The following is a 461373-nucleotide window of genomic DNA, read 5'->3' as shown; positions in this document are numbered from 1 at the left end:
AGACATCCTGCCAGGCGCCGTTATCCGTGGTCCAGAAGATATAGGTGTTCTTGTCGAGGCCGAGCGCACGGACCTTGTCGATGACGTGACCGATGCGCGTGTCGGTTTCGACAACCGAGTCCGCGTATTTGCTCTTGGACAGTGACTTGTGGATGAAGTCCGGGCGCGGCAGGTTCGGTTGGTGCACCTTCATGAAGTTGACGCTCATGAAGAACGGCTGCGTCGACTTGGCGTTACGGTCGAGGTAGTCGAGCGCCGCCTTTTCGATGTAGCCATCGAAGAACGGTATCCCGACAACGCCTTGTTGCGGCGTGTCGACATACTCACCGTTGATCTTGAAGTCCTCACGGGCTTGCTCGCCCGCGTTGCCGGACATCGAGCCCTTAGTCACTTTTTGAAACATGGCGCGCAGGTCTGCGGGCATGGCGGGGAACCACTGCGGATCGCCGTAGGTGTAGGCGTTGAGGTGGTAGAGGCCGGCGTATTTCATCTCGTCGTAGCCCTGCGCATTGGGCAGCGCATAGTCGGCTTCGCCGAGGTGCCACTTGCCAGTGAAAAACGTCTTGTAGCCGCCGGTCTTCAAGACGGAACCCAGCGTTCACTCTGCCGCTGGCAGGCCGCCGCCCTGACCTTGGAAGGCCACCGTGGTCATGCCGCTGCGGTTGGGAATCCGGCCGGTTTGGATTGCTGCGCGGCCCGGCGTGCAGCTCGGCTGTGCATAAAATGAGAAGAACGTCATGCCTTCGCTTGCTAGGCGATCGATACTCGGCGTCGGCATACCGCGGCCTTCGCCGCCACCGTAGACGCCTGCGTCTCCGAAGCCGAAGTCATCTGACACGATCAGGATGATGTTCGGCTTCGTCTGTTGTTGCGCGACCGTCGGTGTGCTCGCCACCATCGCAGCGGCAAGCAGCCCGAGCCAGGTGAGGTAGAATGTCCTAACCATGCTCACTGATCCCTCCAATCGACCGTTAGAGCCGCCAGTCTCTGCCCAACGAGGACCGTGGCTATGCAGATTCGGCCGATGCGGGATCAAATTTTCGCTGGTGCCGCGTGGGCTCGCTTGCCATCAACAGCGCGGCGTTAGAGACACTCTCATCGTCGTCAGCACCAAACAGCCGGCTGAATGCGAAAAAGCGCCGGCCCCTTGACGTCGACTGTTGGCCCAAAGCAGACGTTGGCATCCTCGATTTAATTGGTGGCCTAGACTATGCTCGGCGCACTGAGGGTGTCTGCCGGTCTTTTTCGACTGGTCAACTTTGAAAATAGCCTGCTTGAACCTGACAGGCCACCATGCTCACGCTTTATTCCTATCCGCCGCTGTTCGGCGTCGCCGACAACAATGGCTACGGTCTGAAGGTATTCGCCTTCCTCAAGCTCGCTGGCGTGCCGTTCCGGCACGAGCATATTTTCGATGCGTCGAAGGCGCCGCGCGGACAATTGCCATATATCGTAGATGGCCATGACAGCGTCGGTGACAGCGAGACCATCCTTGCGTATGCCACCGAAAAATATGGCGTGACACTGGACGTCGCGCTGACGCCGGCGCAGCGCGCGACCAATCTCCTCATCACACGCACGCTCGACGATCTCTACTGGGTGATGTCCTATTCCCGCTGGAAGGACGAGCGCTACTGGCCCCAGTTCCGCGATGCGCTCAAGCGAGAGCATCCGAGCCTTACCGATGACGGGTTGATGAAGGCCAGGGAGTTCAACATCCAGCGCTACTATTACCAGGGCATCGGCCGCTTCGAGGCTGACGCCGTGATGGCCCGCGGGCTCGCCGATCTCGCCGCACTCGCGAGCCTGATCCCGCGGCAAGGCTATGTGCATGGCGACAGACCGACGGCCATCGACGCCGGCATCTATGGCTTCGTCGCCAACATCTATTTCTACGAGATCGACACACCGCTGAAGTATTTCGTGGTCTCGCACGACGGTTTGGTACAACATTGCCGCTCCATCCATACGGCAGTCAGTATGTGAGAACGGAAGAAGATTAGCCGCCGATGCCGCACGGCTCGCAGCCGCTGCAGCCGCAATTCGTAACGGCGACATCACGTCGGAGACCTACACCACGGCGCTTCTGCAGCGTGCCCGAGCGCTTGCCGAACTCAATGCCTTCATCGCCATCGACGAGGCTGCCGTGCTCGCGGCCGCAAGGGACGTGGACAAGGCGCGTGCGGTTGGGGCGGCGCCGCCGCTGCTAGGCGTGCCGCTCGGGGTGAGGGGCAGCTATTTGGCGAAAGGGCTGCCCACGAGCCTGGGTCTCGACGGTCTCGCTCACTTCGTACCGCGGGAAGGCGCGGACATGGGGTCTGTCCTGTCCCTCGGCGGGAGGTGCATCAAGACCCCAACTCCAATTTAGGCGATCTTGGCGAAGCGGCCGAGACAGGCCGCACCTGCGCCACAGGTGCGCCCTATTGTCTTCCCTTTGTCCCCTTAATATGCGCACCAAGTCGGGGATCTGCAGTCGGAATTGTATGGGGGAACCGCGGCAGCGCGGCTGGCGACATTGAAGATTTGGCAAGCAAGCTGTGTTGCCGGCGCGCTGATCGCGACTTCGCTTGCCGCGATTTGTCAAATCGCGGCATCGCCCCCGAGCGTCGCAACGCCGAATGCGAGAGTTGCTGATGCATTCAGCGCCATGCCGCTTAATGTGACGAGGGTCCTGACAAACGCCCTGGCAGCATTGCCGGCCCCGGTCCTCGAGGCGAAATTCGATACAAGGTCATCGGCTAATGCGATCGTTGCGGAGGGATTCAGCGCCGCGGCGCCGGACGCGGCGATGCCGTCCGATGTGACCAGTTCGCTGCGGCAACGACGGATGTTGCACGCCAGTGCCAGCCTCGAGGCTGTGCCGCCCGAGAACGAGGCGACGCTACGACAGGGCGGTCCGCCTGCTTCGCCCAATCCGGACGAAGGCAAACAGTCGTATCTGAAGTATTATGTCTACTCGGAAATTCCGCCGCCGGAGAAACCCGCGAAGATCGCCTTGTCGGCGTTGAGCGGCGTCCCGCTCGGAACGCCCGTCCAGGAGATCGAACGCGCGGCCAAGGCGTTCGATGTCGATGCCAATTTCATGAAGGCGGTCGCCAAAATCGAATCCGATTTCGATCCCAGGCAACGCACTGGCTCCTATATCGGTCTGTTCCAGCTGAGCAAGGCTGAGTTCGGCAAATACGGATCGGGCGACATCCTCAATCCTCGCGACAACGCGATGGCTGCCGCCTACAAGTTCGTCACCGAGGCTGTTCTATTCGAAGTAATAACTCACAAGCAGCCGACGTTTTCCGATCTCTACCTGATCCACCAGCAGGGCGGAGAAGGAGCCGCCGAACACGTCAGCCATCCGCAGCGGATTGCCTGGAAATCGATGTGCGCAACCCAGGAGGGCTCGGCGAAGGGCGAGCGATGGTGCAAGCGCGCTATCTGGGGCAACACGCTGCCGGCGGTCAAACGCGAATGGAAGTCGGTCGATCGCCTCACCTCGGGCGCGTTCGTGGCGATGTGGCGGGACCGCGTCGACACCCTCTATGCCCGCTATCCGGCGCCGACGCTAGCGACGGCCGAACGCTTGAGATGACAGTTTGCGACCGCCCACACGTCGTTTCGTCGGGAAGGTGTGTCGGCACTCTTGGGAGTCTAGTCTCCGACGCAAAAGTCATGGGCTCAGCCTACCGGCCGTGACCATTGCGTCGGCCTGAAGTAGGCCAGCAGTCCCGCCGCCGGGAATGCTTGAGCAAATAGATGGCGTGGCTCCCGCAATCTGAGGAGCCCTGCGATCACTATGACGACGATGAGCCAGGTCTGTGGTTCGTCGAAACGAGTGATTGCCCCGGCTCAATCAATCGGCATCTTCCATGCTGAATGAGTGCGTAAGAGCGTGCTCGGCGGCGTGCACCCGCATGCTTGCCTTGGCTGCCGTTTGGCCGCTGCTGCCGGCGTCTCACCTTTATGTGTCTGGCGACGCCACATCTCCGCGAAGATTCCTATTGAATTACGATCGTAATTTTATATGATAATCGTAATTACATCGAGCTAAGCCGCCGTTCATGGCAGTGAGATGCCGCGTCTCAGCTCTCTTGCGAGGATTTCATGGACGACACAACCGCCACTTCACGCCGCGCCGCATCGCGAGACACCGCGGACCTGGCCTCCCTTGGGCTCGCAGCCGCTGCAGCCGCAGTTCGTAACGGCGACATCACGTCGGAGACCTACACCACGGCGCTTCTGCAGCGCGCCGGAGCGCTTGCCGAGCTCAATGCCTTCATCACTATCGACGAGGCCGCCGTGCTGGCGGCCGCGCGGGACGCGGACAAGGCGCGTGCGGCCGGGTCGGTGGCGCCGCTCCTGGGCGTGCCGCTCGGGGTGAAGGACAGCTATTTGACGAAAGGGCTGCCTACGAGCCTTGGTCTCGACGGTCTCGCTCACTTCGTGCCGCGGGAAGACGCGGACGCTGTCCGCGCCATCAAGGGGGCGGGCGCTCTGGTCTTCGGCAAGAACAACCTCGTCGAGATGTCCTACGGCTTGACCGGTCACAATGCCCGCTATGGCCAGATGAAGAACCCATTCGCCCGCGATCGCGTGTCGGGCGGCTCGTCGAGCGGATCCGCCGCATCCGTGGCCGCCGGCATCGTTCCCGCATCCTTAGGGGGTGATACCGTCGGGTCGATCCGGGTGCCCGCATCGCTCTGTGGCGTAGTGGGATTCAAGCCTACGACCGGGCGATGGCCCCGCAATGGCGTTGCGCCGATCTCCCATACCCTCGACACGACGGGCGTGTTCGCCCGCAGCGTTGAGGATTGCGCTCTTATGGATCAGGTGGTGACCGGTGAAATGGCCGCGGAGCCATCCGGGCGCGGATACGACGCGAAGGGGACCCGGCTGGCCTACGCACCGCGACAAGTTCTCGATCTGGTCGACCCGGAAATCGAAGGGCGCTTCCGCGAGGTGGTGCGTCGGCTGCGGGACGCCGGCGCCGAGGTCGTTGAGGTCGACCTTGGCGATGACTTCGGCGCCCTTACGCAGACAGCGACATGGAGCATCTTCTTCCATGAGACGATGGGCGCGATTTCTGAGTTCCTTCGCCGCCACGATATCCCGACCACGTTCGAGGAGATCATCGAGGGACTCAAGCCCGAGCTTCGTGACACGTGGAGACATGTGGTCTTGCCGGAAGGTGCAGGCGCTATCTCCGCAGAGGCCTATCAGACCGCACTGGCTGTGAGCCGCCCGGAAATCCAACGCCGGCTCGACGAGGTGTTCGTCGCCCGAGGGGTGCAGGCCATACTGCAACCGACGACGCCCTGCACGGCGCCTTTGATCGAACAGCAGACGAACTTCCAAATCGCGGGGCGGCAGGTTAGTCACCTTACCCTGGCGAACCACACCGTGTTGGCGAGCAGCGTGGGCCTGCCGGCTATTAGCCTTCCGGCTGGCCTATCGCGCGGCGGCCTCCCCATCGGCCTTGAACTGGACGCCTCCTTGGGGAGTGACGGGACGCTCTTGGACCTTGCACGCCGGATCGAAGGCGTCTTGTCGGCAGGCTAGGGAACGAGAAGGAACAATGCGTTTCGAGAAGGGTCATAAGGCGGCGACGCGACGGCACATCGTCGATGTGGCGTCGAAATGCTTTCGCCGAGACGGCGTCTCCGCCGCCGGGATCGGCGGGGTCATGGGCGAAGCCGGCCTGACCAAAGGGGCATTCTCTCCGCACTTCGACTCCAAGGAGGCGCTCGTTCGCGAGGCGCTGGCGAGCGCGCTCGCCGACCAGCAACATCGCCTCGATGAAGATCAGCGAAGGGGCCTCGATCTCGAAGGCGCGATCCGGAGCTACCTGAACCGCGCCCACCTTGAAAACCTGGCCGCGGGGTGCCCTTCGGCGGCGTTGCTCCCGGAAATCGCCCGCCAGCCCTCGCCCACCCGGCGGGCCTACGAGGAGGCGCTGCGAAGCTACGTTTCGACGCTGGCTGCACTGCTTCCAGATGCCGGCTCCGCAAAGAGCGTCCGCCGTGCGACGGCCATCTTCGGCCTCATGGTGGGCACCCTCCAGTTCGCGCGGGCCGTGCCCGACACTGCCCAGGCGGAGCAGATCCTGGAAGGCGGCGTCGAGGCTGCGCTGCAGCTGGCGCGAACGCCGTCTCCCCCATAGTCGCGAGTTCGGAGCGCATGAAACGTGGCCCCAGCTCGTGAGCTTGAATCACAACCGTCAGGTCAAACACGATGCTCGGGCCGGCAACCGTTTTGGAGCAAAGCGGCCATCAAGTGGTAGGCAGAGCCCGCGGAATCGGTCGAAAATGACCCACAACGGACCTCGTGCGGTGAACAGCGTTCCGCTATCAACACTGAGAGAGCTTCCCCCAGCGCGTTCTGTGGCCCACCATATCAGCCCGCTGCCACCGAGGATGATCACGCCCAAACAAACCCACCAAGTATGCCGATGGTGACGACCTCCGCACCAAGCACCATCACGGGTACGGTCATGGCGAGGTAGTAAGGTCCGATGTATCGGCAGTGTGTACGAGTACAGCTTCGCGCATTCAGCATGCGCGCTGTGCCCATCCAGATGAGGGCGATGATCCAGATCACGGACTTGGGCTTTAGCTTTGTGCCGTAGCCGGTGCATTCATAGAAAAACTGACAGGCATCCGTCGGCATAATCTCGACTTTCGCGACGGCGCAGTACGGACAAGTGATAGTCGATTGAAAAGCATCGGATCAGCTCTTGGGTGTGGACGGATAACTAGCCTTCGTGGTGGCCGAGGTTAGTTGGTTCACGTCGGCGTTAGCGTCGTCATAAATGACCGTTGCCGTCTTGTCCTTGTAGGACACCGCAACCAGCGCCCCGGGTAGACTCTTTGATCTTTTCAATTGTCTGCCAGTCGGAGCGCACCAGCCTTCAGTTCGGAAGATTGCAACGCGCGACCCGGGGTGACGATCCGTTTAACGTCTTCCTTCAGGAGGTAGACTGAGACGGCGAGCAGCACGAGATCCTTCAAAAGGAAGGCCGAACTATTCGTCATCGCTGGAAAGCCTCCGGCGCCAGCATCCCACGCGTCCGGAACGAACGGAAATGCCGTGAAGGTAGCGATGAAGGTGAAGGTCGAACCGAGGGCGCCGAGCATGCCCGCTTTGTTGTTCCAGAAACCCAGAAGCAGCAACGTGCCAAACGTCCATTCTGAGGTGCCGAGAAGAATGCCGGTGCCGCGAATGCCCAACACCGGAATCGTCCAGGAGATAAGCGGGCCGTGGGTAATTATGGGCAGCAGTCCTCTGATCTCCGATTCGAACCATTTGTCGTACCCGAACCATGCGAAGATGATCACCATTGCGGCGCGGAGCAGGTGATAATCGACCTTCAGGAGGCCCGTGCGGCCGAGAAGCTGAGCGATAGCGTTCATTGGATTTTTCCTCAACGAGAAGGCCAAGCAATCCTCGGGATCGCACTCCGGAGCCAAGGTCGCATCTGGCTGATGACGACGAATGTCACCATAAGCGCGCGACTGAGATTGATGAGGCTTTACAGGCTCAATTATATGCTCCATCGTCTCGGCCGGAGGACTCGGTGACCTGAGCGGCGGTGCCTGACCCAATCACCATCAAGTCATATGTTTTCATTGCGATTTCCTGTCGCCCAGAGGTGGAAAAGTAGACCCTGTAGTAACTAAAGGAGCAATGCCTGGAATTGCTCTTGCTTGCTCCCAATGCCTGCCGCTTTGGATTTATCCAGCGTATGCGAGAGGTTCTTCACCTGATAGCCGCTCATCTCCTACCCAACGGCGTGTCCTCAACGTTTGGGTGCGGGACGCCGATTGCGGACTTTTTCACCGTTTGTCAGGAGCTGATCGTACAATTGGTCGATCTCGCGCGCCTGATCGGGCGTGACATCCTCCCGATGCAAGCCTCTCAGTTCATGCTCGGTTGGCTGATAATTGTGCCCATTGCGAATCGGCCATGATCCCTTGCGGAGTGACGAGGCGTCCTCTGCAGATCCAATGTTTGCCAGAAATAACGACGCCAGAGCCAATGCGACCCCATAGACAAACTTGCTTGACATGGTCCGCTCTCAAGCAGCTATCGAGCTCAAATGTAAACTCGCCTCGTCAGCGAGACGAAATCAATACCGAACCTCTATCAACTTGCTCGGCAGTTTGACATCCGAAAGATCCGATCAAGACGCTAGCCCGTCGTTTTCAGTAGCATGCGACGACTTCAACGCCTTGGCTTTCGAAAAACAACGATCTTTGTTCTCTAAGCACGTCAAACAAGTACGTGGCGAGCCTCGCTCAATCGAAGTCACTCGATCATCTAGCGCGGCCGAAGGCGTGCCAAGGCGGCGCGACACGTTCACGTTCGGCACAATCAAGGCCCGTTCGGGCGCCACCCATTTCTGGCTAGGCCCGAGGTTGCCAGTCTACGAAACGGATAGGGCGCGCCAGTCAGACACTTCAGATTTTGGCCCATGGCCAAAACCCGGATTGAAGATTGCGACGTCAGCTTACTGGGTAGACCGGACGGAGCTTGTGGGGCCTTCGTTCGCCGGCCCCTGACCCATCTCGGACATGAGCTATCCGTGTGTCGTCAACAAATCGTTCAGTAATGCTGACCAGTTCATGACGGCTGAGAAAGTCGCGTGGCGTGCTATGCTGGCGTTGGCAACGAAATGCCGACGAGACGGCGGGCCTTATCACGCTCTCACCAGCGGGGTTGCGCCTGGCCCTTTAGCATTCGAACCCGCTTTTCGAACCTGTTCTGCGGTCATCGACACAGGGGAGGGGGACTCATGAAGATCGTCATGATCGGCGGCACCGGCCTGAACGGCTCGAATCCGTCGCCATTCTGCGCCAAGGCGGCCATGAGGTCGTCGCCGCCTCAACCAAAATTGCACTGAGCGAAATCGTTAGGAGCTGCGATGCCTACCGAGATGACCGAGCATAGCGGCGAGTCAAGTTCGGTCGACGCGCCCGTGACAGCCCAAGTCGGTGCTGCAGTCCATCGTGACGGCAAACCAGATACTGCTTCAAAACCCCTGCCACCGGCGAATCAACGGTTCACACCGCGGCGAAAGTTGCTGATCGGTGTGGTCGGCGCTGTGGTCATTGCGGCCGCGGTTTATGCCATCCCCTGGATCCGGTTCGTGCTCAGCACGGTTTCGACCGACGACGCCTTCGTGAACGGACACGTGACGTTCGTCGCTCCCCGTGTCCGCGGTCAGGTTGCCCGGGTTCTGGTCGATGACAACAACCGTGTGCACAAGGGAGATCTTCTCGTTGAACTCGACAAGGAGCCATTTCGGGACGCGGTCGCCGTGAAGAAAGCGGCCGTCGACACCGCCCAGGCGGATCTCGACGCGACCCGGGCCACGGTGCGGGGCATCGAAGCACAAGCCATGAGCCGGCGCTGGCAATTGCAACAAGCCATTGAGAACGTCGAAAACCAGATAGCCCTGCTGCATGCTCGGGTCGCCGCGCTCAAGAAGGCGAAGGCGACACTTACACTCGCGCAGCAGGAGTTCGACCGGACAGCGCGCCTGGTCGTATCTGAGACGGCGAGCCGCGAGCTCTATGATCAACGTCAGGCGTCGTTGTCGATTGCCCAAGCGGGTATCGTCCAGGCATTGGCGGATGTGAATCAGGTCCGTGTCTCTTTGGGCCTGCAGACGCAGCCCGAAGACAGCGCGGATCTCGACCGGGTGCCGCCCGATCTCGATCAGACGTTTTCTTCGGTCCTGCAGGCGCAGGCGGGGCTGATTCAGACTGCGGCTGAACTCGGCGTTCTGCATTCGTATAACCAGACTCCGAAGCAGATGCTCGAGGAGTTCTATAAGCTCGATCCCAAAGGCGACGTCAACCGCACGTTCGATCGGCTGGCCGCGGAGGCGCCGGCCGTCAAGCAGGCCGAGGCCAAGCTCGCTGCCGCCAAACGCGACCTCGCTCTGGCTGAACTCGACCTTCGCTATTGCGACGTTGCCGCGGAGATCGACGGCGTTGTCACGCGCCGCAACGTCAATCCCGGCAATGATGTCCAGGCCGGGCAGAACTTGATGGCGCTCCGCTCGCTCAGCGAGATCTGGGTCGATGCCAACTTCAAGGAGACGCAGCTGCGCGATTTGCGCATCGGTCAGACTGCTGATGTCTATGTCGACATGTACGGCGACAAACAGGTGTTCAAAGGCCGGATCGCGGGCTTCACCATGGGGACGGGATCGACGCTCGCGTTGCTGCCGCCACAGAATGCCACGGGCAACTTTGTCAAGATCGTGCAGCGGCTCCCGGTCCGGATCGAGCTTGAAGGATACGAACCGGACAAGAACCCTCTGTTCATCGGCACGTCGGTCGTTCCCTACGTCTATATCAACGAGCCGCCCACTGGACCCGATGCTGGGAAGTTCCTTCAAAGCAACTTACAGCCGTCGTCGGCCGCCGCTTCGTCCACGAGCGCGCAAGGCGCCGGCAAATGACCGACGCGGTCCTTTCACCCGCCAGATCCCAAACGGGGGTAAATCCCTGGGTGGTGGCCGCGATCGTCGTGGTGCCGACCTTCATGGAGGTGCTCGACACTACCATCACGGTGGTGGCGCTGCGATACATCGCCGGAGGTCTGTCGGCCACTGTCGACGATGGCGAATGGGTCATCACCAGCTATCTCGCCGCCAACGCCATCATCCTGCCGATCACCGGCTGGCTTTCGGCGCATCTCGGTCGCCGCAACTACTTCCTGCTGTCGATAGCTGTCTTTACCCTCGCTTCCGGATTGTGTGGAATGGCGACCAGTCTCAGTCAGCTGATCGTGTTCCGCGTCCTGCAAGGCTTGGCGGGAGGCGGTTTACAGCCATCCAGTCAGGGCGTGCTGCTGGACGCCTTTCCGGTGGAGAAGCAAGGCACAGCGATGACGCTGTTTGGCCTGGCCGCCCTCCTAGCGCCGGTCGTCGGCCCCACTCTTGGCGGTTGGATCACAGACAGTTATTCGTGGCGATGGGTGTTCTATATTAACGTCCCGGTCGGTCTCCTGGCGCTTGCTGCCTGTTATGCCTTGCTCCGGGATCCGGACTATCTCACCAGGCAGCGAATGGAGTTGAAGCGGCAGCCGTTGCGTTTTGACACGCTCGGCCTGTCACTCCTGGTGATCGTCATGGTCTCCTGGGAGGTGATGCTCAGCAAGGGACAGGAGTGGGACTGGCTGAGCGATCCATTCTGGCGGGTGCAGACGCTGGCAATCCTTTTCGTTGTGGGCCTAATCGCTCTGATCGTCTGGGAGTTGCGCCACCCGAGTCCTGTGGTCAATTTCCGGCCCTTGCGGGAGCGAAACTTCGCCTTGTGCTGCCTCATCATCTTCTTCGCTTTCGCCGTCCTGTATGCCGCCAGCACATCATTGCCGGCCCTGCTGCAATCCCTGTTCGGCTATGATGCGCTCAGCGCCGGATTGGTGATGTCGCCGGCCGGGTTCTTCGCGGTCCTGGTCATGCCGTTTGTCGGCCGTGCACTTGGCCGGGGGACTGATGCCCGGTGGTTGCTTGCCGCAGGCCTGTTGATCATGGCGGTCGGCAATTACTGGATGTCGCAGATGAACCTGGAGATCAGCCCCGGCCAGGTTGTCTGGCCTCGGGTCATGCTGGTCGTCGGACTCTCGATGTGCTTTGCGCCTGCAAATGTGGCGGCCTATCTCTATACGCCACCATTGCTACGTGGAGCGGCTGTTGGCTTGCTCAGTCTGCTGCGCAACGAGGGAGGCAGTGTCGGGACGTCGATGGCGCAGACGATCCAGGAGCGCCGCGACCAGTTTCACGTTCTGCGCCTCGGTGAGTCCCTCGATTCCTTCAACGCGACCGTTGCCTCCTTCCTCGATCAGGCGCGCGGGGTGTTCCTGCAGCAGACCGGCGACCCGTCTGCCGCACAGCAGCTGGCCTGGCAGACGCTTGAGAACTTGCGGCAGCAGCAGGCATCGTCACTTGCCTATTTCGATGTCTTTATGGTGTTGGCGGTGGTGACGCTGGTGCTGGTGCCCCTGGTGCTGCTGATGAAACGTTCGGTGGCTGAGAAAGGCGCTCAGATCGGTCACGAATAAGGTGTGCATGCGGGATCCCGCGTGTCGACGAGGTGACGGAACGATGCCGCCTATTGGCACGAAGCCGCCGATCCGGGATGTCCGCAGTTCGGTCGCGAACGGGGGTAAATCGACATGCCCCGAAACGCCGGATTCGCTAGCGATTGACCCCACCGGACATAAGTGCGCGCCCTCCGATAAGATCCGGCGGAGAGGAGACAAACTCATTTCTGGACATGGAAGCGTGCGGAGCCAAATCGTTGATACGAAACTACGGCTGCAGGCGCTGGCGGGGATGCACCTCCGGGGCGCTCGCTACCCGCGGCGACGTATCGCCCAATTGGCGAACGCTCCGACGAACATTTAGTGCCTGAGATCCTCAAACCTAGCCAGAACCAACCGTTGTATAACAGCAAAGACCATCGCGGCCGAAACACCGAACATCAGCGCTCCATTCGTCGCCTCCAACGGTCCCAGCAATCGCCAAGACGGGGTCAGAAGCACATCCCCGTAACCTAGTGTCGTGTAGTTGACCGCCGAGCAGTAGAAGGCGATCCCGAACTCTTGAAATTCTCCACAGAGGACGAGTAACGTTGCCCATAAAGCGATCTCGATCAGGTGGGCTACGAACGCGAACGATATCACCAGTGTGAGGATCGCAAGATCGATCAAGGCGCGGGCGCCTGCGTGCCCTCGTTTCCTCTCGTAGCGAAAGAGGTTTACCGTCGCGACCATAGCGAGCGCATGGACGAAAATCGTACATACGACTGCGCCTACGCCAACGACCAAGGGAAAAAGAATCGCGAATTGATGATGTTGCGTCATCTTTTCCATCACCATATCCTGGCCCACAACGGATTCACGACGCGTGGGACTGGGACGAATAACGTACGGACCGCTGTCACCCGGGCAGCCGTACGGACAATTCAAACGTTAGCAGATTATAGGACAACCGAATCGTGCCGGCGTTGTTTGTCATCGTTAGGACGGAATTAAGGGAGGGGCGACGCCTTAAAGGCGGCACGTTAGTGCAGTGGTCAACTCAGCAGAGGAGGACAATGAACAGTCCGCCGTCATTGGGGGATCATAGTCGCCATTCTTGCGTGCAATGATCTTGAAGCATCTGAGTGTTTGCATCGTCGTCCATGTCGGCCGGAGACGTGGAAAAGCCGATGACCCGCTGCCCGTGCAGCCAACAAGATGCGAACCAGTCATCAACTTCAAGGCTACAAGAGCGCTCGGGCCCACTATTGCAGACAAACCGCCCGTAGTCGGAATAGGTCTTACTTTGCCGCGGTGCATGAGTCCGCATGTGGCCCGTCGGAGACATGCGGACCGCTATGATGAATGTCCGCATTCGAGGTCAAAGCGGAAAAGATGGGCTCACTCTGAGTTCTTCTCAGTTTGACCCAAAGCAGCGGTAAAGCGCGCTACGTCACGTCCTTCCGCGATACAGCGGTGAAGCTCCCTGTCAGGCGGATCATTGTTGGGTCGGCCGACGGCGCGGACGAACGTAGCCGCGCATTGAGCCGTCGCTTGCAATAACGCGATGACACGGGATCGATGGGTCGTAATTCGTGCGCATGATGGCACCAACCGCGCGTGCAGCTTTCGGATTGCCGGCTTTAGCAGCGACAGCTTTGTACGTCATGGTCGTCCCCTTTGGGATCTTGCGTACGATGTCGCGGACCTTATCTGAAAACGTTTTCATAGGCCGAGTGTAGCACGTTTCTCAGAAGGTTTTCGCCTGTTTACTTTCGATTGGAACGAGCGCGTCGCGTTGGCACGGAAGATTCGACCTGACGTGCCGGTGTTAGTTTCGAAGTGCGCGCGGCCGTCTTAAGGGTGCGGGCAGCTATTGGCCCATCAGCGAAGTGGCGATACCCTCATTGAGGTCCGCTTACTGGGGCGAGCGGGCTAGATTTACTCACTCTGAGTTCTTTCGCATCTTGAATCCCGACCGGACATGCTTCCTGCGGGGCTGCAATAAGTCGGCGCGCGTGGTAGATTTTTTGCCCCGAACAAGGGAGCCGGACATGCAGGCGCGGGACGTGATGGTTCGTGGGGTTATCTCGGTTGGCCCCGATATCCCCGTTCAAATCGCGGCCAATGCGATGGTCAGTAACTGCGTCAGCGCGCTCCCGGTCATCGATATCCGCGCGAAGCTGGTCGGCATCGTTTCGGAAGGCGATCTGATCCGGCGCGTCGAGATCGGCACCGAACAGCGCCGTTCCGGAGGGAGCGAAACACTCATGTCCAGCGACGCCCTGGCGAAGGAGTTCGTCAAGTCGCACGCCAAACGGGTCAGCGATGTGATGACGCGTGAGGTGATCACGGCGCAGCCGGAAACACCGTTGCGGGAAATCGCGAACTTGATGGAGAAGCACAGCATCAAGCGGGTGCCGATCGTTCAGGACGAACTCGTGGTCGGTATCGTCAGCCGTGCGAACCTGTTGCAAGTCTTGGCACGCGCCAACGACGATACGGATTGGGTTGAAAGCGACCGCGTGCTACATCAACGCTTCGTCGACAGCATCAAGGATCAGCCGTGGGCGGGCAGACCCTTCAACATCATTGTCAGTGACCGCTGCGCCGATCTCTGGGGATTTGTCTACAGCGTGGATGAGAAGACCGCCGTTCGCGTTGCGGCCGAGGCAACGCCAGGAATAGAATCGGTATCGGATCATTTGGGCATCGCGCCCTGAGGCAGATGCTGGCCCGACTCGTGACGAGTGCGCGCCCGTCTCTGGTAACGACGAAGCCGCTCAGGTCGGATCGCGCTGAAAATAGACCCGGCTTTCGACCGGCATGAAGGTGACAACAGAGCCGTGCTGCGCCGCGAACGTCTCGATTTTTCTTCTGCCGTCCCGGTCCGTTTCTCCGAACGCGTATTGTGCGCCCTTGTTCGAGAACAAGATGCTCGCCTCGGCAGACGTGATCCAGCCCCGCTTGCCCGGTGAGAATTTCGACAAGGAGCGAGCAAGCGCGCCCTCGGTTGTTCCGTCGAGCCTCGTGGCATCGGGCGGAGCGGGAACGGCCCCAAATATCAGTCGGATAAAGCTTCTTATTCCCATCTCGGCTCTGCTTCTCCAACATCCAGGGCGCGCTGCTGCACGGGTGCGCTTTTCACGGAGATGGCTGGCTCAGAAACAGGACGCCTACGCAGAATGGTGATGCAAGCCTATTGGTTCCCGTTTGATTTATCTCAAGCAACAAATGACGGCGCGCCGTCGCGCGGCGCGGCCCGCCGGTGCGTTAAACTCGCTCCACCCCTATATTCACTGTGAACTGCGCGTGCCGCTGTACGGCCTCCGCTGCGCCCTCGACGATTTTCGGCGGTTGGGCAAAGCGAAAGACAAGAGCGAGGATCATGAAATCCCTGTTCAAATGGCTGTTCTTCGCGTGTGGCTGGATCGGCTTGCTTGTGAACCTGGTGTTCGTCGCCGTGTCCTTCACGCGCGACGTGCCGATCGAGACCTCGGCGACCGAGGCCGCGCTTGAACTACTCTGGGTCGGCGGCGTCACGTTCTTCGGACTCGGCGCTCTGATCCTTAACGGCGAGCACGAATAGGGCGCACCGGCACGAGATGCCTGACAAACGACAAGCGCGCCGGGGAAAGCTTGATTGCGGCCCGGTCATAGTCGCGGGTCCAGTGGCAGGGGTGTCACTGGCCGTACCGTAGTATGACCTGGCGCTTCAGCGCCAGGTTGCCGGTTCGCAGGGAGGATTGTTCCAGGCGCCTCCGGCAAACTGGCCAACGTCTGGAGCCCGGATGCAGTGAACGACGCGGGAGGGGGCGATGACTGCGCCGTTTCTGTCATACCACGCCGCCCTGCCGCCTGAGCGCCAGGTTGCCGGTTCGCAGGGAGGATTATTCCAGGCACCTCCGGCAAACTGGCCAACGTCTGGAGCCCGGATGCAGTGAACGATGCGGGAAGAAGCGACGGCTGCGCCGTTTCTGTCGTACCATGCCGCCATCGCCGGACTAGCGAACATGGCCACAGCGATCAGTGCTGCCGAAAAGAGCTTACTCATTGCGTCCTCCTTTGATTTGGCTCGGGCCTCGGACGAATAAGTGTCTGGAAAATTTAGAGCACCGACCTGGCCCGAGCGATGCTGCACCAACAACCTGAGTGAACCTAAACGTTAGCGCTGCTCCCCAGCGGCGGACTATGCATTTTCGGCAGTTGGACGGATCGGCGTCCCATTTTTCCGGCCCAAAGCTGTTCGCCGGCCGTAAACATAGTTCCGCCTCGTCGGCAGTGTTAAAACGCAGGGACAGTTTGGGGGGGAACTTTCTGCGAAAAGCATCTGTCTCTTGTTGAATGTTAGCTCGCCGTAGCGCAGTGCGCGGATCGCTCTCAGGCGGGTGACGTTGCGTTTGATACGGAGCACCAAATGGATTCCACGCTGGACGGCAAACTCGCGGAAGGGCAGGTCGCGAACCTGCAGGAGCAGATTTCGAACCTGTTGGCGCGCGAAGCGGGAGTCAATCGTTCGGACCCGCCGACCAGCATTGGTCCTTCGCCCTCGCCGACCAGCATGAAGCCGCCTCGCGCCCCCCTGGCAAGGATTCATCGAGCGGCGGATTGGCGCCATGTGGTTTTCGTCGGTTCTCTGTTGGCAGCATCCTTTGGTGTCGCTACCTGGTGGCGGTCGTCCTCCGTTCATACGGAGACGATGGCCTCCTCAGACCCAGCACCTCTGACACAGACCGCACCGAAAGACGCTGCGCCGACCAATGTCGCGCCGACTCCGGTCGTCCCGTCGTCCGACTTGGCGCAGCAGCTCCAACCGATAGCGCGCGATCTCGCTGCCTTGAGGCAAGCGCTCGAACAGCTCGAGGCGGCGCAAGGGCAATTGGTCCGCGACAACGAAAATGTCGCGAGCCAACTCAAGGCGATCCAGGCAGAAATGGCACGCAACAACAATATCATCGATCAGATCAAGGCGGCCCAGATACAGATGGCGGGCGAAAGCGCGACGGTCACCGAGCGGCTCAACGCAAGCCAGGAACAATTGGCCCGCGTCATCGCCAACACTTCAGAGCCAAAGATCAGCCCCGAAGAGCCGAAGGTGACGCCCGAAATACCAGTGCCGCGTCCACGGCCATCGACCAACGTCGCCCAGACGCACAAGCCGACGGCCACCCCGGCGCGGCCGCAAGCCAAAAATCCGCAACCGTCATCGGTATGGCCATGGTCAGTGCGCTAGGACGTCAGCGAGCCAAAAGGGCGCTTTCTATTGTTTGGGTTTTTTCGGCGCGCGCTTTTTTGGTCCAGCCTTAGGGGACGAATCGGCGTCGTCCCCCTGGCAGGGCCAAGTATCTCTGAATGCTTCGATAGCGACGGTGATCCCCGGTTCCTTCGCTCGATCCGGATTGTTATCAAGATATCGCAGAAGGACCTTGGCGCCCTGCAATATGCTGCCTTGCGCGGGCGGGCATGCACGTATGTCAGCCGGCAGATTCGGTGAAAACAGCACTGCAGTCTCGATCATTCCCTCACATGCGCCGGCGGACCGAGCGTCGTCCTGATTGCGAAACGAGTTCTGAACAAGCAGCTCGCAAGATCTCTGCGCGTCGGTTCCTTTATCGACAACCGTGGCGCTTGCCCCTCCGATGACCGAAAGGACCAGGCCGGCAACAATGATATAGACCCGCATTAACGTCCCCGAACCGGCGCAATAGCTTACGCGCACTTGATTTGCCGTAGTGGAGCCGCCGCCCGCGCCGTTCGAGGCGGCTCGAACGGCTTAGCTCAAAACAAGGGTCTGATCCATCGCCTCCAAATGCGGGCGACGCTAACTAGAGTGTGATGATTTTTCTTCGAATCATCATCCCGCTCTGTCTTTTGCTTGAGCATGATCTCCGCGCAAACGCTTCGCGTTTGTCGCGAGGTGTACCGATGGGCGCATCCGATCAAACGAGGCGCACACGAGTGTCGCGTTTCCTCCAAGGAAACCACTCGCTTGAACTCGTTGAAGGGCGCGCGGCTATCCAAACGGTCAGGAAAGCTGGATGAACTCAATACGGAGGAGTCTAGCTCCGATCGGATTCAAGCTGCACCGTTTTCCGTCCACCGTTCAGCTCTCTGAGCTCGTTTACGTATTCCTCAGGCTTTAACAGATGAAACGGAGCCTTCAGGCCCATAAAGGTCGCTATGCGGCCGATAAAGAAGGTGCAGTTGGTGGTTGCCGCATTCCATAGCGGCGAGGTCTCCTGGAGATGCTTGATGTAAGCAAAGACCTTCTTGGCGTCAGCCTCGTTCAAATAGACACGATAGCTCGCCGTCAAATATTGCTCGTCAAGATCGCCATAGCTCGCCCCTGTTTCAGAGGGAACAAATACGAGGTGTCCCAACATGTAGGGCAGCGTGTCGCCAGCCGGAGCCAAACCCGCGACCTCGACCTCCTTTTCGCTCGTCTTTCCGTACCAGACGAAGGCATGACCGTAGGATGCTGCCGTGCGGGCACGAAAATCGACGTAGTAGGGGCCTCTGGCCGTAGCTCTTTGGATCGGCTTAGCGTCTGACCTGGCAGGCGGGGCACTGGGCGTAACCGCAGCCATGCTCTCAGCATGCTTGGCTGCCGGTTTAGGGGAAGCGTCCCGTTGCTGCTGGTCGGAGCGCGCCGCGAGCTGTTGTGCACTCCCGCTCCCGGCCCCCAAGCTCACGGAGGCCGCGAGCACCGCGACCCCAGCAAGACGTTGAAGACCTGGATATTTCCGAGTCATTCCCAGCATCTTCGAATCCTCGCGAATCAAAGATCGGATGCCACAGCTAGTCGATTTACCTCAAACGTGCGCCGTCGGCGCACGACCAGGTACTAGATCAACCTTTGGTCACGACCGGGGCCGCAACCGGATACTTGCCTACCGGGCTCTTGCCGACGGGATATTTGCCCAAGGGATATTTGCCGACCGGCGCAGCTACCGGCTGAGGCTGAGGCCGCGGGAGGTCAGCAGCGGCTGCTGTTCCCACGAAAGCTAGAGAGGCGACACCGAGGATCACGAACTTCAACATCTTAGTCTCCCACTGAATCAGGATACCGTGAAATTCACCCGTCAACAGATAGCCCGACGCTCGCCATGGCAGCAACAATTAGACTGGGCAATTAGCGGTCGCAGCAGCCGTTTGTTGTCAGATGTTGCGGAAATGGCACGGAATTTGAGGTGTTTGGAACCCGGTCGTTTGTGGTTCCCCAGATCCGATACCTGTCAGGACCTGCTTCTGAGTACTGGCGGGAACACCCGACCCGTCCGCGCCATATACGCGCGATAGCTGTCGCCAAAGGTCTCCAACATCATTCGTTCTTCTCGGGCGACGCGGCCAAAGTACAAGATCCCGAAGCCGGCCAGGCCCGCAAAGCCGGCAATCCAATTAGGCAGCAGCAGCGCCTGGGCGATAGCCCACAGCCAAAATGCCGAATACATCGGGTGTCGAACTCTCCGATAAATCCCTTCCGTCACCAGTTTATGCTTCTCCCGCACATCGAGACTGATCGACCAGTTCCGTCCCAGCGCACGATGCGTCAGGTGAAACATACCCAAAGCCGCAATCGCAAAGAAAAGCCCGAGCCAGGCGAACAAGGGATGAAAGCTGTAGGCGGCAAAACGAGGTATCGCTGTCGCTACGTAGAGGAGCGGCACAAGTCCAAGTCCTGTAAGAGATATGAGCAGCAGCGCAGTTTCCACCGGGCCGCGGGCGCTCCATACAATCTTTTCGCGGCGAGAGCGCCGCGCGTACTTGTAGCGTATGAGGTACCAGCCGATCGCCAAGGCGACGAAAATGGCTTTAGAGATGGTGGGCGTCATTTGAATCAGGCTGCCGCGCCCGGACTTCCCAGCAGTTCGCTTTCCGGCAGCGGCGCGCTCGCAATAAGTCCTCCGTCGCCAGCGATCATGGACAGGGCGCCATCCGGAGCGAGCGTCTGGGATTTAGCCGAAACAGGCCCGCATGTCAGCATAAAGTAATCGTACGATGTTCGCCTGTCATTTCCACTGACGAACTGGTTGTGCAAACGGAAGAAATGGAAGCGGATGCGTCGATATATGTCGTGGTCAAGCATTCGACTGAGTTTCACGATCCTGACGGTCGTTTCGTTTTCCGTCGACAAGCCCATTTCGGCCATCGGCCGGCTTTTGTAGAAGTTCAGGGGATCGATGAGGGCCTGATAGTCGCCCCAGAAGATCGCGCGCGACTTGGCGACGCGTTCCATCGCCGTGCGAAAGCGTATTGCCTTCGGGTGCAGGCCGACCTTGAGTATGGAGGATCCAACGCTCAAGAACGTGACCGGCGTTTTGTTCCCACCGAGCGCCGGCTCCAGCTTCAAAGCGCGATCAAGCAGACCAACCGCAAGCACGGCGCCAAGGCTGTGCCCCAAGACCAAAATTTCGTCTGCGGCAACGTTGCTCGCCGCAGCCACGAGCTCGCCGGCCAACCTGTCCAGTCTTTGCTCGATTTCTAGATTGCCGTATCGAATGTACTCGCGAGAAAAAATCCAATCATCGAACAGGTCGCCCAGGTGCAGCCAGCGCCACGGACCCGCCAAGGCGGCAGCGAACCCGAAAAGACCGCCACCAGCAGCAATGGCAATCGATCCGGTGATTTTGAATGCAAACGCGCCAATCAAGAAGGCGGCCGCGACGAGCAGTCCGAACATGACGAATGGATAGAGAAAGAAACCTGCGTATCGCCAGTTGGTCAGCGAGTAACGCCAAAGAGTGCCGGAAAAAACGAAATCCAGAAACGTGAGAATGCCGACGGAAATGCGTGAGCCAATGCTTCGACGCCCGAAGGCCTCGATGACGTCATCCCACCGGACCAGACGGTAATCGGTTTCGACCAGCCAATCGGGGCCGGTCGTCGTCACATTCCATCCAATCTGATCGGCGGTATCGCGCAAACCGTCGACGGTCGCTTTCACTGACCAGGTACGTTGGAACCTGGCAATTTCGCGCACAAAGCGTCGTTGCGCGCTGAGATGCGACGTGATTGGATCATAGCCGCCAATATGAAATACCAGCCGCTTCGCTACAGGCTTTCCGATCATCGTCTCGCCTGCGACTATCCGCGGTTTCGACTATCCGCGGATTCATCGTGTTGCTCGCTGTCCACGCGTCAATTGTGATTGCACCGCATAGCGAAGCGTCTGATACCAAGGGTTGTCAAGAGAGAATCGACCAATTATTGGGGGAAGATGTTGACCTGTTTTGCCCTCCGTGCCGGAACCGCTCGACCAATAGCGTCGATCGTGGCGGCCTTGCTTATCGGATTGTCCGGCAGTGCGCCCTCTCAGGCACAGGACGAGTTATCATCTGCGGAGAGATGCCTTTCGGCAAATTTCAACGTCTCGCTGGGTGCACAATTGCCCCGCACGGCGGCGCGTTTGAAATCTGGTGAGCCGCTGAAGATTGTGGCGATTGGATCATCGTCAACAGTGGGACTCTGGGTGCTTAGGTCCGCCGCCACATATCCGGAGGTGATGCGTCGAGAGCTCTCGAGACTTAGATCCAATGCCACGATCGAGGTCATCAACAGCGGTCGAGTCGGCGATACGATTCCAAACAACATCGCACGCTTCCAGCGGGACGTTTTCGCGTACACGCCCGATCTCGTTATCTGGCAGTTGGGTACTAATGACGTCGCCTGGGGGGGCCGGCCGGGCGAAGGGCTCAAGAGAAGCGTTCTTGAAGGGGTTAGGGCACTTAAGGCAGGGTCCTCGGACGTCGTGTTGATGGACATGCAATATGCGCCACAGGTGCTCGCTTCCGCCAGCTACTCGACGATGGAGGGCATCATCGTCGATGTCGCAAAACAGGAAAAGGTCGGGCTATTCTCTCGTTTTGCGCTGATGCGAAACTCGATCACTGCTGGGGTTGCGCAGAGCGAACTCGTGACGTTTGACGGATTGCACAACACAGCCGACGGTTATGACTGCATTGGACGAGCCCTTGCCCGAGCCATCTCGACGAGCGCGCGTTGACAGGCCTGGCTCGGCCGAATCGAACGCTGTGCCTCCGCATGGCCTGGGCGCTGGCGGGGACCGCGGCTCCAGATGCCCGAGAACGCCAAAAAGACCAAATTCTCCTCGACGATCACCGCGACGGCCGCTCACAGTGGATGACAGCAATTCGCGCTGACGCTGTCAGGAGGTGCGCCCATGCACCATTATCTCGGCGAACTTGTTGACGTATTACTAGTGCTTGTCGCTGCGTGGATGGTGCTGGCCGTCACCTTTGTTATCTACGCATATTTCGCACGTCTTAAGTACCCGGTGAGCGAATCGGTCTTTGGACGTGTGGTCGTCATTTCCTTCTTCATCATAACCACTTCGATTTGGCTCCCTATTATTGTGGGCGCGCTAGCCCTGTCGCTGGTCGGTCATTTGTGGTCTCGCTTCAAGACAAGGCCACATGTCGACAGCGCCAGCCGACACCGATCCTGCAGCACAGATGGTGCTGATCGGCTGGGGTCATGACGTCCCGTTTAAAATGCACCGTCACCGCAATTGGAATCGGCCAGAAGGCGATGCCGACAGGCTTACACGTCAAGCCCGCGTTCTCGGCGGCCTCGCCGGCGCACTGTGAGGGGGCGCAGGATCACTTCTGCTCCCGCATGGGTCGATGCTGCCCGCACTCCTGATGGCGTCTCGCCGAAGTTCCGGCGGAACATGCGATTGAAGTGAGAAACGTCACCAAAGCCGACTGCAAACGCGATATCGATGATGGCCAAATGCAGATGGTGCGGGTCAGTCAACATCGCGAAGGCATGCTCAAGGCGGCATCCTGCAAGATGCTCGGTGAACGACTTTCCGGTCCCCTCGAGCAATTTTTGCACGTATCGCCGCGACATGCCGAGCGCCCCGGCGACATTGTCCAGATCGAAATTGGGATCGCTGAAGCGTTGCGCGATCTCAGCCAGGATCGCCTGCAGCCTGGCTTCCTTCACACCACGGTCCGTCACGATGTTTGCAGCTTCGGCGGTCGGCCCGAGCGTCGCGGCCACGAGATCGAGCAGATGTATGCCGATGGTGGAGGCCAGCTCGGATGACGGAGATTCTTTGAGGTATGCGAGCGAGCGCAGGTAGCGGTCGAGGAGTCTAAGCGCAGGTCCGGCAGGCACCGGCCGACCCGATAGATCTTCCGGCTGCGCAACCAGAGACCTAAGAGCGGCAGCCTGCACGACCACGAATCTGACTCTGGCGCCACGCGGCCCAAATACGCGCAGCGGCCTTCCCCGGTCAATCAAGCAAGCGGAGCCGCCATCATAGACATGCTCCTGGCCTGCATTTGCGAATTGGACCGGTCCGGTCTCGACGATGTTCAGTCCGAATTGGTCACGGCTATCCTTGAGGTGGTGTTTGTGACGGACAAACTCCACCGGCGTTGCGGCCACGCCACAAAGGCCGACCGCGCCGAGCGGCAAGTAGGTGACGTCGATACGCGGGCGCCCGCCGCTGTGATCTATCACGTCCAAGGCGAGGTTCTGCCGTGCAAACTCCTCACGGAACGTGGAGAGCCGCGCGCGCTCCGGCAGCATCTCGGTCGACCATCGCAAAAGGTGAGATGAGGTTGGCATCTCGGCCTCTCGTTTCGAGGCCCCCTCAAGAAATCATATCGGACCGCGCTCGCTGCATGTGTGAAATGGATTACAAAGGGGAGGTAGGCTGCGCGACATGACCGAGCGCGACGCGCTGCTCGCTGCACGGGATGAGCTGGTGCGCGCCCCGCGCAGATTGCGGCGGCCAACGAGACCGCAGCTTTCTTCATTTGCGAGAACAACCAGCCTTTAATGGCGCTACGTGCTGGCCGCGGTCAGAGAGCCTGCAATTGAAAAGTGAGGGCCAATCACCACGCGGCAAATGTTGCGGTAGAGTAGCCGGCGTTCGACATTGCATAATCTTCAACCGGCCGGAGGAACAGCGATGCAATTGCGGGTCTTTGGGCGCACGGGAATGCAGCTTTCGGTGCTGGGCTTCGGCTGCGGCGCGGTGGGCGGGTTCATGGTGCGCGGCGATCCCGTCGACCAGGAGCGCACCGTCGCGCGGGCGATCGCCGCCGGCGTCAACTACTTCGACACAGCCGTGCAGTACGGCGATGGTGAATCGGAAAAGAACCTTGGCCGCGTCCTGCAAAGGCTGAAACCGGCCAATGTGGCCGTCGGCACCAAGGTCCGGTTGCCGCCCGGCGAGTTTGGCCGGATTGCGGACGCCGTCAGGATATCGCTCGAAGGCAGCCTGGCGCGACTGCGTCTTGACCGGGTCGACGTCTTTCATCTGCACAATGCGATTACCGGGAACGGGGGCGGATCGGCGCTGAGCGTCCGGCAGGTGCTCGACGACGTGGTGCCGGCGTTCGAGCGGCTGCGTCAGCAGGGGAAGATCCGTTTCCTCGGGATGACGGCCGTCGGCGACACGGCGGCGCTGCAGCAAGTGATCGATGCCGGCGTCTTCGACAGCGCTCAAATCGTCTACAACATGCTCAATCCATCTGCCGCCGACGATTTGCCGCCGAGCTATCCGGCGCAGGACTACGGACGATTGTTCGATCACACCAAGGCCGCCGGCGTTGGCGTCGTGGGCATCCGCGTACTGGCCGGCGGCGCGCTGTCGGGCTCAGCCGAGCGTCATCCGATTGCGGGTCCCGCGCCCGAGCCGATCGGTTCGGCGATGAGCTACGATGCCGATATCGATCGCGCACGCCGTCTCATCGCGCTGGTCACGGAGGGGTTCGCGGCGAGCCTGACCGAAGCCGCCACGCGATTTGCAATATCCCATCCGACGATGGGCACGATCCTGGTCGGCATGGCGACGCCGCGGCAGTTCGAGGACGCACTCGCAGCGGTCGAGAAAGGGCCACTGCCGCAAGCTGCGCTCGACAGGCTGACAGCACTGCAGCAGGCATTTTCCGGCGAACCACGATGATCGTTGCCGGGCCACACTCCTTGCCTACCGTCCGAAGTCCGATTATCAGGGCAGTAGGTCGAGGCAAGTGCGCTCGGCGCCACCGCTATTTAATTACAGGACCGACAGGATTTCCTGTCATTTTCAAGGTCCAATCGAATTTCTTGAGCGAGTGCGATGTCAGTTGCCGTGCAGCATATCGTCGACGTCTCCGTGCGGCTGAACAACCGTGAGGGACTCGAGGACGTCCTGTTCTCAAACGCTGACAATGGACCAGAGATTGCGGCAGCGGCCGCTTAACGACTGATAGCCAGGATTCAATTCGACGCTATGGAAGAATGCGATCTTCTCATTGCGCTGCTCCGCATAAGCCATGACTTGGCAACTCGTCACGGGCAGGTCGTCCGTCTCAGGGCGGAACTAGACCGACTGTCTCGGCCGGAAGCGATTTCCCGCTGTCCGAGAGCGGACGAACGCGACCTCGCGACCGCAACCGATTTCCTCGCAACATTTCGCCCGAGCGTAGATGCGGCAACGAAGCGGCGCATCAAGTGATATCGGCTAGAGCATTTTCGGTTCTGATTGAATCAGAACCGAAGCTCTAGATTCTTGTTTTGACGCGTTTTCTTCACGCGAACCGGTGTCCACCCTCGGAGCAAGTCCGAGGGCATGCTTCGCTCGAAAACGCTCTAGCTCCGGCGCAAAATCGGAGATTTACGCCTGGGCGTCGCCCCAACCGTTGGGCTGAGGGGGCGAGGGCTCAGCCGCTAATCAATCAGAGACTGTGTTGCTTTGCAACATCGCGACTGCGTCGCTTATTTAATATTGCTATTATTATCGCGAATGTTAATATTTAATTAAATAGGGGCGGCGAGGAGATTAAATATCATGCTTTGGATGTCTTGGACGAAATTCGCACGTTTGTTGTCTCTCAAAAGCGTTCTTGGCGGACTGGCTGTGGTAGGGATCGCGACCACCGGTTACGTCCTCAACGGAGATGGCAGTCCTGGCAATTGGACCGATGGTGGCGTCCATGGCGCTCCTGGTAGCGTCCATGGCGCTCCTGGACCTGTCGCTGGCGCTGGACTTCCTCTTGCTCTTGTTGCAGTCGGGTATGGCGTCTATCGTCTCGTAAGGCGTCGTCACAAATCGCACTGACAACTCCCTCACCTGAGGGCAAACGGCCGAGCACATGGCGTGGCCATCCCACGCCGTTTGAGAAAAGCCGATGCTGTGCCTTTCGCGACAGGCGTGGCCCTTCAGTCTGCGGGATTCTAAGTGGACCGCCCGTGCGCGCCTTGAAGGCCTCGGAATTCACGTTAGATATGGCCCGGGGGGTCCTGAAAGTGAGCCCACTCAATGACGCCACGTTTTGTTTTCTTCGCCTTTTCCATAGCATTCGCTTTGGCAGCGATTTTTGCGGCGATTACGACTGCCAAGCAGATCCATAGCTATCAGGCCACCATAGCGGGACGGGCAATCTGAGCCGCATGGTAGGGACTCGACTGATACTGACTCCGCAATCACGTCGAGTGCTACCTGCCATCGTAGCCCCGGTCGAGCTGCACGGCGCGGTGGCGGAGTTGCCGGAGATTCGTGGCGGGTAGGGTGGGCAACGCGCAGCGTGCCCACCTCTCTTGCACCGAACGTGGATGGTGGGCACGCTGCGCCTTGCCCACCCCACGATCGACGCTTACAGCGTCACCACGATCTTGCCGAGGTGCTTGTTGGCTTCCATGTGCTCGAACGCCTTGCCGATTTCGTCGAACTTGTAGACGCGGTCGATCGGCAGTTGCAGCTTGCGCGATTCCACCGCGCCCCAGATGTCCTTGCGGACCTCGTCGAAGATCTCGCGGATCTCCTCGATAGTGCGGGTGCGGAAGGTGACGCCGATATAGTGGATGCGGCGCGCCGCGTGCAGGTCGAAGTTGAAATCGGCATGGGTGCCGCCGAGCCGGCCGACATTGACGATGCGGCCCTTGATCTTGGTCGCAGCGAGGTTCTGGTTGGCGACCTTGCCGGAGACCTGGTCGACGATGAGGTCGACGCCTTCGCCGCCGGTTGCCTTCAGCACCTGCTCGACCCAGGTGGGGTCGCTGGAATCGATCGCGAGATCGGCGCCGAAATCCTTCAGCCGGCCGCGCCGCATCGCGTCGGTCGAGGAGCCGATCACGAGCTTCGCGCCCTTGAGCTTGGCGATCTGCATCGCCATCAACCCGACGCCGGAACTGGCACCCTGGATCAGCACAGTCTGTCCCGCCTGGAGCGCGCCATTGGTGACGACGGCGTTGTGCATGGTCGCGAGTGCGACGGGGAGAGTGGCGGCGTCCTCGAAATTCATGTTCGAGGGCGCGCGGAACAGCCGGCCGTGATCGGCAAGCGTGTATTCAGCAAAGGCGGCGCTGCCGGAACCCATGATCTTGTCCCCGACCTTGACGCCCTTGGCGTCAGGTCCGAGCTCGGCAACCTCGCCGGCCCACTCCATGCCGAGCACGGTGCCGACGCCGCCCGCGCTGCCATGGGCATGGCCCTTGGTCATACCGAGATCGGCGCGGTTGAGGCCACAGGCGTGAACCTTGACCAGCACCTGCGTACCCTTCGGCGTTGGCTTGGCGACGTCGGTGATCTCAGCGCCATTGGCGCCATAGACATAGGCTTTCATCGGCTCTTCTCTTTGGTTGGGCAGCAAGACCGCTCTATATTCTTGTTTTGACGCGTTTTCTTCACGCGAACCGGTCTCCACTTCGCTCGAAAATGCTCTATTCGGCGGCCTGGCGCTGCGCCCCCGAAATCATGCTCTCGAGACGGCCGCGGATGATCGCCTCCGCATCGCGTACGATGCGCGATACCAGTTCGGCGCAGCTCGGGATGTCGTGGATCAGGCCCTGCACCTGGCCGGCCGACCAGATGCCTTCGTCGGCATCGCCGCTAGCGTAGACCATCTTGCCGCGGGCGCCGGCGACGAGTTCGCGCACGTCCTCGAATTTCGCGCCTTCCTTCTCCATCGCGACCACCTTGGTCGAGATCGCGTTCCTGGCGACGCGGGAGGTGTTGCGCATGGTGCGGAAGATCAGCTCGGTCTCGCGCTCGTCATTGGCGACGATGCGCTCCTTGACGAGCTGATGGATCGGGCTCTCCTTGGTGCACATGAAGCGTGTGCCCATGTTGATGCCGTCGGCGCCGAGCGCCAGCGCAGCCGCCAAGCCGCGGCCGTCGCCGAAGCCGCCGGAGGCGATCATCGGGATCTTCACCTTGTCGGCCGCGCAGGGGATCAGGATCAGGCCGGGGGTGTCGTCCTCGCCGGGATGACCGGCGCATTCGAAGCCGTCGATCGAGATCGCGTCCACGCCCATGCGCTCCGCCGACAGCGCGTGGCGGACGCTGGTGCATTTGTGCACGACCTTGACGCCGTGCTTCCTGAACTCGTCGACATGTTCCTGTGGCTTGTTGCCCGCGGTCTCGACGATCTTGATGCCGCTCTCGATGATGACCTGGCGGTATTCTGCGTAAGGCGGCGGCTTGATCGCAGGCAGGATGGTCAGGTTCACGCCAAACGGCTTGTCGGTCATCTCGCGGCAGCGCGCGATTTCCTTGCGGAGATCATCCGGTGTCGGCTGGGTCAGCGCCGTGATCATGCCGAGCGCGCCGGCATTGGCGACGGCAGCGACGAGTTCCGCGCGTCCGACCCATTGCATGCCGCCCTGCACGATCGGGTGCTCGACGCCGAAAAGCTCGGTGAAGCGTGTCTTGATCATTACTGCCCTCTGTTTCCCCGGCGCGAACGGCCGCGCGTTGTTTATCGAGAATTTCGGACAGCAGGATGCCGTCGCCCCCTGCAAAAGTCCACGGGGGCGGGTGATGGTCAGGGCAACGCCATCATGCAAAAGCGCCGCGTTGTTTCCGCAAGGCGGAACTAGAGCTTCGGTTCTGATTGAATCAGAACCGAAGCTCTAGATTCTTGTTTTGACGCGTTTTCTTCACGCGAACCGGTATCCACTTCGCTCGAAAACGCTCTAGCCGGATCGACCCAAAGTCCTCGAATGAAGGGGTTCACGCCATTGGCTTCAGGTGACGTCGGCTACTGCCTGAATTCGTTCGTGAGCTCGCCGATGCCGTCAATTGCCACCGTTACGGTGTTGACCGGCTCCTTCATGACGCCGACGCCGACCGATGTGCCGCAGGCGATGAGATCGCCGGGCAAGAGCGTCATGTCGTGCGAGATCTTGCTGACGAGCTCCTGCGCGCTGAAGATCATGTCTGATATCGGGTAGTTCTGGCGCTCGGCGCCGTTGAGGATGGTGCGCACGACGAGGCTTGCCGGATCGATCCCTGCGGTGATGACGGGGCCAAACGGGCCGTAGCCGTCAAAGCCCTTGGCGCGGGCCCATTGCGCAAACGTTTTGTCGCGGTTGAGGATGTCGTTGGCGGTGACGTCGTTGACGCAGGTGTAGCCGAAGATGAAGTCGTCGGCCTCATCAGGAGAGACGTTGGTGCAGGGCTTTCCGATCACGATGCCGAGCTCGCCCTCATAGGTGGTCTTGCCGTCATAGGAGAGGGGGCGCTCGATCACGGCACCCGGCGCGGTGACGCTGGTGGTTGCTTTCAGCAGATAGAGCGGCTCGGCCGGCTCAGGTTGCTGCAGCTTGGCGGCGAGCGCGTGGAAATTATTCCAGAGCGCGACGATCTTGCTTGGCTCGGAGGGGGCGAGCAGCTCGACGTCCTCCAGCGCGAGTATTCGTCCGTTCGGCTTGGAGGTGCCGAACATCTCGCCGTCATGCACAGCGATGCCGGATGGCGTCAGCACGCCGAAGCCGGTCTCGCCCTGGCGGCGGAAGCGAAGCCAATGGGTCACGTTACGCTGCAACATCACGTGGCCGCCGCAACTTTTGCTTCCGGCGACGGAAGCACCCTTCCGTCGTAGAGCCCGGCGATCCGGGCGCGCTGGGCAGCGAGCGCCAGCATCGCATCCAGCGACGGCGTCGGGATCCCGGTCAGGCGTCCCATTTCCTGAACCACGGTGACCAGCGGATCGATCTCCATCGGGCGGCTGCGCTCGAGGTCCTGCAGCATCGAGGTCTTGTGGGCGCCGACCTTGCGCGCGCCCTCGATACGACGTTCGACGTCGACGCGGAACTTGACGCCGAAGGTTTCGGCGATCGCCTGCGTCTCCAGCATGATCGCTTTCGACAGCGCGCGCGTCGGCGGATCGGAGCAGATCACGTCCAGGGTCGCATGGGTGAGGGCGCTGATCGGGTTGAAGCAGACATTGCCCCACAGCTTGAGCCAGATCTCGTCGCGGATGCGCTCGAGCACGGGCGCCTGCATGCCCGCCTTGGTGAAGACATCAGACAGACGCTGCACGTCCTCGGTGATTTCGCCGGAGGGCTCGCCGAGCGGAAAGCGGTCGCCATAGACGTGGCGGATGACACCGGGCGCCTCGATCTCGGTGGCGGGATAGACGATGCAGCCGATCGCGCGCTCGGGGCCAAGCTCGCGCCACTGCCGGCCGCCGGGATCGATGCTCTCCAGCGTCGAGCCCTGATGATCGCCGCCGTGCTTGTGGAAGTACCAATAGGGGATGCCGTTGACTGCGGTGACGACGCGCGTGTGCGGCCCGAGCAGCGGCTGCATCCGTTCGAGCACGCCGGTGATCGAATGCGCCTTCAGGCAGATGATGACGAAATCCTGCGTGCCGAGTTCGGCCGGATCGTCGGTGCAGCGGGGATGCACGATGCGCTCTTCATCGCCGATCAGGAGCTTCAGCCCGTTCGCCTTCATGGCCGCGAGATGGGCGCCGCGTGCGACCAGGCTCACTTCCACGCCCGCGCGCGCAAGCTGCACGCCGAGATAGCCGCCGATCGCGCCGGCGCCGTAAATGCAAATCTTCATGGGATGTTTCGCAAAAGAGGCGGGGTTGATGTTTCAGCGCTGGTCGTGCGCCGGTGCCGAGGACGTCTCAGACCGGCGCGCTGACGCTGGGGTGCTTTCAAGCCGGAATGGCTTCCCGCGCGGCGATCGCCTGCTCGTCGAATGCGGCTGCGATGTCGCGGATGCTGATGACGCCGATCAGGCTGTAATCGTCGATGACCGGCACGTGGCGGATGTTGTGCCTGTTCATGAGGTGACGGATATGCTCGAGCGAGTCGCGCGAGGTGCAGGACACGAGCTGCTGCACCGAGATGAAGTGCGACACGCGCATGTTGGCTCCCGCTGCGCCATGCTCGGCGATGGCGCGCACCACGTCGTGCTCGGTAAACATGCCCACTGCCGTGTTGCCCTCGGTGCGGACGACATCCTTGACCACCAGCGCGCTGATATTGCCCGAACGCATCAGTTGCGCGGCGATCGCCACCGTCTCGTTCATGCGAACCGTTGCGACACGGGCGGCTTTCCTGCGCAGAATATCTCCGACTTGCATGGCAACCTCCTTGGGTTCGTTAATAGCCGCAAGTCTGGTATACAAAATGCCAATTGTCAACGCAGCTGGAGTAGATGCCTTCAGAAAAATATAGCAAAAACAGTAAGTAACACTGACGCTTTCCATCCGATGAACGACGGCGTCTCGCTGATCCATATCGTTGTATTTTGTATTCCTTTGAATTTTGGCAAAAGAAAAGGCGCACCGGAGTGCGCCTTCGCTGGTCGCAGCGGCTGCGATCATGCTGTCGTGACACTGCGCGCGGTCGCCTCTGCCGCCGCTGTCTCGTTGCCCAGGATGAAGGCGCGTCGCATCGGCCTGATCACGAACAGCGCCATCAGCGCCGCCGTCGCGTTGAGCGCTACGCCCATCACGAACACGGCGTGCCAGCCAAAATTCTTGGCAACGATGCTGGCGAGCGGCACCAGCAGCGAGGCGGTGCCTTTCGCCGTGTACAGCATGCCGTTGTTGGTGGCGGCGTACTTCACACCGAAGGTGTCGCCGCTGGTGGCCGGAAACAGGCTGTAGATCTCGCCGAACACGCCGAAATAGACCGCGGTCGCGAGCACGAACACGATCGGATGGGCGCCATAGGTCGAGAGCGTCAGCAGCATCAGCGCGCCCGTGCCGAACGCGATGAACATCGTGTACTCGCGGCCGATATTGTCGGAGATCCAGCCGAACAGCGGCCGGCCGAATCCGTCGAAGACGCGATCGAGCGAGATCGCAAACGTCAGTGCCGCCATCTGGATGCCGGCGAGCGAGACCGGCGTCTTGGCAATCTGGAAGTCGTCGGCGATCGGCGCGATCTGTGCGGCGGTCATCAGGCCGCCAGAGGCGACCATCACGAACACCAGGTACATCACCCAGAAGATCGGGCTACGCAGCACCTGCGGCGGGGTAAAATCGATCTTGGTCTGGGGCAGGTTGAGCTGCTTCTTTTTCGGAGCGATCGCGACAGATGGCGGCCGAATGAAGAAGGCGAGCACGCACACGATCAGGCCTTGCCCGATGCCGAAGTCGAAGAAGGCGGTCTGGTAGCCGCTGGCGGCGATCATGCTTGCGATCGGCACCACGGTGAGCGCGGCGCCCGCGCCGAAGCCGGCGGCGGTTGCACCGGCAGCGAGGCCCCGACGGTCCGGAAACCATTTCAGCGCATTGCCGACGCAGGTGCCGTAGACGGCACCGGCGCCCATGCCGCCGATCACGGCGGCGGTATAAAGCAGCGCCAGCGAATCCGCGTAGGAATTGAGGACCCAGGACAGCGCGATCATCACGCCGCCGAACATGATCACCATGCTCGGCCCGTATTTGTCGACGAACCAGGCTTCGACGGGGACGAGCCAGGTCTCGGTCACCACGAAGATCGTGAAGGCGAGCTGGATGCCCGCACGGCCCCAATGATGCTTCGCGTCGATCGGATCGACGAACAGCGTCCAGCCGTATTGCAGGTTGGCGATCATCGCCATGCAGACGATGCCCATGGCGAGCTGAAACCAGCGGAAGCCGCTGGACGAAGGTGCTGAGGGTGCGGCGGCGGCGTTGCTTAAAACCATCAAGTCCTCCCGAGCGCGTGCCTGCGGTTGCGGCCTTCTGTCGCAAGTTTGTGACTTATCGTCGCAAGCACCGGGTGGATGTTGGTATACTATATCCCACAATGCAAGCCGAACTTGTGCTGCATTGCGGTATAGGCCATGCCGCAGCTCGGCGGTCACGGCGAGTTCGGAAAATCGGAAGCGCAGCAAAAAAAGCGCCCGGCTGTGGGCCGGGCGCTTCATACCAACTCTGTTGCGCGATCTACGATGCGCCCGATTTTTCCACCACGACCTTGCGCCATGGCTTCAGCACGAGGATGGCGAGCAGCGATGCCAGGATGTTGGCGCCGGCGGCGATGAGAAAGACATTGTCCCAATTGCCAGCGGACTGCTGCACGTAGTTCGCAAGCGGCACCAGCAGCGCGGCCGTGCCCTTGGCGGTGTAGAGCAGGCCGGCATTGGTGGTCGCGAATTTCGAGCCGAAGGTGTCGGTGCAGGTGGAGGGGAACAGCGAGTAGATCTCACCCCAAGCGAAGAACACGAAGCCCGACAGGATCACGAACCAGATCGGATCATGACCCCACATGTAGAGCGCCCAGATGCCGATGCCCTCCATGCCGAAGGCGATGAACATCGTGTTCTCGCGGCCGATCATGTCGGAGATCCAGCCGAAGAACGGACGTGTCAGGCCGTTGAGGACACGATCGATGGTCGCGGCGAAGGTCACGGCGGTCATCGTCATGCCGATCAGGGTCACCGGGACACTGTCGATCTTCCAGTCCACAGCGATCGGCTTCAGGTTCGCCGTCACCATCAGGCCGCCAGCGCCGACGATCACGAACATGAAGTACATCAGCCAGAAGATCGGCTGGCGCAGCACTTCCGTCGGCTGATAGTTGCGCCGGCTCTGTACCAGATTGGCGTTCTGCGCGACCATCGGAACCTGTCCGGACTTCGGCGCGAGCAGGAAAAAGGAGAGCAGCACGATGATGATGCCCTGGCCGAGACCGAAATAGAGGAAGGTGGTCTGGAAGCCGGAGTCCTTGATCATCGCCTGGATCGGCGCGACCGTCAGCGCCGAGCCTGCACCGAAGCCGGCTGCGGTGATGCCGGCCGCCAGACCGCGCTTGTCGGGAAACCATTTCAGCGCGTTGCCGACGCAGGTGCCATACACGCCGCCGGCGCCGATGCCAGCGATGATCATGCCGAGATAGTAGCCATTGAGTGAGGTCGCCTGGGCATTGATGGCCCAGCCGATGGCGCAGAGGATGCCGCCGACGAGGACCACCACGCGCGGGCCGTATTTGTCGACGAACCAGCCTTCGACCGGCACCAGCCACGTCTCGAACAATACGAACAGGGTGAATGCCCACTGGATCGAGGCGCGATCCCAACCGAATTTTTTCTGAATGTCGGGGACGAAGAATGTCCACCCGTATTGATAGTTGGCGATCATCACCATCGCTGCGACGCCGATCGCAAGTTGTGTCCAGCGAAAGGTATCGCTGACACGGGCGGTTGGCGGAGCCGCGGCCTGCACCATCTCTGTCATAGGTCCTCCCAAGGCGCGCCTCTGTTATCTTATGTCCCGAACGCGCGGCGGCTATCTTGGTATTTAATATGCCAACATTCAAGCATCGGTGTGAGGCGCGCGCAAATGTCGCATGCGTGCGTTGGTACTCGGACTCAACAACAACTTGGCTCAACCGAACGGGTTCACGTCAAACGCAAGACGATGGTCCACAGCGCAATTTCTATCGACGCTGTGAAGCGACTGGATTCACGCAAGAATCGTCGCGGGTGATCTGAAGGTCAGCTCTGGAAAGCGAGTTCGGCACGCCCGCTTTGGACTGGCGGATCCAGGAGGTCTGCGAGCGGGTAGGTGGGACGCGAGAAGTGCGATAACACCGATCGCCCAGCCGTTCCGAGTCCTGGCATTTTATATCCCAGATTTTGAAGGGGCGCGCCTCAGGCTGCCGCTGTTCGCAGCCGGCTGTAGCCTTCCTGAATCGCGGACCAGAAAAGGGCAACGAGCCCGAGGATCATGATGGTGCTGACCAGCCCATTTGAGAAAAATACGGCGAGCGAGCCTTGCGATCCGAGCAGCGATTGCCGGAATGCCTCCTCCGCCTTGTCGCCGAGCACAATGGCCAGCACCAAGGGGGCGAGAGGATAGTTGCACTTCTTGAGCAGATAGCCGAGCACGCCGAAGACCAGCATCAGCATCACGTCGAATGTGCTGTTGTGAACCGAATAGGCGCCGATTGCGCAGAGCACCAGAATAAGGGGCGCAATGATGCTGAACGGCACGCGAAGGATCGCGGCGAATATCGGCACGCAGGTGAGCACGACGAGCAGGCCTGCGAGATTGCCGAGATACATCGAGGCGATCAGACCCCAGACGAATTCCTTCTGCTCGACAAATAGCATGGGGCCGGGCTGCAGGCCCCAGATCAACAGGCCGCCGAGAAGAACAGCCGCCGTCGGAGATCCCGGCACTCCGAGCGATAGCATTGGCAGCAATGCCGAGGTGCCGGCGGCGTGAGCTGCCGTCTCCGGCGCGATCACGCCCTCGATTTCTCCCTTGCCGAAATACTTGCCGTTCCTCGCCAGCCGCTTGGCGATGCCGTAGCTCATGAAGGATGCCGGCGTTGCTCCGGCCGGCGTGACACCCATCCAGCACCCGATCAGGCACGAGCGCAATGACGTCACCCAATATGCGGGCAGCTCTTTCCAGGTTTGCAGCACCACGCGCAGATTGATTTTCGCGTTGCCGCCGCGGAAGCTCAATCCTTCCTCCATTGTCAGAAGGATCTCGCCGATACCGAAGAGGCCGATGACGGCGATCAGAAAATCGAACCCGTTGAGCAATTCGGTGATCCCGAACGTCAATCGCAACTGCCCTGTGATCGAATCGAGGCCGACGGCCGCAAGCGCGAAACCGATCATCATCGCGGCGATGGTCTTGAAAGGCGGCTCCTTGCTCAGCCCGACAAAGCTGCAAAACGCGAGGAAGTACACAGCGAATTTTTCCGCAGGACCAAATCGCAGCGCGAAGCTTGCGACCAGCGGCGCAACCAGCGTGATCATGGCAACGGCGAACAGTGCGCCCACGAACGAGGAGGTGAAGGCTGCCGTCAACGCTTCGCCAGGCTTGCCCTGCTGTGCCATCGGATAGCCATCGAACGTCGTTGCCACCGACCAGGGTTCACCGGGTATGTTGAACAGGATCGAGGTGATGGCCCCACCGAACAATGCGCCCCAGTAGATGCAGGACAGCATGATGATCGCCGATGTCGGCGGCATGCTGAAGGTCAGCGGCAAGAGAATTGCAACGCCGTTTGCGCCGCCGAGCCCGGGAAGCACGCCAATGATCACCCCGAGCATGATGCCCACGACCATCAGCATCATGTTGTAGGGCTGCAGGGCTACGGCGAAGCCGTGAAAAAGATTGGCGAGTTCTTCCATTTCGATACGTCCTGCAATAGCGAACGGCTTCTATAGGCCGAGCCATTCCTCGATAGGGCCTTTGGGAAGGGGAACGAGGAACCAGCGTTCGAAGACAAGATAGGTGATGATGGGCATGCCGAACGCCACCGCAGCCGTCGGGAGCCATCGGTAGCCGCCAAGCCACGGCATGAACCAGCCGATGAAAATGATCGAGGCGACATAGAGCCCGACAAAGGGCATCGAACCGACATAGATCGCGGTGGGCACGACCACGCTCATCACTTGGCGAAGTTGTCCCCACTCTGCGAACAATCGGTCGTCATGGTCGCGCAGCGCGCTCCAGAGATTGATGGCGCTCGCTGCGACGATGGAGATTCCAATGTAGAAGGGAAAGAAACCCGCGCGTGGGCCCTCTGCGCCCCAACTGATGCCCGCCTTCAAGCTGCCGATGATCACGATGATGCCGAAGGCTGCAATCAGCAGCGCCATACCGGTTTCCATCGTCTTGTGTGTCGGGCCGGCAGCGTCTGATCTACGCGCACTCATAGAGCCTCCAGGCTGAACCGTGATCTCGGGACAGAGCTTCGGTTCTGATGGAATCAGAACCGAAGCTCTAGATTCTTGTTTTGACGCGTTTTCTTCACGCGAACCGGTCTCCACTTCGCTCGAAAACGCTCTAGAAATCGAGGGGCACGCTCGTGCGAGCGTGGTTGATATCGCCGGATCAATTCGCCGAGGCGAGGAAGCCAGCCTCTTTCATCAATACCTCGTGGCGCTTTTGCTCCGCCTCGACCCACTTGGCGTAGTCGGCCCCGGTCAGGAAAGTGGTGTTGAATGCGCCGCTCTTCATGAAATCCTGCCATTCAGGCGTGGCGCGCACCTTCTTGAACAGTTCGACGTAATATTCGATGTGATCCTTGGTCGCCTTCGGCGGCATGAAGATGCCACGCAACATCAGATACTCCATCTCGAGACCCTGCGATTTGCAGGTCGGAATATCCTTCCAGCTCTTGCCGTCGGCGATCGGCTCGTCATAGGCCATCGGCTGGGCGTCGAAGACGCAGAGCGGACGGAGCTTGCCGCCGCGCCATTGCGCGACCGCTTCGATCGGATTGTTGACGGTCGAATCGACGTGGTTGCCGACCAGCTGAACGGCGACTTCGCCGCCGCCCTTGTAGGGGATGTAGGTGAACTTGGTATCGATCGCCTTCTCGACGGCGACGGTGATGATCTGGTCCTCCTGCTTCGAGCCGGTGCCTCCCATTTTGAACGTGCCGGCCGGCGCTTTCTTTACGGCGTCAACATATTCGCCGACCTTGTTGTAGGATTTCTCGGCATTCACCCAGAGCACGAATTCGTCGAGCGCCAGCATTGCGACGGGGGTCATATCCTTCCAGTTGAAGGGAATCCCGGTTGCCAGTGGCGTCGTGAAAAGGTTCGACAATGTAATGATGATCTTGTGGGGATTGCCCGATGAGCTCTTCACATCGAGAAAGCCTTCACCGCCGGCGCCACCCGCCTTGTTGATGACGACCATCGGCTGCTTCATCAGGTTGTGCTTGGTCACGATGCCCTGGATCGTGCGCGCCATCTGATCGGCACCGCCGCCTGTGCCGGCGGGTACGATGAACTCGACCGGACGAACCGGCTCCCAGGCGGCAGAGGCCGCGGTACCGCTCGCGCACAACGCTGCGACGGCTGCCAATGCAACATGCAGAATGGAATGCTTCATCTGGTGTCCTCCCTGTCGAACTTTGAACGCGCCGCTCTTTGTCGGCTTGCGAGCAACCCGTCTCGATCACGTGCTTCGGGTCATACGGCGTCTTTCCGGTGATCGATCACCTGTTACGATCGTGCTGCCGATTGGAACTGTATGAGGGCTGTTCAGGCGCGGCATCCGCTTCTTTCGAATAATGCTCGATCCCCTGGAGGAGCCGGGAAGGTTAGATCGCCCTTGGCCTCTTGCGCCGGACTGACGCCCTCAGGCTGGTTGTTGTCGGCTAGCGTACTACTCTAAGGTATGCGACATACCAGCTTGCAAACAATCGGCGCGGTGGACCACTTTCCGAGCTACTTTGTCGCAGTTGGGCCGTCACCGGTCATTCCGGAAGAAAAAGAAATGGCCCCGGAGCAGGGGCCATTCGTTCAAAGAAAATGTGGTTCTCGGCGGCGCTACCTCGACGGCGTTGGCGCCGGAATTGGCATCGCTGCGAAGCCTTAGAGGCCGAAGCGCGGCAAGTCGCCGTTGCGGATCGAGATCTCGGCGCTCTTCATCAGCAGCCGATCGATCGTGGCCAGCAAACGTCCCCACAGCGAGGTCGGGGCCGAAATTGCGATGGAAGCAGTCTTGGACATGATGTCCCCTTCTGAAGTTGCAGCGGAACTACCGCTTCGTGATCTGGGGACAATCTATGTATACCAGATGCCAGCAACAACGCATTTGTTTGCATAGCAGCATCCGTCTTTTGCAATGCAGCATAGATCAGTTATCAGGCATCCCAAATGGCAAAAAGACCGCCGGGGGTTCCCGGCGGCCTATGTTTCCAGCTTGATGGCCTTCTTACTCGGCCGCCTGCTTCTGCGGCGGGTCGAGTGCGCCGGAGTCGTGGATCTCGGCGACCTGGTGATCGCTGAAGCCCAGCACCTGGCGCAGAACCTCGTCGGTGTGCTCGCCGAGCAGCGGCGAGCGGAGCACCTCGCTCGGGCTGTCCGAGAGCTTGATCGGGTTGCCGACCGACAGATACTTGCCGCGGGTGGGGTGGTCGACCTCGACCACGGTGCCGGTCGCGCGCAGCGACTGGTCCTCGGCGAGTTCCTTCATCGACAGGATCGGGCCGCAGGGGATGTCGTATTGGTTGAGGATCTCCATCGCCTCGAACTTGGTCTTGGTCGTGGTCCACTGCTCGATGCGGGCGAAGATCTCGTTCAGCCGCGGCAGACGGGCCGGCGGCTTGGCATAGTTCGGATCGGTCTTCCAGGTGGGCTCGCCGATCACGTCGCAGATCTTCTCCCAGACCGGCGCCTGCGTGATGAAGTAGATGTAGGCGTTGGGATCGGTCTCCCAGCCCTTGCACTTCAGGATGCGCCCGGGCTGGCCGCCGCCGGAATCATTGCCGGCGCGCGGCACGGCGTCGCCGAACGGAATGCCCTCGCCGAACTGGCTGTATTCCTTGAGCGGGCCATGCGCGAGGCGCTGCTGGTCGCGCAGCTTGACGCGGCAGAGGTTGAGCACGCCGTCCTGCATCGCAGCGGTGACCCGCTGGCCCTTGCCGCTCTTGGTGCGGTGGAACAGGGCGGTGACGATGCCGAGCGCCAGATGCAGCCCGGTGCCGCTGTCGCCGATCTGCGCGCCGGTGACGAGCGGCACGTCGTCGCGGAAGCCGGTGGTCGAGGCTGCGCCGCCGGTGCACTGCGCGACGTTCTCATAGACCTTGCAGTCTTCATACGGACCGGGGCCAAAGCCCTTGATCGAGGCCACGATCATCTGCGGGTTGATCTGTTGGATCTTCTCCCAGGGAAAGCCCATGCGGTCGAGCACGCCGGGGCCGAAATTCTCCACCAGCACGTCGCACTTCTTGATCAGCGCGGTCAGGACTTCCTTGCCCTTCGGGTTCTTGGTGTCGAGCGTGATCGAGCGCTTGTTGTGGTTGAGCATGGTGAAATACAGGCTGTCCACGTTCGGGACGTCCTGCAACTGGCCACGCGTGATGTCGCCGACGCCGGGGCGCTCGACCTTGATCACGTCGGCGCCGAACCAGGCCAGGAGCTGGGTGCAGGTCGGTCCCGACTGGACATGGGTGAAATCGAGAATGCGAACGCCCGTAAGCGCCTTAGTCATCTGTCCTCTCCTTGTTACTACCTGTTGCTGTCATGCCCGAGAAGGCGGGCATCCAGTAATCACCGTCGATTCAGTCGGGCTCAGTGTTCGCCTCACGATAGCTCGGCGGCTACTGGATTCCCCGCTTTCGCGGGGAATGACGCCGTTCAGTTGATCCGTTACTTCTTCTTCAGAACGCTCTGCGGATTGAGATTGCCGATGCGGCCGCTCTCCGAACCCGCCGCCGGATCGATCACCGCGTTGATCAGCGTCGGCTTGCCGGAGTCCATCGCCGCATTGACGGCACGCTTCAATTCATCCGGCGAGGTCGCGTTGACGCCGACGCCGCCGAACGCCTCGATCATCTTGTCGTAGCGCGCGCCCTTCACGAACACCGTGGTGGCGGGATCGGCGCCGGCCGAATTGGTGTCGGTGCCGCGATAGATGCCGTCATTGTTGAAGACGACGACGCAGACGGGCAGGTCGTAGCGGCAGATGGTCTCGATCTCCATGCCCGAAAAACCAAAGGCGCTGTCGCCTTCCACCGCGAGCACCGGCTTGCCGGTCTCGATGGCGGCTGCGATCGCATAGCCCATGCCGATGCCCATCACGCCCCAGGTGCCGACATCGAGCCGCTTGCGCGGCTGGTACATGTCGATGACGCCACGGGCGAGGTCGAGGGTGTTGGCGCCTTCGTTGACGAGGATGGCGTCGGGCCGCTCCTTGATGACGGTGCGGAGCACGCCGAGCGCGCCGTGATAATCCATCGGCGAGGCATTGCTCATCAGCTTCGGCGCCATCTTGGCAACGTTCTCGTCGCGCTTGGCGTTGACTTTTGTAGTCCAGTCGGCGGGCGCCACCGGCCAGTTGCCGCCCATGCCCTCGAGCAAAGCAGTGACGCAGGAGCCGACATCGCCGACCAGGGGAGCTGCGATTTCGACGTTGGAATCCATCTCCTTCGGCTCGATATCGACCTGGATGAATTTCTTCGGCGCGTCGCCCCAGGTCTTGCCCTTGCCATGCGAGAGCAGCCAGTTGAGGCGGGCGCCGATCAGCATCACCACGTCGGCATCCTTCAACACCGTCGAGCGGGCGGCGCCTGCGGATTGCGGATGCGTGTCGGGCAGGAGGCCCTTGGCCATGCTCATCTGCAGGAACGGCGCGCCGCTCTTCTCGACGAAGCTGCGGATCGCGTCATCGGCCTGCGCGTAGGCTGCGCCCTTGCCGAGGATGATCAGCGGACGCTTGGCGCCCTTGAGCACGTCGAGCGCGCGCTTGACCGCCGACGGGGCAGGGATCTGCGCCGGCGCCGCATCAATCACCTTCACCAGCGACTTCTGGCCGGCTTCGGCATTCATCACCTGCGAGAACAGCTTTGCCGGCAGGTCGAGATAGACGCCGCCGGGACGGCCGGACACGGCGGCACGGATCGCACGGGCAAAGCCGATGCCGATATCCTGCGCGTGCAGCACCCGGAACGCCGCCTTGCAGAGCGGCTTGGCGATCGCGAGCTGGTCCATTTCCTCATAGTCGCCCTGCTGCAGGTCGACGATCTCGCGCTCCGAGGAACCGGAGACCAGGATCATCGGGAAGCAGTTGGTGGTGGCGTGCGCGAGCGCGGTGAGGCCGTTGAGGAAGCCGGGCGCCGACACCGTCAGGCAGACGCCGGGTTTCTTGGTGAGGAAGCCCGCGATCGCAGCCGCGTAGCCTGCGTTCTGCTCATGGCGGAACGACAACACGCGAATGCCCGCCGCCTGCGCCATGCGGCCGAGATCCGTGATCGGAATGCCCGGCACGCCGTAGACAGTGTCGATGCCATTCAGCTTCAGCGCGTCGATGACGAGATGGAATCCGTCCGTCAGCTCTTGTTCCGTGCCCGGTGCTTCAGTCGTCTTGGTGGCAGTATTTAGCATGGGCCTGGTCTCCCTCTGGCTTTTCTGGTTCGGACGAGTTCGTCGTCTTCTGAGTGACGCTTTAAGTGAAAAGTTCTCGTTAAGTGAACAGTTCTTGGCCGTGCGCTTCGACGTAAGCGGCAAGGCCAAGCGTGTGGTCGCGCGCGCGCTTTTCCGCGAGCTCGGTGTCGCGCGCCTCGAGCGCCTCGATGATGCCGAGATGCTCGGGTAGCGATGTCGCGGTGCGATCCTTCCGCCCGATCGTGAGTTGCCGGTAGCCGCGCACATGCAACAGGATGTCGTTGGTCATATCGACCAGGACCTGATTCTCGGACAGCGAGATCAGGGCCTGATGGAAGGCGATGTTGGCCTTGGAATATTCCTCGATGTGATCTTCCGGCCGGCGGTCGCTGTTGAAATCCTTGAAGTAGTCGCGGAGCGCCGTGATGTCCTTCTTGCGCGCGGTGGTCGTGATCAACCGTGCGGCCATGCTCTCGAGCGCGGCCCAGGCGCGGATCATGTCGACGATCTCGGTCTTGGTGCGGCGGACCACGACGATGCCGCGGCGCGGCACGGTTTTGACGAAACCGTCCTGCTCGAGCATGGCGATCGCTTCGCGGATCGGGGTGCGGCTGACGCCGAGGCGCTCGGACAAGGCGCGCTCGTCGAGCATCACCGGCTCGGGCGTCGTATAGATGTCCATCTTGAGAATAGCTTCCTTCAAGGCCTCATAAGCCTTGTTCTTGAAGCTCGTCTCTGGCGCGATCCTGACGATCGCAATATCTGCCTCAGCCATAGCAGGCGGTGCCTTGGTTTCCTTAGGTGTTGCCACGACTCGTCTCCTCCGTTTCGGAGACGTCTTCTTAGCAGAAGAAATACCATCAGGTTTTTGGCATGCCAAATACCAGAATGTCAAGTTGCCATTGTTTTCTGCATTAGGCGAGAGAAGACCGGCTTGACTTTTTGGCTTCTGGCATACCAAATGCCATCAAATTTGTCCTGGGAGGAAGCCGATGTCAAATTCAAAGGATGCAGTCCGCAAGGTTCTCGATGCGGTCAAAGCGGACAAGCGCACGAGCCTGACGGCGCCGGAGGGCAAATTGGTCTGCGATGCCTACGGGATCCCGGTCCCGAAGGAGGACGTCGCCAAGTCGGCGTCCGAGGCGGCGCGGATCGCGTCCGGCATGGGCTTCCCGGTGGTGATGAAGATCGTCTCGCCGGACATTCTCCACAAGACCGAGGCTGGCGGCGTCGTGGTCGGCGTCAAGACGGCGGCGGACGCCGAGAAAACCTTTGAGACGATTCTCGCCAACGCCAAGAAGTACAAGGCCGACGCCAAGATCGAGGGCGTGCAGGTCCAGCAGATGCTGGGCGGCGGCACCGAGGTGATCATCGGCTCGATCACCGACGGCTCGTTCGGCAAGCTGGTCGCCTTCGGCCTCGGCGGCGTGCTGGTCGAAGTGCTGAAGGACATCACCTTCCGCCTCGCGCCGGCGACCAAGGAAGACGCGCTGTCGATGCTCGACGGCATCCAGGCGCATGAGATGCTGAAGGGCGTGCGCGGCGGCGATCCCGTCAACCGCGAGGCGCTCGCCGACGTCATCGTCAAGGTGTCGCGGCTGGTCAGCGATTTCCCCGAAATCGTCGAGCTCGACCTCAATCCCGTGTTCGCCACCAAGAAGGACGCGATCGCCGCCGACGTGCGCATCGTGGTCGATTTCGACTACAAGCCGCGCCCGGCGCCGCGACCCACCGAGGAAATCGTCGCCGCGATGAACCGCATCATGCAGCCGAAGGCGGTCGCCGTGATCGGCGCCTCCGCCGAAGACGGCAAGATCGGCAACTCCGTGATGAAGAACCTCATCAACGGCGGCTACAAGGGCGAGATCTATCCGATCCACCCGAAGGCGCCCGAGATCCTCGGCTACAAGGCCTACAAGAGCGTCAAGGATGTGCCAGGGGTGATCGATGTCGCCGTGTTCGCGATCCCCGCGAAATTCGTCGCCGGTGCGCTCGCCGAATGCGGCGAGAAGAAAATTCCCGGCGCCGTGCTGATCCCGTCCGGCTTTGCCGAAGCCGGCGCGCCTGAATTGCAGGCCGAGATCGTCGAGGTCGGCAAGAAGTACGATATCCGCCTGATGGGGCCGAACATCTACGGCTTCTATTACACGCCGGCCAATCTGTGCGCGACCTTCTGCACGGCCTACGACGTCAAGGGCCATGCGGCATTGTCATCGCAGTCCGGCGGGATCGGCATGGCGATCATCGGCTTCTCGCGCTCGGCGAAGATGGGCGTCTCCGCGATCGTCGGCCTCGGCAACAAGTCCGATATCGACGAGGACGATCTGCTCGCCTTCTTCGAGCAGGACCCGAACACCAATTTGATCGCGCAGCACTGTGAAGACCTGAAGGACGGCCGCGCCTTTGCCGAAGCCGCCAAGCGGGTCTCAAAGAAGAAGCCGGTGATCGTGCTGAAGGCCGGCCGTACCTCGGCAGGCGCCAAGGCTGCATCGTCGCACACCGGCGCGCTCGCCGGCAACGACAAGATCTATGAGGACGTGTTCAAGCAGTCCGGCGTGATCCGCGCCCGCAGCTTGAGACAACTGCTCGAATTCGCCCGCGGCGTGCCGGTGCTGCCGACGCCCAAGGGTGAGAACGTGCTGATCATCACCGGCGCCGGCGGCTCGGGCGTGCTGCTGTCCGACTCCGTGGTCGACAACGGCCTGTCGCTGATGCAGATGCCGCCGGACCTCGATGCTGCCTTCCGCAAGTTCATCCCGCCGTTCGGCGCCGCCGGCAATCCCGTCGACATCACCGGTGGTGAGCCGCCGATCACCTATGTCAACACGGTGAAGCTCGGTCTGTCCGATGATCGCATCCACGCGCTGATCCTCGGCTACTGGCACACTATCGTGACGCCGCCAATGGTGTTCGCGCGCAACATGGTCGAAGTGAAGAAGGAGATGGAGGCCAAGGGCTTCGTGAAGCCGATGGTGGCCTCGCTCGCCGGCGACGTCGAGGTCGAGGAGGCCGCCGAATATCTCTACCAGCATGGCATTCCGGCCTATGCCTATTCGACCGAACTGCCTGTCGAGGTGTTAGGGGCCAAGTACAAATGGGCGCGTGGCGCTGGCCTGCTGTAACGAATGTGAAAATGCCGCTTCGGAGAAATCCGGAGCGGCATTTCGGTCCAGGGACCGAACAAACTGGCGAATCCGATAGCGAACGCGTCTTCCGCAACGGCTGAAGCAGGTCGCGATGAAGAGGGACGTGATCCGGCGCAAGGCGCTTGCGCCGAAATCCACCACCGACGATTACGAAAGCCGCGACGGCGGCGTACAATCCGTCGACCGCGCGCTCTCGATCATCGAGACGCTCGCCGAAGACGACGAAGGCTACCGCCTGAGCGATCTTGCGATCCGCACGGGGCTGTCGACCTCGACCGTGCATCGTCTGCTGGCAACGCTCGAAAGCCGCCGCTTCGTGCAATTCGACCGCACCGAATCGAAATGGCATGTCGGCGCCCGCAGCTTCACCGTCGGCGCCACCTTTGCGAGGCGCCGCAACTTCACCGCCCAGGCAGTTCCCTATTTGCGCAAACTGCGCGACCTCACGCGTGAGACCGCCAACCTCGCCGTGGTCGACGACGAGTTCATCGTCGTGCTCACCCGCATGGAGAGCCGCGAGATCATGCGTTCGCTGACCAAGGTCGGCGGTCGCGTGGCGATGGTGGCCTCCGGCGTCGGCAAGGCGGTGCTGGCGACATATTCGGATGAGGACGTCAGCGCGATCATCCGCCATCATGGCATGCCGCGCCTGACCGAGAAGACGATCACGCGGCCGAGCGACCTGTTCAGGGAACTCGAACGCGTCCGCCGCCAAGGCTACGCCGTCGACGACGAGGAGGCCTGCATGGGGCTGCGCTGCATCGCCGCCGTCGTCTACAACGATTGCAGCGAGCCGCTCGCGGCGATCTCGGTATCAGGCATGACCAGCCGCCTGACCGACGATAGGCTGGCCGCACTCGGCCAGACCGTGCGCGAGGTGGCCGCCGAGCTGACAGTTGCGCTCGGTGGCCTGATGCCTGCGACGAAGCCTGACTGATCGTTCAGCCGTCATGACGCCGACGCCGCCCTGCGGCGCGACGCGTGCATTTGGCGGAAGGCCCAAATCCATTAGAGTGGGCGGCAACGGGCCAGTGGACCGGTTGCTTCCCTGGCCGCGAGAAAATGCCGGGGAGAAACCATGGGTCGGAAGATAGCGATCGTCGGGGCTGGTGCCGTCGGCGGGTATGTGGGTGCCCATATGGTGCAGGCGGGCGAGGACGTGACCTTCATCGATCCCTGGCCTGAGCATATCGATCACATGAGGAAGCACGGACTGCGCGTCACCCACGCAAGAGACGTCGCGGAATTCTCGGTTCGCGTGCGCGCGCTGCACGTCACCGACGCGCAGCAGCTCGCCAAGGAGAAACCGGTCGACATCGCCTTCGTCTGCATGAAATCCTACGACACGGCCTGGGCGACCATGCTGATCCAGCAGTATCTGGCGCCGGACGGCTATGTCGTGTCGCTGCAGAACTGCATGAATGAAGAGACGATTGCCGGCATCGTCGGCTGGGGCAAGACGCTCGGATGCATTGCCAGCAGCATCACGGTCAACCTGCCTGAGCCCGGCCATATCCACCGAGGCGCCGGCAAGGGCGGCGCGGCGCACACCGTATTTCGCGCCGGTGAAGTGCACGGCCGTATCACGGCGCGGGCGGAAGAAATCTGCCGACTGGTGGGCTACTCCGACAGCGCCAAAGTCACCGCCAATCTGTGGGGCGAACGCTGGTCGAAACTGGTCGCCAACGTCATGGGCAATGGGCTCTCGGCCTGCACGGGTCTGGCGGGCGGAGAGATGTTGCAGAGCGAACCGATCCGCCGTTTCTCCACCCGGCTCGGCAGCGAAGCGATCCGCGTCGGTCAGGCGCTCGGCTATCAACTGGAGGAGATCCTGCACCTGCCGCCCGAGACGATCGCGCGTGCCGGAGAAGGCGACGAGACGGCGATGCGCGCGTGCGACGAGCAGCGCTTCAAGGACGGCAAGCGCACTTCATCCGAGCAGCGTCCCTCGATGGGCCAGGACATGCAGAAAGGCCGGCGCACCGAAATCGAATTCCTCAATGGTTTCGTGGTGCGCGAGGGCGAGAAGATCGGCATTTCTTGTGCGGCTAATGCCGTGTTGACAGACCTCGTCAAGCGCGTGGAGCGTAACGAGCTGAGCCCGGATCCGCGGCATATCACGGAGCTGCGATTGAACTGAGCCGATTTGTTCACCTAGATGTGCTCGCAAGAGCAGAACAGGGTTGACGTCTGAACTGGCGGGTGGAGCGGACGAACTCCATTCCGCTGAAGCGCACAATGGCTGTCTGGAGACACTGCGATACGGAATCTCAGCATTCGTGCGCGACACCCTGAGAGGGAAAAATGCGCTGGCTGCAAAAAGGCAGCACGTGCTCGAATCGAAGGCAGCAAGAAGCTCATCCTGACGGAACGCACGCTCAACGGCGCAATTTCTTGCGCACTTATGCCGTAGCGTTTGGCACGGTGGTTGCTTGAAGTGCATGGTGGACAGGAGACACCATGTCATCGCCCAAAGTGCAACTTCGTTTGAACGGCATCCGTAAGAGCTTTCCTGGAAAGGAAGCAGCGACGCAGGTTCTCGACGGCTTAACCTTCGATATCCATGAGCGTGATTTCGTCAGCATCATTGGCCCGAGCGGCTGTGGCAAGACGACGGTGTTCAATATTATCGCCGGCCTCGTGGATCCCGATGATGGCGTCATGCTCTATCGCGGCCAGGAAGTGGAAAGCTTGCGCGGCCGCGTGGGCTATATGATGCAAAAGGACTTGCTTTTTCCTTGGCGTACGGTGCTGGACAACGTTCTGCTCGGCCTTGAGACCAAGGGCGTCGATCCAAAACGGGCTCTGGATACCGCGAGAGAATATCTCAGCACGTTCGGTCTGTCCGGCTTTGAGAACTCATATCCCAAGATGCTGTCCGGCGGCATGCGTCAGCGCGTGGCCTTGATCCGCACTCTCGTGCTCGATCCCGACATCCTGCTGCTCGATGAGCCGTTCTCGGCGCTCGACTATCAGACGCGGCTGTATCTCGAAGGCATTCTGATGGAGGCGGTGGAAACCTTTCACAAGACCGTGATCCTCGTGACCCATGACATCGATGAGGCAGTGGCGCTTTCCAAGCGCGTGGTGGTGCTCAGTCAACGTCCGGCGCGCGTGAAGGCCGTTCACGACATCGCGTTGAACGAACATTCGCCGATCGCGGCGCGAAGCGATCCGCGCTTCTCCGGTTATTTCCACACGCTCTGCGCGGAGCTCGACATCCAGACCAGGAAGAGTGCATGACGGAAACGGCCCAACTTGTAAAAAACGCGGCGCTCGCTCGCCCACGCGAGAAAAAGCGCCGCAATGTGTTCGATTCTCTTATCGGGCGGAGCGCTCTTCAGATCCTTGCCGTTGTCGGTTTCTTCCTGCTGTGGGAAGCGGCGGTGCGATGGGGATGGTTGTCGGGCTTCCTCGTTGGTCAGCCGAGCGGCGTTCTGCGCAACCTCATCGGCTCCATCGCGAACGGCTCTCTTTTCACTGACACCGGTTACACAATATTCGAGGCAATCCTGGGATTTGCCTTCGGTACCGTGATCGGTTCGGTCATCGGCCTTGCGCTGTGGTACTCGGTGTTCGTGGCGCGGCTGGTGGAACCGTTCATCGCGGCCATCAACTCGGTGCCGAAAATCGCGCTGGCGCCGATCATCATCCTGTGGTTCGGCACCGGCTTGCTATCGAAGGTCGCGCTCGCGATCTCGCTCACCTCCATCGTCGCTCTGATCACCGCCTACCAGGCGGCAAAGGACGCGGACAAGGATCTCCAGGCGCTGCTTTTCTCCATGGGCGCGTCCAAGCAGCAGATCTTTAAGCGGGTGATCGCGCCCTCTACCTTGCCCGCGATCATCGCCACCTTTCGGATCAATATCGGCTTCGCCCTGGTGGGCGCGGTCGTGGGGGAATTCATCTCTTCCCAGCATGGTCTCGGCCACGTCATCTACGTGGCCTCGAGTCTTTATGATCTCAATACGGTGTGGGCCGGCCTGTTCACGCTGATGCTCGTTGGCTTTCTTTTCTACCACTTGGTCGAGGTCATCGAGAACTGGCTGCTTCCCTGGAAGCAACAGCAGGGCGGCACGCAGATCAACGTTTGATCTTCTTTCAGGAGACTTCTAAAATGAGACGGCGAATTCCGAAACTGAGCACTCTTTCCGTTGCCCTCGCTCTTGCGCTCGGCATAGCCGCAGCAGGGCCGGCTTCCGCCGAGATGAAGAAGGCGACCATTTCTCAGGCGTTTCAATCCCTGCTATATCTGCCGCTCTATGTCGGCATGAACGAGGGCTTTTTCGAGAAGCAGGGGCTTGATCTCAACAAGGAAAGCGCCGGCTCCGGAAGCGTTGCTCTCTCGGCCGTGATCTCCAAGAGTGCGCAATTCTCGCTTCATGGACCCGAATGGACAGCCATCGCTGCGTCCAAGGGCGCACCGGTGAACACGATCGCCAACGTCGTGAATGGTGCCGCGGTATGGATCGCCGCCACGCCCGACTTCAAGTTCGACAGTGTGAAAGATCTCAAGGGACAGAAGATCGTGACTGGCCTGATGCCGACCACCAGCACCTCGCTGTTCATCAAGCTGCTGAAGGAAAATGGCATGGATGCCAGCAAGGACGTGGAGATGATCCAGGTTCCGCTCGGCACCGAGCCCGGCCCCTTCGTTGCCGGCCAGGCCAAAGTGGCGGTCATGTACGGGCCCGGTCTCGACCAGGTGGTGGCCAAGGGCATGAAGGTGGTGGTCGGCTTCCCGAAACTGTACGGCGCCTATGCCTTCTCTACCATCACCGCGCGCAACGATGTCGATCCGGACCTTGCCCAGCGGCTGACCAATGGCCTCGAAATGGCGGTGCGTTTCATGCACAAGAACGAGGCGCGCACGGTGGAAATCGCTCAGAAGGAATTCCCGAATCTTGAGCCTGCCGTGGTGGAAGCGGCGGTGAAGCGCATGCTTGCCGACAACGTTTACCCCACCAGTGTCGATATCACGCCCGACGCGCTGAAGCTTGCGCTCGAGACGCAGATCGCGCTCGGCAATCTCGCCGCCCAGCCTGACTACAAGACCTTTGTTCCAAGAACCTATATCGAAAAGGCGATATCCACGAACTGAGCTTTTGCTGATCTTCGTCGCCGCGGCTTCGGGCTGACCCCGGAGCCGTTTGCCTTTAGACCTTTCTCACCTCGGTTACAGGTCCATCCGGAAATGAACTTCGCGCAAGACCACTGTGGGGTCGTCGAAATCGTCCGCATGATCGCGGGGGGCTCGGCACAAGCGCAGAACCTGATTGCGGTCAGCCACGCGCGCGCCGCGGCTGTCGAACCCGATCTTCGCGCCTTCACTTATTTGCCGTCCAAACCGCCGATCGTTTCAGCGGGAATGGACCACTTGCAGGCGTGGCAATAGGCGTGAAAGATCTCATAGACACGGCCGATATGCCGACCACCTATGGCTCGCCGGTGTATGCGGATCACCAGCCGAATGAGGATGCCTGGGTGGTCAGCCGCCTGAAAGATCTCTCGGCAACAGTTCTCGGCAAGACGGTCACCACCGAATTCGCGTGGCGCGAACCCGGCCCCACCCGCAACCCGTGGAATCCAAGGCATACGCCCGGCGGTTCATCGTCCGGCTCTGCGGCAGCCGTTGCAAGCGGCTCGGTGCAAGCGGCGCTGGGCACGCAGACGCTGGGTTCGATCCTGCGACCTGCCGCCTATTGTGGTGTGGTGGGATTAAAACCCAGCTTTGGCACCATCAGCCTGAAGGGCGTCCATCCGCTCTCTCAGTCCCTGGACCACCTCGGCCTGTTCGCCCGCAGTGTGGATGACGCCGCGTATCTGTTGGCGCTGCTGGCGGGCGGCCCCGGTGCTTCTCCGCAGGCGCCGTTCCAGATTTCTCCTGAAGGCGCCGATCCTTTTCCCGCGCCGCGGATAGCGTGGCTTCGTCCGGCGGCAACGCCGCCCTTGGACGAAAGCCAAAGCACGTTGCTCGCGCAAGTCGCCATTCTCTTCAGAGATGCCGGAGCGATCGTCGAGCCGTTTGCGTTGCCTGCGGAGTTCGAGCAACTGCCGGCGCTCTCCGCTACGCTCTGCGGCGCGGAGGGGGCGGCGAATTTCGGTGATCTGGTCACACGTTTCTCGGACAAGACCAGCGCCCGGCTTCACGCCCTTGTCGAACGCGGCGCGCCGATTTCCGCGACCGAGTATATTTCCGCCCGCGCCAAGCAGCTTGCGCTGCGCGCCGACTTTACCCGCGCGCTCGCAGGTTTTGACGCTGTTCTCACGACCGCAGCAACTGGCGAAGCGCCGGAAGGATTGTCTGATACCGGCGACCCTGGCGTGTGCGTGCCTTGGACAACTCTCGGGGTTCCGGCGATCGCATTGCCCGCTGGCATCGGGCCGAACGGCCTGCCCATGGGCATCCAGCTTGTCGCGCCATTCGGCGAAAACCTGAAGCTGCTGCGCATCGCCAAATGGTGCGAAACCTCGCTCGCTATCAAGAACGGGGGCCAGCGAAGCGAATAGATGCGGTGGTTGGAAGGCGGTATTCGCTTTTGAGTTTGACTTCAGCGCTCTTAAATCACCGTCGTCGAACGAACGAGCTCCCGGCCGGGAGCAAGTAATCTGATGCTCGTCGGTTGCTACTTTTGCTGAATACGGCTCAGATAATCGATAACAGCGAGGATGCGTGTGCGTACGACGACATCCGGGCTTCGCCCGGCCCGGCCATCTTCCAGTAAGATGAATCAACATAGTGAGGCAAGTTGACAATGGGATTGAATCGTTCCCCCAAATTGGCATTTCGCGAGTGCCGTGAGCGGGAACTGTTTTCGATCCATATATGGTTTGATAAACAGCGTTCGTGGGAAAGACCCCGTTGTTGTTCTTGGCCAACATCGTCAAATCGGAAGGCGGTACCTTGAGCTGCTCGCTGACAGGTCCTTTGCCCTTTCCATCCGCACCATGACAGCTCGCGCACGAAGACTCAAATTCTGACTTGCCGATGTCGAATCTCCAGCCCGAGCTGCGCCAGCAAACCCAGCGGTAAGGCTGGCAATCATCAACCACCACAGGCAACTGATGATCATATCATGCCGCCGCCTGCGGTCTTCGGGTAAATCTTACTAGCCTACTTGGGTTTAGTTGGGTTTGATCCAGCTCAAGTTTGGCTATCGTCATTGCGAGTGAAACGATCCGTCTTTCCGCTGCTGTCGCATGCTTTCATTCCATCGGCGATCCAATCGTTTGATCTGGCGCGGTTTTTCACCGTTCATTCCGTATCGTGGGAAACAAAATCAGCGTCGTTGAGATCGTCAATCGCTCGCGTGATCATCGCGCCGATGCAATATCAGCGAGGCGCGAGATGGCGAAGATGCGGGCGGTCGATGCGGCGGTGCGTATTCTGGAAAAGGAAGGGGTCAATTGCGCGTTCGGTGTTCCCGGCGCGGCGATCAATCCGCTCTATTCGGCGCTGAAGAAGCGCGGCTCGATCCGGCATATCCTTGCGCGCCACGTCGAGGGCGCCTCCCACATGGCGGAGGGCTATACCCGCGCCAAATGCGGCAATATCGGCGTCTGCATTGGCACGTCGGGGCCGGCGGGCACCGATATGATCACCGGGCTCTATTCGGCGATCGCCGATTCCATTCCGATCCTCTGCATCACCGGGCAGGCGCCGCGGGCGCGGCTCTACAAGGAGGATTTCCAGGCCATCGACATCGAGTCGATCGCCAAGCCGGTGACAAAATGGGCGGTCACAGTGCGCGAGCCCGGCCTTGTACCCCGCGTGTTCAGCCAGGCGTTTCACCTGATGCGCTCGGGGCGTCCGGGTCCTGTGCTGATCGATCTGCCGCTCGACGTGCAACTCGCCGAGATCGAATTCGACGATGAGACCTATGCGCCGCTGCCGGTCTACAAGCCGACCGCGACGCGCGCGCAGATCGAGCGCGCGCTCGAAATGTTGAACGTGGCCGAGCGGCCGCTGATCGTGGCCGGTGGCGGCGTCATCAATGCCGATGCATCCGAACTGCTGGTGAACTTCGCGGAGACCATTAACGTGCCGGTGGTGCCGACGCTGATGGGCTGGGGCGCAATTCCCGACGATCACGTCTTGATGGCCGGGATGGTCGGGCTGCAGACCAGCCACCGCTACGGCAATGCCACCATGCTGCAATCGGATTTCGTGCTGGGCATCGGCAACCGCTGGGCCAACCGGCACACCGGCTCGATCGAAACTTACACCAAGGGCCGCACCTTCGTGCATGTCGACATCGAGCCGACCCAGATCGGCCGCGTGTTCAATCCGGACCTTGGCATCGTCTCCGACGCCAAGGCAGCGCTTGAGCTATTCGTCAGTGTTGCGAAGGAATGGCGGAAAGCCGGAAAGCTCCGCGAGCGGCAGGCGTGGCCGGCCTCATGCCAGGACCGCAAGCGCACGATGCTGCGCAGGAGCCACTTCGACGATCTGCCGATCAAGCCGCAGCGCGTTTATCAGGAGATGAACCGCACCTTCGGCCGCGACACCTGCTACGTCACGGTGATCGGACTATCGCAGATCGCCGGCGCGCAATTCCTGCGCGTCTATCATCCGCGCAACTGGATCAATGCCGGGCAAGCTGGGCCTCTGGGCTGGACACTGCCTGCCGCGCTCGGCGTGCGCGCCGCTGATCCGGAGCGCGAGATCGTCGCGCTCTCGGGCGATTATGATTTCCAGTTCCTGATCGAGGAGCTCGCGGTCGGCGCGCAATTCAAATTGCCGTACATCCATGTCGTCGTGAACAATTCCTATCTCGGCCTGATCCGCCAGGCGCAGCGAGGCTTCGAGATGGACTACCAGGTGCAATTGTCGTTCGAGAACATCAACGCGCCGGAGATCGGCTCTTACGGCGTCGACCATGTCGCGGTCGCCGAAGGCCTCGGCTGCAAGGCGATCCGAGTCACCGATCCGAACGATGCGCAGGCGGCGTTCGCAACCGCGCGCGAATGGATGGCGAAGTATCGCGTGCCGGTGGTGGTGGAGTTCATCCTGGAGCGCGTCACCAATATCTCGATGGGCACCGAGATCGACAACGTCGTGGAATTCGAGGAACTGCTCGATCTGCCGCTGGACGAGGTGCCGCCGCGCGTTGACGCACGTCAGCCCGGCAAATTGTTGCCGGCCGAGTAAGGAGTTTGATTGTGCCGAAATTTGCTGCCAATCTCACGATGCTGTTCGGGGAATTGCCGTTCCTGGAGCGCTTCGCCGCCGCCAAAGCCGCCGGTTTTAATGGCGTCGAATATCTGCTCCCCTATGACTTCGATAGAGCCGAGCTGCGCGAGCAGCTTGATAAGCACGGGTTGATCCAGGTCCTGCACAATCTCCCCGCCGGCGATTGGGCGACAGGCGAGCGCGGCATCGCGATCTTTTCCGATCGTGTCGAGGAGTTCCGCGATGGTGTCTTCCGCGCCATTGATTACGCCAAGGCGCTCGATTGCCGGCAATTGAACTGCCTGGTCGGTATCGCACCACGCGACGCCGATCCGCTCGAATTGAACGAGGTGCTGGTCAAGAATCTGCGCTTTGCCGCCAACGCGCTCGCCAAGGAGCAAATCAAGCTCCTGGTCGAGCCGATCAACACGCTCGATATCCCCGGCTTCTTCCTGAACCGCACCGAGCAGGCGGCGCAGCTCATCGCCGACGTGGGCTCGAGCAATCTCTTCATCCAGTATGATATCTACCACATGCAGGTGATGGAGGGTGACATCGGCCGTACCGTGCAAAAACACCTGGCGCGCATCGCGCATATTCAGCTCGCTGACAATCCCGGCCGCAACGAGCCGGGCACCGGTGAGATCAACTACCCCTTCCTGTTCCGTCATCTCGACGCGATTGGTTATCGCGGCTGGGTCGGATGCGAATACAAGCCGCGGACGACGACCGTTGACGGCCTCGGCTGGCACGCGGCGCTCACGCTCGTCACCTGATTTGGAGGGGGAATATCGCAATGGCAAAGATTGGATTCATCGGACTCGGCACCATGGGACGTCCGATGGCGGGTCACCTTCAAGAAGCCGGCCATCGCCTGTTTCTGCATGACGTCGGGCCGATCCCGCCGGAGCTGGTCTCGGGCGGCGGTGTCGTCTGCAAATCGGGCAGGGACGTCGCCCAGGAAGCGGAAGCCGTCATCATCATGGTGCCGGATACGCCGCATGTGGAGGCGGTGCTGTTCGGTCCCGGCGGGGTCGCCGAAGGACTGTCGAAAGGCAAAATCGTCGTCGACATGAGCTCGATCTCGCCGCTTGCGACGAAGGAATTCGCGAAGAAGATCGAGGCGCTCGGCGCAGACTATCTCGATGCGCCGGTGTCCGGTGGCGAGGTTGGCGCCAAGGCGGCGAGCCTGACCATCATGGTGGGCGGGCCGGAGGCTGCGTTCAACACGATGAAGCCGGTGTTCGAGAAGATGGGCAAGAACATCACGCGGGTCGGCGGCAACGGTGACGGACAGACCACCAAGGTCGCCAACCAGATCATCGTTGCGCTGACGATCGAGGCGGTCGGTGAAGCCCTGCTGTTTGCTTCGAAAGCCGGTGCCGACCCCGCGCTGGTGCGGCAAGCGCTGATGGGCGGCTTCGCGTCGTCGCGGATTCTGGAAGTGCATGGTGATCGCATGGTGAAGCGCAATTTCGATCCGGGCTTTCGTATCGAATTGCATCAGAAGGATCTCAACCTTGCGCTCGAAGGCGCTCGCGCGCTTGGACTTTCGCTGCCGAGCACGGCGATTGCGCAGCAACTGTTCAGTTCCTGCACCGCGCACGGCGGCAAGGCGTGGGATCATTCGGCGATGGTGCGGGCGCTCGAACTGATGGGAGATCACGAGATCGGCGCGGCCTGATACGCGCGGCGGGAACCGCCGAATGCCACATCGGTTCTCCGCGTCCGCCATCATGGAACCGGAACAACTATCGTGCAGGATGGTTGAAGGCGCATCGTCAATTTCACTGGAGGAGAATGATGACGAAGCGTGTTGCCATCTCTGTCATTGCCGCGTCGCTGCTCGCGTCTGGCGTGGCGTTCGCGCAATCCACCACGGTGGAAGGCGCGGCGAATGGCGCCCGCGCGGGCGGCGAAATCGCAGGTCCCGTGGGCGAGATTGTCGGCGGCACCGTGGGGGCTGCGGTCGGCGCCGGATTGGAAATTCCGAATGCCGTGATCACCTCGATCCCGCGGGACGAGCCGTCCGTGGTGGTGCGCGAGCGCGTCGTGGTCGGCGAGCCGCTGCCGTCCACCGTCGAATTGCGTACGGTGCCGAGGCATACGGAGTATCGCTACGCCATCGTCAATGAACGCCGGGTGATCGTCGAGCCGCGTACCCGCAGGGTGGTCAAGATCATCGACTAATGAAGACCGACACACACGCACCTTGATCCTCGCGGGCGCTTCGCCTGCGAGGATCGCGTTGTGCCTCTACAACGGCTGCCGCACGCCGAGGCCGAGCATGAAGCTTTCCCTGATCTGCACGGGATCGCGGCGGGTCGCGCCGGTGCCGGGCTTGTCGTCGATGCGCACGCCGATCAATGTCGGTCCGTCCGAGGCGAGCGACTGATCGATCAGGCGCTCGAAGTCATCCTCATCGGCGGCCCAGAAGCTGTTCGGAAGACCGCTCGCCACCGCGATGGCGACAAGATCGGAGGCCGCCGCTGCCGGCGTCGGCTGCGCGCCGGTGATCTGGTAGATGCCGTTGTCCATCACGACCATGGTGAGGTTCTTCGGCGCCAGCGTGGCGATCGTCGAGAGAGAGCCGAGCTGCATCAGGAGCGAGCCGTCTCCCTCCAGCGCGAACACGCGCCGCTCGGGTTGCGCGAGCGCCACCCCTAGCGCGATCGGAAATGCGAGCCCCATGCTTCCCAGCATATAAAAGTTCTGCGGCCGATGGCCGGCGGCCCATAGGTCGAAATTGGTGTTGCCGATGCCGCCGACCACAGCCTCTTCGTTCCTCAGCTTTTCCACAAGGCGCGAGGTGAGATCGAACCGGTTCATCACCTTGGTGTTGCGGGTAGTCGTCTTGCTTGGCGTGTTCATGGGACCGCTCACTTGTCAAAGACCTTGCCGCCGGTGAGCAGCGGCGAGAGGATCAGCGCCACCGGCGCCTGCGTGGTGACGGCCTGCTTGATCGAGCGGTCGACGATGAACTCGAACTCGTCGAGCCGGGTTGCCGTGTGATGCTCCATCGCAAGCGAGTCGAGCACCGGCCGCATGGTGCGGCAGACCAGCGCCTGACCATAGTTGAATTCGCCGAGCGTGCCGCGCTCGGAGACGAACATGATCACTGGGATCTGGTAGGGGATCGCGAGCGAGGCGAGGGCATTCGCAAGCGTCGCAAAACCGGAGGTCTGCATCAGCACCGCACCGCGCACGCCGCCCATCCAGGCACCGGAGACGATTCCGACCGCTTCCTCCTCGCGCGCGGTGGGAAACGTCGTGAAGAAGGGGTCGGCGTGCAGGTTCTTGATCAGCGGCGTCAGCACGCGGTCCGGCACATAGGGCACGAGGCGAACCTCGTTTCGCTTGAGCGTCTGCAGCACGATGCCGTGCCAGCTCTTCTCGGCTGCGGTCTTGAGCGAGCTTTCATCCTCCGCGAGCGCCATCCTTGCTCTCCCTCACATCCCGCGACGCTGCGGCCGCTTTCTTGCGGCAAAACTTCACCCGACCGGCGCGATTGTCAACATGTCGCAGTCGCAACGTGACCTGCGGTTTCCGCTGGTGCGGACACCGGTCCGCCGTGCGATACAGACGGCAACGACAATAAGACGAGAGCAGTGGGAGGAATGTCATGGCCACCCGGTTCAGGCGGGCCGCCATTGCGGCGGTTATGTCCTCCACGGCCGTTTCCAGCCAGGCCCCTTCATATTCCAGGACCCGAACTGAAAGTTGCAGAAGGACATGACCGTCAACAACAAGCGCGTCTTCTACGTCAAATATCTCGCCCACAACATCTATGCGGAAATCCTCAAGGGCCGCCCCGACGTGCGGCTGGACCGGCTGGAGAATGAGAGCCCCGATGAGGTCGCGGCACCCATCCTCGAAGCGGCGCATGCCTACCAGATCGGCGCGGCGCGCGACGAGCTGGCCAGGCACTTCCATGTCGACCAGGATCTGCTCCGCCGTACGCCGAACCTCCTGATCGTCTCCTCCAACGGGGCGGGTTTCGATCCCGTCGACGTCGACGCCTGCACCGCGGCGGGCGTGCTGGTGGTCAATCAATCCGGCGGCAACGCCAATTCCGTCGCCGAGCACGCGCTGGGGATGCTGCTCACTTTGTCGAAGCGGATCATCGAATCCGACCGCGTGCTGCGGCGCCAGCGGGACGTCAACCGCAACGCGCTGATCGGCAACGAGGCGCAGGGCAAGACCATCGGCATCATCGGTCTCGGCAATGTCGGCCGCCGGATCGCCGAGCTCTGCAGGGGGCTCCTGCACATGAAGGTGATCGCCTACGATCCCTATCTGACCGCCGAGGAGATGGGCAAGCGGGGCGGCGAGAAGGTCGAACTGGACGAGCTGCTGCGCCGTGCCGACTATGTCTCGATCAGCTGCCCGCTGACGAAGGAAAGCCGCGGCATGATCGGCGGGCGCGAATTCGCGCTGATGCAGCCGCACGCGTTCTTCATCACCACCGCGCGCGGCTTCATCCACGACGAGGACGCGCTGGAGGACGCGCTGCGCAACAAGCGCATCGCCGGTGCCGGCCTTGACGTCTGGGCCAAGGAACCACCGCCGCCGGAGCATCCGCTGCTGCAGTTCGACAATGTGCTTGCCAGTCCGCATACGGCCGGCGTCACCGTGGAGGCGCGCGAGAACATGGGCCGGATCGCCGCCGAACAGGTCCTGGACGCGCTCGACGGCAGGCGGCCGCCGCGGATCATCAATCCCGAAGTCTGGCCGGTTTACGCCAGGCGGTTTGAGAGGGCGTTCGGGTTTGCGCCGAAATAGGGCCATGCTGATTTTGGTCAAATCCACTGCCGAATGCACAGGCAGCGGAAGACGTGGAACCGCGCCGGATCGAGGTTGCCGGCGTGCCGTTCGCCGGCGCGCAGGATCGCGGCACGATTGGCGGCCATCGGGCTTGATTTCCCTCAAATCTTTTTTCCAGGATGCTAGTATCCAAATTCCGACGCTACCCGTGTAGCAGGAGGCTCCCATGTCCCGATTTGTCGTTAGCTTCATGAAGGACGTGCTTGGTGACAATGGTCGCGAACGGGAGGTTTGCCAGAGTTCGCTGGAGGTTAATGCCTCGAACGAAGGTCAAGCCGCGGAAATGGCCAAGCAGAAATTCTGCGAGGCGCAGGCGCTATGTGACTGGTCGCTGCACGCTGACCGCATTCGGATCGACTCGGCAGATTTTCCCGCATAGTCATTCGCTCGGTTGAGGTCAGCTCAGGCGCCGCAACGTCGCCGAAGGACTCTCGCCGAACTTTGCGCGATAAGCACTTGCCATCCGGCTCAGATGGGTGAAGCCAAGATCGAAGGCGATGTCGACGACGCGCTCGTCCGGCCGCGCGTCTTTCAGCCGGGTATTGAGCCGGGCGAGCCGGATGTCCTGCAGCATCGCTGAAACGGTCGTCCCGAAATGACGGCGAAAGCCGAGCTGTAATGCGCGAATGCCGATGCCCGCGGCATCGGCAAGCTGCATGAGATCGAGCGGCTCATCGGCCTGGGCCTCGAGCCAGGCGCGTGCCCGCTTCAGCGCTGCCGGCTGTGTCTCGACGCGGCCTTCGAAGACGGCGATCGCCCGGCTCAAACTATGATGCTGGCCGTTGAGCAGCGCGCTCAGCAATCGTTCCCGCCGATCGGTTGCTGCCAGCGGTGACAGGCGCTTTGTCGGACCAAGATGCTCGGCGAGATCGACGAGATCGCAGATTCCTGCTTGAAGCGCATGTCCAAACTGTGTGGTGAGGTCGACCGATGGATCGAACTCCACCGCTCTCGCTGCGGTGCCTGCCAGCGCAGCCGCGCGATGTTCCACCAGCTTTCGGTCGAGCAGCAGGATGAGCTGGGCGCAATCCTGTCGCCACGTCATCTGCGTCGGCATGGTCGGCGACAGCAGCGATGCCGCAGCGCCACGCGCAGTCAAGACCTCGCGCGCCGCTGTCCGTATCTCCGCGCAACCATGCAGCGGGATCTGCAACAGGAAAAACCGATCGAGACAGCCGGGATCGATCGAGACCGATCCGCCATAGGCGACATAGTTCACCGAAAACCCGTCGAAGGCTGCGCAGTTGTGCTGGGCGCTGAAGTCGTTCTCGAAATGGCCGATCGGCTTCAATTCATGCGGGCAGAAAATCCGTCCGATCGCCTCGGCGGCGTCATCGACACTGGCGGTCGAGACGCGGGCGAAATCCGCAAGCCGCATGTTGGCCAAGGCACCTGCATTCATCGCAACCGCCGCGGAGTTGCTTGAGGTTTAAAATATCGGGAGCCTAATGCATCTCTCGGTGCGGGGAAACGCGGTTTCGGCGCGCAGCGTGCCCGATCGTTATGCGGGCCCTTGCCGTGCGCTTGGGCTACGGCAGCTCTTCCTGCAGCGCAACATGAGCGTCGGGGCCGCGGGATTCGTTTATCGGCTAGACAAGCTGCCACTCCGACGACAGCCTCACGGGCGCGGTGCAGTCCAGACAGGGAGGTGGCGGAATGGGAGCGCTCGAGAAAGGCATTACGCGGAACGGCACGGGTTACGGCGGCAAGACCTGGAATATTCTGGGCCAGGTCTATTTTCCCAAGGCGGTCACCGACTCGACCTTCGCATTCGAGACCAACAGCGATCCCGGCCAGTACGTGCCGGTGCACATCCATCCGACCCAGGACGAGTTCATCCTGGTGCAGGAGGGCACGCTCGACCTCAAGCTGGACGGCGTCTGGGTGAAGGCGGAGGCCGGCGACCTCGTGCGCATGCCACGCGGCATCCCCCACGGCTATTTCAACAAGTCGGACAAGCCGGCGCGCGCTCTGTTCTGGGTCTCGCCGATGCAGAAGCTCGAGGCGCTGTTCGACAAACTGCACAATCTGCAGGATCCGGCCGAGGTGGTGCGCATTTCCGCCGAGCACGAGGTGAATTTTCTGCCGCCGGAAGCCAACGACTGACCTTGTCCCGGTAACGGGTCCAGCAGCGGAGGCAGTGGAATTGCCGGGATCGTGTCCGGCGATGACAATGGCGTGCGCGTACACTCGAACGGGATGGTGATTTTCCGGAGCATCCACATGGTCAAGCAGAAGCATGTTTGCATCATCGGCGCCGGCGTTTCCGGGCTCGCCGCAGCCAAGGCGTTTTCCGAACAAGGACACAGGGTGACCATCGTCGAGCGCAGCGGCGATCTCGGCGGCGTCTGGGAGCCGGCGCGGTCCTATCCCGAGGTCCAGACCCAGAGCCCGAAGGATCTCTATCGCTACACCGACAAGGCGATGCCGAACTCCTATCCGGAGTGGCCGAAGGGACCGCAGGTCTACGCATATTTGCGCGACTACGCGCACGAGCATGGACTCGACGATGCCCTGCGCTTCAACATCACTGTCGTGGCGATGGATCGCCGCGCCGATGGCAAGCCGGGCTGGACCCTCACACTTCGCACCAGGGACGGCAGCGTGAGCAATGAGGGTTTTGACTTCGTCGCAGTCTGCACCGGCCAGTTCAACGAGCCGCAAACCCTCAGCCTTTCCGGCGAGGATGCGTTCAAGGCGCAGGGCGGCAAGGTCCTGCACTCTTCGCAATATAACGACGCGGCAATGGCCAAGGGGCGTAGGATGGTGGTGCTCGGCGGCTCGAAATCGGCGACCGACATTGCTGTCAACGCTGTCAACTCGGGCGCTGCCGAAGTCACCATCGTCTATCGCGAGCCGGTGTGGCGCATTCCCTATTTCGTCGGCGGCTTGGTCAACTTCAAGCGCATCCTCTATATCCGCGCCCAGGAAGAGATGTTCCCGGGCTGGGGCATCGGCCCGCTGTCGCGGCTCGCGCATGGGCTGGCCAGGCCGCTGGTGTGGGCGAACTGGCGCGGGCTCGAGAGCCTTCTGAAGGTCCAGCTCAAGCTGAAGCAATGCGACATGGTGCCGAAGCAGCCGATCGAGGACGGTGTCAATTGCTCGGTGCCGATTGCAACGCCCGGCTTCTATCCGATGGTGGCCGATGGCCGCATCAAGGCGATCCGCGGCACCTTCGATCACTATGATGGCGACAGCATCGTGATGAGCGGGGGCGAGCGGGTGGCGGCGGATGTGGCGGTGCTTGCGATCGGCTACAAGCTTGGCGTCCCGTTCCTGCCCGAGAGCTACCGCAGCAGGCTAGTCGAACCCGATGGGCAGTATCGGCTCTATCGCCTGATCGCCAATCCGGATCTGCCGGATATGGGGTTCGTCGGATTCAATTCCAGCTTCGCCACGGTGCTTTGCGCCGAGCTGGCCGCCAACTGGCTGGTGCGCTACGCCGACGGCCAGCTTGCGCGCCAGCCGACTGCCGCGGAGATGAAGGAGAACATCGCCATGATGCTTCACTTCAAACGTGTCGAACGGCCGGCAGCGGGCGTCTATGGTGGGCTTTGCGTTGCGCCGTATCATTACCGTCATTTCGACGAGCTGCTGGCGGACATCGGTACGACCGTCCGCCGGCGCAATCCGCTCGCCGAAAAATTCACGCCGCCGGATGCCGATGCCTATGCGCGCTTCCTTGCTTCAGCACCGGACTATCACGCGGTGGCATAAGGACGGGCAGGCTCCTCGCTCGATGATGTCCGGCCGGGCACGGCGGCGAGCAGCTCGCGCGTGTAGGGATGCTCGGGCGCCGCGAACAGCGCGGCCGCAGGCCTGAGCTCCACGATCTCGCCCCGTTGCATCACTGCGATGCGGTCGCAGATTTGCGCGGCGACGCGCAGATCGTGGGTGATGAACAGCATTGATAATCCAAGCCGCGCCTTGAGGTCTTCGAGCAGATTGAGAACCTGCGCCTGCACGGAGACATCGAGCGCGGAGACCGCTTCGTCCGCGACCAGGATTTCGGGCTCGAGCGCCAGCGCGCGGGCGATGCCGATGCGCTGGCGCTGGCCGCCGGAGAATTCGTGCGGAAAACGGTCCATCGCATTGGCGTTGAGGCCGACCATGCCGAGCAGGTCGCGAGCGCGCTGCCGCGCCACGTCAGGATCGGTACCATGCGCGATCGGCCCATCCGCGATGATGTTGCCGACCTTGCGGCGCGGATTGAGCGAGGCAAAGGGATCCTGGAAGATCATCTGGATGCGGCTCCGCTCCTTGCGCAGCTCCTTGCCGCCGATCGCGGTGAAGTCGGTATCGCCGAGGCGGACCGTGCCCTGGTCCGGTTCGATCAGGCGCATGACAAGGCGCGCGACCGAGGATTTTCCGGAACCGGATTCCCCGACCAGGCCGAGCGTCTCGCCCTGCAGGATGTTGAAGTTGACGGCTTTGGCTGCCTGCACGCGGCGCTCCGGCTGGAACCAGCCGCCACCGGAGACATAGGTCTTGTCGAGGCCGATCACCTCGACCGCCTTGGGACGGTCGACGAGGGGAGCGCGTTGCGGAGGTTCCATCGATGGCACTGCGGCGAGCAGTGCGCGTGCGTAGGGATGCTGCGGACGTTGCAGCACGGCATCGGCCGAGCCCTGTTCGACCACCTTGCCGTGCTGAAGCACGACCACGCGGTCGGCGATATCGGCGACGACGCCGAAATCATGGGTGATGAACATCACCGCCATGTTGCGGCGGCGCTGCAGGTCGCGGATCAGTTTCAAAATCTGCGCCTGCGTGGTGACGTCGAGCGCGGTGGTCGGTTCGTCCGCGACCAGCACCGCCGGCTCGAGCGCGAGCGCCATCGCGATCATCGCGCGCTGGCGCTGGCCGCCGGACAATTGGTGCGGATAGGCGCGCACGGTGCGTTCGGGATCAGGCAGGCCGACCTCGCGCAAGAGATTGAGCGCCTTCCGCCGGCGCTCCTTCGGCGTCAGCAGATTGTGCGCTTCGAACATCTCGGCGATCTGATCGCCGATCCGCATCAACGGATTGAGCGCCGTCATCGGCTCCTGGAACACCATGGCGATGTGCCGGCCGCGCAGGCCGAGCCATTGGTCGTCGTCGAGCCGCAGCAGGTTCTGCCTCTCGAACAGGATCTCGCCGGCCTCGCGGCCGATCGTGTCGGGAAGGAGGCCCATCAACGCGTGGGCGCACATCGATTTGCCGGAGCCGGACTCGCCGACCACGCAAAGGATCTTGCCGGGGACGAGATCAAGCGACACGCCGTCGACAGCGTAGGCGCGGTCGGCGCCGGGCGGCAGTGCTAGCTTGAGGTCCTTGATGACGACGACGGCTTTGCTCTCGGACATTGCTCAGCGCCCATCCTTGTTGAGGCGCGGATTGAGCGCGTCGTTGAGGCCTTCGCCGATCAGGTTCAGCGCCAGCACCGAAACCAGGATGGCGATGCCGGGAAACACCGTGATCCACCAGGCCTGCCGGATCACGGTGCGGCCGGCGCCAACCATGTAGCCCCATGACATCAAATTGGGATCGCCGAGGCCGAGGAAGGAGAGCGAGGATTCGAGGAGGATTGCGGTCGCCACCATCAGCGAGGCCAGCACGATGACGGGCGAAAGCGCGTTCGGCAGGATCTCGCGCCAGATGATCCAGCTATGGGTCTGGCCGGTGACGATCGCGGCCTGCACATATTCGCGGGTGCGCAGCGACAGCACTTCGCCGCGCACCAGCCGCGCCACCGGCGGCCAGCTTACGATCGCGATCGCCAGCACGATCGAGACGATCGATGGTTGCATGATCGCAACCAGCACGATCGCGAGCGCGAAGCTGGGCACGGTCTGGAAGAATTCGGTGAAGCGCATCAGGGCATCGCCGATCCGGCCGCCGAAATAGCCGGCGAGGGCGCCGACAGGAATACCGACGGCAAGCGCAGCGAGCGTCGAGACCAGACCGACCAATAGCGAGACACGGGCGCCATAGATGATGCCCGCGAACACATCGCGGCCGAGCGCGTCGGTACCGAGCGGCAGGCCTGATGTCGTGAACGGCGGCAGGAACGGCCGCTGCACCATGCGCCAGGGTGAATTCGGGAAGATCATCGGCCCGAACAGCGCGACCGCGATCGCGATCAGGAGAATGATCGAGCCGATCAATCCGCCGGGATTGCGCAGCAATAGCTTCCAGAACCGCTTCATGCCGCAACCTCGATGCGCGGATCGACCGAGCGGTAGATCAGATCGGTGATCAGGTTGAACGCCAGCACCATCGCCGAGCAGACGACGAAGACGCCGAGCAAGAGGTTATAGTCGCGCTGCAGTAGCGCCTCGTACATCAGCCGGCCGATGCCGGGCCAGGCAAACACGGTCTCGGTCAGCACGGCGCCACCGACCAGCGTGCCCGCCTGCAGGCCCGCAAGTGTCACCACCGGCAGCAATGCGTTGCGCAGGACGTGGCGGCGCTGGATCACCGCGTCACGCAAGCCCTTGGCGTGCGCGGTCTTGACGAAATCGAGCCGCTTCACCTCCAGCATCGAGGCGCGCGTCATGCGGGTGTATGTGGCCATGAAGAACAGGCCGATCGTCATCGCTGGCAGGATCAGGTGCGCACCGACGTCGAGCACATGAGCGAAACCGGTGTAGTTGGCGCCCACCGTCTCGTAGCCGAAGCTCGGCAGCCAATCCATCGCAACCGAGAACAACAGGATCGCCATCAGCGCCACCCAGAACAGCGGCGTGGCGTAGAAGATCAGCGCCATTATCGTGATCGCGGTATCGGCCCAACTGCCTGCGCGGCGCGCTGCCAAGGTTCCGAACAGCACGCCTGATAGCAGCGAGATCGCAAACGCCGTGCCGGTCAGCAGCAGCGTTGCCGGTAGTCGCTCCAGGATTAATTGCGACACCGGCGCTTGCTGGCGGAAGGAGAAACCGAGGTCCAGGGTGGCGATGCCCTTCACATATCGATAGAGCTGCACGGGCAATGGCTGGTCGAGCCCGAATTTCTCGCGGAGCTGCGCGACGAAGAGTTGATCGCTGGCGCCGGCTTCGCCGGCCATCACCACCGCGGGGTCGCCGGGCGCCAGGCGGATCAGGAAGAAGTTCAAGACGACGATCGCAAGCAGCACGACGATCGCCTTCATAATTCGTTGCGCGATGAATCCGAGCATCGGAACCTTTCAGCTCGTTCGGGAGATGACACAGCCGTGTGCCAAGGAGGCGGTCATCGCTGTCGATTCAACGGGTCTGACCTGGAGGGGCAAGGTTAAACTCTCGGCAGTCGGCGCTTAAGGAATGAACAGCAGCATGGAGATCCTTTTCGCAACCGGGGCGCTTTGCGATTCCAGCGGTTCTATGCAAGGGATGTTCCTGTCGCCAATGATGGGAGCCTGTTCGTGAAGGCCGTCTATACCGAACTGCATCGCAGCCATGATCCGCAATTCTTCCTGGTCCGCGGCGTCGTCAAGCGCACCACCGAACAGCCCGAGCGCGCCGACCGCCTGCTGGCAGGGCTGAAGGCGGGCAAGCATCAACTGGTCGAGCCGACCGTGTTCGGGCAGGGGCCGCGGGCGCGGGTGCACAGCGCCGAATATCTGAGCTTCCTCGCGGAAGCCTGGGACGCGTGGTCGGCGCTCGGCGATTCCGGTTCCGAGATGATTGCCAACATCCATCCGGTGCGCAACGCCGCCACCTATCCGACCCATATCGTCGGCCGGCTCGGCTGGCACACGGCGGACACCGCTGCGCCGATCGGGCCGGGCACCTGGGCCGCCGCTTGTGCTGCGACCGACGTCGCAGCGACCGCCGCGCAGATGGTGTTGGAGGGCGAAGACGCCGTCTACGCGCTGTGCCGTCCGCCCGGTCATCATGCCTACCGCGATATCGCCGGCGGCTTCTGCTTCCTCAACAACAGCGCGGTTGCGGCCGCGCATCTGCGGCTGATGCATGAGCGCGTCGCGATCCTCGATGTCGATGTCCATCACGGCAATGGCACGCAGGGCATCTTCTACGAGCGAGGTGATGTGCTGACGGTGTCGATCCATGCCGATCCGGCCGCCTTCTATCCGTTCGTTTGGGGCTATGCGCATGAACGCGGTGCCGGTACCGGGCTCGGCACCAATCTCAACATCCCGCTGCCGATCGGAACCGGCGACGACGGCTACCTCGCGGCACTTGCGACGGCGCAGAAGACGATCGAGGCCTTCGCGCCCGGCGCGCTTGTCATTGCCCTCGGTCTCGATGCCTCCGAGCACGATCCGCTGGCCGGGCTTGCCGTCACCACGGAAGGATTCCGCCGCATCGGCGCCGCGATCGCGCGGATCGGCCTGCCCACCGTGTTCGTGCAGGAAGGCGGCTATCTCTCCGACATCCTCGGCGACAATCTGACCGCGGTGCTCGGCGGCTTTGAAGCGGCGAGGTGAGGGAAGTGCCGTAGGGTGGGCAAAGCGAAGCGTGCCCACCATCAAGCATCGCGCTCGTGACGGTGGGCACGCTTGCGCCTGTGCTTGTTCGAGCACCGGTGAATGTGGTCCGCTTTGCCCACCCTACGGCACCTGCGCGCTCGGCATGCTCTCTCGACGTCATTGCGAGCGAAGCGAAGCAATCCATAGCGCGGCAAGCGGAGGCATGGATTGCTTCGGTGCGCTCGCATGACGGAGGCCGTCATTCCGGGGCGATGCGTTAGCATCGAGCCCGGAATCGATCCAACCGCAGAGTACGCCGCCTAATGGATTCCGGGTTCGCGCTTTGCGCGCCCCGGAATGACGAGGAGAGATATCTCTAAACTAGCGGCCTCTTTCCGCCGCCTTGATCGCGAGCGTGAGGCTCAGCTTGATCTGCGCGACCATGTCGTCGAGCAGTTCTTCGCGCGTGGTTTCGGCGAGCTGGCCGGTGAGCAGGCCTTGCTCGGCGAGCATGACGACGCCGTGCAGCGCGGCCCAGATCTGCAGCGCGTGGCGCTCGCGCAGGAGGGCGACCGCCGGCGACTCCAGCGCTTCGAGCAGCAGACCGAATGTCTCCATCGCAGCGCTGTGCAGCTCGCTGTCCTTTGGCGAGCAGGCCATCACGCGCGAGGCGAACATCAGGCGGTAGATGCCGTGGCGGCGCTGGCCGAAGGCGAGGGCGGCTTGCGCGAAGCGCGAGATTTTTGTCCGCTTCGACGGTCCGTCGATGGCGTCGCGCAGCATCGTGTTGAATTGGCGAAACGCTTCCGCCGCGACGGCCGTCAGCAGCGCCTCGCGGTCGGCGAAATGCCGGTAGGGTGCGGGCTGCGAGACGCGGAGCTTCTTGGCGAGGGCGCTGATGCTGATGGCTTCGGGGCCGCCGAGTTCCGCTTCCCGCAGTGCAGCGTGCACCAGGGCGTCGCGGAGATCGCCATGGTGATAGGCATTCTGCGGCTTGCGGGCGAGGCGTGTTCCCATCCTAATGTGATAGGCTATAACTTTTCGCTTGACAGCACAACCGGACCGCGAATGTAATAGCTCTAATTTGAGACGTGGCCGAAGCAAGCCGCGTCCGCCGAGAAGCAGAGGAAACGCCAGTCCGCGCATCGAGCCACGGGCATCGATGCTGCGCGCGGCAGAGGGAAGCGCCCATGTCCGGAAAGCTGAAGATTCACGTCGACCAGGACAGGTGCCAGGGACACGCGCGCTGCAAGGCCCTCGCGCCCGAACTGTTCGACCTCGACGACTACGGCAATGCGCATGAGCACGGCGAAGGCCGTGTGCCTGAAGGGCTCGAGGACAAGGCCTATCTCGCCCAGACCAACTGCCCCGAATTCGCGATCGAAGTCATCGAGGAGTGAGGCGCGCGGTCGAACCGCCACCTTCATCCACACTTGATCTGAACGAACACAGCGGAAGGAAACTGCCGATGTCCGATTCCGTCAGCATGATGCCCGAACACCCGCCGGTGACCGACTGGATCCGTGATTTCGACCACACCGATCCGGCCTGGACCGAGAATCCATTTCCGATCTGGGAGCAGTTGCGTGCGGCCTCGCCGGTCGTTCACACCGAGCGCTTCCTCGGCTGCTATATGCCGACCACCTATGAGGCGGTAAAGCAGGTCGCCTACGACACCGAGCATTTTTCGTCTCGTCGCATCATTGTGCGCGACGTGCGGCCGGAGGTCACGCAGCCGGCGCCGCCGATCACCTCCGATCCACCCGAACATAAGCCGGCCAAGCAGTTGCTGCTGCCGCCGTTCACGCCCGACGCGATGAAGAAGCTCGAGCCCCGGGTCCGCGCGATCTGCAACGAGCTGATCGACGAGTTCATCGATGACGGAAAATGCGACGCCGCCGAGCGCTACACGAAGCATATTCCGGTGCGCGCCATCGCCCATATGCTGGGTATACCCGAGAAGGATGGCGACCTCTTCATCAAGTGGATCCACGAAATCCTCGAGCTCGGCATCAAGGATCAGGACATCTTGATGCGCGCGCTCCACGAGATGAGTGCGTATTTCGCGGGCCATATCGCCGAACGCAAGGGCAAGCCGACCGACGATCTGATCACGACGCTGATGAACGCGCGCGACAAGGACGGCAAGCCGTTGTCGGACGCCCATGTGCTTGGCTCGCTGCGACTGCTCCTGGTCGCCGGCATCGATACCACCTGGAGCGCGATCGGCTCCTCGCTCTGGCACCTCGCGAAGACGCCCGCGGATCGCGAGCGGCTGGTTGCTCAGCCGGAATTGTTGCCGACTGCGATCGAGGAGTTCCTGCGCGCCTATTCCCCGGTGACGATGGCGCGCGAAGTGGTGAAGGAGACCACGGTCAGCGGCTGCCCCGTCAAGCCCGGCAACATGGTGCTGTTGTCCTTCCCCGCCGCCAATCGCGACCCTGCGATGTTCGCGGACGCCGACAAGGTCGTGATCGATCGCAAGGAGAATCGTCACGCCGCCTTCGGCCTCGGCATCCATCGCTGCGTCGGCTCGAACCTCGCACGCATGGAGATGATGGTCGCGATCGAGGAATGGCTGAAGCGGATTCCCGACTTCCGGCTCGATCCGGCCGGCAAGGTGGCGTGGTCGGAAGGCACCGTCCGCGGCCCCCGCGCGCTGCCGCTCTTGTTCGGGGCGGGTTAACGACTGCGTAGCCCGGGTGGAGCGCAAGCGTAACCCGGAACACCTCCATCTACGTCTACCAGCGGCCCCGGGTTGCGCTTCGCTTCACCCGGGCTACGACCCTACCGGAGTCCTCTATCAAACATCCATGTTGCGCAGGCGCTGGCGGTTGCGCAGCACGATCTGGCGCGCGCCGGAGAAGCCGAGCACGCCTTCGTCGTTCAGTTGCGACAGCGCGCGGGAGACCGTCTCCAGTGTCAGTCCGAGATAATCCCCGATGTCGCGGCGACACATCGGCAGCGCCATCATGCCCATGCCGGCGACAGCAAGGCGGCGATCCATTTCCAGCAGGAAATTGGCGACCCGCTCCATGGCGCTCTTGCGCCCGAGCAGAAGCATGTGCTCTTCGGCGTGCTTGAGGTCACCAGCCGTCATGGTCCAGAGCTTGTGGGCGACCTGGACGTCGGTGCCGGCGGCCTGTTCCAGGCTGCGGCGCTTCACCAGACGCACCGTGGTGTCGATGATGGCTTCCGCCGCCAGCCGGTGCTTGGCGCCGGACTCGAGCCCGAAGACGTCGCCGGGCAGGTGAAACGCGCCGATCTGGCGCCGTCCGTCGGAGAGCAGCTTGTAGGTGCGGACCGCGCCGCGGACCACTTGGTAAACGTATTCCGCTGGCTCATCCTCGCCGTAGATTTCCTCATCCTTCCGGTAGGTGAATTCGGTCGCGATCAGGCCGGCATGTCCGGCCAGGCCGCAAAATGGCTCGGTGGGCGCAGGGCCGCCCGGGACAGGCCGGTTGATATTGAGGGAAGCGGTGGCGGGCGACTGGGTGAGCATTGAGCCATCTCCTGTGCAGCGGATGGCTTTTGGTACGCGGAACAAGCGAACTCGGAAATTTCGCTCCATGCCTTAAGGGCTGGCCCCTAAGTAAAGTTGCGTAGGTGGGCCGGACCGTAGCCCGGGTGGAGCGCCAGCGTAACCCGGGGGCCGCTGGTAGACGTGGATGGAGGTGTCCCGGGTTGCGCTGCGCTTCACCCGGGCTACGAGGCTAGGGGGCGTGAGCGGTCGATCGGTCCGTCTTGATCACGTCCCAGATGCGGGTGGACAGACTGTCCTCGACATGCGGCTTGTGCAGCACATGGCGGATGCCGGCGGCCGCGGCCTTGGCCGGAATGGTCGCATCGGGATAGCCGGTGATCAGAATGATCGGCGTGTCCACGTCGCGCTGGCGCAAAACCCCGGCGAGGTCGATGCCGCTCATGTTCGGCATCTTGTAGTCGATGACGAAACAGTCGGCGCCGCCCATGGTCATGGCGTTCAGCAATGCCTCGGCGCTGCGGAAGGTGCGGACATAGAAGCCGTCGGTTTCCAGGAGGAAACGCAGCGAGCCGAGCACGTCGGTATCGTCGTCCACGACGTAGACAAGAGGGGGTCTGGTGGGTGCGGGCATCACGGCTTTTATCCGCCTTCCGGGCCGGCCATCCGGTCCATCAACCTCCGTTTATAAGCCTCTCGACGCCGGTCGGCTTGATTCAGCTCAATCCTTGAGCGCCCCGGCCCGCATGGCCAGGCGGACCAATTCCGAAAGGCTGCTCGCCTGCATCTTGGTCATCACATTGGCCCGGTAAACCTCGATGGTGCGGGGGCTGATATTGTAGTCGCGGGCGATCATCTTGTTGGAAAGCCCGGCCACCAGCCCGTCCATGACCTGCCGCTCGCGCGGGCTGAGCGAGGCGATGCGGGCGGCGACGTCCTGGGTCGCGGCCTCGTCGCGGGCGCCGGCCTCGGCTTGGCGGAGCGCGACGTCAATCATCGCGATCAGCCGGTCGTCCTCGAACGGCTTTTCCATGAAGTCGACCGCGCCGAGCTTCATCGCCTCGACGGCGAGCGGGACATCGCCATGGCCGGTCATGATGATGACCGGGAAAGCTCCGCGGCTTTCCTTGACGCGCTTCAAGAGCTCGATGCCGTCGACGCCGGGCATGCGGATATCTGAGACCACGCAGCCGAACTCGATGGTGGGGAGCGTGTCCAGGAAGACTTGCGCCGATTCGAACAGGCGCACGTCGAAGTCAGCCGAGTCGAGCAAGAATTGCAGCGAATCCCGCATCGCGTCGTCATCGTCAATGACGTAGACATTTCCCCTACGCGCCATCTGTCAAACTCTCGTTCGGTACCGCCGGCAGCGTGAAACGAAAGGTCGCGCCGCCCGCGTCATTGGACTCGGCCCACATCCGCCCGCCATGCGCCTCGATGATCGAGCGGCTGATCGACAGCCCGACGCCCATGCCGGTTTCCTTGGTGGTGAAGAAGGTCTGGAACAGGTTTTTCTCCACGTCGTCAGGAAATCCATGGCCGGTGTCGAACACCGACACTTCGATCATGTCCTCGTCGACCGGCCGGTTCGAGGCGATCAGCTCGCGCCGGTCGGACTGCGCCATCGCCTCCAGCGCATTACGGAACAGATTGACCAGCACCTGCTGGACCTGGACGCGGTCGACCAGCACCAGATCATATCGCGGATCGAGGTTGAAGCGGATCCGCACGTCCTGCTCGCGCGCGCCAGCAAGGCCCAAGGCGCCGGCTTCCTCGACCATCTTCGAGAGACGTTCGACGCGCTTTTCCGACTCGCCGCGGGCAACGAAGTCGCGCAGCCGGCGGATGATCTGCCCGGCGCGGATCGCCTGTTCGGCGGCGCGATCCAACGCGTTCTCGATCTTGGCGCGGTTCGGGTCATCGCTCGCGCCGAGCAGGCGGCGCGAGCCTTTCATGTAGTTGCTGATGGCGGCGAGCGGCTGGTTGAGCTCGTGGGCGAGCGCGGACGCCATCTCGCCCATTGCGCTGAGGCGCGAGACGTGGACGAGCTCCGACTGCAATTCCTGCAGCCGCGCCTGGGTCTGCTGGTGCTCGGTGAGATCGCGGACAAAGCCGGTGAAATAGGGCACACCGCCGGACTGCATCTCGCCGATCGACAGATGCATCGGGAAGGTGGTGCCGTCCTTGCGCTGGCCGGTCACGATGCGGCCGATGCCGATGATGTGGCGCTCGCCGGTCGTAAGGTAGCGTGCCATGTAGCTGTCATGGCGAGAGCGGTCGGGCTCCGGCATCAAGATGCTGACATTCTGTCCGATCGCCTCCTGCTCGGCATATCCGAACTGTCGTTCCGCCGCGCTCGAGAAGAATTGCATGGTACCGCGGCCATCGATGACGATCATCGCGTCGGGGATCGTCTCCAGGATCGACCGCAGGTGCCCTTCGCGCGTGCGCAGGGCCTCCTCATGCCGCTTTTCCTCATCGATGTCGAGCACGATGCCGGAAAGGTGCGCGGACGTCTTGTCCCGCGTCAGGCTGCCGCGGAGCCGCACCCAGCGGTCGCCGTCATCATTCCGGCTCAGCCGGTAGGCGAGGTCGAAGGGCTCGCCGCTTTCGGCCGCGCGTGACATCGCCTGTTCGGTGCGTTCGCGGTCATCGGGCCCGAGCAGCGAGAGGAAGAACTCGTAGCTGATCGGCGCGTTATCGGGAACGCCGAACAGCCTGCGCGCGGTGGTCGACCAGGCGAGCTCCTTGGTCGACAGATCAATATCCCAGCCGCCGATCCCGGCTCCCTCGGCGCCGAGCCGAAAGCGCCGATCGGGGGCGCAGTCATCGGAAGGGGGAGGGTCGAGGCCAGTCAAACGCTTTTCCGGTTCTTCGCCGCCGCGGGGCGGATTCGTATAGTGGTCTGGCAGATTATGGTCCGATTGGCCAGTCCTGCTCAAGGGGAGGAGGGGCTTCGTCCCGCAGTCGCCGTGACCCGCGGCAGGTTCGGTGATTGACTTCGGTCAATATGCCAGCGGGGCGGCTGGCTTAAATGAAGAAGCTGACAGAGGATTCGCCTTGTACAAATTTCTCGAGCTGACCGCCGCCGACTACATGACGCGCGAGCCGAAGACGGTCTCGCGCGATATGACGATGGCCAAACTGTGCGAACGTTTCGAGAAGGAGGACTTCAACACCTATCCCGTCGTCGACGGGACGCAGGTGGTGGGAATGGTCTCCAAATTCGACCTCTTGTCCTGCTTCGTCTTCACGCCGGCGCGCATCCTGCCGCGCTATGAGGATCTGATGCAGAAAACGACCGCGGACGTGATGACGTCGGAATTCATCTATGTGGTGCCGGAGACGCGGTTGACGCGGGTGCTCGAACTGATGGTCAATCACCGGCTGCGGAGCATACCGGTGCTCGAGGGCGAACGGCTCGCCGGCATTATTTCTCGCGAAGACGTGATGCGCGCCCTGCGCGACTGCGCCGGCTGAATCCGATTTCAATTTTCATAAAAGAAATGCAGCGTGACGACCGTCCGTCATCACGCTGCGAAGGGCCGGCGCTTTTAGCCCGTCTTCGCCCACTCCCTGTCGTCAGGTGACTGCAGATAGAAGCCGGACATCGGCTCGACCCAGCAGAGATGGTCGTGGACCTTCTTCACCCCGGCGACGTTTTCGGTGGCGACCACCACGGCTTGGCGGCTGCGCTCGTCGGTGATGACGCCGCTCAAGTGCACGATGCCGTCGCGGACGACGACGCTGAGGCCGAACGGGCACCAATCCGCTTTCTCCAGCGCAGCGATGATGCGGTCGCGGATGTGGTCGTCGTCGGCGGTCGGATCGGGGATATCGCGGGCAAGGCTTGCCACCGCCTGCAGCAGGTTGGACCGCGACACGATGCCGACGATCTCGTCACCGCGAACGACCGGCAGGCGCTTGATGTGATGCTTCTCCATCAGCGCGACGATCGTCTCGACCGATGTCTCCTCGGTGACCGTGATCGGATCCGAGGTCATGATCTCGGCGACCCTGCGGCCCTGCTCGCGAACGAACTCGGTCGCGGCCGGGCCGGGGCCGAGCAGGAATTTCAGGAACCGGCCGTATTTGCGCTGGGTTCCGATCTCGCCGCGGCGCAGGAAGTCGCCCTCGGAGATGACGCCGACCAGCTTGCCGGCGGCGACGACTGGTAGTCCACTGATATGCCGCTGCAGCATCAGGTTGGCTGCATCGACGATGGTTGTTTCAGGCGTGACTGAGATGACGGGGCGGGTCATGATCTGATGGGCGCGCATGGGTTTGTTCCATTTGATGCGGTTGATAGTCGCAGCCTAGCCGTACCGTAGGCCCGGCGTTTGAGGCAGGTCAACGCGTTCGGGCCCGTCGGAATTGAGCAAACGCAAGGCCGACTCCGGAACAGGAACTATTCGTCATGGGCCGGCCACCATGGCTGGTTACGGTGTCGCATCGCAGCGCCATCGCCTCGTAACCTCGATACGGCCAGTGCCGGCCGAAGGTCCGGAAGCAGAGCATGTCCACTTACAGATTGAATCACCTGCTGTCGCCGCGCTCGGTCGCGCTCGCCGGAGCCAGCCCGCGCGAGGGCTCGGTCGGCCGCGCCATCGTGCAGAATATTTCCGGCGGCAAGTTCAAGGGCCAGTTCGGTGTGGTCAATTCGCGCCATGCCGAGATTGCCGGCGTTGCGACGGTCGGCAGCATCGCCGAATTGCCATTCGTGCCCGAGCTCGTCGTGATCACGGCGCCGGCTGCCGCCGTGCCCGGGATCGTCGACGATGCCGGCCAGCGCGGCGCGATCGGCGCCGTCATCATCACCGCCGGACTGGGCCACGGCCCGGGGTCGCTCGCGGAGGCCACCGAACAGGCGGCGCGCAAGCATCGCATGCGGCTGATCGGCCCCAACTGCATCGGCATCATGGCGCCCAGCGTCGGTCTCAATGCCAGCTTCTCGACGCATCTGCCGGCGGCGGGCAACCTCGCGCTGATCTCGCAATCGGGCGCGATCGCGGCCGGCATGGTGGACTGGGCCGCGCAGCGCGTGGTCGGATTTTCCGGCATCGTCTCGATCGGCGATCAGCTCGACGTCGATATCGCCGATCTCCTGGATTATTTCGCGCTCGACGGCGCAACGCACGCGATCCTGCTCTATGTCGAGTCGATCAAGGACGCGCGCAAATTCATGTCGGCGGCGCGCGCCGCGGCGAGGATCAAGCCGGTGGTCGTGGTCAAGTCCGGCCGCATGGCGCAGGGCGCGAAAGCGGCGGCGACGCATACCGGCGCGCTTGCCGGTTCGGACGCAGTCTATGATGCCGCGTTTCGCCGCGCCGGCATGCTCAGGGTCTCCGATCTGCGCGAATTGTTCGACTGCGCCGAGACGCTGGCGCGCGTGGCCTCGCCGCCGGGCAAGCGGCTGGCGCTGCTCACCAATGGCGGCGGCCTCGGCGTGCTCGCGATCGACCGATTGGTCGAGCTCGGCGGAATTCCGGCGACGATCACGCCAAACACTCACGCGCAGCTCGATGCGGCCCTGCCGCCCACCTGGTCCGGCTCGAACCCTGTCGACATCGTCGGCGATGCCGGGGCTTCACGTTATGCCGTGGCGCTCGAGGCGCTGCTCGCCGATCCCGGCAATGACGCGGTCCTGGTCATGAATGTGCAGACCGCGATTGCCGCGCCGGACGAGATTGCCTCGACCGTGACCAAGATCGTGACCGAGCACCGCAAGAAGCGGGGCAGGGCGGCCAAGCCGGTGCTTGCGGTGTGGGTCGGCGCCAACGGCGCGATCAGCGACCTCTTCAGCGGCAACAGGATTCCGAACTACATCACCGAGGACGACGCGGTGCGCGGCTTCATGCACCTGGTGCGGCATCGCGAGGTCGTGGAGGAACTGACGCAGGTGCCGCCGGCGATGCCGGAGAGCTTTACGCCTGACGCTCCGGCGGCGCGCAAGATCGTCACCGCCGCGATCTCGGACGGACGCCAGTGGCTCAACCCGATCGAGATAAAAGGGCTGTTCGAAGCCTATGACATCCCGATGGTCGAGACCTATCTCGCGGCCGATGCGGAGGAGGCGGTCAAGTATGCCAACACCCTGTTCGCGCAAGGCATGACGGTCGCGCTGAAGATCATGTCGCGCGACATCGTGCACAAGTCTGATATCGGCGGCGTCATCCTCAATCTGACCACGCCTGATGCCGTGCGCGTGGCCACCGCCGAGATCCTGGGCCGCGCCACGGCGCTGCGGCCGGACGCGCGGGTTTCCGGCGTCATCGTGCAGGCGATGATCGTGCGGCCGAAGGTGCGCGAGCTCATTCTCGGCCTCGCCGACGATCCGACCTTCGGCACCGTGGTTGTGTTCGGCCGCGGCGGCGTCGCGGTCGAGATCATCAACGACAAGGCATTGGCGCTGCCGCCGCTCGACATGCGGCTGGCGCGCGAATTGATCGAGCGCACGCGGGTGTCGCGGCTGCTGCGCGCCTATCGCGACGTGCCGGCGGTGAAGCCGGATGCGGTGGCGACCGTGCTGGTCAAGCTCGCGCAGATGGCGGCGGATCTCCCCGAGATCAGGGAGCTCGACATCAATCCGCTGCTGGCGGACGAGGCCGGCGTGCTCGTGGTCGATGCGCGCGTTGCGGTCGGCATCGTGCCGCGCAAATTTGCGGGGCCCGGGCTCAGCAACTTTGCGGTCAGGCCCTATCCGTCACGATGGCAGCGGCAGCTTGCGGACCGTGACGGACACTTGATCGACGGGCGACGTATCTTCGCGCGGCCGATCCGACCCGAAGACGAGCCGCAGATCCACGACTTGCTGCGGCACGTCACGGCTGAGGACCTGCGGCTGCGCTTCTTCGCGCCGATCAAGGAATTCTCCCACGAGTTCATCGCCCGGCTCACCCAGCTCGACTACGCACGCGCGATGGCCTTCGTGGCGGTCGACGAAAGCACCCAGGAAATCCTGGGCGTGGTGCGGATTCATTCCGACTCGATTTATGAAAGCGGCGAATATGCGATCCTGCTGCGCACGGATCTGAAGGGAAAGGGGCTCGGCTGGGCGCTGATGCAGCTCCTGATCGAATACGCGAGATCGGAAGGGCTGAAGGCGATTTCGGGCCAGGTGCTGACCGAGAACATCGTGATGCTCGATATGTGCCGGAAATTCGGCTTCGAGGTGAAGGCCGATCCTCTCGAGCACGGTCTCTGTGACGTCAAGCTGGCGCTGTGACAGCTTCGTAGCCCGGTGGAGCGGAACGCGTAACCCGGGGCCGCCGTGGCAGTGTTGCGAGCGGGCCCGGGTTAGCTGGCGCTTCACTCGGGCTACGGAGTTATCAAAGCCGCGACACCATCGTGACGCGATAGGTGTGCATCTTGTCGCCGATCGCTGCCAATCGATCAGGCGGCCTGAGGAAGGCGCGCGATGACCTTGATCTCAAAATCGAAGCCCGCCAGCCAGTTCACGCCTACCGCGGTCCAGTTCGGGTAGGGCTGTTCGCCGATTGCTTTCAGTCGAACGGCCGTGACTTTCTCCCATTGCGTGGCCGGGTCAGTGTGGAAGGTGGTCACGTCGACGACGTCGTCGAACGTGCAACCGGCGGCCTTCAACACTTGCGTGAGATTGTCGAAGGCAAGCTGCACCTGCTTTTCGAAGTCCGGCTCGGGCGACCCGTCGTCGCGGCTGCCAACCTGGCCCGAGACGAACAGAAATCCGCCGGAGCGGATCGCCGCCGAATAGCGGTTGATTTCGTAGAGCGCCTGCCGACTGGCAGGAAAGATTGCATCGCGTTTGGTCATTGCTTTGCTCCTGTTCAAACGAGGCGTGGCCAGTCCTCCCACGCGACGTTGTTTCGCCTGGGGTGTTTCAGGTCGTCTCTGCGCCGTCGGGAACTCGTTGATATACGCCCCGTATGTCGCTATATCCGAACATACGCGCCGTATGTCAATACACATACGTGACGTATGTCTTTTTAGGAGCTGGCGGTGGTCGCGAGACGACGTGCGCAGATGGTGGAGAAAACTCGGGCCAAGCTTGTTCGAGCGGCACGGAAGGCTTTCGCGGCCAAAGGCTATGCGGCGGCGTCGATGGACGATTTGACTGCCGAAGCCGGCCTGACGCGAGGCGCGCTCTACCACAACTTCGGCGACAAGAAGGGTTTGCTGCAGGCCGTGATCGACCAGATCGATGCAGAAATGGTGGCACGGCTGCGCGCCGTACAAGAACAGGCGACCACCCCATGGCTTGGATTTCTAGCGGCGAATATCGCCTATATCGAGATGGCTCTGGAGCCGGAGATTCAGCGCATCATGCTGCTGGACGGGCCAGCCGTGCTTGGCGATCCATCGCAATGGCCTAACCAGACTGCATGCCTTCGGACGACGACGCAAACGATCCAGGCGTTCATCGATGACGGAACGGTCAGGTCGATGGATGCGGAAGCTGCCGCCCGGCTGCTCAACGGAGCGGCGCTCAACGCCTCGCTCTGGATTGCCGCAGCCGACGATCCTCGCGCGGTCTTTGCAAAGGCTGTCGAAGCCTTCCGACATCTCGCGGGCGGTTTGCTGCAGAGCAAGGGATGAGCGTCACGATGTTGCAGTCCATCCGAAGCTCGGGCATGTCGGCAGGCGCGTGAACGGTCGCTTCACAGCGGGCGCTGTGAGGTGAAAGAGGCGGTGGGGATCGAAGCTGCCACCTCTCCCTTTCTCCGTTCTTACGGGGAGACGGTCGGGGTGAGGGGCTGTATCCGCGTATACGGAGGGAGATGAGGTGGTGGAGGGCTCCCCCTCACCCGAAATTCAAGCGTAGCTTGAATTTCGACCTCTTCCCGCAAGCGGGGCGAGGTGGGATCAGAGCCGCGACACCATCGTGACGCGATAGGTGTGCATCTTGTCGCCTTCGCCGATCGAGACGTATTCGCCCGCGACGAAGTGCTCGTCCTTGAAGTGGAAGCCGATCTCATCAGGTGTGCCGGGTGCGCCGTCATAATGCAGGACCCAGCCGCCGCCCTGGTGGTGACGAGATGGCCGAGGATGTATTCCTCGTCGGGCCGGAGCCGGACCACCCGGCACGCCTCGCGGTTGGCCCGCCACAGCTTTTGGTCGATCCTGTAGTCGTCGTCGAGCGGCGCGACCATCACATAGCCGGCGCCGGCATCGCCTTCGGGATGATCAGGCTCGCGCGCGAGCTCGAGGCGGATCTTGCGAAACTGCGGCGGCAGGGAGGTGTTGAGGATCGGCTTTTGGGGTGCGGTTGTCATCTTGCTCTACTCGGTTCGATCGCGCGGTGTGCGGCGTCAGGCGTGGTCCTTCGCGGCGTGCCCGGCCGCGGGTTTCTTCAGGCTGTTGATGATGATGCCGATCAGCGGCACCAGCACCGGTAGGATTCCGTTCAGGGGATTGCGCACTAGTCCGGAGACTTGCGACTGCATCGCGCGTGCCTCGACCTGAAGCGCCTCGACGGAAGCGCCGTGGATCTCGCTGGCGAGGTCGAGCTCGCGGCCTGACGGCGGCCGGAGCGCGAGGGCAAACAGGATCGCCGCGATGGCGAAGTTGGCGGCGCCTAGGATCGCCGCGGCCGAGACCGCGCTCCAGACCTGGACCAGTGCGAAATACGCGGACAGTTCGAACATCAGAAGACCGAATGCCGCAATCAGGCCCGCGAAGGCCCGCAGGCCAACGCCGATCAGGAGGTGGCGCAGGCGGATATCGGCGATGATCCTGTCGGTGCGCCAGAGTACGCGTAGCTGTCTGACGATATTTTCGGTGTTCACTTTGCTACCTCCGCATTGCGAAGCCGACGACCACGCCCAGCGCAAAGGCGGAGGCAAGCGAGGTGATCGGCCGTTCCGAAATCAACTGACGGACCTGAGTGTCTTCACCGCTCAGGACCTCGCTCAGTGCCTCCAGCGCTTCCTTGATGCGCGTGGTGAAGGCGTCGGCGCTCGCGCTTGCGGTGTCGCGTATGCCTTCACCTGTCGTGTTGAAGAGGCGCGACACATCGATCTTCAGGGCTTGCAGTTCGTCGTTCAGATGGGTCGTGTTGAACATCTCGTTCATCCCTGTTGCATCATGAAGAACTGTTATCGGCGCTCGCCATGCCGTGGTTGATTTGCGTCAACTCTCGCGGGCGAGGCGCCGTCGCGCTATTCCAGCGTCTTCAGGTAGGCCAGCAGGTCGTGGATCTGGTCCGGGTCAAGCCGAAACTCCGGCATCGTCGGATGTCCGGTCTGGATGCCTTCCGCGAACGCCTCCGCGAGACTCTCGACGGGATAACGCTTGTGCAGGGTGCGGAAGGGCGGCGCGATCTTGAGCGGGCTTTTGGTGACCTTGTCGATGGAGTGGCAGCGGGCACAATTGTTGAGCGCGAACGTCCGACCGCGCTGCTCGGACGGCGAAGCGGCAAGCGCCGATGTCGTCAGCACGATCGCAATGAAAACCTGGCGTGCGGCGGACTGCAGCATTACGGCCCCATTTATCAAAAGCTCCGCGTTGGGCGGAGCGACGGTTTTGAAATTAGCTTTGCGATGGTGGGGGCGATTGATCTGCATCAACACCCCGGCGGTGTGGACGGTACACTGCGCTGACTCCGCCGGGCGGCATAAGGACGCCTGCCGGCGGTCATTCGGAGCGACGCGTGAAGGTTTCTCTCTTGGAAGGTTCTCATCGGCAAACCTGTACCGATTGCGCGGTGCGGGGCTTTGCGATCTGCGCCGCGCTCGACAAGACCGAGGTATGGGAGCTGGCGAACCTGTCGCGCCATGTCCAGTGCGAACCCGGGACGACGGTGTTTGCGCAGGCGACCATGGCGACGTCGTTCTTCAGCGTGCTTGAAGGCGTCCTGCGTCTCTATAAGCTGTTGCCGGATGGCCGCCGGCAGATCATCGGCTTTGTCTTGCCCGGCGATTTCCTCGGACTTGCCGGCTCGCCGCAGTATGAGTTCTCCGCCGATGTGGTAGGCGCGGTATCGCTTTGCCAGTTCTCCAGAGCCAGCTTCTCGCGATTCGCCGAGAACCGGCCTCGCTTCCTGCGCCGTATCAACGAACTGGCGGGCCGCGAATTGATCCGGGCGCAGGAGCATATGGTTCTGCTCGGACGCCGTTCCGCCGAAGAGAAGGTTGCGAGCTTCCTGATCGGCTGGCGCGATCGGCTCGCCGAAATAGGGCATGTCGGGGAAGTGCTGCCGTTGCCTATGGGCCGGCTCGATATCGCCGATTACCTGGGACTCACCATCGAAACAGTGAGCCGCACCTTCACCAAGCTCGAGCGCGACGGCATCATCCGTATTCTTACGGGCGGCATCAGCCTGCTCGATGCGGCGCGCGCCGAGGCGCTGTCAGCGGCCTAGCGTGCTGCGTCATGGCCGGGCTTGTCCCGGCCATCCACGCTTTTTTCTCAGAGCGGAGCGAAGACCGTGGATGCCCGGGTCGAGCCCGGGCATGACGAGCGTAGATGCGACACGCGTCCTCTCTCATTTTTGATCGAAGTCAAAGACTGTTCCCCGCGAGCGACGATATTCGAGCGAGCTTCAATGGAGGTCGCTATGTCCGTCGACTCGATTTTGGTTTCCGCAGCCGTCGTTTCAGTTTTCGTGGTTTTCGCCGGAGTGCTCGCTTGGGCGAGTGTTCACGCACCGGGGGCGCGGCAGCCGGCGCCGGAAGTGCGCAAGCATCGTCCTTTCTGATCGGTAGCCGTCGGTTGATCTCGATCAAGGACGCGGCGGCCAAAGCTGGGCTGATGGGGCAAGGCCCCTGCAAAGAGAATCAAACATGCAGCAAGTTCAATCCACGAAATGGATGACCCACGGCGAAGCCGGGTTGACGCTATTCTTCACGGTGGCGGCCTTCCTCTGCGCCTTCGCCGCGGCCAAGGCGCTGGATGCGCCGTTTGCCTTCCATGCTTCGCTCGCCGCGGTGGCCAGCGGCGCTGCCGCCTTCGCAATCCTTAACCGCTATTTCGATCGCCCGGCGGAGCTGCCGCCGCAGGAGATCAACGGCAAGCCGAACTACAATCTCGGCCCGATCAAGTTCGCCTCGTTCATGGCGATGTTCTGGGGCATTGCCGGATTTACCGTCGGACTCCTGATCGCCTGCCAGCTCGCCTGGCCCTGGCTCAATTTCGATCTGCCCTGGACCAGCTTTGGCCGGCTTCGTCCATTGCACACCTCGGCGGTGATCTTCGCCTTTGGCGGCAATGTTCTGATTGCGACTTCCTTCTATGTGGTGCAGCGGACTTGCCGGGCGCGGCTCGCCGGCGATCTGGCGCCGTGGTTCGTGGTGCTCGGCTACAACTTCTTCATCTTGGTCGCGGGCACCGGCTATCTCCTGGGCGTGACGCAGTCGAAGGAATATGCCGAGCCGGAATGGTACTCCGACCTGTGGCTGACGATCGTCTGGGTCGTTTATCTCCTCGTGTTTCTGGCGACGGTGATCAAGCGCAAGGAGCCGCATATCTTCGTCGCCAACTGGTTCTATCTCGCCTTCATCGTCACCATCGCCGTCCTCCACCTCGGCAACAACCCGGCGCTTCCGGTGTCGGTGTTCGGCTCGAAGTCCTACATTGCCTGGGGCGGCGTGCAGGATGCGATGTTCCAATGGTGGTACGGCCATAACGCGGTCGGCTTCTTCCTGACCGCGGGCTTCCTCGCCATCATGTACTACTTCATCCCGAAGCGGGCGGAGCGGCCGATCTATTCCTACCGGTTGTCGATCATCCACTTCTGGGCGCTGATCTTCCTCTATATCTGGGCCGGCCCGCACCATCTGCACTACACGGCGCTGCCGGACTGGGCGCAGACGCTTGGCATGACGTTCTCGATCATGCTCTGGATGCCGTCCTGGGGCGGCATGATCAACGGCCTGATGACGCTGTCGGGCGCGTGGGACAAGCTACGCACCGATCCGGTGCTGCGCATGCTGGTGGTCTCGGTCGCGTTCTACGGCATGTCGACCTTCGAAGGCCCGATGATGTCGATCAAGGTGGTGAACTCGCTGAGCCACTACACCGACTGGACCATCGGCCACGTTCACTCCGGTGCGCTGGGCTGGGTCGGCTTCGTCTCCTTCGGCGCGCTGTATTGCCTGGTGCCGTGGCTGTGGGGCCGCAAGCAACTGTACAGCCTGAAGCTCGTCAACTGGCACTTCTGGATCTCGACCATCGGCATCGTGCTCTACATCTCCGCGATGTGGGTCTCGGGAATCCTGCAGGGCCTGATGTGGCGCGCCTACACCTCGCTCGGCTTCCTCGAATATTCCTTCATCGAGACCGTGGAAGCGATGCATCCCTTCTACATCATCCGCGCCGCCGGCGGCGCGCTGTTCCTGATCGGCTCGCTGATCATGGCCTATAACCTCTGGATGACGGTGCGCGTCGGCGAGGTGGAAGTCACCACGCCACTCGCGCTGCAGCCGGCGGAATAAGGAGCTCAAGATGTCCTTCTGGACCCGCCACCAAATCTTTGAAAAGAACTCGATCATCCTGATCGCGGGCATTCTGGTCGTGATCGCGATCGGCGGCCTGGTCGAGATCACGCCGCTGTTCTACCTCAAGAGCACGATCGAGGTGGTCGACGGCGTCAGGCCGTATACCCCGCTCGAACTCGCCGGCCGCAACATCTATGTGCGCGAAGGCTGCTATCTCTGCCACTCGCAGATGATCCGGCCGCTCCGCGACGAGGTCGAGCGCTACGGCCACTTCTCGCTCGCCGCCGAGAGCATGTACGACCATCCGTTCCAGTGGGGCTCGAAGCGTACCGGGCCTGACTTGGCGCGGGTCGGCGCCAAATATTCGGACGAGTGGCACGTCACCCACCTGACCAATCCGCGCGCGATCGTGCCGCAGTCGGTGATGCCGGGCTATCCCTTCCTTGCAAAGACCGAGCTCGATCCCGAGGCGATTGCCGATCACCTCAGGACCAACCGCGCGGTCGGCGTGCCCTACACCGACGAGCAGATCGCCAACGCAGTCGCCGACCTGAAGGCGCAGGCTGATCCTGACAATGCCGGCACCGATGCTTTCACCAAACGCTATCCGAAGGCTGTGATCCGCAATTTCGACGGCAAGGGCGGAGCACCGACCGAGATGGACGCGCTGGTCGCGTACTTGCAGATGCTCGGCACGCTGGTCGACTTCAAGCTCTACAACGAAAAAGCCAATCTTCGCTGAGAGGCCGGACGATGAAAGCAATTCTGACAGTTCACAATCTGGCGTCGAATCTCGTGACGAGCGTGTGGACGCCGATCTTCGTCGGCCTGTTCGTCGCGATCGTGATCTACGCGCTCTGGCCCCGCAACCAGGCCGCCTTCGATGAGGCATCGCGGATACCGTTGCGGGAGGAGTGAGAGACCATGGCTGAAACCGAACTCGATCAAGTCTCCGGCAAGACCACGACCGGTCACCAGTGGGACGGCATCAAGGAACTCAACACGCCGTTGCCGCGCTGGTGGGTGTTGACCTTCTACGCCACTATCATCTGGGCGATCGGCTACTGGGTGGTGTACCCGGCCTGGCCGCTGTTGTGGAGCCACACCAACGGGCTGATCAACTATTCGTCGCGGGCCGATGTTGGCGTCGAACTGGCCAACCTCGAGAAGATCCGCGGCGACAAGATGGTCGCGCTCGGCGCGGCGTCGCTGGAGGACATCGAGAAGGATCCGGCACTGCTTGCGCTCGCGCGCGCCCGCGGCAAGGCGGCCTTCGGTGACAATTGCGCGCCGTGCCACGGCTCGGGCGGCGCCGGCGCCAAGGGTTTTCCGAACCTGAACGACGACGACTGGCTGTGGGGCGGCTCGCTCGAGCAGATCCAGCAGACCATCCAGTTTGGCGCGCGCTCCGGCCACGCCAAGGCGCATGAGGGCGCGATGCTCGCCTTCGGCAAGGATGGCATCCTGAAGAAGGACGAGATCGTCACGGTCGCCAATTATGTCCGTTCGCTCTCGGGCCTGCCGACGAGCCCGGGCTACAATGCCGCCGCCGGCGCCAAGCTGTTTGCCGATAATTGCTCGACCTGTCACGGCGAGAACGGCAAAGGCAACCAGGAGCTCGGTGCGCCCGATCTCACCGACAAGATCTGGCTCTACGGCTCGGACGAGGCCACCGTGATCGAGACCATCACCAACGGCCGTTCCGGCGTGATGCCGGCCTGGGTCGGCCGGCTCGATCCGTCCACCATCAAGGCGCTTGCGGTCTACGTGCATACGCTGGGCGGCGGTAAATAAGCGGCGAATAGACCGCCTGTTTGCGCTGGATCAACTAAGGCACGGGAGGAGGGGTTAGCCTCTCCTCCCACGATGCCAGAAGAATCCCGGCCCATGAACAAGATCGTCCAGATAGACCCTGACCAAGTCGAAGACGTCGGGCCGCTTTATGCGGCGCGCAAGAAGGTCTACCCGCAGAAGGTCTCCGGGACCTTCCGTCGGATCAAATGGGGCCTGATGGCGTTCTGTCTCGGCATCTATTATTTCCTGCCGTTTGTGCGCTGGAATCGCGGCCTCGCCGCGCCCGATCAGGCGGTGCTGATCGACCTGCCGAACAGCCGCTTCTATTTCTTTTTCATCGAGCTGTGGCCGCAAGAAGTCTATTACTTCACCGGCCTCTTGATTCTCGCCGCGATCACGCTGTTCCTGATGAACTCGGTCGGCGGCCGCATCTGGTGCGGCTATCTCTGCCCGCAGACGGTCTGGACCGACCTGTTCTACGCGGTCGAGCGCCTGGTCGAGGGTGACCGGCGCGAGCGGATGAAGAAGGATGCATCCGCGCATCGCTGGACGCTGGAACGCATCTCCGAGCTCGTGCTCAAGCATTCGATCTGGCTGATGATCGCCTGGTGGACCGGCGGCGCCTGGGTGCTCTATTTCACCGACGCGCCGACGCTCGTCAAAGAGCTCGTCACCTTCCAGGCGCCGGCGATCGCCTATATCTGGATCGCGATCCTGACCGCGACGACCTATCTGCTCGCCGGCTTCATGCGGGAGCAGGTCTGCGTCTATATGTGCCCGTGGCCGCGCATCCAGGCGGCGCTGACGGACGAATGGGCGCTCAACGTCACCTATCGCTACGACCGCGGCGAAAAGCGCATGTCGGTGAAGAAGGCGAACGACCTGCGCGCGCTCGGCCAGCACGCCGGCGACTGCGTCGACTGCTATCAGTGCGTCGCCGTCTGTCCGGTCGGCATCGATATCCGCAACGGGCCGCAGCTCGACTGCATCCAGTGCGGGTTGTGCATCGACGCCTGCGACAATGTGATGAAGAAGATCAACCGGCCGACGCGGCTGATCGGCTACGACAACGACATCAACATCCAGCGCCGGATCGAGGGCAAAGCGCCGATCTATCGCATCGTTCGGCCGCGCACCATCATCTACACCGCGCTGATCGCACTCGTCGGCGGCATCATGCTCTATACGCTCGCGACGCGTTCGCTGCTCGACATCAACGTGCTGCACGACCGCAATCCCGTCGCGGTGAAGCTCAGCGACGGCTCGATCCGCAATGCCTATACGGTCCGCTTCCTCAACAAGCGTGGTTTCGACCGTGTGGTGGCGATCGACATCGACGGCCCGCAGGATGCCAAGCTCCATGTCGTCGGCGGCGATTCGATCACGCCCGATCGTCCCATGATCGTGCTTGGGCGCGACGGCACAACCGAGCTGCGCGTGCTCGTCACCGCGCCGTCCGACCGGAATCCCGAGAAGTCGATCCCGGTGAAATTCCGCGTCACCGACATCGGTCTCGGCGAAGTCGCGTCCGCCACCGACAATTTCGTCGCGCCATAACGGGAAGAAGCAGTGCCGCCATGAATAGGGAATATGGATCGGAGAAACCGCTGACCGGCCGCAAGGTGCTCGTCATGCTGGTCGCATTCTTCGGCGTTGTGATCGGCGTCAACGTCACCATGATCAAGCTGGCGACCTTGACGCTGCCCGGCACCGACGTCGACAGCGCCTACGCGGCGAGCCTCGCCTATGAGAAAGAGATCGTCGCCGCGCGCGAGCAGGACGCCCGCAACTGGAAGGTCGACGCGCATCTGGCGCGCGATGCCGGTGGCGGCACAGCGCTCGAAGTCGAAGCGCGTGATGGTAATGGCAGGCCGCTCATCGGATTGCAGTTCACCTCCCGCCTGGAGCGCCCGACCGACCGGCGCGCCGACCAGGCGATCGAGCTGTCGGAAGCCGGCGGCGGTCGCTACCTCGGCAAGGGCAGCGCGATCGGCCCCGGACAATGGGAGCTGGTGCTCGAAAGCGAAGCCGATGGCCGGCGCGTGTTCCTCTCGAGGAACCGCGTGGTGCTGAACTAAGAGGGCGTGATGCAGGCGACACGGGACTTTTCGCACTACGTCAAGCATCTCGGCTCGGGATTGGCGCATATCGACCTCGCGGTCGAGGGCGTCAACTGCGCCGGCTGCATGTCAAAGATCGAGCGCGGGCTTTCGGCGATTCCCGATGTGACCTTGGCGCGCGTGAATCTCACTGACCGCCGCGTGGCGCTGGAGTGGAAGGAGGGCGCACTCGACCCCGGCAACTTCATCGATCGGCTCGCCGAGCTCGGCTACAAGGCCTATCCGTTCGAGACGGTGAGCGCTGAAGCCGCCGAGGTCGAGAACTCGCGCTTCCTGCTACGCTGCCTCGGAGTTGCGGCGTTCGCGACTATGAACGTGATGATGCTGTCGATCCCGGTGTGGTCCGGCAATGTCAGCGACATGCTGCCGGAGCAGCGCGATTTCTTCCACTGGATGTCGGCGCTGATCGCGCTGCCGGCGGCCGCCTATGCCGGCCAGCCCTTCTTCCGCTCGGCGTTCAACGCGCTGCGCGCGGGCAATGTCAACATGGACGTGCCGATCAGCATCGGCGTGATCCTGGCGCTCGGCATGTCCATCGTCGAGACTATCGGACATGCCGACCACGCCTATTTCGATGCGGCGATCATGCTGCTCACCTTCCTCCTGGTGGGACGCTATCTCGACCAGAACATGCGGCGGCGTACCCGCGCGGTCGCCGGCAATCTCGCCGCGCTCAAGGCCGAGACTGCGACGAAGTTCATCGGACCGGACGAGATTTCGGTGGTGCCGGCGGCGGCGATCCGGGCCGGCGATACCGTGCTGCTGCGGCCAGGCGAGCGCTGCGCGGTCGACGGCACCGTGATCGAGGGCCGGTCGGAGATCGACCAGAGCCTGATCACCGGCGAGACGCGGCATGCGGCGGTCGAGGCGGGCAGCGCAGTCTATGCCGGTTCGCTTAACATCTCGGGCGCGCTGCGCATCCGCGTGTCGGCGGCGGCGGAAGGCACGCTGCTGGCGGAGATCCAGCGATTGCTCGACCACGCCGTGCAGGCGCGCTCGCGCTATGTGCAGCTCGCTGACCGCGCGTCGCGGCTCTATGCGCCGGCGGTGCATGCAACCGCGCTCTTGACCATGATCGGCTGGCTGATCGCCGGCGCGAGCTTGCACGATTCCGTCATCACCGCGATCGCGGTGCTCATCATCACCTGTCCCTGTGCGCTGGGACTGGCGATCCCAACGGTGCAGACGATTGCCGCGGGGGCGATGTTCCGCGCCGGCGTGCTGATCAATTCGGGCGATGCCATCGAGCGTGTCGCCGAGGTCGACTACGTCATCTTCGACAAGACGGGAACGCTGACCTTGCCGGAACTGGATGTGGTGAATTCCACTGCCGTGCCGGCCGATGTGTTCGAACTGGCGGGCCGGCTCGCGCTGGCAAGCCACCATCCGGTTGCCGCGGCGCTGGCGCGCGCGGCCGGTGCGAAATCGCCGCTGCCCGGCGTCACGGAAGAGCCGGGGCAGGGGGTGCGCGGCAGCTTCGGCGGCGAAGAGGTCAGGCTCGGCCGTCCCTCCTTCTGCAACGCCGAGGATCTCGCAGACGAGATTCTGAGCCGCGATCCCGAGGCGTCCGTGGTTGCGTTTGCCCGCGGCAAGAAGCGCTACGTGTTCGCGGTCCGCCAGGGTCTGCGACCGGATGCACGCGAAACCGTCGCGGCGCTGCAGCGGCGCGGCATCGCGGTCGAGATATTGTCGGGAGATCGCGAACCCGCGGTGCGGGCTGCGGCCGAGACGCTTGGCATTCCCGAGTGGCGTGCCGGCGTGCTGCCATCGGACAAGATCGCGCGCATCGAGCAATTGAAGCGGCAGGGCGTCAAGGTGATGATGGTCGGTGACGGCTTGAACGACGCGCCGTCGCTTGCGGCCGCGCATGTCTCGATGTCGCCGATCTCGGCCGCGCATCTGAGCCAGGCGACCGCAGATCTCGTCTTCCTCGGCAAGCCGCTGGCGCCGGTGATCGCGGCGATCGACTATTCGCGCAAAGCGCTGCGGCTGATGCGGCAGAACCTCTATCTCGCCGTCGGCTACAACTTCCTCGCCGTGCCGATCGCGATCCTGGGCTTCGTGACGCCGCTGATCGCGGCCGCGGCGATGTCGGGCTCTTCGATCCTGGTGATGTTGAACGCGCTGCGCGGACGTCGGGCGCGGCAGGAGCAGGTGTGATGGAAGTGATCGCGTTCCTGGTGCCGCTGGCGCTGCTGCTTGGCCTGTTTGGATTGCTCGGATTCCTGTGGTCGCTGAAGAACGGCCAGTATGACGATCTCGAAGGCGCCGCCTGGCGGGCGATCTCCGACGATGACGAGACGCCAACCACCTCGGGGCCATCGGCCGCGCATCGTGGCGTTTGATCTGGCGCAATGACGGCCGCTTTGCATGGGCCGATAGTCAACCTGCTCAGAACTACGGGAGGGTAGCATGGCATCGGCAACACAGACGGAATCGATTGCGGCCAGGCTGATCGGCAAGCTCTCGGGCTTCCTCGAAAGGTTCCGTGACATCGGCGAAATCCGCGGCCTCAGCCCGGCCGAAGCCTGTTCCGTGGCGCACGATCTCCGCATCTCGCCGGCCCAGCTCGAGACGCTGGTTGCCCGGGGGCGTCATGGTGCCGACGAATTGCCGAAGATGCTGAAGACGCTGGGGATCGACGAAGTTGCCATCAAGCGCCAAGAGCCGGGCGTGCTGCACGACATGAGGCGGGTGTGCGCGCTCTGCATCGAGAAATCCCGCTGCCAAAGCGAGCTCGAGGCCGGAACCGCCGCCCTGCATCATCGCGAATATTGCGCCAATACCTATACGATCGATTCGCTCGAGACGAAGCCCGACCAGACCGAACTCCAGCTCCGCGGGCCCTGCTGCTGCTGAGCGGGAACGCTTCGTCTCCCCGATCGAACCGGCGCCGGCACGCCAAACTGCACCGTATCCTTGGACGCGAGGCCCTGCTAACCATGGGCATTGGCGGCGGCCGGCTGGTCGCCGCAACCGTCTGTGTGCGCGGGCGCAAGGCCTTGCGCGTTTTACGAGAAGGATACGAGCAATGATCGAAACCATTGGCATCATCGGGGCGGGCACTATGGGCAACGGCATCGCCCAGGTCAGCGCCGCCGCCGGGCTTCAGGTGGTGATGGTCGATATCTCGGACGCGGCCGTGCAGCGCGGGCTGGCGACGGTCGGCAGCAGCCTGGACCGCCTGGTCAAGAAGGAGAAGATGACCGAGGCCGACAAGAACGCCGCGCTCGGGCGCATCAATGCGACCACCGACAAGGCCAAGCTTGCCGCCTGCGACCTCGTGATCGAGGCGGCGACCGAGAACGAGGAATTGAAGCTCAAGATCCTGAAGGATCTCAGCGCGACGCTGAACCCGCGGGCGGTGATCGCCACCAACACGTCTTCGATCTCGATCACCAAGCTTGCTACCGCGACCGACCGGCCCGACCGTTTCATCGGCATGCACTTCTTCAATCCGGTGCCGGTGATGGCGCTGCTCGAACTGATCCGCGGCCTGCAGACCTCGGACGATACGCTGGCCAAAGCGGAAGCATTCGCAAAGCGCGTCGGCAAGGTCGCGATCACAGCCAAGAACAGCCCGGGCTTCGCGGTCAACCGCATCCTGTGTCCGATGATCAACGAGGCGATCTTCGCGCTGCAGGAAGGCATCGCCACCGCCGAGGAGATCGATGCCGGCATGAAGCTCGGCTGCAACCACCCGATCGGCCCGCTGGCGCTGGCCGACCTGATCGGGCTCGACACCATGCTGTCGGTGATGGACGTGTTCTACAAGGGCTTCAACGATCCGAAATATCGCGCCGCGCCGCTCCTCAAGGAGATGGTCGACGCCGGCTATCTCGGCCGCAAGACTGGCAAGGGCTTTTACGACTACGGCAAGGCGTGAGCCAGGCGTTGTAGGGTGGGCAAAGGCGCTTGCGCGGTGTCCACCTTCTAGCACTCCGCTCGTGATGGTGGGCACGCTTCGCTTTGCCTACCCTACGACTTCGTTGCAATGTCGGAGGCTTAGGCGCGATGCCAGTTGATGTGCCCTCGCCCCTTGTGGGAGAGGGCGGCTCAGGTGCCTGCAACGAACTCGCTTCGGTGAGGGGTTCTCTCCGCCTGCGCTGTCGCCCGCGGAGAGAACCCCTCATACGTCGCGCATTTCATGCGCGCCACCTTCTCCCACAAGGGGAGAAGGGAAGCCGCGTAACTAAATCCATTCACTTCACCAGCGGGCAGCCGCCGTCCTTCAGCGGGCGGAATGCCTGGTCGCCGGGCACCTCGGCCAGCACTTTGTAATAGTCCCAAGGCGCTTTGGATTCCTCGGGCTTCTTTACCTCGAACAGGAACATGCTGTGCACCATGCGGCCGTCGGCGCGCAGCACGCCGTTGTCGGTGAAGGCGTCGCGCACCGGCATCTCGCGCATCTTGGCCATCACGGGCTTTGTTTCTTTGGTGCCCGCGGCCTGCACGGCTTTGAGGTAATGCAGAGTGGCGCTGTAGGTCGCGGCCTGATTCATCGTCGGCATCCGCTTCATGCGCTCGAAGAAGCGCTTGCCGAAGGCGCGGGTCCTGTCGTTGAGGTCCCAGTAATAGGCCTCGGTGACGATCAGGCCTTGCGCGAGCTTCAGCCCGAGGCTGTGCACATCAGAGATGAACATCACGATCGCTGCGAGATTCTGGCCGCCGGCGACGATGCCGAATTCGCCGGCCTGCTTGATCGTGTTGATAGTGTCGCCGCCGCCATTGGCGAGGCCGATGATCTTGGCCTTGGAGGCCTGTGCCTGCAGCAGGAAGGAGGAGAAATCCGGCGTGTTGAGCGGATGCTTGACGCTGCCGAGCACCTTGCCGCCGGCGGACTTCACGACATCGCCGGTGTCGCGCTCGATCGAGTGGCCGAACAGATAGTCCGCGGTGATGAAGAACCAGCTATCCCCGCCATTCTTGACGATGGCGCTGCCGACCGTGTGGGCGTTGGAATGGGTGTCGTAGGTCCAGTGCGCGACGTAGGGGCCGCAGGATTTGCCGGTGATATCGGAGCTCGCGGCGTCCGTGACGATCATGATCTTTTCGTGCTGCTTGGACAATTCCATCACCGCGAGCGCGGTGGCGGAGGTCGGCAAATCGATGATCATGTCGACGCCTTCGTTCTCCCACCATTTGCGCGCCATGGTAGCCGCGATGTCAGGCTTGTTCAGCACGTCGGCGGAGACGATCTCGATCGGTTTGCCGAACATGGTGCCGCCGAACTCATCGATCGCCATCTTGGTCGCTTCGACATTCCCGGCACCGCCGATGTCGGAATAGACCGACGAGAAATCGGTGAGCACGCCGATCTTCAGCGGCGTCGCGGCTGGCTGCTGAGCGGACGCTGATGCGATCAATAGCGCCGACAACAGGCAAGCCGTCGACACCATCCTTGCGATGGGCTTCATGGGGTCTCCTCCGTGTTTTTATCAGTTTGTCGGACAAAGTAGATTTGGGTTCCGGGGAAGTCAATCGGCTGTCGATAAGGGAGCCCGCACGGCCGAATTGACGCATCGTCGCGGCCGGACTACTTTGTCGGACAACCAACATTGAGACCACCTTTGCCCGCTTCGCCGCTGTTTCGACGGATCGATGTCGCGCCCGCCTACCAGAAGGTGGCGGATGCGATCGAACGCGAGATCGTCAGCGGCCGGATCAAGCCGGGAGACCCGATCGGGACCGAGCTCGAGCTGGTGCGGCAATTTGGCGTCAACCGCTCGACGGTGCGCGAGGGCATCCGGGTGCTGGAGGAAGGCGGTCTGCTGCGGCGCGATTCTAGCCGCCGCCTGCAGGCCTGCCTGCCGCGCTACAACAAGCTCGCGACGCGCCTCAGCCGCGCATTGGTGCTCCACGAGGTCACCTTCCGCGAATTGTTCGAGGTGTCGATGACGCTCGAGATCGCGAGCACGGAATGCGCGGTCGAACGGGCTACCGAGGAGGACATTGCCGAACTCGCCGACAACCTGGCGCGGAGCGAGCAGGTGATCGCCGATCCCGCGGCGCTTGCCGAATGCGACGCCGATTTCCACGTGCTGGTGGCAAAAGCCTCGCACAACCGCGTGCTGCAGCTCGCGCGCGAGCCAGCCGCGCAATTGTTCTTTCCGACCACCGAGATGATCGTGAGCCATGGCGCGCAGGGCGCCACGCGCCTGGTCGAGGCGCATCGCCATCTGCTCGAGGCGATCCGGCGGCGTGACAAGGCGGCGGGCGTGCAGTGGACCCGGCGTCACCTGCAGGACTGGCGCCGCGGCTTCGAGCGGATCGCTTCGCTCGACCGGTCGGTCGAACATATGTACATGGAGCATGCACAGGCGGTTCGACGTAGATAGAACGACAACGCATCGTCCGAACCACAAACAAACAGCGGACGTTCAGGGAGGGAAAAATGACCGCGGACATCACCACGACGATCGAGAAGGCGCGCGAGCAAAGCATCGGCGACCTGCTGCGCCGCTCGGCCCGGCGCTATCCCGACAAGACGGCGCTGATCTGCGGCGACGTGAGATGGACCTATGCGGAGATGGATGCGATCTGCAATCGCGTGGGCCGTGGCCTCGGCGGGCTCGGGGTGACGAAGGGCGATCGCGTCGCGGTGCTGTCACGCAACTCGCATGCCTTTGCGGCGCTGCGCTTTGCGCTCGCCAAGATCGGCGCGATCCTGGTGCCGATCAATTTCATGCTGAACCCGGACGAGATCAATTTCATCCTCGCCAATTCCGGCGCGAGGCTGCTCGCCGTCGGCCCTGATCTCGTCGAGGCCGGCCGCGCTGCGACCGTCAAGGGCACGAAGGTCGAGCAACTGATCTGGCTCCCGGGCGAGGATGCCACGGAGCCGCCGAAGGACGTCACGACCTTTGCGGACCTGCTTGCGGCCGGAGCCTCGCCGCTCGAGGCTTCCGTCGACAGCCGCGACATCGCGCAGATCATCTATACCAGTGGTACGGAGTCGCTGCCCAAGGGCGCCGTCCTCACCCATGAAGCGGTGATGTGGCAATATGTGAGCTGCATCATCGATGGCGGCATGGCGGCGGAGGACACTATCCTGCACGCGCTGCCGCTCTATCATTGCGCACAGCTCGACGTCTTCCTCGGGCCTGGCATCTATCTCGGCGCGACCAACGTGATCACCGGCAAGCCTGTGCCGGATCACATCCTTTCGCTGATCGCGGCCCACAGGATCGGCGCCTTCTTTGCGCCGCCGACGATCTGGATTGCGATGCTGCGCTCGCCGGCCTTCGACAAGACCGACCTCTCGAGTCTGCAAAAGGGCTATTACGGCGCGTCCATCATGCCGGTGGAGGTGCTGCTCGAACTGCAGCGGCGTTTGCCCGGCGTGAAGTTCTGGAATTTCTACGGCCAGACCGAGATCGCGCCGCTCGCGACCGTGCTGAAGCCCGAGGATCAGTTGCCCAAGGCGGGATCGGCGGGCAAGCCCGCGCTGAATGTCGAGACGCGCGTGGTGAATGCCGAGATGCGGGACGTCAAGGTGGGCGAGGTCGGCGAGATCGTCCACCGCTCGCCGCATCTGTTGTCCGGCTACTACAATGATCCGGCCAAGACGGAGGCGGCCTTTGCCGGGGGCTGGTTCCACAGCGGCGACCTGGCGACCGTCGATGCCGAGGGGCACGTCACCGTCGTCGACCGCGTCAAGGACATGATCAAGACCGGCGGCGAGAATGTCGCAAGCCGCGAGGTCGAGGAGATGGTCTATCGGCTGCCGGCGGTCTCCGAAGTCGCGGTGGTTGGCCTGCCGGACCCGCGCTGGATCGAGGCGGTGACCGCGATCGTTGTGGTCAAGAGCGGCGACACGCTGGATGAGGAGACCGTCATCAGACATTGCGCCAGCCAGATGGCGCATTTCAAGGTGCCGAAGCGCGTGATCTTCGTGGACAGCCTGCCGAAGAACCCGAGCGGCAAATTGCTGAAGCGCGAATTGCGCAAGCGCTTTCTTGGAAATGAAACACTCGATCGTGCGATTCAGAAAAATTTTGCGGGCTGAGCAGCCGATTCAAACGGGCGTGAACGGCTTACGCCGCCATAGCTGATCGGATTCCCTTGGCCGACGGTGTATGGTTGCGTCGCTGCCGTGATATGCTGCGGCAGCGACGCAGCGTCATTGCGACACGCAGGGGCCGATGCTCAAGAAATCCCATGCCACCGAGCTGGCCGGGACGACCGGGACACGCATCGTTCCGCTCGACCGTGCGCGCACGTTCATCACCTTCCTGGTGGTGCTGTATCACGGCGTAATCAACTACACCTATTTCGGTATCGGCGGCGACCGGATGCGATGGATCGGCTTCGACCTGATCGCGCTGTTCAACGACAGTTTCTTCATGGCCTGCATGTTCTTCATCTCGGGCCTGTTCGTTCACGACAGCCTGGCGCGGAGGGGGCCGGCGAACTTCCTCGGTAGCCGTGCCTGGCGGCTGGGTATTCCGTATCTGGTATCGATCTTCGTGCTGATGCCGATCGCTTATTACCGCTACCATGTAACGGAGCTCAGTTTCCCGCAGTTCTATTGGCAGATGGTCACCGTCGGCCCGTGGTCATCGGGATCGGCCTGGTTCCTGTGGGTGCTGCTTGCGCTGGACGCGATCGCCGCGCTGCTTTGGGCCGCGGCGCCGGGCGCGATCCCGGCGCTCGGGCGATTGGTCGATGGCTTTCGTCAGCGGCCGATGGCGGCCTTCGCTGCGTTCCTTATCTTCTCGATCGTCGTCTATCTGCCGCTGCACCTGGAGTTCGGCGATTCCGCGTGGTTCGTGCCCGGCCACTATCCGCTGCCGATCCAGACCAGCCGCATCCTGCTGTACACCGGCTACTTCTTCACCGGCGTCGCGGTCGGTGCCACCAGCCTGAGAGGCGGGCTGCTGGCGCAAAGCGGCGAGGTGGTGAAGCGCGGGATGCTATGGCTCACGTGTGCGCTCGCATTCTATGGCGTCATCCTGCTCCTGGTCTATGTCCATCACAGCGTGCTGCCGGATTTCCGTTCGCCGCCGCTATGGTGGCAGATAGCCTATGGACTGGCCTTTGCGATGTTCAACGCGGCAATGACTTTCACGGTGCCCGCGCTGTTCCTGCACTTTGCGCAATCACGGTTTCGGTTCCTCGATGCGATGCAGCCTTCGGCCTACGGCATCTATCTCGTGCATTTCGTTCCGCTGATCTGGCTGCAGTATCTCGTCTACGATCCGCCGCTGCCGGTGTTTGCCAAATTCGCGATCGTCTTCCTCGGCACGCTCTTCATCAGTTGGGGCGCGACCATCCTGCTGAGAAGGATTCCACTCGTCGCGCGTATGATCTGACCCCGTAGTCAGGAAGACCGATCTGAGCCGGACGGCACCATGCGGCCTCTATAAAAGGACAAAGCGGTCCCCATGGAATTTACACGCCTTGCCATTCACCTTCCGGGCAAGCGTTCGGCCTAGCCGTGGCGACAGGGACAGAAGATGATTGTCCACTCTGAGGGGCAGGACCAGCAAATTCACCCGCGCGGCGTTCACGCTGCTTGGAGGCCAAGATGACGGTCTATCATGCATACATTGTTGGACTGCACGGCCGGTCGATTGGAGTGGTTCGGATCGATTGTGTCGATGATGATTCAGCCATCAAATCCGCCGAGCGTCTTGTCGACAGCCACGATGTGGAGCTCTGGCAGATGGATCGGCCCGTAGCCAGGTTCGACGCCCCGTCAAAGCAGGTATTCAGGAAATAATTCTTGCGCCGAGCGTACCGCGCGGCGATCCATCCCGTACGCCGAACACGTCAAGGCACGTGAACCATGGGCCCGTAGTAGCCGCCCCATTGTCCCCACATATCGCGGCCCTCGTAACCGCAGAGTTCACGATGCAAATTGCCAGCAAGGTTGCCGTAGCAGGCGCGCCATTCATCATGACCCGCGCCGATCGTGGCATTTGCGTCGGCGCTCTCCGTGAGGTGCCGGGAGCTTACATGATTTTCGCGAGCCAGAGCGGGAGTTGCGAACACGGCTGCGGCGATCAGTGCCGCCGAGAGAAGTCCAGACTTGCTCACTCAATTTCTCCATCGGATACGAAAAGCCAAGAGCGTTGGATTCTCTGTGGAGATGGAGAATCGATCGACCGATTAAAGGAATACTCTGTCACATCGTTTCAATCACGCGCGAGGTCGGCGCGGTCGTACCATCACGAATTCCGGCGCGTGCCGATGAGGTTGAGTTTGCCTCAAGCGTCCGCTCATTATTTGAGTATGAGCCCGCGATGGGGGCGCCTAAGCAGCCAACCCGAACTCCGAGAGTTTCACGCGATTGCGGCCGGAGGTCTTCGCTTCATAGAGGGCTTCATCGGCGCGGATCAGTAGCGACTGGATCGTCTCCGATCCGGTGGCGTGGGCAATTCCACCGCTTACGGTCGTCTGGATGGGGCCCAAAGGAGTAGGGACGGACATCGCCTCGATCTGCGCTCTGATGCGCTCGGCAACGGCTGCCGAGGCCCTTGGACTCGAGTTCAGCATCACGATGCAGAATTCTTCGCCGCCTATTCGCGCGGCCAGGTCGTCTGAACGGATATTTGCGGTGATGATTTCGGCAAAGGCCTTCAACGTCCGGTCGCCGGAATCGTGTCCGAACCGATCGTTGATGGTCTTGAAGTGGTCCAGATCCATGGCGACGACGGCGGTGCCAACCGGGACCTGGGCGGGCGGACCGTCAAACAGCGCGCGGCGATTTAAGAGTCCGGTCAAGGCGTCGGTCATGGCTTCCGACTTATGCCGGTTCGCGATCCGGGCCTGATTGAGGGTGAGCGATAATGTGCCGATGCCGGTCAAGCCCGCGATCACGACGATGGAATTGATGTCTTCGGCCCAATTGGATGGACGAGCGGTCAGGACGAACTGGCCTTGCTCGGCGAGGGCATAGCCACACGCGACGAACGATGCTGAGGCGATCAGATAGAGCGTCGCATTGGCGGACATCAGGAGCGGGGATTCGGCGCGCGCCGTCCAGTACTGGAAAGCGGTCATAAGCAGCAGCATGCCGATCACGACATTTGCAGCGATCGTCCCGGTGCCGGAATAGCCAAACGCGAATGTGGCCGATGTGGACAGAATGCCAAGGCCGACCACGGCGAATACGGTGAACCAATTGAACCGACTTGAGCAGAATTTGGCCGAGCCCGCGTAGAGCAGTCCGAAGCCGCACATCAGCAGCACGAAGGACACGAGCAGCAGATTGGCGTCGTACCTTTGAATGACAGTGCCAAAGAACGCCACTCCGGCGACGATAAAGGCAAGGCCGATCGACCAGCTTAGCAGGTGGGTCTCGGATCTTCCGACGACCCACATCATGCAGAGCGTCAGTCCAAGGGAGGCGCCCGAGAAGCCGATGGCGACGAGGATCGAAAACTGGTCGAGAAGCATGACGCCGGGCCGAGATGGGATCGGCGCCTTATACGTCACCGATCGTTACCCAAATGGTGGAGGCGCAGCTCGTTTGCAGTGCACGGTAATCAAATGGTTATCGCTATCGGTTGAAAACCATCAAATTGGCGCAGCGGATTTCTTGAGCGAAAAGAGGGGGATACTGGATACTCCGAAATCTCGAATTGAGATCAGCGTGGAAGCGGACTGCGATCAAGTTCAACCTCGCCCCGCGAGCGGGGCGAGGTTGCGAAAACGTCAGGAGCCCTCGAACTTGAAGGATACGTTGAGCTTGGCGCGGTAGGCCTCGACTTGCCCCTTGGCGTCCAGTTGCAGATCGAGTTTGACAACCTCTGCGACGCGAAGATCTCGGAGCGATTTTGCCGCTTGGCTGACCGCGTTGGCCGCGGCCTTTTCCCAGGATTCGTTGCTGGTGCCGATCAGTTCGATGACCTTGTAGACGCTCTCAGGCATGTCGTCCTCCTGTCCGGAATGAAGCAGGAAGCAGGTGCTCCCTGCCGCGGTCGAAACTAGCATCACGATATCGGCGTTGAAAGGACGCGCCCGGATCGCCGGCGGCAGGACAAATCGTTCGGAAACTTGAGGATCAGCCTCAAGTTGTGCTTTGATCTTGCGGCCACAACTGGGGTTTTATCATGATTTATTTGCGTTTCCTGGCGTTACGGCTGTTTGCTTTTGTTCCTTTCGGCTTCCGTCATGGTTTTGCAACTTGGATCATCGCCTGTGTGGCGGCGCTCACCGCAGGAGCGGCATCGGCACAGCAACCGCTCCCGCCCGGCGTGCCCGAGAAGATGCCCGCCGACATTCCCTATGGGACGCCGATCTCGCTCGATCTTGCCCGACAAGCGGTGGAAGCCGCGTTTGCGGAAGCATCCAAGCGGGGGTGGAAGATGGCCATCGCGGTCGTATCGCCCTCGGGCGACCTGACCTATTTCGTGAAAATGGACGACACCATGTTGGCATCGCCAACCATCGCCCAGAATAAGGCGCGCACCGCCGCGCGCTTTCGGCGCGACACCAAGGGCATGTTCGATCTGACGGAGACCGGCCATCCCTACGTGATGACGCTCGATCCAACGCTGGTCGCTTCGCCAGGTGGCATGCCAATCATCAGCGAGGCAAGGTCATCGGCGCCATTGGATGCAGCGGAGGAGCAGGCGTGCAGGACGCCGTCGTCTGCCAGGCGGGCATCGAGGCTCTCAATCGCAAATGACGCCTGAAGCGCGATAAAGCGAGATCGCCGAGGCGATCCGTACGACAGCGGCGGCTTTCGCATCGTTGTATGTTGCGCTATACATCGAGGGCGAACAGCCGGGCCGGAAGAGCTACGGAGTTCCGGTCCTGCAGGACGCGCAGTGAACGATCATCGATCGATGATCGTTCGTTCGAGGCATTGCCTCGTCCACCCCACGTCCATCAGGAACCAAAACATGAAACAGAATGACAGCGTTGCCCTGTGCTCGCTGCGACAGGGAGACTTGCTCAAGAACCGTAATGCATGGGCGCTCGGCGCGGCCGGGTTGATATTGCTCATGCTCGGCACGGCGCGTGCGGAGACGCCGATCGGCGTCCCCGACAAGAGCCATCCGGAGAGCGTAACCGCCACCAGCGACGGCACGCTCTATATCGGAAGCTTCAACCTGGGCGGCGTCATAAAGGCGGCACCGGGCGGAAAAACCGAGCAGTTCATCTCGCCCGGCGCCGACGGCAGCCGTTCGGTGCTCGGCGTGCTCGCCGATGAAAAGAGCCGCACCTTGTACGTCTGTTCCAACGACCTGAGCGGTTCGGGCGTTGCCGGTCCCAGCGAGACCAAGGGCGCCTGGCTGAAAACCTTCGATCTCGCCACCGGCGCCCCGAAGGCGAGCTTTCAGCTCAAGGATCCGAAATCGCTTTGCAACGACATCGCGATCGGCGGTGACGGAACCGCTTACGTCACCGACTCCTTCGCGCCGTATATCTACAGCCTGAAGCCAGGCGGCACGGCGCTCGACGTGTGGGCGACCAATCCGCTGCTGGCGCCGGCCAAGGACGGGGTCGGGCTCGACGGCATCGCGGTCGGATCGGACGGCCATCTCTACGTCACGACCTTTATTCCCGCCAAACTGTTCAAGATCGCGGTCAAGGACGGCAAGGCGGGGGAGATCACCGAGTTGAAGCCGTCCCGTCCGCTGGATCACGCGGACGCCATGCGCGCGTTCGGCGGCGACTTCCTGCTGGTCGAAGGCGCAGGCCGGCTCGACAAGGTCACGGTGACGGGCGATGAGGCCAAGGTCGATGTCATCAAGGACGGTCTTGCCGAGCCCGTTTCGGTGACCCAGGTCGGCAACACCGGATGGATCGCCGAGGGCAAGCTGTCCTACCTCATCGGTCCCAATAAGGGGAAAGATCCCGGTCCATTCGCGATCACGCCCGTTCCGTTAAAGTAACAGTTGAGCGACTTGCTCTAGTCTAGGGTGTGATCCGGAAAAGTGTGAAGCGGTTTTTCGAAAGGATCACGCTCAAACAACAACCTAAAGCGCGATGATGATTCATCCTCATCTCATCGCGCCTGAAGAGACGGCGCCGGCCGACGTCAATCGTGGCGCTATCGGCCGGCGCTCATCTTGTCCGTGAAAAGCTTCAATGGCATTCTAGGGGCAGACGCAACCAACGGATTCTGCATGTCAAAACTGGGCGCCAAATCGCTTCCACATTTGAGCGTTCGCATCGATCTCGATAGCGACGAGCGGATCGGGCCCGGCAAGATCCAGTTGCTTGAGCATATCCGCGATTGCGGGTCGATTTCGGCCGCCGGCCGCGCCATGGAGATGTCCTATAAGCGGGCGTGGGACCTGGTCGACGAGATCAACCGGATCTGCCGGCATCCGGCAGTCGAGCGGCAGACCGGCGGCAAGAATGGCGGCGGCGCAATGTTGACGCCGTTCGGCCTCTCCCTGGTCGCGCGCTATCGCAAGATCGAGCGCGATGCAGCGAGCGCGGTGCGCAAGGAACTGGCGGCCTTGCAGACCGATATCGCCCGCAAGGCGTGATGCCGCCGTCAGTTCGTGCGCAGCGTCACGCCTTGCTGCGGTTCGGCCGCGATCGCCTCTCCCAAGGAGTTCTGCTGCTCGCGCAGAACCGAGAAGCAGACGCTGAACCCATCCACCGTCCGCAGCGTCACCATGCGCACGCTCGGATCGCTCGATTGCTCGACCATCCAGGAATCCAGCGGATAAGCGTAGCGGAGGCTGCCGTCGCCGTAGCGGCGCTGCAGCGCCTTGTCGAGCAATCCCGGCAGGGTCATCACCAGCGTGCCGACCTGGTTGAGCGAAAGCCGCAGGGTCGCGGGATTACCGGCGGAATCGACGAAGCCAAGCGAAACGGCGCCATCAGCGGCGACTTCGCACGTCGTCAGGGCCTGGGTGTCGATCTGCATCATAGCTCCGAACAAATATACGTTATATCCATCAGGATATATCGATGCGATCCCGGGCGTCCAGCCCGTCTTTTTTGACCCTGCCGCGCCGCGTCACGGGTATGGCCGGAAACCGCTGAGACGTGATATGGTGACGGATATAACGGAGCCCGGACCGGGGGCCCGTCGCAAATGGAGATGAGGCCCGCCATGTTCGACTCCCAATGCGATCTTGCTGCGCTCGTGTATGAGCAGCATCAGGATCCCGACGAGATCCTGCGCGATTTCGCCGCCAGCCTGAACAGAGCCGGATATCGCGCGGTCGGGATTGTGCAGCTCGGCCATCACTGCCTCGATGCCGGCCTATCCGCCATGCTGGTCCATACCGGCGAGGAGCTGCAGCTATTCCAGGACCTCGGCAGTTGCTCGGCCGGCTGCCGGCTTGACGTCGGCCAGTTGCTCGATGCGGGCCAGCGGATCGCGGCGGCGATCGATCGCGGCGCCGACGTGCTGATCGTCAACCGCTTCGGCCGGCAGGAATGCGAGGGCAAGGGCCTTTGCTATCTGGTCGAGCGTGCGCTCAGCGCGGACGTCCCGGTCGTGATCGCGGTGCCCAGCCACCGCTTTGCAGATTGGATCAAGTTCGCCGACGGCATGAGCGTCCGCCTCAGCTGCGACCGCGATACGCTCGATGCATGGTGGAACAACGTCTCGGCGCGATATCCGAGGCCGGCGGGCATCGAACAACAGACGGTTTGCGAAGTGTTGAAATGACGTGAGCGCTGGAAGGCTCTGGCCTACGGCTTTTACGAAAGATGCTGCACGTACAGGGTGGGGACGTTGCACGTGCCGTCGCGGAGGGTGAACACCCGCGTTCCCGGCTTGGCACCGGCCTTGACATCGGACACGTTGCGGCCGGCGCGCAGCAGCCGCTCGCGGGCGGCGTCGGCATCGTCGACCGACCAGGCGATGCCCCAGAGGCGGTCCGCCTTGCGCGCGTCGCCTTCGGCCGGACGGTGGACAACTTCGATCAACATGTCGCCGCAGGCAAATTGCATCAATCGGCTTTTGCTCTTTGCGTCGGCGCGGTCGAAGATCAGCTCTAACCCGAGACGCGCGCCGTAGAGCGCTATCGCGCGCTCCGGCTCGTCGGTCGCAACCACCACCAGGTCCATCCTGCGAACCGTAGCCGGCGCTGTCGCTGCGGAGCGGGCCGCTTCGGATAGAAGCTTGCTGAAGCGGATCGGTACGCCATGTGATTGTTCGGCCGGCAAGCCGTTCCGCTTCCAGGAGAGCATCGTGTCGGTCGCAAGATCGCTCCAGGTGATGTCGGAGACATCGTCCGGCTGCAGCGAGATATGTTTCAATCGCCGATAACTCTTTTCGATGTCGTCGACCGCAAAGTCCAGACACCACAGGCCTTCGCCGCTCTCGGCAAGGACGGCGCGGGCGCGCGCGCCGAACGCGCCTTCGCCGTTGGGTGCCGCGACCCGAAAGGTAGCGTTGTCCAAAACGAAGAACGCGCTTTCGACGCCATCAGTTCTGGCGCGAAACGCCGGCTCCCTCGCGAGCACCTCGCGATAAGCGGCAATGCCGGTGTCGAGATCGTGAACCAGGACGCTGGTGTGGTCGAGGGTCGTGATCATGAGGGGCGCTCCCTGAGAGGCCGGCTCCGCCGCACAATGCTTCGAGCTTCGGTTGCAGCAGCATATTGGACGGTCTCCAGAATTGACAGTTCATTTTTGGAACTGTATGACGGGGACTAGCCAGGGCATGGCTGCAGATCGCCTGCGCGTGGCAGGCGGAGAATAACGGATGCCCGCGAGGAGAGGCCGGTGGGAAATCCCTTGAAGGTTGAATTCCATTTCGATTTCGGCAGCCCGAACGCCTATCTGGCGGAACTCGTGATTCCTTCGATCGAACAACGCACCGGCGTGAAGTTCGACTATGTGCCGGTCCTGCTCGGCGGAATTTTCAAGGCGACCGGCAACATGTCGCCGGCGGATTCACTGCGCGGCATCAAGAACAAGCCGGAATACATGGCGCTGGAGACCGAGCGCTTCATCCGCCGCCACAACATCACGACCTATCGATCGAACCCGTTCTTCCCGGTCATCACCCTGATGCTGATGCGTGGCGCGGTCGCTGCGCAATTCGAAGGCGTATTCGAGCCCTATTTCCGTGCGGCCTTCCACCACATGTGGGAGGAGCCGAAGAAGATGGATGACGTCGAAGTGGTTCGCGCCGCGCTCAAATCTTCCGGCCTGGACGCCGACAGGCTGATCGCACGGGCGCAGCAGGACGACGTCAAGAAGCGGCTGATCGACCTGACGGCAGACGCGGTCAACCGCGGCGCGTTCGGTTCGCCGACCTTCTTCGTCGGCAAGGAGATGTTCTTCGGCAAGGACCAGCTTCGCGACGTCGAGGAATCCATCGTCGAGCAGACAAGGCAGTTGGCCAAGAGCGCGTGAGCGCCTGGTCGCGGCGGCCGGAGATTGCCGAACAAATAAGGAGAACGTGATGCCGGGCCCTCTCAATGGCGTACGCGTATTGGATCTGACCGGCGTGGTGTCGGGGCCGTTCGCGACCATGTTCCTCGCCGACCAGGGCGCCGACGTTCTCAAGATCGAGCCTGTTGGCGGCGACATCACCCGCCGCAGCCGCGCCACCATCGACAAGTCCGGCGAGTTCTCGGCGCTGTTCATTTCCTCCAATCGCGGCAAGCGCTCGCTCGCGATCGACGTCAAGAGCGAGGCCGGCCGCGAGGTGCTGGCCAAGCTCGTCGCGCAGGCCGACGTGCTGGTGCAGAATTTCCGGCCCGGCACGATGGAGCGGCTTGGCCTTGGCGCGGATGAGCTCCGCCAGCGCCATCCGCGCTTGATCTATGTCTCGATCAGCGGGGTCGGCGAGACCGGTCCCTATGTGAAGAAGCGGGTGTACGATCCGATCATCCAGGGATTGTCTGGATTCGCCGACATCCAGTCGCAGCCCATTACGAACCGTCCGCAGATGATCCGCACCATCGTCTGCGACAAGACCACGGCGGTGATGACGGCGCAGGCGGTGGCGGCCGCGCTCTATGCCCGCGAGAAGACAGGGCAGGGCGATCACATCCGGGTCGCGATGCTGGATGCGATGATCTCGTATCTGTGGCCGGAAGGCATGATGCAATACACGGTGGTCGGCGCCGAAGAGACCGCCGCCGATCCGAATGACCGGCCGGATCTCGTCTTCAAGACCAGTGACGGCTACATCACTGCCGGCACGATCTCGGATTCCGAATGGCAGGGCTTTTGCCGCGCCACCGGCGATCCCGAGCTCGCCAAGGATCCGCGCTTTGCGACGCCTTCCGCGCGATCGGTGAATGCGACGGCGCGCATCAACAAGATGGCCGAATATATCGCGCAGCACACCACGGCCGAATGGCTAGAGCGGCTCGACGCCGCCGATGTTCCCTGCGCGCCGATCCTGCGCCGCGCCGAGATCATCCATAACGAGCAGGTGGTGGCGCGCGACATCATCACCGAATTCGACCAGCCCAAGGTCGGGCGCGTGCGGCAGCCCAAGCCAGCGGCGCGTTTCGAAGTCAACGAGGCGTCGATTGGCGGACCGGCCCCCCGCGTCGGCGAGCATTCGCGCGAAGTGTTGCGCGAGCTCGGCTATGACGACGCGGCGATCGATCGGATGGTGAGCGAAAAGGCCGTGCGGGTGGCGGTGTAGGTGCCGCGCAATCAATAAGCGACGAGTGGGACGCGCTCGCGCGCTCTCTCTCTCCCTCTCCCTCTCCCCGTTCTTCACGGGGAGAGGGACGGGGAGAGGGAGAACTGCTGTCCCGCGCTTGGCTGCTCACGCCCTCGGCGCGGGCGGTGTGACCGGGGCAAGCGGCTTGTTTGCGGCCTGGCCGCGCTGATACGCGTCCCGCTGATGGATGCGCTCGAGATAGGGATGGGCGTGGTCGCAGATGCCGACGCCGTAGGCGATTGCCCAATCCAGGCAAGTGGTGAGCAGGATATCGGCGCTGGTGAAACGATCGCCCATCAGGAATTGGCGGCCGTCAGCGAGCGCGATCTCGACGTGGCGCGATTGCTGGCGGAAATACTCCGCCGCCTGCGCCACGACATCGGGCGCGACCCCATAGATGTGGCCCAGCGCATTGCCGCTGTGGCGGCGCATGACGTACAGGCTGGTCGCATCGAGCTCGGCAACGATGAAGAAGCACCATTCGAGCCAGGCGGCGTAATCGCGCTGGCTCTCCGGAATCAGCGCACGCTCGGGCGTCGAATAAGTTCGCGACAGATAGGCCACGATCGCTGCACTCTCGCCGATACAGAAATCGCCGTCCTGCAGCAGCGGAATCTTCTGCCGCGGATTGAGCGAAGTATATTCCGTCGTCTTGGTCTCGCCGGTGCGGGGACCGATCGGCCGCGTCTTATAGGAGAGGCCAAGCTCATGCATGGCCCAGTGCGGCCTGATCGTCCGGCTCGTGCCTACGCCCCAGAGGGTCAGCTCCGGCGCGGCCATCTCACCATTTCTCCACCGAGGGGCGCAGATCGAGTTCGTGGGTCCAGCCGTCCCGAGTCTGCTGATGCGCGAACCAATAGGCGTCCGCGATCGACGACGTCTTGGTCAGGCTGTCCTGTGGGATCGCGCTCGCCTCGATGCCGCGGGCCTTCATGCGCTCATGGATGGCCGGGCTGTCGACACCGGCATCGATGATGAGGTGCACGACATGGATGTTTTTCGGACCGAGTTCGCGCGCCATCGCCTGCGCGACCCCGCGTAGTGCGAATTTCGCCGATGAGAACGCGGCAAAGCCGGTGCCGCCGCGGATGCTCGCGGTCGCTCCGGTGAAAAAGATGGTTCCACGGCCGCGTGGCACCATATAGCGCGCCGCCTCGCGGCCGACCAGGAATCCGGCATAGCAGGCCAGCTCCCAGGCCTTGAAGAACAGCTTTTCGGTGGTCTCCAGCAACGGCTTGTTGACGTTCGAGCCGGCGTTGAAGAGGCAGATCTCGATCGGGCCGATCTCTTTCTCGACGCGGGCGAACAGATCCTGGACTTCCGCTTCCTGCCTTGCGTCAACGCTGAGCGCATGGACCTCGTGGCCAGCGGCCTTCAATTCGTCGACCAGCTCCTGCGATTTGGTGGCGTCGCGGCGACAGATGCAGACGGTGTAGCCGCCGTTTGCGAAACGCCGCGCGACAGCGGCCCCGATCGCGTCGCCCGCACCAACCAATATCGCGACCCCGCGGCGTTCCGTCATCCTGTTCTCCCATATAGTTCTTATTTGGTACCGAATTATTAGAAAGCGTCGCGTGCGATGTAAATGGAAATATTCGATATCGCACCGATATTTGAGCAGCTATTGTCGTGTCGCCTGTCCGCGAGCCAAAGCTCGCAAAGAATTGCAATTGACGAGTTCTAAAAAAGAACGTTAGATATAGGAGTGATGAAGTCGCCTCGCGAGCGGCTCGATATATGTCGGGAGGTCTGAGGTGACGAATTTGGCAGGGACACTTGGCATCGGCGAAGCCGCAGGCTCCGCGTCGCACGCCATGGAACGCAGATCCGTCTACCTCGGCGGAATTTGGTAGGAGCGCTGTCCGATGGAGCTGGTGCTTTCTCCTGAAGAAGCCGCATTTCGCGACGAGGTACGAACCTTCATTGCGGAAAACTATCCGGCGGAGATGCGCGTCCCCAATCCGGACACCGACCTCACCAAGGAGCAGATGCTGCTCTGGCACCGCATCCTCTACAAGAAGGGCTGGATCGCGCCGCTTTGGCCCAAAGAATATGGCGGCCCCGGCTGGTCGATCACCAAGCGCTTCATCTTCGATCAGGAGACCACGCGCGCCGGCACGCTGCCGCCGCTCGCGTTCAGCGTCACCATGGTCGGTCCTGTGATCTACACCTTCGGCAATGAGGCGCAGAAGAAACGGTTCCTGCCGCGCATCCTGTCCGGTGAGGATTGGTGGTGCCAGGGCTATTCGGAGCCGGGCTCGGGCTCCGATCTTGCCTCCGTGCGCACCAAGGCGGTGCGCGACGGCGACCACTATATCGTCAACGGCCATAAGACCTGGACCACGCTCGCTCAGCATGCCGATTGGATCTTCTGCCTGGTGCGTACCGACCAGAACGCGAAGCCGCAATCCGGCATCTCGTTCCTTTTGATCGACATGAAGTCGCCGGGCGTCACCGTGCGCCCGATCATCACGATCGACGGCAGCCATGAGGTGAACGACGTTTTTCTAGAAAACGTCCGCGTGCCCGTCGCCAATCTGATCGGGGAAGACAACAAGGGCTGGACCTACGCCAAATTCCTGCTCGGCAATGAGCGCACCAGCATGGCCGGCATCGGCCGCTCGACGCGGTACATCGAGCGACTCAAGAAGATCGTCAAAGCGGAAATTCCCGAAGACGATCCGGCCCATCTCGAATTCGTCAGGGACATCGCCCGCATCGAGCTCGATGTGCTGGCGCTGGAGGCGACCGAGCTTCGTATCGTCGCGCAAATGGCGCGCGGCATCGATCCCGGCCCGGCGGCGTCGCTGTTCAAGATCAGGGGCACCGAGATTTTCCAGGCCATCACCGAACTGACGCACCGCGCGATCGGCAATTACGGACTCGCGATCCGCGAGCATCCGGTGAGCGCCAATCATTTCATGCCGGGGCCGGACTACGGACACACCGTATCGGAAAAATATCTCAACTCGCGCAAGCTCTCGATCTACGGCGGCTCGAACGAGATCCAGCGCAACATCATCGCCAAAGCGGTGCTCGGACTATAGGGCGACGGGAGGCATCGGAATGGACATCCAGTTCACGGAAGAGCAGGAGCTGTTGCGATCGAGCGTGCAGCGTCTGTTGCGCGATCAGTACGATTTCGACGCGCGCCGCAAGATCGTCGCGAGCGAGGAGGGCTGGAGCCGCAAGCATTGGTCGTCCTTCGCCGAACTCGGCTTGCTTGCCGCGCCGTTCTCCGAGGAGGTTGGCGGACTCGGCGGCGGGCCGCTGGCCACCATGATCATCATGCAGGAATTTGGCCGACACCTTCTGGTCGAGCCGTTCTTCGAGACCGTCGTTCTTGCCGGCGGCCTGATCGGAGATTTTGGCTCAGCGGCTCAGCAGGCCACGTATCTCCCTGACATCATGTCCGGAGAGAATGTCTGGGCACTGGCCTGGTCGGAAGGCCGCTCGCGTTACGATCTCGCCCATGTTTCCACCACCGCGCGCCGTGAGGGCGGCAGCTACGTGCTCAGCGGTACCAAGGCGGCGGTCGTGGCTGCGCCCTGGGCTGACAGTCTGATCGTCTCCGCCCGCACGTCGGGCGAGCGGGGTGATCGCAACGGCGTCAGTCTGTTCGTTGTCGATCGCCATTCCCCGAACCTTCATCTGCAGGGCTTTAGGACTATCGATGGCCGGCGTGCGGCCGAGGTTGCACTGATGAACGTCTCGGTGCCGGCGAGCCAGATGCTCGGGCGAGAAGGCGAGGGCGTTGCTGCGCTCGAGACCTGCCGTGACAGGGCCATCGGCGCGCTCTGCGCGGAGACTGTCGGCGCGATGGGAGAACTGAATGCGGCGACGCTCGAGTACAGCAAGACGCGAAAGCAGTTTGGCGCGACGCTCGGCTCGTTCCAGGTGCTGCAGCACCGGATGGTCGATATGTTCATTGCGCATCAGGAGGCGCTCTCCCTGATGCAGCATCTCAATCTCAGCCTTGCAGCAAAGGACGCCGGACGCTCACGGCTTGCGTCCGGCGCCAAGTCGAAGATCGGCTATGCGGCGAAATTCGTCGCCGACCAGGCGGTGCAGCTTCACGGCGGCATGGGCATGACTGACGAGCTCAATGTCGGCCATTACTTCAAGCGGATTTCATCCATCAACATCCAGTTCGGCGACCCCGCCTTTCATGTCCTGCGCTATGCGCAGCTCGACAAGGCCGCGTGAGGAGAAGAGGAAAGCACATGCGAGATGCAGTGATCGTATCGACCGCGCGTACAGGCGTCGGCAAGGCCTATCGCGGCGCGCTCAACAACACGGAAGGGCCGACCATGGCCGGCCATGTGATGGCCGAAGCGGTCCGGCGCGCCGGCATCGAGCCCGGCGAGGTCGAGGACGTGGTGATGGGCTGCGCGATGCAGCAGGGCACCATGGTGATGAACGTTGCGCGCAAGGGCGCGATCCGCGCTGGCTTGCCGGTCACGGTCGCCGGTACCACGATCGACCGGCAATGCGCCTCCGGCCTGCAGGCGATTGCAGTCGCGGCGCGCTCGGTGATGCTGGACGGCGTCGAGGTTGCGATCGGCGGCGGCATCGAGTCGATCAGCCTGGTGCAGAACGAGCACATGAACAGGTTCCACGCTGTCGACGATGAGCTGATGGCGATGAAGCCCGACATGTACATGTCGATGTTGGAGACGGCCGAGGTCGTCGCCGAGCGCTACGGGATAGGGCGCGAGCAGCAGGATGAATATTCGCTCGAGTGCCAGCGCCGCGTCGGCGCCGCCTTGCAGGGCGGCCGCTTCAACGACGAGATCGTGCCGATCACGACCAGGATGGCGGTTGTCGACAAGGATACCAAGGAAGTCTCCTACAAGCAGGTGACGCTGGCCAAGGACGAGGGACCGCGGCCCGAGACCACGGCGGAAGGTCTGGCGAAGATCAAGCCGGTGTTCGAGGGCAAGACGATCAGCGCCGGCAATGCCAGCCAGCTCTCCGACGGCGCCTCCGCCTGCGTGATCATGAGTGACAAGGTCGCCGCGCAGAAGGGACTGAAGCCGCTCGGCATCTTTCGCGGCTTCGTTGCCGCCGGGGTCGAGCCGGATGAGATGGGCGTCGGTCCGGTCGCCGCGATCCCGCGGCTGCTCAAGCGGCACAATTTGAAGATCGACGACATCGATCTCTGGGAGCTCAATGAGGCCTATGCGGTGCAGGTGATCTATTGCCGCGACAAGCTCGGCATCGACCCTGAAAAACTCAACGTCAATGGCGGCTCGATCGCGATTGGCCACCCCTACGGCATGACCGGCGCGCGGCTGACCGGCCATATCCTGATCGAGGGGCGGCGGCGCAAGGCGAAATACGGCGTGGTGACCATGTGCATCGGTGGTGGCATGGGCGCCGCGGGCCTGTTTGAAATCGTCAACTGATCGGGAAAGCGGAGAAACGTCTTGAAGACAGCGATCACTGAATTGTTCGGCATCCAGCATCCGATCATCCAGGGCGGCATGCACTATGTCGGCTTTGCCGAGCTTGCCGCGGCGGTGTCGAACGCCGGCGGTCTTGGCATCATCACCGGGTTGACGCAGAAGACGCCGGAATTGCTCGCCAAGGAAATCGCGCGTTGCCGCGACATGACCAACAAGCCGTTCGGCGTCAATCTGACCTTCCTGCCGAGCTTCACCGCGCCGCCTTATCCGGAATATATTGCCGCGATCCGCGAGGGCGGGGTCAAGATCGTCGAGACTGCGGGCCGCAGCCCCGAGCAGTACATGCCGGCGCTGAAGGCCGCCGGCATCAAGGTGATCCACAAATGCACGTCCGTCCGCCATTCGCTGAAAGCCGAGAAGATCGGCTGCGATGCGGTCAGCGTCGATGGCTTCGAGTGCGGCGGTCACCCCGGTGAGGACGATATCCCGAACATGATCCTGCTGCCGCGCGCGGCGGATGAATTGAAGATTCCGTTCGTGGCTTCCGGCGGCATGGCTGACGGCCGCAGCCTCGTCGCGTCGCTCGCGATGGGCGCCGATGGCATCAACATGGGTACGCGCTTCGTCGCGACCAAGGAGGCGCCGGTGCATGAGAATGTGAAGCGGGCGCTGGTGGAAGCCACCGAGCTCGACACCCGTCTGGTGATGCGCGCGCTGCGCAACACCGAGCGCGTGTTGAAGAACAAGGGCGTCGACCGCCTGGTCGAGATCGAACGCGAGAAGGGCAGGGGGCTGAAGATCGAGGACATTCTCGATCAGGTCGCGGGCGTCTATCCCAAGGTGATGGTCGACGGCGAAATGGATGCCGGCGCCTGGAGCTGCGGCATGGTGGTCGGATTGATCAATGACATTCCGACCGTGCAGGAACTGATCGACCGCGTCATGACCGAAGCCGAGCAGATCATCCGGCAACGGCTCACCGGCTTCCTTGACGGTGTTGTGGCGAAGGTGCCGGCGCGCGCGGTCGCCTGAGAGCTCTTTGAGGTTCCGAGATGTTGGCTGGTTCGCCCGAGCAGGCGAACCAGGCTGCGGGCGGCTGCCTGCATTTTTCTTAAATGATTGGCCTGCGCGTGACGGGCTTTGGAGGGAGGGTAACCATGAAGGTGAAATTGAGTATGGCGGCGGCGTGCGTTGCGGCATCGCTGCTCGCAATGCCGGCGAATGCGGCCGATGAGCCGGGCGTCAGCGCAAGCGAGATCAAGATCGGCGGGATCTTTCCGTTCAGCGGTCCGGCGTCGTCGATCGGTCTCGTCGGGCGCGGCGTACTCGGCTATGTCCAGATGATCAACGATCGCGGCGGCATCAACGGGCGCAAGATCAACTATATCGCGATGGACGATGCCTACAGTCCGCCGAAGGCGGTCGAGCATGCCCGCAAGCTCGTCGAGAGCGACGAAGTCGCGTTCATCTTCAGCCAGCTCGGCACCCCCGGCAATTCAGCGACGGCGAAATATTTGAAGGCGAAGGGTGTTCCTTCGATTGCGATCGTCAGCGGCTCGAGCAAGTTCACCGATGTCGCCGAGTTTCCGCTGACGACGACGGGGCTCGTCAGCTACCAGACCGAGGGCCGCATCTACGCGAAGTTCCTCGAGCAGACGCTGCCGGGCAAGAAATACGCGATCCTGTTCCAGAACGACGACCTCGGCAAAGACTATGTCGCCGCGTTCAAGTCGATCCTGAAGGGCGATTTCGACAAGCGCGTCGTCACCGCAGCCTATGAAGTGACGGAACCGACCATCGATTCCCAGGTGGTCAATCTCAAGAGCTCCGGTGCGGAAGGCTTCTTCATCGCGGGCACGCCGAAATTCGCAGCGCAAGCGATCCGCAAGGCGTCCGAGATCGGCTGGAAGGCGACCGTGATCCTCAATTTCCCGTCGGGCTCGATCGGAGGTACGTTGAAGCCGGCCGGACTTGAGAATTCGAAGGGCGTCATTGTCGGCACCATCAACAAGGACCCGACCGATGGGCGATGGGACGATGACGAGGGCGTGAAGGCCTATCGCGCGTTCTTCGAGAAGTACCTGCCCGGCGCCGACATCCAGAACACCAGCTATCTCACCGGCTATATGCAGGGCATGATCCTGGAGCAGATCCTGAAGCAGTGCGGCGATGACCTGTCGCGCAAGAACATCATCAAGCAGGCGAAATCGCTGAAAGACTTCGTAGTCCCGACGGCATCTCCTGGCATCAAGGCCAATACGTCAGACAGCAACAATATGGTCTGGACGCAACTGCAGATGCAGCGCTGGAGCGGCACCAATTGGGAGCCGTTCGGCGCGATCCTGGACGCGAATTCGGAGTGATCTCTCGGCTTTTTCCCGCAAGTGGAACGCTTGTCGCCACAAACACCTTCGTCATTCCGGGCCGCCACGAAAGTGGCGAACCCGGAATCCATTTCAGCGACAGCGCTTGCAGTCCGATGGATTCCGGGCTCGCGCTACGCGCGCCCCGGAATGACCAGGGCGGTTCTTTCTCACGCGCGCCCGAGACGATATTTACTGCCCGTGAAACACCGGCCTGCGCTTCTCAACGAATGCGCGTACGGCTTCGTTGTGGTCGGTCGTGCGTGCCGCGCGGACCATATGCTCGGCTTCCAAATCCATCGAGGTCAGAAGGTCCGACGTGAGGGCGTGGTCGAGATTGTCCTTGATGTAACCAAGCGCGATCGGCGGGCCATCGGCGAGCTGCCTTGCCAGCTCCAGTGCGGCCGATCGGAGCTGATCGTCAGGCACGACGCGGTTGACCAGTCCGAACGCTTCGCAGCGCCTGGCGTCGAGACGCTCCGAGAGGAACATCAATTCGCGCGCGCGGGCCGTTCCCGCCAGCCGCGTCAGCAGCCAGGCAACACCGTAGTCGCCGGACAGGCCGATGCGGGCATAGCCGGTCGCCATGATGGCGGACTCGGCCGCGATCCGGATGTCGCAGGCGAGTGCGATCGCAAGGCCTGCACCCGCAGCCGGGCCGGGAAGGGCAGCGACGGTTGGTTTGCGGACCGCCACCAGCACGCCGGTGAGCGTGCGCTGCCTTTCCTGGAGAATGGCGGCACGCTCCTCCAGCGTCCGTTCTGGCCGGGCGATGCCGCTGCCCATGCCCTTGACGTCGCCGCCGGCGCAAAAAGCAGTGCCCGCGCCCGTGATCAGGAGGGCGCCAATCTTCGGATCGTCGCCCAGGCTCTTGATCATGCGGCGCAAGGCCGGGGTGAGATTGTCCGACAGCGCGTTGCGCGCCTCGGGGCGGTTCAGCGTCAGGATGGCGACGCGCCCGTCGATATGGCACAGCAATTCGGCGGTGCCGGTTTCAACCTCGGTTCGATCCTCCGGCATGGCCGTGCCCTCCAGTTATATTTCGATCATAATATTATGGTGCGGATCGCGGTGCAATAGAGTGTCAAGTCACTTTCACTCCGCCACGTCATTCCGGATGTGCGCTTGCAGCGGTTCCGGATTTGAATACGATCCTGCGGCGCCCTTGGATGGGCATGCACGATGCGGAGAACACAGATGGAATACCGACGCCTGGGAAAGTCAGGGTTCAGCGTGCCTGCGCTCAGCTTCGGGACCGGCACCTTCGGCGGCGTCGGTCGGCTGGCAGCGTGGGGGAATACCGACGCGACCGAAGCGCGGCGGCTGGTCGACATCTGCCTCGATGCCGGCGTGTCGATGTTCGACACCGCAGATGTCTACTCGATGGGCGAATCCGAACGCGTGCTCGGCCAGGCGATCAAGGGTCGGCGCGACAAGCTGCTGATCTCGACCAAGGCCAGCTTCCGCTTCGGCGAAGGACCGAACGATATCGGTTCCTCCCGTCAGCATCTGCTTGCGGCGGTCGATAGCTCGCTGAGCCGGCTGGGCACCGATTATATCGACCTGTTCCAGTTGCACGGCTTCGATGCGTTCACGCCGCCCGAAGAAGTGCTCGCAACGCTCGATGTGCTCATGCGTGCCGGCAAGATCCGCTATGTCGGGGTCTCGAACTTCTCCGGCTGGCACCTCATGAAGGCGCTTGCGGTCGCCGACAAATAGGGCTTCCCGCGCTACGTCGCCAACCAGACCTATTATTCGCTGATCGGGCGTGACTATGAGTGGGAGTTGATGCCGCTCTGCCTCGACCAGGGCCTCGGCGCGGTGGTGTGGTCGCCGCTCGGTTGGGGCCGGCTCACCGGCAAGATCCGGCGCAACCAGCCGCGTCCTGATGTCAGCCGGTTGCCGCAGACGTCTTCCTTCGGACCGCCGGTGCCGGATGAGCACCTCTATCGCGTCGTGGATGCGATCGACGAGATCGCCAAGGAAACCGGCAAGAGCGTATCGCAGATCGCGCTGAACTGGCTGTTGCAGCGACCGACCGTCGCCACGCTGATCATCGGTGCGCGCAACGAAACGCAATTGCGCGAGAATCTCGGCGCGATCGGATGGTCGTTGACCAAGGAGCAGGTCGCCAAGCTCGACGAAGTCAGCAAGGTGACGCTGCCTTATCCCTATTGGCACCAACGCTCGACCTTCATCGATCGCAATCCGCCGGCGGTCTAGAGCAAGATCCGAAAAAGTTGAAACCGGTTTTCCCTCGCGACAAACGCGAAGCGTTTGCGCGGAGATCATGCTCAAACAAAATCTAGGACGGGTGAGCGGAGCAATGGCGGGTGCCTCGCTCCGCAACATGATCACGTCCAGCGTCGCAGGATGATGCTGGCGTTGACGCCGCCGAAGCCGAACCCGTTCGAGATCGCGTGCTCCATGGCCATCGGCCTGGCTTCTCTGGCGACGAGGTCAATGCCCGCTGCAGCATCATCAGGGTTTTCCAGATTGAGGGTTGGCGGCGCTACCTGATCGCGCAATGCGAGAACGGTGAAGATCGCCTCTAAGCCGCCGGCCGCGCCGAGCAGATGCCCCGTCGCGGATTTGGTTGCGCTCACCGCGATCTTGCCCTCGCGACCGAATACCGACTTGATGGCTTCGATCTCGGAGTGATCGCCGGCCGGAGTAGAGGTCGAGTGCGCGTTGAGATGCTGCACCTGGCCGGGCTCAAGCCGCGCCTGACGCAGCGCGAGTTCCATCGCGCGGCGAGCGCCGTTGCCGTCCTCGGGGCCTGCGGTGATGTGATGGGCATCCGCGGTCGTGCCATAGCCGATGATTTCGGCAATGGGCCTGGCGCCGCGCTGCAGCGCATGATCGAGTTCCTCGATGACGAGCATGCCGGCGCCTTCGCCCATCACGAAGCCGTCGCGGTCGCGGTCGAACGGACGGGACGCGCGCTCGGGCGTCTCGTTGAAATCGGTCGACAGCGCCCGCGCGGCGGCAAAGCCGCCAAGGCTCACGAGGTCGATGCAGGCTTCCGCGCCGCCGCACAGGGCGACATCGGCCTCTCCCGACCGGATCAGGCGTGCGGCATCGCCGATCGCCTGCACGCTCGCGGCGCAGGCGGTGACGGGCGCTCCGATCGGGCCCTTGAAGCCATGGCGGATCGAGACGTGGCCGGCCGCAAGATTGGCAAGGAACGACGGCACGGTGAACGGCGACAAGCGGCGAACGCCGCGCTGATCGGTGGTGCGCACGGCTTCGACGATCGCCGGAAATCCGCCGATGCCCGATGCGATGACGGTCGCTGTCCGCTCCATCGCATGGGCATCCGCGGGCGTCCACGCGGCCTGCGCAATCGCCTCGGCCGCCGCGACCAGCGCGAACAGAATGAAACGGTCCATCTTGCGCTGGTCCTTGGGTGGCGCCCCGAGATCGGGATCGAAGCCGCCTTCGGGATCATCGGCCTTGGTCGGCACGATCCCGGCGACGCGCGCCGGCAGCGCGGCCGCCCATGCCGGCAAGGCGCGAAGCCCCGATCGCCCGGCTGACAGCCGCGACCATGCGAGCTCGACGCCGCAACCGAGCGGCGACACCAATCCCATTCCCGTAACAACGATGCGGCGCATCACAACAACACCCTATGCTCTTGACTTTGCGAGAACCGTCCGTTCCCAATCAGAACTTGTGTGCTCGCAAATGGAAAGTCGAGTGGGTGGCGCACAATTTCATGATTGACTTGTTTCGCGTCCTTCGCCGCGACAGCGATGCCTGCGGATCGGCTGTACGCCTCCCGTCAAGGACCCGCGTGCGTCTCATGTTGAGGAGCATTCCAGGGTGGAAAGGGGTCGTCGAGGCTGCGCCAGTCGTCCGGATCGAACCCATTTTCGCAAGGGGTGAGGCAGGAATCGAGCGAGGCGCGGATCTGTGCCTCGTCCATGCCTGAGCCGATGAAGACGAGTTCCTGGCGGCGATCGCCCCAGTCGTCATCCCAATGGCTATTGATCTGCTCCTGAAATTGCTGATGGCTGGGCCATGCCGGCTTCGGAACGGTTGCCCACCAGAAACCCATCGGCTCGCACCGACGCTGGATCCCGGCGACGGATAGAACACCTACCCAATCCGGACGGGTGGCAAGCCAGAAATGGCCTTTGGCGCGAATAACGCCCGGCCAGGGTTGGTCGAGAAAAGATCGGAAGCTGACGGGATCGAACGGGCGCCTAGCTCGGTACACGAAGCTTGATATTCCATACTCCTCGGTCTCCGGCACGTGCGAGTCAGCGTTGTAGAGCTCCTTGTGCCAGAGCGGATGCGTCGCAGCTTTCGCTTCATTGAAGAGACCGGTGCCGAGCAGTGCCTTGGGAGGAATCTTGCCGAAATCGGCTTCGATCTGGCGCGCATCCGGATTAAGTGCAGCGATGATCTTCCGGAGCGAGGCGCGTGTCGTCTCCGCCACTTCCGAGATCTTGTTGATCACCACGACATCGGAAAACTCGATCTGCTCAACCAGGAGGTCGATAAGCGTGCGCTGGTCGTTTCTGTCGCGCATCTCGCCGCGCTCGCGCAGCAGTTGGCGGCTGCCATAGTCGGCGAGCATGCTCGTCGCATCCACGACCGTAACCATCGTGTCGAGCCGGGCGACATCGGAAAGCGAGACGCCGCTCTCATCGCGAAAACAGAACGTTGCCGCGATCGGAAGCGGTTCGGCGATTCCGGTTCCTTCGATCAGCAGATAATCGAAGCGCCGTTGTTCGGCCAGTCGCCTGACCTCCTGCAGTAGGTCGTCACGGAGCGTGCAGCAGATGCAGCCATTGCTGAGCTCCACGAGGCTCTCCGTCGTGTGCGACAGGTCGGCGCCGCCATTGCGGATCAGACTTGCGTCGATGTTGAGTTGACTCATGTCGTTGACGATGACCGCGACCCGAAGGCCGTCGCGGTTCATCAAGAGGTGATCGAGCAGCGTTGTCTTGCCTGCGCCGAGAAATCCGCTCAGCACGGTCACTGGCAGCAGATCTTTCCCGTTCCTTCCCATGCAACCCTAACCGACCAGTTGGGGCTGGAACACAACATCGGCCCAGTAATTGGCAGAGTTGAACGTACTGGTCGGGAACAGCCCGGTCGTGCTGTTGCCGCCATAGCCATAGACGCCGTTGCCGCCCGCGCTCGCACTCGAGGGCGCCGTCAGCGGCCCGCTGGTGACGGGAGAACTGAAGCCGCCACCGCTCGCCACATAGGCGCCGGTGGTGTGATAGGATGCGATGTAAGTGGTGTTGGCGTTGATCGAGACGGGCGTCGGAAGCTGAACCGTCTGCCAGCCGCTCGCCGTCGTGTTGGTGAAAGTGGCGGTCGCGAGCCTGGTGCCGGTGGCGCTCCAGAGGTCGACGACATCAGGGCCGGTGTCGCTGGCGCTCCGGTAGAATTTGAGCGCGGTGATCTGGCCGGCGACCGAAGAGGTGAACTTCACGCCAAGTTCAACCTGCTGGCCGTCATTGAAACTGCCGGCCGGCGTGCTGGATGCGCTGAACAGGCTGACCGGCGCAGGCGGGGGCGTGGTGGACACCGCGATATTGAAGGTCTCGCTGGTGGCAGCGCCCGCAAGGTCGGTGGCTGTCACCTTGATGCTGGCGGTGCCGACATTGGCTGATGTCGGCGTGCCGCTGAAGGTGCGTGTGGACGCGTTGAAGCTGAGCCAGGTCGGCAGCGCGGTGCCGTCGGCGGACGTTGCCGCATAGGTCAGGGTATCACCGGTATCGACGTCGGTGAAGGTATTGGCAGGCAGCACCAGCGAGAACGACGAGCCGACGGTTGCGTTCTGGTTGGCGGTCTGGGTCGCGAGCACCGGTGCGTCATCAGCGCCGTGAATGGTGATGGTGAGCGTGGTGGTCGAGGTGAGGCCGGCGGTGTCACGCATGGTGTAGTTGAAGGTATCCGTTACCGTGTTCGTTGACAGCCGCAAGGCCTGCACGGCGGAATCATTCTCGTTGATGGTATAGGTGAACGTACCGTTGGCATTCAGCACGAGGCTGCCGTGCGCGCCGGCGAGCGCGGTGCCGAGCGTGCCTGCCGTCGCACCAAAGCTGACCGCGGTGACGGTCTTGGTGTCGCCGGCATCGGGGTCGGTATCATTGGTGAGGACATTGCCGGTGGCGGGCGAGCCGCCCGAACCGTTGGCGATGCCGCCTTTCTCGGTCGCGTCGGCGACGTCGGCAACAGCCGTCGGCGCGGTGTTCGATGGGCCGCCCGAGACGGCGATATTGAAGGTCTCGCTGGTGGCAGCGCCCGCAAGGTCGGTGGCTGTCACCTTGATGCTGGCGGTGCCGACATTGGCTGATGTCGGCGTGCCGCTGAAGGTGCGTGTGGACGCGTTGAAGCTGAGCCAGGTCGGCAGGGCGGTGCCGTCGGCGGAGGTGGCCGCATAGGTCAGGGTATCACCGGTATCGACGTCGGTGAAGGTATTGGCAGGCAGCACCAGCGAGAACGACGAGCCGACGGTTGCGTTCTGGTTGGCGGTCTGGGTCGCGAGCACCGGTGCGTCATCAGCGCCGTGAATGGTGATGGTGAGCGTGGTGGTCGAGGTGAGGCCGGCGGTGTCACGCATGGTGTAGTTGAAGGTATCCGTTACCGTGTTCGTTGACAGCCGCAAGGCCTGCACGGCGGAATCATTCTCGTTGATGGTATAGGTGAACGTACCGTTGGCATTGAGCACGAGGCTGCCGTGCGCGCCGGCGAGCGCGGTGCCGAGCGTGCCCGCTGTCGCACCAAAGCTGACCGCGGTGACGGTCTTGGTGTCGCCGGCATCGGGGTCGGTATCGTTGGTGAGGACGTTGCCGGTGGCGGGCGAGCCGCCCGAACCGTTGGCGACGCCGCCTTTCTCGGTTGCGTCGGCGACGTCGGCAACAGCCGTCGGCGCAGTGTTTGGCCCGCCGCCAGATCCGGACGCGATGAATACGACGTCGGCCCAGTAATTGGAGGCGTTCCAGGTGCTGGTGGGGAAAATGCCGGTGGTGTTGGTGCCGCCATAGGAATAGACGCCGTTGCCGCTGGCAATCGCCGTCAGCGGCCCATTGGTGACGGCGCTTGTGAAGAAGTTGTTGGTCGCAACATAGGAGCCGGTGGTGTGATAGGAAGTGACGTACGTCGTATTGGCGGTGAGGTTGACGGGTGTCGGCAGTGCGACCGTTTGCCATCCGCTGGCCGTGGTATTGGTGAAGGTGACTGTTGCCAGATTGACGCCGGTCGCGCTCCAGAGGTCGAGAACGTCAGGACCGGTATCGGTGGCACTGCGGTAGAATTTGAGCGCGGTGATCTGACCAGCCACGGAGGTGGTAAACATCATGCCGACTTCAAGCGCGGCGCCGTCATGGAAACTGCCGCCGGGTGTGCTCGATGCGCTGAACAGGCTCACCGGCGTTTGCCCTGGTGCCAGCACGGTGAGGCTGACATTGGCGGTAGCCGTGCCGCCGCGCCCGTCCGACACCGTGTAGGTGAAGCTCGCGTTGCCGGTATAGCCGGCGTCCGGCGTGAAGGTGATGGTGTTGTTTTGCGGATTGCTCTGCACGTTGAGCGTCACGGTCCCGTGGCTGGCCCCGCTCACCGCGGTGATGGTCAGGGGATCGCCATTGGGATCGCTGTCATTGCTGATCAGGGACGCAGCGGTAAGCGTAATCGCCGTGTTTTGCGTCACGTTCGGCCCGACGTCGTTTGCCGCCACCGGCGGCAGGTTGGTGTTACCCGAGGAGGGGTTGAACATGACGTCAACCCAGAAATTCGTGGCCTGGAACGTGCTCGTCGGGAACAGGCTGGTGCTGCCGTAGGCAAAGACGCCATTGCCGCTGGCGGGCGCGGTCAGCGGTCCATTGACCACGTCCGAGGTGAAGAAGTTATTCGTGTTGGAATAGTGGCCGGTGTTGGTGTGATAGGAGACGGTATAGATTTGTCCAGGCGTCAACGTGATCGGACTGGAGAAGGTCGCGCTCTGCCAGCCGCTCGCGGTTTCGTTTGTGAAGGTGACGGTTGCAAGCTTGACACCGGTGCTTGACCAGAGTTCGCCGGTGTGGGTGCCTGTGTCCTGGCTGCTCTTGTAGAACCGCACGCCGGTTACGGTGCCTGCGACCGAAGCCTGAAACCTCACCCCGAGTTCGACCGCGCTCGCGTCTGTGGTGTTCACGACCGCAGGGGTTGCTGTCGGTGAGAACAGCGAGACGAAATTCGGCGCCGCAACGGTAACGGTGCGACCGGCCGAAGGCGTTTCAAGATTGATGCTGTCGTCGACCGCGCGCGAGAGGATGGTGTAGGTGCCGCCGATCTGCGGCGACCAGGAATAGGTCCAGTTCTCGTCGCCGGTGGCCGGATGCCAGGTCGCGCCGTTGTCGGTCGAGACTTCGACGCCGGCGATCACGCCGCCCCCGAGATCGGCGGCCGTGCCGGAAATCGTGACGGTGGCTCCTGCAGTAATGGATCCGAGCGGGTTGATCGTGGAGGTCGGCGGGGTGTGGTCCGTCGAGGCGGTGGCAGCGACGAGGCCCGATTGAAGCGTGCCCGGCTGAATGCCCATGTCGGCGAACGTGTTGACCATTGCCTGTTGCGCACGCGGGTCGGTCGGCGTCGCCTGCAGGTCGTGATTGTCGCTCAAGGCCCAGGGCCAAAAGACGGTCCCGGCACCGAAGACCAACGCGCCGCTCGCAGCGCGATAGAGCGTGAGGCTGTGCGTCGAGATGCCAGGGCCGGTCGTGTTGCCGTAATCGAGCAGATAGGTGCTCACCGGAACGGTCGTCGAGGAGAGCCGCACCAGGCCCGCGGGATCAAACCCATTGTCGACCGCGTCGTCCCACTCGTAGCCGAGATAATTCTGGACCAGCGATGCGGTCTGACCAGGCTGCAGATTTGCAATACTGGTGTTGCGCCAGAAGCGCAAATTGGCGTCGTCGTACGGGATATCGATCGACTCGAGCTTGGTGCCGACGTCATCGACGTCGAAGAGCTGTCCGGTGAGCGAGTTCTCCGGATTGCCGCCGCCGATCGCCGGCGGGCTGAAACGCGGGTCGCGGAAAGTGCCGGTCCATTGGTTGGTGGGATCGATCAGGCCGTTCGCCCATGTCTCCTTGTAGGAAATCAGCGTGCGATAAGCGGTCGCGTCGCTGCTGATGCTATTGCCCCAGCGGGTGCGCCAATAAACTTCGTTGCCGCTCCAGAACTCCAGGTTGACGCCGGCATCGCGCGCGGCCTCGACATTGGTACGCTGCTGACCTGACCAGTACTCGTCGTGGCCGGCATCGACATAGGCTTTATGGTTGAGCAGCAGGCTGCCGTAACGGTCGACGTCAACTCCCGCCATGTAGGAGACGTCGTATCCGTTCTGCTCCAGCCAGTAGATCCCCGCATATTCGGCGCCGAACAGATAGTCCTGGGGCCCGGCATACAACCCCACGCCGCCCCGTGTGTCGATGGGACGATTATAGCTTACCGCATAGGCTCGGCCGGCGCCTTGGCCCGTCGCGGGCCCGTTGCCGCCGTAGAAATTGGCTCCGCCCCATCCATTGTAGGCCTGCCAGGTCTCGTCAGAGGTTTGGAATACGACGTCGCTGTGGCTGCTGTCGTCCCGCACGATGAAGGGGATTTGGTTCTCGCCAGACGTTCCATCCAGCCGCGTGAGCTTTGCAATGTAGACGCCTGACACGGCGTCCGCCGGGACGTCCCAACTCGCCGAAACGGACCAGTTGCCCGCATCGACCAGTCCCGTCGTGTTGTCCCGCAACGGCGCCGGCTGATTCTGCAAGCCGGTACGATCTATCGTCCCGACCTTTCGGGCGCCCATGCCTCCGTAATATCCGAGGCGGTAGATATCGATCCTGTAGTGCGTCGAATTGGTATTGATCTTGAAGCTGACCGTCGAACCGTGATTGACGCTGATGTCCGTGGCGAAGCCCTCGATGTTCGAGTCGCCCGCACCGTCGATGCCCCACTCGCTCTCGGGATTTCCCTGTTTCTGGTTTTCGAGGACGATCGGGTTGGTTGATGTCGCCGCAGCCGTTGCGGTTGTTGTCGCGGCAGCGGTGGTCGTAGTAGCCGCAGTGGTCGCCGGCACTGCGGCTGCTCGGAGGCCGGGTGATGCCGCCGGCGCAGCTTGTGGCTTGGCGGTTGTGACCGACCCGGCCAGAATCCCGATTTGGACAGCTGTGGTGCCCGTGCCGGTCTCTCCGCCGCCAGGCAATTGCGTGTTCCAGTTCGCTACCGGTGCCACATCCTGTGTTGACAAGGCCGCGCTTGTGGAACTGCCGATAAGCCCGGCCTTGTTGGTCGGCACGAAATCAGCTCCGGACCCACCGCTATGCACCGACTGGCCGTTCAACTGTGTCTGCGCCCCATTGGTGTTGCCCTGGCTCATCGCCTGGGTTGGGCAATTGATGTAGCCGCACGAACCGCAGCAAAGCGGTGCACTGGCCGGGGTGGCCACCGCGGAGGTCGTGGGGAGCATGGATCCGGTGATAGCTGCAGCAACGGCGGGCGAAGGGGTGCCGCCGAGGATCACGACGGGATTTGACGTTGCGGCTTCAGTCGTCGCGGAGACAGGGGTGGGGGCTGCCGCCGACGCCAGTCCGGCTTTCGCCGCTTCAAAGGACAGCGGCGCTATGAGCGCATTGGTGTTCCCCGATGTTTCCCGTGACCGCAGTGCTGCCAAGGACAAGAACGAGTTTTCGTCTCCTGCAATGGAGGCTTCGGTTTCCGCCTTCTTCCCGCGCGGGAGAACGCGTTGCCAATTCTGCAATCCGAGAGCCGCACGGCTCCAACCAGAAGCTTCCTGAAAATCCTTCGTCATAATTGGGTCCTCGCGAGAGAGGGGGGATAAGCCTGAAAAAACCGATCGAGGGGGCAGCCGTCGGGACCGGAAAGGTCTCGGAGCGGCGGCTGCAATGTCAGGGGGGCGAGCGCCATCGCGGTACTGGGCGGCCGTGCCGATGGGGATCGTGGGACCGCAACACGGCGCGTGGCGGTTCGAGAGCTCATGCTTCTCGACGCAGCAGCCGACCGTGACGGCAAGCTCATCCTTGCAATGGATGCCGCGACCATGGCACCTTCCCGCTAGCCCCAACGCGATGGGTCGGCTACAAATTAAATGAGGTATTTAATATTATTTTACCTCTTAGTCGAGCAATAAATTTTGCTGCTAAAAATCAGAATTAAACCAACGGGCATAATGAGGTACCATCAACCTGAACGCGTGCGCAAAGTACACAAATACGTTATCTGCTCCTATTTTTCAGTCTGAATTCAATTCAAGAAGGTCTCGCATCATCAAGAATGCGTGGGTGGGGTTCGATCCAAATTAAATGCATAATAATAAATTGGACGTCAAAAAATAAATAATATAATGATCCGGACTTGGGCTTTGAGCCTTCGGGGATGCGCTACGCGAACGCGCGGCTTCCCAGCCAAGTTCTGCTTATTGAATTTTGCTGATCCGATTTCAGAAGAGATTTAGGACCGGGAGCCACTGATGGACCGTCATGCCGAGTTCAAGCTAGTTTGCGACAATTGCAACTCACTGAGCATTCGGATCGACCTTGCGGAGGGGGCTCCGTCCTCGACCCCGATCCGATGCGGTCACTGCGATGCGCCCCGGGGCACGTTGGGTAACCTTCGACGCCTTGCCAGCAAGCGTGATTCGCTCAAGTTCGACCTGGACGAGGCGTTCTTTCCTGCGACACGTAGCCCTGACGCGCTTGAAGGCGGTGACCTGCGATAGCGGCCGGAGGCGCGTTCCCTCATCGCTGCCGCTTGTAGGGCTTTCCCGCCGACCATCATAGGGCGTTCGGCTCTCCCGCGTAGAGTTGGCTGAGCGTTCCCCCATCGCAACACTCGGGCGGCGAATTCAGCGCTTTCATGCGGTGTGCATGCAGCCGGCGACGAACAGTCCACTGTTCTCGGAATGGTCGCACCGCCGGATAGACTGGCAGGAGCGCACTGCAGCATCGGGCCATACTTTTATCCGGGAGCGAGAGTCGACCATTGCAAGCCAGCCACACAGAGATTTCGCTCGCATATGCGGGAAGTGTTTAGTTCGATTTGAGAAAAGAGGTAAGGGCGCTTCGCGTCGCACCTGATTTAAGTTGCTTCGTTTTGTGGCTCGATTTAAACTATTTAAATGAACGCGAGTCAGTCTTTCGTCCGGCCGTCGAATTTTTGACCGGCGAGCTGCCAGACATACGATGAATTTTCATGTGTAAAATTGTCGCAGGCGAGATGAACCATCATCGATGATCGCCGACTAACGAAAGTGACTATTGCCGACCACCGGTCATTTGTTTGGGTGAGGGGGTCAATAATGAGAAATATTTACAAGTCGAGTGATTGCGTCCTTTGGGATTCCCTTAACGCGATCAAGCAAGCGCAAGTTCAGCTTCATCTTTTAAATGGCGAGGGAGCCAACCCAACCGTCATTGCCTCCCGAATTCAACTCTGCGACGTTCTTCTGGGTGAGATTTCGGGCATCCGTACCAGTCTCGCCAGGCACCTCGAGTACACGCGCGGCGCGGCGCCTGTTCAGTTGCACAGCTAACATATCTCGGCGAACGACGCGCTCAGGAGCGGTGAGCGTTGTCGTCCGTCGCCTTGTCGCTGTCCTCGATCCTGAACTCCTCCAGCTTGCGCCCGGACTGCAGCGCGGCGACGAGCCATCGGGGTTGTTTGCCGCGACCGGACCAGGTTTCGGTTGGCTCCATCGGGTTGCAGTATTTCGGCGGCACCCGTGGATATCTGCGGCGCGGCCGTTCGGCGCCCGGCTCGGAACCTGCACTATCCTGCATCGGCTCGGGCGGATTGAGTTGAGCCAAGCGTTTCTCCAGTTCGAGCTTCTCGGCCGTGATTCTCTCCGACAAAATCTTCGTAATCTCTTCGTGGAGAAGCCAAAGCTCGTCGAAAGTCATCGTCTCTAAATCGGATTTGCGCATCGTGCTCTCGCGACCAATTTGAGCCTGAGCGGGGGCAATTTCTCTACAAAACACACTCTCTGCTCAGGCGATAAAAAGCGCTGAGCGCCGACGTGAATGGAAGACATTATATGTGACATAAATATTATATCCAATGATTTATTTAATGCTTGATAATTCGTTTTTTATTGGCAAGCTATGGCGGAATTTCAGGCGATCTGCGGAGTTTAAATAGATAAATAATTGTGCGCGGAAATGTGGTTTAAGTTGGTATTGTAAGGGTTTGAGAAATGGACCGTATTGAGCTTCCCCTCTGCCATCTTCATGAGACCGTCAGTCGCTTTGTCGTCCCTTCCGCTGCCCTGCGGGATATTCGCGCCTTGCAGGCCCAGATCGAGCTTCGACGTCTCGCCCTGAGGGATATCGAGGTAATTCGCTGCCGGTTGCGGCCGCTCATGCGCCGGAGAAGCAAGCGGGTTATCCCGAGCCTGCGGAAGAGGCATGGGAGGCGATTACGTCAGGCGCCGGCGTTCCGCGCCAGGGGTCTGCGCGAGTCCTGCGCCGTGTAGCCCCTCAAACTCGGTAACATATCTTATTGCGGGTTACCTTCGGCTGTTGCAGCTTCTGGAATAGGCTGTGGGTACATAAATGTATGCATGGCTGGTTTATCCAGAACTTGCATTGGAACTTTTTGGTATTCCCCTTGATTAATAATGAACGAGGCAATATGACAGCCGATTATTAAGGCGGAACCGCGGGACGACCATGTCGGCGAAAGAAATCGAACTCAAGTCCATGTCTTTAGATGATCTCTGGTCACTTCATGAAGAGATCAGCGGGATATTGTCGGCCCGGATCGAAGCGGAAAAGCGCGAACTTGAGAAGCGGCTGGCGGTTCTTAGCCGGGGTGTGGGTGGCGCGCGCGAGTCGGATGATGCGCGAACGCTCCAGGGCGGGAAGCCGCGGCGGAAGTATCCGAGAGTGCTGCCGAAATACCGTAATCCGAAGACCTCCGAGACTTGGTCGGGCCGTGGCAAGCTGCCTCGGTGGCTTGTCGCCGCGATGAAATCAGGAAAGAAAATCGAAGAGTTTCGGATCAGCGAGAGCGGTTCGAAGGGCCGGCAGCGCGCCTGATCCTCGACGAAGTCCGGGATCGCAAATCCTCCTACCTGGTCGCCGAACGACAGCCTGGAGGAGGCATGCCATCCGGGTTTAGCCGTTTTGCGTCCGTTCATTTGTGCTCCCATTGCCGAAAGCGGCGTCGATCCGATCCTTGGAGCGTTTCCGGGCGACGTGGATACCTGTTTGGCGTGAAGGAAACGCGCCAACAGCGTCGGTTCTGATGCAATCAGGACCGAATACGGTCAAAAGGCGTTGCGCGCGCGCAATACTTCCATTGGGGTCCGGAGCAGAATTGCGAGATCCAGTCGTAGACTCCAGTTGTCGATGTACCACAGGTCGAATTCGACCCGTTGCTCGATCAGGGTCCTTGTGGGCGTCGGGCCGCGGCAACCATGGATCTGAGCCCAGCCGGTGAGCCCGGGCTTGACCCGCCGGCGGAACGCGTAGTGTTGGACCGCCTCGTCGAATTGACTGTCGTGCGCCATCGCATGCGGTCGCGGTCCGATCAGGGACATGCTCCCTTCCAGGACATTTAGGAGCTGCGGCAGCTCGTCTATGCTGGTCCTGCGCAGCCATTTGCCAAGCCGGGTCACGCGGCTGTCGGCGGGCCCGGCTTGGGTGATCGAGGGTCCATTCTCCAGCACACGCATGGTCCGAAACTTGTAGATCGCAAAGCTCCGGCCGTTGAAGCCGCAGCGTTGCTGCCTGAAAAGGACGGGGCCCGGCGAGTCAAGCTTGATGATGATGGCAACGAGCGCCAGCAGCGGCGCCAACATGATCAGGCAAATTCCAGCGCCGATCAGATCAATGCTTCGCTTGGCAGCGCATTCAATCGGGGTGAGAGGCCCGCGCTGCACCTCGACGCCTATGGTGCTGCCGAGATCCCGGGTCGGTCGCGCGAACATCTCCGATGCAGCCCCGACCGGAACGAAGACGACCGGAAACGGCAAGACTCTCAGCTCGGCCACGAGCTCGCGCAACTCGCACCATCGGTTCGGATCCGCTTCCACAATGATCTGTTCGATGTCGAAGCCGCGTGCATGCCGGACGACAAGGCCGCTAAGCCGCCTGCGGTAGCTTGGACTAGCGCCGGGCCGAGGCAGGCTGAAATGTCCAGCCAAGCGAAATCCCAATGCCGTGAGCGCCTCCGCCAGCCCCGTGTCCTGCGATCGCGCCTGGTCCGTGATCAACACCACATTGCCGCCGGAAAATTTCCGGTCGTTGAGGCCCTTCGAGAGCAGGGCTCTCATGACGACCCGATGTCCGATCAGCATCGCCAGGCCGACGACGGCAAATGCGACGCCGGCGCCGCGGGAGAGTTCGGCGCCGATGTTGAAGACGCCGACCGCTGCGCTGAGCAGAACGAACACGAACATCCAGGAGAGGCAAACGGCGTGGACTTGACGGCGAAACGCGAGCAGCTCAGGTGGTCTGTACATGCCTCGCATCTTCAGCAGGGAAACGCAGAGCGCCGAGACGACGATTGCGGAGCCTACGGCCTTGCTGACATCTGCTGCGGCCGAGCCGGAATACAGCCGGTAAAGCAGTGTGGAAAGAATGCCGGCGATCAGGATGATCGCGACGTCGCTGCAGGTCGCGAACAACTCAATGGAGCGATAGCGGATCGGCCATTTTCGTTCTGACTTCAGCGGTGGACTGAAGCTACGAGCGGCAAACTCGCCGTCGACGTCCGCTGCAATGTTGCGGCTTATGAAATTCATGGCTTGCTGAAATGATCAGGGTGGCCCGTCTTAACCACTATTTAATGTATAATAACATATTAAATTGGGCAAGAATTAATTACGGATTAAATGAATTTAAATGGATGGTCCTTCCCCAGGGTGCGCCCCGTTCGCGCGTCGCCGCAGCGGCTCCTGTATCTATCGCACGTCTGCATCCGGATGCATCGGACGACAAGCGATGAGGCTTCTCGCGGTGCCCTAGACTAGGAGACGGCGCGGCGCATGGAGGCTCGCGTGGCGCGTCAAGCTCGCCGATTCTAATCGTACAGAACTAGAATCTAATGGCAGATGCTGCGCGCGATCAGTTGCCTGCGGGCGCTTCCTCGCTCCGCATCGCTGGCCCGGAGCCTCCTGATCAATGGACGCATGATCTCATCCCGGAGATCATGCCGTGCCGGTAGCGTCGCTGGGCATAAGCCCGCCGAATCACCGAGTGATCGCTGGTGTAACTGTGACCGATGGTGAAGTAATTGGCGTCGGTGTCGTGATGACCGTGGTTGATCCGCCCGAGGTGGCGGCCTTGAGCGCATAGCCGTTGGTCGCGTAGATGATCGGGTCGTTTGCCGTGGCCATGATCGTTCGCAGGAAGTTCAGGAACTTGGTGGTCTCGACCGCAGCGGCGTTGGAGGTGTAGATGACGTCCTTGTTCCGCAGTTCAAAGGTCTGAGCGAGGAATAATCCGGAAGGATCGCGCAGATTGATCAAATAAATTATTGGAATGATCGGGCCTTTAAAGGGCCTGCAATCGACGCCCATTTCCTTGGCCACTTCTCGCGTCTCGCCCCGATACAGGAACACCGACGACGGATCAGCCAAAGCATCGTTCATGCCGCCCTGCTTGCCTATCGCTTCGGCTAGCGAGATACGCCACGCATCGAACTTGAATTGCCCCTGGAGACCGGACGCGCCGAACGCGACAAAGGTCTGCGGTTGGCTGTAGAGATAGATGACGTCGTTCGGCAACACGTAGATGTTGTTGGAAGGCTCGTACATCAATGCGCCGAACGGGACGCTAGCCCGGTGTCCCTTGCGCTCGAGCGAGACCCACATGTCATAGCCTTGCGTCGCAGGTCCGCCGGCGCGCGCGATGGTGTCGATGATGCGCTCGGCGGACGGACTCGCACGAAAGCGGCCGGCGTTGCGCACGTCGCCAAGCACGCTGACCAAGGACGTGTTCTGCTCGGCCAGAGCCACGACGACCTGCGGCTCGAGGGCCCGGCCCTTGAGCTTGTCCGTGACCTCGTCACGGATCTCCGATGGGGTGCGGCCCAGCGCCCGGATCGTGCCCGCGTACGGAACGGCAATATATCCCCTCTCGTCCACCGCCTGGTTTGGAACCGTAACGAAGTTGCCGGCGCGGACGCCGGCGTCCGATGTAAACAGGCCGCCGGCTGCGGATTCGAATATCGTGATGCTGACCGTGTCGCCCACGCCGAAGCGGAACGCCTTCGCCGGCGCCTTGTCGGCAAAGGCCGAGGACAGCCTTGGCGTATAGCGGCCGAGGACTTCAACAACCTCGGGCGTCAGCTTGACCAGGGCGTAGGGGAGGACGGCAGGCTCAAGTCCTTCCGACGCCGATCGGACATCCGTCGCTAATGGGCCGGATCCAGGCGTGATAATGCACCCGGCACAAGATAGCGCCAGGAGGCCAGCAACGATCCTCCCACATGTTTGCAGCGCAATAATGGTGATTATCCCCAAGTCGTCCCAGTAAGGGTAAGGTACATTAATACGCGATTCAGGCCAGCGAATCATCGCATTAACCTGAAACGCAACCGGAGCTTGTTGCCGATATGCAACATGGGGGCGAGGGGGCGGGGCGCGCCCGAGCCTGGCAGGTATTGAACCGCTTCAGTTGGAGACGGTCAGCCCATAACGGATATAATGATCGTCGCGATAGTAGTCGCTGCGGTGCGTGTCGTAGCGAGACATGGCCTTGATGTCGGTCTTGTTGAGAACCGCTCCGATGAGGCACTCGTGGATATTGGGGGCGGTGTGCAGCGCATGCTTGACGACGTCGACCTTCGTCTGTCCCCATTCCACCACCAGGACGAAGCAGTCGATGAAGCTTGTCGTCGAACGCACATCGACCAGGGGGGTCAGGGGCGGAAGATCGACGATGACGTAGTCATACGTCGATCTTAGCTGATCGAACAGCTTGCGCATCGAATCCGCTGCCAGCATCTCGCTGGTGTGAAGCACCGGTGTCCGGCTGATGGCGGGCAGGAATGCCAGATTGGTTTTCGGATCGCGCCAGATCGTCTCCTCGATCTGCTTTCCCTGGGTAATGACGTCTACGATGCCTGTAGTGGCGTTCGCGGCGAGACTGGCGGACAGCGACGGGTTTCGGAGGTCGCAATCGACGACGATGACGCTCTTGCCGCTATGGGCGATGAGCTGGGCGAGCGAGGCTGCGATCGTCGTCTTGCCCTCGTTGGGCAGGGCCGAGGTGATGCCGATTACCTGATTGGAGGCTTTGCCGGGATTGAGGTCTATGGCGAGTTTGATGGCACGGATCGACTCGGCGTACCGAGATAATGGCTTGCCGATGACCGTCCTGTGAAATGTCGAACCGGTGGAAATCTTTCGCTGCCGCATGTCATGATCGGAGTTCCATGACGCTGCCTTTGCTGTCGACGACCGCTTTTCGGCCCGCAACGCCGGTACCAGCGACAGGCACGGCAGTCCCAACGTGGTTTCGATCTGAGAGGACGTACGGAAGACGCGATCCATCATTTCCCTGAACAGGCCGAGCCCCAAGCCCAACCCAAGCCCGCCGAATAGACCCATCATCATGATGATTGGTCCCTTCGGTTTGCTCTTGCTCTGCGGCGGCACCGCCGGATACATCACCCGCGCTTCCGCGAGAGGAAAGCCTTCTTGCTGCGCAGAGCCCACATAGCGCTGCAGGAAGGTATCGTGCAGGCTGCGCAAGCTTTTCGCCTTGCTTTCCAATTCGCGTATTGTGATCTCGGCCAGGTTTGTCGTGCGCGACTGCTCCACAGCCTCGGCCATTCGCTTCTCAATCTCCTGCTGCCGCTGCTTGGCGACCTCTAATTCGCTCCGGCTCGTCTCCGCATACCGCTTGACCTCGTCGAGGATCGACCCGCGAAGCTCGCGCATCCGGTTTCGTAAATTTACGACCGCGGCATGGTCGCGGCCAAAACGCGGCGCCCACTCGGCGACACGCCGCTCGAGCTCCAGATATTGTTGGCGAAGATTGATGATGATGGGGCTGTTAAGTGCATCCGCGCCCGCTGCATCCAAATTGCCGATTGATGGTGCGTTCGCCGGATTGGCTTCCAGGATCGCCTCGTAGCGGTTCAGCTTGGCCAACGCCTCGGACGTTTGCGCGCGCGCGGCGACCAATCGGCTGTTGAGCTCCGAGACCTGCTGCTCGTCGATCGGCCTTCCCCCGGAGGAAATGACGTTGTTCTTGGACTTGTAGGCACTGACCGCGCGTTCAGCAACGAGGGCCTGCTCTCCGAGCTCCTGTAGCCTCTGCTGCATCCATTCCCTTGCCCGCCGATTTGTCTCCTGCCTCGCGTTCTCCTGGTCGGCAAGATAGACGCTCGCGATCGCGTTGGCGATCTCGGCGGCTCGTACTGGGTCGCTCGAACTGTAGCCGATCTCGATCAGATCGCTGAAGCTGATCCGGTTTACTGAGACGCGGCTCTGAAATGCACTGATCAGGCCATCCTGCGGCTCGTTCGGCGGCGGCGGTTGCAGATCCTGCGGCGGAGACGATCCAAACACAGCACGAACTCGCTGAAACACGGAGGGTAATGACCGTGGCGATGGCTTGAAATCAGGGTCGTCGGCGAGCTTGAACTGAGTGATGATCTGGACTGCCATCCCTCTCGATTTGAGGACCTCGACCTGAGTTTCGAACAGACTGCGATCGAAGGCCGGCTCAGCCAAGATCGATTGTTGCCGGATAAATTGCGCCTTGGCGTTATTCTCGAGCATGACCTGGACGAAGGCGGTATAGGTCGGCGGTGTGATCCGCAGATAGATCAGGCACGCGGCCATGCCGAGTATGGTTGCAAGAATGATCACGACGTACTGACGTCGCAGGAATGCAAGGGCGGTATTGATGAGTTCGCCGATTCCGCCGCTCTCGGCCACATCGTTGTAGGCGGGTGCGCGAAGCCTGTCGGGTTGCCGCATATTGCTCTGGAGCATTCGGTGTTCGCCTCCGCCACCTGGTGAATCCCGCCGCGCCGCCGCCCGCGTAAATTGGCATGGCCCGCCGAATGCCGGGCGCCGTGCCGCCCTGCACTTAATAAATATACCGGAAAATGTGGTTTGTTCAAATTAAATGTAAGATAGTTAATTTTCGGATGCTGAATGGTCTGCTCGCGAGTATTTAATGTGTGAGGCGGTTGAATGACCCCCGCAAGCATGTCCGCAAAATCGCGGGGGAACGGGAGGTTCGTCCGTGGCCGCTATGGGCGAACTGACGCTTGCTTCCTAGCCAAATCTTCATTCAGTCGGAAAACAGTCTTGTTCGTGAATGGGTTGAGTGGAAGCCGCGTAGCGGTTCCCCGAATCTGGATTCAGCGATAGGTAACGTCCGAGATAATATATATGTCGTGTGATTGCGACATAATCGATTGACATTTAATTTGCTGCGTTCTTTATTTATTTTCCAGAATATCCGGTTGGTCATTTCGGGTGCTGGAGATGCGGAGACGGGAACCATGGGGTTTGTTTGATGACTCCGATGCCCAGCTTTCGGCTTTCCGCCATTTCCGTGGGGCCGGACGGATATCGAAGCAGCAACAGCCCGGGCCTCGATCGGCCGCTCCAGGTCCGTGACTATCGTCAGCGTCGATCCCCCAGCTGCAGGTCGACGCGGGGCTGAAGTTGGCAGCATTGGAGGCTTTTGATGCACGACGAGCTCTATACTGACGGGGTGGAAGAGATCACGATTGGCGGGTCGATCGTCCGTGTCGATCTGGTCAGCCTTTCGCCGACCGAACGCGACGCCAACAATGCGCCGAAGAAGGTGTTCCGGCAAAGGCTGATCTTTTCCGTGGAGTCGTTCGCGAACTCGGTCGAGGTGATGCAGAACGCGCTGCAGGGACTGGTCGACGCTGGCGCGGTGCGGCGCAACCCGCCGAAAGGACAGGCCGGCCAGGCCCCGACCACTTCGACGGATCGCGAACCGCCCAACAGCCCACGGTCCCCCAATGCATCAAGCAATTTCCGTTGAAGCCGACCTCACGGGCGCGGAAGCGTCGCCCGTGAACGCCGACGAGACCTTGCGCCCGGCCTTGCGGACAGAACTTGAATGTCTCGCAAAGATCGCCGCCTATCATGGCGTCGATCTGCCGGTAGAGCGACTCAAGCACAGCTACGCCATCGACGGGGTTCCTGTCTCGGCAACGCGACTGCTGCGGATGGCGAAGGAAGCGGGCATGCGCGCAACGCGCACGCAGCTTGACTGGGGTGCGCTGTTTCGGTTGGGAGAGGCTTATCCGGCTCTGCTCCGACTTGCGAACGGCAACTGGATCGTCGTTCTCGCGGCAGGGCAGGGAGCCGATGGTGCGGAAGCGGTTAGCGTGTTCGATCCGCTCGCCGAGCGCCGGGACGAGCCTCTGATCGTCGACAGGGATACGTTCTGCGCCCGATGGAGCGGCGACGCCATCCTGATCAAGCGCGAACGGCTCGCGTCGGACCATCGGCCGGCGTTCGGGCTGCGCTGGTTCATCCCCGAACTGGCCCGTCAGTGGCGCCTGTTTGTCGACGTCGCGATCGCCGCCATCATGCTCTATGCACTGGGGCTCGCGACACCGATCTTCTTCCAGCTCGTCATCGACAAGGTCCTTGTGCACGAGAGCTTCACCACGCTCTATGTGCTGGCAGCCGGTGCGACTGCCGCGCTGGCGTTCGACGCGATATTCGGCTTTCTGCGGCGCTATCTTTTGCTCTATGCGACCAACAAGGTCGATATCCGGGTAGCAACCAAGACCTTTGGTCACCTCCTTGGCCTGCCCGTGACGTTCTTTGAGCACATTTCGGCCGGCGTGCTGGTAAAGCACATGCAGCAGGCGGCGCGAATTCGCGAGTTCCTGACCGGTCGCTTGTTCCTGACCACGCTCGACGCGCTGTCGCTATTCGTCTTCATCCCGGTGCTGGCGTTCTACAGCATCAAATTGACATGCATGGTGCTGGCCTTCACCGCCGCGAGCGGCCTGGTCGTCGCGCTGCTGATGGGACCATTCCGGCGCCGTCTCTATAGTCTGTACCAGGCGGAAGGCGCGCGGCAGGCTCTGCTGGTCGAGACTGTGCACGGCATGCGCACGGTGAAGTCGCTGGCGATGGAGCCGCTGCAGAGCAGGGTCTGGGACGATCGCTGCGCACAGTCGGTGACGATGCGGTTCGGCGTCGAGAAGATTTCTGCTGCCGCCCAGTCAACCACCGGATTTCTTGAGAAGATGATGACGCTCGGCATCATCTCGTTTGGGGCGCTCGACGTCTTCAGCGGCGAGATGACTATCGGTGCGCTGGTCGCCTTCAATATGCTGGCAGGGCGCGTGTCGGGACCACTGGTTCAGTTGGTGACCATGGTTCATGAATATCAGGAAGTCGCGCTGGCGGTGAAGATGCTGGGCGAGGTGATGAACCAGAAGCCCGAACGCGATGGTAATCGCGAGGGGCTGCGGCCCGACTTCGCGGGCAGGATCGAGTTCGAGAATGTCTCGTTCCGCTACGGCTCGGAAGGCGCGCCGGCGCTGGACGACGTCTCGTTCTCAATCGCCCCGGGATCGATATTCGGGATTGTCGGCCGAAGCGGCTCCGGCAAGACGACGCTAACGCGGCTTATTTCCGGGATGTATCCGGTGCAGCAGGGTCTGCTGCGCGTTGACGGATACGACTCGAGGGAGCTCGATCTCGCTCACCTGCGCCAAAATCTCGGATTGGTCTTGCAGGATAATTTCCTATTTCGCGGCACGGTTCGCGACAATATCGCCTGCGTGAAGCGCGACGCGACCTTTGCAGAGGTCGTCCGCGCAGCTCAACTCGCAGGGGCCGATGAATTCATCGAACGACTCCCGCGCGGCTTCGACACCATGCTGGAGGAGGATGCCTCGAACCTGTCGGGCGGACAGAAGCAGCGCCTCGCGATCGCGAGGGCGCTGATCGTCAATCCGCGCATCCTGATCCTGGACGAGGCAACGAGCGCGCTCGATTCCGAAAGCGAGATGATCATCCGGCGCAACCTGCGCCGTATCGCCGAGGGGCGTACCGTCATCATCGTCTCGCACCGGCTGTCGATGCTCGCAGACGCGAACCAGATCCTCGTGATCGACCGCGGCCGGATCGTCGACGTCGATCATCACGACCGATTGCTGTCGAAGTGCATGATTTACCGACATCTCTGGAACCAGCAGACGAAGCAGATCGCATGACCAAGCCTGAAAAATCCGGCACCGATGCAAACGCGCCGGTGCGGACGACCGAACGGCGGCGGCGCGGGCTATTCCGGCCCACCAGGCGCCGGCCGCAGATAGTGACGGAATTCCAATCCGACGCGATCGAGGTCGAGCACCGGGCGCCGCCGCGGATCGCCCGCGTGACGCTCTATTGCGTCCTGGCTCTGATACTCACCGCGATCGGCTGGGCCGCGGGGTCGCAGGTCGACATGATCGTGACGGCCCAGGGCAAGCTGGTCACCACGCGCCCCAATATCGTCGTCCAGCCGCTCGAGACCTCCGTCATCCGCGAGATACATGTCAAACCCGGCGACCGGGTCAATCGCGGCGACCTGCTGGCGACGCTCGATCCGACATTCTCGCAGGCGGATCTCGACCAGTTGAGCAGCAAGGTCGGTGTATTCAATGCCGCGATTGACCGTCTCAAGGCTGAGTTGAATGGTGAGGAGTATGTCATCGGCGAATCCGCCAACGCCGACCAGGTCCTGCAGCGCAAGATGTTCCTGCAGCGCAAGGCGGCCTACGATGCGCAGGTGGAGAACTACCAGGCGCAGATCGCGTCCGCGCGCGCCAATCTGAAGACCGCGCAAAACGAAGAGACCGTGCTGCTTCAGCGGCTCGAAACGATGAAGTCGATCGAGGTCATGCGCGCGACGCTGATGGACAAGGAGGTCGGCTCGAAGCTGAACTTGCTGCTGTCGCGCGATGCTCGCCTCGACGTGGAAAGCAATCTGGCCCGCGTCCGGGGCAATATCGCCGATTATACGCATCGCCTCGACAAAGCCGAGGCGGACCAGAAGGTCTACGCCGAGGATTTTCGCAAGACGGCTTATCAGGACCTCGTGGAGACGCTGGCGAAGCGGGATAGCGCGGCGGAGGATCTCAAGAAGGCGGAGCTTCGCCGGCAGTTGATCGTGCTGAAGGCGCCGGCCGATGCAATCGTGCTCGATATTGCCAACCGAACTGTCGGTTCGGTCGCGCGTGAGGCCGAGCCGATGTTCGTACTTGTTCCCCGCGATGTGCCGCTGCGGGCCGAGGTCAATGTCGAGGGCAAGGACGTCGGCCAGGTTTCGGTCGGCCAGCCTGTCCGTATCAAGCTCGATGCCTTTCCGTTCCAGAAATACGGGACAGCCAAAGGCGAGGTCGCCGTCATCAGCCAGGACTCGTTCCCGCCGGATCCGAAAGCCGAAGGTGCGCACCGTCCGACCGCTCCCTATTACCGCGTATTGGTCGACTTGTCCGATACGCACCTTCGGCTGCCGGCGGAGCGCGCTCAATTCATCCCCGGCATGGCGGTGACCGCCGAGATGAAAGTCGGGCGGCGCACCGTGATGTCCTATTTCCTCTATCCACTACTTCGCGGGTTGGACGAAAGTATCCGCGAATACTAGCTGCAGACACACATTGCATATCGGTCATTTCATGAAGTTGGAATCCAATGCCAGTCGCCTGCTGGTGATGCCTATGACCGCGAACGAGCGGTCACGGACGTCGAGCCTGGTGGACTACGCGCCGAGAGGTTTACAGCGGTGCTGGCTGCGGGAGCACGGTCACTGATCTCATATCCAAGAAATTGAGGACATTTTCATGCAAGACATCCGCGTTGGTATGGGCGTCGTTGGATACGGCTATTGGGGGCCGAATCTCGTACGCAACTTCGTCAGCAACCCGTCCGCTCGCCTCGTTGGGATCGCCGATCTCGACCCGGGGAAGCTTGCGGCGAGCACACGCCTCTACCCGGGCGTAGCCACCACTGACCGCTACGAGGACTTGCTCAGGGATCCGAGCATCGATGCGATCGCGATCGCCACACCGGTGCGAACGCATTACGAGTTGGCGCTTGCAGCTCTGAAGGCGGGCAAGCACGTGCTGGTGGAGAAGCCACTAGCGCCAAGCGCGGATCTTGTCCGCCGCCTTATCGACGAGGCCGATCGGCGAAGGCTAACGCTGATGGTCGACCACACCTTCCTCTATACGCCGGCGGTTCAGAAAATCCGCGAACTGGTGCTTAAGGAAGAACTCGGCGAGATCTATTATTACGACAGCACGCGCTCGAGCCTTGGCCTGTTCCAGAGCGATGTGAACGTCATATGGGACCTTGCGGTCCATGATGTCTCGATCATTCAGTATATCTTGAACGAGGACCCCGTGGCTGTCTCGGCGACGGGATCTTGCCATGTGGCCGGCACGCCGGAGAACATGGCGCATATCACGCTGTTCTTCGATAGCAAGTGCGTGGCTCATGTCAGCGTCAACTGGCTCTCCCCCATCAAGGTCCGTCAGACCTTCGTAGGCGGGAGCAAGAAGATGATCGTCTATGACGATCTTGAGCCTACCGAAAAGATCAAGGTCTATGACAAGGGCATCACCCTCGACGAGCCGTCCGAAGACGCCCATCAATTCCGGATTGGCTATCGCGCCGGCGACATGTGGGCGCCTCACATCTCCGCGAAGGAGGCGCTGCAGACCGAGGTCGAGCACTTTATCGATTGCGTGCGTACGGGATCGCCGCCGATCTCCGGCGGCATGTCGGGCCTGCGCGTGATCGAAATTCTCGAGGCGGCATCACGCTCGATTGCCGACCAGGGCCGTCCTGTTCTGCTGCCTGGGAGGCGAACCTCTGTAACGCCGGTCAGAGCGACGGCCTGATAGATGAAGGGCCTCGATCAGCCTGGTCCGTCAGGCACCGCGCCGGGTTCGCGACGCTCCGTGCAACGTTCGATCTTCTTTTCAGCGATCGAACGCTACGGCAATCTTGTTGTGTTCCTGGTCACGACTGCCGTGCTGGCACGTCTGCTGACGCCAGCGGAGTTCGGGATTTATGCGGTCGTCAATGCTGTGACGGCAGTCGTTGTCGCGTCCTTCCAGGAGTTCGGAGGTGCCAATTACCTGATTCAGAAGCGCGAGTTGTCGCGCGCCAGCGTGCAGACTGCTTTCACGGTCACGTTTGGAATTTCGGCACTCACCGGGCTGGTGCTGCTCGCACTGTCGGGCGTTCTGTCCCAGCTATTCGAGCAGGAAAGTTTGCAGAAAGGGATCGCGGTCTCGGCGCTGAGCTTCCTGCTTGCACCATTCTCTGGAACGATTACCGGCCTGTTTCGCCGTGACATGGCGTTTGGAAAGCTCGCCATCTGCAATCTTGTATCCGGCGTCGTGGCGGCCGCGGTATCCATCGCACTTGCAATGTTGAGCTTTGGTTTTATGGCGCCCGTCTGGGGCGGCGTAGCCGGCAACGTGGTCTTGACTATCATGTTGCTGAGGCAGCATCGCGATTTCGGCGTGTTTCGGCCGTCGGTTGGGGATTTTCGTGACGTCGTCAGGTTCGGCCTGTATTCGAGCGGCATAAGCATCATAAACGTGTTGTATAATCTATCGCCTCAGCTGTTTCTGGCGAAGATTCTCGACTTCACCTCTGTCGGCTTGTACAGCCGTGCCACGAGCATAACTCAGGTTTTCGACAGGCTCGTCGTGCAGGTCTTGAACCCCATCATCATGCCCGCTCTTGTCTCGAGGAGCAGAGATGCGGCGGGTCTGAGGAGTGCCTATCTTGATGCGGTTGAGCTGCTTTCGGTTGTGCAGTGGCCCTTTCTGCTCTTCATCGCGATCATGGCGCATCCGATCATTCTGATCCTTCTCGGTCAGAACTGGCTGGAAATCGTGCCTCTGGTTCGCTTTCTCTGCGTCGCGAATTTGGCGCTGTTCGGCGCCTGTTTGAGCTATCCGACATTGGTGGCTACAGGCAGCGTGCGCGACGCGCTCACGTCGTCCTTGATCTCCCTACCGCCCTCGCTTCTCGTGATTCTGTGCGCGGCTTTCTTTGGGGCCGAGGCCGTGGCAGCTTCAGCATTGTTGACCTTGCCGTTCCAGGCTGCTGTGGCTTTGTATTTCATCTGTCGACGGCTTGCCCTTGAGCCAAAACACCTTTCTCGTGCTTTGCTGAAGAGCGCCGTTGTGACGGCCATGTCCGCTTCAGGTATGATGGTCTGCGCGGCGCTCATCGAAGCGAGGATCGTACCATCCTTCGTTGGCCTGATCGTTGCGTGCGGTGTCGCCGCCCTCTGTTGGGGGCTCGGGCTGATGCTCACCGGACACCCGCTGCTGCATCACCTTTATCGAGCGGCAGGTGGGGTAGTTGTGATTGCGCCGTGGCTTAGGCTGCGGCGTCTATGAGAGTGTTGCAAGGTTGTTGAGAGCTTGGAGATAGCAGATGCCTATCGCAAAGGACGTTCAACTCGGTCGCGACGTCCGAATATTCCATCCGGATCTCGTTAATCTCTATGGCTGTTCGGTCGGGGACGACACAAGGATAGGAACTTTCGTGGAAATCCAGATCGGCGCGACAATCGGGGCGCGCTGCAAGATATCTTCACACAGCTTCATCTGTGAAGGCGTGACCATCGAGGACGAGGTTTTCATCGGGCATGGCGTGATGTTCACCAACGACAAATACCCGAGAGCAACCACTGCGGACGGCAAGCTGCAGGGACCTGCGGACTGGAAGGTCGAACGAACCCACATCGGCCGCGGGGCATCCATTGGCTCCAACGCCACTATTCTCTGCGGTGTCACGGTCGGCGCTGGGGCCATCGTGGGCGCCGGCTCGGTGGTGACAAGGGACGTTCCACCGCGGGCGATTGTTGCTGGCGTACCCGCGCAGGTTCGTGAACCGCGCCACGTCGCGGCAGAAGCCGCAGACCGTTAATCAAGGATTGGATTCAACCCAAATTTCTTCGCGCGGCTATTTTCATCGCACGATTTATATGATTTAATTTTATCTGGAATAATAATTTAATATATTATTGGGTCCGGGTGGCCCGGAGAGGATAACCACTTGATACCTTTTCTGGATCTGAAGGCTCAGTATCGCCAAATCAAGCCACAGATTGATGCCGCGGTTGCGCGGGTCATCGACAGCACTCAATTTGTTCTGGGGCCGGACGTCGCCGCCTTTGAGGATCGCTTTGCAGCTTACTGCAACGTTGATCACTGCCGCGCGGTCAATAGTGGAACCTCGGCGCTGCATCTTGCGCTGCTCGCAGCCGACATTGGGCCGGGCGATGAGGTGATCACCGTGTCGATGACGTTCGTCGCCACGACCGCGGCGATCCTGTACTGCGGCGCCAAGCCGGTCTTCGTCGACGTCGACCCGGTCTCCTGGACAATGGACCCGGCCTTGATAGAAGCCGCGATCACGCCGCGAACGAAGGCGATACTGCCTGTGCATTTGCACGGACTAATGGCGGACATGGATCCGATCATGCAGATCGCTCGCCGCCACGGGCTCGTCGTCATCGAGGACGCGGCGCAGGCGCATGGTGCGGAATACAAGGGCCGGCGCGCGGGATCCGTCGGCGATCTCGGCTGCTTCAGCTTCTATCCCGGCAAGAATCTGGGAGCATACGGGGAGGGCGGAGCGGTGGTTACCAACAGCCCTGACCTCGCGCGACGAATTTCGCTGCTCCGTGATTGGGGGCAGGAATCCAAATACAATCACGTTGTCGCTGGCTACAATTTCCGCATGGACGGCATTCAGGGCGCCGTGCTGTCCGTCAAAATGGACCATCTCGAATCCTGGACCGAGGGGCGGCGAGCAGTTGCTGGGCAGTACGATTCCCTGCTCGAGAAGCTTCCGTTTGAAGGGCCCCGAGCGCCGACCTACAGCCGGCATGTCTACCACGTCTACGCGTTAAGGCTTCCCCAGCGTGACGAGGCGCTGAAGGCGCTTCAGGAGGGCGGAATTGGTGTGGGCATTCACTATCCCGTTCCGGTTCACCTGCAGAAGGCCTACGCGAATCTTGGCTGTCGCGCGGGCGACTATCCTGTCACCGAACTGCTGGCGAACGAATTCCTCTCGTTACCGATCTATCCGGAACTGCGGCCGGACCAGGTGGCAGAAGTCGTGTCTCGGCTGCAGAAGGCGGTACTTGTCGAGGCTGCCTAAGGCATCCCGGTCAAAGCAGCATGTCATGCACGTCTGCTTGCCGAGATCCAACAACAGGAGAGCGTCTTGGCTGATCTGAAGGGTAGGCGGATTCTGGTTACGGGTGGCGCCGGCTTTATCGGCTCGCACATCATTGACCTGCTGTGCGACGAAGGGTGCCTCGAGATCGTCGCGCTTGATAACATGGTGAGAGGGCGGCCCGAAAATCTTCAGCGCGCCGTCTCGCGCGGTCCTGTGCGCCTCGTCCACGGAGACATCCGCGACGGCAAGCTCATGGCAGCGCTGGTGCAGGCGGCCGACATAGTCTTTCATCAGGCCGCGCTCCGCATCACCCATTGCGCCGCCGAGCCGCGCTTGGCCATGGAAGTCATGGTCGACGCGACGTTCGATCTGCTCGAACTGTGCGTCAAGCACAATGTCCAGAAGGTCATCGCCGCGTCCTCCGCATCGGTGTACGGCATGGCGGAGGAGTTTCCCACGACGGAGCGGCAGAATCCTTACGACAACCGTACCCTTTATGGGGCGGCCAAGGCGTTCAACGAGGGGCTGCTGCGCACCTTCAACGACATGCACGGGCTCGACTACGTCGCCTTCCGCTATTTCAATGTCTACGGCGACCGCATGGACATCCATGGCCGCTATACCGAGGTGCTGATCCGCTGGATGGAGCGGCTGGAAGCGGGCCTGCCCCCGATTATCTTCGGCGACGGTCAGCAGACCATGGATTTCATCCATGTTCGCGATGTTGCTCGCGCCAACATTATGGGAGCGAGGGCAAAGCTCACCGATCAGGTTTTCAACGTCGCCAGCGGGACCGAGACCAGCCTGTTGCAGCTTGCTACGACCCTCGCTTCGGTGATGGGCCATCGTGGCTTGTCGCCGGAATTCGCTCCGGAGCGATCGGTCAATCCGGTGCCGCGCCGCCTGGCTTCGACGGGGAAGGCGGAGCGCCTGCTCGGCTTCCGCTCGAGTGTGCCGCTTGAGCAGGGACTTGCCGATCTTGTGAAATGGTGGCGAGTCGAACGCGGATCGCTCGAGCCATCGCGCCAGAAAGAAGCGGTGGCTTCGTGATGCCGATCGCACTGCCGCTGCTCGCGGGTGAGTTTGATCCATTTCGACCCGGCTAGCCATGATTTCGATCGTCGTTCCGGCCCACAACGAGAGTTCCGTGATTGCGCGGACGCTGAGCCAGTGGGTCACCGACCCGGCTTCGGACGAAATCCGCGTGGTCGTCGTTTGTAACGGGTGTACCGACGACACTGCGAACGTCGCCCGGCGCTTCAGTCCGGCCGTCCATGTTGTCGAGTCGGATATCGCAAGCAAAACCCACGCGCTGAATCTGGGTGATCAAATCTCAAATGGGTTTCCGAGGATTTATGCTGACGCCGATATTGTTCTGTCGCATGACGCCGTTCGAGCTCTGGCGAAACGCCTCGAGCAAGGCGACGTTTTGGCGGCGGCACCTACCGCCGAGATCAATGTGACGGGCTGTTCCTGGCTGGTCCGCAAATACTACGGAATTCGGTCGCGGCTGCCGTCTTCGCGCCAGGGAATCGGTGGGTCTGGCGTCTACGCCTTATCCGAGGCGGGGCGCAGGCGATTCGGCCAGTTTCCGGATGTCATTGCTGATGACACCTATGTTTGCCTTCAGTTCAGACCAGGAGAGCGGGAGACACTACCCTACGTCAGCTCCACGGTATTCCCCCCACGCACTGTGCTGCAACTGATCGCGGTCAGAACGCGTGCCTACAGGGGAATATTCGAGCTCGTCCAGCGCTTTCCCGAACTGCGCGTCAACAAAGCGGAAGCCAATCATCGGACGCTCGTTGCACTGTTCAAAGAGCCTCACTTGTGGCCCGGATTACTGGTCTACTGTTGTGTCAACATTGTCGCCCGGCGCAGGGCGAGCATGGCTTCCCGAAGTGGAGCCCATCTGTGGCAACGCGATGAGACTTCTCGTGCAGCGCTAACCGCAGATTCACTCAAATGAGGGCGCAATGATCCCGATTGCCATTCCGCTTCTTGACAAGGAGGAGGCCGACGCGGCTCGCGAGGCCGTGTTATCCGGCTGGGTTTCGCAGGGGCCACAGGTTGCTGCGTTCGAGCGGGAATTCGCTGCTCTGGTTGGTGCGCCTCATGCGTGCGCGGTCTCGAACTGCACGACGGCATTGCACGTGGCCTTGACAGCGGCAAACATCGGGCCAGGCGACGAGGTGATTACCGCAAGTCATTCCTTCATCGCAACAGCCAACTGCATCAAATATTGTGGCGCAACTCCGGTGTTCGTGGATATCGACCCGGACACGTACAACATAGACCCAGGTCGGGTAGCCGAAGCGATCACATCGCGCACGCGTGCGATCATCGCCGTTCATCAGATGGGCATGCCCTGTGATCTCGCGGCGCTCGCTACGATCGCCGATCGTCATGGCGTCATCCTGATCGAGGACGCGGCCTGTGCCGCCGGCAGCGAGGTCCGCGTGAACGGCCACTGGGAGCGGATCGGCAAGCCGCACGGCCTGATCGCGTGCTTTTCGTTCCATCCCCGCAAGGTCATCACGACCGGCGAGGGTGGAATGCTCACCACCGCGGACGCGGAGCTGGATCGAAAGTTCAGACTGCTGCGCCAGCACGGCATGAGCGTGCCGGACACAGTGCGCCATGGCTCGGCGCAAGTGATTTTCGAAGACTATCTGATGGTGGGCTTCAATTACCGCATGACCGATATCCAGGCCTCGGTCGGCCGCAAGCAACTTGAGCGGCTCTCCGAGCTTGTCGCGCGCCGTCGCTCGCTTGCCTTTCGCTACACGGAACTGCTCGGTAACATCGAGGGATTGATCTTGCCGTTCGAACCGCAATGGGCTCGTTCGAACTGGCAGAGCTACTGCGTCAGACTGCCGGATCGCGTGGATCAGAAGGTGTTGATGCAGCGATTTCTCGATAAGGGAATTGCAACTCGGCGCGGCATCATGTGTGCGCATCGCGAGAAGCCCTACTCGAATGACAAGCAGCCTCACGACCTTCGCCAATCGGAGCTTGCGCAGGATCACTCGATCCTGCTGCCACTGTACGCTCAGATGACTGACGAGAATCAGGTGCTGATTGCAGAGACCTTGAAGAAGGAACTTCAAGTCTAAATAGATCGTGTCGATGTCGCGAGCCGGCAGTTGCGCCGGTGACGCCGATCATTTCGGTTGGGCTCAGGGAATCAGGCGCATGGCCAAAGTTGATATCGTTGTACCCTGTTACAATTATGGGCGGTTCCTCGAAGCCTGCGTGGGGAGCGTTCTCAGGCAGTCCGTCGCAGATCTTCGCGTGCTGATCATCGACGACGCTTCGTCCGATAATTCGCTCTCGGTGGCGAGAAAATTGGCGCGAGACGATTCCCGAGTGACCGTGGTCGCGCATCAGCAGAACAAGGGGCATATCGGCACATACAATGAGGGAATTGCCTGGGCCTCCGCCGATTACTTCCTTCTGCTGTCTGCGGATGATTTGCTGGTTGCCGGCGCACTCGAACGCGCTGTCGAAGTCATGGACAAAAATCCGGACATTGTTCTCACGCATGGCGAGTGCGTCAATTGGAATGATGATTCTCCGATCCCGAATATCGAACCGAAGCAGAACTACACGTGGGCTCGCCAAGAGCTCTTGGAAGAGATGTGTGCGACCGCGACGAACTTTGTTTGGACGCCTACCGCTATTGCGCGAACGAGTACGCAAAAAGCGATCGGCGGCTATCGAGCATCGTTGCCGCACAGCGGTGATATGGAGATGTGGCTTCGTTTCGCGGCGAGCGGCTCGGTGGCGCGCATCCATGCGGTGCAGGCAATCTATCGAAGGCACTCAACTGCAATGTCTAACGCGTACTTTGCCGAAATCATATCCGACTATCGACAATGTCAACTCGCGTTTGAGAGCTTCTTCGATGAATACGGGGATCGTCTCGGCTCCTCGCGTGACTTGAAAGGTTTAGCTCGTCGTGCATTGGCCGAGCGAATATTCCATCGGGGAATCGGGCTGCTGCGACGGGGACGCTTTAATGACGGCCTCGGCCTCATGCGCGAAGCGATGGCTATGGATCGCCGGCTGCGTTACTTGCCGCCGCTATGGCGATTGCTGAAGATTCCGGGCGAGGGCGGCCGTCAATGGGCTTTGTCCGTTATCAGGAGGACGCCGGGCAAGCTATTGGGGTGGGCATTGCAATCGCCGAAGAGTCAGCATCAACCCGAGGTCGATAGCGGTCGTTTCTCTTCCGGGAACCATATAGGTCATTAGATGGAGTCAAAACAGATACGAGGTCCAATCGTGCTCGCTTGTGACAAGCGGTATGCCATGCCGCTTGCCACGACCCTGCGGTCGATTGTGGAAACGGATAGAAGCGGCGAGCCGCTCGAGTTTCATGTGCTTGCCGATGGGCTTTCCGAGCGTATTCGAAGGAGGATACTGGACTCCCTTCCGCATGGTTCTGCGTCGATCCGATGGATCGAGGTGGACTTGGGAATGTTCCAGGAGTTCTCGACGATTAGTTACATTTCCAAAATCACCTACGCTCGATTCCTCATTCCGCGTATTTTCCCGGATACGGTCTCCAAGGTATTGTATCTAGACTGCGACCTTCTTGCTCTTGATGACTTGCAGGCGCTCTGGGCAACAGATCTGGAGGGAAATGTTCTTGGTGCGGTTTTGGACCGTCTCGATTCTCAGATTAAAAATCAAACCGTTCGCCTACCGGTACCTCGCGTGCGGGACTACTTTAACGCCGGTGTACTTCTGATAGACCTGCACCAATGGCGAAAGGCGCAGATCGTCGAAACAGCGTTAGACTATCTCAAGCGCTGTCCTGGATCTCCCTACTCCGATCAAGACGCACTGAATGTTGCGTGCGACGGCTTTTGGAAAAAGCTCGATTCCCGATGGAACCATCTCGCTTACAACGAGAAGCTCGACGTCTCTGAACTGGCGGGCGAACACAAGCCCAGCATAGTTCATTTCACGACCTGGAACAAACCTTGGAGACCTGGCGTTCCAAACGCGAATGCCGCGTTGTACGACTCGTTTCGAAGCCGCACGCGGTTCCCGCGCAACTCCATGGACAGAATGGAAGCTACGCTGCGTATCGGTTGGTCCCACATCAAGGGCTTCCAGAAGGCGAGACAAGACAAATCAGCTCGCTCGGACGCTATGGTTGATCGTCAGACTGATCAGAGTAGCTTCAAATGATCGAGCAGTTTCTTCTCTAATCATTCGTTGGAGGGGCAGGAGTTTGCGATTCGGGCCATTCAGCCTAAGCAGCGGTCAACAGGAAAGCTGCCTGATCTCCCTGTTGTTCGATATTTAGCTTTGCCGCTCGTTTGGCAAACCCTCTCAACTGATGACGGCTAAACACATCGTTTGGCCCGGACGATGTGAGCGGCTTAGACTTCCGGTACATTTCGCTTCCCCAGAACTGAAACGCAGTAGAATCATCAATCGATTGTCTGACAGAGAGGCCGCAGCGCTCCGCCAATGCGTTCATTCCGTTGCGGGAGGGAATCACAATGTGGCGCGGTGCATCCAGTTGCACCCAATTCGGGCCGTACTCCATCCATGCTTGCGAGGACGAAGTTGGGATGCGAACCAGAATGCGGCCCCCGGGTGCAAGTAGCCTTCTTGCATTGCCAAGACTTTGGCCCGGATCAGGGACGTGTTCTAACGAGTGATTGAACATGATGAAATCGAACTCGCCGGACATGCTCTGAAGATCCGACTTATGAATCGTCACGGCACCTGATGTCGGCTTGGAAATGTAAGGGTCTACTCCAGTAAGGTTCGTGAACCCTGCCGCAGACATTCTATGAAGAAGTTTCCCGGAACCGCAGCCAACGTCCAGCACCCGAGAGCTAGGATCGATCTTAAAATCTCCGATGACCCCCACGATAGGGTCGTACCTTACAAAGGATGCCACCGCTCCCAATATGCTTTTAATGCCGAGTGCATGCGCGTCCCTGATTGCGATGACCCGCGAATTTCGCGAAGGCTTGGCGAATGAATAATACCCCTCGGGGTAAAAGCGACCTTCGTCTGCTACATCCGCCAGGCGCTGGATCGTCCCACAATCGATACATTCCTGGTATTCAAACCGCTCTCCTGTACCAAACATCATCTCGGTAAATACGTGGCGGCGATGCTCGCCGTCTGACAAGCAAGCTTTACAAATCATCTCGAGTACCTAGCCACTCCAGGGGTTCGAATCCGGCTCAGCCAGCATCGGAGAAGCCGTAACGGATCTAGTGGTCGTCGCAATAATGGTCGCGGCGAAACTGACGCGTTCGCCAATGCCGCCGCTTTCTGCCTTGTCGCTTTGCCCAGCTCCGTCGATCGGGCACGGGCTCTGTCACTTTGCAGCCTATTCATCCGAAGGTGCTCGCTCGCCCCACCTGTCGATCTCGATCGGCCGTGGCCCGCACCATGATGTTCACCGGGATGCCGATTAACGTTCCGGCTGAGCGTTTGTTGCATTATAATAATATATTGGATAAAATCGGCGTTGTCCAAATTAAATAATTGTCGGTTAATTTAGATAATGTGTTGAAGGCAAGCGCTGGACCCGATTGACCAGGAGCTGTTCATGGCATCCCAAGCATATCCGCCCAAAGCTGAAGGGGTGGCTGAAGGTCCCCTCGTCACTGTCGTGATGTGCGTTTACAATGCAGGGGAGTATTTGCGGCCTTCACTGTTGAGTATAATTGATCAGACTTACAAAAATCTGGATATCCTCATTATCGACGATGGCAGTACGGACGGCTGCTTCAACTCAGTTCAAGATCTGCTGGCCGACCAGCGTGTTCGCGTGCTGCACCAGGCGAATTCAACCAAGCCTGTGGCTGTCAATCGAGCGCTCGATCAGATCCGCGGCGAGTTTTACGCCATTCAAGACGCGGATGACATCAGTCATCCAACGCGAATTGAAAGGCAGGTTCGTGCGCTGCTCAACAAGCCGCATTTGGCTGCCGTATTCTGCGGTAACGAGCTTATCATTAACGGAAGAGTCATGGCGCCGGTGTTTGCGCCGATGAGCGAGGACGACTGCCAGTCCGAGATTAGAGCCTTTCGAATGCCTGCCCTTGATCCGACAGGAATGTTCCGAATGTCAATGGTCGGCGATATGCGGTTCGAGCCCTCGTTGAAGGTTGCTGAGACCTACGATTACATATTGAGAATTGGGGAAGTATATCCAATGATCGTATTGGGCGAGTGCCTTTACTCGTACCGCATACTTCCCAATTCACTTACCCGGCGTGCGCCATCGTGGCGTAAGCAGTTTGAGGTTGAGGCATACAGGCGAGCGTGCGAGCGGCGAGGTTTACGGTTCGAGCCGGAATGCGAGGATAGCGGCCACAGCTCTCGCAACAGTTTATCGGATAACAACATCGCCGCCCATTTTATGAGGAGCGTGTTGGATTGGCGTCGGTCTAACCGTCGTTTGTGGGCCTTGAGGACGGGTTGGCAATGTGCTTGTTTGCACCCCGCGGATCCGCACTATTACAAGGCGCTTATTTACGCGCTGATTTCACCCAGCGTAGCGAAGCGCCTACGTCGTAACTTCCTGGCTATTCCCTTGGAAACGACGAAATGAAGCGCTTCTTTAGACCGAACTGTCGCCTTATGCGGCGACTTGATTTTGAGCGCTGCTTCTTTTTTGCGAGATGTCTTGGGCATTAGAGGTATTCGCGTTGAACCGCAGAAGCTTAGAATTGGATCCGGGTTTTCGACTTGCCTATCTGCAGGATCGGCAGCAAAGTCTGGGTGGGCGTACGGCAGGGGGCTCACTCTCACTTAATGAGCTATATCTGAAACTATTACTGGTCGCGATTTTTCTGCCCGAGGGCCTATCTTTCTTCATCGGTGATTTTCGCCTCTCGGTCGCTCGAGTGCTGATTTTTGTGTCCTCCATCGCGGCGATATCGCGGCTCTCAAGCGCGCGAACTGTAGTGTGCGTCCCATCAGATATTGTGGCCCCGGTTGCGGGCGTTTGGATGATGCTGGCTGCCACCGTGACGGCCGGTTTTACGGGTCTCAAAGGGGCGGGAATCGACGCAATTGTATTCACTGGCGCATATTTGACCTTCCGGTATCTCAGTCCTGGCGATAGCTCCGTGCGAGTCGCACGCTTCAGCTGCAAGCTGGCAGTTCTAGTTATCTGTGTCGGTCTTCTCGACCCTTTGAATGACAAACTGTTCACCTATGAGTTCATCAAGGGCATTACTGGTTATGTGAAATTCAGCTATGAAGGCGCATTAGCGACGAAGGCCGAGACGCTGTATAGGGACGGTGTTATTCGAGCCATGGGTCCGCTGGAGCATTCGATACTATTCGGTGCCATTTGCGCTTGGTTCGGGACCTTGGCTTTCACGACGTTTAGGCTTCAAGTATTCGGCTGGGCTGTTGCAGGTATCGCGCTCATCGGTGTGTTGTTTTCGCAGGCGCGGAGTCCATTGCTGGCTTATCTGATCGGATTTGCGCTGGCGATTTTCTATGCTGCGACCCCGCGCTTCACAGCTCGGTGGAAATTGGTCGGACTGTGTGTGAGTGCCGTAATCGTTACTGTCTTCACTTTCTCAGGCAACCCTGTCGTAACGCTTGTACGCCTTTGCGGAGTAAGTCCGGAGGCGGCCTGGTACCGTCAAGCGATCTGGGAGGTGGGGGGGCGTGTGGTACTCGGTTCGCCGATCTTCGGAATTGGTGTGAACGGAGACTGGAATTGGCAGTCCCACGGCGCGCTTTTGAGTGAGAGCGTGGATGCCTTTTGGCTTGCCACTGCAATGGCGTATGGAATTCCCGGAAGCATATTGGTCCTTTTGACAATTGTGGGTGCATGCGGGCTTGGTTCGATCGATAAATCGCGTCACCTTACTCCCGAAGAAGGACGGCTATCGGTAGCGCTCGGAATTGTCATGACGACGGTCGTTTTTCTAGGGTTCATGGTGCATTTTTGGGGCATCTGTTGGATCCTTATCGCCGTTTTTGCCGGGATGCGAGCGAACCTCGCGGAAACCGCGGTACTGCGCGATAGAGCTGCACGAGCGGCGGAAACATGGGTGTGATCGATTTTATCAGAGGTGTTTGCTGACGAGGCCATGGCGCCGTGCCACGCGGAGGAGCCCGCTAGCGGATCGCTATGTCGGTGGCAATCGAATTAAATAAATTTGATAATTATTGCGATGTCTGATATTTAATATATTTAATTCTCCAGAGGTTCCTGTCGTTGAATCAACGCGGGAAGAGTGGAGCGCACGAAGAGTGCCATGATTGCTTTTGGTACGATCTGCCGGTTGCGCCGTGTGTAAGGGAATAAAATGAATCACTGCCACCCCTCCGGCAGCCAGGCAGCGCGGCGGATCGCCTTCGCCACGATCGGCGACGCGAGCGAGGTCAAGTTCTGGTCCGGCACCCCCTTTCACATGTCGAAATCGCTCGCAAACGAAGGTCATGAGGTGGTCCATATCGGTCCCCTGAACGCACCGATCCTGCCTCTTTACAAGACGTATTCCAGACTTTGCCGCACCTTTCGCAGGCGGGGCCTCTCCCCATTCCATGCGGGGCCCGTCGTTGCACAGTATGCGGCGGACGCAGCACGCAAAATCCGCGCCGTCTCGCCCGATGTCGTCTTCGCGCCCGCCGGGTCCAACTTCGCCTGGAATGTGCCTGAAGGCGTTCCCCTCGTCTATGCGTCCGACGCGACCTTTCGACTTGTCGAGAACTACCATCCCAACTATCGGAACCTGTCGCGTAACGCTCGGGAGATTGCTGAACGCCTGGAACGCAACACGATCGCGCGCGCGGATCTGGTCCTCTACCCCTCGGAATGGGCCGCGGAATCTGCGGTTAGGGACTACGGCGTCGACCGTGCGCGCGTGCATGTCATTCCGTGGGGTGCCAACCTCGAGGAAGCGCCGGATCGTACCTCTGTGCTTGGCCGCCGCAAGCCAGGCCCGTGCCGGCTCCTCTTCATTGGTGCCAACTGGAAAGAGAAGGGCGCGGACATCGCGGTCGCAACCCTCGCTGAACTAAGGGACAGGGGCGTAGACGCTGAGCTCGTGATCTGCGGATGCACGCCGTCCAAACCTGTCACCCAGGATGGCCTGACAATCATTCCTTTCCTCAATAAGAACGATCGCGAACAGCGCAATCGACTGGATCAACTCTATCGCGACGCGGATTTCTTTCTGCTGCCGACCCGGGCAGATTGCTACGGTATCGTATTTTGCGAGGCTGCGGCCCACGGCGTACCGAGCATCGCGCCGGCCACGGGTGGCGTGCCCGGTGCTATCCGCGATGGGGAGACAGGCATCTTGTTGCCGCCGGATGCGACGAAGGAGGACTATGCGACGGTCATCTCCGAGACCTTTGCATGCCCGGAACGGCTGGCACGCCTGAGACAATCGAGCCGCGACGCTTTCGAAGTCCGGCTGAACTGGCAGGCCTGGAGCCGGCGCGTCTCAGATCTGATACAAACTCTATGATTGTTCTGAACTATCACGAGCTGGTGGAAGCGTCGCCTTCGAATGCGTGGTGCCTGACGCATGAAACATTCGATGCGCATCTCGCGCTTTGCGGGGACAGCCTGGTCTCGCCTCAGTGTTTTCTGGAGTATTGCCCCAATCCGAAAGCCAGCCGTACCGGCTCGGTCCTGCTGACCTTCGACGATGGATGTCTCTCGGACTACACGTATGTCTATGCGCGTTACGTGAAGACCGGCCGGATTCCAGGTTTCATGTCCTTTATCCCGGTGGATTTTGTGGGCTCGCCGGGACGTATGAGCTGGGAGATGATTGAGGAACTTGGCAGGAACGGCGTTGCGATCGGCTCCCATGGCATGGCCCACGTCGATTTGACTACTGTCTCGGACGTCGAACTCGGTCGCGAGCTTACGGTGTCGAAGTCGATGCTGGAGGATCGCCTCGGGCAACAGGTTACTCTTTTCGCCTTCCCATATGGGCGCTTTTCCCGACGGGTTTGGGACGCGGCTCTGAAGGCCGGTTACACGCACCTCTTTACAATCCAGCTTGGTTATCATCGGGGATTTGAACCTTTTCTCTATTCCCGCCTATGTCTGACGAACAACATGGATGCGGACTATATGCGCCAGCACTTGCGCGATCCGGATGCGATGCGTGGTGTTGCCTGGAGGGTCAGCACAAGGCTGGGGCTCTATCGCCAACTGATGCGCTGGCGGCATCGATAAGCCGAACCTTCCCAAAGCCGGCAATAACAAAGACAGTCAATTTGACTCGGTCAGGCCTGCCGGAAGCTGGGACGCGGAATCGTGGTTCTTTCGAACTAGGGAAAGCGCTATTTGAAAAGAGCGTCGTAAGCCGCAATCAATTTCGGCTCTTCGTGCTCCCACGACAGCTCGTCGCGCACACGCTTGCGTCCGTACATACCCATCTCGCGGCGACGATCTGGGTCGTCGATAAGTTCGAGGATCTTGTCACCAAAATCGGCCGTGTCGGGGTTGCGCGCATAGAGAGAAGCAGACTGGGCCGACACCCGTCCTTCGACCAGATCAAACTGCACGATCGGCTTGCCGAGCGCCATATACTCCATGATCTTGTTCATGGTGGACATGTCGTTCATCGCGTTGGGACGATCCGGATTGACGCAGACGTCCGCAGTTGAAAGCACCTTGAACAGCGTCGTGTCGTCGACCCTGCCGGTGAAAGTGACAAATTCCGAAAGTCGCATCCGCACACATGTCTCTTTGAGCTGCTCCAGGCTCGGCCCTGCGCCCATGATAACGAACTGGATGTCGGTACGTTGACATGTGGACGTGATGTGCCGAACCGCCTCTAGCAGAAGATCAATGCCTTCCTGCTCCCCGATCACGCCGACGTAGGCGACCAGATGCGGCCGGCCGTTGCGCCATGTGTTATCGGGGGCGAGCTCACGCACGCGCGCGAGATTTGGCCCCGAGCGGACGACAAACACGCGATCGGGTTCCATCTTGCCGCGTTGGACAGCGACGTTGGCGTAGGACCGGTTGGTGGCGATGGAAATGTCGGCCAGGCCAAAAGTCAGGCGCTCGAGAAAGACAAGCACCTTCCACATCAGTCCGCGATGTCCAAACTTTGCCTCGAACAGCTCGGGGTTCAGATCATGATGGTCAAATACGAACTTCTTGCCGAACAGGTACTTGTAGAACGCCCCGACCAGGAAAATGAGATCTGGCGGATTGCAGGCGTGAATCACATCGAAACCGCGCCCCCAAAACACCTTGAGCGAATAGGCGAACTCCCACCATAGCGCGCTGCTGTATTCGGCAAGATAGCCGAGCTTGCCCTTGGCCTCGATTGGCAGCGGATGGCGATAAACATCGATGCCGTCGATCGATTCGAACGGAGTTTCTGCGAACGGTCCACGGGGACAGATCACCGAAACCTCGTGACCTGCCCTGTGCAATGATTGCGCCTCCGCCCAGACCCGGCGATCAAAAGGAACGGGAAGATTTTCGACAATGATCAGGATTCTCCGCCGGCGTACGCTGCGCGTCGCCTCAACGACCGTTGCCAGTGTCATGATCGCTGTCCCAGCGACTTACCAACAAATGCCGCGATAGTCGTCTGCGGTCTGCTTTTCCGGCGAGATGCGTACAAGATCGATGATTACTTTGTCATGGCCGTTCAAAACCAATGAGTTCTTCAGAAACTCCTTGCGGTTCCCCACGACGAGAACGTCGGCAAAGGCGGCGACGTCGCTCATTTTCTCCCGAAGCAGACAGGCAATGTGCGGCAGGCGACTTGTCAGGTGATCCCTGTTGACCCCCGTGAGCTGAGACAGGCGAACGTTCGAGTCATAGATTGCGAGCTCGTAGCCACGACCAATCAACCTTTCGGCAATCTCGAGCATCGGACTGTAGCGCAGATCGTCCGTGTCCGGCTTGAAGCTCAGCCCGACGAGTCCGATGCGCCGCTTCCCGGTCGCGGCGACAAGTCGGAAAGCGCTGCGAATTTGGTTCTCGTTCGCCTGGAGCACGGCGTCGAGCAGGGGCGTGTCAACGTCGACAGTTCGTCCTGCATAGCGCAAAGCGCTCACGTCTTTTGGCAAGCAGGACCCGCCAAATGCAAACCCTGGTTTGAGGTATGCCGGCGAGATATTCAGCTTCTTGTCGGCGACCAGGACGTTCATGACTTGGTGGCTATCGACGCCCATCGCCTTGCAAAGCAATCCCATCTCGTTCGCGAAGCTGATCTTGGTCGCGTGCCAGGCATTGTTTGCATATTTGACTGCCTCGGCGGCCCGAATTGACAGGACCAGGGGCGTTACCGCGAATCGCTCGTGAATTTGCATGAGGCGCCGAAGCGTAAGCGGATCATCGTCGACGCCAATGACAATGGTTCCAGGATCATCGTAGTCGGCTATGGCCGTTCCCTCCCGCAGAAACTCGGGCAGATAGGCGACCCCGAAATCTTGCCCCGCTTTCTTGCCGGACGACCGCTCCAGAATGGGTATGACGATGTTTTCCATCGTGCCCGGTAGCATCGTCGAGCGCATGACGACGGAATGGAAGTTCGTGGTCTTGCGGATGCTTTCTCCAATCTCCTGCGCCACCCGCGTCAGGAATGATGTTTCCAGTGATCCGTTCTCCTGCGAGGGGGTTCCAACGCAGACCAATGAAATGTCTGTCGACGAGACAGCGGCCGAGGAATCGGTGGTTGCCTTGAGCCGGCCGGCGCTGACACCGGAGCTAATGCTTTCAGCGAGCTTTGGCTCTATGATCGGCGATAGTCCACGGTTCAGAACACTGACCTTGTCCTGATTGACATCGACTGCCACGACATCATGTCCGTCGCGTGCAAGACAGGCCGCCGATACCGTGCCGACGTAACCGATCCCGAAGACGCAAATCCTGTATTTGCTCGCGCTGTCTAAGCGAGCCTTTTCTTTCTTATCCAGAATTGAGCTGTCCCATGCCGAGCGGGACGGACTTTGAACGAGCGCATCCATGTCTAATCTCTTGGCTTTTAATGGGACTATTTAAAAGGTGATAAAACTATATTTAAATAAAATCGGAAATCAACCGATATTTAATCGCGGATTAAATATTAAAAAGAGGGGTGTGGGGAGGTGATAAACCCCGGGCGGGCATGGGTTTTCGCGTTAACCCCGATGCCGCTGATTGTGTGTTGGCTTTATAGCCACACCAGCGCTTGTTCTTCTCGGCAGGCGGCGTGAAGCAGGGCTGTAGCTAAACAAAAGGCGGCAGACTTGAGCCGGGACCTCGTCCTGTTCTGGTGCAGGGCCTTTCCGTAACGGTGTCGCTTCTGGCTCGTCCGCGCAAAACGCTCATTCCGTCTCGCGCCCGCAGTCCGGCGAGAGCTCGATCGGTCCCGGCGAAGGCGGTGCCTAGAAACGGCTGTTCGAGGCCGTCTCCGGCAAACTGGGCACGGAATATGCCGTGGTCGGCGCCACCCTCGTCAAGGTCCGTCGCTACGGACAGGGCGCAAGGGGGGACTCAAAGCCATCGGCCGTTCGATGCGCTCGGCAATCTGGTGGGTTTCCTGCTCCTGCCGGGGCAGCGCTTCGACGCAGCGGGCGTGCTACCGCCGTGACAAGCTCCGATGAATCCTAACAGGCCCTAGGCCGTACGCTCGAATATTAGGTCAGCAGAAGCACGCTTACTTCCGTTCCATGGTCGCGGTTCATCGATACGACCGGAGAGGTAGGCGTCGAACTCATAGAAATTATCCAGGACGCTGCACTTAAATCCGGCTGCAGAAAAGCTCTCGATGAGGTCAAGATTCTGATCGCTCACTTCTGCAACGACGGTCAGTGATCTATCGAAAGCATCCGCGTTGCGAATTATCTCCTCCAAAACGGGCCGCTCTGCGCCTTCGATGTCAATTTTGATGAAGGATACGCGCTTGGCTCTATCGCCGAGGATGCCAATGAGCGTATCGGTCTGGATCATCGAATAATTACTGCCGTCTCGGGGCGCGATGAGAGAACAGTTGCCGGTGTTCAAACCGCCGAATTTCGATTCGAACAATTTCATTTGGCCTCGGGAAGCCGCCACGGCTTTGTTGACCACAGTGATGTTGTGTCGCCCGTTCTCGGCGACGTGCCGAGACAGTTCTTGATAATTGTGGGGCGAGGCCTCGATGGCGACCACTTCGCGTGCCAGCTTCGACATCAGCAGCGTGAAATATCCGATGTGAGCGCCAACGTCGACGGCGCAGGTTTCCGGGCCGATCTTGCGTTCCATGAAACGGCTCAGGTTAGGTTCCCACACGCCAAACGAGAAAATGCGTGCAGGAATATAATCAGAGAGATTGCCCGAAAGCCTTGCGCCGAAATAAGTCTCGAATTTTCTGTGCTCTTTCAGCGCGCGAACCGATCGGAGATAGGCGCGTTGCGCTAAAACATGGGCTTTGGAGAGGGAAGGTGTGTAAAGGGCGGAATTAATACTGGAAAAATCAACACGCCAAAATGCAGCCATTGGACAATCCTAAGCCGTCCGGCGCGAGTGTGCACCGGGTGTTTGACGAGAGCAGGTTACTCGACATTACTCCCCGCGGCTAGCCTCTTGATCATAAGCTGGGATCGAACTTTGAACCACCCGGACGGAGGTCTACGATTGCAGTCGCCTACAGCCGCGGCCGCGGGATGAGGTTTCCCAGGACGAGCCGATCGCCCTGCCAACTCGCCCAGCGCACGTTCTCCCATTGCGCGATGTTGATGCGCTGGCCGTTGACTACGTCGAACCGGAAAGCCCCGTACAGGAACGAACCACGCACGAAATAGACATTCTTCAGGCTCACCGAGGAGCCACCGGTTGCGGGGATGCGGAGTCCGAAAGTGCCGCCTTCGAACAGCACGTTCTCCAACACGTGTGAGCCTCGCCAATCGTCGGCCGACCAGTAACCCGCGGTCGTGACACCGGCCATCTTGAACGTCGAGTTCTTGACCGTGACCGTGCCCGTGGAACCCGGGGCATAGCACTGCAATCCATCCGCATGGTCATTCTCCACCCCCGTAGCCTCGATATAGACCCACGTCAGATTGATATTGCCGCTCTTGCAGCGAACGCCTTCTCGCGACTGAATACGAACCCGCGTGAGATTACAGGAGCCAAGGCAGGTAATCGTCGGGTCCCCTGAGTTCTCAATGATCGACAAGTCTGTTCGGGAGGAGTCCGGCGGCAGGGCGATATTGGTCGTGCCGCTCGTGACGTTGGCATAGACCGGATCGTTGAAGCTCAGCGGGACCTCGGCAGGGCTTGGCGCCGGATCAGGCGAGGGATGAGGCGTAGGGCCGGGCGTCGGGCCAGGAACGGCCCCCCCACGCACCTCTGCGGTCATACGATAGCCGCCCGGGCGCGTCTCGAAGACTGGCTCTGGAGCCCCCAAGGTGCGCTTGTTGCAAGCGTCCCCCGCCTTATCAGCCGGTGTGTGGCTCGAAAGTATGGCGCTCGAGGAATCTCGGCACATCGACTGCGCAGCTTCACTCGGCGTCGATGTGACGGTCGGTTGGGCAATAACTGCCCCGGCCGGCAATAGCGCCAGCGTTATCAGGTACCGCATGGGACGCTCCTAAGGCAGGATTTTCTGCCGAATCTCTGCACCGCCATCCAGCTCGGATATCTCGTAGCAGATAAGCGCATCGAAGCGCCTGGACGGCGACGCGTTATCCTAGGATAGCCCATGTTCCGGCCGCTATCGAGGCCCTGTTCGTGCGGCTTTTCCGGAGCCGTATCAAACTGGCCAGATGCTGTTCTATCGGCTAGTTTGCCAATGAGACTTTGAACATCAGCGTGATGCGCAACAACGGACACAGGCGCGAGATGCCGCGCGCCACATGCGGGATCCAACCGGGAAATCTCACAAGTCGGTTCGGCTTGGGGTACACTGCGCACAGCAGATCATCGCCGCCTTCGTTGAAGAACAACGTCTCGCCCGCCCAGTCCGGGTGCCAATGCAGATGTGGATAATAGAGCAGCGTATAGTGCTCGGGCCCCATCGAGTCCTTGTGCACCCCGCCCTCGGCTCCGGACGGATAACCGTTGGCGTAGCAGCGCAGCAGCCGCGACTGACCGCGCACTTTCTGCCACATTGCTTCAACCAGTGGATATTGGCGCAGCTCCTGCTCGGCCTGCGTATGTCGATCAAGCCCAGCAGTTGGGACCTCCCAGAACCCGGCGAAGTGCTTGTACCAGTAACGACTGGCATCGTTGCCCATATGTGAACGGGCGCCATAGCCCCAACCGGGGCCCTGCAAGAACTCATACATCTGCTCTTGCTCGACCTTGTTCAGATAGTTGTCTATCACTTCGACATCCGCGGCGCTGTACTGGCGCTGACTCGCGGAGGGTTGGCCTTGGATTGCCGTTGGCGTCGCTGACATTGTTTTTTCCGATGACATTAGTCGTACCTCGCAGCCCGACGGACCTATAGATGGGCATCTGTCCCAGGATTGGGGTTGTCCATAGGCCGAAACATGATGAATATGTGGCTAGTTGTTTAGTGCATTTTGGCATTGCTATCAGAGAATTTCTGGGACTGGGTCTGTCGAAGGCTGCGTTCGAACATGCGCAGGTCTTTAGTGGGTGACGGTCGTTCGTCAACGTCGACAGCAAATGAGAAGGTGTCCGGGCTATGTCGACCGCTAGCATCAAACTTGCTGTCATCATCGTCTCATACTGCAATGCCGATGATGTCGATCGTTGCCTGAAGTCGCTCGCTCGTTCGGATTGGGATCGCTTTGAGATATTCATTTGCGAGAATGGCGGGGAAGCAGCCTACGGAAGGTTACTGGCTACGCTCGTGGGACAGGATCGAACGTTGCAACGAACTTCCGAGGCGTCGGACAGTCTCGACCAGCCACAGAAACGACTGGTCTCAGTGACGAAATGCCGATTCCAGGCCCGCGCGAATGTCGTCCGAGTTGGGCTCGCGACCGAAAATCTCGGTTACGGAGGTGGCGTCAACGCGTGGCTTGAGCCATTGCTCGGCGTCCCCGATTGGAGTTCAGCGCTTGTCCTCAATCCCGATACCGAAGTGGATAGCCGTAGCCTGTCTGAATTAATTGCCAAGTCTGCTGAGGGATTTGGCATGGTTGGCGGAAGCCTGGTTTTCGACAACAGCCCCGACAAGGTGATCAACTACGGGTTGCATTGGTCCCATGTGACGGGCCGTGTCGTCGCCGTAGGAAGGAATGCGCCAGCGGGCAGCGCACCATCGGCCGAGGACCTCGGCAGGATCGATGCCGTAAGTGGCGCGTGTGTTCTGGTAACGCGAGCGTTCGTCGAAGACGTCGGTCTCATGGCCGAGGACTATTTCCTCTATATGGAAGACCTGGATTGGGGGCGCCGGCGGGGAAAGCATCGCATCGGTTTCGCGAGCAAAGCTATCGTTCGCCACATTGGGGGGACGACCATCGGATCTGCCGTTGCCCCCGAGAAGCGCTCGCACCTTTCGATCTATCTATCTGCTCGCAACAGCATTCTCTATGCTCGGCGCTTTGCGGGATGGCGCTGGATCTGCCATTTCGGAGTCGGACTGTTGTTTGCAGCGCGATATATGCTCAAAGGCTCGTTGTCGGCCGGAAGAGTTGCTTTTATTGGGTTGCTGGACGGCGCAAAAGGGAAGACGGGGCGACCGGACGCCGCGCCCGGGCCGCAACAGCTCGGTTGATCGGCGCCGATCCCGATCAGATCTAAGCACACGCCATTGGTTTGAGCTTGCCCGGATGGCGGAGGGGGCGCCAGCATTTCAACGGTCCCCTCCAATTACCGCCCCAACGGGGCAATCGAACCGACAATCGAGCCGAGTATGTTCTTGATTTTGGCGGGCGAAATGCTCGTTTCAATATCTGTATTCTCCAACCGGTAAGCGTATCAGTCCAGGTATCTGGCGGCAGATCCGTCGATCCTCGACGGTTCGATTATTTAATCGTTCTTGTCTCCAAGATAATATTGATGGGGCGAGCTGATTCGGGCGGCCCCAGTATTTCCCAGCATGTGTTGAGGCTCGCCGTTGCGGCACGCTGAAACGAGCGCCGCGTGAAAATCAAACCGTTCTCGCGGCTGCTGGGTCGTATTAAACGCCGCGATCTTATTAAATGCCTTGATGCGAAATTTACTCTGCGCAAGAACTGCTCGAAGCCGGCGTTTTTTCGCAATGCAATTAACCGCGCAGAAATCGTCGCTCCTTACCTTGAGGTCAACGTTGCGGTGCTGAGAACACCGGATTTATTATTCTTGTGGTTTTTCGAGCACACTGAGACTTTGGCCAGGGTAGCTAAGAAATCACCTTGGGTGGGCCGTCATGTCGTCCCAAAAAAGCCTCTGCCAACGACCAAGACGCGTACCCGGGCGCTGCGCTAGCAGAGCTGCACTTGGGGTATCGTCGCTCGGGACTCGAAAATTGGGCGCGTGCCTGGGACAAACTAGATAGGCACTATTAGGAGAGAACTACATGGCATCCATTCCGCTGAGCTGGAATGACCCGATGTTTAACAGCGTCGCTAGTATCAATGGCGCTTCGGTTGCACAGGGCGGGACGCTTTCGAACAAGAGTATCAGCGACATGTCCAGCGGCGACGCGTCCGTCGGCGGCACGGGCTCGTTCAACCTCGACACCGTCCGCATTGATTCAAGAGAAGGCGTGCGCGTCGCGAGCGGCGGCGACTTCAGCATCAACAATTCGTATATCGAAACGACCGGACTGGCGGGCGATCACGCGGATGGTATTCAGGCCTATGCCCCGGGCGAGAACGGAAATATCACCATCACCAATTCGGCGATCGTGTCCCACAATAACGCGAATGCAACCGCGGGAGTGTGGATTGCGGATAACTATGGTGGGTCGCTCACTCTGAACAATGTGATGTTCGAAGGCGGTCCGTATGGACTGCGTGTTGCCGCCGATAAACAAGACATCACGGTGGCCCTCAAGGACGTGTATTTTGTTGGGCCCTTTGGTGGTGGCCCGCTGCTCTTTCAGGCGGTCAATGCGCCCATACACATCACTCAGTGGGAAAACGTACGCTACGCATCGATCGTGAATGGTCAACTCGTTCCGGGCGATCTCATCCCGCCGCCATTTCCGGTAGAAGGCGGAGCTCCGAGCACGCCTCCGAGCACGCCACTGGACGCGCCGGTGATCGCTTCGTACTCGGACGACACAGGAAAAGCCGGCGACGGTATTACCAGCGACAACACGCTTCAGTTGAAGGGGACCGCTGCGGCAAATAGCACCATCAAGATCTTCGACGGCACGAAGCAGATCGGTACGACCACCGCGAATGCGAGCGGAAGTTGGGAATATATTACGTCGGTGCTGACCAACGCCCAGCATGTGCTGAAGGCAACGGCCACCAATGCTGCCGGTCAGACCAGCGCCGCTTCTGCCGCGCTTACAGTGACGGTCGACAATATTGCTCCGACTGCCCCGGTGGTGAAGAGCGATTCGGTGGTCGACACGAACAAGGTGCTGTTGTCCGGCACCGCCGAGGCGGGCAGCACGATCAAGGTCTATGAGGGGACGAACCTGGTCGGTACCGGCACGACGGCCGCGAATGGTACGTGGAGCATCACTACTAACGCCATGTCGGCCGGATCTCATACGCTGACGACCACGGCGACAGACGTTGCCGGCAATGTCAGTGCTGCCTCGCAGGTAGTCGATCCGGTGGTCGGTGGCCCGACGACGACGCCGCCGACGCAGCCTTCTGGGACGCCCAAGATCGTTTCCTTCTCGAACGATAGTGGGAAGGCCGGCGACAACATCACCAACGACAACACGCTGACGCTCAAAGGCACTGCCCAGGCCAACGCCTCGGTCAAGGTGTTCGACGGCAACACGCAGGTCGGGACGGTCAAGGCCGATGCCAGTGGCAACTGGAGCCTGACGACCGCAGCGCTGAAGGACGGTGCTCATAGCTTCACGGCTACGACCGCCAGCACCGATCCGGCGGCAAAGGCCGGCAGCGTGACATCAGCGGCGCTTGCCGTCACCATCGACACCACGGCGCCGACCGCGCCGGCGTTGAAGGCGAACTCTGTTGTCGATACTAACCACGTGCAATTGTCTGGAACGGCCGAGGCTGGCAGCACTGTCAAGGTCTATGACGGGTCGAATGTCGTCGGTACCGCCACGGCGGGGACGAACGGGAGCTGGAGCGTCACTACCAGCGCTCTGTCGAACGGCACTCACGACCTCACCGCGAAGGCAACGGACGTTGCGGGCAATGTCAGCGCCGCGTCGCAGCCCTTCCATTCGGTGATCGGTGGTGGATCGACCACACCGTCTGGATTGACTGGCCTTGTCGAGGTCGGCAACCATTATTTCCTCGGAGCGACCGGCCCCGAGCTGAAATATAGCGGCGCCGCTGTGACAGCCGGCCAATTCGATGATTGGATTCCAATCAGCTCAGTCAAGCTGGATGGCGGCGGCTACGATGTTGCGTGGAAAGACTCAAGTGGGCAGTTCACCTTCTGGACTACGGATAGTCAGGGCAACTTCCAGTCCTACCCGACCCACGGCGTTGCTCTTGCTGCCAACAGCACAACGGTCCAATCGTATGAGAATATTTTCCATCAGGATCTCAACGGGGATCACACCATCGGTGTTCCGGGCACGACCCCGACGACGCCAACGACCCCAACCACTCCAGCTTCAGCGGTGAATTTCAGTTCCCTCACCACGAACTCGAGCAATATAGTTACGATAAAAGGCACTGCTGATGCATTCAGCCAAGTCAAGATGTACGACGGCAAGGCGTATATCGGGACGACGAAAGCCGGTGCCGACGGTAACTGGAGCTTCACGAGCAAGTCTGCCGTATCCGACGCCGTGCACTCGTTCAAAGCGGTAGGGGTCGACAGTGCCGGTCACACGACGGCCAGTTCGGGTAGCGCGATCCTTGGCTCGACAGGCAGCAATACGCTGACGAGCACATCGGGCAACGACTTGTTCGTCGGCAAGGGTCATCCAGACACGTTCGTGTTCGCTGCGAATTTCGGTAAGGATGTCATCAAGGACTTCGCTGCTTCCGGGCCCTCGCACGATACGATCCAGTTCAGCAAGAGTGCGTTCAGTGACTTTGCCAGCGTTCTCAACCACGCTTCGCAGGTCGGGCAGGACGTGGTCATTGCGAACGGAGCTGACTCGCTCACGCTGAAGAACACCAAGCTTGGTGCACTGCAGAGCCACGACTTCCATTTCGCGTAAGCGAAAGGGCGCAATAAGTCGAAGAACATTCAGCGCCGTGGAGATTTAATCTCCACGGCGCACGTTAGGGGACACGTGCCATGACTAATCTTGGACGGCGGGGAGATGCCGCCGCGTCGGTAAATATTGAGGAGATGGAAGTATCGCGATGGGCGGTATTTATCGCTGCCTTGGGACTTCTGGCAGATCGGGCGCGATCATCGTCGCGAGAGCTCACCAGGTTGGGCGAGCGTTCGGTCGAGGTCGTGCGAGCGCGGCTGTTTGCCCGCCCGCCGCGTCCTGCCGACTTCTACGATGAGCCGCAATCCGAAATATCGGCATTCCTGAGTTCGTGCCGTCGGATATTCTGGAGCCTTGCCGCCTTCAGCGGCCTGAGCAATCTGCTGATGCTCACCGGCTCGTTCTTCATGCTTCAGGTTTATGACCGGGTGCTGCCCGGTCGCAGCATCCCGACGCTGGTTGCGTTGTTGGTGCTGGCGATGGTGCTTTATCTGTTCCAGAGCGGTCTCGACCTGGTCCGAAGCCGGATCAGTGTTCGGATCGGGCGTTACTTCGATGAAAGGCTCGGGCTTCGTGTGTTCGATGCAGTCGTGCGCCTGCCGCTCAAGACGCGCGGCGATGGCGACGGCCTGCAGCCATTGCGCGATCTCGATCAGGTCCGCAGCTTCTTGTCCGGAGGCGGGCCGACCGCACTCTTCGATCTGCCCTGGATGCCGATCTATCTTGGCATCTGCTTCCTGTTCCATTTCTGGATCGGCGTGACCGCGCTGTTGGGTGCGCTGGTGCTGGTCGGAGTCACAGTTCTGACGGAGACCCGCACGCGCGGTCCGGCGAGGGCCTTCTCGCGTCTCGGCGTTGCGCGCAACGCACTTGCCGCCGAGGGGCGGCGAAACGCCGAGGTCCTGCAGGCGATGGGGATGAGGCGGCAGGCGGCGCTGCGCTGGCAGGATGTCAACGGCAAGTATCTCTCTGCGCATGAGCAGGCGAGTGACGTTGCGAGCGGGCTCGGTGGGCTCTCGAAGTTCTTTCGCTCGTTTCTGCAGTCGCTTGTTCTTGCGGTCGGTGCAGTTCTCGTCATCAACCAGGAATCGACAGCCGGCATCATCATCGCCGGCTCGATCCTGACGGCGAGGGCGCTTGCGCCCGTGGAGGTGGCGATCGCGAACTGGAAGGGATTCGTTGGCGCCCGACAGTCGGCGCATCGGCTGGATCGCTTGCTGAAGCTCCTCCCCGACGAGGTTTCGCCGCTTGACCTGCCTGCGCCCAAAGATGCACTCGTCGTGGAGCAGCTCTATGTCGCGCCGCCGGATTCAGAGAAGCTGATCCTCTCCGATGTCTCGTTTCAGTTGAAAGGAGGCCAGGGCGTGGGAATTATCGGCCCCAGTGGGTCCGGTAAGTCGACGCTGGTTCGGGCCCTGGTCGGCGTCTGGCCGCGGCTGCGCGGCAAGATCAAGCTCGACAACGCGGCGCTGGAGCAATGGTCGCCCGATGCGCTCGGCAAGCACATCGGCTATCTGCCGCAAGACGTCGAGCTGTTCGAAGGCAGCATTGCCGTCAACATCGCGCGGTTCGACCTTCAGGCCACATCCCAGGGGGTGCTGGATGCCGCACAGGCAGCCGGCGCGCATGATCTCATCCTCTCGCTCCCGGATGGCTATGCCACCAAGGTCGGCGAGGGCGGAATGGCCCTATCCGCCGGTCAGCGGCAACGCATCGGGCTTGCCCGGGCACTCTACGGCAATCCCTTCCTGGTGGTGCTTGATGAGCCGACATCGAACGTCGATTCCGAAGGCGAAGAGGCGCTCACGGAAGCGATCCTGAACGTTCGCCGCCGGGGTGGCATTGTGGCGGTGGTTGCGCACCGGCCGAAGGCGCTCGAAGCGGTCGACCATGTCCTGGTGATCGGCGAAGGAAGGCTTCAGTCGTTCGGGCCGAAAGAGGAGGTGCTCAACAAGGTGCTGCGACCAGCAGCTCCGCTCCGGGTGGTGGCAGACGGGCAGGGAGGCGGACGATGGATCGCCAAGTAGTAACGCCGGCGCTGCACTCCATCCAGCGCTACATCATCGTCGGCATGTTCATGGTCGGCTTCGTCACCTTCGGCATCGGCGGCTGGGCTGCGACGTCGCAATTGTCGGGCGCCGTGATCGGCCAGGGCGTCGTCGTGGTGGATTCAAGCGTGAAGAAGGTCCAGCACGCGACCGGCGGCATTGTCGGCGAACTGCGCGTTCGCGACGGTGACCGCGTGAAAGCCGGAGATATTCTGATCCGCCTCGACGAGACGCAGACGCTTGCAAATGCAACGATCGTCACCAAGAGTTTCGACGAATTGCTCGCTCGCCAAGCGCGCCTCGAGGCCGAGCGCGACGGTGCCGATCAGATCGAATTTCCGCCGACGCTGCTTGAGCGGGCCAGAGACAGCAAGCTGGAGGCGGGGCGCGCGATCTCGGCGGAGCGCTCCTTGTTCGATTTGCGCCGACAGTCTCGGAGCGGCCAAAAGGCGCAGCTCAAGGAGCGCAAGGCCCAGCTTCAGGACGAGATCAAAGGTTATGCCGGTCAGGCTGAGGCCAAGCAGAAGGAGGTGGACTATATCCGCCAGGAACTCGAAGGCGTCAGGACGCTCTTCCAGAAGAACCTGGTGCCGATCACACGCCTGACTGCGCTCGAGCGCGACAGCGCGCGGCTGGAAGGTGAGCGTAGCCAGTTGAGCGGCATGATGGCGCAGGCAAAGGGGAAGATCGCCGAAATCGAGCTTCAGATTATCCAGATCGATCAGGACCTGCGAACCGAGGTTGGCAAGGATCTCATCGAAACGCGCTCCAAGCTTTCTGAGCTCACCGAGCGGAAGACCGCGGCCGTGGATCAGCTCAATCGCATCGATATTCGCGCGCCGCAGTCCGGCCGCGTTCACCAGCTTTCGGTTCACACCGTAGGAGGTGTGATCGCGCCCGGTGAGCAGATCATGCTCATCGTGCCCGATGCGGACGCCCTCGCGGTCGAAGTCAAGCTCGCACCGCGCGACATCGATCAGGTGTATGCCGGCCAGACTGCGACCATGCAATTTGCGGCGTTCAATCAGAAGACGACGCCGGAAGTCGACGGTGAGGTCAGTATGGTGTCGGCGGATCTGACGCAGGACCAGCGGACCGGCGCGAGCTATTACACGGCGCGCGTCCTGCTCAAGGCGGATGAGCTTGCAAGGCTCGGATCGGCCAAGGTGGTGCCGGGCATGCCGGTCGATGTCTTCATCAAGACGCCGGCGCGAACCGCGCTGTCGTACCTGGTCAAGCCATTGCGGGATCAGGCGGGGCGCGCATTCAAGGAACGCTGAGATTCGCGAACTGGCGGCGTGGTGGATCATCGACGATAACGTCGATGATCCACCCGCTCGCGCAGGCTCGGCCACCGATATCGATGCCGTTTGTCCAGCCGAACCGCGCTGGTCCGGCCATCGCGAGTGACGGCGCGCCGCGATTTATGCATATCAATTTTAAAATATAAACTTGAATGCGCCATTAATACATTTATTGTTTAATTTCTATTATAATGATTTTGAGGATTGTTCGGCTCAATGATCGATTGGTTGAGGGGTGAGGTTGTGTGGGACGGACGGGCCCTTTTGGTCCCCGCAGCCGTGCCGTCCGGTCAGGCCATTTGCAGAATACCTCGTGAGACGGTTCACGTGCTGCGATTGTATTCTGACGCGCTTGGTCGTGAGATAAGCCTTGAACGACGGAACATAGTGGAGAAGCTTGCTCCATTCCTCATGACGAAGCTGGCCGGGGCCAACCACGGCGAAGTCGTTGAGTTGTTCCCTTGGGAGGTCGATGACTAGAAGGCGATGCCGATCCGTCCGACCTCAGGGCCTCTCAAAAGGCAGTCATGAATTGAATTATACTTCCACGGACCCCACGACCTAGTTCGTGGTGGGACCTTGAAGCTCACGCCACGGAAGTCGTTCGGCGTTGCAAGATGAGTTCTCCGTCACGTTGATGACAGGCGAAACGGTTCTGGTCAGACGAAGCTCGCGAAGAAATCTGGACCAGAGATAATCCAGTACGGTCCAGAATACCGGTTGCTGCGTATACATCTCACCGCGAAAGACGACGAACGAGCGTTGCGCTCCTGCGGTAAGATGCCGAATGAGATTTGCGTTCGATCCATCGGGGGTTAGCTTAGCAACGTGCATTTCGCATGATGCTGTAGTGGCGCGGATGATCAGCGTTCCGGTCTCGTAGGTCGCGGCCACATTGAAGTGTTTGCGTTCAAGAAATTCAACAAGGTCTTCCTTCAGATGACCTTGATAGTCCGGCGGGAGCACGATCTTCCATCCGATGGCCAGCGCGAGCGCGGCGACGAGCGCCCCCTTAAATACGTTGGAAAAATTCACGCCTCACCCCTAGCAGGCAGCAGCCGACGATCAGGCCCAGGATAACCGCGTTAGTAACAGCAGCTCCCAATTCGCTATGGAATGTTTCGTAGTGCCATTGGCTTAAGCCCATGACGCCCATGCGCGTAACGTTCACCGCGATCACCGATACGCAGGCCAATAAGCACCAGAACAGATCGTAGGCCGATCTCTTATGGTCGACCCATCGGCTGATGGTAACCCAGCAGAGAAATGCAAGCGACATGTTGGCGAGCGAAGAACAACCCGGCAGGATGACCAGAACTCCCGAACCATCGGCGAATCCAACGACGTCCCCGGTCCGGGGAGTGTGCAACAACCAACCGACAAGCGCGGCATCAATCCGCAATATCAGATCGGCAAAGAACTGGAATAGCAGTCGGCTCCAGAGCACGGGTACGGTGGTCGCCACCAAGATGAAAGCGCCGCGGCGAGATGATGGGTCGTCGGTGAAGATGATGACGTACAAGCCTAGCGCCGTTACAGCGAGCCAGCTCAACGCGCCAATTGGCAGAATGACCAGAAGGGCAAATACAGCGCCTATGGCGAGCTCCAAACGGCGAATCCCAACCGTTCGATCTTGAAGAACGAGGTATACCCCCGCGGCGCACGATACCCAAACGAGTATGCTCACCTCGAAAGTCTCAAAGAAGGCCTCCGCCCACCCAAGCTTGTTTACCGATTGAAGGACGCGTGCTGCGAGGCCGCTTATGCAGCCAAGGGCAAAGAGTCCCGCGAAGAACTCACCGCGCGACTGTTCGCTCGCCAGTTGCGAAAGGCTTCGGCTCGAGATTGATTCATTTAAAATCGCCATCGCCAATTTAATAGCTTAACCGAATTATTTTAACTACCGTAAATCGGTTCGATGGCAGGGGTTTTTAATGGCCATTTGGATAGGTCGATACCGTTCGTTCGCGGATCGTGCTGTGCAGGCTTGAAGGAGGAGCGCGGGAGGATATCGAAATAACCGCGTGCCTGCGGGCCGTTGATCGGGCGCCGGCGCGCGCCGTTGTCGTAGCCGACCAAGACGTTATGGAACCGCGCCGGGCGCGATTCGCGAAGGATTAATCGGAGTTTATAATTAAATATTTAAAACAATTGATTAAATCTCGCTGGCGTCGTAGGGGTATTGGGACCGTTCGCCTGCGACCTCCGGCGACTGTGGGTAACGGAGAACGCGAGCTAAGCAGCAGGCCTCGCGCGGCGGTTCCCGTTGCGTCCTCGTTCGACGCGTGATGGTGATACAATGAAGTCCGCCAGGATTCGGCTGAACTAGGGGGGCTTTGGATGTCGCCAGACTTCAATTCCGGAATGTCCGAACAGCGAGTCGACGAATGGCTCGGGCTCATCCGCCATTTTCTGCAGATTCTCGCAGCGCGCAAGAAACGTCAGTTCTCCCGAAGGGTGTCGATCGGCGATCTCCTCACAGAGCGAGGGGATAACGCCGCCGCATACGGCTTCGGCGAGGGCACCACGATGTACGACAATGTGCTCGTGCTCGGAGACGTCCGGGTCGGCCGGCATACATGGATCGGACCCGGCTGCATTCTGGACGGTTCGGGCGGAGGCTTGCAGATCGGCGATTGGTGCTCGATATCGGCCGGCGTTCAAATCTATACACATCACACCGTCAATCGCTCTATCTCGCTCGGCGAGAAGCCGGTCGACTACGCTCCGACTAAGATCGGAAACGGTGTCTATATCGGTCCGAATTCCATCGTTCAGATGGGCGTGACCCTTGGCGACAAAGCCATCATCGGTGCGAATTCGTTCGTCAATCGGGATGTGCCGGCGGGCGCGAAAGTATTCGGGTGCCCGGCGCGCATGCGAGAGGCCGCGGAATCACCGGCTGGGGGCGCTGGCTGCGATCACGGCGCCAGCCCTTCTCGTGCTTCCGCCGGCTCTGCCGATTAGATCTCCCGACGGCGTAGCGCTTGCTCGAAATAGAGCGCCGCGCGGCCCAAGAACATGCCCACGCTGCCGCCTACCATCTTTTCAAAGGCGTCCACCAGTCGCGCATGGCGATCTATGGTCACGAGCTGCATGAGTTCAAAGAGTGCGGCGCTGCCAATGACGACGAGCCACACAAACATGACGTGGCGCGGATAGGCCAAGTGGAAGAGGAAGCCTACGGTCGCAAATGCGGCAATATGTTCCAGGCTGGTTGAGGCCGGGAGTGTTGGCCTCGCGCCGATTGGCGACACTGAGGCATAGGCAAGAAAGCACAGGAGTGCCCAGGCGACGACCGCGACGAGTTTCTGAGGCATGGGGGCGCTGGTTCTTAGAGGAAATCCCGGAGGCGAGCGATTTCGATGATCTGTTCGACGGACAATACGGCCGTCACGAGTTGCGTTTGCGGTTCAGTACGTATCTCGTAGAGAGGGCGTTGGTGTGCAGGCTTCGCCAGGAATGCCCGGATGCATGCGTCCAAAGAACCCTCAAGCAAAAGGTAAGGTTCGGGCCAGAGGGTTCTCTTTGCGCGCTCATTCCCAATTGAAGGCCATTTCCTCAGTGTCGCGGTTGCGCTGAAATCGACGGGCGCGCGCGGCAAGGATCCAATATATGCATCCGCCTCGCGCGTCCGTTGAGGCGACGGTGCGGTCGTTTGCGCCGCTCTAATCATGCGGGCAGTCGAAGCGGGACGGGCCGAAATCCATGCCCGAAGAGACGTGGAACGTCTTGGTCTCTCTTTCGCCGGCGATTTCGGTCGTCGAACCATCGCGCAGGGGCTTCGGAGGTTCGATCGAACTTGGCGGCATCATCTCTTTCCAGGCCGAAACCCTGGTCGTAACGTCATTGGGCAGATTGCGGATGCCACGCTGGGACACTGTCCTCTCCTACGATACTTTAGCTGCGCTGCACTATCTTCCAGGTCGGAACCCACTCAAATGTCATAGCCGCGCTTGCCTGGAGACGTGGTCGCCGGCCCCAAGCAAATTAAATATATTTAAATCGGCGTGATTTAAAAGAAAATAATTGGCTATGTGGCAGGCCGCCGGTGCAGGCCTGCAATCCGGAGGTGTGCCGTAGGCAAGCGGTCAGCATGCGAGGATGCTTACCGCATGGTGACGGTTGAGCGCGTCAATGTTTGACATACCGTACCGCTCGACATGCTGCAGGCTGCGGGCAGTCTTGTACGGCGGGACGATCGTGTTTCCGTTCTCGTAGTGGTGAATGCGAGGGCGCAACCGGACAGTTTGAGCGCCGCCTGGCTCCGCCTGTGCACCGGGAGTCGATCATAAGATCGAAGGAGATGGCCGGCTCAAGCGTCCGTGAGCGTCGGCGGGCCAGCATCTCGCTCGGGTAGAGAGATCAAAGAAGGCTGTGGAGCTTTGTTAACAGGGCCATCACATAGCAGTGTTCAGAGCGATGATTACGGGAATGCTAGAGGAAAAATGAAGGCGATGCTCGCACTAGTGTTTATTCTGAGGTGGGAATCCATTGGTGGTTGACCCGCGGTTCCGCCCTGACTAGGGTATCATATAGTTAAAACAGCTCATACTTCTCGAATTAAGTGAGCCGAAAATTCCATGCAGGGTCATGGGCCGAGATAGTTCTGGGCCTGGTGCAGCGGTATCCTGATCTTCGAGACCCTTCGGAGGAAACCATTTGTTTGGTGCCTTCGGAAGAAATCGCTTGAATGTGCGCTTCGCTCAATTGACCTCGCAGTGCAATCGGATATGAGCGGTTCGACTGTTAAGTGGCGATGCGATCGAAACAACGTTGTTGCGGCGCTCTGCCGTGGAGCGCCGATGATGTCCAATAGCGATCAAGGAAGCGGGCTCGGATCGCGATGATCCTGGTAGCGGAAGGTTGGTTTAACGCGACACGACCGGCGAACGAGGTCAAATTGATACGCGGTTACCGCTATGAAAATCAGGTTGCACCGCATCTAACACGAACGGCTAGCTTGCGCGGATAATGACTAACATTCTACCTGGAGCAAGGGCGTTAGCGACCCTTTCGGTGTTTCGCCCTCTCGTTTCTGACTGTGGGTATTTATGATAATTGTGATGCCGCTCGGGCCGAGTCTTCGGCTATGTCGGGTGGCGGATCCGGCCGCTAGCTGCCGGCCCGAGCGCGTTTAGGCGGGAAGATGAAGAAGCACTCTCACGAGGAGATATTGTTGAAGCTCGTTCGAGCAGACGAGCTTGCGCGAGCGGGCAATTCCCAAGTGGAGATTTGCAAGGCGCTCGGGGTAAGCGTGATGACGCTTCATCGTTGGCGGAAACTGCCTCTGCGCAGGACTGATGCGGTCGTTCCGTCCGATCCTGCGGGTGAAGGGAAGGTGCCGGCCAACTCGCCAACGATTGATGAAATGCGCCGTGTGCTGGAGGAACTCACGCTCGAGAACCAGCGGCTGCGGAAGATCGTCACGGATCTCCTGCTGGAGAAGATGCGGCTCGAAGAAGCTTCGGCCGAGGCCTTTCCCGTAAGCCAGGCGCGCAAGGCCTGATCAATCCTTGTTGAGCCCTCGTGACCGCAGCTAGCTGATCTTCCACTGGGGCGACAATCGCAAACACCATGGCGGGGCTTCCGGCACCCAAAGAGCTTGCCGGCACGGCTGAGCGTTGTTGCGGGGACGGGCGTTGGATGTTGCGACGATCCGAACGCTTGATTGACCGTGTACAAACTCGCTCCGAGCGGCCGGCATATATGTCGCGGACGCTTTTCGTAGACATCGCGCGCGATCGTCGGCTTCGGCGGGAGTGGTGGAAATCGCGCTAGTCCTCTCCAACCGCCCATTCTACTGCGTCTGCGAGCTGTTGGATCTCCTGATCCGCCGCGTCTCCGGGCATGAAGCTCGCGACCGATTGACCGCTTGTAAAGGAGCGGACGAATGCCGAGCGACTGGCGATGGGAGGCGCGACGATCTCACCGAACTCGTTCAACTCCTCGACCAGTTGTCGGCCCTCGAGGGTGCGGCGATCGAGACGGTTAGGAACCAGAATGACCTTAATCGCATCGCGCCGGCGCTCGCGTGCGGCATCGATGATGGCAAGCGTCTGTGCGGTCGCGTCGAGATCAAGTCCGGAGGGGGTGCAGGGGACCAGGATCAGGTTTGCCAGGGCGATCGACGCACCCATTTCGCGCGCGTTCGGAGCGGTGTCGATCACCACGAGACCGGCCTGGATATTTCGCACCTCCTGGGCCCAGGCGGATACGGTGGTGCCTTCCAGAGCCATTTCGTAAACGGGGAATTCCAGATTGCCCGGCTCGGCCCACTGCGAGGCGGAGCGCTGCGGATCGCTGTCGACCAGCGCGACGTCATGACCGCGGCGCGCCAGCTCGGCCGCGATACAGACCGCAATCGTGGTCTTGCCAACCCCGCCTTTTCGCTGGGTAACAGTAATGGTCCTCCGCATTGGTATGGGAGAGGTCATGCGGCGCCACACTAACGAATCTTCACATTTAAAAGCAAAATCAGCCGGTTACACTATCACTACCTAACGCATATCGACAATTGGCTTCCTCATTGCATCTCCCGGGATGTTCGATCATGGCCTGTCTGATGCTCACGCATACCTCATCTGCAGATTCCGTATGGTTGTAGTCGCGGATTGTGCCGAAATTACCCGAAAAAGCGCCCTTCGTGGGCGGACTCGGATCGCTGACCCGGCGATTAACAATGGCGTGACATTGAGCTCAAATCTGAGTTAATCGCGCGTGAATTTAATCCTTGACTTCGATTGTGCAGCGCGACTAACAATGGCTTAACAAACGGCGCGATGCACCTTAACATTGAACATGGTCGTGTCGGGTTAAGCTAGGCCTCTTCACTCTCGTTGTAGTTGTAGCACCTTCAACTTGCAGCACATTGGCGCTGACCGGCGTGTCAGCTGATCGGTGAAAAATCTTGGAATCTTGCCAGAGGGTACCATGGCCGTTACCTACTTGACGAAGACTGAGCTGGGTCAATTTCTCCACCACAGCGGCAACAACATCGAATCGAGTGTCAGATCGGCATTGATCGACTCGCTAGAGCAGAGCGGTGTGTTCAACGATGGGGGAGAGGATGGCACCAGGGGATGGTTTCAATCCGGACCATTTGCCGGTGGGCCGGTCGCTCCCACCATTCAGGTGCTGGACGTTAAAACCTCCACGACAGTCGACACGACGCCCAATCTGAAGGCGATCATCCTCGATGACGCCGGCGGCAAAACGCTTAACGTGACCGGTGCCGACAACGACGTATTCGTTGCAATGGGGAAGGGCTCCGACACGGTGCACCTGCACGATAGTGGCGATGATACGGTCTATGGCGGTGGCGGTAACGACCTGATCACCGGCGGACACGGCAACAGCTCGCTGTTTGGCGGTGCCGGCAACGACAGCATCTATGGCGGCACCGGCAACGACACGCTGGATGGCGGTAGCGGCAACGACTACCTGTTGGCTGGCACCGGTGCCCAGTCGCTGGTTGGCGGCGATGGCAACGATCTGATCAGGGATCTCACGTCCGGGCACAGCACGCTTTCGGGCGGCAGCGGCAATGACACCTTGGTCGGCGTGCAGGGCGATGTTTTCGAGGGTGGCAGCGGTAACGATCAGATCTGGCTCTATGGTGGCGCTGCGGGTGCGAACTCGACGCTGCAGGGCGGAGACGGCAACGATACCTTCCACATCCAGTCGCACTCCGGGAACGATACGATCATTGGTGGCAACGGCAACGATACCGTCGACTTTGCGGATCGTTCCTTCTTTGATGTCACCAAGATTGACGTTGATGCGAGCACGTCAACTTATACGCTCCACTTCAGTGACAACCAGACGGTTGCGGTCAGCGGAGTTGAAGATCTTCACTTCAACGACCAGGTCGTCACTCTGCCGAAACTCTAACTCGGCTGCTGAAGGTTATGCTGGTGAAGGCCCCGCTTCGGCGGGGCTTTTGCTTTTGTGATCAGAAGATGAGTCCAGGTGCGATTTACGCCTTTGTCAGGCCACATCGATCAGATGATGTCGTTTACACTTGATTTCGTATTGTTCTCACCCTCGTCCGATTGCGTCAGGAACCAGTCTTGTCCGCCAGTATGAAGCGCTTGCTCAATGCGGGCTCCGGCCCGGGACCTGCCCGCCGAATTGCTCGAATGGTTGGCGAGCAAGGTTGGGAGGAAGTGCGCTTCGACATCGATCCGGAAGTCAAGCCGGACGTTCTCGGCTCAATCCTTGATCTCGGCGGTTCCTTCGAGCCGCAATTATTCGATGCTGTCTGGTCGTCGCATGTGCTCGAGCATCTCTATGCGCACGAGGTCTTTCCAACGCTGCGTCAGTTCCATCGGGTCTTGAAACCCGACGGGTTTGCCTTGATCACAAGCCCGGATATCGAATCAGTCGCTCAATTCATTGTCGAGCGCGGGATTGCCGCCGTCGCCTACAATTCGCCGGCGGGTCCGATCAGACCGCTTGACATGCTCTACGGCCATTCGCGCGCCATCGAGGAGGGGCATGTCTATATGGCCCATCGTACCGGATTTACGGCCGAGCGCCTTGGCAACCTGCTGTTGATGGCGGGCTTTCCAACCGTGTCGATAACAACGGAGAACTTCGAGGTTTGCGCGCTCGCGCTGATGCCCGAGGCCGATAGCGAGGGCATCCAGAGGACTTTGTTAGAAACGGGCTTTAATTTTCAGGAAGCGTCGGCCTAGACGCTCATCACGGCGCCGGTTCGGCTGGCAGTGCAACCTGCAGTCGACGGCTGCGAGCGTTCGCTATCACGGTAAATGTTAGTGTTCCTGTCGTTTTTGTTGTATATATGTTAGTGGAAGAACAGCGCGCCGCTGGTCGCGCAGCGGTGCGTGCGTAAAAGATCGTAACAGACGCTCGTAACAGATACATGGACTGAGCTTTCATGATCATTCAAGCGGTCGCCGAGAATACTGATGCGGATCCTGTGCCTCCGTCGGCGCTCGAGTGTCTGATCATCGTCGCTCGACAGCACGGGCTGCATCTCACCTCAACGCAGCTCATCAAAGACAACCTTCTGACCGATCAGGAAGTGACGCCCGATCAACTCGTCCGCTGCGCGGAAAAGGCGGGCATGCGGGCGAAGCTCGTCAAGCTCGATTGGGACGGGCTTTCCCATTTGAAAAAGGCGCTCCCCGCCATCGTCCGCCTGCGCAACGGAAGCCATATGGTGCTGTTGCGGGTCGACGGGGATGCCAACAACACGCGCATCGTGTTGAGGGATCCGAATGCTGCGGAAGACGCGCTGCTCGTGATCGACCGGCCCCGCTTCGAGGACATCTGGTCCGGGGATGTTGTTCTGGTCAAGCGCAACTACGAGATCTCCGACGAATCGCAGCCGTTCAGTTTCGGTCTCGTGGCCGCGCTGATGTTCCGCGAGCGTCGGATGGTTCGGGACGTCGCAATCTCCGCGCTGATCCTCGGATTTCTTGGTTTGGCGCCGATCATGTTCTGGCGGCTGCTATCGGACAAGGTGATCTTCTACCAGGCATACAACACCTTCTATGTGCTGTGCCTCGCAATGCTGGTGATCATCGCTTTCGAGGCGACGTTCTCGTTCTTGAGGCAGTTTCTGGTTCATCGCCTGACGACCAGGCTTGACGTGAAGCTATCCACCTACGTCTTCGAAAGGGTTCTCAATCTTCCCATCGACTATTTCGAGCAGACTGCAGTCGGTCTGGTGGCCCGCGACATCCGCGAAGTGTTCCGCATTCGCACCTTCCTGATGGGGCAATTGTTCGGCACGATTCTGGATTCGACGACACTGATCTTCTTCCTACCTGTCATGTTCTTCTTCAGCCCGGTCATGACCTTGGTGGTCCTGGCGATGTCGGGATTGATCGTCGCATGGCTTATCTTGATGTTGCCGACTTACCGCAAGGCATCGGCCGCCGTCCTTGCAGCGGAAGGTGCGCAGGGCGCCTTCCTGGTTCAGACGCTCAACGGCATCCGGACGGTGAAGTCGCTCGCGCTCGATGCGAGGCAGCGCCATATGTGGGACGTGCTGGTCGCGCGCGTCTCCAGGGCCAGGCTTGCGGAAGGGATGACCGGAAACGCGATACAAGCGGTCGTGCGTCCGCTGGAGCGGTTGGCGGTAAGCGGTTCATATGCGCTCGGCGTTTATCTCGCGCTCGTCAGCAATGATCCCGTCGTCATCGGAGCGCTGTTCGCCTTTCTGATGCTGTCGCAGCGCGTGTCGGGTCCCCTCATGCAGATGGCACAACTTATCAATCAGTACGACGAAGCGCGAAGCGCGGTCGCCACCGTCGGCAACCTGGTCAACCAGCCTGCTGAAGAGGGGCGTTCCGGACATGGCGTCCGCTCGCCGCTTGTCGGCAGAGTGGAGTTTTCCGGCGTCACCTTCAAATACAAGGGCGCGGTCTCACCGACGCTGAACCGCATCTCCTTCGAAATTCCACAGGGAACCACGCTTGGCGTGATGGGCAAGAGCGGCTCCGGTAAGACGACGCTCACGCGTTTGCTGCAGCGGCTGCATTCGGACTATGACGGATTGATCAAGATCGACGGCATCGACGTTCGCGAATACGACGTCGACCATCTGCGCCGGAACGTCGGCGTCGTGCTGCAGGAGAACTTCCTGTTCAGCGGCACGATCCGGGAAAACATCTCCGCGGCCAAGCCGGACGCGACTTTCGATGACATCGTCAAGGCCGCGAGACTAGCGGGCGCTGAGGAATTCATCGACAAGCTCCCCCGTGGCTACGAAACCCAAATCTATGAAGGTTCGCCCAATCTGTCAGGAGGGCAGCGGCAGCGGCTTGCGATCGCGCGCGCGCTGATCGTCAATCCGCCGATCCTGATTCTTGACGAAGCGACCAGCGCGCTCGATGCCGACAGTGAGGCGATCGTGAACGCCAATATCTCGCGGATCGCGCATGGCCGGACGCTGATCATCATCTCGCACCGGCTGTCGTCGCTGACATCGGCCGACGCCATCCTGGTGCTCAATCGCGGCGTGGTCGACGACATCGGCCGCCACGAGGAGCTGTTGGAGCGCAACGACATCTACAGTTCGCTTTGGTACCAGCAGAATACGCATTTGGTGCCCGCGAACCGGAACGATAGACCGAACTTCCGGAGCCCGACCCTTGTCTCCTAATCAAGCGTCGCTTGCCACCGTTCGCCAATTCCAATCGGAGACCGACGCGATCCGGGAGGAGGCGGAGCCGCTCGTTGCCCGAGCCACCCTGTTTGTACTTTCGGCGTTCATGGTTGCGATCGTCGCGATTCTGTGCCTGACACGGATCGATCGCGTCATCACCAGCATTAGCGGCAAGATTGTGCCGGCCGGGCAGGTCAGCGTTTTGCAGGCGCTCGATCCCTCGATCATCAAGACGATCGACGTGCGGGAAGGCGAGCAGGTGCAGCCGGGACAATTGCTCGCGACGCTCGATGCGACCTTTACGTCGGCGGATTTGACCCAGGCGAAATTGCAGATCGCGAGCCTCGAGACGCAAGTGGCGCGCGACGAGGCCGAGCTGAAGCAGCAGCCGCTGGTGTTCCCCGACAAGTCGGACCCCGACTACCAGAAGTACGCGGCGCTGCAGAAGGCGCTCTATGATCAGCGGATGGCGCAATACACCGCCCAACTCAACAGTTTTGAATCGAAGATCAAGCAGACGCAGGCGACGATCGAAAAGCTTCGCGGCGACGATGCCAGGTATCGGCAGCGCGACGAGGTTCTGCAGAAGATCGAAACGATGCGTACGACGCTTGCCGAGCACGGTACCGGCTCGCAGCTCAACATGTACATCTCCCAGGACACCCGGCTGGAATTGCTGCGGACGTTGGAGAATACCCATAACAGCTTGATCGAGGCGCAAAATACGCTGGGATCGCTGATCGCCGATCGTGACGCCTTCAAGCAGCAGTGGTTCGCGCAATTGAGCCAGGATCTGGTCACGACGCGCAACAAGCTCGACGACGCGAGATCGGCTTATGACAAGGCGGAGAAGCACCAGGATCTCGTCCGCTGGACCGCCGCCGAACCCTCCGTGGTGCTGACCATGGCAAGGCTTTCGGTCGGCTCGGTCCTCAAGCCAGGCGATCCCTTCATCACACTCATGCCGGTCGATACCAAGCTCGAAGCGGAAATCAGGATATCGTCGCGGGATATCGGGTTCATCCGGGCTGGCGATCCCTGCACCATGAAGATCGACGCCTTCAATGCCGCGGAGCATGGCACGGCTGAAGGCAAAGTGCGCTGGATCAGCGAAGGCGCGTTTACGACGGATGAGGATGGAAAGCCGCTCGAATATGCTTACTACAAGGCGCGTTGTTCGGTGGACTCGTCCAATTTCAAGGACGTGCCGCATAATTTCCGCCTGATCCCCGGAATGACGCTTGCGGGCGATATCAATGTCGGCACCCGATCGGTCGGAATGTATCTGCTCGGCGGGATGCTCAAGGGCATTCGAGAGGCCATGCGCGAGCCATGACACTGTCGGCGCGATCGCTCTTTCAGTGGATTCGACCGCCTTCCGCGTTCTCCCAGGAAGGGCCGTTTGAGCGCGGAAAGGCTGCACACGAGAGCGGTCAGTATTTGGAGGCGCTCAAGCTCTGGAAGCTCGCGGCGCAAGCCGGTGAGGCCGAGGCGAGCTATCGGATCGGAATGCTTTATGCGAGGGGCGAGGGGGTCGTGAGAAGCGTCCCGGATGCTGCGATCTGGTACGAGCGTGCGGCTCAACTCGGCAACATCGATGCACAATTTCAGCTCGGCCTGATCTTTCTTTACGGGGCGAATCCGGTGCTCGGTCCTTATCGGCATGAGACATGGTACCAGTCGTCCGCCGCTCGGTTGGGGGACGAAGCGGCAAACGTGCAAGATCTGATCTTCCCGCACGGAACAAGCGTAGCGAAGGATGTCGACACCGCTTTTCGCTGGATATCGGCTGCGGCGGAAGGCGGGAAAGCCGAGGCGCAGACGGTCCTTGGCAACATGTACAGCGAAGGGCTGGGTTGCACGAAAGACTTCCAGATGGCGCTCGGATGGTTCCAGGCCGCGGCGGAGCAGAAGTGTGCGCCGGCCGAATTCGCGCTTGGCGATGTCTACTATCAGGGCCGGGGCGTCCCCGTCGATTTCGAGCAGGCCGCGATCTGGTATCGCAGGGCCGCCGATCAGGATCATGTGAGGGCGCAGGTTGCGCTTGCCTTCATGAACCTGAAGGGAGCGGGGATGCCCGAGGCTCCCGCCGAAGCGGCGCGCCTGTTCCAGAGCGCGGCAAAGCATGACGATGCGATCGCGCTCTACAACATCGGTCTGTTGCGCTTGAACGGCAAGGGCGTCACCAAAGATCTCGATCTGGCCGAAACCGCGTTACGCAAGGCGGCGCGCAAGGACTACCTTCCGGCGATCCAGGCGTTGGCGGAGTTCTATTCACACGGCGCAGGGGCCGAGCCGGATCTGCGGGAAGCGGCCACTTGGTACGAGAAGGCCGCCGAGCGAGGCGACGTGCAGGCGCAATTCTTCATCGGGCGCTTCTATGCGACCGGAACCGGCGTCTCCCCGAACATTCGTCAAGCCGCAAAGTGGTTCGAGCGTGCGGCCGAGAACGGCCACGCCACCGCCGCGTTCAACGTCGCGATCTTCTATCTCAACGGCTCCGGCGTCGAACGTAATGTGGAAACCGCGATCAAGTGGTTTGAGCGCGCTTCGGAGGGCGGCATCAGCGCCGCGCAGGTGCAGCTTGGCAGGCTCTACTCCGCAGGCAACGGCGTTCCGCGCGATCAAAAGCTCGCGGGAGAATGGCTCAGCAAGGCCGCTGTTGGCGGGGATCCTGACGCCAAGACCGCCTATGCGCTGTTCCTCTTGCATCACGATGGCTCGGCGGACCGACTTGCGCAGGTGCAGTCATTGTTGACCGAAGCTGCTGAAGCCGGCTACGCGCCCGCGGCCTTCCAGCTCGGCGCGATGCAAATGGGCAAGTTCGGTGGGGTTGCGGATGTTCGAGGCGCTATCCCATGGTTTACGCGCGCGGCCAAAGCAGGCCATGTCGAAGCCCAATACACCCTTGCGCTACTATTTGCCGACCCGAACAGCGGCGTGAATGATGCACGAGCATCAGCGACCTGGATGACCGCGGCCGCGCGCGCAGGCAATGCGGCCGCGCAGTTCCTGCTTGCCGTCATGTATTGCACCGGCAATGGCGTTGCCCAGGATGTTGCTCAGGGTGTGACCTGGTACGAATCCGCCGCGCAGCAGGGACACACGGTTGCGCAGTACAACCTCGCTGTGATGCTCGGAAGAGGGCAGGGCCGCGAAGCGGATCCGAAGAAGGCGGCCGAATGGTTTCAGAAAGCCGCGGAGCAGGGAATGGCGGAAGCGCAGCTAGCGGTGGGAGACGCGCTGATGTCGGGCGCCGGCGTTGCACAGGATAGGGACATGGCGGTGCATTGGTATCAACAGGCGGCGCGACAGAACAATGAAGGCGCAGTGCGCCGCCTGAGGGCGATCGGCCTGACGTTGGTGGACACTGAGCGATGAAGAAGGATGTTGTTCGTTCTGGAGCGGAAAGATGCAAAAGGAGGCAAGCAACAACAACAATTCGGGCACAACTGAAGCTTGCTTTCATATCGAAGACAGAAAGAGTGCGCTAATCTCGCGCTTGCGACGTAAAGTGCTCAACGCTGAAGTGAATGTGTGACGATGGCTGATTTTCTTTCGAAACTCGCGCGCGACGCCGGCCAAAAGGAGCCTCGGATGAGGCGCGGTGCGATCGCAAGGGCTCAACTCAAGGGAGAGACAAGCGTCGCAAAGATAAACGGCGCGGCTGCCAAGGAGCCCGTGAGCAAGCAACCAGAGCTTCCGCCTTCGCCCGATCCGGCTGCACCAGCCGTCGATCTCACGGATGCTGCGCGAACGCTCAAGGGGCTTGGGCTGTTCGATGAAAACTTTTATGCGACGAGCTACCCGGACGTGATCGCCGTCGGCGCCGATCCGTTCGAGCACTTCTTCCTCTATGGCTACAAGGAAGGCCGCAAGCCCAATCCGATCTTCGATCCGATCTGGTACGTCACGACCTATCCCGATGTGAAGGACGTGGATGTGCAGCCGCTACTGCACTATGCATCGATCGGCGAGCCCGAAGGGAGGCGGCCGAGCCCGTATTTCCAGCCTGCCTGGTATCGCGAGAAGTACGGCATACCGGAGAAGGAGAGTCCGCTCGCGCACTATCTGAAAAACCGGATCGGTCCGTTCAGCCCGATTCCGGAATTCGATGCGCACTACTATCTGCAGACCTATCAGGACGTCGCGACCGCCGGCGTCGATCCGTTCGAACACTTCATCTTCCACGGTTACAAGGAAGGACGAAACCCGTCGGCGGAGTTCGATACAAAATTTTACATCCAGCGCTACTTCAAGGGGAAGACCGACCAGAATCCGCTGCTGCACTATCTGGAGCATCGGCACGAGGACGGCATCTATCCGTCGCCGCCGGAAAACGAAGCCACTATCCCGGCCGAGATCAAGCGCTTCACCAAGCCGAGCGCGCAGTTCGAGGAACTGCGTCCCTTGCCCGCAAGTGCCAAGCCGCGTGCAAAGGTCCTGGCCTATTACCTGACCCAGTTTCACGCCTTCCCTGAGAACGACAAATGGTGGGGCACCGGCTTCACCGAATGGACCAACATCGCGCGCGGCGTGCCGCGGTTCAAGGATCACTATCAGCCGCGGATCCCGCGCGATCTCGGCTTCTACTCGCTCGGCGACATCGAAACCATGCGCAAGCAGGCGAGGCTCGCCCAGGCGGCGGGTGTCTACGGCTTTGTGTATTACTATTACTGGTTCAACGGCAAGCGTCTGCTGGAGAGGCCGCTCGAGCAGTTCTTGAAGGCGCGCGACATCAACATGCCGTTCTGCCTGATGTGGGCGAACGAGAACTGGACGCGGCGCTGGGACGGTATGGAAGGCGAGGTCCTGATCTCGCAGGACTATCTCGCCGACGACGACGAGCGCTTGTTGTCGGACTTCAACCGGCACTTCAAGGACAAGCGTTACATCCGCATCCAGGGCCGGCCGCTCCTGATGATCTATCGTCCGCGCCTCATTCCGGACACCGCCAAGGTGATTGCGCGCTGGCGCTCCATTTTCGCGAAGAAGTTCAACGAAGATCCGATCATCATCATGAGCCAGAGCTTTGATGATTACGATCCTGCTCCGAACGGCATGGATGGCGCGATCGAGTTTCCGCCGCATAAGCTCACCAAATATGTCCCGCTGGTCAACTCCGAAGCCAAGATCCTGGACGATACCTACTCAGGCCAGATCTACAGCTACGACGACGTCGCCAAATATTCCATCGAGGAGCCGCGCCCGAATTTTCCGCTGATCAAGACGGTCGTCCCGAGCTGGGACAATGACGCGCGCCGCCAGGGCACGGGTCTGGTGGTCCAGGGCTCGACGCCGCAGAAATACGAGGCGTGGCTGGCGACTCTGGTCGAGCAGGCGCAAAAGCACACGTTTTTCGGAGATGCGTTCGTCTGCGTCAATGCCTGGAACGAGTGGTGCGAAGGTGCCTATCTCGAGCCGGACCTGCATTTCGGATCGGCGTACCTGAACGCCACCGCGCGTGCTGCCACCGGCCTGACGCGCGACCTTTCGCTGCCAAAGATTCTGCTGATCGGGCACGATGCATTCCCGAGCGGCGCGCAGCATTTGTTGCTCAATATCGGCAGGACGTTGCGGAGCGCCTTCAACATTGAGGTCGAGTATCTATTGCTGCAGGGCGGCGCGATGGAGGCCGAATACGCGTCGGTTGCTCCACTCACCGTTCTCAAGCAGGCCTCTGAAATCCCGGCGACCTTGCGGCACTTCCGGGAGAAGGGGTTCACGGCCGCGATCGCCAACACTTCGGCGAGCGGGCGCGCCACCAAGTTCCTCGCCGAGATGGGTTTTCGTACCATTTCGCTGGTGCACGAACTGCCGCGGATCCTTCGCGAGAAGAATCTCGAGGACGTTGCACGGATGGCGATCGGCAACGCACAGCACGTCGTGTTCGCCTCCGAATTCGTCCGCGACAGGCTGGTGGAAGCGCTCAAGCTCGACGCCGGTGACGGGCGATTCATGATCCGCGCGCAAGGCAGCTACAAGCAGATCGAGCCGGCGCCGGCGGAAGCCGTCTTGGTTCGCAAGGAGCTTGGCATCGCCCCCACCGACAAGATGGTGCTTGGGGTCGGCTATGCCGACCTGCGCAAAGGGTTCGATTTGTTCCTGCAGGTTTGGAACTTGGTTCGGCAACAGCATCCGAACGTCCATTTCTGCTGGGCTGGCGGCATCGATCCCGGCCTGCAGGAATGGTTGGGGCCTGAAATCAAGCGCGCCGAGGCCACCGGCCGTTTCCATCTCGCCGGCTTTCGTTCCGACATGCAGGCGCTCTATTCCGCTTCCGATATCTACGCCCTGACCTCGCGCGAGGATCCATTCCCGACGGTGGCGCTGGAGGCGCTCAGCGTTGGCGTGCCCGTGGTTGCCTTTCAGGACTCCGGCGGCATCCCCGGCTTCCTTCTCAAGGAGAATGTCGGCCGCGTCGTGGCGTATTGCGACGTGCCGGCGATGGCGCAAGCCGTAGAGAACTTCCTGCGTCGGCCGCCATCTGAGCCCGAGCGCAACCGCATGACCGAGATCATCCAGACCAAATTCGCGTTCGCAGACTATGTCCGCGATCTGCTCCGGCTTGCGGTTCCTTCGCTGCCGACCATCTCGGTCGCGGTTCCCAACTACAATTACGCGCATTGTCTTCCGGAGCGGCTCTACACTATCTTCGACCAGAACCATCCGGTCGAGGAGATCATCGTGCTGGACGACTGCTCCTCCGACGACAGCATCTCCGTCATCATGAAGCTCGCCGACGAGCGCCAGCGCGATCTCACACTCGTCATCAACGAGCAGAATTCCGGTTCCGTGTTCGCGCAATGGGCCAAAGCGGCGGAGATGGCGAGGGGCGAGTTCCTCTGGATCGCCGAAGCCGACGATCTCTCCGAGCCCACCTTCCTCTCAAGCCTGCTCGCATTGATGAATGGTGATCCCGACATCGCGTTCGGTTTCAGCGACTCGAAATCCATCGATGCCGACGGCTCCCATCTCTATGCGAGCTACAAACCGTATTACGCCACCATTGAGCCCGGCGCATTGTCGCGGACCGAGGTGTTTGACGGCCGCGATTTCGTGACCCGCTACCTCGGTGTCAAGAACACCATCCTGAACGTCAGTTCGGTACTGTGGCGCCGCGAGGCGTTGTTGCGCGCGCTCGAAGCCTGCCGCGGTGACCTTCGCGACCTTCGCATGGCCGGCGACTGGCGCATCTATCTGGAGGCGCTCGGCACGCGAGGCGCCAAGGTCGCTTACGTCGCCGATCCTCTCAACATCCACCGTCGCCACGCCGCAAGCGTCACGCATTCGCTGAAGGCGCAGAAACATATCGCGGAGATCGATAGCATGCACCGTATCGCCCGCGAGCGGTTTGGTTTCGCGGACCGCGAAACCAAATCGCAGGCCGCCTATCTGGAAGAGGTGACTACGCAACTGCTCGGCGCGCCGCTGGAAGCGGAGAAGCCGAAGCGGGCCACGGAAAAGCTGCCCGCCAAGGTAAGTGCCAAGGCGTAAGGATCTGGGAATAACGAGTAGAGGTTGGGGTTATCAATGTTCGTTCCGTCTGCCGTTTCGATGCTCAACTCGCTGAAGATCGATTATGCGACCTTCGAAAACGGGGGACGGGTTGAAATACCTGCCAGACTTTTCAAGCTGTTGCTTCAGATTGCGTTGGCGTCAGCTGACTTCGACGAGGATGGCTATTTGAGAGAGAACCCGGATGTAGCGAAGGCGCTCGGCAGTGGTGAGATTGAGAGCGCTCACATGCATTTTATTGGATTTGGCTATTTTGAGGGACGGCAGGGCGGCGGTCCCGAAGTTGACGAGGACTGGTATACGCAGAAATATCCAGACGTCGCCGCTGCCATTCGCGAAGGAAAGATCAAGTCAGCCAAGCAGCATTTTCATTTGATTGGCGGTGCGGAAGGACGAAGTCCGAACCTCGATCAGGAGGAGAATGCAGCACAGTGGAAGAAAGCGCTGCGATCCTGACAAGGCGTCGCAAACGCTTTTCCGAAGTGTGGCGGCCCTGGATTGTCACACATCTGTAATGTCGCCGGGTTGTCAATTTGCATGAAATCACTCCGACTCAATGCCCGATATAACTCGGCCTCCTTGCAGGCTCTCGCTGTGTGCGTTCTTTCGGTGGTGTTGATGAGTTGGCCGGCGTTGGCCGGAGACGACGTCCTGATCGGCGCTCTTCGCTGGGATAACTGGACCTCGAAGAGTCCCGAGGTGAAGGTCCTAGCGCAACCGGAGTGGAAGGATCGCGTTCCCTTTTTTGCGCGCTATGACGAGCAGGGGCACCTGACCATCTCGGGTGACATGGACAATGTTCTGACGGCTGAGGTGGCTTATGCCTACTCAGCGGGGATCGACTATTTTGTATTTGGCTTTTATCCAGAGACGGGGTCGTGGGGGCGAAACGTAACTGATTCGTTGGCGCTCAATCGCGCACTCGCAACTTACCTTCGCCTGAAGGATCGGAAGGGCATACGTTTCGCCGTCTCGCTCAATCAAAGCTTTCCGGAACAGGACGTCGCCGACATATCCGAGAGCATCGCGGCGTTCGTCGCCGACAAAGGCTACGTTCGTACTGCAAATGGCAGCGCTCCCTTGTTCGTCTTTACGCAGAATCCGAAGGGATGGGGAGCGGTCTATGGGAGCGATGAAGCCGCGAGGCGGGTCGTTCAGCAGATAAAAAAGCGTGTATACGAGAAGTCGGGAGTAAATCTGCTCTTCATTCTTGAATACCCGGATCCCGCGGTTGCAGCCGAGCAGGCGCGCAAAACCGGCATGGATATGGCTAGTGCCTATTCGACTTTCTCGCCACCTCGGCCGGGGGAACATGTGTTTTCGGATTGCGTTGCCAACAACTCGAACTATTGGGGGCGTGCGAGCAATGCGGGATTTCCGTTCGTGCCCAATGTTACGCTTGGATGGGACCCGCGGCCGCGGGACTCGGTTAGAGTTCGTGAGGGCAAGGAGCCGCAGGTCAAATCCTGGTGCGATCCACCTCGAGACAACAATCTGAAACAACTGCTTCAGTCGGCTTTCCATGCAGTCGCAAGTCAACCCGGCCCTTTGCCATTCCGGAGTGTTCTCGTCTATGCTTGGAATGAATTCACTGAGGGCGGGTGGCTTGCTCCAACCTGGAATGGCGGAACGGCGAAGCTCGACGAGTTCCGCAAGGCGACCGGCCGGAATCGGACGATCGATCGCGTAACGATCACTTGGCCCGACGCAGCCAAGAGCGATCGATGTCCTGTGAGAACCGGGGAGCGAGATCGAAAGGAAGTCCTGCAACAATGCTCTCGCAACGTCGAGGTGAGTGAGATGCCGCGATGGCCATGTCCACCAGGGATGCGTTCGTCGGAAGACCGCGTTCGGGCGCCGACCGGTCTTGAGGCGCTTTACTGGTCCGGACTTTGGATCGAGCGGACGTGTATCGGCGGTTGATGTGCACCGTGACGATCAGTGACAGTCTGAAATTGCACCTTCGTTCATTACGTCACGAGTTGGTTGACGGTCCTCTTGGGAGTTATAGGTGAGCTCGCCTCTCAGAAAATGGCACGAACAGATACAATCCAATGCGGCTTCGATCGCGGAGCGCAAGTCGGATTTCAAGATCCTTTTAAAGACAAAAAATGACCGCTGGCTTTTGAAGGAATGGATCGAGCACCATGCACCTATATGCGGCATGGATTCGCTGATCATTTTCGATAACGATTCCAGCGATGAGCACGTGCTTGAAATCTACGAAAGCAGTCATCCTGACTTGCTCATCTACAACTTCTCGGGTCACCACAACAATCTGCACTTTGTTGACAAGAATCCGGAGTTGTATCGGGCTCTGGCGGAGTCCTGTCGCTTCTTCATCTTTCTCGATACCGATGAGTTCCTGCACTGGATAGATGGCAGTGGCCACTACGATACCAATATAGCCGATCGTCTCTCCAGGCAGCTCGGAGAGGCGGAAGGAGATTTCCTTTGTGGCACCTGGCTCCCGAACGTCGCCTGGGATGCAACCAGATATTGGATCGGCGAAGACAACAAGATCCTGCTTGACGGCGTGAAGTGGGGGAAGCCGCTACTCAAGGCATCGTCGCTGAGAAACGCATTCATCAACCATAACATTCAGGCGCGCGAATGCGGTCTCTTGCCGGCGCGGTGCGGCTCGCTCGTGGTGCAACATCGCAACCGCGTTCACCGTGAGCAGAGATTGATGTCGAATATCAACAAGCTCCGGCAGCGCCGCGTGATCGTCGAGCTCGATGAAAGTGTCGAGCGCATACACGACCGAATTTCGCAAGCAACGGATCCGAACATCGTTCTCTATTTGAGGGAAATACTCGAATTGAGAAATGCGGACGGGGCTGGCAAGAGCTACGTGCGCGGGTTTGTCAAGTTCGGTCCGGATGGCCGGCTGGAATTTCCCGGCAGCAGCGAAAAGGAGATGCTTCTCTCGTTTGTTAACTCACCGGCGGACATCATCGCGCTTGGCCTGGCACAGCACTCATCCTCCTGATCGCTGGTTGGCTGGGAAACTTCTGTATGTTATATATGTTATATGTCTGACCGGACGGGAGGAACTTAACGTCGCAGCAGCGCCACGGACTGGTTGAATTCGACGTCCGGCGTCCATGAGCTGCTCGGCACCGTGTCATTCAGTGAACCAGTAGAGAAAAACAATGTCCGATAGATCGAGCCTGGACGTTTCCGCTGAGAAAATAGGTCACGCCTGGAAGGAGAGTGCCTACTACGACGATGCAGAGCGTTGGACCAAGACGATTTTTTGGAATCCTGAGACGATTTTTTCGAAGCTGTTTTCTCGTCTCGATCTTACTACGGTGATTGAACTGGCTTGCGGTCGCGGTCGGCATGCGGAGCAAATCGCGTCTCAATGCGGTTCGCTGCTCGTTGTCGACATACATGAAGAGAATATCGAGTTTTGCAAGAGCCGATTGGCGCATCATCGGAATGTCTCTTATCTCAAGAACAATGGCTACGAGTTTAGCGGCGTTCCGAATAATTCGATGACTGCGATCTATTGCTATGACGCAATGGTGCATTTTAGCCCTGATCTCGTTGAGAACTATCTCAAGGAAACGGCACGTGTTCTTGCGCCAGGGGGGATGGCTCTCTATCACCACTCCAACTACGACGCACCGAACACCACCAGCTATGGGGCAAATCCCCACGCGCGTAACCATATGACGTTTGATCTGTTTTCGGAGTATGCGCGCAACGCCGGCCTTTTGATCGAGGAGAGCCACCCCATCAAATGGGCGCGGCTCGACGATTTGGACCGGGTGACCCTGCTAAGGCTTAGAGCGCTTTCGAGCGAAGTTGATACCGGGTCGCGCGAGGCGTCTGAACAGAAGTCCAGAGCTTCGGCTCTGATTCAATCAGAACCGAACATGCTGTAGGGCGAGCCGGTCACTGCGGGTCGAGGCGATGCCTCTGGAGTAGCTGCTGGGCTCGTTCGCTGTCGAGTTGAAGCGGCCTTTGAAAGACCGACATGTTGTTCGCTCGGGCGACTTCCCGAGCGATCTGCCTGACTACATGGTATTGGGGTCGACTGGCAAAATCGTGTATCGCGATGAACGTCCCTGGCGGCGAGTGAAGAAGGCATTGCGTAAAGCAAGCGACCCGGAATCGGCCATCGATGAAGTAGAGGTCAGCGTTGCGACTTTCGGGCCTTTGCCAGATGCTCTCGTGATACTGGGGCCATGAGCTCTCTCGTTCCCGGTCTGCCGGAAACCCCCACTCTCGAAGCTTGCCGATGTCGATGTAAACCAAATCAGGTTTTGTAGGGCAATCCTTCGTTGCATTGGCGACGTTGGCAAGCCACTCCTGAGATGAGTCAATCGAAATGACCCACTCTTTTCTCATCTGGGAAGCCAGCCACGTGCTGCCACCTGATCCAAACTCCAGATACCGGTCGGACAGATTCAGAAAGCTCTTGAACAGGCTCTGTTCGTGACTATCCATCGCAAGTTGCATTGTATGTCCCGTTGCTCCATGCGAGCCCGATCAATAGGATCGCTGGAATGGAGTTCTACGATTCAGTGTGCTGTTGCCGACAGGCTCAACCCGACCCGCTTGGCTTGATATCCCCGTTCCAAAATCCCGCGCCACCACGGTTGCTGGTCGATGTACCAGTGCACGGTCTTGGCGATGCCGCTCTCGAAATTCTCTTCCGCGCGCCAGCCGAGATCACGTTCCAGCTTGGAAGCATCGATGGCATAGCGGCGGTCGTGGCCGGGGCGATCGGCGACGAAGGTGATCAGGTCACGGCGGGCACCTTGTGCGCGCGGTGCGATCTCGTCGAGGAGATCGCAGATGGTTTCGACCACATGCAGGTTGCTGCGCTCGTTGCGGCCGCCGACATTGTAGGTCTCGCCGACCGCGCCGTGCTCGAGCACCAGCGTCAGCGCCTTCGCGTGGTCCTCGACATAGAGCCAGTCGCGGATGTTCTTTCCGTCGCCATAGACCGGCAGGGGCTCGCCGGCCAAGCCTTTGATGATCATGTGCGGAATCAGCTTTTCCGGGAAGTGATAGGGGCCGTAATTGTTCGAGCAGTTGGTGATCAGTGTCGGCAAATCGTAGGTCTCGCGCCAGGCGCGCACCAGATGGTCGGAGGAGGCTTTACTCGCGGAGTAGGGCGAGTTTGGCGAATAGGCCGTCGTCTCCGTGAAGAAGCCCTCATCGCCGAGCGAGCCGAACACCTCGTCAGTCGAGATGTGGAGGAAGCGGAAGCCCGCACGCTTCTCGGGCGAGAGCGTGCGCCAATGGCGCAGCGCTTCCTGCAGGATGGTGAAGGTGCCGACGATGTTGGTCTGGATGAATTCGCCGGGGCCGTCGATCGAGCGGTCGACATGGCTCTCGGCGGCGAGGTTCATCACCGCGTCGGGCTGGTATTTCTCGAACAGGCGGCGGAGCCCCGCGCCATCGCAAATGCATTGCTTCTCGAAGGCGTGGTTCAGGTTCTCTTTCGCTGCCGGCAGCGAGTCGAGATTGGCAGCATAGGTGAGCTTGTCGATGTTGACCACGCGGGCGTGACTGTCTCGCAGGAGATGACGCACCACGGCTGAACCAATGAAGCCGGCGCCGCCGGTGACAAAAATAGTCGAGCCCTTAAAGCGCATGATCTATCGCCTCCATGCAGTGGAATCAGCCCTGATACGAGCGGGCAACGGACTTCAGATACTCGCCGTAGCTGCTTTTCGCGGTCTTCTCGGCGACCTTCTCGAACGCTTGAAGCGAGATATAGCCCTGGCGCAGCGCGATCTCTTCGGGGCAGGCGATGCGCAAACCCTGGCGTTGCTCAAGGATCTGGACGAAATGGCTCGCCTCGACTAGGGAGGAATGCGTGCCGGTATCGAGCCAGGCAAAGCCGCGGCCGAGCACCTCGACATAGAGATCACCGCGCTCGAGATAGGCGTTATTGACGTCGGTGATCTCGATCTCGCCGCGGGCCGACGGCTTGATCCGAGCCGCGATCTCGACGACGTCGTTGTCATAAAAGTATAGCCCAGTGACGGCTACGTTCGACTTTGGCTGTTTCGGCTTCTCTTCGATCGAGAGCGCGAGGCCGGTGTGATCGAGTTCGACGACCCCATATTGCTCGGGCGTATTGACGACATAGCCGAACACGGTCGCGCCCTGGTTGCGGGACGAAGCGGCAGACAGCATCTCCGGCAATCCGTGCCCGTAGAAAATGTTATCGCCTAACACAAGCGCGACCGAGTCCGAGCCTATGAAGTCGCGGCCTACGATGAATGCATCCGCAAGCCCACGGGGCGTCTCCTGCGTGGCATAGGCGAAGCGCAAGCCGATCTCGCCGCCGTCACCGAGCAGCCGCTGAAACAGCGGCTTGTCTTGCGGCGTCGAAATGATCAAAATGTCCCGAATTCCGCCTAGCATCAGCGTCGACAGCGGATAATAGATCATCGGCTTGTCGAAGACCGGCAGAAGCTGCTTTGATACGACCGTCGTCACTGGGTAAAGGCGCGAGCCCGTCCCGCCGGCGAGGATAATGCCCTTCATAGCCCCTCACGTTTTGCTATCACAAAACATAACATATAATGTGAAGTGCACAAGGTTGTTATCAATGCAGTGATAGCATCGTGAGCCAGCAATTTCGAAGTGTTGTAAAATGAATGTCATCCAGACCGAGCTTCCCGAAGTCCTCATCATCGAACCCAAGCTGTTCGGCGATCAGCGCGGCTTTTTCGTCGAAACTTATCAGTCCTTCCGGTACGCCGAGCACGGGATCGCGCGGCCTTTCGTGCAGGACAACATGTCACGCTCGAGCTTTGGCGTGCTGCGCGGGCTGCATCTGCAGAATCCGGTTACGCAGGGCAAACTAGTCACCGCGCTACGCGGCAAGGTGCTGGATGTCGCCGTCGACGTGCGGGTCGGCAGCCCGAATTTTGGACGCCATGTTGCCGTCGAATTGAGCGAAGAGAACAGGCGACAACTCTGGGTCCCCCGTGGCTTCGCGCACGGCTTTGTCGTTCTCTCCGAAACCGCCGACTTTTTCTACAAATGCGACGATCTTTACAGTCCCAAGGATGAGGTCTCGATCCGCTGGGACGATCCTGCGATCGGCATCAACTGGGGCGTCGAAAAGCCGTCTTTGTCGGCCAAGGACGCCGTGGCACCGCCGTTAGCCGACGTGGAAAACCTTCCAGTCTATGGGCAAATCTGATGCGGATATTGTTGACGGGCACCAATGGCCAGGTGGGCGGCGCATTGCTGCCGCTGCTGGCGAAGCATGGCACGACCATCGCGCCGCCCCGCGCGGAGTTTGACCTATCTAAGCCTGAGACGCTCGCTGAGAGGCTCGACAGTTTCCGACCAGATCTCATCATCAACCCTGCCGCCTATACCGCGGTGGATCGCGCCGAAGACGAACGCGAACTCGCCTTCCTCGTCAACGCCAAGGCGCCGGAGATGATCGCGAAATGGGCGGCACAGCATCGCGTGCCGCTGGTGCATTTCTCCACCGACTATGTCTTCGACGGCTCTGGCGACAAGCCGTGGCGCGAGGACAGTCCCACGAACCCGCTCTCAGTCTATGGCGCCAGCAAGCTGGCCGGCGACGCGGCGATCCAGTCGGCCGGCGGGCCGCATCTGATCGCGCGCACGTCCTGGGTCTATGCCGCCCGGGGAGCCAACTTCCTGCGCACGATCGCGCGGCTGGCCGGCGAGCGCAAAGAGCTGCGCATCGTCGCCGACCAGATTGGCGCCCCGACACCGGCAAGCGCGATTGCCGACGCGATCGCCGGCATCGTGCTGCCAAATCTATCGGACTTGAACGGGCTGCTTGTGCGCAACAGTGGTGTGGTTAACCTTGTCTGCACCGGCGAGACCAGTTGGCATGGCTTCGCGAGTGCCATCGTCGCCGGCCTGAAGTCGCGCGGTGTGGAGCTCGCCGTGGAGACCATCGTTCCGATCGCGACCGCCGATTTCCCGACCAAGGCCAAGCGGCCCGGCAATTCTCGGCTCGATCTGTCGCGCCTGAAAGATCAGTTCGGAGTGACCACGCCGGCCTGGCAGGATGCCTTGACAGCGGAGCTCGAGGAGTTCGCGGTCATGCTACAAGCACCGGCGAGCCGCTGACGACTGATTTACCCTCGCCGGCGGAGGGCCTTCTGTGCGAAGGCCGATCGGCTCCAGTGCAGTTCGGTCGACTTGTAGCGGACCGGGCAGTGGATTCCGACCGAGCGCTGCAGCTCTCCGAGGTTCATCACCTGCGTTCTTCGGAGTAGGCCGACCGGCCGCTGCGCCGCCCACTCTTGAGCAAACGCACGAGTCAACAGTCCGGGACCGGTCGATAGCCAGATGAGGTCGCGATCACCGCGGCGTATAGCCGCCGCAGCAAGCTCCAGCGCCCGAGCCAGCACCGGATGCTCCGGCGTTGCCGCGATGAAGTTGTTGCCGATGGAACCGTAATTTTCCTGATGAACAACCAGCGTCGCATCGGGCCGAATGAAGCTGTCGACCGGCATCAGGCAACGATCGTCCGCGTCGGCATAGATTCCGCCACGAGCAACCAGGAATGCCAGACGAAAGATGTCCGCCTTTTGTGCAGGGAATGGCGCGCGGAAATAGGCGTCCACGATCTCGCGTCCGTAATGTTCGTTCAGGAACGCAACCGCCTTCTGGTCGTCAAAACATGTCCACTGATACGTCGGATGAAGCTCTTGCCATGACTTCATTAGGTCGCGGACATCCTCCGGGGGCGTAACATCCCAGAACTGCGCGATCGTAGAGGGAATGGTACGTTTCAGCGAGCTTTGGACAGTTGTTTCCTGCTGAAACTGGCCGGTCTGGCGCAGCGCGATCGCGGCGATGATCGCTGCGGGCGTATAGTCCGGGTGTTGCCTGATCAATTCCCTCAACGGTTCGAATTGCGAATCGGGCGGACGAAGGCGGATGCGGCGCAGCGTCGCCAGAGCCTCACTATCGAGCAGAAATTCATCGAGCAGCTGGCCGACATGGTTCTGCGATGGGCTGAGCGACTGGCCGCGCAGCAACAATGACGATTGGCTGACTTGGATGAAGGCGCCGAGCGCGGCACGGGCGACATCGACGTCGAGATTCATGAGGGCGGCGCGGGCGAGCTCGAAGTGCGACCAGGCATCTCCGGAATTCAAACGGATCGACTGCTGGTAAAGCGAAATCGCCTCTTCGTAGCGGAACTGCGCCTCGGCAAGCTGTCCGCCGAGCAGGGCCACGCGGGCCTCAGCGACCGTGTCCGATGCGGGCGCCTGTTGCAGGAGACGCGCGGCAGCGTCGTACTGGCCGGTCATCGTTGCAATCTGCACTTTGTGGGACCATAACCAGAAATTCGGCCGCGGTGCTTCGGCGAGCGCGTCATCGAGCACTTCCTGGGCCCTCGTCCAGTCGCGCATATGCCTGAGAAACTCAACCTCGACGCCCGCAATTTCAGGGTGAGGACCAAGGCACTCGCGCGCCGCCGTCACGACCTGAAACGCCCCATTGCGCTCGCCAAGCTCAAAGCAGACGCGCGCTTCCCCCAGCCGAGCCCAGACGCTTGTCGGATGCGACTTGCCAGCCCGCCGATACAGCGCAAGCGCCGTATCGGCATCGTCACTCTGCAAGGCGATGTCGGCCAGAGCAAGCAGCGCGTCGAGGTGATCGACTTCGATATCCAATGCCTTTTCCAGCCATTGCCTGGCCACATTCGGGCGGCCAAGGGCACGCTCTTCGGCGGCAGCTTCGACCATCGCCTGCGCACTGTTTGGGTCAAGCCTCAGCAACTCCGAAAAGGCGGCAAGAGCCTCAGATCGGCGTTCCTGGCGACGCAGCAGTTGCCCGCGCTGCAGCAATGCCCGGGCATCGGCCCGACTGACGGCGAGGACTTTATCGAGCAGCATTTCGGCGTCTTCAAACCGCCCGACGTCGCGAAGCTCGATTGCGATGTCGGTCAGGCGAGATATATTCGTCGGATCCGCCTTCGAAGCTCGGCGGAAAAACGCCAAAGCCTGCTCGCGATCGCCCTGACGCCGACGGATATTGCCCAGCGCGGCGAGACCGTCGGCATGCTCCGGCTGTCTGGAGATGAGTTCTAGCAAAAGTTCGGCGGCTTCTTCGAGGCGGTATCCAGCCTCCAAAAGGTGCGCCAGCGCGATACGCGCACCGTGATTGCCAGGCTCCCGGCGAAGAGCTTGACGTAAAGCTTCTTCCGCCTCGCCGGCGCGCCCAAGGCGGCGGAGGGCATAGCTCAGACCGACCAACGCGGCCGCGTTGCCTGGTGATCGATCGAGCGCGCCGCGAAACCGCTGCTCGGCCTCGGCTGGTCGACCAAGACGGAGCAGAGTATGTCCCGCTTCGATCAAGCCGTTTGGGTGGGAGGGATCATCGCGGGCGGCTTCGTCGAACGCCTCCAGTGCCTGCTCGACCTTGCCGGAAGCGCGCATGGCATAACCGAGGCCAAGATGAGCTTCGCGGCTTCGGGGCCACTCGCGCAGAACCTCTCTGAATTCGTCGATGGCATCGCCGAAGCGTTTCAAGTTCTGAAGGCAGTGACAAACCTCGAGGCGAATATGGAAGGCCTTTGGGCTGACTTCCTTCGCGCGAGCAAACAGCACGAGCGCATTTTCATGGCCGCCGCGCTGCCGTTCGACGAGACCGAGCGCGTGCAAAGCTCCGACATTGGTTGGTTCGATCTCAAGAATTTTCTCGAAGCAGACCTGGGCAGCTTCAAGAGAATTTGCCTTGCGATGCGTCCACCCGAGAGCATTCAGCGCGCTGATATTGAGAGGCGCCTCCTGCAGAACCTTTTCAAGGACGTCCCGCGCCTCGTCGATGAGGTCGGTTTCACGAAGAAGATGCCCAAGCTCGATTCTGAAGCCGAGATTGGCGGAATCGAGTTCCGCAAGCTTTCGGAAAGTGTCGAGTGCTTCGACTGCCGCGCCAGTTTGCCGCAACAAACGCGCAAGCGTCAACAGATGGGCAGTGTTATTGGGGTCTTGCGCGACTATATCACGCAGCGCGGTGACGGCCTCCTCGTTGCGGTCGAGATCGCGCAGCATGTGTGCAACTTCAATATGTGGTCTGATGTCTCTCGGATTGGCGCGGGCTGCAGCCTGGAATGCTGCGAGCGCATCCTCGTTCCTGCCCAAGGATTTCAGTGCATAGCCTAGTCCTTCGTTGGCACCGGCATGACCAGGCTCAAGTTGCAGGACTCGCTGGAACGATTGTGCGGCACCTTCGAACTCCCGCAGATGTCGCAGGGTATGACCGAGGCCGATCAAGGCCGGCTTGTTATCTGGATCCAGCGCGAGCGAGCGCTCGAACATGGAGCGTGCCTGAGGGATCTGTGCCAGATGCAGGTGATCATAGCCGCTTTCAACGGTTGCAATGACGTTGGAAGGGTCGCTCTCCGTCGCCCTGAGGAATGCGGCGAGTGAAGCTGTGCGATCGCCCGTCGCTCGAATTCGCCGGCCTTGCTCGATAAGCATTTTTGCCGGCTGTCCGTCATTCATGCTGGGTGTGACTCCAGCGTTTGAATTGGACAGATCGAGCGCATCAGCCAAGCGAAACGGTCTTCAAGATCGAACATGACAGAAAAGCGACAGATAATCAGCTAAACGACGGGTGCATGCCTACGATCGGGCGGCTAAAACAACAACGACCGTTTGTTAAAAGCAGCTCAAAAAGACGGCTTAATCGTGGAGGGCGACGCAATTCATTATCCGCTGGCGTAGATGAACCGACATCGGTTGCGCGGGCTATTGCTGCAGTCGTCGTCCCGCAAAGAGGAATTGTCAACGGCCGGATTTATCGCGGCAAGATTGTCACGAAACGTCCAAGAGCCATTGCGCAAGTTGTCCCAACGCGTGAGACGAACCAGCGGGGGAGGGTAAGCTTGATCGTTTCGCCGTGAGCGCCTCGCGGGGCGTTTGGCCGTACGTGCTCTTAAAGGCCCGATTGAATGCGGGAATGCTACGAAATCCGTAGCGGTAGGCGATCGGGGCTATCCGTCTGTTGCCGAGTCCCCCAGCCGTGATCTCCTGTTGAACGCGGGCGAGGCGGCGTGCGCGGATGTAGGATGCAACACCGCCAGTTGGTTCAAAGAGACGATATAAAGAGGCTCGGGATAGGCCGAACGTCTTGACCAGACTGTCGGCGCTCAGGTCCCTTCGCGGCAAGATGATTCTCAATGTAGCGACTGATGATGACAAAGCTGTCGAGAGGCAGCGAATCCGAAGGCTCAACGGCTGAATTGCGTCTCGCCTCCAAGGTCAGTATCTGTACCGCCAGCAACGCAATGCCCGACGCGATTTCATCCATCTCCGCGGCAGTGACAAGGTGGACCTGTGCAAGCATGGCCTGCAAGGCTGCGGAGACCACGGAGGCGCCCGGGGCGGCTGCCTTGGCCAGCGTGCCATGTCTGGCGGTCAGATCCGCGAACTTCGCCGGCAGGCTCGCTCGCGGTATCCAGAGCGTCAGGTCAGCACTGGGACCGTTATCGGTGCCGCGGATGAGCCGAACCGGCGCCTGAAGGTCCAACAAAAGCAAATCCCCGGCGCGGGCAGTCGCCGTGCCTCCATGATGATGCATTTCAACAAAGCCGCCCATCACGACTTGGAGGGCGAAGTGATCGACTGCGCGGCCTGAGACCGCCGTTGCCCCCGGACCAGCTCGGCATGCGCGCAGCTAGTCTGGCTAAGCACAAAGATTCGACCGGCCCAAATCTCTTGCGATCCTCCGGGGCCGAGGAGGGGGACTTTATTACTTACATAAATGGGATGGTAGGTGGCGAGCCATGTCTGCGCTTCTTCCTGATCACCGGCTGGCTTCCACCGGCACGATCTAATCATCATTCCCAATTATCTTTCAATGCTAATATTATGAGTGATGATCGATAAGCGAATTTGCAGATTATCGCAATATTTTGCCGAACCGTCTCAGCGGCCCCTTTCCGGATTGCGCAAAGGTTATCGGAACGCTAACGTGTCTTTATAATGTTAACTTATCCATAACATTCAGGGTGAGGGGTTCGATGGCGACTAGCGAGACGTTTCACTACGCCTATGCATTGGCCTACGGCGGTAAGGCGAGCTACCGAATTGACGATGCCAATCCGAAGACCGATTTTGTGGATTACGTGGCAGGCGGCGTGAAGGTCAAAGATCCGAACGGCGGTGAGATCTTTGCCGGCGACAAGATCAAGGTCGCGAAGATTGGCGCTGATTTGGGTGATCTTGAGACAGGAAAATACACTTTCGTTGGCGCAGCGACCGTTCAGGATCACGGCAACACGATCAGCGGGATTATCATTCTGGACGGCGATGGACGTTCGTTTTTTTTGACCGACACCCAGTATTCGGGCAAGCTGAACGGGCATAACGGTGATGTGACCATTACCAGCGGCAGTACGACCATCTGTTTCATGGCCGGTACTCTGATTGGCACGCCGGCTGGCGAAGTACCTGTCGAGACTTTGACGCGCGGTGACCAGGTCTTAACTCAGGATGGTGGAGTGGCGACGGTCGACTGGCTCGGCATTCAGACGGTTTCGACGAGGTTCGCCGACAAGATGCGCGTCCTGCCGATCCGCATCAAGGCCGGCGCACTGGCTGAGGGCGTGCCCTCCCGGGATCTCCTGATTTCGCCGGACCATGCGGTCCTCGTCGATGGTGCTCTGATTCAGGCGAGCGCGCTAGTCAACGGCACGTCCATCGTCCGTGAGCACAATGTACCGACGACCTTCGCCTATTATCATGTGGAGGTCGAGGATCACTCGTTGATTTTCGCCGAGAGCACGCCGGCCGAGACGTTCGTCGACAACATCGAGCGGTTGCATTTCGACAATTGGGCCGAGCACGAAGCCCTTTATCCAAACGGTAAATCGGTCAGAGAGTTGCCATACCCGCGCGCGAAGTCGCAGCGTCAGGTGCCTGTTCGGACGCGCATTATGCTTGCCGCCCGGGTGCAAGCGATCGGCGCCAGCCAAACTGCCGTCGAGGTGGCGTAGGATTTGTTGAAGCCTCAACGTTGATCGAGACAAGACGGCCGCCGTCCGACCCGTCCGTGCAAAGGGCAATATCCTTTCGCCGACGTCGTCGGGGCGGCGGTTAGAGCGTGATCCGGAAAAGTGGAGACCGGTTTTCCGAAAAAGATCACGCTCAAACAAAGAGCTAGAGCGGGAGGACGATTCGAAGAAAAGTCATCACGCTCTAGGCGAGCTGATGCTGTGGCCTGCGATGCCGCTAAAATCCTGGCGGTATGTCGCGTGCAGGAGGAAGATTGTTGAACCTGGGGTCGCGCGGTCCCGGGGGCCAAGCCAGGCCGCTATAGGGGATTCCATCGCGTGAGAGCTGCGGATTGTAGGTCGGGTCGTCATTGAGCAACTCGCCCCAGCGCGCGCGAAGCAGACTGAGCTCACGCTCGAACCGGTCTCGGCGGTCCGCCCGATCGTCCTTGCCTCGGCTGGCCGATTCGGCGTGGACCAGCTTCGCGTGCGGCGTGAAGACAATGCGCTTTCCGGTTTGGCGCAGGCGGAGACAATAGTCGACATCGTTGAATGCGACCGCGAAGCGAGCTTCGTCCATTCCGCCGACGGCAAGATAGTCGTTTCGTCGGGTCACGAGGCAGGCCGCGGTTAGCGCACTGCATTCGTGCGCGACGAGTAGCTGATCAACAAAACCGGGATCATCGCCAAATCTATCGGTGTATGCGTGGGTCGCCGCGAAGTTCATTCCCAAGACGACGCCGCCATGCTGCACAACGCCGGCGGGCCAGGTTAAGAGCGCGCCGACGGCACCGACGTTCGGTTCGGCCAGCCGCGTCAGCATCTCCTCAAGCCAGTCGTCCGAGCTTGCCTCGATATCGTTGTTGAGCAGACATAAGACGTCACTGTCGAGCATCGTGGCGGCTTGATTGTTGAGCCGTGCGAAGTTGAATGGCCCCTCAATCCGCAAAGTCCGGATGCCGCGTCGGCGCAGATCTGCGAAATAGTCGATCGTCTCCGGGTCGGCGCTATCATTATCGACGACGAGGATATCGGCACGGCAGCGCTCGACCGCCGGCGCAATGCTGTCAAGGCAGGTGCGCAACAACGAGAGGCGGTCGCGGGTCGGGATGATCACGGTCGCCCGCTCGTGCGCGATCGGCCGTTTGATTCGGACCGCGGGGAAGAGATTGCCTTGCTGCTGGCTCACCTCCGCCCCGATGCCGCGCGCGCGCAGATGCATGTGGCTCGCGGCGGAAAGCCGAGAGGCGGCATTCACCCGATTGAATTTCGGTAGCGTCGCCAAGGCTCCCGGCAAGTGCAGGATGTTCGCCTGTCGTGGATCGGTATGGTCGAGCAGGCAGTTGAAAAGTCGATAGAGATTGTCGGGACGAGCCTCAAGCCCGGCAAGCAGCGCTTCTCGTCGGACCGCGAACAGGTGCGCACAATACCCTTGCTCGAGCATCCTCTCGTAGTCGAACGCCGGAAACGCAAGCGGCCACAGGCGGCCATCGCCGGCGAGGAAGTCAAGATCGCCGTACACGGCCGTAGCATCCGGATAGGCGTCGAATGCGGCTGCAATGCGAGCCAGCGCGTTCGGTTCGAGCGACATGCCCGCCATGGTGACGACGACGTGTTGCGCATCGGATGCGGCGTCTTCGAGAAACTCCAGGAGGGCGTCACTGTCGATGCAAAGCGGCTGACCGTCGATCACGCCTGCGGTCCAGTTTTCGTGGCTCTGCGTTTCCAGGGTGGAGAGCGTTTGCTGAGTTCCGTCGGTGCCGGCGATGACGACAGCCAGTTGAAGCCGGCTCGTCTGCGGTTCTGGCAACGGGAAGCGATCGCGCCAATTCGCATAGTCGGCGAGGGGAAGCGAGGCCGGAATGAGCTGATCGTATAATTTGCCGCGGAGGCGCTCGGCGCCGTGCCCTCCGATCGCGTCAATCATTCTGGCAAGGCCATCGGGAAACGCGACAAAGACTGCCGTTGCCGGGACCTGCTCGCCGTCCTCTTTGCGCAATCCAATCCTATGGACACGTCCGTCGGCGAAGCGCTGCGGGACATGGAAATCGAAAGCGCGGGCGTTGCGGGATCCTTGCCCGTTGGCGTTGTCGCCGATGTGCGTCCAGGCCGTCGCGCGGACCTGTGCGACGGTTTCTCCATCGACGATCGCTTCAAGGGTGGCGACGATTTCGCTGTCGATCCAGCCTTCGAAATGCAAACCACCGAGCCAGCGCAATTTGCTGGTCGGTCGAAGATCGACAAGTGCGCTGTCATTCTCCAGGTCGATAGGATGGCCGACGGGGGTTCCGAGATTGGCGAGGCGTGCCTCAAGGACGCTCGCGGCTTGGAGCAGATTCGGTTCGAGCGTCACCGCAAATCCGTAAGCGCCGTCTAGTCCTTGCTCAAAGAGCTCCATGACGAGGGAATCGGCGTAGGTCGTTCTCAGGACCAGACCATCGAGCAGGATATCGACGGTGAAGCGGCGCTCGGGGGCCTCGGGATCGAACACGAAGCCCGACACAGTACTGTCGTGAGCGAGCGCGAGCCGGCTGATCAGTTTCGGTTTGGCCGCCGGTGCGGTGTGGATGACGCGCGCGATGCTCATGAGTGTTCGACCCAATCGACTACCGCATCGACAAGTCCTGCCTCGTCTACATTGGCAGGAAGGGCAAGGTCGCCTTTGCGCGGGCTGGGCGATCCGCCCGACCAGTCGCGATATGCGACAGGTCTTAAAGCTTGCTTTGCAGTCTCAATCAGCGGATGGCCGAATATTGGTTCTTCGAAATCGGTGAGCAGCCAGCCCGGATCATGCGGTGCCAGAACATCGCCAAGCTCGCCGGCTGCAACCGCGCCGGTTATGAAGACATTTGGGTACGACATCAGGCGATCGTCGTCATACGTCGTGCCAGCGATAACGATCGATCGGGATGGTTTCCGCCGATGCAGGCAATCCGCCAGGCTCCGCATGATGCGCAAGGATACGGGCGAGGGCGCAGAGGGAACGATGACAAGCGATTTTCGCGAGCCCGAAAACGGCGGCAGGTCGAGCGAGGGAGTTGGCCAATCCTGGAAGACAATGTTGCGTTTGGGCCACCGAGCCTGGGCAAAAGCCTTGGCCGCTTTGCTGGGAACGAGGAGGGGCGTCCCGCCGGGAAGCGAGACGGCCGCTTCGCCAAGGTTTCCTCTCACCAGCCAGAAATTGAGCGGAAGGTTGAGTGCCCGCATCAGATCGATCAGTTCCGGCAACGGATTCGGCTCGACGATGTCGACGCGTTTTGCATGCAGCCGTCTAAGGAGTTCGGCGGCGTCGGCGATGTCCGTTTCCGTGCCGAGCCTCAAATGAATCGATTGCGGGCTCGTGCCGTCCGCGGCCTTGAGATGGAAGACATCGCGCTCTCGCAAGAGCAGAAGCACGCGCTCGCCATGCCGCCGGAGGTGGCGCGCTCGCTCCTCAGCTATGGCTGCGCAGGAGCGTTGATTGCCGACGATCAGCATGGACGGTTCTGACGACCAGGGCAGCGCGCGCTCGAGTGCTGCGCGCGCTGGTCGTAGCGGATCGGCGCTCTCAAACGCGCGGCATTCGTTCCGATGGTTTGGGAATCGCTGGTCCAGAACGCCCAGGTTGCGAAGCACCAGGCTTCGCTTCTCGTGCTGGAAGGATTTAGAGCCGTGATGCCCGACATAGACCGACGGCGCGCAAACATTGCGAAAGCCCTTGGCGCGCGCGCGAAGGCAGAGATCGACATCTTCGAGATAGCCGCGCTCAAACGTTTCCGACAGCCCGCCTACGGCATCGAGACAGGCGCGCGTGATATAGAGACAAAACCCGATGCCGCTTGGGACGTCGATTGCATCGCCGGCGCCGAAAATGCCCGCGATACGATCGATCTCGAGTATTTGCTCATAGCTCGGCATCGGATTGACGTCATTCGGCATCGGGAACGAAAAGATATCGCCATTATTGGAAAGCGGCGTGACCGTCCCGATATTCGGTGCCGAACGCGCCACCGTCGCCAATCGATCAACAAAGCCGGGTGCTACGACGGTATCGGAGTTCAGCAACACGACGTCGCCCGTCGGCGCCTCCTCCAGCGCACGATTGATCGCTCCGACGAAGCCAAGGTTTACCGCGTTCACAACGAGGTCGATCGTGTTGGCCGCAGCAAGCTCTTGGAGATAGCGTCGCAACTCCACCTCGGGGCTGGCATCATCGACGGCTAGAATGCGGAACGGCTCTTTTCTTGACGCGCGCGAAGCTCTTGCCTTAACGAGGCTTTCAAAGCAGTCGATCGTTGCTTGGACGTCGCGATAGACAGGAACGATGACGGTGGGGGCGGAGGTGCGAGGCCTTGGCCGAGCGGAGGGACGCGCGTGTGCTCGGACCCGCGCCTGCGGAGACTGGTTGGGGGCGAGCCGCCGGATCTGGAAGATCTCGCCGTCGAATTTCAATGTCAGCGTCTGAGGGGTCCTGGATGGTGGCCGCCTAACGAGAAAGGCGGTCGCCTGAACGTCCCTGCTGGCCAAGGGATGAAATGAATTGGGCTCGAGAAGGCTCGTTAACGTGCCGTCTTCGGTCGCAAGGCTCGCTTCGATCGTGGCCGCCTTGGTCCAGGCGATCCAACCTGTCACATGATTGTCAAACACCGAACAGGCGGCCCAATGCCGATTCCCGGCACGCCGAAGCTCAGCGATGGCAGCTCGCAGGATCGCCGGATTGCCGTCACGGCTTATCAGACTGGCAGCCGCGACCCGCCGCCGATCGTCAGTGGCCCAGGCAAGCATTCGACGGTTGGCGCCGACGTCGGAAGGATCGACAAGAAGCGCTTCGGTGAGGTCGGCGAGCGCCGCTTCGCCGCGTCCAAGCTTCCAGTTCGCCTCCGCGCGGAGAATGAAGCAATGGGCGGCCGGCGGCGGTTCAATACGGCAGCGTCGATCCGCATATTTGAATGCTGCGATAAAGTCCTGAGCGGTTAGCGCCTGCGCCGCCAGGCGCTCGAGCGCGATATGTGAGCGAGGTCCGACGAGCGCTGGGGCGCCAATGATGGTGCCGAGAACCATTTAACCGTGCCCTGACCGATTGCGGTCGCTTGCCGGCGCTCCGAAGTCTGAGTGTCCGGATCGCTTCAGGTAACCGGACTCTCTTGGCGCGGCCGGCTGCGGAACACACGGACCCGCCCCGAACCGGCAGGCTTTCGCGGCTTCACAGGCGCCGCGACCTGTTCCGCGGCTGCAATCCGTTCGATGCCAATGCGAATGCCAACCAGAGGTTCGCGATTGGTCGGACCCGACAGCACCACGCGTTTGCCGACTGCGCGCAAGGTCGGTGCGTTCAAGAACCCTGCCTCCGCGACGAACTCCAATTCGTCGGTGCCGCTCATTTCCAGGACCACGCCCGTAATGGGCAGGGCCCGCCCGCGTGTACCGGCGTAGGCGCCGAGCGGGACCATTCTGCCGCTCCCGGCCTGACCGTTGGCGAACTGAACCGCATAGCGGATATCAAGACCGACCGGCTTCTCCGGCCATTCCAGGGCCACCCCTTCCACGCGGGACGGTGCCGTTGGACCTGCAATCCATGCGTTGGGTCCGACAGTGACGTCGCCGCGACCCGCCACATGGCCAAGCACCTTCAGGCCTTCCGTCGTGGCATTGGCATGCAAGCCCAGGCTTTCGCTTTGCGCCGTGACGACGCGGGCTCGGCCGGATTGGATCGGTTCGATGCGAACCACGGCGGCTTGCGATCCTCCAAGTCGCATGGGCTGGACTTGGACCTGCAAAGTGCCGGGCGTGTTGACTCGGACAACCAAGCCGGAATTCGGCTCCCAAAGGGTTGGCTCGGTCGCGTCAGGATGCAGGATGATCTCCATCCGCCTTTCGTGGCCCAGCGCCGGTGCGACCGTAACATGAGGTGGAGAGAGGGAGTCTTCCGCACTCCTGTAATTCACGAAGAACAGTCCGCGGTCGAGGTTCACCACTTTTTGCTGCTCAGCGTCGCTCATCAACACCCCCGAACAAATCGTAACAATTGTAATCTACTTCTGTTAGCGAGCATATCATATGTCGTCGCCCAAAAGTTAGACATGTTTGATATCGCGAGCTCAACAAACTTCGGGCAAATGGCTAAGCAGCCCATGCAACCACAGATCGCAATTCATGTCTTTTCGCGTTTCAATCTTGGGTGTTGCAGCCGGACGTGCTCCGGCGCGCCGAAACGCAGCGGAGAGAGCCATCCAAGACGCTTGAGGCGAGAATGATGTGACTGCCAACTCGACTTTGCCGAAGCGCGAAGCTGGTTATCCACAGCAAGACACCTGCTCCGTCAGCAACGGCAAGTCAAGGAAGTGCCCTCAAGCGTGAGGACGAGCGCCAATGAGTGGATACTGATGACGAGAGAGAGCGACGGATATACTCAGTCTCTGCACTCAATAATGCCACCATCCGCCGGAGCCTGTCGTTTTCATCTCTCAGCAGTGCGATGGAGTCGGCGATGTTCTCAGCGCTGCTCAGATCGAGATGCTGGATTTGCGGTTGGCAGTCGGAAGGAGGTCGTTTGAATTTCATAGCGTTGCCCACACGCTTGCCCTTGCATTCCTGAGACTACACTGAGTTTCAACATTTGGATGCCCAAAGCAAAACCAAAAGTTGCATGGAGTTGCGACTAATCGACGAATTTTGGGGCAGGAAGATGTCAGATCGAACGAAAGCTTTTTGCTGATGCAGAATTGCAGCATTCTAATCATAGGGAACTTTGTCATTACATAGTGCGAATGCCGAACTATCGTTCGGCGATTAGCGATTGATGCCTTCGCTACAGAAAATTCTTGCTATAACCACGACGCGCAAGCTTCAGTTCGTTCTAGATTGATCGTACAGCTTGAAGCAGACAGGCCACAGCATCGTCGATGAAGATTTTATTCGTTCACAATAACTTCCCGGCACAGTACCGCAATCTGGCGGCCGCGTTGGCTAACGAACCCGGCTTCGAGCTCGTTGCTGTCGGTGCATCGAGCGCGCAGCCGATGCCTTCGGTTAAGTTGATTAAATATATGCTGCCCGAAGCAGATGTTTCCGGAACCCATCCTTTCGCAAGGCGATTCGACCTTGAGTGCCGCCGCGCTGAGCAAGTGCTTTACAGTCTTTCGACCTTGGCTGCGTCGGGCTTCGCACCCGACTTGATTCTGGGCCATCCGGGATGGGGAGAGACCCTGCCACTGCGCACGATGTTCCCCAAGGCAAGATTGTTGGTCTATTGCGAGTTCTTTTACGGGGCCGAGGGGCGGGACATCGGATTCGATCCGGAATTTCCGATGTCCGGATTGGATGGTCATATCGGACTGCAGTTGAAGAATGCGACGACATTGCTAGCGCTGGCAGATTGCGACCTTGGAATCTCGCCTACCAATTGGCAGCAATCGACCTTTCCCTCGCATTATCAAAGCAAGATCGAAGTGATTCATGAAGGAATTGATACATCGCGGGTGCGACCGAATCCGCAGACGCGCCTCATGCTGCCGAACGGCCGGGAAGTGGGATCGTCGGACGAGATAGTGACGTTTGTCGTACGCAATCTCGAACCGCTCAGAGGCTATCACGTCTTTATGCGTGCTCTCCCCGAAATCCTCAGGCGCCGACCCAACGCGCAGATCGTCGTCATCGGCAGGGATGGATTGTCGTATGGACTTCCTCCGCCGGCTGGCAAGACCTGGAAGTCGATCTTCCTCGATGAGGTCCGCGATCAGTTGGATCTATCACGTGTTCATTTCATGGGTGGCGTCCCATATCAGACGTTCATTTCCGCGCTCCAGGTATCATCGGCACATGTCTATTTGACTTATCCCTTCGTGCTGTCCTGGTCGGCGCTGGAAGCGATGAGCGCCGGTTGCCTGGTGATTGGGTCTGATACGCCGCCAGTGCGCGAGGTCATCAGTTCCGGCGAGAACGGGCTGCTGGTTCCTTTTTTTGCGGTCGATGAACTTTCCGAGCGCGTGATTGAGGCGTTGCAGGAACCCGTCAAGTTCTCGTCAATGAGACAGGCCGCCCGCCGCTTCGTTATCGATCACTATGACGCAGAGCAGGTCTGCATACCGCGAATGCGTCGCCTTCTCGATCTGAAGTTGCCATCGATGTCATCGCCACGGAACTTTTGGCCGGGACGCTCGCTGTCAGACTTGCCGCAAAGCACCAAGCGTGCTTCCCGGAAATCGTCCGCCGCGGCGGGATTGGGAATGTAGGCGAAGAGGGCGCTGGCCCTTAGGCCGCCCGGCACGCGGGACTCTATCCAGGACATCTATTTTCCGACGCACCGAAAAATGGCGACGTCGACCGTTGTGTGTGCTGGCCATCCGAAACGGTTGATCGCGGCCGCAGGCATGTTGCTACGTTTGGCTCGTCGACGGCACACTATTTCGAGAAGTTCGTTCTCGCGGTGACACAGGCGTGATGATGTCGGACCCGAACGATCAATCGATCGCGAGCGACTACGAACATCGCCGTATCCGCTGACAACCCAGCGAAGTCAGGCGCGATGAGTGTGACTTCTCTCGGCAACGTGATGGTATGAGATAAATCATATAATTGACGTAGACAACGTCGGTCATATCTCCACGAAGAGCAGAACAATGATGTGGCTGGCATAGGGAGGCGCTCGCAACGTTCGTCACCGATCGTTGCGCAGCGATAGTTTTCGATCGCAACGAGGAGACTCTGAATGCGATCAGCCTGCCCGCAAAATAATCATCGCGGAGATCAAAATTAGTGCTGCACCAGTGACCTGGTGGCACGTGATTTGCGAGCCTCGCGACCAGCATACTGGAGTTGGGTATCGGATATGATCACAGCACGGATTAGTCTTGGAATGAGTACGGATTGCAGGCGGCCAGCGCTTCTTATTCTTGCTGTCGTGCTGTCAATTTTTACATTCGGGTCCGCCCGCGCTCACGATTCTGGGCACCCCGAGTTGAACCATTGGTATGAGAGCCTGCACAGCGGCAAGGGCCCATGCTGTGACGGCACAGATGCCAAGCGCGTCGATGACGCCGATTGGGAAAGCAAGGATGGTCACTATCGGGTGCGCATCGATGGCGAATGGGTCGACGTTCCCAGGGAAGCTGTCGTAGATGGGCCGAACCTCTCGGGTCGGACCATGGTGTGGCCCTATTATCAAGATGGTCATCCGAAACCGCGATGCTTCATGCCTGGCAGCATGAGTTGATCTAGTCGAGCAGTTCGACCAGCTCGCGCCGACAAGTCCGAACGGGTTTGCGCAGGGCGTGTGATGACCGAGCCTGTCCGACTTATGGATGAGCCCGCGTCGCCGCCGGGCCCGACGTTGACGCTTCCGCAGGCCGAAGCGCCAACTGCGCCGCTGAGGTGAACACGCGTGACCCCATGAGGAGGGTAGCCGTGAGACCAGTAATCCCAGACGCAGCCAGGATCATGGCTACGACCACGAATTGGTAGATGGCGGCATAGACCGGACTCGCGCCGGAGACCATCATGCCGGCCATGACTCCGGGGATCCACACCAAACCGAGAGACTTCAGCATATCGAGTCGAGGCAGAAGGCTCGCATAGACGGCGCTCTGAAGATAAGGCGTAACCGTAACGGCGGGCTCCGCGCCCAGCGAGAGGCCTGCCTCGATCTGTCCGACATGGGCGACGATCTCGGCCCGGAAGCGCTCTGCGGCCTGCGCGCATGCATTCATCGCATTGGCGATGATCATGCTGCCGACAGGGACGAGGATCGCAATGTCGGCCCGAAGACTCCGGGTCGCAAGCATCGCCGCGATCACGGTTCCGGCGCCGGCGGTGATTGCCCAGAAGCACAGCAGCAGCGCGCCTTCCAATCCCTGGAGGCGGCGAGCAGCCGTGAATGCCGCGGCGACCGTCATCATCAACAGGATGAGCGTGCCGATCAGCAAGTTGCCATGCAGCAACACCGCCAGCACCATCCCAACGAGAACCATCTGCACGAGGCCACGCGCCATCGACACGGCGGCCTCGCGCTCGACGCGGACGGCGTGCCACCGGCAAAGCGCCACCACGGCTGCGCATAGCGCGATGGCGCCGGCGGCCTGGGCAAGGCCCATCAGAACGTCGCTTCCTATGCTGCTCTCCAGCTCAGTCAGCATGCAGCACCTCCCTGGTTGCGCCGATCGCGACAAGTCGGCCTGCTTCCATGATCGTGGTTCTGTCTGCGAGACGGATGGCCTGCTCACGGTTGTGCGTGACGATCACGCAGGCCATTCGTCGTTCTCGGATGATACCGAGAATGAGCTCCTCGACCCCGCGCACGGACGTCTCATCGAGCGCGGAGGTCGGCTCGTCGAGCAGCAGAACCTCAGGAGCATTTGCCAGCGTTCGAGCCAGTGCCACGCGCTGGGCCTCGCCGCCGGAAAGGTTGCCGACGTCACGGTCAGCGAATCCGGATAAGCCGACCCGCTCGAGCAGCGTTGCGATCTGCGTCGAGGCCATGACTTCCCCGCGCTGGCGCGGTCCGAAAGCGATGTTCGCAGCGATTGTGCCGGGAAATAGAAAGGCCGTCTGCATGACCATGCCGACCCGCCGCCGCAACTCTTGCGGCGCAATTGACCGGTAGTCGGTGGACGCCAGCAGAACCGTGCCGGCCGTGGGTTCGTCCAGCCGGTTGAGCAGCCGCAGGAAGGACGACTTCCCGGCTCCGCTCGCGCCGACGACGGCGAGAATCTCACCAGCCGAGACCTGCACACTGACATCATTGACGAGCAGCCGCTGTCCGACGCTCCGCGACAAATGCCTGGTCTCGAGCATCGCGATTCCTGGCTTGGGACGGTTCTCGCCTTGGCCGGGCGCGTGCGCGAACGCTGCCGCCTGGCCGGGATCGTTCGATAGGGCAGGGTTTGTCACAGGGCCTCTTTCGATACAATGCGCTGATCAATCCTGGTACGCTAAACTTGCGATCCCATCAAAATGGTGGCGGCTTCGGCTGCGACGGCTTCGGGCCGAAAGCCCGCGCAGTGTCCCGCTGTGGGCGATCAACCCTGGATAACGCGAGTTGCCGCGCGTACTCGTGGTCGCCGGCCTCCTTGTAGGGAGAACTTGTCAGTGAAGCAAGAAATGCGACCAGATCATCAATCTCTGCCTCCGTCATGGCCAACGGCTGGATGTCTTCGTCGAGCCAGGGATCGGTGAGGCCGTCACCCTTGTTGTAGTGATCGACGACGTCCCACAACGTTTGCATCGATCCGTCGTGGAAGTAAGGTCCCGTCACCAGGATATTGCGCAAGTCAGGTGTCTTGAATGCGGCGATGTCGTTCTGCCGTTTCGTGATCAGAAAACGCCCAAGGACAGACATATCGCTCGCGATCGCGGCGGTGTCGACATCCGGCAGGCGTCCTTGTGCAAGCTCGCGTTCCGCCTGCTGCGCCAGGGGGCCAACGCGGTGCCGGAGGATTCCGATGCCGATGTTATGAAAATCGTTATCGGTGAAAACAGTCACATCGCGTTTATCGTCCGCCAAGGCGTGGCAGAGGTTACAGCGGGCTTTGGTATTGAACAATTCCCAGCCGCGTTTGGCAGAGTCACTGATCGCGCCGGCGTCTCCGGTGATGAAGTGGTCGAAGGGAGAATCGAAAGACGCCAATGTCCGTTCATAGGTCGCGATTGCGCGCAGCATATCCTGTTCGTTCACGTCCCGGCCGAAGGCCCGCATGAACTGCACCTGATAGTCCTTATCGCCGGCGATCCGGGATACGGCAGCGGAGATACTGGACGAACCCATCTCGAACGGGTTGGTGACCGGCAGGGCCGCCTGCTGCTCCAGCGTATCAACCCGGCCATCCCAAAACTGCGTCTTGTTATAGAGCGCATTCAGAATCGTTGGCGCATTGCGTTGACCGGCGCGGCCATGGATCCCGATCGATACAGGCCGCCCATCTGTGAAGGCGCGTGCCGGATCATGACATGTAGCGCAGGCGACGGTGCCGTCATCCGACAGCCGCCCGTCGAAGAACAGTTTCTCGCCCAACGCAACCGCGTCAGGCGTAAGCGGGCTGGCTGGTGGGATAGCCGATGCCGTCAGCGCCGCGGGAAAGCCGACCTGATTTGACGAGCGGGGCTCCGCCAGCGGCCCCGGTTGGGGCAGTGGGGGCGCCTTGCCTGGCTCCAGCGCCGGCGGTGGTCCGAAGCTGGTATCTTCGCTGACGGTCGAAGCCGCAGTCGCCGACAGAGTAGGCAACAGGAGTAACAAGGCCGCGAATGACGTGGCGCGCATCCGATATGCCTTTGCCGTTGCGCTGAGCAGATATTCCAAAGAAGGTGGATTCAGGACAACTTCGTCCTCGCGAGGAGGCGAGGCACGACCTTGCGGGCGGTCGGCCGTCCCTTCGGCATTCGCAAGGCACCGCTATTGCGGTAAACGTGTGGCGGTGGCCTGTATTTCCGATCCGCACGCAGGTTTGTCCGAACGAACGCGCGGCTGGAAGCGATCGTCCTACTGCTTCAAACGAGTGGACGCGTCCGCGATGCGCCGGGCGCTTGCGTGTAGCGCTGCCTCTTCCTGCTGGCTCATCTGCGGCGTGAGAACGCGCTCGACGCCGGCTGCTCCGATCACCGAGGGCAGGGAGAGGCTGACCCCAAATGCTTTTTGGGGACTCGATACCGGAAGCATAACCTTCTCATCCCGCAGAACCGCCTCGGCGATCCGCGCGGATACGATTCCGATCCCGTACTGGCTGGCACCGATGCCCTCGATGATCGTGATGTTGGCCTGCCGGACATCCCGTTCAATCTGCTCTTTCGTCTCCGCCGGCCGATCGAGAAGTGCTTCGACCGGACTGCCGCCAATTCGCGCGGAGGACCAGAGAAAGGCGCTTGAAGTGCCATGTTCGCCAAGCACCAAGGCATCTACGGCGGTCGGAGCAACGCCGAAGTGACGGGCGAGATGCGTCCGGAAGCGCAGGCTGTCAAGGAACGTCCCGGTGCCAAACACGCGCTCATGCCCGGCAGCAGTGCGGGCGATATCGGTGAGCGGGTCAGGTGGATCGGTCACGACGATGATCACCGCGTCCTGCGCAGCAGCGACGATGGCGGGAACGAGTTCCCGGTAAATCTTGGCATTGGCGGTGAGGAGCTTCAGCCGGCCTTCCTTGTCGCTCCGATCGGTTGCGCCTCCGGCCTTTTCGTTGACGCCGGCAGTGAGGAGAACGACCGAACAACCGGTCAGATCCGCGATGTCGCCGCTTCGAACGGCGGTCACGTCCCCCATCGCCGCTCCATACGTAATATCCGTGGCGATCCCGACGCTCCTCGCCGGTGTCCTGTTCACGAGGACGACTTCGTCCGCACTGCGCCGAAGACCCAGCGCCATTGCGCAGGCGGCGCCGACCGCGCCAGCCCCGACAATTCCGACTTTTCGCATGCTCTATTGCTCCAGCGCAGGTATCGGACACACGCCCTTCCGCCACGTCAGTATAGTAGCAGCGTGCTGAGCGATAAAGCGAATGCACCGGCGCTTCAGCGCAAGCGTCGTGCTTATTCGAAAGTGCTGACGCGTGTGGCAGACGACAGTCCGTCGTGCGGATGAATTCACCAGCTAAGGCGATTGCGCGCCGATACGCTCGAACTGCCGTTCCTCGTCTTGGGCGGCAAGCAGGGCGGCCAGCGTGGAGCATTGAGTGCGGATATCGGGAATCGCAATGATCTCCCGGAAGGCGGCGCGGGCGAGTGGACCCACGGCGAATAGCCGCCGGGACGGAGCGCCGTCGCGATTGACGATCGCACAATCGGCGCCGGTCTCGATGCCGATGCAAAGCGGATCGACGCGCGAGGCGCCGCTTGGAAGCAGGTGGAAGCTCGCTCCAGAGCCGCTGGGTATACGGCCGGATGCCGTCGATGACGGATCGTGCATGGCCTGGAACTATGTACGATTCTCGACGACCATTTCGGTGAATCTCTCTGACAGAGCGTCGGCGATGCGTTCGAATAGCTCGTCAGCTTGAGCAGGATCAAAGTCCATCCTGAATCGTTTCTTTACGCCGAACTGCGTGAGATCGTAGTGACTTGCTGCTTGGACACCGTGTCGCGCCAGGCAACTCTGAACACATTTGAGCGCGCAGCCATCGATCGCGACGATTGGCCGCCCCGAGGTCGCAACTCGTACAAGCGAAGGAACGTCGCCTCCGACCCCCGCGATGCAGGACATTTCCGCTTTCCCGGTTCGATCCAGTCGGATCGCGAGATGGTTCGCCAGCTGAGCGGCGCTTGAACAGCCAGAGCAGGAATAGACCAGGGGCAGATCGGTTCGTCGCGCCATTTTCCGTTCCTTGTCGCAGGTCACCAATTGAGCCAGAAAAATCGCCTCAGGCGTTGCCGCGTGGAAATGCCTGACCTGCCGCCAGCGCGTCGGCGAAGGCATGGTGCAGGTCGCGGTGGATGGCCTCATCCTCGCGCATGGCGAGGATCATGTCAGTGACATCCGAATCCGGCGGTAGATTCCAATACGCGATGGCCGATGCGGGTGCCGCGTCGCTGCTGCGATCATCAGATCCGAGCCGAATGAGGTATTCCGAGTAACCCCGGACCGCTTGCTCGGCGAAATATCCGGCCAGGCGATGGGCTGTCCGGGCGGATATCAAGTAGAGAATGAAAAAAGCATTGTAGAATGCCGCTTGCGCGATGGCGATCAGGATACGTTCCCAGGCGCGAGGCTGAGCCAGCGCAATAAACGACATCAGATGAACGCGCTGGTTCTCCGCCTCGTCCATGAAGGTCCGGATCCAGCCGCGATCGTCGAGCATTAGGCGCAGGCATTTGAGATGCAGCAACGTTGCGGCGACCATCGGCGGGACCGCGGCCACGGTCTCGAGCACAACGACACGATGGCCGTATCGACCGCCAAAGAGGGCGCCGGCCATCGATGCGCCCGCGCGCACGATGCCCAGCGCAATCCGGTCAGCCAGAGTGTCTGGCATGTGATGTCGAAACAGATCCGTCTTGTTGACGAGCAGCATTTTCGATCCCGTGTTGGGGCACGCCTCGGCATCAGTCGCCCCGTCTCTGGGTCGGCGGGCAGGGGCTTTCCTCTTGTAGGACAAGCCTTGGCATTATCGGGAATAATCGATCCAACTATTTGCGCTGGCTCAAATTGGAGGGCATTGCCCCACACTACTATGTGACAGCGGAGGTACACCGCCAGATGTGTAGCATGAAGTCGGCGGCATGGATTACTCTCCGGACCTCGATCTTTTCGCCCGGACCGAACTGTTTCAGGGGACTCCTCCGGAAGCGCTCCGATTCCTTCAGGCGTCAGCGGGACGAAGGCGGCTCGCAGCCGGCGACATCCTGTTTCAACAGGGCGACCGCACGACGTCCCTTTGTGTCGTGATCGCGGGCCGGTTGCGGGCGTCGCAGATGGCCCAAGACGGTCAGCAGATTATCATCCGCTATATTGGTCCGGGAGAGGTCGCAGGCTATGCGGCACTTGTGGGCAGTGATACCCATCCCGGCACGGTGACCGCGGTGGACGATAGCCATCTGATCGGCTGGACGAGTGCCATCGTCAGACAGATCATGGAGCGTTATCCCGTTGTTGCCATCAACGCCCTCACGTTGTTGGGGCGCCGGTATCACGAGATGCAGATCCGTCTGCGTGAATTGTCGACCGAACGGGTCGAGCGTCGGATTGGTCATACCCTTCTTCGCCTGGCGCATCAGTCGGGTCGCCGAACTGCGCGCGGCATCGAGATCGCCTTTCCGCTATCCCGTCGTGACCTCGCCGAAATGGTCGGAACCACCCTGCATACCGTCAGCAGGACGCTCAGCGCCTGGGAGGAGCGGGGCATCGTCAGTTGCGGGCGGTGCCGCGTGGTCCTGTGCAAGCCGCATGCTCTCGTGGCCATCGCAGACGAGGAGGAAGAATAGTTCGGGCTCCGAGTCCGAAACCAGCGGGTCCCATTGCGGCGCGTGACTACCTACTCCGTCGCGATTTGCCGCAATGCCAAGACCCCGGCGAAGGCGCAATCGACGATTTCGGAAAATACAAGCTCCATCTCTCTGAACACGGTTCGGTCGGGTTCGCTCTCGGTAAGCGCGTCAAGCTCGGATAGAAGCGATAGAAAGGCAGCGATTTGATTTCTGCAGTCGCGTGCCTGGACAAGCTGCCGCCGGGAGAAGCGGCGTTTTTCAAGCGTCGCAAATCGATCGAGGGCCCCAGCCAGAGAATCCTGACACGTACAGTCCAGGTTGACCTGCGTGAGAACATGCCGCAGCCGGTTGACGACATCGATGGTTCCGTCCTGCGGTAGGCGCCGTGCTGCAATCGCCATATGAGGCCCCAAAGGTTGCTAGAGCATGTGCGGTTTAATCGGTTCGCGGAATTGGTGTGGCTGGCCGGACCGGGCATCGGGTGCAACGGAGAGAAAGCCGGCTCTTCCGTGGAGAAACCCGTTGGAAAATGGCACGTCCGGATAAAGCTGCGCGAGATGTCGCGTTCCGCTCTCCACATCCTCGCGGCCATCAAGGACCGCGCGGAAGATGCTAATGACCGCGACCATGTCGCAATCCTGTGGCGAGAGGCGGAATGACCCGACGCCGGCTTCGCGCAAGGCTTCGGCGTCGCCCAGTAGGTTGGCGCAGGTGGACGACAGGGTCTGAACGCCGTTGACCGTCAGGAACTCGGCGCCATCGAGCGTCTTCAGCATCAGTCCATCCGGGTCCTGCTCGCAGACGAACTGGCAATTGTCTTTTGTCAGCTTGTGAAGGCGTGCGTGATAGCAGCGGGCAGAGATGGCCAGAGGCACCCGGCCGAAGGCGAAGATATCGATCAGGACGTTGGGAAGTGCGGCCGCAATCGCCGCGATCGACGACAGCAGCAGCTCCGGGGGCAGGCAGATTCGTGTCGCTCCGCGTTGGGCGTGGAACGCGGCGCTGGCTTCGTTGTAGATGTTGATGAACGGACCGATCGCATGAGGGCGACCGACAAGTGGCTTGAGACAGGTCAGATCGTTCACCTCGACCAGGAGCTCTGCCGTGTTGACGAGTTCGGCCATCTGGCGACGCTCGCGCGGCAACGAGGTCAGGATCAGGGAGCCAAGCAGGACCTGTTTTCCGGCGGCACGGAGCCGCTCAATGACCGCAGGCAGATATGGAGCGATGAAGGGCGATCGCTTCGAGCAGACGATCTCTCCGATCACGACGGTGTTGACCGGCGCCTCGTCCGCAATGCGAAAGTAGAAGTCGCGCCAGCGTTCGGGCGCCCAATTGTAAAGAACTGGGCCGAGGCTGAGCTGCATGAAACCATTCCTCCGATCGGTTTTCTTTAGTCGTTCAATGAGGGAGGCCCTGGGCACTTACCTCCAGGTCTTGCGATAGGCACCCACAGTTGTGGCCTGACCCTCGGTGAATGGTACAAGTTGCGCGGCATCGATCGGCAGGCCGGAGTCCAGCGCGTCAAGAGCTTGACGAAAATGCCGCACGACACCCTCGACATAGGCCCGGCCGCGCTGGCGCCCTTCGATCTTGAGCGCCGTAACGCCGGCGTCGCGCAGACCGGCAAGCAATGTTGCCGCGTCGAGGCTCACGGGATCCTCGAAAATATAACCGGTGCCGTGTTTAGTCGTGAAGCGGCCCTTGCAAAGCGTCGGATAGCCGGCAGCTTCACCGATCTCGAAACTGTTGATTGTAAATCCGCCGAGGCTCGACTTCGTCCTGCCGTCCACCTGTTCATAAGCGACATGGCTCGCGGGGGAGCATACGCCCTGCATGTTCGGCGATTGGCCGGTGGCATAGGATGACAGCGAGCAACGGCCTTCGGCCATCACGCAAAGGCCGCCGAAGACGAACACTTCCGTCTCACAGGTCGTCTCGCGGACGATGCCGGCGATTTCCGCTACGCTCAGAACGCGGGGCAAGACGACGCGGCGGGCGCCGAATGTCTCGGTGTAAAAGCCGATGGCATCCGCGTTGGCGGCGGCTGCCTGCACCGAGACGTGCAGGCGTTGGCCAGGATGGCGGCGCGCTGCATATTCCAGCAGGCCGACATCGGCCAGGATCAGCGCGTCGGCCTTGGCCGCGACGGCGTCGTCTATCGCCCGATGCCAGAGACTGACGGCGCCCGCGCGCGGGAACGTGTTGATGGCGACCAGAATTTTCACGCCGCGGCGATGGGCAAGGGCGATCGCATCGCGGAGCTCGTCGCGGCTGAAATTCAGGCCTGGAAAGTTTCGTGCATTGGTCTCGTCGTTGAAGCCGCAATAGATCGCATCGGCTCCGGCATCGATCGCGGTCTTCAATGCGGCTGGTGTGCCCGCGGGACAGATCAGCTCCATCGTCAAATCCCTTTGTGCGATCGATTTGAGGCGCTGGCCACCGTTCGAGCAATCTGCAACGTGCGTTTCAACGGTTCGGCCAGTGGTCCGAATATGCTGGCGATCTCCGCCATCGGGTCGAGTTGCGCGTCATCAATCGCGTTGCGAAGCGCGAGCACCGCCTCGACATCGCCTTCCACCACAAGGTCGCGGGAAAACAGCAATGCATCGCCGTCAAGGTGGCCTTCGACCAGACCAAATAACCCGGCCAACGGACTGGAAATCCGAGCATCAACATCATCCGGCAGGTTGCGCACCACCGACAGGCGCGGGCGGGAAGGGGCGGGCTCGAGCAGAAAGCCAAAGGGCAGATCGGTCGGCTTGATGCCAAATCGTTTTCGGGCATGCTCGCCCAGCCTGTCGAAGATCCTCGGATGTTCCCTGCAAATGCGAAGCAGCACGACCGTGAGTACGGTCTGAAGCGGCAGCAGCGGCAACGGGCGCACAGCAAGCGCCAGCAATGGAGGCACCGGCAACGGTGACGGCGCAGTCGGGGCACTTTCGAAAAATTCATCGTGTCAGAATAGAGCGATGATCCCGGGCATTGTTTGCGCAAGAACAAAGAAGACCTGGAATTTTGCTGCATAGGAGTCTCTGTGTCTTAAGGAGAAGCCTCTTGCTGCGCCGCGACGTGCCGCATTTTCAGGAAATGCACGACTTTCTGGTTTTTCTCGAGAGTAAGGGGCAATTGCGACGCATTCGCGAGAAGGTCTCGGTGGTGCACGACATCACGGAAATTCATCGTCGCGTTCTTCGCCAGGAAGGACCGGCCCTTTTGTTCGAGCGGCCGATCAGGGCGGATGGGGCTCCTTCGGATATACCGCTGCTGACCAATCTCTTCGGTACGATCGAACGGGTGGCCTGGGGATTTGGCGTGCGGCCCGACCGGCTGAGAGAGCTTGGCGAACTGATGGCCGAACTGCGCGCGCCGCGACCGCCGCAGAACCTGATCGATGCCTGGCGCAAGCTTCCCCTTGCACGGGCCGCGCTGGCGACCCGGCCGCGCACGATTTCAGCGGCGCCGGTGCAGGAATGTATCGCAACCGGCGACGCCATAGACCTCGGCATTCTGCCGACCCAGGTCTGCTGGCCCGGAGAGCCGGCGCCCCTGATCACGTGGCCGCTGGTCATGACTGCGCCGCCCGAGCCAGCCGCTTCGGGCCAGGACAACATGGGCGTCTACCGGATGCAGGTGCTGGGCCGCGACAGCGCCATCATGCGCTGGCTGCCGCATCGCGGCGGTGCCCGTCATCACGATCAGTGGAAAAAGCTTGACCGGGACATGCCGGTCGCCGTCGTCATCGGCGCCGATCCTGCGACCATCCTGGCTGCAGTCTTACCTGCGCCGGAAGCCATTTCCGAACTGCGGTTGGCCGGCATGCTGCGCGGGCAGCGGCTGGATCTGGTCCGCTGCATCACCGTTCCGCTCTCGGTGCCCGCCACGGCCGAAATTGTCATCGAAGGTTATGTGTCCGCGACGGAAACGGCGCCCGAGGGTCCTTATGGCGACCACACCGGTTATTACAACTCCGTCGAGGAGTTTCCGGTGTTCCGCGTGACGGCGCTGACGCGGCGGCGCAGCCCGGTCTATCTCTCGACCTTCACCGGACGTCCGCCGGATGAGCCATCGCGCATCGGCGAGGCGCTCAATCATCTGTTCCTGCCGCTGGTGCAGCAGCAGTTTCCGGAAGTCATCGACCTCTGGCTGCCGCCGGAGGCGTGTTCTTACCGGATCGCGGTTGTCGCGATCTCCAAGCGTTATCCAGGGCAGGCGCGGCGCCTGATGCTCGGGCTATGGTCGATGTTGCCCCAGCTCACCTACACCAAGTTTCTCATCGTCGTCGACGGCGATATCGATATCCGCGACTGGCGAGCGGTGATGTGGGCGGTCGCGACGCGAAGCGACAGTTCACGCGATCTCGTCACGCTTGCCGATACCCCGATCGATTACCTCGATTTCGCCTCGCCAAAGCCCGGTCTTGGCGGCAAACTCGGCATCGATGCGACGACAAAGATGCAGCCGGAGACCGAGAGGGCCTGGGGTGAAGTGCTGGCCATGGACCCCGCCGTGACGGCACGAGTCGACGCTATGTGGCCGGACCTTGGTCTGGGTGGATAGACCTTTGCCGGACTTCTCAGGAGATCAGACCCGGTTTCTCGGGGACTAGCGCATCGGCGGCATCGCTCACGCCGGCGTAGATCTCATTGAGGTCCGCCGCTGTAACGCAATACGGCGGCATGACGTAGATCGTGTTACCGAGTGGCCGCAGCAAGAGATTGCGATCGCGGAAAAAGGTCTGGAGCTTCGGGCCAATGTCAGCGAGGTAGCCGCTGTCGGGTACGGCCAAATCAAGGGCTGTGATGGTGCCGATCCGGCGAACGTTCTTGAAGCGTGCGTCCGCGCGAAATCGTTCAATTCCGTTTTCTTGCATTTCCGCCACGGATGCGATGCGCTTTCGAACGTCCGGATCTTGCCAAAGATCCAGGTTCGCCTTCGCTGCGGCACAGGCGATCGGGTTGGCCGTATATGAGCTCGAATGAAAGAAGGTCCGCGTACGATCTTTCGAATAATGTGCGTCAAAGATGTCGGCGCGGCAGAGTGTCACCGCGAGCGGGAGCGATCCGCCGGTGAGACCCTTGGAATAGCAGGCGATGTCAGGCGACACGTCAGCCTGCTCACACGCGAACAATGTTCCAGTCCGGCCCCAACCGGTCATGACCTCATCGGCAATGAACAAGACATTAGAAGCCTCACAAATCCGCTTCATCTCTCTCAGCACCCACGCTGGATACATCAGCATCCCGCCTGCGCCCAGGATCAGCGGCTCCACAATAAAGGCTGCCGGATTGTCGTTGCGGCACGCAGCTTCAAGTGCGTCAAGCGTCACCTGTTCGTGGCCGCGCTCCGGAAACGGCACTGAGGTGACATCGAACAGCAATGGTTCGTATGCCGCGTTGAACACACCCCGCGCGCCGACCGACATCGTACCCACCGTGTCGCCATGGTAGGAGTGCTGCATCACGACAATGCGCGAGCGCGGCTCGCCGATGTTGTGCCAATAGCCGAGTGCCATTTTCAGCGCGACCTCTACGCTGGTCGAGCCGCTGTCGGAAAAGAACACGTAGTCGAGGCCACGGGGGGCCAATTTCAGAACCAGGTCAGCGACCTCTTCGGCCGGCTCGTGAGTATGGCCAGCGAAGATGATCTGGTTGAGCTGCTCCGCCTGCTTCTGAATGGCGCTTACGATTTGCGGATGGCAGTGGCCGTGGGTCACCACCCACCAGGATGCGATTGCGTCGATGATACGACGGTCGTCTGCGGTATAAAGATAGGCGCCTTCGCCGCGGACAATCTTTGTCATCACGCCTTGCAGCGCATGCTGGGTGAATGGATGCCAGATTCGCGACCGCTTCTCGTGCATCATGGCTTGAAATCATCGCGGTTGAATGAGCCTTCGAAGGCGGTCCGCAACGCGTCCGGGCCCAGAGGAGAAAGCCAGGGCAATCGTCCAAGCTTCCGTATCCGTCCGATCCTACAAATCGTGTTCTCGGTATCGACGTTTTCGTCGCCAATGAATGCAATCCCGAGAATACCGATCCCGCGATGTCGCAGCGCTTCGATCGACAGCAGCGAATGATTGATGGTGCCGAGCGAGGTGCGCGCGCAAAGAAGGACCGGAATCTGCCAGCGCGCAAAGATGTCGATGTACAATGTGCGGCGGCTAAGCGGCACCATCAGCCCGCCCGCCCCCTCTATCACAAGCGGGCACGCACCGGTATCGGGCACGTGGAGTGACTCCGTGTCGATACCAACCCCGTCAATCTCAGCAGCCAGATGGGGCGAGGCCGGTGTTCTGAGACGGTAACGCTCTGGCACGATGCGATCGCAGGAGAAGGCTCCGAACCGCGCGACGTGCTCAGAATCGGTCTCCGCGTCGAGACCCGCTTGAACGGGCTTCCAATATTTGGCGCCGAGGAAACCGGCGAGGCCTGCCGCGAAGACAGTCTTGCCTATCCCGGTGTCCGTGCCAGTCACCACGATCCGCTCGCTCATGGGGGCGTGGCCCTTGTCTCTTCGGACAGGGCATCGAGCATCGCCCGCACATCATTCTCGCCGACGTTGAGAGTTATGGAAATTCGCAACCGTGCCGTGCCTGCCGGTACGGTTGGCGGCCTGACTCCACGGATGTCGAAGCCTCGAGCCTGCAACGCAGCCGCCAGAGCCATCGCACGGGCGTTGTCGCCAACGATATACGGCACGATCTGCGAGCGTGAAGGACTTTGGCTGCCGCGCACGGAGAGCTCTCGATGCGTGAACGCGACCAGGCTCGCCAGACGTTGCTGTCGGTCAGGTTCCTGCTGCAGGATTGATAGCGCTTCCCGCACAGCAACTGCCATCAGGGGGGAGGGAGCGGTAGCGAAAATAAACGGACGGCAACGATTGACCATGAAGTCGCGCAGCACGCGGGTCAAAGTGACGATTGCACCGGCTGCACCCAGCGCCTTGCCGCAAGTATGAATGACAATCAGGTTTTCGCGCCCCTCATAGGGGGCGGTCAGTCCGCGACCCTGCGCACCGTAGACGCCGGTGGCATGAGCCTCATCCACGACCAGGAATGCATCGTACCGGTCTGCGATTGCGGCGAGTTCCTCAAGCGGCGCGAAATCGCCGTCCATGCTGTAGATACTTTCGACCACGATCCAAACGCGGCCCGTTCCGCCTTTCGCTCGCCAGTCGCGAATCCTGTCCTCAACCGACTTCGGGTCATTGTGGGCGCTCTCGCAATACTCAGCCCGGCCAGCGCGCGCTCCTTCATGAATGCTCGCGTGAACGAGAGCATCGAGCACGAGCAGGTCGCCCCGTTGCGGCAATGTTGTCAGAAGCGCAAAGTTTGCCACATATCCGCCGCCGAAAAATAGCGACGTCTCGGTTCCGAAGAACCTGGCAGCGTCTGCTTCGAGCTGTTCGTGCTCCGCGCAGTTTCCGCGCAGAAGCCGTGACCCGCCGCTTCCGATCGGTGTGCCGGCCTCGAGTGCGGCAGCGACAGCGTTCCTCATGCGCGGCGCGCTCGCCAGCGCAAGATAGTCGTTCGACACGAAATCGATGCCTGCGCGCGGCTTGAGGCCGCGCAGCCGGTCATCGTCTTTCAAGGCCTGCAAGGCGGTGTGATAGCCGACAGTTTTGTCTGCATGGATTGCGTTCATTGCCTCGTGTCCCGGACAGGCGATCAGTTGGGCAAGTTGAGAGGGGGCTAAGCGACGTGGCTCTGGCCAAGCTGGGATCTCATGCCGAGCCGCTGCAGCAAACTCGCATCGCGATCGCGCTGCGGGTTCTTGGTGGTCAGGAGGACATCGCCGATGAAGATGGAGTTCGCGCCGGCGAGGAAACACAGCGCCTGCAGTTCGTCGGTCATGTATTGCCGTCCAGCGGAAAGCCGCACCACGCTCTTCGGCATCAGGATGCGGGCGACCGCGATCAGCCGCACCAGCGCGATCGGATCTGGCCGCTCCGCGGTGTCATTGACCGGAACGCCCTTGACCTCGTTCCAGAGGTTGATGGGCACGCTCTCGGGATGAACGGGTAGATTGGCGAGCAGAACCAGCATGCCCAGGCGGTCATCAACGTGTTCACCCATGCCGATGATACCGCCACAACAGACCTTGATGCCGGCGTCGCGTACATGTGCCAGCGTATCGATGCGATCCTCCAGGGTGCGAGTCGTGATGATCTTGTCGTAGAACTCGGGCGACGTATCGATATTGTGATTGTAGAAGTCGAGCCCAGCTTCGGCGAGCCGTGCGGCCTGGTCGGGCGTCAGCATGCCGAGCGTGACGCAGGTCTCCATGCCGAGGCCTTTCACCGCGCTGACCATATCGCAGACCTTCTCGAGGTCACGGTCTTTCGGATTGCGCCAGGCGGCGGCCATGCAGAAGCGGGTGGCGCCTGCCTCCTTCGCGCGCTCAGCGGTTGCGATCACATCCGCGTGGTCCATCAGGCGCGTGGCCTTCAGGCCGGTGTCGTAATGTGCGCTCTGTGAGCAGTAGCCGCAGTCTTCCGGACAGCCACCTGTCTTGATGCTGAGCAGGCTCGCCGTTTCGACATGGTTCGGATCGAAATGCTCGCGATGAATGCTCTGGGCCTGAAAGATCAGGTCGGGAAAGGGAAGGGCGTAGAGCGCTTCGGCCTCAGCGCGGTCCCAGTCGGTGCGGACCGCTTCGATATCGCAGGTGTTGCTTTGTTTCGCTTCCACGGCATGAACCATAAGACTTGCCCTCTCTTGGAACCCTTATTATAGATAATCTGAGAAACTATCTATGATCGAGGCCTAGAAGCAGATGCTAGCTGAGGGCGCGGACATGTGCATCTGATTTTATGATAGATAATCTATGATGGCCGACGAGAATACAACGACAGCGGGACGCATTGCCGAGTCAATCGGCGCGCGCATCATCAGCGGCGCACTGCAGCCGGATGCGCCGCTCCGGCAGGACCACATTGCGCGGGAATTCAGTTCAAGCCACGTCCCGGTACGCGAGGCGTTTTGGCAACTGGAAGCTCAACATCTTGTCGTCGCTGTGCCCCGTCGCGGTGTGCGCGTTGCGCCGCTCGATACCAATTCGGTGAAGGAAATTGCCGAGATGCGTGCGGCGCTCGAAGTCGTCGCGTTGCGGAACGCGGCGCCGAAATTGACGTCAGCCCATCTGGCGCGGATCGAATTGGCGCTGATCGAGGGAGACAATGCCGAGACGATCCAGGACTTCGAGGCTGCCAACCGCGCCTTTCACCACGCGTTGGTGGCTCCTTGCGCGATGCCGCGCCTGCTCGCCAGCCTCGACGGTTTGCAGCTCGCAAATTCTCGCTTGGTGTTTGCAATGGCCCGTAACGCCGGCTGGCGACCGCGGTCCAATCAGGATCACCGCTTGATCCTGCAAGCGCTGCGAGCGCGTAATCTCGATCAGGCCTGTGGTTTGCTCGCCCGTCACATCCAAACCATCGAGCGCCTCGCAATTCCCACCTCGTGAGCGGAAGTGTCCTATTGCGGCTCGATTCCCGCGGCCTTGATGATCCGCGCCCATTTGTCGATTTCGGTCTTCAGGAAAGCTTCCAGCGCGTCGGGAGTTGCGCGTTCGGTCTCGACCGGGGTCATGCTGAGCTCAGCAAAGCGGCTGACGAGTGGCGGGTCCTTGAGTGCCGTCTGTAGAGCACTGACCAGCACGTCGACCACCGGCTTCGACGTGCCGTGGGGCGCATAGAGGGCATACCAGGTGGTCACATCGAAGGCGGGAACGCCGGCTTCCGCTGAAGTCGGAACGTCCGGCAGCGTGGCGACGCGCTTCTTGCTGGTAATCGCATAGCCCTTGATGGTGCCAGACTGGATATAGGGCGTAGGCCCCGTAGCCGGATCGCAATAGACATCGATATGCCCCGCGATGACGTCGTTGAGCGCCGGCCCGCCGCCCTTGTAATAGACCGACGTGAGCTTGGTGTCGGTCGTGCTCATGAACATCAGGCCGCAGAGCTGCGAGGCGGAGCCGAGGCCAACATTGCCGAATGTGACCTTGTCGCCGTCGCTGCGGATCCGCCCGACCAATTCCTTCAGATCCTTGGCGGGAAAGTTCGGCCGCGCGACCAGGATCATCGGCACGTCGGTGACGAGGCCGATCATGGCGAAGTCGCCGATCGGATCGAACGGCAGTTTGGCGTAGAGCGACGGGGCGGTCGCCTGACCGACATGCATCAGCAGCAGCGTGTAACCGTCAGGCGCCGCCTTGGCGACGCGGTTGGTGCCGAGTGTGCCGCCGGCGCCGACCACATTCTCGATCACGATCGACTGTTTCAGCGTTGCGCTCATCGCGCTGCCGAGAATTCGCGCAATCACGTCACCGGGACCGCCGGCCGAGAAGGGCACGATCATGGTGATAGGGCGGGAGGGATAGTCCTGCGCGAATGCCGTCGCGCACGGCGACAGCAGCAGAAGCAAGACCAGCGATCGTACCAAAGACATCATCACGCGCTCCCTCCCTTTGCGCTTCGCCTATGGGTCGGGAAGCGTCATTTCCTTGGCTGTTGTCCGCTCGATCATGTCGAGCGCGGCGACAGCCGCGGCGTTGACGTGATCGACGCAGCACCGTTCGGCGAGTTCCTCGTTGCCGCTCTGGATCGCGCGCCAGATCGCCGTGACCTCGCGCAAGCTCTTGTTGATCCGCTTCGGCTGCGACATCGAGGTGATCCGCAGCAGCGTGATCCGGTCATGCAACGGCTTGAGCATGCGCTCGATAAAGGCGTTGCGGCAGCCGCCGATCAGCGCGCCGTAGAAGTCGGTCTTGGCCTCGAGACAGCCGGTGAGGTCCTGTTTCGAGGCCGCGGTTTTCAGCCGGGTCAAGGCATCGCCGATCCGGCGCACCACTTCGGGATCGTGCAGGCGGGCGCATTCGCGGCCTGCAAATCCCTCGAGCACCGCGCGGGCGGCGTAGAGCTGCCGGGCCTCCTCGAGGCTGATCCTGCTGACGACCGGGCCGCGGTGGGGGACCGTGTTGACCAGTCCGTCAGCTTCCAGCAGCCGCAGCGCCTCCCGGATCGAGGGGCGGCTGACGCCCATCATCTCGCACAGCTCGCGCTCGACCAGCCGCTGGCCGGGTTTAAGCGTCCCGGACATGATCGCCTCGCGCAGCTTTTGCGCGACCATCTTCCTGACGGTCGGGACGGCTTCGATGCGAAGCGTGGACTGCAGTTCGGCGCGTCGGTCCATTTGCGAGATGCCTTCGTTCTATCGCGGGTTCACCAGCGATGTACCGGCAGAATCAGCATTTGTCGCTCTCTCGAAATCGGCTTTATTCATGCGATTGACCAGCCTCCATCGATCGGCAGGCTGGCCCCGGTGATGTCCTGTGCGGCTGCGCCGCAGAGGAACACCACCAGCGCGCCAACGGCTTCCATCCCGATGAACCGGCCGGACGGCTGGCGCTCCGCGAGGTATTTTTCCGTGGCGCGCTCCAGGGACTCGCCGGTTTTGGCAGCAATGGAGGCGATCTTGCTCTGGATGGCGGGGGTCGGCAGCGTCCCTGGGGAGACCGCATTGCAAGTGATTCCGGTGCGCGCGGTTTCGAGCGCGACGGCGCGGGTGATACCGAGGATTGCCGTTTTGGTGGTGACGTAGTCGATGCGATCTTCGACCGCGCGGGTCGAATAGATGGAGGCCATGTTGATGATGCGGCCCCAGCCGCGTTGCTTCATGGCGGGTAGCGTAAGGCGGATCAAGTGGAAGGGCGCAGACACGTTCACCGCCAGCGCGTGCTCCCATTGATCCGGTGGAAAGTGCTCGAGATCAGAGAAATGCCGGACCACGGCATTGTTGACGAGGATATCGATCGCGCCGCAGCGGCGAAGCAGGTCGGCCAGCATGGCCTCGATGGCGGAGCGCTGCGACAGGTCGGCTCCCGCAGTGATCACGTCGACGCCGAATTGCGCGCGCAACCGGTCAGCGGATTCGTCCGGCGCGACGAGATCATGCAGGACAATATTGGCTCCCGCGCCGGCAAGGCTTTCCGCCACCGCCAGTCCCAGGCCGGCGGTCGATCCGGTTACGAGGGCCCATTTGTCTTTCATCGTTCGGCGATTCCCTATCAGCTCTTCGGCCAGAACGGCTGCGCCAGTGCAAGCTCCGGCGGGAACACCGTCACCGGCACACCAGACTGCCACTGTACGATGGTCATGCCGGCGCCGACGCGGCGGCCTTTGTCGTCGAACTTGATCTCGCCCAGCGGGTAGTATTTCGAGGGACCGGCATCCATGTTGCGCAGGGCTTCGGCGACGGCGACGCGGTCAGCCCTGCCGGCCTTCTCCAGTGCGTCCTTGATCACCCACATGTCGCCATAGGTGGAGATCGCGTTCTGCGTCATCCATGGCTCCTTGTAGCGGCTCTTCAGCTCGGCGATCAGCGCCTCGTGTCCCTTGGCGCCCCAGCTTGCGACGCAGGTGAGGACGCCTTGAAGCAACTCCGGGCTGACGGTCTGCAGCATGTCCGGTTCGGCGATCGCGATGCCGAACGAGATGGTCGGCACCTTGCCTTGGCCGAGGCCGAACTCGTTCATCTTTTCCAGCAGCAGTTTCGCGTCCGAAATCACGGTCGGCAGGAAGAACAGAAGATCGGGCTTCGCGGAGCGTATCTTCTGCACCAGCGACGTCGCATCCGCGAGTGGCGGCGTGAACGTCTCGTCGACGATCAGTTGCAACTGGTTTTCCGCCAAAAGGCCCTCGCGCATCGATTTCGCGGATGCGATGGAAGCCGCCGTATTGTCGGTGAGGATCGCAACTGTCTTCGGCCGCTTGCCGGAAGCCGTCTCCGCCAGCTTGATGATCTGCGGCAGCGCCTGGCGAGCCTGCGAGCCCGCCGTTGCCGAGGTCTGGAAAACGTATTTGAAGCCGCGATCGGTGATCAGGTCCGAGTAGGAGAGGGTGAGGACGGGCAGATTGGCGCGCTCCGTCACCTCGGTGACCGCGAGCGTGAACGAGGAGAGATAGGCGCCGCTCGCCGCGACCAGATCGGACTCCTGGGCCACCATGCGCTGGGCGGCATTCTTGGCCTTTTCCGTGGTGTCGCCGGAATCCAGCACCACCAGTTTCAGCTTGGCGCCGCCGAGCGCCTTGATGCCGCCTTGGGCATTGATGTGATCGACAGCCATTTCGGCGCCCTCACGCATGACCGTTCCCGGGCGCGCATAGAGCCCGGAAATCGGCACCAGCAAGCCGACCTTCACCTCCGGTGGATGCTGTGCCCACGCGCGGGATGCGATCAGCGTGCTGGACGCGCCCACAAGCAGCGTTCGCCGCGTCACTGTGGTTCGGTTCCTTCCAGTCATGACGATTCTCCTCCGCGAATGGTCACGAGGCTGCCGTCAGGATTTCTTCGGCCAGAACGGCTGCGATTGCGCGAGTTCGGGCGGATAGACGGTGACCGGCACGCCCGATTGCCACTGCACGATGACGACGCCGGCGCCGACGCGGCGGCCCTTGTCGTCGAATTTGAGCTGGCCGCCCGGATAGTATTTCGACGGGCCGGCATCCAGTGTGCGGAAGGCCTGCGCCACGGCCTGGCGATCAGCTTTGCCGGCCTTCTCCAGCGCTTCCTTCATCAGCCACATATCGCCATATGTCGAGATGACGTTCTGCGTCATCCAGGGCTCCTTGTATTTGGCCTTGAGCTCCGCGATGAGGTCCTCATGACCCTTTGACCCCCAGTTCGCGACGATCGTCATGATGCCTTGCACGACCTCCGGGCTGACGCTTTGCAGCATGTCCGGTTCGGCGATGGTGATGCTGAAGGAGACGGTCGGGATCTTGCCTTGGCCGAGGCCGAATTCGCTGATTTTTTCGAGCCCGAGCTTCGCGTCCGAGACGGCGTTAGGCATGAACAGCAGCAGGTCGGGCTTCGCGGAGCGGACCTTCTGGATCAGGGGAGTGGCATCGGATAATGGTGGCGTCCAGACTTCCTCGACGACGAGCTGCAATCCTTCCTGTGCGAACAACTTCTCCTTGAGCGCCTTGGCTGTGGCGACCGAGGTCGCGGTGTTGTCCATCAACATCGCCACCGTTTTCGGCCGCTTGCCAGAGGCAGCTTCCGCGAGCTTCATCAGCGTCGGCAATCCGAGTTCGGATTGACGGCTTGCCGTTGCGGCGGTCTGGAAGATGTACTTGAACCCGCGGTCGGTCAGCAGATCCGAATAGGACAACGTCAGCACTGGCAGTTCGGCGCGCTCGGTCACCTCGGTGACAGCCAGTGTGAAGGAGGAGAGATAAGCGCCGGTGGCGGCGACGAGGTCGGGCTCCTGCGCCACCATGCGCTGGGCTGCATTCTTGGCCTTCTCGGTGGTATCGCCGCAGTCGATCACCACTAGCTTCAGCTTCGCGCCGCCGAGCGCCTTGATGCCGCCCTGCGCATTGATGTGCTCGATGCCCATCTCGGCGCCCATCTTCATCACCTGGCCCGGCCGGGTATAGATTCCGGAGAGCGGCACGATCAGGCCGACCTTGACCTCAGCCGGTTGCTGTGCGCGCGCCACCTGCGTGAGGCCGACAGCGGCGGCACCCGACAGCACGGTGCGGCGGGTCAATCCCTTGGTCGTCTTGTTCATCTTGTTTTCTCCCTCCCCATTGTTCGTTGGCTCGTCACATGCCGAGATAGGCCTTGCGCACGCGGTCATCGGCGCGCAGGGTTTCGTTGTTGCCTTCGAGGACGACGCGTCCGGCCTCGAGGACATAGCCGTGATCTGCGGACTCCAGCGCCTCCGCCACGCGCTGCTCGACCAGCAGCATGGTCAGGCCGGACTGCCGGCGGATCTCGATCAGCCGCTCGAAGACGAAATCCGCGGTCGATGGCGCAAGCCCCATCGAAGGCTCGTCCAGCATCAGCAGTTTCGGCGAGGAGGCGAGCCCGCGTCCGATCGCAAGCATCTGCTGCTGGCCGCCGGACAGGGTGCCGGCGAACTGGCCGCGACGCTCCGCGAGCACCGGCAGCCACGCGAAGATGCGTTCGATGTTCGCCGCCCAGTCGCGTCGGCCGCTCTCGGTCATCGCACCCATTTCCAGGTTCTCCATCACGGTGAGCGAAGGAAAAACCTGGCGGCCTTCCGGGACGTGGGCGATGCCAAGGTGGGCGCGCTGCGCAGGTGGTACTGCGAGGAGATCGACACCGTTAAAGAAGATCCCGCCGCCGCTCGGCCTCAGGATGCCGGAAATGGTCTTGAACAGGGTCGTCTTGCCGGCGCCGTTCGGTCCAACGATGGCGACGAACTGGCCTGCATCGACATTGATGGACACACCGTTCAAGACGGGCTTTGCAGAGTGGCCCGCGCTCAATCCCTCAATGCGGAGCATGGGCCATCCATTTCTTGCCGAGATAGGCCTCGATCACGCGGCCATCGCGCGTGACGACCTCCGGCTCGCCCTCGGTGATGACGGCGCCATGGTCGAGCACGAGGAAGCTGTCGACCAGGCGAACCATCGCCTGCATCGTGTGCTCGATGATGGCGATCGTCATGCCGTCGCGCGCAAGCTGCTGGATGACGGCGACGACCTCGTCCGCCTCGCCATGGCCGAGGCCCGCGAGCGTCTCGTCGAGCAACAGGATGCGCGGCTGGCCTGCGAGTGCGCGCGCGAGCTCCATCAAGCGCAGTTCCTTGGTCGAGAGCTCGCCGGCGACGCGGTCTGCCACCGCAGAAAGGCCGACGCGCGCGACCGCGTCGGCGGCAAGCTTTCGCGCCTCTTCGTCAGTTCGTGCGCGCACATAGGCGCCGACCACGACATTGTCGAGGATCGACATGCGCAGGAATGGACGCATGACCTGGAAAGTGCGGCCGACGCCGGTCTCGCAGATCGTATGCGGGCGCTCGCCGGACATGTTGCGGCCATCGATCAGCACTTCGCCCTGGTTCGGTCGCAGGAAGCCGTTCAGGAGATTGAAAAGCGTCGTCTTGCCGGCGCCGTTCGGGCCGATGATCCCGAGGATTTCGTTCTTGTGCAGTTTGAAGCTGACGTTCTGGACGGCTTTCAAGCCGCCGAAAGAGCGAGAGAGGTTCCGGACCTCAAGCACAACTTCGCCGGTTGCGGCTCGCTGTCGGGCGGGCCGGGGCGACGTCACGGTTGTCGCCGGAGCTTGCGATCCATCCACCATCGCGGCCGCTTTTGGCGCCAGCCGCTTGCGCAGGAGATCTCGCAATTTCCAGAACAGTCCTTCCGGAGCGACCAGGATGACGCAGACGATGGCAAATCCGAAGATCACGCCCTGGATGCCAGGGAAACGTGCGCCGGCCTCGGCATGCAGGATTTCGGCCAGCGGGATCAGGATCACAGAGCCAATGACAGGGCCCCAGACCGTGCCGACGCCGCCGAACATCGCAACCGTCAGCGCCTGCGCCGACACCAGCATGCCGAACACCGATTGCGGGGTGACCACCAGCAGCACCTGCGCATAGAACGCACCGATGGCGGCAGCTATCGCGCCGCTCAGCGTGATCGCGCGCAGCTTCCAGGCCAGCGTATTGATGCCGGCGGCCTCGGCTGCGGCCTCGTTCTGCTTGATTGCCAGCAGCGCCATGCCAAAGCGGGAACGTTCGATGACCCGCGTCAGCAGGATCGTGGCAAGCATGATCGCCAGCGCCAGCAAGGTGTAGAGCCGGGGATCGGCAAACTGCATATAGGCGACGGGGGCGTCGCGCTTGATCGGGAGCGTGACTTCCTGGAAGCCGAGCCACTCGAACACGTAGAGAATGGCGAGCGGATAGGCCAGCATCGCCAGCGCGAAGTAGTGGCCCTGCAGACGAAAGGTCGGAAATCCGATCAGCAGCCCGGCAATGCCACCAAGCATTGCGGCGACCGGAATCAGGAGCCAAGGCGACAGGTCGAAGTAGATTTGTCCGAGCGCTGTCGTATAGGCGCCGATCCCGAAAAAGGCGGCGTGCCCGAACGAGATCAGCCCGGTGTATCCGCTCAGCAGATTCCAGGACAAACCGAACACCGCCCATACCGGGACCAGCGTCAGAACCAGTTGATAGTACGAGTTGGTGACGCTGAGCGAGATCGCCGCATAAGCGATCGTGAAGACGAGAGCTGGGACCAGCGAGCGAAATTGGTGCACGGTCATGTCCTCTCGACCATGCGCCCGAAGAAGCCTTGCGGGCGGAAGAAGATGATGAGGAGGAACACGACAAAGATCGCGGCGTTCTGCAACTGCGTCGGCAAAATCAGTGTCGACATCTGCTGGACCAGCCCGATCGTCATGCCGCCCCAGAAGGCGCCGATGATGCTGCCCATGCCGCCGAGAACGACGCCGGCATACATGACGATGACGTATTCGAGCCCGACGAAGGGATGGAACGGATAGTTGGTGGCGAGCAGGCCGCCGGCAATGGCCGTGATGCCGGAGCCGAGCGCGAAGGCGGTACGGTGCGCACGATCGACGTCAATGCCCATATAGGTCGCGGCGGTCGGATTGTCGGCGGCGGCACGAAGCGATTTTCCGATCCGCGACCGCGTGATCAAGAGCGACAGCAGCGTCATGATCAAAAGCGAAACGACAGCGTCGATGCCGCGCGCCTTGTTGATGAAGATGCTCATATCGAAGACCGGGCCGAGTTCCCACGCCGAGCTCGACAGTGGCGTGCGGATCGAAGCCAGCACCGACCCGAAGATGATGAGGCCGCCATTCTGGAGGATCAGCGCGATGCCAAGCGTCAGGATGAGCTGAGCATAGTGACCTTCACCCTCGAGCGAGGCCGTGCGTGTGCCCGACACATACGAAATCAGGGTACGGTGAACGACATAGCCGAACAGCGCGAGCACAGGGCCGGCCAGCAGGATCGCGATGAAGGGTCCGACAGCATTGCCGAAGACGGCCTGGACGCCGGCGGCGGTGAACAGGTAGAAGGCGACATACATGCCAAGCATCATGAAATCGCCATGGGCGAAGTTGATGACCCGCATGACGCCGAAGATCAGGCCAAGTCCGACGCACATCAGGCCGTACACGGCACCGATCAGCAGGCCTGCGGCGAGCGCTTGCAGAAATCCTTCCATCAGCAAGATCTCCGCGGCGCAGGGATAAGGCCGTTTTGCCGGCCGTCCTTCGCTGTCGTCGCTGCAACGCTGGTCTCACGGTCCGCCATTTCACCTCCGCAATATCTGGCGTTTCCTATGATGCCGATCGCAAAATCCGCTCCGGCGAGTCCAGCCGGCATTGCGCCGCGATCACGCTGGCATCGCCAAGCTGCTCGCAGCCATCGACGAGTTGTTCGAGGCGTTGCGCGCGGTCTTCGCCGATCACGCGCGTTGCCGCAGTTCGAAAGCGTGCGCGAATATCTGTAGGCGTTGCCGGAACGACATCGGCCAGGGCGTGTCTGATCGTTCTTCCGTCACGCAGGAACACAGTCACTTCCGCGCCTTGCTTGCCGGGGAAAGAGGCGGTGAAGCCGGGATCACTCTGCAGGATGGTTGCTGCAACGAGACGCAGGATTTCGGGATCGTCCAGCTCCGCGTAGTTCTCTTCCTCGATCTCGCCCCGCGCAAGCGTTGCTGCGACGCTGAACGGAATGCTCATCTTGGCCTGCAGTGCGTTCCGGTAAGGCCCCTTCGAGTCGCATCCGGGATAGCGAACAGCGGCATCCGGAGCGCGAATGATGATGCGATCGACGTCATCCGTGTTGGCGAGTTCGTGCGAGGCTCGAAGCGCGGCCTGCGCCGCGGTTTGGGCGAAGTTACAGGCCGGTGCCGGCTTGTTGTAGACGGCCATGATCTCGCACTCGCCGCCGCCGAAGAGTTCGATGCTGATGGGCGCTGTCTCGCGCCGATAGGCCGCGAACAGGCCGGCTTCGCCTTCGAGGATCATCTCCGACCCGAATGCGCCGGCTGCGGCGAGGCCTATTGCCTTGACCGCATTGCTTGTAGCGAAGCCGGGATGAAAATACATTTCTGAGGCGCCAGTGTGTGGCCACTGGTTCAAGCCGCTTGAGGTGTTGGCGGCGATGGCCATGGCGCTGGTCGCGGCGTCCTCGGACAGCCCGAGTGCGAAGCTTCCGGCCAGTGCTGCACCAAGCGGTGCAACCAACCCCGTCGGGCGGTACAAGCGTGCGAGCTCGGACGTAAAGAGCGCCCGGCCAATCCGCGCACCGGTCTCGTAACCGATGATGGCGGCGGCGAGCAGGGTGGTGCCACGCAGCGGAGCCTGCTCCGATAGCGCGAGCAGGGTTGGCCAGATCACGACGCCATGATGCGATATGCTGGCGGCATGCATGTCTTCTCGCACCAGCCCATGCCCCATCACGGCGTTGGCGAAAGCGGCGTCAGCTGGTGAGGCAAGCCGCGAGCTACCGATGATGGTTGCGCCGTCGCTAGCGGTGTGCGCGATCGTGACAGCCTGACGGCTCCAGGGGTGAGTGCCTGCCTCGAAGGCGCAGGACAGGAAATCGAGCAGGCACGCCTTTGCTTTCGCGATCACGTCGGGCTCGAAATCCGCGAGATCGACGGCAAGCGCGGATCGCGCCATCTGCCGCGCGAGCGATGCCTTGCCGGATCCGGTCGGGCCCATCGTCATCGCAATCGCTGCTCCCTGAAGCGTTGTGATCAGCCGCGCATCTGCACTCCGGCCCACTCCTCGACCACCTTGGCGATCGAGGTGAAATCGGATGCGGTGCCATATTTGGCATTGGTGATCGCGAGCATTTGCCGCACCACGGCGCCGCACACCATGGGCACGCCCATGGCTTCGGCCTCATCGACGCACAGCCGGACGTCCTTGTAGGAGAGGCCGGTGGTGAAGCCGAAATCGAAAGTGCCGGGCAACACCGAACGCGGGAACTTGTCTTCGGATGCGCTGTTGCGGCCGCTGCTGGCATTGATGATATCGATCAGGACCTTGGCGTTGACGCCGCCCTTCACGCCCATCGCCACGGCTTCGGATGTGATGACCAGAGCCGCCGCCGCCATCAGATTGTTGGCGAGCTTGGCTGTCTGCGCCACGCCGGGCATGTCGCCGGTGTAGAACAGCTTGCCGAAGTTCTTCAGGATTGGCTTGACAGTCTCATAGGTCGTCTGCGGACACGACACCATGACCGCCAGCGTGCCGTTGACAGCACCTTTGATGCCGCCACTCACGGGCGCATCGACCAGTGTCATGCCTTTTGCTTGCAGGCCCTCTGCCACGAGCTTGGCTGCGCCCGGGCCGGTGGTGGACAGATCGATCACGATTCGCGCGCGGCTTCCGCTGCTGATCCCATCCGGACCGAGCGCGACCGCCTTCACAATGTCTGGAGTGGGCAGGCTGGCCAGCACGATATCCGCGCGAGAGGCGACATCGGCGGGCGACTTGGCCAGCTGTGCACCGCGCTTGACCAGCGGCTCCGTCGCTTCGCTCTGTGTATCGTAGACGACCAGCGAATAGCCGGCGTCCATCAATCGCCCCGCCATGGGGCCGCCCATGCGACCCGTGCCAATGACGCCGAGCGTCTCTCCCGCCATCGTTCACTCCCGTGCCCGCGCGTTTCCAGGAACGCGCTCTTGTTGTTGTCGTTTGTCGTCATCGAGGCAGCAGTTCCTGCACCCGCGATCCTCACTGTTCGGATTGTCAGTCAATCTGTCAAGCAGAACATTTTGTGGTCGACAGTTGGCCGCGGGTCGGCTTATGGTTTTTGAAAATCGAGGAATCCGCTCAGGTGACACAAGACGAGGTTTCAAGCGTCAGCCGGACGCTCGGCGAATTTGTCGCCGCCACATCATGGGCGGATGTCGCGAGGCAAGGTCACGACGCCAAACGGTCCCTTCTCAACTTCTTCGCGACCGCACTGGGTTCGGCCCACGATCCGGCGGTGACGACCGCCCTGCAGACATTGTCGCCGTTCAGCGGCCCTCAGACCTCCGCGATCATCGGCCGCTCCGAGCGGCTCGATGCCCTGTGCGCGTCATTCATCAACGCCATCTCCGCCAACCTGCTCGACTTCGACGACACCCATCCCGAAACGATCATTCATCCGGCCGCGCCGGTTGCAGCTCCGGTGCTGGCACTCGGGCAGGCGCGCAAACTGTCGGGACGCGATGTGTTGACGGCCTTCATCCTCGGCGTCGAGGTCGAGTGCCGCATCGGCAATGCGGTCTCGCCGCGCCACTATGCGCGCGGCTGGCATATCACCTCGACCTGCGGGATATTTGGCGCGGCAGCCGCCTGTGCAAAGCTGCTGAGACTACAGGCCGACGGCATTGCTGACACGATCGGGATTGCCGCAAGCCAGTCGGCAGGCAATGTCGAGAACCTGCCGACCGCCGCCAAGAATGTGAGCGTCGGCAATGCCGCGCGTAACGGGCTTTTTGCCGCACTGCTCGCTCAGCAGGGGTATGCGGCCGCGCCCCGCGCCATCGAAGGGCCTCTCGGATGGGCGCGCACCATGGGCGACGAACCCGATCTCGACCGTCTGCTTGGTGGCCTCGGCAATACCTGGGAGATCGCAAGAAATACCTACAAGCCCTATCCAGCCGGCATCGTGTTCCATGCCGTCATCGACGCTTGCTTCCGCCTTCGCGATCGGATCGGTGAGCGAACCGATCAAATCGATTCTGTGACGGTGCAGGGCTCGGCGTTGTTGCTGGCGCGAGGTAATCGGCCGGTACATAACGAGCGTGACGCGCGCGTGAGTATCCATCATTGCGCGGCATGCGGTTTACTGATCGGTGCGGCCGGCATTGGCGAATTTGCGCACAAGACGGTGTTCCGACCTGACGTCGTGCAGTTGCGACAGAAGGTGAGGGCTGATCGTGACGACACGATGCCTGATGGCGCGGCGCGGGTGAGTGTGCGCCTCGTGACGGGCGAAGTCTTCACTGAGACCGTCACGTCGCCACGAGGCAGTCTGGCCGATCCGCTCACCGATCACGACATCGAAGCGAAGTTGCGCGCGTGCGTGCGGGCCGGTGGTAGCGATTGGGATCCGGACGATGTTATCGAGACGGTCCGGCAAATCGATGCGCTCGATGATGTTTCCAACTTGATGCAATGCTCTCCAAACCTGAAAGGACGATCATGAGCAAAAGCGAGTTGTTCGAAAAGGGCCTCAAAGTTCGCAAGGAAGTGCTCGGCGAGGACTACGTCAACAAATCGATCGCAGGCGCCGACGAATTCACCCGGACGATGGCGGAATGGTCGACCGAGTTCTGCTGGGGTGCGCTGTGGACAAGGCCCGGGCTCGATCGGCGTACTCGCTCGATCGTCAACCTGGCCATGCTCGGCGCACTCAATCGGCCGCATGAACTGAAGCTTCACGTCAAGGGCGCCCTGAAGAATGGACTTACCAAGGACGAGATTAAGGAAATATTGCTGCAGGTCGCCGTCTATTGCGGCGTGCCCGCCGGCATAGACGCATTCCGCAATGCTCGCGACGCTTTCAACGAAGTTGAGACGAAGTGACCTGCAGGAGGCTTGTCGGCCCGCTTTTGGGCGATGGCCGACGGGCCTCCTCGGATCAGGCCGTCGGGTTTCTGATCAGTTCTCTCGCGACCTCGATAAACCGCGCGGTTAGCGGGGAAAGGTTGTCCTCTCGCCAGGCCAGCGCGATATCCAGAGTTGCTTTGGCATCTTTGAGTTCGAGCGGCTTGATTCCCGGTGGCAGCGTCGGAGTGAACGACGCATCGAGAATCGTGCAGCCGAAGCCCGATCGTACGAGCTGAAGCAGCACCGGCAAGTCGTCGGCCTCCTCGATAACGTTCAATGTCACTCCTTTCGCTGCCGTCATATCGTCGACAAGCATCCTGAAGCCGCGCCATCGACTGGCGGTACCGATCACGATCGGCGTGGTCGCCATGCGTCGCAGCGTTATCGATCGTTGCCTGGCCCAGGCGTGACTGGCGGGGACAAGCGCGATGAGCCGTTCAGACGAGATGGGGATGCTCTTCTGCGGACCCGACGACACATTGGACATCATGAAGCCGAGGTCGATAGTGCCCTCATTCAGCGCTTCGGATTGCTCCGATGATGCAAGCAATCGTAGGCCGACTTGAGCTTCCGGGTACTTCTTGCGGAACTCTATGATGACATCCGACATCGGGCCGGTTGCGGCGAACGTAGAGTAGCCGACCATCACCGTGCCGCTGAGACCCTGCGCCACAGCGCCGGCGCGGGCAAAGGCACGTGTTAACCGTCGCATCGATTCGGCGGCTTCGCGATAGAGGGTTTCGCCGGCAGGGGTGAGCGCCACATGACGCGTCGAGCGCTCAAACAGAGGAAAGCCGAACTGCCTCTCGAGGTGCCGGATGCTGCGGCTGAGAGCCGGCTGAGCAATTCCCAACATCTGAGCCGCTTTTCGGAAGCTTAGCGTCTCCGCGACGGCAAGGAAATACTGCGTCTTGGCGTGAAGCGAGGGATGGATCATCTGAGGAACTGATATCATTTGGTCATCAATTGGCGTCCATTTAGTATTGGACAGGCATGAATACTATTTGCCAAATCGGTAGGCAATGATGGCGAGCGCGGGACGTGGCTTGGAGTTCCCTGCTGCCGCGGCGCCCGAGAACCCGTGCAGCGAAACGGAGGAAACATGCCCCAAGCGAAGGCGATGATCGTCGCGGCACAAGCCGAAGCGGCGGAGGCAGGGGCGACGATGCTGCAGGCCGGCGGCAACGCTATCGATGCAGCGATCGCGTGCGCGCTCGTGCAGGGCGTGGTGGACCCGCTGATGACCGGCATCGCCGGGTTCGGGAGCGCCGGCATCTACTTCCCGACGCAGAATTTTCACAAATATCTCGACTTCCATGCCCCGTCGCCGGCCGCTGCGCGACCCGATATGTGGGCACACCTGATCGAAGGCGAGGCGCGGGACGGCTATGGCTTCATTCTCAAGGGCAAGGTCAATGACGTCGGCTATCAATCGGCCTGCGTCCCGGCGTCGCTGAAAGCATATTTTGAGGCACACGCCAGATTCGGTGTGCTGCCGTGGCGCGACATTGTGGCTCCGGCGATCGAGTGGGCTGAGCGCGGCTGGATAGTGCGGCCGCATGTCGAGTTTTTCTGGTCCGATCCCGGCACGATGGGGCGTGCGTCCGGTGTGGAACGATTGGCGTTCTCGCCGTCCGGCCGAAGCCTCTATTGTCGCGACGACGGCACGCCGAAGCGCGTGGGCGATCTCGTGCGCAATCCGGACTATGCCAAGACGCTCCGCCTGATTGCCGAGGGTGGCTCTGACGTTTTCTATAAGGGTGAACTGGCGCAGCGCATCGCACGCGATATGCGGGAGCATGGCGGCCTAATCACCGCTGAGGATCTCGCATCGTATCAACCAAAATGGCTCGATCCGCTGCGAAGTACATATCGCGGCTACGAAGTCACCACCAATAATCCGCCCGGCGGCGGCCTCATGCTCGTCGAGATGCTCAATATGCTCGAGCGTTTCGATCTGGCGGATATCGGACATAACAGTGCCGAGTATCTCCGCGTCGTATGCGAAGCCATGAAGCGTGCGACCATCGACAAGGATAACTTCATCGGCGATCCCGGCTTCGTCGACGTTCCCACTTCACGCTTGGTGTCGAAGGACTACGCTGCCGCCATGGCAAAGGACATCGCGGCGCGGATCAAAGCAGATGTGCCGCGTCTCAATTCCGGATTTCCGTCGAAGGACACGACCCAGGTTTCGGTCATCGACCGCGACGGCAATTGCGTGACCATGACTCATTCGCTGGGAATGCCTTCCGGCGTTATCACCGATGGCCTTGGCTTCTTTTATAACGGATGCATGGCTGTGTTCGATCCGCGGCCGGGCCGGGCGGGTAGCATTGCGCCCGGCAAGGCGCGCTTCACTTCGGTATGCCCTTCGATCATTCTTCGTGATGGCAAGCCTTACCTGGTGATTGGCGCTCCGGGCGCCACCCAGATTGCAATGGGTGTGCTGCAGGCGATCCTCAACGTCCTCGATTTCGGTATGACCATGACCGAAGCGGTGAGCGCGCCGCGGTTCTCGGCAACCAGCAACGCGATCGATGTCTCAAATCGGATCATCCATCGCACCACCCGACAGCTCGAGGCCGAGGGATATGAGGTGATCCGCAGTCCGTACACGTTCGGATTCGCGGCCGTCCACGGCATCCGCATCGATGGCGACAAGCTCGACGGCGGAGCCGATCCCGGACACGACGGCATCGCGCTGGCCGTGTGAGTCGCTGAAAACAACGAAATTGGAGAGGGAAGAACGATTGTGAAGACATCAAGCCTGGGAATGGTCGTCGCGGCTGTGCTGGCGTCGTCCGCTAGCGCGTACGCGCAGGTCTCCGACGACGTGGTCAAAATTGGCGTGTTGACGGACCACTCGGGCGGATTCGCCTATCTCGTCGGCAAGCATTCGGTCGAGGCCACGCAGATGGCCGTTGATGACTTCGGAGGGAAGGTTCTCGGCAAGCCGATCGTCGTCGTCACCGCGGATCATCAGAACAAGGCTGATATCGCCTCTACGTTAAGTCGCAAGTGGTTTGACGCTGAAGGCGTCGATGCGATCACGGACGTTGCCGGTTCTGCGGTCGCGCTGGCGACGCAGGAGATTGCGCGTCCGCGCAACAAGATCCTGCTGATCTCGGGCGCAGCGACCACAGAGCTCACCGGAAAGGCCTGTTCGGCGACCACGACGCAGTGGAGCTACGACACATACGCGTTCGCCAAGGGCACCGCCAGCCAAGTGACCAAACAGGGTGGCACTTCCTGGTTCTTCCTGACCAGCGACTATGCCTTCGGTCACTCTCTTCAGAATGACGCGAGCCGCTTCGTCGAGGCGAACGGCGGCAAGGTGGTCGGCAGCGTGCGTTTTCCCTTTGGCTCGCCGGACTTCTCCTCGTTCCTCTTGCAGGCGCAGGCGTCCAAAGCCAAGGAAAATCGGACTGGCGATGTCAGGCGCCGATCTGCTGGCCGCCATCAAACAGGCTCGCGAATTCGGTATCGTCCAGTCCGGGCAAAACCTGGCGAGTCTGGTGATCTATATCAACGATATCGAGGGGCTTGGACTTAACGTCGCCCAAGGTTTGACGCTGACCACGTCATTCTATTGGGATGCTAACGATGAGACCCGCGCCTGGGCCAAGCGCTTCATGGAACGCTCCGGTGGGTTCATCCCAAATCTGATCACGGCCGGCACTTATGCCTCCGTGATGCACTATTTGAAGGGCGTGCAGGCGGCCGGTACCGATGAGGGCAGGGCTGTTGCCGCGAAGATGCGGGAAATGCCGGTGAACGACTTCTACAACAAGAACGTTGAAGTCCGGGTCGATGGTCGTGTGATGCACAAGACCTACCTGATGAAGGTGAAGTCCCCCGCCGAATCCAAATATCGCGGCGATTTCTATAAGGTGTTGGCTGAGATGTCCGGCGAGGAATCGTTCCGTCCGCTCCCCGAAAGCCAATGTCCGCTGGTAGGGAAATAGCTCTGCGTTGGTCCTGGGGCGTGATGCTTGGGGGAGCGCCGCGACCAGCCTGTTCAAGTCAAGCCGATGGTCTGGTGAAAACGTAGACCAGACCGGTAAGCATCAGCACTCCGACGCTTGCCATCAGGATCGGGCCAGGCGCGGCTCCGATCCAGAACAGCAGGAATCCAACGCTCATGCCGGCAAGCGCCAGCAGCTTCGCCCTCAGGGGGATCGCGCCGTGCTCATGCCACCCACGCAGGGCTGGCCCGAAGCGGGGATGGGAGAGAAGCCAATTCTCGAGCCGCGGTGAGGACCGTGCGAAGCAGGTCGTGGCAAGGATGAGGAACGGCGTTGTCGGGAGCACCGGCAAGAGTGCTCCGACAAAACCGGTGGCGACGAAAATAAAGCCAAGAACAAGATAAACGCGACGCATCAGCCGCAACCACCATGCAAGAGCGAGGGCTTGTGACGGATGCCGAGCTTATCATAGTTCCAGATCGGCGGCGCAACCGAGGTGAAAGGGCTGGCCGTCTTCTGGTGCGTTGTCTTACGCGACCAGATCAGACGCATATCCGCGCGCATCGATGAGATGTACCCGTTCGATCCTCGCGGGCATAAGCAGTGATCGGATGCGCGGCTCCGTCATGAAGCTGAAGGCGGTGGACATCGCATCGGCGGCAGTCGCATCGGCGGCGATGGTGGTCACACTGCGGTAGCGTCCGGCGCAGCCGCCGCTCGACGGGTCGAACAGGTGGTTGAAGCGACCATCGGCGTCGAAACAGAAGCCATAGCTGCCCGATGTCGATACCGCGCGGTCGACGATCGGAATGACCGTCGCTGTGACCCCTACCGAATCGGGGTCGGCAATCCCGATTTCCCAAGGCTGTCCATCCGGACGCGGTCCGATGGCGCGGCTCTCGCCCATGTCGACGAGACTGCGCGCGATACCTTGCGCGCGCAGGAGGTCGACGATCCTGTCTGTGACATAGCCTTGCGCGATGCCGTTCAAAGTGATCGCGGCCCCGCGCGGCATCGCAATGCGGTCGCGGCTGACGTGAAGCCAGCGGTAGCCCACATTTGCGAGGGCGAGCTGCACATCGGCCGGGGCAGGGCCGTTGGGATCGGCGTGGGCGCGCGAGAAGTGATCGGCATAGAGGCGCCACAACGGCTGCACGGTCGGATCGAACGCCCCGTTGGTCAGCTCCGCATAACGCAGGGAGATTTCCAGGAGATCCACGAGTTCGGCAGGAGGATCGACCAGCACGCCCGTCCGGTTCAGCTCGACCAGGGCGGAGTCTTCCCGGTAGAGGCTGAACAGTCGCTCGAGCCGTCGCGCTTCCGAAGAGGCTACAGCGATCAGGCGTTCCGCTTCATGCGGGTGCTCGTGATGGATCTTCAAGGTGGCGGTGGTGCCGAGCATCGTGCCGCGCCAGGTGACGAGGTTGGTGTCCGCCTTTGCCCCGCGTCCGAAAGGGGCGAGAGAAAGGCCTGCCGCCGCGGCGCTGATACGGATGAAGCGGCGGCGCGATAAAATCTCGGCCATGAACTCCTCCTCAGTTTGTCGAGCCCGGCGCGGCCGTCTTGTCATCCGTCGATGCGCTGGACTCGTTCGATCCCAGCACGTAATCCCGCGGCACCTCGCTGAAGCCAACGATGTGCCCGCCATTTTCGGCGACAAACTTTTCGGCGGCGCCCCGGTCCGAGAACGGCACGGCTTCGAGGCCGCCCATCCCGCTCTTGACGCGGCTGCCGATCACGAACAGCGCCTTTCGCGCCTCGACCCAATTATCCGCGCCGGGCTTGTCCCAGCTCGCCGCCTTCGCCATGTCGGAGACATAGATGGCCTGGATGTCCTTCGGTTCGTCCGGCAGCATCGTGAAGGCGATGGCATCGCGCGCCGAGGAGAACCAGACCGGCTCGATCAGGCTGGCTACCAGGATCTGTCCCTTCGGCCCCGGGTGCTCGAGCACGTTCATGCCGCAATAGCGGCCGATCGCCTCTGCCGTCATCGCGTGCGGCAGGGGCAGCGCGGCCTGCCGTTTTTCGTTGCAGCCTGCAAGTAGGATCAGCGCGAGCAGCGCATGGACAACAGCAACACGCTTCATAGCTCCCTCCGGGAGAAGGACAGGCTTGCGGCTGTCAGTGGAATAAAGGTCCATAGCGCGAGCGCCGCCACGAGGACGGGGACCGACAATGTCGCGCTGCCCGCAAGTCCTGCCATGCCCGAGAACGCGCTGACATTGGCAAAGCCGGTCAAATTGAGGAGCCTGTAGATGTCAGTCGGATTGAGGAGGAGCAAGGTGTTGAGAACGGGACCCGACATGTTCTGCCCCTTGTCCAGGACGAGGAGGCCGAGCAACGCCATGTCATAAACCAGCACGAGCAGCAGCCACAGGCCGATACAGACGCCAGCGGCGGTGCCGCGGTCGCGCACCTGCGCGCTGACCCAATAACCGATTGCAATGAAGACCGCTCCCAGCAGCACGGAGGAGCCGATCATTGCGATGAACGCCGCCAGCCCCTCGCGATCCATGTCACTGCCTGTCGCCAACAAGGCAGCGACCGCGGCCCCATAGCCGAGACTGGTCGCGAAGGCGAGCACGGCGAGATGTCCGCAGAATTTCCCGATCAGCACCTGCCAGCGAGCGACTGGGTAGCTCAGGAGCAGGAGCATGGTGCCACGTTCCATGTCCCCGACGATGGCATCGTGCGAGATCAGAAGCGCAATCAGTGGCACCAGGAAGATCGTAAGACTAGAAAGGCTGACGATGATCACGTCGAGCGGACGTGCGCCCACATTGCTGCCGCTTGGCGCGCTGCCAAGGAAGGTCAACGACAGCGCCAGGGCGGCCAGCAGCAGCGTTGCAGCAAGCACCCAGCGGTTGCGAACGGCCTGGCGGATTTCCTTGGCCATAATGGTGAGAACGGCATTCATCGCTGCCCCTCCGCCGATCGCAGGAAATGCGCGTAGAGTTCGTCGAGGTTCGGCGACGTCACGTCGAGATCCTCGACCGAGGTGTCGGTTGCAGTCACGCGGCGCAATAGTTCGATCTTTTGCTCCGGTGCCGCATCGATCTCGACAACGTGGCCGTTGAGCCGCCGGTGCGGAGCGGATGCGGGTAACCAGGCCGGTATCTCGCCGGGAGCAAGGCCGGATATTTTCAGCCGGATCCGGGTCGGCAGTTGCGCCAGCCGCCTCAGCTCATCGAGCGAGCCATCGGCGACCTTGACCCCGCGGTTCATGATGATCACGCGTCCCGCCCGTTCCTCCAGCTCCGTCAGCGCATGCGAGCAGAGCAGAACCGTGGTGCCTTCGGCTGCAAGCCGCTGGATCGCGTCATAGAAGGTCTGGCGCAGTTCCGGATCGAGACCGGTGGTCGGTTCGTCGAGCAGCAGCAATTGCGGCCGTCCGATCAGCGCTTGCGCCAGCCCGAGGCGCTGGCGCATGCCTTTCGAATATGTGCCGACCCGCCGGTCCGCGGCTGCGCCGAGCCCGACGACATCAAGCAGGTGCTCCGCCTTTGCGATCGGCTCCTGCTTCAGCCAAGCATAGAACCGCTGCGTCTCGCGGCCAGTCAACGTTGCATCGAAGGAAACGTTTTCCGGCAGGTAGCCAAGCCGGCGCCGTGCCGAAAACTGACCAGCGGCGGGATCCTCGCCCAGAACCCGGATCGTGCCGTGCGTCGGGTGAATCAAACCCAGCATCAGTTTCATCAGCGTGGTCTTGCCGGCACCGTTGTGGCCGATCAAGGCGACCATTTGGCCTTGGCCAAGCTCGAACGAGGCGCCCGACACCGCATTGATGCGCCCATACCGTTTGCTGACGTCCGTTATTCGTACCGTGCTCATGGCCGAGTTCCTTCCGCAAGCTTGCGGCGCGCTGGCGGCGACATCAGCGGGTGATTGTCGACGACGCCACCCGGCAGCAGCGCGGGAAATTGTCGCTGCGCCCACCGGATCACCTGGACGGCGGGACTGTTGATCAGAACTTTGGCCGCAGGCGCGGTCCACAACACCCGGTCGATCAGGTCGTTGGGCCGATACGCCGTATCGGCAATGCCGTCGCCGTTGAGATCGAAGGCCGGATTGTCGCTCCAGTAATTGCCGCGCCCGCCTTTCGACCAGTCGAGATAGCGCGTGCCGACATATTTGACCTGGTTGACGTTGTTGACGAACGCATTGCCGGTGATGGCGTTGCCTTCGGAACCTGCGGTGAAATGCACGCCGATTTCGCAGCCTTCGAACCAGTTGTTCTCCAGCCGATTGTTGTTGGTGTTGTAGATGAATACGCATTTTTCCGGGCCCAGGCGTGGAGCCTTGGTCTGGCTTGCCTGCGCGGTGGTGCCGGCGTCCGCTTGCGAAATGCCTTCTTCCGCGCGGCTGTCGGAAGTCGCCCAGCGCTCGGCCGGCTGCAATCCGCCGATCACGGCATTCCCGAGGATTTTCGAACCGTTCGCAGCGTTGAACAGCATGCCTCGATCGCGATCGTGGTCGGACACATTGTTTCGAACGACGAGCCGGTTCGAGAACATGAATGCGAAGCCGATGGTATTCCCGGTCGAAACGTTGTTGGTGACCTCGCCGTCATTGGCGTACATGTAGTGGATCGCGAAGCGCAGGTTGCTGAAGCGGTTGCCGCTGAACACATTGTTGCGGCTCGATATGACGAAGATGCCGTCGCGCCCATAGCGGACTTCGTTGTCGATCACCTTGGCCCCGGGGGCATTCCACACCGATACGCCGTTGCCGGCCTCGCTGATGCGGATCTGGCGCAAGCCGGCAATGCGGTTGTGGCGAACCACGGCATCGGGAGCTCCGTGGACATAGACGCCGAACAGATTGTCCTCGAGAAGATTGTCCTCGATGACGGCGTCGCGCGCGGATTGCTCGACAAAAATGCCGGAGTCCATCGTCTCGAGCGAACGCCCGGAGCCGCGCACTTCAAGGCCGCGCACCACGGCGCCGGGGGCGGTGACCGTCACGACGCTGCCCTGGCGAGATCCCGCGATGACAGCTCCGGTTTCGCCGGCAAATGTAATACGGCGGGCGATCCGCAGCGGTCCGCGATAGGTGCCGGCGGAGAGGCGCACTTCATCACCGTCCGCCGTCTGGTCGAGCACCGCCTGCACGTCGCTAACGTCCGGCGCAATCGCAAGCTGCGCTGCTGATGCCTGCACGACAAGGCTGGCGGCGGCAAGCGCCGCCAGCCCGAAGCACGCCATATGGTGTGCTGTCCGCTCCATCATGCGTTTCGCGGGTGCACGAACATGCGCCCGCGCATTTCCATGTGCATGGCGTGACAGAACCAGGTGCAGAAGTACCAGTACACGCCGGGCTTGTCGGCGACGAACGTTACCGACGACGTCTGCTGCGGGTCGATCTCCATGTTGACGCCATAGTTGACGATGCAGAAGCCGTGGGTCAGGTCCTCGACGTCATCGATATTGGTGATGTAGACGGTCACCTCATCGCCTTGCTGGACGTCGAATTTGTCGAGCGCGAAGGCGGGCGCAGCAGAGTACATGTAGACCCGCACCTTGTTGCCGTCGCGGACGACCTTGGCGTCGCTTTCGAGCTTGACGCCGTCGGCGGCCGCCTGCTTGCGCGCGTCCTCGAAGAACGGATCGTCGCGTTTCCAGATGCTGAGAACGCGGCCGTCGAGCTTCGAGCGATGGATGATCACCGCGTCATGCGGCTCGGCGAAACTCGGGCCGTCATGGACGAGGCGCATGCGGTCCCCCGAAATGTCGATGAGCTGATCGTTCTCCGGCTTGAGCGGACCGACGTTGAGGAACCGGTCCTTGGAGAACTTGTTCAGCGACAGCAACCATTTTCCGTCGGCCTCTTTGGTCTCGCCCATCGAGGAATGGTTGTGACCCGGCTGGTACTGCACGTCGAGTTTCTGGATGATCGGGTTGACCTTCTCGCCCTTGAACGCTCGCTTGGCTTGATCGATGTTCCACTTAGCCACCTGGCTGTCGAGAAACAGAGTCGTATAAGCGTTGCCTCTGCCATCGAAGGCCGTATGCAGCGGTCCGAGTCCGAGTTCGGGCTCGGCGACCACGACATCGCGCGGCTTGATCTTGTCGTCGAACAGCTGATCGAGCAGGCGGACGTCCAAGACGCTTACCGTCGGGGCCAGTTTGCCGTTGGCGACGACGTGAATCCCGTCGGGCGCGGCGTTCAATCCGTGCGGGCTGTTGGAGACGGGAACGTAGCGCGTGTAAGGTGAACCATGCCGCCCATCGATCACGGGCACGCCATTCATCTCCTTGTAGTCGCCTTTCTTGACGGCCTCCTCGATCCGCTTGATGTTGAAGACGGTGACCCAGTCCTGCTCGCTTGCGGTCATTTCGGCCAGCGTCACGCCCTTCTCGGAGTTGTAGCAGGTCGCGAACGCATATTTGCCCTGGTAGTCGGCGTCGGTGTTGTCGAGGTTGCCGTCAACCATCACCTGCCACGCGATCTTCATCGTGTCGCCATCAACGGCGGTGAAGATCGACCAGTATTTGCTTTTGTCGTCCAGCACCTTGCCGTCGTTTGGCAGCGGCACCTCGTACTCGCCGTTACAGAACACATATCCGGTGCGCGGATATCTCTGCAGGCGCATGCCGTGGATCGTGTACTGGTTGGGAATCTCGATGATCTTGTCGCACTTCATGATGTCGGTGCGGATGCGAGCCAGGCGGGTATTTGCCTTGTCGTTGATGAAGACGTAGCGGCCGTCATAAGTCCCGTCCGTGAACGACATATGCGGATGATGGCAATCGCCGTTCATCCAGATGCCGAGACGGTCTTTCAGCCGCTCGCGGGTCTCCGGCATCAGACCCTCGGTCATGATCTTGCGGCTTTCGTTGGTCTGGCCCCAACCAGTCGCGCTGCAGCGGTTGAACACGGGAATGCGCATCAATTCGCGCATCGAGGGCATGCCGACGATGCGGACCTCGCCGGTCTGGCCGCTGGAAAAGAACGTGTAATATTCGTCGAGCTCGCCTGGCGCGATCTCCGACTTCAGGCCACCGGCGCGCGCCGGTGCTGCCTTGGTCTGTGCCGCAGCCGGCTCGGGTGCAAGATCCCTGCCGATGCTCAGTCCACCGGCGATGCCGGCAGCGCCGATCGCTGCTGTTCCCACTATCTGACGACGGCTGATAGCCGTCGACTTGTCGTCATCATGTTTCTCACTAGCCATGTTCGTCTCCTTTGTGTGAACGGCTGGTTAGAGCTTGTGAGTGCGCGGCGGCGAGCACCGGCTTTCCGGCATGCGTGATGACCGTCTTCGGTCCGCTTCCGCCCGCGCGCATCGAGGGCGATGACATGGCCTGGAACTTCTCGCGCTTGAGCCGCACCTGGATCATGTGCGGGCAGCGCTGGTCGTCGTAGTAGAGCTCCTGGCAGTGCATGCAGTAGATGCACTCGTTGACGTTGATGTGCCCTTCGGGATGGATCGATTGCACCGGACAATCCTTGGCGCAGCGCTGGCAGGGCGAGCCGCACTCTTTCCAGCGGCGCAGCCACTCGAAGGTCCGGATGCGTCCGGGGATCGCAAGTGCAGCGCCGAGCGGGCAGAGGTAGCGGCAGAAGAAGCGTTCGATGAACAGGCCGATGAAGAGCAGGGCGCCCGCATAGGCGACAAACGGCCAGCCGCGCGCGAATTTCAGGATGATCGCGGTCTTGAACGGTTCGACTTCCGCGAAGGTCTCTGCAAGCGCAACGGAGTAGAGCGACAGACCGAACACGGCAAGGAAGATGATGTACTTGATCGGCCAGAGACGTTCGTGAAGGCCCCAGGGCACCGTGATCTGCGGTACCTTGAGCCATTTCGCGACCGCGTTGGTCAGCTCCTGCAGCGCGCCGAAAGGGCACAGCCATCCGCAGAACGGACCGCGTCCCCAGAACAGAAGCGCGGCAGCGGTTGCCGACCACAAAACGAAGATCAGCGGTGCGGCGAGAAAGAACTCCCAGTGAAAGCCCGTCACCATGGCGCTGGTGAAGGTCACCACGTTGACGACGGAGAGCTGCGCGTTGGCGTACCAGCCAAGCCAGATCAGCACAAAGGCGAGATAACCCCGGCGAACCCAGGTGTAGAGCGTCGGTCGTCGTACCAGGATGTTCTGAAAGAAGAAGATGGCGGTGAGTACAATCAGCGCCATCGCGGTGATCGCGATCGATGCGGGCTGCGAGCGCCAAATCCGCATCCATAGCGGCTCTTCGCCGTCATCCGCCGGCAGGGACACCTGTGCGCTGGGAGCAGAGGTCTGCGCCGCGGGCGTGCTAGACGGCACCGTCACCGCGCGCTGCTCGGATCGCAGGTAGCGATCGGGCAGATTGTAGTCGAGATCGAAGGTGAGAAATGCCTTGTCGCGGCTGCCGACATTTCTCTGCACGAGCAGTTGCAGTTCCCAGGGCTGGGTCGGATCGAGCGTGAATTCGGGCGGCGTGACGAACAATCCGATTTCGTGGAAGTCCGGCGCGCCGTCGGCGGCGAGCGCGCCCAGGCGGGTATGATTCCGGTCGCGGAAGCGGGTGCTGGAGCCTTCCTGAAGGATTTCGACGCGGTCGAAAATGCCGCCGCGCACATAAGCCGAACCCTTGAAAGAATAGAGGCCTTCGCCGGCGATCATGATCGCCTGCTGTCCCGGTTGCAGGCGCTCCTTCAGCCGCTCATAGCCGTCGTCGCCAAGCAGGCTGCGGCCGATCGTCGGGGCGCTGGCAAGCGCGACATAGAGATCGATGAAGGTATCGCCAGCGTCGCCTGCTTCAGGGTTCTGTGCGGCGGCCGCATTTCCTGATTTCGCGAATGCTTCATTGACCTCGCCGATCGTCAGGTGCAGCCGCCGCACCGAGCCGTCGCCGACAAGGCTGGCCCAGTCACGAATCTCGCTCTTTCCGAGGTCAAGCGTCTTGGTAACGGGCGGCAATGCCGCCGCCGCGGCGGCGCTTCCGCCGCCAATTCGTCCGGTTCGGATCAGCCGTACCGCGGAGCGTACGATGCTGTCGCCCATGACCAGCACGGTCACGGTCGCGCCGCTGACGATGTCGACCTGCGGCGGCCGTTCCGAGCCTTGCGCGATCGGCCTCATATCCTTGCCGATCAGGCCGTTCACGGCGGCAACGATGCGCGGCTCAGGAATTCCGATCAGGACGATCGGCTCCTTGTGGTCGACGAGCCTCAGGCCTCTGACGATGCCATCAGTATCGATGCCGACCAGGATGTGAATCGGCTTGCCGGAATAGCCGATCGAATTGGCGAAATCCGAGTTGAGATAGACAAAGCCCTGCAGTTGGTCGCCGCGATAGACGGGGACGATCGGCGGGTCTCCTTGCGGCGGACCAAATCGATCCGCACCTGTGAAGAAGTCGCCGGGGTGGATTTTTGGCAGATAGGTGGCGAGATCGCTCGCGGCGAGGGCCGCGCGTGTCCAGAAGATGATGCCGACGGCGACAATCACGGCCAGCGCGAGTGCGGCCGCTCGTCGGGGGCCATGACACGCTGAACTGGAACAAGGGGGCGTCGGCGCTGACAACCCTAAAGGGATCCCCGATCCAACCACCGAAAGTTTGACTCCTGTTCAGACCGGCTGTCTAGTCGTAACCGAGACAAGCGAGTTTGTTCTGGATCAAACACAGCTATGCAGGTGGCTCATGCTGCTGACGCGAGCATTGCTTTTGAAAGACGAGCCGGCGGGAACCTTGCAGTCGCTGGATGAGCTATTCGCTCTTGCCAATGCGATGGAGAAGGAGGCCGCGGATCGCTATTCGGAGCTTGCCGAAGAGATGCGGGCGCAGGACAGAGATGATCTTGCAGCAGTCTTCGCGCAGCTTGCGGCCGCCGAGCGCGAGCATGTCGATAGTGTGACACGCTGGTCGCTATCGCGCCGTGGCAAGGCGCCTGATCCGGCACTCGTACGCTGGGATGCGCCGGAGACTTTCGATGCCGAGACCATGGCGGAGATCAAGGCGTCGCGGCTGACGACACCTTATCGAGCCCTGGCGATGGCGGTGCGCAATGAAGAGCGCGCATTTGCCTTCTGGTCTTATGTCGCGGCCTTCACCGCCGATCCCGAGATCAGGAAGGCCGCCGAAGCCATGGCACGGGAGGAGCTTGCGCATGTGGCGACCCTGCGCAAGGAACGCCGCAGCGCCTATCATCTTGAGCACAAGGAGCGCGCGGGCGAGGGGGCCGCTGACGCGGCAGCTCGCGTGGATGCCGGCGCATTGGAAACTCGTCTGGCTGTGCGGCTTGCGGACCTCGAGGCGCGACTCCTAGCACGTTCGCAGAGCCGCGCTCGCGAGCTTCGCGAAGAGGCCGAACTGATGTCGGCCCGCGCCGCCGGATTCGGATCCTTTCCTCCGGCGCTGCTGCAGGCAACTGATGCCCAGGCCATCGCCGAGGCTCTGACCGACGCCTATCTCGACGGTGCCGAACGCTCGGACGATCCGGCGCGTCTTGAGCTTCTGCAGATGCTGGCCGAGCGTGCCATCGCCCGGCTTGCTTGGCTGCGCAGCCTGGAGCCTGCCGTCGAGCCTAAAGCGCGATGATCTTGGGAAACAATCATCCTCGCGCTTGCCTCACACGATCGGTACCCCTTCAGGAAAACGGCCAGATCACGCTGACTCCCGCCGAGTAAGGTGGTCAAACAGATTCATCGGGAGCGGAAAGACCACGGTCGAGGACCGTTCGCCCGCGATGTCGTGCAGCGCCGCGAAATAGCGTAGCTGCATCGCCTGCGGCTCCTGGGCGAGGATCCGGCCGGCCTCGACGAGCTTCTCGGCGGCCTGCTGTTCGCCCATCGCATTGATCACTTTGGCGCGTCGCAGCCGTTCCGCTTCGGCCTGCTTGGCGATTGCGCGCACCATGGTTTCGTTGATATCGACATCCTTGATCTCGATTCCAGTCACCTTGATGCCCCACACATCGGTCTGCTTGTCGAGGATCTCCTGGATGTCAGCGTTTAACCTGTCGCGTTCTGCCAACATCTCGTCAAGTTCGTGCTTGCCGAGTACCGAGCGCAGCGTGGTTTGTGCGAGCTGGCTGGTCGCGGCCATGTAATCGCCGACCTTGATGATCGCGTGCTCAGGATCGACGATGCGAAAGTAGAGAACAGCATTGACCTTCACCGAGACGTTGTCGCGCGAAATCACGTCCTGGGGCGGCACGACCTGCACCATCACTCTGAGATCCACCTTCACGAGTTGCTGCACGGCCGGAATGAGGATGATGAGGCCCGGGCCCTTCACTCCGGTGAAACGGCCGAGCGTGAAGATGACGCCGCGCTCATATTCCCGCAGGATGCGAATGGCCTGGGTCAAGAAAAGGATGACGACCAGCACAAGCGCTGCATAGGTCAAGTAATCAAGCATCATGATTTCCCTCCTTCGCCGGTCGGGACTGGCGCGCGCCGCACCACCAGCGTCAGATCGACGATGTTGGCGACCTCAACCATCTCACCGGGCCTGAAGCTTTCGGTGCCGCGTGCTTGCCATCGCTCGCCGTGCGTGAAGACATGACCTTCATTCTCGGACCAATCGAGGACCTTGGCGGACAGGCCTCGCATGGCTTGCGCGCCGACCCGCACGGGACCGGTGCGAGCGCGCCGAAGCGAGCCGAGCACGACGAGAACAAAGCCGATGAACGTCGCCGTCACGACGGCGATGAGCCACCACGAGAGTCGGTAGCCGGGCGCTTCGACCCTGAAGAGCATGACCGCTCCCAGTACAAAGGCGATGACTCCGCCGAGCCCGATCACGACCGTCGGGTTGAAGGCCTCGAAGGCAAGAAGCGCGATCCCGACCAGCATCAGGGCGAGGCCGGCGTAGCTGATCGGCAGCAAATTGAGGGCGTAAAGGCCCAGCAGCAGGCAGATCGTGCCGACGACTCCGGGGGCGACCGTGCCGGGGGACATGAATTCGAAGATGAGCCCGTAGACGCCAACCATCAGGAGAATGAACGCGACGTTGGGATCAGTGATGACCGCCAGGAACCGGGAGATCCATCCGGGATCGATTATTTCGACGACCGCGTCTTTCGTCGCCAGACGTTGTGTCTTGCCACTTGCAACCTCGACGACGCGACCATCGACCTTCGCGAGCAGTTCGGCCGGATCGCGTGCGATGAGATCGATGACATGGTCCTGCAACGCGCCGTTGGCGGAGAGGGTCGCGGCCTCGCGCACCGCCTTCTCGGCCCAGTCAGCATTGTGGCCGCGCAGTTCGGCGAGGCTGCGGATGAGGGCGACGGCATCATTCGTCACCTTTGCCGTCATCGCATCCTTTGGCTCGGGCTGGTGGTCGCTATCCTTCTTGTCTTTGCCGTCCTTGTCCGGAGTACCGCCCGGCAGGCCCGGTATCGGACCGCCAATCTGTACTGGCGTCGCGGCACCGATATTGGTGCCCGGCGCCATTGCCGCGATATGGGTCGCGTAGAGAATATAGGTCCCGGCGCTTGCGGCATGGGCTCCGGAGGGAGCTACGTAACCTACGACAGGAACGGGCGAAGCGATCACATCCGAGATGATCTCGCGCATGCTGGTGGTGAGACCGCCCGGTGTATTCAGACGCAGAATGACAATGTCCGCGCGTCGTTCGGATGCCTTGGCCAGAGCGTCCTTCACGTAACTTGCCGACGCCGGTCCGATAGCCCCGTCGAGCGAAATGGTCAGTGCAAGACTGCGGTTCTCCTCCGCTAAGCCGGGAAGGAGGGAGACAACCAGAGCGACGATTGCGATCGCCGCAACGAGGGCCGCCTTTACGGTCTGCACGGCAAGGACTCCCTTGTCGAAGATATGGGGTTCCGTCCAGGAACCTCAATGGCCGTGGACCACGTACACGGATGCCGTTGTGCGGTGCGATAGCTAGGGTCGACGTATGCGCCGCGCGCGGAGTTCTCATCAGGCGCCTGCTTCCGTTCTTGAAAAGGCTGAACCGATCCGGTGCGGCAGACTGCAGGCGAAGCAGTCCTCAATTGGTTCTCGCCTGGGTTGGTTTCTTTCGACTGGGCTGATGATAGGCTGGTCGCCTGGGTGGAAATTTACCAACTGCTTGGGGCTTCTCTAAATGACGGCCGCATCAGGCCTGCGCCCCATCTATGCATGCGCGGGATGGGAAATCGATCTTGCCAGACGGGAATTGCGCTCTCAGGGAGTGCCCGTGCCGTTGGGTGGACGGGCCTTTGAGATCATTGCGGAATTGGTCCAGGCAGAAGGCGAACTGGTTCCCAAGAGTGATTTGACCAAGCGGGTCTGGCGGGGGGTATTCGTCGAGGAGGGCGCGCTTCGTGTGCACATCGCGGCGATCCGCAAGGCCCTCGGTTCGGATCGCGACATGCTGGCCACGACGGTCGGCCGGGGATATCGCCTTCTGGGATCATGGCAGATCCGGCATGTCGATGCGCCGGCTCAGCCAGCCCCGCCCGAACTGTCGCCATCGACCAACATTCCGGCCGCGAGGTTCAATCTCATCGGCCGCGCTACGGTGATCGCTCACCTGTGGGAGCTTCTGTCGGCCTATCGAGTCGTGAGTCTCGTCGGGCCCGGCGGGATCGGCAAGACAGCGCTGGCGCTGCAGGCGGCCAGGTCGCCGCCGGCCGGACTGACGGCCGACCGGTTCCTCATCGAACTGGCCTCGCTTTCAAATCCCGAACTCGTGCCTTCAGCGGTTGCCAGTGTGCTCGGCATCAAACTGGAAGGTGAAGAGATCTGCGCAGAGGCCATCGCGCGTGCCATCGGAGGGCGAGAGTTGCTGGTCGTTTTCGACAATTGCGAGCATGTCATTGGTGCCGTAGCCAGGCTGACCGAGACGATCGTCAGCCGCTGCCCCGGTACGACCATTATCGCGACCAGCCGCGAGGCCCTGCGTATCGATGGCGAACATGTCTATCGCGTGCCTCCACTGGAAGTGCCGCCTGAGCCTCTGCTCGCACCGGACGCCATCTTTGAACACACCGCAGTCGAACTGTTCATGACCAGGGCGAAGGCGCAGGGTTCTAGCTTCGAGCGCGACGAGGAGAATCTTGGCGCCATTGCCGCTATTTGCCGCCGGCTCGACGGCATTCCGCTCGCCATTGAGTTTGCCGCGGCACGCGCGGCGATGCTTGGCCCGCCCAAGATCGCGGCGCTTCTGGACGACAGATTCAAATTCCTTACGACGGGCCGGCGCACTGCGCTGCCCCGGCAGCAAACGCTGCGCGCGACGCTCGACTGGAGCTATGACCTGCTGCCGGAGGCGGAGGCGCGGGTCCTGCGGCGGCTCGGCATCTTCGCCGGCGATTTCCTGCTCGACGCAGTGATTGCGGTTGCCGGCGATCACGAGAGGGGCGAAGTCACCGACCACCTCGCCAATCTGGTCGCAAAATCCCTTGCCGTCGCCGACATTCGTGGCGACCGGCCGCACTACCGCCTGCTGGATACGACGCGCGCTTACGCGCTGGAAAAGCTGCATGGCTCAGGGGAATATTTCGATGCAGCGCGCCGTCACGCGCAATATTATCGCGTCTTCTTCGCCAATGCAGAAGCCGAAAGCGAGCTGAAGCCGCAGGCGGAGTGGCTTGCCATTTACGGCCGGCATATCGACAACGTGCGTGCCAGCCTTGATTGGGCATTCTCCCCCAGCGGCGATGCGCAGACTGGCGTGGCATTGACCGCGGCCGCGGTGCCGCTCTGGGTACAACTGTCGCTGCTCGCGGAGTGCCGCGAGCGCACCGAGTTGGCGCTGGCAAGGATCGATGAAGCTTGCCCGGAAGCATTGCGCCTGCGCATGCAGCTTTCGGCCGCACACGCCTGGTCGCTGATGTATGGCGTCGGTAGGGCCCGCGAGGCCGGTCCCGCCTGGGCCTTGGCGTTGCAACTCGCAGAGCAACTCGGCGACGCCGATTATTTGCTGCGCGCGCTGTGGGGACTGTGCATCGATCAGTTCAACAACGGAGAATTTCGCAAGGCGCTGGAGTTTGCGCACCGCTTCGCCGAAATCGCAGGTGGCTCGAGCAACTCCGTCGACCTGATGATGGCCGATCGGCTGCTGGCTACCACGCTGCACTACCTCGGCGACCAGAACCTCGCGCATCATTACATCACGCGGACCTTGTCGCGCCTTTCGGATCTATCGCCAAAGCCGCAGGTGATCCGCTTTCGCTTCGACCTAAGAGTATCGGCGCACTATTTCCAGGCTCGCATCCTGTGGCTCATGGGGCTAGCCGACCAGGCCTTGCGCGTGGTCGAACACAACATCGAGGAAGGCCGAGCGAGCGGCCACGCGCTGACGTTCTGCAGCGTGCTGGGGCAGGGCGCCTGCCCGATCACTTTCCTTGCCGGCGACCTCGATGCGGCGGAACGCTACTGTGCACTGTTGATCGAGCATACCGAGCGGCACCCGATCCGCCTGTGGAATTTGTGGGCCCGCGCCTTCAGAGGCATGGTGATGGCCAAGCGCGGCGGCGTTGCCACGGGATTGCCGGTGCTGCGGAAAGCGCTCGAGCTGGCGGGCGAGGCGCGGTTTTTGCCGCGCTTCCTGCTTCCTCTTGGCGAATTGGCGATCTGTCTCGGCGAGGCAGGCGACGTCGCGCAGGGGCTTATTGCCGTCAATGAGGCGCTTGCGCGTTGCGAGGCGAGGGAAGAGCAATGGTACCAGGCCGAGCTGTTGCGCATCAAAGGCGAGCTGCTGCTCCACGCCGGTGACCGTCGTTCGCTTGTCGCCGCCGAGCAGTCCTTCGACAAGTCGCTCCAGGTGGCGCGCAGCCAGGGCGCGCTGTTTTGGGAGTTGAGGACGGCAATCAGTTTTGCGCGATTGAGAGCCACTCAGGACCGTCCTGCCAACGCGCACCACATCCTTGCCTCCGTGTACGGAAAGTTCACCGAGGGGTTCGAGATTTCGGACCTGAGAAGCGCAAAAGCAATGATGGCGCAGTTTTCCAGCGAGTGAGCCGCGAGCTGCGGCTGCCCACGTCGTCCAAGTCGTGTCACCGCCCGCGTGTCGCCATGCGCGACCTTTTCTGAATTTCCCGGTTTTTGCATTCGCGCGTCTTGCAATGGCCGGACCGTTGAGATATTTGTAATACATCACTACTATACTAAGAGGAATGAAGGTTGGACGCTCGCGGTTCCATTCGAGTTGATAGCGATGTCTTGATTGTCGGGGGCGGAGCAGCCGGTGTTGCGGCAGCTATCGCCTCGGCGCGCAAGGGGCTGAGCGTTACGCTGGTCGAGCGCTACGGATTCTGTGGCGGCGGTGCCGTCGCCGGGCTCTCGGGCACTGTCTGCGGTCTTTACGAAGCGACAAACAATGTTGCGGCGGGCCCGCAACAGGTCGTTTTCGGCTTTGCCGACGAGTTTTGCCGTCGGCTTGAGGCGATGGGAGGGTTAGGCGAGCCATTGCTCTACGGCAAGACATGGGCTCGCGTCCACGATCCGCTGGTGTGGCGTGAGGCTGCCGACGCGATGCTGCGGGAGGCAGGCGTTCGCGTCATCTTCCATGCCGTCGCCCAGTCCGTGCGAATGGAAGGCGACAAGGTCGAAGGACTTGGCATCTGGACCAAGCAGGGGCCGGTGGATGCACGCGCGAAGGTCGTGATCGACGCGAGCGGCGATGCCGACGTGGTCGCGATGGCGGGACTGCCGAGTTTCATCGGCGACAACGGAGCGGTGCAAAATCCGACGATGATCTTCCGTATGATGGGAGTCGATGTCGACCGCTTTGTGGGCGAATACGGCGTGGACACGATCATGCCGGAGAAGGTCTCCGCGATGATCCGAGCCAAGCATAATGCCGGCGACTACAAGCTCCCACGCGCCAAGATCTGGTTGTTTCCTACCACGCGTCCGGGAGAGCTACTGTGCAATTGCACGCGCGTGATCGGGCCCGATGGCCGAGAGCTGAACACGCTTTCTTACCAGGACTTTACCGACGCGGAAATCGAAGGTCGGCTGCAGGCTCGTGAATATGCGCGCTTCTTCCGTGACAATCTGGTCGGTTGCGAGAGCGCTTTCCTGAATGACACCGGCGTTCAGGTCGGCGTGCGCCAGACCCGCCAGGTGTCGGGCGTGAAGACGCTCGCGAATTCAGACGTCGTTGGAGGCGCCAAGTTCGCCGACGGCATCGCCGTGTCGCCCTGGCCGATCGAGTTGCACTCGGGAGACAAACCCAGGGTGGAGTGGCTGCTGAACGACTATTACGAAGTGCCTTACGGATGCTTCGTCCCCGAGCGTGGCGAGGCGCTGCTGGTCGCGGGTCGGTGCTTGTCGGCAGAACATGAGGCCGTGGCCTCGGCACGCGTGACCGCGCAATGCTTTTCCTATGGTCACGCAATAGGTCTCGCCGCGGCGATTGCAGTTCGCGAGAACGTGCTGCCCCGCGCTATCGACGGCAAGGACGTCAGGGCTGCGGTCAACGCGGACGGCGCGCGCATTGGATGAGGACAATCCCGAAATGATCAAGTTTGAAATCAATGGGGCGATTGCGATCGTCACAATAAATCGTCCTGAGCGCCGCAATGCGTTGGGGTCGCAGTTGATGCGAGAGCTCGGGGAGGCGCTATCCGGTGCCGAACAGAACGATGCGGTAAGGGCGGTCGTATTGACAGGTGCGGCGCCGGCATTCTGCGCCGGGAGCGACCTGAAGGAACTGGCTGGTCTATCGATAGCGGATATGTGCAAGCATGAGTCGGAGACGGCTGCATTCGCGCGTGCCATTGGTTATCGCGCAAAGCCGGTCATCGCCGCGGTGGAGGGCTATGCACTTGGCGGCGGCTTTATCCTTGCCGCATCCTGCGACATCGTCGTCAGTGCCTCGACGGCGCGCTGGCATTTGCCCGAGGCGCCAAACGGCTGGCTGCCTCCTTGGGGGCTGGCAGCGCTGCTGGCGCGAACTGGACCCGTTCGAGCGCGCCGTTTGACCTGGGGTGCTGCGCCGATCAACGGTGTCGAAGCGGCTCGTATTGGACTGGTTGACGATGTGGTCGAGCCGGGTGCGGCGCTTGAGCATGCGATCAGTGTGGCCGACGGGCTCGCCGCGGTGCCACGGGAAGCGATCGCGTCCACCAAGCGATTCTTTGAACCATTCATCATGGCGGATGCCGAGCGCCTGGATGAAGTCGCATCCAGGGAGTTCGCGTTGAATTGCGAAACGCCGAGCTCGCGCAAGACCTTCGAACGTTTCATGGTGAAAGCGTGAGCAAGATTGTTGATGCCGCGACCGCGGTCGCTTCGATCCCGGATGGATCCACTGTCGGCTGCGTCGGTGTAATCGGCTGGGTGACGCCGGATGCGCTGCTCAGAGCGCTCGGAGAACGTTTCCGCAAAACGGCGTGTCCGAAAGATCTGACGTTCTATTTCCCTGTCGGGACGGGCGATGCCCAAGGCATCAGGGGAATGGATCACGTCGCGCAAGCAGGCTTGATGAAGCGCATCGTCGGCGGATCCTACATCAATCCGGTCGATCCGACGACGGGCAAGCGCCCGGAGTTGATGCGCTTGATCCGTGAAAACAGAATCGAAGCCTATTCGTGGCCGATCGGAGCGACCATGCATTGGCTTCGCGAAGTTGCGCGTCGCAGCCCCGGTTACATGACACGGATCGGTCTCGGGACCTACATCGATCCCGAAAACGGCGGTGGCAAGTTCACCGAGCGCGCACAAGATGATCTGGTCCGGCGAATCGATTTCGAAGGTCAACCGTATCTGTTCTATCCGACGTGGAAGCTCGACACGGTCTTTGTCTACGCCTCATCGGCGGACGAGGAAGGCAATCTCTCATTCGAGAATGAGGCGCTCGTCTCCTCCAACATCGCGCTGATCCTTGCGGCCAAGGCGCATGGTGGCCGTGTCATAGCTCAGGTGCGCCGAGCGGTACCCCATGGAACGCGGCCCGCTTCGGAGGTGCGGATTCCCGGCATGTTCGTGGACGCCGTCGTGGTCGATCCGTCGATGATGATGACGACTGACGTCAAGTTCGAGCCAGCCTACTTCGGCGGAGAACGGCGTCCCTTGTCGCAGCTCCCGCCCATTCCGATGTCGGCGGACAAGGTCGTTGCGTTGCGTGCAGCGAAAGAAGTCCGCAAGCGAGAACTATCCATCTTCGGCTTCGGGGCTGCCGCCGATGTACCCTTGGTAATGGCCGAGCAGGGGGTGTTCGAGAACGGTGGCCTCAAGGACTACTGGTTCACGACCGAGCACGGTTCCTACGGGGGCATCGTGATGTCCGGTTGGCAGTTCTCAGCCAACCTCAATCCCGATGCGATCTTGGACGGGGTCTACCAGTTCGATGCCATCGACGGCGGTCTTTGCCGGTTTGCAGCGCTGGCCTTTGCCCAATTCGACCGGGGTGGTCTGGTCAACGTTTCCAAATTCGGTGCCGCAAATCCCGGCGCCGGCGGCTTCATCGATATCGCGGAAAACGCGGAGCGGCTGGTGTTCACGGGCACTTTCACCACCGGCGGCCTCGACGTCGCATTCGCAGATGGAAAGCTGCGCATCATCAAAGAGGGTAAGGTACGCAAATTCGTCAATAAGGCCGAACACATTACCTATTCCGTGATCGATGGTGTAAAGCGTGGTCAGACGGCCCGCGTGATCACCGAGCGCGCCGTGTTCGAGATCGCGGCCGAAGGCCTGACCCTCACCGAAGTCGCGCCAGGGATCGATGTTCGCCGCGACGTGCTCGATCAGATGGAATTCGCCCCATGGAAGGTGGCGGACGACCTCAAGCTCATGGATGAGGCGTTCTTCCTGGATATACCTCGCCAGGCGAGGGCCAGTTGAAGGTCGCCAAATACTGATTCGATCAGGCTACGCCAGTCCGATCCCGCGCTCGAAGATCTTGCGCGTATAGCCTTCGATCTGGTCCATCAGGGCCGTAGCGTGGGCAAGCGCCTTCTTCTCGTCCTGCCGTGCGACGGCGCGCGCCCGCTCGGCATGCAGTTTACCCATCGCTTCGAGGTTCTGCAGGTCGGACTCATATTTGTAGTAGAAACGCCGGGACATCGCGTGGAGCGGTGAGATCGATCGGGCTGCAAAAGGATTGCCCGCCGCCTTCGCGATGAGCTGATTCGCATTGAACACCTCGCGTAGGTATTTTTCCAGATTACCCTGCTTGCCGGCCGCATCGATTTCGTTGGCCGCCGCAATGAGCCGCTCGCGATCGGTAGCCATGATCCTTCGTGCCGCTCGTGTGGAAATGAAAATCTCAAGTTCCCTGCGGAATTCGATGACGAGCAACTGCTCATGGAGATTGATCTCGGTGATCATCAAGCCGTGCCGCGGCAAGATACTGACCAGATAGTCTGCTTGCAGGCGCTTGACTGCTTCGCGGACCGGCGTGCGGCCAATCCCGATCTTGTCGGCAAGACCCTCTTCGGACCAGTGGCTCCCAGGAGGAAGCTGCAAGGTGACAATCATCTCTTCCAGGCGTCGATGCGCAGCATCGGCCTGTGATTCTGTTGTGACATCGATCGCAGCTTTCTTACCCATAAGATGTCTAAGCCTTTGCAGTACACCGGGTCGTATTGAAGAACTCGCAAGCACCAGTCAACCGAGCAGCGCCTGATCTATACCGGTTTGTTGTCCGTCGCCGTTCCCGCGACCTTTCTCCGACAGCCTTAGCCGACTGCTCTTCGGTCGCTCGGCATGCGAACGAGGCCGCCAGGCTTGACGCTTGGCCCGTAAGATATTACTAGTACGTTAGTGAGATAATACAAATATCGTCAGGGAGAGAGACGTGCTCGGGTCAAGAGGATTTCTGCTCACAGGATTGATGGCGTGCAGCCTGCTCGCGGCGCCGGCTGTTCGCGCGCAAGATGTTGTCAAGATCGGTCAGATCGAGGCTCTAACGGGCGCCACCGCCACTTATGGATGGATGTCGGCGCAAGGCACCAAGGTCGCCGTCGAGGAGATCAACGCCAAGGGCGGCTTCAAGGTCGGCGACAAGACCTACAGGCTCGAATTGATCCAGGCGGATACCCGTGGCGAGCCGCGCGAGGCGACGGTTCAGTTTCGCAAGATGATGGAAGACAAGGTTCGCTTCGTCTTCGGTCCATTCCTGACCAATATCTTCAACGCCATTGAACCGATCGCGAACCAGAACAACGGCAAGTTCCTGCTGTTTTCAGGAGCCACATCGGCCCATGCCGCGCTTGGAAAACCGGATCACGACTATCTGTTGCGCACCTGGAATTGGGATGCGGGTTCGGCCGGGTTCGGCCAGTTGATGGTCGACTACCTGAAGAAGCTGAACACCAAGAAGGTGGCGATGCTGTTCCAGAACGATGCCTTCGGTAAAACCGCCGTCGACATCTATACGGGGCTGTTCAAGACTGCCGGCATCGAGCTTCAGGTCGAACTCTTTGAACCGGGCACGAAGGACTTCAGTGCGGTACTTGCGAAACTCGCCGCCGGGAAGCCCGATATTCTCTTCCCCGGCTATTCGGATGCGGTGCTCTACGACATCGTGCGGCAGGCGACCGAATCCGGCTTCGCGAACCGCTTTTTCCTGGTTCGTGGCTCGATCGGGCCCGCGCTCAAGAACAAGGACGCCATCGCGGACTACGTAGCCTACGTTCCGAAGTACTTCGAGGAAGCGGAAAAGAGCGAGCCGAAGGTCAAGGCGTTCATCGAGAGTTACAAGAAGACTTTCAATCGGGAATTCCCCTACGATCAGGCGCCTCTGTGCTCGTCGTCCTGCTACGACCATGTCTACATGCTCGTCCAGGCGATGCAGAGCGCAGGTACGGTCGACGACATTTCCAAGATCCGGTCCACGTTGCTGGCCATGACTTACGACGGGTTGTGGAAGATCCGATACGACAAGACCGGGGAGGCGGTGTTCGGGTTCGACGTGGTGCATGTGCGCAAGGGCGGTTCGATTGAAATCGTCAAATACGACCCGACCAAAGAATAGCTGAGATTGTCGCGCTTCGGCTTTCCCGGAATGCTCGTCCGGGAAGGCCATTCCATCGGTGAGGGAGGGGCACTTGCCCCGGCCCGTTCTCCCAACGGACACAGTATCCATGTCGCAGCTAATTATCGGGCAGATGCTCAACGGCGTGATCGTCGGCTCGCTCTACGGCATCATCGCGCTCGGCGTGACGCTCACTTTCGGTTTGACCGGCATTGTGAATTTCGCGTTAGGCGCCTTCATGATGCTCGGCGCCTACGCAACGTGGTATTTCTACGACGTACTCGGCTGGCCATATGCATTGGCCGTGCTTGGTGCCGTCGGCGCCGTCAGCGTCGTCGGTTACGTCTCGGATCGTGCGCTGTTTCAGTTCACGCGCGGCAATCTCGTCAATGGCCTTCTTGTGTCGATCGGCATGATCTCGGTATTCGAGGCGCTCGTGCTGGCGGCCTTCACCACGACGCCGAAGGACCTCACTTACGTGCTGCCTGGCGCGTTGAACATCGCGGGGATTGTCCTTCCCAAGATCAAGGTCGTTGTCTGCGTCGTCTTCCTGGCCGTGATATTCGGCACTTATGTCGCGTTGACACGCACCTGGCTTGGCCGTGCGGCGTTCTCTTATGCGCAGAATCCCGAGGCCGCTGCGCTGATGGGGGTTCACACCGGACGGCTGCAGACGATCGTCGTCGTGTACTCGACAGCGCTCGCAGGCCTTGGTGGGGGACTCTACGCCAGCATGTACTCCATCGAGCCGACGATCGGCTCCGGATACATCCTGAAGGCGGTGGAAGCTGCGATCCTTGCAGGTGTCGGCAGCGTCATTGGAGCGCTGGGCGGCGGCATCATTCTCGGTATCAGCGAGAACATAGGCTCCGTCTTCCTTCCATCCGCCTTCCGCGACGCCTACGGGCTCGTCTTCCTGATCGCGATTCTCCTCGTTCGTCCGGCTGGCCTCTTTGGAGATCGGCCATGAGATATGCGATCGCCGTCGGATTGCTCGTCGCGCTCCTGGCGCCGCTCACAGCTCATAGCGCTTCGGTTCTTGCCATTGCGATTTACGCCTTCATGGCCGCATCTCTGGCCGTGAGCTTCAATCTGATATTTGGATTCACTGGCCAGTTGTCGATGTTCCATGCCGCATCGTTCGGCATGTCGGCCTATATCGTCACGATCCTCGTCACGACGTTCGGGTGGAATTTTTGGTTGGCCATAGCGCCGGCTCTGGCCGTCGTTTTCGTCCTGTCGCTGATCGTTGGAACGATCTGTTTCCGATTCAAGCTGAAGGAATTCTATTTCGCCGTCGTCACGATGGCGTTTTCGGAGGTGCTGCGGCTGATCATACTGAACTGGAACGGAATGACGAACGGCTCACTCGGCATCACCGTTGTCGACAAGCCGAGCCTCTGGACGCCGATTGGCAACGTTGCGATTTCGGGCGGGGTTGCCTGGTACTACCTGACGCTGGCGCTGTTGGTTATCGTGTATGTTGTCTGCCAAGGGGTCCTTTCATCGTGGATCGGACGCTGCCTTGCGGCGATCCGCCTGAATGACCAGCTAGGCGAAACCCTGGGTATTGATGTTTTCAAGTACAAGCTACTGAGCTTTGCGATCGGAAGCGCGCTCGCAGGCTTGGTTGGAGCTTTCTATGGGTTTTATTCAGGTTTCGTTGAGCCGCACTATCTCTCGATACCGCTCGGGCTTGACATTATTGCGATGGTTCTGCTCGGCGGGGTTGGGTCGCTGATCGGGCCCGTGATCGGCGCGTTCGTGTTGACAGCGCTTCCGCACGTCATCGAGTTGAGCGCGGAGCTCCGCATCGCGCTCTACGGTTCGATTCTGGTCTTTGTCATCCTGGTCATGCCGAAGGGCATCGTGGGCCTGATTGGGAGCAAAAGAAATGCTGCTTGATATCCGGAATCTGACCAAGCGGTTCGGCGGCCTGACGGCCGTTTCGAATGTCTCCTTCGGAATCGAGCGGGGCGAAATCATCGGGATCTTCGGGCCCAACGGCTCCGGGAAGACCACGACGCTCAGTCTGATCGCGGGAATTCTCCAGCCGACACAGGGCAGTATTCTCTGGAAAGGCGAGGATATCAGCGCGCTTCCGCCGTTTGAAGTCGCGCAGCACGGATTGGTGAAGACGTTTCAGAATCCGCAACTGTTTCCAGAGCTGACTGTCGCCGAGCACATGCGCATTGCGTGTCACCTCCACATCAAACGCACGTTGGGCTTCGGTCGTCTGTGGACATTGTTCGGAGGTATGCCCGCTGCACTGAACGGTACGTTGACTCGCAAGATCGACCAGATGCTCGAACTGTGCAGGCTGGCCGACAAGCGGAACGAAGAGGCGGGGGCTCTGTCCTATGGCGGTGAGAAGATGTTGGGCGTGGCGATGGGAATGGTCTGCGAGCCGGAGTTGCTGTTGCTCGACGAGCCGGCCTCGGGTCTTGGCCACGACGAGATCATGAACCTCGATGCGGTGCTGCGCGATTTGAGAACGCACGGGGTGACGCTCTGCATCATTGATCACAAGGTCGGGTTCCTGGGCCGGCTGGCGGATCGGTCGATTGCACTTCATCACGGCGCGGTCATCGCCACCGGCAAGACCGTGGACGTTCTCGCCAACGAGGCAGTCGTCGAAGCCTATTTGGGCAAGAAGCATGCTTGATGTCTCCGATCTCAACGTCAGTTACGGCAAGCAGAAGGTCCTTAGAGGCGTCTCCTTCGAGCTTCAGCAGGGTGAAGTCGTCACGCTGATCGGGCCGAATGCCGCCGGAAAATCGACGACCTTGCGCACGCTTGCCGGATTGAAGAGGAACGACTCCGGCAAGATCGCCTTCGATGGCAGTGACATGGCTTCGATATCGACAGCCGAGCGTGTCAAGTGCGGGCTGGTGCTCGTTCCGGAAGGCCGCCAGATCTTTCCGCGAATGTCGGTCCTCGAGAACCTGTTGATGGGAGCTTACCATCGGTCCGATCGCGACCATGTCGAAGGCGACATCGAACGAATCTTTTCCATGTTCCCTCGCTTGCGCGAGCGCAGCACACAGCGAGCTGGCTCGATGTCGGGTGGCGAACAGCAGATGCTCGCCATCGGACGTGGATTGATGTCTCGGCCGAAGTTGATGCTGCTCGATGAGCCGACGCTCGGTCTCGCGCCGATCATTATCGAAGAGCTTGGGCGGATCATCCGCGAACTGGCCAAGGAGGGCCTAGCGATCCTGCTCGCCGAGCAGAATGCGGTGATGGCACTGGGATGCGCGGATCGCGCCTACGTGCTGCAGTCCGGCAACATCGTGACATCGGGTGATGCGAAACATCTCTCGCAAGCTCCCGAAGTCAAGCAGATGTATCTCGGCGCGTGAAGTCTATTGGCTGGTGATCCATGAACGAAAAGCTGGAAGTTGTTGGTCTCGAGAAGCGGGGGGATGTTGCCGTCATCACCTTGTTGAGGTCTTCGCGCCGCAATTCGATGAATCAGGATCTCGTGGACAGGGTGAAAGCGGCCCTGATCGAGCTGGATCGCGATGACAGTGTCGGTGCGATCGTTCTCGTCGGTGCGCCTCCTGGCTTTTCCGCCGGCAGCGACCTGAAGTTCATCGGTGCGCTCGGTCTTGAGGCGATGGGGCGGTTCGAGCAGGAATGTGGAGACTTGGGCCGCCTGATCGGTTTCATCAGCAAGCCCGTCGTCGCCGCAGTCGAAGCCTTCGCGATCGGTGGCGGATTTACATTCGCCACCTGTTGCGACGTCGTTGTCGCGGGGCGCGGATCGAAGTGGAGCCTGCCCGAGGTCCCGCATGGCTGGCTCACCCCCTGGGGCATCAAGTCGCTGGTTGCTCGCGTAGGGTTGGTCAAGGCTCGCTTGCTCTGTTTCTGCCTTGAGCCGCTGACCGCCGAAGGGGCGCGAGAACTCGGCGTGGTTGACTATTGTTGCGACGATGGCGAGGCGCTTTCGACCGCTATCAGTATCGCTGAAAAGCTGGCCTCGCTTCCGCGGCCGGCGGTTGCGGCAACCAAGCGCTTCTTTTCCAGCTATCTGATGGAAAATGCCGAAGCGATGGACTTCGAAGCCAATCGCCTCTTCCTCGACAATTGTCGGGAGAGAGCGGCCCAAGCGACCCTCGACAAGTTCCGGCACCGTTGATGGCTGCCATCCCAACCAGGAAGGACTGGACCGATGCTTCTTGACCTCAACGAAGAAGAAAGGCTCCTGAAAGAAGGTCTTGAACAGTTCGCAGAAGGCTCAATCCGGCCGAAGATCAAGCCGTTTGTGGATCGGCATGAGTTTCCCACCGAACTTGTCAGAGAGTTTCTCTCACTCGGCTTCATGGGCACCGCCTACGATCCGGATTTTGCCGGCGGCGGACTTGGCACGCGAGGCGCGGCGATCGTGGCCGAGACGCTGGCTCGCGCAGAACCGGGATTCGCCGCGATCTATCTTTGCAACAGCGCACCGATGACGGTGATCGCGCGCTACGGTTCCGACGAAGTCAAGAAGAAGTGGCTGGAGCCGCTATGCCGCGGCGATTTCATCGCCTCGTTCGGTGTCACCGAGCCCGGCGGCGGGTCGGACGTCGCCAGCATCAAGACACGGGCTGTGGAAGATGGCGATTCCTTTGTGCTGTCGGGATCGAAGGTGTTCTCCACCAATGCCGGCACGCCTCTGCACGGAGCATCGACGTTCGTCGCTGTCACTGACCCCGAGCTGGGCCCCAAGGGACTCTCGACCTTCGTCGTACCGGTTGGAACGCCTGGCTTCAAGGTCGGCAAGCCCGGCCGCAAGATTGGCTGGCGGATTGCAGATTCGGTGGAACTGTTCCTCGATGAATGTCGCGTACCCAAAGCGAATATGATTGGCGAGCGCGGGGACGGGCTGAAGCAGATACTGACCACCCTCAGCATCGGCCGTATTCTTGTCGGTGCCACTGGCCTGGGGCTCGCCCGCAAGGCGATGGACCTCGCGAAATCCTATGGGGCAGGCCGCAAGGTCGGCGGGGTGCCGATATTCAAACACCAGGGACTGACATTCCCGCTGGCCGATGCGCTTACGAAAATTCACGCGACCGAGCTCATGATCCGCAATGCTGCCTGCTTGGCAGACGCAGACCGGCCATTCCGTCTCGAGACATCCATGGCCAAGTTGTTTGCGACCGAAATGGCAAGTGAGGTTGCCGATATCGCCCTGCAGGTTCACGGCGGCTACGGTGCGTTCGAAGAGTATGAGGTATCAGGGCTTCTCGGCGAAGCGCGGGTCCTTCGTATCCTTGAGGGAACAAGCGAGATCCAGCGTCTGGTGATCGCGCGTGAACTGATGGCGTAACGCTCCGCTAAGAGTAGAGGTGCCTCGATAGTCTCAGCGCGTCGGCGCTTAGCCCAGCGCTGAACCGATCACCTTCAGAGGTGACGTCAGGTGGCGATCCATTACCCCTTCACTGGCTCGCGCTGGTCGCGGCAACAGGGGTTGTGGCGGTCGCCCGCTTGCCGACTGCCAGATATACCGCAGCCGATACGCCGATGCCAAAGAGCCAGCTGAGATCGGCGCCGCCGAGCAGACCCGTCGAGATTGGTCCCTGCAACGCGCTGACGAGGCCGTCTTCGACCGACCAGCCTGCAACGAGACCTGCCAGGAAGGCGATGATTCCGCCCCAGTTGATATCGCCATAGGCGCTGGTTTCCGGCGAGCGGTAGAGTTCGGCGACGTCGATCTGGCCCTTTCGCTTGATGTAGAAGTCGGCGAGCACGACACCGGCCCACGGGCTCATCCACAACAACAGGCTGATCATCCAGTTGTCGAATGCCTTCGCAAAGGACGGTGCGAAGATGAAGTAGAGCGTGACCAGATAGCCGGCGATGCCGACGATGATCGCTAGCGCGACGCGCGAGAGCTTGAAGCCTGCGCTAAGCGCGGCGAGCGCAGCCGAATAGACATTGAGGATATTGGTCGCGATCGGTCCGTGCAGCACCATCAGCAGCACCAGGATGCTGGTCGGACCGCCGAACACCGCGCTGACCATCTTGGCCGGATCGGTATCCAGTGTCGTGCTGGCGATCGTCGCGCCCAGGATGGCGAGCCACACGCTCGGCACGAACATGCCGACATAGCTGTACCAGAACACGGAGCTCGAGGGCACGCTCTTCGGCACGAAGCGCGAATAGTCCGAAGCCCAGGTGACCCAGGAGATGCCCCAGCCGACGCCGATCGCTGTCATCAACAGCGTCAGCATTGCCAGATGCGCGCCACCCGAAAGGGACGTGGTGAGGCCCCAATTGACGACGCCCGGGCGCGACCACGCCAGCACGCTCATCAGGATCATGATGGCAACCGTCGCTGGCACCGTGTACTTCTCGAAGGTCCGGATCGCGTAGAAGCCGTACACGCCGATCCCGACCTGAAGCACCATCACCAGCGTGATGACGATGATCTCGACCAGCCAGCTGTCGGGAATGCCGAACTGGCCAAGGATGGCGACTGCGATCTTCACGGGGAAGTAGGTGTTCACGCCGATCCAGCACAGCGTCATCAGGAACATCAGGATGCTCGGCAGATAGGCGCCGCGAACGCCGAAGGCCGAGCGGCTCAAGACCATTTGGTTGACGCCGGTCCTGTGGCCCATCACGGTGAAGGACGCAAAGATCGCGCAGCCGATGATGTTGCCGATCACGATCACCGCGATCGTTTCCATAAGGCCGAGCTTCAGGATGATGCCAAGCGCGCCGAGGGCCCAGTTGACCGGCGCGATATTGGCGCCTGCCCAGATCCACATTTGCTGCGGTCCGGTGGAGTCCCGGTCGGCGTCAGGAATAGGCTCGATGCTATGAATATCGGCGCGAAGCTCGGAATCCGTCATGACATCCCCCGTTCAATACGAAGCACGCTTCGTAATCGGCGGGCGCAGCAACAATCGTGCCATGGAAGTAGGGTGTAGCCGCGAAGCCTGCTGCTCCGCGCGCCGACGCGGCGGGTGGTTCGAAGAATTGACGCTGTCTTTTCAAGGCCGAGACGGCATCGCTCCCGGTCTATGTCGACGTGCAGGCCGGCTGTTGCATGCTTGGTCATGCCAGTCCGGGCGTCAGCAGAGCCGGGACCGCAATAGCGAGCGTGCGATCACGGATTGTGCAGTCTGCGCCAAAAAGACAGCCAACGGCTCGCGCTCCATCTAGTCGAAAAGGGCAGTCGCGCTGTCGCGACTGGCGTTGCCTGCAACGATGCGTTGCATCATTTCGATGAACAAGCCGCGTTCCTTCTCTGTCAAGCCACCGAGGGTTGCGCGGTGTGCGGCGCGCGCCGATGCTTCAATCTTGTCGAGCAGGGCCTTTCCGGCCGATGTCAACCGGCACAGCCGGGCGCGTCGGTCGTCCTTGTTGACGGCCCGTTCGACCAGATTTCGGGCGGCGAGTCGCTTCAGCGCACCCGTCGTCGTGGTCCGATCCAGCGCGATATCCGCCGCCAATGTGGTCTGATCGGCGGTTCCTCGCACGGCCAACGCCGAAAGAAGGCTGTATTGCAGTGGCGTTATCTCGAATTCACCGCACGCTTCCTGGAACAGCGCGACGTGGATCTGATGCAGGCGCCGGATCAGGAACCCCGGCCGTTGTGACAATGGCCATGGGCGATGCCTGGTCTCGCCGCGACGCTTCTTCGCTTGCTGCAACGCACAGTCTCCAGCCTTGGAACGAGGCGCGAGTAGCCCGATTCGAGCGCACGCGCCATCACCAGATCATGGCATGAAGCTTGCTTTTTGAAAAATACGAAGCATGCTTCGTATTTCCGCGAGAGCGGGACCAACCCGCCGGCGAGAGCAAGGAGAACGTTCATGTCCATCAGCGCCAGCTTCGATCTGCTATTGCGTGGCGGCCGCGTCATCTGTCCGTCCTCCGGCATTGATAGCATCCGGGATGTTGCCATTCGCAACGGCAAGATCGCGGCGGTGCAGGCCGATATCCTGCCAACCAGCGCGAGGGAAGTGATCGACGTCGCCGGCAAGCTGGTGTTGCCGGGACTGATCGATACGCACGCGCATGTCTATCAATATGTCACCGGACGTTTCGGCATGAATGCCGACATGGTCGGAGTGCAGTCGGGCGTCACAACGCTGGTCGATCAGGGCGGTCCATCCTGCATGACGCTTCCGGGCTTTCGCCACTTCATCGCCGAATCTGCGAAGTCGCGCGTCTATGCGTTCCTGTCGGCCTATCTCGTTGGCGGGCTCGAAGGACATTACTATCCGCAGCTCTATAGCCCCGAGGGTGTCGACATCGATGCCACCGTCAAGGCGGCGAGGGCCAATCCTGATATCGTTCGCGGCATCAAGGCGCATGCTGAGATCGGCGGCTTTGCGCGCTGGGGCATTCGCGTCATCGAAATGTCCGCGGAGATCGGTCGCCGCGCCGATCTGCCTGTCTATGTCCATTTCGGTCAGCTCTGGGGTCTGCCCGAAAGCGGTGCGAACGGCGAGGATGCCGACACGATCCTGACGCGTGTGATCCCGCTGTTGCGCGAAGGGGATATCTTGGCGCATCCGTTCACGCGCCATCCCGGCGGCTTCGTCAACCGCGAGGGCGAGGTGCATCCGGTGATCCAGGCAGCGCTCGACCGAGGCCTCAAGGTCGATGTCGGTCACGGCAGCCATTTCTCCTACCGGCTAGCCAAGAAGGCGATCAGTGCCGGCATCGTTCCGACCACGCTCGGCGCCGACATCCACGGCTACAACACCCATGTGCCCGCGCCGGCCGGTACACCGGAACAGCACGAGGATGAAGAAAACCATCCGTTCGCCGGCCAGGCAAAGTTCAGCCTGGTGCAGGCGATGAGTTCGATGATGGCGCTCGGGCTCTCGCTCGAGCAGGTGGTGCCGATGGTCACCTCCAATCCGGCGAAGATGCTTGGCCGTGATGAGGAGATCGGCGCGCTCAAAGTCGGCAGGGATGCCGATGTCTCGGTGCTCACGGAGCACACCGGGCGATTTGTCCTTCGCGACAACGAGAAGACTGAAGTCATTGCCGAACGGCTACTGCAGCCGACGTTCTGTTTGCGTGCCGGCGCGCGCTACGACGCGGTCGCGCCGATCCTGCCGCAAGCGGTCGCGGCGTAGGGAGGCCGTAGCAGTCCGATCGGGGGACGCCACTATGCGCAACGAGCGTGACTTTTCCTCCGCACCAGGGGCAGGCGCCGGGCAGGGCGTCGGCGCGCGGCTGCCGCGCAAGGAGGACGATCGGTTGATGCGTGGCCGCGGCCAGTTCGTGGCCGACATTCGTCTCGCCGGGCTGCAGGATGTTGCGTTCGTGCGCAGCCCGCTGGCGCACGCGCGGATCAGCGGCATCCATGTGCCCGAACGTTATCGTGGAAAAGTCTTCACCGCCGCCGATCTCGTCGGCGTCAAGCCGATTCGCGCGGTGTCGGCGCTGCCGGGTTTCAAGATTTCCGAGCAACCGGTGCTCGCCACCGGCAAGGTCCGTCAGGTCGGCGAACTCGTCGCGATGTGCGTGGCGCCGACGCGCGCCGAAGCCGAGGACATCGCGGCTTCTGTCACGCTCGATCTCGAAGAGCTTCCCGCGGTCTACGACATGCTGAAGGCGCGCGAACCTGGTGCGGCGCTGGTGCACGAGCACTGGGGCGACAACGTCTTCCTCGAGACCAATTATGAGGTCGACATCTCAGCAGCGCTGGATGCGCCGATCAAGGTGACGCGCGAGATCTCGACCGCACGACAATGCATGTCGCCGCTCGAAGGGCGCGGTGTGGTCGCCACTTTCGATCACCGGCTCGATCAGCTCACGCTCTATTCCGCTGCCCAGATGCCGCATGTCACCCGCAGCGGCCTCGCCGAATGCCTCGGCATGGAGGAGGGAAGGATTCGCCTGATCTCCCCTGACGTCGGCGGCGGCTTCGGCCACAAGGGAATTCTGCTTCCCGAGGAAGTCTGCCTCTCCTGGCTGACCATGCGCTGTGGCCATCCGGTGCGCTGGACGGAGGATCGCCGCGAACATCTCACCGCGAGTTCGAACTGCCGAGAGCATCATTACAAGATCACGGTCTATGCCAACAGTGACGGAACGCTGCGCGGCATCGATTGTGAGGCAACGGTCGATTCCGGGGCCTACTCGTCCTATCCGTTCTCGGCATGCCTCGAGGCGGCGCAGGTCGCAAGCATTCTGCCCGGTCCCTACCTGATGCCGGCCTATCGCTGCCGAACGTTTTCGGTCGCGACCAACAAGTGCCCGATCCTGCCCTATCGTGGCGTCGCGCGCACCGGGGTCTGCTTTGCGCTGGAACTGATGCTCGATCTGGTTGCGGCGGAGGCGGGCCTCGAGCCCGGCGAAGTGCGGCTGCGCAATCTGATCCAACCGGAGCAGATGCCATACGACAACATCACCAAGAAACACTTCGACAGCGGCGATTATCCCGAGGCGATGCGGCGGGCTCTGGCGGCGATCGATATCGATGCGGTGCGCGAACGCCAGCGCGCGGGAGAGCCTGATGGACGGCGGATCGGCATCGGCGTCTCCATCTATTGCGAGCAGGCGGCACACGGCACTTCGGTCTATGCCGGCTGGGGCATTCCGATGGTGCCGGGCCACGAGCAGGCATCGGCACGGCTGACGCCCGACGGCGGTCTCGAACTGCGCGTCGGAGTGCATTCGCACGGGCAGAGCATGGAGACGACGCTTGCCCAGGTCGCCCACGAGATGCTCGGCGTCGATGTCGGAAGCGTGCGCATCATCCTTGGCGACACCGCGATGACGCCCTATTCGACGGGCACCTGGGGTTCGCGTTCGATGGTGATGGCGGGCGGCGCGGTCGCAACCGCATGTCGCGAACTCGGCGAGCGCGCCAGGCGCATCGGCGCCAAGCTGTTGCAGCACGACCCGGCATCGGTGGTGCTGCAGAACGGCGAGGTGCGCGGCGTCAACGGCAGCGTGACGTTGAAGGAGATCGCCTACACTTGGTATCGCCGCCCGCAGGACCTGCCTGCCGATGTCGATCCCGGCGGGCTTGAGGTCACCGCCGGCTACAAGCCGCAGCGTGACAGCGGCACCTTCAGCTATGCAGCGCATGCAGTCGTTGTCGCTGTCGATCGCGATTTGGGAGAGGTCGAAATCCTCGACTATGTCGTCGTCGAGGATGGCGGCGTGCTGGTCAATCCGATGGTCGTGGACGGCCAGATCTATGGCGGCCTCGCGCAGGGCGTCGGCACCGCGCTCTACGAGGAGATGCCGTTCGACGGATCCGGCCAGCCGCTCGCGACGACGCTCGCCGACTATCTCCTGCCCGGACCGACCGAAGTGCCCGCACCGCGCCTCGACCACATGGAGACGCCGTCGCCCTATACGCAATTCGGGGTGAAGGGCATCGGCGAGGGCGGCGCGATCGCACCGCCGGCCGCGATCGCCAATGCCGTCAATGATGCATTGAGACCGCTTGGCGTCGAGATGATGCAATCGCCGATCACGCCTCACCGCATCGTCGAGGCCATCCTCGCCGCTCGCGATGCAAAAAGGACGGCGGCATGAAACCCGCGCCTTTCAGCTATGAGCGTCCACGCGATCTGCCGGCGGCGCTTGCGCTCTTGGCCGAAGCCAACGGGTCGGCGAAGATCATCGCCGGCGGGCAGTCGCTCGGTCCGATGCTGAACCTGCGGTTGGTCCAGCCGGGATTGGTCGTCGACATCACTGGCCTTGCCGAACTGAAACAAGCCGAGAGACACGGCGGCGAACTCGTGCTCGGGGCCTGCATCACGCACGCGGACATTGAGGATGGACGAACGCCGGATGTGACGTGTGGCGCCATGCGGGGCGTCGCCGCCAACATTGCCTATCGCGCCGTGCGCAATCGCGGCACGATCGGCGGCTCGCTCAGCCACGCCGATCCGGCCGCGGACTGGGTGTCGGCGCTTGCAGCGTTCGGCGCGCGATTGACGCTGCGCAGCCTTGCGGGGGCACGCACGGTCGCGCTGGAAGATTTCATCCTTGGAGCCCTGGAATCCATTTTACGTCCGGGCGAGATCGTCGCGACCATCCATGTTCCGGCGCGGCCCCCATCGGCGCATTGGGGCTACGTCAAGAGCTGCCGCAAGACCGGCGAGTTCGCGCATGCGCTCAGCGCCGTCATGATCGATCCGAGCGCCGCGACGGCGCGCGTGGTGATGGGCGCCATCGACACCGCGCCGATCGTGATCACGGATGCTGCGGAACTGTTCGGTGGTCGCGTCGCCGGCGATTTCAAGGAACGTTTCGACGTGCGCGTCGCCGACGCACTTCTCGCCAAGGCCGGCATCGGCAATCCGGCCGACCGACATATCCATGTGAGCGTGCTCAGGCGCGCCGTCCGTGAGGCGGCCGCATGAACACGATTGCGCTCAACGTCAACCGACGTGCGGTGCAGGCTGAGGCGGAGCCGCGCACGAGTCTGGCCGATTTCGTTCGCGACAAGCTTGATTTGACCGGTACGCATCTTGGTTGCGAGCATGGTGTCTGCGGCGCCTGCACAGTGCTGCTCGACGGCGTGCCGGCGCGCTCGTGCATCACTTATGCCATGGCTTGCGAGGGGGCCGATGTCACCACGATTGAGGGCCTTGACGAGGACGACATCACGACCGAGCTGCGCGCCGCCTTCACCCGCGAGCACGCCTTGCAGTGCGGCTATTGCACGCCTGGCATGCTGGTCTCCGCGCGCGATCTGGTCCTGCGGCTGGCTGCCGCCGACGAGCGCCAGATTCGCATCGGCCTGAGCGGAAATCTCTGCCGCTGTACCGGTTACGTCGGCATCGTGCGCGCGGTGCAGTCCGTGATCGAGGCGCGGCGTGCCCGCAGCATCGCACCCGAGCCGGACGGCGGTCGCAAGGTCTTGGGGCCAGCGGGCTCCGGGCGAAGTGGGCGAGACGGTGCGATCCAGGTCCCGCAGCCAATCCAAACTGAACCCACCTATGCATCCGAGACGGTGGCGTCGCCGGCCGAGATTCCTGACTTCACCCCGGCCAACCGGCTCGAACGGGACTTCACGCTCCCGTACCCGCCAAAGGATGTCTTTGCGACGTTCGACGACATCGCCGCCGTCGCGGCCTGCCTGCCAGGCGCGTCGTTGACGGCGGTGCCGAGCCCTGAACGGGTTGAAGGCGCCATCCGCGTCAAGCTTGGTCCGGTCGCCGCGAGCTTCCAGGGCACGGCGCGCATCGAACGCGACCCGAAGAATCTCTCCGGTCGCATCGTCGGCATCGGCAACGATCGCCGCAGCCGATCGGCGACCCAGGGCGAAATCCGGTACCAGCTGACGCCGATCGAAGAGGGCGCGTCGACGCGCGTCGATCTCCTGATCGGATACACGCTGACGGGAATGCTGGCGCAGGTCGGGCGGCCGGGATTGGTGCGCGACCTCGCCGAGCGGCTGATCGCGGAATTTGCCGCCAATCTCGATCGCCGCATGTCGGGGGCCTCGCCCGAGCAAGCAACCGCGAAGGAGCTGAAGGGATTTTCGATGATTTCAGGTGTCTTTCGCGCGCGCATCGCGCGCTGGTTGGGTCGCTTCGTCAGACGAGACGGAGCGGCATGATGTTTCGGCGTCTCCCCATATCGCGGGGCGGCGAGGTTGGAACTGCGCGGAGATCAACAGAGCAATTGGAGAGCTACATGATTAGGACTTCCTGGATTGTTCCGGCAATTGCGCTGGCGACCGCTTTGCTCGGGGGCGGGGCCGAGGCGCAAACCATCAAGATCGGCGTGAACGAGCCACTTACCGGCGCGTTCGCCGCGTCCGGCACTTATGTTGTCAACGGCGCCAAGATCGCCGCCGACGAGATCAACGCCAAGGGCGGCATTCTCGGCAAGAAGATCGAGCTCGTGATCGAGGACAACAAGAGCAATCCGACCGAAGCTGCCGCCGTCGCCGAGAAGCTGATCACCAGCGACAAGGTGCCGGTGCTCATGGGCGCCTGGGGCTCGAGCCTGACGCTCGCGGTGATGCCGAAGCTGATCGAGTACGAGACGCCGATGGTCGTCGAGACGTCGTCGTCGAGCAAGATCACCACCACCGGAAATCCCTTCATCTTCCGTATCTCGCCGCCGTCGTCGGTCGAAGCAGCCGCCTTCAAGGGCATCGTCGACAAGCTCGCATTGAAGAAGGTCGATTTTCTCGTCATCAACAACGACTGGGGCCGCGGCACGGCGGACGATTTCGCCAAGATGATGAAGGAGAAGGGGATCGGCATCGGTCTGGTCGAGACCATGGACCAAGGCGCGCAGGACATGAGCGCGCAGCTCTCCAAGATCAAAGGCTCGGACTCCGAGACCGTGATCGTCACGACCGCGGTCGACCAACTCACTCTGATCTTCAAACAGGCGGCGGCGCTGGGCCTCAAGAAGCGCATCATCACCACAGGCGGCTCGCAAAATCCGGATCAGATCATCGCGCAGGCGGGCGCCGCGGCCAACGGCACCATGCACCTGACGACTTTCCTGCCCTGGTTCCCCGAGAAGACGCCGAATCCGGAAGCGACCAACTATTTCGTGTCGGAATGGAAGAAGCGCGGCTTCGACTTTGCCGGCTGCACCGAGAGTTTCCGCGGCTATGACGGCATCCGTACTGCGGCAGCCGCGATCGAGAAGGCGGGCAAGGCGGAGCCCGCGGCCATCAAGGCGGCGCTGTGGGACATCAACGTGAAGGGCTTGAACGGCGATATCGTGTTCCGCAAGTCCGGCCCGGAAGGCAAGGAGAGCGGCCAGAGCCAGCCGAACGTCTACCTGATCGAGATCAGCGACGGCAAGGTCGACATGAAGACACTCTGATCTCGCGTCATCTATCGACGAGGGCCGCGCTGCGGTCCTCGCCCGCACCAGGATAGCCCGGAGCCGCCTTGAGCGAGTTTCTGCAACATCTGATCAACATGCTCGTCCTCGGCGGCACCTATGCGCTGCTCGGGATCGGGCTGACCTTGATCTTCGGCATCATGAACGTGGTGAACTTTACGCATGGCGTGCTCTACACGTTCGGCGCCTACATCATGTTCATCGTGGTTCAGCAGCTTGGGCTCAACTTCTTCCTCGCGCTGCCCGTCGCCGTCGTGGCGGGGTGGCTCCTGGGCGCGGTGATTGAACTGACTTTGCTGCGACCGCTGCGCGGCTCCGATATCGACACCACCATGCTGGTGATGATCGGCGCCTGGATCGCGATGCAGTCGGCCACGCTGTGGATCTGGGGCGGGGTCGCGAAATCGGTCGCGACACCGTTTCCGGAGGCGCCGCTTGTATTGGGACCTGTCTCGGTCTCCTGGCTACGGCTGTTCGTCCTGGCAGCCGCAGCGCTTCTGATCACGGTGACGTACCTGCTCATCAACCGCACCAAGCTTGGCTGCGCGATGCGCGCGACGTTCCAGGACCAGGACACCGCGTCGCTGATGGGGGTCAATGTCGATCTCATTTATACCTCGACCTTTGCGATCGGCTCGAGCCTGGCCGCTGCGGCCGGCGCGCTGCTCGGCCCGGTCTATGTGATCTCTCCGCAGATGGGCGATCTTGCCGCGGTCAAGGCCTTCGCGATCGTGATCCTCGGCGGGCTCGGCAACATCACCGGCGCGGTCATCGGCGGTTTCATACTGGCATTGGCCGAGGAACTCGGCGCGGGCTACATATCGTCGGGATACCGGGACGCGATGGGCTTCCTGATCATCATCGCGGTGCTGATCTTCAAGCCCACCGGTTTGTTCGCGCGTTCGGAGCGCGTGGGATGAGGGCAGCGATCACCATGCTCGTGCTCGCGGCCTTCGCATCCGTCCCGCTCTGGCTGCGCGATCCTTATCTCCTGAACGCGCTGATCACGACCGGAATCTTCATCATCGCTGCAATGAGCCTCAATCTCCTGCTCGGTTTCACCGGTCAGCTCAGCCTCGGTCACATCGCTTTCTTCGGCATTGGCGCCTATGTCAGCGCGCTGACGTCGCTCGGCTTCGATATCGGCCTGCCCGGCGGCTTCCGCCTGGTTCACGAACCATGGCCACCGATTGCGGGGCTTGCGCTGGCGATCCTGGTCGCGGGATTGTGCGGCTATTTCGTCGGGTTGCTTTCCTTCCGCGTCCGCGGCGCTTATTTCGTGATCGTCACGATTTCCTTTGCCGAGGTCGTGCGGCTGGTGGCGCTGAACTGGGTCGAGCTGACGCAGGGGCCGCTGGCGCTAACCAATATCCCGTCGATCGCGATCGGCCTGCCGGGTCTCGGCGAACTGACGCTGCGCACCAAGCTGCAGAACTATTATCTCGTGCTGGCGGTCGCAGTCGTCGCCTATCTCCTGATCGCGCGGCTCGTGCATTCCCATTTCGGCCGTGCCATGCGCGGGCTGATGGAAAACGAAACGCTGGCGGTGTCGGTCGGGATCGACGTCACGAAGACGCTTACGCTCGCCGCGGTCATCTCGGCTGCTATCGCGGGCGCAGCCGGTAGCCTTTATGCGCACTACATCCGGATCATCGATCCCGAGGTGTTCGCTTTCATCAACACGGTGACGATGGTGATCATGGTCATCAGCGGCGGCAAGGGCTCACTGGCCGGACCGGTCGTCGGCGGCCTGATCTTCGGATTGCTGCCGGTCGTCCTGCGTCCGATCATGGCGCCGGAAGCACAATGGATCGCCTATGGGGGCGTGCTGATCGTGATCCTCTTCGTACTGCCGCGCGGCATCGTACCTTCATTGGCGCAGCGGTTCGCGAAACGGAAGCGCCAAGCCGCAACGGTTGCTCCGGTTGCCTTTTCCGAACGTGCCAAGGAGCCTGCGTAGTGACCTCGCGTGCGATCGCCTTGGACGTGGAGCAGGTCGCCGTTCGCTTCGGCGGGCTCGTCGCGCTCTCGGATATGAACTTTACGGTAGGCGAGGGCGAGATCGTCAGCCTGATCGGCCCGAACGGCGCCGGCAAGACCACCGCGTTCAACGTCATGACCGGCTTTCTGGATCCAGCCCACGGCAAGGTGAGCTATCGCGGGGCCACACTGAACGGACTGAAGCCGCATCAGATCGCTGATCTCGGATTGATCCGCACCTTTCAGCGGACCAGTGTTTTCCCGAACGACACGGTTTACGACAATCTTCTGATCGGGCTGCACCGCCAGGGCCGGGTTGGCCTGTTCGAAGCGATTCTTGGGCTGCCGCGCGGACGCGCGTCGGAGCGCAGGCTGCGCGAGCGCGCCGCCGAACTCGTCGAATGGGTCGGGCTCGAGCGTCGCGCCCACGACCCCGCAGGTTCGCTGTCCTATGGCGAGCAGCGCCTCGTCGGCGTGGCGCTGGCGCTGGCCGCGGAGCCGTCGATGCTGCTGCTCGATGAGCCGGTCTCTGGCATGAATGCGTCGGAGACCCACACGTTTGTCGAACTCATCCGCAATATCCGCGACCGCGGCGTCACCATCCTTCTGGTCGAGCATGACATGCCGATGGTGATGAGCGTGTCGGATCGGATCGTGGTGTTGAACTACGGCAGGATCATCGCGGAAGGACCGCCGGATGCGATCCGGAACGATCCTGACGTTATCGAAGCCTATCTCGGGCAGGGAGCCGCGCGTGCTTGAGATCCGCGACATCGTCTGCGGCTATGGCGGCGTTACCGCGCTGCGGGGCATCTCGCTGCAGGTGAAGGCCGGGCAGCTCGTCGCTCTGATCGGCGCCAATGGCGCCGGCAAGAGCACGACGCTGCGCGCGATTTCCGGATTGGTACCGCTGCGTTCCGGACAGATGCTCTTCGACGGCAAGGATATGACCGCGGCGCGACCGCCGCGCGTGCTGGCGAGCGGTATCGCGCATTGCCCGGAGGGAAGGCGCGTGTTTCCGCACATGACTGTCGAGGAAAATCTTGACATGGGCGCCTATCTCCGTAACGACCCGAGCGGGATCGCCGCGGACCGTGACCGCATCTTCACTGAGTTTCCGCGTCTTGCGGAGCGGAGGCGGCAGGCGGCCGGTACCCTGTCGGGCGGCGAGCAACAGATGCTGGCGATCGGCAGGGCGCTGATGTCGCGGCCTCGCCTCATCATGTTTGACGAGCCGTCGCTTGGGCTCGCGCCGAATATTGTTGAGCGAACGTTTGCTATCATCCGCGGCATCCGCGATGCCGGCACAACCGTTTTACTGGTAGAGCAAAACGCCTTTGCTGCGCTTGAGATGTGCGATCAGGCTTACCTCATCGAGAGCGGTCGCATCGTGCTGTCCGGCGTCGGCGCGGAGCTGATCGCGAACGAGCATGTGCGAAAGGCCTATCTCGGCGGCTGATCCGCCGCGGTCGCGCGGACGGCGATCTGACCTGTGAGCCGGTTGATCGAAAAGACCTTCGACTGCACCAGCATCGGCGGCAATAACGTCGGTATCTATCCTGACATGTGGGGCAAATATGGGCAACTTAAGGTCCGCGCCATGGCTCCTTTCGCCCGCCGCCTCGCGCAATCCGGCCCGATCGCCTTGTCTGGGGAACGAACTGGCCGCATCCGGTGCGCTATCGGGCCATGCCCGACGACGGCGGTGTGCTCGATGCCTTGTGGGCGTGGCTGCCGGACGAACAAACCGTGCGACATTACTCGTAGAAAATCCCGAAAAGCTCAATGGCTTCGCCGCATTTCGGTGAATGTCGGCAAAGCCGTGACCATCATGCCATATGCGGGTTCTTGCGATGTGGGAGGTGTTCGAGCGCTATCTGCGGAACTTGAGCGCGGTCTACATTGTTGCGCAGAAAGGTTAGACATGACAGAACCAAACAGGTGCCCCATGGAAGAGCGCTCCGAGTTAGCGGAAAGAATTCTCGATCAAACGGCCGATGCGGTGATCTACGCCGATCGCTCCGGCGCGATTGCCCGCTGGAATCCCGCCGCCGCCGCGTTGTTTGGCTATTCGTTGGAGGAGGTGCTCGGCCAAAGCCTCGATCTGATCATCCCCGAGCATCTGCGGGCCGCGCATTGGCGCGGCTTTGAGGCGGCAATGACTGGCGGCGCCATGAAGCTTCAAGGCAAGCCCACGCTGACGCGCGCCTTGCACAAGAGCGGACGCAAGGTCTACGTTGAGATGACATTCGCGATCGTCAAGGACAGCGCCGCTGGCGAAGTGCTTGGCTCGGTTGCCGTGGCGCGAGACGTGACCGAGCGCATCGAACGAGAGCGTGCCGCGACCCGCGCCTCGTGAGATGTTCGCAGGTGCCGCTTTCAACCGGCCCGGCAGGATCGTTGATGCGTCTGTGATAGCCAAGTTTTCTTGGACGTCCGACAATACCGCCATCGACGCAAAACGAGGAAGTCTACGATGCGGTTGTCTAGAGTCGCTGTTTTGATGCTTATCGCTGCAGCTGCAGGCTCCATGTCCGCGTCTCCAGCGATAGCCGCTTCTGACTGTCCCAGATTACTGGAAGTAGCGGATTGGGGCGAGAATTCGACCGGCGACATTAGCGTCAGCTCAGGAGAAAGTTGCCTATTTCCGATTACGATACGCGGCACGGTGAGCAGCTCGGACATCTTACAAAAGCCGGCACATGGCAGCTTGAAAAAGCTCAACATGACGACTTACGAATACAAAGCGAAGGCTAGGTACAAGGGGAGCGATAACTTTGCCATCAAAGCAGTGGGACAGGGGCCGACGGCTTCTGGCACTTCGGTAATCACTGTGCACGCGACGATCAAATAGCATTGCTCGGGTCCACGGCGCCCGTGCCTGTACCGGGTTGCGGGTGTGACCCCACAATAAGGGTTAGCGCCAACCAAGCGCCGGGGCGATGTGAGTCAGGATCGCCTCGATGACGTGCGCGTTGTAATCCACGCCAAGCTGGTTGGGCACGGTCAAAAGCAGCGTATCGGCCTCCGCAATAGCTTCATCCTTGGCCAATTGCGCAATCAGCACGTCCGGCTCGGCGGCATAGCTGCGGCCGAAGATCGCCTTGGTTTTTTCGTCGATGAAGCCGATTTGGTCCGCGTCCTGACCACCGTGTCCGAAGTAGGCGCGGTCCCGGTCGTCGACCAGCGCGAAGATGCTGCGGCTGACTGACACGCGAGGCTCGCGCTTGTGACCAGCCGCCTTCCAGGCCGAGCGGAAAGCTCGGATCTGGTTCGCTTGCTGGACGTGGAACGGCTCTCCGGTCTCGTCGTCCTTCAGGGTGGAGCTTTGCAGATTCGTGCCCAGCTTGGCCGCCCAGACCGCGGTAGCGTTCGACCCGGCGCCCCACCAGATGCGGTCGCGCAAGCCTTCCGAATACGGCTCGATGCGCAAGAGGCCGGGAGGGTTCGGAAACATCGGATGCGGATTGGGCTTTGCGAAGCCCTCGCCGCGCAGCAGCTCGAGCAGGATCTCCGTATTGTGCCGGGCCATGTCGGAAGCGGTCTCGCCGTCGCGTGGAACGTAACCGAAGTAGCGCCACCCATCGATGACCTGCTCGGGTGATCCCCGGCTGATGCCGAGTTGCAAGCGCCCACCGGCAATGAGGTCGGCCGCGCCCGCATCCTCGGCCATGTACAGCGGGTTCTCATATCGCATGTCGATGACTGCCGTGCCGATCTCGATCCGGCGGGTCTTCGCGCCGACGGCTGCCAGCAACGGAAACGGTGAAGCGAGCTGACGAGCGAAATGATGCACACGGAAATATGCACCGTCTGCCCCCAACTCTTCGGCGGCAACGGCAAGTTCGATGGATTGCAGAAGGGCGTCGGATGCCGATCGCGTCTGCGATTGCGGTGAAGGCGTCCAATGCCCGAACGATAGAAAGCCGATCTTTTTCATGGATATTCAGCGTAAATCCTTGGGAGGCACATTCGAGGTTGCTGCCCGTTGGCAATCTGCATCAGATGCGCGCAATCGCGTCAACGCCCTGCGCACGATCCACCGCGGCAGGTTGCGAGTGTCGAGTAGCATCATTGACGTATATTTTGATAGATTCGATGAGGCAATATCCCGGCGTCATGGCCTGCGCTACCGTAGAACGTGTTGAACTTAGTCTGCAGAATGGACAATAGCGATATGAATGAACAGACGACCCCGCATAGCTCGCGGAGCACGCTGCTGGCGGTTGAAGATACCGAATTCTTGCTTCGGGACGAGATGCGATCGATCCGCTTTGCCCTCGAATATGCCAAAGCCGAACTCGCGTTGCGGGATTGGGGAATCCGCTCGACTATCATTGTTTTTGGCAGCGCGCGTGTGCCGTCTCCGGAGCAGGCTGCCGCCGCCGTCGAAGCGGCTCGGACGGAGACCGAGAAGAGGGTGGCTGAGAAATTGCTGCAGCAATCCGAGTTCTACCAGGTCGCGCGCGAATTCGGGCGCATCGCTTCGCAACGCGGCGGCGCCTTCGATCCCAAGAACCGGTGGCGCGACAATGTTGTCGCTACTGGCGGCGGCCCCGGCATCATGGAGGCGGCAAACCGAGGCGCGTCCGACGTCGGTGCTCCAAGCATCGGATTCAACGTCACCCTGCCACATGAACAGATTCCCAATCGCTACATCACGCCGGAGCTCAGCTTCCGATTTCACTACTTCGCAATGCGCAAAATGCATTTGGCCATGCGTGCGAACGCCCTGGCGATTTTTCCCGGCGGTTTCGGAACCATGGACGAGATGTTCGAGGTGCTGACGCTGCAGCAAACGCAGAAGGCCCCTCCAGCGCCCATTGTGCTGTTCGGCGAAAGGTACTGGCGCAAAATCATTAACTTTGACGCCCTCGTCGAGGAGGGCATGATTTCTGCGGCCGACCCCGGTCTCTTTGAATTTGCGGAGACCGCGGAAGATGGTTGGGCCTCACTGGTTCGCCGTGGCTTGCGCGCGCATGGTACTAGCCCAGCCGGTTGATCTGCGACGGACGGCGCGGAGCAACCGGTATCCGCTTTTTCGGATCATGCCCTGGAGCGTTTTCGAGCGAAGTGGACACCGGTTCGCGTGAAGAAAACGCGTCAAACAAGAATCTAGAGCTTCGGTTCTGATTCCATCAGAACCGAAAGTACTCTAATCATGCAGGAGCATGTCGCCCGCCCCGGATCGCTGACGTGCAGGCGTTCTGCTTTCGATGCAATTTGCAAGTCGGACCTTCCTGCGAGGGGGAGGGCGCAGGCTGAATCGTCGTCACGAGGTTGCCGCGGCAACAGCAGCAAGATCGAACCTGTCAAAACCAGGGCCGCAAGCCGGATCGCGATCACACCCAGCAAGACATCCGATCCGCTTGCGGCAGAATGATTTTTCATCATCGCAGCATGACCGACACGGGCAGGCTGGACAATCTGGAAATACCGGCGACTGCCTTCGCCGGAAACGAAGGCTTATCGCGATTGTCCGACTGCGACGGTGCTACTTCAGGCTCGACGCGGATCGTCCAGCTCGCGAGATATCGTCAACGCAGTCGGCAATATGGTCAGACCCAGCCGCCATCGACGATGTAGCTCTGGTTGGTGCAGGCGCCGCTGTCGTCGGCGGCGAAGAAGAGGACGGCGCGAGCGATGTCATCAGGCACGAGCTTGCGCTTAAGGCATTGGCGCTGCATGATTTCGGCCTCACCATCGGGCGTCAACCACAGATCCTGCTGCCGCTGGGTCATGATCCATCCGGGCAGGATGGAATTGACCCGCACATTGTTCGGCCCAAGATCGCGGGCGAGCGCACGGGTCAGGCCCTGAACCGCGGATTTGGCGGTCGTGTAGCAGGGCATGTTGCCCTGGCCGATCACCCAGCTCACCGAGCCGATGTTGACGATCGAACCGCCCCCTGCCTGGATCATGTCTGGCGCGATCGCCTGCGCGCTGAAGAACTGATGCTTCAGATTGACCGCGATCCGCTCGTCCCAATATTCCGGCGTGACGTCCTCGATCGCGTGACGGTCGTCGCGGGCCGCGTTATTGACCAGGATGGTGATCGGCCCGAACATCTCGCGGACGCCGGCGACCGCGCGTCTCAGGGCGGCGATGTCGCGCAGATCGGCGTGCTCGAAGTGCACGCTCGCATGCGCCGGCAGGCTGGCCAGGAGATGCTTTGAGGCCTCCACATCGATGTCGATGAAACCGACCCGCGAGCCTTGGCTGACGAACCGGCGGACGATGGCCTCGCCGATCCCGGAACCGCCGCCGGTCACCAGTACAGTCCGGTCCTTGAGACTTGGATAGATGGCGCCTTGCATTGGCATCCTCTCGATTTTGCGCCTGAGGGCGTCGGTTGCGTTTGCTGCGGCTCCAACAAGGGCCACGGCTTCCGGTGTTCACTCGGTCGTCTCCATGTGGTTTCGGTCCACGACCCGCAGCGTCCGCCGCACCATGCCGTCGACAATTGCCGCCGACTCGCTTGGACGCACATATATTGCCGTGGACTTGAGCAGCCACGGTAACACCGCCTGGTCGAGCCGCTCCTCATAGGCACGGCGCATCATGTCAAATGCCTGCAGGCCGGGGCCCGCCAGGATGACATGGTGCGGGCGCAGCACCGATATCGTTGCGGCGACCGCCTCTGCAAGCGCGTGGCCTGCCTGCCGGAATAAGTGCTCGAGACGGGGATCACCGCCCAGTGCTCGCTGGCGCAGCAGAGCCATCTGCGCCTCGGAAGGCTGCTGCGACACCGCCGGCGGCAGGTCGAGAAAGGTGCGGGCGTCGCGGTAGATCGCGTAGTCGGCGAGATAGGCCTCGATGCAGCCGCGCTGGCCGCAGCGGCATTGCGGACCGTTCGGCGCCAACTTGACATGGCCGATCTCGCTGCCGGCGCCGGCGCCCCAGCGCGCTTCGCCGTCGACAACGACGCCCATCCCGACGCCGTGGCCGACCATGATCGTGGCCGAGAGGCCCTGCGCCAGTGCCGGCTCCGCGGCTGCGAGGGCCAGCGCAACTGCGACAGCGTCGTTCGCCATCACGACCTCGACCCCGAATGCCTGACGCATCGGCTTCGCCAGATCGATGTCGGTGACCGACAGCGCCGGACTCCACAGATGCCGTCCGGTGTCGGCGTTCACGATGCCCTGCAGCGCAATCCCGATTCCCAGCAGCCGATGGCGCGGCGTTGCCGTCGCGTCAAGCATAGCATCGATCTGCGCGATCATGAGATCGCACAACGCATCTGCATCGAGAGCGCGCGTCGTGAGTGCAAGTCGCGATTGCGCCAAGCCAGAGCCACTGAAGTCTGCGATCAGTGTCTCAATCAGGTTCATGCGTAGCGAGACCGCGATGATGCGGCCAAACTCCGGGTTCAGGGTCAGCAATACCGCAGGCCGGCCACGGCGACGGCCATTCAGCCCGTCCGTATCCTCTTCGTCGGTATCGTCGGGCCACGACGTCGCCGCTCCGGCGTCGGTCTCGGCCTCGCACAACAGTTCTTCCGCTATCAGTCTGGACGTTATGGCCGAAATGGCCGCGAAGCTCAGCCCCGTACTACGTGCGAGCTCCACGCGCGGCAATGGCCCCTGACGTCGCAAGACTTCGACGAGGCGGCCGCGATTCGATCCGCGGGCCACGCTTGAAGCACGTCTCGGCGGCTCGGGCTGCTCATCCATGCGGGTCTTTTAATTCGTTCAGTGAAATTAATCAACGTTGTGCGGCGCGGAGATGGCCAAAAAGAACAATGAAGGCTACCTTATCGTCCCAATTATACTATTGTTGCGTGAGGTGGCGGACAATAACATCCTTGACTCGATATAGAGTTCCGATAATTTATTCGTAGCGTGAACAAAATAAAGCGCACAAAGCGCCGCGCGTGAAGCCCCATGGGGTGACGACAGGGAGGTGCACATGAAGAGCTCAATGAAGACATTGATCGTGCCGCTGCTGGTGAGCGCAACGGCGCTCGCGATGGCCACGGGCGCGGCACAAGCGCAGCAGAAAAAGACCATCGCGCTGGTGACCAATGTCGCGGCCGACTTCTGGACCATCGCCGGCCGCGGGCTTGAGAAGGCGCAGAAGGAGCACCCGGAATACAATATCGAGTTGATCGTCACCAACGACGGAACTGCGGCGGGCCAGCGGCGCGAGTTGGATGACCTGCTGGTGCGCGGCGTCGCCGGCATCTCTATTTCTGTAGACGATGCGCCGCACGCAACCGAAGAACTCAACAAGGTTGCGGCCAAGACCGTATTGATCACGACGGACAGCGACGCGCCGCAGAGCAATCGTCTCGCCTATATCGGCACCGACAACGTCGCGGCTGGGCGGCAGGCGGGCGAGGAGATCAAGAAGGCGCTGCCGAACGGCGGCAAGATCGCACTGTTTGTCGGAACGATGGACGCTGACAACGCCCGCGAGCGGGTGCAGGGTATCAAGGAAGCGATCGCCGGCACCAAGGTCGAGCTGGTCGACGTGTTCACCGACCAGGTGGACTTCGCCAAGGCCAAGGCGAATATGGAGAACGTGCTCGTCAAATATCCCGACATTGCGCTGTTGTCCGGCCTGTGGAGCTACGAGACACCCTTGATCTATGACGCGGTGAAGGCGGCGGGCAAGGTCGGCAAGGTGAAGATTGTCGGCTTCGACGAGGACCAGCGCACGCTGCGGGGCATTTCCGACGGCACGATCGAATCCACGGTCGTGCAGCAGCCGTACGAGTTCGGCTATCTCTCCGCCACCAACATCATCAAAACGCTGAACGGCGACAAGTCCTGGATCCCGGCGGATAGCAAGCTGATCGTGCCGACCAAGGTGATCGGCAAGTCCAACGTCGCGGAGTTCACCGCATCTCTGAAGGAACTGCTGAAGAAGTGACTTCAGTATGCTTCACCGCCGGGCTGCCACAGGCGACCGGGCGTTGTGCGGGAGGAAGCGCCAAATGGCGGAAACGCTGCTTGAACTTGCCGGGATCAGCAAGAGTTATCCCGGTGTCAGGGCCCTCGACAATGTCAACCTGCGCGTGTACCGCGGCGAGGTATTGGGCCTGATCGGCGAGAACGGCGCCGGCAAATCGACGCTGATGCGCGTGCTGGGCGGCGTGATCGCGCCGAGCGAAGGCGTGATCCGCATCGGCGGCAACGACCACGCCGACCACGCCCGGCTGACGGTGAGCGAGGCGACGCGGGCCGGCATCGCCTTCGTGCACCAGGAACTGAACCTGTTCGAGAATCTCGACGTCGCGGCCAACGTGTTCATAGGGCGCGAGAAGCTCACCGGGGGCCCGCTGAAGCTGGTGGACAACGCGGAGATGCGCGCCCGCGTGACGCCGCTGCTGGCGCGGCTGGGCGCCGATTTCACCCCGAGCACGCTGGTCGACGACCTGTCCATCGCGCAGCGTCAGATGGTGGAGATCGCCAAGGCGCTCTCGATTGACGCCCGCGTGATCATCATGGACGAGCCGACCTCCAGCCTGACAATTTCGGAGACAGAACGGCTGCTGGAGGTGATTGCCGAGCTGAAGGCGCACGACATCTCGGTGATCTTTATCTCTCACCGGCTGGGCGAGATCATGACCTGCGCTGATCGCGTCGTGGTGCTGCGCGACGGGCGCACGGTGGGGGAGCTGGCGCGCGACGAGCTGAGCCATGCCGCAATGATCCGGCTTATGATCGGCCGCGACCTGAAGGCGCTGTATACGCCGCCGAAACGGCCGCCGCAGCCGGGCGGCTGCGACGTTGTCGGCCTCGTGACGTCAGCCTTTCCCGACCGGCAGATCAATCTTTCCGTGCGGAGCGGCGAGATTCTCGGCCTGGCGGGGCTCGTGGGCGCTGGCCGCACCTCGCTCGCCCGCGCGGCCTTCGGCATTGACCCGCTGCTGGGTGGCGAGATCAGGATCGACAACGCGCCGGTCGGTGTCGCGTCGCCGCGGGACGCGATCAGGCAAGGAATCTATCTGGTGCCGGAGGACCGCAAGAAGTCCGGGCTAGTGCTTGAACTGCCGATCCGGGAGAACGTGACGCTCGCGAGCTTGCTAAACTATGCGCGGATGTGGCTGGTAAACGGTGCGGCCGAGCGCAAGGTCGCAAAAGAACAGGTTCGGAGCCTGTCCATAAAGGCGCCGAGCATCGATATGGAGGCCGTGACGCTCTCCGGCGGCAACCAGCAAAAAGTAGTGCTGGGCAAGTGGCTCTCCATGCAGCCGCGAGTGATGTTCTTCGACGAGCCGACCCGTGGCATCGATGTCGGTGCCAAGAGCGAGATCTATGTGCTGATGCGCGGCCTCGCCGACGAGGGCGTCGCGATCGTGATGATCTCCTCGGACATGGAGGAGGTCATCGGCGTCTCCGACCGCGTGGCGGTGATGCATGAAGGGAGTGTCAGCGGCGTGCTCGAGCGCGAGCAGTTCAGCGAATATAACGTGTTGCGGCTGGCGGTCGGCCAAGCGCTGGAAACCATGGAAGCCGCTGCGCCATGATGAAGAAAGAACTCGGCCTCTGCCTGCTGCTGGTGGTGATCTCCGCCATCACGGGCGCGATCAATCCGGCCTTTCTATCGTTGGTGAACTTGCTGAATATGGCCAATCTGATCGGCCTGTTCGGCGTGTTCGCGCTCGGCGTGGGGCTTGTGATCATCACCGGAGGCATCGACCTTTCGGTCGGCTCGATGTTCGCGCTGCTTGGTGTCGTATTCGTCGACCTTCTGACGACTTATCAGGTCTATTGGCCCTTCGCGCTGCTGCTCGTCCTGCTCGGCGGACTGGCGCTAGGGGGCATCCAGGGTCTCCTGATCACACGGCTGAAAATGCAGCCCTTCATCGTGACGCTGTGCGGGTTGCTGATTTATCGCGGCGCCGCCCGCTACTATACGAGCGATTCGACACGCGGCTTCGGCTACGGTGACGAGGCCAGCACACTGAGCAACATCGCCTCCGGCAATATCGCGGGCGTCCCGAACACCTTCGTCTTCCTGATCATCCTTGCGCTGATCCTCGGCGTGCTGCTGCACCGCTCGGTCTACGGGCGCTGGCTCTATGCCGTGGGCAAGAACGAGGAAGCGGCGCGCTTCTCCGGTATCCGCACAGATATCGTGATCGCGACCGCCTACATCATCAGCGGCGGGCTCGCCGGCGTTTCAACGGTGTTGTTCGTATTCTACACGAACTCGGTCTCTCCGAGTTCGTTCGGCAATTTCTACGAGCTCTATGCGATCGCGGCTGCGGTCCTCGGTGGGTGCAGCCTACGCGGCGGCGAGGGCTCGATTCTCGGTATCGTGCTGGGGACGGCGCTGCTGCAGGTGCTGCAGAACCTTGTGAACATCCTGGGCATTCCCAATTCCCTGAACTTCGCGGTGATGGGGACCGTGATTCTGCTCGGCGTGCTGGCGGATCAGCAATTGCAGAGCCGTCGGCGGCGCAAGGTGGCGCTGGCCGGCCTGGCCCGCACGGCGCAGAGATCGACACTTGTGCAAGGAAAGCAGAGCGCATCACCGCGCGGCGCGGCTGCGTTGCCAATGAGTACGGGCGATCAGGCATGACAGCTCGGTAAGGAGAATCACGACTTCAACCGCCAGTCGCCATACGGACTGTTTCTTCGGCGGCTGAAATCGGTCTGGGCTGGGGAGGATGCACGTTCCAGGCTCGAGGGCTTTGGGCGGGAACGTGACACAAAATAGACAAAGCCTGGGGACGCTGGGAGTGCCAGAAAATGTTGCATAGATCTGTAAACATCGCGCGCGTGTGCGGGGTGGGGATTGCTTTGTCATCTCTGTTGAGCGGTGGAGCGCATGCGGCCGATTTTTCAACGAAAGCTCCGCCGCTTCCTTATGTTACGGCCGATGATTTCTGGACGAGACCGTATCTGTTTGGCGATCTCGGCAGGACCCAGCTGAAGGAGCAGGGCATCGATATTGGCCTGACGCTGGGCAATGAATCCGTCGGAAACCTGTCGGGCGGAAACAGGAACACCGCGGCCAACGCTGGACAGCTGTGGTTCGGGGCCAAGCTCGATATGGCGAAGCTTGCTGGCATCCCGGGAGGGACGGTCGGCCTCACGCTGGTCCAGCGCTTCGGCGACAATCTGAATACCGAGGCAGGCATTCCGGCCTTGCAGTTGACCAACGAAGTTTTCGGCCGCGGCAATATCTTTCGCCTGACCCAACTCTATTACTCGCAGAAGCTTTTTGATGATCAGCTTGAACTCAAGGCCGGCCGTCTCCCAGTCGGCTCCGACTTCTTCTTCGGTCTGTGCGAGTTCATCAACCTGACCTTCTGCGGCGGCCAGCCCGGCAACATCCAGGGCGGCTACATCTATAACTGGCCGGTGAGCCAATGGGCCGGTGTCGTCCACTACAACTTCGCCAAGGAATGGACGTTTTCGGTCGGCGTCTACGACTCCAATCCGAATTATCTGACGACCTCAGAGCCCAGCATCTACTTCCTGCCAGGCGTCCCCTCCTCAAAACCCGTTTCGGGTGTGTTCGTGCCGATGGAGCTGACCTGGAGCCCGAGCGGTGCCCTGTACGGGACCTGGAGATTGGGCGGCTGGTACGACAGTCAGTCGACGATTGATGGTGGCCTCCCGGGTATCATTGTTACCATCCCGGGCGTCGGTGGTGTTCCGGATCAGAATCTGGGAGATCGAAGAGGTCGCTTCGGCGTTTATGAGTCGATCCTGCAGCGGTTGACCGTTGACGGTCCGGGCGCGCTGGGTTGGTATACCTTCCTCAATACGACCGTCGCCGATCACCGGACGTCGTACCAGGACTACCAGATCGCCTGGGGCGTCAAGCACACCGGAACATTCGCCTGGCGCCCCCAGGACGAAGTCGGCTTCGCTGTGGGCACGACCCACGTGAACTCGGCCGCTCTCAGCCCGAATGCAGGAGGTAACGAAATTCCGATCGAAGCTTGGTACGGTTGGCAGGCGACCGGCTGGATGAACCTCAAATTCGACCTCCAGTATGTGATCAATCCCGGCGGGCGCGGGTATAATGCCGACGGCGTGAAGACCGATAATGCCTGGGTTCTTGGTCTGCGCACCGAGGTCCATTTCTGATGCGACGGTAGCCCGTTCGGGTCAAACATTGAGCTACTCTGACGCCAAAGGTGTGTGCATGCCCGTATGCGGGCATGCCGAGAGGAGAAAAGCCGGCAGATCGCTGCCGCACTGCTCACCGGCGTTGCGACCATTGAAAATGCGGCCGCCACATCGCAGGCGGGTTATGGGCATGCGCCGGATCGTCGAAGCGTTCGAAGACTGAGCCATGACCGAGACAACGCCACGCATTGCAAGGGACGTTTTCGGCGCGCTGCCCGATGGCCGCCCGGTCGATCGGGTGGTGCTCTCGGGCGCGCGCGGCTTCGAAGCGCATGTCATCACCTATGGCGCAGCGCTTCAGGCGCTGATCGTGCCCGATGCGGTTGGCAGCTGCGAAGACGTCGTGCTCGGTCACGACGATCTTGCAGGCTATTTGCGCGAGCGGCACTTCTTCGGCGCGACGGTCGGCCGCTACGCCAATCGCATCGCCAATGGCCGTTTCGTGCTCGATGGTGAGGTCGTTCAGCTCGCGGCCAACAACGGCGCGCATGCGCTCCATGGCGGCCCGGAGGGTTTTGACCGAAAGCTCTGGCGGATCGCCGACATCGAAGATGGGGCGGAGCCGATGGTGACCTTGGCCCGTGTCAGCGCTCACGGCGAGGAGGGCTATCCCGGCCGGCTCGACATTCGCGTCGGCTATCGGCTGACCGGGCCGACGGAATTATCCGTCAGCTTCGAGGCACGCGTCGATCGTCCGACGATCGTCAACCTGACCAACCACAGCTTTTTCAATCTCGAAGGCGCTGCGTCAGGCGTGGACATCCTCGACCACCGGCTCACGATCGCCGCCGACCGTTTCCTCGCGATCGATCCGAGCGCGATTCCGCTGCCGGAGGCGCCGCGCGCGGTCGCCGATACGCCCTTCGATTTCCGCAAGTCCACGCCAGTCGGTGCCAGGATCCGCTGCTATGATGCGCAGCTTCGAAACGGTAGAGGCTACGACCATAACTTCTGCCTCGATGATGCTGGCGAGCTACGCCTCGCGGCCCGGCTCGAGGCGCCAAGATCGGAGCGGATTCTCGAGCTCCTGACCGATCAGCCTGGATTGCAGATCTATTCCGGAAACTATCTCGATGGCTCGGTTGTCGGAAAGCGAGGCCGGCTTTACCGGCAATCCGACGCTATCTGCCTCGAACCGCAGGTCTGGCCTGATGCGCCAAACCGCGCAGACTTTCCAAGCGCGCGCCTTGCGCCCGGCTCGGTCTATCGGCACCACAGCGTCTATCGGTTTAGTTCCGCGGGCGGGCCGACATGATGGAGCAAGTGCCGACGTCCATTCTGTGCGCCGAGCGCTGCCACCTCGGCGAGGGCCCGACCTATGATGCGGCGACAGATACCGCCTGGTGGTTCGATATCCTCGAGAGCAGGTTGTTCGAGGCTCGCCTCGCGAGCAGACAGGTCCGCGTTCACCGGCTCGGCAGGATGGCGAGCGCGCTAGCGCGCATTGACGCTGAGCGTCAACTTGTTGTCGCGGAAGACGGTCTTTATGTCCGTTCGATCGCCGATGGCTCGATGACGCTTTATCGTCCGCTCGAGGCCGACAATCACGTCACCCGATCCAACGATGCGCGGGTGCATCCGTCCGGAACGATCTGGATCAGCACCATGGGACGCAAGGCGGAGGCGGGGGCAGGCAGCGTCTACGCGCTCCATCACGGCGAGCTCTCGCGCCTCTTTGCGAATATCACGATTCCGAACGCCATCTGCTTTTCAGTCGACGGCGCGCTCGGCTATTTCGCCGACACTGCGAAGAACGAACTCTATCGCATCGCGCTCGACCCCGTGTCAGGCCTGCCGCGCGGCGCACCCGAAGTTTTGCTGCGACACCGTGGTGTTGGAGGCCTTGACGGTGCGGTGGTCGATGCCGATGGCCAGATCTGGAATGCGCGGTGGGCTGGCGGTTGCGTCGATGTCTATAGTCCGCAAGGCGAGCATCTGCGATGCCTGCATGTCCCGGCGCGTCAGCCGAGCTGCCCGGCGTTCGTCGGGCCCGATCTGTCGCGTCTCCTGGTCACCTCGGCCTGGCAAGACATGGATGCGGCGGCGCGTGCTGCCGACCCGGATCATGGGCGCACGTTCGTCCTGGACGTGGCTGCACGCGGCCGACCGGAGCCGGACGTCAGGCTTGCTAATTCCTAGGAGATAGTCCTGCCCAAATCCTCACTGCAACGACAGAAACGTTCCTAACCTAACGGGAGTGAAAATATGGCCAGACTGAAAACCACGTTGCTTATGCTCGCACTGGCGGGCCTTACCGCCGCGGCATCCGGCCGCGTCGCGCTTGCACAGAAAGCGACGATCGGCATCGCGATGCCGACAAAATCCTCCGCGCGGTGGATCGACGACGGCAACAACATGGCCAAGGTGCTGCGCGAACGCGGCTACGGCACTGACCTGCAATATGCCGAGGACGATATTCCGAACCAGCTCGCGCAGGTCGAGAACATGGTGACCAAGGGAGCCAAGGTGCTGGTGATCGCGGCGATCGACGGCACCACTCTCTCGGACGTGCTCAAGCAGGCCAAGGCCAAGGGCATCACCGTGATCGCCTATGACCGCCTGATCCGCGACACGCCGAATGTCGACTACTATGCGACCTTCGACAACTTCCAGGTCGGCGTCCAGCAGGCGCAGTCGATCGAGCAGGGGCTGGGGCTGAAGGAGGGCAAGGGCCCGTTCAACATCGAGCTGTTCGGCGGCTCGCCTGACGACAACAACGCCTACTTCTTCTACAACGGTGCAATGTCAGTGCTGCAGCCCTATATCGACAGCGGCAAGCTGGTCGTCGGCAGCAAGCAGACGGGCATGGACAAGGTCTCGATCTTGCGCTGGGACGGTGCGACCGCGCAGGCGCGCATGGACAATCTGCTCAGCGCCTTCTACGGCAAGAAGCGCGTCGACGCGGTGCTCTCCCCGTATGACGGCCTCTCCATTGGCATCATCTCCTCGCTGAAGAGTGTCGGCTATGGCACGCCCGATCAGCCGATGCCGATCGTCAGCGGCCAGGACGCAGAGGTGCCGTCGATCAAGGCAATACTGCGGGGCGATCAATATTCCACCATCTTCAAGGATACCCGCGATCTCGCGCGGGTGACGGCGGATATGGTCGACGCCGCGCTCAACGGCAAGGAAGTACCCGTCAACGACGCCAAGACCTACAACAACGGAGTCAAGACGGTGCCGTCCTATCTGCTCAAGCCGGTGGTGGTGTACAAGAGCAATTGGGACAAGGTGCTGGTTGACAGCGGTTACTACAAGCGTTCGCAATTCGAGTGAGCAAACTGGTCCGGCAAGCGCAGAAGGCCCGCTTGCCGGACGACAGCTCGGTTCCACTGCAGGACATGATACGATGACGGCAATGCTGGAAATGCGCGGGGTCAGCAAGAGCTTTGCAGGCGTGCAGGCGCTACGCGACGTCAATTTCACGGTGGAGGCCGGGCAGATCCACGCCCTCGTCGGCGAGAACGGCGCCGGCAAGTCGACGCTGATGAAAGTGCTGAGCGGCGTCTATCCGCATGGCGACTATGAAGGCACCATCATCTTCGATGGCGAGGAACAGCGTTTTCGCGACATCAACGATTCCGAGGCGCTCGGGATCATCATCATCCATCAGGAGCTGGCACTGATCCCGCTGATGTCGATTGCCGAGAACATTTTTCTGTCGCATCCGCCGGCGCGGTTCGGCGTGATCGACCGCGACGCAGTGTATCGGCGCGCAAGGGAACTGTTGGCCCAGGTCGGTCTGCGCGAACCGCCGGATGCGCTCATTACCGACCTCGGTATCGGCAAGCAGCAACTGGTCGAGATTGCGAAAGCGCTCTCCAAGCGGGTGCGTCTCCTGATCCTGGACGAGCCCACCGCGAGTCTCAATGAGACCGACAGCGCGGCGCTGCTCGACCGGCTGATGGCGTTCCGCCAGCAGGGCATCGCCTCGATCCTGATTTCGCATAAGCTGAACGAGGTCGCGCGCGTCGCCGACCGCATCACCATCTTGCGCGATGGCCGCACCGTTGACTCGATCGACTGCCGGACCGAGCAGGTCGAGGAAGACCGCATCATACGCAGCATGGTCGATCGCGATCTCGCCCATCGTTTCCCGCCGCGCGACGCCAGGATCGGGGACCCCGTGCTGGTGGTGGAGGACTGGAGCGTCCATCACCCGCTCCATCCCGAGCGCCAGGTGATCAAGAATGTCGGCTTCCACGTGCGGCGCGGCGAGGTGGTCGGCATCGCCGGCCTGATGGGTGCCGGCCGTACTGAATTCGCGACAAGCCTGTTCGGCCGCGCCTGGGGCTACAACATCAGCGGACGGGTGTCGCTGGACGGCAGCGAGGTTGACCTCTCCAGCGTGCCGGCGGCCATTGACGCGGGGCTCGCCTATGTGACCGAAGACCGCAAGCAGCTCGGTCTGATCCTCGCCGACGACGTCCGCAAGAATATCACGCTCGCGAGCCTTTCCCAGGTCGCGCCGCGATGGGTGATCGATGACATCAGAGAGTTGAGGGCAGCCAGCGACTATCGCAACCGGATGCGAATCCGCTGCTCCGATGTCTATCAGGAAACCGGCCAGCTCTCCGGCGGCAATCAGCAGAAGGTCGTGCTGTCAAAATGGCTGATGACGGACCCAAAAGTCCTGATCCTGGACGAGCCGACCCGTGGGATCGACGTCGGCGCCAAATACGAGATCTATTGTATCATCAATGAACTCGCGGAGGCGGGCAGGGGCGTCGTGGTAATTTCCTCGGAAATGCCGGAGTTGCTCGGCATCTGCGACCGGATCTGCGTGATGAACGATGGCGCCTTTGTCGGCGAATTTGCCGCCAGCGAAGCGACGCAGGAGAAGATCATGCGCGCCATCATGCGCAACAAGCCAATACAAGGCAGCGCGGAGCGGAACAGGATGCAGATGGGTGGAGTGCGGCCATGAGCGACAAGACGGTTTCGCTGCCTGTGCAACGCGGGCATGCGGGGTTCATCAAGAACAGTCTGCGCAACTACGGCATGCTGTTGTCGCTGTTCGCGATCATGCTGTTCTTCCAGATCGTCACCGACGGCACGCTGCTGCAGCCGCTCAATCTTACCAATCTGGTGTTGCAGAACAGCTATATCGTGATCATGGCGCTCGGCATGCTGCTCGTGATCGTCACCGGCCATATCGACCTCTCGGTCGGGTCGGTCGCCGGCTTCATCGGCGCGATCGCCGCCGTGCTCATGGTTCGCTATCACGTCGACTATCCGCTCGCTTTCATCGCCTGCCTGCTGGTCGGCGCGGCGATCGGTGCGGCGCAGGGATACTGGGTTGCCTATTTCGGGATTCCATCCTTCATCGTCACGCTTGCGGGCATGCTGGTGTTCAAGGGCCTTGCTCTGGCGGTTCTGCAGGGACAATCCGTAGGGCCATTTCCGCCGACCTTCCAGAAGTTGTCTTCAGGCTTCATCCCGGAGCTCTTTCCTGGCGCCGACACGCTGCACCCGACCTCGTTGCTGATCGGCGCCGTCCTGGCGCTGGCGCTGGTCTATGCCAGCGCCAAAACCCGTGCCCGTGAGAAATCGCACGGGATCGAGGTCGAGCCGTATGCGCTGTTCGTCGCAAAAAGTGCTGCGCTTCTGGCCGTTATCCTCTACTTCACCTACCTGATCGCTTCGCATCGCGGGCTGCCGAATGTGCTCGTGATTATGACCGCGCTGATCGCGCTCTATGGCTTCGTCACACGCCGGACGATCATCGGGCGCCAAATCTACGCCGTCGGCGGCAATGCCAAAGCCGCCAAGCTGTCCGGCATCAAGACTGAACGGCTCACCTTCCTGACTTTTGTGAACATGGGAGTTCTGGCCGCGCTTGCCGGCCTCATCTTTGCAGCGCGTCTCAACACGGCAACCCCCAAGGCTGGCGCCGGTTTCGAGCTCGACGTCATCGCCGCGTGCTTTATTGGCGGCGCTTCCGCCTATGGCGGCGTGGGGCGGGTCGGCGGCGCCGTGGTCGGCGCCATGATCATGGGTGTGATGAACAATGGGATGTCGATCCTTGGCGTCGGCATCGACTACCAGCAGGTGATCAAGGGATTGGTGCTGCTCGCCGCCGTCTGCATCGATGTCTACAACCAGCGCAGGTGACGACGGACCGGTCCCATTCGACGCGAAGATCAGGTGTCAATATCTGGAATCGCTAGTCAACCAGCATGTCTGAGCGAGGTCAACCATGGCAACCCCTCACGCTGCCGGGCAACCGGTTCTGGAGTTGAAGGGCATCGGCAAGGAGTTCGGCGCCATTCGCGCGCTGCACGGGGTCGACATGCGCATCCTCCCCGGCGAAGTGGTTGGCTTGATGGGAGACAACGGTGCCGGCAAGTCGACGCTCGTCAAGATCATCGCCGGCAATTTCCCGCCGAGTCACGGCGAGATTCGCTTTGACGGCAAGGCGGTTCATTTCGCCCGTCCGATCGATGCCCGCGCGGTCGGAATCGAGGTCGTCTACCAGGACCTCGCGCTCGCCGACAATCTCACGGCGGCCGCCAATGTCTTCCTCGGCCGTGAGCTCAAGCGCAAATTTGGTCCGTTCGCCTTTCTCGATCACAAGGCGATGGCGGCGCGCGCGCTGGAACTGTTCGGAGAACTGCGCTCGGAGACCCGTCCGCATGACCTCGTCAAGCAGATGTCGGGCGGCCAGCGCCAGGCTGTCGCGATCGCCCGGACGCGGCTCTCCAATGCCAAGCTCGTGATGATGGATGAGCCGACGGCCGCGATCTCGGTCCGCCAGGTCGAGCAGGTCTTAAGCCTGATCCATCGCCTGAAGGAGCAGAGAGTCGCGGTGATGCTGATCTCGCACCGCATGCCGGACGTATTCGCGGTCTGCGACCGCGTCGTCGTCATGCGCCGCGGTGAGAAGTGCGCCGATAAGGCGATCGATGACACCAGCCCCGACGAAGTCACCTCCCTCATCACGGGAGCGAAGGAGGCTGCGTGATGGCCACGCCCATGGAATCTCCCATCACCTTTACCAATATCGGCAAGGCCAAATGGTGGCAGAGCGGCTTCTTTGCCTCGCAGACCGGCTACGTCCTGATCGCGCTGGTGGCTCTGTTCGTGGTGATGAACTTCGCGAGCCCGTATTTCTTCACCGAAGGCAATATGCAGAATGTGGCGAAGAACTTTTCCTTCATCGCCATCGCCACGCTCGGCGTGACCCTCGTCATTATCACGGCCGGCATCGATCTTTCGGTCGGCTCGATGATGTGCTTTTCCGCGATGATCACCTCGATGGTCATGACGTACATCTCGACGCCGGGCACGCCTGGCGCAGAGTGGTTCGTGCATCTGGCGGCTGACGGCAAGACTGTGGTCGCGAATGTGCCCGGTTTGATCCTGCTCGTCTCGGTCCTGGCGGGGCTCGGCGTCGCGCTGATGGTCGGCCTCGTCAACGGCTTCTGCATCGCGGTGCTTGGGCTGTCGCCTTTCGTCACCACGCTCGGCATGCTCTCGATCGTGCGCGGCCTTGGCTACGTCGTCTCCAACGGCCGCGGCAGTTTTCCCGGTGGCCCCGACGCCGATTATTTCTACGCGCTGACATCGGGCGTTGTGCTCGGCATGCCCGTGTCGTTCATCTATCTCGTGGTTCTCGCGGTGGCGATGGCGGTCGTGCTGCATCACACCAGTTTCGGCCGCCACGTCTTTGCCCTCGGCGGCAATGAGAAGGCGGCCGCGTTGACCGGAATTTCGGTCGTGCGCGTGAAGGTCGAGGTCTATGTGATCTGCGCGCTCGCGGCGGGTCTGCAGGGCATCATCATCTCCGGCTGGCTGGGATCGGCGCCTGCAAACATGGCGACGTCCTACGAGCTCAATGTCATTGCGGCCGCGGTCATCGGCGGTGCCAATCTCGCCGGCGGCGTCGGCGGCCCGCTCGGGGCCATTGTCGGCTGCGTGCTGCTCGAGGTGATCCGCAACGGCCTCGTGCTCGCGCAGGTCAACTCCTATTGGCAGCAGACCCTCGTGGGCGTGATTATCATCGCGGCGGTGCTGGTCGATCGCATCCGATCGCGCATGGCCTAAAGAGCTCCTCCGGGAGGATAACGAAATGTTCGTCTATCCGCCTCCCGGAGCCGCTGATTTCAAGGGATAGGCACAAAAAATGTGGAGGGAAGCAATGAGGAAGGTACTTCTTGCCGGCATGGCCATCGCCATGATGGCGACGCCGGCGTTTGCTCAGAGCTACAAATTCGTGATCGTGCCCAAGGCCATGAACAATCCGTTCTTTGATTTCGCGCGCGACGGCTGCCAGAAACGCGCCAAGGAGCTCGGCAACATCGAATGCATCTATAAAGGTCCCGTCGAGCACGAGCCCGCGACGCAAGCCCAGATCACCCAGGATTTCATCACCCAAAAGGTGGACGGCCTGGCCATCTCGGTCGCCGATGTTGCGGCGATGACAAAGTCGATCGAGGCGGCAACGACAGCCGGTATTCCCGTCATCACGTTTGACTCGGACGCGCCGGGCTCGAAGCGGATCGCCTACATCGGCACCAACAACAAGGAGTTCGGCCTCGCGCTTGGCAAGCAATTGCTGAAGCTCCGGCCCGATGGCGGCAAATACGCAATGATCTCCGGCGGGCCGGGTGCGCAGAATTTGGCCGAACGCGTCAATGGCGTCCGCGAAGCGCTCAAAGGTTCGAAGTGGACCGAAGTCCCGGGCTCGCCGACCTTCTGCAACGACGATCCCGCGCTTGGCGTGCAGCAGATGACGGATCTGCGCACCGCGACACCTGACCTCGCGGCGATCATTCCGATCGGCGGCTGGCCCATGTTCGCGCCGGAAGGCTTCAAGGCGTTCGCCAGCAAGAGCAAGAAGGACATGGACGCCGGCAAGTTCACGCTTGTCGTGGCCGACACCCTCAGGATGCAGCTCGAGCTTCTGAACGAAGGTTATGCCAATGCGCTGGTCGGCCAGCGTCCGTTCGAGATGGGCGAGAAATCGATGGATACTCTGCTTGCAATCAAGAAGGGCCAGAAGGTGCCGGAGATCATCCACACTGGTCTCGACGTTGTGACGAAGGACAACGTCGCGAAGATGTTGAAGTAGGAACGTCTTGACCGGATTTCTACGGCGGAACGGACTAGCGTCGAATCGCAAATTCCTTCGGCGCTCGCCGATATTCCCAGTCGGCCTGCTCAAGTTCTGGTCGATCGAACTCTGCCTCGGGGTACCCGACGCATAAGTAGCCAATGAATTTCCAGGACTCCGGCACTTCAAGAATCTCGTGGATACTGGCTGGGTTCAGGATCGATACCCAGCCAACCCCGATGCCGTCTGCACGCGCGGCGAGCCACATCGAGCAGACCGCCGCGACGACGGAATATTCGACCGTTTCCGGCATGGTTGCACGCCCGAGGCCGTGACCCACGTTGCCTGTCGTTTCCGCGAACACAGCCAGGTGTCCCGGCGCCTCTTCGAGGCCAGAGAGCTTGAGGGCTGCATATCGGGCCGCGCGTTCGCCCGAATAGGACTGCAAGGCATCAGCATTGCAGGCCTTGAAGTTCTCGATCACGGCCCGGCGTCTCGCCTTGTCCTCGACAATGACGAACCGCCAAGGCTGGCTCAGGCCGACCGAAGGGGAAAGGCAGGCGATCTCGATGAGCCGCTCGATGGCGTCGCTCGGGAGCGGATCAGGACGAAACCGCCGGACGTCGCGACGCCACACGAACAGCTCACGCAGTTGTCGGCGAAAGGGTTCGTCGAAGGAAACCATCAGGGCTCACGGTTCTGAATAATGATGCGGGACCAGCAGCACGGCGATTTCGCCGATCTGTTCGAACGCGCCCAATCTGTCCCCCAATTTGCCGCGTTGCAAGCCATGCCGTCATCACCCTGGCCAGCGGAGCAGGATCAGGCAAGCACGGTCTTGGCCGGCCCAAGACCAAGACACAGTTCTTAGGCAACACCGGCGGCGCTGGCGATAAGTTCGAAGGAGCGCAGCCGAGCTGCGTGATCGTAGACATCGGACACGATCATGAGTTCGTCGGCGCTTGTTTCCGCAACGAGCGCATCGATGCCCGAACGAACCGTATCGGGCGAGCCAACGATGGAGCGCGCGAGCATGCTCATCGCCTGCGCTTTTTCCGCAGGCGACCAGTAGCTCTCAATATCGTCGATCGGCGGCTGGCTGAGGCCCCGCGCGCCGCGGAAGATGTTCGTGAAGGACATCTGCTGGGTCGTCGCCAGCCTGCGCGCTTCGTCATCGCTGCCGGCGGCGATGATGTTGACGCCCACCATCGCGTAGGGACGGTCAAGTTGCTCGGACGGTTTGAAGCGGCTGCGGTAGATCTGCAGCGCGGGGATCAGCAGGTCAGGAGCGAAATGCGAGGCGAAGGCATAGGGAAGCCCGAGCTCAGCTGCCAGCATCGCGCCAAAATTACTCGATCCGAGAATCCACAACGGCACTTCCGTTCCCGCCGCCGGCACCGCCTGGATGCGCTGATTGGGACCGGCAGGAGCCAGAAAGGCCTGCACTTCGAGAACGTCCTGCGGGAAGTTTTCGGCCGCTTCGGGCGCACGGCGCAACGCGCGCAGCGTCAGCTGGTCGGTCCCCGGTGCACGGCCCAGCCCGAGATCAATGCGGCCTGGAAACAGGCGCGCCAGCGTCCCGAACTGCTCGGCGATGACGTAGGGGGCATGGTTGGGGAGCATGATGCCGCCCGCGCCGACGCGGATCGTTTTTGTTCCCGCTGCGATATGACCGATCACAACCGACGTCGCGGCGCTCGCGATGCCCGGCATGTTGTGGTGCTCCGCCACCCAAATGCGGCGATAGCCCCAAGCCTCGGCATGGACCGCGATGTCGCGGGCGTTATCGAGCGCGCCGCGGGCATCGGTGTCTTGAGTGACGCGGACGAGATCGAGGATAGACAGTGTCGTCATAGGACCTCCCGAACGAAACCCTCTGTGTGGAATGACGCTGCCAGAGATACTGGGCCGCGTCCAAGCTTGTCCGAAACGGCAGGCTTCATTCGATTCTTGTACCCCATATGGGCACTGTCTCTGTGTGGGTCAATCCGCTGAATCCGGTACGCGATTGACCAACAGTACCGACCTGCTCCTTGCGTTTTGGGCCTTGATAGGTTTTAAGGCCGGAGACTTCACGATCACAGGTACGAACGAGAAGCGAACCGCGTGGCTTGTCGCCTCCGATCAGGGTGACGTAGCCCGGGTAGCGCATGCGCTTCAAAACTGTTCTGAGCCTCCACAAAGGAATCCATCATGGCCAAGATGACCAAGAATCAGTTGATTGATGCAATTGCAGAAGGAACGCAGGTTTCCAAGGCAGACGTAAAGGCCGTCATCGAGCAGATGGCGACTGTAGGCTACAAGGAGCTGAATGAGTGCGGCGAGTTCGTCATTCCCGGCTTCGTCAAAATGTCGGTCGTAAACAAGCCTGCTACTGAAGCCCGCAGCGGTATAAATCCTTTTACGAAAGAGCCTATGGAGTTCGCGGCCAAGCCAGCCAGCAGGTCGGTCAAGGCGTCACCTCTGAAGGTGGCTAAAGATGCTGTCTGAAGCGGATGGGTTGGTGGTCGAAAAGATCGGTCCTGGCCGGACGACAACGCGCGCCGTCGGAAAGACCGGGCAGGCGAAGTTCAAGAAATGAGCATTCGCAATTGAATCTTCCAATGGGAGCGTCGCGATTGCGACGCTCCCATTGTTCTCGTTTCGCCATCAACCGAAGAACGTCGCCGACCTTGATGAACACAATCTCCGACTGATCAATGCGATCAACAACGACGGACGGATCTATCTCACGCAGACCAAAGTCCATCGTCATCCGATTTCAGGCGGGTTCATTCGATATGACAGAAGCCGATGCGGATGCCGCATTCGAGGTGATCGTCGAAATTGGTCGACAACTGACTGCGCGAGCAGCATCAGCTTAAGTTCCATGGACGCAGCGTTCGGCATCGCTTCCCGGCCGCCATGATAGATTTCGCTTCCTATCCGGAACGCGCCTGTTAACATCTTCTCGCGTAGTCGAGTTCTTATTCTTAGAGCGTTTTCGAGCGAAGTGGATACCGGTTCGCGTGAAGAAAACGCGTCAACACAAGAATTTAGAGCTTCGGTTCTGATTGAATCAGAACCGAAGCTCTGGTGATGAATTTCGGATTATGACAGGACGCACGAGGGAAAGCCCGTCATGCTCGCTAGGTTCATCGGCACCGTCCTGGCTGTCATAACTGCCTGTGTGACCACATGGCATGGAAATGCATATGCAGAGATATTGATCACGACTGCCACCATATCGCGAGGCGAGTTGGTCATCGTAGGAAGGGTTAGGCGGCCTCGCGAGCCCGGCGTGGAGATCAAGATTAGCCCAAATAAAACAGTGCAGGTCGAGAGCACTTCGACTGGAGGGTTTAGGTGGATTGGTCCAGAGTTTCCCTCCACCTGCATTGTCAAGATCACCTCCGGGCAGGATACGAGAGACGTGGTGATACAAAACTGCGGCCTTCCCGGTCCTGCCGGACCGCCCGGGCCGGCGGGTCCTCCAGGCCCCGCAGGACCGATGGGCCCGCCCGGGCCTAAGGGAGACTAACGGGTAACCGGGGCGGCCCTAATTCCGGCCGTCGCCAGCAAAGCGTAGGAACTGGCGCTTCATCGCATTGACCTTGGCGAGATAGGCCGCGACGAGGTGATCGCCGCAGCGCTCGCCAGCCATCGTTTGAAAACCCCGCCGTACGAAAGCCCCCGCCGGACCGGCGCCGCAGAGATGAATGAATGCGGCCAGATCCTGCTTCTGCTGCGGGTTTGCCGTCGCATTCGTCGCGCGGGCGAGAACCGCCGCGACATTGCGGTCCAAATACACGGCCGCCAGTTCGACGGCATGGCTTGGAAGCGTGCGAAGATACAGGCTGGTGAATCCGCAGTCGGCATCGACGACCGCGTTCTTGCGGATGCAAGACCGGGCGGCCTCGGCGTAAGCTGCATCGGTCATCTGATATAGGCCGACGGCGCTCGAGGCCGGTTGATAGACTGCGAGAGGATTCCAGTTGAGTTGCCAACGCCAGTAGGTGCGCGCCACCGGGTTGCCGGTGCTCTCGACTTGCGCCAACGCGGCCAGCAATTCGGGCGTAATCGTGCTGGTCGAGTAGGCGCGAAAGAGCGGTCCGTACTGCCGCCACGTTTCACTCGGCTTCTTGTCGAGTGCGCCGCCAACGAGGAAGAACAACTCGGTCGGCTTACGGACCACGTGGTAGACGAGGTTCATCAGAGGGAATGCCGCCAGGAGGATCGCGACAACGCCAACGACCGCAACCGCCCGCGGTGCTGTCGTGAGTTTTTGTCGCACCCAACGCGCGCCATGCCAGTGGCGAAGGCGAGGGAGGAACCTGTTCCAGCCTCTCCTGACATGCGTCCTGCGAGAAGAGGGCCTGGTAGTGCGCGGCGAGGACACAGGAATCGTCAGTCCGTCATTCTGTTCTGAATCAACAAGCGACAGTTGATAGGGCGGATTGATCGCGAGCAAAACCCATCACGGAGGGTTGGGTAGACGCGACCATTCGGTCCGCGAAAGTCGGCTCAGGCCGGGCGGCCGGGTGCGACAAAACAACCCGACGGGCAAATCAGCAAAAGTCTGTCCACCCCTCGCGGAAAAAACATTCCGCTTTCGCCGTCGGGCAAATCAGTGATTTAACTCCGCGCGTCTCACCCGAATGAGGGGCGGGTCGCGATCGTCACGAACGTTGCGGTGAGATGCGGTGGACGAGGATGTCACGACTGACGAGCGTGGCACCCGCGGACGGCGAAGTCGTGTGGTCCTGGCGCCCCGACGCTGGCGCTAAGCTCGCGAGCAGCAAAGAGCTGCCGCGGGTGACGGTGGCAAGAAAGCCCGGTCACCGGGGAGAGCACGAAGGAAACCGTAACACCATCGCGCAGGGAAAGCCGGAATGCTTCGGTTGAACCTGTGGTCCTACCCCCGTGCTTTTTGTTGCACGGGACCCACGGGTGCAACCAGCACCCGGCTTTCCCTGCGCCCTCTGATCTCGAGGAGGGTGAAAGTTGATGCAAAGCTCGGGCAATACATGCCGCGAGAATGCGGACACATGTCTCCTCAAACTCCACCGTCATGCCCGCGAAGGCGGGCATCCAGTACCTCGCGGCGTCTCGGCTGAAGCACGACCGCCTCTGGAATACTGGATCGTCCGCCGGAGCCTGTCATCGGGCGGCCATTCGGCCGACCCGGTGGCGGACGATGACAGCGGAGAGCTGTTTGACATTCAAATCAGACCTCTCCCCGTCGTCCCGGGCTTGCGTGCCACGGCGAAGCCCCTTGCCGTAGCCGGGACCCGGGACCCATAACCACAGGCCGTTGTGATCTGCTCCGCTACAACCGCTTGCTCGCGCCACAACACCTCCCTGTGGTTATGGGTCCCCGCCTTCGCGGGACGACGGCGGTGTGAGGTTCTACGGAATCATAGGATGGGTAGAGCGCAGCAACACCCATCATTCGCGCGGCTTGCTCCATCGCGATGGGCTTCACTGCGCTCTACCCATCCTACGGGAGAGAGTCGCAAGTCATCTCGCAGGACAAGCTGCGCCGCCCTTCGCCCATGCTTCGACGAGCGCGCCCGCCTGTTTTTGTGTGCCCGGCGCGGGGGAACGGCCGAAGCCAGGGTGCCATGCCCAGCCGACCAGCGTATCTTCGCCGATGTGGTGGATCAGCTCTTCGACCTTGCGACCGCCATTGCGGGCGGGGTCCTTGATCTGGGCACAGATCTCGGCGAGCGACTTGCCTTCCCAACCCATCTCCCGCGGCGCGAGGTGCCATTCCGGGTGGCCCGGTATACGGCCAGGCTCGAAATTGGCGTTGCCGTGACACGCCGAGCACCGTAGCGCCGCCACCCCGTGGCCGTCGGCGCCGCGTGTGACCGGCGGCTGATGCAGCCGGCCCTCGTCGCCCTGGCGCGGCCGGTCGCCGGCGGGATGGCAGTTGACGCAGCGCGGATGCGTCAGCACCTTGCCGAGTTCGGTGAACATCGCCGCCGATCGCGCGTCGCTGTCAGCGATGCCGGCAAAGCTCTCAGGCGAAGCCAGGCCGTGTGATGCGGTCTGCGAGGCCGCATAGCCCGTGACCATGCTCAGGCCGAGCGCCGCGACCACAACGACAATCCGAAAGCGCGTTTCTGAGATCATGGTCAGGCCAGATAACGCTGGGGATCGGCGAGGATCACGTCGCGGACGGCCTCGTGATATTTGATGTAGCCGGTGCAGCGGCAGATATGTCCGTCGAGCGCGTCTTCGATGGTCTTCTCGAGTTCGGTGCGTGCGACCGGCTTCTTCGCGAGACGTTCCAGGAAGACCTGGGCTTCGTTCAGGAAGCCGGCGGTACAGTAGCCGCACTGGAAGGCGAAGTGATCGATGAAGGCTTTCTGAAGCGCGGTAAGCTGGCCATTTCTCGCATGGCCCTCGACGGTCCGGATCGCCTTGCCGTTGAAGTTTGCGGCCGGCACAATGCAGGTCGGACTGGTTTCGCTGGTGCCATCGGGGTTGTCGACGATGATCGTGCAGCTCAGGCACTGTGCGGCGCCGCAGCCGAACTTGGTGCCGGTCATGCCCAGATATTCGCGCAGGAAGTCGTTCATCGAGAGATCGTCGCGCACCTCAATCGGATCGATCGCGCGGCCGTTGATCGTGATGGCAAGCCTTGTCACGCGAGCGCTCCCTTGAGCATGGCCTGGGTGACCGGCAACGAATTGAAGCGGTGGCCGGTGGCGTCGAAGATGGCGTTGAGAAGGGCAGGGACGACGGGGACCATCACGACTTCGGCCATGCCTTTCGGCGGCTCGTCCGGCGACAGTGGCGGCAGCATCTCGATCTCGAGATCGCGCAGCGGCAGATCCGATCCCCGCGCTACCAGATATTGCCCGAGGTTCCATTGCCCGTTGCCGGGACCGCCTTCGTGAGGCGGCAGCGATTCCAGCAAGGCGTAACCGACGCCCATGGCAAAGCCGCCCTGTGACTGACCGAGCACGACTTCCGGCACCAGCGGCTGTCCGCATTCGAGCACGCTGTAGGCCTTGGCGATGCGCAGCGCGCCGGTCGTGCGCTCGATCTCGACGCGAACCAGCGTGCCGCACATCGAGGCGTAGGCCGTGCCGATCCTGTTGTTGTCGGTTGGCGGAAACCACACGCTGACGCGATTGAGCGCGGTGAATTTTCCGCCGCCCCTGCGCACCGCGAGCGCGTCGATCTCCGCCTGGTGCAGCTCGCGGCCAAACCGGAAACCCGCGCGCGACCAGGCCCAGCGCGAGAAGCTGTGGGTGATCGCGCCGGTCACGAGGTTGCGCGCATGCGCGGCTGCGGCGAGCGCCGGCAGTGCGAGCGGTGGAAGGCCGGGCAGGATGAGCTGCCCATCCTTCCAGCGCGCTTTGGCGAAATCCTTCGCCCGCGGATCGGAGGGCGGGATGCGCCAGAGTTCGAGCGCCGCCGGCCACAGGCCGTAGCGGAAGATGACGCGCGCGGCCTCGGCAGCCGCATGTGTCCCGACATGCGCGCCGATCGAGGCGCTGGTGGCCGAACTGATCGCAGGCACCCAGCGCGGATTCCTCGCAGCCGCGTCCTGAGTCTTCTGATCCATCGTGTAGGGATCGCCAGAGGTGACGAGACCGAGCGCATCATAGGTATCGATCCGGGCCACCGACACTTCGTCGGCCACCGCGCCAAGATGGATCGCGACGCGGTTGGCGAGCGCGGTTCCGATGCCATTGCCCATCTCGACATGATCGCAATGGATCGAGATCCTGCCGTCGGCTGCGATCTCGACGCGTCCGAGCGAGCAGTCCGCGCCGGTGCCGTAGTCCTTGGTGACGCAGGCGACGCCGGTGCCGACCAAGACGCCGCTGCTTGCAAGCCGCGCCTTCTCCTCGGCGCGTTGCCGCCAGATCGGATGTGTCTCGAGCTTGTCCAGGATTTCGGGCGTGCGGACCGACACGATGTACGGATTTCCCGTCATGGTGCGGCCGTTCTGCTTGAGAGCATTGCGCCGCCGGAACTCGATCGGATCGAGCAGCAAGGCGTCTGCGGCCTCGTCGATCAGCACTTCGAGCGCGGTCATGGTCTGTATGGTCCCGTAGCCGCGCATCGAGCCCGCGGTCACGCCGCGCGAATGCACGGCCACCGTAGTGACGTCGACCTTCGGCACGTCATAGATGCCGATCGCCGCCGTGGCGCCGACGACCGCCACGCTCGACGAGAAGTTCGCAAGGCCGCCGCCGTCGAGCACGTGATCGGCCGCGAAAGCCTGGATCTTGCCGGTTGCGCGGTCGATCCCGATCCGGGATCGTATCTTGAACGGATGGCGTTTGATGCCGCCCTGGAACTGCTGATAACGGTCGTGCGCAAGCCGAACCGGCCGTCCCGGAAAGAACATTGCGGCCAGCGCGACATAGAGCACGAAGGGCGTGTGGTCGCGGCCGCCGAAGCCGCCGCCGATATAGGTGAACTGCGTGTTGATCTGCGCGGGCTTGAAGGGAGGGCGCGTCTGTCCGAGCAGGTGCGCGATCGACTCGGTGGCTTCATAGGGCGACTGGACGCCAAGCACGAGTTCGAGATTGCCGCCCCTGTTGTCGTACCAGCCGAGGCCGCATTCCGGCTCGAGGAACATTGGATCGACCGACTGGGTCTCGAAGCTGCGGTCGAGCACCACCATTGCGGGGTTCTTCGCATCCAGCTCGGCGCGGATCTGCTCGCCGTACCGCGCCGCCTTGCCGTAGGGTGCCTGCGTCTCCTTCGCGAAGGAGGACCAGACCGGAAGCGTGGTGTCCTGCAGCCGCCCCGGCGTCACCCAGCCGGCCTGGATCGGCGAATACACATCGGGCGACTCGGGCGTTGGGCCGGCCACGCGCGTGAAGCGGAAGGCGGCGTAATTGGGCAGGGAGACCGGGCCGGTCTCTTCGCCTGACTTCACGAAGGTGCCGTCGCGCAGCGCCAGCCGCGCACGATCGAAGGCGTCGAACTGCTCGAAGATCAATAGCGCGACCGGCTGTCCCATATAAAGCGGCGTCTTGCCGACGGGGCAGAACAGATCGCCCGCATAGAATTCAGGGACGCGGGCGCCGATCTTCGCAAGCTCCTCGGCCGTTACCACGACCGACGGCTTCAGCGCGCCGCTCAGGCGTGCGAGGTCCATGCCGAGATAGACGCGCGTCGCATCGCTCGCGCGGACGAGGATCGCGTGCGACGTCGTGGCCGGCCATCCCGGCAGGTCGGCAGCGCGAAAATCGGAGGCGTAGAGCTTGGCGCCGGTGACCTTGGCGACGCCGTCGATGCGACCGCGGCCATCGGCCGCCGGATTCCAGTTTTGCCGTCCCGGCAACACCGCGCGCGCCGGAAAGCCCGCCGGCTCGGCCGCTCCCAATCGTGACAGGCTGAGCGCTATCCCGCTCGCCGTGACCCACTTCACGAACTCCCTTCGCGAAGGCCGCATGCCCCTTACCCCCCTCGGTCAACGCTGTCAGGCGTGCCCGATCTCAAATTATCGTTGCGCCCGAATCACGCACCGATACGAAAAACACTATCGCAAGTCCGCGATCGATGCGGGGCCGGGACCGGGCGTGACCAACGTCGGCCATTGCTTCGAACCGAATGGCACGGCCGGCGGCAGAAACGTCGTCATGCCGCGCTTCTTGGTCTCGGCAGCAATCGCGACACGCGCATCGCCGCCCATCAATTCATAGTCCATGAGATGATAGTTGCCGAAGAACAGCGAACCGACCGAGCGATCCGCGATGATCCGCGTCAGCGATTCCAGCATGTCCGCGGGCGTCGTTGTGAACGAGATGGTTTCGATCAGGAGCAGGCGGTCATTGATGGCATCGGGACCAAAGAACTGCGCGAGCACGCTGAACAGCACGTTGTTCTGGCGCGCCACATAGATGGTGTTGCTCGCGGCATAGGTCTTGTCCCAGTCGGCGCCGAGCTGGGCTTTCCAGTCCGCCAGCACGCCCATCCAGTGCGCAACCTGGGTCTCTGCCGCCCATGCAACGTTCTTGGCGAGGCGTGGCGCCTGCTTCTTGCCGAAAGCCTCAAGCGTTGCAAATGGGATGACGTCCTTGGCGAGGCATTCGTCCATGAAGGCGAGGTTGTTCTGCAGGATGGCGCGGTTGTTGTCGCGCCAGCCGACTTCCATCGGCGTGCGGTCGAGCCCATCGAGCGCCGACTGCATGCGGCTGCGATAGGCGAGCATCGAGCCGCGCCAGGATTTGTCGTCGAGATTGTCGACATAGGGGCCGGTCACTTCGGCCAAGGCCATCGTGCTGTGACCCACCGACTTCAGGAGCTGATAGACCATCGGTACCTGCGGCGCCTCTGTCGGCGCCATTCCCGGACGGTAAAGGATCATGCTGCCGCCGGCGCCGGAAAACAGCGCAAGGATGACCGGATGCTTGCTCAGGATGTTCTTCTGGAAGATCTTTGCCGCGTCGCCATACAGCTCAAACATCGCGGTGTTGAGCGCCAGCACGTCCTTGGTCGCGGTGTCGGCGGGTGTGGTGCTCGTCTTGCCGGAGATCGGCGCCATGTAGGATGGAAGGCCCTGGGCCTCCGCGCCCGCACCGCCACCGCACAACAATAAAGCCGCCACCGCCAAGCCGACGTAGCGCTGCATGCCGATCCCCGCCCGTGATTCGCACCGATTCTTCGCCGGGCGGCAGTATTCGGCCATTCGCGTGACGCGCAAGCGACACTTGCCGTGATCAACAGCGTTGGTTGCGGGATGATTGATGCGGTCCGTAAAATAGTGCGTTCATCGAGGAGCGGCGGACCAGTCGCTTGGTCGTCCCGGGTCAAGCCCGGAACGACTCGCTTGTCAGGTCGTGAACCACAACTTCCTTACGCGAAGCTGATGTTCTGCTGCCGTAGCGGTACCGAGCGGATGCGTTTTCCGGTCGCCGCGAAGTAGGCATTCAGCACCGCGGGCGCAGCGACGCCGATGGTCGGCTCGCCGACGCCGCCCCAGAAGCCGCCGCTCGGCATCAGGATCGTCTCCACCTTCGGCATCTCGCTGATGCGCATCGAGTTGTAGGTGTCGAAGTTGGTCTGCTCGATGCGGCCGTCCTTCACGGTGCAGCCGCCATAGAACAAAGCGGAGAGGCCGTAGACGAAGGAACCCGCGACCTGCCGTTCCACCTGCGCCGGATTGACGACGTAGCCAGGATCGGTGGCAGCGACGATGCGATGCACCTTGATCTTGCTGCCGTCGGTCACCGAGATCTCGGCGGCGCCGGCGACATAGCTGCCATAGCCCATCACCTGTGCGAGCCCGCGATAGACGCCCTGCGGCGCCGGCTTGTCCCAGCCGATCCGTTCGGCGACCGCGTTCAGCACCGCCAGATGCTTCGGATGACCCGCCATCAGTTTGCGACGGAACGCGAGCGGATCCTGGCCGACCGCATGCGCGAGTTCGTCCATGAAGCTCTCGAGATAGATCGTGTTCGGATTGATGTTGACGCCACGCCAGAAGCCCGGCGGCACATGCGGATTGCGCATCGAATGTTCGATCAACAGGTTCGGGATCGAATAGCCGATCGCCGCTTCGCCGCTAGGCGCGAGCCCCTGGAATGTCGCGGGATCCATGCCGTTGATCATGGCCTCTGGCCGTAGCCGCGCCAGGATCGACTGGCCGGAGATCCGCATGCGCAGCGCGGTCAGGTTGTTGTCGGCATCGAAGGCGCCGACCATCCGGCACTGGGTAACCGGATGATAGAAGCCGTGCTGCATGTCCTCTTCGCGCGACCACAACAGCTTGATCGGCGTGCCCTGCATCTCCTTGGCGATCAAGACCGCCTGCCGCACATAATCGCTCTGGCCGCGACGGCCGAAGCCGCCGCCGAGGATCAGCTTGTGGACGTCGCATTTCTCAGGCGGAAGGCCTGAGGCTTGCACCGCGGTGGCGAAGGCCGCTTCGCCGTTCTGCGTGCCGCACCAGACATCGAGCTTCTCGCCGGTATGGAGCGCGGTCGCGTTCATCGGCTCCATCGTGGCCTGGTTCTGGTAGGGATAGTTGTAGACGGCCTCGACCACCTTTGCGGCACGCGCGATCTCCGCCATCGCATTGCCGTTCTGGTTGCCGACGAACGCCGCCTGCGACGGCTCGAGTCCTTCGGCCAGCCATTTGCTGATCGTCTCGCTCGAGGTCTTTGCGTTCGGGCCTTCGTCCCACTCGATCGGCAGCGCATCGAGTGCAGTCTTGGCGTGCCACCAGGTGTCGGCGACGACGGCAACCCCGCTGTCGCCGACGCGCACCACCTTCTTGACGCCTTTCATGTTGGCGATCTTGGCCTCGTCAAAGCTCTTCAGCTTGCCGCCGAACACCGGGCAATCCTTGATCGCGGCGTTCAACATGCCTGGCAATTTGAAGTCGATGCCATAGACCATCGCGCCGGTGGTCTTGTCGGCGGTGTCGAGGCGCTTCAGGCCCTTGCCCGCGATCTTCCAGTCCTTCGAGTCTTTCAGCTTCACATCGGACGGCGGAGAGAGCCTGCTAGCTGCTTCCGCCACCTTGCCGTAGGTCGTGGTTCGGCCCGTCGGCAGATGGGTGATGACGCTGCTCGCGGCCGAGCATTCGGAGGCCGGCACCTTCCATTCGTTCGCGGCGGCCTGGATCAGCATCAGCCGCGCGGTGGCGCCGCCCTTGCGGACGTATTCATGCGAGCCGCGGATGCCACGGCTGCCACCGGTCGAGAAATCGCCCCAGGGCCGGCCGCGCGCGGCGCTCTGGCCCGGTGTCGGATATTCGGTCGTGACCTTCGACCAGTCGCATTCGAGTTCTTCGGCAACGAGCTGCGCGAGACCGGTGAGCGAACCCTGGCCCATCTCCGAACGCGCGATGCGGATCACCACCGTATCATCCGGACGGATCACCACCCAGGCGTTGACTTCGGGCGAGCCATCGGCGGCGCGCGCCACCGCCCCGCCAAACGGAAGATTGAAGCCGAGCGCAAGGCCGGCGCCTGCCGCGGCGGTGCCAATCACGAACGCGCGGCGGTTGAGCTTGACGTGCTGATTCATGACGGCACCTCACGCGTTCGCGACGGCGTGGATCGCCTCGCGCACCTGCGCGAAGGTGCCGCAGCGGCAGATATTGGTGATGGCCTCGTCGATGTCCTGGTCGGTCGGTTTCGGGTTGTCTTTCAGAAGCGCCGCTACCGCCATGATCATGCCGGTCTGGCAATAGCCGCATTGCGGCACGTCGTGCTCGATCCAGGCCAGCTGCACCTTGTGCAGCTTGCCCTCGGCGGCAAGGCCCTCGATCGTCGTGATTTCCTTGCCATCAACTTCGCTGACGAGCACGCCGCAGGATCGCATCGCCACGCCGTCGACATGAACGGTGCAGGCGCCGCATTGTGCGATGCCGCAGCCATATTTGGTGCCGGTCAGTCCAATGTTTTCGCGAATCGCCCAGAGCAGCGGCGTATCCGGCTCGACATCGACCTCGATTTTCTTGCCGTTAATTGTGAGGTTAGCCATCGCAATCCCCTTTTGATCCAGTTCCATCAACTAGACCTCGGGGCGAGTGTGACCCGGCCACTAGAACGATTCAAATCAAGAAAATGCGTATGCGAGGAAGCAGGAACAAACCCGAGGGCGCGGTGTTCTTGATCTCTTGCGCCTCGCGCAGATCATGCGCCCTTGGGTGCGACAGCCAGCCGCAGGAAACTCATCGCGCTTCCGAGCACCGCAAATCCGGCGCCTAGCGCGAGTGCGTAGGTGGCGCCTTCATGGCCGGCGATGGCAAAGCAGAAAGCGGCGAGCGCGGCGCCGATGGTTTGCCCGGTCAGGCGCGCGGTCGCCACGATGCCGCTGGCGCTGCCGCTGCGGTGCGGCGGCGCACTGCTCATCAGTGCCTTCATATTGGGCGTCTGGAAAAAGCCGAATCCGATCCCGCAGATCACCATGCGCCAGACGATATCGGGGATGCTGGGGGAGGCGGGTAGTGTTGCCAAGAGCGTCATGCCGAGGCCGAGCAGGATCAACCCGATACCGCCAAGGATGCCGACCGGGTAACGGTCGGACAGGCGGCCGCCGATCGGCGCCATGATTCCAACAACCAGCGGCCAGGGCGTCATGAAGAACCCGGTCTCGACCTGCGAGCGCATCAGCACGGCTTCGAAATAGAACGGCAGCGAAACGAAGGCGAGGCCCTGGATTGCGAACGAGCAGACCGCGGTCGCTGCGGACAAGGCGAACATCGGGCGGCGGAACAGGTCGATCGGCAGCATTGGCGCCGGATGATCCCGATGCCGGTGCGTCAGCAGCCAGCCCAGCACCACCGCTCCAGCAACCTCGACCAGCACCAATCCCGGCGAGGTCTTGTGCGCGGCGCTGCCGATGCCGATGATGAAGAGACCGAGGCAGCCTGAGGCCAGCACTGCGCCGGGGAGGTCGAAGGCATGCACGGCGCGCGGCGTCTGCGGCAAGGTCTTCATGCCGATGAACAGTGCGGTCAGGCCGAACGGGATGTTGATCGCAAACAGCCACGGCCAGGTTCCGAACGCCAGGATGGCGGAGGCAATCGTCGGCCCGAGGGTGAAGGCGGTCGCGACCACCAGCGCGTTGTGGCCGAAGCCGCGACCGTGCATCCTGCTCGGGTAGACGTAGCGGACCAGCGCGGTGTTGACGCTCATCAGCCCGCTGGCGCCGAGCCCTTGCAGCGTTCGTGCAATGAGAAGGCTGTCCAGCGACCACGCGAGCGCGCAGCCGAGCGAGGCGAGCGTGAACAAGAGGAGGCCGCCGAGATAGATGCGCTCATGGCCGACGATTTCCCCGAGCGCGCCAAGTGGCAACAGCGTTGCGACCAGCGCGATCTGGTAGACGTTGACGACCCAGACGACATCGGCCGGGCTGACCTTAAGATCGGTCGCGATCGCGGGCAGGGCGATATTGGCAATCGCGGTGTCAAGCGAAGCCATCGCGAGCGCGGTGAAGATCGCAGCCACGGCCCAGCGCCGCCGCTCCGGCGGCAAGCCGTCCATGACGGGCGCGACTGGCGCCTTCGCCGCGAGCATGTCCATTGTGGTCAGATTCTCCGGAAGGACAGGATCCCGTCCTCTCGGTCATCTACTACGCGCGCACGGGTTGCCACAGGTATGCGGTTGCATGATGCGTATGCGCAATTCTGCGTTCCGGCTTGGCGTCAGCCGTCCACGCGCGGCGGATCAGGCGTTGGTGCTGAGGCCGAGCCGGTCATAGATGCGCCGGGCGTAGGCGCCGAATTCGTCCGTGGTCTTGATCGGAAGCGCGCGGGGGAGGGGCAATTCGATCGGGAAATATTCCGCCATCCGAGCGGGCCCGGCGGTGAGCACGGCGCAATGGGAGCCCAGGAACACGGCCTCCTGGATGCTGTGGGTGACGAAGATGATGGTCTTGCCGCTCTCGCGCCAGATCCGCAGCATTTCGAGATTCATCTGCTCACGCGTCAGCGCATCCAGCGCGCCGAACGGCTCGTCCATCAGGATCAGTTTCGGGTCATGGATGAACGCGCGAGCGATTGCGGTGCGCTGCTGCATGCCGCCTGAGAGCTGCTGCGGATATTTGTCCTCATAGCCGGCGAGGCCGACCATCTTGAGCAGGTCGCGGGCGCGCTCCCGCGCCGCCTTGATCGGCAGGCCGACGATCTCGGCCGGCAGCAGCACATTGTCGAGGATGGTGCGCCATTTGAGCAGCAGCGCCTGCTGGAATACCATCCCGATATCGCGCGCGGGATCGAACGGCGTCTTCGCGTTGCCGATCTTGATCGTACCGCCATCGGCGCTGTGCAGGCCGGCAAGGATCTTCAGCACGGTGGTCTTGCCGCAACCGGATGGCCCGACCAGCGCCACAAGCTCGCCCTCGGCGATGTCCATTGTGACGTCGGAGACGGCAAGGAACTCGGCTCCCTTGGACCGATAGACCTTGCGGACGTTGCGCAGGCTGATGAAAGGCTCGGCCGTCATGTCAACCATTTCTGCAGGTTCGCGGCGACGAAGCCGTCGTCCGAGAGATCGGCATGCTCGCGGCAGACGCGGTCGATCTCCTGCATCTGGCCCGGGCTGAGACCTTCGTTTGGATCGAGGCACCAGATGCCTTCCAGCAAGCCCTGGCGGCGGAGGATCTCGTGACAGCCTGCGATGCAGCCGTGGAAATTGTTGGCAACGTCGAAGAATGCGCTGTTGCAATCGGTGACGCGGGCATCGAGCGCCAGCAGATCGGCAGGCACCGTATCCTTGTGGCGCGCCGCCTTGCACATCTCGAATTGCCTGATTGCCGTCTGCGTCCACACCGACCAGTGACCGAGCAGGCCGCCTTTGAAGTAGGTGCGGGTCGTAACTCCATTCTCGCGCAGGTCGAACGGCAAGGTGAGGTCGAGCAGGATATGGTCGTCATTGCCGGTATAGAGCGCGACGCGGTCGAGGGCACCAGCCGCGGCGACGCCGCGCAACACGTCCAGGGTGCGATAGCGGTTGAACGGCGCGATCTTGATCGCGATCACATTGTCGATCGCCGCAAAGCGCCGCCAGAAGTCCGCGCTCAGGATGACGCCGCCGACCGCGGGTTGCAGGTAGAAGCCGACCAGCGGGATCTCGCGCGCGACCGCCTGGCAATGCGCGATGATGTCGTCTTCCGACGCGGTCTTCATTGCGGCGAGGCTGAGCAGGCCAGCGTGATAGCCGATATCGCGCGCGGTCCGCGCTTCGGAGATCGCCTGCTGCGTCGGGCCGGCGAGACCTGCGACCATCGCCAGTGGCCGCTTGGTCCAGTTCGCTGCCGTCTCGGCGGCGAGCTCGAGCACGGGCCGATAAAGCCCGACCTCGCGGATCGCGAATTGCGTGGTGTGGACGCCGACCGCAAGGCCGCCGGCGCCCGCGTCGATATAATAGCGCGTTAGCGCGCGCTGATGCCTCTTGTCGAGCGCGCGATTGGCGTCGAGCGCGAGCGGGTGTGCGGGCAGCACGGTGCCGTCGGCGATCAGCTTGCGTATCTCGGATTTGATCTCGCTGTGGTGCATGGCCAATCCTATCCAAATTCCGGGCCGGCGACGGCGAAGGGAAGCTCTTCGCTTTGCGTGGTGGCGCGGCCGAACCGCATGCGCTGGAACGGCCGTTCGATGTTCCAGCCCGCGGCTGTCAATCCGGCGACGAATGATTCCTGCGACGCAATCGCGTCGATCAGGAGCGGACTGGTTTCGTTTCGGCTGATCGCATCGACCAGCGCCAGCGCGTCCGCCGCGCTATCCGCGAACAGTGGTCCGATCTGGCGCGCGGTGCGGCCGTCGCGCACCAGCGCCATCGCGTTGCCGTGGGACACAATACGCGAGCCGGTGCGGGCGCCGAATTCCGCGAGCAGGCCGTTGCGCTCAAATCCCATGGCGCGCCGGTCGCGTGCGGTGAACGTGTCGATATCGGAGGCCGCGAGCGTCACGGGCGCCTCTTGCGTTGGATGTTCGAGCCGCAAGCGCCGAAGCTGCAATGTCGGCGTGAAGCCGAGTGGACCGTACACCGTGGCGCCCGCCGGCGTCGCATCGAGCCAGGTGGTGAGGCCGCGCTGTCTTGCCGCGTCGAGACAGGCATCGACCAGCCGGGTCGCGATGCCGCGGCGGCGCCAGCGTTCGGTCACCAGCACCATGCTGATCCAGGCATTACCGGCGGAATACGGCAGCAGCGCCGCAGTTGCGACCAGATGCGTTCCGTCGCGGACGCCGGACACGATGCCATTGCCGAGGAAGAAGCGCCAGTCGGCCTCGTTCTGGTTCCAGTGCGCTTCGGTCGACAGCGCGAGCCCGGCCGCAGCGTCGTCGACCCCGAGTTGGACAATGGCGACAGGCTCAGTATCGACCATCGCGCACCTCATATTTGGTGGGCTTGCCGAGGCTCGGCATCGCGCGTTCCACCCAGTCCGCGGTCCAGGCGATCAACTGCTCGGTGTCGACGACCGGCAGGCCGAACAGCTTGACCGCTAGCGAGGTGTCGGTCAGCCACGCCGTCGGCTCTTCCTTGCCGACGATCACGGGCTGACGGCCGAAGCGCGCGCCGAACCTGGCGGCGAGATCGCGCACCGCGAGGATCTCGTGGCCGCTGACATTGATGGGCGAAGTCGGCGTCGTGCAATGCGCCAGGCACCGCAGCGCCTGCGAGGCGGCATCGCCCTGCCAGATGAAATTGACATGGCCGAGGCTGACATCGATCGGTGTGCCCGAAAGCACCTTAGTCGCGATGTCGTGCAGCACGCCGTAGCGCATGTCGATCGCATAGTTCAGGCGGAACAGGCGGCCGGGTGTTGCGAATTTCCTGGAGAAGTATTCGAACATGCGCTCGCGCCCGACGCAGGATTGCGCGTATTCTCCCGGCGGGTTCGGCGCCATGTCCTCATCGGAGCCTTTGCCGTCAACCGGCACGAATGGATAGACGCAGCCGGTCGAGAACGCCACGATCCGCGACGCAGGGAAAGCCTGTGCGACCAGCGCTGGGACATGCGCATTCATCGCCCAGGTCAGCGACAGGTCGCCCTCGGCGCCGAATTTGCGGCCAGCCATGAAGATGATGTTCGGCGCCTTCGGCAGCGCCCTGATCGCGGCCTCATCCAACAGGTCGCAATTGATTGTCTCGATGCCGCGCTCCTCCAGCCAGTCCTTCACCGCGGGATCGCTGAAGCGGGCGACGCCGATGACGCGGCGGTCCGGTGCGGCGGCCTTGGCAAGGCCGGCCAGCGTCGGTCCCATCTTGCCGGCGACGCCGAGGATCATGATGTCGCCGTCGACCTTGCTGATATCGTCGATCAAGGCCTGGCTCGGCCGGCACAGCAGGTCGTCGAGCGCTGCAATATCCGGGATCGTCTTCGGCAAAGTGTCGCGCGTGAGCAGCATGGTTCTTCCCCTGGTTTCTTATTGCAGCCGGATGTCGGAGACCACGAACAGCCGTTCAAGGCCGAGCACCAGGCCGTAAAGCGCAACGCCGAGCAGAGTCAGCAGAACGACTGCCATCACCATGGCCGGGGTGTCGAGCGAGGACTGCACCTGGATCATGAGATAGCCGAGCCCGCGCTCGGAGGCGATGAACTCGCCGACGATCGCGCCGGCAACCGCCAGGATAGCGCCGACTTTCATGCCGGAAAACACGTAAGGCAGCGATCCCGGCAATTGGATCTTGCGGAACAGCGTCCAGCGCGAGCCGCGCAGCGATTTGACGAGGTCGAGCAGGTCGGGCTCGACCTCGCGCAGGCCGCGTGCGGTCGTCAGCAGGATCGGAAAGAAGCAGATGCTGAAGGCGATCAGGATGTTCGGAATGATGCCGTAGGAAAACCACACGATGATCAGCGGGCCCAACGCCACTTTCGGGATCATGTTCAGGGTCACGAACAATGGTAGCAATACGAGGCTCACCAGCGGCGACCAACTGAAGATGACGGCAAGCGCGACGCCCACCAGCGCGCCAAGGCAGAAGCCGCCGAGGATTTCAGCGGCGGTGACGAGCAGGTTCGACAGCCAGGCATATTTGGCGGAGCTGAGCGTCGCGACGGTCGCGAGCGGCGAGGGCAGGATGAACTTCGGCACCTGGAACGCGTCGACCAGGACCTGCCAGAGCACGATCACGGCAAGATGCACGATCAGGATGATCGCGATGGACCGCCCGCCGTCACTGAACACCGATTGCTCCCTCGAAAATGCCGGCCGCTCCCGGCCCTCGCTCTCAGCCTAGCCCGGTCGTATCCATCTTTCAACCATCTGGTTGATTATATCGCCCCGTCATTGCGAGCGCAGCGAAGCAATCCATGGCGCCGTCCGTGGAGACGTGGATTGCTTCGCTGCGCTCGCAATGACGGCGGTGCCAGGGTCTACGGCCGGAGCGACTGCAGCACCAGGTCGGTTACGTGCCGCCGCCGGGCCCGGCGCGCGGCCGTGCTCGACAGGTCCTTGCCGAAGATCGCCGACAGCGTCGGCGTATTGGAGAAGAAGAAGTAGCTGAGTGCCGCGATCGAGATATAGAGGTGCACCGGATCGACGCCGCGTCGGAACACGCCGGCGCGCACGCCTTCATTGAGGATCTTCGAGACCATGCTGACGAGCGGCGAGTGCATGGCCTCCAGCCGGCGGGAGCCGCGGACGTGCCGGGCGCCGCCGCGGTTCTCGTCGTTCAGGAGCACGATGAAGTCGGGATGGGCGGCGAGGTGATCGAACGAGGCTTCGATCAGCTTCTTGATCGCCTGTTCGGGCGGCAGTCCCTCCAGGTTGAGCTCGCGCTCCTGCTCGCGGATCTCCTCATAGACCCATTCGAGCACGGCGAGGTAGAGCGCGTCCTTGTGGCCGAAATAATGGTAGACGAGCTGCTTGTTGACGCCGGCTCTGGCCGCGATCTCGTCGACCCTGGCGCCGGCAAGCCCGTTTTGCGCGAATTCGCGCCGCGCCGCGGTCAGGAGCTTCCGTTGCGTGGCGACGGGATCGCGTCGCTGCGGCTTTGTGTTGTCGGATCGTCTCTTCAGCATTTTCAACCAAACAGTTGACAATTACGCCTGTCCCTTGTTGCATTGGTAACGTCACAAGCAAGGTGCGACAAGGCCGGGTTGCGCACGGGGAGAGTTGCGATGAAGGGTTTGAGGCTTGCAGCCTTGACGCTGGGGTTTGCGCCGGCCTTGGCGTTTGCGCTGGCGGCGTGGGTTGCGCCGGCGCGCGCCGCCGAATCCGTCAATCTGATCCTGAACTGGACGCCGACGGCGGATCATTCGCCGTTCTATTACGCCAAGGCGCAGGGCTGGTACGAGAAGGCCGGCATCGATCTCACGATCGAGACCGGCAAGGGCTCCGGCGTCTCATCGCTGAAGGTCGGCTCCGGCGGCTCGCCGTTCGGCATCGCCGATCTCGCGACCATGCTGGTGGCCAAGAGCAAGGGCGCCGACGTGGTGGCGCTGATGAGCATCTACGCCAATACCGGGCAGACCTTCTATTGGCTGAAGAGCTACGGCGTGAACGGGGTGAAGGATTTTCCCGGCCACAAGATCGGCAACCCGCCGGGCGATGCCTCGCGCGTGATGTGGCCGGCCTTCGCCAAGGCGGCCGGGATCGCGCCTGACTCCGTCACTTTCGTCAATGTCGGCCCGACCGCGAAGATCGCGGCGCTGAAGAGCCACACGGTCGACATCATCAGCGATTTCTACAACGAGCACGATCTGAAGGCGATCGAGTTCGGTGCCGATCTCGGCTACGTCAACTGGAAGGACATCGGGCTCAATCCTTACGGCAATTCGCTGATCGTCAACGGCGCATTCCTGCAGAAGAATCCGAAACTGGTCGAGGAATTCGTGCGGGTCACGCAGAAGGCCTATGCCGCCTGCGTCGCCGACGTCGCGCCCTGCCTGAAGGCGCTGCTCGACCAGGTCTCCGGCCTCGACCGGGAGAACCAGGAACGGCAATGGGAGCGCATCAAGATCCTGATGACGGACGAGTTCACCACGACCAAGGCGCTCGGCTGGATCGACGCCGAGCGGATGAAGAAGGACTACGAGTTGGTGCACAGCTATCTCGGGATGGAAAAGCCGTTCGACGTGAACACGGCGTTTTCGACCAAGATGCTGGACACGAGCATCAAGATGGACGCGAGCAAGGTGAAGAAGTAGCGCGGCCGTTATACCACTTGCTTCCGTCATGCCCGGGCTTGTCCCGGGCATCCACGCACTTGGGCACCCGAAGGAGAGCGTGGATGGCCGGGACAAGCCCGGCCATGACGAGCATTTGACGCCATCGGTCACACGCTCATAATCCTCCTGCGTAAGCCGTGGTCGCTTTGGCTCGCGGCGGGGAGGAACAGACATGACCAACACAATCGCCAGCGAAGCTCCTAAGGACGCCTCGCCTTCCGTGGTCGCGCAGCACGCGGCGATGCTGGATGCATTGCCGTTCTCCGATACGGGTGATTTCGACGATGCCGCGCGCGGCTTCCTCGGCACCATCGAAAACGCGCATATCGCCAACGCCCAAGGCAGAGTGGTCTGGAGTCTTGCGCCTTACGGCTTCCTCTCATCGGAGGAGGCTCCGCCCACCGTCAATCCCAGCCTGTGGCGGCAATCGCGATTGAACATGCATCACGGCCTGTTCGAGGTGGTGCCCGGGGTCTACCAGGTGCGGGGGCTCGATATCGCCAACATGACGCTGATCGAGGGCGACAGCGGCGTGATCGTGGTTGATACCCTCACCTCGATCGAGGGCGCCCGCGCCGCCATCGAGCTCTATTTCAGGCACCGCGGCAGGCGTCCGGTTGTGGCAATGCTCTTCACCCATACCCACACCGATCATTGGGGCGGCGCCCGCGGGGTGCTCGATGACGAGACATTGTCGAGCGGGCAGGTGCCGATCATCGCCCCTGACATGTTCATGGAGCATGCGGTCTCCGAGAACATCATCGCAGGCCCCGCGATGTTGCGGCGTGCGCAATATCAATTCGGGCCGTTCCTGGCGAAGGGGGCGCGGGGGCAGGTCGATTGCGGGCTCGGCAAGTCGATGGCGGCCGGATCGGTGGCACTGTTGCGGCCGACCGATCTGATCCTCGCCACCGGCGACAGGCGCGTGATTAACGGCGTCGAATTCGAGTTCCAGATGGCGCCGAACAGCGAGGCACCGGCGGAGATGCATTTCTACCTGCCGCGCTACAAGCTGCTGAACCTCGCGGAAAACTGCACCCACAATTTCCACAATCTGCTGCCGTTTCGCGGCGCCGATGTGCGCGATGCCTTGGCGTGGTCGAAATATCTCGGCGAGGCGCTCAAGCTGTGGGGCGGCAAAGCGGAGGCGATGTGCGGCCAGCATCATTGGCCGGTGTGGGGTCGAGAGCGGATCGACACCATGATCCGCCAGCAGCGCGATCTCTACAAGTTCGCGCATGACCAGACCATTCGCCTGATGAACCATGGGCTGACCGCGAGCGAAATCGCGGAGACCATTCGGCTGCCGAAAAGCCTGGAGGGCGCCTGGCACGGCCGCGGCTATTACGGCCACATCCGGCACAATGCGAAGGCGATCTATCAGAAATATCTCGGCTGGTATGACGCCAACCCCGTCAATCTCGATCCGCTGCCGCCGGTCGAGTCGGGCAAAAAATACGTTGAGTATATGGGCGGCGCGGATGCGATCCTGGAACGGGCGCGGAAGGATTTCGCCAACGGCGAATTCCGCTTCGTCGCGCAGGCGGTGAGCCATCTGGTGTTCGCCGAGCCGGGCAATGCCGCGGCCCGCGCGCTGCTCGCCGACACGTTCGAGCAGCTCGGCTATGCCGCGGAAAGCGCGACCTGGCGCAACAGCTATCTGTTCGGCGCGCAGGAGTTACGGCAGGGCATGCCGAAGGCGCCGGCGCGGCCGGCGATGCCACGCGAAACGCTCGCCGCGCTCCGCACCGGACAGCTCTGGGACGTGCTCGGCATTCGCCTCAACGGCCCCAAGGCCGATGGCAAGCGCATCGTCCTGAACTGGGAGTTCACCGACACCAATGAGACCTTCATCCTCAATTTGGAGAATTGCGCGCTGACCTATGTCGCCGACACGCAAACTGGGGACGCCGATGCAAGCTTCACGCTGGCGCGCAGCACGCTGGATGAAGTCATTGCCAAGTTGACGACGTTTCCGGAGGCGGTCGCCAGCGGCAGGGTCAGCGTCAGCGGCGATGCAACGCGGCTGACTGAGCTGATGACGCTGATGGATGAGTTTCCGCGAATGTTCGAGATCGTCGAGCCGAAGCGAACGACGGTGAGTTGACTGGCGCGTAGCGCGTAGGGTGGGCAAAGGCGCGTTAGCGCCGTGCCCACCACCAAGTGTTCGCTCGTAACGGTGGGCACGCTACGCTTTGCCAACCCTACGGCATCTCCGCTCTTCCCTCACTCCGCGCTTGCGACCAGCTTGATGCGCGGCTCGGCCGCTTCCATCAGGTCGCGATAACAGTTGAGGTAGTCGAGCGCCATGCGGCGCGCGGTGAAGCGGGTCTCGAACCGCTTGCGGATCGTCTGCCGGCTCAGCGCCGGAAGCCGGCCGACCGCGCCGACGGCGCTGGTCTCATCCTCGACGATGAAGCCGGTCAGGCCATCCTCGATGATCTCCGGCACCGAGCCGCGGTTGAAGGCGATGACCGGCGTGCCGCAGGCCATGGCCTCGATCATCACCAGGCCGAACGGCTCCGGCCAGTCGATCGGCAGCAACAGGGCGATGGCGCCGCTCAGAAACTCCGGCTTCTCGCGGTCGCTGATTTCGCCGATGAAATCTACCAGGGGGTTGTCCACGATCAGCGGACGGATGACCGCCTCGTAATATTCCTGGTCGGCGCGGTCGACCTTTGCCGCCATTTTCAAGGGGATGCCGCAGCGCATCGCGATCTTGATGGCGCGGTCGACCCCCTTTTCCGGCGCGATGCGGCCGAGCACCGCCAGATAGGACGGGTTGACCGCCTGCGGGGTCAGCAGGTTCTCCGGCAGGCCGTGATGGATCGTCTTCACCCAATTCGCCTGCGGCACCGGACGGCGCTGGGCGTTGGAGATCGAGATCACCGGCACTTCCGGGAACGTATCGAACACCGGTTGGTGCTCGGGAAGGTCCAGCCGGCCGTGCAGGGTGGTCACGAACGGCGTCGGCTGCCGCTGGAACAGCGACCACGGATAATAATCCAGATGGAAGTGGAGGAAGTCGAACTCCTCCTGATCGCATTTCTGTCGGACGCGCTCGAGCAGCACCATGTGCAGCGCGTTGGGATCGCGGACCGATCCATCCAGCCGCAATGCTTTCGGCCAGGTCGCCTCCAGCTTGCCCGAGGTCTGCGAGTCCCCACTGGCAAACAGGGTAACGTCGTGGCCTAGCGTGACCAGTTCTTCAGTCAGCCAGTGCACGACCCGTTCCGTCCCGCCATAGAGCTTCGGGGGAACAGCCTCCGTCAGTGGCGCAACCTGCGCGATGCGCATGCTTTCGTCTCCTCTGTGTGATGTGGGATAATCAAGCCCAACCCCATTTGTCCGGCACCGGCATGCCGTAACGGGAACGTTCCCGCACGTGCGAAGTTCCTTTGCTGTGTGGGTCGTTCTTTCTTCCTTCACAGTGTGGTCTTGCTGATGCCATTTGCCGCGAACAAATTTTCGCAACTATCGGTGCTGCAGAATTGTTGCGCAGTGATGGCTTCGCGGTACGAAACATCGATCACTGTCCCTCACGGAATCGTGTGCGGGGCGGTTCACTAAGAAATTCACCTTGCTGCTCAACAGGTTTGCAGGCGCACATGGACAATCTTTCAGGATACGCGCACCGCCCCTTTCCTTTTGTGCTGCGCTATCTGCGGCGGCGGCCCGCATCACACGCCGTAATATTGGGGTGCGTTCTCGGCGCGGTTGCCTGCTCCGTAGGCACGCAGTACGGGGTGAAGAACCTCGTCGACAGCCTATCGGGCGGTCCGGCTCAGGCCGGCGGCGTATGGCTGGCATTCGTTCTGCTCATGTCACTGATCGCGGCAGATAATTTTCTGTGGCGGATCGCAAGCTGGATCGCGAGCTACGCTTTCGTCGGCGTCACCGGCGATCTTAGGCGCGACCTGTTCCGCCACCTCACCGGTCATGCGCCGAGCTACTTTACCGATCGCCTGCCAGGCATGTTGACCAGCCGGATCACCGCGACCTCGAACGCGGTCTATACGGTCGAGAACATGTTTGTCTGGAACGTGCTGCCGCCATGTGTTGCGACCTTCGCCGCGATCGCGCTGATCGGGACTGTAAGCCTGACCATGTCGGCGGTGCTGATCGTCATTGCGGGAACCATGGTGTTCGCGATGTTCCGCATGGCAGCCGCCGGCCGGCCGCTGCACGATGATTATGCCGACAAGGCGGCCGCCGTGGATGGCGAGATGGTCGACGTCATCAACAACATGCCGCTGGTGCGGGCGTTCTGCGGATTGAGCTTCGAGCACGCCCGGTTCGACGCGACCGTGAACCGGGAACTGATCGCCCGGGGCCGCAGCCTGCGCTACCTCGAAAAGCTGCGGCTCACTCATGCGGCGGTGACGGTGGTCCTCACCATCTGCATGCTGGCGTGGGCGGTCAACCTTTGGCAGCAGGGCGCCGCCACCACCGGCGACGTCGTGCTGGTCTGCACGCTCGGGATCTGCATCCTGAGCGCGACGCGCGATCTGGCCGTGGCGCTGGTCGATGCCACCCAGCATGTCGCCCGCCTGATGGAGGCGCTCGCGACGCTGCTGACCCCGCATGAACTGAAGGATCACCCGGAGGCCGAAGCGTTGATCAAGAGCGGGGCTGCGATCGCCTTCAACAACATCTCGTTCCAGTACCCCGGCGGCATGCAGGTGTTCGACAAGTTCAACCTGCGTATCCAGCCCGGTCAACGGGTCGGGCTGGTCGGGCAATCCGGCGGCGGCAAATCGACGCTGTTCACGCTGCTGCAGCGCTTCTACGACGTGGAGCGCGGCAGCATCACCATCGACGGCCAGGATATTGCGCGGGTCACGCAGCAGAGCCTGCGCGAGGCGATCTCGGTGGTGCCGCAGGACATCTCGCTGTTCCACCGCTCGATCATGGAAAACATCCGCTACGGACGGCCGAACGCGACCGACGACGAGGTGCTCCGCGCGGCGATCGCAGCGCGCTGCGACTTCATCGAGAATTTACCGGAGGGTATGGATACCATCGTCGGCGACCGCGGCATCAAGGTGTCGGGCGGGCAGCGCCAGCGCATCGCAATCGCCCGTGCGTTCCTGAAAGACGCGCCGATCCTTCTGCTCGATGAAGCGACCGCGGCGCTTGACAGCGAGTCCGAGGAGGCCATACGTGAAGCGCTGTCGCGCCTGATGCGCGGGCGCACCGTGGTCGCGATCGCCCATCGCCTGGCCACGTTGCGCAGCTTCGATCGTGTGGTCGTGCTGCAGGGCGGCCGCATCGTCGAGGACGGGCCGCCCGATATCCTCGTGCAGGGCAGGGGGCCATACCGCGAACTGGTGGTGCGCGAAATGGGCCGCCTCGCCACCCAGGCTGCCTGATCCACAATAGTCGCGTATAGTCAGCGTCCATCGCAAACCCGAGAGAGAGACGCTCGAGGTCTAAATGGCAGCGGAGATCGTTACGCAGATTTCGACCGTGCGTGTCGTCGAGCAAATCGCGGAATCGCCCTTCTACATTCCGATGACCGGTCCCGCCGCGAGGCCGCGGCGGTCGCTTAAGCATGACGACACGTTCATCGTGCTCGACAGCCATGGCGACATCGGCGCTTCCGCCGGCGGACCCGACGGCCTGTTCAACGCCGATACGCGCTATCTCGCGCGGCTGGAAATGGTGCTCGACGACGTGCAGCCGCTGTTGCTCGGCTCGAATCTGCGCGATGACAACTCGGCGCTGACTGTCGATCTCACCAACTCCGACGTCTATCGGGGCGGCCGGCTGATGCTGCAGAAGGACACGCTGCACATCGTGCGCTCGATCTTCCTCTGGCGCGGCACCGCCTATCAGCGCATCGGTCTGCAAAATCACGGCGATCGGCTGGCGAGCTTCGATCTCACCTTGCTGTTCGACAATGATTTTGCTGATCTGTTCGAAGTGCGCGGCGAGCGCCGGCCCCGGCGTGGCGTAGGCTCGAGCAGGTTGCTCGGCCCGACCGACGTCGTGCTCGAATATGTCGGACTGGACGAACAGTCACGGATCACGGCGCTGCATTTCGATCCCAAGCCGACGCGGCTCGCGGTCAATGCCGCGACCTATCATTTCGAACTGGAGCCCAAGGCGGTCACCTCGCTGTTCATCGCGGTGTCCTGCAACAAGCCGGTCATGCACAAGCCGGTGCCGTTCTTTCGCGGGCTGCTCGCGCATCGCCGTGAGATGCGGCGCTCGACGGCTGGTGCAGCCAGCATCGAGACCTCGAACAACATCTTCAACGAGGTGCTGTGCCAGGCAATGGCCGACCTCAACATGCTGATGACGGAGACGCCGCAGGGCCGCTATCCCTATGCCGGCATCCCTTGGTACTCCACGACGTTCGGCCGCGATGGATTGATCACCGCGTTGCAGATGCTGTGGATCGATCCGCGCATCGCCAAAGGCGCCTTGAAGCGGCTTGCGTTCTTCCAGGCCAAGAGCGTCGATCCGCTTTCCGATGCGGAGCCCGGAAAGATCCTGCATGAGATGCGCGGCGGCGAGATGGCGGCGCTGCGCGAGGTGCCGTTCGCGCAATATTACGGCAGCGTCGATTCGACGCCGCTGTTCGTGCTGCTGGCCGGCCATTATTTTGAGCGCACCGGAGACGAAGCGACTCTTGCGGAACTCTGGCCCTCGATCGAGGCGGCGCTGCAATGGATCGACGGCCCCGGCGATCCCGATGGCGATGGTTTCATCGAATATCAGCGCGCGACCGAGCAGGGCCTCGCCAACCAGGGCTGGAAGGACTCCTACGACGCCATCTTCCATGCCGACGGCAGGCTGGCGGAGGGTTACATCGCGCTCTGCGAAGTGCAGGGCTATGTGTTCGCGGCCAAGCGGCTGCTGGCCAGGGTGGCGCGCCGGCTCGGCTATGCCGACAGGGCAGAGAAGCTCGACAAAGAGGCCGAGACGCTGCGCCAGCGCTTCGAGGACGCCTTCTGGTGCGAGGAACTCGGAACCTATGCGCTGGCGCTCGATGGCAAGAAGGAACCCTGCCGGGTGCGGACCTCGAATGCCGGCCAGCTCCTGTTCACCGGCATCGTGCGCGAAGACCGCGCGCGGCTGGTCGCAGCCGACCTGATGAGCCAGAGCTTCTTCTCGGGCTGGGGCATCCGCACGGTCGGCAGGAATGAGGTCCGTTACAACCCGATGTCCTATCACGATGGCTCGATCTGGCCGCACGACAATGCGCTGATCGCGCTCGGCTTCGCGCGCTACGGGCTGAAACACTCAGTGGCGCACCTGTTCAAGGGGCTGTTCGACGCCGCCAGCTACATGGATCTCCGGCGTTTGCCCGAACTGTTCTGTGGGTTCCAGCGCGAAAGGCGGCGCGGACCGGTGCTCTATCCGGTAGCCTGTGCGCCGCAGGCTTGGGCGAGTGCGACCCCCTTTACGCTGGTGGAGGCGGCGCTGGGGCTCGAATTCGACGCCGCGCGCGGCGAGATCAGGCTGCGCGATCCGCGCTTGCCGGAATTCCTAAATGAGGCGATCCTGCGCGACCTGCAGCTCGGCGCCTCCAGCGTCGATCTGCGAGTCCGCCGCCATAATGGCGAAGTGTCGCTGGAAGTGCTGCGTACACGCGGTCAAATCCAGGTGTCGATCGTGCTGACGCATTGAATGTCGGCCAGAATGTCTAGCTTTATTCCTGGATTGGAGGCCCCCGATGTGGGCGAACATGGTGATGACAATTATTGCCGCGGTCTTTGCCGCAATTGCGGCCGCCCAAGCGGCCGATGATCCGGCGGCACCGGCGCCGGCCAAACCCCCGGCTGCGCAAAAGGAACCGGCGCCTCCACCCTCGGTGACGGTGATCGGCGCCAGGGATGCGCATGGCATTCTCGGACGCGACGTGCGCAGCGCCGCCAATGAGGACATGGGACGAATTGTCGACGTGATCGTCGATCGCGAAGGCACCGTGCGCGCCGCTGTGATCGACTTCGGCGGCTTCCTCGGTGTCGGCAGCCGCAAGATCGTCGTTGACTGGAATGCACTGCATTTCGGCCAGGTCGCCAACAAGAGCGACAGTATCACGCTCGAACTGAACAAGGAGCAGGTGAGCGCGGCGCCGGAATACAAGGAGGATACGCCTCTCATCGTGCTCGGCGCTGCCGGCAGTTTGCGTCCATGGCAATATGACCATTAAAGTCGGAGATACATTGATCGCTCGTCCCTCCTCTTTAACGGACAGGATTGGCGGCGATCGCAGGCGGTCGACGGCGGACGATCACGGTGCGCCACTGGTTCCGGAGTTGCCGGCACCCGAGCCGTCGCGCAAGCCTTCATCCCAGAGCCAGCGCGGTTTAGACTGGTTCATCTTTTTCCTGGCCGATGTGCAGACCGGGTTCGGCCCGTTCGTGGCGGTCTATCTGACCACGCAGAAATGGACCCAGGTCGAGATCGGCTTCGTGCTCTCGATCGGCGGCATCATTGCGTTGCTGGGGCAGATGCCGGGCGGCGCCATCGTCGATGCGGCGCGCTCCGAAAAAATGGTCGCCGGGCTCGCGGTCGCGACCATCGGCTGCGCCGCGCTGGCCTATGCGGTGTGGCCGATCTTCCCGATCGTGGTGGCGGCAGCGACCCTGCACGCGCTCGCAAGCTGCGTGCTCGGGCCGGCGATCGCGGCGATCAGCCTCGGCTTGGTGGGGCCATATGCGATCAGCGAGCGGCTCGGGCGCAATGCCCGCTTCGCCTCGCTCGGCAACGGTTCGGCGGCAGCGCTGATGGGCGCCGCCGGGTATCTGATCTCGAGCCGTTCCGTGTTCCTGGTCACCTTCATCCTCGCGATACCGACCTTGATCGCGCTGTCGCGGATTCGCGAGAAGGAGATCGATATCGCGCAAGCCCATGGCGCCGTTGTCCGCGAGGTGCCCGACAAGAAAGCGACCAGCGTGTTCGCGCTGTGCAGCAAGCGGGCATTGCTGATCTTCGCCGTCAGCATGCTGCTGTTCCAACTCGCGAACGCGGCGATGCTGCCGCTGATGGCGGGCGTGGTGACGATGCGATCCAGTCAGTGGGCGCCGGTGCTGATCGCGGCCTGCATCATCGTGCCGCAGGCGATCGTGGCGCTCGCCTCGCCTTCGGTCGGACGCAAGGCGCAGGCCTGGGGCCGGCGGCCGCTGCTCCTGCTCGCCTTCGGCGCGCTCGTGATCCGCGGCGTGCTGTTTGCGACTGTGCACGATCCCTATCTGCTGGTGGCCGTGCAGATCTTCGACGGCATTACCGCGGCGGTATTCAGCGTCATGGTGCCCTTGATCGTGGCGGACGTCGCCTTCGGCAGCGGGCATTTCAACCTGGCGCAGGGCATCATCGGCACCGCGGTCGGAATCGGCGCATCGCTGAGCACAGTGCTCGCCGGCTATGTCAGCGACAAGTTCGGCAGCAACATCGCTTTCCTGGGCCTCGCGGGCATCGCCTCGCTCGGCCTCCTGATGATCCTCTTGATCATGCCCGAGACGCGACGAACGGCGCCGGCGTGAGTCCCCGCAGCCCGGGTTGCGCTGCGCTCCACCCGGGCTACGGCTCTACGAGATGGCCTGCGGCAGCGCCAGCTTGCGATAGAGCGCGCCGTACAAGGCGGCCGAGATGCTCCAGCTAAAGCTCCGCGCCATGGCGCTGCGGCGCATGGCGTCGAGCCGGTCCTTGGCGACGAACGCCTCGAACGCGCGGTGCACGCCGCCGAGGAAGGATTCCGCCGATGGCTGCGCGAACAGGAATCCAGTCTCGCCGTCCTGGATGGTCTCGGCCAGCCCGCCGGTCTGGTGGCCGATCGGCAGTGAGCCGAAGCGCTGCGCATACATCTGGCTCAGGCCGCAGGGCTCGAAGCGCGACGGCATCAGCGTGAAATCGCTGCCGGCAAAGATCCTTCGCGCCTGGGCGTCGTTGAAGCCGATCGCGACCCCGATCGCGTCCGGCCGCCGCCGGTGTGCTTCCACCAGGGCCTGCTCGATTCCCGGCTCGCCGGAGCCGGTGACGACGATCTGCCCGCCGGCCGCGACGATCTCATCGGCCGCAGACAGCACGAGATCGACGCCCTTCTGGTGCACCAGGCGGGCGACCAGGCCGAACATCGGGCCGCGGGAGACGGCAAGGCCAAACTGCTTGCGGACGTAATCCGCATTGGCCTGCTTGCCGGCCCAGTCGCCGACACCGAACTGCTGCGCGAGCTTGGCGTCAAAGCGCGGGTCCCAGCTCTCGTCGATGCCGTTGAGGATTCCGGTGAGCTGCGCGGCGTCGGAGCGGATGCGCAGCAGGCCCTCGAGCCCGCAGCCGAGCTCTGGCGTCGTGATCTCCTTGGCATAGGTCGCGCTGACGGTCGTCAGATGCGAAGCATAGACGATGCCGCCCTTGAGGAAGGACAGCTTGTCGTAGAACTCGAGCCCGTCGATGTGGAAGGAGCTTTCCGGCGCGCCAATCCGCCGCAACGAGTCTTTCGGGAAGAGTCCCTGATACGCGAGATTGTGGATGGTCAGGATCGAGGGGATGCGCGCGCCGCGCCAGGCCAGATAGGCGGGCGCCAGCGCGGCCTGCCAGTCATTGGCGTGGACGAGGTCGGCTGCCCAATTCTTGTCCAGACTGCCTGCGGCGAGTTCTGCCGCGGCCGACGCGAATCGCCCGAAGCGGATGTCGTTGTCCGGCCAGTCGCGTCCACTCTCGTCGCCGTAAGGGTTGCCCGGACGGTCATAGAGCTGTGGGCACAGCACGACGTAGACCGGCATGCCGTCGCGGGTCGAGGCGCGGCCGATCGAGCATGCGGGCATCTCCGCAAGCGGCGCGCATTCGCCAACGATTTCAATATGAGTGAGTTGCTCGACCACGTCCCGATATCCGGGGAGCATGATCCGGACATCGCTCAGGGGACGCAGGGCTCTGGGAAGGGCGGCTGAAACAGCAGCAAGGCCGCCGACGCGGACGAAATCGTCCATTTCAGTGGTGATGAATAAGACCCTCAAAAAAGCGCCTCGCTCCAACCTGTAAACGACTATGCAAAAATGGTTCCAGTTTTCCTTTGACGAAAATCAAAGGGCCCGCCCAGTCCGGTCTGGTTCAGACGTTTCCCTGTAGAAGCCGCTCCACCTTCTTGTTTGAGCATGGTCCCGGCGCAAGCGCTTCGCGTTTGTCGCGAGGGAAAACCGGTTTCCACTTTTCCGGATCATGCTCTAGGTTCACGCCGCGCCGATAAAAGGTACGGCTCGAGGGAGCTTTGCGAATGACGATAGTCGAGAACGATGAGGGCTATTTGACAAAGAGCCTGGGCGGCCTTCGTGTGCTTGATTTTTCGACGACGATCGCCGGCCCTCATTGCACGCGCATGCTTGCCGATCTCGGAGCGGAAGTCATCAAGATCGAGCCTGCTGAAGGCGAGATGATGCGTACCCGCCCACCGATGCGTAAGCTTTGCTCGACCGCGTTCGGCCAGCTCAATGTCGGCAAGAAGAGCCTGACGCTCGACTTGAAGTCGGCGGAAGGGGTGGAGGTGGTACGCCGCCTCGTCGCGACCGCCGACATCTTGGTCGAGAATTTCCGCCCCGGCGTGATGCAGCGCTTGAAGCTCGATTACGCCAGCCTGCGCGGGCTCAACCCGCGGCTGATCTATTGCTCGATCTCCGGCTACGGCCAGACCGGGCCGTCGGCTGGCCTGCCGGCCTATGCTCCGGTCATCCATGCCGCCTCCGGCTACGACATGGCGCATCTGGCCTACCAGGCCGGGCGGAGCAGGCCCGACTATTGCGGTATCTACATCGCCGACGTGCTGAGCGGCGTCTATGCGTTTGGCGCGATCGGAGCGGCGCTGCATCAGCGGCACAGCAGCGGGGAGGGCCAGCACATCGACGTCTCCATGCTCGAAGCGATGCTGAGCCTGACCTTGAACGAGGTGCAGTGGGCGCAGTTCAAGGTGCGGCCAACGGCGCGGCCGATGTTCGGCCCTGTTGAGACCTCCGACGGCTACGCCATGGTCGCGATCGCCAGCGAGAAGACGTTCCAGAGCTTGATGCAGGTGATCGGTCGTCCCGAATGGGTGAGCGATCCACGATTCGCCAAATATTCCGACCGCCGGGAAAATTGGGCGGCCCTGATGGATGGCGTGGAGGATTGGTCGCGCCGGGTGACGACAGAACAATGCCTCGCCGCGCTCAATGAGGAGGGCGTGCCCTCATCCGCCTATCGCACGGTGGAGCAAGCGCTGGCCGATCCGCAGCTCGCGCATCGCGGCGCTCTGGCCGAGGTCGAGGACGGCGGCGGGACCTTCAAGGTGGTCAACCTGCCGTTCCGGATGTCCGGCGCGAAGGTTGCAGCCGTAAAGCGAGTGTCGACGCTCGGCGAGCACACCCGCGCCTATCTCAAGGAGGCGGGCCTGTCCGACGCGGAGATTGCCGCATTCGCAGGCTAACAGCCGGCAAGGCTGATCGTCGCCCGCCGAGGTTTGTCTCGCGTCGGCAGACGTGGCAATGTTGCCGTAACAACAAAGAATGTTGGGAGAATAAAGATGAAGAGTTTCCAGGTTGCCGAGTTCAACGCCCCCTTGAAGGAAGTCGACCAGCCGACGCCGGAGCCGACCGGGACGCAGGTGCTGATCAAGGTGAAGGCGGCCGGCATCTGCCACAGCGATCTGCATATCTGGGAAGGCGGCTACGATCTCGGCCACGGGCGCAAGCCGCTGTCGCTGAAGGATCGCGGCGTCTCGCTGCCGCGCACGATGGGGCATGAGACCGTCGGCGAGGTGGCGGCGTTCGGGCCGGACGTGAAGCCGGGCGACACCGGTGGCCTCAAGGCCGGCGACGTGGCGCTGGTTTATCCCTGGCTCGGCTGCGGCAAATGCCCGACTTGCCTCGCCGGCGACGAGAATATGTGTGCGGTCAAGCCGAACTCGCTCGGCGTCTATTGCGACGGCGGCTACGCCGATCACATGCTGGTGCCGCATCCAAAGTACCTGCTCAACCTCAACGGGCTCGATCCCGTCACCGCCGCGCCCTATGCCTGCTCGGGCGTGACCACCTACAGCGCACTAAAGAAGGTCGAGTTCGCCTTCGATTCGCCGATCGTGATCATCGGCGCCGGCGGCCTCGGCCTGATGGCGCTGTCGCTGCTGAAGGCGATGGGTGGCAAGGGGGCGATCGTTGTCGACATCGACGCGCGCAAGCGCGAGGCGGCGGAAGCCGCCGGCGCGCTCGGCACTGTCGACGGCGGGGCGGGCGATGCGCTGGAGCAATTGGCGAAGAAGGCGGGCGGCCCGATCCGCGCGGTGATCGACCTGGTCGGCAACGCCCAGACCACGCAACTCGGCTTCGACTGCCTGGCCAAGGGCGGCAAGCTCGTGATCGTCGGCTTGTTCGGCGGTGGCGCGACCTTCGCGCTGCCGCTGATCCCGATCAAGGCGATCACGATCCAGGGCAGCTATGTCGGCAACCTCCGCGAGACGCAGGAACTGCTCGACCTGGTCCGGACCAAGAAGATTGCGCCGATCCCGGTGACTCCTGTGCCGCTCGCCAAGGCCTATGACTCCCTGCTCGAATTGCAGAAGGGCAAACTAGTCGGCCGCGCCGTGCTGACGCCGTAGGCCGCCACCGTACTCCGCCGTCATGCCCGGGCTTGTCCCGGGCATCCACGTCTTATGGTCGTTCAGCGGTAAGAACGTGGATGGCCGGGACAGGCCCGGCGATGACGAGTTCAAAAACCTTCATTGTTTCGAATGGGGGAATCCCATGTCCGCAAACAACGCCCTCCACATCGCAGTGCTCGGCGGCGACGGCATCGGTCCGGAGGTGATGGCGCCGGCACTCGAAGTGTTGCGCAAGATCGAGGCGGCGACCGGGCTTCGATTCCGCTTCACCGAGGCACCCGCGGGCGCCAACCATTACCGAGAGACCGGCGTCTCGCTGCCGGAATCGACGGTGAGGCTGTGCGAGGAGGCGGATGCGATCCTGTTAGGAGCCTGCGGCCTGCCGTCGGTGCGCTACCCCGACAACACCGAGATCGCGCCGCAGATCGAGTTGCGCTTCCATTTCGATCTCTATGCCGGCGTGCGGCCGGCGCGGCTGATTCCGGGGGTGCCAAGCCCGATCGTCGGCGCGGAGCAGCGCGGCATCGACTTTGTCGTGATCAGGGAATCGACCGAAGGCCTGTTCGCCTCGATGGGCAAGGGCGTCGTCACCGAGGATGAGGCGCGCGAGACCATGCTGATCACGCGCAGGACCTCCGAGCGCCTGTTCGAGTTCTCGTTCCGCCTCGCCGAACGCCGCCAGGCGCGCGGCCGCGTTGGCGGCGGACTGACCTGCGTCGACAAGGCGAATGTGTTCAAGGCCTTTGCATTCTTCCGCGGCATCTTCGACGAGACCGCAAAGCGGCATCCGGATGTCAGGGCGGATCACCTTTATATCGATGCCTGCTCGGCGCTCATGGTGAAGCGTCCGTGGGATTTCGACGTCATGGTGACGGAGAACATGTTCGGCGACATCCTCTCCGACCTTGCTGCCGGACTGATCGGCGGTATGGGCATGGCGCCGTCAGCCGACATCGGCGACCGCTACGCGGTGTTTCAGCCCTGCCACGGCACCGCGCCCGATATCATGGGGCAGGGCAAGGCCAATCCGACTGCGATGATCCTGTCGGTCGCGATGATGCTGGACTGGCTTGCCGACAAGCATGGGCTGGAGAGCGCGGCGCAAGCCGGTGAACGGATCGAGCGCGCCGTCGACAAGGCCTATGCCGGCGGCATCAAACCGATCGAGATCGGCGGCGGCAACGGCACCGCCGACATCGCCAAGGCCGTGCTGGCGCTGTTGTAGCTTCGAACCCGCGAGAAGAGGGGCCCGACGGTCGCGCGACCGATTGTCGCTCTCGGCATCGATGCTGGAACGGACGCGCTTCTGCAAAAGGGCCAAATGCAAAAAGCGCCGCCATCGCGATGGCAGCGCTTCAGCAAAGCCTCGATCCGAACCAACGCATAGCCCGGTGCAGCGTTTTGCCACGGTTCGACGCGCTTGCGCGGATCGATGCGGTCCGCGCCACGAAACGGAGAAGGGCCGACGGCTCAGCCTTCGTTCGCGGCGATCGATTCCATCAGGGACACCAGTTGACGTTGAACCGTCTGGTCCTTGATCTTGCTGTAGGCTCGCAGCAACCTCAGGCTGAAAGCGCTGTCCAGGAAGAGGAGGCTTTCGACCTCGCGCGACTTGTTGTCGCCGTCGTAGAAGAACGTGACAGGCACGTCGAGCGCGGCAGCGATCTGCTGAAGGCGAGCAGCGCCGACACGGTTCACGCCCTTCTCGTACTTCTGGACCTGCTGGAAGCTGACGCCGAGCTTTTCGCCCAGCTCCGCTTGCGAGATCTTTTGCTCCACACGCCGCAGGCGAATCCGTTTGCCCAACTCAATGTCGGGCTTGCCGGCACTGCGTTGCTTCATCTTCTTTGCTGCTGATCTGTTCATTCTGGTTACCCGTCCTTCAAATCGGGAGGCCCTGCGCAGATTGGTCAGGGATTCGTCCATACTTCAGCGTTAACTTTGTCCGGATCGTGAGTTCGTCTCGCGAACCACGGTACTCCAAGCAGACTGTCGAATGGTAGCCAAACGCCGCGTGCTTTGGAAGTATCCAGATACCGGCGTGGTCAGACTACCTAAAGTCGTCAACGCCCGAGATAACTTACGATATCCCGCACTGTGTATTTGGCAAAATATTGGACAAACCACAACTACTACGGGTTGGGTCGACACAGATTTTGAACGCATGCTTACTACCGGCCTCTGCATGCGTGGTTCTACCTCCCGTACTTGTACGGGACCTGAACGGCTCTGGATTTGGCCAAAAAATGACAGCGGACATAGCCGCGTGGCGCATCCCTCCCGCGCGTTAGGCGCATTAGAAGGAAAACAGAGCACCAATCACCCGCTGGACAATTTCGCAAAATTTCTGGATCATCTGTTCATTCACGCGCCCGACCACCCGCAGACCTTTGTGGAGAGGCTCATGAAGCGAAGAAATGAAACGCCGCGAATCTATCTCGCAAGCTCGGGAGCGGAAGAAATGCCGGTTGTCCATACCGAAGAACGGTTGCTCTCGCTGCTTGCGACGCTTGAGGAGTGCAGGGACTTCCTCACGGACAAGGCAAGTCCGGAAACGGCGCGTTTGCTGTCGCTGGCCATCCTCGAACTCAGGATGGAGCTGCATCAGGTGACCGACGCCGAGCTCAAGGCGCTGTGCGACCTGATGACTCCGGAGGAGCGGCCGCCGCAGGAAGTAAGGTCGGCCTCCGGCAAGCCGCTGCCGCCGTATCTGAAACTGGTCAAATAGCGCTCGTTTGCGCGTAGCCCGGATGGAGCGCAATCCGGGGCCTAGCCAGATCGTGTGGCGCCCCGGATTACGCTGCGCTCCATCCGGGCTACGATTCACCTCACCCCGCCGTCACGTCGACCAGCTCGTCGCCGTCGAGGACCCGCGTGGCCTTTTCGCGGTCGAGATCGCCTTCCCACGCCGCCACCACGACTGTCGCAACGCAGTTGCCGATCAGGTTGCCGACGGCGCGGGCCATGCCAATGAACCAGTCGACCGACAGCACCAGCACGAGGCCGATGGCGGGAATGGTCGGCACCGCATTCAGCGTCGCCGCCAGGATCACGATCGCCGAGCCCGGCACGCCATGCGCGCCCTTTGAGGTGATCAGGGAGACGCCGAGCACCAGCAACAGATCGCCGAACGACAGCGGCGTGTTGGTCGCCTGCGCGATGAACACCACCGCCAGCGTGAGATAGATCGAAAAGGCGTCGAGGTTGAACGAATAGCCGGTCGGGATCACCAGCCCGACGACGGAGTCCTTGACGCCCAACCGCTCCAGCTTGCGCATGATCTGCGGCAGCACCGCGTCGGACGACGCAGTCGCCAGCACGATGGTCAATTCCTCGCGAAGGTAGGCCAGGAATTTGAGGATATTGATGCCGGCCAGGGCCATGACGCCGCCGAGCACGCCGAACACGAAGATCGCGACCGAGATGTAGAACAGCGCGACCAGCGAGACCAGTTGCTTGAGCGAGCCGACGCCGTATTTGCCGACCGTATAGGCCACCGCGCCGAGCACGCCGAGCGGGGCGGCGCGCACGATCAGCCCCATCGCGCGGAACAGCACCGCCGAGACAGCGTCGATCATGGAGGTGACCTTCTCGCCCTTTTCGCCGCCGACCAGCGCCAGGCTGACGCCGAAGATCACCGCGAAGAACAAGACCTGCAGCACGTCGTTGCGCGCCAGCGCATCGAAGGAGGTGGTCGGAATGATGTTCAGGAGGAAAGCGCCGATGCCGCCGCCCTGCAGCTTGTGGGCGTTGTCGGCATAGGTGTTGAGCGCTTTGGCATCGAGCGTCGAGGTATCGATGTTCATGCCATGGCCGGGCCCGAACAGATAGGCCAGCAGGAGGCCGACGACCAGCGCGATCGTCGTCATCGCCTCGAAATAGATCAGCGCCTTGACGCCGACGCGACCGACTTTCTTCAGGTCGCCGGCGCCGGCAATGCCGTGCACGACCACGCAGAACACGATCGGTGCCACGATCATCGAGATCAGCTTGAGGAAGGCGTCGCTGAAGATCTTCAGCCCGATCGCGAAGTCGGGGGCGATCACGCCGAGCGCGATGCCGAGCAGCAGCGCGGCAAGCACCTGGACGAAGAGGGATGTGTAGAGCGGCTTGCGGGTTTCGGTAGCTGCTGCGGCTGTGATGCTCGACATGGTCTGCTCCCATGGGTTTTGCCCATGCGTAGCAACTTGCATGCCAAGCACGCGTCGCGACGGTTGGAAAGCTGTCGAAGTTCCGCGGCGCTTCACGCGATGCGCCGCGGAACAAAGAGGGTCAAAGGTTGCTGTCGGTGATCGCGGCGTACACCATGGTGCGCAGCTCGCGCCGCAGCGGGTAGGCGCTGGAGGGGAGCACCTGCGTCATGAAGATTGTGATCAATTCTTCCGCCGGGTCGATCCAGAACGACGTGGTTGCGGCGCCGCCCCAATTGTATTCGCCGGGGCTGCCGGCAATCAGCGTCTGCGCCGGGTTCATGGTCACGGCAAAGCCGAGGCCAAAGCCGATGCCGTTATAGGCCGCTTCCGAGAACAGCGAGCGCGACAGGGCCGGCAGGTCGACGCCGCCGGGCAGATGGTTCGACGTCATCAGCTTCAAGGTCTTCGGTCCGATCAGCCGCACGCCGCCGACCTCGCCGCCATTGAGCAGCGCGCGGCAGAAGGTGAGATAGTCGGCGGCCGTCGAGCACAATCCGCCGCCGCCTGATATCAGCGAGGGCGGCGACAGGAACGAGCTGGTGGCCGGGTCATCCTGCAGCGTCAGCCCGCCCTTGCGGTCGGCGGCATGGAACGTCATGCCGCCTTGCGGGTCGGCGGAATAGCAGGCCGCCAGGCGATGCGCCTTGTCTGCCGGCACGAAGAAATCGGTGTCGTTCATGCCGAGCGGGTTGAAGATACGCTCCTTCAGGAATTGCTCGAACGGGATGCCGCTGATCTTGCCGACGAGATAGCCGATCACGTCGGTGGCGACAGAATAATTCCAGGCCTCACCCGGTGAGAATTCGAGCGGGATCTTGGCGAGATCCTCGATCATGCTGTCGAGCGTACCGGCCTTGACGACCTCGCCGATCTTGTTCTCGCGATAGGCTGCATCGACATTGGAGCGCTGCTGGAAGCCGTAAGTCAGCCCCGAGGTGTGCCGTAGGAGGTCGACGATCAGCATCGGCCGCGACGGCGGCTTGGTCAGGAACGCCGGCGCGGTGCCGGCCTGGAACACGCCGAGGTTCTTCCATTCCGGGATGTATTTATGGACGGGCTCGTCGAGTGCCACGAGGCCTTGCTCAACCAGCATCATGAAGGCGACCGAGGTGATCGGCTTGGTCATGGAATAGATGCGGAAGATGGTGTCGTCCTTGACCGGCACCTTGCGCTCGACATCGGCAAAGCCTTGCACAGTCGAATGCACGATCTTGCCGCGGCGGTAGACCAGAAGCTGCGTGCCCGGAAACCGCCCGGCCTCGATGTAGCGCCGCTTCAGGTGGTCCTCGAGGCGGTCCAGCGCCGCTTGCGACATGCCGGCGGATTCGGGGGAAGCGGGGGTGGGGGCTAACATCGCTCTTCTCCGGTTGTGGGCAGGCCTTGATAGCCGAAAAGTGTCCTGCGTTCCAATCACCTGGCGCTTACACCGTCGTGGGTCGTCGTGTAGGGTGAAGCCAAGCGAAACCAATTCGCAGGGATGGAAGCAATGCCGCAATTCAATGACACCGAGCTGACCGCCGCCGTCATCCAGAGCTTCGAGGAAACGCCGAATCCGCGGGCCAAATTCCTGCTTCAGGAATTGGTGAAGTCGCTGCACGATTATGTCCGCCGCACCGACCTCACCTTCGAGGAATGGGAATATGCGATCGATTTCCTGACCCGCACCGGTCACAAATGCACCGATATCCGCCAGGAGTTCATCCTGCTCTCCGACGTGCTTGGCGTCTCCATGCTGGTCGATGCAGTCAACCATCGCGACCGCGATGGCGCCACCGAGACCACGGTGCTCGGTCCGTTCTATGTCGGCGAGCACAAGGTGACGCCTGATGGCACCGATATCTCGGCGACGCTGCCCGGCGAGCGGCTCTACGTGCAGGCGCGCGTCACCGATCTCGACGGCAAGCCGGTCGCCGGCGCGCCGGTCGACGTCTGGCATGCCGACGACGATGGCTTCTACGATTCACAAAAGCCGAGCTATGCGACGCAGGGCCCGTCGTCGCGGGCGCGCTTCATCACCGGCGGTGACGGCCGTTTCCATTTCCGCACCATCCTGCCCTGCAGCTATCCGATCCCGACCGACGGCCCGGTCGGCGAGATGATCATGCAGACGCGGCGCCATCCGATGCGTCCCGCGCACATCCATTTCCTGGTCGCGGCGAAGGGCTATGAGCCGCTGATCACCCACGTCTTCATGGAGGGCGACAAATATCTCGACTCCGACGTGGTGTTCGGCGTCAAGGACGAGCTGGTCGCGAAGATAGAAAAGCGCACCGATCCTGTCATGCCCGACGGCACCAAGATGAGCGAGCCGTGGCATTTGATGACCTACGACTTCCGCATCAAGCCGGGCGAGGGCGCGCCGCCGGCACCGCTCGGCGTGAAGGCCGAGAAGGTCGGCGAAGACGCGTAGGCGGGGGTAGCCCGGGTGAAGCGCAGCGTAACCCGGGATCGCTCCTGACCACGCGCGCAGGGATCCCCGGGTTGCGCTGCGCTTCACCCGGGCTACCGCTCAAGCAGGGCCTGCTCATTTTTTGTGCGTCGCACAAACATTGAGCGAATCGCAAAATTTGGCGGCGGAACCGGACGAGACGCGCGGAGCGGTGCGACTCCCAACCCGTTACATTTCTTAGAATTTTTCCAGTCTCGCGGCTTGGCACGAAGCTTGAATAGCTAGCTTGCGACGCCATTGAAGCCGTCCCTCGAAACCAATCATCCGAATTGTGACACCGCCAGACTGGGGCCTCCCCAGCACGCGACCCCGTGCGCCTTAGCGCGGCGCCACAAGCGGACGGGCATTCAGACGCAAAGGACATTTGCACGCATGACGAAGCCGACCAAAGAGACCTCCCGCCTGGGCGTCAGCCGCCGCCAGCTTCTGAAGGCGGCAAGCGGAACGGCCGCATTGCTGGCCGCGGCGAAACTGAATTTCCCGGCCGGCGCGTTCGCGCAAGGCGCGGGCCCGGAGGTGAACGGCGCCAAGCTCGGCTTCATCGCGCTCAGCGACGCCGGACCGCTGTTCGTCGCCAAGGACAAGGGCATCTTTGCCAAATACGGCATGCCCGATGTCGATGTGCAGAAGCAGGCTTCATGGGGCACGACGCGCGACAATCTCGTGCTCGGCTCGGAAGGCAACGGCATCGACGGCGCCCATATCCTGACCCCGATGCCTTACCTGATCTCCGCCGGCAAGGTGACGCAGAACAACCAGCCAACGCCGATGTACATCCTGGCGCGGCTCAACCTCGACAGCCAGTGCATCTCGGTCGCCGGCGAATATGCCGATCTCAAACTCGGCGTCGACGCCACGCCGTTCAAGGCGGCGCTGGAAAAGAAGAAGGCCTCCGGCAAGGCCGTGAAAGCTGCCATGACCTTCCCGGGCGGCACCCATGATCTCTGGATCCGCTACTGGCTCGCGGCCGGCGGCATCGATCCCGACAAGGACATCGAGACCATCGTTGTCCCGCCGCCGCAGATGGTCGCCAACATGAAGGTCGGCACCATGGATTGCTTTTGCGTCGGCGAGCCATGGAATCTGCAGTTGATCCATCAGCGCATCGGCTACACCGCGGTCACGACCGGGGAAATCTGGAACAAGCATCCGGAAAAGTCGTTCGGCATGCGCGCCGCTTTCGTCGACAAATATCCGAAAGCCGCCAAGGCGCTGCTGATGGCGGTGATGGAAGCCCAGCAATGGTCCGACAAGGCGGAGAACAAGCAGGAGCTCGCTTCGATCATGGGCAAGCGGCAATGGATGAATTGCCCGGTCGAGGACGTCTATGACCGCAGCGCCGGCAAGTTCGACTATGGCATCCCCGGTAAAGTGGTCGAGAACTCGCCGCACATCATGAAGTATTGGCGCGACTTCGCGTCTTATCCGTTCCAGAGTCACGATCTCTGGTTCCTCACGGAAGACATTCGCTGGGGCAAGTATGAAGCGGGCTTCGACACCAAGGCGCTGATCGCGAAGGTCAATCGCGAAGATATGTGGCGTGAGGCCGCCAAGGAAATGGGCGTGCCCGCGTCCGAAATCCCGACCTCGACCTCGCGCGGCAAGGAGACGTTCTTCGACGGCAAGGTGTTCGATCCCGAGAATCCGTCGCCCTATCTGAAGTCGCTGTCCATCAAGCGTGTTGACGTCTGATCCGCGCAAAGCGGCGCGCATCTGCGCGTCGCCCGGCACCTGAACACGGAGAGAGATTTTCGATGTCTATGCCTGCACTGAAAACCGACGCCGCATCGACGGCACTTCCGGTTACGGCCGCGCCGGTCGTGACCATGACACCGAAGCGTGCGCCGCAGTCCGAGAAATACGCCAAGATGGCGAAGGAGGCCGCGGTGCGCGTGGTGCCGCCGCTGATCGTCGTCGCGTTCCTGCTCGTGGTTTGGGAGCTGATCTGCCGGCGCGCCGGCTCGACGCTGCCGCCGCCCTCGCGTGTGTTCAGCGATACCAAGGAACTGATCTTCGATCCGTTCTTCGATCATGGCGGCATCGACAAGGGCCTGTTCTGGCATCTGTCGGCGAGCCTGCAGCGCGTCGCCTATGGCTATTCGCTTGCCGCAATCATCGGCGTCGCGCTCGGCACGCTGGTCGGTCAATCGGTCTGGGCGATGCGCGGACTTGATCCCTTGTTCCAGGTGCTGCGCACCATCCCGCCGCTCGCCTGGTTGCCGCTGTCGCTTGCGGCCTTCCGCGACGGCCATCCGTCGGCGATCTTCGTGATCTTCATCACCTCGGTGTGGCCGATCATCATCAACACCGCCGTCGGCATCCGCAATATCCCGCAGGATTACCGCAACGTCGCCGCGGTGGTGCAGCTCAATCCGCTCGAGTTCTTCGCCAAGATCATGATCCCGGCGGCTGCTCCCTACATGTTCACCGGCCTTCGTATCGGCATCGGCCTATCCTGGCTGGCCATCGTCGCGGCCGAAATGCTGATCGGCGGCGTCGGCATCGGCTTCTTCATCTGGGACGCCTGGAATTCCTCGCACATCAGCGAAATCATCCTGGCGCTGTTCTATGTCGGCATCATCGGCTTCGTACTCGACCGCCTGATTGCGGGCGTCGCGAAGATCGTGACCCGCGGCACCGCCGTGAACTGAGGGGACATGTCATGCAGGCCTATCTGAAGCTCGACCATATCGACAAGACCTTCACCCGCGGCAATGCCACCACCGAAGTGTTGAAGGACATCAACCTGACGATCGAGAAGGGCGAGTACGTCTCGATCATCGGCCATTCCGGCTGCGGCAAGTCCACGCTGCTCAACATCGTGGCCGGGCTCACCGGTGCCACCCGTGGCGGCGTGCTGCTCGAGAACCGCGAGGTCAACTCGCCGGGCCCGGATCGCGCGGTCGTGTTCCAGAACCATAGCCTGCTGCCGTGGCTGACGGTCTATGAGAACGTCAAGCTCGGCGTCGACAAGGTGTTTTCCAAGACCAAGACGCGGGCCGAGCGCGACGCCTGGGTGATGCACAATCTGAACCTCGTGCAGATGGCGCATGCCAAGGACAAGCGGCCGAACGAGATCTCAGGCGGCATGAAGCAGCGCGTCGGCATTGCGCGGGCGCTCGCGATGGAGCCGAAGGTGCTCTTGCTCGACGAGCCCTTCGGCGCGCTCGATGCGCTGACCCGCGCGCATCTGCAAGATTCCGTGATGGCCCTGCACCAGAAGCTCGGCAACACCATTTTGATGATCACTCATGACGTCGACGAGGCGGTGCTGCTGTCGGACCGCATTGTAATGATGACCAACGGCCCGAGCGCACGGATCGGTGAAGTGCTGGAAGTGCCGCTGGCGCGCCCGCGCAAGCGGCTCGAGCTTGCCACCAACTCCGGCTACCTCAAGTGCCGGCAGCGGGTGCTCGAATTCCTTTACGAGCGGCATCGCTTCGTGGAAGCGGCGTAGCCGGCAGTCGTTATTGCCGGGCTAGAGCGCGCAGCGCGTCTTCGCAAAAATGACGCGGCAGTCCATCGAAGGCAGAAGATTTTCTGGGATGGATGCGTAGGTCAAGCCCGCGCACGACGCGTGGAGATGGAGAGAAAGCATGACACCGGAGCAAGTCAAGCTCGTGCAAGAGAGTTTTTCGAAGGTCGCGCCGATTTCCGAGCAGGCCGCGGTCCTCTTCTATGATCGCCTGTTCGAGGTCGCACCGACGGTGAGGGCGATGTTTCCGGACGACATGACTGAACAGCGCAAGAAGCTGATGGCGGTGCTGGCTGTGGTGGTGAATGGGCTCAGCAATCTGCAATCCGTGCTGCCCGCCGCAAGCGCGCTCGCCAAGCGGCATGTGAGCTACGGGACCAAGGCGGAGCACTATTCCGTTGTAGGTGGTGCGCTGTTGTGGACCTTGGAAAAGGGCCTCGGCGAAGGCTGGACGCCAGAGATCGCGGACGCCTGGACTGCTGCCTACGGCACGCTGTCCGGCTATATGATTTCGGAAGCTTACGGCGGCACGCAGGCTGCCGAATAGAGGAAGCGCCGTGAGCGAACCGCTGGTCATTGTCGGCAATGGGATGGCGGCCGCGCGCCTGGTCGACGAATTGTCGAAGGTGGCGCTCGGGCGCTACGCCGTCGCGGTGATCGGCAGCGAGCCGCGGCTCGCCTATAACCGTGTGCTGTTGTCTTCCGTCCTTGCCGGCGAGACCACGTCGGAGGATATCGAGCTGCAGCCGGCATCGTGGTGGCGCGACCGCGGCGTGACGCTGAAATATGGCTGCATCGCCACCGAGATCGATGTCGGCCGCCGCGAATTGAAGATCGAAGGCGAGGAGAGCATCACCTTCTCGAAGCTGGTCCTGACCACCGGCTCGTCGGCGCTGCGGCTCAACGTGGCCGGCGCCGAGCTCGCCGGCGTGCATACGTTCCGCGATAGCCGCGACGTCGACCTGTTGCTGGCGCTCGCCGCGCGCAAGACGCGCGTGGTCGTGATCGGCGGCGGCCTGCTCGGGCTCGAGGCGGCCTATGGGCTGGCGAAAGCGGGGGCGCCAGTGACGCTGGTGCACCTGATGGACCGATTGATGGAGCGCCAGCTCGATGCACCGGCGGGCGCGCTCCTGAAATCGCTGGTCGAGCAGAAAGGCATCGAGATCCTGCTCGAGGCCAGCACCGCGCGCATCCACGGCGAGAACCGTGTCGAAGGTGTCGAGCTTGCAGACGGACGATTGATCAAGGCGGACGCGGTGATCTTCGCCGCCGGCATCCGGCCGAACATCGCGCTGGCAAAGGAAGCCGGCATTGTCGTCAATCGTGGCATCGTGGTTGACGATTGCTTACAGACCGGCGCCGAAGGCGTGTTCGCGATCGGCGAATGCGCCGAGCATCGCGGCATCTGCTACGGCCTCGTCGAGCCGGCCTATGAGCAGGCGCGGGTGCTGGCGCGGCATCTTGCCGGACAGGATGTCGCCTATGCCGGCAGCATCGTGGCAACCAATTTGAAAGTGTCCGGTGTCAGCGTGTTTTCCGCCGGCGATTTCATGGGCGCCGAGGGCAGCGAGAGCATCGTGTTCAGCGACGTTAACCACGGCAGCTACAAGAAGCTGGTGATTGCAGACGGACGCCTGACCGGCGCGGTCCTGATCGGCGACACGTCAGATGCGCTCTGGTATCTCGACCTGATCCGCAGCGCGAGGCCGATTGCCAAGATCCGCGGCGACATGATGTTCGGCCGTTCGCTGGCGGAGGCAGCATGAGCGCAGCCGATCCCGCGCTTCGCACCGTCAATACCACCTGCGCCTATTGCGGCGTCGGCTGCGGCGTGCTGGCGACGCCTGACGGCAAGGGCGGCGCCGCGATCGCGGGCGATCCCGATCATCCCGCCAATTTCGGCCGCCTGTGCTCGAAGGGCTCCGCCCTCGGCGAGACGCTGGGGCTGGACAACCGGCTGCTCTATCCGATGATCCGCTGCGACAAGGGGATGGAGCGCATCGCCTGGAGCGACGCGCTCGACCATGTCGCGCATCGCTTCAAGCACATCATCGCGCGCGATGGCCCCGGCGCCGTCGCATTCTATCTCTCCGGGCAGTTGCTGACCGAAGATTACTATGTCGCCAACAAGCTGATGAAGGGTTTCATCGGCAGCGCCAATGTCGACACCAATTCGCGGCTGTGCATGTCGTCCTCCGTGGCCGGCCATCGCCGCGCCTTCGGCGCCGACACCGTGCCCGGCTGTTACGAGGATCTCGAGCAGGCCGACCTCCTGGTGCTGGTCGGCTCCAACGCCGCCTGGTGCCATCCGGTGCTGTTCCAGCGCATGCTCGCCAACAAGCAGCAGCGCGGCGCGCGCATCGTGGTGATCGATCCACGCCGCACCGATACATCGGAAGATGCCGATCTCTTCCTCGGCCTGAAGCCCGGGACCGACACCGCATTGTTCTGCGGCCTGCTGGTCCATCTCGTGGACAGCGGCGCGCTCGATCACGCCTATATCGAGCGCTACACGAGCGGTTTCGACGAGGCGCTGGCGCGCGCCCGCGGCACGGCCGGCAGTGTCGGCGCGACGGCGCTGGCAACCGGGCTTCCCGAGCAGGACGTCGCGGCGTTCTTCAAGATGTTCGCAAGCACGCCGCGCGTCGTCACCTTGTATTCGCAGGGCGTCAACCAGTCGGCGCAGGGCACCGATAAGGTCAACGCCATCCTGAACTGCCATCTCGCCACGGGTCGCATCGGCAAGATCGGCGCGTCGCCGTTCTCGCTGACGGGCCAGCCGAACGCGATGGGCGGGCGCGAAGTTGGTGGGCTCGCCAACCAGCTTGCCGCCCATATGGTCTTCACGCCGCCGGATATCGACCGCGTCCGCCGGTTCTGGAAGGCGCCGCGCATCGCAACCCATGAGGGGTTGAAGGCGGTGCAGATGTTCGAGGCGATCGGGCGCGGCGAGATCAAGGCGTTGTGGGTGATGGGCACCAACCCGGCAGTATCGCTGCCGGATGCCGATGCCGCGCGTGAGGCATTGCGGAAGCTCGAACTGTTCGTGGTGTCGGAGAATGTTCGCTCCAACGACACTGTCGATGTGGGCGCGCATGTGTTGTTGCCCGCGCAGGCTTGGGGCGAGAAATCCGGCACGGTGACCAATTCCGAGCGCCGCATCTCGCGCCAGCGCGCGTTCCTGGAATCTCCGGGCGAAGCGCAGCCGGACTGGTGGATCCTTTGCGAGGTCGCAAGGCGCCTTGGTTTTGGCGCCGCCTTCGACTTCAAGTCCGCCGCGGATATCTTCCGCGAGCACGCGGCGCTCTCGGCGTTCGAGAACAACGGCATCAGGGATTTCGACATCGGCGCGCTGACGTCGCTGTCGGACGAGGCTTTTGACGCGATGGCGCCCGTGCAATGGCCGATGCGGCGGGATGCGTCGCCGCAGCCACGCTTCTTCGCCGAAGGCGGCTTCTTCGCCAATGATCGCAAGGCGCGGTTGGTCGCGCCGGAGATTCCGACGCTGCGGACCGAGACGACGCCGGCGCGGCCGCTGCGGCTCAACACCGGCCGCATCCGCGATCAGTGGCACACGATGACGCGTACCGGCGCGAGCCCGAGACTCGGCCAGCATCTGCCGGAGCCGTTCGTCGAGGTGCATCCTGACGACGCCCTGCGCTATGGCGTCAGCGATGGCAGCTTTGCACGCGTCACCACCGATTATGGGCAATGCACGCTGCGCGTCGTCGTCAGCGAGCGTCAGCAGCGCGGCATGCTGTTTGCGCCGATCCATTGGAGCGAGGCCACTGCGACCGACGCCCGCGTTGGATCGCTGGTCGCGCCCTTCACCGATCCGTTCTCCGGCCAGCCCGAGAACAAGGCGACGCCGGCTTCGATCGCTCCTTACGAATATGTGTTCCGCGGCTTTGCGCTGTCGCGCCAACCGCTGCAATTGCCTGTTCATGCCTGGGTCGCGCGCGTCGCGGTCAATGGCGGTCACGGCTATCTGTTCGCTGATAATGCCGACCTGCTCGGCTGGCAGCTCTGGCTCAGGATGAACACCGAAGGCGATCTTGCCGAATACCAGGATTTCGGCGGCGGCATCTACCGCGGCGCCTCCTTCAACGCCGGCCGCATCGAAACCTGCCTGTTCCTCGGTCCCGCCGATGATGCCGGCGACTGGAACGTGGTGAAAGGCTTGTTTGCTGCCGATGCACTCAGCGATGCGCAGCGTCGCATGTTGCTGTCAGGCAAATCGGCGGACGGCGTCGCCAACGCCGGCCCGATCGTCTGCGCCTGCTTCGGCGTCGGCCGCGCCACGATCTGCGACACAATCGCCGCCGGCGCGGGCTCTCCTGCGGAGATCGGCGCGCAACTCAAGGCCGGCACCAATTGCGGGTCTTGTATTCCGGAATTGAAGCGGCTGATTGCGCAGACGGGAGCGCGAGATTCTGAGCAGCCTCCGTTGGCTGCTGCCAACTAGATCTCTCCCCACGTCATATGTGGACGGCCCCTATTGGCAAGCACTTTTTGAAGTGTCGAACGAGCTGGTCTGCTTCGGTCATATGTCCGGCCTGTTGGTGCGGGTTTATGACCGCTGGCCCTGATGAAATCCGATTGCCGTGGCCCCTATCATTGCGGCGAGCTTGGCGGCTCGTGACGTTGTCGGGGTGTCCATGGCTTTCGGTGGTGACCGTATCGCTCATCACTTCTTTCGTGCTTACCAAACGTAACCCGGCATCCTCCGTTGGAGTGCTGTTTGCGATGGTGAGGTGCGCTCAAGCCTTGACATACGTGTCGGTACGGAAGCCCTCGCCTGTGGTCATGATCGCCCAGCAGATCCTCGCCAGCTTGTTGGCCAGAGCCACGGCTACTAGCCGCTCAGGCTTCCTGGCCCGCAGCGCGTTGATCCAGTCGGCGAAAGAGCCTTTGCGCTTGCGTGCGACACGCAGCACCGAAGTCGCCCCCGTAACAAGCATTTTGCGGATGTAGCGGTTGCCCTGCTTGGTAATTGCACCGAGCTTCTCCTTGCCGCCGCTCGAGTTTTGCCTGGGCGTCAGACCGAGCCATGCTGCGAAGTCGCGCCCGGATTTGAACACGCCCGGATCAGGAACACTGGCCGCGACCACCGACGCAATCAGCGTCCCAACGCCGGGGATCTCGTCGAGCACACGGCTGATCGGATTTTGTCTGTGCGCCCTGGCGATCTCTTCCTCCACGGCCGCGATCGACACCTCGAGCCCTTCCAGATGTCGAGCCAGGCAGGCCACCGCGGCCATGGCAATGGGTGGAAGTGCAGCATCCGCCTTCGCCAGCGCCAGCAGTTCATCGACGTGCCCTATGCCCTTGGCCGCGACAATACCGAACTCGGCAAGGTGGCCGCGCACGGCGTTGACCGCCATCGTGCGCTGCTTGACCAGCAGCTCGCGGGTCTTGTGCAGCATCAGAACGGCTTGCTGGTCGGCACTCTTGATTGGGACGAAGCGCATATCCGGTCGCGACATCGCCTCGCAGATCGCCGCCGCGTCGACCACGTCATTCTTGCCCCGCTTGACGTACGGCTTGATGTAAGCCGGTGGTATCAGAACCACCTCGTGCCCTAGAGCGGCCAGTTGGCGAGCCCAATAATGCGCTGAACCGCAGGCCTCCATGCCAACCTGGCAGGGCTCGATCTGCGAAAAGACCTCATGCATCTTCGAACGCTTCACCTTCCGCGAGATTGACCGCCCGTCTTCGCTCTCAAGCCCGTGAACCTGAAAATAGTTCTTGCCCAGATCAATCGCTGCTCTGATAAACTTCACCACCGACGGCCTCCCTCTTTGTGGCGCTCCGGCGACCACGTTTTGGCACTTGATGCCGTTTAGGTGGGGCCGTCCACAACATCATTGCGAGCGAAGCGAAGCAATCCATCTCTCCATGCGGGGGGAGATGGATTGCTTCGTCGCTACGCTCCTCGCAATGACGGCGGAGAGGCGGTCGACTGTGTCAAGGACGTCCTCTATGGTGCCGTCCGTTCCGCTAACGGGTGAACCAAGAAATGCTGTACCTGGAAACGCCGCCGAAATTGATCGAGACCACGATCTTCTCCGCCATGCCGGACGAATTCCGCCGCAAGCAGTCAACCGAGTGGGCCGATGCCAATCGCCCGGGTCAGCCAACCGATTGCTTTATCGAAGGGCCGTCCTTCGACGCCGACGGCAATCTCTACATTGTCGACATCCCCTTCGGCCGCATCTTCAAAATTTCGCCAAATAAGAAATGGTCGCTGGCCGTCGAGTATCAGGGATGGCCGAACGGGCTGAAGATCGATTCCAAAGGCCGTATCCTCGTCGCCGATTACCGGCACGGTATCATGGAGCTCGACGCGCGGGCAGGGCGGATGCTTCCGGTCCTGACGTCGCGCAATTCGGAATCTTTCCGCGGCTGCAACGATCTGCACATCGCCTCCAACGGCGACATCTATTTCACCGACCAGGGCCAGACCGGGCTGCACGATCCGAGCGGCCGGGTTTATCGCCTGCGCGCGAGCGGGCAGCTCGATTGCCTGATCAACACCGGCATCAGCCCCAACGGATTGGTGCTCGATCCGCAAGAGGCCGTGTTGTTCGTTGCGATGACCCGCGACAACGCGGTGTGGCGCGCGCCGTTCATGAAGGACGGCAGCGTGTCGAAAGTCGGCCGTTTCTGCTCGATGTTCGGCCCCGGCGGTCCGGATGGGATCACAATGGATAAAGCCGGCCGGCTGTTCGTCGCCCATGTCTCGCTCGGCCACGTCTTCGTGTTCGCACTGTCAGGCGAGCTGATCGCGCGTATCAAGTCCTGCGCAGGGAATGCCGTCACCAACGTTGCCATTGGCGGCGAGAACTGCGACCGGCTCTACATCACGGAATCTGCGACGGGCACGGTGCTGGTGGCGGATATCAGCGTGCTTGATAAGTAGCGCCGTCATTGCGAGGAGCGAAGCGACGAAGCAATCCATGTCTCCGCAAGTGGAGAGATGGATTGCTTCGCTTACGCTCGCAATGACGGATGGCTTAGTTTGCGTTCACGACCTCCTATTCCTCGCATTGACCGCGATCGCCGCTGCCGCGGTGCGGTTCTCCACCCCGAGTTTGGAATAGATCTGCTCCAGATGCTTGTCGACTGTGCGCGGGCTGAGCCCCAGGATTTGCGCGATGTCGCGGTTGGTCTTGCCCTTGGAGAGCCATGACAGCACCTCGCCCTCGCGCGTGGTGAGGCCGAGCTCGCTAGAGAATTCCGCCGGCATGTCGGCGCTGGTGTCCTTCGCCAGCCGCAGCAGGAATTCGTTGACGCCAAGCTTACCCATATATTGCAGCCGCAATTGCTCGTTGGCTGGAAACGAGGCCATGGTCGTGGTCTTCGCTGCAGCCTTTCCCTTCTGCGTCTGCTCAAGCCATTGCGGGATCGGATCGGGCAGCGCGAGGTCGTCGCCGTCCTCCGCCAGCGTGTCCGACAGCAGCCTTTGCGCCTGCGGCGTCGCCCACAAGATCCTGCCGTGGCCGTTGACCGCGAGCAGATAGCGTCCGGAGACGTCGAGCGCAGCGCGCGCGCTCTGCGTAAGTCTCGCATTGGCGAGGTGGACGCGGATGCGCGCCAGCATTTCCTGCACCACGATCGGCTTGGTCACGTAATCGACACCGCCGGCTTCCAATCCGCGCACGATGTGCTCGGTCTCGGCGAGGCCTGTCATGAAGATGATCGGCACATGGTCGAGCCCGGCATCGCGCTTCAGCCGGCGGCAGGTCTCGAAACCATCCATGCCGGGCATGACGGCGTCGAGCAGCACGATGTCGGGCGTGATCTGGTCGACGATCCGCATCGCGGAGGCGCCGTCGAGCGCCACCATCACGGTCATGCCGGCGCCGTCGAGCGCGTCAGTCAGGAGCCGCAGCGTCTCCGGGGAGTCGTCGACGACGAGCGCGACGTCTCGCTTCTTGGTTTCAGTGGTCATAGCTGTGCAGCGCCTTCAGGGTCGCCATGTACTGATCGAGGTCGAAGCGATCGACCAATGAGCGCATCTGCGAGACGAAATCGGTATGCTCGGGATGTTCAGTGCCGATCTCGTCGAGTTTCAGCTGGATCGCGCGGATATAGCCCAATTGCCCGAGGCCGATCAGTTCCTCGATATATTTCACCGGCGGCCGCGAGCCGCTCTCCGGCTGCCACTGCGGCACGGGCACCTCGTCGGCATCGTGCTGCCAGTCGAGCTTGAGCAGCAGGCGGATGGTCTCTAACAGGCGCGGGATATCGATCGGCTTCATCAGGTAGCCGTCGTGGAACGGTTGCGCGAGCGGGGCGCCATGCGCTTCCAGCGCGCTCGCCGAGATCATCAGGATGCGTGCCTGGTGATGGCCGGCCGAGCGCAGCGCCTCGGCAACAGTCCAGCCGTCCATGCCGGGCATGGAGATGTCGAGCAGGAACAGGTCGGGCCGGCAATGCTGCGCTAGCGCGAGGCACCCGGGACCATCGGGCGCGCTGAGCAGGATGAAGCCGAGCGGCGCCAGCACTTCGCGCAAGAGATCGCGGTGGGTCGGATCGTCGTCAGTGATCAGGACGGTCTTGCGCGGGCCATGATAGCCATAGACCGGCGCATCGGTCGGCGCGCTGCGCCGCGGGTTTGTCACTTCCGACAGCAATATCTTGACGCGGAAGGTGCTGCCGGCGCCAACGGTGCTGGTCACCTTGATGTCGCCGCCCATCACGCCCGCCAGCAGCCGGCTGATGGTGAGCCCGAGACCGGTGCCGGTCTGCGGCTGCGAGACGCCGAGCGCGCCACGTTCGAACGGCGCGAAGATGCGCTCGAGATCGTCAGGCTGGATGCCCGGGCCGGTGTCGATCACCTCGAACTCGGCGACCGGGCTGCGGTAGTGCACGACGAACTGCACGTGGCCGGTTTGCGTGAACTTGATCGCGTTCGACAGCAGGTTGATCAGGATTTGCCGCAGCCGCTTCTCGTCGGCATAGACCACGACCGGCAGCACCGCCGGCCGCTTGAACACGAAATCGATGCCTTTCGCGGCTGCCTGCAGACGGAACATGCCGACGAGCTGGTCGAGGAAATCGTTCAGCCGGACCTCGTCGCGCGAGAGATAAAGCCGGCCGGCCTCGATCTTGGAGATGTCGAGGATGCCGTCGATCAAGCCGGAGAGATGGTCGGCGCTGCGACGGACCACGCGGACCTGTTCGCGCGGCCGCGTCTGCAGGGTATTGTCCTGCTCCAGCAGTTGCGCATAGCCGGAGATCGCGTTCAGCGGCGAGCGCAATTCGTGGCTCAGGCCGACGACATAGCGGCTCTTGGCGAGGTTGGCGGACTCGGCGACTTCCTTGGCGCGCTGCAGTTCGGCGTCGGTTCGCTTGTGGGCATCGATCTCCTGGATCAGCAGCGCGGTCTGCCGTCGGGTCTCTTCCTCCGCCGCGCGCCGGCTCTGCTGCGCCAGCACGAACAGCCAAGCCACCACGCCGATGATGATGATCAGCGCAAAGAACACTTTCCACAGCACGTCCGACAACAGGTTGCCGGCTTGCACGGTGGCCGAGGTCTGCAGGTAGATCAGCCCGAGCACCAGCCCGACAAGGCCCGCCGAGACCGCGAACACGCCGAGATAATGCCCGAGCTGCGAATTGATGCGGGCATAGATCGGCTGCGGCAGCAATTTGCCCAATGTCTCCGACACCTGCGACTGGATGCGCGCATGCGGCTTGCACAGGTCATGGCAGCGCGCGTCGAGCGAGCAGCACAAGGAGCAGATCGGGCCGGCATAGGCGGGGCAGGCGGCCATGTCTTCGGGCTCGAACGAATGCTCGCAGATGCAGCACTGGATCTGCTCGAGGTTCTGCCAGCTCCGTTTCGGCTTGCGCGCGATGTAGTATTTGCCGTCGGTAGCCCAGGCGATCAGCGGCGCAACGATAAACGCCACCGCCAGCGCGACGAAGGCGGACAGCGCCTTTGCCGTTGGCCCGAACACGCCGTAGAAGGCGCTGATCGAGACGATGGTCGCAATCAGCATCGCGCCGACGCCGACCGGGTTGATGTCGCAGAGATGCGCGCGCTTGAACTCGATGTGCTGCGGCCGCAGGCCCAGCGGCTTGTTGATGACGAGGTCAGCAACGAGCGCACCGACCCAGGCGATCGCGACATTGGAATAGAGCGCGAGTGTCTGCTCCAGCGCCTTGTAGACGCCGATCTCCATCAACAGCAGCGCAACGACCACGTTGAAGACCAGCCAGACCACGCGGCCGGGATGGCTGTGGGTGAGGCGGGAAAAGAAATTCGACCAGGCGATCGAGCCGGCATAGGCGTTGGTCACGTTGATCTTGACCTGCGACAGGATCACAAACGTTCCCGTCAGCGCCAGCGCCAGATCCGGCTGCGACAGCACGTAGCGATAGGCCTCCAGGTACATGTTGGCGGGCTCGGCGGCGTGCTCATAGGAGACGCCGTGACTCAGCGCGAAGAAGGCGAGGAACGATCCGGCCAGCAGCTTCAGGGCGCCGAGGACGATCCAGCCGGGCCCTGCGCTGAGCAGCGCGATCCACCACGCCCGCCGCGACGTGCGCCGGTCGCGTGGCAGGAAGCGGAGGAAGTCGACCTGTTCGCCGATCTGCGCCACCAGCGAGAACACCACGGAGGCCGCAGTGCCGAACAGCAAGAGGTCGAGCTGGCCGGATGGGTTGCCATGCTCGCCGGAAAAATTGCGCCATTCGATGAACGAGCGCGGATGGGCGTAGGCGATCGCGGCAAAGGGCAGGATATGCAGCACGATCCAGATCGGCTGCGTCCACAACTGGAAGCGGCTGATCAGGGTGATGCCGTAGACCACCAGCGGGATGATCACGACTGCGCTGATGACATAGCCGATCGGCCGCGGGATGCCGAAACACATTTCGAGCGCGGTCGCCAGGATCACTGCCTCGATCGCAAAGAAGATGAAGGTGAAGGAGGCGTAGATCAGCGAGGTGATGGTCGAGCCGATATAGCCGAAGCCGGCGCCGCGGGTTAAGAGATCGATGTCGATGCCGAACTTGGCGGCGTTATAGGCGATCGGCAGTCCGCAGCAGAAGATGATGGCGCTGACCACGAGGATGGCCGCGGTCGCGTTCATCGCGCCATAGTTCAGCGTGATGGTGCCGCCAATCGCTTCCAGCGCCAGGAATGAGATCGCACCTAACGCAGTGTTGGCAACACGGCCGGCGGACCAGCGGCGCGCGCTCTTTGCGGTGAAGCGCAGCGCATAATCCTCCAGCGTCTGGTTGGCAACCCACTGATTATACTGGCGCCTGACGCGGTCTATCCGCTGCCGCCCTGCCAATTCCCCACCTCCTGAGCCGACGTCGGTCCCGCCCGGTAGTCCCGCCCGTCCTGCTCGCAAATCCCGTACCAGAACCTACGTCGCTATTTTGCGGTGCAGTATACGCAATCTTGCGTATCAGTGCGCTGCACAAATCTGGGCAATCCTCGCCTGACCATTAAGCGCGTTCTCGAACCACTGGGGTGCTCATGTCAGACGAAAAGAAACCGGGCCTGAAGTCGCCGCTTCGGCGCAAGCTACTGATGGGAATGGCGGCGCTGCCGGCCATCTCGATGCTTCCGCGCGCCTCGTTCGCAGAGGGTCCGGCAACGTCCGCGGTCAATACCACTGGCCTTGCCGTCACCGATAGCGAAGTGACCGTCGGCATCCTGCACTCCGTCACCGGCACCATGGCGATCTCGGAGACCGGATCGGTCGAAGCGGAAAAACTGGCAATCGAGCAGATCAATGCCGCCGGGGGCGTGCTCGGCCGCAAGATCAAGTTCATCCAGGAGGACGGCGCCAGCGACTGGCCGACCTTCGCCGAGAAGGCGAAGAAGCTCCTCGTCAACGACAAATGCGCCGCCGTGATGGGCTGCTGGACCTCGGCCTCGCGCAAGGCGGTGCTGCCGGTGTTCGAGCAGTATAATGGCATGCTCTACTACCCGACCTTCTATGAAGGCCTCGAGCAGTCCAAGAACGTGATCTACACCGGCCAGGAAGCTACCCAGCAGATCATCGCGGGCCTCGACTGGGTCAACAAGACCAAGGGCGCCAAGACGTTCTATCTGCTCGGCTCCGACTACATCTGGCCGCGCACCTCCAACAAGATCGCGCGCAAGCACATCGAAGGCCATTTGCAGGGCGCCAAGGTGGTCGGCGAGGAATACTTCCCGCTCGGCCACACTCAGTTCAACTCGGTCATCAACAAGATCAAATTGACCAAGCCGGACGTGATCTACGCCATCATCGTCGGCGGCTCCAACGTCGCTTTCTACAAGCAGCTCAAAGCGGCCGGCATCGACCTCTCCAAGCAGACGCTGCTGACGATATCGGTGACCGAAGACGAGATCGACGGCATCGGCGGTGAAAACATCGCAGGCGCCTATGCCTGCATGAAGTATTTCCAGTCGCTCGACAATCCCAACAACAAGGCCTTCGTCTCTGCCTTCAAGAAGATGTGGGGCGAGAAAACGGTGATCGGTGACGTCACCCAGGCTGCCTATCTCGGCTCGTGGTTGTGGAAGCTGACGGTGGAGAAGGCCGGCAGCTTCGACATCGACAAGGTCGCGGCGGCCTCGCCGGGCGTCGAGTTCAAGGGCGCGCCGGAAGGCTATGTCCGTATCCACGAGAACCATCACCTCTGGTCGAAGACGCGCGTCGGCCGCGCCAAGGCGGACGGCCAGTACGAACTGATCTACGAGACCGCCGATCTCGTCGAGCCCGACCCGTTCCCGAAGGGCTATCAGTGAGAACGCGCCTCGGCTGAGCGCTTCTCCCAACTCGCAAGCGGCGTGGGCCGGTCGGCCCACGCGATCGCCAACGCACGCGCCAAGCGCGGGCGCAGGCCTGACCCATGCAGAGGACGGATCATGTTCGGTGACTATTCGCTCAGCGATCTCGGCGCCATCTTCGCGATGCAAGGCTTTGCCGGACTGATCCTGTTCTCGGTCTACGTGCTGATGGCGCTGGGGCTCGCCATCATCTTCGGCCAGATGGGCGTCATCAACATGGCCCATGGCGAGTTCATGATCCTCGGCGCCTATGTCACCTGGATGACGTCGAGCGCCTTCCAGCAATATCTGCCCGCGCTGTTTCCCGGCTATTTCTTCGTCGCGATGTCGTTGGCGTTCATCGCCTCCGGCGCGCTCGGCATGCTCGTCGAATGGGCGTTGATACGCCATCTCTACAAGCGCCCGCTGGATACGCTGCTTGCGACCTGGGGCCTCAGCCTGATCCTGCAGCAGGCCTATCGCTCGGTGTTCGGCGCCCGCGAGGTCGGCGTCGAACTGCCGGAGTGGATGATGGGTTCCTGGCAGACGACCGACGCGATCCAGATTCCGATCAACGGCATGTTCGTGATGGGGCTGACCGTCCTGATCACCATCGTGGTCGCCTATGTGCTGTTCTGGTCGCGTTGGGGACGTCAGGTCCGCGCCGTCGTGCAGAACCGCGTGATGGCCGGCGCCGTCGGCATCAACACCGAGAAGGTCGACCGTTACACTTTCGGCCTCGGCTGCGGCATCGCCGGCATCGCGGGCTCGGCCTTCACCATGATCGGCTCCACGGGACCGACCGCCGGCCAGCTCTACATCGTCGACACTTTCCTCGTCGTCGTGTTCGGCGGAGCGGCCTCGCTGGTCGGCACCATCGCGTCCGCCTTCACCATCTCGCAGGCGCAGTCGACCATGGAGTTCTTCCTGTCGGGCTCGATGGCGAAGGTGCTCACCCTGTTGGCGATCGTCGCGATCCTGATGATGCGGCCGCAGGGACTGTTTGCACTCAAGGTCCGCAAATAAGAACAAGCAGGCTCTGGTCATGATCATCAACTCGCGCTTTTTGAATCGCTCCGAGCTGATCGGCTTCGTCGCGCTCGCGCTACTCCTCTTCGTCATCCTGCCGCTGTCGCTGGATATCTTCCGCCTCAACCTGGTCGCCAAATATCTCACCTACGCCTTCGTCGGAATTGGCCTCGTGCTGTGCTGGGGCTATGGCGGCATTTTGAGCCTGGGGCAGGGCGTGTTCTTCGGCCTCGGTGGCTACTGCATGGCGATGTACCTGAAGCTCGAGGCCTCCAGCGTCGAGAACACCAAGATCCAGTCGACACCGGGCATTCCCGATTTCATGGACTGGAATCAGCTCACGCAGCTCCCCTTCTTCTGGAAGCCGTTCCACAGCTTCCCGATCACGCTGATCGCGATCATCCTGGTACCCGGCATCTTTGCCTTCATCATCGGCGCGGCGATGTTCAAGCGGCGCGTCGGCGGCGTCTATTTCGCGATCATCACCCAGGCGATCGCCGCGATCATGACCATCCTGATCGTCGGACAGCAGGGCTACACCGGCGGCATCAACGGCATCACCGACCTGCGCACCTTACACGGCTGGGACATTCGCACCGACCATGCCAAGTTCATCCTCTACTTCATCGAGGTCGTGCTGCTGTTCGCCTGCATCATAGCCGCACAGTTCATCCGCCTGACGAAGCTTGGCCGCATCCTGGTGGCGATGCGCGAGCAAGAGGACCGCGTCCGCTTCTCCGGCTACAGCGTCGCCAATTTCAAGATCTTTGCCTTCTGCGCCGCCGCGATCTTCGCCGCGATCGGCGGCGCGATGTTCACGCTCGAAGTCGGTTTCATGTCGCCGTCTTTCGTCGGCATCGTGCCGTCGATCGAGATGGTGATCTACACCGCCGTTGGAGGCCGGATGTCGATCTTCGGCGCGGTCTGGGGTTCGCTGCTGGTGAACTTTGCCAAGACCAGCCTGTCGGAATCCTTCCCGCAGCTCTGGCTGTTTGGCCTCGGCGCGTTGTTCATCGCGGTCGTGCTCGCGTTCCCGAACGGGCTCTCAGGCATCTGGCAGGACTATGTCCAGCCGCATATCGACCGCCTGCTGGCCTCGCGGAAATCAAAACCCGGCAACGGCTTCCCAGTCGCCGACGGCACACCGGCGGAGTGAGGAGTGGTCATGCTCATCGGTCATCAGCCCAAGGATTTCCTGCTCGCGGTCTCCGGGCTCACCGTTTCCTTCGACGGCTTCAAGGCAGTCAACGATCTCTCCTTCTATGTCGAGGACAACGAGATCCGCGTCATCATCGGCCCCAACGGGGCCGGCAAGACCACCGTGCTCGACCTGATTTGCGGCAAGACCAAAGCCACGTCAGGCTCGATCCAGTTTCGCGGCAAGGAGCTGACGAAACTACGCGAGAACGAGATCGTGCAGGCCGGCGTCGGCCGCAAGTTCCAGACGCCGTCGGTGTTCGAGGACCTCACCGTGTTCGAGAACCTCGAAATCTCCTTCCCGCGCGGCCGCACCGTCTTCGGCTCGCTCACCTTCCAGCGCGACGCCACCGTGAAACAGCGCGTCGAGGAAGTCGCCGAGATGATCTTCCTGAAGGACCGCCTCGACACCTACGCCGACGAGTTGAGTCACGGCCAGAAGCAATGGCTGGAGATCGGCATGCTGCTGATCCAGGATCCGGACCTCCTGATGCTGGACGAGCCTGTCGCCGGCATGAGCGTATCCGAGCGCGCCAAGACCGCCGAACTGCTCAACCGCATCATCAAGGGCCGCTCCGTGCTCGTCATCGAGCACGACATGAAGTTCGTCGAGGACATCGCCCACAAGGTCACCGTGCTGCACCAGGGACAGATCCTGTCCGAGGGAACGATGGAGCACGTCAAGAACGATCCGAAGGTCATCGAAGTCTATCTCGGACATTGAGCATGACGTTTCGCATAGCCGCCGCCACGCGCACCGTCGACCTCTCCCCAGCGGGGAGAGGTCGGATCGCATCGAAAGATGCGATCCGGGTGAGGGGGCTCGCGCTCTCGTGGGACCTGATTCCCTCACCCGGCGCTACGCGCCGACCTCTCCCTACGGGAGAGGTGAAGAAAAGCATCCGGCTCTAGGAGGCGATCATGCTGGCAATCTCCGAACTTCATGTCGCTTATGGCCAGAGCGAGGTGCTGCACGGCCTCAACGTCTCGGTCGCGCCCAACGAGATCGTGGCGATCATGGGCCGTAACGGCATGGGCAAGACCACGCTGATGAAGTCGCTGATGGGCATTCTGCCGGCCAAGAGCGGTTCGGTGACCATGGACGGCACCGAGCTCAACAAGCTCGAAAGCTATGAGCGGGTGGCGAAGGGGCTTGCCTATGTCCCGCAGGGCCGCATGATCTTCTCCACCATGACGGTGAAGGAGAACATCGAGACCGGCCTCGTCGTGCGCGGTGAGTCCGAGGTGCCAGGCGACATCTACGAGCTGTTCCCGGTGCTGCTCGAGATGAAGAACCGCCGCGGCGGCAATCTGTCCGGCGGTCAGCAGCAGCAGCTCGCGATCGCCCGCGCGCTCGCCACCAAGCCGAAAGTGCTGCTGCTGGACGAGCCGACTGAAGGCATCCAGCCCTCGATCATCAAGGACATGGCGCGCACCCTAAAGCGCATCCGCGACGAGCGTGGCCTCTCGATCGTCGTCTCCGAGCAGGTGCTGAGCTTTGCCCTCGACATCGCCGACCGTGTGCTCGTCATCGAGAACGGCGAGATCGTCCGCGACGATCCGCGCAATGCCGTCGATGCCGCGCAGATCTCGAAGTATCTGTCCGTCTAACCAAGGAAAGTGAAAAAAGGGGAGCTTTTGATGCCAGAGACACTCATCAAGGTCGATCTCACCAAATCGGCTTACGACAACGACATGGTGCATAACCGCTGGCACCCGGACATTCCGATCGTGGCATGGGTTAATCCCGGCGATGACTTCATCATCGAGACCTATGACTGGACCGGCGGCTTCATCAAGAACAACGATTCCGCCGACGACGTGCGCGACATCGATCTCTCGATCGTGCACTTCCTGTCCGGTCCGATCGGCGTCAAGGGCGCCGAGCCCGGCGACCTCCTGGTGGTCGATCTGCTCGACGTCGGCCCGCTGAAGGAGAGCCTGTGGGGCTTCAACGGCTTCTTCTCCAAGCAGAACGGCGGCGGCTTCCTCACCGATCATTTCCCGCTGGCGCAGAAATCGATCTGGGACATCAAGGGTCTCTACACCTCCTCGCGCCACGTGCCCGGCGTCAATTTCGCCGGCCTGATCCATCCCGGCCTGATCGGCTGCCTGCCGGACCCGAAGATGCTCGCGACCTGGAACGCGCGCGAGGCCGAGTTGATCGCGACCAACCCGACCCGCGTGCCCGGACTCGCCAATCCGCCGTTTGGTCCGACCGCGCATGGCGGCCGTGCCAAGGGCGACGTGAAGGCCAAGATCGGCGCGGAAGGTGCACGCACCGTGCCGCCACGCGAACATGGCGGCAATTGCGACATCAAGGACCTCTCGCGCGGCTCGAAGATATACTTCCCGGTCTATGTGCCCGGCGGCGGCCTCTCGATGGGTGACCTGCACTTCAGCCAGGGAGACGGTGAGATCACCTTCTGCGGCGCGATCGAGATGGCCGGCTGGCTGCACATCAAGGTCGAAATCATCAAGGACGGCGTCGCGAAGTACGGCATCAAGAATCCGATCTTCAAGCCGTCGCCGATCACGCCGAACTACAAGGACTTCCTGATCTTCGAAGGCATCTCGGTGGACGAGGCCGGCAAGCAGCATTACCTCGATGTCCACATCGCCTATCGCCAGGCCTGCCTCAACGCGATCGAGTATCTGAAGAAGTTCGGCTACTCCGGCGCGCAGGCCTATTCGATCCTCGGCACTGCGCCGTGCCAGGGTCATATCTCAGGCGTGGTCGATGTGCCCAATGCCTGCGCCACGCTGTGGCTGCCGACGGAGATCTTCGATTTCGACGTGATGCCGTCGTCGGCCGGTCCGATCAAGCACATCACGGGCGACATCCAGATGCCGATCTCGCCGGACAAGTAGCTCCCTGCACGATGGATGCGGGACGACGCGTATTTGCCGCCCCGCATCCGCCGCGCAACGTCAGTCCGACCGCGCAAGGAAACAAAATGCCCGTCTACGAATATCTCTGCAACGAGTGCGGCCCGTTCAAGGACATGCGGCCGATGTCCGAATGCGACCTGCCGCAAGACTGCCCGCAATGCGAAGCGGAATCGCCGCGCGTCATCCTGACCGCCCCGAGCTTCTTCTGCATGCCCTCCGATAAGCGCAAGGCCCACGCCACCAATGAGCGCAGCGCGCACGCGCCGAAGACGCTCGACCAGTACAAGGCCTCACACGGCCCCGGCTGCGGCTGCTGCTCCGGCAAGAAGCCGGCGCGCTTGGTGACGAAGAGCAAGACCGGCGCCAAGGGCTTTCCGACCGCGCGCCCCTGGATGATCAGCCATTAGAACTTAGTTAGTGGCGCGTTGCGCGCAGCTCCAGTGTGGTTTGGGTGATCCTGGCGACGAACCCTTCGAAGCCCAAGACTCTCTGCCTGGCCAATTCGCCGTGGAGTTTGCTGATTTTCTGCGACTCGGCGATGAAAGTCTCGAAAGCCTGCTTCGCGAATTCCGTCTGAAGCTCGAACACCTTGTCGAGCGAGCGGACGGCCGCGAGCTTCTCCAGGAAGGACAAGGTCTGGTTCAGCGATTTCCTGGTGTAGTCGCTGTAGGCATCGGCGATCGTTGCAACGCTGACGGCGACGGGCTCGGCCGCTACGGTGGGGAGGGCGTGGACGGTATCAGTCGCGGAAGCCTCAACCGAAGCGCTTTCGATCGACGCGACCGGTGCGCTGATCGGCTCGTTGAACTGGATCTCCTCGCTGATCTGCTCAGGTTCACTGATTTGTTCACTGATCTGTTCCTGGGCGCCCTCCAGTTGGACCGCCACAGGCGCCGGCTCGGGAACTTGTCGTGCGCGGGCTTCCTTGCTCGGCTCGACCTTCTTGCGCTGCTGTCCTGCCTTCCCCTTGCGCTGGCTGGATTTTCCGACCGGTTTATTCCCATCCGCACTCAACATTGGAATCGCTCCGGATCTCAAATATCAACTAAGCTGGAAGCCTCCGCCATCTTTGCGCTGGATTCGCGGTTGGGCTTTGTTCTTCGCGTGGCAGTCATGTGGTGACATTTGGAAGGAGGAGCGCCAGCGGCCATCTCGTGCCCATTTCGGGCTGCGTTGGGCACGGGAACGTTTATTCTCTTAAGCACGGTGCACATACTGGGTAGCCACCGCGGCGCCGCCATTGGGGCCCAATGGAGGTCGCGCGAGTTCTCCGTGGGTCAATGGTCCAGTAGGGGAGTTGGTAATGCGGCGATTGAGGGGGCGGCGAAGGTTCAATTCTTTGACGACGCTGGCGGTTGAGGCCAATCATGTGATTGCGCTGCGGCTGATGAAGCTGATGTTGGGTGGCAGCGGGGCCCGGCGCGAAGCCGAACGCATGATTAGCGAAAAGATCGATGCGGCCGTCGAAGCCGGCACAAGGTTGATGACTGGAGCTTCGGGAGATGAAATAGTTCGTCGGTATCGACGGCGCGTCGCAGCGAATGCGAAGCGGCTCACCAAATCGAACTTGGGTCCCCTAAAACGAACACGGCGCCGACGAAAGTAATCGGCGCCGACCAATCGACGCCATGCGCGTCTCGTGGCGCAAACCGGATTTTCGCAAGCCGTCCCACTGCTGCAAAGGGCTAAAAGCGATGTTACTGTTACGATAGCGCTGTGCCGTCGCGCCGCGGTACGATCCGCCGATGGGCCGATGATAGTCAGTAGTTAGGAACGTCAGGAGCGGGAGCATGAAGGCAGTTGCACTGATGGCCATCCTGCTCACTGCTTCAGTTGCGCCGGAAACCGTGCGCACTACGGCCCAGCAAGTCGCGAGCTGGCAAATGTCGCACTTTCATGAAGTACCCCAGGCGGCTGAGACAGATTGGACACGCGCCGCCTTCTATATCGGTCTCGCAAGATGGGCCGCGACACCAGGTCAAATGAAGTACTTCGACGTGATCCGAGAGCTTGGAGAGCGCACCGATTGGCAGATCGGCAACAGCGACTGGGCGCCCCCGATCTACCTTGCGGACGATCATGCCATCGGGCAGGTCTACATTGCCGCCTATGATCATTTCGGCGATCGACGCATGATCGAGCCGACCGTGCAGCGGCTGGAATACATCCTGCAGCACCCGCCACAGGTCTCGCTCGAATTCGACAACGCAAAGTGCCTGCAGCGATGGTGCTGGTCTGACGCCATCTTCATGGGGCCGGCGACCTGGTTCGGCATTGCGCGCATCCAGAAGGACCAGCGCTTCCGTGACTATGCCGACAGGGAATTCTGGGCCACGAAAGACTTCCTATTCGATAGCCAGGAGCGCCTGTTCTACCGCGACAGCCGCTTCATCGGGAAAACTGGCGCGCATGGCGAAAAGATATTCTGGGGCCGAGGTAACGGCTGGGTACTCGCTGGGCTTGCCAACATCCTACGAGAGCTTCGTCCCGGCGACCCGCTACGCGAGAAATACGTCAACCTGTTCGTCGAGATCGCAGATCGCGTAGCGAGCCTGCAGCGCCCGGATGGCTTCTGGTCCACGTCGTTGCTCGCTCCGCCCGAGGTCGGCACTCCGGAGTCCAGTTGCACTGGATTGCTGACCTACGGCCTGGCCGCCGGGGTGCGGATGGGATTTCTTGACGCAAGGCGGTTTAGTCCAGTGATTGAACAAGGCTGGCGGGCTCTGGCATCGGCGACGGTCAACGGCCGGCTCGGCCGTGTGCAGCAGATTGGCGACAGGCCGGACGCCGTTCAGATCGCGGACACCCAGCTCTACGGGTCTGGCGCGCTCTTGTTGGCTGCATCTGAACTGGTCCACTGACATCTACTTTCCTCCGCCGGTGCGGCGGGTCCAGATTCCAATTTGAGTGGCGCTCGGCATGTCGTCGATCGGCTGTTCCCGCCCGCGACTGGCGTGAGAGCGGCCGCCTGCACCGCCAGGCCGCCTTTGCCGTCGACGTCGTCGACACCACCGGCGCGGGCGACGTCTTTCACGGCGCCTATGCGCTTGCGATCGGCGTCGGCCTCGATGTGCGCCAGGCCATGGCGTTTTCGGCAGCGACGGCTGCGCTGAAAGGATGGCCTCGCCGTGCTCGAGCGTCTCAACGATCTGACGACGGCCAAGGGAACCCCGTGGAAGGCTCGCTTTCCGGTGTTCACCGACATCAAGCAAGAGGGCGACTTCGCGCGCGCCTACTGAGACTACGCACAGTCCGGTCTTGATCGCGAGATCCGAGACCTGACATCGGTCGAGCTGTCCTCATCTAGAGCATGATCCGGAAAAGTGGACACCGGTTCTCCGAAAAAGATCATGCTCATACAAAGAGCTAGAGCGGGATGACGATTCGAAGAAAAGTCATCGCGCTCTAACGGCGCACGGCCAGACTGAGGGATCGGCTGTCATTCACGATAGCGTTCGTAGATCACCGACGCAGCGACGTGCCTTCGGACAGTGACCGCCCCGCGATCGCGGGCTCCGCGGCCTTGGCACGGGACTTGGCATAATCGGCCGACATGGCCAGCGCGGGATCGCGGTGACGCAACTCCTCGGCCACGATCGATTGAAGCCAGCGGACGGCGGGTTCGTTGTCCATCCGGCGGTGCCAGTGCTGCTTCAATTGGATCAGAGGTATGGAGACCGGCGGTGGCAGAAGCTTGAGACCCGCGTCTGCGTACCAGGCCCCGAGCGAGAACGGTACGGTGGAGATCATGTCGCTCGTCGCGATCAATTGCGGCACGCTCATGAAATGCGGCAAGTGTAGGACGACCCGGCGCTGCAACTTGAGTTCCCGGACCCGCCTTTCGAATATCTCCTGACTACGCCCCTGCTGGTTCACGACGATATGGTCCGCCGTGAGAAACTGCTCAAGCGACAGGGTGTCACCGATCGTCGGATGGTCCTTTCGAACAATGCAGGTGAAGGGGTGATCGAAGAGGTCTTCGGTCACGATATTCGGGCCGACGAGGTCCGGAAAGTAGCCTATCGCCAGATCGATCTCGCCGTTTTCGAGCGCGTCCTCCAGCTGTTCGTGGGACGTCGGTACGCATCGCAGGCCTGCTCCGGGAGCCATCATGCGTATGCGTTGGAGGATCGGCGGGATGAAGATCAGAACGCCGATGTCCGAGGTCGTGACCGTGAATACGCGGTCACTCTCTTCCGGTACGAAGCGTGGCTTGCGCAGTATCTGCTCGTCGACCGTCGAGAGCACTGTTCGCACCGCTTCGGCGATCGATTCCGCAAATGGCGTCGGCCGCATTCCGCGCCCTGTCGACAGAAATAAGGGATCGCCAAAGAAGTCCCGTAGCTTTCGCAGGCCAGCGCTGGCCATCGGCTGGCTCATTCCAAGCTGACGAGAGACCGCCGACAGGTTCTGGGCGCGGAAGAGCCCGTCGAGCAGGAGAAGCAAGTTCAGATCGAGCCGTCTGATATCCATAATGCTGATAGCTTGTATTGGATAATACCGGATTTTCAATGGCGGCATTCTGCGCAATGGTGCCTCTGTAACGTCCCGTAGAGGCGACTTTGGGAGTGAAATCAGAGGCGTAGCCCCCCGGGAGGCTCAGGCCTCTCAGCCACACTTTCTCGGTCCACCTCTCATTCTTCAAACATCCGCTCACCTTACGTCGGTGCCCCTGGAATCGATCGCCCGTGGCTGCGAGGAATCGCCCGCTTATGCACGCTGAAACTGCATCGAATACGCAATATATCCTTACCCTGTCGTGTCGCGACGTGCCGGGAATCGTGGCCGATGTCTCGCGCTGCCTGTTTGAAAACGGCGGCAATATCGTCGAGGCCGCGCAGGTCGACGAGACCGTAAGCGAACGCTTCTTCATGAGGATCGGCGTCACTCTCTCAGAAGGGGGCGCGAAGGCGGCGCGGCGCGGAATCGAGGCGATCGCCCGGAAATTCGGAATGGAATGGAAGCTCCGGTCCCAAGCCGAACGCAAGCAGGTCCTGCTGTTCGTCTCCAAATTCGATCACTGTCTTGGCGATCTCTTGTACCGCCATCGGCTCGGCGAGCTCGACATGGACATCGTCGGGATTGTCTCGAACCATCCGCGCTCGGCGCTCACCGTCAGCCTGGTGGGCGATATTCCGTTCCATCACCTTCCGGTCACGAAGGAAACGAAGATGGAGCAAGAAGCGCAGATCAAGGCGCTCGTCGAGGAGACGAAAGCCGATCTCGTCGTCCTTGCGCGCTACATGCAGATCCTCTCCGACGATCTTGCGCGCCATCTCCATGGCCGCTGCATCAATATTCATCACAGCTTTCTGCCGGGATTCAAGGGAGCCAGGCCCTATCATCAAGCGCACGCGCGCGGCGTGAAGCTCATCGGGGCGACCGCGCACTTCGCAACGAGCGATCTCGACGAGGGTCCGATCATCGAACAGGACGTCGAACGAGTCAGCCACCGCGACACGCCGGAAGATCTGGTCCGCAAGGGGCGCGACATCGAGCGCCGGGTCCTCTCGCGCGCGGTCCATCTCTTCCTCGAGGACCGCATCATCATCAACGGCGAACGGACCATTGTCTTCGCCAACTGAGCAGAACGGAGAATCATCAATGCTCACACCCAAGGGCATGCGCAGGACGCCCGAAGGCTACTTCACCTCGCGTTGGGGCCTTCCCGAATATACCGACTGGATCGACGAGAGCATGTCCTGGAAGGAAACCTGCGCGCTCGGCGACTGGTCGTTCCTCTGGGAGCGGCGCTTCAAGGGACCCGATGCGCTGAAGCTGTTCTCGGACACCTCCGTCAACAGCTTCCAGAAGTTCGACATACGGCAGTCGAAACACGTCGTCCATACCACCAAACAGGGAAAGGTCATTGCGGAGGGAATCCTCACGCGCCTGTCCGACGACGAATTCATGCTGTTCGGGCGCGGCACGTTCTGGGTCGACTACGTGCGTCGCCACGGCGACTACAACGTCATATCCGCAGCCGACGACTGGTTCAATTTCCAGGTCCAAGGGCCGACGTCCGTGGCGCTGCTTGAGAAGGTCTCGAAGCAGTCGCTGAGGGACGTGAAGTTCATGCATTCGGGCGAGATCGAGATCGCCGGCTGCAAGATGCTCGCGCTGCGACAGGGTATGTCGGGCGAGATCGGTTTCGAACTGCAAGGCCCCATGGAGCAGGCTGCGGCTGTCTACGACGCTATTGTCGCCGCCGGCCAGGAGTTCGGCCTCCGCCGCATTGGCGGCCGGGCGATCTTCATCAACCACCTCGAAGCGTGCTTCCCGACGATCGTAACTGACTACATGCCTGCGATCTTCGATGAGGACATGAAGGACTATCAGGACGAATTCCGCGCAGCGATGCCGGGCTTCGCGTCCACGTTCAACATCGCCGGCAGCTTCCAGTCCGATGACATCCGGGCTTGGTACCGAAGCCCGGTCGAACTCGGCTGGGGCAAGAACATCAAGTTCGACCACGAATTCATCGGGCGCGCGGCCCTCGAGGAAGAAGTCGCCAATCCGCGGCGCGTGATCCGCACGTTGGTCTGGAACGGAGACGACGTGGCTGATGTCCACGCCTCGCTCTTCCAGAAGGAGCGGGAGCCCTACCAGTACATGGAAATGCCCCGCGACCAGCGCGGCTTCATGTATGCCGACCGCGTGCTGGGCGGCAGCAAGGACGTCGGCGTGACCACGTCGCGGGGATACAGCTACTTCTTCCGCGAGATGCTGTCACTGTGCACCATCGACGTCGATCATTCCGAGATCGGCACCGAAGTCGTCGTGGTCTGGGGCGAACCCGGACGTCGGCAGAAGCACATTCGCGCGAAGGTGGCTCCGGCGCCCTACAAGAAAGACAACCGGCGCTCCGACCTTTCCAAGGTCTGAACCGCAACCATGACCGCGCGCATCATCGACGGAAAGGCGCTCGCTGCCGAGGTTCAGAAACAGGTGGCCGAGGGCGTGGCCGCTCTCGTCGGCGGTGGCGTGGCAGTACCGGAGCTGGCCGTCGTGCTGGTCGGCTACGATCCTGCCAGCCACGTCTACGTCTCGAACAAGGTGCGGCAGACCGAAGCCGTCGGCATGCGGTCACGTCGGTTCGTGCTCGATGCGAACACGACAGAGCGACGGCTTCTGGATCTGATCGAGGAGTTAAACCGGGACCCGGCGGTGAATGGCATATTGGTCCAGTTTCCGCTGCCGCCCCACATCGATACGGCGCGCGTTGTGACCGCCATCCGTCCAGACAAGGATGTCGACGGATTCAATCCGTTGAACGTGGGACGGACTGCGGCCGGCATGCAAGGAGCCTTGGTTCCCTGCACGCCTCTCGGCGTGATGCGTCTGATCAAGTCGGTGCACGACGACATTGCGGGGCTAGGAGCACTCGTTGTGGGCGCGTCGAACGTTGTCGGCCGTCCGATGGCGCGGCTGCTGTTGCAGGAACTGTGCACGGTCTCCATTGCGCACATCCGCACGACCGACCTCGAGCGGCGATGCAGGGAAGCGGACATCCTCGTGGTCGCGACCGGCGTTCCTGGTCTGGTCCGGGGTCAGTTCATTAAGCCGGGTGCGACAGTCATCGACGTCGGCATCACCCGCATCAAGTCTGAGACAGGCGCCGAAAGGCTTGTCGGCGACGTCGCCTTCGACGAGGCGATCGACGTCGCCGGCGCGATCACGCCCGTGCCCGGTGGCGTCGGGCCGATGACCGTCGCCTGTCTGCTCGCCAACACTTTGAGCGCCGCCCAAATGGAAGCCGCCCGATCGCAGGCGGCGGGAATCGACAGGATGACCGCCGTCTGACCGGAGCCTCTGGCGAGAACAGCAAGGGCTTGCGAAGCCGCGTCGCGTGGCTTCCAGGAAGAAAAATTCGAAGATCCATAACAAAAGGGGGAGAAAGAACGTGACGACACAGGTCTTGGAAACGACAAAGCAGCCAGTCATCGACATCGGATCACTGGCCGAGGAGGGGGCGTGGAGTACCTCGCGAAAGCAGGTGCTGCTCCTGTGTGCGCTCGCCATCATTCTCGATGGTCTGGACAATCAGATTCTCGGATTCGCCATACCATCGATGATCAAGGAGTGGAGCGTCACGCGAGGCGATTTCGCGCCGGCCCTCGCGCTTGGCTTCGTCGGCATGACGATCGGCACTCCGATTGGAGGCATCGTCGGAGATTGGCTTGGACGCAAGGTGGCTCTCATCGCGTCGGTCTTTCTGTTCGGTGCGGCAACTCTGGCAATCGCCGCCGCACATGGCGTGGGTGAAGTCAGCCTGTGCCGTTTTCTGGCGGGCCTCGGGCTCGGCGGCGCGCTTCCGGCTGCGACGGCCCTGATCGCCGAATTCACCCCTAAGCGAAACCGCAGCCTGTCCGTGATGTTGGGGATCGTCTGCATTCCGATCGGCGGTATGATCGGCGGCCTGCTCGCCGCCCAGCTCCAGCCCGAGTACGGCTGGCGCATGTTGTTCGTGGTTAGCGGCGTATTGCCGATGATCGTCGCAGTGATCCTTGTGTTCGCGTTACCTGAATCTCCGCAGTACCTGTTGGCGCGTGGCGCAGATACGAAGAAGGTGGCGAAATCCGTGCGGATTCTCGACAAGACCGCTGCGGCGTCCAGCGTCTTCGTCGATCGGCGCGATGTCGGGGGTGAACGCGCATCGGTCACCGCGCTGTTCATTGCCGCCCTCCGTCGCACGACAACGGCGCTTTGGATCGCATTCTTCTTCTGCCTGTTGCCGGTTTACGTCCTTTATGCGTGGGCTCCCACTCTCCTGACCGGCAAGGGCTTTGACGTGCAGACGGCGAGCTTCGGCCTGGCGCTGTTCAACTTCGGCGGCGTCGGTGGTTGTATCGTTACCGGGTGGGCGATCGGCCGATACGGTTCGCGGGTAGCGATCCTGACGGTCGCTGGTGCGGCGACCGTCGGCGCGGCGATCCTGGCATCGATACCGCTGTCGACCGAAACCCAACCATTGCTGATGGCACTTCTATTTATCGAAGGCTTCTGTCTGCTCGGCGCGCAGGGCTCGCTGTACGCGCTGGCCGCCTACGTGTACCCGACGAACGTTCGATCGACCGGCGTTGGTGCTGCGGCCGGCTTCGGTCGAGCGGGGGCTATCGTCAGCGCATATGTCGGCACCTTCGCCCTGAATTTCGGTGCAACCATGTTCTTCGCCGTCATCGCCGGGTGTGTGGCCATTACGTTCGTGGCGGTGGCGATCATCGACATCCATCAGCCCGCGCTGCGGGCCGAACCGTAGCGATCTCGCGTCTGAAGGAGCCATCGAGAAGCGAGTATCGACCGCCGCCGGGCTCACCAAGGTCGACAGCGGTCGACGCGCGACCGGTCTTCGCGCTAACTCGTGAGGAGCTGCGAATCAACGGCAAGTACCCGCGAGTATCCATTTAGTGTGGCCCATTGCGGAAGAAAACATGACGTCTGGCGGCTTCACGATCGGCTCGATCCGGGCGATTCTGCTATCGCTATCCTTTGGCGACGCCGGTGGTGATGTCGTTCGCCAAGATGTTGAACCGTCCGGCCGTCTTCATTTGCGCAATCGATGAAGACGGCGTCGAGGGGAGAGGGAGGCCTGGTCGAACTTTCCCGCACCCGGCGCCGGGCATCGCGCCCGGCTCGTCAATGAGGTGCTCGCGCCCGCGATCGTCGGACGCAAATTCGAGAGCCTGCGCAAGCCTTCGAAATGCGCCGATCTTCAGCCTCGTCCATTTAGCGGTAGTGGTCTGGGCTACGGATTCGCAAGCGCCGATAAGATCAATGAATACGCACAGGTCCTGGGAATTGAGGCGACGGCGCTTGACGCGCAACAGTCAGTCCATGACGAGGTTTAAAGCGTTCCTGAAGAAGCGAGGCCTATTGCGTTACCGCTTCCAGGAAAAGCATGGCTCTCTGGCGAAAGCACTCTCGTCTATCTTTCCCGTCAACTTCAACAGCACTGACTTAGAATCTTCCAAAGTACCTTTGGAATACTTCCAAACATAGTGTCGCTGACTCGAGTCGATCGATGATCGAGACATTCTAAGTCGCACCGCACGCATTTGCGTTGCAGTCACGATAGCGTCTCTCTAAAGAGGCGGTGCAGATCGCCAACAATCCGAAGTTGCACATGAGGACGTAGGCAACCAGCCCGGAATGCGCATTTGCGGGGGAGCTGATTCACCGGTCGTAAGTGTCGGCCGAGCTCGGACGCAGAGAGCGGATTTTCGATCCATGGTCGTTGAAGCCCGGTCGTGGAGCCATTTCACGTTGGGCGATGTGCTGTTTGATGAGGGGCTTTCTGGAAATGCGACGTGCAGGTGAGGTTGGGGCGGTAGTTCGCTTTGGTGCGACACTGCTAGGTGGAGTGGCGTTGATGGCGTGGTTCGAATCGCCCGCTCAATCCCAAACACCGCAAGGCGGCAACTCCCTTCCTCCCATTACTGTCGATGCTCCGACGCAACGGTCGGTCCGCAGCGCGCCGACCAAACGAAATGCCGCCCGGGTCCGATCAACTTCACGGCGCCCCACGGCGCCTAGCGCCCCGCAAACCGAAACCGCTGTCGTGCAATCGCAGCCGTCGCAGCCGGGTGTCGTGCCCGCCTTTGCGGGCGGCCAGGTCGCTCAAGGCGGGCGGCTGGGACTGCTCGGAAACGCCGACACAATGAAGGCGCCGTTCAATCTGACGAGCTACACGGACAAATTCATCCGGGATCAGCAGGCGGCGACGGTTGCGGATGCCTTGATCCTGGATCCTTCCGTGCGCAGTTCCCACCCAACGGGAGGTACGGTCGATTCCTTCAACATTCGCGGCTTCCCAATTAACGAAGGCAATAGCGGTGAGTTCGCCTTCGAGGGCCTTTACGGGATCGCGCCGAACTACCGCATATTCACGGATTACATCGAACGCATCGAAGTGCTCAAGGGTCCCTCAGCTGCGCTCTCAGGGATCGCACCCAACGGCGGCGTCGGCGGCGTCATCAATGTTGTGCCTAAGCGTGCGGGAGAAGACTTGACGCGCTTCACCGCGGGTTACGGTTCGGCCGCACGGTTGGGCGGTCACTGGGATATTGCGAGGCGCTACGGCGACAGCAAGGAATGGGGCGTGCGCACCACCGGCAGCCTGCGCGACGGCGACACGCCCATTGACCGCCAGTCCGAAACGACGGGTGTCGGATCGCTGGCCCTCGACTATCAGGGCGAGCGCTTCAGGTCCTGGCTCTATCTCATCGCCCAGACCGATCGGTTCGACGCGCCGTCACGTCCTTTCCTCATGGCTCCCGGCCTACAAGTGCCGAACGCGCCGGACGGTCGGCTGAACGTGACGCAACCTTGGGAATGGTCGCGCATCAACGATCAGTCTGCCTTGTTGCGCACCGAATACGATGTAACCGATCAGGTGACGTTGTTCGCTGACGTCGGCGGATCGCGGACCGATGTCGAGCGATTCTTCGGTCTTCCGACGATCATCAATACGAGCGGCGACACGACTTCGACGCCCCAATTCTTCGGGCTTAGCGTTGATCGATACACATATGATGGCGGCGTCCGCGCCCGCTTCGATACCGGCTTCGTCCACCATGCGGTCGCCTTCCAGGCCTCCCTCTATCATGACGCGTTGAACCGGCGGCTCACCAATGGCAGTCTGGTCGCGTCGAACATCTACAATCCGACCGTGGCGCCAACTCAGTTCGCAAACGAGATCAGCGGGCGCCCCCCGCTCTCGGACAGTGAACTCACGGGGCTCTCGATTGCTGACACCTTATCTGTGCTGAATGAGCGTGTCCTGTTGACTTTGGGTGTCCGGCGCCAGGGCATCGAAGCGAACAACTATCTTTCCAATGTCGGAACACTGACGTCGTCCTACGACAAGAGCGCGACCACTCCCGTGGTCGGCCTCGTCGTCCGTCCCTGGGACAACGTCTCTCTGTACGCGAACTACATCGAAGGTCTAAGCCGGGGCGATGTTGCGCCGCAGACCGCTTCCAACTTCGGCGAAGTGCTCCCGCCCTACATCGCCAAGCAGTACGAGGCCGGCGTCAAGGTGGATTTCGGCCGGCTTGCAACCACCTTCAGCGCTTTCCAGATATCGAAGGCGAGCGGCGAGCTGTCCGCCGGGCGCTTCGCGGCGACCGCCGAACAGCAAGTCCGTGGACTCGAGTTCAACGTCTACGGTGAACTCATGCCCGATATTCGTGTCCTCGGAGGCTTCTCGCTGCTGGATGGCACCCTGACGAAGACCGCCCTCGCGGCAAACGTGGGCAACACGCCAATCGGCGTTCCGAACGTGCAGGCCAATATTGGAGCCGAGTGGGATCTCCCGTGGGTGACCGGGCTCACTTTGAATGGGGCAGTCATCTACACGGGCAAGCAGTTCGTCGACACAGCGAACAAGCAGCCGATCCCGGATTGGACGCGTCTCGATCTCGGTGCCCGCTATACGACGGCGATCAACGGCAGGAGGACGGTTTTCCGCGCGAACGTTCAGAATGTGACCGGTACGAATTACTGGTCGAGCGTAGCCTCATTCGGAACGTTCTTCCTGGGAGCACCGCGCACGTATCTCCTGTCGATGACCGTGGACATGTAATCGCTGCTCTTGCAGTTTGGTGAGAGGCTTTATGGATGCTTATGATGGCTCGGTCGTGGGAGGAGGTGTCAGCGCATTTGTTCGCGCGTTAACCCCGCTGCTGGACACGCAGACCGAGCAGCTCGTTCGCGAACAGCCGGCGTGCCTGCAAACCCTCTGTTCCTTGTCGCTGCGCGTTGGCACCAACGACGCAGCGCCACCCTGAAGGCGCTTCCCGAACGGTTCCTGCTGACAAAAAATCAGGCTGGTCGATATGCAAGTTCGCTTCCTTTCGCCAACATGCTTGATCCCGACCGAAGAGGTCGATGCCAACCGGGTAGCGGAGCTGCAGATGCAAATCCTCCGCGCGGGTTGTTGGACTGTTCCGATCACGGCGGAGAAGGACGCTCTCTTCGTGATGGACGGTCATCACCGGCTAGCAGTCGCGCACCGCCTGCAACTGCCACTGGTGCCGGTGATTCTCTTGGACTACAGCGCAGTGCGGGTGGAGAGCTGGCGCGCGGGCCAGACGATCACGCCTGCGAGCATCCTCGCGATGGCGCGCAGCGGCCGAAAATTCCCCTGCAAGACGACGCGACATATTTTTGATCAAAGCCTGCCCAATTGCAACCTGCCGTTGGAGAGCTTGCGCCACCTTGCTCCGACAGAACGCGCCGTAGCCTATGCCGAAAGGGCAAGGTGATGACCTTGCATTGCTACAAGCCCGGCGCGGGCCTCTCACCAATTCTGCGGCCAAGCACGGCGGAGCTCTTGGCTGGCAACGGCCCGCTGCTGATCGATTGGGTCGCCCGACATGGATCTCCGGTCAATCTGATCTGGCCCGATGAGCTGCAGAAGAATATCGAGGTACTCAGAGGCGCCTTGCGAAAGAGCGGCGTCACACACGCGCTCTATTACGGAGCGAAAGTCAACAAATCGCCCGGGCTGTTGGCCGCAGCTCTGCGGGCAGGGGCCGGCATTGACGTCTCAAGCCTTTATGAGTTGCGAGATGCCAGACGGCTCGGCGCCGACGGCGCACAACTTGTGGCGACAGGCCCGGCGAAGACGGCGGCATTCCACAACGAGCTTATCAACTGCAACGCGCTCATATCGGTGGATTCACCGGAAGAGCTCGAGGATCTGATCCGCGGGCTTCCGGCAGGCGGCCCGGTTCAGCCGGTGCTGCTGCGTTTGCGTCCCGCCAACCAGGCGCAGAGTCGCTTCGGCATGCCGGCCGCGGCCATCCGGCATTGTCTGTCGCGCATTGCTGGCGAAGGCCGCTTGCGCTTTGACGGGCTGCACTTCCACCTGAGTGGCTATAGTTGGGAATCTCGCGCGCAAGCGATTAGAGAGGCCGCCGGTCTGCTCAGCGAATCCCGCGCACAAGGTTTTGCGCCGCGCATGATCGACATTGGGGGCGGGTTGCCGATCCAATATGTCGATCAGCGCGCCTATCAGGCGCATCTTGGGGCACAGATGCCCGAGGACTACCGCACCGGGAAGATACCGGATTCCTTCTATCCCTACGGGGGAGAGCTTTCCGCTGCCGAGTGGCTGCGTTGTTTGCTGAGCGCACCGATGGCCGATGGCCGCAGCTTTGCGAACTATCTTGTCCATGAGGGGCTGGTGCTGGGGATGGAGCCCGGGCGAGCACTGGCCGATCAGGCCGCGATTTCCGTCTTCCGGGTGTTGCGCGTGAAAGCCGTTGGCCCTGATGCCCATGTCGTCTTCGTCGAAGGCAGCAGCTTCAGCGCTTGCGAAACCTGGTTTGGCTCCGAATTTTTGGTCGATCCCATCCTGGTTCCGGCCACATCGCCGCCGATCGCCGCAAAATCTATCCGAGGTTATCTGGCCGGCCATAGCTGCTTGGACGAGGACGTCCTTAGCAACAGATGGCTCACCTTTCCCATCGCTCCGCGAGCGGGAGACCTTCTGGTTTACGCCAACACCGGCGGTTACCAGATGGACCTCCTGGAAAACGAATTCCATCGCCACCCGATGCCGAGCCGCCTTTGCGTGGTTCAGGATGTAAAAGGACAGCTAACGCTCGTCCCCGACACAGTAGGAGAGGCACAATGCTCTGCAGGACCGTAAGCCAGCTGATCGGCCAAACGCCGGTGATGCCGATTGCCGTGCCCAACAGCGATGCCACGCTCGTGCTGAAGCTTGAAAAGAACAATCCGGGTGGCTCCATGAAGGACCGCATGGCGCGCAGCATGGTGCTTGCCGCGCTTGAGGACGGGCGGCTCCCGCCGGGCGGCACGATCGTCGAATCGTCGTCCGGAAACACTGGGATCGGACTGGCGTTAGCCGCAGTGGAATTGGGCCTGCGCTTCATTGCCGTTGTCGATCATCACGCCGCGCCGGACAAGATCCGCATGATGCGCGCGCTGGGCGCGGAAATTCGTTATGTCGAAGGCGACTATCGGGAGGACGAGGTTGCGGTGGTGGAGCGCCAACGGCTGGCCGCCCAACTCGGCGCCCAGCTTCCTGATGCGTTGTTCATGAACCAGTCCGACAATCCGGCAAACCCGGAAGGCTATGCCGGTTTCGTCGACGAGCTCCTGGCACAGCTTCCAGACGGCATCGATGCCTTTGTCGGCTGTGTCGGCACCGGCGGGTCGATGACCGGTATCGCCCAGCGTCTGAAGCGGGTTAACCCTGCTGTCCGGACAATCGCTGTGGAACCGGCCGGCTCGATCGTCTTCGGCAAGCCTGGCCATCCCTACTACCAGTCGGGCACGGGAACGCCCGCCGGCGATGAAATCGGCAAGGTGCTCGACTATGGATGCATCGATGAAGGGGTGCAGGTCACCGACACGCAGGCCTTCGAAACAGCACGTTTTATCGCGCGGCGCCACGCGCTTCTGGTCGGGGGCTCGACCGGGGGCACCATCTACAAGGCGCTGGAATTCATTGCAGCCGGCAAGTTGTCCGGCACGGTGGTCACGCCCGTTGCCGACGGTGGCGAGAAATATCTTAGCTCGGTCTTCGACGATGAATGGATGGCCAAGCGCGATTTGTTGGATCCGACCATCGCCGCACAGCTCGACGCCTGGCTCACCGGAAGGGCGCGCGCAGCATGAAGGTGACGATCTGCGGTGCGGGGCGCACTGGGCATTTGAATGCCGTGCTCTTCAAGCAGCGTCCAGGTATCACTGTTTCCGTGCTGACGGGGGCGGCTGCCGTCGCCGATCGATGGACGAGGGGAGACGGTGTTTGGTGGGCCCAGACGCCGGACGGCCACCTCTTGAGCGGACGGCCCGACTATGTCGGCACCGATCCGAGCGAGGCACTTATAGGCACGGACATGGTGATCGTGACGCTGCCGGCCCACGCGCGGCCTGCGCTTCTACACTCCTTCGCAGGGCATCTCCCCCGGGACAAGCACGTCTATGTTGGCGCGATTCCCGGCTTTTGCGGCTTCAACTGGCTCGCAGCCGAAGCCCTTTCGGGTACGGACAATGTGGTGATCTGGGGCATGAAGGACGTGCCCCATACGGCCTTTGACTTGGTGCCAGGCGAGCGGGTGCGCATGGGAGGGGCCAAGGCTCAGCTCTTCGCGGCGCTTCATCGTCGCGAGACCGCAGCGAGCCGCGCCGAGCTCCAGGCGATGCTGGGTCACATCTATGAAGCCCCCGTCACCCTGCTGCAGGACTATCTCGAAATCACGCTGACACCGGGCAACGCATTGATGCATCCCGCCGTGCTCTATGCCCTGATCGGCCCTGGCGCGCCCTGGGAAAACAAGCCGTTTGACCGCCCCCTTTGCTGGTGGAGCGATTGCCCACGCGCCGGCGCCGAATTGCTGGAGGCCTGCGATGCGGAAAACCAGGCAATCCGCCATGCGGTCGAATTGCGCCTGGGCATTGATCTGAGTTCGGTGAAGCCGCTCCGACAGGAATTGATCGACGCTTATGGCAGCCAGATCGAGGACGACCGGACTATGTATACGCTGCTGCGAACAAACCGTGCTTATGCGGGCATTCGCGCCCCACTTGTTCCCAATCCGGACGGGCCCGGCCTTGTCATCGATCGCGCAAGCCGCGCTTTCCACGAAGACATAGCCTTCGGGCAGGCGTTGCTGGTGGAATTGGCCACGCGGCTTGAAGTGGCAACTCCCGCTATCACGAAAACCTACAACTGGGCGCTCAACTATCATGGCGGGTTCACCGAAGGCGCGCCGGCCTTTTTGCCCGCCAACTGGCCGGAGGAAGCGTAGTGGACGAGTGGATGCCTTCCTCCGCAGATGCCGAAGCTCAGGCGCGTGCCGGGCGGCTTTGGTCGGACGCATCGCGCAATGCGGTCAACCGGTTGGTCCGCTGCCTGTTCGCCGAGCGCCTTCTTGAACCGGATGCATTGTTGTGGGCGCGCGACGGCAACCAAGCATGGCTCCCCCTTTGGCAGTCACGCCGGGTCCTGCATTTCACCGACCTGCGTCGTGCGCCTGCCGGGACATTGCAAAATCGTGGTTCTGTCGAAATACTAGACGAGACCGGTGCTCGCTACCGGATCGGTGGTCCCTCCGACCTCATCCGGCAGGTCGCGCCGGCCTTGGCGATCTCGCCAGCATCGGACGGCGTCGAGCATCTCATACGCGACGTCGAGGACAGCATGCGCAACGACATCCTGGCGCGTCGTCACCGGGAGCACTGGAGCGCCGAGCTGCGAGGGAAGGTAGCCGAAGCAGGCGTGCAGGGATTCCTCGCATATCTGGAAAAGAGCCTGCCGCCGCATCTGGCGGCTATGACGCTCGATCAGTGGGGCGCGCTGGAAGGTCATCCCTTTTATCCGACATGGAAGGCCAAACCCGACCTGTCGCCCGAGGACGTCGCGGCTTTGTCGCCTGAGTTCGGTGCTCGCGTGCGCGTCCGAATAGCAGCGCTGCGCAAAGAATGGTCGTATGTGGAGAAGATGCCGCATGTCGGCAGCTATTCGGAATGGTTCTCACAAAGCTTCCCCGAGCTCTGGCGCGACTGGGCCGAAGGATTGCATAAACGTGGAAAGTCTCGCGAGGACTGGCTGCCTCTCCCTGTCCATATCTGGCACCTCGACAATTTCCTGCGCCGTGAGTTCGCGTCCGAGATTAGTTCCGAAGTTTTCGATCCGGATGGCCCGGAGGTCATAACGCTGCCGTCAATGTCGTTCCGCACAATGCTGCCGGACACACAGGAGCCGAGGCCCTTTATCAAACTGCCGGTGGCGATCTGGATGACCAGCGAACAGCGCACTCTGCAGGCCAAATCGATTTACATGGGGCCGCGTCTCAGCACCCTGATTTCCGATATTCTGTCAAAGGAGAGGGATCTTTCTGACAGGTTGGAGATCTTCACCGAAGAGCTCGGCGCAATCCTGCACCACCCCGTAACGGGCGACGAGCATCCGGGCCGCTTTCTATCGGTCGTCTACCGCAACTGCGACGCTCTGGCGCGAAATGATGGGCTGTTGCCGGTCACTGTTGCGGCACTCTTGACGGCAAGCCCGATCGATGGGCGCCCGCTCATTTGTGAATTGATTGCCAGAAGCGGCGATGAAAGTGAAGCAGCCGTATCGGCGTTCTTCCGTGCCTATGTAGGGACCGTCATCCGGCCAACGCTCGCCATGTATCTGCTTTACGGAATTGCTTTTGAGGCGCATCAGCAAAACAGCACGATCCTGTTCGATGAAACCGGCCGCCCGCGAAAACTGCTGATCCGTGATTTCGGCGACGGCCGCAGTTTTGCGCCCCTGTTCAAGGAACGAGGGTACCACCTCAAGCCCTTCACTCGCACGGGGATCTTACCCACCACATTTGATGACAATATCAGTCTTGTGCGCTCATTCGTCATCGATGCCTGCTTCGTCTGCCACCTTCATGAAGTCGCACTGTGCCTCGACCAACATTATCCACTGTCGGGCACAAGCCTTTGGCGCATCCTGCGGGAAGAGGCCGAGGCAGTTTTCGATGCGCTCAGGCCGCGCATGTTGTCGGACGCATTCTGGCAGGAAGAACGCAAGGCCTTTCTTGAGAAACCCTGGCCGAGCCGCTCCGTGCTGCGGATGCACCTGGAGCGTTATCGCGACTATCGGGTTGAGCACGAGCTGCCGAATCCACTGGCGGGAGCGGAATGACAACTGCTTCTGCCTTGTTTCGCGGCTTCGGTCCTGTTTTTGTCTTGCTGTTCGGGCTGCAATTCATTTCCATGGGCGCCATGGAAATGAGTGGTCCATTCTGGCCGATCCAAATCAAAGCGTTGAGCCCTTCCGACAGCGTCTTTGGACTCGCAGGCGTGGGTGTCTATGTGGGCCCGATGATTGGTATGTCGCTGACCAGCACCTTTTGGGGGCGAATGGGCGATCGCTACGGCAATCGGCTGATGATGGTTCGGGCGCTCGGCGGGCTAGCGGTCACGCAACTCCTTGTCGCTGTTGCACAGGATGTCTGGACGATCATCGCGTTGCGTTTCTTGCAGGGCGCCTGCGCCGGCTATATCGCCCCAGCGCAGGCCTATGGCGTGCAGATTACCGGCGGGAAGGATCGCGCAAGCCTGTTCGCCTGGCTTCAGGTTGCGACCAATGTGGGCTCGCTGGGCGGCGCCTTCCTGGGCGGGCTCATTCTCGATCGATTCCCTTTTGCTGCAGTAAATCTGACCGCCGGGGCGATTTGTGCGCTGTGCGCTGCCGTTGCCTGGTTGAGCCTGCCCGTACCGACGCCAGGAGCTGCTGCCGCCAATCCCGGAAACGCGGGTACCGCAAAGCCTACGGCGTCGACAGGTGCTCCGATCGGAGCTCTTCTTGCCTTGATGGGGATGCTGCTTGCCAGCCGCATGGTCCTGCAGGTTCCTTTCTCACTGTACATGACCCGGGTATTTGGCGCGCCGCACTGGGTCGCCGGCCTCACTTACGGACTGCTGGCGTGCGGCTTTGTCGTGGCCGCGCCCCTATGGGCGCGGCTCTTCGAGAAACGAACGCCATCCTATGTGCTGGGCGGGAGCGTGCCGATTTCGGCCGCGTGCGTTTTGGTTACGCATCTGGCGGGCAGCACGAACTCCGTTGCCGTGTTCGCGTTCCTGTATTTTATCTGGGGCGCGCTTCTTGGGGGAACGACGCCGGTGCTTCTCGCGCTCATTTCGGCAGCTGTCTCTAATGATAGGCAAGGTTCGGTTCTGGGCCTTGCGCAAGCCTGCCAGCAGGTTGCTTCTGCGAGCGGCATCGTTGCCGGTGTCGGGGTCACCCAGCTCTTTGGTCTCGAAGCCGCTTTCCCGCTCGTCGCCACGCTTTACGCCTTGTCATTTTTGTCGGCTCTCGGCATCTGGCTCAAAACTGCGCACTCCGCTCAAGAAGGAAGTCGACCATGACGGAATACCGATCGCTGCTGCACGCCGCGGTGACGGCTATTGTCCTGATCGCTTTGCTTCCAACAGCAGCATTTGCCGGCGAACCTGGACTGACACAGACACAGGCGCCGCTTACCCTCACTGATATCGCAGGCCGCCAGGTGACGCTTAACGCGCCTGTCAAACGGATGCTTCTGGGCGAAGGCCGGCAGCTCTATCTCATCGCCTCGCTGGAACCCAAAGATCCCTTGGCCCACGTCGTTGCCTGGCGCACCGATCTGATCGCGGCCGACCCGGCCACTTACGCGCAGTATCTCGAAGTGTTTCCCGAGTTGGCGAAGCTACCTTCCTTTAAGGGGCAGGAGGACAGCCTGATCGACATCGAATCGGCGATCATTCAGAAGCCTGATGTGGTGCTGCTCAATCTTGAAGCCATGCAGGCCAACAAGGACGCCAGCTACATCGAGAAGCTCGCGGCACTGAACATACCGGTTCTTTATATCGATTTTCGTCACCGTCCCCTGGAAAACACCGAGCCGACCATTCGGCTCCTGGGCAGGATCATGGGGCGCGAGGCGCGTGCGGAGGAGATCATCGCGTTCCGCCGCCAGGCCATGGCTACGGTTGCCAACGTCCTTGCCGCCAAACAACCGAAGCGCCCCAATGTGTTCGTCGAGCGGATCGGTGGCTACTCGCAGGATTGCTGCCTGTCTTTCGGCGCCGAGAATTTCGGCAAATATGTCGAACTCGCTGGCGGCCATAATATCGGCAGCGATATCATTCCTTCGACCTTCGGGCAGATCAGCCCCGAGCAGGTCATCGTCGCCAATCCCGAGCATGTGGTGGTTACCAGCGCTGACTGGCAAGCCTATGTGCCCGGGGGCCATTGGATTCCGCTTGGACCAGGGGCGGATCCTCAGGTGACGCGCAAGAAGCTCGAATGGTTCGCTACTCGCGACGCCTATACCGGTATCGCGGCAAAGAAGACGCGGAATTTTCACGGCATTTGGCACCAGTTCTACAACAGCCCATACGAATTTGTTGCCGTCCAACAATTGGCGAAGTGGTTCCACCCCGACCTGTTTGCTAATCTGGACCCCAATGCAACTTTTGCCGAATACCATCGTCGCTTCCTGCCCATCGAGTACCGGCCCGGCTATAGCGTCAGCCTTTCGGACAGCCAGTGATGACCGATGTCCATACCGAAACATTGCCCTTAGCCGGAGGCGACGCCTATCAAGCGCTCAGCGTCAGGCGATGGATCGTTCTCCTTGTGCTGGTGGTCGGTGTCTGCGTCGCATTGGTCGGTGACCTTTCGACTGGACCGGCCAGCTACAGGCTTGGAGAGGTTGTGCGCACGCTCGTTCTGCCGGCGGAAGCGGATGCGCAGATGCGCGTCATTGTCTGGTCGATCCGCATGCCGTCGGCCCTTATGGGCGTCGTGGTCGGTGTGGCGCTTGCCATCGGCGGCGCTCAGATGCAGACCATCTTGAACAATCCGCTGGCGAGCCCGTTCACGCTGGGCCTTTCCGCCGGTGCAAGCTTCGGCGCGGCCCTTGCGCTCGCCTTCGGTGTCGCGCTGGTTCCCATCGCGGGCGACTATGTCGTCGCGGCCAATGCTTTCGTCATGGCCATGGCAACCGCCTTCCTGATCCATTTGGCCAGCCTTCGGCGCGGAGCCTCGATCCATGTGATCGTGCTCTTGGGCATAGCGCTGGTTTTCAGTTTCAATACGGCACTCGCTATCGTCCAGTATTTCGCCGCCGAGCAGGCGGTCGCGGCCATCGTCTTCTGGACCATGGGCAGCCTCACCAAGGCGACATGGCCCAAGCTCGCCATCACCGCGCTGGTCGTGGGTCTAACCTTGCCGGTCTTTCTGCGCCGCCGGTGGCAGTTGACGGCCTTACGTCTTGGCGAGGCGCGCGCGGCAAGCTTCGGCATTCCCGTGCGGCGCCTGCGGCTCGAAACCCTGATCCTTGTCTCTCTTTTGACGGCGATCCCCGTCGCGTTTGTCGGCACGATCGGCTTTATCGGTCTCGTAGCTCCGCACATCGCACGCATGATGGTCGGCGAAGACCAGCGCTTCCTGCTGCCCGCGAGCGCGTTGACTGGCGCGCTGATCATGTCGTTCAGCTCCATCCTGGCCAAAATCGTGGTACCCGGCGCCGTCCTGCCGATCGGCATCGTCACCTCGGCGATCGGATTGCCGGTCTTCCTCTATTTGATTCTGAAAAGCGGAAGAGACATATGGTAGTGCTGAGCACGCATCGCCTCGGCGCCCGCTTCGGATCACGCGAGGTACTGCGTGATGTGACCCTTCCGCCCTGTTATGGCGGCGAGGTTGTGGCGGTCATTGGACCGAATGCTGCGGGCAAGTCGACGCTGTTCCGGCGCCTGGCAGCTATTCTTCCGGGGCCCGGGGAGTGCCGGTTGGAAGGTGTGCGCGATGCAGATCGCGCCGTCGCCTATATGCCTCAAGACCAAACGGCAAGCGCGGTGCTGACTGTATTCGAATCCGTCCTTCTTGCGCGTAAGCAGGTCAGCGGCTGGCGTCTGGAGAGGTCCGATCTTGTGGCGGTGGACCAGGCGCTGGCGTCACTCGATATGGGCGATCTTGCCAATGAAATCCTTTCCGAGCTGAGTGGCGGACAGCGCCAGCTCGTCGGGCTTGCTCAATGTCTCGTGCGCGAACCGCAGGTGCTGCTCTTGGACGAGCCGACCAGCGCGCTGGACATGCACCGCCAGTTGGAAGCGATGCGGCAGGTGCGCAGCCTTGCGCATGACGACGGTATGCTCGTGCTGATCGCGCTGCACCATCTCGACCTGGCGCTCAAATTCGCCGACAAGGTCGCTATCCTCTCTGATGGAACGTTGCACGATTTCGGCACGGCGGCTGAAGTCCTGACGCCGGAAAACCTTGCCGCAACCTTTCGCATCAGGGCACGTATCGAATCCTGTTCGCAAGGCAAGCCACATTTGATCGTCGACGACGCGATCTGATGTCCCACGCGCCGGTGGCATTTGGAAAGGGCCGCTCGGCTGCAGCCCGCGCATCAGGCTGCGGACCGATACCGAGTGTCGTTTGCCGCGTCTACCGCGCGCGCTTTGATTTCGATCCCCACATGCAGAGGCTTGTCGGTTCGAACCCGAACTGGCGCGGCCGATGCGATTCCTCGTCCTCGATCTCATCCACCCCGACCGAATATTCGAACACCATGCCGTCGGGCCCCTGGAAGTAAAGGAACCGCGCGCCGGACGTCGGGTGACGGCCAGGGCCGAAGACGATCGGCACCCGTTGCTCGGACAAGTGATAGAAGGATCGCAGCACGTCGTCGTTGCTTTGCACCTGATGGTTGATGTGCTGGATCCCGGGACCTCTGGCCGGCGCAAGCGCGATGGTGTGATGGATCGCGTTCACACGCATCAGCGCAATATCCCCGATGCGATCGCTGACGCGCGCGTTGCAGACCTCCGTCCAGAACTTCTCGTCGCGAACCGGATTGGTCGAATTCAAGCCGACATGACTGAAGCCAGTGATGCCGGCGTCACGCGAAGCAAAATAGCGGCGGCCATGCTGCTCCGGACGGACAACCAGCTCGATCTGGTTGCCGCTCGGATCCTTGAAGCCAATGAAGGCGCGAACCTTGCGTGCCGAGCATTCGGCGGCCGCGCCGACATGCACCGGATGACCAAGCGCGTCCAGGGTCGTGGCGGCCTCGTTCAAATCGCTCTCGTTCTCGACTTCGAATCCGATGGTCTGATCGGCCGGGTCGCCTTCAAAGTAGCACAGCGTATGCGCGCGTTCGTCTGAACGCAGATAGAGCGAGTTCCGCGACCTCTCGCTCACCTGAAGACCAAGGCATCTGGTCGCAAATGATTCCGCTTCCTCGAGGCTCGAGCTCCCTAGCCGCGCATAGGTGACATCCTTGAGCTGGATCATGGTTGCGCTCCTTTTGCAGAGATTAGGTGATGGCTTGCCGCAGCTCCGGAATCTCGGAGCATTCGCTTCCCCATTCGCATAGTGAGGAAGCTGCCGGCGCAAACTGCCTCGCATGGTGCCGGGTATCGATGTCGGCCAGCCCATGTCCGTACGAGAAGACTTGTCCTTCTGGTCCGGCAAATCGCAGAAAGATCTGGCCGGATGCTGCTTCGCGGCCTGGGCCGTGCAGGATCTTGATCTGTCGCTCCTGCGCGAAATAGTGGTTCTGCATGATCGAATCGAGACTTTCGACTCCGTAGCAGACGTCAAGCAGCCCCGCCCGATCGGAAGGGTAGAGCGCAATCCGGTGATGCTTCCGGTCGATGCTGAGATAGGCAATATCGCCGACCCAATCGCTGATCGCCGCTCCCAGGATCGTGGTCCACAGCTTCAGGTCATCCGCCATCGCGCGGCTGCGAAGGCCCACGCATTGCAGGCCGGTGACACCGGCATCGCGGCTCGGGAAGTAGCGCCGGCCGCTTACCGCCGGGCGTGACACAAGGTCGATCTCATTGCCGCTCGCGTCGCGCACGATCAGTGCGCGCCGTACAAAACGCCGGCTGCATTCCTCTGCGGACGCCTCGCGGACTTCAAATCCCTCTCGCTGCAGGGCATCTGCCGCTCGATCAACGTCATCGGCGGAGGCGACCTCCATGCCGACGCTTGACCTGTCGGCGCCTTCGACGAGACAAAGCGTGTGGAAGCGCTCGTCGGACCGGAACAGAAATTGCTCCTTGTCATCAGTGACGCGCTGAAGCCCCAGAATGTCGGTCGCGAAGGCCGCGGCGGCCGGGCCGTTCTGTACCGCAAGCCTCACATAGCAGAGCTGGATCAACGGGATAGGGGCGAAGTGCTTGGCGTCCATTTTCAACCACGGTTCTTTTGGTCGTTCGCCATCGCCGTCTGGAGGTGTTGGCGAACGATGTCGCGCCACACCTTCAGCAGGCGACTGAACTGCTCAGGATCTTTTTCGATCAGGGTTCGAACCGAATAGCCGCGGACCACGCTCAGCGTGAGCGAGAGGATATCGCTGGCGAGTTGCTTGGGAACGCCCGACGACATCAGCGCTTCGAGCCAGGCGGCCTCGACCGAAAACCGGCTGGTGCGGGAGTTCCTGTACGTCTCCCGCTTGAGAATGCGCGAGTCGCTGTCCGCGCTCATTGCGATCGCGAGTTCGATGAAGAAATAGTCGCCGAAATAGAAATCCTGCGCGTCCTTGATGATCCCTTCGATTGGATCGTTTCCGCTGTTCTGGGCGAGGTGGGCCCGGCGGGCGCTCTCCACCAGCGAAACTTCGTTGACGTGCCTGATGACGGCGACCAGAAGATCGTGCTTGCTCTTGAAATGATGCAGCAGGGCGCCGCGCGAGACGCCCGCGAGCTCGGCCACCTCGACGGTGCGCAGGCCGCGCAGTCCGTTCGCGCGCACCAGCTTCACCGCGGCCTCGATCAATTGGGTCTGCGTCGCTTCGCTGCGCTCCGCTTGGGTTCGCTTGGGGGCGTATTTCGGCTCGCTTGAGCTGTTGCGGCGTGATTGCAGCCGTTGCCGCGCCGCGGTGCGGGGCAGGGACGCCCGGCCTCCGTGTGCGCCTGGCTTCGTCTTGTCAGCATTCGACATAAACGTCCTCTTCGCTCAGTTTGACGCGGAAGGTCTTCAGCGCGACCGTGCAGGGCATGCCGGTCGGCTGCCCATTAGTGACGTCGAACGTGCCGAAGTGCCACGGGCACTCGACGATTTTCCCCGTCAGAATGCCTTCTTCCGACAGCGAAGCCTCGCCATGGGTACACAGATCGGCCGTGGCATAGATTGCTCCGTCCACATTGTACACGGCGATGTTGGTGCCATCAGGCAGCGTTGCCTGGCGGACTTCTCCCGGCGGGAACTCGTCCAGCCTTCCGATCAGCACGTCTTTGGTCATCGTATTCATAGCATCGTGCTTCCGCCATTCACGCTGATGACCTGGCCTGTGACGAACGCGGCTTCCCTGGAGGCCAGATAGCAGACCATGGACGCGATCTCGTCCATCTCGCCGGGGCGTCCCATCGGCACCACGTCGACGAATTTTCGGATTGATTGCGGCGCCTTGGCGGCCGCGCGTTGCACCTGGGGCGTATTGACGATGCAGGGTGCAACGACATTGACGGTGATCCCGTCGGTCGCGAATTCGCGCGCGAGCCCTGTGGCGATGGCGTGAACGCCGCCCTTTGCCGCGTTGTAGGCAGCGTGATCATAAAGCCCGTTGCGGACGGAGTCGGCGCCGATATTGACGATCCGGCCGTAGCGCTTCGTCTTCATCATCGGCACGGCGTGCCACGTGCACCACAGCATCGTCCAGAGATTACGGTCGATGGTCGTCCGCAGTGTCTCAGGAGTGTGCTCCAGGAACGGCTTGATGATGCCGCCGCCGGCATTATTCACGAGGACATCGATGGTGCCGAACGCCTTCACGGCATCGCCGATCAATCGGCCGGCGACATCTTCCTTCGAGAGATCGCCGCTTCGGACCAGCGGCCGTTCGCGGCAGAGCGAGGAGAGACCGTCGGCCGTAGCGGTCAACCTATTCTCGTCGAGGTCCGAAAGCACCAGCCTGGCGCCCCCTCGGGCAAAATGCTGCGCGATCACCGCGCCGATGCCGCTGGCGGCGCCGGTGATCACCACAATCTGTTCGGCAAATCGTTTTTCCATCGGGGCTGCCTCTCAGAGCACAATGGAAATCCGGCCATGCGGACGCAGGCCTTCGCCGCCAAGCAGGCAGCGTTTCTCGCTAATCCTTATCCTGCTCTCATCGACCTTCAGGCGGTAATTGCTCGTGCCGAAATAGAGATCGGTCGTGCCGTCCTTGGTGCGGAAGGTCTGGAACACCGCGCTGACATCGACGGAATCTTCGCCTCGCCCACGGATACGCACGTTGCCGACGATGCGGCTGGTCTTGGAGTGCGGGAATTCGGCGTGCGCGGTTCGTTTCATCAGGCGCTTCACCCGCTCACCCAGCCGGAACCGGTCGTCGGCGATATAGAAGAGGTTGTTGTCCGCCGAAGCGTCCGGCGGCAGATCGGTGCAGGGGACCTCGTAGGTTGCGTCATCGGTAAAGAGCTCCAGCCATTCCGGCAGTCGCCATTGATCGAGCAGGTCTGCTTCGTGAAACAGGAAGTCTTCCACGTCTGATCGTTCGATTGCGCACATGACGATCTCCTTCAGGCTGCGACGTTCTTGATGCTGGAGATCGGCGCCGGAAACATCATGGCGTTCCACTGGGTCCAGAACGCGCGCATCTGAAGCTCGTCATTGTGGGCGGGGCGCTCCTTGCCCATTCCCTTGGAGATATCGTTCCATTGCGCTTCCTTCGCGTTATTGAAGCCGCGCTGGCAATGTTCGAGCGCCTCGGCATCGTCAGGCGTCGCGAAGCCGCCGGGCCCGAGAAATTCGAGAAAGTTGTTCAGACGATATTTGCGAGCCCATGAGGTCTCGTCGTTCGGCCCCAGAGCCCAGGCGCTGATGACCATATAATCAGCGGCCATCGGAAAGTAGGTGCGGACGGTCAGCGCCATGATGTCGTTGACGACGAGATTCGGGAAGATGAAGAGATTCCGGTTCTTGCGGGAAATGCGGTCGGCGCGTTCCTTGCCGAAGCGCTGCACCAGATTGTCGTAGAGGCGGCTGATTTCCTGCTTTCCGCTATCGCCCCACGCTGGAATCCATTGCGCGACCGGCCGCGCCCACGGCGCGCCGTATTCGAGAACGGCGTGGCCGTTGCCGAGGTCATAACCATATCCGCCGCCGCCCATGCCGCCGGCGAGGCCGTCGGTCGTGTTCATCAGATAGTCGAAGTAGCTCGCATGCGTGGTGGTCGCATGATAACCATCGATGCTGTTCTCCGTGAGCAACTTCCAGTTCGCCCGGATCGAGTATTCCTGGGTGCCGGCAATGATCGAGAGGCCCGCGTCGGTCTGATCGCAGATGAGATCGAGATATTCCTTCGCGCCGGCGAGGTAATCGACGAGAGGGACGATGTTCCTGTCAAAGGAGACGAAGCAGAAGTCGCGGTAGGTCTCGAAGCGCGGAACCGCTTGCATGTTGGAGGATTCGCGATTTTTGAATCCTTCCGCATAGGCTTCCTCGCCGGGCTGGCTGCGCAGCTTGCCGTCGGCTCCGAACACCCATCCGTGGTAGAAGCACTGAAACGATTTCGCATTGCCTTTCCGCTCGCGGCAGACCTGCGCGCCGCGGTGAGGGCAGGTGTTGAGAAGCGCGCGAAGCGTTCCCTTGCTGTCGCGCGTGAACAGGATGCTGCGACCGGCCACGGTCCGGCTTACGAAGTCGCCGGGCTGGGGAAGCTCGGATGCATGGCCGAGATAGAGCCACGAGCGCTCGAACACGAGCTCCTTCTCCGCCTTGAATATCTCGGGATCGGTAAAGTTGCGGCGTGCAACCTTGAAGATCTGCTGGGCGGGATCAACCAGGATCGCTGGCTGACGGCTGTCGGTCTGCATGTCGTTTCCTCCGTCTGCGCTCTTCATGACGCGAGAGCTTGTTTCAAGTCGAAAGCGGGATTGGCGATGTCGGATGGATTGACCCGCTTCCGGGAAGCGGCAAGCCTTCGTAGCAGCGCCATGTCCTTGGGTGAGCTCACGGTGACGGCGCCGACCACTTCGCCGTCGCGGAGGCTGATGGTGGTGAAGCGTCCGCGCTCGACATCCCCGCGCACGATCTCGTCGGCGCCGCCGGGGTGGCCGATCACCTGGATGTTCGACTCGAATTGGTCCGACCAGAACCAGGGCGGCGCCTCGTAGCTGACATCCTGACCGACCATATTCCTGGCCGTCGCGATCGCCTGGTTCTGCGCGTTGGCCCAGTTCTCCACGCGCATCCAGCGTCCGTGCCAGTCGCTCCATTGTTCGGCGACGTCGCCGGCTGCATAGACGCCTTCGATGTCGGTCATGCCGGAGGGGCCGACACGAATGCCTTGATCGACTGCGAGCCCCGCCTGGCGGGGAAGGTCGGCCGCAGGCTCAACGCCGACACCGACGACGACGAGATCGGCCGGAACGATCCTTCCGTCGGACAACTGAATCCCTTTGGCCGTGGCGCCCACGATGGTCACGTTGCAGCAGACAGCGACGCCGCGGTCGCTGTGCAGCCGCCTCAGATATCCGCTCAGCGCTGGCGAGCCGACCTGTGGTAACAGCCGATCGGCCTTCTCCAGCACGGTGACCTCGCAGCCGCGGACGATGGCCGCCGAGGCGACCTCGAGACCGATCACGCCGCCGCCGACCAGCACCACTTTGGCGTCCTGCGTGAGATTGCGTCTGAGTTCGCGCGCATCGGCGATGCAGCGCAGATAGCAGACGCGCAATCCGCAATCGTCGAGATCGCGCAACCGACGCGGCCGCGTGCCGGTCGCTAGCAGCAGGCGATCGAATGAAATCTCGCGGCCGTCCGACAGCCCGATCGCACGACGATTCAAATCAATCGCAACAGTCGGCGTGGAGGTGCTCAGCTCGATGTCGATCGCTGCCCAATCCTGCGAATTTCGGATGAAGCGCGGTTCTTCTTCCACATTGATCAGCATGGCCTTCGAAAGTTGCGGTCGCTCGTAGGGCGGATGCTCTTCTTCGCCGAGCAAAGTGATCGGCCCGCGATGCCCGGCGGCCCGCAACGCCTCGGCTGCGCGCGCGCCGGCCTGGCCTGCGCCCACGATGACGATGCGTGTCCGGGATAGATCCAATGCGTTCACTCCCCTTGAGCGGTTCTATGCCGCTCGCAGCGCTTCTCGCGGCCGCTTGACAAGCAGGATAAAAACAATCATTCCTGTTTGTAAAGTGAATTATCCTGCGCAACTCGAAAAGCGCTTCGCTGCAGCGCAGGGATCAGGGAAGGAAAGGAGGGCGCCATTGCCAGTGGTGGATGCCCATACGCATGTCGTGCCTGCACGACTCCCGGCTGACAAGGCGCGCGACCCGCTGTGGCCGAGCGTCGAGCTTTCCGGCGACAAGGCCGCGGTGATGATTGGCGGAAAGGTGTTCCGCAAAATCGACTCGCGCTCGTGGGACGTCAGACGCAGGCTGGCGGACATGGAGGAGGACGGCACCGCAATGCAGGTGCTGTCCCCGATGCCGGAGCTGCTGTCGCATTGGTTGCCGCCTGATGACGCCGAGCACCTCGCCGAGATCATCAACGAGCACATCGCCGCGATGATTGGCGAGGCTCCGCGCCGGTTCGCCGGAATCGGCATGGCCTGTGTTCAGGATGTGCCGCGCGCGCTGGCGCAATTGCAGCGCATCAAGGCGCTTGGTCTCGCCGGCATCGAAATCGGAAGTCATATCGATGGCGTCGCGCTCGGCAGCAAAGCGCTCCATCCGCTCTATGAAGCCGCTGAGGCGCTCGACCTCTGCATCTTCGTTCATCCGTTGCATCCGGCCGGGGTTGAGCGGATCGGGGCGGGACCCGAATTCGCGGCGACGGCAGCATTTCCAGTCGAGACCGCGCTTGCCGCAGTGTCGATGCTTGCGGCCGGCGTGCTCGAGAAATTTCCCAGGCTGCGCATCCTGCTCAGCCATGGCGGGGGCGCGCTCCCCTGGATCCTGCCGCGGCTCGACTGCGGCTGGTCGCTCGGCGGCGAAATGCAGAAACGGATGACGAGATCGCCAAGGGAAATCGCGCGCCGCTTCTTCTACGACTCGATTCTCTACGATGGCCCCGCGCTTCAGTTCATGTCTTCGGTCGTGGGATCGAGCCGCATCGTGGTCGGCTCCGACTATCCGTTCACCATTCGCCAAAAGCATCCCGGCGCATTTGTCCAAGCAGCGCTGCCGGACTGCCCGGGCGTTCTCGCCGACAACGCCTTCGCTTTTCTTGGCCGCGCCTTGGATCTGGAAACCCAGCATGCAGCAACTAGCGATCGTCACCCCGTCGCGTCACAGCAGGCCTAGCGTCATGATTGCCTGCCGGTCGCTGCCGCAGATGTGCCTGCTGGGTCCCGTTCCGCCGCGGACACCCGGTCGCAGCGATGCGCAGGTCCCGTCCGACGCTGCGCTCGGCGTCAGCCGCTACGGGCGTATCTCGTATGTGTATTTCTACAGCGAGGATGAGCCCGATGACGTCGCGTTCGGCCTGCTCGACATGGAGATCGCCGTTCAGCGTCGGGGCCGCAACGAATTCGCCCTGGAGATCTACTGCATCGGCGACGGCTATCAGAGCGGGCACGGCTCGAGCGCGGCGGCACCGCTCACCGTGGAGCTGAAGGCCGGCAACCGCACGGTGGCGACGACGCGCTGGAACTATCCCGATGTGCTCAATGGCCACATGGATCCACTGACATTCACGACGTCGATCACTTTGTCGGAAGCGGACTTCGAGGCGCTCGACCACGTCTATCTGCCCTCTGTTCGCGCCGAGGCGATGATATGCCTGGAGTGAAGCGGGACAGGTCGATCGTCATCGGAACGCACAGCGTTTCGTGCGACGCGCTGCTCGCACAGGGCAGGCGCGCTGCATCAGCGCTTGCGGCAGCCGGCGTCAACGAAGGCGATGCGATCGCACTCCTGATCCGGAACGATCCGATCTATTTCGAAGTGATGCAGGCAGCCTCTCTGCTCGGGGCCTATGTCGTACCGCTCAACTGGCACAGCACCGCGGACGAAATCCGTTACATCCTCGCCGATTGCGCGCCGCATGCGCTGATCGGCCATGCTGGCCTGCTGCAGGGTGTTGCGGCCGCAATTCCGGCCGACCTTCCGACGTTTTTTGCGCCGTCCGGTGCCATGGCCTCGTCGGACGCTCCTTCGTGCGCCCGCGCCTGGGCTCCGCATCGTGACGGTTTTGCCGAATGGCCGGAACCGGCGCGCGCCCCGCGCGGGACCATGATCTACACCTCCGGCACCACCGGCCGACCGAAAGGCGTGCGTCGCGCGCCGATGAACGCCGAGCAGGTGAGCAAGAACGCCGCCTTGCTGCGACAGATCTACGGCATCGAGCAAGGCATGCGCGCATTCGTGTGCGGCCCGCTCTATCATGCCTCACCCGGTGCGTTTGCCAGGCAGGCGTTTCAGCATGCCGATCTCGTGGTCTTGCAGCAAAATTTCGATCCCGAAGAATTGCTGAAGACGATCGAGGAACATCGCATCACCCATCTCACGATGGTGCCGACGATGTTCGTACGCCTGCTTCGGCTCAGCGACGCGGTCCGATCGCAGTACGACGTTTCGTCCATTCGCTGGGCGACCCACACCGGCGCCGCGTGCCCGCCTGATGTCAAACGGCACATGATCGACTGGTGGGGGCCGGTGATCCACGAAACCTATGGCGCCACCGAAACCGGACCGGCCGTCGGCTGCAACTCGCATGAATGGCTTGCCCATCCGGGTACCGTCGGCAGGGCGATGGCGGGCACGACCTTACGTATTTACGACGACGAGGGTCGCGAGCTCGGCACAGGACAGATCGGTGAAATCTACCTGCGCACGGAGGCCTATGCCGATTTCACCTATCACGGCAGGCCGGAGCAGCGCGAACAGATCGATCGGGGCGGGCTCGTGACCTGCGGCGATGTCGGCTACGTGGATGCTGACGGCTATATCTTCATCTGCGACCGCAAGCGCGACATGGTCATCTCCGGCGGCGTCAACATCTATCCCGCGGAGATCGAAAATGTCCTGGTGAACTGTCCGGGCGTACGGGACTGCGCAGTGTTCGGCGCACCCGACGAGGAGTTCGGAGAAAGCCTGATCGCCGCCATCGAAGCCGAGGGCGGGATTCGGCTTGCGGCCGAAGCCATCGCGACATTCCTGGAAGGGCATATCGCCCGATTCAAGATCCCGAAGCGGTTCGTGTTTCATGACGCGCTGCCGCGCGAGGCGAGCGGAAAAATCTTCAAGCGGAAACTGCGCGACGCCTATCTGCAGGCGAACGCGCGAGGCTAACAGAATTCATCATCGAAGTCGGAGATCAATAGTGGAACTGAAGGGTAAGCATGTCGATGTTGCGGGTACGCGCACGCACTACTACGACGTCGGGCAAGGGGAGCCCACTATCCTCATCCATGGCGGAGGGCCGGGGGCTTCCGGCCTGAGCAATTATCGCAAGAACGTCGAGGCTCTTGCGGCGCGCCGTCGCGTCATCGTGTTCGACCTTCCCGGATTTGGCGAGACCGAGGGGAAGCTGAAGGACGGCCCGATCTTCGAAGCGATGGGTGACTTCACCCGCGCCTTCATGGACGCGATCGACGTCAAGAAGGCGAGCTTCGTCGGCAATTCCCTCGGAGGCGCGACGTCGCTGATGGTCGCCTTGCGCGCGCCTGAACGAGTCAACCGGCTGGTGCTGATGGGGACCGGCGGAAGCCAGGCGATCTTCTCGCCGATGCCGACCGAAGGCCTGCGGCGGATGGCGATGTTCCATGCCGGCGAGGGGCCGACGTTGCAGAAGCTGAAGGGCGTGATCGATCTTCTGGTGTTCGATCAGTCCTCGATCACCGAAGAACTGCTGGCCGAGCGGCTCAAAGCCGCCACCCGCCCCGATGTCATCGACATCTTCAAGCGGCCGCCGCTCGATATCTGGCGTGAGAATCTCGCCGCGCTGAAGCATCGCACGCTTCTGATCTGGGGACGCGAGGATCGGGTCGTGCCGCTCGATTCAAGCTTCATCCTGCTCAAGACCATGCCGAACGCACAGCTTCACGTCTTTCCCAAGTGCGGGCACTGGGCGCAGTGGGAGAAGGCCGACGAATTCAATGCGCTGGTCGCTGACTTCCTGGACCGGCCATGAGCAATATTATTGAGAATATTGCGACACGTCTGCAGGAAGCCGAGGCGGCATGCCGCCCGATCGCGCCGATCGCAAGCGATATCGGCGAGGGGCGAGTGGAGGTGGCCTATGCGATTCAGGCCGAAGTCACGCGGCGCGGGATTGCCGGCGGCCGCCGGCTCGTGGGCCGCAAGATCGGGCTCACATCGAAAGCAGTGCAGCAGCAGCTTGGGGTCGATCAGCCCGACTACGGCGCGCTGTTTGCCGATATGGAGATCCCGACCGGCGAGCGAATCGAGGTCGCGCGACTGATCCAGCCGCGTGTCGAGGCGGAGATAGCGCTGGTCCTGGAGCGGGATCTTGCGGACGGTGGCACCACTCTCGGCGAATTGATGCGGTCGACGGCCTATGTCGTCCCCGCGCTCGAGGTGGTCGACAGCCGTATCAGCGATTGGAAGATCACGATCCTGGATACGGTGGCCGATAACGGCTCAAGCGCACGCTACGTGCTCGGCGCCTCGCCGCGCCGCCTGACCGATGTCGATCTGGAGGCCTGCGGCATGACGATGACGCGCAACGGCGCCATCGTCTCCGTCGGTTGCGGCGCCGCCTGTCTCGGCCATCCCCTGCGCGCCGCGCTCTGGCTTGCCCGCGCTATGGCCAAAGCCGGCCAACCGCTGCGGTCTGGCGATGCCGTGCTGACCGGCGCGCTGGGACCGGTGTCGCCGGTCTCCGCGGGCGAATTCTACGAAGCCAGGATTTCGGGGTTCGCTCCAGTGAGTGTTTCGTTCGTGTAGCTCACGGGGCCCTTCGCTGCCGCAGAGCAGCGGGCCCGTTGCAGCATTCAATTATAGCAAAAATGAAAGGGAGGAGCCGACATGACATTGATCTCGCGGCGAACAACCATCGCCGGCCTCGGCGCAGCGGCACTCACGTTCGGTCGAGCGTCGCGCGCACGCGCTGCAAACAATTACGGACCTGGAGTAACCGACACCGAAATCAAGCTCGGGACCACGGCACCCTATAGCGGGCCGGCGTCCGGCTATGGCGTCTACGGACAGGCGCAGACCGCTTATTTCCAGATGGTCAACGATAATGGTGGCATCAACGGCCGGAAGATCAACCTGGTTTCGCTGGATAATGCCTTTTCGCCGCCGAAAGCCGTCGAGCAGACGCGAAAGCTGGTGGAGTCGGAGGAAGTCTTTGCGATCGCCGGTTTCCTGGGAACGGCAACCAATGCCGCCGTGCAAAAATATCTCAACGCGAAGAAGGTGCCGAGCCTGTTCCTGACATCAGGTGCCGAACGCTTCAATGATCCGAAGGAGTTTCCCTGGATCGTTCCGTTCTATCCAATCTATGTCGCGCAAGGTGCGGCCTTGGCCACATTCATCCTGAATGAAAAGCCGGACGCCAAGATCGCCGTCCAATATGTCAACGACGATCTCGGCAAGGACTTCCTTCGCGGCCTGAAAAAGGGGCTGGGGGGCAAGGCGAGCGCCATCGTCAAGGAGGTCAGTCACGAGATCACCGAGCCCACCATCGACAATCAGGTCGCCGATTGCAGGGCGACCGGTGCCGATGTGTTCGTCCAGCTCACCTACTCCAAATTTGCCGCGCAAGGCATCCGGAAGGTGGCGGCAATGGGCTGGAAGCCGCTGCACGTCGTCAATTCGAATTGCAGCTCGATCGGAGGCACGCTTGCGCCGGCCGGCCTGGACAATGCGAAGGAATTGATCTCGGCATGGTGGGAGATCGTCGTGACCGATCCAAGACACCGGGACAAGCCAAGGGTGAAGGCCTATGTCGACTTCATGAAGAAATACATGCCCTCGGTCGGCATTGACGACAATACGGCGACGCCGGGCTACAACAACGCCTACATGATCGAGCAGGTTCTGAAGCGTTGCGGCAACGATCTGACGCGGGAAAACCTCTTGAAGCAGGCGACGTCGCTCAAGGGCGAACTGCCGCCGCTTTTCCTCGACGGCATCAAGGTCGAAAATTCTCCAACCGACTATCGCGCCATCCACAATCTGCAGATTTCCCGCTTCGATGGTGGGAACTGGATTCCCGTCGGCGACATGATCGATCTCGGTGCGATTGCGTCCTGAGCTCTCGCGAATCTCCGGGACCGCTGGGCGAGGGCGGCAAATGCCGCGCTCGCCTTTTCTGATGGAGAAACTGCATTCGCGAGCAACGCTGCGAACGCCCGGATGGATCACTCGGCGGACAGCGGATCGCCTGCCAGTGTCCAGCTCTCTCCGTCGAAAATCGCGATCCGAAGCGTCTTGAACGGCGTGTAGTCGTCGGGATGCATGCTGATCGAGATACCCGGTAGCATCATCGGCAGCCGTTCGCCATGGAGCGATGTCGCCTGGCGAATGAGGTTGTCCCGCGTCAACTGATCGCCGCATTTCTTCAGGGCGAGCGTCACGGCGTGGACGTTCATGTAGGCGACCAGGACGGAATAGTCGTCCGGATTGGCTGATGGCGCATATTTCTTCAGGAAGCTCTTGTAGGCCTTCACCTCTTCGTCATCGACCCATGCCGGGTCGCCGGGTTGTTTGAGGAACTGTGTCGTGACCAGACCTTTCGATGCCTCGAGGCCCGCCGGCTTCAGGATGGTCTCCACGGATGCCGTCGAGCCGCCGATTACGTGGAGCGGGCGCCACTTGAGCTCGTAGACCTTCCGGATCGATTGCGCGGCCGCCTTCGAGGACGATTGTTCAATCAGCGTGTCGATGCCGGCGGCTTTCAACTGAACGATTTGCGAATCGATCGTCGGATCGGCGAGTTCGTACGAAACCGCCGTGGCGATCTGCGCCGCCTTTTCGCCAAGCCCGGCCCGCAAGCCTTTGAGGTAGTCCTTTCCGTAATCGTCGTTCTGGTACAAGACGCCGATCTTGGCGTCGGGTTTTGCCTTCGCGATATACTTGGCGACAACGCGGCCTTCCGTCTCGAAATCAGGGTAGAGCGGCACGGTCCACGGAAAAGCCTTGGGATCGTTGAAGCGGCGTCCGCCGGCGGTGATGAAAAGCTGCGGCACCTGTTTGGAGTTCAGATATTTCTGAATCGCGACATTCGGCGCCGTTCCGATGGTGCCGACCTCAGCGAGCACGCCGACGTCCTCGATGAGCTTGCGCGACTGCTCGACCGCCTTGGGCGCACTGTAGGCGTTGTCCAGTTGCGTGAAGCTGATCTTGCGTCCGTTGATCCCGCCTTGTGCGTTCAGCATTTCGAAATAGCCGACGACGGCCCGTCCTGCGCCGGCACCGAAGGCGGAGGCGGGACCGCTGAGCGGGGTCGATTGGCCAAGCTTGATCTCGGTGTCGCTGGCTCCCGGGCTATAGGCGTGTTGTGCGTAAGCAGGTGATGCGGCGAGAAGCGCGGATATGGCGACGGCGGGCCAAATCCGGTGGATGGTCCAGGTCAAGATCGTTTCCTCCATGTTGTATTTGATTGTTCATTGTTGTTATCGCAGCAACTCGCGGGCGATCACCACGCGCTGGATCTGGTTGGTGCCTTCAAAGATCTGGGTCAGCTTGGCGTCGCGCATCATGCGTTCGACCGGATAATCCATGGTGTAGCCGTAGCCGCCGAAGATCTGGACGGCATCGGTGGTGACCTTCATGGCCGTGTCGCTGCCGATGCATTTCGCCATGCTGGCGAGCAGGTTCAATCGCTTCCAGTCGCCTTCATCGCCGGCCCGCGCGCATTCGTAGACGAGTGCGCGCGCGGCCTCGATCTGCATGGCCATGTCCGCAAGCATGAACTGCACGCCCTGGAATTCCGAGATCGATCGCTTGAACTGCTTGCGTTCCTTCGCATAGGCGATGCAGGCGTCGAGCGCGCCCTGCGCCAATCCCACCGATTGGGCGCCGATGGTCGGCCGGTTGAGATCGAGCGCGCGCATTGATGCGCGAAAGCCTTTGCCTTCCTCGCCGACGAGGTTCTCGGCCGGAACTCGCGCATTGTCGAAGAAGATCGGCGTATTCGGAGCGCCGTGAAAGCCCAGCTTTCGTTCGTGTCGCCCGAACGAGATGCCCGGCATCTGCTTCGGTTCGACGATGAAGACGCTGATACCGTCCGCACCGGCACTGTCGCTCGTCCGCGCCATCACCACAATATAGTCGGCGACGACGCCATAGCTGCACCATTGCTTGCGGCCGTTGAGGACGTAGCAGTCGCCATCTTTCCTGGCGCGGGTGTTGAGCGCTGAGACGTCCGAGCCGGCCTGTGGCTCGGAGATCGCGATCGCCGTCACGACGCCGCCCTTGGCGATGATCGGCAGGTATTTCTTGCGCTGTTCCTCTGAGCCGAAGTGAAGCAGCGGCATGATGAACATGGTGTTGAGGGCTGCGATCGAGGCGCAGGCGGGCGAGACCTTCGAGATCTCCTCGCGCGCGATGCAGGCCATCGTCAGATTGCCGTTCGGGCCGCCATATTGTTCCGGCACCCAAAGCTGCATCAGCCCCATCTCGCCGAACAGCTTCACGATCTCGAGTGGGAAACGATCAGTCTCGTCGATCTCGGCGGCGATCGGCGCCACATGCCGGGCGACCATTCTTCGGATGTTGTCGCGAAACGCGGTCTGCTCCTCGGTGAAGCTCATGGGGTTTCCGCCTGGTTTTTTGTAAGGAGCCCAAAAAAGGGACTTCCATTGAATGGGTGATCCATTTAATAATTCATCCGATGAACACCAAGTCAAGCCCTCGTAGCTCCACCCGGCCGCGGTTGGCCTCGCTCAACCGGCGGGAACGGGCCCCCGATCACCGTGCAGCCGGGGCACCGGCTGCACCGCAATTCCGGCCGATCCATACCCGCCGCGCATTCGAGGAAATATGTGAGCGTATTCGTGAGCAATTGGCGCTTGGCGTGCTGAAGCCCGGGGACAAGCTTCCGGCCGAACGCGACCTGGCCCAGCAACTCGGCGTCAGCCGCAATGTCCTGCGCGAGGCGCTGCGAAGCCTCGAGATGGCGGGCGTGCTGCGGCTGCAGAAGGGCGTCAAGGGAGGGGCCTTCATCCGCGAGGGCGATACCAGTCGCATGAACGACGTCATGCGAGACATGCTGAGCCTTGGCACGATTTCAGTGCGCGAATTGTCGGAAGCGCGTGTCCATGTACTTGATCTCGTCGTACGGCTGGCGTGTGCGAATGTGCGGGCGGCCGATCTCGACGCGCTTGAGGCGAATGTCGCGCGCACCGAACTTGCCACGCGCGAAGGCCGGCTGCTCGACCGGGTCGAGTGCTCGCGGGAGTTCTACAAGCTGCTGGCCGCGGCGACTGGAAACAAGGTGATCGCCATGATCATGGATTCGGTCACGGAGATCCACATGCGCTTCGTCTATGCCAAGGTGGCATCGAGCGGCGTCGCGATGGCCCGGCTCGCCGAGAAACGCCGGCAGTTTCTGGCCGCGCTGCGCGAGCGCAATGTCTCGTCCGCCACGCGCCTGATGCGCACGCATCTCGAATCTGTGCAGCGGATGCTGGAGCAGGATCCCGGCGCCATGTCACTTCATGTTGCCTTGGCGGAGGTCCAGCCCGGTTTCCGCCGTTGAGCGGCGGCATGTGACGACCAGCCTCGCCTGAACAAGAATATAAACGGAGGAAAATGTGTCCAGATACGCCAATTACGAGTGCCTGAAGATCGAGGTTGCGGACAAGGTGGCGACCGTGACCTTGAACCGCCCGCAGGCGCGCAACGCGATCAATCAGAAGCTGATCCGCGAACTGCGGACGATCTGGGATGACCTCGCCGATGATCACGCCGTCAATGTCGTGGTGCTGACCGGTGCCGGCGATTTCTTCAGCGTCGGTGGCGACGTGAAGGCGATGTCGGAACGGCCGGGCGGCGACGTCCTCGAGGAGGGCGAGGTCCATGATCCCATGATCAGCCGGCGCGGGGTCACCCGCCAGCTCGAGCTCGACAAGCCGATCATCGCCGCCATCAACGGCGATGCGATCGGCCTTGCGGCGACCCACGCGTTGCTGTGCGACATAACGGTGATGGCCGAAGACGCGCGGATCGGCGACACGCATGTCTCGCGGGTCGGCCTGGTCGCGGGCGACGGAGGCACCGTGATCTGGCCGCTGCTCGTTGGGATCAACAAGGCCAAGGAATTCCTGATCCGCGGCACGCTCCTAAGCGGCAAGGAGGCCGAGCGGATCGGGCTGGTCAACCATGTGGCGCCGCGCGCGGAGGTGCTGGCCAGGGCCCGCGATATCGCCGTGGAGCTTGCGAACGGCCCCACCTGGGCCATTCGTTGGACCAAGCTGTCGATCAACCAAATTGTCAAGGATCGCGTCAACATGCTGCTCGAAGCCTCTATGGCCTTGGAGCAGGTGACGTTCGAGACGGCCGACCACAAGGAGGCGACCGCGTCCTTCAAGGAGAAGCGCAAGCCGAAATTCGGCCAGGCTTAGCCCAGTCATGCGCGCGACCGAGCTCGCGACTGAAGACACGAGGGAGATGCTCCGGGATTCCCTGCGCGGATTTCTCGGCCAGCATTGGTGCGCCGACGCCATGAAGCACGGCCCGTGCCCGGAGGAGATCGCCGCCGTCTGGAGCAAGCTCGTGGGTCAGGGCGTTGCGTCGCTTGGCAGCGATCCCGACATGGGAGGGCTGCGCGAGGTCCTGGTGGTGATGGCGGAGCTGGGCCGCGCCGCATGCCCGGCGCCGATGTGGTCGGCAGCTCTCGCCAATTTCGCGCTCGCGGGAGCAAGGTCCGAGGCTTCGGTCGATTTGCTAGGGCGCCTGCATGCGGGCAGCGCGCGCATCGCGATCTCGTTTGGGGCATTTGATCCGGAGCGCGCGGCTGGAGCCATCGAGGTCACGAACATGAGGGCAAGCGGACTGCTGCGGTTTGTCGAGGCGGCGGGAAGCTGTACGCATCTGCTTGTGCCGATCAGTTCATCGGCGCTTGCGCTTGTTGCGATGGATGGCCCGGCTGTCGGCGTTGAACCAACCCGCGCGGTGGGCGCCTGGGGCCTTCACCAGGTTCGGCTGAACGCTGCGCCGGCTGAAATCATCGAAGTCGAATTCCTTGCCGTCCATGACCTATTGCGCAAGGCCAAGCTGGCGCTGATGGCGCGGGCGCACGGCGCCTCGCGGCGCGGGTTCGAACTGGCGGTCGACTATGCCAGGGAACGCCGGCAATTCGGGCAGCCGATCGGAAAGTTCCAGGCGATCCAGCACAAGCTGGCCAATTGCTTGATCCTGCTCGAAGGCGTACGCCTGATCCTCGACCATGCAGGGGAACTGCATGATCGTGGCGATCGTCATTGGCCGTATTTCGCCGATTGCGCCGCCTCCTTTTCCGCCGAGGCGCTGCGGCGTGTTTCGCTCGAGACCCAGCATACGTTCGGCGCCATCGGCTATGCCGAGGAGCACGAGGCGCCGCTGCACTTCAAGCGGGTTCATCTCGACACGATCGCGCTCGGCGGCGCAGCGCATGCAAGGCTCGGCATAGCCTCCTTCCTGCTGGATGATGGCGGTGCGGAACTGCCGCAATACGATCTTGGCCCGGCCGGCAATGCGCTGCGCGAGGAGATCCGGCAATGGTTGGAGGAGAATTGGTCGGGCGAGCGCAAGGCCGCCTTCGACGCGCAGCCGTTTGCCAAGCGTGAGTTCGATACCGAGTTCGCGCTCGAGATTGGGAAGACGGGCTGGATCGGGTTGGGATGGCCGAGCAAATTCGGCGGGCAGGGGCGCTCGCCGCTGGAGCAGATCGCCTTCATCGAAACGATGGAGCGGAGCGAAGCGCCGCGCATTGGCGCCGCGATCCAGGCCAACGCGCTGATGATGTTCGGCACGCCGGAGCAGCAGCAAAAATATCTGCCGGAGATTCTCCGCGGCGAGGCCATGCACGGCATGGGCTACAGTGAACCCCAGGCAGGCTCCGATCTCGCCGCGCTGCGCACCAGCGCCGAGCGCGATGGCGATCAGTGGATCATCAACGGCCAGAAGATCTGGACGACGACGTGGTGGGGCAAATACATGTTCCTGGCCGCGCGCACCGACAGGGACGCCAAGCCGCCGCATGCCGGCATCAGCATGTTCATCGTGCCGATGAACACGCCGGGCATCTCCATCCAGCCGGCGACGACGATGTATGACGGCTCCTTTGCCAATATCTTCTACGACAACGTCCGCATTCCCTTGGGCAACCTCGTTGGCGAGGTCGATGGCGGCTGGAAGGTATTGACCGGCGCGCTCGCCTTCGAGCGCGGCCTGGTCGGCGGCGGGATCGCCCTTAAGGTCGCCCACGCTTTCGAACAATTGCGCCGGCATATCATGGCGACCGGTAGCGACCGGCCGGTGCTTGCCGATGACCCGATCGTCCGCGACAGAATGGCCGTACTCGCGTCTGAAATCGAGGTCGGCCGTCAGTTGATGATGCATTGCGCGGAACTGGCGGCTGATGGCGTCACCCCGCCGGAATATGGCGCGATCAGCAAAGTGTTCTCCAGCGAGCTGATGGAGCGCTTCGGCGAAACCGCCCTCGACATTCTAGGCCAGCGCGCCGCGCTTTCCGAAGGGATGCCTGATGCAATCGACAATGGACGGTTCGAACAGAACCTGCGTCATTCGCTGATGTGGGTGATCAGCATTGGAACCAACGAAATTCAGCGCAGCCTGATCGCGCAACGGGCGCTTGGGTTGCCGAGATAGGAGTGGCCGCATGCCGGAGCTCAACACCGCCACCGCACCCCTGGAAGGCGTCAGGGTGCTCGATTTCTCGATCATGCTGGCTGGTCCCTATTGTGCGCGGCTGCTCTCGGACGTCGGTGCGGAGGTCATCAAGATCGAGCCGCCGGAGGGTGACGACATGCGGCTGCGTGCCCCGCTCCGCGACGGCCACAGCGCTTATTTCGGCCAGCTCAATGCCGGAAAGCGGAGCCTGGCACTCGACCTAAAGAACAGCGAAGCGATCGGCCTCGTTCACAGGCTGGTAGAGCAGACCGATATCGTCGTGGAGAATTTTCGTCCCGGTGTCATGGACCGGCTGGGACTCGGCTATGAGGCGCTGCGCGGGATCAATCCGCGCCTGATCTATTGTTCGATCTCCGGCTATGGCCAGTCCGGTCCGGCGGCGGAACGTGCGGCCTATGCCATGATCGTTCACGCAGAAAGCGGGTTCGACCGTGCGCTGATGCGGTATGCGGGCGATCGCGATCGTCCCGCAGCGGGCGCCGTGTTCGTCGCCGATCTGCTCGGAGGCATCTTCGGCTATTCGGCGATCCAGACCGCACTCGTGCAGCGATCGCGCACCGGAGTGGGGCAGCGGATCGACGTCGCGCTGATGGATTGCATGCTGAACCTGCTCGTCTACGAACTCCAGGAGGCGCAGTTTCCGGTGCATGCGCCGCGGCCGACCTATGGTCCCGTGCGCGCCAGCGATGGCGATATCCTGATCGCGCCGGTGACGTCGCGCAATTTCGCCGCCCTTTGCGAGGTGACGGGGGACCGCGCCTTGGCCGAGGATGCCCGCTTCAACACTGTGCCGGCGCGCGGCGCAAACTGGGGCGCAATGATGCGGCAAATCGGGACGTGGACCGAGCGCCACACGGTGCGAGAATGTATCGCGGCGCTCGATCGCGCCGGCGTTCCCTGTGCCGAATATCGCGATCCCGGCGCGGCGCTGACGGATCCGCATCTTTCGCAGCGCGGCGCGTTCGCGACGATTGCTGACGGCGCAGGCGAGTTTTTCGGCGTCAATCCACCCTGGAAGATGTCGGGAGCGGACTGCTCCATGCGGCGCGAGGTGTCGGCGGTCGGCGCGCACCGCGACGAGGTGCTGTCACGGGCGCTGGGCTTGTCATCCGCGGAAATCGCCAGCCTGGCGGAAGCAGGAGCGTTCGGAAAATAGTTCGCCCGCGCCAGCAATGCTGCAGAAGAATTCAATCCTCGGATGATCCGGAAGAGCCCGATGGCGCCGCCTTTGCGATCGCCAGCATGCATTTCAGAAAATGCGCGCGATCTTCCTTGCGCAGCGGCGCCAGCATCAGGTCCTGCAGTTCAGCAGCGGACGGGACAACGCTGAAGAGGGCAGCCTCTCCCTTGGCGGTGATCTGAACCTGCACGGAGCGCCGGTCTTCCGCATTGCTCTTTTTCGAGATCAGCTTTCGCGCCGTCATCCGCTTGAGCATCTCGCTCAGCGTATTCCGGTCGCAACTGATGTGCTCCGCGAGGACCGATGGCGTGAGCGGGCCGCGTTGATACAGCGCCATGAGCACGCCGAACTGCCGGGGGGTGATGTCACTCTGGCGCGTCACTTTCTGATAGAGGACGTCGTAGCGGGCTTCGAGCAGCCGAAGAAGAAAGCCGATGCCACCTTCCAGCCGCCAGTTTCGGGCGAGCTCCGCAACTGAATCCGTCTTCATTGTCTTGTCGGCTGACATGCCGTTGTCGACCCGCGCTGTAGTCCATCTGACACCAAGTCACCATAGCCGTTAGCAGCTTGGTGTTCCGTCCTCAACCCTCGGGCCGGGTGCCGAGAGCGAGCCGGATCTGAACGCGAGTTGGACGCCGCGTCGGCCTTGCAACACAAGCGTCGATATAGTACGTACACGTAACAAATACGGACGCGAATGGATCAAGGTTCGTCCAGGGAGAATGGTTTTGGATCTGCGCCAGTTTTTGTCGATCCCGTATCTCCTTGAGGCTGAAGCCGTCGAAACCGAGCCAGGCAAGTGGCTTCTGCGGCTCGCTTATCCGGAACTGCCCGGCTGCATCGCAGAAGGGTTTGTCGTCGAAGACACGCTCAGAGAGCTCGAACGACGACGGATCGAACAGATCGTGAGCCTGGTGGAGGCGGGCAGTGAGCCTCCCATTCCCCGAAAGCCGCTTGCCGCATCCGATCCGCTCTGGACCGCCCGCGATCTGGGCTTGTCACCACGCATCGCTGCTCTCCTCGAGCGCGCGGCCAAATGAGGCCTCGCGACGAATTGTTGAATTGAGCGGAGGAAGGTCATGCTATCGCACGAAGACAATGAAAGACTGGTCCGGGTCGGGAAGGGCACGCCACTTGGCGAACTGTTCCGGCTGTATTGGATTCCCTTTCTGCCGTCAGCCGATCTCGTCAACGACGGACAGCCGAAGCGCATCCGGTTGTTGGGCGAAGATCTGGTCGCCTTCCGCGACACCGATGGCCGCGTCGGATTGGTCGATCATGCATGTCCGCATCGCAGCGCACCGCTGATCTTCGGCCGCAACGAAGATTGCGGATTGCGATGCGTCTATCATGGCTGGAAGTTCGATGTGACAGGCGCGGCGACGGACATGCCGGCCGAGCCGGTTCGCAGCCGCCTGAAAGAGCGGGTCCGGATCAAGGCCTATCCCTGCCAGGAGCGCAACGGGATGCTTTGGACCTACATGGGGCCGGATGCTGCGAGCCCTCCGCCGCTTCCGAACGTGGAGTGGAATCTGGTGCCGGCGGACCAGGTGCATGTCTCCGTGCGCGTCCAGGAGTGCAACTGGCTGCAGGCGGTCGAAGGCGAGATCGATTCCGCCCACGCGCCGCTGCTGCACGGCCGGCTCGACTCCCAGGGCACCACGAGCGCGTGGATTCAGAAGCGCGACCTCCGTCCGACGTTTGAATGCATCAAGCAGGATTTCGGGATGAGCATCGCCGCCCGGCGGAACTACGACGAGAACACACTGTACTGGCGCGTCAACCAGTTCCTCCTGCCGTTCTATACGCTCGTCCCGCCACTGTCGCCGTTCCCCGATTTGAGCGGGCACGCCTGGGTGCCGATCGATGACGAGAATACGCTGTGCATCATGTTCTCGTATCATCCCTCGCAGCCATTGGCGCAGAAGACCCGTCAGATATTCGCAGAGGGGCACAACGGTCGGGAGAGCGGGCACGCCAGCAGGCATGCACTCGTCCAGCACCCCGTGACCGTTCCCTACGCCGGATACTGGACCAAATACAATCCGCAGAACGGCTTCCAGTTCGACTATGAGGCGCAGCAGACCACCTGGTTCTCGGGGTTGCCCGGACTGTGGGTGCAAGACGGCGCTTGTCAAAGCGGTGTTTCGCCGATCTACGACCGTACCAAGGAGAACCTCTGCTCCAGCGACACCGGCATTGCGATGACGCGGCGCTTCCTGCTCGAAGCGCTCGGCACTTATCGCGATCATGGCACCAAGCCAAAGGGCGTGACCGACCCCGACGTGTTCATGGTCCGCGCCGTGTCGCTGCAACTGCCGCCGGAAGACTCGTGGGTCGACGTCGGCGCCCGCTTCATGCGCGCGCAGCTCGGCGCCGATTTCGGGTACAAGCTGTGAGCTCGTTCGCTCGTATTAAGCGCAATCATCGTGCAAGCGGAGGCGCCGGGGCTCATGGCTGAGAGCACCATGCGGGTCCGCGTCAAACGGATCGGCTACGAGGCCGAGAGCATCAATTCATACGAATTGGTCGCTCCGGGAGGCGGCGATCTCGCTCCTTTCACGGCCGGCTGTCACATCGATCTGCATCTGCTGAACGGAATGATCCGCAGCTATTCGCTCGTCAATGACCAGAGCGAACGGAAGCGCTATGTGGTCGCGATCAACAGGGATGCTGAAGGTCGGGGTGGCTCCAGGCTCATCCATGACACGGTGCGGGTCGGAGATATCATGACGATTTCGCATCCCAGGAACAACTTTGTCCTTCAGGAGGATGCGGCGCATTCGGTGCTGATCGCGGGCGGAATCGGAATCACGCCGCTGCTTTCGATGATCCGCCGCCTCGAGATGCTGGGTCGCTCCTGGGAGCTGTTTTACGCAGCCAGGACTCGGTTCGCCGCGGCGTTCCTCGACGAGCTGCATGCGCTTCGACCGGACGTTCAAGAGAACCTGCACGTGACGTTCGACCACGCGCCACTCGGCCGCAAGCTCGACCTTGCGGCGATCGTCGAAGGCGCCCCTGCGGAAGCGCATCTGTATTGCTGCGGCCCGCTGTCGATGCTCGGGGCATTCGAAGCGGCGACCACTGCTCGGCCCGCCGCTCACGTGCACGTGGAATATTTCAAGGCAAGGGAAAAGCCGGCCACCGAAGGTGGGTTTGAAGTGAGGCTTGCGCGCAGTGGCCGAACGATAACGGTTGAACCAGGCAAGACGATCCTGAACGCGCTCCTGGATGCAGGAATGACAGCGAACTACGCCTGTGCCGAAGGTGTCTGCGGCACCTGCGAGACCCGGGTGATTGAGGGAATTCCCGATCACCGCGATCAGTTTCTCAGCGCGGAGGAACGAGCGGCCAACAAAACAATGATGATCTGCTGCTCAGGTTCGAAATCAGCGACGCTCGTGCTGGATCTGTGATTGGAGATCTAAACAACAAACCGACGGGAGGAAGAATGCTGGATCAGCTCGAAGCGGAATTTCCGGAACATGCGCCGCGCCCTTCCGATGCGCCAAAAGCGCTGGATGGAATTCGGGTGATCGATTTCTCGCACTTCATCGCCGGCCCCCTCGCCACGATGATCCTCGCCGACATGGGGGCGGAGGTCGTCAAGATCGAGGCGCCGGAGAAGGGCGACGATCTTCGCCGTTATCCGCCCTTGCATCCCGATCTCAGACACGGCGCTCCGTTTCTCTGGACCAACCGCAACAAGCGCAGCGTCGCGGTCGACCTGAAGTCGCCGGAAGGCCTCAAGGTCGTGCGTGAACTGATTGCCACGGCGGACGTCGTCGTCGAGAATTTCTCGACCGGCGTGATGAAGCGACTGGGCCTCGACTACGACAATTGCCGCAGAATCAAACGTGACGTCATCTATTGTTCGGTGTCAGCCTATGGCCGGGACGGCGCCTTTGCCGATCGGCTCGGGTTCGATCCGATCGCGCAGGTCGAGAGCGGGTTCGTGTCCATGAACGGCTATGCCGATCGCGAAGGCGTGCGCGCATTGTCGCCGGTCATGGATATCTCAACGGCGATGATGGCCTCCAATGCGATCCTCGGCGCGGTGGTCGCGCGCCAGCGCAGCGGTGTCGGACAAGCCATCGAGGTGTCCCTGTTCGACACCGCGGTGCTGATGACGGGTTACGCCACGCTGCAACATCTGTTCAGCGGCGCTGATACACAGCGGCATGGCAACACGTCTCCCGATACGTGCCCGTCGGGCGTGTTCCAGGCGCAGGACCGCTCCTTCTATATCAACTGCGGCAACGACAAGATCTTTCAGCGGCTGATGGCGCAAGTGATCGGCCGCGCCGACATGGCCACGGCCCAAATCTACGCGACCGGCCCCGAACGCATTCGCCGGCGCGACGAATTGTTCGCGATTCTTGGTGAAGCTTTCGCGCAGCAGCCATGGTCGTATTGGCAATCGCGGATGCGGGCGGCGGGCGTGCCCTGCGGGCAGGTGCGCAGCGTCGGCGAGGCCATTCGTTCTCCGGAAGCGCGGGAGCGTGCGATCGTGACACGCATCCCGCATCCCACGGTCGGATGGGTGCCGAATGTGAGCCTGCCGATCCGATATTCTGAAACCCCGGTCGTGGATCCCGTCGTTGCGCCGGCCGTGGGCCAGCACACGGAGGAAGTTCTGCGCGAGGTGCTCGGCTACGACGACGCGCGACTGGCACGCCTTGCGGAAGAGGGCGCTCTCGGCGCTCGGCGCCAGCCGGCATCGGCAGACAAGCAGGCATGAGCGGGCGGAGCGATCGTACGCTCGGGGCCGCGTTGCCGTCGTCGGGATCGGTGAGACCGAGTATTATCGGCACGGCGCCTCGCCGGACGCGGAATTTAAGCTCGCGCTGAAGGCGATCCTCGCCGCCTGCAGTGATGCCGGGCGCGATCCGCGCGACATCGACGGCTTTGCTTGTACAACGACGACAGCTCCAACCAAGAATGAATAGCTGTTGCAGTGGGCAGCGCTGTCGCGCGGAGGGGCACGTCGCAGCGCAATATCCTTAGGCGCTTTATAAATATATATAGCTTGATCAAAAAAATACTTCGTGTCTTAATTCGCGCCAAGGGTGCGCAGCATCCAAAAAAGATCAGGGAGGAAGACGATGTCGCACGCGCGGCCACGCGATGCGTGGGGTTGTCTGTTGTCGTTAGCGTTGGGGGTGGGGACAGCCACCATCGTCACACCGGCGCACGCAGAGAACGGCATTACCGATACTGAAATTGTGATAGGCATTTCGGCCGCGTTGTCCGGCCCGAATGCGGGTTACGGCGCGATCGCCCGCGGCACCGAAGCGTGCTTCAATTACCTCAATGCTGAGCAGGGCGGCGTCAAGTTCGGCGACGGCAAGACGCGCAAGGTCCGGCTTGATATCTTGGATGATGCGATGGAGCCCGCGCGTGCGGTGCAGAATGCGCGTCGGCTGGTGAGCCAGTCCAAGGTGTTCGCGGTCGTCGGCAATGTCGGCACCGGCGCCAATCTCGGATCGCGGCCGTACTATAACGCCGAGCATGTGCCGCAGATGTTCATCGCAACGGGTGGCCCGATGTTCGGCGCAAAGTCCGAGGTCGAAAAGAACCCTTGGACCATGGCCGCGTGGCTCGCCTATAACACCGAAGCCGCGATCTATGCGGCGTTCATCAAGCAGAAATTCCCGGACGCCAAGATCGCGCTGCTCAACGATGACAGCGGCGGTCCATTCTTTGCTGATGCGTTCCTGAAGTCGGCCAAGGAGCTTGGTCTCAACATCGTCGCTCGCGAAGAACACACCTATAGCGAACCGACGATCAACGCGAAGATCAGCCGACTTGCCGCTTCGGGCGCCGATCTGTTCGTCGATGCGACCACGCCAAAATTCGTCGTGCAGGCTCTCAAGCAGATGGCGGCAATCAACTGGAAACCGGTGCACATCATCTGGGGTGTCGGATCGAGCATCGGTGGCGTGTTCGAGCCGGCCGGCGTCGAGACCGCCAAGGGCGTCTATAGCGGCCAGTGGATGAAGGATCAGACCAACCCGGTCTACGCCAACGACGAAGACATGAAGCTCTACGTCGCCAAGCTCAAGCAATATGGCGGCTCGCTCAATCCCGCCGACCAGAATGCGGCGGCCGGCTGGTACGCCTGCCACGCGACCAAGGGCCTGTTCGAGCGGATGGAGCAGCCGACCCGCGAGGCCTTCATGAAGGCAGCTCGCAGCATGAAGAACCAGAAGGAGCCGCTGATGCTCGATGGCATCACGCTGAACACCAATGGTGCCGAAGACGGCTACCCGATCGAGTCCGTGCAGATCTCCCAGTTCGACGGCGTGAAGTTCGTGCCGGTCGGCCCTGTCCTCAATTACGAGGGCAAGACGCCGCTCTACGAACCCCCAGCCAAGTCGCAATGACACGTCGTAACGAGGAGACAACGTCCATGACCAACAACACATTCAAGACCATCGGATTCATCGGGCTGGGCGCCATGGGCAGTCAGATGGTGAAGCATCTGAAGGGGATCGCCGACATTCTCGTCTACGATACCGATGCGGCCCGTGCGGCTGAGGCCGCTAGGGCAAGCGGTGGCCGGATCGTCGACGGTGTGAGCGGCATGAGCTCGGCTGATGCGGTGATCCTGATGCTGCCGACAAGCGCGATCGTCGATCAGGTGCTGCATGGCGCCGATGGCGGCAGGGGACTGCTCGATTATCTGCCCGCCGGCGCCATGGTGATCGACATGAGCTCGTCCGCGCCGACCAATTCGGTCGCGAACGCGGAGATCGCTGCCAAAAAGGGAATCCGCTTCATCGACGCGCCGGTCTCCGGTGGTGTCAAAGGCGCGGAGGCCGCAAGCCTGGCGATCATGGTCGGCGGTACGCAGGTTGATTTCGATCGGGCGCTGCCGGTGCTGCAGAAGATGGGCGCCAAGGTCTTCCTGGTCGGCAAGGTCGGGTCGGGCCACGCGGTCAAGGCACTGAACAACCTGCTCGCCGCCACGGCCTTTGCCGCCACCAGCGAAGTCTTCGCGGTCGGCGCCAAGTTCGGTCTTGATCCAGCGACGATGCTCAAAGTGATCGATGCGTCGTCCGGCCAGAGCTTCCAGACCACCCATGTCTGGCAGAAGGCGGTCATCGACCGCACTTTCCAGTTCGGCTTCGCGCTCGCGTTGATGGAGAAGGATGTCCGCGTGGCAATGTCGCTGTTCGACGCGATGGGATCCGATGCCCAGCTCTCGCGCACGACGGCCGCGATCTGGGCCAAGGCGCTGGCAAGCGCGGCGCCCGGCTCGGACATGACGGTCGTCGCCAAGCAGGCTGAAGCGGCCCTCGGCCTGTAACGCCGGGGAGATTGGAGAAGCAGCTTCCCTTAGCCCTCACCGTGGGGACGAAGATCGCATGAACGGCTCAACGGCTCATCTCTCCCCGCGGACGGCGCCGGCTTCCACGGCGCCGCCGAAGCTGGCGGTGGACAATCTGTCGCTCAGGTTCGGCGGCCTCGTTGCGATCAATGCACTATCGTTCCAGGTCAGGCGGGACGTCATCTGCGGCCTGATCGGCCCCAATGGCGCCGGCAAGACCAGTTTGTTCAATTGTGTCAGCCGCCTCTACAATCCGACGGAAGGCAGGATCACCTTCGACGGAACTGACATCACACACTATCGGTCGAAGGACATCGCGAAACTCGGCATTGCTCGTACGTTCCAGAACCTGGCGCTGATGAAATCGCTGACGGTCCTGCAGAATGTGATGCTCGGAGGCTATCACCACGGTCGCACCTCGCTGTTCCGCGCGCCGTTCGTGCCGGTGTCGCGGCGGTCCGAAGAAGCCGCCCAGCGCCGCGCGGCGATGGAGTTGCTGGCGCGCCTGCAACTCGATCACCTGCACGATGAACGCATCGACAGCCTGCCTTATCCGACGCTCAAGCGGGTCGAGCTTGCCCGCGCGCTGGCGTCTCGTCCCTCGCTCCTGATGCTGGACGAGCCGGCTGGTGGGCTGTCGCATTCGGAGGTCGATGAACTCGCGCGGACCCTGGTCCGGGTGCGTGACGAATTCGGCATGACTTTGCTGTTGGTCGAGCATCACATGGGCATGGTGATGAATGTCTCGGACGACATCGTCGTGTTGGACTTCGGCAACAAGATCGCCGAAGGCAAACCGGCCGACGTGAAGTCGGACCCTCGCGTCATCCAGGCCTATTTGGGGAAACAGCGTGAACGTTCTCGAAATCAAGGGCGTTAGCGCCGGCTACGGGCGCATCCCGGTGCTGCACGACGTTTCGCTCGCGGTCGGCGAAAAGAGCATCGCCGTGCTGCTCGGCGCCAACGGTGCAGGCAAGACGACGACGCTGCGCGCCGTCAGCGGTATGGTCAAATATACGGGACAGATCCTGCTGGACGGCAAGGACCTGAAGGGACTGGGCCCCGACCGGATCGCGCGCCTGGGCATCGCCCACGGCGTGCAGGGACGCGGCACCTTCAGCGACCTGACCGTCGAGGACAATCTGGCGGTCGGCGCCTTCCGTCGCCGCGACAAGGCTGAGATCGCAGCGGATATCGAGCAGATGTACGCGCTGTTTCCTCGCTTGCGCGAGCGCCGCAAGCAGAAGGCGGGTAGCCTCAGCGGCGGCGAACAGCAGATGCTGGCCGTCGGCCGGGCGCTGATGCTCAAGCCGCGGGTAATGCTGCTCGACGAGCCGTCGCTCGGGCTCGCGCCGGTCATCATCGATGACCTCTACGAGGCGTTGCAACGCGTCAACCGATCGCAGGGCATCGCGATGCTGATCGTCGAGCAGAACGCCAATCTGGCTTTGGAGATTGCCAATGACGCCTACGTGCTTGAGACCGGCTCGATGGTGCTGTCGGGCACGGCCCGAGATGTGTCCGAGAACGACGGCGTCCGCGCTGCCTATCTTGGTAACTGAATATCCGCGACCGGTCTTTGCTCATGCAGGCTACTCCAATAACTGAATAGAGAAGCTGACGATGCAGTACTTCTTTCAGCAGATCGTCAACGGCATCGGGGATGGCGCGATCTACGCGTCGCTGGGCCTTGCCCTGGTGCTGATCTATCGAACGACGAACATCGCCAATTTCGCCCAAGGCGAGATGGCGACATTCTCCGCCTACATAGCCTGGCAGATGGTCGATTGGGGCGTGCCGTTGTGGTGGTCGTTTCTCATTGCCATCGTTGTATCGATGATCGTTGGCGTGCTGGCCTATCTGCTGCTGGTCCGGTCGGTTCAGCACCGGGATGAATTGACGATCGTCATCGTCACGCTCGGCCTGTTCCTGGCCTTCAATAGTTTCAACGGCGCGATCTGGGGATTTCTGCAGCTCTCATTGCCGAGCCCGTTCCCCGAGAAGAGCGTCGCCATCGGCGCGCTCAGGTTCAATGCCGAACTGGTCGGCACGATCGTAATTCTGATTGCGATCTCGAGCGGCATGTTCCTGCTGTTGCAGCATACGCGGCTCGGCACCGCACTCCGCGCCTCGGCCTCCAATGCCACATCCGCGATGCTGGTCGGCGTTCCCTTCACGGCGATGATGGCGATCGGATGGGGACTGGCGGCCGGGCTCGGGGCGGTGTCTGGCCTGTTGGTCGGTCCGAAGCTGACGCTCGATCCCAACATGATGGGCGCCATCATCATCTACGCCTTCGCTGCGGCCGTGGTCGGCGGATTGACGAGCTATCGCGGCGCGGTTGTTGGCGGTGCCATCGTCGGCATCTCGCAAGCCCTATCGATGGCTTATCTTCCCTGGCTCGGTTCCGATCTGCAGATCCTGCTGCCGCTGATGCTGATCGTCGCTGTGCTGATCATCAAGCCTGAAGGTCTGTTCGGCAGCACCGTGGTGGTGCGCGTATGAGCAGCATCGGAATTCCTGCCATGCAATCGGTTCGGCACGGCGATGTGGCCGTCACCAAGATCGGTATCGGCTTCGTACTGGCGGTGATCCTCCTCGGCATGCCGCTTGTGATTCCTGAATATCAGACATTCCAACTGACCGGCGTGATGACCTATGCCGTGGCGGCGCTGGGCCTCAACCTGATCACTGGCTATGTCGGGCAGGTCTCGCTCGGCCACAATGCCTTCTTTGCTTTGGGGTCGTATGCCGCCGTGCTTAGCGTCGTGTATCTGGGCGTCAACGATGTCCTGGGGGTTCTGATTGCGGCGATTGTCACATTCATCGCTGGCGTGCTGGCGGGTTATCCGGCCAAACGGTTGCGGGGGCTCTATCTGGCCTTGATCACGCTGATCCTCGCCGTATCCGTCATCCCACTGGTCAAGCAGTTCAAGGCCTATACCGGCGGCGCGGCCGGCCTGATGGTCGACAAGCCGGTGCCGCCGGCATGGTTCACCCTGGGCCAGGATGCATGGATCTATTACATGGTGCTGGCGTTTACCGTCGTTGTCTTCTGGCTGGTCAGGAACTTCGTCGGCGGCAGTAATGGCCGGGCGCTGGCCGGCATCCGCGAAGGCGAACTGGCCGCGTCATCGATGGGCGTCGATGTCAACAGGCTCAAGGTGATCGTGTTCGGGGTTGGTTCGATGCTGGCCGGCGTCGGTGGTGCACTCGCGACCTTTACGATCGGTTTCATTGGCCCGGACTCGTTCACGCTGATGCTGTCGATCAGCTTCCTGGCGGCCATCGTCGTGGGCGGGCTCGGAACGATCTGGGGAGCTTTGGTCGCCGGCCTGTTCCTGCAGTTCGTGCCGTCCTACGCCTCGGATCTCGGCCAGGCGTTCTCCGGTGCGGTCTATGGTGGTATCCTGATTGCGTGCATGACTCTGATGCCGAACGGGATCGTCGGCTCGCTCATGAAGATTACCAGCAGTCGGCGCGAGGCCAGGAAAGTTGCCGATAGAGCTGCTGCGAAAAGCGCCGAGAAAACGGCTGTGAAAGCCGCTGCCGATCGGGGCGTACGTGCCACCTGATCGCTCCGCCGGCTACTCATGAAAGATGCGGCTCGGCCGGTGGCTGCTACAACGATGGAAGGAAAGACCATGACTGTACAAGTTCAAATCGATGGAGGGCTGAAGGAATCCGTGAGCGAGGCGGACAGCTCCATGCGCCTTGGACCGACGCTTCAACTGTTGAATGGCGAATGGGTCGGCAGCGTCGATGGTCGCACGCTGGCGGTCGAATGCCCCGCCACCAAGACGACGATTGCCCATACCCCGCGCGCGTCAGCGCAGGACGTCGAACGCGCGGTGATCGCTGCGGAAAAGGCCTTCGTGAGCTGGAAGAAGGTGACGCCGTCCCTGCGCGGCAAGGCGCTGCTCAAGGTCGCCGACGAGCTTGAAGCCCGCGTTGAAGAATTGGCCCGCATCATCGCCCACGAAACCGGCAATGCTCTGCGTACTCAGGCGCGTCCGGAGGCGCTGACCTGCGTGGAGGTCTTCCGCTACTTTGGCGGTCTGGCAAGCGAACTGAAGGGCGATACGCTGCCGCTGGGCGATGACATCTTGAGCTACACGAGGCGTGAGCCGCTCGGCGTCGTTGGCGCCATCGTGCCCTGGAACGCGCCGGCGACATTGTCGTCGATCAAGATCGCACCGGCCGTGTGCGCCGGCAACACGCTGGTGCTCAAGCTGGCCGAAGACGCGCCATTCGCCGCCTTGTTCATCGCCGAGATCTGCAACCGGCATCTGCCGCCCGGCGTGTTGAATATCGTGACCGGCCTTGGTCCAGAATGCGGCGCAGCGCTCGCCACTCATCCGCGCATCAGCAAGCTGTCGTTCACCGGCTCAACTGCGGTCGGCCGCAGCATCCTGGCTGGCGCGGCGGACCGCATCGTGCCGGTGTCGCTCGAGCTTGGCGGCAAAAGCCCAGCTATCGTCTGCGAAGATGCCGACGAGGATTGGGTGGTTCAGGGCGTCGCATCCGCGATGCGCTTCACGCGGCAAAGCCAGTCATGCACCGCCGGATCGCGCCTGTTCTTGCACCGGTCGATCTACGACAAGTTTCTCGACAAGCTGGTCGCGCTGATGAACAGCTACAAGATCGGTAATCCTCTCGACGAAGCCACCGACATGGGGAGCCTGATCAACAACAAGCAATATGGTCGGGTCTGCGGTTACATTGAAGACGGCATCAAGAACAAGGACGTCAAGCTGATCGCCGGCGGCCTGCCGCCGAAGGAGGGCCCGTTGAGCGCCGGCTATTTCACCATACCGACGCTGTTCGCCAGCACGTCGAACAACTGGCGTCTTGCTCGGGAGGAAATCTTCGGCCCGGTGCTGGTGGCGATCCCCTGGACCGACGAGGCCGAGGTGCTGAAGATGGCCAATGACAGCCACTACGGCTTGGCCGGCTATGTATTCTCGCGCAACACGTCGCGCGCCATCCGGATGGCCCATGAGATCGATTCCGGCTGGGTCCAGGTCAACCAGGGCAAGGGCCAGATCATGGGCCAGCCCTATGGCGGCTTCAAGCAGAGCGGGCTCGGCAAGGAGATGTCGCTGGGTTCGATGCTCGAGGGCTTTTCGCGGTTGAAGACCGTAACGGTCAACTTGACGCTCTGATCGGCTTGCGTGGATTGGGGGAAACCGGGTACCGGTTTCCCGTCAATGACGGAACGCGCTTTGCGTGGAGATCATGCATGGAGGCAGACTGAAGCGCGATCGCTATTCGAACTGAAGCTATTTCCTTTTGCGTCGGGGACCTAAACGTGTCGACCATGGCCCGGACGATCGCCTTCCGAAGTTGCCAAGGACCCATGTAGTGACCGAAATGAAGGTGAGCGACCGCATTTACAGTGTTGTCGAAAGGCAGATCAGCCAGCGCGAGTTGCTGCCTGGGGATCCGGTCGACGAAGAAAACCTGATGATCCAATTCGGCGTGTCGCGTACGCCGGTGCGCGAGGCCATTCTGCGCCTCAAGGCCGAGGGGCTGGTGTCCAGCATCTCCCGCGGCGGCGCCATCGTGTCGAAGATGGATTTCGCACAGCTCCTGTCGGTGTGGGAGTTGCTGGCGGAGCTCGAAGGGCTATCGGCCCGCTACGCCTGCGAACGCATGACCAGCAAGGAGCGCGAGGCCTTGGCTGACGCCCATAAGGCGTCCCGCAGCGTTGTCGAACGTAACGACGCGCTCGGCTGGCAGCAGGCCAACATGGCGTTTCATGAGGTGCTGTATGCGGGCTCCCGCAATCCGTATCTCCGCCAGGAGATCCTGCGCATGCGTACGCGAACCAGCGCCTATCGCAATCATTCGTTCGATGCGATGGGCTACATCAGTAAAGCTTATCAATATCATGGCCTCATCCTCCAAGCCATTCTCGAACAGGATCCATCCGCCGCCGCCAAGGCGGCTACGGCGCACCTGACGCCCGGCGAGGGAGCGCCTGGCGTGATGGAAATCATGCATAAGCTTCCGAAGGCTCTGCTAGGATGAGCCACTGGCCGCCTGCTGAGAGCAGGCTGGCCGATTTCAGACCCGGGCTCGATCCGGCGGCATGGTGGGATCGCCGCTTTCCGTCTCGGCGAACCCCGCCTGCAGAACCTCCTCGCGCTTGTGACGGAGATGGGTGCGCAAGATGTGGGAGAGGCCGACGCCGTCGCGACGCTGCAGCGCGTTGAGGATCGCTTCGTGCTCATGAAGCGCTAACGCCCAACGGTCCGACGTCATCGGCGTGACATAGCGCGCGCGCCGAATACGCGCGGTGACCGAATTGTACAGACCGACGAGCACGGGATTGCCGGCCGCCGCCACGATCGCCTCGTGGATGGCTCGGTTGCAGCGGTAGTACTGAATCAGATCGCCGTTACGATAGTGATGTGCCATCGCGGCATGCGCAGCGGCGATCTCACCGATTTCTTCCTCAGTGACGCGCTCACATGCAAGCTCGCCGGCCAGGGCTTCGAGCCCCTGGCAGACCTCGAACAGGTCACGCATGTCCTTGTCAGTAAGCCTGGCTGCGCGGGAGCCGCGGTTTGGCAGCAACTGCACAAGGCCTTCGGCCGCCAGCACTTTGAGGGCTTCGCGCAGCGGTGTGCGCGAGATCTGCAGCCGTTCGCATAGATCGCGCTCGGGGATTCGGGCGCCAGGCGGAATTTCGCCGTCGAGCAGGATCGCGCGAATGCGGCTAACGACCTCCTCATGCAGCATTTCGTCGAGCCTCCGATTTGAATTCAAAAATGAAGAATATCGACCTAATCGCCCAAGTTCCAGCTTGATAATTCCCTATTTTGCATTCAAAGTTAGGAAAACGACTGGGTAGAGGAAATGGATCAGGACGTGGCGGAAGATCTCGTTTTCGAGGTCGCGAGCGGCATTGGACGGGTCACGTTCAATCGCCCTCAGGCCAGAAACGCCTTCACTTTCGAAATGTACGAGCGGCTCGCCGAAATCTGCGAGCAGGCGAACAGCAATCAGGCAATCAAGGTGCTGGTGCTTCGCGGCGCTGGCGACAAGGCCTTCGCGTCGGGAACGGACATCAACCAGTTCCGTGCCTTCACGACACCGCAGGATGCAGTCGATTACGAGAACCGCATCGACCGCGTGCTCACCACGCTCGAGCAGTGCCGCGTGCCGACGATCGCCGCGATCAACGGCTTCTGCACCGGCGGCGGTGCCGGCATCGCCGCGGCCTGCGATCTGCGCATCGGCACCAGAAGCGCACGGATCGGCTTTCCCATTGCCCGAACGCTCGGCAACTGCTTGTCGATGTCGAATGTCAGCCGGCTCGCCGCTCTCGTTGGACCGGCGCGCGTCAAGGATCTGATCTTCACGGCGCGGCTGGTCGAAGCCGCCGAGGCCGCGGCGATCGGCCTGCTCACGGAGGTGGTCGATGATCTCGCGGCGCTCGACGGGCGCGCCGACGAGGTCGCCCGGCTCCTTGCCGGCCACGCACCGCTGACGCTCAACGCGACAAAGCAGGCGGTTGCACGCTTGCAGAAGCGGCTGACGCGCGAGGAGGGCGAGGACCTCATCGTCATGTGTTACGCGAGCGAGGATTTTCGCGAGGGGCTGGACGCGTTTCTCAACAAGCGTGCACCGCAATGGCGCGGGCGATAGGGATATGACGATGCAAGGCAACCAATCGCAGCCCGCTGCCCGTCCGCAAGGACCGCTCGCCGGCCTCAAGGTCGTCGACCTCACCCATGTCATGGCGGGACCGACCTGCACGCTGATGCTCGCCGACATGGGCGCCGATGTCATCAAGATCGAGAAGTGGCCGAATGGCGATGACACCCGCTATTCGGTGCCGCCGAAGATTGGCGACGAGGCGGCCTCTTTCCTGATGATGAACCGCAACAAGCGCGGCGTGGTGCTGGACCTGAAAACCGCCGGCGGGAAGGAGGTGCTGCGGCGGCTGATCGCACGTGCCGACGTGCTGGTCGAGAATTTCGCGCCGGGTGCCATGGAGCGGCTGGGCTTCGGCTATCAGGCGTTGCACGAGGAATTCCCGGCGCTGATCTATTGCTCGCTCTCGGGCTTCGGCCGCACCGGACCCTACAAGCATCGCCGCGGCTTCGATCTGGTCGCCCAGGCCATGAGCGGGATCATGAGCTTCACCGGCGAGCGGCCAGACGGCCCGCCTGTGAAGTGTGGTCCACCCCTATCGGACATTACCGCCGGCCTCTTGGCCTGCATGGGAATTCTGGCTGCGTACGCGCATCGGCTGAAGACCGGTGCAGGGCAGTGGGTCGAGACCTCGCTGTATGAGGCGGCGCTGGTGCAGACCTACTGGCAATCGACCATCGCGCTCGCCACCAACACGGCACCGCGCGCGATGGGCTCGGCGCATCCGCTCAACGCGCCATACCAGGCATTCGAGGCTTCGGACGGCTGGCTTGTTGTCGGGGGCGCCAATAACAAGAATTGGCTGTTGATGCTGGAGGCGCTGGGCGCAGCCGAGCTTGCATCCGATCCGCGCTTCGTGACCGGTGCCGATCGCATGGCGCATCTGAAGGAGCTCGAAGCGGTCTTGAGCGAGCGCTTCCGCACGGGGACACGGGCGCACTGGCTTACGCTCTTGGAAGAGAAGGGCGTGCCATGCGGTCCTGTACACGACATGCTGGAAGCGCTGAACGATCCGCAGACGCTTGCACGCGAGATGGTCGTCGAGGTCGAGCATTCGACACTCGGACCGGTGAAGACGATTGGGCTCCCGGTCAAGTTCTCCGTGACACCGGGAAAAGTGCGTTCGGGCGCGCCGGTCTATGGTGAGCATACGCGCGAGGTGCTGTCCGAGTATGGGTTCGATGACAGTCAGATCAAAGCGCTCGAGAAAGAAGGCGCAATCGTCTCGGCAGCAGGTGGTCGATAAAAGCCGGTCGCGCAACGTCGCGACAGGCCGATACGACAAACAAAACAGGCAAAAAATCAGCCGGAGGAAACCATGGACGTCACGTCGAGATTTCTGCTGCCTGCCGCCGCAATCCTGCTCGCCGGCACGATTCCGGCGGGCGCCGCCTGGCAGCCGCAGAAGCCGATCGAGTTCGTCGCGACCGCAGGGCCGGGCGGCGGCACCGACAATCTGGCGCGTGCGGTCCAGAACATCATCACCAAGTACAAGCTGACCGACCAGCCGATCGTGGTCGTCAACAAGGGCGGCGGCAGCGGTGCGGAAGGTTATGTGTACGGCAAGGCTTCGGCCGGAGATCCCCACAAGGTGATCTTCGGCACGTCGAACGCGTGGCAGCAGCCGCTCGTGTCCAAGGTCGCCTTCAACTACACCGATCTCACTCCGATCGCCGGGATGGCGCAGGATGAGTTCCTGCTCTGGGTCAAGCAGGACGCGCCGTACAAGACGGTCAGCGACTATCTGAAGGCGGGGGCCGCGAATGAATTCAAGATGGGCGGAGCGCAGTCGAAGGATACCGACGAGGTGCTGACCCGCATGATCGAAAAAGTCGGGCACATCAAGTTGACCTACATTCCGTTCAAGAGCGGCGCCGAGGCCGCTGTGCAGCTCGCGGGTGGTCATATCGACTCTCACGTCAACAACCCCTCTGAAAGCCTGGGGCAGTGGCGCGGCGGAACGCAGCGCCCGCTCTGTGTCTTCAGTCCAAAGCGATTGCCGCAGGGGCCCAAGGTCACCGCGACCGAAGGCTGGAGCGACGTGCCGAGCTGCGTCGAACAGGGACTCGACATCCCGCAATATGAGCAGCCCCGTACCGTCTGGCTGCCCGGCAAAGTCACGCCGGAGCAGGCTGCCTTCTATGTCGAACTCATGAAGAAGGTGCGGGCGACACCGGAATGGAAGGACTACATCGAGAAAACCTCGCAGGTCGATGCCTTCCTGACCGGAGCCGAGTTCGACAGCTACATCAAGCAGGACCTCGAGCATATCAAGCAGGTCGCGGCCGAGCAGGGGTGGCTCGTCAAGTGAGCCGGTCGGCCACGTCGAGCGAAACTATCCGGGGCTTAGCGCCGGGCTGGAGCAGTCGATGATCTCACGCCGTGCTCTCGAAATTGCAACCGCCATTCTCACCGGCAGCTTCGGTGTCGCCGTGGTCGTGTCCAGCTTCGACAATGGCATCGGCTGGTCGGCCGCCGGGGTCGATGCCGGCACCTTTCCGTTGCTGACCGGTGTGATCATCGTTGCTGGCAGCCTCTACAATCTCGCCCGCGGTGTCCTGCCGGGCGGCACGCTGGCAAGCGTTCCCGTGGCCATCACAGCAATCGAGCTGCGCCGCCTCGCAGGGCTGTTCGTGCCTGCCGCTCTCTTTGTGGCGCTGATCCCGATCGTCGGCATGTATGTGGGCTCAGCCGGCTACGTCTTCGCTGTGCTGGCGCTGCCGAGGCATCAATCGCTGCTTCGCTCGCTGGCAATGGCATTGGCCACGCCGCTCGCGCTGTATGTGGTGTTCGAGCGAATGTTCCAGGTGACGCTGCCGCACGGCGCGCTCGCCGCTGCGTTCGGGCTCTGAGGAGGAGAGCGAATGGAAAATCTCCAGGAGCTCCTGCACGGCTTCACGATCGCAGTCACCGTGCCGCATCTGGTGCTGATGGTGATCGGCGTCCTGCTCGGCATTCTCGTCGGCGTGTTGCCGGGCCTGGGCGCGCCGAACGGCGTGTCGTTGCTGTTGCCGCTGACCTTCGGGATGCAGCCGGTCTCGGCCATCATCCTGCTTTCGAGCATGTATTGGGGCGCGCTCTTCGGCGGCTCCGTCACCTCGATCCTGTTCAACATTCCCGGAGAGCCGTCGTCGGTCGCCACCACTTTCGACGGCTATCCGATGGCGCGCGACGGCAGGCCGACGACGGCGCTTGCCACCGCGTTCGGTTCTGCCGCGTTCGGCGCCCTGGTCGGGGTCATTCTGATCACCTTCCTCGCATCGTGGGTGGCGCAGGTTGCGCTCGCCTTCGGGCCGCCGGAGTACTTCGCCGTCTATTTCCTCGCCTTTGCCAGTTTCGTTGGCATGGGCGGCGCGGCGCCGATCAAGACGGTGGTCGCTCTCGCGATTGGTTTTGCGATTGCTGCGATCGGCATCGATACCGTCTCCGGCAGCGTACGCCTGACAATGGGGATCGACGAGCTCGTGAAAGGCGTGAGCTTCGTCGTGGCGGTGATGGGATTATTCGGCATCGGCGAGCTGCTGGTTGCCGTCGAAGAGGAGTTTCACGCACGCGGGGTCTCCTCAAGGATCGACTGGAAAGAAGTCTTCCGCGCGGTCGTCCGCCTGCCGCGGCATGGCATCGCTCTGCTGCGCAGCGCGGCTATCGGATGCTGGATGGGGATCACGCCGGGCGGCCCGACCGCGGCGTCCTTCATGAGCTACGGCATCGCCCGACGCTTCTCGCGGCGCGGCCGCCATTTCGGCACGGGCGAAGTTGAGGGGATCATCTCCCCGGAGACCGCCGATCACGCGGCCGGCACCAGCGCGCTTCTGCCCATGCTGTCGCTCGGCATTCCCGGCTCGGCGACCGCCGCGGTGATGATGGGCGGCTTGATGATCTGGGGCCTCAATCCCGGGCCGATGCTGTTCGTCGACCAGAAGGATTTCGTCTGGGGCCTGATCGCCTCGATGTATGTGGGCAACATTGTCGCCGTCGCGCTCGTGCTGCTCACCGTTCCGATATTTGCGGCCTTGATGCGGATTCCGTTCGTCATCATTGCGCCCCTGATCGTGATCATCTGTGTCGTCGGCGCCTATTCGGTGTCGAACTCCTATCTCGATGTCGTCATGATGCTCGGCTTCGGCGTCGTCGGCTATCTCTTCAAGAAGCTGTTCTATCCGCTCGCTCCGCTCGTGCTCGCGATCGTTATCGGCGACAAGGCCGAGGATGCCTTCCGGCAGTCGATGCTGATGTCCAAGGGATCGCTCGGGGTGTTCTTTGCCAACCCTCTCGTGACGAGCCTTGTCTTGGCCGGGCTGGCGCTGGTGCTGCTTCCGCTCGCGCTGCAGATCGCGCACGTCCGGCGCAAACCGGGTGAGCGCAAGTCCATTGCGCCAGGTCCCGAAGATAGCAGGTCTCGACCAACAGCAACCTCGGCGGCGCAAACACCGCGATAATGCCGATGCCTCCGTCGCTGTTCGCAATCGCGGACAGGGGCAGCATCTATCTCAATGGCCGCGCCGATCTCGCACCTGCTTCGCGCGGGATGCTGGAGTTGCTTGCATTCGGCTCGATCTACGGTGCCGGTGCTGTGGTCACCATGAGCGCAGCCGATCCATCAGCATCGTTTGATCCCTTGAACCCGTCATTCATTACCAAGCCAAGTACGTCGTTCGATCTTGGTCAATCCATTCCATTCCGTTGCATGCAGACGATCCGGTGCCGGTTCGTCTCTACGCGCTGAATGGCGACATTCTCAATCTGACGGCGGGGGACATCGTTACAAACTTTGATGGCACAGTCTCGTCCTACCGAGCAAAACCCATTTCGATAAAGGCGGGGAGGGATATCGTCAACGTGTCGGGCTTCATGCTGAACAACAATCTCACCGACGTTTCGCTGGTGTCGGCGGGGCGCGATGTCATCTCATGGCAATTTCGAGGTCGCCGGCCCCGGACTGCTGCTGGTCTCCGCCGGACGCAACATCACCGAGGACCAGGGTTCGATCACCAGCATCGGTCCGCTTGTGGTCGACGACGCCAGGCCCGGCGCTAGCATTTTGCTATGCCGGCGACATCACGATGTTCGGCGGCTTGGTGGAGCTGCTTGACACGGCGCTCTTGCAGGTGCCATTAATAGTCCGAACGATCGATCTAAGAAAGCGCGCGGGAGATTAAAGGGAGGAGTCATGTCTGGTCAGTCGCCAAACCCGGATTATCGCACGCTGATTGAACCGACGCGGGTTCGCAGTGTGGTGTATCACGACCCGCAGATCTTTGAGCAGGAACTGGAGCGCATCTGGCATCGGACGTGGGTCTATGTCGGCCACATCAGCGAGGTCCCGAATAAAAACGACTATGTGACGAAATCCATCGGGTCGACTCCGGTGCTGATGGTTCACGATCGCGATGGCAAGATCAGTCTACTTCTGAACAAGTGTCCGCATCGCGGCAATCAGCTCTGCGCCTACCGGCAAGGCAACCGCGGCACGTTCACGTGCCCTTATCATTCCTGGACATTCGCCAATACGGGAGATCTGATCGGCTATGCCTATGCCGACGGCTACGGCGATGCAGACAAGTCGGGGTTCTCGCTCGGCAGGGTGCCGCGCGTCGGCATCTACCGGGGGTTCGTCTTCGGATCTTTCGCGAACGAGGGGCCGTCCCTGGAGGAACACCTCGGCGGTGCGACGGCCTCGATCGACCAGCTGTTGGAAAACTCGCCCGAAGGCGAACTCGAGCTGACCGCAGGCTTCCTGCAGCACCGTACCAAAGCGAACTGGAAGTTCATGCTCGAGAACGAGACGGACGGCTACCATCCGGCGTTCGTCCACGGGTCGGTGTTCCAGGTTACCGACAGTGGCATCGGCAAGCTCTACGGTCCGCAGTCCACCGCGCTCACGCGTGATTTCGGCAATGGCCACACCGAATTCGACTTGCGGCCGGAGTGGCGCCGGATCGGCAAGCCGCTCGAGTGGTTCGGCACCAGCGAGACGCGCTTTCCGCAATACGTGAAGGCGATGGAGCAGGCTTATGGCGCCGAGCGGGCGCGCAGGATCATGATCGACGGGACGCCGCACATCATGATCTTCCCCAATCTGTTCATCGCCGAAATCCAGTTGTTCGTGCTGCAGCCGATCGCCGTCGACGAGACAATCCAGCATGTCACCGCGCTACAGTTCAAGGGAGCGCCCGAGCTCAATCGGCGCTTGCGCCAGCAGACCATGGGCTCGGTCGGCCCGGCCGGGCTGCTGCTTGCCGACGATACCGAGATGTATGAGCGCAATCATCGCGGTGCAGTGATCAATGACCCTGAATGGGTCACGCTAACACGCGGCCTGCATCGCGAGCGCCGGGACGAAAACGGGTACCTCGTCGGTCATTCGACCGACGAGGTGCCGCAACGCGCCATCTGGCGTCACTATACCGAACTGATGACGGCGTGAGGTTGGTATGCCGCAGTCTACAGCCACCGCAATGTTGCATCTCGAAGCGGAACAAACGGATCTTCTGCGACGCGTCGAGCAGTTTCTGTTTCTCGAAGCCCGCCTTCAGGACACCCATGCCTATGACGAGTGGGAGGCGTTATGGGCGGACGATGCGACATACTGGGTGCCGGCCAATGATCGGATACCGATCCGGAGCGGCAGATGTCGATCATCTACGATAACCGCTCGCGTATTGGCGTGCGTATTGATCAGCTCAAGACCGGGCGCCGCCATACCCAGACGCCGAGGTCGGAGCTGGCGCGGATCATCTCGAATGTCGAACTCGTCACTCAGGTCGGTGACGAGATCGAGGTGAGGGCGAATGCGTTCATCTTCGAGGATAACCTGCGCGGCGAAACCCTCTGGGCGTCACGCAATGAATATCGCCTGCGGATCACAGATGGTGGTTTCAAGCTTGTGCGGAAAAAGGTCGGTCTTGTGAACAACCACAAGCCGATCTTCACCCTGTCCTTTCTCATTTGAGTGTCGCGGCGAACGACGGAGGCGAACATGACATCAGAGCTCAAGACGGCCTTGGGGTACGAGTGCTGGGTCGCAGAAGGACCGGTTCTTCTAGATTATGCTGACCATGTCGCGACATTGACCCTCAACCGGCCAGAGTCTTCGAACGGGATGAATATCGCCATGATGCAGGCGATCCACGAGGCGGTGATGCGCTGCCATGGCGACCCGCGCGTGCGCGTCGTACATGTACGAGGTGCCGGAGCGAATTTCTGTGCCGGCGGAGATGTGCGTGAGTTCGCATCCAAGGGAGAGGCGCTGGGTGACTTCCTGCGCACAGTGACGGCTTATCTGCAGATGGCTGTGGGTGGACTGATCCGCCTGAACGCCACAGTGGTGAGTGAAGTGCAGGGCTATGCGGCAGGCGGGGGCGGGCTTGGTCTTGTCTGCGCGTCCGACCTCGTCGTGGCGGCGAAGTCCGCCAGGTTCATGGCGGGCGCCACCCGGGTCGGAATGGCGCCCGATGGTGGTGCCTCGGTTATCCTGCCGCGTTTGGTGGGTTTCCGGCGGGCCGCGGAGATTGTTTTGACCAACCGCGTGCTCGGAGCCGAGGAAGCCCAGGCTATTGGTTTGATCAACAGTATCGTTCCTGACGATGGGCTCGCGGGAGAGACGCGCAAGCTCGTCGGGAGGCTGGCCGCCAACGCTCCCAGGGCGAGCGCGGCCGCCAAGCGGCTGCTCTGGAGCGGGATCGGCCTCAGCGTCGAGTCCTGCCTTCCCGAGGAGGCGCGGACGGTGGCAGAGCTGTCGTCCACCGCTGATGCGCGAGAAGGTTTGGCAGCCGTGCTTGAAAAGCGCACGCCGAATTTTACCGGAGCTTGATCGAAGATGCCGGGAGGGCGCTTGCAGCGGGCTCTCGTGACCGGCGGCGCGAGGGGTATCGGGGCGGCCATCTGTCGTCGCTTCGCCGCCGACGGCTTCGCAGTCACGCTCTGTGACCTTGACGCGGAAAGCGCCGGGGTGGTCGCCGGCGGGATCGGCGCCGATTTCGAGGCGATCGACGCGACGGACAATGCCGCCGTTGCGCGCTTGGTTGCCAAGAGAGGTCCGTTCGAGGTGTTGGTCAACAATGTCGGTGTCGATCAGCACGCCTTCTTCACCGAAACCGGCCCGCAAGATTGGCGCCGCCTGATCGCGGTGAACTTGGAAGCCACTTTCGCCTTCACCGTCGGTGTCCTGCCGGCGATGCAACGGGCGGGTTATGGCCGTGTCATCAACATCGCGTCGGAAGCCGGGCGGCTCGGTTCGAAGGGCGGGGCGGTCTATGCAGCCGCCAAGGCCGGGGTGATCGGATTCACCCGGTCGATTGCGAGGGAGAACGCCCGGTACGGCATCACAGTGAATGCCGTTCTGCCGGGACCAATCCGTACTCCGATGGTCGAGGAGGCGATCGCGCAGTTCGGTGACAAGCTGCGACGCGACATGGCAAGCCTGACGCTGCTGAGGCGTCTCGGCGAACCGGATGAGGTCGCGGCGGCGGTATCCTTCTTTGCTTCGCCGTCCGCATCGTTCGTGACCGGTGAGGTATTGGGCGTGTCCGGCGGCATGGGGTGTGGTGTCTGCTGAGCCGGAGGACCGCCCGGAACGGATCAGCGGCCGCTCGTTCGCTCTGCAACGAAGCGACCGAGTTCGGCCAGCGATTCGTGGCTCTGCCGTAACTCACCAAACATCTGAAAATGATGGAACATGTGGTCCCATACGCGCACCTTCACGTCCACGCCGCTCTGCCGCGCCCGCGCCGCCAGTAGAAAGGCATCGTCGAGCGTGATGTCGTGGTCGCCGGCGTGGATCAGGATCGGCGGCAGCCCGGCGAGGTCGGCATCGACCGGTGAGGCTGATGGTGCTGATACGTTGCCGTTATGGCCGAGATAGGCGCGGGCCATTGCAGCGAGTTGCGCTGGTTTTGAAAAGACATCGAGGGCGGCCCGGCTCGCATAGCTGGCACCACGCATGGTCAGATCGAGCCAGGGCGAGATCAGCGCCAGGCCGGACGGAAGCGGCAGGCTCATATCACGTGCGCGGAGCGCGATGTTCATGGCGAGCGCAGCGCCGGCGGAATCGCCGGCGACGACAATGCGCGAGGACGGCAGGCCCTGGCCGAGCAGCCAGAGATAGGCTGAGATCGCGTCCTCGGCCGCTGCGGGATATTTGTGTTCGGGGGCAAGCCGGTAATTGAAGCCGAGCACGCGTGCGTTGCTGGCGCGCGCAAGGCGCACCATCAAGCTGCTGTGGGAGCGGAGCGAGCCGACCTGGAAACCGCCGCCATGGCAGAACAGCACGACGCGGTCTGTGCAGCTTCCTGGTGGCGTGATCCACGCGGCCGCCATGGGTCCGATATGGATCGCTTCACCCAAGGTTTCGGAACCGTCGGCAAAGAGGGCATCAAAGTTCTCCCGAATGGAGGTCAGCGAGGCGGCCAAACGCCATGAAGCGACCGCCGCCACGATACGGTGCTTGATGGCTTCGAGATCATCCCTGTCGTTCAATGCAACCACCAATCGTCTGCTTGCAATCCAAGAAAGCACAATACATAGTTCGAACGTTCGATCTATAAATAAACGATAGGACCTCGGGCCATGGAGGAACATGTTGCGGTGGTGGGGGGCGGGCAAGCCGCTGCCGCCCTGGCAATCCGGCTGCGCACCAAGGGGTTTCGAGGCAGGATCACGATTTATGGTGATGAGCCCTGGGCCCCGCATCAGCGTCCGCCGTTGTCGAAGAAGTATCTCAGCGGAGAGTGGGAAAGGGAGCGGTTGCTGCTTCGTTCGCCATCCTATTGGAGCGACAATGACATCGACATCCGTGCTGGGCGCGCGGTGACGTCACTCGACCCGGTGCGCCGGACGCTCGGGCGCGGCGACGATTCGGTCGGCTTGGACGAAGCTCGCATTGACCACTGGCGCTTCGCCGCGGCCGTTACCATCCTGGCTCACCAATTTGGAAAACGTTTGCGAGCTCCGCTCGCTGCACGATGCCGAGCGCATGCAGCGCCACTTCAGGAAAGGCCGCAGGCTGTTGGTGATCGGAGGTGGCTTCGTCGGACTGGAGACGGCCGCCGTCGCCGCAGAAGCAGGCCTTCGTGTCACCGTTGTCGAAAGTGCTGCCCGCATCCTGGAACGCGCCGTCTGCCCGGCAACATCGGAATACTTCCGCCGGCTTCATTACGCCAAGGGCGTTCGTATCGTCGAGGGATGTGCGGTGAGACGGGTGGTCGGCGGCCCCGTGCGCGAAGCGGAGTTGACCTCCGGTGAGCGCCTTGAAACCGACCTGATGCTTGTCGGCGTCGGCGTTCTGCCCAATGCGGAGCTCGCCGCGCGTGCAGGTATCGACACAGCGGACGGCATCCTGGTGGATGAGCACGGCCGTACCTCGGCCGCGGATGTGTGGGCGGCGGGGATTGCGCGCGGTTTCCGCTATGCGGCGAACTGATCCGCCTCGAGAGCGTTCAGAACGCTATCGAACAGGCTGAAGCGGTCGCTGATGACATGCTGGGCGAGGCCGCGCCTTACGCACCGGTGCCCTGGTTCTGGTCCGACCAGTATGATGCCAAGCTGCAGATTGCCGGCTGGAATCGCGGCTATGCCGAGGTCGTTGCATGCGACACTGATCGTGGCCTGTCCAACTGGTATTACCGGGAAGGGCGCCTAGTCGCGGTGGATTCGATCAACGACGCCCGTACCTTCATGGTGGCGAAAAAGCTGCTGTCGCAAGGGATCAACGTCGATCCGTCGAAGCTTACCGATCAAGCGTTTGATCCCCGCAGTCTGCTCCCGTGAAGGCGCGAGGCCCGGGTGAAATCAGAATACTCTCGAATTCCTGTAGCCATCGAGGAAGAGGCTGACGCAGCGGTCGGCAAGATCAGTAGGCATCATGCGGCCGTCCGGCTTGAACCAGGTATATGTCCAGTTGATCATGCCAAAGAACAGCATCGCATCGACATGGGCGCTCGCCTCGTCCTTCGCTCGCTCCGGGCGGATTTTCGCCAGCATGTCGGTGACGATCGAGATCAGCTGGCGCTGTTTCTTAATGACGTCCTTTCTCACGTTGTTGGGCAGGAACTCCATGCAGGTCAGCATCACCACGTGCTTGTCACGGGAGACGGAATAGATCTGGAGGAAAAACCTGATCAGTTTCTGGAAACAGGCGATCTCATCCTCGCGTCCCGAAAGGATGTCGTCGCAGCCGGCCAGCAGCTTGTCGACATGTTCCGTCAGCATGAAGACGAGGATAGCTTCTTTCGATTCGAAGTAGTGGTAGAGGCGGGATTTAGAGCAGTCGCACGCGGCGGCGATATCGCCGATCGATGTCGCCGCATAGCCGCGGTTTGCAAACAGCCCAGCTGCCTGCTTGATGATCGAAGCCTGGATGGAGTCGTAGTCAGGGGAGCGAGGTCGTGTCACAGGTGTCCTGAAATAATCGTCCGAACGATCGGACTATACCGCCCGGTGGCTGACTTGGCAATTTTGCGACCGGTTTGACGCCGCCTCGTCACCGTCCAGGCGTGGCAGCGATCAGTGGCAGATGGGGTGGTGCCGAGATAGCGGACATGCTCGGCTGAGATATCGCTCAGGCGCGCGGTGCCGAGCAGTGTGGCGCGCTCCAGCTCGGTCCCGAGGATCGAGATGACATGGGCGATGCCGGGTTCGCCGGCGGCGGCGGCACCGTACAGCGTGTTGCGTCCCATCAGGACCGCGTTCGCGCTGAGCGCGCGCGGTTGATGATGTCCGTCCCGCGCCGGAATCCGCTACATGTCTGAAGGCCGCCGCCCTCCTGTCAGGCGCGCTCGGCACGATGCAGCACCCGTGTCGCCTTGGCTTCGTAGCGCGGCAAGGTCCCTTCCCGGAGACACTCGACGTCAACGCCCATGCCGAGACGGGCGCGCACCTCGCGCTTGATATCCGCAACGATCAGTTCGGCGGGGCGGCCGGCCGTATGTTGCGCCTCGACAGCGATGCACATCGTTCCGATCGTGATGCGCTCCTTGTCGACATAGATCTGCCAGGCCTCTTTCACTGTTCCCGGCGTCGCGGCGATGATGTCTTCGATCTGCGAAGGGAAGACGATGACCCCCTTGACTTTAATCATGTCGTCGCTGCGGCCAATGATGCGCCCGATCTTGCGCATGCCCCTTCGCCCGGAGCGACAGTCGAAGGGTGAGGTCGACAGCCGCACCAGGTCGCGCGTGCGCCAGCGCACGACCGGCGAGGCTTCGCGACACAGCGTCGTGATGACAATCTCGCCGACCTCGCCAGGGGCAACGGGGCGAAGCGTCACCGGATCAAGGATCTCGGTGATGATCGTATCTTCGTTGATGAGCTGCAGCTCGTCCTCGTCATGGGTGAAGGGGGTGGAAATCGCCAGCACCGGGCCGCCGGCTTCGGTTGTGCCGTAGATGTTCTGGCTCACGAAGCCTTCCGGCATTTCCGCTTCCAGCTGGTTGCGGAATTCGGCAGATACTGATTGTCCGCCAAGAATGGCGAGCTTCATCGTCCACTCCGCCTTGGGATCGATGCCCATCTGCTTGGCGGTGGTGACTAGCGACATCAGCCAAAGTGGTGACATCGAGGCGACGTCGTAGCTGTGGTCGCGCAGCCATTTCACCACGAGTTCGCCGCGACCGGGCCCGATCGGAAACGTGGTGCAGTCGAGCGCCGCGAAACCTACATCGAGTGCCGGTCCTCCGATCCAGAGACCGTAGCCGTAGCCCTGATAGGCGCGCTGGCCGCGCTGCACGCCAGCGGCCGTCAGGATCCGTGCCATCTGATAGGGCAGGAGCTGACCATAGTCGTGCTCCGTCATGCCGAATAGGACCGGCAGCCCGGTCGTCCCTGAGGTTGCCGTGAATCTCCGCACCGAGTCCATCGGCGTGGCCAGGAACGGGAATGGATAGCGGCTGTGCAGGGCGGACTTGTCGAGCAGCGGCGCATGCTCGAGCCCGTCCGCGGCGGCGAGGTCGGAGGGCTTCATGCCGGCGGCCGCGAAATGCGCGACCCAGTCCGGCCGCTCGCCGAGGCGTTGGCCAAGCTTGCTCAGTCGCTCCTGCTGAAGGCGGCAGATGGCCGGATAGTCTAGGCGTTCGATATCGGGGTGAAGCATCCCGGGTTCCTCCTGCGAATTCATCCCTGGCGACCGTGTGTTGAGAAACCACGGTAATTTTTCTCTTTCTTAGACCGAACGTTTGGTCTAAGTAAAGGGCCAACGAGATATGCGAGCCACCGAAAGGATGGCCGTCAAGGGAACCAGCCGGTCGAGCCGGCGGAGGAAACAACGTTCAAGGAGGTCGAATTGAACAAGCTGATCGTTGCACTTGTCGCGGCTGTATCGTGGGCCGCACCTGCGCTGGCCGAGGTCAGGATTGGAATCATCGTGTCCGCCACGGGGCCGGCGGCATCCGTCGGAGTGACGCAACAGCGGACGGTGAGTGTTCTGCCGCCGAAACTCGGCGGCCAGGATGTCCGCTACATTCTGATGGACGATGCGTCGGACACCTCGACGTCGGTCACGGTTGCCCGCAAACTGATTACGGAGGACCGCGTTGACGTCATCGTCGGTCCGAGCCTGACCCCGAATTCGCTCGCGCTGCTGGATATCGTCGCTGAGACCGGGACGCCGATGATCAGCCTGGCCGGATCGGCCTTGATCGTCGAGCCGCCGGTCGACCGGCGGCGCTGGGTGTTCAAGACCCCGCAGAGCGATGCCCAGATGGCGTCCATTGTGCTCGATCATATGAAGCGTCGGAGCATCAAGTCGCTAGCGCTGATCGGGTTCAACGATGCGTATGGTGAAGGCTGGATCAAGGTGATGACGGCGCTGGCCGAGGCGGCCGGCATCAAGGTGGTGGGCTCTGAGCGTTACCAGCGAACCGACAGCAGCGTGCTCGGGCAGATTCTGAAGATCACGTCGCAAAGTCCCGATGCGATCTTTATTGCGGCGTCCGGCACCCCGGCAGCGTTGCCACAGATGACGCTCGCGGATCGGGGTTACAAGGGTGTCGTCTACCAGACACACGGTGTCGCCAATAACGACTTCCTGCGTATTGGTGGCAAGGCCCTCGAGGGGACGTTCGTGCCGGCGGGACCGGTGCTGGTCGCCGAGCAGCTGCCGGATAGCCATCCGGCCAAGGCCGCGGCGCTCGATTTCGTCCGCCGTTATGAGGCTATCCCCGGAGCAGGAGCCCGCTCGACCTTTGCGGCCTATCTCTGGGATGCGCAACTTATCCTCGATAGGGCGATCGCGGCAGCCGCGGTCAAGGCGCAGCCCGGGACAGACGCGTTTCGAATTGCGTTGCGGGATGCGATTGAAGCGACCAGTGACGTCGCCGGTCCGAACGGCGTCTACAACATGTCGTTCACCGATCACCTCGGTCTCGACGAGCGCTCGCGCGTCATGACACAGATCGTCAACGGCGGCTGGCGGCTGGTCCCATGATATCCCGACGTCTTCATTCGATGGCGGTGCCGAGGCGTGAGCCGGACGGCGGAGCCCTGCCATGACTGCGGATATTGCGGCGATCCTGCTGCAGGATGGCATCGCCAATGGCGCGATCTACATCCTGCTTGCGACAGTGCTCGTCCTCGTGTTCACGGTGACGCGCGTGATCTTCGTTCCGCAAGGGGATCTGGTCGCCTTTACAGCCCTGACCCTGGCGGCCTTTGATGCCGGGACCATACCAGGCACGGTGTGGATCTTATTGTTCGGGGCCGCCATCGCGCTGTCACTTGAAATGCTGGAGGCAGGCGCACGGCGCGATCGCGCGCGCTGTGTGCGATCGATCGTTCAGTTCGGCGTCGTGCCGGTCGCTGTTGCGCTGCTGGCTGTTCTGCTGGTCCCGAAGGATGCACCACTCCTGTGGAAGATGGCGGTCACATGCGCACTGGTCACCTGCATCAGTCCGGTGATCTATCGGATCGTGTTCCAGCCGATCGCGTCTGCTTCGCCCTTGGTGCTCCTGATTGCGGCGATCGCAACTCATCTGGGAATGAACAGTATCGGCTTGCAGGTGTTCGGGGCCGAGGGAGTGCGGACGCAAGGTTTCTCCGGTCCGCCGCTTTCGTTCGCCGGACAGTTGATCTCGCAGCAGGTGGCCGGAGTGGTCGCCAGCAGCATCGTCCTCGTGTTCGTGCTCTACTTGTTCTTTCATCGCTCGTTGCGTGGCCGCGCACTCCTGGCGGCTGCATACAACCGCCGTGGCGCGGAGATCGTGGGCATCAGCGCGGCCGCGGCCGGGCGCACGGCCTTCATCGTCGCCGGCTTCGTGGGAGCGGTATCGGGTCTGCTGGTGGGCCCGATGACAACGCTCTACTATGATTCTGGCTTCATTCTTGGCTTGAAGGGCTTTGTCGGCGCCATCGTGGGCGGGCTCGCGATCTATCCGCTCGCGGCAGCCGGTGCCGTGTTGGTTGGAGCGGTGGAGTCCTTTGCCTCGTTCTGGGCAAGCGCCTATCGCGATATCATCGTCTTCATGCTGATCATCCCGATCCTGTTCTGGCGCTCGGTGGTCAATCCCCACGCGGAGGATGGAATCGAATGATCGGTCGGCTTCTTGCTCTCGCGCCGTTCATCGCCGTTGCAGTTGCGGCCCTCGCGTCGCTCGTGTTGCCGGCCTATCAGGTGTCGGTGGCCACCTACGTGATGATCGCGTCGATCGTATGCACCGGATTGGTGCTGATGACCGGGATCGCGGGCATGGTTTCCTTCGGACAGGCCGCCTTCGTCGGCCTCGGCGCGTATACCTCGGCCTGTATGTCGACGCAGTTCGGGCTGTCGCCTTGGCTGGGTCTTGCCGGGGCGACGATCGGCGCGGCGGCGACCGCTGCCCTGATCGGCGTGGTTACGGTGCGAATGAGCGGCCATTATCTCGCGCTGGCGACACTTTGCTTTGGCATCAGCTTCTATTTTGGAATCGGAAACGCCGATGCGTTCGGCCGTTTCAACGGAATGACGGGAATCCCACCGGTCACGGTCGGTGGTTTTGAGTTGCGATCCGAGCGGCAGGCCTTCGGCCTTGTCCTGGTCGCGCTCGTGCTATCCGTTGCCTGGTGCCGGCGGCTGCTGGCATCTCGTTGCGGGCGCGTGTTGCGCTCGCTCCGTACGGGAAGCACGATCGCGGAGACCTTCGGAGCGAATGCGCAACGGCATCGCTTGCTGGCATTCGTCGCTGCGGCAGTGGTCGCCGCGCTGGCAGGCTGGCTCTACGCGCACGTGCAACGCTTCATCAATCCGACGCCTTTCGGTCTCAACGCCAGTATCGACTATCTGTTCATGACAGTGATCGGCGGCAGTGGGCAGGTCTGGGGGGCGTTGGTCGGTGCCGGGCTGGTGACAGTCATCAAGCATGAGCTGCAGGACCTGCTCCGGCCTCTATTCGGGGCGACGGCACGATTTGAACTGCTGGTCTTCGCCGCGCTGATGATCATCGTGCTGCACAAGGCGCGCAAGGGCCTGTGGCCCTTCCTGCAGCAGGTGGTCGCATCCCATATGCCGCCTCGAGCTCCGATTGCACCCGTCACGTTGACGAGCAGGAGGGGCAGGCCCGATCAGGGGCTGCCGGTCCTGACTGCGATCGGCTTGCGGCGGATGTTCGGCGGCCTCGTCGCAGTGGACGACGTCAGCTTCGATGTTCGAAGTGGCGAAATTCTCGGCGTTCTGGGTCCCAACGGGGCAGGGAAGAGCACCCTGTTCAACCTGATCAGCGGTGGCTTGCAGCGGAGCGGAGGTGAGCTGAGCTTCCTCGGGGTGCCGCTGGCACGCGTGAGCGCGCGCGACATGTGCGTGCGTGGGCTGTCGCGGACATTTCAGCACGCCGCGCTGGTTCCGGAGATGAGCCTGATCGAGAATGTCGCGATTGGCGCCACTCATCTCGGCCGATGCGGAATTGTGGCTGCGTCGTTGGGACTCGATGCTCGCGAGGAGCGGCAGCTATTGGGTTGGGCCCAGCACCTTCTCGACCGTGTCGGGCTCGGCGACAGAGCGTGGGAGCTTGCCGGGACGCTGTCCCTCGGTCATCAGCGGATCTTGGAGATCGCACGCGCGCTGGCGGCCGATCCGGTGCTGCTTCTGCTCGACGAGCCCGCCGCCGGCTTGCGCGCGAACGAAAAGACATTGCTTGCGGAGCTGCTGGTGCGGTTGCGAGCCGAGGGCCTCGCCATCGTTCTCGTTGAACACGATATGGAATTCGTCTTCCGCCTGGCCGATCGGCTGATGGTGATGAATTTCGGGCGCCGAATCGCATTCGGTGATCCCGAGGAGGTTCGCGCCGATACCGGTGTCCAGGAAGCGTATCTGGGAGTCGCTGCATGACGGTCCTACTGCAGCTCGAGCGTTTTGTGGTCCGCTATGGCCGTCTGACCGCGATCAATGACGTTTCGCTGGAAGCGCGGGCGGGGGAGGTCACTGCGGTTATCGGACCGAACGGCGCTGGCAAGACCTCTCTGGTCAATGCGGTGATGGGACTCGTGCCGTCTGGCGGTCGGTTGGTGTTCCCGCAATGGCCGGAGGCTTCTCGGTCGATCGAGGCGCGGGTCCGCGCCCGGATCTCGCTGGTACCGGAAACGCGCGACCTGTTCGGACCGATGACGGTGCTCGACAATCTCAAACTCGGCGCGTTCTCGGCGCGGATGGAACCACGCTTCGATATGCGCGCGCGACTCGCCGGCATATTTCGTCTCTTTCCTCGCCTCGACGAACGGCAAAACCAGCAGGCCAGCACACTGAGCGGGGGGGAGCGCCAGATGTTGGCTCTGGGGCGGGCTCTGATGTTGAAGCCGCGCTTTCTGATGCTCGATGAGCCAAGCCTCGGGCTCGCGCCGCTGATCGTCGCGGAAATGTTTCGGATCATCGCACGGCTGAAAAACGAAGGCGTGTCGATTCTCCTGATCGAGCAGAACGCGCGCGCCGCGCTGCGTCTTGCCGATCGTGCCTACGTGCTCGAAGGCGGAGCGATTCAATTGGCCGGGAAAGCTGCGGATGTTGCTGCGGACAGCCGCGTCATCGACGCCTACCTTGGAATGTCGGCAGCGACTCCATCAAATCCGGATGAGCGACAGATGGGCAAGGTGGGATGAAGCGCGCCATACCAGATGCGATCGCGAGGCTGAGCCAGCGGTTCGGGGACAAGTTGTCGACGTCCGCCGCGATCCGCAGCCATCACGCGAGCAGCGTCACCTCGCACGTAACGGTCGCGCCCGATGCGGTCCTGTTTCCGGCCTCGACGCAGGACGTCGTGGATGCGGTCACTATCTGCCATCGCTATCGGTGTCCGGTGGTGGCATTCGGCACCGGTACGTCGACGGAAGGGCAGATCAGCGCCGAGCATGGCGGGCTCACGATCGACCTGTCGCGAATGAACCGCGTCGTCCGGGTGTCGCCTGCCGATCTCGATTGCACCGTGGAGGCAGGGGTGGCCCGCAAGGCGCTCAACGCCGCCCTGCGGGACACGGGGCTGTTCTTTCCGATCGATCCGGGAGCGGATGCCTCGATCGGCGGGATGGCATCGACCCGTGCATCCGGCACCAACGCGGTGCGCTACGGAACCATGCGCGAACTGGTGATGTCGCTACGCGTCGTGCTGGCCGACGGCCAACTGATCGACACCGGCTCTCGCGCGCGGAAATCGTCCGCCGGTTATGACCTGACCCGTCTGTTTGTCGGTGCCGAAGGTACGCTCGGTATCATTACCGAGGTTACGTTGCGGCTTGCACCGATCCCGGAACGGATCGGGGCGGCGGTCTGCACCTTTCCAACCGTGGAGGCGGCAGTGTCGGCCGTCGTCGCTGCAACGCAGAGCGCCATCCCGCTGGCACGCGCGGAATTGCTCGACGCGCTGCAGATCGAGGCGTGCAACCGTTATTCGAAGCTCGATCTTGCCGTTCGGCCGACGCTGTTTCTGGAATTTCATGGGACGCAGCTGGCGGTCGATGAACAGGTCGGCCTGATGACCGCGATTGCGACGGAGTTCGGCGGTGGCACATTCCGATGGGCGACTGCGACCGAAGACCGGACAAAGCTCTGGCAAGCCCGCCATGACGTCTGGTGGGCAGCGCTGGCACTCCGTCCCGGATCGCGGGGAGTACCAACCGATATCTGCGTGCCGATATCCGAGCTACCTGGCGTGATCGCCCAGACCCGCCAGGACGTTGCCGAGCTCGATCTGATTGCGCCGCTGTGCGGTCATGTCGGCGACGGCAACTTTCATCTCTGCGTTCTGGTCAATCCCGAGGACGAGGACGAGAAGCGCCGGATCGTGGAGCTGAACACCCGCATGATCGCGCGAGCCCATGCCGTTGGTGGTACGTGTACCGGCGAACATGGCATCGGTACCGGCAAGATGGATTACCTTGTTGCCGAGCGAGGGACGGCGATGATGGCGCTCGCTTCGCTCAAGCGTGCGCTTGATCCGCGCAACATCATGAATCCCGGAAAGGTCCTGCGCGTCGCTGACTATCAACCCTATCAATGACGTCGATCGCGCGGTGCCTCATGAGTACTGAACAGTCGAAAAAAGAGCAATCCATCATGACCCTTCGCGAAACTGCAACCCGCGTCGATCTCGACTATCGCCTCCATGATGCGATCACCAAAACCGAAGGGCGTGTTTTTGCGTCGGGCACGCAGGCGCTCGTCCGCATGCTGGTGATGCAGCGGCTTGCGGACCGGCGCGATGGCATCCATTCCGCAGGCTTCGTCAGCGGCTATCGCGGCTCGCCGCTCGCCGGCGTGGACACGGAGCTGTGGCGGGCGAAATCCGCATTAGCGGATCACGACATCAGATTTTTGCCGGGTATCAACGAAGATTTGGCCGCGACGGCCGTCTCCGGCACACAACGGGTCGCAGACGATCCAAACCGGACCGTTGAAGGGGTATTCGCCCTCTGGTACGGCAAGGGCCCCGGCGTTGATCGCGCTGGTGACGCTATCCGGCACGGCCATGCCGCTGGTGCTTCAGTCAAGGGGGGTGTTGTCCTCGTGGTTGGCGACGATCATGCCGCCACCTCCTCCTCGATCCCGAACGCCAGTGACATGTCCTTGATGGGGTGGGGAATTCCGATCGTTCATCCGGCAAGCGTCGACGAATATGTGGAATTTGGGCTGTGGAGCTGGGCGGCTTCGCGCTTTTCCGGTGCCTGGGTTGCTTTCAAGGCGATCTCCGAAACGGTGGAGAGCAGCCGCGGCTTCGCCGTTCCCGTGCTGCCGCGCTTTGCGGTACCGTCGCGAGGCGGCTTTCCGGAAGGCGGTCTCGGATATGCCACCCGCGATTTTCTGACCCCTGCCATTGAACTGCGAATTGCTCATCGCCTGGAAGCGATCGCTGCGTTCGCGCGGGCAAATCCGTTGGACAGAATGCTGGTTGACGCACCAGGCGCTGACATCGGCATTGTTGCCATTGGCAAGAACGCGAAGGACGTTCTGGAAGTGTTTGAGCGCGCCGGCTTGCCGCAGCAGGCTCTGGCGGAGAAGGGCGTCAGAATCTGGCGGCCAGGTCTGACATTTCCGCTCGATCGCGACCGCTTGGGGCAGTTCGCGCATGGACTGAAACACATCCTGGTCGTGGAGGAGAAAGCAAACCTCGTTGAAGGGCAGATCAAGGATGCGATCTTCAACTGGCCCGCGGATCGCAGGCCGAGCGTTTGGGGGCGCGGTAGCCTTGACGGATCGCCCCTTATCACGGCGCTTGGCCAGCATCGTCCTTCTTCGCTTGCACCGCCGCTGTCGGCCTGGCTCTCCAACGTGCGGCCAGACCTCGCCTTTAGCGACAGGCTTGGCCTGTTTGAACGGTCGGTTTCGTTGAGCAATGCGGCGGACGGCATGCGGCGGCTGCCATACTTCTGCTCAGGCTGCCCGCACAACTCGTCCACCAGGATTCCCGCGGGGAGCATCGCCCTTGCCGGAGTGGGTTGTCACTATATGGCGAGCTGGATGGATCGGCAGACGTCCGGACTGACCCAGATGGGCGCCGAAGGAGTCGATTGGGTGGGGCAGGCGGCCTTCACCACCACGCCCCACGTTTTTCAGAACATGGGCGAGGGCACCTACTTCCATTCCGGTCATCTCGCCATCCGGCAATCGATCGCCGCGGGGCACAACATTACGTACAAGATCCTGTTCAACGATGCCGTGGCGATGACGGGGGGCCAGCCGGTCGACGGCCAACTTACGGTTCCTCAGATCGCGCGGCAGGTGGCGAGTGAAGGGGCGAAGAGGGTGGTGATCGTTACCGACGACACCGCTCGTTATGCGGGGACGGTGCTGGACGGGGTTACCATCCATGATCGACTCGATCTCGATCCGGTCCAGCGCGAATTGCGCGCGATCAAGGGCGTCACGGTGCTGATCTATGATCAGACCTGTGCCGCGGAGAAACGTCGGCGGAGGAAGAAGGGCGCATACCCCGATCCGGCCCGACGGATGTTCATCAACAGCGCCGTATGTGAAGGATGTGGCGACTGCGGAAAGGCGTCCAACTGCCTTTCGATTGTGCCGCTTGAGACCGATCTCGGCCGCAAGCGCGCGATCGATCAGACGTCGTGCAACAAGGACTTTTCCTGCGTTGAGGGCTTCTGCCCGAGCTTCGTCTCTGTTCTGGGCGGAGGGCTGCGCAAACAGCCGGCGTCAGGCCGGGATTGGATTGCTCACGCCAACTCCCTTCCGCGGCCATCGTTGGAGTTGCCTGACGGGCGGCCGCACAATCTTCTCGTGGCCGGCGTCGGCGGCAGCGGCATCATCACGGTTGGTGCCATCATCGCAATGGCTGCCCATCTCGACGGTTTGGAGGTGGCCGAGCTCGATTTCACGGCGCTTGCGCAGAAGGGCGGCTCCGTGATGTGCCACCTTCGGATCGCAGCAAGCGGGAGCGCGATCAACCAGCCCCGCATCGACTGGGGCGAGGCCGACGGGGTGGTAATGGGCGACCTCATCGTCGGTTGCCTGCCCGACAGTCTCGGGACGGTTCGGAAGGATAGGACCCGCATCCTGGTCAATACCCATCTGGGGTCGACTGCGGAATTCACCCGCGATCCAGATGCAGATCCACGGCGCGACGACCTCTTGGCCAAAGTTCGTCATGCAGCCGGCGCGGACAGTGTGTCGAGTTTCGATGCTCAGCAATTGGCTCAAGAGCAGTTCGGCGAGACGACAGGCGCCAATATGGTCCTGGTCGGACACGCCTGGCAGCAGGGACTGATCCCGGTGAGCGAGGCCGCGATAATCCAGGCGATTACCCTCAACGGAGTGGCGGTGGATGCGAACAAGCGTGCATTTGCTTGCGGTCGTGTTGTCGCCGCACAGGGGATCCCTACATGCGCCACCCAGTCCGTCACCTTGATGCAGCCGGAGCGCTGGGAGGCTCTGGTCGACCGGCGAGCCGACGAACTCACCCGGTACCAGAACGCAAACTACGCGACATCGTATCAGACTTTCGTGGCTCACTGCGCCGCGATGGAGCAGCACAAGCTGAAGGACGCCAATAGGTTCGTTTTGACGAAGATCATTGCGAGCGCGTTGTTCAAGCTCATGGCCTACAAAGACGAGTACGAGGTCGCCCGACTTTATTCGAGGCCTGAATTCATCGCTGCGCTACGGCAGCAGTTCGAGGGAGACTTCGAGCTCCGTTTCCATCTCGCGCCCCCATTTCTCGCACGACCACGCGCCGGAAGCGCGGTGCCGCAGAAAATCGCATTTGGTCCCTGGATGTTGCGTGCTTTCGCGGTGCTCGCACGTTTGCGTGTCCTGCGCGGAACGGTGTTCGATCCGTTCGGCTATACCGAGGAACGGCGATTTGAGCGACGTCTGATCGATGACTACAAGGCGCTAGTCGACCGCCTTCTGGCCGGCCTGTCGCCGGCTACACTCGACATCGCGGCGAAGCTCGCAATGCTGCCGGAAAAAATAAGAGGATTCGGTCACGTCAAGCGGGCGAATGCGGAGATGGCGAAGCGGGAAGAGCAGCGGCTGCTGCAGCAGTTCGAGGCAATTCGGAATCCGGCCCCAGGTCGCATCACGGATGTCGCATGAGGCCGCCATGCTGACAATCATCCGCGGCCTCTACCGAAACGGCGGTGCAGAGGAGCGTCTCGCGATCCGCGATGTGCATATCGCTTACATGATCGAAAACCGCCGCTGGCTCGAGCAGGGCGGCGCCCTGTTGTCAGCCGATGGCGCTGTCGTCGAGGGCATGTTTCTGATGGTGCGTCACGAGACGCGCGAAGCGGTCGAAGTCTTTCTTGCCAACGAGCCGTACATGCGGGCGGGACTGTTCAAAAGTGTCACGATCGACGCGTTCGATCGGTTTGTGCCGCACACAGATCCCCATTTTCTCGAGAGGCTTCTCGCATCGGCGCAGGGCCAAACCTTGTCTGAGCTTCGCTGATCCTCCCACAGTGGGGCGTGCCTCAAGAAGAAGGGACGTATTATCGGAATTCAAGCCGCGCTGAAGGCGATCCTGTCGGAGTATCGTATTTCAGATGCAACCAGAGCTGCCTGACCTGATACTCGGCTGCAACGTGGTCGCCGTCGCGCTGGTGCTGCTCACCGTTCCGATATTCGCCGCCTTGATGCGGATTCCGTTTGTCATCATCGCGGCCCTGATGGTGATCATCTATGTAGTGGCGGCTACTCGGTGCCGAACTCCTATCTCGACGTCGTGATGAAGCTCGGCTTCGGCGTCGTCGGCTATCTCTTCAAGAAGCTGTTCTATCCGTTGGCGCCGCTGGTGCTCGCGATCGTCATCGGCGACAAGGCCGAAGATGCTTTCCGGCAGTCGATGCTGATGTCCAAGGGATCGCTCGGGGTGCTCTTTGCCAATTGGCTCGTGACGAGCCTTGTCGTGGCCGGGTTAGCGCTATAACTGCTGCCGCTTGCACTCCAGATCGCGCAAATCCCGCGCAGGCCGCCGCGTCGCTGCCGCCATGCCCATTCCTATGAGCCATCGTCCGTCCCGGATCTGACCGGGCCTGGCGCTACGGTTGCGCCATTCGAACAGCCGAGCGCCCTCCCGCAGTCGGTCGGCCATCTTGCGATAGGTTTCGGGGTTCGAGCCGGGATCGTAGGCGACGACTTCGATTTCGCGACCGAGGATGCCGCCAGCTTCGTTGATCTCCTGGATGGCGAGCGCCGTGTCGGAGAAATGCTCGGATTCCGAGACCGCCATCAAACCGGTACGCGAAAAAAAGCACGTCGACGCGCGTCCCGATCGGATTGTTTCGCGGGTCGCTTCGCCGTCATCATGAAATACTCTCCAGCGCTGGCAGGGGAACGAACGGATCTGCTCAGCTTTCGATTGCAACAAAGCTGCTCACCAGCGGCTTGGCAACCGTCCAGCCATACCGGGCGGGCCAAAATTGTTGTTCGAAATCAGCGAAATGCCGCCTCGTTTGAAGGCGTCAGCGCATGTAGCGGATCGAGGCAAAACGACCCAGGCAGGCGCCGCGCGACTGCTCTGCAGCTTCCACCGACGCCTGGCTCGAGCCGAAATCCTGACGCGGGATTTTGTCCAGCGTTGCTCTCGCGCGGCCGTCGTGGCGGTTCTCCGACAGCTTGTCGAGCATGGTGCGCAGGCGCTGGTTCTCGATCTCAAGCTCCCGCAGATGACGAAGGGCAGGCGAGGTGAGACCGCCATAACGTTTGCGCCAACGATAGAAGGTCCGCAGCGAGACACGGGCCGTGCTACAAATTTCGGCAATCGAAATGCCGGCATCTGCCTCTTCGAGCAGGAATAAAATTTCGTGTTCAGTGTGCTGTGAGCGGCGCATCGGCGTGGACCCTCATACGTGACCGATTACGGGCATATCGCATAGATTTCAGCCATTTGATAGAGACGCGATGCTTGCGCTGCCGGCATGACGGCAACGCCGTTTGATGCATCGCGGGTGTTGCGCACATTGCGTCATTGCGGTCGCCCGCGAGGCAAAGGTAACATCCTAAATGGCAAAAGTGACATCACGATTCGAGAAGCAAAGTCCTTGCCGAGCGCTTGAGCACACCTGAATACTATTTGGCGTTGCCTGACCAAATGCCATGATTTGAAATCGGACAGCACTCGGAGAGCAGAGGTCCGATCCATGGCAAGGTTTTCACGGCGTTCGTTTCTTCGCGGAACTGGACTTGGCGCGGCGGCGGCGCTGACGACGTCGGTCGCTATGCCGGCAATCGTGCGGTCCGCAAATGCAGCCGGCGGCACGGTCAAGCTCGGCTGCCTGTTTTCGTCGTCGGGGACGATGGCCAACATCGAGGGCCGCTTGAATCACGTCGTGAAGATGGCGGCGTCGGAAATCAACGCGAAGGGGGGCGTCAACGGCCGCACCATCGAGGTCATGGTCTCCGATCCCGCCTCCGACTGGCCGCTCTACGCGCAGATTGGCAAGCAGATGCTCGACCAGGACAAAGTTGCAGCACTGTTCGGCTGCTGGACCTCGGTCTCGCGCAAAACCGTGCTTCCCGTGGTTGAGCAGGCCAACGGGCTGCTGTTCTACCCGCTGCATTTCGAGGGTGACGAGAACTCGAAGAACGTCGTCTATGTCAATTCGCCACCCGCGAGCTCGGTGCTGCCGGCGGTCGATTATCTGATGAGCGAAGACGGTGTCAGCGCCAAGCGCTTCTTCATGCTCGGCTCGGATTACGTCTGGCCGCGTACAATCAACAAGCAGCTCAAGGGTTACTGGAAGTCCAAGGGCATCGCCGAGAGCGCGTGGAAGGAAGAGTATGTCCCGCTGGGCTTCTCCAACTTCCAGACGCTGGTCAACCAGATCCGCGCCTTCGCGGACGCGGGCGGAGGCAAGCCGATCGTGGTGCTGACGGTGGTTGGTTCGTCGATCCCGGACTTCCTGCGCGAATTCGCCAATCAGGGGATCAAGGCCACCGACGTGCCGGTGCTCGGGCTCGACATGGTCGAAGCCGATCTCGAAGGTCTCAACACGGAGCCGCTGGTCGGCCATCTCAATTGCTGGGCTTATCTGCAGAACGCGAAGGCGCCGGCGAATACGGCTTTCCTCAAGCAGTGGGCCGATTACGTGAAGGCCAACAACGTGCCGTTCAAGGCGGATGTCGCCATCGATCCGATGGTTTCGGCCTATGATGCGGTTCACCTCTGGGCCATGGCGTCCGCCAAGGCCAATTCGTTCGATGTGCCGGAGGTGACGAAGGCTTTCGCGGGTCTCTCCTTCGATTGTCCGTCCGGATACAAGCTCTCAATGACGGCCGACAACAACTATGTCTCGCGTGGCGTCTTCATCGGTTCGGTCAACGAGAAGCAGGGCTTTGACATTCTTTGGCAGTCCAAGGACACGCCAAAACCTGTTCCGTTTAGCCCTTACAGTTGATCCGTGATCGCAGGCTCGCCTGGCCCGTCGGCTTCGCTCGGATGGTCGCGCATGATTCGTGGCCTTGCGCTTGTGTTGTGGGTGCTCGTTGTCGCGTGGTGCTCGACCGCTTATGCCATGGAGCGGGCCGATCTGATCGGCAAAGTGTGCGGCGACGCGGCGGCGATGGGGGAGGCAGGTCGCGCAATGATCGACATCGCGGCGGAGGGCTCCCCCGACGATCGCGCCTGGGCCGCGCCGATTGCACGCAGCGTGATGGATCGGAAACTGTCCTGCGATGCCACGGGCGCCGTCGTCGCCTCGGCTGACGGGTCGGTTGACGCGCTGACGCGGGCGGCACGGAGCGCCGCCGACGGCAGCCGCTTGCCATTGCTTAGCCTGAAGAACAGAGCGGTGTTTGAGACAGCCGACGCGGCGCTCGCTTTGCGCAGCTCGCCGGATCCCGCACGCCGCGCTGCAGCCCTGCGCACGCTGGAACGGCAGGCCTCGAATCTGCCCGAGCAACTGTTCGAGACTGCCGGCCGCGACGAGAGCAATCCTGGCCTGAAAGCGCAGATCTCGGCAGTTGCGCAGGGCGCCGCTTTGAACTCACCCGACATGGACAAGCGCATCGCCGCGATCGGCCGCATCGCGTCCAGGCCGGACCGGCACGCGCTGGCGCTGGTAGGACCGCTGACAAACGATCCCGCCTACGGCGCCAATACTGACTTCAGGCGCGCCGTCGATGCGGCGAGCGCAGCGATCCGTCGGGGCATCACGATCGGCGACACGCTCGCCACTCTTTACAATGGCCTGAGTTTCGCGAGCATCCTGTTCATGGCCGCGATCGGGCTGGCGGTCATCTTCGGCCTGATGGGCGTAATCAATCTCGCGCAAGGCGAGTTCATCATGCTCGGCGGCTATATCACCTGGCTGGTGCAGGAAGCCTTGCGGCTGATCGCGCCCGGCCTGCTGCAGTGGTATCTCATCATTGCGATTCCCGCTGTCTTCCTGGTGACCGCTGCGATCGGCATCGTGCTGGAAGCGATCCTTCTGCGCCATCTCTATCGCCGTCCGCTGATGAGCCTGCTTGCGACCTGGGCGGTCAGCCTGTTCCTGATCAATCTGGTGCGCGTGACCTTCGGCACACAGAACCTCCAATTCGTCACTCCGTTCTACGTCACCGGCGGGGTGCCCGTGATCGGTGATTTCATCTTTACCTGGAACCGCATGTTTGCGATCGCGTTTGCGGTGGTCACGCTTGGCCTGACCTGGGGCTTGATGCGCCTGACCCCGCTGGGGCTGAACATCCGGGCCGTGACCCAGAATCGGACCATGGCCGGCTGTATTGGCATCGCCGTGCGCCGCGTCGACATGCTGGCGTTCGGACTTGGTTCGGGACTTGCAGGATTGGCAGGGTTGGCGCTCGCGCCAATCTACAGCGTCAATCCGCAGATGGGACAGAACTTTGTCATCGACAGCTTCATGGTGGTGGTGCTCGGCGGCGTCGGCACGATCGCCGGCACCATCGTCGCAGCCCTTGGCATCGGACAGATCAATGTGCTGATCGAGCCGCTGTGGGGCGCGGTTGCGGCCAAGGTCATCGTGCTCTTGATGATCATCGGTTTCCTGCAATGGCGGCCGGAAGGCCTGTTCGCCATCAAGGGACGCCGGAAATGAGCTCAATCTGGTCGGACCGGCCGTTCCTGGCTGCGTTGGCTGCAGTGCTTGCGGTAGCGCTGTCGCTGGTCACGTCCATTGCGGTTCCGTTCGGCTTGTCCGCTTATCTCGCCAATGCCATCGGGCAACTCGCGGCCTTCGCGGTGCTGGCGCTTTCGCTCGACCTGATCTGGGGCTATCTCGGCATCCTCTCGCTCGGGCACGGGCTGTTCTTCGGCATCGGCGGTTATGTCGTCGCGATGTATCTCCTCAAGCATTCATTCGAGGTCACCGGCAAGGTGCCGGACTTCATGCAGTTCATGGGCTGGACGGCGTTCCCGTTCTATTGGGCGGGCTTTGGCTACTTTGTCTATGCTGCGCTTGTCGCTGTTGCCGTGACTCTCCTGATCTCCGGCGTGTTCGGCTACGTCTCGTTCCGCTCCCGCGTCGGCGGTGTCTATTTCGCGATCATCACCCAGGCGCTGGTCTATGTCGCGATGCTGCTGATGTTCCGCAACGATACCGGCTTCGGCGGCAACAATGGCATGACCGGGTTCGCCGTCATCTTCGATTGGCCGATCGGCTCGCGCGGCGTCGTCATCTCGATCGCGGCGATCTCGGTCGTTGTCCTTGCCTTGACGATGCTTGGCTGCCGCCTGCTGCTGCAGAGCCGATTCGGCATGCTCATGATCGCGGCGCGGGACGACGAGGTGAGGCTGCGCACGCTCGGCTATGACACCTTATTGTTGAAGCTCGCCGTCTGGTGCCTGTCGGCGCTGATTGCGGCGCTCGCCGGCTTGCTCTATGTGCCGCAGGTCGGCATCATCAATCCCCGGCTGCTCGCGCCCGATCTGTCGCTCGAAATCGCGGTCTGGGTCGCGATCGGCGGACGAGGGCACCTGATCGGCGCCGTCATCGGCGCGGTGCTGGTCAATGCGATCAAGTTCTGGCTGTCGGCTGCCGCGCCCGAGCTCTGGCCGTTCATCCTTTCGGGGCTCATCGTGCTGGTCGTGTTCGTATTCCCGAACGGGCTCGTCGATCTCGCCAGGTTCAGGCTTCATCGCCCGCTGATCTCACGGCTGTCTTCCGAACCGGCGGAGCTGAACCGGTGAGCGGGACCGCGCTGGTGATCGACGCGGTGACGGTCGAGTTCGGCAGTTTTCGTGCCATCGATACGCTGTCGCTGGCGATCGACTTCGGCGAGGTCCGGGCGGTGATCGGCCCGAACGGCGCGGGCAAAACGACGTTGCTGGACGTGATCTCCGGCATCACGCAGCCCAAGAAGGGCCGGGTGATCTTTGGCGACGCCACCGACGTCCTGCGCGCCGGTGAATCCCAGATCGCCCGTGCGGGCATCCGGCGGAAATTCCAGAAGCCGAGCATCTTCGAGGGCCTGAACGTACGCCAGCACATCGAGATCGGTGCGCAGGGCGGGCTGAAATGGTCTCTCTCGAGAGCCGAACTCGATCAACGCGTCGCAGAGGTTCTGGATGCTGTCGGCCTGTTGGCCCTGGCCAATCGCTCCGCATCCGAACTCGCACATGGACAGAAGCAGTGGCTGGAGATCGGCATGGTCCTGGCGTCAAACCCGTCCGTGCTGATGCTGGACGAGCCGGTCGCCGGCTTGACAGACGAAGAGACCGAACGCACGGCCGCTCTCGTGCGAAGTCTCAAGCGCGCCGATCGTGCCATCGTCGTGGTCGAGCACGACATGGATTTCGTCGAGCAGATCGCCGATCGCGTCACGGTCCTGCACGAAGGAAAGACGTTGTTCGAGGGCTCGATGGCGAATGCAAGGGCGGACGCCCGCGTCATCGACGTCTATCTGGGGCGATAGGCATGCGCTTCCGCGTCGAGAGCCTCGATCAGCATTACGGCAGCGCGCAGGTTCTGCGCAAGGTGGGCTTCGAGATCATGCCCGGCGAGTGTCTTGCCGTGCTCGGTCGCAACGGCGCGGGGAAGACCACACTGCTGAAATGCCTAATGGGCATTCTGCCGGCGTCACGAGGCCGCGTGCTGGTCGACGATACTGAGATATCGGACTGGTCGTCGCATCGGCGCTCGGCGGCCGGACTGGCCTACGTGCCGCAGGGCCGCGAGATCTTCTCCGAGCTCACGGTCGGCGAGAACATCGAGGCTGCTGCCCGTGCGCACGGCACGTTCGGAACGGATGTCGTGGACGAAACTATCGCGCTGTTTCCCGTGCTCAGTCAGATGTGGCGACGCGCCGGCGGCGCGCTCTCCGGTGGACAGCAGCAGCAGCTTGCGATCGCCCGCGCGCTCGTCACGAAGCCTGGCCTTTTGATCCTCGACGAGCCGACCGAAGGGATCCAGCCTAATCTCGTGGCCGCGATCAAGGATGTGCTGGCCTCGTTCAAGGGCAGGATCTCGCTGCTTCTGGTCGAGCAATATCTCGACTTCGCCGTCAGCCTTGCTGACGCCTTCGTCGTGCTGTCGCGCGGTTCGGTAGTCGAAGCGGGCCGCATGGATCAGTCGAGCCGCGAGTTGTTAAGTCGCCACATCGCCATCTGACATCACAACAAGAAAGCAAGCCCATGTCGCGCCGTCATGAAATTTCCTCCGCACCCGAGAACATGGTCTGGGGCTATCTCGACAGTACCACGCCGCCGGTTCTGGAGGTCGCGTCCGGCGACACTGTCACGCTGCATTCCTTCCCCGCCGGTGGAAAGGAATGCCTGCCGGAGGATCGCAGCATCGTGCCGGCCGACTATCTGCTGGCGCTGGACACGCTGGCTCAGGGACCCGGCCCGCATTTCATCACAGGCCCGGTCTACGTGAAGGGTGCGAGGCCCGGCGATGTCCTCCAGGTCGACATTCTCAGCGTGAAGGTGCGGCAGGACTGGGGCTTCGTGTCGATCTTGCCGCTGCTGGGTACCTTGCCGGACGAGTTCACGGAATACGAAACGATTCATCCGAAGGTCGATCATGAACGCAATGTCTGCGTGATGCCCTGGGGCCTCGAGATCCCGCTCGACCCGTTCTTCGGCATCATTGCCACCGCGCCGCCGGCGGCCTGGGGCCGTTGCGGCTCGCCGGTACCGCGCAGCTTCGGTGGCAACATGGACAACAAGGAGCTTCGTCCCGGCACGACGCTCTATCTGCCGGTCTACAATGAAGGCGCGCTGTTCTTCGCCGGCGACGGACATGGCGTGCAGGGCGACGGCGAGGTCTGCATTACCGCGCTCGAAACCGGCGTGACCGGCACGTTCCGCCTGACGGTGCGTAAGGACATGGAGCTGTCATGGCCGTTTGCCGAGAGTTCGACGCATCTGATGTCGATCGGCCTCGATGAGGATCTCGACGATGCCGCGAAGCAGGCGGTGCGCGAGATGGTCAAGCACATCTGCGCGCGCACCAACCTGTCTCGCAACCAAGCCTATATGCTCTGCTCGCTTGCCGGAAATCTGCGGGTCACCCAGCTCGTCGATGGCAACAAGGGCATCCATATGCTGTTGCCGAAATCCTATCTGTGAGCGCCAGCGCGGCCTCGTGCCGAATGACGGAGATGCAACGGAGCCGAACCATGTGCCGCTTCTCGATTGAGGTCGTGGCAATCAATGGCTCGCCGTACGGCCGCGCAGGTGAAACGTTGCTGGCGGACAATCCCATTGTGGGGGCGGTTGAATTCCTGTCCTTCGAGTCGTCGCCCGCTACACAGGCAACGATTTCCTACGTCAACCGACGATTTCCTGCAGGTTGGTACTGCAGATGGTGAAGGTAAGGTCGATCTCCCGATCGCGATGATCAGGGCCGTCCGGTCAGGCGGCCCTTCAGGATGGCCCATGCCAGGGACCAGAAGCTGATTGGCTTGAATAGGTCCGACGAAGCCGTTTCGCCCTTGAGTGAGCGTTCGAGATTGGCCGTGAAGTCAGATGTCAGGCGCTGCACAACGTCCTGCACCAGACCAGCGCGATTGAACTGCGCCAGCCGGCCGCTCAAACGCCATGACAAAGTGACGGCCAGGGTGCTCGCGGCAGCCGGATCGGCGTCGCCAGGCAACACGTGCCATTCGACTTCGCCCTCGGCGCTCGATCCAGATCCAGTGTCGCGTCCGCGGCCGGTCATGCGGCCCTGACGGGCCGTCGCATCCAGGGTAACATTGCCGTCGCCCTTGAACGCAACTTTCATCGGCCCCAGCGCCATGTGCATGCGGCCTTCGATGTGGTCGCCGTCAATGGTCGTGATTTCCGCGCCGGGCAGGCAGGTCGCGACCTGCTTCAGATCAGTGAGCTTCGTCCATACGTCGGCCGGTGACGAGGCGATCTGAAGCCGCTGTTGGATCGAGGTCCATCCTTGCCGTGACGGCGTGGCCGCGACACTTGCCGAAGCAGGTCTCTTGGCTGGTGAAACAGCCTGCTTCACGAATTCGGACGCTGGCGGGGCGGTTCGGACCGCGGTGGCTATGGCGGGAGCGACAGTTGCGGCCGGCTGCTTGCCTGCGCTGACCTCTAGGATCGCCTCGACGATGCCGACATAGCCGGTACAGCGGCACAGATTGCCCGACAGTTCCTCGCGGATGCGCGCCGGCGTAACCTCGCCAAGGCGAACCACGATATCACGTGCCGTGATGAGCATGCCGGGCGTGCAGAAGCCGCATTGCAGGCCGTGATGCCTGGTGAACGCGGCGCGCAGCTCACCCATGAGCGGATCGTTGTCGAATCCCTCGATCGTCGTCACCGAGCCGCCATCGGCGTCTCCGGCATAGCTGATGCAAGAGCGCTGCGGCTTGCCGTCGACAACCACTGTGCAGGCACCGCAGACGCCCTGTTCGCAACCGGCATGCGCGCCGGTCAGGTTGAGATCTTCGCGCAGCAATTCTAGCAATTGCGTGCGCGGCTCCGCGCTGGTGCGCACCGATCGGCCATTCACCGAAAGCGAGATATCGATCGCTAGCATGTCAGGATCTCCAGGGATCGTTGAGCTGCGCCAGGCTACGCTCCACAGCCACGGCGAGTTGCTGCCGATGTGCGACGTCGAGCGTAGCGAGCATGTGCTCGATCTCGTCGCGGACAAGGGCGGTGGCCTTGTCCGTGCCGTCCTGCTGTAACGCTGCGGCCGTGCGCGACAACAGCAGCGGGCGGCCATTCAGGGCACCAGCGACGACGCGGCAGATATCCAGCCTCGGGTCGACGACGCATGCGCCGATCGCCTTGGCAAACTCGCCGGTCTTGCGGCAGACCTTGTAATAGCCCCAACGCATATCGGGGGAGAATCGCGGGATCTGCACGGCGCACAGGATGTCCTCCGCCGCAAGTTGCGGCGTGAATGCGCCGCGCAGGAAGTCGTGCGCTACGACGGATCGCGCTGGGGCTATGGCGCTGCGGATTTCGATGATGGCTCCGATCGCGGCCATCGTGGACACCCAGTCCGCTGCTGGATCGGCGTGCGAAAGGCTGCCGCCCACTGTGCCGCGATTGCGCACCGCGCGATAGGCGATGCCGCGGGCGACGAAAGGCAGAAGCCCGCGCGTCGGGTCTTCGAGCATGCCGTCTTCGATCTCGGCATGCGTCCAGGTCGCGCCGAGCGAGAACATGCGGCTGTCCGCCTCGATCGCGCGCAATTGCGGGATGTGTCTGATATCGATGAGTTTGGCCGGGCGCGCGAGGCGCAGATTGAGCATGGGCCCAAGCGACTGGCCGCCGGCGAACACCTTGACCTGTCCATCGCCGGCGGCGAGCCACTCGAGCGCGTCGTCGAGCGTCCGCGCCCGCGCGTAATCCAGAACTGCCGGTTTCATGCCGCATCCCTGGTGTTGGCGCGTCCGCCTTTCGCGATGGCGGCAAGTATGCGCTCCGGCGTCGCCGGGATGTCGCGCAGCACGGCATTCAGCGGCGAAAGCGCATCGTTAATGGCGTTGACGATCGCTGCTGACGGCGCGATCGCGCCGCCTTCGCCGACGCCCTTGATGCCATGTGCGGAATAGGGCGACAGTGTTTCCATATGATGGATGCGGAAACGCGGCAGTTCAGTCGGCCCCGGCAACAGGTAATCGATCAAGGTCGAGGCCAGCGGCTGGCCATTGTCGTCATAGGGGCTCTCTTCAAACAGCGCTGTGCCCACACCCTGCGCCGCCCCGCCGAAGGTTTGCCCTTCGACGATCATCGGGTTCACCATGCGCCCGCAATCCTCGACAATGGCGTAGTCAAGGATTTCCACGAGACCGGTCCTGGCGTCCACGGCGACATAGGCGGCGTGGCTCGCATAGGAGAAGACGCCGCTGTCGACCTCGGGCTTGTAGGCGGCCGTCGCTTCCAGGCCGGCGCGGTCGACATCGTCAGGCAATTCGTCGGGGCGGATGTACCAGGCGCGGCCAACGTCCGCATAGGAGACATTCGCGGCGCCGCCGAAAATCCGGCCCTCGCGGAAAGTGATATCGTCCGGCTTGACCTGCAGCAGATGCGCCGCGATGGCTTTGATGCGGCCGGCAACGATGTCCGCCGCGCGTGACACCGCGCCGCCAGTCATCACGATACCGCGAGAGGCATAGGCGCCCGTGGAGAAGGGCGTGGTCGCGGTGTCGCCCAGCGTCACCCGGATATCCTTCAGCGGAACGCGCGTCATTTCGTGCGCGACCTGCGCCAGCGTGGTCTCG

At 61.7% G+C, this 461373-nt stretch carries 406 protein-coding genes and 9 pseudogenes (2 of these 415 cut by a window edge); 241 read left to right on the top strand and 174 right to left on the bottom strand.

Going from position 1 to position 461373, the window contains the following annotated elements:
• Window positions 1–898, bottom strand: a pseudogene (locus ACZIRK_RS02335) (arylsulfatase); it reaches 695 nt to the left of the window's first position.
• Window positions 899–1293: 395 nt separating this feature from the next.
• Here ACZIRK_RS02335 and ACZIRK_RS02330 point away from each other — a divergent pair.
• The 5 genes from ACZIRK_RS02330 (at window position 1294) to ACZIRK_RS02310 (ending at window position 6154) form a co-directional block, all read left to right on the top strand.
• Entirely contained in the window at window positions 1294–1986 is a 693-nt protein-coding gene (locus ACZIRK_RS02330; RefSeq protein ID WP_456645053.1) for a glutathione S-transferase C-terminal domain-containing protein, read from the top strand.
• On the top strand, window positions 1919–2368 hold the full coding sequence (locus tag ACZIRK_RS02325; protein ID WP_463326922.1) for an amidase family protein: 450 nt from the start codon (window positions 1919–1921) through the stop codon (window positions 2366–2368). Before ACZIRK_RS02330 ends, ACZIRK_RS02325 begins: the two co-directional genes overlap by 68 nt.
• Before the next feature lie 420 nt (window positions 2369–2788).
• Window positions 2789–3586, top strand: coding sequence for a transglycosylase SLT domain-containing protein (locus ACZIRK_RS02320; protein ID WP_474417438.1), 798 nt, complete (start codon window positions 2789–2791; stop codon window positions 3584–3586).
• Window positions 3587–4098: 512 nt separating this feature from the next.
• A complete protein-coding gene (locus tag ACZIRK_RS02315) occupies window positions 4099–5553 on the top strand; it encodes an amidase family protein (RefSeq protein WP_463326909.1) in 1455 nt (484 codons plus the stop codon).
• Between the two features lie 16 nt (window positions 5554–5569).
• Window positions 5570–6154 carry a TetR/AcrR family transcriptional regulator gene (locus ACZIRK_RS02310; protein WP_463326908.1) on the top strand — a complete coding sequence of 195 codons (585 nt, stop codon included), beginning with the start codon at window positions 5570–5572 and terminating at the stop codon, window positions 6152–6154.
• Between the two features lie 257 nt (window positions 6155–6411).
• Here ACZIRK_RS02310 and ACZIRK_RS02305 read toward each other — a convergent pair whose 3' ends face one another.
• The 3 genes from ACZIRK_RS02305 to ACZIRK_RS02295 all read right to left on the bottom strand — a co-directional run bounded on the left by ACZIRK_RS02305 (window position 6412) and on the right by ACZIRK_RS02295 (window position 8059).
• A complete protein-coding gene (locus tag ACZIRK_RS02305) occupies window positions 6412–6699 on the bottom strand; it encodes a GDCCVxC domain-containing (seleno)protein (RefSeq protein ID WP_463326921.1) in 288 nt (95 codons plus the stop codon).
• A 170-nt stretch (window positions 6700–6869) separates the two neighbouring features.
• A complete protein-coding gene (locus tag ACZIRK_RS02300) occupies window positions 6870–7430 on the bottom strand; it encodes a YkgB family protein (RefSeq protein WP_463326907.1) in 561 nt (186 codons plus the stop codon).
• Between the two features lie 359 nt (window positions 7431–7789).
• Complete coding sequence (locus tag ACZIRK_RS02295; RefSeq protein WP_463326906.1) at window positions 7790–8059, bottom strand: hypothetical protein; 270 nt, start codon at window positions 8057–8059, stop codon at window positions 7790–7792.
• Between the two features lie 855 nt (window positions 8060–8914).
• Between ACZIRK_RS02295 and ACZIRK_RS02290 the strand changes: the two genes are divergently transcribed.
• On the top strand, window positions 8915–10462 hold the full coding sequence (locus tag ACZIRK_RS02290; RefSeq protein ID WP_463326905.1) for an efflux RND transporter periplasmic adaptor subunit: 1548 nt from the start codon (window positions 8915–8917) through the stop codon (window positions 10460–10462).
• The gene (locus ACZIRK_RS02285) at window positions 10459–12066 is read left to right on the top strand and encodes a DHA2 family efflux MFS transporter permease subunit (protein WP_463326904.1); all 1608 of its coding nucleotides are present in this window, start codon (window positions 10459–10461) and stop codon (window positions 12064–12066) included. The genes ACZIRK_RS02290 and ACZIRK_RS02285 overlap by 4 nt, the downstream gene beginning before the upstream one ends.
• A gap of 342 nt (window positions 12067–12408) precedes the next feature.
• On the opposite strand, the gene ACZIRK_RS02280 is transcribed toward ACZIRK_RS02285, so the two are convergent.
• Window positions 12409–12879 (bottom strand): ion channel, encoded by a 471-nt coding sequence (locus ACZIRK_RS02280; RefSeq protein ID WP_463326903.1) that lies wholly within the window; start codon window positions 12877–12879, stop codon window positions 12409–12411.
• Between the two features lie 646 nt (window positions 12880–13525).
• A complete protein-coding gene (locus tag ACZIRK_RS02275) occupies window positions 13526–13756 on the bottom strand; it encodes an MGMT family protein (RefSeq protein ID WP_463326902.1) in 231 nt (76 codons plus the stop codon).
• Between the two features lie 325 nt (window positions 13757–14081).
• On the opposite strand from ACZIRK_RS02275, the gene ACZIRK_RS02270 reads away from it, so the two are divergent.
• Window positions 14082–14750: a CBS domain-containing protein gene (locus ACZIRK_RS02270; RefSeq protein ID WP_028169068.1), complete on the top strand. Its 669-nt coding sequence runs from the start codon at window positions 14082–14084 to the stop codon at window positions 14748–14750.
• A 60-nt stretch (window positions 14751–14810) separates the two neighbouring features.
• On the opposite strand, the gene ACZIRK_RS02265 is transcribed toward ACZIRK_RS02270, so the two are convergent.
• Window positions 14811–14960, bottom strand: a complete 150-nt coding sequence (locus ACZIRK_RS02265; protein ID WP_463326901.1) for a hypothetical protein — start codon at window positions 14958–14960, stop codon at window positions 14811–14813.
• A 455-nt stretch (window positions 14961–15415) separates the two neighbouring features.
• On the opposite strand from ACZIRK_RS02265, the gene ACZIRK_RS02260 reads away from it, so the two are divergent.
• The gene (locus ACZIRK_RS02260) at window positions 15416–15616 is read left to right on the top strand and encodes a hypothetical protein (protein ID WP_028169070.1); all 201 of its coding nucleotides are present in this window, start codon (window positions 15416–15418) and stop codon (window positions 15614–15616) included.
• Window positions 15617–16444: 828 nt separating this feature from the next.
• Window positions 16445–17260, top strand: a complete 816-nt coding sequence (locus ACZIRK_RS02255; RefSeq protein WP_463326900.1) for a hypothetical protein — start codon at window positions 16445–16447, stop codon at window positions 17258–17260.
• 27 nt (window positions 17261–17287) lie between these two features.
• Here the strand turns inward: ACZIRK_RS02255 and ACZIRK_RS02250 are convergent, their stop codons facing one another.
• From ACZIRK_RS02250 to ACZIRK_RS02230, 5 genes are all read right to left on the bottom strand, one after another.
• Window positions 17288–17710 (bottom strand): Rap1a/Tai family immunity protein, encoded by a 423-nt coding sequence (locus ACZIRK_RS02250; protein WP_463326899.1) that lies wholly within the window; start codon window positions 17708–17710, stop codon window positions 17288–17290.
• Between the two features lie 376 nt (window positions 17711–18086).
• Window positions 18087–18785 carry a hypothetical protein gene (locus ACZIRK_RS02245; RefSeq protein WP_433994576.1) on the bottom strand — a complete coding sequence of 233 codons (699 nt, stop codon included), beginning with the start codon at window positions 18783–18785 and terminating at the stop codon, window positions 18087–18089.
• A gap of 91 nt (window positions 18786–18876) precedes the next feature.
• Window positions 18877–19068, bottom strand: coding sequence for a hypothetical protein (locus ACZIRK_RS02240; protein ID WP_027577737.1), 192 nt, complete (start codon window positions 19066–19068; stop codon window positions 18877–18879).
• A 194-nt stretch (window positions 19069–19262) separates the two neighbouring features.
• A complete protein-coding gene (locus ACZIRK_RS02235) occupies window positions 19263–19859 on the bottom strand; it encodes a protein-S-isoprenylcysteine O-methyltransferase (RefSeq protein ID WP_130227127.1) in 597 nt (198 codons plus the stop codon).
• A gap of 5 nt (window positions 19860–19864) precedes the next feature.
• Window positions 19865–21097, bottom strand: coding sequence for a hypothetical protein (locus tag ACZIRK_RS02230; RefSeq protein WP_463326898.1), 1233 nt, complete (start codon window positions 21095–21097; stop codon window positions 19865–19867).
• Window positions 21098–21298: 201 nt separating this feature from the next.
• Here ACZIRK_RS02230 and ACZIRK_RS02225 point away from each other — a divergent pair, with 201 nt between their 5' ends.
• Together ACZIRK_RS02225 and ACZIRK_RS02220 are read left to right on the top strand one after the other, a co-directional pair.
• Entirely contained in the window at window positions 21299–22030 is a 732-nt protein-coding gene (locus ACZIRK_RS02225) for an SGNH/GDSL hydrolase family protein (protein ID WP_463326897.1), read from the top strand.
• Window positions 22031–22207: 177 nt separating this feature from the next.
• Entirely contained in the window at window positions 22208–22525 is a 318-nt protein-coding gene (locus ACZIRK_RS02220) for a hypothetical protein (RefSeq protein ID WP_463326896.1), read from the top strand.
• 62 nt (window positions 22526–22587) lie between these two features.
• On the opposite strand, the gene ACZIRK_RS02215 is transcribed toward ACZIRK_RS02220, so the two are convergent.
• Window positions 22588–23586, bottom strand: coding sequence for a helix-turn-helix transcriptional regulator (locus ACZIRK_RS02215; protein WP_463326895.1), 999 nt, complete (start codon window positions 23584–23586; stop codon window positions 22588–22590).
• Between the two features lie 385 nt (window positions 23587–23971).
• Between ACZIRK_RS02215 and ACZIRK_RS02210 the strand changes: the two genes are divergently transcribed.
• From ACZIRK_RS02210 to ACZIRK_RS02200, 3 genes are all read left to right on the top strand, one after another.
• Window positions 23972–24970, top strand: coding sequence for an aldo/keto reductase (locus ACZIRK_RS02210; protein ID WP_130227132.1), 999 nt, complete (start codon window positions 23972–23974; stop codon window positions 24968–24970).
• A gap of 156 nt (window positions 24971–25126) precedes the next feature.
• Window positions 25127–25249: a hypothetical protein gene (locus tag ACZIRK_RS02205; RefSeq protein WP_463326894.1), complete on the top strand. Its 123-nt coding sequence runs from the start codon at window positions 25127–25129 to the stop codon at window positions 25247–25249.
• Window positions 25250–26308: 1059 nt separating this feature from the next.
• On the top strand, window positions 26309–26434 hold the full coding sequence (locus ACZIRK_RS02200; RefSeq protein WP_283807056.1) for a hypothetical protein: 126 nt from the start codon (window positions 26309–26311) through the stop codon (window positions 26432–26434).
• A 208-nt stretch (window positions 26435–26642) separates the two neighbouring features.
• On the opposite strand, the gene ACZIRK_RS02195 is transcribed toward ACZIRK_RS02200, so the two are convergent.
• From ACZIRK_RS02195 to ACZIRK_RS02130, 14 genes are all read right to left on the bottom strand, one after another.
• Window positions 26643–27611, bottom strand: coding sequence for a zinc-binding dehydrogenase (locus tag ACZIRK_RS02195; RefSeq protein WP_463326893.1), 969 nt, complete (start codon window positions 27609–27611; stop codon window positions 26643–26645).
• A gap of 97 nt (window positions 27612–27708) precedes the next feature.
• Window positions 27709–28704: an NAD(P)H-dependent flavin oxidoreductase gene (locus ACZIRK_RS02190; protein WP_028167396.1), complete on the bottom strand. Its 996-nt coding sequence runs from the start codon at window positions 28702–28704 to the stop codon at window positions 27709–27711.
• A 323-nt stretch (window positions 28705–29027) separates the two neighbouring features.
• Window positions 29028–29816 (bottom strand): fumarylacetoacetate hydrolase family protein, encoded by a 789-nt coding sequence (locus ACZIRK_RS02185; RefSeq protein ID WP_456645035.1) that lies wholly within the window; start codon window positions 29814–29816, stop codon window positions 29028–29030.
• Window positions 29816–30838: a 2-dehydropantoate 2-reductase gene (locus tag ACZIRK_RS02180; RefSeq protein ID WP_463326892.1), complete on the bottom strand. Its 1023-nt coding sequence runs from the start codon at window positions 30836–30838 to the stop codon at window positions 29816–29818. Before ACZIRK_RS02180 ends, ACZIRK_RS02185 begins: the two co-directional genes overlap by 1 nt.
• A gap of 97 nt (window positions 30839–30935) precedes the next feature.
• The gene (locus tag ACZIRK_RS02175; protein WP_463326920.1) at window positions 30936–31367 is read right to left on the bottom strand and encodes a CBS domain-containing protein; all 432 of its coding nucleotides are present in this window, start codon (window positions 31365–31367) and stop codon (window positions 30936–30938) included.
• A 239-nt stretch (window positions 31368–31606) separates the two neighbouring features.
• Entirely contained in the window at window positions 31607–32923 is a 1317-nt protein-coding gene (oxlT, locus tag ACZIRK_RS02170; RefSeq protein ID WP_463326891.1) for an oxalate/formate MFS antiporter, read from the bottom strand.
• Between the two features lie 241 nt (window positions 32924–33164).
• Window positions 33165–34454: an oxalate/formate MFS antiporter gene (gene oxlT / locus ACZIRK_RS02165; RefSeq protein WP_463326890.1), complete on the bottom strand. Its 1290-nt coding sequence runs from the start codon at window positions 34452–34454 to the stop codon at window positions 33165–33167.
• 416 nt (window positions 34455–34870) lie between these two features.
• A complete protein-coding gene (locus ACZIRK_RS02160; RefSeq protein ID WP_463326889.1) occupies window positions 34871–36370 on the bottom strand; it encodes a tripartite tricarboxylate transporter permease in 1500 nt (499 codons plus the stop codon).
• Window positions 36371–36400: 30 nt separating this feature from the next.
• Window positions 36401–36898: a tripartite tricarboxylate transporter TctB family protein gene (locus tag ACZIRK_RS02155; protein ID WP_463326888.1), complete on the bottom strand. Its 498-nt coding sequence runs from the start codon at window positions 36896–36898 to the stop codon at window positions 36401–36403.
• A 178-nt stretch (window positions 36899–37076) separates the two neighbouring features.
• On the bottom strand, window positions 37077–38084 hold the full coding sequence (locus tag ACZIRK_RS02150) for a Bug family tripartite tricarboxylate transporter substrate binding protein (RefSeq protein ID WP_456645032.1): 1008 nt from the start codon (window positions 38082–38084) through the stop codon (window positions 37077–37079).
• A gap of 485 nt (window positions 38085–38569) precedes the next feature.
• Window positions 38570–38707, bottom strand: a complete 138-nt coding sequence (locus ACZIRK_RS02145; protein ID WP_225708511.1) for a hypothetical protein — start codon at window positions 38705–38707, stop codon at window positions 38570–38572.
• A gap of 205 nt (window positions 38708–38912) precedes the next feature.
• Window positions 38913–40190 (bottom strand): formyl-CoA transferase, encoded by a 1278-nt coding sequence (frc, locus tag ACZIRK_RS02140; RefSeq protein ID WP_028167402.1) that lies wholly within the window; start codon window positions 40188–40190, stop codon window positions 38913–38915.
• A gap of 158 nt (window positions 40191–40348) precedes the next feature.
• Entirely contained in the window at window positions 40349–42082 is a 1734-nt protein-coding gene (gene oxc, locus ACZIRK_RS02135) for an oxalyl-CoA decarboxylase (protein WP_130227142.1), read from the bottom strand.
• 79 nt (window positions 42083–42161) lie between these two features.
• Window positions 42162–42857: a GntR family transcriptional regulator gene (locus tag ACZIRK_RS02130; RefSeq protein ID WP_456645071.1), complete on the bottom strand. Its 696-nt coding sequence runs from the start codon at window positions 42855–42857 to the stop codon at window positions 42162–42164.
• 217 nt (window positions 42858–43074) lie between these two features.
• On the opposite strand from ACZIRK_RS02130, the gene ACZIRK_RS02125 reads away from it, so the two are divergent.
• From ACZIRK_RS02125 to ACZIRK_RS02090, 8 genes are all read left to right on the top strand, one after another.
• The gene (locus tag ACZIRK_RS02125; protein ID WP_028167405.1) at window positions 43075–45204 is read left to right on the top strand and encodes an acetate--CoA ligase family protein; all 2130 of its coding nucleotides are present in this window, start codon (window positions 43075–43077) and stop codon (window positions 45202–45204) included.
• Window positions 45205–45319: 115 nt separating this feature from the next.
• Window positions 45320–46165 (top strand): IclR family transcriptional regulator, encoded by an 846-nt coding sequence (locus ACZIRK_RS02120; protein ID WP_463326887.1) that lies wholly within the window; start codon window positions 45320–45322, stop codon window positions 46163–46165.
• A 141-nt stretch (window positions 46166–46306) separates the two neighbouring features.
• Complete coding sequence (locus ACZIRK_RS02115; RefSeq protein ID WP_463326886.1) at window positions 46307–47368, top strand: ketopantoate reductase family protein; 1062 nt, start codon at window positions 46307–46309, stop codon at window positions 47366–47368.
• Window positions 47369–47688: 320 nt separating this feature from the next.
• Window positions 47689–48471, top strand: a complete 783-nt coding sequence (locus ACZIRK_RS02110) for an ABC transporter ATP-binding protein (protein ID WP_130227145.1) — start codon at window positions 47689–47691, stop codon at window positions 48469–48471.
• Complete coding sequence (locus tag ACZIRK_RS02105) at window positions 48468–49322, top strand: ABC transporter permease (protein WP_130227146.1); 855 nt, start codon at window positions 48468–48470, stop codon at window positions 49320–49322. Before ACZIRK_RS02110 ends, ACZIRK_RS02105 begins: the two co-directional genes overlap by 4 nt.
• A 23-nt stretch (window positions 49323–49345) precedes the next feature.
• Complete coding sequence (locus ACZIRK_RS02100) at window positions 49346–50329, top strand: ABC transporter substrate-binding protein (protein WP_463326885.1); 984 nt, start codon at window positions 49346–49348, stop codon at window positions 50327–50329.
• 93 nt (window positions 50330–50422) lie between these two features.
• The gene (locus tag ACZIRK_RS02095) at window positions 50423–50623 is read left to right on the top strand and encodes a hypothetical protein (RefSeq protein WP_463326884.1); all 201 of its coding nucleotides are present in this window, start codon (window positions 50423–50425) and stop codon (window positions 50621–50623) included.
• Window positions 50624–50652: 29 nt separating this feature from the next.
• On the top strand, window positions 50653–51738 hold the full coding sequence (locus ACZIRK_RS02090) for an amidase (RefSeq protein ID WP_474417441.1): 1086 nt from the start codon (window positions 50653–50655) through the stop codon (window positions 51736–51738).
• A 402-nt stretch (window positions 51739–52140) separates the two neighbouring features.
• Here ACZIRK_RS02090 and ACZIRK_RS02085 read toward each other — a convergent pair.
• Window positions 52141–52281 (bottom strand): annotated as a pseudogene (locus ACZIRK_RS02085) (c-type cytochrome); the annotation flags it as partial.
• Between the two features lie 295 nt (window positions 52282–52576).
• Here ACZIRK_RS02085 and gcl point away from each other — a divergent pair.
• The 4 genes from gcl (at window position 52577) to ACZIRK_RS02065 (ending at window position 56590) form a co-directional block, all read left to right on the top strand.
• Window positions 52577–54379, top strand: a complete 1803-nt coding sequence (gene gcl, locus ACZIRK_RS02080) for a glyoxylate carboligase (protein WP_463326882.1) — start codon at window positions 52577–52579, stop codon at window positions 54377–54379.
• Between the two features lie 11 nt (window positions 54380–54390).
• The gene (hyi, locus tag ACZIRK_RS02075; protein ID WP_463326881.1) at window positions 54391–55176 is read left to right on the top strand and encodes a hydroxypyruvate isomerase; all 786 of its coding nucleotides are present in this window, start codon (window positions 54391–54393) and stop codon (window positions 55174–55176) included.
• 20 nt (window positions 55177–55196) lie between these two features.
• Window positions 55197–56084, top strand: a complete 888-nt coding sequence (locus ACZIRK_RS02070; protein WP_463326880.1) for a 2-hydroxy-3-oxopropionate reductase — start codon at window positions 55197–55199, stop codon at window positions 56082–56084.
• Between the two features lie 119 nt (window positions 56085–56203).
• On the top strand, window positions 56204–56590 hold the full coding sequence (locus ACZIRK_RS02065) for a DUF1236 domain-containing protein (protein ID WP_463326879.1): 387 nt from the start codon (window positions 56204–56206) through the stop codon (window positions 56588–56590).
• Window positions 56591–56656: 66 nt separating this feature from the next.
• Here ACZIRK_RS02065 and ACZIRK_RS02060 read toward each other — a convergent pair whose 3' ends face one another.
• Both ACZIRK_RS02060 and ACZIRK_RS02055 read right to left on the bottom strand, forming a co-directional pair.
• The gene (locus ACZIRK_RS02060) at window positions 56657–57271 is read right to left on the bottom strand and encodes a thiamine pyrophosphate-dependent enzyme (protein ID WP_463326878.1); all 615 of its coding nucleotides are present in this window, start codon (window positions 57269–57271) and stop codon (window positions 56657–56659) included.
• 8 nt (window positions 57272–57279) lie between these two features.
• On the bottom strand, window positions 57280–57837 hold the full coding sequence (locus ACZIRK_RS02055) for a thiamine pyrophosphate-binding protein (RefSeq protein ID WP_130229876.1): 558 nt from the start codon (window positions 57835–57837) through the stop codon (window positions 57280–57282).
• A 295-nt stretch (window positions 57838–58132) separates the two neighbouring features.
• Here ACZIRK_RS02055 and ACZIRK_RS02050 point away from each other — a divergent pair, with 295 nt between their 5' ends.
• Window positions 58133–59182 (top strand): hydroxyacid dehydrogenase, encoded by a 1050-nt coding sequence (locus tag ACZIRK_RS02050; protein ID WP_463326877.1) that lies wholly within the window; start codon window positions 58133–58135, stop codon window positions 59180–59182.
• A 208-nt stretch (window positions 59183–59390) separates the two neighbouring features.
• A complete protein-coding gene (locus ACZIRK_RS02045) occupies window positions 59391–59603 on the top strand; it encodes a hypothetical protein (protein ID WP_208820400.1) in 213 nt (70 codons plus the stop codon).
• Between the two features lie 18 nt (window positions 59604–59621).
• Here ACZIRK_RS02045 and ACZIRK_RS02040 read toward each other — a convergent pair whose 3' ends face one another.
• Window positions 59622–60626, bottom strand: coding sequence for an AraC family transcriptional regulator (locus ACZIRK_RS02040; RefSeq protein WP_463326876.1), 1005 nt, complete (start codon window positions 60624–60626; stop codon window positions 59622–59624).
• 254 nt (window positions 60627–60880) lie between these two features.
• Between ACZIRK_RS02040 and ACZIRK_RS02035 the strand changes: the two genes are divergently transcribed.
• On the top strand, window positions 60881–61330 hold the full coding sequence (locus ACZIRK_RS02035; protein ID WP_130229872.1) for a cupin domain-containing protein: 450 nt from the start codon (window positions 60881–60883) through the stop codon (window positions 61328–61330).
• Between the two features lie 117 nt (window positions 61331–61447).
• Window positions 61448–62941, top strand: coding sequence for a flavin-containing monooxygenase (locus ACZIRK_RS02030; protein ID WP_463326875.1), 1494 nt, complete (start codon window positions 61448–61450; stop codon window positions 62939–62941).
• Here ACZIRK_RS02030 and ACZIRK_RS02025 read toward each other — a convergent pair.
• The 3 genes from ACZIRK_RS02025 to ACZIRK_RS02015 are packed head-to-tail and all read right to left on the bottom strand — an operon-like array spanning window position 62926 to window position 66380.
• Window positions 62926–64569: an ABC transporter ATP-binding protein gene (locus ACZIRK_RS02025; RefSeq protein ID WP_463326874.1), complete on the bottom strand. Its 1644-nt coding sequence runs from the start codon at window positions 64567–64569 to the stop codon at window positions 62926–62928. The genes ACZIRK_RS02030 and ACZIRK_RS02025 overlap by 16 nt on opposite strands.
• Before the next feature lie 3 nt (window positions 64570–64572).
• Window positions 64573–65412, bottom strand: coding sequence for an ABC transporter permease (locus tag ACZIRK_RS02020; protein ID WP_130229870.1), 840 nt, complete (start codon window positions 65410–65412; stop codon window positions 64573–64575).
• The gene (locus tag ACZIRK_RS02015; RefSeq protein WP_463326873.1) at window positions 65409–66380 is read right to left on the bottom strand and encodes an ABC transporter permease; all 972 of its coding nucleotides are present in this window, start codon (window positions 66378–66380) and stop codon (window positions 65409–65411) included. The genes ACZIRK_RS02020 and ACZIRK_RS02015 overlap by 4 nt, the downstream gene beginning before the upstream one ends.
• Before the next feature lie 225 nt (window positions 66381–66605).
• On the opposite strand from ACZIRK_RS02015, the gene ACZIRK_RS02010 reads away from it, so the two are divergent.
• Window positions 66606–67631 carry a histone deacetylase family protein gene (locus ACZIRK_RS02010; protein ID WP_463326872.1) on the top strand — a complete coding sequence of 342 codons (1026 nt, stop codon included), beginning with the start codon at window positions 66606–66608 and terminating at the stop codon, window positions 67629–67631.
• Between the two features lie 363 nt (window positions 67632–67994).
• Here the strand turns inward: ACZIRK_RS02010 and ACZIRK_RS02005 are convergent, their stop codons facing one another.
• Window positions 67995–68630: a TetR/AcrR family transcriptional regulator gene (locus tag ACZIRK_RS02005; protein ID WP_028167427.1), complete on the bottom strand. Its 636-nt coding sequence runs from the start codon at window positions 68628–68630 to the stop codon at window positions 67995–67997.
• Window positions 68631–68803: 173 nt separating this feature from the next.
• On the opposite strand from ACZIRK_RS02005, the gene ACZIRK_RS02000 reads away from it, so the two are divergent.
• Together ACZIRK_RS02000 and ACZIRK_RS01995 are read left to right on the top strand one after the other, a co-directional pair.
• Window positions 68804–69013 carry a ferredoxin gene (locus ACZIRK_RS02000; RefSeq protein ID WP_028167428.1) on the top strand — a complete coding sequence of 70 codons (210 nt, stop codon included), beginning with the start codon at window positions 68804–68806 and terminating at the stop codon, window positions 69011–69013.
• A gap of 68 nt (window positions 69014–69081) precedes the next feature.
• Window positions 69082–70299, top strand: coding sequence for a cytochrome P450 (locus ACZIRK_RS01995; RefSeq protein ID WP_130229867.1), 1218 nt, complete (start codon window positions 69082–69084; stop codon window positions 70297–70299).
• Between the two features lie 117 nt (window positions 70300–70416).
• Here ACZIRK_RS01995 and ACZIRK_RS01990 read toward each other — a convergent pair whose 3' ends face one another.
• From ACZIRK_RS01990 to fixL, 4 genes are all read right to left on the bottom strand, one after another.
• Window positions 70417–71115, bottom strand: coding sequence for a helix-turn-helix domain-containing protein (locus tag ACZIRK_RS01990; protein WP_130231435.1), 699 nt, complete (start codon window positions 71113–71115; stop codon window positions 70417–70419).
• Between the two features lie 211 nt (window positions 71116–71326).
• Complete coding sequence (locus ACZIRK_RS01985; protein ID WP_130231437.1) at window positions 71327–71728, bottom strand: response regulator; 402 nt, start codon at window positions 71726–71728, stop codon at window positions 71327–71329.
• Window positions 71729–71815: 87 nt separating this feature from the next.
• Window positions 71816–72433, bottom strand: a complete 618-nt coding sequence (gene fixJ, locus ACZIRK_RS01980; protein WP_463326871.1) for a response regulator FixJ — start codon at window positions 72431–72433, stop codon at window positions 71816–71818.
• Entirely contained in the window at window positions 72423–73952 is a 1530-nt protein-coding gene (gene fixL / locus ACZIRK_RS01975; protein ID WP_463326870.1) for a sensor protein FixL, read from the bottom strand. The genes fixJ and fixL overlap by 11 nt, the downstream gene beginning before the upstream one ends.
• 202 nt (window positions 73953–74154) lie before the next feature.
• On the opposite strand from fixL, the gene ACZIRK_RS01970 reads away from it, so the two are divergent.
• Entirely contained in the window at window positions 74155–74574 is a 420-nt protein-coding gene (locus tag ACZIRK_RS01970) for a CBS domain-containing protein (protein WP_463326869.1), read from the top strand.
• A 74-nt stretch (window positions 74575–74648) separates the two neighbouring features.
• Here the strand turns inward: ACZIRK_RS01970 and ACZIRK_RS01965 are convergent, their stop codons facing one another.
• A complete protein-coding gene (locus ACZIRK_RS01965) occupies window positions 74649–75374 on the bottom strand; it encodes a CBS domain-containing protein (RefSeq protein WP_130231445.1) in 726 nt (241 codons plus the stop codon).
• Between the two features lie 236 nt (window positions 75375–75610).
• Between ACZIRK_RS01965 and ACZIRK_RS01960 the strand changes: the two genes are divergently transcribed.
• Window positions 75611–78319: a bifunctional acetate--CoA ligase family protein/GNAT family N-acetyltransferase gene (locus tag ACZIRK_RS01960; protein WP_463326868.1), complete on the top strand. Its 2709-nt coding sequence runs from the start codon at window positions 75611–75613 to the stop codon at window positions 78317–78319.
• Window positions 78320–78486: 167 nt separating this feature from the next.
• Here the strand turns inward: ACZIRK_RS01960 and ACZIRK_RS01955 are convergent, their stop codons facing one another.
• Window positions 78487–78885, bottom strand: a complete 399-nt coding sequence (locus ACZIRK_RS01955; protein WP_130228537.1) for a RidA family protein — start codon at window positions 78883–78885, stop codon at window positions 78487–78489.
• 210 nt (window positions 78886–79095) lie between these two features.
• Between ACZIRK_RS01955 and ACZIRK_RS01950 the strand changes: the two genes are divergently transcribed.
• Window positions 79096–79668 (top strand): TetR/AcrR family transcriptional regulator, encoded by a 573-nt coding sequence (locus ACZIRK_RS01950; protein WP_207231096.1) that lies wholly within the window; start codon window positions 79096–79098, stop codon window positions 79666–79668.
• A gap of 267 nt (window positions 79669–79935) precedes the next feature.
• Here the strand turns inward: ACZIRK_RS01950 and ACZIRK_RS01945 are convergent, their stop codons facing one another.
• The 4 genes from ACZIRK_RS01945 to ACZIRK_RS01930 all read right to left on the bottom strand — a co-directional run bounded on the left by ACZIRK_RS01945 (window position 79936) and on the right by ACZIRK_RS01930 (window position 81548).
• Entirely contained in the window at window positions 79936–80178 is a 243-nt protein-coding gene (locus ACZIRK_RS01945) for a hypothetical protein (protein ID WP_463326867.1), read from the bottom strand.
• 203 nt (window positions 80179–80381) lie between these two features.
• Window positions 80382–80858 (bottom strand): phage holin family protein, encoded by a 477-nt coding sequence (locus ACZIRK_RS01940; RefSeq protein WP_130228534.1) that lies wholly within the window; start codon window positions 80856–80858, stop codon window positions 80382–80384.
• Between the two features lie 4 nt (window positions 80859–80862).
• A complete protein-coding gene (locus tag ACZIRK_RS01935; protein WP_463326866.1) occupies window positions 80863–81135 on the bottom strand; it encodes a hypothetical protein in 273 nt (90 codons plus the stop codon).
• Between the two features lie 95 nt (window positions 81136–81230).
• Entirely contained in the window at window positions 81231–81548 is a 318-nt protein-coding gene (locus ACZIRK_RS01930) for a c-type cytochrome (protein ID WP_130228540.1), read from the bottom strand.
• A gap of 173 nt (window positions 81549–81721) precedes the next feature.
• On the opposite strand from ACZIRK_RS01930, the gene ACZIRK_RS01925 reads away from it, so the two are divergent.
• The 11 genes from ACZIRK_RS01925 to ACZIRK_RS01875 all read left to right on the top strand — a co-directional run bounded on the left by ACZIRK_RS01925 (window position 81722) and on the right by ACZIRK_RS01875 (window position 92306).
• Window positions 81722–82432, top strand: coding sequence for a helix-turn-helix domain-containing protein (locus tag ACZIRK_RS01925; protein ID WP_463326865.1), 711 nt, complete (start codon window positions 81722–81724; stop codon window positions 82430–82432).
• Between the two features lie 448 nt (window positions 82433–82880).
• Window positions 82881–84503, top strand: coding sequence for a cytochrome-c oxidase, cbb3-type subunit I (ccoN, locus tag ACZIRK_RS01920; RefSeq protein WP_165435430.1), 1623 nt, complete (start codon window positions 82881–82883; stop codon window positions 84501–84503).
• Between the two features lie 10 nt (window positions 84504–84513).
• Window positions 84514–85248: a cytochrome-c oxidase, cbb3-type subunit II gene (gene ccoO, locus ACZIRK_RS01915; RefSeq protein WP_456646882.1), complete on the top strand. Its 735-nt coding sequence runs from the start codon at window positions 84514–84516 to the stop codon at window positions 85246–85248.
• 11 nt (window positions 85249–85259) lie between these two features.
• A complete protein-coding gene (locus ACZIRK_RS01910; protein WP_028168632.1) occupies window positions 85260–85424 on the top strand; it encodes a cbb3-type cytochrome oxidase subunit 3 in 165 nt (54 codons plus the stop codon).
• A 6-nt stretch (window positions 85425–85430) separates the two neighbouring features.
• Window positions 85431–86300 carry a cytochrome-c oxidase, cbb3-type subunit III gene (ccoP, locus tag ACZIRK_RS01905; protein ID WP_130228531.1) on the top strand — a complete coding sequence of 290 codons (870 nt, stop codon included), beginning with the start codon at window positions 85431–85433 and terminating at the stop codon, window positions 86298–86300.
• Window positions 86301–86393: 93 nt separating this feature from the next.
• Window positions 86394–87857, top strand: a complete 1464-nt coding sequence (ccoG, locus tag ACZIRK_RS01900; protein WP_463326864.1) for a cytochrome c oxidase accessory protein CcoG — start codon at window positions 86394–86396, stop codon at window positions 87855–87857.
• A gap of 20 nt (window positions 87858–87877) precedes the next feature.
• Entirely contained in the window at window positions 87878–88378 is a 501-nt protein-coding gene (locus tag ACZIRK_RS01895; RefSeq protein WP_463326863.1) for a FixH family protein, read from the top strand.
• A 9-nt stretch (window positions 88379–88387) separates the two neighbouring features.
• Window positions 88388–90580: a cation-translocating P-type ATPase gene (locus ACZIRK_RS01890; RefSeq protein WP_463326862.1), complete on the top strand. Its 2193-nt coding sequence runs from the start codon at window positions 88388–88390 to the stop codon at window positions 90578–90580.
• Window positions 90580–90765: a cbb3-type cytochrome oxidase assembly protein CcoS gene (gene ccoS, locus ACZIRK_RS01885; protein ID WP_028168627.1), complete on the top strand. Its 186-nt coding sequence runs from the start codon at window positions 90580–90582 to the stop codon at window positions 90763–90765. Before ACZIRK_RS01890 ends, ccoS begins: the two co-directional genes overlap by 1 nt.
• A 67-nt stretch (window positions 90766–90832) precedes the next feature.
• On the top strand, window positions 90833–91279 hold the full coding sequence (locus ACZIRK_RS01880; RefSeq protein ID WP_463326861.1) for a hypothetical protein: 447 nt from the start codon (window positions 90833–90835) through the stop codon (window positions 91277–91279).
• 172 nt (window positions 91280–91451) lie between these two features.
• On the top strand, window positions 91452–92306 hold the full coding sequence (locus ACZIRK_RS01875; protein ID WP_130228526.1) for a 3-hydroxybutyryl-CoA dehydrogenase: 855 nt from the start codon (window positions 91452–91454) through the stop codon (window positions 92304–92306).
• A 316-nt stretch (window positions 92307–92622) separates the two neighbouring features.
• Here the strand turns inward: ACZIRK_RS01875 and ACZIRK_RS01870 are convergent, their stop codons facing one another.
• Entirely contained in the window at window positions 92623–93837 is a 1215-nt protein-coding gene (locus tag ACZIRK_RS01870) for an ABC transporter substrate-binding protein (RefSeq protein WP_463326860.1), read from the bottom strand.
• A gap of 153 nt (window positions 93838–93990) precedes the next feature.
• Between ACZIRK_RS01870 and ACZIRK_RS01865 the strand changes: the two genes are divergently transcribed.
• The 4 genes from ACZIRK_RS01865 to ACZIRK_RS01850 all read left to right on the top strand — a co-directional run bounded on the left by ACZIRK_RS01865 (window position 93991) and on the right by ACZIRK_RS01850 (window position 98144).
• On the top strand, window positions 93991–94758 hold the full coding sequence (locus ACZIRK_RS01865; RefSeq protein WP_208820458.1) for a FadR/GntR family transcriptional regulator: 768 nt from the start codon (window positions 93991–93993) through the stop codon (window positions 94756–94758).
• A 56-nt stretch (window positions 94759–94814) separates the two neighbouring features.
• Entirely contained in the window at window positions 94815–96428 is a 1614-nt protein-coding gene (locus ACZIRK_RS01860) for an acyl-CoA synthetase (protein WP_463326859.1), read from the top strand.
• Between the two features lie 136 nt (window positions 96429–96564).
• Complete coding sequence (locus ACZIRK_RS01855; RefSeq protein WP_463326858.1) at window positions 96565–97734, top strand: acyltransferase family protein; 1170 nt, start codon at window positions 96565–96567, stop codon at window positions 97732–97734.
• A 215-nt stretch (window positions 97735–97949) separates the two neighbouring features.
• Entirely contained in the window at window positions 97950–98144 is a 195-nt protein-coding gene (locus ACZIRK_RS01850) for a hypothetical protein (protein ID WP_027577817.1), read from the top strand.
• 50 nt (window positions 98145–98194) lie between these two features.
• On the opposite strand, the gene ACZIRK_RS01845 is transcribed toward ACZIRK_RS01850, so the two are convergent.
• From ACZIRK_RS01845 to ACZIRK_RS01835, 3 genes are all read right to left on the bottom strand, one after another.
• Entirely contained in the window at window positions 98195–98461 is a 267-nt protein-coding gene (locus ACZIRK_RS01845) for a hypothetical protein (protein WP_463326857.1), read from the bottom strand.
• A gap of 216 nt (window positions 98462–98677) precedes the next feature.
• A complete protein-coding gene (locus ACZIRK_RS01840) occupies window positions 98678–99862 on the bottom strand; it encodes a GGDEF domain-containing protein (protein ID WP_463326856.1) in 1185 nt (394 codons plus the stop codon).
• Window positions 99863–100081: 219 nt separating this feature from the next.
• Window positions 100082–100297 (bottom strand): dodecin family protein, encoded by a 216-nt coding sequence (locus tag ACZIRK_RS01835; protein ID WP_028168620.1) that lies wholly within the window; start codon window positions 100295–100297, stop codon window positions 100082–100084.
• Between the two features lie 182 nt (window positions 100298–100479).
• Here ACZIRK_RS01835 and ACZIRK_RS01830 point away from each other — a divergent pair, with 182 nt between their 5' ends.
• The 3 genes from ACZIRK_RS01830 to ACZIRK_RS01820 all read left to right on the top strand — a co-directional run bounded on the left by ACZIRK_RS01830 (window position 100480) and on the right by ACZIRK_RS01820 (window position 102873).
• The gene (locus ACZIRK_RS01830; RefSeq protein WP_463326855.1) at window positions 100480–101064 is read left to right on the top strand and encodes a GlcG/HbpS family heme-binding protein; all 585 of its coding nucleotides are present in this window, start codon (window positions 100480–100482) and stop codon (window positions 101062–101064) included.
• Between the two features lie 210 nt (window positions 101065–101274).
• Window positions 101275–102270, top strand: coding sequence for an NHL repeat-containing protein (locus ACZIRK_RS01825; RefSeq protein WP_463326854.1), 996 nt, complete (start codon window positions 101275–101277; stop codon window positions 102268–102270).
• A gap of 234 nt (window positions 102271–102504) precedes the next feature.
• Window positions 102505–102873, top strand: a complete 369-nt coding sequence (locus tag ACZIRK_RS01820) for a winged helix-turn-helix domain-containing protein (protein WP_028168618.1) — start codon at window positions 102505–102507, stop codon at window positions 102871–102873.
• Window positions 102874–102881: 8 nt separating this feature from the next.
• On the opposite strand, the gene ACZIRK_RS01815 is transcribed toward ACZIRK_RS01820, so the two are convergent.
• The gene (locus tag ACZIRK_RS01815; protein WP_463326853.1) at window positions 102882–103259 is read right to left on the bottom strand and encodes a hypothetical protein; all 378 of its coding nucleotides are present in this window, start codon (window positions 103257–103259) and stop codon (window positions 102882–102884) included.
• A gap of 189 nt (window positions 103260–103448) precedes the next feature.
• Between ACZIRK_RS01815 and ACZIRK_RS01810 the strand changes: the two genes are divergently transcribed.
• On the top strand, window positions 103449–104012 hold the full coding sequence (locus ACZIRK_RS01810) for a DUF2478 domain-containing protein (protein WP_463326852.1): 564 nt from the start codon (window positions 103449–103451) through the stop codon (window positions 104010–104012).
• A 32-nt stretch (window positions 104013–104044) separates the two neighbouring features.
• Here the strand turns inward: ACZIRK_RS01810 and ACZIRK_RS01805 are convergent, their stop codons facing one another.
• The gene (locus tag ACZIRK_RS01805) at window positions 104045–104884 is read right to left on the bottom strand and encodes a VOC family protein (protein WP_463326851.1); all 840 of its coding nucleotides are present in this window, start codon (window positions 104882–104884) and stop codon (window positions 104045–104047) included.
• 189 nt (window positions 104885–105073) lie between these two features.
• Here ACZIRK_RS01805 and ACZIRK_RS01800 point away from each other — a divergent pair, with 189 nt between their 5' ends.
• Window positions 105074–105709, top strand: a complete 636-nt coding sequence (locus tag ACZIRK_RS01800; RefSeq protein WP_028168614.1) for a 2-hydroxychromene-2-carboxylate isomerase — start codon at window positions 105074–105076, stop codon at window positions 105707–105709.
• Window positions 105710–105758: 49 nt separating this feature from the next.
• A complete protein-coding gene (locus ACZIRK_RS01795) occupies window positions 105759–106958 on the top strand; it encodes a CaiB/BaiF CoA transferase family protein (protein ID WP_463326850.1) in 1200 nt (399 codons plus the stop codon).
• Window positions 106959–107084: 126 nt separating this feature from the next.
• On the opposite strand, the gene ACZIRK_RS01790 is transcribed toward ACZIRK_RS01795, so the two are convergent.
• On the bottom strand, window positions 107085–107759 hold the full coding sequence (locus ACZIRK_RS01790) for a glutathione S-transferase family protein (protein ID WP_463326849.1): 675 nt from the start codon (window positions 107757–107759) through the stop codon (window positions 107085–107087).
• Window position 107760: 1 nt separating this feature from the next.
• Window positions 107761–108501 carry an SDR family NAD(P)-dependent oxidoreductase gene (locus ACZIRK_RS01785; RefSeq protein ID WP_130230019.1) on the bottom strand — a complete coding sequence of 247 codons (741 nt, stop codon included), beginning with the start codon at window positions 108499–108501 and terminating at the stop codon, window positions 107761–107763.
• Between the two features lie 343 nt (window positions 108502–108844).
• Here ACZIRK_RS01785 and ACZIRK_RS01780 point away from each other — a divergent pair, with 343 nt between their 5' ends.
• From ACZIRK_RS01780 to ACZIRK_RS01760, 5 genes are all read left to right on the top strand, one after another.
• On the top strand, window positions 108845–110026 hold the full coding sequence (locus ACZIRK_RS01780; RefSeq protein WP_463326848.1) for an acyl-CoA dehydrogenase family protein: 1182 nt from the start codon (window positions 108845–108847) through the stop codon (window positions 110024–110026).
• A gap of 19 nt (window positions 110027–110045) precedes the next feature.
• Window positions 110046–111185 carry an acyl-CoA dehydrogenase family protein gene (locus ACZIRK_RS01775; RefSeq protein ID WP_463326847.1) on the top strand — a complete coding sequence of 380 codons (1140 nt, stop codon included), beginning with the start codon at window positions 110046–110048 and terminating at the stop codon, window positions 111183–111185.
• A gap of 17 nt (window positions 111186–111202) precedes the next feature.
• Window positions 111203–112387 carry an acetyl-CoA C-acyltransferase gene (locus ACZIRK_RS01770; RefSeq protein ID WP_463326846.1) on the top strand — a complete coding sequence of 395 codons (1185 nt, stop codon included), beginning with the start codon at window positions 111203–111205 and terminating at the stop codon, window positions 112385–112387.
• 21 nt (window positions 112388–112408) lie between these two features.
• Complete coding sequence (locus tag ACZIRK_RS01765) at window positions 112409–113419, top strand: NAD(P)H-dependent flavin oxidoreductase (RefSeq protein WP_463326845.1); 1011 nt, start codon at window positions 112409–112411, stop codon at window positions 113417–113419.
• 125 nt (window positions 113420–113544) lie between these two features.
• Window positions 113545–114750 carry an ABC transporter substrate-binding protein gene (locus tag ACZIRK_RS01760; protein ID WP_463326844.1) on the top strand — a complete coding sequence of 402 codons (1206 nt, stop codon included), beginning with the start codon at window positions 113545–113547 and terminating at the stop codon, window positions 114748–114750.
• Window positions 114751–114942: 192 nt separating this feature from the next.
• Here ACZIRK_RS01760 and ACZIRK_RS01755 read toward each other — a convergent pair whose 3' ends face one another.
• The gene (locus tag ACZIRK_RS01755) at window positions 114943–115770 is read right to left on the bottom strand and encodes an enoyl-CoA hydratase-related protein (RefSeq protein ID WP_463326843.1); all 828 of its coding nucleotides are present in this window, start codon (window positions 115768–115770) and stop codon (window positions 114943–114945) included.
• Window positions 115771–115947: 177 nt separating this feature from the next.
• Here ACZIRK_RS01755 and ACZIRK_RS01750 point away from each other — a divergent pair.
• Window positions 115948–116973: pseudogene (locus tag ACZIRK_RS01750) on the top strand (aldo/keto reductase).
• 131 nt (window positions 116974–117104) lie between these two features.
• Here the strand turns inward: ACZIRK_RS01750 and fabF are convergent.
• The 5 genes from fabF to ACZIRK_RS01725 form a co-directional block, all read right to left on the bottom strand.
• Window positions 117105–118367: a beta-ketoacyl-ACP synthase II gene (gene fabF / locus ACZIRK_RS01745; RefSeq protein WP_463326842.1), complete on the bottom strand. Its 1263-nt coding sequence runs from the start codon at window positions 118365–118367 to the stop codon at window positions 117105–117107.
• A 167-nt stretch (window positions 118368–118534) separates the two neighbouring features.
• Window positions 118535–119770 carry a GTP-binding protein gene (locus ACZIRK_RS01740; RefSeq protein WP_463326841.1) on the bottom strand — a complete coding sequence of 412 codons (1236 nt, stop codon included), beginning with the start codon at window positions 119768–119770 and terminating at the stop codon, window positions 118535–118537.
• Window positions 119771–119776: 6 nt separating this feature from the next.
• Window positions 119777–125422 carry a DUF4082 domain-containing protein gene (locus tag ACZIRK_RS01735; RefSeq protein WP_463326840.1) on the bottom strand — a complete coding sequence of 1882 codons (5646 nt, stop codon included), beginning with the start codon at window positions 125420–125422 and terminating at the stop codon, window positions 119777–119779.
• 1894 nt (window positions 125423–127316) lie between these two features.
• The gene (locus ACZIRK_RS01730) at window positions 127317–127685 is read right to left on the bottom strand and encodes an H-NS histone family protein (protein ID WP_130225334.1); all 369 of its coding nucleotides are present in this window, start codon (window positions 127683–127685) and stop codon (window positions 127317–127319) included.
• Between the two features lie 206 nt (window positions 127686–127891).
• A complete protein-coding gene (locus ACZIRK_RS01725) occupies window positions 127892–128167 on the bottom strand; it encodes a hypothetical protein (protein WP_130225333.1) in 276 nt (91 codons plus the stop codon).
• 262 nt (window positions 128168–128429) lie between these two features.
• Here ACZIRK_RS01725 and ACZIRK_RS01720 point away from each other — a divergent pair, with 262 nt between their 5' ends.
• Window positions 128430–128798 carry an H-NS histone family protein gene (locus tag ACZIRK_RS01720; RefSeq protein WP_028169206.1) on the top strand — a complete coding sequence of 123 codons (369 nt, stop codon included), beginning with the start codon at window positions 128430–128432 and terminating at the stop codon, window positions 128796–128798.
• Between the two features lie 230 nt (window positions 128799–129028).
• Here ACZIRK_RS01720 and ACZIRK_RS01715 read toward each other — a convergent pair whose 3' ends face one another.
• The 3 genes from ACZIRK_RS01715 to ACZIRK_RS01705 all read right to left on the bottom strand — a co-directional run bounded on the left by ACZIRK_RS01715 (window position 129029) and on the right by ACZIRK_RS01705 (window position 134656).
• Window positions 129029–130507 carry an undecaprenyl-phosphate glucose phosphotransferase gene (locus ACZIRK_RS01715; RefSeq protein WP_463326839.1) on the bottom strand — a complete coding sequence of 493 codons (1479 nt, stop codon included), beginning with the start codon at window positions 130505–130507 and terminating at the stop codon, window positions 129029–129031.
• Between the two features lie 447 nt (window positions 130508–130954).
• The gene (locus ACZIRK_RS01710; RefSeq protein WP_463326838.1) at window positions 130955–132283 is read right to left on the bottom strand and encodes a polysaccharide biosynthesis/export family protein; all 1329 of its coding nucleotides are present in this window, start codon (window positions 132281–132283) and stop codon (window positions 130955–130957) included.
• A gap of 96 nt (window positions 132284–132379) precedes the next feature.
• Window positions 132380–134656 carry a polysaccharide biosynthesis tyrosine autokinase gene (locus ACZIRK_RS01705; RefSeq protein WP_474417437.1) on the bottom strand — a complete coding sequence of 759 codons (2277 nt, stop codon included), beginning with the start codon at window positions 134654–134656 and terminating at the stop codon, window positions 132380–132382.
• 763 nt (window positions 134657–135419) lie between these two features.
• Between ACZIRK_RS01705 and ACZIRK_RS01700 the strand changes: the two genes are divergently transcribed.
• The 12 genes from ACZIRK_RS01700 to ACZIRK_RS01645 all read left to right on the top strand — a co-directional run bounded on the left by ACZIRK_RS01700 (window position 135420) and on the right by ACZIRK_RS01645 (window position 149134).
• Window positions 135420–135746, top strand: coding sequence for a hypothetical protein (locus tag ACZIRK_RS01700; RefSeq protein WP_028166733.1), 327 nt, complete (start codon window positions 135420–135422; stop codon window positions 135744–135746).
• A gap of 49 nt (window positions 135747–135795) precedes the next feature.
• The gene (locus ACZIRK_RS01695) at window positions 135796–137946 is read left to right on the top strand and encodes a peptidase domain-containing ABC transporter (protein ID WP_463326919.1); all 2151 of its coding nucleotides are present in this window, start codon (window positions 135796–135798) and stop codon (window positions 137944–137946) included.
• Between the two features lie 98 nt (window positions 137947–138044).
• Window positions 138045–139361 (top strand): HlyD family type I secretion periplasmic adaptor subunit, encoded by a 1317-nt coding sequence (locus tag ACZIRK_RS01690; RefSeq protein WP_463326918.1) that lies wholly within the window; start codon window positions 138045–138047, stop codon window positions 139359–139361.
• Between the two features lie 196 nt (window positions 139362–139557).
• Complete coding sequence (locus tag ACZIRK_RS01685; RefSeq protein WP_463326836.1) at window positions 139558–140619, top strand: Gfo/Idh/MocA family protein; 1062 nt, start codon at window positions 139558–139560, stop codon at window positions 140617–140619.
• 3 nt (window positions 140620–140622) lie between these two features.
• A complete protein-coding gene (locus ACZIRK_RS01680) occupies window positions 140623–142140 on the top strand; it encodes an oligosaccharide flippase family protein (RefSeq protein WP_463326835.1) in 1518 nt (505 codons plus the stop codon).
• A gap of 37 nt (window positions 142141–142177) precedes the next feature.
• Window positions 142178–142672 carry an acyltransferase gene (locus ACZIRK_RS01675; RefSeq protein ID WP_463326834.1) on the top strand — a complete coding sequence of 165 codons (495 nt, stop codon included), beginning with the start codon at window positions 142178–142180 and terminating at the stop codon, window positions 142670–142672.
• A gap of 129 nt (window positions 142673–142801) precedes the next feature.
• Window positions 142802–143911, top strand: a complete 1110-nt coding sequence (locus tag ACZIRK_RS01670; RefSeq protein ID WP_463326833.1) for a DegT/DnrJ/EryC1/StrS family aminotransferase — start codon at window positions 142802–142804, stop codon at window positions 143909–143911.
• 75 nt (window positions 143912–143986) lie between these two features.
• Window positions 143987–144982 (top strand): NAD-dependent epimerase/dehydratase family protein, encoded by a 996-nt coding sequence (locus tag ACZIRK_RS01665; RefSeq protein WP_165435171.1) that lies wholly within the window; start codon window positions 143987–143989, stop codon window positions 144980–144982.
• 58 nt (window positions 144983–145040) lie between these two features.
• Entirely contained in the window at window positions 145041–145901 is an 861-nt protein-coding gene (locus tag ACZIRK_RS01660; protein WP_463326832.1) for a glycosyltransferase, read from the top strand.
• A 7-nt stretch (window positions 145902–145908) separates the two neighbouring features.
• Window positions 145909–147048: a DegT/DnrJ/EryC1/StrS family aminotransferase gene (locus ACZIRK_RS01655; protein WP_463326831.1), complete on the top strand. Its 1140-nt coding sequence runs from the start codon at window positions 145909–145911 to the stop codon at window positions 147046–147048.
• 79 nt (window positions 147049–147127) lie between these two features.
• Window positions 147128–148189 carry a glycosyltransferase family 2 protein gene (locus ACZIRK_RS01650; RefSeq protein ID WP_463326830.1) on the top strand — a complete coding sequence of 354 codons (1062 nt, stop codon included), beginning with the start codon at window positions 147128–147130 and terminating at the stop codon, window positions 148187–148189.
• Window positions 148190–149134, top strand: a complete 945-nt coding sequence (locus ACZIRK_RS01645) for a glycosyltransferase family 8 protein (protein ID WP_463326829.1) — start codon at window positions 148190–148192, stop codon at window positions 149132–149134.
• Between the two features lie 64 nt (window positions 149135–149198).
• Here ACZIRK_RS01645 and ACZIRK_RS01640 read toward each other — a convergent pair whose 3' ends face one another.
• The gene (locus ACZIRK_RS01640) at window positions 149199–150095 is read right to left on the bottom strand and encodes a class I SAM-dependent methyltransferase (protein ID WP_463326828.1); all 897 of its coding nucleotides are present in this window, start codon (window positions 150093–150095) and stop codon (window positions 149199–149201) included.
• Between the two features lie 426 nt (window positions 150096–150521).
• Between ACZIRK_RS01640 and ACZIRK_RS01635 the strand changes: the two genes are divergently transcribed.
• The 4 genes from ACZIRK_RS01635 to ACZIRK_RS01620 all read left to right on the top strand — a co-directional run bounded on the left by ACZIRK_RS01635 (window position 150522) and on the right by ACZIRK_RS01620 (window position 155138).
• Window positions 150522–151529, top strand: a complete 1008-nt coding sequence (locus tag ACZIRK_RS01635; protein ID WP_463326827.1) for a glycosyltransferase family A protein — start codon at window positions 150522–150524, stop codon at window positions 151527–151529.
• A gap of 97 nt (window positions 151530–151626) precedes the next feature.
• Window positions 151627–152997 (top strand): O-antigen ligase family protein, encoded by a 1371-nt coding sequence (locus ACZIRK_RS01630; RefSeq protein WP_463326826.1) that lies wholly within the window; start codon window positions 151627–151629, stop codon window positions 152995–152997.
• Between the two features lie 357 nt (window positions 152998–153354).
• Window positions 153355–154416: a glycosyltransferase family 4 protein gene (locus ACZIRK_RS01625; RefSeq protein WP_474417436.1), complete on the top strand. Its 1062-nt coding sequence runs from the start codon at window positions 153355–153357 to the stop codon at window positions 154414–154416.
• On the top strand, window positions 154413–155138 hold the full coding sequence (locus tag ACZIRK_RS01620; RefSeq protein WP_463326824.1) for a polysaccharide deacetylase family protein: 726 nt from the start codon (window positions 154413–154415) through the stop codon (window positions 155136–155138). The genes ACZIRK_RS01625 and ACZIRK_RS01620 overlap by 4 nt, the downstream gene beginning before the upstream one ends.
• A 107-nt stretch (window positions 155139–155245) precedes the next feature.
• Here ACZIRK_RS01620 and ACZIRK_RS01615 read toward each other — a convergent pair whose 3' ends face one another.
• The 5 genes from ACZIRK_RS01615 to ACZIRK_RS01595 all read right to left on the bottom strand — a co-directional run bounded on the left by ACZIRK_RS01615 (window position 155246) and on the right by ACZIRK_RS01595 (window position 161293).
• A complete protein-coding gene (locus ACZIRK_RS01615) occupies window positions 155246–156469 on the bottom strand; it encodes a glycosyltransferase family 4 protein (protein WP_463326823.1) in 1224 nt (407 codons plus the stop codon).
• An 18-nt stretch (window positions 156470–156487) separates the two neighbouring features.
• Window positions 156488–157897 carry a nucleotide sugar dehydrogenase gene (locus ACZIRK_RS01610; RefSeq protein ID WP_463326822.1) on the bottom strand — a complete coding sequence of 470 codons (1410 nt, stop codon included), beginning with the start codon at window positions 157895–157897 and terminating at the stop codon, window positions 156488–156490.
• Between the two features lie 631 nt (window positions 157898–158528).
• Complete coding sequence (locus tag ACZIRK_RS01605) at window positions 158529–159389, bottom strand: FkbM family methyltransferase (protein WP_463326821.1); 861 nt, start codon at window positions 159387–159389, stop codon at window positions 158529–158531.
• 148 nt (window positions 159390–159537) lie between these two features.
• Entirely contained in the window at window positions 159538–160473 is a 936-nt protein-coding gene (locus ACZIRK_RS01600) for a hypothetical protein (RefSeq protein ID WP_474417435.1), read from the bottom strand.
• A 199-nt stretch (window positions 160474–160672) separates the two neighbouring features.
• Complete coding sequence (locus ACZIRK_RS01595; protein ID WP_463326819.1) at window positions 160673–161293, bottom strand: hypothetical protein; 621 nt, start codon at window positions 161291–161293, stop codon at window positions 160673–160675.
• A gap of 251 nt (window positions 161294–161544) precedes the next feature.
• Between ACZIRK_RS01595 and ACZIRK_RS01590 the strand changes: the two genes are divergently transcribed.
• The 5 genes from ACZIRK_RS01590 (at window position 161545) to ACZIRK_RS01570 (ending at window position 169450) form a co-directional block, all read left to right on the top strand.
• Window positions 161545–162582: a glycosyltransferase family protein gene (locus ACZIRK_RS01590; protein WP_130225314.1), complete on the top strand. Its 1038-nt coding sequence runs from the start codon at window positions 161545–161547 to the stop codon at window positions 162580–162582.
• A 368-nt stretch (window positions 162583–162950) separates the two neighbouring features.
• Window positions 162951–163274: a hypothetical protein gene (locus tag ACZIRK_RS01585; protein WP_130225313.1), complete on the top strand. Its 324-nt coding sequence runs from the start codon at window positions 162951–162953 to the stop codon at window positions 163272–163274.
• 91 nt (window positions 163275–163365) lie between these two features.
• The gene (locus ACZIRK_RS01580) at window positions 163366–166122 is read left to right on the top strand and encodes an Ig-like domain-containing protein (protein WP_463326818.1); all 2757 of its coding nucleotides are present in this window, start codon (window positions 163366–163368) and stop codon (window positions 166120–166122) included.
• 80 nt (window positions 166123–166202) lie between these two features.
• Window positions 166203–168149 (top strand): type I secretion system permease/ATPase, encoded by a 1947-nt coding sequence (locus ACZIRK_RS01575; RefSeq protein ID WP_474417434.1) that lies wholly within the window; start codon window positions 166203–166205, stop codon window positions 168147–168149.
• Window positions 168134–169450, top strand: a complete 1317-nt coding sequence (locus ACZIRK_RS01570) for an HlyD family type I secretion periplasmic adaptor subunit (RefSeq protein ID WP_028166712.1) — start codon at window positions 168134–168136, stop codon at window positions 169448–169450. Before ACZIRK_RS01575 ends, ACZIRK_RS01570 begins: the two co-directional genes overlap by 16 nt.
• A gap of 585 nt (window positions 169451–170035) precedes the next feature.
• On the opposite strand, the gene ACZIRK_RS01565 is transcribed toward ACZIRK_RS01570, so the two are convergent.
• The 3 genes from ACZIRK_RS01565 to ACZIRK_RS01555 are packed head-to-tail and all read right to left on the bottom strand — an operon-like array spanning window position 170036 to window position 171553.
• Window positions 170036–170509, bottom strand: a complete 474-nt coding sequence (locus tag ACZIRK_RS01565; RefSeq protein ID WP_463326816.1) for a hypothetical protein — start codon at window positions 170507–170509, stop codon at window positions 170036–170038.
• Window positions 170487–171347, bottom strand: coding sequence for a hypothetical protein (locus ACZIRK_RS01560; protein WP_463326815.1), 861 nt, complete (start codon window positions 171345–171347; stop codon window positions 170487–170489). The genes ACZIRK_RS01565 and ACZIRK_RS01560 overlap by 23 nt, the downstream gene beginning before the upstream one ends.
• 23 nt (window positions 171348–171370) lie before the next feature.
• Entirely contained in the window at window positions 171371–171553 is a 183-nt protein-coding gene (locus ACZIRK_RS01555; RefSeq protein ID WP_463326814.1) for a hypothetical protein, read from the bottom strand.
• A 285-nt stretch (window positions 171554–171838) separates the two neighbouring features.
• On the opposite strand from ACZIRK_RS01555, the gene ACZIRK_RS01550 reads away from it, so the two are divergent.
• The gene (locus ACZIRK_RS01550) at window positions 171839–172441 is read left to right on the top strand and encodes an acyltransferase (protein WP_463326813.1); all 603 of its coding nucleotides are present in this window, start codon (window positions 171839–171841) and stop codon (window positions 172439–172441) included.
• Here ACZIRK_RS01550 and ACZIRK_RS01545 read toward each other — a convergent pair.
• Together ACZIRK_RS01545 and ACZIRK_RS01540 are read right to left on the bottom strand one after the other, a co-directional pair.
• On the bottom strand, window positions 172438–172794 hold the full coding sequence (locus ACZIRK_RS01545) for a VanZ family protein (protein ID WP_463326812.1): 357 nt from the start codon (window positions 172792–172794) through the stop codon (window positions 172438–172440). The two genes, ACZIRK_RS01550 and ACZIRK_RS01545, sit on opposite strands and share 4 nt — an antisense overlap.
• Window positions 172795–173142: 348 nt before the next feature.
• On the bottom strand, window positions 173143–173355 hold the full coding sequence (locus tag ACZIRK_RS01540) for a hypothetical protein (RefSeq protein WP_463326811.1): 213 nt from the start codon (window positions 173353–173355) through the stop codon (window positions 173143–173145).
• Between the two features lie 1268 nt (window positions 173356–174623).
• Here ACZIRK_RS01540 and ACZIRK_RS01535 point away from each other — a divergent pair.
• Complete coding sequence (locus ACZIRK_RS01535) at window positions 174624–174983, top strand: helix-turn-helix domain-containing protein (RefSeq protein ID WP_208820560.1); 360 nt, start codon at window positions 174624–174626, stop codon at window positions 174981–174983.
• Window positions 174984–175251: 268 nt separating this feature from the next.
• Here ACZIRK_RS01535 and ACZIRK_RS01530 read toward each other — a convergent pair whose 3' ends face one another.
• Window positions 175252–175893 carry a nucleotide-binding protein gene (locus tag ACZIRK_RS01530; RefSeq protein WP_028166707.1) on the bottom strand — a complete coding sequence of 214 codons (642 nt, stop codon included), beginning with the start codon at window positions 175891–175893 and terminating at the stop codon, window positions 175252–175254.
• Between the two features lie 514 nt (window positions 175894–176407).
• Between ACZIRK_RS01530 and ACZIRK_RS01525 the strand changes: the two genes are divergently transcribed.
• The 10 genes from ACZIRK_RS01525 (at window position 176408) to ACZIRK_RS01480 (ending at window position 192025) form a co-directional block, all read left to right on the top strand.
• On the top strand, window positions 176408–177367 hold the full coding sequence (locus ACZIRK_RS01525; RefSeq protein WP_130225304.1) for a calcium-binding protein: 960 nt from the start codon (window positions 176408–176410) through the stop codon (window positions 177365–177367).
• Between the two features lie 191 nt (window positions 177368–177558).
• Entirely contained in the window at window positions 177559–178173 is a 615-nt protein-coding gene (locus ACZIRK_RS01520; RefSeq protein WP_130225337.1) for a class I SAM-dependent methyltransferase, read from the top strand.
• A 203-nt stretch (window positions 178174–178376) separates the two neighbouring features.
• Window positions 178377–180611, top strand: coding sequence for a peptidase domain-containing ABC transporter (locus ACZIRK_RS01515; protein ID WP_028166704.1), 2235 nt, complete (start codon window positions 178377–178379; stop codon window positions 180609–180611).
• The gene (locus ACZIRK_RS01510) at window positions 180601–181950 is read left to right on the top strand and encodes an HlyD family type I secretion periplasmic adaptor subunit (RefSeq protein ID WP_028166703.1); all 1350 of its coding nucleotides are present in this window, start codon (window positions 180601–180603) and stop codon (window positions 181948–181950) included. Before ACZIRK_RS01515 ends, ACZIRK_RS01510 begins: the two co-directional genes overlap by 11 nt.
• Window positions 181947–183995, top strand: a complete 2049-nt coding sequence (locus ACZIRK_RS01505) for a tetratricopeptide repeat protein (RefSeq protein WP_463326809.1) — start codon at window positions 181947–181949, stop codon at window positions 183993–183995. Before ACZIRK_RS01510 ends, ACZIRK_RS01505 begins: the two co-directional genes overlap by 4 nt.
• Before the next feature lie 300 nt (window positions 183996–184295).
• Entirely contained in the window at window positions 184296–188111 is a 3816-nt protein-coding gene (locus tag ACZIRK_RS01500) for a glycoside hydrolase family 99-like domain-containing protein (protein WP_245474661.1), read from the top strand.
• 36 nt (window positions 188112–188147) lie between these two features.
• Entirely contained in the window at window positions 188148–188588 is a 441-nt protein-coding gene (locus ACZIRK_RS01495; RefSeq protein ID WP_130225301.1) for a hypothetical protein, read from the top strand.
• A gap of 162 nt (window positions 188589–188750) precedes the next feature.
• Window positions 188751–190055, top strand: a complete 1305-nt coding sequence (locus ACZIRK_RS01490; protein ID WP_130225300.1) for a glycoside hydrolase family 71/99 protein — start codon at window positions 188751–188753, stop codon at window positions 190053–190055.
• An 88-nt stretch (window positions 190056–190143) separates the two neighbouring features.
• A complete protein-coding gene (locus tag ACZIRK_RS01485; RefSeq protein ID WP_463326808.1) occupies window positions 190144–191124 on the top strand; it encodes a glycosyltransferase family 2 protein in 981 nt (326 codons plus the stop codon).
• A 163-nt stretch (window positions 191125–191287) separates the two neighbouring features.
• Window positions 191288–192025, top strand: coding sequence for a class I SAM-dependent methyltransferase (locus ACZIRK_RS01480; protein ID WP_028166697.1), 738 nt, complete (start codon window positions 191288–191290; stop codon window positions 192023–192025).
• A 10-nt stretch (window positions 192026–192035) separates the two neighbouring features.
• Here ACZIRK_RS01480 and ACZIRK_RS01475 read toward each other — a convergent pair whose 3' ends face one another.
• From ACZIRK_RS01475 to rfbA, 3 genes are all read right to left on the bottom strand, one after another.
• Complete coding sequence (locus ACZIRK_RS01475) at window positions 192036–192602, bottom strand: hypothetical protein (RefSeq protein WP_245474660.1); 567 nt, start codon at window positions 192600–192602, stop codon at window positions 192036–192038.
• 62 nt (window positions 192603–192664) lie between these two features.
• The gene (rfbB, locus tag ACZIRK_RS01470) at window positions 192665–193747 is read right to left on the bottom strand and encodes a dTDP-glucose 4,6-dehydratase (RefSeq protein ID WP_463326807.1); all 1083 of its coding nucleotides are present in this window, start codon (window positions 193745–193747) and stop codon (window positions 192665–192667) included.
• Between the two features lie 25 nt (window positions 193748–193772).
• Window positions 193773–194648, bottom strand: coding sequence for a glucose-1-phosphate thymidylyltransferase RfbA (gene rfbA / locus ACZIRK_RS01465; protein WP_208820576.1), 876 nt, complete (start codon window positions 194646–194648; stop codon window positions 193773–193775).
• Window positions 194649–194757: 109 nt separating this feature from the next.
• On the opposite strand from rfbA, the gene rfbC reads away from it, so the two are divergent.
• Both rfbC and rfbD read left to right on the top strand, forming a co-directional pair.
• The gene (gene rfbC / locus ACZIRK_RS01460) at window positions 194758–195312 is read left to right on the top strand and encodes a dTDP-4-dehydrorhamnose 3,5-epimerase (RefSeq protein WP_463326806.1); all 555 of its coding nucleotides are present in this window, start codon (window positions 194758–194760) and stop codon (window positions 195310–195312) included.
• Complete coding sequence (gene rfbD, locus ACZIRK_RS01455) at window positions 195312–196226, top strand: dTDP-4-dehydrorhamnose reductase (RefSeq protein WP_463326805.1); 915 nt, start codon at window positions 195312–195314, stop codon at window positions 196224–196226. The genes rfbC and rfbD overlap by 1 nt, the downstream gene beginning before the upstream one ends.
• Before the next feature lie 8 nt (window positions 196227–196234).
• Here rfbD and ACZIRK_RS01450 read toward each other — a convergent pair whose 3' ends face one another.
• The 3 genes from ACZIRK_RS01450 to ACZIRK_RS01440 form a co-directional block, all read right to left on the bottom strand.
• Window positions 196235–199618, bottom strand: a complete 3384-nt coding sequence (locus tag ACZIRK_RS01450) for a tetratricopeptide repeat protein (protein ID WP_463326804.1) — start codon at window positions 199616–199618, stop codon at window positions 196235–196237.
• Window positions 199619–199930: 312 nt separating this feature from the next.
• Window positions 199931–200284 carry a helix-turn-helix transcriptional regulator gene (locus ACZIRK_RS01445; protein ID WP_463326917.1) on the bottom strand — a complete coding sequence of 118 codons (354 nt, stop codon included), beginning with the start codon at window positions 200282–200284 and terminating at the stop codon, window positions 199931–199933.
• A complete protein-coding gene (locus tag ACZIRK_RS01440; RefSeq protein WP_463326916.1) occupies window positions 200205–200792 on the bottom strand; it encodes an AraC-like ligand-binding domain-containing protein in 588 nt (195 codons plus the stop codon). Before ACZIRK_RS01440 ends, ACZIRK_RS01445 begins: the two co-directional genes overlap by 80 nt.
• 346 nt (window positions 200793–201138) lie before the next feature.
• Here ACZIRK_RS01440 and ACZIRK_RS01435 point away from each other — a divergent pair, with 346 nt between their 5' ends.
• Entirely contained in the window at window positions 201139–202113 is a 975-nt protein-coding gene (locus ACZIRK_RS01435) for a Hint domain-containing protein (RefSeq protein WP_474417433.1), read from the top strand.
• A 235-nt stretch (window positions 202114–202348) separates the two neighbouring features.
• Here ACZIRK_RS01435 and ACZIRK_RS01430 read toward each other — a convergent pair whose 3' ends face one another.
• Both ACZIRK_RS01430 and ACZIRK_RS01425 read right to left on the bottom strand, forming a co-directional pair.
• Window positions 202349–204697 (bottom strand): glycosyltransferase family 2 protein, encoded by a 2349-nt coding sequence (locus tag ACZIRK_RS01430; protein WP_474417432.1) that lies wholly within the window; start codon window positions 204695–204697, stop codon window positions 202349–202351.
• Entirely contained in the window at window positions 204694–205338 is a 645-nt protein-coding gene (locus tag ACZIRK_RS01425) for a hypothetical protein (RefSeq protein WP_474417444.1), read from the bottom strand. The genes ACZIRK_RS01430 and ACZIRK_RS01425 overlap by 4 nt, the downstream gene beginning before the upstream one ends.
• A 33-nt stretch (window positions 205339–205371) precedes the next feature.
• On the opposite strand from ACZIRK_RS01425, the gene ACZIRK_RS01420 reads away from it, so the two are divergent.
• Entirely contained in the window at window positions 205372–205599 is a 228-nt protein-coding gene (locus ACZIRK_RS01420; RefSeq protein WP_474417443.1) for a hypothetical protein, read from the top strand.
• A 207-nt stretch (window positions 205600–205806) separates the two neighbouring features.
• On the opposite strand, the pseudogene ACZIRK_RS01415 reads toward ACZIRK_RS01420, so the two are convergent.
• Window positions 205807–206721, bottom strand: a pseudogene (locus tag ACZIRK_RS01415) (glycosyltransferase family 2 protein); the annotation flags it as partial.
• 30 nt (window positions 206722–206751) lie between these two features.
• On the opposite strand from ACZIRK_RS01415, the gene ACZIRK_RS01410 reads away from it, so the two are divergent.
• Window positions 206752–207066, top strand: coding sequence for a hypothetical protein (locus tag ACZIRK_RS01410; RefSeq protein ID WP_474417442.1), 315 nt, complete (start codon window positions 206752–206754; stop codon window positions 207064–207066).
• A gap of 149 nt (window positions 207067–207215) precedes the next feature.
• Here the strand turns inward: ACZIRK_RS01410 and ACZIRK_RS01405 are convergent, their stop codons facing one another.
• A complete protein-coding gene (locus ACZIRK_RS01405; protein WP_208820590.1) occupies window positions 207216–208088 on the bottom strand; it encodes a hypothetical protein in 873 nt (290 codons plus the stop codon).
• 903 nt (window positions 208089–208991) lie between these two features.
• Here ACZIRK_RS01405 and ACZIRK_RS01400 point away from each other — a divergent pair.
• The gene (locus ACZIRK_RS01400) at window positions 208992–210320 is read left to right on the top strand and encodes a glycosyltransferase family 4 protein (protein ID WP_474417431.1); all 1329 of its coding nucleotides are present in this window, start codon (window positions 208992–208994) and stop codon (window positions 210318–210320) included.
• A 623-nt stretch (window positions 210321–210943) separates the two neighbouring features.
• Window positions 210944–211300 (top strand): hypothetical protein, encoded by a 357-nt coding sequence (locus ACZIRK_RS01395; RefSeq protein ID WP_080663782.1) that lies wholly within the window; start codon window positions 210944–210946, stop codon window positions 211298–211300.
• A gap of 82 nt (window positions 211301–211382) precedes the next feature.
• Here ACZIRK_RS01395 and ACZIRK_RS01390 read toward each other — a convergent pair whose 3' ends face one another.
• The 7 genes from ACZIRK_RS01390 to ACZIRK_RS01360 all read right to left on the bottom strand — a co-directional run bounded on the left by ACZIRK_RS01390 (window position 211383) and on the right by ACZIRK_RS01360 (window position 217076).
• Window positions 211383–212219, bottom strand: coding sequence for an ABC transporter permease (locus tag ACZIRK_RS01390; RefSeq protein ID WP_474417430.1), 837 nt, complete (start codon window positions 212217–212219; stop codon window positions 211383–211385).
• Entirely contained in the window at window positions 212209–212877 is a 669-nt protein-coding gene (locus ACZIRK_RS01385; protein WP_474417440.1) for an ABC transporter ATP-binding protein, read from the bottom strand. Before ACZIRK_RS01385 ends, ACZIRK_RS01390 begins: the two co-directional genes overlap by 11 nt.
• A gap of 154 nt (window positions 212878–213031) precedes the next feature.
• A complete protein-coding gene (locus ACZIRK_RS01380) occupies window positions 213032–214378 on the bottom strand; it encodes a cytochrome-c peroxidase (RefSeq protein WP_474417429.1) in 1347 nt (448 codons plus the stop codon).
• Between the two features lie 180 nt (window positions 214379–214558).
• On the bottom strand, window positions 214559–215485 hold the full coding sequence (locus ACZIRK_RS01375; RefSeq protein WP_474417428.1) for a lactate/malate family dehydrogenase: 927 nt from the start codon (window positions 215483–215485) through the stop codon (window positions 214559–214561).
• Between the two features lie 174 nt (window positions 215486–215659).
• Window positions 215660–215974 carry a hypothetical protein gene (locus tag ACZIRK_RS01370; RefSeq protein WP_474417427.1) on the bottom strand — a complete coding sequence of 105 codons (315 nt, stop codon included), beginning with the start codon at window positions 215972–215974 and terminating at the stop codon, window positions 215660–215662.
• 9 nt (window positions 215975–215983) lie between these two features.
• Window positions 215984–216379, bottom strand: coding sequence for a putative zinc-binding protein (locus tag ACZIRK_RS01365; protein ID WP_130223891.1), 396 nt, complete (start codon window positions 216377–216379; stop codon window positions 215984–215986).
• Between the two features lie 46 nt (window positions 216380–216425).
• Window positions 216426–217076 carry an alternative oxidase gene (locus ACZIRK_RS01360; RefSeq protein ID WP_130223757.1) on the bottom strand — a complete coding sequence of 217 codons (651 nt, stop codon included), beginning with the start codon at window positions 217074–217076 and terminating at the stop codon, window positions 216426–216428.
• Window positions 217077–217284: 208 nt separating this feature from the next.
• Between ACZIRK_RS01360 and ACZIRK_RS01355 the strand changes: the two genes are divergently transcribed.
• Complete coding sequence (locus ACZIRK_RS01355; RefSeq protein WP_130223759.1) at window positions 217285–217986, top strand: Crp/Fnr family transcriptional regulator; 702 nt, start codon at window positions 217285–217287, stop codon at window positions 217984–217986.
• A gap of 50 nt (window positions 217987–218036) precedes the next feature.
• Here ACZIRK_RS01355 and ACZIRK_RS01350 read toward each other — a convergent pair whose 3' ends face one another.
• From ACZIRK_RS01350 to ubiT, 4 genes are read right to left on the bottom strand one after another with little or no spacing between them, the layout of a single operon-like run.
• Window positions 218037–218390 (bottom strand): hypothetical protein, encoded by a 354-nt coding sequence (locus tag ACZIRK_RS01350; protein WP_130576525.1) that lies wholly within the window; start codon window positions 218388–218390, stop codon window positions 218037–218039.
• An 18-nt stretch (window positions 218391–218408) separates the two neighbouring features.
• Window positions 218409–219356 (bottom strand): ubiquinone anaerobic biosynthesis protein UbiV, encoded by a 948-nt coding sequence (gene ubiV, locus ACZIRK_RS01345; protein WP_474417426.1) that lies wholly within the window; start codon window positions 219354–219356, stop codon window positions 218409–218411.
• Between the two features lie 57 nt (window positions 219357–219413).
• Window positions 219414–220391: a ubiquinone anaerobic biosynthesis protein UbiU gene (ubiU, locus tag ACZIRK_RS01340; protein ID WP_474417425.1), complete on the bottom strand. Its 978-nt coding sequence runs from the start codon at window positions 220389–220391 to the stop codon at window positions 219414–219416.
• 2 nt (window positions 220392–220393) lie between these two features.
• On the bottom strand, window positions 220394–220891 hold the full coding sequence (gene ubiT / locus ACZIRK_RS01335) for a ubiquinone anaerobic biosynthesis accessory factor UbiT (RefSeq protein ID WP_474417424.1): 498 nt from the start codon (window positions 220889–220891) through the stop codon (window positions 220394–220396).
• A 155-nt stretch (window positions 220892–221046) separates the two neighbouring features.
• On the opposite strand from ubiT, the gene ACZIRK_RS01330 reads away from it, so the two are divergent.
• Window positions 221047–222549: a UbiD family decarboxylase gene (locus ACZIRK_RS01330; protein ID WP_474417423.1), complete on the top strand. Its 1503-nt coding sequence runs from the start codon at window positions 221047–221049 to the stop codon at window positions 222547–222549.
• 16 nt (window positions 222550–222565) lie between these two features.
• Here ACZIRK_RS01330 and ACZIRK_RS01325 read toward each other — a convergent pair whose 3' ends face one another.
• Genes ACZIRK_RS01325 through bioB form a run of 4 tightly spaced genes read right to left on the bottom strand, consistent with a single transcriptional unit; the run spans window position 222566 to window position 226681 of the window.
• Window positions 222566–223855, bottom strand: a complete 1290-nt coding sequence (locus tag ACZIRK_RS01325) for an adenosylmethionine--8-amino-7-oxononanoate transaminase (protein ID WP_474417422.1) — start codon at window positions 223853–223855, stop codon at window positions 222566–222568.
• Window positions 223852–224484, bottom strand: coding sequence for a dethiobiotin synthase (gene bioD / locus ACZIRK_RS01320; protein ID WP_474417421.1), 633 nt, complete (start codon window positions 224482–224484; stop codon window positions 223852–223854). Before bioD ends, ACZIRK_RS01325 begins: the two co-directional genes overlap by 4 nt.
• On the bottom strand, window positions 224481–225635 hold the full coding sequence (locus ACZIRK_RS01315; RefSeq protein WP_474417439.1) for an 8-amino-7-oxononanoate synthase: 1155 nt from the start codon (window positions 225633–225635) through the stop codon (window positions 224481–224483). Before ACZIRK_RS01315 ends, bioD begins: the two co-directional genes overlap by 4 nt.
• A 47-nt stretch (window positions 225636–225682) precedes the next feature.
• Window positions 225683–226681, bottom strand: coding sequence for a biotin synthase BioB (gene bioB / locus ACZIRK_RS01310; RefSeq protein ID WP_474417420.1), 999 nt, complete (start codon window positions 226679–226681; stop codon window positions 225683–225685).
• A 139-nt stretch (window positions 226682–226820) separates the two neighbouring features.
• Between bioB and ACZIRK_RS01305 the strand changes: the two genes are divergently transcribed.
• Window positions 226821–227453, top strand: coding sequence for a GntR family transcriptional regulator (locus ACZIRK_RS01305; RefSeq protein WP_474417419.1), 633 nt, complete (start codon window positions 226821–226823; stop codon window positions 227451–227453).
• A gap of 11 nt (window positions 227454–227464) precedes the next feature.
• Here ACZIRK_RS01305 and ACZIRK_RS01300 read toward each other — a convergent pair whose 3' ends face one another.
• From ACZIRK_RS01300 to ACZIRK_RS01255, 10 genes are all read right to left on the bottom strand, one after another.
• Window positions 227465–228439, bottom strand: coding sequence for a tripartite tricarboxylate transporter substrate-binding protein (locus ACZIRK_RS01300; RefSeq protein ID WP_474417418.1), 975 nt, complete (start codon window positions 228437–228439; stop codon window positions 227465–227467).
• Window positions 228440–228466: 27 nt separating this feature from the next.
• Complete coding sequence (locus ACZIRK_RS01295; RefSeq protein WP_456641952.1) at window positions 228467–229180, bottom strand: GntR family transcriptional regulator; 714 nt, start codon at window positions 229178–229180, stop codon at window positions 228467–228469.
• Between the two features lie 86 nt (window positions 229181–229266).
• On the bottom strand, window positions 229267–230037 hold the full coding sequence (locus ACZIRK_RS01290; RefSeq protein WP_474417417.1) for an SDR family oxidoreductase: 771 nt from the start codon (window positions 230035–230037) through the stop codon (window positions 229267–229269).
• Between the two features lie 17 nt (window positions 230038–230054).
• Window positions 230055–231290 carry an ABC transporter substrate-binding protein gene (locus ACZIRK_RS01285; RefSeq protein ID WP_474417416.1) on the bottom strand — a complete coding sequence of 412 codons (1236 nt, stop codon included), beginning with the start codon at window positions 231288–231290 and terminating at the stop codon, window positions 230055–230057.
• Window positions 231291–231326: 36 nt separating this feature from the next.
• Entirely contained in the window at window positions 231327–232562 is a 1236-nt protein-coding gene (locus ACZIRK_RS01280; protein ID WP_474417415.1) for an ABC transporter substrate-binding protein, read from the bottom strand.
• A 34-nt stretch (window positions 232563–232596) separates the two neighbouring features.
• On the bottom strand, window positions 232597–233304 hold the full coding sequence (locus tag ACZIRK_RS01275; RefSeq protein WP_463326802.1) for an ABC transporter ATP-binding protein: 708 nt from the start codon (window positions 233302–233304) through the stop codon (window positions 232597–232599).
• Complete coding sequence (locus ACZIRK_RS01270) at window positions 233291–235069, bottom strand: branched-chain amino acid ABC transporter ATP-binding protein/permease (RefSeq protein ID WP_463326801.1); 1779 nt, start codon at window positions 235067–235069, stop codon at window positions 233291–233293. The genes ACZIRK_RS01275 and ACZIRK_RS01270 overlap by 14 nt, the downstream gene beginning before the upstream one ends.
• A complete protein-coding gene (locus ACZIRK_RS01265; RefSeq protein WP_463326800.1) occupies window positions 235066–236001 on the bottom strand; it encodes a branched-chain amino acid ABC transporter permease in 936 nt (311 codons plus the stop codon). Before ACZIRK_RS01265 ends, ACZIRK_RS01270 begins: the two co-directional genes overlap by 4 nt.
• A gap of 115 nt (window positions 236002–236116) precedes the next feature.
• The gene (locus ACZIRK_RS01260; protein ID WP_463326799.1) at window positions 236117–237514 is read right to left on the bottom strand and encodes an MmgE/PrpD family protein; all 1398 of its coding nucleotides are present in this window, start codon (window positions 237512–237514) and stop codon (window positions 236117–236119) included.
• Window positions 237515–237543: 29 nt separating this feature from the next.
• A complete protein-coding gene (locus ACZIRK_RS01255) occupies window positions 237544–238437 on the bottom strand; it encodes an NAD(P)-dependent oxidoreductase (RefSeq protein ID WP_463326798.1) in 894 nt (297 codons plus the stop codon).
• Between the two features lie 11 nt (window positions 238438–238448).
• Here ACZIRK_RS01255 and ACZIRK_RS01250 point away from each other — a divergent pair, with 11 nt between their 5' ends.
• Together ACZIRK_RS01250 and ACZIRK_RS01245 are read left to right on the top strand one after the other, a co-directional pair.
• Complete coding sequence (locus tag ACZIRK_RS01250) at window positions 238449–239993, top strand: MmgE/PrpD family protein (RefSeq protein ID WP_463326797.1); 1545 nt, start codon at window positions 238449–238451, stop codon at window positions 239991–239993.
• Complete coding sequence (locus ACZIRK_RS01245; RefSeq protein WP_028164705.1) at window positions 239990–240373, top strand: carboxymuconolactone decarboxylase family protein; 384 nt, start codon at window positions 239990–239992, stop codon at window positions 240371–240373. The genes ACZIRK_RS01250 and ACZIRK_RS01245 overlap by 4 nt, the downstream gene beginning before the upstream one ends.
• A gap of 55 nt (window positions 240374–240428) precedes the next feature.
• Here the strand turns inward: ACZIRK_RS01245 and ACZIRK_RS01240 are convergent, their stop codons facing one another.
• Complete coding sequence (locus ACZIRK_RS01240) at window positions 240429–241352, bottom strand: LysR family transcriptional regulator (RefSeq protein ID WP_463326796.1); 924 nt, start codon at window positions 241350–241352, stop codon at window positions 240429–240431.
• A 147-nt stretch (window positions 241353–241499) separates the two neighbouring features.
• On the opposite strand from ACZIRK_RS01240, the gene ggt reads away from it, so the two are divergent.
• Both ggt and ACZIRK_RS01230 read left to right on the top strand, forming a co-directional pair.
• A complete protein-coding gene (gene ggt, locus ACZIRK_RS01235; protein WP_463326795.1) occupies window positions 241500–243113 on the top strand; it encodes a gamma-glutamyltransferase in 1614 nt (537 codons plus the stop codon).
• Window positions 243114–243173: 60 nt separating this feature from the next.
• Window positions 243174–244365, top strand: a pseudogene (locus tag ACZIRK_RS01230) (ABC transporter substrate-binding protein).
• A 58-nt stretch (window positions 244366–244423) separates the two neighbouring features.
• Here the strand turns inward: ACZIRK_RS01230 and ACZIRK_RS01225 are convergent.
• The 8 genes from ACZIRK_RS01225 to ACZIRK_RS01190 form a co-directional block, all read right to left on the bottom strand.
• Entirely contained in the window at window positions 244424–244780 is a 357-nt protein-coding gene (locus ACZIRK_RS01225) for a YbaN family protein (protein WP_463326794.1), read from the bottom strand.
• Between the two features lie 114 nt (window positions 244781–244894).
• Window positions 244895–245890, bottom strand: a complete 996-nt coding sequence (locus ACZIRK_RS01220; protein WP_456641962.1) for an FAD:protein FMN transferase — start codon at window positions 245888–245890, stop codon at window positions 244895–244897.
• Between the two features lie 10 nt (window positions 245891–245900).
• The gene (locus tag ACZIRK_RS01215; RefSeq protein WP_130223799.1) at window positions 245901–246452 is read right to left on the bottom strand and encodes a nitrous oxide reductase accessory protein NosL; all 552 of its coding nucleotides are present in this window, start codon (window positions 246450–246452) and stop codon (window positions 245901–245903) included.
• Window positions 246449–247282, bottom strand: coding sequence for an ABC transporter permease (locus tag ACZIRK_RS01210; protein WP_463326793.1), 834 nt, complete (start codon window positions 247280–247282; stop codon window positions 246449–246451). Before ACZIRK_RS01210 ends, ACZIRK_RS01215 begins: the two co-directional genes overlap by 4 nt.
• On the bottom strand, window positions 247279–248196 hold the full coding sequence (locus ACZIRK_RS01205; RefSeq protein WP_463326792.1) for an ABC transporter ATP-binding protein: 918 nt from the start codon (window positions 248194–248196) through the stop codon (window positions 247279–247281). The genes ACZIRK_RS01210 and ACZIRK_RS01205 overlap by 4 nt, the downstream gene beginning before the upstream one ends.
• Complete coding sequence (locus tag ACZIRK_RS01200; protein ID WP_463326791.1) at window positions 248193–249590, bottom strand: nitrous oxide reductase family maturation protein NosD; 1398 nt, start codon at window positions 249588–249590, stop codon at window positions 248193–248195. The genes ACZIRK_RS01205 and ACZIRK_RS01200 overlap by 4 nt, the downstream gene beginning before the upstream one ends.
• On the bottom strand, window positions 249590–251536 hold the full coding sequence (nosZ, locus tag ACZIRK_RS01195; protein ID WP_463326790.1) for a TAT-dependent nitrous-oxide reductase: 1947 nt from the start codon (window positions 251534–251536) through the stop codon (window positions 249590–249592). Before nosZ ends, ACZIRK_RS01200 begins: the two co-directional genes overlap by 1 nt.
• Window positions 251529–253796 carry a 4Fe-4S binding protein gene (locus tag ACZIRK_RS01190; RefSeq protein WP_463326789.1) on the bottom strand — a complete coding sequence of 756 codons (2268 nt, stop codon included), beginning with the start codon at window positions 253794–253796 and terminating at the stop codon, window positions 251529–251531. Before ACZIRK_RS01190 ends, nosZ begins: the two co-directional genes overlap by 8 nt.
• 193 nt (window positions 253797–253989) lie before the next feature.
• Between ACZIRK_RS01190 and ACZIRK_RS01185 the strand changes: the two genes are divergently transcribed.
• Window positions 253990–254886, top strand: coding sequence for a ferritin-like domain-containing protein (locus tag ACZIRK_RS01185; RefSeq protein WP_130223811.1), 897 nt, complete (start codon window positions 253990–253992; stop codon window positions 254884–254886).
• Between the two features lie 66 nt (window positions 254887–254952).
• Here the strand turns inward: ACZIRK_RS01185 and ACZIRK_RS01180 are convergent, their stop codons facing one another.
• Window positions 254953–255711 carry a slipin family protein gene (locus tag ACZIRK_RS01180; RefSeq protein WP_463326788.1) on the bottom strand — a complete coding sequence of 253 codons (759 nt, stop codon included), beginning with the start codon at window positions 255709–255711 and terminating at the stop codon, window positions 254953–254955.
• Window positions 255708–257105: an NfeD family protein gene (locus ACZIRK_RS01175; RefSeq protein ID WP_463326787.1), complete on the bottom strand. Its 1398-nt coding sequence runs from the start codon at window positions 257103–257105 to the stop codon at window positions 255708–255710. The genes ACZIRK_RS01180 and ACZIRK_RS01175 overlap by 4 nt, the downstream gene beginning before the upstream one ends.
• Before the next feature lie 388 nt (window positions 257106–257493).
• Here ACZIRK_RS01175 and ACZIRK_RS01170 point away from each other — a divergent pair, with 388 nt between their 5' ends.
• The 4 genes from ACZIRK_RS01170 to ACZIRK_RS01155 all read left to right on the top strand — a co-directional run bounded on the left by ACZIRK_RS01170 (window position 257494) and on the right by ACZIRK_RS01155 (window position 264092).
• Window positions 257494–260259 carry an ATP-binding protein gene (locus ACZIRK_RS01170; protein WP_474417414.1) on the top strand — a complete coding sequence of 922 codons (2766 nt, stop codon included), beginning with the start codon at window positions 257494–257496 and terminating at the stop codon, window positions 260257–260259.
• 203 nt (window positions 260260–260462) lie between these two features.
• On the top strand, window positions 260463–261749 hold the full coding sequence (locus ACZIRK_RS01165; protein ID WP_463326785.1) for an FAD-dependent oxidoreductase: 1287 nt from the start codon (window positions 260463–260465) through the stop codon (window positions 261747–261749).
• Window positions 261742–262506, top strand: a complete 765-nt coding sequence (locus tag ACZIRK_RS01160) for an enoyl-CoA hydratase/isomerase family protein (protein WP_463326784.1) — start codon at window positions 261742–261744, stop codon at window positions 262504–262506. The genes ACZIRK_RS01165 and ACZIRK_RS01160 overlap by 8 nt, the downstream gene beginning before the upstream one ends.
• Window positions 262503–264092 carry an acyl CoA:acetate/3-ketoacid CoA transferase gene (locus tag ACZIRK_RS01155; protein ID WP_463326783.1) on the top strand — a complete coding sequence of 530 codons (1590 nt, stop codon included), beginning with the start codon at window positions 262503–262505 and terminating at the stop codon, window positions 264090–264092. The genes ACZIRK_RS01160 and ACZIRK_RS01155 overlap by 4 nt, the downstream gene beginning before the upstream one ends.
• A 27-nt stretch (window positions 264093–264119) precedes the next feature.
• On the opposite strand, the gene ACZIRK_RS01150 is transcribed toward ACZIRK_RS01155, so the two are convergent.
• A complete protein-coding gene (locus tag ACZIRK_RS01150; protein ID WP_245474555.1) occupies window positions 264120–264854 on the bottom strand; it encodes a GntR family transcriptional regulator in 735 nt (244 codons plus the stop codon).
• 193 nt (window positions 264855–265047) lie between these two features.
• Here ACZIRK_RS01150 and ACZIRK_RS01145 point away from each other — a divergent pair, with 193 nt between their 5' ends.
• From ACZIRK_RS01145 to ACZIRK_RS01115, 7 genes are all read left to right on the top strand, one after another.
• Window positions 265048–266226, top strand: a complete 1179-nt coding sequence (locus tag ACZIRK_RS01145) for an ABC transporter substrate-binding protein (RefSeq protein WP_130223823.1) — start codon at window positions 265048–265050, stop codon at window positions 266224–266226.
• A gap of 109 nt (window positions 266227–266335) precedes the next feature.
• Window positions 266336–267196: a branched-chain amino acid ABC transporter permease gene (locus ACZIRK_RS01140; protein ID WP_130223825.1), complete on the top strand. Its 861-nt coding sequence runs from the start codon at window positions 266336–266338 to the stop codon at window positions 267194–267196.
• Between the two features lie 20 nt (window positions 267197–267216).
• Window positions 267217–268131, top strand: a complete 915-nt coding sequence (locus ACZIRK_RS01135; RefSeq protein WP_463326782.1) for a branched-chain amino acid ABC transporter permease — start codon at window positions 267217–267219, stop codon at window positions 268129–268131.
• A complete protein-coding gene (locus ACZIRK_RS01130) occupies window positions 268121–268891 on the top strand; it encodes an ABC transporter ATP-binding protein (RefSeq protein WP_130223829.1) in 771 nt (256 codons plus the stop codon). The genes ACZIRK_RS01135 and ACZIRK_RS01130 overlap by 11 nt, the downstream gene beginning before the upstream one ends.
• Window positions 268884–269588 (top strand): ABC transporter ATP-binding protein, encoded by a 705-nt coding sequence (locus tag ACZIRK_RS01125; RefSeq protein ID WP_463326781.1) that lies wholly within the window; start codon window positions 268884–268886, stop codon window positions 269586–269588. The genes ACZIRK_RS01130 and ACZIRK_RS01125 overlap by 8 nt, the downstream gene beginning before the upstream one ends.
• Window positions 269589–269608: 20 nt before the next feature.
• Window positions 269609–270367 (top strand): enoyl-CoA hydratase/isomerase family protein, encoded by a 759-nt coding sequence (locus tag ACZIRK_RS01120; RefSeq protein WP_130223833.1) that lies wholly within the window; start codon window positions 269609–269611, stop codon window positions 270365–270367.
• Between the two features lie 33 nt (window positions 270368–270400).
• Window positions 270401–271543 (top strand): acyl-CoA dehydrogenase family protein, encoded by a 1143-nt coding sequence (locus ACZIRK_RS01115; RefSeq protein WP_463326780.1) that lies wholly within the window; start codon window positions 270401–270403, stop codon window positions 271541–271543.
• A gap of 109 nt (window positions 271544–271652) precedes the next feature.
• Here ACZIRK_RS01115 and ACZIRK_RS01110 read toward each other — a convergent pair whose 3' ends face one another.
• Complete coding sequence (locus tag ACZIRK_RS01110) at window positions 271653–273071, bottom strand: cytosine permease (protein ID WP_463326779.1); 1419 nt, start codon at window positions 273069–273071, stop codon at window positions 271653–271655.
• Between the two features lie 309 nt (window positions 273072–273380).
• A complete protein-coding gene (locus ACZIRK_RS01105) occupies window positions 273381–273875 on the bottom strand; it encodes a MarR family winged helix-turn-helix transcriptional regulator (protein ID WP_463326778.1) in 495 nt (164 codons plus the stop codon).
• Between the two features lie 162 nt (window positions 273876–274037).
• Between ACZIRK_RS01105 and ACZIRK_RS01100 the strand changes: the two genes are divergently transcribed.
• The 10 genes from ACZIRK_RS01100 (at window position 274038) to ACZIRK_RS01055 (ending at window position 285361) form a co-directional block, all read left to right on the top strand.
• The gene (locus ACZIRK_RS01100) at window positions 274038–275315 is read left to right on the top strand and encodes an amidohydrolase/deacetylase family metallohydrolase (protein WP_463326777.1); all 1278 of its coding nucleotides are present in this window, start codon (window positions 274038–274040) and stop codon (window positions 275313–275315) included.
• Window positions 275316–275349: 34 nt separating this feature from the next.
• The gene (locus tag ACZIRK_RS01095; RefSeq protein ID WP_463326776.1) at window positions 275350–277734 is read left to right on the top strand and encodes a xanthine dehydrogenase family protein molybdopterin-binding subunit; all 2385 of its coding nucleotides are present in this window, start codon (window positions 275350–275352) and stop codon (window positions 277732–277734) included.
• Window positions 277731–278567, top strand: a complete 837-nt coding sequence (locus ACZIRK_RS01090; RefSeq protein ID WP_463326775.1) for an FAD binding domain-containing protein — start codon at window positions 277731–277733, stop codon at window positions 278565–278567. Before ACZIRK_RS01095 ends, ACZIRK_RS01090 begins: the two co-directional genes overlap by 4 nt.
• Entirely contained in the window at window positions 278564–279769 is a 1206-nt protein-coding gene (locus ACZIRK_RS01085; protein WP_456641984.1) for a xanthine dehydrogenase family Fe-S subunit, read from the top strand. The genes ACZIRK_RS01090 and ACZIRK_RS01085 overlap by 4 nt, the downstream gene beginning before the upstream one ends.
• A 77-nt stretch (window positions 279770–279846) precedes the next feature.
• Entirely contained in the window at window positions 279847–281001 is a 1155-nt protein-coding gene (locus ACZIRK_RS01080; protein ID WP_456641985.1) for an ABC transporter substrate-binding protein, read from the top strand.
• Between the two features lie 68 nt (window positions 281002–281069).
• Window positions 281070–281942: a branched-chain amino acid ABC transporter permease gene (locus ACZIRK_RS01075; protein WP_463326774.1), complete on the top strand. Its 873-nt coding sequence runs from the start codon at window positions 281070–281072 to the stop codon at window positions 281940–281942.
• Entirely contained in the window at window positions 281939–282982 is a 1044-nt protein-coding gene (locus tag ACZIRK_RS01070; protein ID WP_463326773.1) for a branched-chain amino acid ABC transporter permease, read from the top strand. The genes ACZIRK_RS01075 and ACZIRK_RS01070 overlap by 4 nt, the downstream gene beginning before the upstream one ends.
• Window positions 282982–283764 carry an ABC transporter ATP-binding protein gene (locus ACZIRK_RS01065; RefSeq protein WP_028164693.1) on the top strand — a complete coding sequence of 261 codons (783 nt, stop codon included), beginning with the start codon at window positions 282982–282984 and terminating at the stop codon, window positions 283762–283764. Before ACZIRK_RS01070 ends, ACZIRK_RS01065 begins: the two co-directional genes overlap by 1 nt.
• A complete protein-coding gene (locus ACZIRK_RS01060; RefSeq protein ID WP_165435068.1) occupies window positions 283757–284461 on the top strand; it encodes an ABC transporter ATP-binding protein in 705 nt (234 codons plus the stop codon). Before ACZIRK_RS01065 ends, ACZIRK_RS01060 begins: the two co-directional genes overlap by 8 nt.
• A 42-nt stretch (window positions 284462–284503) precedes the next feature.
• Complete coding sequence (locus ACZIRK_RS01055) at window positions 284504–285361, top strand: PAS domain-containing protein (protein WP_474417413.1); 858 nt, start codon at window positions 284504–284506, stop codon at window positions 285359–285361.
• A gap of 558 nt (window positions 285362–285919) precedes the next feature.
• On the opposite strand, the gene ACZIRK_RS01050 is transcribed toward ACZIRK_RS01055, so the two are convergent.
• Entirely contained in the window at window positions 285920–286942 is a 1023-nt protein-coding gene (locus tag ACZIRK_RS01050) for an LLM class flavin-dependent oxidoreductase (RefSeq protein WP_456642025.1), read from the bottom strand.
• A gap of 237 nt (window positions 286943–287179) precedes the next feature.
• Between ACZIRK_RS01050 and ACZIRK_RS01045 the strand changes: the two genes are divergently transcribed.
• The gene (locus ACZIRK_RS01045) at window positions 287180–288004 is read left to right on the top strand and encodes an LOG family protein (RefSeq protein WP_463326771.1); all 825 of its coding nucleotides are present in this window, start codon (window positions 287180–287182) and stop codon (window positions 288002–288004) included.
• Between the two features lie 556 nt (window positions 288005–288560).
• Here the strand turns inward: ACZIRK_RS01045 and ACZIRK_RS01040 are convergent.
• Complete coding sequence (locus tag ACZIRK_RS01040) at window positions 288561–289319, bottom strand: SDR family NAD(P)-dependent oxidoreductase (protein WP_463326770.1); 759 nt, start codon at window positions 289317–289319, stop codon at window positions 288561–288563.
• A 78-nt stretch (window positions 289320–289397) separates the two neighbouring features.
• Window positions 289398–290675: an ROK family protein gene (locus ACZIRK_RS01035; RefSeq protein WP_130223861.1), complete on the bottom strand. Its 1278-nt coding sequence runs from the start codon at window positions 290673–290675 to the stop codon at window positions 289398–289400.
• Window positions 290676–290910: 235 nt separating this feature from the next.
• On the opposite strand from ACZIRK_RS01035, the gene ACZIRK_RS01030 reads away from it, so the two are divergent.
• The 12 genes from ACZIRK_RS01030 to ACZIRK_RS00975 all read left to right on the top strand — a co-directional run bounded on the left by ACZIRK_RS01030 (window position 290911) and on the right by ACZIRK_RS00975 (window position 305169).
• A complete protein-coding gene (locus ACZIRK_RS01030) occupies window positions 290911–291876 on the top strand; it encodes a sugar-binding protein (protein WP_130223863.1) in 966 nt (321 codons plus the stop codon).
• 64 nt (window positions 291877–291940) lie between these two features.
• On the top strand, window positions 291941–293476 hold the full coding sequence (locus ACZIRK_RS01025) for a sugar ABC transporter ATP-binding protein (protein ID WP_463326769.1): 1536 nt from the start codon (window positions 291941–291943) through the stop codon (window positions 293474–293476).
• On the top strand, window positions 293473–294534 hold the full coding sequence (locus ACZIRK_RS01020) for an ABC transporter permease (protein ID WP_463326768.1): 1062 nt from the start codon (window positions 293473–293475) through the stop codon (window positions 294532–294534). Before ACZIRK_RS01025 ends, ACZIRK_RS01020 begins: the two co-directional genes overlap by 4 nt.
• A 170-nt stretch (window positions 294535–294704) precedes the next feature.
• Complete coding sequence (locus ACZIRK_RS01015) at window positions 294705–296054, top strand: carbohydrate porin (protein ID WP_028164683.1); 1350 nt, start codon at window positions 294705–294707, stop codon at window positions 296052–296054.
• 208 nt (window positions 296055–296262) lie between these two features.
• Complete coding sequence (locus tag ACZIRK_RS01010) at window positions 296263–297351, top strand: aldose epimerase family protein (protein ID WP_463326767.1); 1089 nt, start codon at window positions 296263–296265, stop codon at window positions 297349–297351.
• Window positions 297351–298235, top strand: coding sequence for an SMP-30/gluconolactonase/LRE family protein (locus ACZIRK_RS01005; protein WP_463326915.1), 885 nt, complete (start codon window positions 297351–297353; stop codon window positions 298233–298235). The genes ACZIRK_RS01010 and ACZIRK_RS01005 overlap by 1 nt, the downstream gene beginning before the upstream one ends.
• Window positions 298236–298301: 66 nt before the next feature.
• Window positions 298302–299372 (top strand): multiple monosaccharide ABC transporter substrate-binding protein, encoded by a 1071-nt coding sequence (chvE, locus tag ACZIRK_RS01000; RefSeq protein ID WP_463326765.1) that lies wholly within the window; start codon window positions 298302–298304, stop codon window positions 299370–299372.
• A gap of 73 nt (window positions 299373–299445) precedes the next feature.
• Entirely contained in the window at window positions 299446–301023 is a 1578-nt protein-coding gene (gene mmsA, locus ACZIRK_RS00995; RefSeq protein ID WP_463326764.1) for a multiple monosaccharide ABC transporter ATP-binding protein, read from the top strand.
• A complete protein-coding gene (mmsB, locus tag ACZIRK_RS00990) occupies window positions 301020–302210 on the top strand; it encodes a multiple monosaccharide ABC transporter permease (RefSeq protein WP_130223873.1) in 1191 nt (396 codons plus the stop codon). Before mmsA ends, mmsB begins: the two co-directional genes overlap by 4 nt.
• 85 nt (window positions 302211–302295) lie before the next feature.
• Window positions 302296–303060, top strand: coding sequence for an ATP-binding cassette domain-containing protein (locus tag ACZIRK_RS00985; RefSeq protein ID WP_463326763.1), 765 nt, complete (start codon window positions 302296–302298; stop codon window positions 303058–303060).
• Window positions 303060–304142, top strand: a complete 1083-nt coding sequence (locus tag ACZIRK_RS00980) for an ABC transporter permease (RefSeq protein WP_028164676.1) — start codon at window positions 303060–303062, stop codon at window positions 304140–304142. Before ACZIRK_RS00985 ends, ACZIRK_RS00980 begins: the two co-directional genes overlap by 1 nt.
• A 94-nt stretch (window positions 304143–304236) precedes the next feature.
• Window positions 304237–305169 (top strand): sugar-binding protein, encoded by a 933-nt coding sequence (locus ACZIRK_RS00975; RefSeq protein ID WP_463326762.1) that lies wholly within the window; start codon window positions 304237–304239, stop codon window positions 305167–305169.
• A gap of 34 nt (window positions 305170–305203) precedes the next feature.
• On the opposite strand, the gene bluB is transcribed toward ACZIRK_RS00975, so the two are convergent.
• Window positions 305204–305836: a 5,6-dimethylbenzimidazole synthase gene (bluB, locus tag ACZIRK_RS00970; protein ID WP_463326761.1), complete on the bottom strand. Its 633-nt coding sequence runs from the start codon at window positions 305834–305836 to the stop codon at window positions 305204–305206.
• Between the two features lie 182 nt (window positions 305837–306018).
• Window positions 306019–307005 carry an LLM class flavin-dependent oxidoreductase gene (locus ACZIRK_RS00965; RefSeq protein ID WP_130223883.1) on the bottom strand — a complete coding sequence of 329 codons (987 nt, stop codon included), beginning with the start codon at window positions 307003–307005 and terminating at the stop codon, window positions 306019–306021.
• A 339-nt stretch (window positions 307006–307344) separates the two neighbouring features.
• On the opposite strand from ACZIRK_RS00965, the gene ACZIRK_RS00960 reads away from it, so the two are divergent.
• Together ACZIRK_RS00960 and ACZIRK_RS00955 are read left to right on the top strand one after the other, a co-directional pair.
• Entirely contained in the window at window positions 307345–307641 is a 297-nt protein-coding gene (locus ACZIRK_RS00960) for an HU family DNA-binding protein (protein WP_028164672.1), read from the top strand.
• A gap of 136 nt (window positions 307642–307777) precedes the next feature.
• A pseudogene (locus tag ACZIRK_RS00955) lies at window positions 307778–308015 on the top strand (aspartate aminotransferase family protein); the annotation flags it as partial.
• 674 nt (window positions 308016–308689) lie between these two features.
• On the opposite strand, the gene ACZIRK_RS00950 reads toward ACZIRK_RS00955, so the two are convergent.
• From ACZIRK_RS00950 to ACZIRK_RS00885, 14 genes are all read right to left on the bottom strand, one after another.
• Window positions 308690–309424 (bottom strand): transglycosylase SLT domain-containing protein, encoded by a 735-nt coding sequence (locus tag ACZIRK_RS00950; protein ID WP_463326760.1) that lies wholly within the window; start codon window positions 309422–309424, stop codon window positions 308690–308692.
• A 1226-nt stretch (window positions 309425–310650) separates the two neighbouring features.
• Window positions 310651–311268, bottom strand: a complete 618-nt coding sequence (locus tag ACZIRK_RS00945) for an Isoquinoline 1-oxidoreductase subunit (protein WP_463326759.1) — start codon at window positions 311266–311268, stop codon at window positions 310651–310653.
• A 2-nt stretch (window positions 311269–311270) separates the two neighbouring features.
• Window positions 311271–311786: a (2Fe-2S)-binding protein gene (locus ACZIRK_RS00940; protein WP_463326758.1), complete on the bottom strand. Its 516-nt coding sequence runs from the start codon at window positions 311784–311786 to the stop codon at window positions 311271–311273.
• Window positions 311783–314560, bottom strand: a complete 2778-nt coding sequence (locus tag ACZIRK_RS00935; protein WP_463326757.1) for a xanthine dehydrogenase family protein molybdopterin-binding subunit — start codon at window positions 314558–314560, stop codon at window positions 311783–311785. Before ACZIRK_RS00935 ends, ACZIRK_RS00940 begins: the two co-directional genes overlap by 4 nt.
• Before the next feature lie 87 nt (window positions 314561–314647).
• Complete coding sequence (locus tag ACZIRK_RS00930) at window positions 314648–315739, bottom strand: hypothetical protein (protein WP_463326756.1); 1092 nt, start codon at window positions 315737–315739, stop codon at window positions 314648–314650.
• A 224-nt stretch (window positions 315740–315963) separates the two neighbouring features.
• The gene (locus tag ACZIRK_RS00925) at window positions 315964–318141 is read right to left on the bottom strand and encodes a xanthine dehydrogenase family protein molybdopterin-binding subunit (protein WP_130222280.1); all 2178 of its coding nucleotides are present in this window, start codon (window positions 318139–318141) and stop codon (window positions 315964–315966) included.
• 9 nt (window positions 318142–318150) lie between these two features.
• On the bottom strand, window positions 318151–318600 hold the full coding sequence (locus ACZIRK_RS00920; protein ID WP_463326755.1) for a (2Fe-2S)-binding protein: 450 nt from the start codon (window positions 318598–318600) through the stop codon (window positions 318151–318153).
• A 152-nt stretch (window positions 318601–318752) separates the two neighbouring features.
• Complete coding sequence (locus tag ACZIRK_RS00915) at window positions 318753–320144, bottom strand: MFS transporter (protein ID WP_130222284.1); 1392 nt, start codon at window positions 320142–320144, stop codon at window positions 318753–318755.
• A 144-nt stretch (window positions 320145–320288) separates the two neighbouring features.
• Window positions 320289–321074: an ABC transporter ATP-binding protein gene (locus tag ACZIRK_RS00910; RefSeq protein WP_130222286.1), complete on the bottom strand. Its 786-nt coding sequence runs from the start codon at window positions 321072–321074 to the stop codon at window positions 320289–320291.
• Window positions 321062–322117: a dihydrodipicolinate synthase family protein gene (locus ACZIRK_RS00905; RefSeq protein WP_130222288.1), complete on the bottom strand. Its 1056-nt coding sequence runs from the start codon at window positions 322115–322117 to the stop codon at window positions 321062–321064. The genes ACZIRK_RS00910 and ACZIRK_RS00905 overlap by 13 nt, the downstream gene beginning before the upstream one ends.
• An 8-nt stretch (window positions 322118–322125) precedes the next feature.
• Window positions 322126–322947 (bottom strand): GNAT family N-acetyltransferase, encoded by an 822-nt coding sequence (locus ACZIRK_RS00900; RefSeq protein ID WP_463326754.1) that lies wholly within the window; start codon window positions 322945–322947, stop codon window positions 322126–322128.
• The gene (locus ACZIRK_RS00895) at window positions 322934–323971 is read right to left on the bottom strand and encodes an NAD-dependent epimerase/dehydratase family protein (RefSeq protein WP_130222292.1); all 1038 of its coding nucleotides are present in this window, start codon (window positions 323969–323971) and stop codon (window positions 322934–322936) included. The genes ACZIRK_RS00900 and ACZIRK_RS00895 overlap by 14 nt, the downstream gene beginning before the upstream one ends.
• A gap of 18 nt (window positions 323972–323989) precedes the next feature.
• On the bottom strand, window positions 323990–324751 hold the full coding sequence (locus ACZIRK_RS00890) for an ABC transporter permease (RefSeq protein WP_463326753.1): 762 nt from the start codon (window positions 324749–324751) through the stop codon (window positions 323990–323992).
• A 188-nt stretch (window positions 324752–324939) separates the two neighbouring features.
• A complete protein-coding gene (locus tag ACZIRK_RS00885) occupies window positions 324940–325587 on the bottom strand; it encodes a TetR/AcrR family transcriptional regulator (protein ID WP_463326752.1) in 648 nt (215 codons plus the stop codon).
• 99 nt (window positions 325588–325686) lie between these two features.
• Between ACZIRK_RS00885 and ACZIRK_RS00880 the strand changes: the two genes are divergently transcribed.
• Together ACZIRK_RS00880 and ACZIRK_RS00875 are read left to right on the top strand one after the other, a co-directional pair.
• On the top strand, window positions 325687–326715 hold the full coding sequence (locus tag ACZIRK_RS00880) for an ABC transporter substrate-binding protein (RefSeq protein WP_463326751.1): 1029 nt from the start codon (window positions 325687–325689) through the stop codon (window positions 326713–326715).
• Window positions 326716–326908: 193 nt separating this feature from the next.
• Complete coding sequence (locus ACZIRK_RS00875; RefSeq protein WP_463326750.1) at window positions 326909–328843, top strand: alkyl/aryl-sulfatase; 1935 nt, start codon at window positions 326909–326911, stop codon at window positions 328841–328843.
• A gap of 119 nt (window positions 328844–328962) precedes the next feature.
• On the opposite strand, the gene ACZIRK_RS00870 is transcribed toward ACZIRK_RS00875, so the two are convergent.
• A complete protein-coding gene (locus tag ACZIRK_RS00870; RefSeq protein ID WP_028163060.1) occupies window positions 328963–330033 on the bottom strand; it encodes a glycosyltransferase family 4 protein in 1071 nt (356 codons plus the stop codon).
• A 311-nt stretch (window positions 330034–330344) separates the two neighbouring features.
• On the opposite strand from ACZIRK_RS00870, the gene ACZIRK_RS00865 reads away from it, so the two are divergent.
• The 4 genes from ACZIRK_RS00865 to ACZIRK_RS00850 all read left to right on the top strand — a co-directional run bounded on the left by ACZIRK_RS00865 (window position 330345) and on the right by ACZIRK_RS00850 (window position 336233).
• Entirely contained in the window at window positions 330345–332108 is a 1764-nt protein-coding gene (locus ACZIRK_RS00865; RefSeq protein WP_463326749.1) for an ABC transporter ATP-binding protein, read from the top strand.
• 64 nt (window positions 332109–332172) lie between these two features.
• Window positions 332173–334374 (top strand): amylo-alpha-1,6-glucosidase, encoded by a 2202-nt coding sequence (locus tag ACZIRK_RS00860; protein WP_463326748.1) that lies wholly within the window; start codon window positions 332173–332175, stop codon window positions 334372–334374.
• Between the two features lie 46 nt (window positions 334375–334420).
• A complete protein-coding gene (locus tag ACZIRK_RS00855) occupies window positions 334421–334900 on the top strand; it encodes a PRC-barrel domain-containing protein (protein WP_456643517.1) in 480 nt (159 codons plus the stop codon).
• On the top strand, window positions 334890–336233 hold the full coding sequence (locus ACZIRK_RS00850; protein ID WP_130222306.1) for an MFS transporter: 1344 nt from the start codon (window positions 334890–334892) through the stop codon (window positions 336231–336233). Before ACZIRK_RS00855 ends, ACZIRK_RS00850 begins: the two co-directional genes overlap by 11 nt.
• A 45-nt stretch (window positions 336234–336278) precedes the next feature.
• Here the strand turns inward: ACZIRK_RS00850 and glgA are convergent, their stop codons facing one another.
• Window positions 336279–337706 (bottom strand): glycogen synthase GlgA, encoded by a 1428-nt coding sequence (gene glgA, locus ACZIRK_RS00845; protein ID WP_130222308.1) that lies wholly within the window; start codon window positions 337704–337706, stop codon window positions 336279–336281.
• A 257-nt stretch (window positions 337707–337963) separates the two neighbouring features.
• Here glgA and ACZIRK_RS00840 point away from each other — a divergent pair, with 257 nt between their 5' ends.
• From ACZIRK_RS00840 to ACZIRK_RS00830, 3 genes are all read left to right on the top strand, one after another.
• Window positions 337964–339145 carry a CaiB/BaiF CoA transferase family protein gene (locus tag ACZIRK_RS00840; RefSeq protein WP_130222310.1) on the top strand — a complete coding sequence of 394 codons (1182 nt, stop codon included), beginning with the start codon at window positions 337964–337966 and terminating at the stop codon, window positions 339143–339145.
• Window positions 339146–339241: 96 nt separating this feature from the next.
• A complete protein-coding gene (locus tag ACZIRK_RS00835; RefSeq protein ID WP_463326747.1) occupies window positions 339242–340312 on the top strand; it encodes an alcohol dehydrogenase in 1071 nt (356 codons plus the stop codon).
• A 145-nt stretch (window positions 340313–340457) separates the two neighbouring features.
• Window positions 340458–341540, top strand: a complete 1083-nt coding sequence (locus ACZIRK_RS00830) for an isocitrate/isopropylmalate dehydrogenase family protein (RefSeq protein WP_463326746.1) — start codon at window positions 340458–340460, stop codon at window positions 341538–341540.
• 245 nt (window positions 341541–341785) lie between these two features.
• On the opposite strand, the gene ACZIRK_RS00825 is transcribed toward ACZIRK_RS00830, so the two are convergent.
• The gene (locus tag ACZIRK_RS00825) at window positions 341786–342181 is read right to left on the bottom strand and encodes a helix-turn-helix domain-containing protein (protein WP_130222530.1); all 396 of its coding nucleotides are present in this window, start codon (window positions 342179–342181) and stop codon (window positions 341786–341788) included.
• A gap of 130 nt (window positions 342182–342311) precedes the next feature.
• Here ACZIRK_RS00825 and ACZIRK_RS00820 point away from each other — a divergent pair, with 130 nt between their 5' ends.
• Complete coding sequence (locus ACZIRK_RS00820; RefSeq protein WP_463326745.1) at window positions 342312–343043, top strand: hypothetical protein; 732 nt, start codon at window positions 342312–342314, stop codon at window positions 343041–343043.
• A gap of 100 nt (window positions 343044–343143) precedes the next feature.
• On the opposite strand, the gene ACZIRK_RS00815 is transcribed toward ACZIRK_RS00820, so the two are convergent.
• Both ACZIRK_RS00815 and ACZIRK_RS00810 read right to left on the bottom strand, forming a co-directional pair.
• Window positions 343144–344466, bottom strand: coding sequence for a dicarboxylate/amino acid:cation symporter (locus ACZIRK_RS00815; protein ID WP_028163071.1), 1323 nt, complete (start codon window positions 344464–344466; stop codon window positions 343144–343146).
• Window positions 344467–344587: 121 nt separating this feature from the next.
• Window positions 344588–345862: a serine hydrolase domain-containing protein gene (locus ACZIRK_RS00810; protein WP_463326744.1), complete on the bottom strand. Its 1275-nt coding sequence runs from the start codon at window positions 345860–345862 to the stop codon at window positions 344588–344590.
• A gap of 132 nt (window positions 345863–345994) precedes the next feature.
• On the opposite strand from ACZIRK_RS00810, the gene ACZIRK_RS00805 reads away from it, so the two are divergent.
• The 7 genes from ACZIRK_RS00805 (at window position 345995) to ACZIRK_RS00775 (ending at window position 354897) form a co-directional block, all read left to right on the top strand.
• Window positions 345995–346918 (top strand): intradiol ring-cleavage dioxygenase, encoded by a 924-nt coding sequence (locus tag ACZIRK_RS00805; protein WP_463326743.1) that lies wholly within the window; start codon window positions 345995–345997, stop codon window positions 346916–346918.
• A 411-nt stretch (window positions 346919–347329) separates the two neighbouring features.
• Window positions 347330–348649: a CmpA/NrtA family ABC transporter substrate-binding protein gene (locus ACZIRK_RS00800; RefSeq protein WP_463326742.1), complete on the top strand. Its 1320-nt coding sequence runs from the start codon at window positions 347330–347332 to the stop codon at window positions 348647–348649.
• 62 nt (window positions 348650–348711) lie between these two features.
• A complete protein-coding gene (ntrB, locus tag ACZIRK_RS00795) occupies window positions 348712–349608 on the top strand; it encodes a nitrate ABC transporter permease (RefSeq protein ID WP_028163075.1) in 897 nt (298 codons plus the stop codon).
• A gap of 11 nt (window positions 349609–349619) precedes the next feature.
• A complete protein-coding gene (locus ACZIRK_RS00790) occupies window positions 349620–350414 on the top strand; it encodes an ABC transporter ATP-binding protein (protein WP_463326741.1) in 795 nt (264 codons plus the stop codon).
• 139 nt (window positions 350415–350553) lie between these two features.
• The gene (locus ACZIRK_RS00785; protein ID WP_130222325.1) at window positions 350554–350979 is read left to right on the top strand and encodes a globin family protein; all 426 of its coding nucleotides are present in this window, start codon (window positions 350554–350556) and stop codon (window positions 350977–350979) included.
• A 10-nt stretch (window positions 350980–350989) separates the two neighbouring features.
• Complete coding sequence (locus ACZIRK_RS00780; protein WP_463326740.1) at window positions 350990–352198, top strand: NAD(P)/FAD-dependent oxidoreductase; 1209 nt, start codon at window positions 350990–350992, stop codon at window positions 352196–352198.
• The gene (locus ACZIRK_RS00775) at window positions 352195–354897 is read left to right on the top strand and encodes a nitrate reductase (RefSeq protein WP_463326739.1); all 2703 of its coding nucleotides are present in this window, start codon (window positions 352195–352197) and stop codon (window positions 354895–354897) included. Before ACZIRK_RS00780 ends, ACZIRK_RS00775 begins: the two co-directional genes overlap by 4 nt.
• 295 nt (window positions 354898–355192) lie before the next feature.
• On the opposite strand, the gene ACZIRK_RS00770 is transcribed toward ACZIRK_RS00775, so the two are convergent.
• Window positions 355193–356215: an IS110 family RNA-guided transposase gene (locus tag ACZIRK_RS00770; RefSeq protein ID WP_463326914.1), complete on the bottom strand. Its 1023-nt coding sequence runs from the start codon at window positions 356213–356215 to the stop codon at window positions 355193–355195.
• Between the two features lie 236 nt (window positions 356216–356451).
• Between ACZIRK_RS00770 and ACZIRK_RS00765 the strand changes: the two genes are divergently transcribed.
• Window positions 356452–357354 carry an SMP-30/gluconolactonase/LRE family protein gene (locus tag ACZIRK_RS00765; protein WP_463326738.1) on the top strand — a complete coding sequence of 301 codons (903 nt, stop codon included), beginning with the start codon at window positions 356452–356454 and terminating at the stop codon, window positions 357352–357354.
• A 105-nt stretch (window positions 357355–357459) separates the two neighbouring features.
• On the opposite strand, the gene ACZIRK_RS00760 is transcribed toward ACZIRK_RS00765, so the two are convergent.
• Both ACZIRK_RS00760 and ACZIRK_RS00755 read right to left on the bottom strand, forming a co-directional pair.
• Window positions 357460–358386 carry a response regulator gene (locus ACZIRK_RS00760; RefSeq protein ID WP_463326737.1) on the bottom strand — a complete coding sequence of 309 codons (927 nt, stop codon included), beginning with the start codon at window positions 358384–358386 and terminating at the stop codon, window positions 357460–357462.
• The gene (locus ACZIRK_RS00755) at window positions 358376–361744 is read right to left on the bottom strand and encodes a hybrid sensor histidine kinase/response regulator (protein ID WP_456643502.1); all 3369 of its coding nucleotides are present in this window, start codon (window positions 361742–361744) and stop codon (window positions 358376–358378) included. The genes ACZIRK_RS00760 and ACZIRK_RS00755 overlap by 11 nt, the downstream gene beginning before the upstream one ends.
• A 188-nt stretch (window positions 361745–361932) precedes the next feature.
• Between ACZIRK_RS00755 and urtA the strand changes: the two genes are divergently transcribed.
• The 7 genes from urtA (at window position 361933) to ACZIRK_RS00720 (ending at window position 368741) form a co-directional block, all read left to right on the top strand.
• Window positions 361933–363195, top strand: coding sequence for an urea ABC transporter substrate-binding protein (urtA, locus tag ACZIRK_RS00750; protein WP_463326736.1), 1263 nt, complete (start codon window positions 361933–361935; stop codon window positions 363193–363195).
• A 120-nt stretch (window positions 363196–363315) separates the two neighbouring features.
• Window positions 363316–364242: an urea ABC transporter permease subunit UrtB gene (gene urtB / locus ACZIRK_RS00745; RefSeq protein WP_130222337.1), complete on the top strand. Its 927-nt coding sequence runs from the start codon at window positions 363316–363318 to the stop codon at window positions 364240–364242.
• Between the two features lie 19 nt (window positions 364243–364261).
• On the top strand, window positions 364262–365401 hold the full coding sequence (gene urtC, locus ACZIRK_RS00740) for an urea ABC transporter permease subunit UrtC (RefSeq protein ID WP_130222339.1): 1140 nt from the start codon (window positions 364262–364264) through the stop codon (window positions 365399–365401).
• 9 nt (window positions 365402–365410) lie between these two features.
• The gene (urtD, locus tag ACZIRK_RS00735) at window positions 365411–366166 is read left to right on the top strand and encodes an urea ABC transporter ATP-binding protein UrtD (protein WP_130222341.1); all 756 of its coding nucleotides are present in this window, start codon (window positions 365411–365413) and stop codon (window positions 366164–366166) included.
• Window positions 366167–366363: 197 nt separating this feature from the next.
• Window positions 366364–367053 carry an urea ABC transporter ATP-binding subunit UrtE gene (urtE, locus tag ACZIRK_RS00730; protein ID WP_130222343.1) on the top strand — a complete coding sequence of 230 codons (690 nt, stop codon included), beginning with the start codon at window positions 366364–366366 and terminating at the stop codon, window positions 367051–367053.
• Window positions 367054–367083: 30 nt separating this feature from the next.
• Window positions 367084–368313 carry a formamidase gene (gene fmdA / locus ACZIRK_RS00725; protein ID WP_130222345.1) on the top strand — a complete coding sequence of 410 codons (1230 nt, stop codon included), beginning with the start codon at window positions 367084–367086 and terminating at the stop codon, window positions 368311–368313.
• An 86-nt stretch (window positions 368314–368399) separates the two neighbouring features.
• The gene (locus ACZIRK_RS00720; protein ID WP_028163087.1) at window positions 368400–368741 is read left to right on the top strand and encodes an FmdB family zinc ribbon protein; all 342 of its coding nucleotides are present in this window, start codon (window positions 368400–368402) and stop codon (window positions 368739–368741) included.
• Between the two features lie 7 nt (window positions 368742–368748).
• On the opposite strand, the gene ACZIRK_RS00715 is transcribed toward ACZIRK_RS00720, so the two are convergent.
• A complete protein-coding gene (locus tag ACZIRK_RS00715; RefSeq protein WP_130222347.1) occupies window positions 368749–369351 on the bottom strand; it encodes a phasin family protein in 603 nt (200 codons plus the stop codon).
• A gap of 286 nt (window positions 369352–369637) precedes the next feature.
• Between ACZIRK_RS00715 and ACZIRK_RS00710 the strand changes: the two genes are divergently transcribed.
• From ACZIRK_RS00710 to ACZIRK_RS00700, 3 genes and pseudogenes are all read left to right on the top strand, one after another.
• Window positions 369638–369940: a hypothetical protein gene (locus ACZIRK_RS00710; RefSeq protein ID WP_130222349.1), complete on the top strand. Its 303-nt coding sequence runs from the start codon at window positions 369638–369640 to the stop codon at window positions 369938–369940.
• Between the two features lie 184 nt (window positions 369941–370124).
• Entirely contained in the window at window positions 370125–371195 is a 1071-nt protein-coding gene (locus tag ACZIRK_RS00705; protein ID WP_130222351.1) for a glycoside hydrolase family 88/105 protein, read from the top strand.
• Window positions 371192–371434 (top strand): annotated as a pseudogene (locus tag ACZIRK_RS00700) (PfkB family carbohydrate kinase); the annotation flags it as partial. The gene ACZIRK_RS00705 and the pseudogene ACZIRK_RS00700, both read left to right, overlap by 4 nt.
• A gap of 362 nt (window positions 371435–371796) precedes the next feature.
• On the opposite strand, the gene ACZIRK_RS00695 reads toward ACZIRK_RS00700, so the two are convergent.
• The gene (locus ACZIRK_RS00695) at window positions 371797–372855 is read right to left on the bottom strand and encodes a LysR family transcriptional regulator (protein ID WP_245474481.1); all 1059 of its coding nucleotides are present in this window, start codon (window positions 372853–372855) and stop codon (window positions 371797–371799) included.
• A gap of 191 nt (window positions 372856–373046) precedes the next feature.
• Between ACZIRK_RS00695 and purU the strand changes: the two genes are divergently transcribed.
• The 4 genes from purU (at window position 373047) to ACZIRK_RS00675 (ending at window position 377593) form a co-directional block, all read left to right on the top strand.
• Window positions 373047–373919 carry a formyltetrahydrofolate deformylase gene (gene purU / locus ACZIRK_RS00690; protein WP_130222353.1) on the top strand — a complete coding sequence of 291 codons (873 nt, stop codon included), beginning with the start codon at window positions 373047–373049 and terminating at the stop codon, window positions 373917–373919.
• A gap of 19 nt (window positions 373920–373938) precedes the next feature.
• Entirely contained in the window at window positions 373939–375219 is a 1281-nt protein-coding gene (locus ACZIRK_RS00685) for an aminomethyl transferase family protein (RefSeq protein ID WP_245474465.1), read from the top strand.
• A gap of 9 nt (window positions 375220–375228) precedes the next feature.
• Complete coding sequence (locus ACZIRK_RS00680) at window positions 375229–376137, top strand: bifunctional 5,10-methylenetetrahydrofolate dehydrogenase/5,10-methenyltetrahydrofolate cyclohydrolase (protein WP_130222355.1); 909 nt, start codon at window positions 375229–375231, stop codon at window positions 376135–376137.
• Between the two features lie 100 nt (window positions 376138–376237).
• Window positions 376238–377593, top strand: coding sequence for an MFS transporter (locus ACZIRK_RS00675; RefSeq protein ID WP_165435008.1), 1356 nt, complete (start codon window positions 376238–376240; stop codon window positions 377591–377593).
• Between the two features lie 223 nt (window positions 377594–377816).
• On the opposite strand, the gene ACZIRK_RS00670 is transcribed toward ACZIRK_RS00675, so the two are convergent.
• Window positions 377817–378158 carry a hypothetical protein gene (locus ACZIRK_RS00670; RefSeq protein ID WP_165435009.1) on the bottom strand — a complete coding sequence of 114 codons (342 nt, stop codon included), beginning with the start codon at window positions 378156–378158 and terminating at the stop codon, window positions 377817–377819.
• Between the two features lie 545 nt (window positions 378159–378703).
• Between ACZIRK_RS00670 and ACZIRK_RS00665 the strand changes: the two genes are divergently transcribed.
• The 10 genes from ACZIRK_RS00665 to ACZIRK_RS00620 all read left to right on the top strand — a co-directional run bounded on the left by ACZIRK_RS00665 (window position 378704) and on the right by ACZIRK_RS00620 (window position 391212).
• Window positions 378704–380917, top strand: a complete 2214-nt coding sequence (locus tag ACZIRK_RS00665; protein WP_245474466.1) for a TonB-dependent receptor — start codon at window positions 378704–378706, stop codon at window positions 380915–380917.
• Between the two features lie 253 nt (window positions 380918–381170).
• Window positions 381171–381599 (top strand): ParB N-terminal domain-containing protein, encoded by a 429-nt coding sequence (locus ACZIRK_RS00660; protein WP_130222361.1) that lies wholly within the window; start codon window positions 381171–381173, stop codon window positions 381597–381599.
• Window positions 381599–382990: a Y4yA family PLP-dependent enzyme gene (locus ACZIRK_RS00655; protein ID WP_130222363.1), complete on the top strand. Its 1392-nt coding sequence runs from the start codon at window positions 381599–381601 to the stop codon at window positions 382988–382990. Before ACZIRK_RS00660 ends, ACZIRK_RS00655 begins: the two co-directional genes overlap by 1 nt.
• A complete protein-coding gene (locus ACZIRK_RS00650) occupies window positions 382972–383982 on the top strand; it encodes a PLP-dependent cysteine synthase family protein (RefSeq protein ID WP_474417412.1) in 1011 nt (336 codons plus the stop codon). The genes ACZIRK_RS00655 and ACZIRK_RS00650 overlap by 19 nt, the downstream gene beginning before the upstream one ends.
• Window positions 383979–385118, top strand: a complete 1140-nt coding sequence (locus ACZIRK_RS00645) for an NAD/NADP octopine/nopaline dehydrogenase family protein (protein ID WP_130222367.1) — start codon at window positions 383979–383981, stop codon at window positions 385116–385118. The genes ACZIRK_RS00650 and ACZIRK_RS00645 overlap by 4 nt, the downstream gene beginning before the upstream one ends.
• Complete coding sequence (locus tag ACZIRK_RS00640) at window positions 385118–387007, top strand: IucA/IucC family protein (protein ID WP_474417411.1); 1890 nt, start codon at window positions 385118–385120, stop codon at window positions 387005–387007. Before ACZIRK_RS00645 ends, ACZIRK_RS00640 begins: the two co-directional genes overlap by 1 nt.
• The gene (locus tag ACZIRK_RS00635) at window positions 387004–388233 is read left to right on the top strand and encodes an MFS transporter (protein ID WP_130222369.1); all 1230 of its coding nucleotides are present in this window, start codon (window positions 387004–387006) and stop codon (window positions 388231–388233) included. Before ACZIRK_RS00640 ends, ACZIRK_RS00635 begins: the two co-directional genes overlap by 4 nt.
• Window positions 388230–389399: an ABC transporter substrate-binding protein gene (locus ACZIRK_RS00630; RefSeq protein ID WP_130222371.1), complete on the top strand. Its 1170-nt coding sequence runs from the start codon at window positions 388230–388232 to the stop codon at window positions 389397–389399. The genes ACZIRK_RS00635 and ACZIRK_RS00630 overlap by 4 nt, the downstream gene beginning before the upstream one ends.
• Window positions 389399–390466, top strand: a complete 1068-nt coding sequence (locus ACZIRK_RS00625) for a FecCD family ABC transporter permease (protein WP_130222373.1) — start codon at window positions 389399–389401, stop codon at window positions 390464–390466. Before ACZIRK_RS00630 ends, ACZIRK_RS00625 begins: the two co-directional genes overlap by 1 nt.
• Entirely contained in the window at window positions 390460–391212 is a 753-nt protein-coding gene (locus ACZIRK_RS00620) for an ABC transporter ATP-binding protein (RefSeq protein WP_130222375.1), read from the top strand. The genes ACZIRK_RS00625 and ACZIRK_RS00620 overlap by 7 nt, the downstream gene beginning before the upstream one ends.
• 91 nt (window positions 391213–391303) lie before the next feature.
• On the opposite strand, the gene ACZIRK_RS00615 is transcribed toward ACZIRK_RS00620, so the two are convergent.
• The 8 genes from ACZIRK_RS00615 to ACZIRK_RS00580 are packed head-to-tail and all read right to left on the bottom strand — an operon-like array spanning window position 391304 to window position 397916.
• Window positions 391304–392152, bottom strand: a complete 849-nt coding sequence (locus tag ACZIRK_RS00615) for a VOC family protein (RefSeq protein ID WP_463326733.1) — start codon at window positions 392150–392152, stop codon at window positions 391304–391306.
• 22 nt (window positions 392153–392174) lie between these two features.
• Window positions 392175–393056 carry a VOC family protein gene (locus ACZIRK_RS00610; RefSeq protein ID WP_130222379.1) on the bottom strand — a complete coding sequence of 294 codons (882 nt, stop codon included), beginning with the start codon at window positions 393054–393056 and terminating at the stop codon, window positions 392175–392177.
• Between the two features lie 2 nt (window positions 393057–393058).
• Complete coding sequence (locus ACZIRK_RS00605; RefSeq protein WP_456643485.1) at window positions 393059–393808, bottom strand: TetR/AcrR family transcriptional regulator; 750 nt, start codon at window positions 393806–393808, stop codon at window positions 393059–393061.
• Window positions 393795–394118 carry a non-heme iron oxygenase ferredoxin subunit gene (locus ACZIRK_RS00600; RefSeq protein ID WP_207230889.1) on the bottom strand — a complete coding sequence of 108 codons (324 nt, stop codon included), beginning with the start codon at window positions 394116–394118 and terminating at the stop codon, window positions 393795–393797. Before ACZIRK_RS00600 ends, ACZIRK_RS00605 begins: the two co-directional genes overlap by 14 nt.
• Window positions 394115–394876 (bottom strand): SDR family NAD(P)-dependent oxidoreductase, encoded by a 762-nt coding sequence (locus ACZIRK_RS00595; protein WP_130222383.1) that lies wholly within the window; start codon window positions 394874–394876, stop codon window positions 394115–394117. The genes ACZIRK_RS00600 and ACZIRK_RS00595 overlap by 4 nt, the downstream gene beginning before the upstream one ends.
• Window positions 394877–394888: 12 nt before the next feature.
• The gene (locus tag ACZIRK_RS00590; protein WP_130222385.1) at window positions 394889–395374 is read right to left on the bottom strand and encodes an aromatic-ring-hydroxylating dioxygenase subunit beta; all 486 of its coding nucleotides are present in this window, start codon (window positions 395372–395374) and stop codon (window positions 394889–394891) included.
• A gap of 11 nt (window positions 395375–395385) precedes the next feature.
• The gene (locus ACZIRK_RS00585; RefSeq protein ID WP_463326732.1) at window positions 395386–396681 is read right to left on the bottom strand and encodes an aromatic ring-hydroxylating oxygenase subunit alpha; all 1296 of its coding nucleotides are present in this window, start codon (window positions 396679–396681) and stop codon (window positions 395386–395388) included.
• Window positions 396682–396704: 23 nt separating this feature from the next.
• A complete protein-coding gene (locus ACZIRK_RS00580) occupies window positions 396705–397916 on the bottom strand; it encodes an NAD(P)/FAD-dependent oxidoreductase (RefSeq protein ID WP_165435010.1) in 1212 nt (403 codons plus the stop codon).
• A gap of 172 nt (window positions 397917–398088) precedes the next feature.
• Between ACZIRK_RS00580 and ACZIRK_RS00575 the strand changes: the two genes are divergently transcribed.
• From ACZIRK_RS00575 to ACZIRK_RS00550, 6 genes are all read left to right on the top strand, one after another.
• Complete coding sequence (locus ACZIRK_RS00575; RefSeq protein WP_245474482.1) at window positions 398089–399120, top strand: amidohydrolase family protein; 1032 nt, start codon at window positions 398089–398091, stop codon at window positions 399118–399120.
• Window positions 399074–399607 carry a hypothetical protein gene (locus tag ACZIRK_RS00570; protein ID WP_474417410.1) on the top strand — a complete coding sequence of 178 codons (534 nt, stop codon included), beginning with the start codon at window positions 399074–399076 and terminating at the stop codon, window positions 399605–399607. The genes ACZIRK_RS00575 and ACZIRK_RS00570 overlap by 47 nt, the downstream gene beginning before the upstream one ends.
• A complete protein-coding gene (locus tag ACZIRK_RS00565) occupies window positions 399604–401109 on the top strand; it encodes an AMP-binding protein (RefSeq protein ID WP_245474468.1) in 1506 nt (501 codons plus the stop codon). The genes ACZIRK_RS00570 and ACZIRK_RS00565 overlap by 4 nt, the downstream gene beginning before the upstream one ends.
• Before the next feature lie 31 nt (window positions 401110–401140).
• The gene (locus ACZIRK_RS00560) at window positions 401141–401950 is read left to right on the top strand and encodes an alpha/beta fold hydrolase (protein WP_207230891.1); all 810 of its coding nucleotides are present in this window, start codon (window positions 401141–401143) and stop codon (window positions 401948–401950) included.
• Window positions 401947–402726, top strand: coding sequence for a 2-keto-4-pentenoate hydratase (locus tag ACZIRK_RS00555; RefSeq protein WP_130222399.1), 780 nt, complete (start codon window positions 401947–401949; stop codon window positions 402724–402726). The genes ACZIRK_RS00560 and ACZIRK_RS00555 overlap by 4 nt, the downstream gene beginning before the upstream one ends.
• Window positions 402727–402807: 81 nt before the next feature.
• Window positions 402808–404040, top strand: coding sequence for an ABC transporter substrate-binding protein (locus tag ACZIRK_RS00550; protein WP_130222401.1), 1233 nt, complete (start codon window positions 402808–402810; stop codon window positions 404038–404040).
• A 107-nt stretch (window positions 404041–404147) separates the two neighbouring features.
• Here ACZIRK_RS00550 and ACZIRK_RS00545 read toward each other — a convergent pair whose 3' ends face one another.
• The gene (locus ACZIRK_RS00545) at window positions 404148–405362 is read right to left on the bottom strand and encodes an ABC transporter substrate-binding protein (protein WP_463326731.1); all 1215 of its coding nucleotides are present in this window, start codon (window positions 405360–405362) and stop codon (window positions 404148–404150) included.
• Window positions 405363–405401: 39 nt separating this feature from the next.
• A complete protein-coding gene (locus tag ACZIRK_RS00540; RefSeq protein ID WP_130222405.1) occupies window positions 405402–406541 on the bottom strand; it encodes an acyl-CoA dehydrogenase family protein in 1140 nt (379 codons plus the stop codon).
• A gap of 80 nt (window positions 406542–406621) precedes the next feature.
• Between ACZIRK_RS00540 and ACZIRK_RS00535 the strand changes: the two genes are divergently transcribed.
• The 4 genes from ACZIRK_RS00535 to ACZIRK_RS00520 are packed head-to-tail and all read left to right on the top strand — an operon-like array spanning window position 406622 to window position 411799.
• Window positions 406622–407488 (top strand): FadR/GntR family transcriptional regulator, encoded by an 867-nt coding sequence (locus tag ACZIRK_RS00535; protein ID WP_130222407.1) that lies wholly within the window; start codon window positions 406622–406624, stop codon window positions 407486–407488.
• A 55-nt stretch (window positions 407489–407543) separates the two neighbouring features.
• On the top strand, window positions 407544–408353 hold the full coding sequence (locus ACZIRK_RS00530) for an enoyl-CoA hydratase/isomerase family protein (RefSeq protein WP_130222409.1): 810 nt from the start codon (window positions 407544–407546) through the stop codon (window positions 408351–408353).
• 46 nt (window positions 408354–408399) lie between these two features.
• A complete protein-coding gene (locus ACZIRK_RS00525) occupies window positions 408400–410601 on the top strand; it encodes an acyl-CoA dehydrogenase (protein ID WP_463326730.1) in 2202 nt (733 codons plus the stop codon).
• 10 nt (window positions 410602–410611) lie between these two features.
• Window positions 410612–411799, top strand: coding sequence for a CaiB/BaiF CoA transferase family protein (locus tag ACZIRK_RS00520; RefSeq protein ID WP_463326729.1), 1188 nt, complete (start codon window positions 410612–410614; stop codon window positions 411797–411799).
• Window positions 411800–411830: 31 nt separating this feature from the next.
• Here ACZIRK_RS00520 and ACZIRK_RS00515 read toward each other — a convergent pair whose 3' ends face one another.
• Window positions 411831–412313, bottom strand: coding sequence for a MarR family winged helix-turn-helix transcriptional regulator (locus ACZIRK_RS00515; RefSeq protein ID WP_245474471.1), 483 nt, complete (start codon window positions 412311–412313; stop codon window positions 411831–411833).
• A gap of 232 nt (window positions 412314–412545) precedes the next feature.
• Here ACZIRK_RS00515 and ACZIRK_RS00510 point away from each other — a divergent pair, with 232 nt between their 5' ends.
• The 12 genes from ACZIRK_RS00510 to ACZIRK_RS00455 all read left to right on the top strand — a co-directional run bounded on the left by ACZIRK_RS00510 (window position 412546) and on the right by ACZIRK_RS00455 (window position 425189).
• Window positions 412546–412863, top strand: coding sequence for a hypothetical protein (locus ACZIRK_RS00510; RefSeq protein WP_463326728.1), 318 nt, complete (start codon window positions 412546–412548; stop codon window positions 412861–412863).
• 39 nt (window positions 412864–412902) lie between these two features.
• Window positions 412903–414222, top strand: coding sequence for a Rieske 2Fe-2S domain-containing protein (locus tag ACZIRK_RS00505; protein ID WP_463326727.1), 1320 nt, complete (start codon window positions 412903–412905; stop codon window positions 414220–414222).
• A 201-nt stretch (window positions 414223–414423) separates the two neighbouring features.
• Window positions 414424–415239, top strand: a complete 816-nt coding sequence (locus tag ACZIRK_RS00500) for a PDR/VanB family oxidoreductase (protein WP_463326726.1) — start codon at window positions 414424–414426, stop codon at window positions 415237–415239.
• A gap of 35 nt (window positions 415240–415274) precedes the next feature.
• Window positions 415275–416564, top strand: a complete 1290-nt coding sequence (locus tag ACZIRK_RS00495) for a CaiB/BaiF CoA transferase family protein (protein WP_130222421.1) — start codon at window positions 415275–415277, stop codon at window positions 416562–416564.
• A 364-nt stretch (window positions 416565–416928) separates the two neighbouring features.
• On the top strand, window positions 416929–418209 hold the full coding sequence (locus tag ACZIRK_RS00490; RefSeq protein ID WP_130222423.1) for an ABC transporter substrate-binding protein: 1281 nt from the start codon (window positions 416929–416931) through the stop codon (window positions 418207–418209).
• Between the two features lie 26 nt (window positions 418210–418235).
• Window positions 418236–419135, top strand: a complete 900-nt coding sequence (locus ACZIRK_RS00485; RefSeq protein ID WP_165435012.1) for an NAD(P)-dependent oxidoreductase — start codon at window positions 418236–418238, stop codon at window positions 419133–419135.
• 58 nt (window positions 419136–419193) lie between these two features.
• Complete coding sequence (locus tag ACZIRK_RS00480; protein WP_130222427.1) at window positions 419194–420036, top strand: ABC transporter ATP-binding protein; 843 nt, start codon at window positions 419194–419196, stop codon at window positions 420034–420036.
• Entirely contained in the window at window positions 420008–420718 is a 711-nt protein-coding gene (locus ACZIRK_RS00475) for an ABC transporter ATP-binding protein (RefSeq protein ID WP_028163129.1), read from the top strand. Before ACZIRK_RS00480 ends, ACZIRK_RS00475 begins: the two co-directional genes overlap by 29 nt.
• Before the next feature lie 61 nt (window positions 420719–420779).
• Complete coding sequence (locus ACZIRK_RS00470) at window positions 420780–421661, top strand: branched-chain amino acid ABC transporter permease (RefSeq protein WP_130222431.1); 882 nt, start codon at window positions 420780–420782, stop codon at window positions 421659–421661.
• Window positions 421662–421705: 44 nt separating this feature from the next.
• Complete coding sequence (locus ACZIRK_RS00465) at window positions 421706–422731, top strand: branched-chain amino acid ABC transporter permease (protein ID WP_165435013.1); 1026 nt, start codon at window positions 421706–421708, stop codon at window positions 422729–422731.
• A gap of 69 nt (window positions 422732–422800) precedes the next feature.
• Window positions 422801–424321 (top strand): aldehyde dehydrogenase family protein, encoded by a 1521-nt coding sequence (locus ACZIRK_RS00460; protein ID WP_463326725.1) that lies wholly within the window; start codon window positions 422801–422803, stop codon window positions 424319–424321.
• Between the two features lie 208 nt (window positions 424322–424529).
• Window positions 424530–425189 (top strand): GntR family transcriptional regulator, encoded by a 660-nt coding sequence (locus ACZIRK_RS00455; protein ID WP_028163132.1) that lies wholly within the window; start codon window positions 424530–424532, stop codon window positions 425187–425189.
• Between the two features lie 36 nt (window positions 425190–425225).
• Here the strand turns inward: ACZIRK_RS00455 and ACZIRK_RS00450 are convergent, their stop codons facing one another.
• On the bottom strand, window positions 425226–425903 hold the full coding sequence (locus ACZIRK_RS00450) for a GntR family transcriptional regulator (RefSeq protein ID WP_028163133.1): 678 nt from the start codon (window positions 425901–425903) through the stop codon (window positions 425226–425228).
• A 117-nt stretch (window positions 425904–426020) separates the two neighbouring features.
• Here ACZIRK_RS00450 and ACZIRK_RS00445 point away from each other — a divergent pair, with 117 nt between their 5' ends.
• The 11 genes from ACZIRK_RS00445 to ACZIRK_RS00395 all read left to right on the top strand — a co-directional run bounded on the left by ACZIRK_RS00445 (window position 426021) and on the right by ACZIRK_RS00395 (window position 435378).
• Window positions 426021–426812, top strand: a complete 792-nt coding sequence (locus ACZIRK_RS00445) for an enoyl-CoA hydratase/isomerase family protein (protein ID WP_463326724.1) — start codon at window positions 426021–426023, stop codon at window positions 426810–426812.
• Between the two features lie 10 nt (window positions 426813–426822).
• The gene (locus ACZIRK_RS00440) at window positions 426823–428067 is read left to right on the top strand and encodes a CaiB/BaiF CoA transferase family protein (protein WP_130222437.1); all 1245 of its coding nucleotides are present in this window, start codon (window positions 426823–426825) and stop codon (window positions 428065–428067) included.
• Window positions 428068–428139: 72 nt separating this feature from the next.
• The gene (locus ACZIRK_RS00435) at window positions 428140–429132 is read left to right on the top strand and encodes a Bug family tripartite tricarboxylate transporter substrate binding protein (protein ID WP_130222439.1); all 993 of its coding nucleotides are present in this window, start codon (window positions 428140–428142) and stop codon (window positions 429130–429132) included.
• Between the two features lie 58 nt (window positions 429133–429190).
• Complete coding sequence (locus ACZIRK_RS00430) at window positions 429191–429673, top strand: tripartite tricarboxylate transporter TctB family protein (protein ID WP_130222441.1); 483 nt, start codon at window positions 429191–429193, stop codon at window positions 429671–429673.
• Between the two features lie 12 nt (window positions 429674–429685).
• Window positions 429686–431260, top strand: coding sequence for a tripartite tricarboxylate transporter permease (locus ACZIRK_RS00425; protein WP_130222443.1), 1575 nt, complete (start codon window positions 429686–429688; stop codon window positions 431258–431260).
• Window positions 431261–431265: 5 nt separating this feature from the next.
• Window positions 431266–431547 carry a hypothetical protein gene (locus ACZIRK_RS00420; protein WP_130222445.1) on the top strand — a complete coding sequence of 94 codons (282 nt, stop codon included), beginning with the start codon at window positions 431266–431268 and terminating at the stop codon, window positions 431545–431547.
• Between the two features lie 174 nt (window positions 431548–431721).
• The gene (locus ACZIRK_RS00415; RefSeq protein WP_130222447.1) at window positions 431722–431913 is read left to right on the top strand and encodes a hypothetical protein; all 192 of its coding nucleotides are present in this window, start codon (window positions 431722–431724) and stop codon (window positions 431911–431913) included.
• Between the two features lie 78 nt (window positions 431914–431991).
• Entirely contained in the window at window positions 431992–433248 is a 1257-nt protein-coding gene (locus ACZIRK_RS00410; protein ID WP_130222449.1) for an aromatic ring-hydroxylating oxygenase subunit alpha, read from the top strand.
• A 204-nt stretch (window positions 433249–433452) separates the two neighbouring features.
• On the top strand, window positions 433453–433773 hold the full coding sequence (locus ACZIRK_RS00405) for an aromatic-ring-hydroxylating dioxygenase subunit beta (RefSeq protein WP_463326723.1): 321 nt from the start codon (window positions 433453–433455) through the stop codon (window positions 433771–433773).
• A gap of 27 nt (window positions 433774–433800) precedes the next feature.
• The gene (locus tag ACZIRK_RS00400) at window positions 433801–434634 is read left to right on the top strand and encodes an enoyl-CoA hydratase/isomerase family protein (RefSeq protein ID WP_035689795.1); all 834 of its coding nucleotides are present in this window, start codon (window positions 433801–433803) and stop codon (window positions 434632–434634) included.
• Between the two features lie 36 nt (window positions 434635–434670).
• Window positions 434671–435378: an SDR family NAD(P)-dependent oxidoreductase gene (locus ACZIRK_RS00395; protein ID WP_474417409.1), complete on the top strand. Its 708-nt coding sequence runs from the start codon at window positions 434671–434673 to the stop codon at window positions 435376–435378.
• Between the two features lie 23 nt (window positions 435379–435401).
• Here ACZIRK_RS00395 and ACZIRK_RS00390 read toward each other — a convergent pair whose 3' ends face one another.
• Window positions 435402–436298: an alpha/beta hydrolase gene (locus tag ACZIRK_RS00390; RefSeq protein ID WP_463326721.1), complete on the bottom strand. Its 897-nt coding sequence runs from the start codon at window positions 436296–436298 to the stop codon at window positions 435402–435404.
• Between the two features lie 90 nt (window positions 436299–436388).
• Between ACZIRK_RS00390 and ACZIRK_RS00385 the strand changes: the two are divergent.
• The 3 genes and pseudogenes from ACZIRK_RS00385 to ACZIRK_RS00375 form a co-directional block, all read left to right on the top strand.
• Window positions 436389–436655: pseudogene (locus tag ACZIRK_RS00385) on the top strand (FAD-dependent oxidoreductase); the annotation flags it as partial.
• A gap of 19 nt (window positions 436656–436674) precedes the next feature.
• On the top strand, window positions 436675–437241 hold the full coding sequence (locus tag ACZIRK_RS00380; protein ID WP_463326913.1) for an NAD(P)/FAD-dependent oxidoreductase: 567 nt from the start codon (window positions 436675–436677) through the stop codon (window positions 437239–437241).
• 56 nt (window positions 437242–437297) lie between these two features.
• Complete coding sequence (locus ACZIRK_RS00375) at window positions 437298–437588, top strand: oxidoreductase C-terminal domain-containing protein (RefSeq protein WP_463326720.1); 291 nt, start codon at window positions 437298–437300, stop codon at window positions 437586–437588.
• 21 nt (window positions 437589–437609) lie between these two features.
• On the opposite strand, the gene ACZIRK_RS00370 is transcribed toward ACZIRK_RS00375, so the two are convergent.
• Genes ACZIRK_RS00370 through ACZIRK_RS00360 form a run of 3 tightly spaced genes read right to left on the bottom strand, consistent with a single transcriptional unit; the run spans window position 437610 to window position 439908 of the window.
• Window positions 437610–438212: a TetR/AcrR family transcriptional regulator gene (locus ACZIRK_RS00370; protein ID WP_130222457.1), complete on the bottom strand. Its 603-nt coding sequence runs from the start codon at window positions 438210–438212 to the stop codon at window positions 437610–437612.
• Window positions 438209–438553, bottom strand: a complete 345-nt coding sequence (locus ACZIRK_RS00365; RefSeq protein WP_283813224.1) for an alpha-hydroxy-acid oxidizing protein — start codon at window positions 438551–438553, stop codon at window positions 438209–438211. The genes ACZIRK_RS00370 and ACZIRK_RS00365 overlap by 4 nt, the downstream gene beginning before the upstream one ends.
• Before the next feature lie 32 nt (window positions 438554–438585).
• Complete coding sequence (locus ACZIRK_RS00360) at window positions 438586–439908, bottom strand: phenylacetate--CoA ligase family protein (protein ID WP_463326719.1); 1323 nt, start codon at window positions 439906–439908, stop codon at window positions 438586–438588.
• A 189-nt stretch (window positions 439909–440097) separates the two neighbouring features.
• On the opposite strand from ACZIRK_RS00360, the gene ACZIRK_RS00355 reads away from it, so the two are divergent.
• The 8 genes and pseudogenes from ACZIRK_RS00355 to ACZIRK_RS00320 all read left to right on the top strand — a co-directional run.
• Window positions 440098–441240 (top strand): ABC transporter substrate-binding protein, encoded by a 1143-nt coding sequence (locus tag ACZIRK_RS00355; RefSeq protein ID WP_456643452.1) that lies wholly within the window; start codon window positions 440098–440100, stop codon window positions 441238–441240.
• Between the two features lie 61 nt (window positions 441241–441301).
• Window positions 441302–442342, top strand: a complete 1041-nt coding sequence (locus ACZIRK_RS00350) for a branched-chain amino acid ABC transporter permease (RefSeq protein WP_463326718.1) — start codon at window positions 441302–441304, stop codon at window positions 442340–442342.
• Window positions 442339–444111 carry a branched-chain amino acid ABC transporter ATP-binding protein/permease gene (locus tag ACZIRK_RS00345; RefSeq protein ID WP_463326717.1) on the top strand — a complete coding sequence of 591 codons (1773 nt, stop codon included), beginning with the start codon at window positions 442339–442341 and terminating at the stop codon, window positions 444109–444111. Before ACZIRK_RS00350 ends, ACZIRK_RS00345 begins: the two co-directional genes overlap by 4 nt.
• Window positions 444108–444875 carry an ABC transporter ATP-binding protein gene (locus tag ACZIRK_RS00340; protein ID WP_463326716.1) on the top strand — a complete coding sequence of 256 codons (768 nt, stop codon included), beginning with the start codon at window positions 444108–444110 and terminating at the stop codon, window positions 444873–444875. Before ACZIRK_RS00345 ends, ACZIRK_RS00340 begins: the two co-directional genes overlap by 4 nt.
• Window positions 444872–446269: an FAD-binding oxidoreductase gene (locus ACZIRK_RS00335; RefSeq protein ID WP_463326715.1), complete on the top strand. Its 1398-nt coding sequence runs from the start codon at window positions 444872–444874 to the stop codon at window positions 446267–446269. The genes ACZIRK_RS00340 and ACZIRK_RS00335 overlap by 4 nt, the downstream gene beginning before the upstream one ends.
• Before the next feature lie 56 nt (window positions 446270–446325).
• Window positions 446326–449820, top strand: coding sequence for an indolepyruvate ferredoxin oxidoreductase family protein (locus ACZIRK_RS00330; protein ID WP_463326714.1), 3495 nt, complete (start codon window positions 446326–446328; stop codon window positions 449818–449820).
• A gap of 7 nt (window positions 449821–449827) precedes the next feature.
• A complete protein-coding gene (locus ACZIRK_RS00325) occupies window positions 449828–450175 on the top strand; it encodes a YciI family protein (RefSeq protein WP_463326713.1) in 348 nt (115 codons plus the stop codon).
• A 130-nt stretch (window positions 450176–450305) separates the two neighbouring features.
• Window positions 450306–450649: pseudogene (locus tag ACZIRK_RS00320) on the top strand (tripartite tricarboxylate transporter permease); the annotation flags it as partial.
• Here the strand turns inward: ACZIRK_RS00320 and ACZIRK_RS00315 are convergent.
• Both ACZIRK_RS00315 and ACZIRK_RS00310 read right to left on the bottom strand, forming a co-directional pair.
• Window positions 450647–450955, bottom strand: a complete 309-nt coding sequence (locus ACZIRK_RS00315; protein ID WP_463326712.1) for a transporter substrate-binding protein — start codon at window positions 450953–450955, stop codon at window positions 450647–450649. The pseudogene ACZIRK_RS00320 and the gene ACZIRK_RS00315 overlap by 3 nt on opposite strands.
• 232 nt (window positions 450956–451187) lie before the next feature.
• On the bottom strand, window positions 451188–451556 hold the full coding sequence (locus ACZIRK_RS00310; RefSeq protein ID WP_028163167.1) for a transposase: 369 nt from the start codon (window positions 451554–451556) through the stop codon (window positions 451188–451190).
• 309 nt (window positions 451557–451865) lie between these two features.
• On the opposite strand from ACZIRK_RS00310, the gene ACZIRK_RS00305 reads away from it, so the two are divergent.
• From ACZIRK_RS00305 to ACZIRK_RS00280, 6 genes are read left to right on the top strand one after another with little or no spacing between them, the layout of a single operon-like run.
• Entirely contained in the window at window positions 451866–453122 is a 1257-nt protein-coding gene (locus ACZIRK_RS00305; protein WP_463326711.1) for a substrate-binding domain-containing protein, read from the top strand.
• 51 nt (window positions 453123–453173) lie between these two features.
• Entirely contained in the window at window positions 453174–454781 is a 1608-nt protein-coding gene (gene urtB, locus ACZIRK_RS00300; RefSeq protein WP_463326710.1) for an urea ABC transporter permease subunit UrtB, read from the top strand.
• Window positions 454778–455872 carry an urea ABC transporter permease subunit UrtC gene (gene urtC / locus ACZIRK_RS00295; RefSeq protein ID WP_463326709.1) on the top strand — a complete coding sequence of 365 codons (1095 nt, stop codon included), beginning with the start codon at window positions 454778–454780 and terminating at the stop codon, window positions 455870–455872. The genes urtB (ACZIRK_RS00300) and urtC (ACZIRK_RS00295) overlap by 4 nt, the downstream gene beginning before the upstream one ends.
• Entirely contained in the window at window positions 455869–456597 is a 729-nt protein-coding gene (locus tag ACZIRK_RS00290; protein ID WP_028163170.1) for an ABC transporter ATP-binding protein, read from the top strand. The genes urtC (ACZIRK_RS00295) and ACZIRK_RS00290 overlap by 4 nt, the downstream gene beginning before the upstream one ends.
• A gap of 2 nt (window positions 456598–456599) precedes the next feature.
• Complete coding sequence (urtE, locus tag ACZIRK_RS00285) at window positions 456600–457292, top strand: urea ABC transporter ATP-binding subunit UrtE (RefSeq protein WP_463326708.1); 693 nt, start codon at window positions 456600–456602, stop codon at window positions 457290–457292.
• A gap of 23 nt (window positions 457293–457315) precedes the next feature.
• A complete protein-coding gene (locus ACZIRK_RS00280) occupies window positions 457316–458254 on the top strand; it encodes an acetamidase/formamidase family protein (RefSeq protein WP_130222481.1) in 939 nt (312 codons plus the stop codon).
• Window positions 458255–458525: 271 nt separating this feature from the next.
• On the opposite strand, the gene ACZIRK_RS00275 is transcribed toward ACZIRK_RS00280, so the two are convergent.
• The 3 genes in view from ACZIRK_RS00275 to ACZIRK_RS00265 are tightly spaced (at most 1 nt apart) and all read right to left on the bottom strand, a layout consistent with a single transcriptional unit that may run on beyond the window.
• Window positions 458526–459677 (bottom strand): 2Fe-2S iron-sulfur cluster-binding protein, encoded by a 1152-nt coding sequence (locus ACZIRK_RS00275; RefSeq protein WP_463326707.1) that lies wholly within the window; start codon window positions 459675–459677, stop codon window positions 458526–458528.
• A 1-nt stretch (window position 459678) separates the two neighbouring features.
• Window positions 459679–460518 (bottom strand): FAD binding domain-containing protein, encoded by an 840-nt coding sequence (locus ACZIRK_RS00270; RefSeq protein ID WP_463326706.1) that lies wholly within the window; start codon window positions 460516–460518, stop codon window positions 459679–459681.
• Window positions 460515–461373, bottom strand: the 3' end of a protein-coding gene (locus ACZIRK_RS00265) for a xanthine dehydrogenase family protein molybdopterin-binding subunit (RefSeq protein ID WP_463326705.1). 1502 nt of this gene lie beyond the right edge of the window; 859 of the gene's 2361 nt are visible here — the last part of the coding sequence; the start codon falls outside the window, past its right edge; its stop codon occupies window positions 460515–460517. Before ACZIRK_RS00265 ends, ACZIRK_RS00270 begins: the two co-directional genes overlap by 4 nt.

This window comes from Bradyrhizobium sp. Leo114, assembly GCF_055229415.2.
Note: the sequence above shows the minus strand (reverse complement) of the source record. Positions and strands in the feature narration are given on the sequence as shown.

What these genes read in the sequence shown, in the direction of transcription:
- ACZIRK_RS02330 (WP_456645053.1), top strand. Translation starts at nt 1,294, where the DNA reads ATGCTCACGCTTTATTCCTATCCGCCGCTGTTCGGCGTCGCCGACAAC.
- ACZIRK_RS02320 (WP_474417438.1), top strand. Translation starts at nt 2,789, where the DNA reads ATGCCGTCCGATGTGACCAGTTCGCTGCGGCAACGACGGATGTTGCAC.
- ACZIRK_RS02315 (WP_463326909.1), top strand. Translation starts at nt 4,099, where the DNA reads ATGGACGACACAACCGCCACTTCACGCCGCGCCGCATCGCGAGACACC.
- ACZIRK_RS02310 (WP_463326908.1), top strand. Translation starts at nt 5,570, where the DNA reads ATGCGTTTCGAGAAGGGTCATAAGGCGGCGACGCGACGGCACATCGTC.
- ACZIRK_RS02295 (WP_463326906.1), bottom strand. Translation starts at nt 8,059, where the DNA reads ATGTCAAGCAAGTTTGTCTATGGGGTCGCATTGGCTCTGGCGTCGTTA.
- ACZIRK_RS02290 (WP_463326905.1), top strand. Translation starts at nt 8,915, where the DNA reads ATGCCTACCGAGATGACCGAGCATAGCGGCGAGTCAAGTTCGGTCGAC.
- ACZIRK_RS02285 (WP_463326904.1), top strand. Translation starts at nt 10,459, where the DNA reads ATGACCGACGCGGTCCTTTCACCCGCCAGATCCCAAACGGGGGTAAAT.
- ACZIRK_RS02280 (WP_463326903.1), bottom strand. Translation starts at nt 12,879, where the DNA reads ATGGAAAAGATGACGCAACATCATCAATTCGCGATTCTTTTTCCCTTG.
- ACZIRK_RS02275 (WP_463326902.1), bottom strand. Translation starts at nt 13,756, where the DNA reads ATGAAAACGTTTTCAGATAAGGTCCGCGACATCGTACGCAAGATCCCA.
- ACZIRK_RS02270 (WP_028169068.1), top strand. Translation starts at nt 14,082, where the DNA reads ATGCAGGCGCGGGACGTGATGGTTCGTGGGGTTATCTCGGTTGGCCCC.
- ACZIRK_RS02260 (WP_028169070.1), top strand. Translation starts at nt 15,416, where the DNA reads ATGAAATCCCTGTTCAAATGGCTGTTCTTCGCGTGTGGCTGGATCGGC.
- ACZIRK_RS02255 (WP_463326900.1), top strand. Translation starts at nt 16,445, where the DNA reads ATGGATTCCACGCTGGACGGCAAACTCGCGGAAGGGCAGGTCGCGAAC.
- ACZIRK_RS02250 (WP_463326899.1), bottom strand. Translation starts at nt 17,710, where the DNA reads ATGCGGGTCTATATCATTGTTGCCGGCCTGGTCCTTTCGGTCATCGGA.
- ACZIRK_RS02240 (WP_027577737.1), bottom strand. Translation starts at nt 19,068, where the DNA reads ATGTTGAAGTTCGTGATCCTCGGTGTCGCCTCTCTAGCTTTCGTGGGA.
- ACZIRK_RS02235 (WP_130227127.1), bottom strand. Translation starts at nt 19,859, where the DNA reads ATGACGCCCACCATCTCTAAAGCCATTTTCGTCGCCTTGGCGATCGGC.
- ACZIRK_RS02230 (WP_463326898.1), bottom strand. Translation starts at nt 21,097, where the DNA reads ATGATCGGAAAGCCTGTAGCGAAGCGGCTGGTATTTCATATTGGCGGC.
- ACZIRK_RS02220 (WP_463326896.1), top strand. Translation starts at nt 22,208, where the DNA reads ATGCACCATTATCTCGGCGAACTTGTTGACGTATTACTAGTGCTTGTC.
- ACZIRK_RS02215 (WP_463326895.1), bottom strand. Translation starts at nt 23,586, where the DNA reads ATGCTGCCGGAGCGCGCGCGGCTCTCCACGTTCCGTGAGGAGTTTGCA.
- ACZIRK_RS02210 (WP_130227132.1), top strand. Translation starts at nt 23,972, where the DNA reads ATGCAATTGCGGGTCTTTGGGCGCACGGGAATGCAGCTTTCGGTGCTG.
- ACZIRK_RS02205 (WP_463326894.1), top strand. Translation starts at nt 25,127, where the DNA reads ATGTCAGTTGCCGTGCAGCATATCGTCGACGTCTCCGTGCGGCTGAAC.
- ACZIRK_RS02200 (WP_283807056.1), top strand. Translation starts at nt 26,309, where the DNA reads ATGACGCCACGTTTTGTTTTCTTCGCCTTTTCCATAGCATTCGCTTTG.
- ACZIRK_RS02195 (WP_463326893.1), bottom strand. Translation starts at nt 27,611, where the DNA reads ATGAAAGCCTATGTCTATGGCGCCAATGGCGCTGAGATCACCGACGTC.
- ACZIRK_RS02190 (WP_028167396.1), bottom strand. Translation starts at nt 28,704, where the DNA reads ATGATCAAGACACGCTTCACCGAGCTTTTCGGCGTCGAGCACCCGATC.
- ACZIRK_RS02185 (WP_456645035.1), bottom strand. Translation starts at nt 29,816, where the DNA reads ATGTTGCAGCGTAACGTGACCCATTGGCTTCGCTTCCGCCGCCAGGGC.
- ACZIRK_RS02180 (WP_463326892.1), bottom strand. Translation starts at nt 30,838, where the DNA reads ATGAAGATTTGCATTTACGGCGCCGGCGCGATCGGCGGCTATCTCGGC.
- ACZIRK_RS02175 (WP_463326920.1), bottom strand. Translation starts at nt 31,367, where the DNA reads ATGCAAGTCGGAGATATTCTGCGCAGGAAAGCCGCCCGTGTCGCAACG.
- oxlT (WP_463326891.1), bottom strand. Translation starts at nt 32,923, where the DNA reads ATGGTTTTAAGCAACGCCGCCGCCGCACCCTCAGCACCTTCGTCCAGC.
- oxlT (WP_463326890.1), bottom strand. Translation starts at nt 34,454, where the DNA reads ATGACAGAGATGGTGCAGGCCGCGGCTCCGCCAACCGCCCGTGTCAGC.
- ACZIRK_RS02160 (WP_463326889.1), bottom strand. Translation starts at nt 36,370, where the DNA reads ATGGAAGAACTCGCCAATCTTTTTCACGGCTTCGCCGTAGCCCTGCAG.
- ACZIRK_RS02155 (WP_463326888.1), bottom strand. Translation starts at nt 36,898, where the DNA reads ATGAGTGCGCGTAGATCAGACGCTGCCGGCCCGACACACAAGACGATG.
- ACZIRK_RS02150 (WP_456645032.1), bottom strand. Translation starts at nt 38,084, where the DNA reads ATGAAGCATTCCATTCTGCATGTTGCATTGGCAGCCGTCGCAGCGTTG.
- ACZIRK_RS02145 (WP_225708511.1), bottom strand. Translation starts at nt 38,707, where the DNA reads ATGTCCAAGACTGCTTCCATCGCAATTTCGGCCCCGACCTCGCTGTGG.
- frc (WP_028167402.1), bottom strand. Translation starts at nt 40,190, where the DNA reads ATGACTAAGGCGCTTACGGGCGTTCGCATTCTCGATTTCACCCATGTC.
- oxc (WP_130227142.1), bottom strand. Translation starts at nt 42,082, where the DNA reads ATGCTAAATACTGCCACCAAGACGACTGAAGCACCGGGCACGGAACAA.
- ACZIRK_RS02130 (WP_456645071.1), bottom strand. Translation starts at nt 42,857, where the DNA reads ATGGCTGAGGCAGATATTGCGATCGTCAGGATCGCGCCAGAGACGAGC.
- ACZIRK_RS02125 (WP_028167405.1), top strand. Translation starts at nt 43,075, where the DNA reads ATGTCAAATTCAAAGGATGCAGTCCGCAAGGTTCTCGATGCGGTCAAA.
- ACZIRK_RS02120 (WP_463326887.1), top strand. Translation starts at nt 45,320, where the DNA reads ATGAAGAGGGACGTGATCCGGCGCAAGGCGCTTGCGCCGAAATCCACC.
- ACZIRK_RS02115 (WP_463326886.1), top strand. Translation starts at nt 46,307, where the DNA reads ATGGGTCGGAAGATAGCGATCGTCGGGGCTGGTGCCGTCGGCGGGTAT.
- ACZIRK_RS02110 (WP_130227145.1), top strand. Translation starts at nt 47,689, where the DNA reads ATGTCATCGCCCAAAGTGCAACTTCGTTTGAACGGCATCCGTAAGAGC.
- ACZIRK_RS02105 (WP_130227146.1), top strand. Translation starts at nt 48,468, where the DNA reads ATGACGGAAACGGCCCAACTTGTAAAAAACGCGGCGCTCGCTCGCCCA.
- ACZIRK_RS02100 (WP_463326885.1), top strand. Translation starts at nt 49,346, where the DNA reads ATGAGACGGCGAATTCCGAAACTGAGCACTCTTTCCGTTGCCCTCGCT.
- ACZIRK_RS02095 (WP_463326884.1), top strand. Translation starts at nt 50,423, where the DNA reads ATGAACTTCGCGCAAGACCACTGTGGGGTCGTCGAAATCGTCCGCATG.
- ACZIRK_RS02090 (WP_474417441.1), top strand. Translation starts at nt 50,653, where the DNA reads ATGCCGACCACCTATGGCTCGCCGGTGTATGCGGATCACCAGCCGAAT.
- gcl (WP_463326882.1), top strand. Translation starts at nt 52,577, where the DNA reads ATGGCGAAGATGCGGGCGGTCGATGCGGCGGTGCGTATTCTGGAAAAG.
- ACZIRK_RS02070 (WP_463326880.1), top strand. Translation starts at nt 55,197, where the DNA reads ATGGCAAAGATTGGATTCATCGGACTCGGCACCATGGGACGTCCGATG.
- ACZIRK_RS02065 (WP_463326879.1), top strand. Translation starts at nt 56,204, where the DNA reads ATGACGAAGCGTGTTGCCATCTCTGTCATTGCCGCGTCGCTGCTCGCG.
- ACZIRK_RS02060 (WP_463326878.1), bottom strand. Translation starts at nt 57,271, where the DNA reads ATGAACACGCCAAGCAAGACGACTACCCGCAACACCAAGGTGATGAAC.
- ACZIRK_RS02055 (WP_130229876.1), bottom strand. Translation starts at nt 57,837, where the DNA reads ATGGCGCTCGCGGAGGATGAAAGCTCGCTCAAGACCGCAGCCGAGAAG.
- ACZIRK_RS02050 (WP_463326877.1), top strand. Translation starts at nt 58,133, where the DNA reads ATGACCGTCAACAACAAGCGCGTCTTCTACGTCAAATATCTCGCCCAC.
- ACZIRK_RS02045 (WP_208820400.1), top strand. Translation starts at nt 59,391, where the DNA reads ATGTCCCGATTTGTCGTTAGCTTCATGAAGGACGTGCTTGGTGACAAT.
- ACZIRK_RS02040 (WP_463326876.1), bottom strand. Translation starts at nt 60,626, where the DNA reads ATGAATGCAGGTGCCTTGGCCAACATGCGGCTTGCGGATTTCGCCCGC.
- ACZIRK_RS02035 (WP_130229872.1), top strand. Translation starts at nt 60,881, where the DNA reads ATGGGAGCGCTCGAGAAAGGCATTACGCGGAACGGCACGGGTTACGGC.
- ACZIRK_RS02030 (WP_463326875.1), top strand. Translation starts at nt 61,448, where the DNA reads ATGGTCAAGCAGAAGCATGTTTGCATCATCGGCGCCGGCGTTTCCGGG.
- ACZIRK_RS02025 (WP_463326874.1), bottom strand. Translation starts at nt 64,569, where the DNA reads ATGTCCGAGAGCAAAGCCGTCGTCGTCATCAAGGACCTCAAGCTAGCA.
- ACZIRK_RS02020 (WP_130229870.1), bottom strand. Translation starts at nt 65,412, where the DNA reads ATGAAGCGGTTCTGGAAGCTATTGCTGCGCAATCCCGGCGGATTGATC.
- ACZIRK_RS02015 (WP_463326873.1), bottom strand. Translation starts at nt 66,380, where the DNA reads ATGCTCGGATTCATCGCGCAACGAATTATGAAGGCGATCGTCGTGCTG.
- ACZIRK_RS02005 (WP_028167427.1), bottom strand. Translation starts at nt 68,630, where the DNA reads ATGGGAACACGCCTCGCCCGCAAGCCGCAGAATGCCTATCACCATGGC.
- ACZIRK_RS02000 (WP_028167428.1), top strand. Translation starts at nt 68,804, where the DNA reads ATGTCCGGAAAGCTGAAGATTCACGTCGACCAGGACAGGTGCCAGGGA.
- ACZIRK_RS01995 (WP_130229867.1), top strand. Translation starts at nt 69,082, where the DNA reads ATGTCCGATTCCGTCAGCATGATGCCCGAACACCCGCCGGTGACCGAC.
- ACZIRK_RS01990 (WP_130231435.1), bottom strand. Translation starts at nt 71,115, where the DNA reads ATGCTCACCCAGTCGCCCGCCACCGCTTCCCTCAATATCAACCGGCCT.
- ACZIRK_RS01985 (WP_130231437.1), bottom strand. Translation starts at nt 71,728, where the DNA reads ATGCCCGCACCCACCAGACCCCCTCTTGTCTACGTCGTGGACGACGAT.
- fixJ (WP_463326871.1), bottom strand. Translation starts at nt 72,433, where the DNA reads ATGGCGCGTAGGGGAAATGTCTACGTCATTGACGATGACGACGCGATG.
- ACZIRK_RS01965 (WP_130231445.1), bottom strand. Translation starts at nt 75,374, where the DNA reads ATGCGCGCCCATCAGATCATGACCCGCCCCGTCATCTCAGTCACGCCT.
- ACZIRK_RS01960 (WP_463326868.1), top strand. Translation starts at nt 75,611, where the DNA reads ATGTCCACTTACAGATTGAATCACCTGCTGTCGCCGCGCTCGGTCGCG.
- ACZIRK_RS01955 (WP_130228537.1), bottom strand. Translation starts at nt 78,885, where the DNA reads ATGACCAAACGCGATGCAATCTTTCCTGCCAGTCGGCAGGCGCTCTAC.
- ACZIRK_RS01950 (WP_207231096.1), top strand. Translation starts at nt 79,096, where the DNA reads ATGGTGGAGAAAACTCGGGCCAAGCTTGTTCGAGCGGCACGGAAGGCT.
- ACZIRK_RS01935 (WP_463326866.1), bottom strand. Translation starts at nt 81,135, where the DNA reads ATGTTCAACACGACCCATCTGAACGACGAACTGCAAGCCCTGAAGATC.
- ACZIRK_RS01930 (WP_130228540.1), bottom strand. Translation starts at nt 81,548, where the DNA reads ATGCTGCAGTCCGCCGCACGCCAGGTTTTCATTGCGATCGTGCTGACG.
- ccoN (WP_165435430.1), top strand. Translation starts at nt 82,881, where the DNA reads ATGACCCACGGCGAAGCCGGGTTGACGCTATTCTTCACGGTGGCGGCC.
- ccoO (WP_456646882.1), top strand. Translation starts at nt 84,514, where the DNA reads ATGTCCTTCTGGACCCGCCACCAAATCTTTGAAAAGAACTCGATCATC.
- ACZIRK_RS01910 (WP_028168632.1), top strand. Translation starts at nt 85,260, where the DNA reads ATGAAAGCAATTCTGACAGTTCACAATCTGGCGTCGAATCTCGTGACG.
- ccoP (WP_130228531.1), top strand. Translation starts at nt 85,431, where the DNA reads ATGGCTGAAACCGAACTCGATCAAGTCTCCGGCAAGACCACGACCGGT.
- ccoG (WP_463326864.1), top strand. Translation starts at nt 86,394, where the DNA reads ATGAACAAGATCGTCCAGATAGACCCTGACCAAGTCGAAGACGTCGGG.
- ACZIRK_RS01895 (WP_463326863.1), top strand. Translation starts at nt 87,878, where the DNA reads ATGAATAGGGAATATGGATCGGAGAAACCGCTGACCGGCCGCAAGGTG.
- ACZIRK_RS01890 (WP_463326862.1), top strand. Translation starts at nt 88,388, where the DNA reads ATGCAGGCGACACGGGACTTTTCGCACTACGTCAAGCATCTCGGCTCG.
- ccoS (WP_028168627.1), top strand. Translation starts at nt 90,580, where the DNA reads ATGGAAGTGATCGCGTTCCTGGTGCCGCTGGCGCTGCTGCTTGGCCTG.
- ACZIRK_RS01880 (WP_463326861.1), top strand. Translation starts at nt 90,833, where the DNA reads ATGGCATCGGCAACACAGACGGAATCGATTGCGGCCAGGCTGATCGGC.
- ACZIRK_RS01875 (WP_130228526.1), top strand. Translation starts at nt 91,452, where the DNA reads ATGATCGAAACCATTGGCATCATCGGGGCGGGCACTATGGGCAACGGC.
- ACZIRK_RS01870 (WP_463326860.1), bottom strand. Translation starts at nt 93,837, where the DNA reads ATGAAGCCCATCGCAAGGATGGTGTCGACGGCTTGCCTGTTGTCGGCG.
- ACZIRK_RS01860 (WP_463326859.1), top strand. Translation starts at nt 94,815, where the DNA reads ATGACCGCGGACATCACCACGACGATCGAGAAGGCGCGCGAGCAAAGC.
- ACZIRK_RS01855 (WP_463326858.1), top strand. Translation starts at nt 96,565, where the DNA reads ATGCTCAAGAAATCCCATGCCACCGAGCTGGCCGGGACGACCGGGACA.
- ACZIRK_RS01850 (WP_027577817.1), top strand. Translation starts at nt 97,950, where the DNA reads ATGACGGTCTATCATGCATACATTGTTGGACTGCACGGCCGGTCGATT.
- ACZIRK_RS01835 (WP_028168620.1), bottom strand. Translation starts at nt 100,297, where the DNA reads ATGCCTGAGAGCGTCTACAAGGTCATCGAACTGATCGGCACCAGCAAC.
- ACZIRK_RS01830 (WP_463326855.1), top strand. Translation starts at nt 100,480, where the DNA reads ATGATTTATTTGCGTTTCCTGGCGTTACGGCTGTTTGCTTTTGTTCCT.
- ACZIRK_RS01825 (WP_463326854.1), top strand. Translation starts at nt 101,275, where the DNA reads ATGAAACAGAATGACAGCGTTGCCCTGTGCTCGCTGCGACAGGGAGAC.
- ACZIRK_RS01820 (WP_028168618.1), top strand. Translation starts at nt 102,505, where the DNA reads ATGTCAAAACTGGGCGCCAAATCGCTTCCACATTTGAGCGTTCGCATC.
- ACZIRK_RS01815 (WP_463326853.1), bottom strand. Translation starts at nt 103,259, where the DNA reads ATGCAGATCGACACCCAGGCCCTGACGACGTGCGAAGTCGCCGCTGAT.
- ACZIRK_RS01810 (WP_463326852.1), top strand. Translation starts at nt 103,449, where the DNA reads ATGTTCGACTCCCAATGCGATCTTGCTGCGCTCGTGTATGAGCAGCAT.
- ACZIRK_RS01805 (WP_463326851.1), bottom strand. Translation starts at nt 104,884, where the DNA reads ATGATCACGACCCTCGACCACACCAGCGTCCTGGTTCACGATCTCGAC.
- ACZIRK_RS01795 (WP_463326850.1), top strand. Translation starts at nt 105,759, where the DNA reads ATGCCGGGCCCTCTCAATGGCGTACGCGTATTGGATCTGACCGGCGTG.
- ACZIRK_RS01790 (WP_463326849.1), bottom strand. Translation starts at nt 107,759, where the DNA reads ATGGCCGCGCCGGAGCTGACCCTCTGGGGCGTAGGCACGAGCCGGACG.
- ACZIRK_RS01785 (WP_130230019.1), bottom strand. Translation starts at nt 108,501, where the DNA reads ATGACGGAACGCCGCGGGGTCGCGATATTGGTTGGTGCGGGCGACGCG.
- ACZIRK_RS01780 (WP_463326848.1), top strand. Translation starts at nt 108,845, where the DNA reads ATGGAGCTGGTGCTTTCTCCTGAAGAAGCCGCATTTCGCGACGAGGTA.
- ACZIRK_RS01775 (WP_463326847.1), top strand. Translation starts at nt 110,046, where the DNA reads ATGGACATCCAGTTCACGGAAGAGCAGGAGCTGTTGCGATCGAGCGTG.
- ACZIRK_RS01770 (WP_463326846.1), top strand. Translation starts at nt 111,203, where the DNA reads ATGCGAGATGCAGTGATCGTATCGACCGCGCGTACAGGCGTCGGCAAG.
- ACZIRK_RS01760 (WP_463326844.1), top strand. Translation starts at nt 113,545, where the DNA reads ATGAAGGTGAAATTGAGTATGGCGGCGGCGTGCGTTGCGGCATCGCTG.
- ACZIRK_RS01755 (WP_463326843.1), bottom strand. Translation starts at nt 115,770, where the DNA reads ATGCCGGAGGATCGAACCGAGGTTGAAACCGGCACCGCCGAATTGCTG.
- fabF (WP_463326842.1), bottom strand. Translation starts at nt 118,367, where the DNA reads ATGCGCCGCATCGTTGTTACGGGAATGGGATTGGTGTCGCCGCTCGGT.
- ACZIRK_RS01740 (WP_463326841.1), bottom strand. Translation starts at nt 119,770, where the DNA reads ATGGGAAGGAACGGGAAAGATCTGCTGCCAGTGACCGTGCTGAGCGGA.
- ACZIRK_RS01730 (WP_130225334.1), bottom strand. Translation starts at nt 127,685, where the DNA reads ATGCGCAAATCCGATTTAGAGACGATGACTTTCGACGAGCTTTGGCTT.
- ACZIRK_RS01725 (WP_130225333.1), bottom strand. Translation starts at nt 128,167, where the DNA reads ATGCCTCTTCCGCAGGCTCGGGATAACCCGCTTGCTTCTCCGGCGCAT.
- ACZIRK_RS01720 (WP_028169206.1), top strand. Translation starts at nt 128,430, where the DNA reads ATGTCGGCGAAAGAAATCGAACTCAAGTCCATGTCTTTAGATGATCTC.
- ACZIRK_RS01715 (WP_463326839.1), bottom strand. Translation starts at nt 130,507, where the DNA reads ATGAATTTCATAAGCCGCAACATTGCAGCGGACGTCGACGGCGAGTTT.
- ACZIRK_RS01710 (WP_463326838.1), bottom strand. Translation starts at nt 132,283, where the DNA reads ATGATTCGCTGGCCTGAATCGCGTATTAATGTACCTTACCCTTACTGG.
- ACZIRK_RS01700 (WP_028166733.1), top strand. Translation starts at nt 135,420, where the DNA reads ATGCACGACGAGCTCTATACTGACGGGGTGGAAGAGATCACGATTGGC.
- ACZIRK_RS01685 (WP_463326836.1), top strand. Translation starts at nt 139,558, where the DNA reads ATGCAAGACATCCGCGTTGGTATGGGCGTCGTTGGATACGGCTATTGG.
- ACZIRK_RS01680 (WP_463326835.1), top strand. Translation starts at nt 140,623, where the DNA reads ATGAAGGGCCTCGATCAGCCTGGTCCGTCAGGCACCGCGCCGGGTTCG.
- ACZIRK_RS01675 (WP_463326834.1), top strand. Translation starts at nt 142,178, where the DNA reads ATGCCTATCGCAAAGGACGTTCAACTCGGTCGCGACGTCCGAATATTC.
- ACZIRK_RS01660 (WP_463326832.1), top strand. Translation starts at nt 145,041, where the DNA reads ATGATTTCGATCGTCGTTCCGGCCCACAACGAGAGTTCCGTGATTGCG.
- ACZIRK_RS01655 (WP_463326831.1), top strand. Translation starts at nt 145,909, where the DNA reads ATGATCCCGATTGCCATTCCGCTTCTTGACAAGGAGGAGGCCGACGCG.
- ACZIRK_RS01650 (WP_463326830.1), top strand. Translation starts at nt 147,128, where the DNA reads ATGGCCAAAGTTGATATCGTTGTACCCTGTTACAATTATGGGCGGTTC.
- ACZIRK_RS01645 (WP_463326829.1), top strand. Translation starts at nt 148,190, where the DNA reads ATGGAGTCAAAACAGATACGAGGTCCAATCGTGCTCGCTTGTGACAAG.
- ACZIRK_RS01635 (WP_463326827.1), top strand. Translation starts at nt 150,522, where the DNA reads ATGGCATCCCAAGCATATCCGCCCAAAGCTGAAGGGGTGGCTGAAGGT.
- ACZIRK_RS01625 (WP_474417436.1), top strand. Translation starts at nt 153,355, where the DNA reads ATGTCGAAATCGCTCGCAAACGAAGGTCATGAGGTGGTCCATATCGGT.
- ACZIRK_RS01620 (WP_463326824.1), top strand. Translation starts at nt 154,413, where the DNA reads ATGATTGTTCTGAACTATCACGAGCTGGTGGAAGCGTCGCCTTCGAAT.
- ACZIRK_RS01615 (WP_463326823.1), bottom strand. Translation starts at nt 156,469, where the DNA reads ATGACACTGGCAACGGTCGTTGAGGCGACGCGCAGCGTACGCCGGCGG.
- ACZIRK_RS01610 (WP_463326822.1), bottom strand. Translation starts at nt 157,897, where the DNA reads ATGGATGCGCTCGTTCAAAGTCCGTCCCGCTCGGCATGGGACAGCTCA.
- ACZIRK_RS01605 (WP_463326821.1), bottom strand. Translation starts at nt 159,389, where the DNA reads ATGGCTGCATTTTGGCGTGTTGATTTTTCCAGTATTAATTCCGCCCTT.
- ACZIRK_RS01600 (WP_474417435.1), bottom strand. Translation starts at nt 160,473, where the DNA reads ATGCGGTACCTGATAACGCTGGCGCTATTGCCGGCCGGGGCAGTTATT.
- ACZIRK_RS01595 (WP_463326819.1), bottom strand. Translation starts at nt 161,293, where the DNA reads ATGTCAGCGACGCCAACGGCAATCCAAGGCCAACCCTCCGCGAGTCAG.
- ACZIRK_RS01590 (WP_130225314.1), top strand. Translation starts at nt 161,545, where the DNA reads ATGTCGACCGCTAGCATCAAACTTGCTGTCATCATCGTCTCATACTGC.
- ACZIRK_RS01580 (WP_463326818.1), top strand. Translation starts at nt 163,366, where the DNA reads ATGGCATCCATTCCGCTGAGCTGGAATGACCCGATGTTTAACAGCGTC.
- ACZIRK_RS01575 (WP_474417434.1), top strand. Translation starts at nt 166,203, where the DNA reads ATGACTAATCTTGGACGGCGGGGAGATGCCGCCGCGTCGGTAAATATT.
- ACZIRK_RS01570 (WP_028166712.1), top strand. Translation starts at nt 168,134, where the DNA reads ATGGATCGCCAAGTAGTAACGCCGGCGCTGCACTCCATCCAGCGCTAC.
- ACZIRK_RS01550 (WP_463326813.1), top strand. Translation starts at nt 171,839, where the DNA reads ATGTCCGAACAGCGAGTCGACGAATGGCTCGGGCTCATCCGCCATTTT.
- ACZIRK_RS01545 (WP_463326812.1), bottom strand. Translation starts at nt 172,794, where the DNA reads ATGCCTCAGAAACTCGTCGCGGTCGTCGCCTGGGCACTCCTGTGCTTT.
- ACZIRK_RS01535 (WP_208820560.1), top strand. Translation starts at nt 174,624, where the DNA reads ATGAAGAAGCACTCTCACGAGGAGATATTGTTGAAGCTCGTTCGAGCA.
- ACZIRK_RS01530 (WP_028166707.1), bottom strand. Translation starts at nt 175,893, where the DNA reads ATGCGGAGGACCATTACTGTTACCCAGCGAAAAGGCGGGGTTGGCAAG.
- ACZIRK_RS01525 (WP_130225304.1), top strand. Translation starts at nt 176,408, where the DNA reads ATGGCCGTTACCTACTTGACGAAGACTGAGCTGGGTCAATTTCTCCAC.
- ACZIRK_RS01520 (WP_130225337.1), top strand. Translation starts at nt 177,559, where the DNA reads ATGAAGCGCTTGCTCAATGCGGGCTCCGGCCCGGGACCTGCCCGCCGA.
- ACZIRK_RS01515 (WP_028166704.1), top strand. Translation starts at nt 178,377, where the DNA reads ATGATCATTCAAGCGGTCGCCGAGAATACTGATGCGGATCCTGTGCCT.
- ACZIRK_RS01505 (WP_463326809.1), top strand. Translation starts at nt 181,947, where the DNA reads ATGACACTGTCGGCGCGATCGCTCTTTCAGTGGATTCGACCGCCTTCC.
- ACZIRK_RS01495 (WP_130225301.1), top strand. Translation starts at nt 188,148, where the DNA reads ATGTTCGTTCCGTCTGCCGTTTCGATGCTCAACTCGCTGAAGATCGAT.
- ACZIRK_RS01490 (WP_130225300.1), top strand. Translation starts at nt 188,751, where the DNA reads ATGAGTTGGCCGGCGTTGGCCGGAGACGACGTCCTGATCGGCGCTCTT.
- ACZIRK_RS01480 (WP_028166697.1), top strand. Translation starts at nt 191,288, where the DNA reads ATGTCCGATAGATCGAGCCTGGACGTTTCCGCTGAGAAAATAGGTCAC.
- ACZIRK_RS01475 (WP_245474660.1), bottom strand. Translation starts at nt 192,602, where the DNA reads ATGCAACTTGCGATGGATAGTCACGAACAGAGCCTGTTCAAGAGCTTT.
- rfbB (WP_463326807.1), bottom strand. Translation starts at nt 193,747, where the DNA reads ATGCGCTTTAAGGGCTCGACTATTTTTGTCACCGGCGGCGCCGGCTTC.
- rfbA (WP_208820576.1), bottom strand. Translation starts at nt 194,648, where the DNA reads ATGAAGGGCATTATCCTCGCCGGCGGGACGGGCTCGCGCCTTTACCCA.
- rfbC (WP_463326806.1), top strand. Translation starts at nt 194,758, where the DNA reads ATGAATGTCATCCAGACCGAGCTTCCCGAAGTCCTCATCATCGAACCC.
- rfbD (WP_463326805.1), top strand. Translation starts at nt 195,312, where the DNA reads ATGCGGATATTGTTGACGGGCACCAATGGCCAGGTGGGCGGCGCATTG.
- ACZIRK_RS01450 (WP_463326804.1), bottom strand. Translation starts at nt 199,618, where the DNA reads ATGAATGACGGACAGCCGGCAAAAATGCTTATCGAGCAAGGCCGGCGA.
- ACZIRK_RS01435 (WP_474417433.1), top strand. Translation starts at nt 201,139, where the DNA reads ATGGCGACTAGCGAGACGTTTCACTACGCCTATGCATTGGCCTACGGC.
- ACZIRK_RS01430 (WP_474417432.1), bottom strand. Translation starts at nt 204,697, where the DNA reads ATGAGCATCGCGCGCGTCATCCACACCGCACCGGCGGCCAAACCGAAA.
- ACZIRK_RS01420 (WP_474417443.1), top strand. Translation starts at nt 205,372, where the DNA reads ATGCAGCCGTCTAAGGAGTTCGGCGGCGTCGGCGATGTCCGTTTCCGT.
- ACZIRK_RS01410 (WP_474417442.1), top strand. Translation starts at nt 206,752, where the DNA reads ATGCCGATTCCCGGCACGCCGAAGCTCAGCGATGGCAGCTCGCAGGAT.
- ACZIRK_RS01405 (WP_208820590.1), bottom strand. Translation starts at nt 208,088, where the DNA reads ATGAGCGACGCTGAGCAGCAAAAAGTGGTGAACCTCGACCGCGGACTG.
- ACZIRK_RS01400 (WP_474417431.1), top strand. Translation starts at nt 208,992, where the DNA reads ATGAAGATTTTATTCGTTCACAATAACTTCCCGGCACAGTACCGCAAT.
- ACZIRK_RS01395 (WP_080663782.1), top strand. Translation starts at nt 210,944, where the DNA reads ATGAGTACGGATTGCAGGCGGCCAGCGCTTCTTATTCTTGCTGTCGTG.
- ACZIRK_RS01390 (WP_474417430.1), bottom strand. Translation starts at nt 212,219, where the DNA reads ATGCTGACTGAGCTGGAGAGCAGCATAGGAAGCGACGTTCTGATGGGC.
- ACZIRK_RS01385 (WP_474417440.1), bottom strand. Translation starts at nt 212,877, where the DNA reads ATGCTCGAGACCAGGCATTTGTCGCGGAGCGTCGGACAGCGGCTGCTC.
- ACZIRK_RS01375 (WP_474417428.1), bottom strand. Translation starts at nt 215,485, where the DNA reads ATGCGAAAAGTCGGAATTGTCGGGGCTGGCGCGGTCGGCGCCGCCTGC.
- ACZIRK_RS01370 (WP_474417427.1), bottom strand. Translation starts at nt 215,974, where the DNA reads ATGCACGATCCGTCATCGACGGCATCCGGCCGTATACCCAGCGGCTCT.
- ACZIRK_RS01365 (WP_130223891.1), bottom strand. Translation starts at nt 216,379, where the DNA reads ATGGCGCGACGAACCGATCTGCCCCTGGTCTATTCCTGCTCTGGCTGT.
- ACZIRK_RS01360 (WP_130223757.1), bottom strand. Translation starts at nt 217,076, where the DNA reads ATGCTGCTCGTCAACAAGACGGATCTGTTTCGACATCACATGCCAGAC.
- ACZIRK_RS01355 (WP_130223759.1), top strand. Translation starts at nt 217,285, where the DNA reads ATGGATTACTCTCCGGACCTCGATCTTTTCGCCCGGACCGAACTGTTT.
- ACZIRK_RS01350 (WP_130576525.1), bottom strand. Translation starts at nt 218,390, where the DNA reads ATGGCGATTGCAGCACGGCGCCTACCGCAGGACGGAACCATCGATGTC.
- ubiV (WP_474417426.1), bottom strand. Translation starts at nt 219,356, where the DNA reads ATGCAGCTCAGCCTCGGCCCAGTTCTTTACAATTGGGCGCCCGAACGC.
- ubiU (WP_474417425.1), bottom strand. Translation starts at nt 220,391, where the DNA reads ATGGAGCTGATCTGTCCCGCGGGCACACCAGCCGCATTGAAGACCGCG.
- ACZIRK_RS01325 (WP_474417422.1), bottom strand. Translation starts at nt 223,855, where the DNA reads ATGATGCACGAGAAGCGGTCGCGAATCTGGCATCCATTCACCCAGCAT.
- bioD (WP_474417421.1), bottom strand. Translation starts at nt 224,484, where the DNA reads ATGAGCGAGCGGATCGTGGTGACTGGCACGGACACCGGGATAGGCAAG.
- ACZIRK_RS01315 (WP_474417439.1), bottom strand. Translation starts at nt 225,635, where the DNA reads ATGAACGCAATCCATGCAGACAAAACTGTCGGCTATCACACCGCCTTG.
- ACZIRK_RS01305 (WP_474417419.1), top strand. Translation starts at nt 226,821, where the DNA reads ATGGCCGACGAGAATACAACGACAGCGGGACGCATTGCCGAGTCAATC.
- ACZIRK_RS01300 (WP_474417418.1), bottom strand. Translation starts at nt 228,439, where the DNA reads ATGATGTCTTTGGTACGATCGCTGGTCTTGCTTCTGCTGCTGTCGCCG.
- ACZIRK_RS01295 (WP_456641952.1), bottom strand. Translation starts at nt 229,180, where the DNA reads ATGGACCGACGCGCCGAACTGCAGTCCACGCTTCGCATCGAAGCCGTC.
- ACZIRK_RS01290 (WP_474417417.1), bottom strand. Translation starts at nt 230,037, where the DNA reads ATGAAAGACAAATGGGCCCTCGTAACCGGATCGACCGCCGGCCTGGGA.
- ACZIRK_RS01285 (WP_474417416.1), bottom strand. Translation starts at nt 231,290, where the DNA reads ATGACTGGAAGGAACCGAACCACAGTGACGCGGCGAACGCTGCTTGTG.
- ACZIRK_RS01280 (WP_474417415.1), bottom strand. Translation starts at nt 232,562, where the DNA reads ATGAACAAGACGACCAAGGGATTGACCCGCCGCACCGTGCTGTCGGGT.
- ACZIRK_RS01275 (WP_463326802.1), bottom strand. Translation starts at nt 233,304, where the DNA reads ATGCTCCGCATTGAGGGATTGAGCGCGGGCCACTCTGCAAAGCCCGTC.
- ACZIRK_RS01270 (WP_463326801.1), bottom strand. Translation starts at nt 235,069, where the DNA reads ATGACCGTGCACCAATTTCGCTCGCTGGTCCCAGCTCTCGTCTTCACG.
- ACZIRK_RS01265 (WP_463326800.1), bottom strand. Translation starts at nt 236,001, where the DNA reads ATGGAAGGATTTCTGCAAGCGCTCGCCGCAGGCCTGCTGATCGGTGCC.
- ACZIRK_RS01260 (WP_463326799.1), bottom strand. Translation starts at nt 237,514, where the DNA reads ATGACGATGGGCCCGACCGGATCCGGCAAGGCATCGCTCGCGCGGCAG.
- ACZIRK_RS01255 (WP_463326798.1), bottom strand. Translation starts at nt 238,437, where the DNA reads ATGGCGGGAGAGACGCTCGGCGTCATTGGCACGGGTCGCATGGGCGGC.
- ACZIRK_RS01245 (WP_028164705.1), top strand. Translation starts at nt 239,990, where the DNA reads ATGAGCAAAAGCGAGTTGTTCGAAAAGGGCCTCAAAGTTCGCAAGGAA.
- ACZIRK_RS01240 (WP_463326796.1), bottom strand. Translation starts at nt 241,352, where the DNA reads ATGATATCAGTTCCTCAGATGATCCATCCCTCGCTTCACGCCAAGACG.
- ggt (WP_463326795.1), top strand. Translation starts at nt 241,500, where the DNA reads ATGCCCCAAGCGAAGGCGATGATCGTCGCGGCACAAGCCGAAGCGGCG.
- ACZIRK_RS01225 (WP_463326794.1), bottom strand. Translation starts at nt 244,780, where the DNA reads ATGCGTCGCGTTTATCTTGTTCTTGGCTTTATTTTCGTCGCCACCGGT.
- ACZIRK_RS01220 (WP_456641962.1), bottom strand. Translation starts at nt 245,890, where the DNA reads ATGGCCGAGATTTTATCGCGCCGCCGCTTCATCCGTATCAGCGCCGCG.
- ACZIRK_RS01215 (WP_130223799.1), bottom strand. Translation starts at nt 246,452, where the DNA reads ATGAAGCGTGTTGCTGTTGTCCATGCGCTGCTCGCGCTGATCCTACTT.
- ACZIRK_RS01210 (WP_463326793.1), bottom strand. Translation starts at nt 247,282, where the DNA reads ATGAATGCCGTTCTCACCATTATGGCCAAGGAAATCCGCCAGGCCGTT.
- ACZIRK_RS01205 (WP_463326792.1), bottom strand. Translation starts at nt 248,196, where the DNA reads ATGAGCACGGTACGAATAACGGACGTCAGCAAACGGTATGGGCGCATC.
- ACZIRK_RS01200 (WP_463326791.1), bottom strand. Translation starts at nt 249,590, where the DNA reads ATGGAGCGGACAGCACACCATATGGCGTGCTTCGGGCTGGCGGCGCTT.
- nosZ (WP_463326790.1), bottom strand. Translation starts at nt 251,536, where the DNA reads ATGGCTAGTGAGAAACATGATGACGACAAGTCGACGGCTATCAGCCGT.
- ACZIRK_RS01185 (WP_130223811.1), top strand. Translation starts at nt 253,990, where the DNA reads ATGCTGCTGACGCGAGCATTGCTTTTGAAAGACGAGCCGGCGGGAACC.
- ACZIRK_RS01180 (WP_463326788.1), bottom strand. Translation starts at nt 255,711, where the DNA reads ATGATGCTTGATTACTTGACCTATGCAGCGCTTGTGCTGGTCGTCATC.
- ACZIRK_RS01140 (WP_130223825.1), top strand. Translation starts at nt 266,336, where the DNA reads ATGTCGCAGCTAATTATCGGGCAGATGCTCAACGGCGTGATCGTCGGC.
- ACZIRK_RS01130 (WP_130223829.1), top strand. Translation starts at nt 268,121, where the DNA reads ATGCTGCTTGATATCCGGAATCTGACCAAGCGGTTCGGCGGCCTGACG.
- ACZIRK_RS01125 (WP_463326781.1), top strand. Translation starts at nt 268,884, where the DNA reads ATGCTTGATGTCTCCGATCTCAACGTCAGTTACGGCAAGCAGAAGGTC.
- ACZIRK_RS01120 (WP_130223833.1), top strand. Translation starts at nt 269,609, where the DNA reads ATGAACGAAAAGCTGGAAGTTGTTGGTCTCGAGAAGCGGGGGGATGTT.
- ACZIRK_RS01115 (WP_463326780.1), top strand. Translation starts at nt 270,401, where the DNA reads ATGCTTCTTGACCTCAACGAAGAAGAAAGGCTCCTGAAAGAAGGTCTT.
- ACZIRK_RS01110 (WP_463326779.1), bottom strand. Translation starts at nt 273,071, where the DNA reads ATGACGGATTCCGAGCTTCGCGCCGATATTCATAGCATCGAGCCTATT.
- ACZIRK_RS01100 (WP_463326777.1), top strand. Translation starts at nt 274,038, where the DNA reads ATGTCCATCAGCGCCAGCTTCGATCTGCTATTGCGTGGCGGCCGCGTC.
- ACZIRK_RS01095 (WP_463326776.1), top strand. Translation starts at nt 275,350, where the DNA reads ATGCGCAACGAGCGTGACTTTTCCTCCGCACCAGGGGCAGGCGCCGGG.
- ACZIRK_RS01090 (WP_463326775.1), top strand. Translation starts at nt 277,731, where the DNA reads ATGAAACCCGCGCCTTTCAGCTATGAGCGTCCACGCGATCTGCCGGCG.
- ACZIRK_RS01085 (WP_456641984.1), top strand. Translation starts at nt 278,564, where the DNA reads ATGAACACGATTGCGCTCAACGTCAACCGACGTGCGGTGCAGGCTGAG.
- ACZIRK_RS01080 (WP_456641985.1), top strand. Translation starts at nt 279,847, where the DNA reads ATGATTAGGACTTCCTGGATTGTTCCGGCAATTGCGCTGGCGACCGCT.
- ACZIRK_RS01070 (WP_463326773.1), top strand. Translation starts at nt 281,939, where the DNA reads ATGAGGGCAGCGATCACCATGCTCGTGCTCGCGGCCTTCGCATCCGTC.
- ACZIRK_RS01050 (WP_456642025.1), bottom strand. Translation starts at nt 286,942, where the DNA reads ATGAAAAAGATCGGCTTTCTATCGTTCGGGCATTGGACGCCTTCACCG.
- ACZIRK_RS01045 (WP_463326771.1), top strand. Translation starts at nt 287,180, where the DNA reads ATGAATGAACAGACGACCCCGCATAGCTCGCGGAGCACGCTGCTGGCG.
- ACZIRK_RS01040 (WP_463326770.1), bottom strand. Translation starts at nt 289,319, where the DNA reads ATGCAAGGCGCCATCTATCCAAGTCTCAAGGACCGGACTGTACTGGTG.
- ACZIRK_RS01035 (WP_130223861.1), bottom strand. Translation starts at nt 290,675, where the DNA reads ATGGATGAGCAGCCCGAGCCGCCGAGACGTGCTTCAAGCGTGGCCCGC.
- ACZIRK_RS01030 (WP_130223863.1), top strand. Translation starts at nt 290,911, where the DNA reads ATGAAGAGCTCAATGAAGACATTGATCGTGCCGCTGCTGGTGAGCGCA.
- ACZIRK_RS01025 (WP_463326769.1), top strand. Translation starts at nt 291,941, where the DNA reads ATGGCGGAAACGCTGCTTGAACTTGCCGGGATCAGCAAGAGTTATCCC.
- ACZIRK_RS01020 (WP_463326768.1), top strand. Translation starts at nt 293,473, where the DNA reads ATGATGAAGAAAGAACTCGGCCTCTGCCTGCTGCTGGTGGTGATCTCC.
- ACZIRK_RS01015 (WP_028164683.1), top strand. Translation starts at nt 294,705, where the DNA reads ATGTTGCATAGATCTGTAAACATCGCGCGCGTGTGCGGGGTGGGGATT.
- ACZIRK_RS01010 (WP_463326767.1), top strand. Translation starts at nt 296,263, where the DNA reads ATGACCGAGACAACGCCACGCATTGCAAGGGACGTTTTCGGCGCGCTG.
- ACZIRK_RS01005 (WP_463326915.1), top strand. Translation starts at nt 297,351, where the DNA reads ATGGAGCAAGTGCCGACGTCCATTCTGTGCGCCGAGCGCTGCCACCTC.
- chvE (WP_463326765.1), top strand. Translation starts at nt 298,302, where the DNA reads ATGGCCAGACTGAAAACCACGTTGCTTATGCTCGCACTGGCGGGCCTT.
- mmsA (WP_463326764.1), top strand. Translation starts at nt 299,446, where the DNA reads ATGACGGCAATGCTGGAAATGCGCGGGGTCAGCAAGAGCTTTGCAGGC.
- mmsB (WP_130223873.1), top strand. Translation starts at nt 301,020, where the DNA reads ATGAGCGACAAGACGGTTTCGCTGCCTGTGCAACGCGGGCATGCGGGG.
- ACZIRK_RS00985 (WP_463326763.1), top strand. Translation starts at nt 302,296, where the DNA reads ATGGCAACCCCTCACGCTGCCGGGCAACCGGTTCTGGAGTTGAAGGGC.
- ACZIRK_RS00980 (WP_028164676.1), top strand. Translation starts at nt 303,060, where the DNA reads ATGGCCACGCCCATGGAATCTCCCATCACCTTTACCAATATCGGCAAG.
- ACZIRK_RS00975 (WP_463326762.1), top strand. Translation starts at nt 304,237, where the DNA reads ATGAGGAAGGTACTTCTTGCCGGCATGGCCATCGCCATGATGGCGACG.
- bluB (WP_463326761.1), bottom strand. Translation starts at nt 305,836, where the DNA reads ATGGTTTCCTTCGACGAACCCTTTCGCCGACAACTGCGTGAGCTGTTC.
- ACZIRK_RS00965 (WP_130223883.1), bottom strand. Translation starts at nt 307,005, where the DNA reads ATGACGACACTGTCTATCCTCGATCTCGTCCGCGTCACTCAAGACACC.
- ACZIRK_RS00960 (WP_028164672.1), top strand. Translation starts at nt 307,345, where the DNA reads ATGGCCAAGATGACCAAGAATCAGTTGATTGATGCAATTGCAGAAGGA.
- ACZIRK_RS00945 (WP_463326759.1), bottom strand. Translation starts at nt 311,268, where the DNA reads ATGATCTCAGAAACGCGCTTTCGGATTGTCGTTGTGGTCGCGGCGCTC.
- ACZIRK_RS00935 (WP_463326757.1), bottom strand. Translation starts at nt 314,560, where the DNA reads ATGCGGCCTTCGCGAAGGGAGTTCGTGAAGTGGGTCACGGCGAGCGGG.
- ACZIRK_RS00930 (WP_463326756.1), bottom strand. Translation starts at nt 315,739, where the DNA reads ATGCAGCGCTACGTCGGCTTGGCGGTGGCGGCTTTATTGTTGTGCGGT.
- ACZIRK_RS00925 (WP_130222280.1), bottom strand. Translation starts at nt 318,141, where the DNA reads ATGAATCAGCACGTCAAGCTCAACCGCCGCGCGTTCGTGATTGGCACC.
- ACZIRK_RS00920 (WP_463326755.1), bottom strand. Translation starts at nt 318,600, where the DNA reads ATGGCTAACCTCACAATTAACGGCAAGAAAATCGAGGTCGATGTCGAG.
- ACZIRK_RS00915 (WP_130222284.1), bottom strand. Translation starts at nt 320,144, where the DNA reads ATGGACATGCTCGCGGCGAAGGCGCCAGTCGCGCCCGTCATGGACGGC.
- ACZIRK_RS00910 (WP_130222286.1), bottom strand. Translation starts at nt 321,074, where the DNA reads ATGGTTGACATGACGGCCGAGCCTTTCATCAGCCTGCGCAACGTCCGC.
- ACZIRK_RS00905 (WP_130222288.1), bottom strand. Translation starts at nt 322,117, where the DNA reads ATGCACCACAGCGAGATCAAATCCGAGATACGCAAGCTGATCGCCGAC.
- ACZIRK_RS00900 (WP_463326754.1), bottom strand. Translation starts at nt 322,947, where the DNA reads ATGGTCGATACTGAGCCTGTCGCCATTGTCCAACTCGGGGTCGACGAC.
- ACZIRK_RS00895 (WP_130222292.1), bottom strand. Translation starts at nt 323,971, where the DNA reads ATGCTGCTCACGCGCGACACTTTGCCGAAGACGATCCCGGATATTGCA.
- ACZIRK_RS00885 (WP_463326752.1), bottom strand. Translation starts at nt 325,587, where the DNA reads ATGCTGAAGAGACGATCCGACAACACAAAGCCGCAGCGACGCGATCCC.
- ACZIRK_RS00880 (WP_463326751.1), top strand. Translation starts at nt 325,687, where the DNA reads ATGAAGGGTTTGAGGCTTGCAGCCTTGACGCTGGGGTTTGCGCCGGCC.
- ACZIRK_RS00875 (WP_463326750.1), top strand. Translation starts at nt 326,909, where the DNA reads ATGACCAACACAATCGCCAGCGAAGCTCCTAAGGACGCCTCGCCTTCC.
- ACZIRK_RS00870 (WP_028163060.1), bottom strand. Translation starts at nt 330,033, where the DNA reads ATGCGCATCGCGCAGGTTGCGCCACTGACGGAGGCTGTTCCCCCGAAG.
- ACZIRK_RS00865 (WP_463326749.1), top strand. Translation starts at nt 330,345, where the DNA reads ATGGACAATCTTTCAGGATACGCGCACCGCCCCTTTCCTTTTGTGCTG.
- ACZIRK_RS00860 (WP_463326748.1), top strand. Translation starts at nt 332,173, where the DNA reads ATGGCAGCGGAGATCGTTACGCAGATTTCGACCGTGCGTGTCGTCGAG.
- ACZIRK_RS00855 (WP_456643517.1), top strand. Translation starts at nt 334,421, where the DNA reads ATGTGGGCGAACATGGTGATGACAATTATTGCCGCGGTCTTTGCCGCA.
- ACZIRK_RS00850 (WP_130222306.1), top strand. Translation starts at nt 334,890, where the DNA reads ATGACCATTAAAGTCGGAGATACATTGATCGCTCGTCCCTCCTCTTTA.
- ACZIRK_RS00840 (WP_130222310.1), top strand. Translation starts at nt 337,964, where the DNA reads ATGACGATAGTCGAGAACGATGAGGGCTATTTGACAAAGAGCCTGGGC.
- ACZIRK_RS00835 (WP_463326747.1), top strand. Translation starts at nt 339,242, where the DNA reads ATGAAGAGTTTCCAGGTTGCCGAGTTCAACGCCCCCTTGAAGGAAGTC.
- ACZIRK_RS00830 (WP_463326746.1), top strand. Translation starts at nt 340,458, where the DNA reads ATGTCCGCAAACAACGCCCTCCACATCGCAGTGCTCGGCGGCGACGGC.
- ACZIRK_RS00825 (WP_130222530.1), bottom strand. Translation starts at nt 342,181, where the DNA reads ATGAACAGATCAGCAGCAAAGAAGATGAAGCAACGCAGTGCCGGCAAG.
- ACZIRK_RS00820 (WP_463326745.1), top strand. Translation starts at nt 342,312, where the DNA reads ATGGTAGCCAAACGCCGCGTGCTTTGGAAGTATCCAGATACCGGCGTG.
- ACZIRK_RS00815 (WP_028163071.1), bottom strand. Translation starts at nt 344,466, where the DNA reads ATGTCGAGCATCACAGCCGCAGCAGCTACCGAAACCCGCAAGCCGCTC.
- ACZIRK_RS00810 (WP_463326744.1), bottom strand. Translation starts at nt 345,862, where the DNA reads ATGTTAGCCCCCACCCCCGCTTCCCCCGAATCCGCCGGCATGTCGCAA.
- ACZIRK_RS00805 (WP_463326743.1), top strand. Translation starts at nt 345,995, where the DNA reads ATGCCGCAATTCAATGACACCGAGCTGACCGCCGCCGTCATCCAGAGC.
- ACZIRK_RS00800 (WP_463326742.1), top strand. Translation starts at nt 347,330, where the DNA reads ATGACGAAGCCGACCAAAGAGACCTCCCGCCTGGGCGTCAGCCGCCGC.
- ntrB (WP_028163075.1), top strand. Translation starts at nt 348,712, where the DNA reads ATGTCTATGCCTGCACTGAAAACCGACGCCGCATCGACGGCACTTCCG.
- ACZIRK_RS00790 (WP_463326741.1), top strand. Translation starts at nt 349,620, where the DNA reads ATGCAGGCCTATCTGAAGCTCGACCATATCGACAAGACCTTCACCCGC.
- ACZIRK_RS00785 (WP_130222325.1), top strand. Translation starts at nt 350,554, where the DNA reads ATGACACCGGAGCAAGTCAAGCTCGTGCAAGAGAGTTTTTCGAAGGTC.
- ACZIRK_RS00775 (WP_463326739.1), top strand. Translation starts at nt 352,195, where the DNA reads ATGAGCGCAGCCGATCCCGCGCTTCGCACCGTCAATACCACCTGCGCC.
- ACZIRK_RS00765 (WP_463326738.1), top strand. Translation starts at nt 356,452, where the DNA reads ATGCTGTACCTGGAAACGCCGCCGAAATTGATCGAGACCACGATCTTC.
- ACZIRK_RS00760 (WP_463326737.1), bottom strand. Translation starts at nt 358,386, where the DNA reads ATGACCACTGAAACCAAGAAGCGAGACGTCGCGCTCGTCGTCGACGAC.
- urtA (WP_463326736.1), top strand. Translation starts at nt 361,933, where the DNA reads ATGTCAGACGAAAAGAAACCGGGCCTGAAGTCGCCGCTTCGGCGCAAG.
- urtB (WP_130222337.1), top strand. Translation starts at nt 363,316, where the DNA reads ATGTTCGGTGACTATTCGCTCAGCGATCTCGGCGCCATCTTCGCGATG.
- urtC (WP_130222339.1), top strand. Translation starts at nt 364,262, where the DNA reads ATGATCATCAACTCGCGCTTTTTGAATCGCTCCGAGCTGATCGGCTTC.
- urtD (WP_130222341.1), top strand. Translation starts at nt 365,411, where the DNA reads ATGCTCATCGGTCATCAGCCCAAGGATTTCCTGCTCGCGGTCTCCGGG.
- urtE (WP_130222343.1), top strand. Translation starts at nt 366,364, where the DNA reads ATGCTGGCAATCTCCGAACTTCATGTCGCTTATGGCCAGAGCGAGGTG.
- fmdA (WP_130222345.1), top strand. Translation starts at nt 367,084, where the DNA reads ATGCCAGAGACACTCATCAAGGTCGATCTCACCAAATCGGCTTACGAC.
- ACZIRK_RS00720 (WP_028163087.1), top strand. Translation starts at nt 368,400, where the DNA reads ATGCCCGTCTACGAATATCTCTGCAACGAGTGCGGCCCGTTCAAGGAC.
- ACZIRK_RS00715 (WP_130222347.1), bottom strand. Translation starts at nt 369,351, where the DNA reads ATGTTGAGTGCGGATGGGAATAAACCGGTCGGAAAATCCAGCCAGCGC.
- ACZIRK_RS00710 (WP_130222349.1), top strand. Translation starts at nt 369,638, where the DNA reads ATGCGGCGATTGAGGGGGCGGCGAAGGTTCAATTCTTTGACGACGCTG.
- ACZIRK_RS00705 (WP_130222351.1), top strand. Translation starts at nt 370,125, where the DNA reads ATGAAGGCAGTTGCACTGATGGCCATCCTGCTCACTGCTTCAGTTGCG.
- ACZIRK_RS00695 (WP_245474481.1), bottom strand. Translation starts at nt 372,855, where the DNA reads ATGCCGCCATTGAAAATCCGGTATTATCCAATACAAGCTATCAGCATT.
- purU (WP_130222353.1), top strand. Translation starts at nt 373,047, where the DNA reads ATGCACGCTGAAACTGCATCGAATACGCAATATATCCTTACCCTGTCG.
- ACZIRK_RS00685 (WP_245474465.1), top strand. Translation starts at nt 373,939, where the DNA reads ATGCTCACACCCAAGGGCATGCGCAGGACGCCCGAAGGCTACTTCACC.
- ACZIRK_RS00680 (WP_130222355.1), top strand. Translation starts at nt 375,229, where the DNA reads ATGACCGCGCGCATCATCGACGGAAAGGCGCTCGCTGCCGAGGTTCAG.
- ACZIRK_RS00665 (WP_245474466.1), top strand. Translation starts at nt 378,704, where the DNA reads ATGGCGTGGTTCGAATCGCCCGCTCAATCCCAAACACCGCAAGGCGGC.
- ACZIRK_RS00660 (WP_130222361.1), top strand. Translation starts at nt 381,171, where the DNA reads ATGCAAGTTCGCTTCCTTTCGCCAACATGCTTGATCCCGACCGAAGAG.
- ACZIRK_RS00655 (WP_130222363.1), top strand. Translation starts at nt 381,599, where the DNA reads ATGACCTTGCATTGCTACAAGCCCGGCGCGGGCCTCTCACCAATTCTG.
- ACZIRK_RS00650 (WP_474417412.1), top strand. Translation starts at nt 382,972, where the DNA reads ATGCTCTGCAGGACCGTAAGCCAGCTGATCGGCCAAACGCCGGTGATG.
- ACZIRK_RS00645 (WP_130222367.1), top strand. Translation starts at nt 383,979, where the DNA reads ATGAAGGTGACGATCTGCGGTGCGGGGCGCACTGGGCATTTGAATGCC.
- ACZIRK_RS00635 (WP_130222369.1), top strand. Translation starts at nt 387,004, where the DNA reads ATGACAACTGCTTCTGCCTTGTTTCGCGGCTTCGGTCCTGTTTTTGTC.
- ACZIRK_RS00630 (WP_130222371.1), top strand. Translation starts at nt 388,230, where the DNA reads ATGACGGAATACCGATCGCTGCTGCACGCCGCGGTGACGGCTATTGTC.
- ACZIRK_RS00625 (WP_130222373.1), top strand. Translation starts at nt 389,399, where the DNA reads ATGACCGATGTCCATACCGAAACATTGCCCTTAGCCGGAGGCGACGCC.
- ACZIRK_RS00620 (WP_130222375.1), top strand. Translation starts at nt 390,460, where the DNA reads ATGGTAGTGCTGAGCACGCATCGCCTCGGCGCCCGCTTCGGATCACGC.
- ACZIRK_RS00615 (WP_463326733.1), bottom strand. Translation starts at nt 392,152, where the DNA reads ATGATCCAGCTCAAGGATGTCACCTATGCGCGGCTAGGGAGCTCGAGC.
- ACZIRK_RS00610 (WP_130222379.1), bottom strand. Translation starts at nt 393,056, where the DNA reads ATGGACGCCAAGCACTTCGCCCCTATCCCGTTGATCCAGCTCTGCTAT.
- ACZIRK_RS00605 (WP_456643485.1), bottom strand. Translation starts at nt 393,808, where the DNA reads ATGTCGAATGCTGACAAGACGAAGCCAGGCGCACACGGAGGCCGGGCG.
- ACZIRK_RS00600 (WP_207230889.1), bottom strand. Translation starts at nt 394,118, where the DNA reads ATGAATACGATGACCAAAGACGTGCTGATCGGAAGGCTGGACGAGTTC.
- ACZIRK_RS00595 (WP_130222383.1), bottom strand. Translation starts at nt 394,876, where the DNA reads ATGGAAAAACGATTTGCCGAACAGATTGTGGTGATCACCGGCGCCGCC.
- ACZIRK_RS00590 (WP_130222385.1), bottom strand. Translation starts at nt 395,374, where the DNA reads ATGTGCGCAATCGAACGATCAGACGTGGAAGACTTCCTGTTTCACGAA.
- ACZIRK_RS00585 (WP_463326732.1), bottom strand. Translation starts at nt 396,681, where the DNA reads ATGCAGACCGACAGCCGTCAGCCAGCGATCCTGGTTGATCCCGCCCAG.
- ACZIRK_RS00570 (WP_474417410.1), top strand. Translation starts at nt 399,074, where the DNA reads ATGCAGCAACTAGCGATCGTCACCCCGTCGCGTCACAGCAGGCCTAGC.
- ACZIRK_RS00555 (WP_130222399.1), top strand. Translation starts at nt 401,947, where the DNA reads ATGAGCAATATTATTGAGAATATTGCGACACGTCTGCAGGAAGCCGAG.
- ACZIRK_RS00550 (WP_130222401.1), top strand. Translation starts at nt 402,808, where the DNA reads ATGACATTGATCTCGCGGCGAACAACCATCGCCGGCCTCGGCGCAGCG.
- ACZIRK_RS00540 (WP_130222405.1), bottom strand. Translation starts at nt 406,541, where the DNA reads ATGAGCTTCACCGAGGAGCAGACCGCGTTTCGCGACAACATCCGAAGA.
- ACZIRK_RS00535 (WP_130222407.1), top strand. Translation starts at nt 406,622, where the DNA reads ATGAACACCAAGTCAAGCCCTCGTAGCTCCACCCGGCCGCGGTTGGCC.
- ACZIRK_RS00525 (WP_463326730.1), top strand. Translation starts at nt 408,400, where the DNA reads ATGCTCCGGGATTCCCTGCGCGGATTTCTCGGCCAGCATTGGTGCGCC.
- ACZIRK_RS00520 (WP_463326729.1), top strand. Translation starts at nt 410,612, where the DNA reads ATGCCGGAGCTCAACACCGCCACCGCACCCCTGGAAGGCGTCAGGGTG.
- ACZIRK_RS00515 (WP_245474471.1), bottom strand. Translation starts at nt 412,313, where the DNA reads ATGAAGACGGATTCAGTTGCGGAGCTCGCCCGAAACTGGCGGCTGGAA.
- ACZIRK_RS00510 (WP_463326728.1), top strand. Translation starts at nt 412,546, where the DNA reads ATGGTTTTGGATCTGCGCCAGTTTTTGTCGATCCCGTATCTCCTTGAG.
- ACZIRK_RS00505 (WP_463326727.1), top strand. Translation starts at nt 412,903, where the DNA reads ATGCTATCGCACGAAGACAATGAAAGACTGGTCCGGGTCGGGAAGGGC.
- ACZIRK_RS00500 (WP_463326726.1), top strand. Translation starts at nt 414,424, where the DNA reads ATGATCCGCAGCTATTCGCTCGTCAATGACCAGAGCGAACGGAAGCGC.
- ACZIRK_RS00495 (WP_130222421.1), top strand. Translation starts at nt 415,275, where the DNA reads ATGCTGGATCAGCTCGAAGCGGAATTTCCGGAACATGCGCCGCGCCCT.
- ACZIRK_RS00490 (WP_130222423.1), top strand. Translation starts at nt 416,929, where the DNA reads ATGTCGCACGCGCGGCCACGCGATGCGTGGGGTTGTCTGTTGTCGTTA.
- ACZIRK_RS00485 (WP_165435012.1), top strand. Translation starts at nt 418,236, where the DNA reads ATGACCAACAACACATTCAAGACCATCGGATTCATCGGGCTGGGCGCC.
- ACZIRK_RS00480 (WP_130222427.1), top strand. Translation starts at nt 419,194, where the DNA reads ATGAACGGCTCAACGGCTCATCTCTCCCCGCGGACGGCGCCGGCTTCC.
- ACZIRK_RS00470 (WP_130222431.1), top strand. Translation starts at nt 420,780, where the DNA reads ATGCAGTACTTCTTTCAGCAGATCGTCAACGGCATCGGGGATGGCGCG.
- ACZIRK_RS00460 (WP_463326725.1), top strand. Translation starts at nt 422,801, where the DNA reads ATGACTGTACAAGTTCAAATCGATGGAGGGCTGAAGGAATCCGTGAGC.
- ACZIRK_RS00455 (WP_028163132.1), top strand. Translation starts at nt 424,530, where the DNA reads ATGAAGGTGAGCGACCGCATTTACAGTGTTGTCGAAAGGCAGATCAGC.
- ACZIRK_RS00450 (WP_028163133.1), bottom strand. Translation starts at nt 425,903, where the DNA reads ATGCTGCATGAGGAGGTCGTTAGCCGCATTCGCGCGATCCTGCTCGAC.
- ACZIRK_RS00445 (WP_463326724.1), top strand. Translation starts at nt 426,021, where the DNA reads ATGGATCAGGACGTGGCGGAAGATCTCGTTTTCGAGGTCGCGAGCGGC.
- ACZIRK_RS00440 (WP_130222437.1), top strand. Translation starts at nt 426,823, where the DNA reads ATGCAAGGCAACCAATCGCAGCCCGCTGCCCGTCCGCAAGGACCGCTC.
- ACZIRK_RS00435 (WP_130222439.1), top strand. Translation starts at nt 428,140, where the DNA reads ATGGACGTCACGTCGAGATTTCTGCTGCCTGCCGCCGCAATCCTGCTC.
- ACZIRK_RS00430 (WP_130222441.1), top strand. Translation starts at nt 429,191, where the DNA reads ATGATCTCACGCCGTGCTCTCGAAATTGCAACCGCCATTCTCACCGGC.
- ACZIRK_RS00425 (WP_130222443.1), top strand. Translation starts at nt 429,686, where the DNA reads ATGGAAAATCTCCAGGAGCTCCTGCACGGCTTCACGATCGCAGTCACC.
- ACZIRK_RS00420 (WP_130222445.1), top strand. Translation starts at nt 431,266, where the DNA reads ATGCCTCCGTCGCTGTTCGCAATCGCGGACAGGGGCAGCATCTATCTC.
- ACZIRK_RS00415 (WP_130222447.1), top strand. Translation starts at nt 431,722, where the DNA reads ATGTCATCTCATGGCAATTTCGAGGTCGCCGGCCCCGGACTGCTGCTG.
- ACZIRK_RS00410 (WP_130222449.1), top strand. Translation starts at nt 431,992, where the DNA reads ATGTCTGGTCAGTCGCCAAACCCGGATTATCGCACGCTGATTGAACCG.
- ACZIRK_RS00405 (WP_463326723.1), top strand. Translation starts at nt 433,453, where the DNA reads ATGTCGATCATCTACGATAACCGCTCGCGTATTGGCGTGCGTATTGAT.
- ACZIRK_RS00400 (WP_035689795.1), top strand. Translation starts at nt 433,801, where the DNA reads ATGACATCAGAGCTCAAGACGGCCTTGGGGTACGAGTGCTGGGTCGCA.
- ACZIRK_RS00375 (WP_463326720.1), top strand. Translation starts at nt 437,298, where the DNA reads ATGCTGGGCGAGGCCGCGCCTTACGCACCGGTGCCCTGGTTCTGGTCC.
- ACZIRK_RS00360 (WP_463326719.1), bottom strand. Translation starts at nt 439,908, where the DNA reads ATGCTTCACCCCGATATCGAACGCCTAGACTATCCGGCCATCTGCCGC.
- ACZIRK_RS00350 (WP_463326718.1), top strand. Translation starts at nt 441,302, where the DNA reads ATGACTGCGGATATTGCGGCGATCCTGCTGCAGGATGGCATCGCCAAT.
- ACZIRK_RS00345 (WP_463326717.1), top strand. Translation starts at nt 442,339, where the DNA reads ATGATCGGTCGGCTTCTTGCTCTCGCGCCGTTCATCGCCGTTGCAGTT.
- ACZIRK_RS00340 (WP_463326716.1), top strand. Translation starts at nt 444,108, where the DNA reads ATGACGGTCCTACTGCAGCTCGAGCGTTTTGTGGTCCGCTATGGCCGT.
- ACZIRK_RS00335 (WP_463326715.1), top strand. Translation starts at nt 444,872, where the DNA reads ATGAAGCGCGCCATACCAGATGCGATCGCGAGGCTGAGCCAGCGGTTC.
- ACZIRK_RS00330 (WP_463326714.1), top strand. Translation starts at nt 446,326, where the DNA reads ATGACCCTTCGCGAAACTGCAACCCGCGTCGATCTCGACTATCGCCTC.
- ACZIRK_RS00325 (WP_463326713.1), top strand. Translation starts at nt 449,828, where the DNA reads ATGCTGACAATCATCCGCGGCCTCTACCGAAACGGCGGTGCAGAGGAG.
- ACZIRK_RS00315 (WP_463326712.1), bottom strand. Translation starts at nt 450,955, where the DNA reads ATGGCGGTCTCGGAATCCGAGCATTTCTCCGACACGGCGCTCGCCATC.
- ACZIRK_RS00310 (WP_028163167.1), bottom strand. Translation starts at nt 451,556, where the DNA reads ATGCGCCGCTCACAGCACACTGAACACGAAATTTTATTCCTGCTCGAA.
- ACZIRK_RS00305 (WP_463326711.1), top strand. Translation starts at nt 451,866, where the DNA reads ATGGCAAGGTTTTCACGGCGTTCGTTTCTTCGCGGAACTGGACTTGGC.
- urtB (WP_463326710.1), top strand. Translation starts at nt 453,174, where the DNA reads ATGATTCGTGGCCTTGCGCTTGTGTTGTGGGTGCTCGTTGTCGCGTGG.
- urtC (WP_463326709.1), top strand. Translation starts at nt 454,778, where the DNA reads ATGAGCTCAATCTGGTCGGACCGGCCGTTCCTGGCTGCGTTGGCTGCA.
- urtE (WP_463326708.1), top strand. Translation starts at nt 456,600, where the DNA reads ATGCGCTTCCGCGTCGAGAGCCTCGATCAGCATTACGGCAGCGCGCAG.
- ACZIRK_RS00280 (WP_130222481.1), top strand. Translation starts at nt 457,316, where the DNA reads ATGTCGCGCCGTCATGAAATTTCCTCCGCACCCGAGAACATGGTCTGG.
- ACZIRK_RS00275 (WP_463326707.1), bottom strand. Translation starts at nt 459,677, where the DNA reads ATGCTAGCGATCGATATCTCGCTTTCGGTGAATGGCCGATCGGTGCGC.
- ACZIRK_RS00270 (WP_463326706.1), bottom strand. Translation starts at nt 460,518, where the DNA reads ATGAAACCGGCAGTTCTGGATTACGCGCGGGCGCGGACGCTCGACGAC.